This window comes from Wukongibacter baidiensis (assembly GCF_050888315.1).
GTDB lineage: Bacteria > Bacillota > Clostridia > Peptostreptococcales > Caminicellaceae > Wukongibacter > Wukongibacter baidiensis.
Genome location: NZ_CP138202.1, coordinates 3,921,653 through 4,383,025 on the forward strand (window position 1 = coordinate 3,921,653; position 461,373 = coordinate 4,383,025).

Annotated in this window: 397 protein-coding genes, 4 pseudogenes, 4 riboswitches and 3 other annotated features (2 of these 408 only partly in view); of the genes and pseudogenes, 324 read left to right on the forward strand and 77 right to left on the reverse strand. The window is 34.3% G+C overall.

Annotated features, from left to right (window positions below; all coding sequences use genetic code 11):
- Nucleotides 1-593: the 3' portion of a hypothetical protein gene (locus R9X47_RS17735; protein ID WP_432662360.1), read on the forward strand. 367 nt of this gene lie to the left of the window's left edge; the window shows 593 of its 960 coding nt (coding positions 368-960); its start codon lies beyond the left edge, outside the window; the stop codon is at nucleotides 591-593.
- A 62-nt stretch (nucleotides 594-655) separates the two neighbouring features.
- Here the strand turns inward: R9X47_RS17735 and R9X47_RS17740 are convergent, their stop codons facing one another.
- From R9X47_RS17740 to R9X47_RS17750, 3 genes are all read right to left on the reverse strand, one after another.
- Nucleotides 656-1,225: a peptidoglycan recognition protein family protein gene (locus R9X47_RS17740; protein WP_432662361.1), complete on the reverse strand. Its 570-nt coding sequence runs from the start codon at nucleotides 1,223-1,225 to the stop codon at nucleotides 656-658.
- Between the two features lie 163 nt (nucleotides 1,226-1,388).
- Complete coding sequence (locus R9X47_RS17745; protein WP_432662362.1) at nucleotides 1,389-1,622, reverse strand: BhlA/UviB family holin-like peptide; 234 nt, start codon at nucleotides 1,620-1,622, stop codon at nucleotides 1,389-1,391.
- Entirely contained in the window at nucleotides 1,598-2,158 is a 561-nt protein-coding gene (locus R9X47_RS17750) for an RNA polymerase sigma factor (RefSeq protein WP_432662363.1), read from the reverse strand. Before R9X47_RS17750 ends, R9X47_RS17745 begins: the two co-directional genes overlap by 25 nt.
- 574 nt (nucleotides 2,159-2,732) lie before the next feature.
- On the opposite strand from R9X47_RS17750, the gene R9X47_RS17755 reads away from it, so the two are divergent.
- Entirely contained in the window at nucleotides 2,733-4,754 is a 2,022-nt protein-coding gene (locus tag R9X47_RS17755; RefSeq protein ID WP_432662364.1) for a sigma 54-interacting transcriptional regulator, read from the forward strand.
- A 279-nt stretch (nucleotides 4,755-5,033) separates the two neighbouring features.
- Entirely contained in the window at nucleotides 5,034-5,756 is a 723-nt protein-coding gene (locus tag R9X47_RS17760; protein ID WP_432662365.1) for an aspartate/glutamate racemase family protein, read from the forward strand.
- Nucleotides 5,757-5,809: 53 nt separating this feature from the next.
- Here R9X47_RS17760 and ribH read toward each other — a convergent pair whose 3' ends face one another.
- The 7 genes from ribH to crcB form a co-directional block, all read right to left on the reverse strand.
- Nucleotides 5,810-6,271: a 6,7-dimethyl-8-ribityllumazine synthase gene (gene ribH, locus R9X47_RS17765; protein WP_432662366.1), complete on the reverse strand. Its 462-nt coding sequence runs from the start codon at nucleotides 6,269-6,271 to the stop codon at nucleotides 5,810-5,812.
- 1 nt (nucleotide 6,272) lies between these two features.
- Nucleotides 6,273-7,487 (reverse strand): bifunctional 3,4-dihydroxy-2-butanone-4-phosphate synthase/GTP cyclohydrolase II, encoded by a 1,215-nt coding sequence (locus R9X47_RS17770; protein ID WP_432662367.1) that lies wholly within the window; start codon nucleotides 7,485-7,487, stop codon nucleotides 6,273-6,275.
- Between the two features lie 13 nt (nucleotides 7,488-7,500).
- Nucleotides 7,501-8,154 carry a riboflavin synthase gene (locus R9X47_RS17775; RefSeq protein ID WP_432662368.1) on the reverse strand — a complete coding sequence of 218 codons (654 nt, stop codon included), beginning with the start codon at nucleotides 8,152-8,154 and terminating at the stop codon, nucleotides 7,501-7,503.
- A gap of 16 nt (nucleotides 8,155-8,170) precedes the next feature.
- A complete protein-coding gene (ribD, locus tag R9X47_RS17780; protein WP_432662369.1) occupies nucleotides 8,171-9,262 on the reverse strand; it encodes a bifunctional diaminohydroxyphosphoribosylaminopyrimidine deaminase/5-amino-6-(5-phosphoribosylamino)uracil reductase RibD in 1,092 nt (363 codons plus the stop codon).
- A gap of 286 nt (nucleotides 9,263-9,548) precedes the next feature.
- Nucleotides 9,549-9,669: riboswitch (FMN riboswitch) on the reverse strand.
- Nucleotides 9,670-9,749: 80 nt separating this feature from the next.
- Nucleotides 9,750-11,156 carry a sensor domain-containing diguanylate cyclase gene (locus R9X47_RS17785; protein ID WP_432662370.1) on the reverse strand — a complete coding sequence of 469 codons (1,407 nt, stop codon included), beginning with the start codon at nucleotides 11,154-11,156 and terminating at the stop codon, nucleotides 9,750-9,752.
- A gap of 77 nt (nucleotides 11,157-11,233) precedes the next feature.
- Nucleotides 11,234-11,473, reverse strand: coding sequence for a hypothetical protein (locus R9X47_RS17790; protein WP_432662371.1), 240 nt, complete (start codon nucleotides 11,471-11,473; stop codon nucleotides 11,234-11,236).
- A 190-nt stretch (nucleotides 11,474-11,663) separates the two neighbouring features.
- Nucleotides 11,664-12,041 carry a fluoride efflux transporter CrcB gene (gene crcB / locus R9X47_RS17795; protein WP_432662372.1) on the reverse strand — a complete coding sequence of 126 codons (378 nt, stop codon included), beginning with the start codon at nucleotides 12,039-12,041 and terminating at the stop codon, nucleotides 11,664-11,666.
- 291 nt (nucleotides 12,042-12,332) lie between these two features.
- Between crcB and R9X47_RS17800 the strand changes: the two genes are divergently transcribed.
- From R9X47_RS17800 to R9X47_RS17810, 3 genes are all read left to right on the forward strand, one after another.
- On the forward strand, nucleotides 12,333-12,800 hold the full coding sequence (locus tag R9X47_RS17800) for an NfeD family protein (protein WP_432662373.1): 468 nt from the start codon (nucleotides 12,333-12,335) through the stop codon (nucleotides 12,798-12,800).
- A 12-nt stretch (nucleotides 12,801-12,812) separates the two neighbouring features.
- The gene (locus R9X47_RS17805) at nucleotides 12,813-13,748 is read left to right on the forward strand and encodes an SPFH domain-containing protein (protein WP_432662374.1); all 936 of its coding nucleotides are present in this window, start codon (nucleotides 12,813-12,815) and stop codon (nucleotides 13,746-13,748) included.
- Between the two features lie 249 nt (nucleotides 13,749-13,997).
- Entirely contained in the window at nucleotides 13,998-17,591 is a 3,594-nt protein-coding gene (locus R9X47_RS17810; protein WP_432662375.1) for a hypothetical protein, read from the forward strand.
- Nucleotides 17,592-17,668: 77 nt separating this feature from the next.
- Here the strand turns inward: R9X47_RS17810 and R9X47_RS17815 are convergent, their stop codons facing one another.
- Entirely contained in the window at nucleotides 17,669-17,815 is a 147-nt protein-coding gene (locus R9X47_RS17815; protein WP_432662376.1) for a hypothetical protein, read from the reverse strand.
- 383 nt (nucleotides 17,816-18,198) lie between these two features.
- On the opposite strand from R9X47_RS17815, the gene R9X47_RS17820 reads away from it, so the two are divergent.
- Genes R9X47_RS17820 through R9X47_RS17835 form a run of 4 tightly spaced genes read left to right on the forward strand, consistent with a single transcriptional unit; the run spans nucleotide 18,199 to nucleotide 20,365 of the window.
- Nucleotides 18,199-18,840 (forward strand): accessory gene regulator ArgB-like protein, encoded by a 642-nt coding sequence (locus R9X47_RS17820; RefSeq protein ID WP_432662377.1) that lies wholly within the window; start codon nucleotides 18,199-18,201, stop codon nucleotides 18,838-18,840.
- Entirely contained in the window at nucleotides 18,837-18,962 is a 126-nt protein-coding gene (locus R9X47_RS17825) for a cyclic lactone autoinducer peptide (RefSeq protein ID WP_432662378.1), read from the forward strand. Before R9X47_RS17820 ends, R9X47_RS17825 begins: the two co-directional genes overlap by 4 nt.
- Nucleotides 18,963-19,001: 39 nt before the next feature.
- Entirely contained in the window at nucleotides 19,002-19,490 is a 489-nt protein-coding gene (locus R9X47_RS17830; protein WP_432662379.1) for a hypothetical protein, read from the forward strand.
- Between the two features lie 2 nt (nucleotides 19,491-19,492).
- Nucleotides 19,493-20,365 (forward strand): sensor histidine kinase, encoded by an 873-nt coding sequence (locus R9X47_RS17835; protein WP_432662380.1) that lies wholly within the window; start codon nucleotides 19,493-19,495, stop codon nucleotides 20,363-20,365.
- A gap of 162 nt (nucleotides 20,366-20,527) precedes the next feature.
- Here the strand turns inward: R9X47_RS17835 and R9X47_RS17840 are convergent, their stop codons facing one another.
- From R9X47_RS17840 to R9X47_RS17850, 3 genes are read right to left on the reverse strand one after another with little or no spacing between them, the layout of a single operon-like run.
- On the reverse strand, nucleotides 20,528-21,439 hold the full coding sequence (locus R9X47_RS17840; protein WP_432662381.1) for a DUF4097 family beta strand repeat-containing protein: 912 nt from the start codon (nucleotides 21,437-21,439) through the stop codon (nucleotides 20,528-20,530).
- Nucleotides 21,440-21,451: 12 nt separating this feature from the next.
- Nucleotides 21,452-22,042, reverse strand: a complete 591-nt coding sequence (locus R9X47_RS17845) for an HAAS signaling domain-containing protein (protein ID WP_432662382.1) — start codon at nucleotides 22,040-22,042, stop codon at nucleotides 21,452-21,454.
- Nucleotides 22,035-22,358 (reverse strand): PadR family transcriptional regulator, encoded by a 324-nt coding sequence (locus tag R9X47_RS17850; protein ID WP_432662383.1) that lies wholly within the window; start codon nucleotides 22,356-22,358, stop codon nucleotides 22,035-22,037. Before R9X47_RS17850 ends, R9X47_RS17845 begins: the two co-directional genes overlap by 8 nt.
- 575 nt (nucleotides 22,359-22,933) lie before the next feature.
- On the opposite strand from R9X47_RS17850, the gene R9X47_RS17855 reads away from it, so the two are divergent.
- The 3 genes from R9X47_RS17855 (at nucleotide 22,934) to R9X47_RS17865 (ending at nucleotide 29,692) form a co-directional block, all read left to right on the forward strand.
- Nucleotides 22,934-23,986 carry a DNA polymerase IV gene (locus tag R9X47_RS17855; RefSeq protein ID WP_432662384.1) on the forward strand — a complete coding sequence of 351 codons (1,053 nt, stop codon included), beginning with the start codon at nucleotides 22,934-22,936 and terminating at the stop codon, nucleotides 23,984-23,986.
- Between the two features lie 652 nt (nucleotides 23,987-24,638).
- A complete protein-coding gene (locus tag R9X47_RS17860; RefSeq protein WP_432662385.1) occupies nucleotides 24,639-27,341 on the forward strand; it encodes an EAL domain-containing protein in 2,703 nt (900 codons plus the stop codon).
- Nucleotides 27,342-27,436: 95 nt separating this feature from the next.
- A complete protein-coding gene (locus R9X47_RS17865) occupies nucleotides 27,437-29,692 on the forward strand; it encodes a diguanylate cyclase domain-containing protein (protein WP_432662386.1) in 2,256 nt (751 codons plus the stop codon).
- 242 nt (nucleotides 29,693-29,934) lie between these two features.
- On the opposite strand, the gene R9X47_RS17870 is transcribed toward R9X47_RS17865, so the two are convergent.
- From R9X47_RS17870 to R9X47_RS17880, 3 genes are all read right to left on the reverse strand, one after another.
- Nucleotides 29,935-30,474, reverse strand: a complete 540-nt coding sequence (locus R9X47_RS17870; protein WP_432662387.1) for a hypothetical protein — start codon at nucleotides 30,472-30,474, stop codon at nucleotides 29,935-29,937.
- Between the two features lie 173 nt (nucleotides 30,475-30,647).
- The gene (locus tag R9X47_RS17875; protein WP_432662388.1) at nucleotides 30,648-31,088 is read right to left on the reverse strand and encodes a YaiI/YqxD family protein; all 441 of its coding nucleotides are present in this window, start codon (nucleotides 31,086-31,088) and stop codon (nucleotides 30,648-30,650) included.
- Between the two features lie 263 nt (nucleotides 31,089-31,351).
- The gene (locus R9X47_RS17880; RefSeq protein ID WP_432662389.1) at nucleotides 31,352-31,894 is read right to left on the reverse strand and encodes a nitroreductase family protein; all 543 of its coding nucleotides are present in this window, start codon (nucleotides 31,892-31,894) and stop codon (nucleotides 31,352-31,354) included.
- Between the two features lie 198 nt (nucleotides 31,895-32,092).
- Here R9X47_RS17880 and R9X47_RS17885 point away from each other — a divergent pair, with 198 nt between their 5' ends.
- The 3 genes from R9X47_RS17885 (at nucleotide 32,093) to R9X47_RS17895 (ending at nucleotide 37,033) form a co-directional block, all read left to right on the forward strand.
- Complete coding sequence (locus tag R9X47_RS17885; protein WP_432662390.1) at nucleotides 32,093-33,229, forward strand: efflux RND transporter periplasmic adaptor subunit; 1,137 nt, start codon at nucleotides 32,093-32,095, stop codon at nucleotides 33,227-33,229.
- Nucleotides 33,229-36,348, forward strand: coding sequence for an efflux RND transporter permease subunit (locus tag R9X47_RS17890; RefSeq protein WP_432662391.1), 3,120 nt, complete (start codon nucleotides 33,229-33,231; stop codon nucleotides 36,346-36,348). The genes R9X47_RS17885 and R9X47_RS17890 overlap by 1 nt, the downstream gene beginning before the upstream one ends.
- Nucleotides 36,349-36,445: 97 nt before the next feature.
- Complete coding sequence (locus R9X47_RS17895) at nucleotides 36,446-37,033, forward strand: TetR/AcrR family transcriptional regulator (protein WP_432662392.1); 588 nt, start codon at nucleotides 36,446-36,448, stop codon at nucleotides 37,031-37,033.
- A gap of 63 nt (nucleotides 37,034-37,096) precedes the next feature.
- Here the strand turns inward: R9X47_RS17895 and R9X47_RS17900 are convergent, their stop codons facing one another.
- Entirely contained in the window at nucleotides 37,097-38,608 is a 1,512-nt protein-coding gene (locus R9X47_RS17900; RefSeq protein ID WP_432662393.1) for an HD-GYP domain-containing protein, read from the reverse strand.
- Between the two features lie 174 nt (nucleotides 38,609-38,782).
- Between R9X47_RS17900 and R9X47_RS17905 the strand changes: the two genes are divergently transcribed.
- Nucleotides 38,783-41,818, forward strand: coding sequence for an ATP-binding protein (locus R9X47_RS17905; RefSeq protein ID WP_432662394.1), 3,036 nt, complete (start codon nucleotides 38,783-38,785; stop codon nucleotides 41,816-41,818).
- Nucleotides 41,803-42,156 (forward strand): annotated as a pseudogene (locus tag R9X47_RS17910) (response regulator); the annotation flags it as partial. The gene R9X47_RS17905 and the pseudogene R9X47_RS17910, both read left to right, overlap by 16 nt.
- Before the next feature lie 641 nt (nucleotides 42,157-42,797).
- On the opposite strand, the gene leuB reads toward R9X47_RS17910, so the two are convergent.
- The 6 genes from leuB to ilvB form a co-directional block, all read right to left on the reverse strand.
- Nucleotides 42,798-43,868 (reverse strand): 3-isopropylmalate dehydrogenase, encoded by a 1,071-nt coding sequence (leuB, locus tag R9X47_RS17915; RefSeq protein ID WP_432662395.1) that lies wholly within the window; start codon nucleotides 43,866-43,868, stop codon nucleotides 42,798-42,800.
- Nucleotides 43,869-43,895: 27 nt separating this feature from the next.
- A complete protein-coding gene (leuD, locus tag R9X47_RS17920; protein ID WP_432662396.1) occupies nucleotides 43,896-44,387 on the reverse strand; it encodes a 3-isopropylmalate dehydratase small subunit in 492 nt (163 codons plus the stop codon).
- Between the two features lie 12 nt (nucleotides 44,388-44,399).
- Nucleotides 44,400-45,662 carry a 3-isopropylmalate dehydratase large subunit gene (leuC, locus tag R9X47_RS17925; RefSeq protein WP_432662397.1) on the reverse strand — a complete coding sequence of 421 codons (1,263 nt, stop codon included), beginning with the start codon at nucleotides 45,660-45,662 and terminating at the stop codon, nucleotides 44,400-44,402.
- A gap of 36 nt (nucleotides 45,663-45,698) precedes the next feature.
- Nucleotides 45,699-47,264, reverse strand: a complete 1,566-nt coding sequence (cimA, locus tag R9X47_RS17930; RefSeq protein ID WP_432667652.1) for a citramalate synthase — start codon at nucleotides 47,262-47,264, stop codon at nucleotides 45,699-45,701.
- A gap of 138 nt (nucleotides 47,265-47,402) precedes the next feature.
- Nucleotides 47,403-47,641 (reverse strand) — a binding site (T-box leader).
- A 256-nt stretch (nucleotides 47,642-47,897) separates the two neighbouring features.
- Nucleotides 47,898-48,392, reverse strand: a complete 495-nt coding sequence (gene ilvN / locus R9X47_RS17935; protein ID WP_432662398.1) for an acetolactate synthase small subunit — start codon at nucleotides 48,390-48,392, stop codon at nucleotides 47,898-47,900.
- A gap of 16 nt (nucleotides 48,393-48,408) precedes the next feature.
- A complete protein-coding gene (gene ilvB / locus R9X47_RS17940) occupies nucleotides 48,409-50,031 on the reverse strand; it encodes a biosynthetic-type acetolactate synthase large subunit (RefSeq protein ID WP_432662399.1) in 1,623 nt (540 codons plus the stop codon).
- Between the two features lie 406 nt (nucleotides 50,032-50,437).
- Nucleotides 50,438-50,677, forward strand: a binding site (T-box leader).
- A gap of 230 nt (nucleotides 50,678-50,907) precedes the next feature.
- Between ilvB and R9X47_RS17945 the strand changes: the two genes are divergently transcribed.
- The 15 genes from R9X47_RS17945 to R9X47_RS18015 all read left to right on the forward strand — a co-directional run bounded on the left by R9X47_RS17945 (nucleotide 50,908) and on the right by R9X47_RS18015 (nucleotide 70,388).
- Nucleotides 50,908-52,446: a 2-isopropylmalate synthase gene (locus R9X47_RS17945; RefSeq protein WP_432662400.1), complete on the forward strand. Its 1,539-nt coding sequence runs from the start codon at nucleotides 50,908-50,910 to the stop codon at nucleotides 52,444-52,446.
- Nucleotides 52,447-52,513: 67 nt separating this feature from the next.
- Nucleotides 52,514-53,506 (forward strand): ketol-acid reductoisomerase, encoded by a 993-nt coding sequence (ilvC, locus tag R9X47_RS17950; RefSeq protein ID WP_432662401.1) that lies wholly within the window; start codon nucleotides 52,514-52,516, stop codon nucleotides 53,504-53,506.
- Between the two features lie 229 nt (nucleotides 53,507-53,735).
- Nucleotides 53,736-55,055: a replication-associated recombination protein A gene (locus R9X47_RS17955; protein ID WP_432662402.1), complete on the forward strand. Its 1,320-nt coding sequence runs from the start codon at nucleotides 53,736-53,738 to the stop codon at nucleotides 55,053-55,055.
- A gap of 164 nt (nucleotides 55,056-55,219) precedes the next feature.
- Nucleotides 55,220-55,921 carry a GntR family transcriptional regulator gene (locus R9X47_RS17960; protein ID WP_432662403.1) on the forward strand — a complete coding sequence of 234 codons (702 nt, stop codon included), beginning with the start codon at nucleotides 55,220-55,222 and terminating at the stop codon, nucleotides 55,919-55,921.
- 205 nt (nucleotides 55,922-56,126) lie between these two features.
- A complete protein-coding gene (locus R9X47_RS17965) occupies nucleotides 56,127-57,233 on the forward strand; it encodes a BMP family ABC transporter substrate-binding protein (RefSeq protein WP_432662404.1) in 1,107 nt (368 codons plus the stop codon).
- Nucleotides 57,234-57,350: 117 nt separating this feature from the next.
- A complete protein-coding gene (locus R9X47_RS17970) occupies nucleotides 57,351-58,889 on the forward strand; it encodes an ABC transporter ATP-binding protein (protein ID WP_432662405.1) in 1,539 nt (512 codons plus the stop codon).
- Nucleotides 58,890-59,969, forward strand: coding sequence for an ABC transporter permease (locus R9X47_RS17975; RefSeq protein ID WP_432662406.1), 1,080 nt, complete (start codon nucleotides 58,890-58,892; stop codon nucleotides 59,967-59,969). It abuts the gene before it with no gap.
- Nucleotides 59,969-60,904 (forward strand): ABC transporter permease, encoded by a 936-nt coding sequence (locus R9X47_RS17980; protein ID WP_432662407.1) that lies wholly within the window; start codon nucleotides 59,969-59,971, stop codon nucleotides 60,902-60,904. Before R9X47_RS17975 ends, R9X47_RS17980 begins: the two co-directional genes overlap by 1 nt.
- A 47-nt stretch (nucleotides 60,905-60,951) precedes the next feature.
- Nucleotides 60,952-61,989 carry a PTS transporter subunit IIC gene (locus R9X47_RS17985; protein ID WP_432662408.1) on the forward strand — a complete coding sequence of 346 codons (1,038 nt, stop codon included), beginning with the start codon at nucleotides 60,952-60,954 and terminating at the stop codon, nucleotides 61,987-61,989.
- Nucleotides 61,990-62,012: 23 nt separating this feature from the next.
- Nucleotides 62,013-62,936, forward strand: coding sequence for a carbohydrate kinase family protein (locus tag R9X47_RS17990; RefSeq protein WP_432662409.1), 924 nt, complete (start codon nucleotides 62,013-62,015; stop codon nucleotides 62,934-62,936).
- Between the two features lie 14 nt (nucleotides 62,937-62,950).
- The gene (locus R9X47_RS17995) at nucleotides 62,951-63,931 is read left to right on the forward strand and encodes an ADP-ribosylglycohydrolase family protein (RefSeq protein ID WP_432662410.1); all 981 of its coding nucleotides are present in this window, start codon (nucleotides 62,951-62,953) and stop codon (nucleotides 63,929-63,931) included.
- Between the two features lie 153 nt (nucleotides 63,932-64,084).
- On the forward strand, nucleotides 64,085-65,755 hold the full coding sequence (locus tag R9X47_RS18000) for a sigma-54 interaction domain-containing protein (RefSeq protein ID WP_432662411.1): 1,671 nt from the start codon (nucleotides 64,085-64,087) through the stop codon (nucleotides 65,753-65,755).
- Between the two features lie 347 nt (nucleotides 65,756-66,102).
- Complete coding sequence (locus tag R9X47_RS18005) at nucleotides 66,103-67,038, forward strand: ATP-binding protein (RefSeq protein ID WP_432662412.1); 936 nt, start codon at nucleotides 66,103-66,105, stop codon at nucleotides 67,036-67,038.
- A 110-nt stretch (nucleotides 67,039-67,148) separates the two neighbouring features.
- Nucleotides 67,149-68,702, forward strand: coding sequence for a BCCT family transporter (locus R9X47_RS18010; RefSeq protein WP_432662413.1), 1,554 nt, complete (start codon nucleotides 67,149-67,151; stop codon nucleotides 68,700-68,702).
- Between the two features lie 117 nt (nucleotides 68,703-68,819).
- Complete coding sequence (locus R9X47_RS18015) at nucleotides 68,820-70,388, forward strand: HAL/PAL/TAL family ammonia-lyase (protein WP_432662414.1); 1,569 nt, start codon at nucleotides 68,820-68,822, stop codon at nucleotides 70,386-70,388.
- Nucleotides 70,389-70,487: 99 nt separating this feature from the next.
- Here the strand turns inward: R9X47_RS18015 and R9X47_RS18020 are convergent, their stop codons facing one another.
- Nucleotides 70,488-71,033, reverse strand: coding sequence for a helix-turn-helix domain-containing protein (locus R9X47_RS18020; protein WP_432662415.1), 546 nt, complete (start codon nucleotides 71,031-71,033; stop codon nucleotides 70,488-70,490).
- A 145-nt stretch (nucleotides 71,034-71,178) separates the two neighbouring features.
- A complete protein-coding gene (gene ilvA, locus R9X47_RS18025; RefSeq protein WP_432662416.1) occupies nucleotides 71,179-72,423 on the reverse strand; it encodes a threonine ammonia-lyase in 1,245 nt (414 codons plus the stop codon).
- Between the two features lie 132 nt (nucleotides 72,424-72,555).
- Nucleotides 72,556-72,823, reverse strand: a binding site (T-box leader).
- A 160-nt stretch (nucleotides 72,824-72,983) separates the two neighbouring features.
- Here ilvA and hgcA point away from each other — a divergent pair.
- From hgcA to R9X47_RS18060, 7 genes are all read left to right on the forward strand, one after another.
- A complete protein-coding gene (gene hgcA, locus R9X47_RS18030) occupies nucleotides 72,984-74,138 on the forward strand; it encodes a mercury methylation corrinoid protein HgcA (RefSeq protein WP_432662417.1) in 1,155 nt (384 codons plus the stop codon).
- A gap of 57 nt (nucleotides 74,139-74,195) precedes the next feature.
- Nucleotides 74,196-74,411, forward strand: a complete 216-nt coding sequence (hgcB, locus tag R9X47_RS18035) for a mercury methylation ferredoxin HgcB (protein WP_432662418.1) — start codon at nucleotides 74,196-74,198, stop codon at nucleotides 74,409-74,411.
- Nucleotides 74,412-74,540: 129 nt separating this feature from the next.
- Nucleotides 74,541-76,604 (forward strand): sigma-54 interaction domain-containing protein, encoded by a 2,064-nt coding sequence (locus R9X47_RS18040; RefSeq protein ID WP_432662419.1) that lies wholly within the window; start codon nucleotides 74,541-74,543, stop codon nucleotides 76,602-76,604.
- Nucleotides 76,605-76,775: 171 nt separating this feature from the next.
- Entirely contained in the window at nucleotides 76,776-77,954 is a 1,179-nt protein-coding gene (locus R9X47_RS18045; RefSeq protein ID WP_432662420.1) for a MalY/PatB family protein, read from the forward strand.
- 97 nt (nucleotides 77,955-78,051) lie between these two features.
- The gene (locus R9X47_RS18050; RefSeq protein WP_432662421.1) at nucleotides 78,052-79,482 is read left to right on the forward strand and encodes a Na+/H+ antiporter NhaC family protein; all 1,431 of its coding nucleotides are present in this window, start codon (nucleotides 78,052-78,054) and stop codon (nucleotides 79,480-79,482) included.
- Between the two features lie 195 nt (nucleotides 79,483-79,677).
- Complete coding sequence (locus R9X47_RS18055; RefSeq protein ID WP_432662422.1) at nucleotides 79,678-80,862, forward strand: trans-sulfuration enzyme family protein; 1,185 nt, start codon at nucleotides 79,678-79,680, stop codon at nucleotides 80,860-80,862.
- 332 nt (nucleotides 80,863-81,194) lie between these two features.
- Nucleotides 81,195-82,184 (forward strand): D-cysteine desulfhydrase family protein, encoded by a 990-nt coding sequence (locus R9X47_RS18060; RefSeq protein ID WP_432662423.1) that lies wholly within the window; start codon nucleotides 81,195-81,197, stop codon nucleotides 82,182-82,184.
- Nucleotides 82,185-82,562: 378 nt separating this feature from the next.
- Here the strand turns inward: R9X47_RS18060 and dapA are convergent, their stop codons facing one another.
- On the reverse strand, nucleotides 82,563-83,420 hold the full coding sequence (gene dapA / locus R9X47_RS18065) for a 4-hydroxy-tetrahydrodipicolinate synthase (RefSeq protein ID WP_432662424.1): 858 nt from the start codon (nucleotides 83,418-83,420) through the stop codon (nucleotides 82,563-82,565).
- A gap of 286 nt (nucleotides 83,421-83,706) precedes the next feature.
- On the opposite strand from dapA, the gene R9X47_RS18070 reads away from it, so the two are divergent.
- On the forward strand, nucleotides 83,707-84,603 hold the full coding sequence (locus R9X47_RS18070) for an AraC family transcriptional regulator (RefSeq protein ID WP_432662425.1): 897 nt from the start codon (nucleotides 83,707-83,709) through the stop codon (nucleotides 84,601-84,603).
- Nucleotides 84,604-84,641: 38 nt separating this feature from the next.
- On the opposite strand, the gene R9X47_RS18075 is transcribed toward R9X47_RS18070, so the two are convergent.
- From R9X47_RS18075 to R9X47_RS18090, 4 genes are all read right to left on the reverse strand, one after another.
- Entirely contained in the window at nucleotides 84,642-84,866 is a 225-nt protein-coding gene (locus tag R9X47_RS18075; protein ID WP_432662426.1) for a hypothetical protein, read from the reverse strand.
- Nucleotides 84,867-85,139: 273 nt separating this feature from the next.
- Nucleotides 85,140-86,324: an MFS transporter gene (locus R9X47_RS18080; protein ID WP_432662427.1), complete on the reverse strand. Its 1,185-nt coding sequence runs from the start codon at nucleotides 86,322-86,324 to the stop codon at nucleotides 85,140-85,142.
- Between the two features lie 471 nt (nucleotides 86,325-86,795).
- Nucleotides 86,796-87,662 carry a zinc dependent phospholipase C family protein gene (locus R9X47_RS18085; protein ID WP_432662428.1) on the reverse strand — a complete coding sequence of 289 codons (867 nt, stop codon included), beginning with the start codon at nucleotides 87,660-87,662 and terminating at the stop codon, nucleotides 86,796-86,798.
- A 124-nt stretch (nucleotides 87,663-87,786) separates the two neighbouring features.
- Complete coding sequence (locus R9X47_RS18090) at nucleotides 87,787-87,990, reverse strand: LexA repressor (RefSeq protein ID WP_432662429.1); 204 nt, start codon at nucleotides 87,988-87,990, stop codon at nucleotides 87,787-87,789.
- A 430-nt stretch (nucleotides 87,991-88,420) separates the two neighbouring features.
- Between R9X47_RS18090 and R9X47_RS18095 the strand changes: the two genes are divergently transcribed.
- On the forward strand, nucleotides 88,421-88,876 hold the full coding sequence (locus R9X47_RS18095) for a hypothetical protein (RefSeq protein ID WP_432662430.1): 456 nt from the start codon (nucleotides 88,421-88,423) through the stop codon (nucleotides 88,874-88,876).
- Between the two features lie 68 nt (nucleotides 88,877-88,944).
- Here R9X47_RS18095 and R9X47_RS18100 read toward each other — a convergent pair whose 3' ends face one another.
- Together R9X47_RS18100 and R9X47_RS18105 are read right to left on the reverse strand one after the other, a co-directional pair.
- Nucleotides 88,945-89,688, reverse strand: a complete 744-nt coding sequence (locus R9X47_RS18100; RefSeq protein WP_432662431.1) for a LytR/AlgR family response regulator transcription factor — start codon at nucleotides 89,686-89,688, stop codon at nucleotides 88,945-88,947.
- 324 nt (nucleotides 89,689-90,012) lie between these two features.
- Complete coding sequence (locus R9X47_RS18105; RefSeq protein ID WP_432662432.1) at nucleotides 90,013-91,791, reverse strand: hypothetical protein; 1,779 nt, start codon at nucleotides 91,789-91,791, stop codon at nucleotides 90,013-90,015.
- 299 nt (nucleotides 91,792-92,090) lie between these two features.
- On the opposite strand from R9X47_RS18105, the gene R9X47_RS18110 reads away from it, so the two are divergent.
- Entirely contained in the window at nucleotides 92,091-93,191 is a 1,101-nt protein-coding gene (locus R9X47_RS18110; protein ID WP_432662433.1) for a DUF1266 domain-containing protein, read from the forward strand.
- Between the two features lie 682 nt (nucleotides 93,192-93,873).
- Nucleotides 93,874-95,292 carry an NCS2 family permease gene (locus R9X47_RS18115; RefSeq protein WP_432662434.1) on the forward strand — a complete coding sequence of 473 codons (1,419 nt, stop codon included), beginning with the start codon at nucleotides 93,874-93,876 and terminating at the stop codon, nucleotides 95,290-95,292.
- A gap of 102 nt (nucleotides 95,293-95,394) precedes the next feature.
- Here the strand turns inward: R9X47_RS18115 and R9X47_RS18120 are convergent, their stop codons facing one another.
- The gene (locus tag R9X47_RS18120; protein WP_432662435.1) at nucleotides 95,395-96,756 is read right to left on the reverse strand and encodes a M20/M25/M40 family metallo-hydrolase; all 1,362 of its coding nucleotides are present in this window, start codon (nucleotides 96,754-96,756) and stop codon (nucleotides 95,395-95,397) included.
- Nucleotides 96,757-97,659: 903 nt separating this feature from the next.
- Here R9X47_RS18120 and R9X47_RS18125 point away from each other — a divergent pair.
- The 39 genes from R9X47_RS18125 (at nucleotide 97,660) to R9X47_RS18315 (ending at nucleotide 127,900) form a co-directional block, all read left to right on the forward strand.
- Nucleotides 97,660-97,830, forward strand: coding sequence for a hypothetical protein (locus tag R9X47_RS18125; protein ID WP_432662436.1), 171 nt, complete (start codon nucleotides 97,660-97,662; stop codon nucleotides 97,828-97,830).
- A 154-nt stretch (nucleotides 97,831-97,984) separates the two neighbouring features.
- Nucleotides 97,985-98,515: a phage scaffolding protein gene (locus R9X47_RS18130; protein ID WP_432662437.1), complete on the forward strand. Its 531-nt coding sequence runs from the start codon at nucleotides 97,985-97,987 to the stop codon at nucleotides 98,513-98,515.
- A 434-nt stretch (nucleotides 98,516-98,949) separates the two neighbouring features.
- Nucleotides 98,950-99,378: a phage tail terminator family protein gene (locus tag R9X47_RS18135; RefSeq protein WP_432667653.1), complete on the forward strand. Its 429-nt coding sequence runs from the start codon at nucleotides 98,950-98,952 to the stop codon at nucleotides 99,376-99,378.
- Complete coding sequence (locus tag R9X47_RS18140; RefSeq protein WP_432662438.1) at nucleotides 99,378-100,451, forward strand: phage tail sheath C-terminal domain-containing protein; 1,074 nt, start codon at nucleotides 99,378-99,380, stop codon at nucleotides 100,449-100,451. Before R9X47_RS18135 ends, R9X47_RS18140 begins: the two co-directional genes overlap by 1 nt.
- Nucleotides 100,452-100,464: 13 nt before the next feature.
- The gene (locus R9X47_RS18145; RefSeq protein WP_432662439.1) at nucleotides 100,465-100,911 is read left to right on the forward strand and encodes a phage tail tube protein; all 447 of its coding nucleotides are present in this window, start codon (nucleotides 100,465-100,467) and stop codon (nucleotides 100,909-100,911) included.
- A gap of 11 nt (nucleotides 100,912-100,922) precedes the next feature.
- Nucleotides 100,923-101,321, forward strand: a complete 399-nt coding sequence (locus tag R9X47_RS18150; RefSeq protein WP_432662440.1) for a phage tail assembly chaperone — start codon at nucleotides 100,923-100,925, stop codon at nucleotides 101,319-101,321.
- A gap of 20 nt (nucleotides 101,322-101,341) precedes the next feature.
- Entirely contained in the window at nucleotides 101,342-101,497 is a 156-nt protein-coding gene (locus tag R9X47_RS18155) for a hypothetical protein (RefSeq protein ID WP_432662441.1), read from the forward strand.
- 81 nt (nucleotides 101,498-101,578) lie between these two features.
- Complete coding sequence (locus R9X47_RS18160; RefSeq protein WP_432662442.1) at nucleotides 101,579-103,576, forward strand: hypothetical protein; 1,998 nt, start codon at nucleotides 101,579-101,581, stop codon at nucleotides 103,574-103,576.
- 15 nt (nucleotides 103,577-103,591) lie between these two features.
- Complete coding sequence (locus tag R9X47_RS18165) at nucleotides 103,592-104,011, forward strand: hypothetical protein (protein WP_432662443.1); 420 nt, start codon at nucleotides 103,592-103,594, stop codon at nucleotides 104,009-104,011.
- Nucleotides 104,012-104,014: 3 nt separating this feature from the next.
- Complete coding sequence (locus R9X47_RS18170) at nucleotides 104,015-104,983, forward strand: XkdQ/YqbQ family protein (RefSeq protein WP_432662444.1); 969 nt, start codon at nucleotides 104,015-104,017, stop codon at nucleotides 104,981-104,983.
- Nucleotides 104,983-105,408, forward strand: a complete 426-nt coding sequence (locus R9X47_RS18175; protein WP_432662445.1) for a DUF2577 domain-containing protein — start codon at nucleotides 104,983-104,985, stop codon at nucleotides 105,406-105,408. The genes R9X47_RS18170 and R9X47_RS18175 overlap by 1 nt, the downstream gene beginning before the upstream one ends.
- Nucleotides 105,408-105,851, forward strand: a complete 444-nt coding sequence (locus R9X47_RS18180; protein WP_432662446.1) for a DUF2634 domain-containing protein — start codon at nucleotides 105,408-105,410, stop codon at nucleotides 105,849-105,851. Before R9X47_RS18175 ends, R9X47_RS18180 begins: the two co-directional genes overlap by 1 nt.
- Nucleotides 105,848-106,903 carry a baseplate J/gp47 family protein gene (locus R9X47_RS18185; protein ID WP_432662447.1) on the forward strand — a complete coding sequence of 352 codons (1,056 nt, stop codon included), beginning with the start codon at nucleotides 105,848-105,850 and terminating at the stop codon, nucleotides 106,901-106,903. The genes R9X47_RS18180 and R9X47_RS18185 overlap by 4 nt, the downstream gene beginning before the upstream one ends.
- Nucleotides 106,896-107,933, forward strand: a complete 1,038-nt coding sequence (locus tag R9X47_RS18190) for a putative phage tail protein (protein WP_432662448.1) — start codon at nucleotides 106,896-106,898, stop codon at nucleotides 107,931-107,933. The genes R9X47_RS18185 and R9X47_RS18190 overlap by 8 nt, the downstream gene beginning before the upstream one ends.
- A gap of 6 nt (nucleotides 107,934-107,939) precedes the next feature.
- Entirely contained in the window at nucleotides 107,940-108,329 is a 390-nt protein-coding gene (locus R9X47_RS18195; protein WP_432662449.1) for a phage tail protein, read from the forward strand.
- A 17-nt stretch (nucleotides 108,330-108,346) separates the two neighbouring features.
- On the forward strand, nucleotides 108,347-108,694 hold the full coding sequence (locus tag R9X47_RS18200; RefSeq protein ID WP_432662450.1) for a hypothetical protein: 348 nt from the start codon (nucleotides 108,347-108,349) through the stop codon (nucleotides 108,692-108,694).
- 16 nt (nucleotides 108,695-108,710) lie between these two features.
- Nucleotides 108,711-110,930: a hypothetical protein gene (locus tag R9X47_RS18205; RefSeq protein ID WP_432662451.1), complete on the forward strand. Its 2,220-nt coding sequence runs from the start codon at nucleotides 108,711-108,713 to the stop codon at nucleotides 110,928-110,930.
- A gap of 13 nt (nucleotides 110,931-110,943) precedes the next feature.
- Nucleotides 110,944-111,102: a hypothetical protein gene (locus tag R9X47_RS18210; protein WP_432662452.1), complete on the forward strand. Its 159-nt coding sequence runs from the start codon at nucleotides 110,944-110,946 to the stop codon at nucleotides 111,100-111,102.
- Nucleotides 111,103-111,161: 59 nt separating this feature from the next.
- Nucleotides 111,162-111,308: a CD1375 family protein gene (locus tag R9X47_RS18215; RefSeq protein WP_432662453.1), complete on the forward strand. Its 147-nt coding sequence runs from the start codon at nucleotides 111,162-111,164 to the stop codon at nucleotides 111,306-111,308.
- Between the two features lie 331 nt (nucleotides 111,309-111,639).
- Nucleotides 111,640-112,695, forward strand: a complete 1,056-nt coding sequence (locus R9X47_RS18220) for a baseplate J/gp47 family protein (protein WP_432662454.1) — start codon at nucleotides 111,640-111,642, stop codon at nucleotides 112,693-112,695.
- Nucleotides 112,696-112,698: 3 nt separating this feature from the next.
- The gene (locus R9X47_RS18225) at nucleotides 112,699-113,394 is read left to right on the forward strand and encodes a putative phage tail protein (RefSeq protein ID WP_432662455.1); all 696 of its coding nucleotides are present in this window, start codon (nucleotides 112,699-112,701) and stop codon (nucleotides 113,392-113,394) included.
- 77 nt (nucleotides 113,395-113,471) lie between these two features.
- A complete protein-coding gene (locus tag R9X47_RS18230; protein ID WP_432662456.1) occupies nucleotides 113,472-114,344 on the forward strand; it encodes a hypothetical protein in 873 nt (290 codons plus the stop codon).
- Between the two features lies 1 nt (nucleotide 114,345).
- A complete protein-coding gene (locus tag R9X47_RS18235) occupies nucleotides 114,346-114,498 on the forward strand; it encodes a hypothetical protein (protein WP_432662457.1) in 153 nt (50 codons plus the stop codon).
- Complete coding sequence (locus R9X47_RS18240; RefSeq protein WP_432662458.1) at nucleotides 114,498-114,656, forward strand: hypothetical protein; 159 nt, start codon at nucleotides 114,498-114,500, stop codon at nucleotides 114,654-114,656. The genes R9X47_RS18235 and R9X47_RS18240 overlap by 1 nt, the downstream gene beginning before the upstream one ends.
- A gap of 139 nt (nucleotides 114,657-114,795) precedes the next feature.
- A complete protein-coding gene (locus tag R9X47_RS18245; protein ID WP_432662459.1) occupies nucleotides 114,796-116,001 on the forward strand; it encodes a hypothetical protein in 1,206 nt (401 codons plus the stop codon).
- The gene (locus R9X47_RS18250; RefSeq protein WP_432662460.1) at nucleotides 116,001-116,219 is read left to right on the forward strand and encodes a hypothetical protein; all 219 of its coding nucleotides are present in this window, start codon (nucleotides 116,001-116,003) and stop codon (nucleotides 116,217-116,219) included. Before R9X47_RS18245 ends, R9X47_RS18250 begins: the two co-directional genes overlap by 1 nt.
- A 218-nt stretch (nucleotides 116,220-116,437) precedes the next feature.
- Entirely contained in the window at nucleotides 116,438-117,505 is a 1,068-nt protein-coding gene (locus R9X47_RS18255) for a baseplate J/gp47 family protein (protein ID WP_432662461.1), read from the forward strand.
- Nucleotides 117,498-118,040 carry a putative phage tail protein gene (locus R9X47_RS18260; RefSeq protein ID WP_432662462.1) on the forward strand — a complete coding sequence of 181 codons (543 nt, stop codon included), beginning with the start codon at nucleotides 117,498-117,500 and terminating at the stop codon, nucleotides 118,038-118,040. The genes R9X47_RS18255 and R9X47_RS18260 overlap by 8 nt, the downstream gene beginning before the upstream one ends.
- Entirely contained in the window at nucleotides 118,037-118,333 is a 297-nt protein-coding gene (locus R9X47_RS18265; RefSeq protein ID WP_432662463.1) for a hypothetical protein, read from the forward strand. The genes R9X47_RS18260 and R9X47_RS18265 overlap by 4 nt, the downstream gene beginning before the upstream one ends.
- The gene (locus R9X47_RS18270; RefSeq protein WP_432662464.1) at nucleotides 118,334-118,765 is read left to right on the forward strand and encodes a hypothetical protein; all 432 of its coding nucleotides are present in this window, start codon (nucleotides 118,334-118,336) and stop codon (nucleotides 118,763-118,765) included.
- Nucleotides 118,766-118,779: 14 nt separating this feature from the next.
- Nucleotides 118,780-120,678 (forward strand): hypothetical protein, encoded by a 1,899-nt coding sequence (locus R9X47_RS18275; RefSeq protein ID WP_432662465.1) that lies wholly within the window; start codon nucleotides 118,780-118,782, stop codon nucleotides 120,676-120,678.
- Nucleotides 120,679-120,932: 254 nt separating this feature from the next.
- On the forward strand, nucleotides 120,933-122,246 hold the full coding sequence (locus tag R9X47_RS18280) for a LamG-like jellyroll fold domain-containing protein (protein WP_432662466.1): 1,314 nt from the start codon (nucleotides 120,933-120,935) through the stop codon (nucleotides 122,244-122,246).
- 131 nt (nucleotides 122,247-122,377) lie between these two features.
- Nucleotides 122,378-122,782: a YcbK family protein gene (locus R9X47_RS18285; protein WP_432662467.1), complete on the forward strand. Its 405-nt coding sequence runs from the start codon at nucleotides 122,378-122,380 to the stop codon at nucleotides 122,780-122,782.
- Between the two features lie 8 nt (nucleotides 122,783-122,790).
- Nucleotides 122,791-123,006 (forward strand): hemolysin XhlA family protein, encoded by a 216-nt coding sequence (locus R9X47_RS18290; protein WP_432662468.1) that lies wholly within the window; start codon nucleotides 122,791-122,793, stop codon nucleotides 123,004-123,006.
- Nucleotides 123,007-123,026: 20 nt separating this feature from the next.
- Nucleotides 123,027-123,212 (forward strand): hypothetical protein, encoded by a 186-nt coding sequence (locus R9X47_RS18295; protein ID WP_432662469.1) that lies wholly within the window; start codon nucleotides 123,027-123,029, stop codon nucleotides 123,210-123,212.
- A gap of 246 nt (nucleotides 123,213-123,458) precedes the next feature.
- Nucleotides 123,459-123,875 (forward strand): hypothetical protein, encoded by a 417-nt coding sequence (locus R9X47_RS18300; RefSeq protein WP_432662470.1) that lies wholly within the window; start codon nucleotides 123,459-123,461, stop codon nucleotides 123,873-123,875.
- A gap of 293 nt (nucleotides 123,876-124,168) precedes the next feature.
- The gene (locus tag R9X47_RS18305; protein ID WP_432662471.1) at nucleotides 124,169-125,854 is read left to right on the forward strand and encodes a glutamine--tRNA ligase/YqeY domain fusion protein; all 1,686 of its coding nucleotides are present in this window, start codon (nucleotides 124,169-124,171) and stop codon (nucleotides 125,852-125,854) included.
- Nucleotides 125,855-126,068: 214 nt separating this feature from the next.
- On the forward strand, nucleotides 126,069-127,199 hold the full coding sequence (locus R9X47_RS18310) for a TMEM165/GDT1 family protein (RefSeq protein ID WP_432662472.1): 1,131 nt from the start codon (nucleotides 126,069-126,071) through the stop codon (nucleotides 127,197-127,199).
- Between the two features lie 59 nt (nucleotides 127,200-127,258).
- Entirely contained in the window at nucleotides 127,259-127,900 is a 642-nt protein-coding gene (locus R9X47_RS18315; protein WP_432662473.1) for a 4Fe-4S binding protein, read from the forward strand.
- 174 nt (nucleotides 127,901-128,074) lie between these two features.
- On the opposite strand, the gene R9X47_RS18320 is transcribed toward R9X47_RS18315, so the two are convergent.
- The 5 genes from R9X47_RS18320 to R9X47_RS18340 all read right to left on the reverse strand — a co-directional run bounded on the left by R9X47_RS18320 (nucleotide 128,075) and on the right by R9X47_RS18340 (nucleotide 132,636).
- Nucleotides 128,075-128,845 (reverse strand): hypothetical protein, encoded by a 771-nt coding sequence (locus R9X47_RS18320; protein WP_432662474.1) that lies wholly within the window; start codon nucleotides 128,843-128,845, stop codon nucleotides 128,075-128,077.
- Nucleotides 128,835-129,683, reverse strand: a complete 849-nt coding sequence (locus R9X47_RS18325; RefSeq protein WP_432662475.1) for a 4Fe-4S binding protein — start codon at nucleotides 129,681-129,683, stop codon at nucleotides 128,835-128,837. The genes R9X47_RS18320 and R9X47_RS18325 overlap by 11 nt, the downstream gene beginning before the upstream one ends.
- A gap of 79 nt (nucleotides 129,684-129,762) precedes the next feature.
- Nucleotides 129,763-130,227, reverse strand: coding sequence for a hypothetical protein (locus R9X47_RS18330; RefSeq protein WP_432662476.1), 465 nt, complete (start codon nucleotides 130,225-130,227; stop codon nucleotides 129,763-129,765).
- Nucleotides 130,228-130,486: 259 nt separating this feature from the next.
- The gene (locus tag R9X47_RS18335) at nucleotides 130,487-131,965 is read right to left on the reverse strand and encodes a sensor histidine kinase (protein WP_432662477.1); all 1,479 of its coding nucleotides are present in this window, start codon (nucleotides 131,963-131,965) and stop codon (nucleotides 130,487-130,489) included.
- Nucleotides 131,962-132,636 (reverse strand): response regulator transcription factor, encoded by a 675-nt coding sequence (locus R9X47_RS18340; RefSeq protein WP_432662478.1) that lies wholly within the window; start codon nucleotides 132,634-132,636, stop codon nucleotides 131,962-131,964. The genes R9X47_RS18335 and R9X47_RS18340 overlap by 4 nt, the downstream gene beginning before the upstream one ends.
- A gap of 331 nt (nucleotides 132,637-132,967) precedes the next feature.
- On the opposite strand from R9X47_RS18340, the gene R9X47_RS18345 reads away from it, so the two are divergent.
- Both R9X47_RS18345 and R9X47_RS18350 read left to right on the forward strand, forming a co-directional pair.
- Nucleotides 132,968-134,680 carry a putative bifunctional diguanylate cyclase/phosphodiesterase gene (locus R9X47_RS18345; RefSeq protein ID WP_432662479.1) on the forward strand — a complete coding sequence of 571 codons (1,713 nt, stop codon included), beginning with the start codon at nucleotides 132,968-132,970 and terminating at the stop codon, nucleotides 134,678-134,680.
- A gap of 38 nt (nucleotides 134,681-134,718) precedes the next feature.
- The gene (locus R9X47_RS18350; protein ID WP_432662480.1) at nucleotides 134,719-135,855 is read left to right on the forward strand and encodes an aldo/keto reductase; all 1,137 of its coding nucleotides are present in this window, start codon (nucleotides 134,719-134,721) and stop codon (nucleotides 135,853-135,855) included.
- A gap of 97 nt (nucleotides 135,856-135,952) precedes the next feature.
- Here R9X47_RS18350 and R9X47_RS18355 read toward each other — a convergent pair whose 3' ends face one another.
- Nucleotides 135,953-137,038, reverse strand: coding sequence for an HD-GYP domain-containing protein (locus tag R9X47_RS18355; RefSeq protein ID WP_432662481.1), 1,086 nt, complete (start codon nucleotides 137,036-137,038; stop codon nucleotides 135,953-135,955).
- Between the two features lie 548 nt (nucleotides 137,039-137,586).
- On the opposite strand from R9X47_RS18355, the gene R9X47_RS18360 reads away from it, so the two are divergent.
- Nucleotides 137,587-138,783, forward strand: coding sequence for a copper amine oxidase N-terminal domain-containing protein (locus R9X47_RS18360; RefSeq protein ID WP_432662482.1), 1,197 nt, complete (start codon nucleotides 137,587-137,589; stop codon nucleotides 138,781-138,783).
- A 122-nt stretch (nucleotides 138,784-138,905) separates the two neighbouring features.
- Here the strand turns inward: R9X47_RS18360 and R9X47_RS18365 are convergent, their stop codons facing one another.
- A complete protein-coding gene (locus tag R9X47_RS18365) occupies nucleotides 138,906-139,538 on the reverse strand; it encodes an ECF transporter S component (RefSeq protein WP_432662483.1) in 633 nt (210 codons plus the stop codon).
- A gap of 88 nt (nucleotides 139,539-139,626) precedes the next feature.
- Nucleotides 139,627-139,745: riboswitch (FMN riboswitch) on the reverse strand.
- 144 nt (nucleotides 139,746-139,889) lie between these two features.
- Between R9X47_RS18365 and R9X47_RS18370 the strand changes: the two genes are divergently transcribed.
- The 20 genes and pseudogenes from R9X47_RS18370 (at nucleotide 139,890) to feoB (ending at nucleotide 165,151) form a co-directional block, all read left to right on the forward strand.
- Nucleotides 139,890-140,639 (forward strand): metal ABC transporter ATP-binding protein, encoded by a 750-nt coding sequence (locus R9X47_RS18370; RefSeq protein WP_432662484.1) that lies wholly within the window; start codon nucleotides 139,890-139,892, stop codon nucleotides 140,637-140,639.
- Nucleotides 140,640-140,662: 23 nt separating this feature from the next.
- The gene (locus R9X47_RS18375) at nucleotides 140,663-141,499 is read left to right on the forward strand and encodes a metal ABC transporter permease (protein ID WP_432662485.1); all 837 of its coding nucleotides are present in this window, start codon (nucleotides 140,663-140,665) and stop codon (nucleotides 141,497-141,499) included.
- Nucleotides 141,500-141,797: 298 nt separating this feature from the next.
- The gene (locus R9X47_RS18380; protein WP_432662486.1) at nucleotides 141,798-144,332 is read left to right on the forward strand and encodes a leucine-rich repeat domain-containing protein; all 2,535 of its coding nucleotides are present in this window, start codon (nucleotides 141,798-141,800) and stop codon (nucleotides 144,330-144,332) included.
- A gap of 520 nt (nucleotides 144,333-144,852) precedes the next feature.
- On the forward strand, nucleotides 144,853-145,632 hold the full coding sequence (locus R9X47_RS18385; protein ID WP_432662487.1) for a short-chain-enoyl-CoA hydratase: 780 nt from the start codon (nucleotides 144,853-144,855) through the stop codon (nucleotides 145,630-145,632).
- A 53-nt stretch (nucleotides 145,633-145,685) separates the two neighbouring features.
- Nucleotides 145,686-146,531, forward strand: coding sequence for a 3-hydroxybutyryl-CoA dehydrogenase (locus R9X47_RS18390; RefSeq protein WP_432662488.1), 846 nt, complete (start codon nucleotides 145,686-145,688; stop codon nucleotides 146,529-146,531).
- A gap of 87 nt (nucleotides 146,532-146,618) precedes the next feature.
- Nucleotides 146,619-147,797 (forward strand): acetyl-CoA C-acetyltransferase, encoded by a 1,179-nt coding sequence (locus tag R9X47_RS18395; protein ID WP_432667654.1) that lies wholly within the window; start codon nucleotides 146,619-146,621, stop codon nucleotides 147,795-147,797.
- A gap of 153 nt (nucleotides 147,798-147,950) precedes the next feature.
- On the forward strand, nucleotides 147,951-148,367 hold the full coding sequence (locus R9X47_RS18400; RefSeq protein ID WP_432662489.1) for a MaoC family dehydratase: 417 nt from the start codon (nucleotides 147,951-147,953) through the stop codon (nucleotides 148,365-148,367).
- Nucleotides 148,368-148,626: 259 nt separating this feature from the next.
- Nucleotides 148,627-149,766, forward strand: a complete 1,140-nt coding sequence (locus R9X47_RS18405; protein ID WP_432662490.1) for an acyl-CoA dehydrogenase — start codon at nucleotides 148,627-148,629, stop codon at nucleotides 149,764-149,766.
- 13 nt (nucleotides 149,767-149,779) lie between these two features.
- Entirely contained in the window at nucleotides 149,780-150,562 is a 783-nt protein-coding gene (locus R9X47_RS18410; protein ID WP_432662491.1) for an electron transfer flavoprotein subunit beta, read from the forward strand.
- Nucleotides 150,563-150,587: 25 nt separating this feature from the next.
- A complete protein-coding gene (locus R9X47_RS18415; protein ID WP_432662492.1) occupies nucleotides 150,588-151,598 on the forward strand; it encodes an electron transfer flavoprotein subunit alpha/FixB family protein in 1,011 nt (336 codons plus the stop codon).
- Between the two features lie 82 nt (nucleotides 151,599-151,680).
- On the forward strand, nucleotides 151,681-152,334 hold the full coding sequence (gene atoD, locus R9X47_RS18420; protein WP_432662493.1) for an acetate CoA-transferase subunit alpha: 654 nt from the start codon (nucleotides 151,681-151,683) through the stop codon (nucleotides 152,332-152,334).
- Entirely contained in the window at nucleotides 152,334-152,993 is a 660-nt protein-coding gene (locus tag R9X47_RS18425; RefSeq protein ID WP_432662494.1) for a 3-oxoacid CoA-transferase subunit B, read from the forward strand. Before atoD ends, R9X47_RS18425 begins: the two co-directional genes overlap by 1 nt.
- Nucleotides 152,994-153,283: 290 nt before the next feature.
- A complete protein-coding gene (locus R9X47_RS18430) occupies nucleotides 153,284-154,636 on the forward strand; it encodes a short-chain fatty acid transporter (RefSeq protein WP_432662495.1) in 1,353 nt (450 codons plus the stop codon).
- Nucleotides 154,637-154,928: 292 nt separating this feature from the next.
- Entirely contained in the window at nucleotides 154,929-155,090 is a 162-nt protein-coding gene (locus tag R9X47_RS18435) for a hypothetical protein (RefSeq protein ID WP_432662496.1), read from the forward strand.
- Nucleotides 155,091-155,312: 222 nt separating this feature from the next.
- Entirely contained in the window at nucleotides 155,313-157,034 is a 1,722-nt protein-coding gene (locus R9X47_RS18440; protein WP_432662497.1) for a sigma 54-interacting transcriptional regulator, read from the forward strand.
- Nucleotides 157,035-157,513: 479 nt separating this feature from the next.
- Nucleotides 157,514-159,070, forward strand: coding sequence for an acyl CoA:acetate/3-ketoacid CoA transferase (locus R9X47_RS18445; protein WP_432662498.1), 1,557 nt, complete (start codon nucleotides 157,514-157,516; stop codon nucleotides 159,068-159,070).
- Between the two features lie 114 nt (nucleotides 159,071-159,184).
- A complete protein-coding gene (locus R9X47_RS18450) occupies nucleotides 159,185-160,555 on the forward strand; it encodes a GntP family permease (RefSeq protein ID WP_432662499.1) in 1,371 nt (456 codons plus the stop codon).
- Between the two features lie 140 nt (nucleotides 160,556-160,695).
- A complete protein-coding gene (locus R9X47_RS18455) occupies nucleotides 160,696-162,477 on the forward strand; it encodes a methyl-accepting chemotaxis protein (protein WP_432662500.1) in 1,782 nt (593 codons plus the stop codon).
- 225 nt (nucleotides 162,478-162,702) lie between these two features.
- Entirely contained in the window at nucleotides 162,703-162,930 is a 228-nt protein-coding gene (locus R9X47_RS18460) for a FeoA family protein (protein ID WP_432662501.1), read from the forward strand.
- Between the two features lie 42 nt (nucleotides 162,931-162,972).
- Nucleotides 162,973-165,151, forward strand: a pseudogene (gene feoB / locus R9X47_RS18465) (ferrous iron transport protein B).
- A gap of 134 nt (nucleotides 165,152-165,285) precedes the next feature.
- Here the strand turns inward: feoB and R9X47_RS18470 are convergent.
- The 8 genes from R9X47_RS18470 to R9X47_RS18505 all read right to left on the reverse strand — a co-directional run bounded on the left by R9X47_RS18470 (nucleotide 165,286) and on the right by R9X47_RS18505 (nucleotide 170,749).
- A complete protein-coding gene (locus R9X47_RS18470; protein ID WP_432662502.1) occupies nucleotides 165,286-165,699 on the reverse strand; it encodes a metal-dependent transcriptional regulator in 414 nt (137 codons plus the stop codon).
- 288 nt (nucleotides 165,700-165,987) lie between these two features.
- Nucleotides 165,988-166,119, reverse strand: a complete 132-nt coding sequence (locus R9X47_RS18475; RefSeq protein WP_432662503.1) for a hypothetical protein — start codon at nucleotides 166,117-166,119, stop codon at nucleotides 165,988-165,990.
- 1,060 nt (nucleotides 166,120-167,179) lie between these two features.
- Nucleotides 167,180-167,311: a hypothetical protein gene (locus tag R9X47_RS18480; protein ID WP_432662504.1), complete on the reverse strand. Its 132-nt coding sequence runs from the start codon at nucleotides 167,309-167,311 to the stop codon at nucleotides 167,180-167,182.
- Nucleotides 167,312-168,106: 795 nt separating this feature from the next.
- On the reverse strand, nucleotides 168,107-168,235 hold the full coding sequence (locus tag R9X47_RS18485) for a hypothetical protein (protein ID WP_432662505.1): 129 nt from the start codon (nucleotides 168,233-168,235) through the stop codon (nucleotides 168,107-168,109).
- A 684-nt stretch (nucleotides 168,236-168,919) separates the two neighbouring features.
- Nucleotides 168,920-169,042 carry a hypothetical protein gene (locus R9X47_RS18490; RefSeq protein WP_432662506.1) on the reverse strand — a complete coding sequence of 41 codons (123 nt, stop codon included), beginning with the start codon at nucleotides 169,040-169,042 and terminating at the stop codon, nucleotides 168,920-168,922.
- Nucleotides 169,043-169,672: 630 nt separating this feature from the next.
- A complete protein-coding gene (locus tag R9X47_RS18495) occupies nucleotides 169,673-169,801 on the reverse strand; it encodes a hypothetical protein (RefSeq protein WP_432662507.1) in 129 nt (42 codons plus the stop codon).
- A 229-nt stretch (nucleotides 169,802-170,030) separates the two neighbouring features.
- Nucleotides 170,031-170,153: a hypothetical protein gene (locus R9X47_RS18500; RefSeq protein WP_432662508.1), complete on the reverse strand. Its 123-nt coding sequence runs from the start codon at nucleotides 170,151-170,153 to the stop codon at nucleotides 170,031-170,033.
- A gap of 347 nt (nucleotides 170,154-170,500) precedes the next feature.
- A complete protein-coding gene (locus R9X47_RS18505) occupies nucleotides 170,501-170,749 on the reverse strand; it encodes a hypothetical protein (RefSeq protein WP_432662509.1) in 249 nt (82 codons plus the stop codon).
- 249 nt (nucleotides 170,750-170,998) lie between these two features.
- Here R9X47_RS18505 and R9X47_RS18510 point away from each other — a divergent pair, with 249 nt between their 5' ends.
- Nucleotides 170,999-171,868 (forward strand): hypothetical protein, encoded by an 870-nt coding sequence (locus tag R9X47_RS18510; protein ID WP_432662510.1) that lies wholly within the window; start codon nucleotides 170,999-171,001, stop codon nucleotides 171,866-171,868.
- A 134-nt stretch (nucleotides 171,869-172,002) separates the two neighbouring features.
- Here R9X47_RS18510 and R9X47_RS18515 read toward each other — a convergent pair whose 3' ends face one another.
- Complete coding sequence (locus R9X47_RS18515) at nucleotides 172,003-172,152, reverse strand: glutaredoxin family protein (RefSeq protein ID WP_432667655.1); 150 nt, start codon at nucleotides 172,150-172,152, stop codon at nucleotides 172,003-172,005.
- 258 nt (nucleotides 172,153-172,410) lie between these two features.
- Here R9X47_RS18515 and R9X47_RS18520 point away from each other — a divergent pair, with 258 nt between their 5' ends.
- Nucleotides 172,411-173,406: a CotS family spore coat protein gene (locus R9X47_RS18520; protein ID WP_432662511.1), complete on the forward strand. Its 996-nt coding sequence runs from the start codon at nucleotides 172,411-172,413 to the stop codon at nucleotides 173,404-173,406.
- A 25-nt stretch (nucleotides 173,407-173,431) separates the two neighbouring features.
- On the opposite strand, the gene R9X47_RS18525 is transcribed toward R9X47_RS18520, so the two are convergent.
- On the reverse strand, nucleotides 173,432-174,226 hold the full coding sequence (locus tag R9X47_RS18525) for a glycosyltransferase family A protein (protein WP_432662512.1): 795 nt from the start codon (nucleotides 174,224-174,226) through the stop codon (nucleotides 173,432-173,434).
- A 252-nt stretch (nucleotides 174,227-174,478) separates the two neighbouring features.
- Here R9X47_RS18525 and yabG point away from each other — a divergent pair, with 252 nt between their 5' ends.
- The 3 genes from yabG (at nucleotide 174,479) to R9X47_RS18540 (ending at nucleotide 177,554) form a co-directional block, all read left to right on the forward strand.
- On the forward strand, nucleotides 174,479-175,201 hold the full coding sequence (gene yabG / locus R9X47_RS18530; protein WP_432662513.1) for a sporulation peptidase YabG: 723 nt from the start codon (nucleotides 174,479-174,481) through the stop codon (nucleotides 175,199-175,201).
- 172 nt (nucleotides 175,202-175,373) lie between these two features.
- Complete coding sequence (locus R9X47_RS18535) at nucleotides 175,374-176,810, forward strand: recombinase family protein (protein ID WP_432662514.1); 1,437 nt, start codon at nucleotides 175,374-175,376, stop codon at nucleotides 176,808-176,810.
- Between the two features lie 3 nt (nucleotides 176,811-176,813).
- Entirely contained in the window at nucleotides 176,814-177,554 is a 741-nt protein-coding gene (locus R9X47_RS18540) for a YkgJ family cysteine cluster protein (protein ID WP_432662515.1), read from the forward strand.
- 119 nt (nucleotides 177,555-177,673) lie between these two features.
- Here the strand turns inward: R9X47_RS18540 and speD are convergent, their stop codons facing one another.
- Nucleotides 177,674-178,486, reverse strand: a complete 813-nt coding sequence (gene speD, locus R9X47_RS18545; RefSeq protein ID WP_432662516.1) for an adenosylmethionine decarboxylase — start codon at nucleotides 178,484-178,486, stop codon at nucleotides 177,674-177,676.
- Nucleotides 178,487-179,023: 537 nt separating this feature from the next.
- Between speD and R9X47_RS18550 the strand changes: the two are divergent.
- The 12 genes and pseudogenes from R9X47_RS18550 to spoIIR all read left to right on the forward strand — a co-directional run.
- Nucleotides 179,024-179,203 (forward strand): annotated as a pseudogene (locus R9X47_RS18550) (sporulation peptidase YabG); the annotation flags it as partial.
- A gap of 55 nt (nucleotides 179,204-179,258) precedes the next feature.
- A complete protein-coding gene (spoIID, locus tag R9X47_RS18555; RefSeq protein ID WP_432662517.1) occupies nucleotides 179,259-180,698 on the forward strand; it encodes a stage II sporulation protein D in 1,440 nt (479 codons plus the stop codon).
- A 184-nt stretch (nucleotides 180,699-180,882) separates the two neighbouring features.
- Nucleotides 180,883-181,149, forward strand: a complete 267-nt coding sequence (locus R9X47_RS18560) for a Veg family protein (protein ID WP_432662518.1) — start codon at nucleotides 180,883-180,885, stop codon at nucleotides 181,147-181,149.
- Between the two features lie 621 nt (nucleotides 181,150-181,770).
- The gene (gene arcA, locus R9X47_RS18565; RefSeq protein WP_432662519.1) at nucleotides 181,771-183,009 is read left to right on the forward strand and encodes an arginine deiminase; all 1,239 of its coding nucleotides are present in this window, start codon (nucleotides 181,771-181,773) and stop codon (nucleotides 183,007-183,009) included.
- 123 nt (nucleotides 183,010-183,132) lie between these two features.
- A complete protein-coding gene (locus R9X47_RS18570; RefSeq protein ID WP_432662520.1) occupies nucleotides 183,133-184,707 on the forward strand; it encodes a DUF3794 and LysM peptidoglycan-binding domain-containing protein in 1,575 nt (524 codons plus the stop codon).
- Between the two features lie 340 nt (nucleotides 184,708-185,047).
- Nucleotides 185,048-185,911 (forward strand): 4-(cytidine 5'-diphospho)-2-C-methyl-D-erythritol kinase, encoded by an 864-nt coding sequence (gene ispE / locus R9X47_RS18575; RefSeq protein ID WP_432662521.1) that lies wholly within the window; start codon nucleotides 185,048-185,050, stop codon nucleotides 185,909-185,911.
- A gap of 4 nt (nucleotides 185,912-185,915) precedes the next feature.
- Nucleotides 185,916-186,605, forward strand: a complete 690-nt coding sequence (locus tag R9X47_RS18580) for a GntR family transcriptional regulator (protein ID WP_432667656.1) — start codon at nucleotides 185,916-185,918, stop codon at nucleotides 186,603-186,605.
- 260 nt (nucleotides 186,606-186,865) lie between these two features.
- Nucleotides 186,866-187,078 (forward strand): CLC_0170 family protein, encoded by a 213-nt coding sequence (locus R9X47_RS18585; protein WP_432662522.1) that lies wholly within the window; start codon nucleotides 186,866-186,868, stop codon nucleotides 187,076-187,078.
- Between the two features lie 14 nt (nucleotides 187,079-187,092).
- Nucleotides 187,093-188,679: a spore germination protein gene (locus R9X47_RS18590; RefSeq protein ID WP_432662523.1), complete on the forward strand. Its 1,587-nt coding sequence runs from the start codon at nucleotides 187,093-187,095 to the stop codon at nucleotides 188,677-188,679.
- A complete protein-coding gene (locus R9X47_RS18595; RefSeq protein ID WP_432662524.1) occupies nucleotides 188,666-189,775 on the forward strand; it encodes a GerAB/ArcD/ProY family transporter in 1,110 nt (369 codons plus the stop codon). Before R9X47_RS18590 ends, R9X47_RS18595 begins: the two co-directional genes overlap by 14 nt.
- Complete coding sequence (locus R9X47_RS18600; RefSeq protein WP_432662525.1) at nucleotides 189,768-190,943, forward strand: Ger(x)C family spore germination protein; 1,176 nt, start codon at nucleotides 189,768-189,770, stop codon at nucleotides 190,941-190,943. The genes R9X47_RS18595 and R9X47_RS18600 overlap by 8 nt, the downstream gene beginning before the upstream one ends.
- A gap of 255 nt (nucleotides 190,944-191,198) precedes the next feature.
- Nucleotides 191,199-191,867, forward strand: coding sequence for a stage II sporulation protein R (spoIIR, locus tag R9X47_RS18605; protein ID WP_432662526.1), 669 nt, complete (start codon nucleotides 191,199-191,201; stop codon nucleotides 191,865-191,867).
- A 178-nt stretch (nucleotides 191,868-192,045) separates the two neighbouring features.
- On the opposite strand, the gene R9X47_RS18610 is transcribed toward spoIIR, so the two are convergent.
- Nucleotides 192,046-192,426 carry a helix-turn-helix domain-containing protein gene (locus R9X47_RS18610; RefSeq protein ID WP_432662527.1) on the reverse strand — a complete coding sequence of 127 codons (381 nt, stop codon included), beginning with the start codon at nucleotides 192,424-192,426 and terminating at the stop codon, nucleotides 192,046-192,048.
- 246 nt (nucleotides 192,427-192,672) lie between these two features.
- Here R9X47_RS18610 and sleB point away from each other — a divergent pair, with 246 nt between their 5' ends.
- From sleB to R9X47_RS18670, 12 genes are all read left to right on the forward strand, one after another.
- Complete coding sequence (gene sleB, locus R9X47_RS18615) at nucleotides 192,673-193,389, forward strand: spore cortex-lytic enzyme (RefSeq protein ID WP_432662528.1); 717 nt, start codon at nucleotides 192,673-192,675, stop codon at nucleotides 193,387-193,389.
- Between the two features lie 17 nt (nucleotides 193,390-193,406).
- On the forward strand, nucleotides 193,407-194,774 hold the full coding sequence (gene ypeB, locus R9X47_RS18620; protein ID WP_432662529.1) for a germination protein YpeB: 1,368 nt from the start codon (nucleotides 193,407-193,409) through the stop codon (nucleotides 194,772-194,774).
- 179 nt (nucleotides 194,775-194,953) lie between these two features.
- Complete coding sequence (locus R9X47_RS18625; protein WP_432662530.1) at nucleotides 194,954-196,060, forward strand: D-alanine--D-alanine ligase; 1,107 nt, start codon at nucleotides 194,954-194,956, stop codon at nucleotides 196,058-196,060.
- A 136-nt stretch (nucleotides 196,061-196,196) separates the two neighbouring features.
- Nucleotides 196,197-196,613, forward strand: coding sequence for a DUF1934 domain-containing protein (locus tag R9X47_RS18630; RefSeq protein WP_432662531.1), 417 nt, complete (start codon nucleotides 196,197-196,199; stop codon nucleotides 196,611-196,613).
- A gap of 437 nt (nucleotides 196,614-197,050) precedes the next feature.
- Nucleotides 197,051-198,157: a DALR anticodon-binding domain-containing protein gene (locus R9X47_RS18635; RefSeq protein ID WP_432667657.1), complete on the forward strand. Its 1,107-nt coding sequence runs from the start codon at nucleotides 197,051-197,053 to the stop codon at nucleotides 198,155-198,157.
- Nucleotides 198,158-198,332: 175 nt separating this feature from the next.
- Nucleotides 198,333-199,724, forward strand: a complete 1,392-nt coding sequence (locus R9X47_RS18640; protein ID WP_432662532.1) for a sigma-54 interaction domain-containing protein — start codon at nucleotides 198,333-198,335, stop codon at nucleotides 199,722-199,724.
- Between the two features lie 596 nt (nucleotides 199,725-200,320).
- Nucleotides 200,321-201,358, forward strand: coding sequence for a zinc-binding dehydrogenase (locus R9X47_RS18645; RefSeq protein WP_432662533.1), 1,038 nt, complete (start codon nucleotides 200,321-200,323; stop codon nucleotides 201,356-201,358).
- Between the two features lie 97 nt (nucleotides 201,359-201,455).
- Nucleotides 201,456-202,709 carry a lysine 2,3-aminomutase gene (gene ablA, locus R9X47_RS18650; RefSeq protein ID WP_432662534.1) on the forward strand — a complete coding sequence of 418 codons (1,254 nt, stop codon included), beginning with the start codon at nucleotides 201,456-201,458 and terminating at the stop codon, nucleotides 202,707-202,709.
- An 84-nt stretch (nucleotides 202,710-202,793) separates the two neighbouring features.
- Entirely contained in the window at nucleotides 202,794-203,831 is a 1,038-nt protein-coding gene (locus tag R9X47_RS18655; RefSeq protein WP_432662535.1) for a hypothetical protein, read from the forward strand.
- On the forward strand, nucleotides 203,832-205,454 hold the full coding sequence (locus R9X47_RS18660) for a MutS-related protein (RefSeq protein ID WP_432662536.1): 1,623 nt from the start codon (nucleotides 203,832-203,834) through the stop codon (nucleotides 205,452-205,454).
- 21 nt (nucleotides 205,455-205,475) lie between these two features.
- Nucleotides 205,476-207,032 carry a lysine 5,6-aminomutase subunit alpha gene (locus R9X47_RS18665; RefSeq protein ID WP_432662537.1) on the forward strand — a complete coding sequence of 519 codons (1,557 nt, stop codon included), beginning with the start codon at nucleotides 205,476-205,478 and terminating at the stop codon, nucleotides 207,030-207,032.
- Entirely contained in the window at nucleotides 207,032-207,787 is a 756-nt protein-coding gene (locus R9X47_RS18670; protein WP_432662538.1) for an OAM dimerization domain-containing protein, read from the forward strand. The genes R9X47_RS18665 and R9X47_RS18670 overlap by 1 nt, the downstream gene beginning before the upstream one ends.
- A gap of 43 nt (nucleotides 207,788-207,830) precedes the next feature.
- Here the strand turns inward: R9X47_RS18670 and R9X47_RS18675 are convergent, their stop codons facing one another.
- A complete protein-coding gene (locus R9X47_RS18675; protein ID WP_432662539.1) occupies nucleotides 207,831-208,820 on the reverse strand; it encodes a coiled-coil domain-containing protein in 990 nt (329 codons plus the stop codon).
- Nucleotides 208,821-209,148: 328 nt separating this feature from the next.
- Here R9X47_RS18675 and R9X47_RS18680 point away from each other — a divergent pair, with 328 nt between their 5' ends.
- The 10 genes from R9X47_RS18680 to R9X47_RS18725 all read left to right on the forward strand — a co-directional run bounded on the left by R9X47_RS18680 (nucleotide 209,149) and on the right by R9X47_RS18725 (nucleotide 235,621).
- Complete coding sequence (locus R9X47_RS18680) at nucleotides 209,149-213,219, forward strand: Ig-like domain-containing protein (RefSeq protein WP_432662540.1); 4,071 nt, start codon at nucleotides 209,149-209,151, stop codon at nucleotides 213,217-213,219.
- A gap of 43 nt (nucleotides 213,220-213,262) precedes the next feature.
- Nucleotides 213,263-219,493, forward strand: coding sequence for an IPT/TIG domain-containing protein (locus R9X47_RS18685; protein ID WP_432662541.1), 6,231 nt, complete (start codon nucleotides 213,263-213,265; stop codon nucleotides 219,491-219,493).
- 117 nt (nucleotides 219,494-219,610) lie between these two features.
- The gene (locus R9X47_RS18690) at nucleotides 219,611-221,263 is read left to right on the forward strand and encodes a hypothetical protein (RefSeq protein WP_432662542.1); all 1,653 of its coding nucleotides are present in this window, start codon (nucleotides 219,611-219,613) and stop codon (nucleotides 221,261-221,263) included.
- 14 nt (nucleotides 221,264-221,277) lie between these two features.
- Nucleotides 221,278-222,789, forward strand: coding sequence for an S-layer homology domain-containing protein (locus tag R9X47_RS18695; RefSeq protein WP_432662543.1), 1,512 nt, complete (start codon nucleotides 221,278-221,280; stop codon nucleotides 222,787-222,789).
- Nucleotides 222,790-223,139: 350 nt separating this feature from the next.
- Nucleotides 223,140-224,549, forward strand: a complete 1,410-nt coding sequence (locus tag R9X47_RS18700; RefSeq protein WP_432662544.1) for a S41 family peptidase — start codon at nucleotides 223,140-223,142, stop codon at nucleotides 224,547-224,549.
- Nucleotides 224,550-225,242: 693 nt separating this feature from the next.
- Entirely contained in the window at nucleotides 225,243-226,844 is a 1,602-nt protein-coding gene (locus tag R9X47_RS18705; protein ID WP_432662545.1) for a CTP synthase, read from the forward strand.
- A 554-nt stretch (nucleotides 226,845-227,398) separates the two neighbouring features.
- A complete protein-coding gene (locus R9X47_RS18710) occupies nucleotides 227,399-230,668 on the forward strand; it encodes an S-layer homology domain-containing protein (protein ID WP_432662546.1) in 3,270 nt (1,089 codons plus the stop codon).
- Between the two features lie 101 nt (nucleotides 230,669-230,769).
- On the forward strand, nucleotides 230,770-231,465 hold the full coding sequence (locus tag R9X47_RS18715) for a hypothetical protein (protein WP_432662547.1): 696 nt from the start codon (nucleotides 230,770-230,772) through the stop codon (nucleotides 231,463-231,465).
- 91 nt (nucleotides 231,466-231,556) lie between these two features.
- Entirely contained in the window at nucleotides 231,557-234,688 is a 3,132-nt protein-coding gene (locus R9X47_RS18720; protein WP_432662548.1) for a beta strand repeat-containing protein, read from the forward strand.
- 168 nt (nucleotides 234,689-234,856) lie between these two features.
- On the forward strand, nucleotides 234,857-235,621 hold the full coding sequence (locus tag R9X47_RS18725; RefSeq protein ID WP_432662549.1) for a transposase: 765 nt from the start codon (nucleotides 234,857-234,859) through the stop codon (nucleotides 235,619-235,621).
- A 255-nt stretch (nucleotides 235,622-235,876) separates the two neighbouring features.
- On the opposite strand, the gene R9X47_RS18730 is transcribed toward R9X47_RS18725, so the two are convergent.
- Nucleotides 235,877-236,266, reverse strand: a complete 390-nt coding sequence (locus tag R9X47_RS18730; protein WP_432662550.1) for a helix-turn-helix domain-containing protein — start codon at nucleotides 236,264-236,266, stop codon at nucleotides 235,877-235,879.
- Nucleotides 236,267-236,481: 215 nt separating this feature from the next.
- Here R9X47_RS18730 and R9X47_RS18735 point away from each other — a divergent pair, with 215 nt between their 5' ends.
- Nucleotides 236,482-236,787, forward strand: coding sequence for a hypothetical protein (locus R9X47_RS18735; RefSeq protein WP_432662551.1), 306 nt, complete (start codon nucleotides 236,482-236,484; stop codon nucleotides 236,785-236,787).
- A 96-nt stretch (nucleotides 236,788-236,883) separates the two neighbouring features.
- Here R9X47_RS18735 and R9X47_RS18740 read toward each other — a convergent pair whose 3' ends face one another.
- Entirely contained in the window at nucleotides 236,884-240,174 is a 3,291-nt protein-coding gene (locus R9X47_RS18740; protein ID WP_432662552.1) for a beta strand repeat-containing protein, read from the reverse strand.
- A gap of 1,098 nt (nucleotides 240,175-241,272) precedes the next feature.
- Entirely contained in the window at nucleotides 241,273-245,007 is a 3,735-nt protein-coding gene (locus R9X47_RS18745; RefSeq protein ID WP_432662553.1) for a hypothetical protein, read from the reverse strand.
- A gap of 410 nt (nucleotides 245,008-245,417) precedes the next feature.
- Here R9X47_RS18745 and R9X47_RS18750 point away from each other — a divergent pair, with 410 nt between their 5' ends.
- Nucleotides 245,418-246,536 (forward strand): leucine-rich repeat domain-containing protein, encoded by a 1,119-nt coding sequence (locus R9X47_RS18750; RefSeq protein ID WP_432662554.1) that lies wholly within the window; start codon nucleotides 245,418-245,420, stop codon nucleotides 246,534-246,536.
- 64 nt (nucleotides 246,537-246,600) lie between these two features.
- On the opposite strand, the gene R9X47_RS18755 is transcribed toward R9X47_RS18750, so the two are convergent.
- Genes R9X47_RS18755 through R9X47_RS18765 form a run of 3 tightly spaced genes read right to left on the reverse strand, consistent with a single transcriptional unit; the run spans nucleotide 246,601 to nucleotide 248,980 of the window.
- Nucleotides 246,601-247,539 carry a hypothetical protein gene (locus tag R9X47_RS18755; RefSeq protein ID WP_432662555.1) on the reverse strand — a complete coding sequence of 313 codons (939 nt, stop codon included), beginning with the start codon at nucleotides 247,537-247,539 and terminating at the stop codon, nucleotides 246,601-246,603.
- Between the two features lie 33 nt (nucleotides 247,540-247,572).
- A complete protein-coding gene (locus R9X47_RS18760; protein WP_432662556.1) occupies nucleotides 247,573-248,436 on the reverse strand; it encodes a tyrosine-type recombinase/integrase in 864 nt (287 codons plus the stop codon).
- A 28-nt stretch (nucleotides 248,437-248,464) separates the two neighbouring features.
- Nucleotides 248,465-248,980 carry a helix-turn-helix domain-containing protein gene (locus R9X47_RS18765; RefSeq protein ID WP_432662557.1) on the reverse strand — a complete coding sequence of 172 codons (516 nt, stop codon included), beginning with the start codon at nucleotides 248,978-248,980 and terminating at the stop codon, nucleotides 248,465-248,467.
- A gap of 354 nt (nucleotides 248,981-249,334) precedes the next feature.
- Here R9X47_RS18765 and R9X47_RS18770 point away from each other — a divergent pair, with 354 nt between their 5' ends.
- From R9X47_RS18770 to R9X47_RS18795, 6 genes are all read left to right on the forward strand, one after another.
- Entirely contained in the window at nucleotides 249,335-252,181 is a 2,847-nt protein-coding gene (locus R9X47_RS18770; protein ID WP_432662558.1) for an S-layer homology domain-containing protein, read from the forward strand.
- Nucleotides 252,182-252,353: 172 nt separating this feature from the next.
- A complete protein-coding gene (locus R9X47_RS18775) occupies nucleotides 252,354-253,973 on the forward strand; it encodes a S41 family peptidase (protein ID WP_432662559.1) in 1,620 nt (539 codons plus the stop codon).
- A gap of 303 nt (nucleotides 253,974-254,276) precedes the next feature.
- Nucleotides 254,277-256,169, forward strand: a complete 1,893-nt coding sequence (locus R9X47_RS18780; RefSeq protein ID WP_432662560.1) for an Ig-like domain-containing protein — start codon at nucleotides 254,277-254,279, stop codon at nucleotides 256,167-256,169.
- Nucleotides 256,170-256,229: 60 nt separating this feature from the next.
- Nucleotides 256,230-257,762 carry a S8 family serine peptidase gene (locus R9X47_RS18785; RefSeq protein ID WP_432662561.1) on the forward strand — a complete coding sequence of 511 codons (1,533 nt, stop codon included), beginning with the start codon at nucleotides 256,230-256,232 and terminating at the stop codon, nucleotides 257,760-257,762.
- 142 nt (nucleotides 257,763-257,904) lie between these two features.
- Complete coding sequence (gene secA / locus R9X47_RS18790) at nucleotides 257,905-261,216, forward strand: preprotein translocase subunit SecA (protein WP_432662562.1); 3,312 nt, start codon at nucleotides 257,905-257,907, stop codon at nucleotides 261,214-261,216.
- A gap of 19 nt (nucleotides 261,217-261,235) precedes the next feature.
- A complete protein-coding gene (locus R9X47_RS18795; RefSeq protein ID WP_432662563.1) occupies nucleotides 261,236-261,907 on the forward strand; it encodes a DUF6042 family protein in 672 nt (223 codons plus the stop codon).
- A gap of 149 nt (nucleotides 261,908-262,056) precedes the next feature.
- On the opposite strand, the gene R9X47_RS18800 is transcribed toward R9X47_RS18795, so the two are convergent.
- A complete protein-coding gene (locus tag R9X47_RS18800; protein WP_432662564.1) occupies nucleotides 262,057-262,206 on the reverse strand; it encodes a hypothetical protein in 150 nt (49 codons plus the stop codon).
- Between the two features lie 301 nt (nucleotides 262,207-262,507).
- On the opposite strand from R9X47_RS18800, the gene R9X47_RS18805 reads away from it, so the two are divergent.
- From R9X47_RS18805 to fsa, 14 genes are all read left to right on the forward strand, one after another.
- Entirely contained in the window at nucleotides 262,508-263,662 is a 1,155-nt protein-coding gene (locus R9X47_RS18805) for a TolC family protein (RefSeq protein ID WP_432662565.1), read from the forward strand.
- A 188-nt stretch (nucleotides 263,663-263,850) separates the two neighbouring features.
- The gene (locus R9X47_RS18810) at nucleotides 263,851-264,159 is read left to right on the forward strand and encodes a hypothetical protein (protein WP_432662566.1); all 309 of its coding nucleotides are present in this window, start codon (nucleotides 263,851-263,853) and stop codon (nucleotides 264,157-264,159) included.
- 55 nt (nucleotides 264,160-264,214) lie between these two features.
- Complete coding sequence (locus R9X47_RS18815) at nucleotides 264,215-265,261, forward strand: V-type ATPase subunit (protein ID WP_432662567.1); 1,047 nt, start codon at nucleotides 264,215-264,217, stop codon at nucleotides 265,259-265,261.
- Nucleotides 265,262-265,345: 84 nt separating this feature from the next.
- Nucleotides 265,346-267,313 carry a V-type ATP synthase subunit I gene (locus tag R9X47_RS18820; protein ID WP_432662568.1) on the forward strand — a complete coding sequence of 656 codons (1,968 nt, stop codon included), beginning with the start codon at nucleotides 265,346-265,348 and terminating at the stop codon, nucleotides 267,311-267,313.
- 38 nt (nucleotides 267,314-267,351) lie between these two features.
- The gene (locus tag R9X47_RS18825) at nucleotides 267,352-267,774 is read left to right on the forward strand and encodes an ATP synthase subunit C (protein WP_432662569.1); all 423 of its coding nucleotides are present in this window, start codon (nucleotides 267,352-267,354) and stop codon (nucleotides 267,772-267,774) included.
- Nucleotides 267,775-267,782: 8 nt separating this feature from the next.
- Nucleotides 267,783-268,088 (forward strand): V-type ATP synthase subunit F, encoded by a 306-nt coding sequence (locus tag R9X47_RS18830; protein ID WP_432662570.1) that lies wholly within the window; start codon nucleotides 267,783-267,785, stop codon nucleotides 268,086-268,088.
- Between the two features lie 30 nt (nucleotides 268,089-268,118).
- Nucleotides 268,119-268,748, forward strand: a complete 630-nt coding sequence (locus R9X47_RS18835) for a V-type ATP synthase subunit E (protein WP_432662571.1) — start codon at nucleotides 268,119-268,121, stop codon at nucleotides 268,746-268,748.
- 18 nt (nucleotides 268,749-268,766) lie between these two features.
- Nucleotides 268,767-270,533 carry a V-type ATP synthase subunit A gene (locus R9X47_RS18840; RefSeq protein ID WP_432662572.1) on the forward strand — a complete coding sequence of 589 codons (1,767 nt, stop codon included), beginning with the start codon at nucleotides 268,767-268,769 and terminating at the stop codon, nucleotides 270,531-270,533.
- Between the two features lie 33 nt (nucleotides 270,534-270,566).
- Nucleotides 270,567-271,946, forward strand: a complete 1,380-nt coding sequence (locus R9X47_RS18845) for a V-type ATP synthase subunit B (protein WP_432662573.1) — start codon at nucleotides 270,567-270,569, stop codon at nucleotides 271,944-271,946.
- A 76-nt stretch (nucleotides 271,947-272,022) separates the two neighbouring features.
- Nucleotides 272,023-272,634 carry a V-type ATP synthase subunit D gene (locus tag R9X47_RS18850; RefSeq protein WP_432662574.1) on the forward strand — a complete coding sequence of 204 codons (612 nt, stop codon included), beginning with the start codon at nucleotides 272,023-272,025 and terminating at the stop codon, nucleotides 272,632-272,634.
- Nucleotides 272,635-272,776: 142 nt separating this feature from the next.
- Nucleotides 272,777-274,669, forward strand: a complete 1,893-nt coding sequence (locus tag R9X47_RS18855) for an S-layer homology domain-containing protein (protein WP_432662575.1) — start codon at nucleotides 272,777-272,779, stop codon at nucleotides 274,667-274,669.
- A gap of 471 nt (nucleotides 274,670-275,140) precedes the next feature.
- Complete coding sequence (locus R9X47_RS18860) at nucleotides 275,141-275,524, forward strand: hotdog domain-containing protein (RefSeq protein ID WP_432662576.1); 384 nt, start codon at nucleotides 275,141-275,143, stop codon at nucleotides 275,522-275,524.
- Nucleotides 275,525-275,548: 24 nt separating this feature from the next.
- Nucleotides 275,549-276,364, forward strand: a complete 816-nt coding sequence (locus R9X47_RS18865; protein ID WP_432662577.1) for a 3-keto-5-aminohexanoate cleavage protein — start codon at nucleotides 275,549-275,551, stop codon at nucleotides 276,362-276,364.
- Nucleotides 276,365-276,572: 208 nt separating this feature from the next.
- Nucleotides 276,573-277,217: a fructose-6-phosphate aldolase gene (gene fsa / locus R9X47_RS18870; protein ID WP_432662578.1), complete on the forward strand. Its 645-nt coding sequence runs from the start codon at nucleotides 276,573-276,575 to the stop codon at nucleotides 277,215-277,217.
- A 45-nt stretch (nucleotides 277,218-277,262) separates the two neighbouring features.
- Here fsa and R9X47_RS18875 read toward each other — a convergent pair whose 3' ends face one another.
- Nucleotides 277,263-279,029, reverse strand: coding sequence for a stalk domain-containing protein (locus R9X47_RS18875; protein ID WP_432662579.1), 1,767 nt, complete (start codon nucleotides 279,027-279,029; stop codon nucleotides 277,263-277,265).
- 781 nt (nucleotides 279,030-279,810) lie between these two features.
- Between R9X47_RS18875 and glpX the strand changes: the two genes are divergently transcribed.
- From glpX to fabZ, 38 genes and pseudogenes are all read left to right on the forward strand, one after another.
- A complete protein-coding gene (glpX, locus tag R9X47_RS18880) occupies nucleotides 279,811-280,782 on the forward strand; it encodes a class II fructose-bisphosphatase (RefSeq protein WP_432667658.1) in 972 nt (323 codons plus the stop codon).
- Between the two features lie 89 nt (nucleotides 280,783-280,871).
- Nucleotides 280,872-282,380, forward strand: a complete 1,509-nt coding sequence (rho, locus tag R9X47_RS18885; protein WP_432662580.1) for a transcription termination factor Rho — start codon at nucleotides 280,872-280,874, stop codon at nucleotides 282,378-282,380.
- Nucleotides 282,381-282,630: 250 nt separating this feature from the next.
- Nucleotides 282,631-282,828 (forward strand): 50S ribosomal protein L31, encoded by a 198-nt coding sequence (gene rpmE, locus R9X47_RS18890; RefSeq protein WP_432662581.1) that lies wholly within the window; start codon nucleotides 282,631-282,633, stop codon nucleotides 282,826-282,828.
- A 221-nt stretch (nucleotides 282,829-283,049) separates the two neighbouring features.
- Complete coding sequence (locus tag R9X47_RS18895) at nucleotides 283,050-283,628, forward strand: thymidine kinase (RefSeq protein WP_432662582.1); 579 nt, start codon at nucleotides 283,050-283,052, stop codon at nucleotides 283,626-283,628.
- A 211-nt stretch (nucleotides 283,629-283,839) separates the two neighbouring features.
- Nucleotides 283,840-284,760, forward strand: coding sequence for a DUF1385 domain-containing protein (locus tag R9X47_RS18900; protein ID WP_432662583.1), 921 nt, complete (start codon nucleotides 283,840-283,842; stop codon nucleotides 284,758-284,760).
- Nucleotides 284,757-285,620: a peptide chain release factor N(5)-glutamine methyltransferase gene (gene prmC, locus R9X47_RS18905; RefSeq protein ID WP_432662584.1), complete on the forward strand. Its 864-nt coding sequence runs from the start codon at nucleotides 284,757-284,759 to the stop codon at nucleotides 285,618-285,620. The genes R9X47_RS18900 and prmC overlap by 4 nt, the downstream gene beginning before the upstream one ends.
- A 54-nt stretch (nucleotides 285,621-285,674) precedes the next feature.
- The gene (gene prfA / locus R9X47_RS18910) at nucleotides 285,675-286,745 is read left to right on the forward strand and encodes a peptide chain release factor 1 (RefSeq protein ID WP_432667659.1); all 1,071 of its coding nucleotides are present in this window, start codon (nucleotides 285,675-285,677) and stop codon (nucleotides 286,743-286,745) included.
- A 328-nt stretch (nucleotides 286,746-287,073) separates the two neighbouring features.
- The gene (locus tag R9X47_RS18915) at nucleotides 287,074-288,228 is read left to right on the forward strand and encodes a cation:proton antiporter (protein WP_432662585.1); all 1,155 of its coding nucleotides are present in this window, start codon (nucleotides 287,074-287,076) and stop codon (nucleotides 288,226-288,228) included.
- Between the two features lie 257 nt (nucleotides 288,229-288,485).
- Nucleotides 288,486-289,217: a ZIP family metal transporter gene (locus R9X47_RS18920; protein ID WP_432662586.1), complete on the forward strand. Its 732-nt coding sequence runs from the start codon at nucleotides 288,486-288,488 to the stop codon at nucleotides 289,215-289,217.
- A gap of 129 nt (nucleotides 289,218-289,346) precedes the next feature.
- Nucleotides 289,347-290,399 carry an L-threonylcarbamoyladenylate synthase gene (locus R9X47_RS18925; RefSeq protein ID WP_432667660.1) on the forward strand — a complete coding sequence of 351 codons (1,053 nt, stop codon included), beginning with the start codon at nucleotides 289,347-289,349 and terminating at the stop codon, nucleotides 290,397-290,399.
- Between the two features lie 35 nt (nucleotides 290,400-290,434).
- Nucleotides 290,435-290,902, forward strand: a complete 468-nt coding sequence (locus R9X47_RS18930; RefSeq protein ID WP_432662587.1) for a low molecular weight protein arginine phosphatase — start codon at nucleotides 290,435-290,437, stop codon at nucleotides 290,900-290,902.
- 221 nt (nucleotides 290,903-291,123) lie between these two features.
- Entirely contained in the window at nucleotides 291,124-291,573 is a 450-nt protein-coding gene (gene rpiB, locus R9X47_RS18935; protein WP_432662588.1) for a ribose 5-phosphate isomerase B, read from the forward strand.
- 46 nt (nucleotides 291,574-291,619) lie between these two features.
- A complete protein-coding gene (gene upp, locus R9X47_RS18940; protein ID WP_432667661.1) occupies nucleotides 291,620-292,231 on the forward strand; it encodes a uracil phosphoribosyltransferase in 612 nt (203 codons plus the stop codon).
- Between the two features lie 203 nt (nucleotides 292,232-292,434).
- Complete coding sequence (locus R9X47_RS18945; protein ID WP_432662589.1) at nucleotides 292,435-292,875, forward strand: deoxycytidylate deaminase; 441 nt, start codon at nucleotides 292,435-292,437, stop codon at nucleotides 292,873-292,875.
- 169 nt (nucleotides 292,876-293,044) lie between these two features.
- Nucleotides 293,045-294,115: an MraY family glycosyltransferase gene (locus R9X47_RS18950; RefSeq protein WP_432662590.1), complete on the forward strand. Its 1,071-nt coding sequence runs from the start codon at nucleotides 293,045-293,047 to the stop codon at nucleotides 294,113-294,115.
- Between the two features lie 144 nt (nucleotides 294,116-294,259).
- The gene (wecB, locus tag R9X47_RS18955; protein ID WP_432662591.1) at nucleotides 294,260-295,393 is read left to right on the forward strand and encodes a non-hydrolyzing UDP-N-acetylglucosamine 2-epimerase; all 1,134 of its coding nucleotides are present in this window, start codon (nucleotides 294,260-294,262) and stop codon (nucleotides 295,391-295,393) included.
- Between the two features lie 572 nt (nucleotides 295,394-295,965).
- Nucleotides 295,966-296,190, forward strand: a complete 225-nt coding sequence (locus tag R9X47_RS18960; protein WP_432662592.1) for an AtpZ/AtpI family protein — start codon at nucleotides 295,966-295,968, stop codon at nucleotides 296,188-296,190.
- Nucleotides 296,191-296,195: 5 nt separating this feature from the next.
- The gene (locus tag R9X47_RS18965; protein WP_432662593.1) at nucleotides 296,196-296,603 is read left to right on the forward strand and encodes an ATP synthase subunit I; all 408 of its coding nucleotides are present in this window, start codon (nucleotides 296,196-296,198) and stop codon (nucleotides 296,601-296,603) included.
- Complete coding sequence (gene atpB, locus R9X47_RS18970; protein ID WP_432662594.1) at nucleotides 296,603-297,301, forward strand: F0F1 ATP synthase subunit A; 699 nt, start codon at nucleotides 296,603-296,605, stop codon at nucleotides 297,299-297,301. Before R9X47_RS18965 ends, atpB begins: the two co-directional genes overlap by 1 nt.
- 149 nt (nucleotides 297,302-297,450) lie before the next feature.
- Nucleotides 297,451-297,561, forward strand: a pseudogene (locus tag R9X47_RS18975) (ATP synthase F0 subunit C); the annotation flags it as partial.
- Nucleotides 297,562-297,699: 138 nt separating this feature from the next.
- Nucleotides 297,700-297,897, forward strand: a complete 198-nt coding sequence (atpE, locus tag R9X47_RS18980) for an ATP synthase F0 subunit C (RefSeq protein ID WP_432667662.1) — start codon at nucleotides 297,700-297,702, stop codon at nucleotides 297,895-297,897.
- Nucleotides 297,898-297,956: 59 nt separating this feature from the next.
- The gene (atpE, locus tag R9X47_RS18985) at nucleotides 297,957-298,205 is read left to right on the forward strand and encodes an ATP synthase F0 subunit C (RefSeq protein ID WP_432406986.1); all 249 of its coding nucleotides are present in this window, start codon (nucleotides 297,957-297,959) and stop codon (nucleotides 298,203-298,205) included.
- A gap of 120 nt (nucleotides 298,206-298,325) precedes the next feature.
- A complete protein-coding gene (gene atpF, locus R9X47_RS18990; RefSeq protein ID WP_432662595.1) occupies nucleotides 298,326-298,841 on the forward strand; it encodes a F0F1 ATP synthase subunit B in 516 nt (171 codons plus the stop codon).
- Nucleotides 298,829-299,371 (forward strand): F0F1 ATP synthase subunit delta, encoded by a 543-nt coding sequence (locus R9X47_RS18995; protein ID WP_432662596.1) that lies wholly within the window; start codon nucleotides 298,829-298,831, stop codon nucleotides 299,369-299,371. The genes atpF and R9X47_RS18995 overlap by 13 nt, the downstream gene beginning before the upstream one ends.
- A 122-nt stretch (nucleotides 299,372-299,493) precedes the next feature.
- Nucleotides 299,494-301,017, forward strand: coding sequence for a F0F1 ATP synthase subunit alpha (atpA, locus tag R9X47_RS19000; RefSeq protein ID WP_432662597.1), 1,524 nt, complete (start codon nucleotides 299,494-299,496; stop codon nucleotides 301,015-301,017).
- Between the two features lie 55 nt (nucleotides 301,018-301,072).
- Complete coding sequence (gene atpG / locus R9X47_RS19005) at nucleotides 301,073-301,936, forward strand: ATP synthase F1 subunit gamma (RefSeq protein ID WP_432662598.1); 864 nt, start codon at nucleotides 301,073-301,075, stop codon at nucleotides 301,934-301,936.
- A 110-nt stretch (nucleotides 301,937-302,046) separates the two neighbouring features.
- A complete protein-coding gene (gene atpD, locus R9X47_RS19010) occupies nucleotides 302,047-303,441 on the forward strand; it encodes a F0F1 ATP synthase subunit beta (protein WP_432667664.1) in 1,395 nt (464 codons plus the stop codon).
- Between the two features lie 40 nt (nucleotides 303,442-303,481).
- Entirely contained in the window at nucleotides 303,482-303,886 is a 405-nt protein-coding gene (locus tag R9X47_RS19015) for a F0F1 ATP synthase subunit epsilon (RefSeq protein ID WP_432662599.1), read from the forward strand.
- Between the two features lie 312 nt (nucleotides 303,887-304,198).
- A complete protein-coding gene (locus R9X47_RS19020) occupies nucleotides 304,199-304,936 on the forward strand; it encodes a YwmB family TATA-box binding protein (RefSeq protein WP_432662600.1) in 738 nt (245 codons plus the stop codon).
- A gap of 388 nt (nucleotides 304,937-305,324) precedes the next feature.
- A complete protein-coding gene (gene murA, locus R9X47_RS19025) occupies nucleotides 305,325-306,578 on the forward strand; it encodes a UDP-N-acetylglucosamine 1-carboxyvinyltransferase (RefSeq protein ID WP_432662601.1) in 1,254 nt (417 codons plus the stop codon).
- Between the two features lie 539 nt (nucleotides 306,579-307,117).
- Nucleotides 307,118-308,101: a stage II sporulation protein D gene (gene spoIID, locus R9X47_RS19030; RefSeq protein WP_432662602.1), complete on the forward strand. Its 984-nt coding sequence runs from the start codon at nucleotides 307,118-307,120 to the stop codon at nucleotides 308,099-308,101.
- A gap of 270 nt (nucleotides 308,102-308,371) precedes the next feature.
- Nucleotides 308,372-309,298 carry a peptidoglycan DD-metalloendopeptidase family protein gene (locus R9X47_RS19035; protein ID WP_432662603.1) on the forward strand — a complete coding sequence of 309 codons (927 nt, stop codon included), beginning with the start codon at nucleotides 308,372-308,374 and terminating at the stop codon, nucleotides 309,296-309,298.
- 348 nt (nucleotides 309,299-309,646) lie between these two features.
- Complete coding sequence (spoIIID, locus tag R9X47_RS19040) at nucleotides 309,647-309,904, forward strand: sporulation transcriptional regulator SpoIIID (RefSeq protein ID WP_432662604.1); 258 nt, start codon at nucleotides 309,647-309,649, stop codon at nucleotides 309,902-309,904.
- 604 nt (nucleotides 309,905-310,508) lie between these two features.
- Nucleotides 310,509-311,531, forward strand: coding sequence for a rod shape-determining protein (locus R9X47_RS19045; RefSeq protein ID WP_432662605.1), 1,023 nt, complete (start codon nucleotides 310,509-310,511; stop codon nucleotides 311,529-311,531).
- Nucleotides 311,532-311,783: 252 nt separating this feature from the next.
- Nucleotides 311,784-312,920, forward strand: coding sequence for a flagellar hook-basal body protein (locus R9X47_RS19050; protein ID WP_432662606.1), 1,137 nt, complete (start codon nucleotides 311,784-311,786; stop codon nucleotides 312,918-312,920).
- A 50-nt stretch (nucleotides 312,921-312,970) separates the two neighbouring features.
- Complete coding sequence (flgG, locus tag R9X47_RS19055; protein ID WP_432667665.1) at nucleotides 312,971-313,768, forward strand: flagellar basal-body rod protein FlgG; 798 nt, start codon at nucleotides 312,971-312,973, stop codon at nucleotides 313,766-313,768.
- 50 nt (nucleotides 313,769-313,818) lie between these two features.
- Nucleotides 313,819-314,172, forward strand: a complete 354-nt coding sequence (locus R9X47_RS19060; RefSeq protein WP_432662607.1) for a rod-binding protein — start codon at nucleotides 313,819-313,821, stop codon at nucleotides 314,170-314,172.
- A 127-nt stretch (nucleotides 314,173-314,299) separates the two neighbouring features.
- Nucleotides 314,300-314,728 carry a 3-hydroxyacyl-ACP dehydratase FabZ gene (gene fabZ / locus R9X47_RS19065; protein ID WP_432662608.1) on the forward strand — a complete coding sequence of 143 codons (429 nt, stop codon included), beginning with the start codon at nucleotides 314,300-314,302 and terminating at the stop codon, nucleotides 314,726-314,728.
- A 107-nt stretch (nucleotides 314,729-314,835) separates the two neighbouring features.
- Here fabZ and R9X47_RS19070 read toward each other — a convergent pair whose 3' ends face one another.
- Nucleotides 314,836-315,912, reverse strand: a complete 1,077-nt coding sequence (locus R9X47_RS19070) for a radical SAM/SPASM domain-containing protein (RefSeq protein ID WP_432662609.1) — start codon at nucleotides 315,910-315,912, stop codon at nucleotides 314,836-314,838.
- A 275-nt stretch (nucleotides 315,913-316,187) separates the two neighbouring features.
- Between R9X47_RS19070 and R9X47_RS19075 the strand changes: the two genes are divergently transcribed.
- From R9X47_RS19075 to R9X47_RS19215, 29 genes are all read left to right on the forward strand, one after another.
- On the forward strand, nucleotides 316,188-316,991 hold the full coding sequence (locus R9X47_RS19075; RefSeq protein WP_432662610.1) for a tyrosine-protein phosphatase: 804 nt from the start codon (nucleotides 316,188-316,190) through the stop codon (nucleotides 316,989-316,991).
- Nucleotides 316,992-317,354: 363 nt separating this feature from the next.
- A complete protein-coding gene (locus tag R9X47_RS19080) occupies nucleotides 317,355-318,071 on the forward strand; it encodes a YveK family protein (RefSeq protein ID WP_432662611.1) in 717 nt (238 codons plus the stop codon).
- 15 nt (nucleotides 318,072-318,086) lie between these two features.
- On the forward strand, nucleotides 318,087-318,776 hold the full coding sequence (locus R9X47_RS19085) for a CpsD/CapB family tyrosine-protein kinase (RefSeq protein WP_432662612.1): 690 nt from the start codon (nucleotides 318,087-318,089) through the stop codon (nucleotides 318,774-318,776).
- Between the two features lie 691 nt (nucleotides 318,777-319,467).
- Nucleotides 319,468-321,273 (forward strand): polysaccharide biosynthesis protein, encoded by a 1,806-nt coding sequence (locus R9X47_RS19090; RefSeq protein ID WP_432667666.1) that lies wholly within the window; start codon nucleotides 319,468-319,470, stop codon nucleotides 321,271-321,273.
- Nucleotides 321,274-321,487: 214 nt separating this feature from the next.
- On the forward strand, nucleotides 321,488-322,603 hold the full coding sequence (locus R9X47_RS19095) for a DegT/DnrJ/EryC1/StrS family aminotransferase (protein WP_432662613.1): 1,116 nt from the start codon (nucleotides 321,488-321,490) through the stop codon (nucleotides 322,601-322,603).
- A 234-nt stretch (nucleotides 322,604-322,837) separates the two neighbouring features.
- Nucleotides 322,838-323,509 (forward strand): sugar transferase, encoded by a 672-nt coding sequence (locus R9X47_RS19100; RefSeq protein WP_432662614.1) that lies wholly within the window; start codon nucleotides 322,838-322,840, stop codon nucleotides 323,507-323,509.
- Between the two features lie 24 nt (nucleotides 323,510-323,533).
- Entirely contained in the window at nucleotides 323,534-324,910 is a 1,377-nt protein-coding gene (locus R9X47_RS19105; RefSeq protein ID WP_432662615.1) for a nucleotide sugar dehydrogenase, read from the forward strand.
- A gap of 2 nt (nucleotides 324,911-324,912) precedes the next feature.
- Nucleotides 324,913-325,887, forward strand: a complete 975-nt coding sequence (locus R9X47_RS19110) for an SDR family oxidoreductase (RefSeq protein ID WP_432662617.1) — start codon at nucleotides 324,913-324,915, stop codon at nucleotides 325,885-325,887.
- A 36-nt stretch (nucleotides 325,888-325,923) separates the two neighbouring features.
- On the forward strand, nucleotides 325,924-326,958 hold the full coding sequence (locus R9X47_RS19115) for a family 43 glycosylhydrolase (RefSeq protein WP_432662618.1): 1,035 nt from the start codon (nucleotides 325,924-325,926) through the stop codon (nucleotides 326,956-326,958).
- A 215-nt stretch (nucleotides 326,959-327,173) separates the two neighbouring features.
- Nucleotides 327,174-328,349, forward strand: a complete 1,176-nt coding sequence (locus tag R9X47_RS19120; RefSeq protein ID WP_432662619.1) for an O-antigen ligase family protein — start codon at nucleotides 327,174-327,176, stop codon at nucleotides 328,347-328,349.
- Nucleotides 328,350-328,364: 15 nt separating this feature from the next.
- The gene (gene murJ, locus R9X47_RS19125; protein WP_432662620.1) at nucleotides 328,365-329,924 is read left to right on the forward strand and encodes a murein biosynthesis integral membrane protein MurJ; all 1,560 of its coding nucleotides are present in this window, start codon (nucleotides 328,365-328,367) and stop codon (nucleotides 329,922-329,924) included.
- A gap of 53 nt (nucleotides 329,925-329,977) precedes the next feature.
- Nucleotides 329,978-330,511: an acyltransferase gene (locus R9X47_RS19130; RefSeq protein WP_432662621.1), complete on the forward strand. Its 534-nt coding sequence runs from the start codon at nucleotides 329,978-329,980 to the stop codon at nucleotides 330,509-330,511.
- Between the two features lie 66 nt (nucleotides 330,512-330,577).
- The gene (locus R9X47_RS19135) at nucleotides 330,578-331,687 is read left to right on the forward strand and encodes a glycosyltransferase family 4 protein (RefSeq protein WP_432662623.1); all 1,110 of its coding nucleotides are present in this window, start codon (nucleotides 330,578-330,580) and stop codon (nucleotides 331,685-331,687) included.
- A gap of 60 nt (nucleotides 331,688-331,747) precedes the next feature.
- Nucleotides 331,748-332,836, forward strand: a complete 1,089-nt coding sequence (locus tag R9X47_RS19140; protein ID WP_432662624.1) for a glycosyltransferase family 4 protein — start codon at nucleotides 331,748-331,750, stop codon at nucleotides 332,834-332,836.
- A gap of 75 nt (nucleotides 332,837-332,911) precedes the next feature.
- Entirely contained in the window at nucleotides 332,912-334,024 is a 1,113-nt protein-coding gene (locus tag R9X47_RS19145) for a glycosyltransferase family 4 protein (RefSeq protein ID WP_432662625.1), read from the forward strand.
- Between the two features lie 31 nt (nucleotides 334,025-334,055).
- Nucleotides 334,056-335,204, forward strand: a complete 1,149-nt coding sequence (locus R9X47_RS19150; RefSeq protein ID WP_432662627.1) for a glycosyltransferase family 4 protein — start codon at nucleotides 334,056-334,058, stop codon at nucleotides 335,202-335,204.
- A gap of 8 nt (nucleotides 335,205-335,212) precedes the next feature.
- Entirely contained in the window at nucleotides 335,213-336,214 is a 1,002-nt protein-coding gene (locus R9X47_RS19155) for a polysaccharide deacetylase family protein (protein ID WP_432662628.1), read from the forward strand.
- A gap of 31 nt (nucleotides 336,215-336,245) precedes the next feature.
- Nucleotides 336,246-337,256 carry a radical SAM/SPASM domain-containing protein gene (locus R9X47_RS19160; protein ID WP_432662630.1) on the forward strand — a complete coding sequence of 337 codons (1,011 nt, stop codon included), beginning with the start codon at nucleotides 336,246-336,248 and terminating at the stop codon, nucleotides 337,254-337,256.
- 71 nt (nucleotides 337,257-337,327) lie between these two features.
- Nucleotides 337,328-337,936, forward strand: coding sequence for a sugar transferase (locus R9X47_RS19165; RefSeq protein WP_432662632.1), 609 nt, complete (start codon nucleotides 337,328-337,330; stop codon nucleotides 337,934-337,936).
- Nucleotides 337,896-338,912 (forward strand): ATP-grasp domain-containing protein, encoded by a 1,017-nt coding sequence (locus R9X47_RS19170; RefSeq protein WP_432662634.1) that lies wholly within the window; start codon nucleotides 337,896-337,898, stop codon nucleotides 338,910-338,912. The genes R9X47_RS19165 and R9X47_RS19170 overlap by 41 nt, the downstream gene beginning before the upstream one ends.
- A complete protein-coding gene (locus R9X47_RS19175; RefSeq protein WP_432662635.1) occupies nucleotides 338,905-339,594 on the forward strand; it encodes an HAD family hydrolase in 690 nt (229 codons plus the stop codon). Before R9X47_RS19170 ends, R9X47_RS19175 begins: the two co-directional genes overlap by 8 nt.
- 267 nt (nucleotides 339,595-339,861) lie before the next feature.
- The gene (locus R9X47_RS19180) at nucleotides 339,862-341,136 is read left to right on the forward strand and encodes a glycosyl hydrolase family 28-related protein (RefSeq protein WP_432662636.1); all 1,275 of its coding nucleotides are present in this window, start codon (nucleotides 339,862-339,864) and stop codon (nucleotides 341,134-341,136) included.
- A 282-nt stretch (nucleotides 341,137-341,418) separates the two neighbouring features.
- Nucleotides 341,419-342,300, forward strand: coding sequence for an LCP family protein (locus R9X47_RS19185; protein ID WP_432662638.1), 882 nt, complete (start codon nucleotides 341,419-341,421; stop codon nucleotides 342,298-342,300).
- A gap of 18 nt (nucleotides 342,301-342,318) precedes the next feature.
- Entirely contained in the window at nucleotides 342,319-343,110 is a 792-nt protein-coding gene (locus tag R9X47_RS19190; protein ID WP_432662639.1) for a hypothetical protein, read from the forward strand.
- A 203-nt stretch (nucleotides 343,111-343,313) separates the two neighbouring features.
- Nucleotides 343,314-343,763 carry a VanZ family protein gene (locus tag R9X47_RS19195; RefSeq protein WP_432662641.1) on the forward strand — a complete coding sequence of 150 codons (450 nt, stop codon included), beginning with the start codon at nucleotides 343,314-343,316 and terminating at the stop codon, nucleotides 343,761-343,763.
- A gap of 20 nt (nucleotides 343,764-343,783) precedes the next feature.
- Nucleotides 343,784-345,004, forward strand: a complete 1,221-nt coding sequence (locus R9X47_RS19200) for a patatin-like phospholipase family protein (RefSeq protein WP_432662642.1) — start codon at nucleotides 343,784-343,786, stop codon at nucleotides 345,002-345,004.
- 322 nt (nucleotides 345,005-345,326) lie between these two features.
- A complete protein-coding gene (locus R9X47_RS19205; protein WP_432662643.1) occupies nucleotides 345,327-347,051 on the forward strand; it encodes a phospho-sugar mutase in 1,725 nt (574 codons plus the stop codon).
- 248 nt (nucleotides 347,052-347,299) lie between these two features.
- Nucleotides 347,300-348,478 carry a hypothetical protein gene (locus tag R9X47_RS19210; RefSeq protein ID WP_432662645.1) on the forward strand — a complete coding sequence of 393 codons (1,179 nt, stop codon included), beginning with the start codon at nucleotides 347,300-347,302 and terminating at the stop codon, nucleotides 348,476-348,478.
- Nucleotides 348,479-348,489: 11 nt separating this feature from the next.
- The gene (locus tag R9X47_RS19215) at nucleotides 348,490-349,440 is read left to right on the forward strand and encodes an AEC family transporter (RefSeq protein ID WP_432662646.1); all 951 of its coding nucleotides are present in this window, start codon (nucleotides 348,490-348,492) and stop codon (nucleotides 349,438-349,440) included.
- Between the two features lie 238 nt (nucleotides 349,441-349,678).
- Here the strand turns inward: R9X47_RS19215 and yyaC are convergent, their stop codons facing one another.
- Nucleotides 349,679-350,197 (reverse strand): spore protease YyaC, encoded by a 519-nt coding sequence (gene yyaC, locus R9X47_RS19220; protein WP_432667667.1) that lies wholly within the window; start codon nucleotides 350,195-350,197, stop codon nucleotides 349,679-349,681.
- 123 nt (nucleotides 350,198-350,320) lie between these two features.
- Nucleotides 350,321-350,494, reverse strand: a complete 174-nt coding sequence (locus R9X47_RS19225; RefSeq protein WP_432662647.1) for an aspartyl-phosphate phosphatase Spo0E family protein — start codon at nucleotides 350,492-350,494, stop codon at nucleotides 350,321-350,323.
- A gap of 325 nt (nucleotides 350,495-350,819) precedes the next feature.
- Here R9X47_RS19225 and R9X47_RS19230 point away from each other — a divergent pair, with 325 nt between their 5' ends.
- On the forward strand, nucleotides 350,820-351,179 hold the full coding sequence (locus tag R9X47_RS19230) for a hypothetical protein (protein ID WP_432662648.1): 360 nt from the start codon (nucleotides 350,820-350,822) through the stop codon (nucleotides 351,177-351,179).
- A 165-nt stretch (nucleotides 351,180-351,344) separates the two neighbouring features.
- Here R9X47_RS19230 and R9X47_RS19235 read toward each other — a convergent pair whose 3' ends face one another.
- Together R9X47_RS19235 and R9X47_RS19240 are read right to left on the reverse strand one after the other, a co-directional pair.
- Nucleotides 351,345-354,164: a phosphodiester glycosidase family protein gene (locus tag R9X47_RS19235; protein WP_432662649.1), complete on the reverse strand. Its 2,820-nt coding sequence runs from the start codon at nucleotides 354,162-354,164 to the stop codon at nucleotides 351,345-351,347.
- Nucleotide 354,165: 1 nt separating this feature from the next.
- Nucleotides 354,166-354,891 (reverse strand): tRNA 2-thiocytidine biosynthesis TtcA family protein, encoded by a 726-nt coding sequence (locus R9X47_RS19240; protein WP_432662651.1) that lies wholly within the window; start codon nucleotides 354,889-354,891, stop codon nucleotides 354,166-354,168.
- Between the two features lie 420 nt (nucleotides 354,892-355,311).
- On the opposite strand from R9X47_RS19240, the gene R9X47_RS19245 reads away from it, so the two are divergent.
- The gene (locus R9X47_RS19245) at nucleotides 355,312-355,779 is read left to right on the forward strand and encodes a COG2426 family protein (RefSeq protein ID WP_432662652.1); all 468 of its coding nucleotides are present in this window, start codon (nucleotides 355,312-355,314) and stop codon (nucleotides 355,777-355,779) included.
- Between the two features lie 268 nt (nucleotides 355,780-356,047).
- A riboswitch (SAM riboswitch) is annotated at nucleotides 356,048-356,152 on the forward strand.
- Between the two features lie 265 nt (nucleotides 356,153-356,417).
- Nucleotides 356,418-357,605: a methionine adenosyltransferase gene (metK, locus tag R9X47_RS19250; RefSeq protein ID WP_432662654.1), complete on the forward strand. Its 1,188-nt coding sequence runs from the start codon at nucleotides 356,418-356,420 to the stop codon at nucleotides 357,603-357,605.
- Nucleotides 357,606-357,739: 134 nt separating this feature from the next.
- Here the strand turns inward: metK and R9X47_RS19255 are convergent, their stop codons facing one another.
- Nucleotides 357,740-357,958, reverse strand: coding sequence for a DUF378 domain-containing protein (locus R9X47_RS19255; RefSeq protein WP_432662655.1), 219 nt, complete (start codon nucleotides 357,956-357,958; stop codon nucleotides 357,740-357,742).
- Nucleotides 357,959-358,172: 214 nt separating this feature from the next.
- On the opposite strand from R9X47_RS19255, the gene recD2 reads away from it, so the two are divergent.
- The 10 genes from recD2 (at nucleotide 358,173) to csrA (ending at nucleotide 366,560) form a co-directional block, all read left to right on the forward strand.
- The gene (gene recD2, locus R9X47_RS19260; RefSeq protein WP_432662656.1) at nucleotides 358,173-360,398 is read left to right on the forward strand and encodes an SF1B family DNA helicase RecD2; all 2,226 of its coding nucleotides are present in this window, start codon (nucleotides 358,173-358,175) and stop codon (nucleotides 360,396-360,398) included.
- 241 nt (nucleotides 360,399-360,639) lie between these two features.
- Nucleotides 360,640-361,389 (forward strand): ComF family protein, encoded by a 750-nt coding sequence (locus R9X47_RS19265; RefSeq protein ID WP_432662658.1) that lies wholly within the window; start codon nucleotides 360,640-360,642, stop codon nucleotides 361,387-361,389.
- A gap of 95 nt (nucleotides 361,390-361,484) precedes the next feature.
- Nucleotides 361,485-361,898: a TIGR03826 family flagellar region protein gene (locus R9X47_RS19270; protein ID WP_432662659.1), complete on the forward strand. Its 414-nt coding sequence runs from the start codon at nucleotides 361,485-361,487 to the stop codon at nucleotides 361,896-361,898.
- 76 nt (nucleotides 361,899-361,974) lie between these two features.
- Nucleotides 361,975-362,265 carry a flagellar biosynthesis anti-sigma factor FlgM gene (flgM, locus tag R9X47_RS19275; protein WP_432662660.1) on the forward strand — a complete coding sequence of 97 codons (291 nt, stop codon included), beginning with the start codon at nucleotides 361,975-361,977 and terminating at the stop codon, nucleotides 362,263-362,265.
- A 75-nt stretch (nucleotides 362,266-362,340) separates the two neighbouring features.
- On the forward strand, nucleotides 362,341-362,838 hold the full coding sequence (locus R9X47_RS19280; protein WP_432662662.1) for a flagellar protein FlgN: 498 nt from the start codon (nucleotides 362,341-362,343) through the stop codon (nucleotides 362,836-362,838).
- A 15-nt stretch (nucleotides 362,839-362,853) separates the two neighbouring features.
- On the forward strand, nucleotides 362,854-364,290 hold the full coding sequence (gene flgK, locus R9X47_RS19285) for a flagellar hook-associated protein FlgK (protein ID WP_432662663.1): 1,437 nt from the start codon (nucleotides 362,854-362,856) through the stop codon (nucleotides 364,288-364,290).
- An 82-nt stretch (nucleotides 364,291-364,372) separates the two neighbouring features.
- Nucleotides 364,373-365,269 (forward strand): flagellar hook-associated protein FlgL, encoded by an 897-nt coding sequence (gene flgL, locus R9X47_RS19290; protein WP_432662664.1) that lies wholly within the window; start codon nucleotides 364,373-364,375, stop codon nucleotides 365,267-365,269.
- Between the two features lie 26 nt (nucleotides 365,270-365,295).
- Complete coding sequence (locus R9X47_RS19295) at nucleotides 365,296-365,862, forward strand: DUF6470 family protein (RefSeq protein ID WP_432662666.1); 567 nt, start codon at nucleotides 365,296-365,298, stop codon at nucleotides 365,860-365,862.
- 13 nt (nucleotides 365,863-365,875) lie between these two features.
- A complete protein-coding gene (fliW, locus tag R9X47_RS19300; RefSeq protein ID WP_432662667.1) occupies nucleotides 365,876-366,313 on the forward strand; it encodes a flagellar assembly protein FliW in 438 nt (145 codons plus the stop codon).
- A gap of 10 nt (nucleotides 366,314-366,323) precedes the next feature.
- Complete coding sequence (gene csrA / locus R9X47_RS19305) at nucleotides 366,324-366,560, forward strand: carbon storage regulator CsrA (protein WP_432662668.1); 237 nt, start codon at nucleotides 366,324-366,326, stop codon at nucleotides 366,558-366,560.
- Nucleotides 366,561-366,677: 117 nt separating this feature from the next.
- Here csrA and fliB (R9X47_RS19310) read toward each other — a convergent pair whose 3' ends face one another.
- Complete coding sequence (gene fliB, locus R9X47_RS19310; protein ID WP_432662669.1) at nucleotides 366,678-367,928, reverse strand: flagellin lysine-N-methylase; 1,251 nt, start codon at nucleotides 367,926-367,928, stop codon at nucleotides 366,678-366,680.
- A gap of 20 nt (nucleotides 367,929-367,948) precedes the next feature.
- Nucleotides 367,949-369,193, reverse strand: coding sequence for a flagellin lysine-N-methylase (gene fliB / locus R9X47_RS19315; protein WP_432662670.1), 1,245 nt, complete (start codon nucleotides 369,191-369,193; stop codon nucleotides 367,949-367,951).
- Nucleotides 369,194-369,390: 197 nt separating this feature from the next.
- Between fliB (R9X47_RS19315) and R9X47_RS19320 the strand changes: the two genes are divergently transcribed.
- From R9X47_RS19320 to tsaD, 48 genes are all read left to right on the forward strand, one after another.
- The gene (locus R9X47_RS19320) at nucleotides 369,391-371,229 is read left to right on the forward strand and encodes a motility associated factor glycosyltransferase family protein (RefSeq protein WP_432662672.1); all 1,839 of its coding nucleotides are present in this window, start codon (nucleotides 369,391-369,393) and stop codon (nucleotides 371,227-371,229) included.
- Between the two features lie 269 nt (nucleotides 371,230-371,498).
- Nucleotides 371,499-372,260, forward strand: a complete 762-nt coding sequence (locus tag R9X47_RS19325) for a flagellin (RefSeq protein ID WP_432662673.1) — start codon at nucleotides 371,499-371,501, stop codon at nucleotides 372,258-372,260.
- 105 nt (nucleotides 372,261-372,365) lie between these two features.
- Nucleotides 372,366-373,127: a flagellin gene (locus R9X47_RS19330; RefSeq protein ID WP_432662674.1), complete on the forward strand. Its 762-nt coding sequence runs from the start codon at nucleotides 372,366-372,368 to the stop codon at nucleotides 373,125-373,127.
- A gap of 105 nt (nucleotides 373,128-373,232) precedes the next feature.
- Nucleotides 373,233-373,994, forward strand: a complete 762-nt coding sequence (locus tag R9X47_RS19335) for a flagellin (protein WP_432662676.1) — start codon at nucleotides 373,233-373,235, stop codon at nucleotides 373,992-373,994.
- Nucleotides 373,995-374,098: 104 nt separating this feature from the next.
- Nucleotides 374,099-374,860: a flagellin gene (locus R9X47_RS19340; protein WP_432662676.1), complete on the forward strand. Its 762-nt coding sequence runs from the start codon at nucleotides 374,099-374,101 to the stop codon at nucleotides 374,858-374,860.
- Nucleotides 374,861-374,950: 90 nt separating this feature from the next.
- Entirely contained in the window at nucleotides 374,951-375,313 is a 363-nt protein-coding gene (locus R9X47_RS19345; RefSeq protein ID WP_432662677.1) for a hypothetical protein, read from the forward strand.
- Between the two features lie 21 nt (nucleotides 375,314-375,334).
- Nucleotides 375,335-377,203 (forward strand): motility associated factor glycosyltransferase family protein, encoded by a 1,869-nt coding sequence (locus R9X47_RS19350; RefSeq protein WP_432662678.1) that lies wholly within the window; start codon nucleotides 375,335-375,337, stop codon nucleotides 377,201-377,203.
- Nucleotides 377,204-377,220: 17 nt separating this feature from the next.
- Nucleotides 377,221-378,201, forward strand: coding sequence for an NAD-dependent 4,6-dehydratase LegB (locus R9X47_RS19355; protein ID WP_432662679.1), 981 nt, complete (start codon nucleotides 377,221-377,223; stop codon nucleotides 378,199-378,201).
- Between the two features lie 9 nt (nucleotides 378,202-378,210).
- Complete coding sequence (locus R9X47_RS19360) at nucleotides 378,211-379,380, forward strand: LegC family aminotransferase (protein WP_432662681.1); 1,170 nt, start codon at nucleotides 378,211-378,213, stop codon at nucleotides 379,378-379,380.
- 31 nt (nucleotides 379,381-379,411) lie between these two features.
- Nucleotides 379,412-380,800, forward strand: a complete 1,389-nt coding sequence (locus R9X47_RS19365) for a B12-binding domain-containing radical SAM protein (RefSeq protein WP_432662683.1) — start codon at nucleotides 379,412-379,414, stop codon at nucleotides 380,798-380,800.
- 62 nt (nucleotides 380,801-380,862) lie between these two features.
- On the forward strand, nucleotides 380,863-381,918 hold the full coding sequence (locus R9X47_RS19370) for a nucleotidyltransferase family protein (protein ID WP_432662684.1): 1,056 nt from the start codon (nucleotides 380,863-380,865) through the stop codon (nucleotides 381,916-381,918).
- Complete coding sequence (locus tag R9X47_RS19375) at nucleotides 381,919-382,590, forward strand: acetyltransferase (RefSeq protein WP_432662686.1); 672 nt, start codon at nucleotides 381,919-381,921, stop codon at nucleotides 382,588-382,590. It begins immediately after the preceding gene.
- A 15-nt stretch (nucleotides 382,591-382,605) separates the two neighbouring features.
- Nucleotides 382,606-383,601, forward strand: coding sequence for an N-acetylneuraminate synthase (gene neuB / locus R9X47_RS19380; RefSeq protein ID WP_432662688.1), 996 nt, complete (start codon nucleotides 382,606-382,608; stop codon nucleotides 383,599-383,601).
- Entirely contained in the window at nucleotides 383,598-384,770 is a 1,173-nt protein-coding gene (neuC, locus tag R9X47_RS19385; RefSeq protein ID WP_432662689.1) for a UDP-N-acetylglucosamine 2-epimerase, read from the forward strand. The genes neuB and neuC overlap by 4 nt, the downstream gene beginning before the upstream one ends.
- Before the next feature lie 2 nt (nucleotides 384,771-384,772).
- Nucleotides 384,773-385,657 (forward strand): formyltransferase family protein, encoded by an 885-nt coding sequence (locus R9X47_RS19390; protein WP_432662691.1) that lies wholly within the window; start codon nucleotides 384,773-384,775, stop codon nucleotides 385,655-385,657.
- Nucleotides 385,654-386,319, forward strand: a complete 666-nt coding sequence (locus R9X47_RS19395; RefSeq protein WP_432662693.1) for a PIG-L deacetylase family protein — start codon at nucleotides 385,654-385,656, stop codon at nucleotides 386,317-386,319. The genes R9X47_RS19390 and R9X47_RS19395 overlap by 4 nt, the downstream gene beginning before the upstream one ends.
- Before the next feature lie 20 nt (nucleotides 386,320-386,339).
- Entirely contained in the window at nucleotides 386,340-387,038 is a 699-nt protein-coding gene (locus tag R9X47_RS19400; RefSeq protein ID WP_432662694.1) for a cytidylyltransferase domain-containing protein, read from the forward strand.
- Nucleotides 387,039-387,117: 79 nt separating this feature from the next.
- The gene (locus R9X47_RS19405; protein WP_432662696.1) at nucleotides 387,118-389,298 is read left to right on the forward strand and encodes a glycosyltransferase; all 2,181 of its coding nucleotides are present in this window, start codon (nucleotides 387,118-387,120) and stop codon (nucleotides 389,296-389,298) included.
- A gap of 131 nt (nucleotides 389,299-389,429) precedes the next feature.
- On the forward strand, nucleotides 389,430-390,059 hold the full coding sequence (locus R9X47_RS19410) for a class I SAM-dependent methyltransferase (RefSeq protein ID WP_432662697.1): 630 nt from the start codon (nucleotides 389,430-389,432) through the stop codon (nucleotides 390,057-390,059).
- Between the two features lie 19 nt (nucleotides 390,060-390,078).
- Nucleotides 390,079-390,735, forward strand: a complete 657-nt coding sequence (locus R9X47_RS19415; protein WP_432662698.1) for an acetyltransferase — start codon at nucleotides 390,079-390,081, stop codon at nucleotides 390,733-390,735.
- Between the two features lie 16 nt (nucleotides 390,736-390,751).
- Nucleotides 390,752-391,684 (forward strand): hypothetical protein, encoded by a 933-nt coding sequence (locus R9X47_RS19420; protein ID WP_432662700.1) that lies wholly within the window; start codon nucleotides 390,752-390,754, stop codon nucleotides 391,682-391,684.
- 4 nt (nucleotides 391,685-391,688) lie between these two features.
- Nucleotides 391,689-392,411, forward strand: a complete 723-nt coding sequence (locus R9X47_RS19425) for a WbqC family protein (protein WP_432662701.1) — start codon at nucleotides 391,689-391,691, stop codon at nucleotides 392,409-392,411.
- A complete protein-coding gene (rffA, locus tag R9X47_RS19430) occupies nucleotides 392,389-393,537 on the forward strand; it encodes a dTDP-4-amino-4,6-dideoxygalactose transaminase (protein ID WP_432667668.1) in 1,149 nt (382 codons plus the stop codon). Before R9X47_RS19425 ends, rffA begins: the two co-directional genes overlap by 23 nt.
- 7 nt (nucleotides 393,538-393,544) lie before the next feature.
- Nucleotides 393,545-394,606 carry a dTDP-glucose 4,6-dehydratase gene (rfbB, locus tag R9X47_RS19435; RefSeq protein WP_432662702.1) on the forward strand — a complete coding sequence of 354 codons (1,062 nt, stop codon included), beginning with the start codon at nucleotides 393,545-393,547 and terminating at the stop codon, nucleotides 394,604-394,606.
- A gap of 16 nt (nucleotides 394,607-394,622) precedes the next feature.
- Nucleotides 394,623-395,483, forward strand: coding sequence for a glucose-1-phosphate thymidylyltransferase RfbA (gene rfbA / locus R9X47_RS19440; protein ID WP_432662704.1), 861 nt, complete (start codon nucleotides 394,623-394,625; stop codon nucleotides 395,481-395,483).
- Between the two features lie 457 nt (nucleotides 395,484-395,940).
- Nucleotides 395,941-396,327: a flagellar protein FlaG gene (locus R9X47_RS19445; protein WP_432662705.1), complete on the forward strand. Its 387-nt coding sequence runs from the start codon at nucleotides 395,941-395,943 to the stop codon at nucleotides 396,325-396,327.
- 16 nt (nucleotides 396,328-396,343) lie between these two features.
- Nucleotides 396,344-398,722: a flagellar filament capping protein FliD gene (fliD, locus tag R9X47_RS19450; protein ID WP_432662707.1), complete on the forward strand. Its 2,379-nt coding sequence runs from the start codon at nucleotides 396,344-396,346 to the stop codon at nucleotides 398,720-398,722.
- A 31-nt stretch (nucleotides 398,723-398,753) separates the two neighbouring features.
- Nucleotides 398,754-399,134: a flagellar export chaperone FliS gene (fliS, locus tag R9X47_RS19455; RefSeq protein WP_432662709.1), complete on the forward strand. Its 381-nt coding sequence runs from the start codon at nucleotides 398,754-398,756 to the stop codon at nucleotides 399,132-399,134.
- The gene (gene flgN, locus R9X47_RS19460) at nucleotides 399,112-399,585 is read left to right on the forward strand and encodes a flagellar export chaperone FlgN (protein WP_432662710.1); all 474 of its coding nucleotides are present in this window, start codon (nucleotides 399,112-399,114) and stop codon (nucleotides 399,583-399,585) included. Before fliS ends, flgN (R9X47_RS19460) begins: the two co-directional genes overlap by 23 nt.
- 23 nt (nucleotides 399,586-399,608) lie before the next feature.
- Nucleotides 399,609-399,803 (forward strand): putative motility protein, encoded by a 195-nt coding sequence (locus R9X47_RS19465; protein WP_432662712.1) that lies wholly within the window; start codon nucleotides 399,609-399,611, stop codon nucleotides 399,801-399,803.
- Nucleotides 399,804-399,873: 70 nt separating this feature from the next.
- The gene (gene flgN, locus R9X47_RS19470; RefSeq protein ID WP_432662713.1) at nucleotides 399,874-400,353 is read left to right on the forward strand and encodes a flagellar export chaperone FlgN; all 480 of its coding nucleotides are present in this window, start codon (nucleotides 399,874-399,876) and stop codon (nucleotides 400,351-400,353) included.
- A gap of 762 nt (nucleotides 400,354-401,115) precedes the next feature.
- Nucleotides 401,116-401,646 carry a ribosome hibernation-promoting factor, HPF/YfiA family gene (gene hpf, locus R9X47_RS19475; protein ID WP_432662715.1) on the forward strand — a complete coding sequence of 177 codons (531 nt, stop codon included), beginning with the start codon at nucleotides 401,116-401,118 and terminating at the stop codon, nucleotides 401,644-401,646.
- Nucleotides 401,647-401,944: 298 nt separating this feature from the next.
- Nucleotides 401,945-402,538: a DUF5317 domain-containing protein gene (locus R9X47_RS19480; RefSeq protein WP_432662716.1), complete on the forward strand. Its 594-nt coding sequence runs from the start codon at nucleotides 401,945-401,947 to the stop codon at nucleotides 402,536-402,538.
- 294 nt (nucleotides 402,539-402,832) lie between these two features.
- Nucleotides 402,833-405,523, forward strand: a complete 2,691-nt coding sequence (gene secA, locus R9X47_RS19485; protein WP_432662717.1) for a preprotein translocase subunit SecA — start codon at nucleotides 402,833-402,835, stop codon at nucleotides 405,521-405,523.
- A 25-nt stretch (nucleotides 405,524-405,548) separates the two neighbouring features.
- Nucleotides 405,549-406,653, forward strand: a protein-coding gene (prfB, locus tag R9X47_RS19490; RefSeq protein WP_432662718.1) for a peptide chain release factor 2 whose coding sequence is annotated in 2 segments (ribosomal slippage) — nucleotides 405,549-405,623 and nucleotides 405,625-406,653 — 1,104 coding nt in all. Because the reading frame shifts where the segments join, the coding sequence is not laid out codon by codon here.
- 172 nt (nucleotides 406,654-406,825) lie between these two features.
- Nucleotides 406,826-409,114 (forward strand): Tex family protein, encoded by a 2,289-nt coding sequence (locus R9X47_RS19495; protein ID WP_432662719.1) that lies wholly within the window; start codon nucleotides 406,826-406,828, stop codon nucleotides 409,112-409,114.
- Between the two features lie 24 nt (nucleotides 409,115-409,138).
- Nucleotides 409,139-410,440, forward strand: a complete 1,302-nt coding sequence (locus R9X47_RS19500; RefSeq protein ID WP_432662720.1) for an MFS transporter — start codon at nucleotides 409,139-409,141, stop codon at nucleotides 410,438-410,440.
- 322 nt (nucleotides 410,441-410,762) lie between these two features.
- The gene (locus tag R9X47_RS19505) at nucleotides 410,763-411,920 is read left to right on the forward strand and encodes an amidohydrolase (protein WP_432662721.1); all 1,158 of its coding nucleotides are present in this window, start codon (nucleotides 410,763-410,765) and stop codon (nucleotides 411,918-411,920) included.
- Between the two features lie 118 nt (nucleotides 411,921-412,038).
- Nucleotides 412,039-412,221: an aspartyl-phosphate phosphatase Spo0E family protein gene (locus R9X47_RS19510; protein ID WP_432662723.1), complete on the forward strand. Its 183-nt coding sequence runs from the start codon at nucleotides 412,039-412,041 to the stop codon at nucleotides 412,219-412,221.
- 190 nt (nucleotides 412,222-412,411) lie between these two features.
- Nucleotides 412,412-412,870 (forward strand): tRNA (adenosine(37)-N6)-threonylcarbamoyltransferase complex ATPase subunit type 1 TsaE, encoded by a 459-nt coding sequence (tsaE, locus tag R9X47_RS19515; protein ID WP_432662724.1) that lies wholly within the window; start codon nucleotides 412,412-412,414, stop codon nucleotides 412,868-412,870.
- The gene (gene tsaB, locus R9X47_RS19520) at nucleotides 412,870-413,598 is read left to right on the forward strand and encodes a tRNA (adenosine(37)-N6)-threonylcarbamoyltransferase complex dimerization subunit type 1 TsaB (protein ID WP_432662725.1); all 729 of its coding nucleotides are present in this window, start codon (nucleotides 412,870-412,872) and stop codon (nucleotides 413,596-413,598) included. Before tsaE ends, tsaB begins: the two co-directional genes overlap by 1 nt.
- On the forward strand, nucleotides 413,591-414,034 hold the full coding sequence (gene rimI, locus R9X47_RS19525; protein WP_432662726.1) for a ribosomal protein S18-alanine N-acetyltransferase: 444 nt from the start codon (nucleotides 413,591-413,593) through the stop codon (nucleotides 414,032-414,034). The genes tsaB and rimI overlap by 8 nt, the downstream gene beginning before the upstream one ends.
- A gap of 292 nt (nucleotides 414,035-414,326) precedes the next feature.
- Nucleotides 414,327-415,580, forward strand: a complete 1,254-nt coding sequence (locus tag R9X47_RS19530; protein WP_432662727.1) for an efflux RND transporter periplasmic adaptor subunit — start codon at nucleotides 414,327-414,329, stop codon at nucleotides 415,578-415,580.
- Between the two features lie 20 nt (nucleotides 415,581-415,600).
- Nucleotides 415,601-416,284: an ABC transporter ATP-binding protein gene (locus R9X47_RS19535; protein ID WP_432662728.1), complete on the forward strand. Its 684-nt coding sequence runs from the start codon at nucleotides 415,601-415,603 to the stop codon at nucleotides 416,282-416,284.
- Nucleotides 416,285-416,297: 13 nt separating this feature from the next.
- Nucleotides 416,298-417,512 (forward strand): ABC transporter permease, encoded by a 1,215-nt coding sequence (locus R9X47_RS19540; protein ID WP_432662730.1) that lies wholly within the window; start codon nucleotides 416,298-416,300, stop codon nucleotides 417,510-417,512.
- 296 nt (nucleotides 417,513-417,808) lie between these two features.
- Nucleotides 417,809-418,399, forward strand: a complete 591-nt coding sequence (locus R9X47_RS19545) for a TetR/AcrR family transcriptional regulator (RefSeq protein ID WP_432662731.1) — start codon at nucleotides 417,809-417,811, stop codon at nucleotides 418,397-418,399.
- Between the two features lie 118 nt (nucleotides 418,400-418,517).
- Nucleotides 418,518-418,868, forward strand: a complete 351-nt coding sequence (locus R9X47_RS19550; RefSeq protein WP_432662733.1) for a hypothetical protein — start codon at nucleotides 418,518-418,520, stop codon at nucleotides 418,866-418,868.
- A 217-nt stretch (nucleotides 418,869-419,085) separates the two neighbouring features.
- Nucleotides 419,086-420,120: a tRNA (adenosine(37)-N6)-threonylcarbamoyltransferase complex transferase subunit TsaD gene (gene tsaD, locus R9X47_RS19555; RefSeq protein ID WP_432662734.1), complete on the forward strand. Its 1,035-nt coding sequence runs from the start codon at nucleotides 419,086-419,088 to the stop codon at nucleotides 420,118-420,120.
- Between the two features lie 761 nt (nucleotides 420,121-420,881).
- Here tsaD and acpP read toward each other — a convergent pair.
- On the reverse strand, nucleotides 420,882-421,112 hold the full coding sequence (gene acpP, locus R9X47_RS19560) for an acyl carrier protein (RefSeq protein WP_432662736.1): 231 nt from the start codon (nucleotides 421,110-421,112) through the stop codon (nucleotides 420,882-420,884).
- A 202-nt stretch (nucleotides 421,113-421,314) separates the two neighbouring features.
- Nucleotides 421,315-423,225 (reverse strand): ABC-F family ATP-binding cassette domain-containing protein, encoded by a 1,911-nt coding sequence (locus tag R9X47_RS19565; RefSeq protein WP_432662738.1) that lies wholly within the window; start codon nucleotides 423,223-423,225, stop codon nucleotides 421,315-421,317.
- A 532-nt stretch (nucleotides 423,226-423,757) separates the two neighbouring features.
- Here R9X47_RS19565 and R9X47_RS19570 point away from each other — a divergent pair.
- The 6 genes from R9X47_RS19570 (at nucleotide 423,758) to R9X47_RS19595 (ending at nucleotide 429,833) form a co-directional block, all read left to right on the forward strand.
- Entirely contained in the window at nucleotides 423,758-424,393 is a 636-nt protein-coding gene (locus R9X47_RS19570) for a redox-sensing transcriptional repressor Rex (protein ID WP_432662740.1), read from the forward strand.
- 18 nt (nucleotides 424,394-424,411) lie between these two features.
- The gene (locus tag R9X47_RS19575) at nucleotides 424,412-424,765 is read left to right on the forward strand and encodes a DUF3870 domain-containing protein (protein WP_432662741.1); all 354 of its coding nucleotides are present in this window, start codon (nucleotides 424,412-424,414) and stop codon (nucleotides 424,763-424,765) included.
- A gap of 417 nt (nucleotides 424,766-425,182) precedes the next feature.
- On the forward strand, nucleotides 425,183-425,428 hold the full coding sequence (locus tag R9X47_RS19580; protein ID WP_432662742.1) for a (2Fe-2S) ferredoxin domain-containing protein: 246 nt from the start codon (nucleotides 425,183-425,185) through the stop codon (nucleotides 425,426-425,428).
- A 2-nt stretch (nucleotides 425,429-425,430) separates the two neighbouring features.
- On the forward strand, nucleotides 425,431-427,155 hold the full coding sequence (locus R9X47_RS19585; protein ID WP_432662743.1) for a [Fe-Fe] hydrogenase large subunit C-terminal domain-containing protein: 1,725 nt from the start codon (nucleotides 425,431-425,433) through the stop codon (nucleotides 427,153-427,155).
- Nucleotides 427,152-428,324 carry a SpoIIE family protein phosphatase gene (locus R9X47_RS19590; protein WP_432662745.1) on the forward strand — a complete coding sequence of 391 codons (1,173 nt, stop codon included), beginning with the start codon at nucleotides 427,152-427,154 and terminating at the stop codon, nucleotides 428,322-428,324. Before R9X47_RS19585 ends, R9X47_RS19590 begins: the two co-directional genes overlap by 4 nt.
- 57 nt (nucleotides 428,325-428,381) lie before the next feature.
- Nucleotides 428,382-429,833 carry a 4Fe-4S dicluster domain-containing protein gene (locus R9X47_RS19595; RefSeq protein WP_432662746.1) on the forward strand — a complete coding sequence of 484 codons (1,452 nt, stop codon included), beginning with the start codon at nucleotides 428,382-428,384 and terminating at the stop codon, nucleotides 429,831-429,833.
- Nucleotides 429,834-429,992: 159 nt separating this feature from the next.
- On the opposite strand, the gene R9X47_RS19600 is transcribed toward R9X47_RS19595, so the two are convergent.
- The 3 genes from R9X47_RS19600 to R9X47_RS19610 form a co-directional block, all read right to left on the reverse strand.
- Nucleotides 429,993-431,942 (reverse strand): TRAP transporter permease, encoded by a 1,950-nt coding sequence (locus R9X47_RS19600; protein ID WP_432662748.1) that lies wholly within the window; start codon nucleotides 431,940-431,942, stop codon nucleotides 429,993-429,995.
- Nucleotides 431,943-432,377, reverse strand: a complete 435-nt coding sequence (locus R9X47_RS19605) for a DUF1850 domain-containing protein (protein ID WP_432662750.1) — start codon at nucleotides 432,375-432,377, stop codon at nucleotides 431,943-431,945.
- A gap of 137 nt (nucleotides 432,378-432,514) precedes the next feature.
- Nucleotides 432,515-433,534 (reverse strand): TAXI family TRAP transporter solute-binding subunit, encoded by a 1,020-nt coding sequence (locus R9X47_RS19610; RefSeq protein ID WP_432662751.1) that lies wholly within the window; start codon nucleotides 433,532-433,534, stop codon nucleotides 432,515-432,517.
- A gap of 1,559 nt (nucleotides 433,535-435,093) precedes the next feature.
- On the opposite strand from R9X47_RS19610, the gene R9X47_RS19615 reads away from it, so the two are divergent.
- From R9X47_RS19615 to R9X47_RS19650, 8 genes are all read left to right on the forward strand, one after another.
- On the forward strand, nucleotides 435,094-435,660 hold the full coding sequence (locus R9X47_RS19615; RefSeq protein WP_432662753.1) for a glycerol-3-phosphate responsive antiterminator: 567 nt from the start codon (nucleotides 435,094-435,096) through the stop codon (nucleotides 435,658-435,660).
- 123 nt (nucleotides 435,661-435,783) lie between these two features.
- A complete protein-coding gene (locus R9X47_RS19620) occupies nucleotides 435,784-436,146 on the forward strand; it encodes a Lin0368 family putative glycerol transporter subunit (RefSeq protein WP_432662754.1) in 363 nt (120 codons plus the stop codon).
- 39 nt (nucleotides 436,147-436,185) lie between these two features.
- Nucleotides 436,186-436,521 (forward strand): Lin0368 family putative glycerol transporter subunit, encoded by a 336-nt coding sequence (locus R9X47_RS19625; RefSeq protein WP_432662755.1) that lies wholly within the window; start codon nucleotides 436,186-436,188, stop codon nucleotides 436,519-436,521.
- A 265-nt stretch (nucleotides 436,522-436,786) separates the two neighbouring features.
- A complete protein-coding gene (gene glpK, locus R9X47_RS19630) occupies nucleotides 436,787-438,328 on the forward strand; it encodes a glycerol kinase GlpK (RefSeq protein WP_432662756.1) in 1,542 nt (513 codons plus the stop codon).
- A 307-nt stretch (nucleotides 438,329-438,635) separates the two neighbouring features.
- Nucleotides 438,636-440,075, forward strand: a complete 1,440-nt coding sequence (locus tag R9X47_RS19635) for an NAD(P)/FAD-dependent oxidoreductase (protein ID WP_432662758.1) — start codon at nucleotides 438,636-438,638, stop codon at nucleotides 440,073-440,075.
- A gap of 25 nt (nucleotides 440,076-440,100) precedes the next feature.
- Nucleotides 440,101-441,366, forward strand: coding sequence for an NAD(P)/FAD-dependent oxidoreductase (locus tag R9X47_RS19640; protein ID WP_432662759.1), 1,266 nt, complete (start codon nucleotides 440,101-440,103; stop codon nucleotides 441,364-441,366).
- A 1-nt stretch (nucleotide 441,367) separates the two neighbouring features.
- A complete protein-coding gene (locus tag R9X47_RS19645; protein ID WP_432662760.1) occupies nucleotides 441,368-441,721 on the forward strand; it encodes a DUF1667 domain-containing protein in 354 nt (117 codons plus the stop codon).
- A gap of 246 nt (nucleotides 441,722-441,967) precedes the next feature.
- Nucleotides 441,968-442,405, forward strand: a complete 438-nt coding sequence (locus R9X47_RS19650; RefSeq protein WP_432662761.1) for a MarR family winged helix-turn-helix transcriptional regulator — start codon at nucleotides 441,968-441,970, stop codon at nucleotides 442,403-442,405.
- Nucleotides 442,406-442,562: 157 nt separating this feature from the next.
- Here R9X47_RS19650 and R9X47_RS19655 read toward each other — a convergent pair whose 3' ends face one another.
- Nucleotides 442,563-442,733 (reverse strand): DUF362 domain-containing protein, encoded by a 171-nt coding sequence (locus tag R9X47_RS19655; protein WP_432662762.1) that lies wholly within the window; start codon nucleotides 442,731-442,733, stop codon nucleotides 442,563-442,565.
- Between the two features lie 209 nt (nucleotides 442,734-442,942).
- Here R9X47_RS19655 and R9X47_RS19660 point away from each other — a divergent pair, with 209 nt between their 5' ends.
- The 9 genes from R9X47_RS19660 to R9X47_RS19700 all read left to right on the forward strand — a co-directional run bounded on the left by R9X47_RS19660 (nucleotide 442,943) and on the right by R9X47_RS19700 (nucleotide 453,965).
- Nucleotides 442,943-443,758, forward strand: coding sequence for an Asp23/Gls24 family envelope stress response protein (locus tag R9X47_RS19660; protein WP_432662763.1), 816 nt, complete (start codon nucleotides 442,943-442,945; stop codon nucleotides 443,756-443,758).
- Between the two features lie 425 nt (nucleotides 443,759-444,183).
- Nucleotides 444,184-445,536 (forward strand): NADP-specific glutamate dehydrogenase, encoded by a 1,353-nt coding sequence (gdhA, locus tag R9X47_RS19665; RefSeq protein WP_432667669.1) that lies wholly within the window; start codon nucleotides 444,184-444,186, stop codon nucleotides 445,534-445,536.
- 451 nt (nucleotides 445,537-445,987) lie between these two features.
- Nucleotides 445,988-446,320 carry a DUF3870 domain-containing protein gene (locus R9X47_RS19670; protein WP_432662764.1) on the forward strand — a complete coding sequence of 111 codons (333 nt, stop codon included), beginning with the start codon at nucleotides 445,988-445,990 and terminating at the stop codon, nucleotides 446,318-446,320.
- A 227-nt stretch (nucleotides 446,321-446,547) separates the two neighbouring features.
- Nucleotides 446,548-447,201, forward strand: coding sequence for a CoA transferase subunit A (locus tag R9X47_RS19675; RefSeq protein WP_432662766.1), 654 nt, complete (start codon nucleotides 446,548-446,550; stop codon nucleotides 447,199-447,201).
- A 2-nt stretch (nucleotides 447,202-447,203) separates the two neighbouring features.
- A complete protein-coding gene (locus R9X47_RS19680) occupies nucleotides 447,204-447,863 on the forward strand; it encodes a 3-oxoacid CoA-transferase subunit B (RefSeq protein WP_432662768.1) in 660 nt (219 codons plus the stop codon).
- A 76-nt stretch (nucleotides 447,864-447,939) separates the two neighbouring features.
- Nucleotides 447,940-448,151, forward strand: a riboswitch (cobalamin riboswitch).
- Between the two features lie 104 nt (nucleotides 448,152-448,255).
- The gene (cobT, locus tag R9X47_RS19685) at nucleotides 448,256-449,305 is read left to right on the forward strand and encodes a nicotinate-nucleotide--dimethylbenzimidazole phosphoribosyltransferase (RefSeq protein ID WP_432662769.1); all 1,050 of its coding nucleotides are present in this window, start codon (nucleotides 448,256-448,258) and stop codon (nucleotides 449,303-449,305) included.
- 468 nt (nucleotides 449,306-449,773) lie between these two features.
- Complete coding sequence (locus R9X47_RS19690) at nucleotides 449,774-451,123, forward strand: nucleobase:cation symporter-2 family protein (RefSeq protein WP_432662771.1); 1,350 nt, start codon at nucleotides 449,774-449,776, stop codon at nucleotides 451,121-451,123.
- 350 nt (nucleotides 451,124-451,473) lie between these two features.
- Nucleotides 451,474-453,138, forward strand: coding sequence for a PucR family transcriptional regulator (locus R9X47_RS19695; protein WP_432662773.1), 1,665 nt, complete (start codon nucleotides 451,474-451,476; stop codon nucleotides 453,136-453,138).
- 188 nt (nucleotides 453,139-453,326) lie between these two features.
- Nucleotides 453,327-453,965 carry a cyclodeaminase/cyclohydrolase family protein gene (locus tag R9X47_RS19700; protein ID WP_432662775.1) on the forward strand — a complete coding sequence of 213 codons (639 nt, stop codon included), beginning with the start codon at nucleotides 453,327-453,329 and terminating at the stop codon, nucleotides 453,963-453,965.
- A 140-nt stretch (nucleotides 453,966-454,105) separates the two neighbouring features.
- On the opposite strand, the gene R9X47_RS19705 is transcribed toward R9X47_RS19700, so the two are convergent.
- Nucleotides 454,106-454,801, reverse strand: coding sequence for a cyclase family protein (locus tag R9X47_RS19705; protein WP_432662777.1), 696 nt, complete (start codon nucleotides 454,799-454,801; stop codon nucleotides 454,106-454,108).
- A 320-nt stretch (nucleotides 454,802-455,121) separates the two neighbouring features.
- Between R9X47_RS19705 and ftcD the strand changes: the two genes are divergently transcribed.
- The 6 genes from ftcD to R9X47_RS19735 all read left to right on the forward strand — a co-directional run.
- Nucleotides 455,122-456,030 carry a glutamate formimidoyltransferase gene (gene ftcD, locus R9X47_RS19710; RefSeq protein ID WP_432662778.1) on the forward strand — a complete coding sequence of 303 codons (909 nt, stop codon included), beginning with the start codon at nucleotides 455,122-455,124 and terminating at the stop codon, nucleotides 456,028-456,030.
- 22 nt (nucleotides 456,031-456,052) lie between these two features.
- Nucleotides 456,053-457,723 (forward strand): formate--tetrahydrofolate ligase, encoded by a 1,671-nt coding sequence (locus R9X47_RS19715; RefSeq protein WP_432662779.1) that lies wholly within the window; start codon nucleotides 456,053-456,055, stop codon nucleotides 457,721-457,723.
- Nucleotides 457,724-457,766: 43 nt separating this feature from the next.
- Entirely contained in the window at nucleotides 457,767-459,182 is a 1,416-nt protein-coding gene (gene allB / locus R9X47_RS19720; protein ID WP_432662781.1) for an allantoinase AllB, read from the forward strand.
- Between the two features lie 144 nt (nucleotides 459,183-459,326).
- Nucleotides 459,327-459,929 carry a cysteine hydrolase family protein gene (locus R9X47_RS19725; RefSeq protein ID WP_432662782.1) on the forward strand — a complete coding sequence of 201 codons (603 nt, stop codon included), beginning with the start codon at nucleotides 459,327-459,329 and terminating at the stop codon, nucleotides 459,927-459,929.
- A gap of 15 nt (nucleotides 459,930-459,944) precedes the next feature.
- Entirely contained in the window at nucleotides 459,945-460,496 is a 552-nt protein-coding gene (locus tag R9X47_RS19730) for a UbiX family flavin prenyltransferase (RefSeq protein ID WP_432662784.1), read from the forward strand.
- A 26-nt stretch (nucleotides 460,497-460,522) separates the two neighbouring features.
- Nucleotides 460,523-461,373, forward strand: partial view of a UbiD family decarboxylase gene (locus tag R9X47_RS19735; protein ID WP_432662786.1) — the 5' portion only. It continues 511 nt past the right edge of the window; the window shows 851 of its 1,362 coding nt (coding positions 1-851); it begins with the start codon at nucleotides 460,523-460,525; its stop codon lies off the right edge, out of view.

Genomic DNA, 461,373 nt, shown 5'->3' on the forward strand with positions numbered 1-461,373 from the left:
TCTTATATGATGAAGAGAAAACACAAATTATTTTAGTGGATACAGAAATTGGTGAAGAAGAAATTTTCTTTGAATATGATGAACCATTATTTTTAATTAAGTGGACAGATAGAGGGATATATTTGCAAAAGCGAACTCAATGGTATGAGATGGATTATCATGTAGATAAGAGTGTCTATTTATTAAGTGATGATAAAAACATGAATAAGGTTGAAGGGTTAGAAGATAAGGCTTTTCAAATTGCAGATATATATAAAGATTGGGTTTTATACGTAGACATTGTAAATAATACAAGATATATAAAAAAATATAACTTAAAGACTAGAGAAACAATAATCTTGAATGAATTCGTTGAATTTGATGAAGAAGGTAGTTATTGTTCTTATGGCGAATTAGCTTTTTTAAATTCATCAGATATTATAATAGGATATAGATTTACCAATGGAAAAGGATATCAAGTAATTACTAGCATAGAGGGTGAGATTAATTTACTATGCGACGGACAATTTATAGGTTTATTATCAAATTCTTTTGTATATAAGAAAGATTTTGATTCAGGTTATATGTATGTAAAAAAATTCCCTAGTGAATAAGCCTAAATCACTAGGGAATTTTTCTTATACTCATTCATATAAATGTTCAGCTACTTTATTGCTTATACCCATTCATATAAACGTTCAGCTACTTTATTTCTTATATCATCTAATTTATCGTATATTCGTGAACCAGGACAATCTTTGCTTTGAGCATCTCTGTGGCCTATGATATCATAAGATTCAATATCATATTTATAACATAGCCAAGCAAGTATATCTATTAATGAGTCTTCTTGGACTGAAGAAAGAGTTGAAGCTTTTGATCCACAGTCTTCAGGAGAATAATTTCCCAAAGCTACAATTCCAATACTTTTAGTATTATAACCATTCAGTGTGTGTCCTCCTTCTCTTGCAATGGACCTTCCTTCCATTAGAGTTCCTTCAGAACCTAGACCAAAATTATAACCTATATCGTAATAACCCTTACCCATGTGAATCTCTTGAACCCTTTTCATAAACCCTGCTTCATCACTACCAAACGCATCAGCTAGTGCATTGTTCGCATCGCCAGTATGATGAACAATTAAATATTCAGGATTATTAGTTGCTCCACTAGGGGTTACGATTGTCCCACCCCATTCGCTTTTAGATAATATCCTTGGTTTTGGTTGATATAATTTAGTAGGCATCTATATATTCCTCCTTTGATTTGTTTTCTTTTGAGAAAGTTTAACCGGTTAAGCACCTCTCATATATAAAAGACGAATTTTTTGCCCAAAATGTAAACCTCTAATTTGATTTTTTTAAAAAAAACTTTTTTGTCAATTGCTACAACTGTTTAAATTACTTGTTTCAACCATCTTTCTTAAAAACATACTCTTTTATCTCCTCAACATCTTTTTTTACATCTTCAACCAGATTTAACTTGTCAGTTAAGTTTGATATAATCTCTTGGTATTTTTTCTCCCGATCTTCTTGACGGAGATCTCTTTTCTCTTGATTTTTCAGAATATAAAAAATCAGAGCTACGATGAGCATCGTCCATATTCCTTGGGTTGACGCTAATTCAAGAATTTTTTCTTCCAATTTCCCCTTACCCCCATATCATCTAATCTTTGTCTAAGATTTTTAAGTCCTCTATTTTTAGCTCTATTTACTGCTTGTCTTGACACACCAGATAAAAGGGCTATTTCATTATCGGAAAAACCCTGTATGAATTTTCTTTTTAGAACAGTTCTTTGCAGTGGTGGTAAAGAATTAAGTAACATAGAGACAAATAATTTATCGTCTACAGAACAAGATGCATCATCAGCAATGATATCTAGATGTAGATCAGTAGTTTCAACTCTTTGCGATATATTTTTCCTAAATAAATCTACAGATTTATGCTTTAAAAATAACCATATATAATTAGTAATTCCACCATCATTTTTCATACAGATCTCATTTAAATCTATTTCTTTGATTGTCTGTAGAAACGCTATTATCATATCTGTTTCCGCTTCCTCATAACCTAGTTTTTTACTCAGTTTTTTTATAGCCATATGAAATCTTAAAAATACACTTATTGTAGCTTCTTCATCTCCTTGTTGTACTCTTTCTATTAGCTCATATAATCCCATGTCAAATCCCCCTTTAGTCCTAAAAATAGACAAGCCTTTAATATATAAAGACGAATTTCGAGTTGATTTTGTAAACTGGTTTAATTTGACTTTTTTGTATTTTGTGATAATCAAGTATATATCTGTATTTGGAGTTGTTATTTTTTTATCGAACTTTTAACCTTGATTATAAATAAGCTACAAAGACTAATTTTGTTATAGCTGTAGTGATTTCACTTTTTATTTAATTTCAGCTTGTAAGTTGACATTAAATAATTAGTAGAGCTCTATTATCATGTATAACAAGTGATATCAATACTTTAATTACATATGTCGACTTTTACAGCGGGTAAAGATATTTTTGGATAAGAAGAAACATATGCAAAAAAGGAAGTGCGATTAAGTAGAGTATAAGAAAATATCAGATTTCTATCTTCCAATGGTACAGGTCGAATTTTTTTAAAGACTTAATAGGCCGGCCGCAATATCCTAGTAGCCAGCAGCTAGAATCTAATTTACCCAAACCACTTGCACAAATATCCCATGTAGTAGATAATAACAACAAAGACAAAGTGTGTACGAGGAGTGTATGGATTTGAAAAAGATAGCTGTTATAAGTATGGGATCTGAGACTAGTAAAAATATATGTACACAAATTAGAGAGTTGATTGGTGATAAAGCTGAGATAAAAGGATATACCTTGAAGGATGATATTTCTAAGGAATTTAAAGATTGCTTAGTTCTTATTACAAGCTATTTAGTAGAAAAGATGGCACTTACAAAACTTCAGCCCGGAACTAAATATATCGTAGCAAGGAGAGTAATTAACTATCAGCATCTGAGAGATGTCATATCTATACCTGCAGGAACCGATGTATTATTAGTAAATGACAATAAAAACACATGCTATACAGCTATTAAGCAGTTGAAAAAACTTGGTATTAATCATATAAATTATCATCCATATTATCCTGGAATAGGAGAGTATAAAAGGCTGGAACTAGCAGTGACCGTAGGGGAACCCCATTTGGTTCCTAGATGTGCAAAAAAAATAATAGATATAGGTACAAGGCAGATTGATATTACTACCCTTGTAGAAATACTTAATAAACTAGACCTTATGGAGGAAAAGGGTGACATTATCTCCTCACAATTCGTAAGGGATATAGTAAACATATCAAAACAATACAATAGTATTGCAGAACAGTCTTTGGAGTTAAAGAATATGTTTCAAACCATCATAGAGAACTCCAGCGATGGAATTGTATATATGGATATAGATGGGAAAATTTCCGTTGCTAATGAGGTACTAGTTTCTATTTTGAGAAGGACAAGGGATGAGATAGTCGGCAGAAATATTGAAAATATATTGCCCGAATTAAAAGGATGGAAGGTAGATGGAGTAGAAAATGATATCGTTAAACTATTTGGAAAAGAAGTAGTTGCCATAAAGGCTCCAGTAAAAAGGAAAAGTAGAACCATCGGATATATGGTTACTATTGAAGATGTAAATAAAATAAAAAAAATTGAACATGAGTTAAGAAGAAAAAATAGAAAGTCTGAGCATAATGCAACCTACAAGTTTGATGATATAATATGCAGAAGTGACTCAATGAGAAAGACCATCGCGTTAGCTCAAAAACTGGCTCTGAGTAATTCCACAATACTGATACAGGGAGAGAGTGGAACCGGGAAAGAATTCTTTGCCCAAGCTATACATGGTTTTTCAAAGAGGAAAAATGGCCCATTTGTTCCTGTGAACTTCGCTGCACTATCCCTTAGCCTTCTTGAAAGTGAGCTTTTTGGATATGAAGAGGGTGCCTTTACGGGAGCAAAAAAAGGTGGAAAATCCGGCTTGTTTGAAGAGGCCCATGGTGGAACAATCTTTCTCGACGAAATAGGAGATGCACCAATAGAATTTCAGGCAAGGTTACTTAGGGTACTGCAGGAAAAACAGGTGAGACGTGTCGGGGGAACAAAATTAATTCCAATAGATGTAAGGGTAATTACAGCAACAAATAGAGACCTAAAGGAAGAAGTTGAAAAAGGGAATTTTAGACAGGACTTATTTTATAGATTAAATGTACTTCCCTTAGAAATTCCTAATCTAAGGGAGCGAAAAGAGGATATACCTTTACTACTTGAGCACTACTTAAACAGATTTGCCAATGGAGGAATAAGAAATATCAACAATTTCTTTTCGGTGGAGGTACTTGATTATTTAGCTGGATATAGATGGCCAGGTAATGTCAGGGAGTTGGTAAATGTCATTGAGTACTTAGTAAACATAAAGGATGACAATTCCTTGATAAACATAAAAGATCTTCCTTCATATGTAGTTGATGAATCACATAAAAGTGGATATACTCCATCGATGGAAGCCATGGACAAAAACATGATGTGGTTATTAGGGGTAATAAAGGATAGGGATGGAATAGGGCGTAGAGGATTAGCAGAGTTTGCGAGGATAAATGGAGTAGAAATGGGAGAAGGAAAAATAAGGAGCTTAATGAAGGTCATGGAGGATTCAGGGCTTATAAAAATAAAGCGAGGAGTGAAGGGGAGCATTATTACAGAAAAGGGATTACAAACTCTAATGAACTTTAAAGGGATATAAAAGGGATAAAGGGATGGTAGAAAGGGATAAGCCTAACCCTTTATCCCTTTTTTATATACGTAAAAAGTAATTTGTAAAAAATAAGATAATAGAGAATTATTGAGCAGGGTATAGGATATCCCTGTTTTTTATTTGGATACTTTAGAATGAACTTAGCAAATTATCAGTATGATTAATCATAAAAACTATTGGCATAATTATTGCAATATTTCTATATAAAGAAGTAGGACTATGTTTTTATTTAGAGTTAATATAGAGATAAAGTGAGGGAAATTAAGGATGAAAACGATAGGTATACTGGGAGGAATGGGGCCACTTGCTACAGCAGATTTATTTAGAAAAATTATAACCTTAACAGACGCAGAAAGCGATAATGAACACATTGAGATAATAGTAGAAAACAATACAAAGATACCCGATAGAACAGATTATATAATAAACAACGGAGACGATCCAACAAAGCATATGATAAAATCAGCAATTCGCTTAGAAATGATGGGCGTGGATGTTATAGTTATGCCATGTAATACAGCCCACTATTTTTATGATGAAATCATAAAATATATTGATATCCCCTTTATGAATATGATAGTTGAGACTGCAAAAAAAACAAAACAACTCTATCCAGACACTAAAAAAATAGGACTATTGGCAACCAAGGGGACCTGTAAGGCGGGAATTTATGATAAAATCTTTGAGGAATATGACTTGGAATTAGTTAAGCCTGGTGACGTTCATCAAAAACACGTTACAGAACTCATTTACGATATAAAAAAAGGTAAAACAGATATAGACCTTACAAATTTTAGAGGTACTTTAGATGAACTAAAAAAACAAGAAGCAGAGGTCTTTATTCTAGGTTGTACCGAGCTTCCTGTAGCATTTCAGATGTTTAATATTGATGAAGAATGCATTGATCCTACTAAAATACTTGCTTGTAGTGCAATTGAATTTGTAGGAAAGAATATAAAAGGGGATGTCTCAGAAATTCATTCATTCTGAAACACCCTGGGGTTGTACTCATAAGAGACCTTTATGAGACATCCCCTTTTCAACTAAATCTCATTCAAAAGATTAGCCATTTCAATAGCCGTTACAGCAGCTTCATAACCCTTATTTCCAGCCTTTGTTCCAGACCTTTCAATAGCTTGTTCAATTGTATCAGTAGTTAAGACTCCGAAAACCACAGGAACTCCAGTATCAAGGGATACAGAAGCGACACCCTTTGAAACCTCACTTGAAACGTAGTCAAAATGAGGTGTTGCTCCCCTAATTACTGCGCCTAAACATATAACCGCATCATATTTTTTTCCCTCAGCCATTTTCTTTGCTACTAAAGGAATTTCAAAGGCACCAGGAACCCACACCATTTCGATATCTTCTTCCTTTACACCATGTCTCTTTAAGCCATCTAAAGCTCCTCCAAGCAGCTTGCTTCCAATAAATTCATTAAACCTTCCGACGATAATTCCAAACTTTTGTCCCTCAGATATTAGTTTTCCTTCATAGATTTTCATATTAATTCTCCTCCTTTAAAAAGTCTAACATGTGTCCCATTTTTTCCTTCTTTGTCTTCAAATAAGGTTCATTTACCACATTATGTCCTACTTCTAGTGGTACTCTCTCTATTACCTTAAGTCCATATCCAGATACACCAGATAACTTTTTAGGATTATTGGTCATAAGCTTAATATTTTTAACCCCTAAATCTGCAAGGATTTGAGCACCGATACCATAATCCCTTAAATCCTCAGGAAAACCTAGTGCTAAATTTGCTTCAACTGTATCCATGCCTTTATCCTGAAGGTGATATGCCTTAAGCTTATTGATTAATCCAATACCTCTGCCTTCCTGTCTCATATATAATAGAATGCCCGTTCCTTCGTTTTCAATTTGTTTAAGGGCTGCCGCCAGTTGATCACCGCAGTCACAACGCATTGACCCAAAGGCATCACCTGTAAGGCATTCAGAGTGAACCCTAACTAAAACAGGCTCCACGCCGGAAACATCACCCTTGACTAATGCAACATGATGGCCGCCATTTAGGGTTTCTTCGTAGCCGTATACCTTGAATTCTCCATATTTAGTAGGCATTTCAGCCGTAGTAACTCTCTCAACCAATCTCTCATTCTTTCTTCTATAGGATATTAGGTCTGCTATAGATATAAGTTTAAGATCGTGCTCTTTAGCAAATTCTACTAGCTGAGGAAGTCTTGCCATAGTACCATCATCGTTCATTATTTCACAGATAACGCCAGCAGGGTAAAGACCTGCAAGCTTTGCAAGATCTACTGAAGCTTCTGTATGGCCAGCTCTCTTAAGAACACCACCCTCCTTTGCTTCTAGTGGGAAAATATGACCTGGTTTTTTAAAATCTTCTGGTCTCGAATCCTTATCAAGCACCTTCTCTATGGTCAGTGCTCTTTCAAAGGCTGATATACCTGTTGTGGTATCCATTGCATCGATGGACACCGTAAAGGCTGTTCTATGGCTATCAGTATTCTCATTAACCATTTGATGGATTTCTAGCTCCTTTAGCCTTTTAGAAACTATAGGCATACATATCAGACCTCTACCAAATTTAGCCATGAAATTTACTGCTTCAGCTGAAGCCTTTTCTGCTGCAACTATTAGATCTCCTTCATTTTCTCTATCCTCATCATCAACTACAACAACCATTTTTCCTAGTTTTATATCTTCAATAGCTTCTTCAATAGAATTAAATTTAAACATTTTATCACCTCATCTAATAAAATCCATGTTTTTTAAGGAACTCCATATCAATACTACTTTTAGAATCCTCAACTTTTTGATTGAAGTTCATCAATTTTTCAATATATTTTCCAACCATGTCACACTCTAAATTGACTTCAGTCCCCATGGACTTGTCTAGCAGTGTAGTAACATCCTTTGTATGGGGGATTATAGAAACCTTAAATGATTTTTCATCCACATAGGCTACCGTTAAGCTTACACCATCAATGGCTATAGAGCCCTTATGAATTATATATCTAAGTATTTCAGGTGAAGTCTGTATAGTAATCCAATAGGCATTATCCTCTTTATCAAATGCTGAGATTATTCCGATTCCATCAATATGACCGCTGACAATATGACCGCCAAGCCTATCACCTAACCTCAAAGCTCTCTCAATATTAACCTTATCTCCAGATGTTAAACTATTTAGATTGCTTCTTCTCATGGTCTCAGCCATCACATCTACAGCAAATGTATTGGAACTAAAATCAGTAACCGTTAAGCATACCCCATTTGTACTTATGCTATCTCCTAGCTTTACACCATCCAAGACATCCGTAGCCTTAATTACTATCTTTGCTGACTTAGCCCCCTTGAGGACTGACTGAACTATACCTATTTCTTCCACTAGTCCAGTAAACATTACTATCCCCTCCTTTTTACCTTACATATCCTTCAATCATAATATCTGGCCCAAAACTATGGGTTTTCATATTATCCAATGAAAAAGCAGACTTAACCAATGGAACACCATCACCCTCTACAGGAGTTTTAGAAAGGCTTCCTCCGATTATCTTAGGTGCTATAAAGAAATTAACTTTATCTACAATTCCTGTATCTAAAGCGGAATAATTAAGGGCACCACCACCCTCTAAAAGGATACTATCAATACCCATCTCACCTAGCTTTTCCATAAGTACATTTAAATCAACCCTTTCATTTTTTAAAGGGATAACTAATACCTCTACACCTTTCTCCTTAAGCTCTGCGACTTTTTCAGAATCTGCAAGCTTAGTAGTAGCTATAATGGTTCTAGCCTTAGAAGTGTTTTTTACTACATTGGCATCAGGTGGAATTCTACATTTGCTATCAACTATAATTCTTACCGGATTCTTACCCTCGAAATCAGGAATTCTAGTAGTGAGTAGGGGATTATCAACCAAAACAGTACCTATTCCAACCATTATTCCAGCGTATTTATGCCTTAACCTATGTACATACTCCCTTGATAAGCTAGAGGTAATCCACTTGGAATCAGCAAATTTTGTGGCTATTTTTCCATCCAATGACATAGCTGACTTCATAAGACAAAAGGGCAATTTAGTTGTAATATATTTAATAAATATCTCATTTAGTTTCTGAGCTTCATCCTTCAAAACCCCTGTTATAACCTCGATACCATTTTCCCTTAATTTTTTCACACCATTTCCAGCCACTAAAGGGTTTGGATCAAGGGTTGCTATTACCACTCTTTTTATTCCTCTTTCAATTATGGCATTGACACATGGAGGTGTTTTACCATAGTGTGAGCAGGGTTCCAGGGTTACATACATAGTTGAATTCACTGGATCATCAGTAGTGGAGTTTAAAGCTTCGATTTCAGCATGATTACCTCCGAAAAATCTATGATAGCCTTCGCCGATGACCTTTCCGTTCTTTACAATTACACATCCAACCATGGGATTAGGATTTACAAAACCTTCCCCGTTTTTAGCCAAACTCAAGGCTCTTTTCATATACTGTATATCCATAAAAACACTCCTTTCCATAAGAGGGTGTTACAAACCTTACAATCTAATTCTTAATCTTTAGCTTTAACAAAAGCAGTTCACTTTATCTACAAAACTGTAGATATATTTAGCTCTATAGCTTTTGTAACCTCTCGTTATGTGTTATCTTTCAAATAAAGCTTTGACAAATCTCTTTAAGCCACATAAAAAAGCCCTGAAGCTTTTACTTCAGGGCTAAATATACGATAGATGTTGTGTTATAGTGCTATATGTACAACATAAATAGCATTATAGACACACCATTATAAGTCTCCTTCTACCATCCAGACTATACTGTCGGCTCTGGAATTTCACCAGATCAACCCCAATGAATAGGGTTCGCGGGCTATACCGCCGGTCGGGAATTGCACCCTGCCCCGAAGGAAAATATTCAATTTTCCAAAACTGATTAATATTGCTTAATTATTATCGTAAGGATATCATTATAATATTTAAATGTCAAGAGGATTTAATGCGAGTTTGATTTTGTCATAGCTTTATAGTCATACATTCTCTTATCCGCAAGCTTTATCAAATCATTTAGATACTTAGAATCATCAGGAAAGGAAACTATACCGTAACTAAAGCTCACAAAGATTTCCATATCCATTATTTTTATAGGGGATCTGTTCAAATATTTTATAACCTCAGACAGTCTTTTCTCTAAATCAAGAGTAGTAGAGTTAAAGAAGACTCCAATGAATTCATCCCCACCATATCTCGCAAATAAATCGGACTCTCTGATATTTTCGTTTATTGTTTCAGCAAACTTAGTTATAACCATATCACCAATTGCATGACCATAGGTATCGTTGATTTTTTTAAGATTATTTAAATCAAATAGAACTAAACAAAAAGCTTCATCATATCTAAGGGCCTTTTTATAAAACTTATCTAGTAGCTCATCGAAATAACATCTATTATAGGCGCATGTCATAGTATCATATCTAGATAGATAAACTATTTTCTCTATAAGTTCATGATTTTTAATAGCTATGCCTATCTGATTAGAAAAATATTCGGCAACCAATAGATCGTCCTCATTAAAGGCATCTATATTAAGACTATCAATATTTATCATACCGTATAGTTTGTTATCAATAACTATAGGTGTACTTAAGGTGGTTTTAATATCCAAGGCACCTATATCCTCTAATGTCTTGTATGTTTCGCTACTTAAGATAGTGTTGTCGAAGGAACGAATATCCTTGATGATACATGGTTTAGTAATATTGCCATGACTTTTTTTCCATAAAAAGGTTTCCTCAAGCTTAAATCTAATTCTTTTTAAGCTATCTATATCAAAGCCAACAGCAGCCTTGTATTCGACTATATTATCCTTGGTTAAAATTATAAAACTCCCCTTATCAGCATCATCTATAGTACTTATCAATTTTTCAAGTATAAGCCTGTACAAATCCTCAGTATCGTTGATTTCAATAGTAGAATGACTTACTTCTAACATAACGTCCCTAACCTTATTAGCTTTTTCTAACTTAGAATTAACAACAGAATACTTATTTAGTAACGTATCTTGTTCTTTTATAAGGAGATTATAGTTTTCGATGATTACTTGAAGATTATCAAGAAAAAAGACGATGTATTTGAAAAAGCGCTTTTTATTTGGTTTAGGCATCTTAGAATCTGGATGTTCTTTAATTGTATTGTCGACTGCTTTATGTAAGAGGAATAAATTTTTATTTATATAATGCAAGGTCAAAAAAGTTGTAGAAATTCCAAGTAGAGATAAAAAAACAATTTGAAAAGTAGTGATATTTTCGCTAAAGAGGTGATAAGGCAATAGAAGTCCTAAGGTTGAATTAAAAATTATAACTAATATGAGTATTACTATGAAGACACATAGATCCATTAGCATATCTTATCACCTCAAAAATTACTTCTTAAGATTATTATGACTTAATCCAGATTAAAAATTGTTTAAGTTGCTTGTTGTTATCTATTATAGGTTTCGTATTTTTCAGGCATACAGCACTTGCATAAATTATAATCGCTATTTAAGAGTAGAAGCCTATTAACCTGTGATTCTGTATCTAGCATTTTTACATGAGATTCTATAATCTTATGTATATTACAACTTTTCTTTTCATGTTCAAGGTCGTGGATAACCTTAGATAATGGGTTAACATCTACAAGATAACGCCTACCGTCATATGGATGTTCTTTTCTTCTCATATTAATATGCCCCCTTAATATTGTACTTTAATAGAGATTCAAGGAAAACTATTAATTTATACACATAAATTAAGTTCTACTATATAAACCCTATATAATAAATTATATTTCTAAACTGTAAAATCCTGCATGTTTTCTACAATTTTCTCAAAAAATACATTAAAAAAATATTATTTCCGATGCAATTGGTTTATATAAATTTTTTTGCCAGCTCAAGTCCACACCAAACGGCTAAAAGCCCAATTAATAAATTCGCAGCAATACTAATAAAGGCTAGCTTATAATGAGATTGTTTCATCAAAGAAAAAGTCTCGTAGGAGAATGTTGAAAAAGTAGTTAAAGCTCCCATCATACCAGTACCTAAAAGTAGTCTTGTATTAGGGCTTAAGTCAACTACCTCCTTGCCAAAGATTGCTAAAAACCCCAATAGGAAACATCCTAAAATATTAACAGCAAAGGTTCCATAGGGAAATTTATTACCAAATACATTATGTGTAGCAAGAGTTATGAAATAACGTAGATTACTTCCAATAAAACCTCCAAGTCCGAGGGCTAATACTTTTTTCATATCTATTCCTCCTCGTATAACAAATAATATTATAAAGAATAATAAAATATATTCAATTTTAACATAAAAGCAAAAGAATTATAAATAGTTTTACCTGAGTCTTTGCAAGAAGTACCTCAATCTTAACTTAACTTTTAAATTAAGGGGTATAATTTCTACTTAATTTTTTATTAAATATTTATTAAATGTTTATTACATATGAAAAGAATACTACATGTCATATGGCAAATAGTGATATATTATTCATGAAGGGTATAATGTTATAAGGGAATAGATAATCTAGGATAAAAAGTGTTTCCTGCGAAAGGGGTGAATAGCATATTTGGTTTTGAATTGTCCTATCCAATTATCTGGATAATTGTAGCGGTAATATTTGCGATAATTGAAGCATTGACCTTTGGTCTTGCAACAATATGGTTTGCAATAGGAGCCCTGGTGGCTATGTTATCTGCCATGATAGGAATAGGTATTATGGGGCAGATATTTGTCTTTTTAATAGCCTCGGCAGTCTTGTTATACTTTACTAGACCGGTAGCTAAAAAGTATTTAAAAATAGGTTCCACTAAAACTAATGTGGATAGTATAGTTGGTTTGGTAGGTATAGTCATCAAGAAAATTGAACCATTCAACACGGGTCAGGTTAAGGTTGCAGGTCAAATCTGGACTGCTAAATCCTTAGGTGACAAGGAAATACAAGAAGGTAAACAGGTTGAAGTAATTAGAGTTGAGGGCGTAAAACTTATAGTAAAAATTAAATAAGGAGGGTTTAATATGCCGTTAATAATAAGTTTGTTTTTAATAATTATTGGGATATTTGTAGTAGTTACGAATATTAGAATCGTACCTCAAGCCCATGCTTTTGTAATAGAAAGGCTTGGAGCATATCAAGGAACATGGAGCGTTGGTCTTCACGTTAAGATTCCCTTCGTAGATAGAGTTGCTAAAAAAGTTTCATTAAAGGAAAGGGTAGTGGATTTTCCACCACAGCCAGTTATAACTAAGGATAATGTTACAATGCAAATAGACACGGTAGTTTATTTCCAAATAACTGATCCAAAGCTATATACATATGGAGTTGACAATCCAATAGCAGCTATAGAAAACCTTACTGCAACTACTTTAAGAAACATCATAGGTGAACTAGAACTTGATGAAACATTAACTTCAAGGGACATTATTAACACAAAGATGAGAAGTATATTGGATGAAGCCACTGATCCTTGGGGAATTAAGGTGAACCGTGTTGAAGTTAAGAACATAATTCCACCTCAAGACATTCAAGAGGCAATGGAAAAACAAATGAGAGCCGAAAGAGAGAGAAGAGAGGCTATATTAAGAGCTGAAGGAGAAAAGAAATCAGCAGTTCTTAGAGCAGAGGGTAAGAAGCAATCTGCTATCCTTGAAGCGGAAGCAGAAAAGCAAGCTACAATTCTTAGAGCAGAGGCTAAGAAGGAAGCTGCTGTTAGAGAAGCAGAAGGTAGAGCAGAAGCAATAATTAAAGTACAGAAAGCTACAGCTGAAGGTTTAAAAATGCTTAAGGAATCTGCACCAAGTAAAGAAGTTATATCTATCAAGAGTTTAGAAGCCTTTGCTAAGGCAGCAGACGGTAAAGCAACTAAGATAATAATCCCTTCAGAAATACAAAGTTTAGCTGGTTTAGCTACTTCATTAACTGAAATAGTTAAGAAAGAAGATAAAGAGGCTTAAAGATGAATTGAATAGAGAGTAGACCTTGGTCTACTCCTCATTCTGTTAAGCTTCTAATATAAAATGTTAGTAAAGAAAAATACATATATTATTTTCTCGTTTTATGAGTTGCAAGAGATATAAAAATAAGATATTTTTAAAAAAATTAAAGGAAAGAACAAAATTGATTGAAAACGTATAGCGATTTGTTTAATAACATTATTAATCAAGTACTATATGTCAATATATAATCAATTAGGGGGACTGAAAATGGAATTTCAAAGAAAAAGTATTATCAAGAACATTGTTACAGTTTTATTTTTAGTTTTATTAATCGGATCTAGTATTTTATTTGCGGATATACTGGAAGAAGACGTTACAGTATATGCTGAGTCTGGTGATTTCTTAGATGATGAAAAAGAAAATACTGATTCAACTGATATTGACACATCAAATAGTAATGCAAATTACGAAATGACGTATGCTGCAAACAGCAAACTTGATGATGCAGAAGAAAAACTAAATGATGACTATGATGAATATACAAAGGGTGATGATGAGCTAAAATTCAAATATGATTTAAAGCAAACACCAACCTATGTAAGGGTAGAAATGAAAGGTACGAATTTTAAAAGATCTGGTTCAGAATGGTCAAAAAGAGGCGAGGATGATTTCCAAGACTTCCTAAAGGATATAGGAGACGAAGTACAAGATGAGATAGATAAAGAGGTTTACATATATTTAGAAGATAAAGAGAAGAAAGACATTGGAAAATACGAATACGATAATAATAAGTTAAAAGTAATAGAGGAATATGGCGGAAATAATGACGATGATGTAGATAAAATAGAAGAGACGCTAAACGATGATTATGATAAATATAAAGAAGGAAAAGAAGATTTAAAATTTAAATATGATGTAAAGAATTCATCAAGCTATGTAAAGGTAGAAATGGAAGGAACCAACTTCAAAAGAACCGAGTCGGCGTGGGAAAAGAGAGATAACGATGAATTTGAAGAGTTTATAGAAAAGATTGCTAAGGAAGTACAAGATGAGATAGATAAAAAGGTTAAGATAGATGTAGAGGATGAGGATAATAAAGAAACAGCAGAGTATGAATATGACGATAAAGAACTAGATATAAAAAGCGAGTACGGCGAAGATGATGATGGTGATGCAGATAAAGTAGAAGAGACGCTAAACGACGACTATGATAAGTATACAAAGGGAGATGAAGATTTAAAATTTAAGTATGAGGTAAAAGCGTATTCAAGCTATGTAAAGGTAGAAATGGAAGGAACAAACTTCAAAAGAACCGATTCAGATTGGGAGAAGAGAGACGACGATGACTTCCAAGACTTTATAGAAAAGATTGCCGAGGAAGTACAAGATGAGATAAACAAAAAGGTTAAGATATATGTAGATGATAAGGATAGCAAAGAAACAGCAGAGTATGAATATGACGATGATAAATTAGATGTAAAAAGCGAGTACGGTGAAGATGATAATGGCGATGTTGACAAAGTAGAAGAAACACTAAACGATGACTATGATAAGTATACAAAGGGAGATGAAGATTTAAAATTTAAGTATGAGGTAAAAGAGTCATCAAGCTATGTAAAGGTAGAAATGGAAGGAACAAACTTCAAAAGAACCGATTCAGATTGGGAGAAGAGAGACGACGATGACTTCCAAGACTTCATAGAAAAGATTGCCAAGGAAGTACAAGATGAGATAAACAAAAAGGTTAAGATATATGTAGATGATAAGGATAGCAAAGAAACAGCAGAGTATGAATATGACGATGATAAATTAGATGTAAAAAGCGAGTACGGTGAAGATGATAATGGCGATGTTGACAAAGTAGAAGAAACACTAAACGATGACTATGATAAGTATACAAAGGGAGATGAAGATTTAAAATTTAAGTATGAGGTAAAAGAGTCATCAAGCTATGTAAAGGTAGAAATGGAAGGAACAAACTTCAAAAGAACCGATTCAGATTGGGAGAAGAGAGACGACGATGACTTCCAAGACTTTATAGAAAAGATTGCTAAGGAAGTACAAGATGAGATAGATAAAAAAGTTAAGATAGATGTAGAGGATAAGGATAACAAAGAAACAGCAGAGTATGAGTATGACGATGATAAATTAGATGTAAAAAGTGAGTACGGTGAAGATGATGATGGCGATGTAGATAAAGTAGAAGAAACGCTAAACGATGACTATGATAAGTATACAGAGGGAAAAGATGAATTAAGATTTAAATATGATGTAAAAGAATCATCAAGTTATGTAAAGGTAGATATGGAAGGGACGAACTTCAAAAGAACCGATTCAGATTGGGAGAAGAGAGACGACGATGACTTCCAAGACTTTATAGAAAAGATTGCCAAGGAAGTACAAGATGAGATAGATAAAAAAGTAAAGATAGATGTAGATGATAAGGATAACAAAGAAGCAGCAGAGTATGAATATGACGATAATGAATTAGATGTAAAAAGCGAGTACGGTGAAGACGATGATGAGACAGATAAAATAGAAGAGACGCTAAACGACGACTATGATAAGTATACAAAGGGAGATGAAGATTTAAAATTTAAGTATGAAGTAAAAGAGATATCCAGCTATGTAAGGGTAAATATGGAAGGTACAAACTTCAAAAGAACCGATTCAGAGTGGGAGAAGAGAGACGATGATGACTTCCAAGACTTTATAGAAAAGATCGCCGAAGAAGTAGTAGATGAGATAGATAAAAAGGTTAAAATATATGTAGAGGATGAGAGTAATAAAGATACAGCAGAGTATGAATATGATGATGGCGACTTAGATGTAAAAAGCGAGTATGGTGAAAATAATAGTGAAAACGCCATAGAAGAGAAGCTTAATGATGAGTATAATAAGTATACAAAAGGTGAAGATGATCTGAAATTTACATATAAAGCTGAAGAGAAAAACAGTTATGTAAATGTAGATATGAAGGGTACTAACTTTAAAAGAGACTCTACAGCGTGGGAAGAGAGAGACACTAGTGAATTTAGAGACTTTGTAGAGAAACTTGCAAAAGAAATAGCGGCCGATGCAAAAAAAGATGTTAAAATAGCTTTAGAGGATGAAGAGAATAAAGATACTGCAGAATATGAATATGATGAAGGTAAGAAAGACTTTGAAGTAAAGGAAGAATACAAAAAAGATCATAATGGTGACAGTATTGAAGATAAGCTAAATGATGATTATGAGACGTATGAAGATGGTAAAGAAGATTTGAAATTTGAATATGAAGTAATAGAATATGCAAAGTATGCAGAGATAAAAATGGAAGGTACAAACTTTACAATAGGTTCTTCTGAATGGGAAAAAAGAGATGAAGGTGATTTTCAAGATTTTGTAAAGGAAATCGCTAAAGAAGTAGGAGAGGATCTTGATAAAAATCTTCTCATAAACGTGACCGATGAAGATGATGATAAGGCAGGGGAATACGAGTATTATGTAAGTGGATCACGTTTTGAAGTAATCGAGGAAAACGGCGGAGATGGAAATATAGAAGATAAGCTAAATGATGATTATGAAGAGTATGAAGATGGTAAGGAAGATTTAGAATTTGAGTACAACATAAAAGAATATAAATCCGAGATAAAAGTAGAAATGGATGGTAAGAACTTCACAAAAGATTCTGATGAATGGGAAGATAGAGGTAAAAGCGATTTTAGAGATTTTGTAGAGAAGATTGCAGAATATGTATCAGATAAGACGGATAAAGATGTTGTAGTATATGTAGATGATGAAGATGGTGACAACGTAGGTAAATACGAATACGATGAAAGTAAAGAAAAATTCAAAACGATCAGTGAATATGATAAGTAATTAGGATACTAAAAAAATCCTTCTTAGTAATAGGTCAAGTGCCTAAACTAAGGAGGATTTTTTATAACATAAATATACTATTGAAAATTAGGAGGATTGTCTTTATCAAAGGCTATAATATAATACTTATCTCCAAATTGCTTTTCTAAATCCTTAATTGACTTTAACTCCTTATCATCAATACTAGCTAAAGAAACCTCATTCAGTTTATTTTTATGAGTCATTATTAAAGTCTCCTTTCACAAATATATATTTAGTATCCTCATAAGCTAAAAAAATTATCAGCATAAATTTACAATATTTTTGGAGAAAAATTTATAAAATTGTTTATATTCTGTGAAAAAGGGTAAAGAATAAAAAGCAATAGGTAATAATTAGATTATTTAGTAATAAAATACTATAAAAAATTAGGTATATTTTCTCAAAAAAAGAGTAAAAAAATGGCTTTTTATTAGAATATTTTTACAATCTTGAAGGAATTTTCAGATAAATATAGAATTAGATAGTATAATTGGTATTTTTGTAGATATATATATAAATTTATAAAAATTTGTTTAGTAATTACGCAAATTTGATTAAAATAATTTTTTACAGGAGTTAAATAAAGATGAAAAAGCGCCTAGTTGACAATACGATTAATTACTTTGAAAAAAATACAGAAATTGATGAGAATCAAGAGGCAATCCTAAGGTTTGCCATTGAGGTGGTGATTAGCTTTGTTGTTAGCCTTGGCTTAGTTTTATTAGTGGCCCTACCATTAGGAGTTTTTCTAAATGTTTTAATTATAATATTAACCACTAGTATATTGAGAAGCTTTTCAGGCGGTGCCCATTCCGAAACAATGTTTGGATGTGCTCTTTACGGAGCTATCATTATGAATGGATTCGGATTGGTAACAAAATATACTCAACCCTCTAAGGGGGTTTTAAGTATTTTTATATTATTTGTTTTTCTGTTTTCAACCTGGAGTATATATAAATATGCTCCGGCAGACACTCCTGGGAAACCTATTACCACAAAAGTTAAGAGACAGAAATTAAGAAGACTTTCATTTGCAACACTATTCATATGGTGTATACTATGCCTGCTATGGTATACTGGTCTTATGAAAAACTTAACAATAATCTATGCATCAGCCTTTGGAGTTTTATGGCAGAGTTTTTCACTTACCGACTGGGGATACTCATTACTCCATCATGTGGATAGAATACTACGAATGATAAACAAAAAAGAGGGGGAACTAATATGAAAACGAGATTATTACAATTAACAATTACAATCCTTACTTTTTTAGCCTTTACGAATGCGGCTGCAGCTTGCTCTACTGGAACTTATCAACCAGAGCTTCCGGATATATTAAAGGATAAATAAATACTTTTAAATAGGTTTCTCTAAAGGAGTGTGAAAAATATGAGGTTTCTAGAGTTGTTGATTGCACACTGTATGGAAGGATTTTTAATAGTAGGAGCAGGTCTAGGTATTATGAACATACGTCCTAAGCTTAGTAAAATAGCCTGCTTAGCTCTTATATATGGTTTTCTTATATTTGCTGTTAGAAAATTTTATATTATGTATGAAATACCATTTGGAACTCATTCTTTTGTTTTAATAACTTTATATGCTATTTGTTTGAAATATATTGGTAGACAGAACTGGGCTGCTGCAATTATAGCCCCACTGATTTCGTTCTTTCTGATAAACATTGGAGAAGGAATGATTTTGTATAACGGAACGAAGTTATTAGGTATAACTATGGAAGATATAATACATAAACCGGGCTTCAGATTAGTTGGAACTATATTAACAGATGTTCCTTTAATTATAGTATTTATAACAGGATATATCTTAAATATCTCTGTTATAGATATAAATCGTTTTACTGAAAAAGAGGACATTTAGATATGAAAGAAATGAAGATTAATAAAAGGGTGTACATATTAATTATTATTCTCATATTATTACAAAGTATTGCTACAACATTAATAACCAACCAAGTGATTGTAGCATCTGTAAATGGGAGCAAATTTAATTACAATTATCCAAGAACCCTAGGTCTTTTAATAAATGGACTAGGGATAAGTGTCGTTATATGGGTTTTCTATATTATAAAGCTTTTAGAAAAGCATCAAGATACAACCAGAAAGCTTAACAATTCTAACGAGGTAATCGATGCCCTAAGGGGACAGAAACATGATTTCCACAATCATCTTAATGTAATTGCTGGCCTTATACAGCTTCAAAAAGGTGATAACGCCCTAGGATACATTAAAAAGGTTTCTGGAAATACCACCAAAATGTTCTCGATTTCTAACGTTGGCAATCCAGAGGTTGCTGCAATACTGTATAGAAAGTATGCCATAGCGGAGAATAAAGGCATTTCAGTTGAAATCGATATTAGGTCGGATCTAGATGATATAGCCATAGATTCCGTTGATCTCAGTACAATATTATTCAATTTAGTCGATAATGCAATATATGAACTAGATAATTGTCGTGAAACAGAGAAGCTATTAACGGTAGATATCTGTGAGCACGAGAATGAATATGCATTTACTGTAGTAAACTCCTATCCAATCCTACCTTCAGAGCTACATAATGAAATATTTAAACAGGGATACACTACAAAGGGAGGAAATGGACACGGACATGGCCTTAGTACTGTTAAACAGCTTGTTTCCCATAACAGAGGTAAGATTAATGTAGAAAGTTATGATGGTGTTGGTACGATTTTTACAGTCTTTCTTCCTAAAAAAACCTCTAAGAGCCAAATCTAAATAAGAGATTGAGGATATTTAGTATTTTCATTTTGGCTAGATCTTTCTTTGAAAAATGATCTTTGTAACAACTTATGAACATTGAACTATTCGTCTTTATTGCATTTCTTTTAAATGGCTCAAAAAAATAAGGTTTCGACAAGCGAAACCTTTAAAGTTGATCTATTTTTTTGATATTTCTATATCTCCAGAAGTCGTTGATAAAACAATCCTATTATTATCCTGTCCAACCCTACCGTTTACTTTTCTTTCACTATGTTTGCCTTCAATACTTATAGGAAAATCACATTCTATGTCTCCGGAAAGAGATTTTGATTCTAGATAAAATCCAGAGTTATTCGGAAGCCCTAATTCAATACTACCAGATATCGAGCCGATATTTACATCGTTTTCAAGTGCGTTAAAATCGATATCTATGTCTCCAGAAGTTGTTTTAGCATCTATCATGCCTTTGAAATCCCTTAATGTAATTTCTCCCGAGGTACTTTTGAAACTAGATTTTTCACTATATAAAGAATCGGCATTTATATCTCCTGAAACAGATTTTGCACTAATATCTTTGATGTTAAGTATTCCTAAATCTATATCGCCAGAAGTGGTTTTTACATCAATATTTTTGGAATATTCATTGGGTACATAAATATCTAAATCGATTCTAGAAGAGTAGAAACCACTAGAAATCAATTTTTTATGATCAATTTTAATTTGTAAGCTATTATTTTGCTTTTCTGCAATCAACTTTGGTGAACCAATCTCATTGCTTGAAGCTACTGCGCCATAGAAATGCACCCTTATATCATTTCTATCTTCTGGTATAATCCTTATATCTGCACTTATTGTACTTATATTAACATCATCTATACCTTGGATATCAAAACTTTTCTCTTCATTGATATTTTTCTTAAACTTCCCTTTAACATTGCTTATTTCCTCAAAGTTAGAATAATCATCATCCATATCGGCAATATCATTCCAATCTACTCCAGCATTTCTAAACAAAATTATGGAGATGGAAAAGGAAGCAATCATTATAATAAAAAGCCAAAGAACGATTTTTTTCATATTTTTAATCATTTTATATGCCTCCTATCTTCCTAAAAGTCGTAGGTTGAGTTTGAGATATTGTATAGTTCCAATATATAGCCACCTAGCTAAATAGCAGTTTCCTATAATGAAAAGTAATCCTAGTGAAGTTAGACCAATTCCTAGAAACAATGTTGCCCCTGTATTTGATACCATGATCGATGGTAAAGAAATATAGGCGTTTAAGGAGCCTAGTACGGGTCCTAGTGCGGCCGTTCCAAATACTGATACTCCAGCAATAAGGATTCCTATAGATGCAGCAAAAAGACCTATCAAAACACCGACTAAACCTAGAAATGGCCCTAATACAAAGATGAGGTTGAAAAAACCAAGAGCCAATATTGCAAGAACTGCCTTTAACATATTAGACGGTGAAGGGTTTACTTCAGCCTGAGTTACTATATAATTCGCCTTATATTGCTTGGCTATGGTTTTTGGGCTTCCAAGGCTATCTATTATATCCTCTTCGGTTTTTCCCTCTTCAAGTCCAATGCTAAAGTGTTCTTCGTAATCAAAGAGTATATCCTGTCTTTCATCGGAAGGTAGGCTACTAAGTAAGTTACTTAGTTCGGTTAAAAATTCATTTTTATTCATTTTCCTCTTCCCCCTCGATAATATTATTTACACCATCAACAAAAGAGAACCATTCATTAGTCAAGTCATCTTTGACTTCTCTTCCACGCTCAGTTAACGTGTAGTATTTTCTAGGAGGCCCTTCCTTAGACTCCTTAAGATAAGTAGTAAAAAGACCTTCTTTTGTTAATCTTCTTAGTAATGGATATATAGTACCTTCGGATATTGCTATGTTTTTGGAAATATCATTTACCAATTCGTAACCATAGCAATCTTTTTTGGTAAGTATAGACAAGACACATAACTCCAGTACTCCTTTTTTAAATTGTATATTCATATTGGACCAGTTCCTTTCGAGTATATTATAGATTAATACTTATCCAAGGTTAATATTCGTATTTAGCTTATTAAAGCATATAAGTTCTATATAAATACATTATACAAAAAGCTATCTTGTTATGCAAGGTAGTGGGTTAAAGTTTTTTGCCATAATAATTTAAGGAGCCAAACAATTATTTTAGGAAACATATAAAAATTCCTATAAAGGGCATATATACATAGAAATTTTAAAAAGAGAAGTATGTAAAGAATTTGTAACAGTATACATAATAACTATTCTTTTCGAAAGTTTAACCTTGAAAAAGGGAACAAATGTTTGATAAAATTATATGTATAGAGTTCATATAGTAGAACTTAATTTGTACATATCAAAATACTCGATGTTTCTAGGAGTTTTCGATGTGAATAAATTAATAGCTCTACTTGAATCTCTATATAGGGTTTACATAGTAAAACTTAATTTATACATGTGCAAATTAAAGTCTTTACTTAAATCCCTATAATTACTTTGTTATAAAGCCGTACTTGATTAAGCTTAAAGGCTGTTAAAAGCATATATGGAGTGAGATTTGTATGGAAAGAAAAATTATTCATGTAGATTTAGATGCCTTTTTTGCCTCCGTAGAGGTACTAGATAATCCAAGCCTTAAGGGAAAACCTGTAATAGTTGGTGGTGGGAGTAGTAGAGGGGTTGTATGTACATGTTCTTATGAAGCTAGGAGGTATGGGGTTCATTCTGCCATGCCAGGGTTTATGGCAAAGAAGAGATGCCCTAAGGGGATATTCCTTCCAGTAAGACACTGGAGGTATAGTGAAGTATCTAGAGAAGTTTTCAAGATATTTTATGAATTAACAGATATAGTAGAACCCTTATCTATAGATGAGGCATTTTTAGATATTACAGATATAGATGAAGATCCTTTAAAGGTAGCTTATCATATAAAAGAACGGGTTATGGAGGAGACGGGATTAACAATATCCGTAGGGATTTCCTATAATAAATTCTTGGCAAAGCTAGCCTCAGATTGGAACAAACCAGATGGAATAAAGGTTATATCTAAAGATATGATTCCAGATATATTAAGGCCCCTATCTATTAAAAAGGTCTACGGAATAGGGAGGAAGTCTGCTGAGAGGTTAAGAAACATTGGTATTTTTACCATAGATGATTTGCTTAGCCTTCCTAAAGAATATTTAAAAGAGTTTTTTGGGAAGTATGGAAATGAGATATACGATAGAATCCGTGGAATAGATAATAGAGTGGTAAAACCGAGTAGAGAAAGAAAGTCAATAGGACGCGAGACAACCCTTTCGGAGGATTCAAAGGATAAAGAATACCTTAGAGAATACTTACTAAAGTTTTCAAAAAATATTTCCGATACTTTAGTTAAGAAGGGTGTATTAGCCAAGACTATAACAGTTAAGATTAAAACTTCAGAGTTTCAAAGTCATACAAAAAGTAGAACTATTCATGATTATATAAATTCACAGGAACAGATCTATAGCATCGCCTCAGATATTCTAAATGAAATTAAGTTGGAGGATGGAATAAGACTCATAGGATTAACTGTAGCAAACCTATCTCAAAATGAAACAGAGCAATTATCATTTTTTGATAATATATAGAAAACGTAAGGAGTATATACTCCAAAATTTTTATTGCTTGGAGACTAGATGAATTATATCTAGTCTTTTTTGCTTTTATAGCATATAGGAGGCTATAAACTTTTTTAGGCTATGAATAAATCCGTATAGTAAAAATTACCAATGTCTAAGAAGCTGTTTTACCATGGAACTTACAACCTCGGATCAGAAAGCCTACAGGACAAATATTACTGAATTAGAAGGAAATTCATTCTTGAATGTAGAATTTATATTATTACGATTTGTCGAAATATGGGGGAGGGATGGTGTAGATTAATAGGTTTAATATGGTAATTTCAATATAAAATAGGTTTCTGTTGAGAAATATAGAAGCGTCCATTATGTTCACAAGGGTTTATTTTAAGTTTTGCTATGTGAACTCTATATAGTCAGCTGTAGCAAAATGGAGGTGGAGTAACTGAAGGAAAGCAAAGATAGTGAGAAATGTTTCATAACTAGAATAAAGTCAATTATTTCTAATAACTACCAGTTCAAAATAGCCTTAGTTGCTTTTATTAGCCTTTTTATAGGTCTTTCCACGTCGATAATAGTTTCATATACTAGTATCCAAAATCTTTTTGAAGATGCCACTGAAGAGACAAAGAATGGTTTAGATTCTGCGAATGACGAATACATGGACAATTATATAAATATTACAGCTAAACTAATAGAAGCAGAAATTCAAAAATTTCTTGATGAACAAGCAGTGATCGCCGATATATTTCAGAAAACCATAGATAACGAAGAGGAGTTCGCTCCACTAATAAAAAGTATGACAGAGCAATCATTTTTTAAAGATAATCTTGAGTATAGTGGAAAATGGTATCAGAACCATGAAAGTGAACCTGCTGTTGTATTAGTGCAACAATATTTGCTGGATGAGGAGAACAATATAAGACCTGAGATAAAGGAACAAATTGATCAGTCTATTATTCTCGATTTACTAATGCCATCATTTCACAAATATGGTACTGATAAATTATGGATTTACTTTTCAGGTGGACTAGGAGCTTCCTTTATGAGAGTTACACCTTGGGATGATATTGGAACAGCTATGGACCAAATTTATCCAAAACATACATATGAACCTAACTGGGAAGCATTTAATCCCGGGTTAGTAGGCAATTGGGAAAAGGCAATTCGTGAAGATGTAAAGGATTTATCCTCCCTATCGATTATATCATCACCAACCCAGGATGGTGGTACGGGTAATATTATTATGACCCTGAGACAACCCATATGGAATAAAGAAAGAGATAAGTTTAGAGGTGCGATCAGTATAGATGTTGAAATTCAGGAAATTATTAGTCTTGTAAAAAATATAAAACTAGCACATAGTGGATTTGCCTATATATCTCAATCCAATGGGAATGTTTTTGCTGTTAACAATGAGGGAGCAAAGACGTTGGGCCTTAGAGCTATTGAAGATGCAATAGTTAAGAACGACACAGAATCTGGATACAATCCTATGAGCCGCTTTCTAAGGGAAAGTATACATGAAGAAGTACAAAATATCCTATTACCTAAGGGAAATAAGATTACAAAAAATAGAGTAAAAATAGATGGAAAAGAATACTTTGTTATTCAAAAGAACTTAAAAACATTAAACACCTGGAATAAAGATAAAGGATTTTATACAGAGGCTTGGACTCTGGGATTTGTTATTCCAGAGGAGGAGGTATTTTTTTCTTATCATAATGCTAGGAATAAGATTGATGATAGTAGAGGTCTGATTATCATGAAACAATTTCTTATTCTTGGATTAGTTGTTCTGGGGATTAGCGTTTTCATTTACTTCACGACAAAGAGAATAACCTCTGATCTAAGAAAGCTTGAGCTCGTTACAGTTGAAGTCATGAATAAAAACTATGATGTGAAAGTAGATGTGAAATCAAATGATGAAATAGGAAGGCTTGCAGCTGCAATTAAGAATATGATTATCGAGATTAAAAATACCGTTAAGCAATTAAGTACCCAAAATGAAATATTGAAATGGGAAATAGCTAATAGGGAGAAGAAGGAGAGACGGATAAAGTACTTAGAAGATTATGATACCTTGACAAATTTACCGAAACAAAGTTTGTTTTTAAGTAGTTTACAGGAGTATATCGATAGCATAGGCAGTGATGGTTTACATGGAACTGTAATGGTAATAGGGCTAGATAACTTTAGGAGGGTCAATGAAGTACTTGGTCATATAGGTGGAAACCAAATACTTAAGATGGTTTCAACTAGGTTAAAGTCAATATTAAAAGATGCTGGGATTGTTGCTAGAATTAGTGGTGATGAATTTGCAATAATATATAACGATATAAGCTCAATGGAAGAGATAATTTTACAGGTGGAAAATATCATGAATACCGTAAAATCACCATATATGGTAAATGATAAAGAGATACTTATTACCGCTAGTATAGGAATAAGCTCCTATCCAATTGACAGTGTAATACCATCGGAATTATTAAAATTTGCTTCATCGGCATTAATACATACAAAAGAGAATCAAAAAGGAAACTATCAGTTTTATGATATTGAAATGAATAAAAGTGCTCAAAAGAGAAATAAAATGGTCACTGCCCTCAGACATGGAATTGAAAACAATGAATTTGAATTATATTATCAACCTCAACTAAGCCTCAATACCAGAAAACTGACGGGAGTTGAAGCACTTATTAGATGGAATAGTTCTACCTTTGGAAAGATTATGCCCGGTGTATTTATACCATTGGCTGAGGATACCGGTCTGATTAACAGGCTAGGTGAATGGATTCTTAGAGAGGCGTGTATTCAAAATAAGAAATGGCATGATATGGGATATCATAACCTAGTCGTATCTGTAAATCTATCTCCTATACAGTTTAATGACAAGAACCTTGTTGAAAAGATTAAGATGATTCTGGAAGAAACAGGACTGGCCCCAAGATTTTTAGAACTTGAGGTTACAGAAAGACTCTTAATTAGCGATAAGAAGGATGTAATTAATATGCTTCACAGGTTAAGACAGCTAGGTATAAGAATATCTATAGATGATTTTGGAACAGGATATTCATCGCTAAGTTATATCAAGGATCTACCAGTAGATAAATTGAAAATTGACCGTTCGTTTATTAAAGATATACCTAATAATGATGATGGGACAATAGCTAATATAATTATTGAACTGGGAAAAAGTCTAAACCTTATAATAAACGCAGAAGGCGTTGAAACAAAGGAACAAGAAAGATTCCTTAAAGAAAGAAAGTGTAATGAGGTGCAGGGATATTACTATAGCCGTCCAATATGTTCCTACGAATTCACTGAAAAACTCAAAGATGGCTTCAATATAAATAACATTTAAATATGGGACAATGTAGTAAAAATATACTGATTTATATGTTATATAGCTGTTATAGAGAATGTTGACCTTTATGTCATAGGGATGGAGGTGAATCTATGGAGAAGAAGGATAAAACTTTAAAATCGCAAATGGACCTTGAGAAACAGAAAGTATTGAGGGTGGACTCATTAAATAATCTTTCCGAGGAACTTGAAAAAAATAAACCTAAACGCTCATTTGAATTGTCAAAGGAAGCATACACTTTGGCTAAAGAAATAAATTATGAGTTTGGGATTTTGAGAAGTCTCTTTCGAATGGGAAGAGGATGTTGGTTGATAGGAGATTTCCAAGGTGGTATTACATATCTTTTTGATTCTATAGATGTTGCTAAAAAGGTGGGAGACCAAGAGTATGAGGTGGATGGGCTAAATGTCCTTGGGAATATATATCTTGATCTTCAGAACTTTGATATATCTTTAAAGTATTACATGAAGGCATTAAAATTAGCTGGTGAAATTAGCTATGGAAGGCTTGAAGGAAGGTTATTAAATAACATAGGAGAAATATATAAATATTTAAAAGAATATGAAATGGCTTTAGAATACTATAGAAAAAGCATATATGTATTTGAGAGTCTTGGTTATGGAAATGAAGCTGGTGTGCCAAAATTTAATATTGGACAAGTTTATTACCATCTTAGAAAGTATGAATTGGCTAAGGAATACAACGAGTGTAGTCTGAAGATTTTTAGAGATTTTGATGATCGTATTGGTGAATCCTATAGTTTACATCAGTTAGCCAGGGTGTATCAAGAGACTGGTCAGAATGACTTGGCTTTAGAATATTATTATAAAAGTCTTGGGATATTTGCACAAACAGAAGATAGATTTCATGAAATTGAAGTGCTAATAGACTTGTATAAAGCTCTTATTGAAAAAGAGGATTGTGAAAAAGCAATCCAATGTCTTCGGAGAGGATTAGAGCTGGCAAAGGAAGTAAAGGCAAATAGCATGATAGCAAAGATATGTTCATACCTTGCGGTGCTTTATGAAGAAATGGAAGAATATGAAAAGGCAATTTATTTTTACAAAAAATTTCATGACACCGAAAAGGAAGAAAAATATGAAAAATTAGCACAGAAAATAAATAGTGTAAAAGCTCAGTTTGAAATGGAACAATCTCAACAAGAAAAGGAAATCTATCGATTAAAGAATATTGAGTTAAGGCAGAAGACCCATGAACTGGAAATGAAGACTATAGAACTTGAAGAATCCTATAGAAACGTTACGATTATTAGTAAGATAGGGCAAAACATTACATCTACCCTTAATCTTGAGGAAATTTTAAACACTGTTTATGTTAACGTAAATGAATTGATGGATGCTTGTGTATTTGGTATAGGATTATTTGATGAAGAAAAAAGTGTAATCAACTATGAGTTTTTTATTGATGAATCGGATAGAATACCTTCTTGGACTAAAACTTTAGATGATCCAAAAAGCCTAGCAGTTTGGTGTGTCGTAAATAAGAAGGAAATTATGATAAGTGATGTTGATGAAGAATATACAACCTATGTAAAGGGAGTAGGGCGGCGTGGTATTGGCTCCAGGATGAAATCGATTATATACTATCCACTCATGGTTGAAAATACTGTTGTTGGAATGGTTACGGTTCAAAGTAAAAGGAAAGAAGCCTATACTAAGTACAATTTAGATATGATTAAGGCTTTAGCATCCTATATAGCTATTGCTATTAACAACGCCAAAAAATCTCAAAAACTTTCAAAGGAAATTCAGGAACGAAGGCAAACTCAGAGACAATTAGAAAAAGCAAATTGTAAACTGATGAATATCTCTAAACTAGATGGACTAACTAACATTCCTAATAGGCGCGAGTTCGATGAACATTTAGAAATGGAATGGCATCACTTGAGAAGAGAAGAAAATTATTTATCCTTGCTGATCATTGATATCGATTATTTTAAAGAGTTTAATGATAATTATGGACATCTAGCAGGAGATAGGTGCATTATACATGTTGCCAAAACTCTTCAAAGTGCTACTAAAAGAACTACAGACTTTGTTGCTAGATATGGCGGAGATGAGTTTGTTGCTATACTACCCTACACAGATGAAATGGGAGCGGAACAACTAGCTGAAGAAATGAGAGCAGAGATTGCTAAGCTAGATGTTGAGCATAAATTTTCATGTGTATCCAAGCGCATTACCATTACAATCGGTATATCGACTATTATTCCTAGTGATACTGCTACAATGGAAGATTTAATTAACATGGCGGATAAGGCTCTGTATATTGCAAAGAATAACGGACGAAATAGAGTACATACCATTACAGAAAAAGTGAGTAGTTAAGGATGGGTTGTGTTTATAATGAAAATCATCTTTACCTGTTCATTTACTGGATACCCATCGATATCAACAAGAATTTTCATATATAATTTTCTTATATAAAGAGAGATTGTCTATTTAAATGATTTTCAAGTCATTTTCAGACAATCTCTTTCTAAGTTAAGATTATTCATATTGTGTATTTTGAATGAAATTAAGCTATTAATAAATATGGGTTTGCAATTAAGAATCTAAGTTTATTTACTTTATTTTTTTGTTATGCTAAATGAATTAAAGAATTTTTCTCTACTCTCTTTAGACTTCTCATCATCGACATTTATAACCATTAATTGATACATTGTATTTTCTGCTACAAAAATCTTTTGATGAGCCTTTGCAGCTTTTCCATTATTGTTTATATCATATATAACATATTTACCTGCATATCCATCAATTGTTACATCCTCTATTACATCATTTGTACCTTGAGTTTGTGCTACCGCACCGTTACACGCATTCATAAGGAATTCATCTACTGGTTGATTTAAAACTTCTTCTGGTAATAAAGTAGTGGCAACAGTATATACTGCTTCTTTTCCTTCTAACATGAATGTATTTATTTTCATTTCTCCACTTGGAGTATCCATACTTTGGCTTTGAGTTGTTGGATCTCCAGGAAAATCTATAGAAAAACTAGCATCTTCAGGTGTAAATGTCTTAAATGTAGGAGCAGAATTGCTACTACAACCTGTAACAACAGAAGCTAATAGGCACACTAATATAAATGATACTATAATTTTTTTCATAAAATACTCTCTCCCTTAACCTTCTAATATAAAAACTTAAATTCTTTAAAAACACCATATTAAAATCTTCAATATATTTCACTATTTTGAAGATTTTAGCAAAACACTATGTTATTATATATTATTCTATGGATTGTCACAATAGAAAAATTATATATAGTACATTTGTCCTATTAGATACTGGCACTTTCAATTAGATTTTTAAAGGAGCTTTCAAATCTTTCATTATCTTCTTTTTTTCTTTTCTTAGGATTAGAGGTTTTACCTCCAGCCTTTCTTACTTTTTGAGACAAGTATCTCTGAAATAACAACCTATCCATATTATCATTTGTATATATAAGACCATTCTGATTTATTGCATGGGCACCTTTAGATAGAACCATAGTAGCGACTCCGTAATCCTGTGTAATAATAATATCATCCTTATCAACATGGTTAATTAGAGCGAAATCCGCAGAGTTATATCCCTTTCCCACAACTATCACCTTTGAATACCCATCATCGATTATATGACTGGTATCAGAGAACATTACTACGGGCAACTGGTATTCTTTTGCAATTTTTACTATAATACTTTTTACTGGACACCCATCGGCATCAACAAGAATTTTCATATATAATCTCCTTATCTTCAGATAAATTTTGTGATTATAATTTTATTGTCTAAAGTGTAAAAAGATGCGCTTGAATTTAAGCTAGTAGCTAGCGGCATAAAGGGGCTGTCTGGAAAGGTGTCTTATGAGTTCGGCCCCGGGGTGTTTCAGAATGAATGAAGTTCAAGGTTTTGAAATTCAGGCGGTTTGGCTAGTACTGACGTACGTGCCAAGTCGACTGAATTTTAAATAACGCAGAAATTCGTCATTCTGAGACACTCCCCCTAATACTTATTATAACTCCTTATACTATCCAGATCCTTTCGAATCTTTTTTCTAGGATTAGTATTTTCATGATACCCAAGGGTTATTACTAAAGCAACCTTTTCTTTCTTAGGAATTTCAAGGAGCTCCTTGATCTTCTTTTCGTTAAACCATCCTAACATACAAGTTCCGAGACCCTCTTCCACCGCTTGAAGACAAAAATGTTCAGCTGCTATTCCAATATCAATAAGGTAGTAAGGGATGCCCTTAGCCATTCCTCCAAATTTCGAACTAAGATTTCTATTTTCAGCGATAATGACTGCAAAAGCAGGGGATGTCTTCGTAAACTTGTTAAAGGAAATAAGCTTACTAAAGGTTGCTTCTGCTATCTTTGGGGTAAGTTCTGGATCATCAACAATTACAAATCTCCAAGGTTGAGAATTGCATGCAGAAGGAGAAAGACGAGCGGCTTCTAAACAACGGTCAATTTTTTCCCTGTCTACTTTTAGATCAATATATTTTCTTATGCTTTCACGCTTTTTTAATAAATCCAATAAAACCATAACCATCCTCCAATTGACTTAATAATATGATTTATATTTATTATAAGCGAAATATATGATATATCAAACAAAATATAAGGATGTAATTGACTTTTAAAAATAGGACTATTATAATAGAATCAGACTGACCGGTCAGTTCTAAAATGAATCTGACCTTTAAGCTCTAGCTTTGAAATATAATAGTTTGGAGGGAAAAAAATGAAGAAGAAAATAGCAGTTTTACTTGTAGCAATTATATTACTAACTACCATGATGGTCGGTTGCGGAAGGAAAAAATCCGCGGCTTCAGAAGAGGAGGTTAACAAACAAGAGAACTATACTCCAGTAGCAATTGAAGAGACCCAGACAAGGACCATATCAAATGAAATAGTTTTTAGTGGTAAAGTTCATGCCGACAAAGAGGTTATGATTTTACCAGAGGTACCTGGAAAGGTTATTAAGATGAATGGCCATCTTGGGACTAGAGTAGAGGAAAACACTGTACTGTTTACATTAGATAAAGATGATATACAAAAGCAGGTTGAACAGGCAAGAAAGGCAGCAGATGCTTCTAAAGCAAACTATCAAAAAACGAGGGAAAACATTCAAAATGCAAAGCTTAATCTTGAAAGAACCAAAGAGCTATACGAACAAGGAGCTGTTTCAAAGAATCAATATGAGCAAGCTCAATTAGCTGCTTCAGATGCATCATTAGATGCCGTAAAAGCTCAGTATGAACAAGCTCAGCTTTCATATCAACAGGCCTTAGACCGTCTTAAAGATACATCGGTTAAGTCCCCTATATCAGGAATTATATCTGAAGTGAACATTGAAGAAGGCGAAATGGCTTCAAGTGCACAGTCTGCAATGACAATTATAGATATGGATAAAGTATATGTAGAAATAAACGTTACGGAAAATATTATTAATGACCTATACTTAGATCAGGAAGTAGTGCTAGAAGTAGCAGCTGCTAACAATAATTTTGTTGGTAAGATAGATCGATTAAGTCCAGCTGCAGACTCTAGAACGCAGCTCTATCCCGTTAGAATATATATAGAAAATAACGAACATAAAATAAAGCCAGGAATGTTCGCAAAAATTAAACTGAATACCGATGTAAAGGAAAATGTAATAGCTGTAAAGAGTGAAGCCGTTGTACAAAAAGGTAACAAATTAGTTGTATATACGGTAGAGAATGATAAGGCAGTAGAAAAAGAAGTAACTATTGGATTAGATACAGGAATCTACGTAGAAATACTTAAAGGGTTAAATAAAGGAGAAAGTATAATAGTAAAGGGACAGAACTATGTTGACAATGGTTCAATAGTAAAGGTAGTTAGAGGTGATAAATAATGAATCTATCGAAACTAGCTGTTAAAAGACCAGTTACAATAGCTATGATTACATTTATTGTAATCATTTTAGGAGCAGTATCTCTAAGCAAGCTACCGATTGACTTATTTCCAGAAATAGAAGTACCCGTTGCAATTGTTTCTACATCCTATAGCGGTGTAGGATCACAGGAAATAGAGGAATTAATATCTAAACCTATTGAAGAAGCCGTTGCCACGGTGAACGATATAGAAAACATACGGTCTATATCCTCTGAGGGAAGCTCTATTGTTATTGTAGAATTTGCCTATGGAACGGATATGGATTTTGCCTCACTAGAGATGAGGGAAAAGGTAGATATGGTAAAGGGTATATTATCCGATGATGCCAATGATCCTATGGTTTTAAAAATTGACCCAAATGCATTTCCGATTGTTGAATTGGCACTGTCTAATGGTGGCGATCTAGCTAAGCTTCAAGCTATTGGAGAGGATACGATTCAACCTAGACTTGAGAGATTATCAGGGGTAGCTTCCGTTGATGTTTCAGGAGGCTATGAAAACGAAATCGAAATAGTTGTAAATGAAGAAAAATTAAAGGGCTATGGCCTTACAATAGATCAGTTAGCTGGAACATTAAGAGCTGAAAATCTTAATTCACCTGGTGGAGAGGTAAGAAAGGGAAAGCAGGAATTAACCATTAGAACAATGGGAGAATTTGAATCCCTAGATGAAATAAGAAACCTCCCAATAACCCTTCCTAGTGGAGGAATTGTTTATCTGTTTGATATAGCAGAAGTTGATATGAACTACAAAGATATAGAGTCGATAGTTAAGACAAATGGTAAAGAGAGTATAAACATTTCAATACAGAAGCAGTCAGGAACTAATACAGTTCAGGTTGCTGATAAGATTAACGAGGAAATAGAGAAGCTTAGAAGTGAATTCCCCGATTTAGAGATAACTGTAGTTATGGACCAATCGGAATTTATCAAGCAGTCTATAAACAATGTTATTAAAAATGCCATGGTAGGGGCAGCCCTAGCGGTAATAATACTCTATCTGTTCCTAAGAAATATGAGAACTACCTTTATTATAGGAACTGCAATACCGATTTCCGTTATCGCTACCTTCGTACTGATTTATTTCAACGGAATAACCCTAAATATGATGACACTAGGTGGTCTTGCATTAGGGGTAGGTATGCTGGTTGACAACGCCATAGTTGTTCTTGAAAATATATATAGATATATGCAGGATGGCTATTCGAGGAAGGACGCAGCGATTAAGGGAGCTAAGGAAGTAGGTATGGCAGTTACGGCTTCTACCCTTACTACTGTGGCGGTTTTCCTTCCAATGGTATTCGTAGAAGGTATTACAGCAATATTATTTAGAGAGTTTTCATTAACAGTAACAATGTCACTTGGTGCCTCGTTGATAGTTTCTTTAACCCTTATACCAATGCTTTGTTCTAAGTTCCTAAAAGTAGATGAAATGCAGGGGAAAGAGCACCATGGTAGATTTAGACTTTTTGATTTTATATATGATTCCTTTGATAAGGTATTTGCTAGACTAGAATCTAGATACAAGAAAATATTGAAATGGGCTCTAGGCCACAGAAAGTCAACAATAGCTTTAGCTGTTGTAGTATTCATAGTGAGTATGGGTTCAATAGGTATGGTTGGTACAGAATTCTTCCCTACAACCGATGAAGGGGAATTTGCCGTTAATATTTCTTTACCAGAGGGATCAGAGCTTGAAAATACTAATGAGGTGGTTCTAGATATAGAAGACAAACTCCAAGTTATTGAAGAGCTAGATACGGTATTTTCTAAAATTGGAGCGACTGGAGGAAGACTTTCAGAAAGTACTAGTTCTAATACGGCTACAGTAAATGTGGTTCTTAAGGATCTAGATGAGAGAGAAAGAAGTACCAATGAGGTAGCCGATGAGGTAAGAAACATGGTAAGGGATATTCCAGGAGCAGAAATTACAGTAGAAGTATCATCTAGAGGTATGGGCGGTGGCGGAAGTGCGCCAATATCCATTGACATAAAAGGTGATGACATAGATGTTCTAGGGAAAATTGGAGATGACCTAGAAAGGAATATTAAAGCTGTAGAAGGAACCAGAGAGGTTAAAAGCAGCTTGAGTGACGGGATTCCAGAGGTGCAAATTAGAATAGATAGAAAAAATGCCTCTCAATACGGTTTAACAGCGTCACAAATTGCATCATCAGTAAAGGGAACGATTTCTGGAAATACTGCTACAAAATATAAGTTTGATGGAGAAGAAATCGATGTAACCATCAAAGGTGATGATATCTTTAAGGAAAGTATATCCAACTTAGGTCAGACCTCTATAAAATCACCTGTAGGAGTTGATGTTCCCCTAAACCAGATAGCAGAAATATCTATAGATAGAGGGCCTGTTGCTATTAATAGAGATGATCAAGAAAGAGTTGTTAGTGTTACAAGCCAAATTTCTGGTAGAGACTTAGGAAGCATTACAAAGGACATTGAGAGTGTACTATCTGAATACTCTATGCCAGAAGGATACAGCTATGAGATCAGTGGTCAAAATGAAGATATGCAGAAATCCTTTAAGGATTTACTTATGGCCCTATTACTTGCTGTAGTATTGGTGTATATGGTTATTGCATCGCAATTTGAATCCTTGATTCATCCATTTACGATTATGTTCTCAGTTCCATTAGCACTATCGGGAGGTATATTCGGTCTCTTCATTACCGGAAGAACCTTAAGTGTACCTGCCTTTATAGGAATAATCATGTTAGCAGGTATAGTAGTAAATAATGCCATTGTTTTGGTTGACTATGTAAATACCCGTAGAAAGACTGGAGAGGATAGAAAAGAGGCTATTATTAATGCTGGGCCAATAAGACTAAGACCAATACTCATGACTACACTTACTACGGCCTTAGGACTGCTACCATTAGCACTAGGTATAGGAGAAGGTGCAGAAACTCAAGCTCCGATGGCTACAGTTGTTATAGGCGGTCTGCTTCTTTCAACACTATTGACACTCGTATTTATACCTGTACTCTACACTGTTTTTGATGATCTTAACAACTTTATAAAGAGAAGGATCTTAAAGAAAAAAACCGTTATAGATAATTAGAACAGCACAATCACAGCAGTTTATAGTATAATATTATATGTAAAAATATGTCGAACGATAAACGGTAAATATCCAGGATATCTGCGGAGGTTTGAAAATGGATAATAAAAAGAAAAAAAGAGAAGCAATTATCTTTTCTGCTTTAGCTATATTTGAACGGGATGGTTTTCATAAGGCTAAGGTCGAAGATATTGCTAAGGGAGCAAATGTGGGAAAAGGAACAATTTATGAGTACTTTAAAAGCAAGAAAGACTTATTCTATCAGATGGTTAAAAGTCTTATGAATATGTACTTTGAGCAAATCCAAAGTGTTGCTGAGGAAAATGTTGATCCTATTAGTAGTCTTGAGGAGCTCACAAAGCTTCAATTGGATACAGAATGTAAACATGGAAGCCTTGGTCATGTAATTCATGTAGAAGCCATTAAAAGCGGAATAGGTAAAGATCTTAAGGACGTTTATATAGAGTTTAGAAGTAAACAAATAAAGTTGATTCAAGGCATCATTAATAAAGGAATTGAGAGTGGTATATTTAAAGAAGTAGATACTGATATGGCTGCTTTATTCTTTATAGGAGGGGTCAATCAATTTGCATTTGAAGTCAACCATCTAAATAAATATGAATGTAAAAAAGATGTAGATATTAAAAAGTTTTTGGATGCCTTTTTAAAGGGTGTATTAAAGTAAGCCGAATTAAATTGATCAGACAAAATAAAACCATGGGGAATTTTACCCCATGGTTTCTCTATATTATTTATAAGTATTATAAATGTCATCCATCTTGTTATGTATTTCTAAAAAAGCCTTAAGAACATTGGAATCAAAGTGGCCAGGCATAACTCTTCCATCTCCATTTATAATAATATCATATGTCTTATCATGACTAAACTCCGGTTTATAGGCACGTTTACTTCTAAGGGCATCATAGATATCTGCAAGGGCCACAATTCTAGCAGACATAGGGATCTCTTCTCCCTTCACGCCCCTAGGATAACCTGTACCATCATAGCGCTCATGGTGATAAAGAGCAATTTCCTTAGCCATTTTAAGATGAGGAGAGTCGCCGATTATCTTAGCCCCATGAATAGGGTGTCTCTTTATCATATGAAACTCTTCATCGGTTAACTTACCAGCCTTACATATTATGTTTCTAGGAATATGGATTTTCCCTACATCATGCATTTGAGCAGAAAAATGTATAGTGCTTATAAAGTCATCATCCATACCTAGAGATTCTGCTATAAGCCTTGAATACTCATTTACCCTCTTGATATGATTGCCAGTATCGTCGTCATTGGCTTCTGCCGCCCTGGCAAGAGCATTTGTTGTGTAGACAAAGGCATCGTTCACTTCGTTAATTCTTGTGTGAATATTTTCAAATAGATTACACTCAACACATAGGCCTTTAATAATATCGGCTTCAAAGCTAGATAATGGACTCTGGTAATTCAAACCAATCATAGCTATATTCGTTGTAACATAACCACAAATATTATTAAGCTGTGGGAGCGTTGCTAAAATTTCCTTATTAAAAAGCATACGATAGTCTTCTATATCAGACAATTCTCCTAAATGACAATTAAAGAAAAACTCATTTTCCAGAGTAATATTATAATAGGGAGAACCGGCATTATTTAAAACTATAGGTTCATCATCTTTGATTATTAATCCTTCAGAGAGCCTATAGATCTCAGTTTTTGATTTATCATGCTCCATAGAAGTAAGTAACACTATTGATGGAGAATTTGAGATAAAAGGGTTAGAGGTAAATACATTTGTTAATAGTTTTTTTATGAAATCATCATAAATAAGTCCCTTGCTGCTAATATATTTACTTAGTAAATTATCAGTAATACCATATATCGAATCCATTGCATGATAGGATTCAGTGGTATGATCAAGCTTTTGTTTAAATGTAAGGGATTGTTTTACTATATTTGGTAGTGCATAGTGAAGTATAGATTTATGTATAACTACCTCTGAATCTAGAGCTTCCTCAAATTCTGTTGCATCCGGGGATGAAAAAATATATATAACTGGCAAAAAGTCATATGCCTGGATTGAGCTGATTATTTCAGTTACGGACTCTCTATAATCATCTAAATCTACTATTAATATTTTTCCATCAAGCTTATAAATTGTAAGCATTAGATTTTGAGGAGATATCCTATGTATGGATACATCTAATTTATCTAAGCTTTTTTTGATTGAATTATATATAGAGAGATCATTTGAAAGTAAAAGAATATTATTTGATTCCATTTTCATACTCCTTAATCTGACTTTATAGCAAAATTCTCCATTTTTCATAAAATTATATCAAAATTGTTCATATTTATCTACAAAATTTGATAAAATTAGTTAAGGGAATTGTTTGAGTATATGTAATGTATATAAATCTATACACAAGAAAGTATGTTGAAGGAGATCCAGAGGATGAAAAATCATGATAGTCATACAAAAAAGGAAATAAAAAAGATTAAAAAACGATCGCTTAAGAAAAGGATCTTTAGAGTTATCTCTTATTCGAATATAAGTATTATATTGATTTTGTGTGTAGCAATTTTTCTTGGCGGTATCGCAATTTTAAAGGGATCTGCATTAACTATGTCATATTTTATTAGCTCAAAGATTGTTAAGGAAATAAGTTCAGATTCTTTTCTAGAGCATATGAATATAGATTCCATTGAGGAACTACGGGTTGACTCAAAAGAGTTTAAATATTGGATTAATGATATTGATAAGACACTGAGAATAAATTTTTTTACTCAAGTAGATGAACACATAGATCTTTCGCCAAAGGCTTTAAGAGATAGAAAAAAATTACTTAAGGAATTGCGAGAAGTTGAAGAGATAAATGACGAACTATATAAGGAATTAGTTGATGAAGAGAATGATTCTTATACATACTATGCAAGAGTATCTATAAAAATAAAGGATAAAACTTTATATGAAACAGGAAAATGGAAGAGTGGGCATACAAAAAAATATGAAGATGATTTACCTGAGTGGGAATGGCTCAGGACTCAGATTGATAATATGGGGATAAAAATTCCTATTTATAATCAGAATTATGAAGAAATAGGAGTAGTAGAGGCGTCTTTAAATCATCTGATGTTGGGAGATATCATAATAGTATTATTGATAGGAATAATTTTTATTTGTATCATTCTCCTCGTTCTTAGTAAGCTTATAACAAAGTTATTTACAACGCCTATACTTGATCCACTTAAGGAGCTTCAAGATAAGATGGATGAAGTAGCAGGAGAGGAAATTGGGGAGAATTTTGGGAAGCCCATAACCTTTAAGAAGCCCTTCTATGAGATTGAGAAATTGGCAAACTCTACAAACATGATAATGTGTAAAATGAAGGAGTATACAGAACTTCTACAGCAGCAAAAAGACGAGATGGAGGCCCAAAGGGATGAGCTTGAATCTCAAAAAGAGGAACTTGAAAGTCTGACTCTTAAGCTTGGCGCAACAAATGCAGACCTTGAACAGAAAAATGGCCAACTTGAGAACATCTTTAATAACGTAAGCCAAGGATTTTTAACATTTGGATCAGATCTCAGGGTAAAGCAAGAATATAGCCTAGAATGTAGAAGTATTTTTAAAAGTGATATAGCAGGAAAGTATTTCCCTGAGCTTCTATTCCAGGATGATACCGAGCAGATTCAGTTTCTTGATGATATTTTAAATAAAATATTACAAGAAGAAAATTCAGAAATGGTGGAATTATATATACCCCTGTTACCTACAGAGATAATGATTAACAATAGATACATACATATAAGCTATAAGCTCGTTAAAGATATTATGACCGTGTCTGGAAAAACATTCATGCTTATACTGACCGATATTACCGATAAAAAAGCCCTAGAAAGGCAACGCAATGAAGAAAGAAGGTTATTGAGTATGGTCGTAAAAGTTATTTCTAATCAGGAGGTATTTGTAGAACTTGTAGATGAGTTCAAGGATTTTATAAAGTCAATCAAATACTGTACCTTGATAAATGAGGATTGTTTTGAAGAATGTTACTCAGAAATCTATAGACAGATTCATACCTTTAAGGGTAGTTTTAGCCAATTTGATATCTATGATATAATAGACGAGCTTCATGACCTAGAATCAAGACTTTCTAAAGAAAAGGAAGAACTAAGTAGAAAAGGTGTTAATAGTATAAAAGATTTAATTCTTCAAAGGGATTTTGAAAATATATTAAGTACAAACCTTAAGATTTTCGAGGAGTATCTAGGCAAGGACTTTTTCAATCAGAAGGACATAATTAGAATCAAGAAACAGAAAATCGTTGAAATTGAAAATAAGATAGTTAAAATGTTACCTGGATATGAACAGAAGCAGTTACTATCCGATGTAAGAAGACTCAGATATAAACCATTAAAGGAATTATTGAGAAGCTATACAGAAAGCACTTTAAAGCTATCTCAGCGTATGGGAAAAGAAATAAAACCCTTTGAAATTGGTGGAGACGAAGTTCTAGTTGATCCTAAGTACTATAGCGATTTTATAAAGTCCTTGGTGCATGTTTTTAGAAACTGCGTTGACCATGGGATTGAAGAGCCAGAAGAAAGATATCTAACGGAAAAAAGCGAAATAGGCCTTATCGGATGTAAGATAGAAGATCAGAAGGATTATGTGAAGATAACTATTTCTGACGATGGAAGAGGTATAAACTTTGATAAAGTACGCAGAAAGCTATGGGAAAATAATGTTTATTCTCAGGATGAAATAGAGGATTTAGATGAAAATAAATTATTAGAAGCAATTTTTATGGATGAATTCTCAACGGAGACAGAGATTACCGAGATATCTGGTAGAGGTGTTGGACTTGCAGCCGTAAAAAATGAATTAGAGAAGATAGAAGGAAAATTTGAGGTTGTAACTGAGAAGGGAATAGGGACAAGCTTTATATTTACTTTACCCATCACCCGTAAAGAGAACTTTAAGTACTTATCTATCGAGACAATCTTAAATTCTCTTGCTGAAACCAGTATCAGATATATAAAGGATCAAACATCGATTAATCTAGAGCCTCTCTATGAGGAATACAAAAGAGTAGATAAAATCAATTTAAATAAGATAACCGTACTAATAAATATCAAAGGAGATTTTAACGCGATTTTTGCCCTGAGCATCAACGAAGAGTTAGCTAAAAAGCTGGTAAAGAGTTTTGTAATAGATGAATTAACCCCTGAAGAGGAAGCTGAATGCTTGGATGATGTGGTTGCAGAAAGCTCAAATATTATAATAGGAAACTCTGTAAAGAGCTTCGATGAAATGGATCAGATTGTGAATATTGGATCGCCTACAATATTGTGTTATAAAGGGGCTTCTATCAAGAATATTGACTCTAACATGATGGCGATAGAACTGGCGAATAATGGATACAAACTTAATCTTAGTATAATATCTATGAACAATAAGGAGGATGACCTATGGCACGTATCTTAATAGTAGATGACTCGTTCATAATGAGAAAAAATTTGAAAAATATACTCACAAAGGAAGGCCATACCATAGCTGGAGAAGCATCAAATGGTAAGCAAGCGGTAATAGCCTATAAAGAGACTAAGCCGGATTTAGTTACTATGGACATAACGATGCCAACTATGGATGGTATCGAAGCCTGCAAGCAAATCGCTGGAGAAAATCCTGAGGCAAAGATAATAATGATAAGTGCTTTGGATCAGAAGAGAAAGGTTTTTGAGGCCTTAAACAATGGTGCAAAGCATTACATATTAAAGCCAATAACAAAGGAAAAAGTCATAAAGATCGTTGATGAAGTGTTAATTACCGAAGGGTTAGATCAAGCCATTGAAGAAAAAGAATATGAAAAGGATAATCTGGAAGTAAAAGAACCAGTTCAGCCCTTTAGTATTGAAAATAATATGGGGAAATTTATCATTAACATAAATGAAACCATCGACAATGAGAACTTTCAATCCTTAAAGCTTGCCATAAATGGATTTCTATTTATAAAACCTTTAAATATCGTTTTGGATTTTGGGGATGCAAAGAGTCTAGACGTTGGAGTATTATTTGAATTAAACAATGTAATAGAAAGCATTAAAGGTGTAGGTGGAGAGTATAGTGCTATAGCTAAGAATGACAGTTTCATAGATTTTGCAAAGACAAATGGCAGTATATTGTTTGGATAGGAAATGTATTGGGCTAATCGCTGATAGCTGATAGCTAACTGCACAACTTTTTAAGCCAGATTTAGGAGCTATATATTTATATGGCTTAATAACGATTACTATAATTATAGGGGCTGTCTCATGAAGTTATCTCATGAGTTCAGCCCCAGGGTGTTTCAGAATGGATGAAGTTCGAGGTTTTTAAATTTCAACGGCTTGGCTAGTACTTGTGTACGTGCCAAGTCGGTGGAATTTGAAATAACGAAGAAATTCGCCATTCTGAGACACCCTAACTATAAGTTCTCAACAACTAGTCTGCCCATTTCCCTTGTGCCAACCAACTTAGTACCATCACTGTAAATATCCCCAGTACGATACCCATCATTAAGAACCTTTTCCACAGCCTTCTCTATAGCATCTGCTTCTTTTTCTAAATCAAAGGAGTATCTAAGCATCATTGCAGTAGATAAAATCGTAGCAAGGGGATTTGACTTATCCTGACCAGCAATATCAGGAGCAGAACCGTGAATAGGCTCATATAAACCAAACTTGCCTTCCCCAAGGCTTGCCGATGGAAGCATTCCAATAGAACCCGTAAGCATACTTGCCTCGTCGGATAAAATATCACCAAACATATTAGTAGTTACCACAACATCAAACTGCTTTGGATCACGAATAAGCTGCATAGCTGCATTATCAACAAGCATATGATTTAAAGTAACATCGGGATACTCCCCAGCGATACCATTAACAGTCTCCCTCCAAAGCCTTGAACTCTCAAGAACATTCATCTTATCGATATTAGTAACTAGTTTTCCTCTTTTTCTAGCAATCTCAAAGGCCTTTCTAGTTATCCTATCAACCTCACCTACACTATAAAGCTCAGTATCATAGGCAGCCTCGCCCATATCACTCTCTGTTCGGCCTCTTTCACCAAAGTAAATACCACCAGTCAGCTCACGAACCACACAAATATCAAAGCCACCCTCAATAAGCGCAGGCTTTAGAGGACAAGCCTCCTTTAGAGGATCATAAAGAACAGCAGGACGAATATTGGCATAAAGACCAAGCTCCTTCCTAATCTGCAGAAGACCCTTCTCGGGTCTTAAATGACCAGGAAGATCATCCCACTTAGGACCACCAACAGCGCCTAGTAAAACAGCATCGCTGCCCTTACAAATCTCAACGGTTTCCGTAGGAAGAGGAGTACCCTTTACATCATAGGCACAGCCACCTGCCAAAACCTCAGTAAAAATAAAACTATGACCATAAACCTCACCAATTTTCTCAAGAACAAGAAGGGCCTGATCGATTATCTCAGGACCGATCCCATCACCACGAATAACAGCTATCTTATACTTCATTATCATATCCTCCCACCGAAATAAATACTATGAATCCCTTTCAGAAATATAATTAATCAGTCCATCCTTACTAATAATCTCCTGCATAAACTCAGGAAGGGGCTCAGCCCTGTAGGTCTTATCCTTAGTCAAATTAAAAATCTCTCCAGTACTGAAATTAACCTCAACCTCATCACCGGATTCAATATCATAGGCAGCTTCCTCGCACTCAAGAATAGGAAGCCCAATATTAAAAGAATTTCTATAAAAAATCCTAGCAAAAGTAGCAGCAATAACACATGACACCCCAGAAGCCTTAATAGCAATAGGAGCATGCTCCCTAGAAGAACCGCACCCAAAATTCTTATGGGCAACAATAATATCATCCTTTTTTACCTTAGACGCAAAGCTATCATCAATATCCTCCATACAATACTTTGCCAGCTCCTTAGGATCAGAAGTATTCAAATACCTTGCAGGAATAATAACATCAGTATCTACATTATCACCATACTTAAAAACCATACCCTTTTTCTTCATGTCAATAACCTCCTACACTATTTCCTCTGGATTAGTAATCTCACCTGTCAAAGCAGATGCTGCCGCAACCTCTGGACTTGCCAAATATACCTCCGACTCAGGGTGTCCCATCCTACCAACGAAATTACGATTAGTAGTAGCAACAGCCCTTTCGCCTTCGGCGAGGATTCCCATATGGCCTCCAAGACATGGACCACAAGTAGGAGTACTCACAACGGCGCCAGCCTTAACAAAAATTTCAATCAACCCTTCCTTAAGAGCCTGTAAATATATCTTCTGCGTAGCAGGGAAGACAATAGTCCTAATACCCTTAGCAACCTTCTTACCATCTAAAATCTTAGCAGCAACCCTAAGATCACTGATTCGACCATTAGTACAGGAACCAATAACAACCTGATCTATCTTTACACCCTTAGCCTCATCAATAGTGCGGGTATTATCCGGTAGGTGAGGGAAGGAAACAGTAGGTCTAATAGAAGACAAATCAATCTCATAAACCTCATCATATACAGCATCCTCATCGGGAGCATAAACAGTATATTCCTTAGTAGAGTGTTCTTTTACATAATCTAAAGTAATATCATCAACCAAGAATATCCCATTCTTAGCACCGGCCTCAATAGCCATATTAGCAATAGTAAACCTATCATCGATAGATAAATTCTTAAGGCCTTCTCCAACAAACTCCATAGACTTATAAAGAGCACCATCAACGCCTATCATACCGATGATATGAAGAATAACATCCTTACCGCTTACCCATTTACTTAGCTTACCAGACAAAACAAACTTTAAAGCACTAGGAACCTTAAACCAGCACTGACCCGTAGCCATACCAGCAGCCATATCAGTACTACCGATTCCAGTAGAAAAAGCACCAAGAGCACCGTAGGTGCAGGTATGGGAATCGGCACCGATAACCACATCACCGGGAACAACTAAACCCTTCTCAGGAATAAGAGCATGCTCAATACCCATCTCTCCTATTTCAAAATAGTTCTTAATCTCCTTATCATAGGCAAACTCCCTAATACACTTACACTGCTGAGCAGACTTAATATCCTTACTAGGAGTAAAGTGATCAGGAACAATAGCAATCTTGTTCTTATCAAAAACCTCACTTCTATTCATCTTATTAAACTCATTAACAGCTACAGGAGTAGTAATATCATTACCTAAAACCAAATCAAGATTTGCCTGAATAAACTGCCCAGCATTTACTTTTTCAAGTCCTGCGTGGGCCGCTAGTATTTTCTGTGTCATAGTCATACCCATTTTGATGACCTCCTTTAATCTAATTTAACCTTTATTTTACTTTATCAATTTATACTCAATAGAATCTCTCAGAGCTATTAAGCTTGCTTCGATGATATCAGTTGATACACCGACGGTAGTCCAAGACTCCTTGCCATCGGTAGACTCTATTAAAACTCTAACCTTTGCCGATGTAGCATTTTCAGCATCTAAAACCCTAACCTTGTAGTCAGTCAAGTGAACTTCTTTTAACTGAGGATAGAATATCTCTAAAGCCTTCCGCAGAGACTTGTTAAGAGCATTTACTGGTCCATTTCCTTGCTCAGCAGTGATTTCCTCTTGATCATCAACTATAACTTTGATGATACTTGAAGCCATAAAATCATTGCTAAGAACAGAGTGTTCACCGATAGTTTTAAAGGAATCTATCTGGAAAGGAGAGGTGTGCTTGCCAAGGAACTTACGTATAACCAGTTCGAAGGAAGCCTCTGCACCTTCATATTGATAACCTTCATGCTCAAGCTCCTTAAGCTTATCTATGATTTCTTGAGCTTCGGGAGAATCCTTTGATATTGTGCTATCAACTTTTTTAATAAGAGGAAGTACAGTACTTTTTCCTGAGACCTCCGACATTAAGAATCTTCTACGGTTACCAATAAGCTCCGGGGAAACATGTTCAAAGGAGCTTGAAGCCTTTAAAACACCATCTATATGCATTCCACCCTTATGGGCGAAAGCGCCGCTGCCGACATAGGGCATGCCATGAACTAGTTTCAGATTGCTTATCTCTGCAATATACCTTGCCGAGGTGGTAAGCTTCTGTAGCTTATCCTCTGGTATACACTCTAGGTTCATCTTTAACTGCAGATTTGCTATTATGGTTGAAAGATTTGCATTGCCGCATCTCTCACCGAATCCAATATATGTTCCCTGAACGTGAGTAGCTCCTGCTTTTACAGCCATGACTGAGTTGGCTACAGCCATGCCGCAGTCATTGTGACAATGAATTCCAACCTCAACATCAAATGTATCAGAAACCTTTCTTGTAATCTCGTATATATCACCTGGGAAGGTACCACCATTGGTATCACACAGAACTATTGAATCTGCACCGCCATCTACAGCAGCTTTTAGAGCACTTAAAGCATATTCAGGATTTGATTTATAACCATCAAAAAAATGCTCAGCATCAAATATGACCTCCTTACCATTTTCCTTTAAGTAAAGGATTGTATCGTAGATCATATTTAAGTTTTCATCTAAACTAGTTTTGATAATATCCGTCACATGAAAATCCCAAGACTTACCGAAAATTGCTATTGCAGGAGTATTAGCCTCCATTAGTGATGCTACATTAGTATCTTCACTGGCAGAGATACCTTTTCTTCGAGTACTTCCAAAGGCAACGATTTTAGAATTTTTTAGTTCTACAGATCTCAGCCTTTCAAAGAATTCCAAATCCTTGACATTCGAACCAGGATTACCGGCCTCGATATAGGTAATACCTAAGCTATCCAGTGTAGCAACAATCTTTAATTTATCATTAACCGAGAAGGAAATACCTTCCCCTTGTGCTCCATCTCTGAGGGTAGAATCAAATATCTTTATTTTGTTGCTCAAAATAAAACCTCCTTTCTAGTTTTTATGAAGAATTGTTAGTGAACGAAAGTAAATAAATAAAATCTTAGGTGTATTGAATCTTTTGTTTCTGGCCAGAGTGTTATTAAAAAAAGTAATAAAAAAACGCCCTTGAATTTAATATTCAAGGACGAGTATTTACCCGCGGTACCACCTTAATTGTATCCTAAAACAAGGACACCTCTTTTTCAGTTCTAACAAACCTAAGCCTTTAACGGGGCTAATCGTTATCCTTTACTAAAACTCTGTTCAAGGACACAGCTCGGGAGTGATATGCATTTTATAGATAGTATCGGTTTCCAGCAACCACCGACTCTCTAGAACTATTAATATAAAATACCAGTCTCCGTCATAGCGTTTATATATATACAGATGCTCAGTGATTCTAAGAGTTTTTGATGTATATGAATTAATAGTCTTTCCTGAATCTCTATGAATCTCATATTATAATTATTCAAATTATAACAACGAGCTTTTTGATTGTCAACAAATAATTCAAAAAATTCTAAAACAAGCAAAATATTTGAATATATAAAAAAATGTAATATTACCCGGATTATTTACAGAAAGTTTGAAAAGACGTATCAGAGCTTTAAATTTCCATGAATGATCCGGGGTCTAATCAGTAATTTGAGAACCGCCTCTTTGGATGCCTGTAAACCCTGTACGGACTAACTCAAGTATCCCGAAGGGCTTTATAACATCTATGAATGCAGATATTTTTCCAGAATCACCGGTTAACTCTACAGTTAGGGTTTCCGATGAGATATCTACTATATTTGCTCTAAAAATATTAACTGTTTCGTTGATAGCAGTTCTTTCTTTGGCGTTTGCTTTAACCTTAATCAATACAAGATTTCTATGAACAGATTTTTCTGGCTTAAGCTCCACGACCTTGATAACATCTATGAGCTTATTTAATTGCTTAGTCATCTGTTCAAGAATATAGTCATCGCCTGTAACTGCGATGGTCATTCGAGAAATACTTGGATTTTCAGTAACACCTACAGTAAGACTGTCTATATTGTAGCCTCTACGACTGAATAAACCTGCAATTCTACTTAATACTCCAGAGTGGTTTTGTACTAAAACCGATAGAATGTGCTTACTCATATGAATTCCCCCTTCCCTATAGGATACTAAAGATACTTGGATCTACTAGACATTCAATGATATAGCTGTCATCGCTGTTTAAGGCAGTATCTAGAGCTGCTTCTAGTTCTTCATTTGAAGATATTCTTAGGCCTTTTAGACCATAGGCATCAGCTATCTTCATAAAATCTGGATTAGCAGTAAAATCTACTCCAAAATATTTACCCTTTCCAACTTTGATATCCTGAAGTTCTCTAACCATTCCTAGTCTGTTATTGTTAAAGAGTAGTATTGTAATATTTTGGTTTGACTCACGTAAGGTTGCTAATTCTCCTAGGGACATTTGAAAACTGCCATCACCTAGGCTGCATATAACTTTTCTAGCTGGGTCTGCTAGCTTAGCCCCTATAGCTGCAGGAAGACTGTAGCCCATAGTTCCGAGGCCTCCAGAAGTTAAGAATTTCCTATCGCCATTCACCACTAAATTTCTAGCAGCCCAAATCTGATTCTGACCAACATCAACGGTAAAGATTGCGTTGCCAGGAACTATACTAGATAGTGTTTTCAATGCTTCCTTTGGATTGACGAAGGTATCCTTGCCTCCAAATTTCTCCACTACATTTTCTTTAAGGGAGTTAATTCTCTGAATCCACTCATCGGTATCAAGGGGTTCAACCTTTTCAATAAATTGATTTAAAATATTCTTTGCATCGCCAACAACTGGAATGGTAGTATCTAGATTTTTACCAATCTCAGCAGGGTCAATATCAATATGAATAATAGAAAGATCTTTATTTGTAAGCTTGAAGCCAGCTGTAGCACGATCGCCGACCCTAGCACCTATAATCATTAATAAATCTGTCTCCGTTACAGCCCTATTGGCATAGGAGTGACCGTGGGATCCTACCATGCCTACATAATAATCGGAATCCGAGGTAAGAGCACCAATACCCATTAGGGTATGCACAACGGGTATCTTTGATTTTTCAGCAAAAATCTCAAGCTCCTTAGACGCTTCGGAGCACAATATTCCGCCTCCAACACAAATCAAAGGTTTTTTGCTGGTTTTAAGTCTTTTAAGAGCTCTTTTCACTTGACCCGCATGGCCTACATAGGTAGGCTTATATCCAACTATATCTACAGAATCAGGGTAAGAGAAATTTATACTTTGCATCTGAACATCAAGAGGTATATCTATAAGTACAGGACCTGGCCTTCCTGTAGAAGCTAAATAAAAAGCCTCTTTAAATATTCTTGGTATATCGTTAGCATCTTTAACAAGATAGTTATATTTAGTAAATGGTTCGGTAGAACCTACAACGTCTGCCTCTTGGAAAACATCTTTACCTATGGCCGTTGTATTTACTTGGCCAGTTATTGCCACAAGAGGTATAGAGTCCATATAGGCTGTGGCAATACCAGTAATTAAATTTGTAGCACCGGGGCCAGATGTAGACATACATACACCAACGGTACCTTTGGTTCTTGCAAAACCACTGGCAGCATGGGCTGCTCCTTGCTCATGTCTAACTAGGACATGTCTTATATCAGAATTTCTTAAAGATTCATATATTGGAAATACAGCTGCACCAGGATAGCCGAAAACAATATCCACACCTTCATTTTCTAGACATTTTACAATAGCATTTGAAACCTTCAAAATATCACCTTCTTAATTATTGGATTTCGTGACAAAAATTGGTCAATACTTTTTAGTCGCTTTCTAGCTATGCCCGTAATAGTGAAGTCTTTTTAATAAACTTAGTTTAAAACCTGTATTTCTAGAACTTAGAATTTAGAACCGACAAAGAGATTTCTATCATCTTTGCCCTTACGAAGATAATTAACAAGTATTGTAACAAAAAACAAGCCTCAAAGTCAACAAAATATTTTCAAAATTATGCAAATTTATTCATAATATAAAAATTAGGTGAAAAAATTTTTTCGTGATGTAAAAAATTGTTTATGCATAAAAATAAATAAACTTCGATATTTTTTCAAAAAACCTATTGACATTTGAAATTCGATTTGTTAAGATACAATACAATACCTGGAAATTACAAAGCGAAAAAGCAATGATGGAGAGCGTATTTTGCGAAGGCAGTTTCAGAGAGTCGGTGGTCGCTGTGAACCGATACTGTAGTAAAAATACTACTCACTCCTGAGCTGCATCTCTGAAATACTTATAGGAGATAGATGGTATGCCCCATTATCGGCTAGGGTTTGATTGAACCTGAAATGAGTGGTTTTTGATTATTCAAAAACAAATAAGGTGGTACCACGTGGAAATTTACCTCGTCCTTAAATTTATATATTTAAGGTCGAGGTTTTTGTTTTTTTAAAAGTAAAATGTCATGACAACCAAACTAATATAAAAAGATTCATACCTCACGTAGAGTATGTAAAAAAGAACAGAAGATAGTGTCCTAATAGGATGGTCTTAACTTAGAACTTGAAAATTAGAATTTAGAATCTAAAACTTAGAACTTAGAAATCAGAGCTACAAACTATTCTAAATGTGAAGGGGAGAATTTAAATGGGGAAGATAATTAAGATTTTTGATACGACATTAAGAGATGGAGAGCAATCACCTGGATGCAGTATGAATCTTCAGGAAAAGATACAAATGGCTAAGCAATTAGAACTTTTGAAGGTAGATATAATCGAAGCAGGCTTTGCCATTGCTTCAGAAGGTGACTTTATCTCAGTTAAGGAGATTGCAAAGACTATAAAGGACTGTACAGTAGCAAGTTTAGCTAGAACACTACCAAAGGATATAGATTATGCATGGGAAGCAGTAAAATATGCTGCAAGACCAAGGATTCACACATTTATAGCTACTTCAGATATTCATATGAAGTATAAATTGAAAATGGACCCAGAGGATGTAATTGAAAGAGCAGTTAGTATGGTTAAACATGCAAAAAAATACTGTGAAGATATTGAATTCTCTGCAGAGGATGGTACAAGAAGTGATCCTATATTCCTATCAAGATTATTTGAAAAGGTTATAGCAGCGGGAGCGACTGTAATAAATATACCAGATACAGTGGGATACACAACTCCTGATGAATATTATGACTTCATAACTAAAATAAGAGAGAACACCTCAAATATGCATAAAGCAGAGATATCTGTACATTGCCATAATGACTTGGGTCTTGCTGTTGCAAATACAATAGCTGCGGCAAGGGCCGGTGCAACTCAATTTGAGTGTACCATTAACGGTATTGGTGAAAGGGCAGGGAATGCAGCCCTTGAAGAAATTGTAATGGCCATAAACACTAGAAGAGATATCTTGGATTTAGATTGTAATATCGACACAACTCAAATAATGCGTTCAAGTAAGCTTTTGAGTACCATAACAGGTGTTCAAGTACAGCCTAATAAGGCAATCGTAGGGGCTAATGCATTTGCCCATGAATCTGGAATCCATCAACATGGTGTAATGGAAGAAAGAAGCACCTATGAAATCATGACACCGGAATCCGTAGGGTTAACTACAAATAAGATGGTTCTGGGCAAACACTCTGGTAAACATGCATTCCTAGAAAGAGTTAACTCTTTAGGATATACCTTGACAGATGAAGAATTAGTTAAAGCCTTTAAGAAATTTAAGGACTTGGCAGATAAGAAGAAGGATGTTTACAACAGGGATATTGAAGCCATAGTAGCAGGTGATTCTATAGAAACACCAAAGACCTATGAACTAGAGAATTTTGTGATTAACAGTGGAAATGTAATTACATCAACGGCTTCAATAGCTTTAAGAATCGATGATAAACTGGTTGAAGAAGCATCAATGGGAGATGGGCCAGTAGATGCAGCCTTTAAGGCAATAGAAAAAATCGTAGGAGTAAATCTAGTCCTTGAAGATTATGGACTTCACTCTGTTACAGAGGGGAAGGACGCTCAAGGTGAGGCAATGGTTAAGATCAGCCATGATGGCAAGATGTATAGAGGAAGAGGGCTTAGTACAGATATAGTGGAGGCTAGTATAAGAGCATACATCAGTGCCGTCAATAAAATGGCCGATGAAATAGGACTGATGGATAAGGAAGAAAGAGCATCATAAAGTTAGATATATGTTTTAAATAAACATCATATATAAATTAATCAGATAATATAAGGAGGAACTTATAGTGGCAAAGATGTATTATGATAAGGATGCAAACAAGGAAATGCTTGCAGGAAAAAAGGTAGCAGTTATTGGTTTTGGAAGTCAGGGGCATGCCCATGCATTGAACCTAAAGGAAAGTGGAGTAGACGTTGTAGTTGGACTATATAAAGGAAGCAAGTCTTGGGAAAGAGTTAAAGAAAGTGGACTAGAGGTTATGGAGGTTGCTGAGGCGGCTAAGGTGAGTAATATAATAATGATTTTAGTACCAGATGAAAAACAAAGAAGTATATATATGGAGAGTATCATGCCTAACCTAGAGGAAGGAGATGCTTTAGTTTTCGCCCATGGCTTCAACATACATTTCACGCAGATAGTGCCTCCAGCCAACGTAGATGTTTTCATGGTTGCACCAAAGGGACCTGGACATTTGGTAAGAAGAGTATATCAAGAAGGAAAGGGTGTACCTGCGCTAATAGCTATTTATCAAGATTATACTGGTAAGGCTAAGGACTTAGCACTTGCATATGCTAGTGGAATAGGAGCAGCTAGAGCAGGTGTTATAGAGACTACTTTCCAAGAAGAAACTGAGACAGATCTATTTGGAGAGCAGGCTGTATTATGTGGTGGCGCAACAGAGCTAATAAAGGCTGGCTTTGATACTCTAGTTGAAGCAGGATATCAACCTGAGATTGCATACTTTGAATGCCTACATGAACTAAAGCTTATTGTAGACCTTCTTTATGAGGGTGGATTTGAAAAGATGAGATACAGTGTAAGTGATACAGCAGAGTACGGGGATTACATGGTTGGTAGAAGAGTTATAACAGACGAGACACGTAAGGAAATGAAGAAAGTTCTTCATGAAATACAAACAGGTCAATTTGCAAAGAATTGGCTATCAGAAAACAACATGAACAGACCAATGTTCAATGCTATTAAGAGAAGAGAGCTTGAGCACCCGATAGTTGAGGTGGGTAAAGAACTTAGAAGTATGATGGAGTGGATTAAAGAGTAATATATATAATAGAAGAGTCTACATTATTAAAGTCATGTGATTAAAACCATTAGAAATTTTTCTTATGGTTTTAATTTTTTTTGATAATTTTCCACGCTACAGTGAAAAAACTGGCTTTTCAATAGTCTCCTCTATACTACTGAGTTTTTATTAGGGATAAAATTTGATACAATGATGTATATAGAAAAATTTTGCTTATTTAAGCGAGAAATGATAAAGGTGATGTAAGATGGATTTATTTGAGATACAGAGACAAGAAAAACTAAAGAAGGACTCACCCTTAGCGGAGCGCCTAAAACCCAGAAATCTAGAGGAATATGTTGGACAAGAACATATACTGGCACCTGGAAAACTCCTTTGGAGAGCAATCAAGGCTGACAGGATTACCTCAATAATCCTATATGGACCTCCTGGTACCGGTAAGACAAGCCTTGCAAGGATTATTGCAAATACTACCAAATCGAACTTTGTACAGCTAAATGCGGTAACCTCCGGTGTAAAGGATTTAAAGGAAGTAGTTAAGGAAGCAAAAAATCAGCTTGGTATGTACAATAAAAGAACCATACTATTTTTAGATGAGATACATAGGTTTAATAAGGCTCAGCAGGACGGATTGTTACCTAGTGTAGAAAATGGAACATTAATATTAATAGGCGCCACAACTGAAAATCCATTTTTTCAGGTAAATAATGCATTGATTTCTAGATCGATGTTATTCAAGCTAGAACCCCTAGATGAAGAACATATTAAGAGGATAATCAAAAGAGCAATAGAAGATGATGAAAAAGGACTTGGATTATATAATGTAAGTTTACAGGAAGATGCATTGGAATTTCTTGCTAGTGTGGCAGGGGGAGATGCAAGAAGAGCATTAAATGCTTTGGAACTAGCAACCTTGACCACTGATATGAATGAAGAGGGAAAAATAGATATAGATATAGAAGTAATCAAGGAATGTATGCAGAAGAAAGCAATCAAATATGATAAGGATGGAGATTATCACTACGATGTAGTTTCCGCATTTATAAAGAGTATGAGGGGATCCGATCCCGATGCTGCATTGCATTATCTTGCTAGAATGCTTTATGCAGGAGAAGATCCTGTGTTTATTGCCAGAAGGATAGTTATAGCTGCCTCTGAGGATGTAGGGAATGCCAATCCCCATGCCCTTATCCTTGCAAACAATGCTGCCCAGGCAGTTCAGTTTATAGGTATGCCTGAAGCAAGGATAATATTATCCCAGGCAGCTGCATATGTAGCCATTTCCCCTAAAAGTAATGGCAGCTATGTTGGGATAAAAAAGGCACTAAGTGATGTTGAGAATAAGAAAATAGGACAAGTGCCTCTCCACTTGAGGGATGGACATTATAAAGGCGCAAAAAAATTGAAACATGGATTAGGATACATATATCCCCATGACTACCCCAATAATTATGTTGAGCAGCAGTACCTTCCCGATGAATTAGTAGGAACAACATACTATGAGTTAAGTGATAATGGGCAGGAAAAGAAGATAAAAGAAATGATGAAAAGATTAAAGAAGAAATAATAGGCACAGGCTGATTTTAATACAAAAATAAAGTCTTCTATGGAAGTATACATAGGAGACTTTATTAGATGTCCATTAAAAATTTATTGACTATTGTCACAATATTTGATAAACTATGAATAATTATTACAACTTGTATAGACAAGTGGACAAGGTGGCTTTCGATGTTAAAGAAGAATCATGTTATACCATTATATATGCAGCTTCAAAGAATAATTAAAGATGATATAGTAAAGGGTAAATATCAACAAGGAGAAATGATACCGTCAGAAACTCAGCTTAGTAAACAATACAATATTACTAGGACGACTGTAAGAAAAGCAATTTCTAATTTGATTGGTGAAGGTTTACTAAGAAGTGAACACGGTAAAGGGACTTTTGTTAGCTTGCGCCAGGTAAATTACAGTATGTGGAACTTTGGCGGGTTTACTGACTTCCTTAAAAGGAAAAATAAAGTACCAATTTCAAGGATATTGGAAGAAGATTTTATTAATATTAATGAAAAAAAATACTATAAACTTGTTAGGGCACGCGGTGTTAAGGAGGATGAAGAAGAGTTTTTAACAATTGATACATCCTACTTACCCCTAGATATATTTCCAAATATCAACAAACATAACTTTGAAAAACAATCGTTATATAATGTCATTAGAGAAGAGTACAGTATATTTCCCACTAATGTTGAGCTAGGTATATACCCTATATTGAGTGACAGCAAAACAAGTGAAATTTTTAAAGTTGAGAATGATACCCCACTGCTGCAATCAAAGGCTGTAGTATTCAGTGATACAGGTGTAGAAATAGAAAAAGTTAATATTATTTACGGTCCAAATGTAGAATTTAAATTGTTAACTAGGATTGATTAGTCCATTAAAAAGCCTATAATATAGAGATCTGCTTGAATCTCTGTAGGTTTTTTTTAAAAAAATAACTTGTATGGACAAGTATACAAGATGTGAGGGGTGTGATGTTAAGCTGTATAGTATTTATGTTTCAAGCTTCAAAGTATCCAAATGAACTACCATTAATTAAAATTTACGGGGGAAAATTTTTAAAAAAAGGAGAGATACTATGAAAAAACTAATATCATTAATGCTAATACTAGGACTTTTACTGGCTGGATGTTCAACAGGAGGTGAAGAGAAGCCTAGTGAGTCTCAAGCCGTTGATAAGAAGCCAAGTGTTGTCTTTGTTGTTACAGGTCAATTAGGAGATAAATCATTTAATGACTCAGCAGCAGAAGGTATCAAAAAAATCAATGAGCAATTAGGATTTAATACTAAGATTATTGAGGTAGGAAGAGACCAAACTAAATGGGAACCAACTTTTATGGACTTATCTGAAGAAGGGAAATACGACATTATTATAACTAATGGATCTAATGCAAAGGAAGTTGTTCAGTCTGTTGCAAACGAATTCCCAGATCAAAAATTTATACTTTTTGATACAGAAATAGAGAAGGGTCTAAATGAAAACGTATATTCAATAAGCTATAAACAAAACGAAGGTTCATATTTGGCAGGAGTATTAGCGGCATTAGTTACAACATCCGATATGGAGTATGCAAATCCTGATAAAAAGATAGGATTCATCGGAGGAAGTGAGCATCCTATTATTAGCGACTTCCTAGTAGGATATATTGAAGGTGCTAAGTCAGTTGAACCTGATATCAAGGTATTTGTATCATATATAGGGTCATGGGATGATACCGCAAAGGGTAAAGAAACTGCTTTAGCTCAGTTTGCACAAGGTGTTGATATTACATTCCCAGCTGCTGAGCAAGCAGGACTTGGATGTGTTGAAGCAGCAGTTGAGAAAGGCAAGTATATTATAGGTGTTGACTCAGATCAGGCAATGCTATTTAAAGGTGTTGATGAAGATAAAGCCAATGTAATTCTTACTTCAGTTCTGAAAGAAGTAGGAAATTCATTGAAAAGAGCTGTGGAATTAAATGAAGAAGAAAAGCTTCCTTGGGGAGACTTTGAGAGTCTAGGAGTTATAGAAGGCGGTGCAGGCATAGCCATTAATGAGTACTACGAGAAAAACGTACCTGATGATATTAAGGCAAAGGTAGCAAAGGAAAAAGAAAGAGTAGAAGCTGGTGGAGTTGACATTACATCGGCACTTGGAGCACCGGTTGAAGAAGTTGACGCAATTATAAACTCGGTAAAACCTTAGAAACACCCCGGGGCTGAGCTCATGTGAAACTTTTATGGGACAGCCCCATTACTTTCAAAACAATTCAAACTTCAACCATTCGTTATGGCTTTAATTAAAAAATGTTGAGGTGAAATAATGAAGAACGAACTACTAAGGATGCAGAACATCACTAAAATCTATGATAATGGTGTAATGGCTAACGATAATGTTAATTTTAGTGTTAGAAAAGGTGAAATACATGCACTGATGGGTGAGAATGGTGCTGGTAAAAGTACTTTAATGAAGATATTGTTTGGGGAACAAGGGATGGATAACGGTTCAATCTTTTTTGATGGAAAGGATATTTCCAAGCTAACATCCCATGAGGCAATTAATATAGGTATAGGAATGGTTCATCAGCATTTTATGCTTGTTGACTCATTAAAAGTATATGAAAATGTGGTTCTTGGAATGGAGCCTAAAAATGGATTTATTATTGATAATAAAGAAGCATATAAGTTAGTCAAGGATGTTGCAGAAAAATATAATCTAAAGGTCGATCCTAACGCAAGGGTAACAGATTTATCGGTTGGACTGAAACAAAAGGTTGAGATAATCAAGGTTTTAGCAAGGGGCGCAAAGCTACTGATTCTAGACGAACCTACGGCTGTATTAACACCTCAGGAGACAGAAGAACTATTTGAACAGCTATTACTTTTAAAAGAATCAGGACATACAGTTATTTTTATTTCTCACAAGATCAGAGAAGTAAGAAAGATTTGTGATCGAATAACGGTTTTAAGAGGTGGAAAAACCGTAGGTGTTATGGATGTTGGTGATTCTACTGAGGAGCAAATTTCGAATTTTATGGTTGGTAGAGAAGTTATACTCAAGGTTTCAAAGAGCATTCCTGAATTTGGTGATACCCTTTTAGATGTAAAAGGCTTGACCTATATAAATGAAGAGATGAAGCCAGTGGTAAACAACGTGTCCTTTAAAGTTAAGAAAGGTCAGATTTTAGGAATTGCCGGTGTAGAAGGAAATGGACAGAAAGAATTAGCTGAGTGTATTTTTGGACTAAACAAGGATGTTAAAGGTACAGTTCTATTTAATAATGAGAACATAATCGGAAAAAGCATTAGAAACATTAGGGACATGGGTATGTCATTTATACCGGAAGATCGAATGAAAACTGGAATAGCAACTAAAGTAAGTATCTGGGAGAATCTAATTTCCGATAGGATAGACCGTTCCCACTTGAAGGATAAGGGTTTTCTAAGTATGAAGAAAATTAAATCCCTAGCAAATCACCTTATTCAAGATTTTGCTATTGTTTGTAGAAACATGAATCAATTGACGGGAATGCTATCTGGAGGAAATATGCAAAAGGTTGTAGTTGCTAGAGAGATGTCAGCGAATCCTGAACTTTTAATAGCAAACCAACCTACAAGAGGTATAGATGTTGGGGCAAACGAATTTATCTGGAAAAAGCTAATTGAACTACGGGACAAAGGCAGAGGCATAATTTTAATATCAGCAGACTTAAATGAAGTACTTGAATTAAGTGACAGCATTTTGATTATGCACGATGGCGAAGTAGCAGGATATTTTGAAGATGCAAAAGAGATAGACGAATACAATTTAGGACTATATATGCTTGGATTAAAAAAACAAACTCAAAGAGGTGATGAATAGATGGAAACAAAAATTAATAAATTGACTTTATTAGAGATGTTACGTGTGTTTGTCGCCATATTTGGGTCGATGATTATAGTCTTTATTGTAATTTTTTTCATTAGTGATCAACCACTGGAAGCCATAAATGATTTCATCTTTGGTCCCTTTACCTCAGTTAGAAGAATGGGAAATATTATAGAAGCCATGGTACCAATTACATTTACCGGATTGGCTGTTGTGATGTTGTATAGAGCGGGTCTATTTAATCTATCAATGGAAGGTGCTTTCTTCATAGGAAGTGTTGCAGCAACGGCTTCAGCATTAACATTCAATTTACCTGCAGGCCTTAATTTAATAGTTGCAATGATATGTGCCATGCTTGCAGGAGGATTAACATGCTTGATTCCTGGACTGTTGAAGGTAAAGTGTAATGCAAATGAATTAGTTACATCTTTAATGTTAAATTATGTGATGCTCTTCCTAGGCTTATTTATTATAACAGAGTATTTTTATGATCCCAAAATGAACTCGACATATTCCTATATGTTTGATAAAAGTATGTTTTTACCAAGGATTATTAAGGGTACACGAATTAACATAGGTATTTTTATAGCCATTTTTGCAGTAGCAGTATTATGGTTAATTCTCAACAAGACATCCTTTGGATACAAAGTAACATTAGTAGGAAAGAATGGAGAGATGGCAAACTATTCAGGACTCAAAACTGGATTGATTATAATGGCATCACAATTTATTGGTGGTATGTTTGCAGGATTAGGCGGAAGTGTTGAGCTCTTCGGAATGTATAGAAGATTTCAATACACAGCATTGCCTAGATATGGTTGGGATGGTGTCCTTATAGCAATAGTTGCACGATATAAGGCAAAGTACGTTCCCCTTGCAGCTTTGTTTTTAGCATATATTAGGACAGGGGCTGATATTATGTCAAGAAATACAGATATCCCCTTCGAAATCGTTACAATTATTCAAGCCATTGTAATAGTACTTATTACAGCTAAAATTATTTTAGCAGAATACAGAAAAAAAGTTATTGTAGAAGATGTAAAAAGCTTTGAAAAGAAGAAGGTGATTAACTAATGGGTGGATTAATAGACGTAGTTTTTTCAACGGACTTTGTTTTTACAACTATCAGGGTAATGACACCTGTTCTCTTTGCTGCACTGGCATGTATGGTATATGGCAAAGGTGGTATCGATGCTATTGCAACAGAAGGGATAATGCTTATCTCTGCATTGGCAGGTGTGTTAGGCAGCTATTTCTTCCATTCTGCATTAGGAGGTGTCCTATCAGCAATATTTGTAGGAATCATGATCTCTATGCTCTTTGGTTATATTACTTTATCCTTAAAAAGTGAACCGATTTTAGCGGGGATAGCAATAAATACCTTTGCTGGCGGGATTACAATATTTGTAATTTATCTTTTGACAGGAAGTAAGGGTTCTACTCAAAGTTTAAACAATGAAGTTGTTCCTAACATAGATTTACCCTTTATTAAAGATATTCCAATAATCGGCGAGATTTTTTCTGGCCATAATGTTCTGACTTATTTATCGATGATATTAGTAATATTATTGGCAATATTTATTTATAAAACGCCAACAGGGCTGAGAATTAGAACTGTAGGAGAGAATGAAGAGGCCGCAAGATCTGTAGGTTTAAGTGTAAGAAAGTATAAGTATATAACATTAACAATAGCTGGTACAATGGCAGGTTTAGGTGGGGCATTTATGTCCTTGGCTTATGTTTCATTTTTCTCCAGGGATATGATTGCAGGTAGAGGATTTATTGGTATGGCCGCTGAGTCTATGGGAAGAGGAACACCGGTGGGAGTTTTAGTCTCCTCAATCCTTTTTGGTATGGCAGATTCACTAGCTATAAGATTGCAGTTGTTAAATGTACCACCTCAGCTTATTCAATTACTGCCTTATTTGATTACAATCATTGCTATAGCAGTATATTCATATCTAGAAATGAACAAGAAAAGGATTAATAAAGAAAAAGAAAAAAATTAAAGCTGAGAGAAAACTAAAGTAATTACATTTAGGAGTTGGAAATATACATGAGGTTGGATAGAATTAAGACTTTTCTAAAAAAGAAAAATGTAGAGATATCATTTAATAAATACTGTGTAGATGCACTAAGCTTTATGGCCTTTGGACTTTTTTCTTCTCTAATAGTTGGTAGTATTTTAAACTTAATCGGAACAAAGCTCAATATTTTGTTACTAACAGAAACAATATGGCCGATTGCTAAGCAAATGACAGGACCTGCTATCGCTGTTGCAATAGCATATGGATTAAATGCTCCTCCTTTAGTTATTTTTTCATCAGTCCTTACTGGTGCAGCCGGGGCTGCTTTAGGGGGACCTATTGGGGCGTATATAGCAGGCCTGGTTGGGGTAGAGATAGGGAAACTAGTATCAAAAGAAACGAAATTTGATATTATTGTAACTCCTTCGGTGACAATTATTTCGGGTTGTCTAATAGGGACTCTTATAGGTCCAATGATATCTTCTATTATGGTGGGATTTGGAAATCTCATTGTTTACGCAACGGAGTTACAACCTATTCCCATGGGGATCTTAGTATCGGTATTGATGGGAATTGCACTAACCCTGCCAATTAGCAGCGCCGCCATTGGAATTATGCTTGGATTAAAGGGTTTAGCAGCCGGAGCGGCCACTGTTGGATGCTGTGCTCAGATGGTTGGGTTTGCAGTGATTAGCTTTAAAGAGAATAGATGGGCAGGTGTATTTGCCCAAGGTCTTGGAACAACGATGCTGCAAGTACCTAATATAATCAATAATTGGAAGATTTGGATTCCCTCAATTGTCGCATCGGCCATACTAGGCCCCCTTGCTACTGTAGTATTTAAAATGGAAAACACAGCCATAGGTTCTGGAATGGGAACAAGTGGGTTTGTTGGTCAGTTTGGAACCATCGAAGCAATGGAAGCCGTTGGCCGAGGTGGTATAGGATTATACTCCTCCATATTGTTGTTACATTTTATATTGCCTGTGATAATAACATTATTCATATCAAATCTACTAAGAAAAAAAGGGCATATTAAAGAGAATGATTTGAAGATTGATCTTTAGATTTATAGGAGGCTATGATGAATGTGAACAGAGATGTTCTGATTTTAGGTGGTTTAATAATCGATAATTACTATATGACAAAGGAATACCCTAGTATAGGACAAGACACAGAAATAAACAATTTTTTTGAAAGAGTTGGAGGTTGTTCAATAAATGTAGGGATCACCCTCCGAAATCTTGGATGTGTACCATATATCGTTTCAGGAGTTGGAAATGACGAGAGAGGAAAGAGAGTTGAAAAGTATCTCACTGATCAAGAATTAGATAAGGAGTTTATTAGTAAGGAAGATGGGAATACAGGTTTCTGCCTAGTTCTTCTTGATGAGAGTGGTGAAAGAACCTTCTTAACCTATAAAGGTTGTGAAGAAAAAATATCCGAGGACATACTACAAAATCCTGAAATTAACAATATGGCATACGTTTATATAACGGGATACTACATGTTAAGTACCGAGTATAAAGAAGTGAAATTAAGCTTACTACGCACTCTAAGAAATAATGGTAGTAAGTTAATATTTGATCCCGGTTCAATGGTAGACCAAATAGAGGATGATTTTTTACGTCAGATATTAGAATTATCCCACATAATTATGCCAAATAAATCTGAGCTAAGAAAATTAGAGACAAAGTTAAAGATAGATAATGGATTTACTAAATGGTGTCTTAATAATAATTTTGAATTAGTCGTTGAGAAAGACGGCAGCAAGGAGTTAAAAGCTTATACAAAGGACAATCAATTTTCAGTATCGCCATATAAAGTAAAATCGGTAGATACAACAGGAGCTGGAGACAGCTTTGCAGCGGGACTAATATATGGACTAGTTAATGGGATGGATATTGAAACGACATTAAAAATTGCTAGTGCCTGTGGTGCCTTAGCAACTACGTTTTTAGAGCCACATGGCAACTTTGGTATTGATGAGGTTAAAGAAATAGTTGATATATAGAAAGGGGATGCGCTATGCAAGATAGAGCATATGGATGTTTGATTGGAGCAGCAATTGGTGATGCAATGGGTATGCCCGCATCATTTATGACACCTGACCAAATAGAGAGGGTATATGGAAAGATTACTGGGTTCCTTAAGCCAAAGGAAGAGCAAATTGCCCACGGTAATCTCGAAGAAGGGGAAATTACCGATGATACGGAGGAAACATTAATAATTTCATCGGTCTTAATAGAGGGAGATGGTTTTAAAGAATCAATATTTATTGAGAAGATGAAGAAATGGGCTGTAGATAATAAAATGCTTGAATCTACTGTAATTGGTCCAAGTACTAGAAATTTTCTTGAGGCAATAATTGAAGGCAGAGACTATTATGAAAAAGGCAAACTTGGAGATACCAATGGTGGAGCAATGCGTGTGGCTCCAATAGGTATTTATAACCATGGTAATGTTGAGAAGAGCATAAAAGAGGCGATTGCATCGGCTAAACCATCCCATGGAAGTAAACCAGGTGTTGCATCAACAAGCGCAATCGCAGCTGCTATTGCACTATCTATTGAAGGTGGAGTTACTGCTGCCGAGGTAATAGAAGCTGCATATAAAGGGGCAATTGAAGGAGAAAAAGTTGGATATGATATACCAGCACCATTGGTTTCTTCAAGAATTAGGTTGGCTAAAGAAATAGTTGATAACAATCAAGATAAATCCTTGGATGAGATATGTAGGATTCTATATGAGCATATTGGGGCCGGGATGAAAAGCTATGAATCTATTCCATTATCACTAGGTGTTTTTTACGCAGCTAAGGGAGATTTTGAAAAGGGCATAATTTCTACAATTAATATAGGTGATGATGCAGATACCAATGGATCAATTGTCGGAGCCCTATGTGGAGCGTTTAGTGGTGCTAATAAAATAAACCCTAAATGGATAGAAAAAGTTAAAGAAAGTAATAAGATTGATTTTGAAGAAATTGCAAAGTCATTGTTACAATAAATTGGCTAATATAAATTTTTTAAGAGGGTATCTCAGAAATTCGTATTCTGAGACATCCTCTTTTAATATATAAGCATAGAATCGATTTGCATAAATAGATTCCCATTGATAATATATAATATAAATAATACGTTTAACCTAGGAGGAATTGTCATGTCGGTTGCAGAGATAGTATGCTATATAGATAAAAATTTCAATCTATTTAAGTATGAGTTATATGACAAAGAAGCTGATGGCAGGCTAAAACAGTTCCTTGAACGTGGTTTAAATCAATGTGCTAAAGACTATTTTGAAATAAACTTCGATGATAAAAGCGGTAGAATAGAAATAAACGACTTTTACTTTAAGTATCAAATAATCCAAACTAATTTTGGGACAAAGGGTGCTGATGAAAAGCAATATATACTACTCTTTAGTAGGGATGGAATTCAAAAAGAGATTTATGAAGTGGCTTTAGATAGCTTGCCAGAAGGTGTTCAAATCTATAACAATAATGGATATGGCTTATTTATAAATAGGATTAGTGAACAGATAGGGGAAATGAAGAGAGGCCATTTTATTGGAAATCATCTATTAGACCTATATGACGTACGTGAAGATTATAGTACAGTTCTTACTACTCTTAGGGAAAAAAAGCCTATAGTAAACAGGTGTGATAGATTTAAGGCAGGTAATGGAAAAATGATAACAACTGTAAACTCGGCCTTTCCAGTAGAGCGTGATGGAGAACTATTCGGTGCTGTTCTGTTGGAAAATGACATATCTACAATAAAACAGCAAGCCTATAAAAATATTTACCTAGAAGATTATGTATTAAATCAAGGTAGCATAAAAAGAGAAAGCAAATACTATCAATTTTCAGATATTATTCACAGGTCTAAACCTATGGAGGAAGCTATTCACTTTGCTAAGAAGGTATCACTGACAGAATCTAGTGTTTTAATATATGGAGAAACGGGAACCGGCAAAGAGCTACTTGCCCAAAGCATGCATTCCTTTGGAAAAAGAAGAGATAAACCATTTATAGCTGTTAATTGTGGGGCTGTACCCTTGGCATTAGCGGAAAGTTTGTTTTTTGGAACAGTAAAGGGTGCCTATACTGGGAGTAGAGATCATGTGGGTTTCTTTGAACAGGCCCACGGAGGAACTCTTTTTCTCGATGAAGTCAACTCAATGAGCCTTGACATGCAAAGCAAGCTTTTAAGAGTACTACAGGAGAAGAAATTTAGAAAAATTGGAGGAGCTAAATATTACGATTGTGATGTGAGAATAATAGCTACCTCAAATGAAAACCTATTTGACCTTATAGAAAAGAATAGAATCAGAAAAGACTTCTTCTATAGAATTTCAACAATCATAGTTGATCTGCCGAGGCTGGGTGAGAGACCTGAGGATATCGAAATACTTTCGGAGTTCTTTATAGGCAAGCTTAATAAAAAATATGGGAAGAATATAAATGGTGTCTCAAAGGAAGTTATGAAGGCCTTTGAAGGCTACGATTGGCCGGGAAATATCCGTGAGCTTCAACATATTATAGAATACTCATTCAATATTACCCATGAAAGCGATACATTGATTACTATTGAACACTTACCTAGATATTTGAATTTCGATTTGCCTACCTTCGCTATTAAACATGAGGATACGAACCTTAATCATAGTTCGGACTCTTTAATTGAAATACTAGAAGAATATGAGAAGAAAGTGATAGAGAAATATCTAAAGAAATATAATGGAAATATTACAAAAACAGCAAAAATTTTAGATTTAAGAAGACAAAGTTTACAATACAGAATGAAAAAGTATAAAATTGAATTGAAATAATGCCAAATGATTTGGCACCTTAAAACAAATATGACAGAAAAAAATGAATTTTTAGTTTATAAGATGGTTATGTAAGCGCCAAACCAGTTTGCATATACGCCAAATGATTTGGCACACCTGTTTTCTTTATGAGAGTAATTGCATAAAATTAGAAAATTATGAGAAATAATAGAAAAAAATAACTGAATTTTTAAAGAAATCACATGAAGAAGTGGTTTCTTTGAATTTTTTTGAACTATAAGTTGGTATGGGTTTTGCGTTATAGATTTATAGTCGACGATAGGTATAGGGATTTAAGTAAACCCTATATGGTTGATGAGTTTAAATATGAAAGGAGGTAAAAGAAGATGCTTGAATACTTTGATGTACCGCAGGAGGCCCTTTCTGTTATTAAATTAATGTTAACAGAGAACGAAATAATATTGATTAATGCCATGAAAAATAATGAGTATACTTATGATGAGCTACTGGAGCTTATCAAAGAAAAACTTGATGTTAATCCAGTTGACTTTATTCGAGACACCTATAAAAGAGCCGTTATCAACAAGGTAGATCATAATGGAGAAATAAAATATAAGTCATCGGATGTATATACTAGACTTGCATTTTTTTGCCAGTATGAAACGGATCTATGGAAGAGCGTACCTGAAGCAGATCGTGAAAAACTGGATATCTGGTATGTAAAACGCTACGCCGAGGGAGCACTGCCTAGACTGAAAGAGATCCAAGAAGGAAAGCGCAAACTCATAGAAAATGCTCACTTCTATACATTAGAAGAGACCTTGGACCTCATAGACGGGATAGAGGAGCAAATGTATGTTGTGCCTTGTAATTGTAAATCCGTTGCCCTAAAGTGTGAGAAGCCTAAGAACGTTTGCATACTCTTTGAACATGATATAAATTCCAGCTGGGATCGTGGTTGGGGAGAGCCTATAGATAAAGAAGAGGCCAAGGAAATCGTAAAAATGGCCAATAAGAACGGATTAATGCATACATCGGAAGCTGAGCATGCCATTTGTAATTGTGACGGCTGTTGTTGTTATCCGGTTAGAGCTTCTGAGATTATTGGAACAAAGGGAATATGGCCTGAGAGGTTATATAACATCGTTTGGGATCAAGAGAAATGTGTTAACTGTGGCCTATGTGCCAAGGCTTGTAATTTTGAAGCCTTTACAAAGATCGATAAAAAAGTAGCCTTTAATGAGGAAAAGTGCTGGGGATGTACTATCTGTAAAAATCACTGTCCTGTAGGAGCAATAACATTAGAAAAAGTGAGTGGGTAAAAAACTAAAAGCTTTTTAAAAAGAAATTCGTTGATTCTAAACAAGCAAAATACTATCAAAAACTACTTTGGAATAATTACTTTATTAAATTAATTAGGAGGAGAGTTAATATGCAGAAACTAAGAATTAATATTATCGCTGTACCAATTATTATTTTCTTATTAATTATTGGATCAAGTATGGTTAACGCCGATGCCACAGCGACTTTTGTAATGAATGTTTATATGTTTATTGCAAAATACTTTGGTGCATTTATTCAGTTAACATGTCTTATATTTTTAATAGGTATCATATATGTAGCATTTTCTAAGGTCGGACACATCAAGTTTGGTGGAAGAGATGCTAAGCCAGAACTTTCAAGATGGGCTTATTGGACAATTGCCCTTTGTGCCGGAATAGGAACTGGTATTATGTTCTGGGGTCCTATTGAGCCTCTATACTTTTCATTTGCACCACCACAGGGGATTACATTAACACCGGGCAGTCCAGAGGCCATTCAATTTGCAATGAATAAATCCTATATGCACTGGGCGTTTACACCATATGCACTGTATGCATTATGTGGACTTTCTATTGCCTATGCAATATATAACTTAAAGATGCCAAACTCTGTAAGTAGTGGAATGACACTTCTATACGGTGAAAAATTTCTAAAAAGTAAGTATAGAGATGTAGTGGATTCAGTTGCCCTTATTGCAATTTGTTCAGGTCTTGCTGGAGCACTTGCAAATGGACTTCTTCAACTTGGTGCTGGAATCGAAATGATTACTGGGATTCCTTCGGGTCCGATGGTATGGGTAGCCTTAGCTGCAACCATCACAATAATATATACTATTTCAAGTATTTCTGGACTTCAAAAAGGTATAAAATTCCTATCGGACAAGAATGCTTGGATTTTTATTGCGTTTGTATCTATTGTAATATTAGCTGGACCAACTAAGTACATCATAGATTTAACAGTTCAGAGTTTTGCCCATTATACAAATGACTTTATTTCAGCATCTGTTTTTACTTCTCCAGGTAATACCGATCTTTGGCCAGAATGGTGGGATACTTTCTATCTGGCTGACTGGTTGTCATTCTCGCCACTTATAGGACTGTTCCTTGCTCGTATAAGTTATGGACGTACAATCAGAGAGTTCGTTTTAATTAACCTGATTGCACCGGCAATGTTTGGTGTATTATGGTTTGGCTCTTTTGGTGGATTTGTACTTGACCTTCAACTTACTGGAAAATTTGATATGTTTAAATATATGACAACCGAAGGCTTTGATGGGGTTATGCTCAAGGTTGCTGAATTCTTGCCACTCGGTCAAATAATCCAACCTATCATCATTATTACAATTATGTTATCCTATGTAACCATGGCAGATTCAATGACTTCATCTATTTCACTAATGTCCTTAAAGGATTCAAGAGTAAAAGAAGCTCCAATCGGTATAAAAGTATTTTGGGGAAGCTTAATGGGGATTCTGGCTATCATATTTGTTACAGCCGGAGGTTTAGACGGTGTTAAAACACTTCTAGCTATCTCGGGATTACCAATATTATTTATAATGATATTCCTATTTGCAGGAATTATTAAACGTCTAGTAATAGATAAAAATTATTCTTTAGATGAAGTGGTTCCCACGAAGGAAATTGGTATCAAAGAAGAAATATAAATAAAGAATGAGATAGATAATGCAAAGTACTTAATAATTGATAGAGAAACGATTACAGTAGAGTCATTAAAAGAGAAAATATAATCTAGAATAATATATAAAAAGACGGTGATAAAGATGACAGAATTCCAATATGAATTTGGAAATGTTTCACCTAAGGGGATTAAAAAAGTTGTTTTGGGTGGACAGATAGGTTTAGAAGAAGTAATCGCTGTAGCGAGATATAATGCAAATGTGGAGTTTTCGGGAAAATATATAAATAGGGTTAATAAGTGTCGTAGGCTAGTTGAAAAGTTTTCCGACGAAGAGAAGGCGATATATGGTATAACTACAGGGCTAGGAGAGAATTGGAATAAAGTTATATCTAAGGAAGATAGAAAAATTGTGCAAAGGAATAATCTCCTATCCCATGCATGCTCATTGGGGGAGCCAATTGAAGAAGAGTGCGTTAGAGCAATGATGTTTGTTATGCTTCAGCATCTAGGGTCGGGGCATACAGGTATAAGACTAGCTACATTAGAGCAAATCAGAGATTTGCTAAATAACAACATTGTACCATTCACTCCAAGACACGGATCAGTAGGGTACTTATCCTTAGAAGCCCATGTTTCACTTGTGCTTATTGGAGAGGGGAAGGCATGGTATAAGGGTGAATTGTTATCAGGTGAAGAGGCCCTAAAAAAGGCGGGGTTAACTCCAACAGTTATATCAAGCAAAGAAGGATTATCACTGACTTCAGGGACGACCTCGGTAACTGCATTGACTACACTAGGACTGTATGATGCATTAGTAACATCTAGAACCTGTGATATTGCTGGGGCTATGTCTCTAGAAGTTTTAAAGGGAACGTTAATGGCAATGGATCCGCGAATTATGGCTGTAAGACCCCATGAGGATCAAGGAAAAACAGCCGCCAATGTTAACAGGATCCTTGAGAACAGCGAAATCGTTGAGAAATATAAGGAATATAGAGTGCAAGATGCATTGTCTCTTAGATGTATACCTCAACTACACGGAGCTGCAAAGAAGATTTTAAAGGATAGCTTGAAAACCTTAATTATTGAATTGAATTCATCCGTTGATAATCCTTTGCTTTTTGAAGATGGGGAAGACAGTGTTGCTCTAATGGGATGTAATGCCGATGGTTCCTATGTTGGAATGGCTGCAGACTCATCAGCAATAGCCATTACAAACCTAGCTAAAATGTCCGAAAGAAGATTAGATCGATTAGTAAATCATCATATTAGTGAACTACCGGCTTTCCTCAATAAAAATCCAGGACTAAATAATGGATTAATGATTCCACAATATGCCGCAGCTGGGATTGTTGGTCAAATGAAAATATTATGTCATCCAGCAACCATCGATAACTTTGTTACATGTGCCAATCAAGAGGATTATGTAAGTATGGGCTACAATGCAGCGAGAAAGATGTATGAAGTGGCAGGACTAGCAAAATATGTACTGGCAACGGAATTCCTTAACTCTACCCAGGCTCAAGACTTCTATGACGAATTGAAACCTTCACCAATTACAACAAAGGTTCATGATTTAATCAGAGAATCAGTTCCTTACATTGAAAATGACTGCAACATGCAGCCGTATATTGAGCATATTGCTACTCTTATACAAGAGAACATGATAGTAGAAACTGTAGAAGAAGAGATAGGGAAGCTTGAGTTTTAGATAAAAATTAATGGGATTATAAATAAAAAGGACTGTCTCATAAAGATTTCTTATGAGTACAGTCCTTAGGTGTTTCAGAAATTCGCAATTCTGAGACATCTATAGTTCTTCTTCCTTTACAGCAAACCAATGTGTAATACAAGTTGTATCTCCATTATTTCTGTAGTTATGAGGAGTGAATTTACTTACATAAATACTATCTCCCTCATTTAGGATAAATGTATCATTTTCCATTTTGATTTCAAGAGACCCTTTAATAACTATACCGATTTCTTCGTAATTATGTCCCCAAGATGTTTTGCCATAATTGCTGTGGGGTTCTATTACAATAGATATTCCCGTTAACTTCTTATCTCTAGGACTCAATAATTCGATTTTAACGGAATCATCGTCGGTTTTGAAGACATCTTTTCTATTTTCCTTGCGGACTATCATAGAGTGATTGTCGTCAGAGGTTTGTATTAAATCTACGATATTTATATCTAAAACCTTACAGATTTGTTGTAAATTACTAACCGATGGGCTGTTTAAATCTCTTTCAATATTACTGATAAAGCCATTGGATAGATTGGTTAACTCAGATAATTGTTTAATTGTAAGTCCTTTTTTCTTTCTAAAGTGCTTAATCTTTTCCCCAAGCTGCATTATTTATTCTCCTTTATTTTGATTATCTAAAGGGTTGCTAAATTATATACCTTTATACTTATTATACTTTAAATGTTTTTGTAAAACAATGCATTTACTTGAGTTAGTAAAACTTCACAATTAAACATTTAGTAAATTACTACATTTAATAGACTTTATTAATCCCATACCCATGGTCCCTAAGGCTATCTATGATTTGCCCTATATGATCGTGTCCGTTTGTTTCTACTGTTACTTCAAGCTGAACATTCTTAAACCTGTCAAAACCTTTAAATTGGTTATGATCCAACTTAATTACATTAGCTCCTATATCGGCAAGGATTTTAGATATATTTAGAAGCTGTCCTGGAGTATCTGGAAGGTTCACAGAGAAGCAGAACAATCTTCCCCTTGAAACAAGACCATGATTAATTAAAGATGACATAGTCACAACATCGATATTGCCTCCGCTTATTACAGATACTATATTCTTATTTTGAACATTAAGCTTTTTTAAAGCTGCAAGGGATAAAGCTCCTGCAGGTTCAGCAACAAGCTTATGTCTTTCTAAAAGGATAAGTAGTGCCTCCATAATATCAAAATCCGAAACAGTAATGATATCATCAACATAATCCCTTATTATGGAGAAAGTGAGATCTCCAGGGGTCTTGACGGCCACTCCATCGGCAATTGTCTCAACCCTATCAAGGGAAACCAGTTTATTCTTATCTATCGAAAGCCTCATGGCATTTGCACCTTCAGGTTCTACTCCGATAACCTTTATATTGGGATTGATAGATTTTGCAGCAACGGCTATACCGCTAATTAAGCCACCGCCTCCCACCGGTGCTAAAATAATATCAGCATTTTGAAGCTCCTCTAGTATCTCTATTCCGATTGAACCTTGACCAGCCATGATATCCAGATCATTAAAGGGGTGAACAAAAGTATAATTCATCTTCTTCTGGAGTCTCTGAGCCTCATTATAGGCAGCATCGTAATTATCTCCAGCAAGGACTACCTTAGCTCCGTACTTCTTTGTAGCCTCTACCTTTATTAAAGGCGTAGTTTTTGGCATAACAATAGTTGCTTCTATTCCAAGTTTTTGGGCTGAGTAGGCAACACCTTGAGCGTGATTACCAGCAGAAGAGGCGATTAATCCTCTTTTCTTTTGGCTGTCACTCAACTTACTGATCTTATTATAGGCGCCTCTTAACTTATATGCACCAGTAGTTTGGAGATTTTCAGGTTTTATATAAACCTCATTCTGATATTCATTGCTAAAAAACGAACTATATATTAACTCAGTTTTAGCAGATATACCCTCAAGTCGTTCCTTTGCAGCTTTGATCTCTGAAAATTGTAGTAATGGTTTGTCGTATTTTAAAGCGTAACTAGTAGCTCTTCCCATATTTCTCCCTCCAGTAATATTGTATGTGTGGTTGTTTTATAAATAAAAATCTAGGTCATTGAATCCCTTTCTTTTGGTCATATTTCTTTTCTAGAAATGACCCCAATAAAAAAACGTCCATGAAGAATCTTCTTCAAGGACGAGTATGTTCTCGCGGTACCACCTTAATTGCATCTACATATATAGACACCTCTCTTTCAGTTCTAACAAACCTAAGCCTATAACGGGGCTAGACGTTATCCTTTACTTGAACCTCTATAATAGAGAGTTCTCAAAAGCCAAAAGTTCAAGGATACAGCTCGGGAGTGATTTGTATTTTACAAACAGTATCGGTTTTCAGCAACCACCGACTCTCTGGGACCATTTAGCGAAAAATACCGTTCTCCGTCATAGCTTTTAAATATGTATCTAATATTATAATTATTCAAAATTTTAACACCATAAAGGGATGTTGTCAATAGAAATTGATTAAAAATTCTAAAGAATATAACTATAATATTTGACAATTTGATGATACAATAAGAAAAATAAAAAATTTATTGGAAGGGGTGTCAAGTGAAATGTCCATCGATAAGTACAATAACCAAGCCTGCTGAAGCTGTGATTCAGAATCTTCCAGTATGGAAGAAGCCAAGTCAAAATCTGAATATGAAGAAGAAAATCCATCTCTTTATAAGGATATAAGCCATGCCATAGATGGTTTTGTTGATACTCCTATAGGACCTATTAAAAGAATCAAAACTACACTGATGAGAAAGGACACTTTACAAGATTGCCATGCTCGTATAAAGATAAAAAGAAATAATTTTAGAATAAATACTGGATTATATGCAGTTGGAAATCCTGATAAAGACTCTCCAGTCCTTGTAACCGCTAACTATAAGCTGACCTTCGATAAGCTTAGAAAGGAACTAGAAGGCATTGACCTGTGGATTATGGTAATCGACACAAAGGGAATCAATGTATGGTGTGCAGCTGGTAAGGGGACCTTTGGAACGGAAGAAATTATATATAGGATTAAAGAAACTAAGCTAGACGGCCTTGTATCCCATAGGAGGTTAATACTACCACAGCTGGGAGCACCGGGGGTATCAGCCCATATAGTAACTAAGCATACGGGTTTTAAAATAGTATATGGACCCGTAAGGGCAGAGGACATACCTGAGTTTCTATCTACGGAATGTAAAGCAACTGAGAAAATGAGAAGGGTAGAATTTAGCCTCTTTGATAGGTTAGTTTTAACGCCGATAGAAGTATTGATAGCCCTAAGGTATTTTATGATAGTTCCTATAATATTCTTTATTATAAACTGGGTAACACATGGAGAACTAGGGATGGAGGAAATACTAAAAATAACTTTACTGAATATTATGCCCTACTTAGGAGCATTCTTGATAGGGGGATTTTTAGTACCGATAATGCTTCCAATAATACCATTTAGGTCCTTTTCTCTAAAGGGATTAATCCTAGGAGTAATTTGGTCTCTAATTACTATTCACTTTAACAGTGTCTTTCTATTTAGTAGTCAGCTAAAGGTGTCCCTAGGAAATGCATTGATATTAACTTCTATAATAACAATGCTAGGACTTAACTTCACCGGAGCAACTACCTATACCTCATTTTCAGGTGTTAAGAAGGAGACACTATGGACGGTACCCATGGTAACACTTGCCTCCATAGGAGGATTGGTACTGATAGTGATGGGAAAATTATAGATGAGTAGTTGATTAAAAAATGATATTAAATCTTTCTTGAAGGAAGGGATTTATATAATGAGATTAAAATACTTAAAAAATATGGTAAATTTGAATCTAGACCATGAGAAGTGTGTAGGTTGTGGGTTCTGTATAGATGTCTGTCCCCATGGAGTATTGAAGCTTGAGAATGGTAAGGTATATATTGCAGAAAAGGATTATTGTATAGAATGTGGAGCCTGTGCTAAAAACTGCCCGACAGAGGCAATTACAGTGGAGTCGGGGGTTGGATGAGCCTATGCTATAATAAAAGGCATACTCACTGGAAGTGAGCCAAACTGTTGTTAGTAACTAAATGAAGTGAGTTTAGTTTAATTGTCCATATATAATAATAGATTAGATCTTCGAAAGGTGGTGTATTATTTGGTTAAAAAAATAGTAGTTATTACTCTTTGGTCTGGTGTTGTAAAAAAACATTACGAGCAGCTTAAAAACCTATTTGGTGATGCGGTTGAAATAAAATACTATTCCTTTGATGTTGATAATATTAACCAGGATATAGATGCCGATCTAGTACTGATATCCCTATACTCAATATATATAGCGGTAAAAAAATATATATCCAATAAAAGTCAGATAGTAATAATTAATCCGACGATAACTGCAAAGCAATATGATCAAATAATGACCATACCTGCGGGAGAAAAGGTTATGCTAGTTAACTATAGTAGTGAAATGACGATGGAAACAATTGCTTTGTTTAATCAGCTAGGAATTAACCATGTTGAATTCACTCCATTTTATCCAGGCATAAAAAATGTACCTGAATTAAAGATAGCCCTTACTCCTGGAGAGCCTCAGCATGTTCCTGACTTTGTTGAAAAAGTCATAGATATAGGACATAGGGTTCTTGGCACCAGTACCATAGTAGATATAGCAGTTAAGTTAAATCTAGACTATCTACTACAGGAAGACCGATTCATAGAGCACCTTAAGAGTTTAAAGACCCATAGCTCTGGACTTGAAGCCTTATTAGGTAAAACCAACACCTTAGAAAGTGAGTTTGATAGCCTTCTTAACATCTTAGACGATGGAATCATTGCAGTAGATGCCAATGGACTGATACATGGCTTTAATAAAAGAGCTGAAAAAATCATCGGATTAAAAAAAGGAGAGGTTATTGGGAAAAACGTAAAAACGATAGTATCTCAAATACCTTTCGATAGTGTTATCGGTACATCAAAATCAATAAAGGCTATGTTAGTAAAAATAAAGGGAAAAAATATCTCCACAACAATAGTCCCTGTTATCACTTTGAAAAAGGTTACTGGCGCATTAGCTATAATCAATGAATTTACGGAAGAGGAGAAATATCATCATAAACTTAGAGGGCAACTATTGGGTAAGGGTCATAAGGCAAAATATAAGTTTGAGGATATTATTGGACAAAGCCCTGCCATAGAAGAGCTTAAAGGGATAGCTAAGAGAATGGCAAAATCGGATTCTTCTGTATTAATTTGCGGAGAAAGTGGAACAGGAAAGGAACTATTTGCTCAAGCAATACACAATACATCCAAAAGAAAGAACTATCAGTTTGTGGCTGTAAATTGTGCAGCCCTTCCAGAAAGCCTTTTAGAGAGTGAACTATTCGGCTATGAAGAAGGAGCCTTTACCGGTGCTAGAAAGGGTGGAAAAATTGGTCTGTTTGAGCTAGCCCATAATGGTACCCTATTCTTAGATGAAATCGGAGAGATGGCATTAAATCTACAGGCGAGACTCCTTAGGGTTATACAGGAAAGGGAAGTAATGAGAATAGGTGGAGATAGTGTCATAAATATTGACATTAGAATTATCGCAGCTACCAATAAAAACTTAAAGGAACTAGTGGATAAAGGGGAGTTTAGAAGGGATCTTTACTATAGGCTCAACGTCCTACCGCTAAATACTATTCCTCTCAGAGAGAGAAGAGAAGATATAATGCTTTTGGTAGATAACATACAAAAGGAAGTAGAGGCGGAGTTTGAGCTGAGTGAAGAGTCTATAGAAGCATTTAAGAACTATTCTTGGGAAGGAAACGTAAGAGAACTTAACAATTATATTGAGTACCTTGCCCATCTAGGTAAGAGAAGGATTGAAATTCAAGATATACCATTTGTTAAGGAAAGAGCCAAAATAGAAGTCGATTTCAATAGTATAGATAGTGATAAAATTACGAGGTTTTTAGAATATATAGAAGGATATGAGAAGGAATATACCTTTATTTTGAGCTCCTTGGAAAATAGCTTGAGGAATAGGGTAAGGATTGGTAGAAGAAGCATTGCTAAATTGGCTAAAGAAAAGGATATATATATATCAGAAAATGATATTAGAAAAAGGCTAGAGGTTTTAAGAAATCATAAAATGGTCAGGTTATCTAATGGAAGAGGAGGTACCCAAATAACGGATTTGGGAGTTGAAACATTAAAATATATAGAAAACCGGGTGTAATGGGTGAGAGATAAAAAACCGTTGCACCCGGTTTTGAAATAGAATACAATAAAAGTTAAGGAAAACACTGAAAAGTCTGAAAATTAAACCGTGGACTAATTGGCATAGTATTTGCATAATTATAAGAATGAAAGTGATAAATGATAAAACAAGTAGTAAGAGGAGGTCAAGATGAAGTACGATTTCAATACAGTAATTGATAGAAGTAATAACTATGCAGCGAAATATGATGAGCTAGAGCTTAAGTTTGGAAGAGATGATTTATGCTCCATGTGGGTTGCAGATATGGATTTTAAATCAGCAGAGCCTATTATAGATGCTATTAAAGAGAGGGCTGAGCAAGGTATTTTTGGATATACCTCAAGACCTGAGACATATTACGAAGCAATGATTGATTGGTATAAGAGAAGATACGATTGGTGCATAGACAAAGAGACAGTAATACATAGTCCATCGGTAGTAACCTCACTAAGTATTATCATGAGAAATTTCACTAAGCCAGGAGACAAAATCATAATTCAATCACCAGTATATTATCCTTTTTTTGATGTTGTTAAGGATAATGGTAGAGAGCTTGTGCTCAATCCACTTAAGAAGGTGAATAATGATTATGTAATGGATTATGAGGATTTAGAAGAAAAGATGGACGACAATGTAAAATACTTGATTCTTTGTAACCCGCATAATCCAGTTGGTAGGGTGTGGACAAAGGACGAACTTACAAGGCTTGGTGATATATGCATTAGAAACAATGTAAAGGTCATAGCCGATGAGATACATGGTGATTTAGTATATGGAGAAAGAAAGTATGTTCCATTTGCTTCAATATCCGAAGAATTTAGTAAGAATACAATAACCTGTATATCTGCAACTAAGACCTTTAATATTGCAGGGCTTCAGGCTTCCTTTGCAATTTTCTCGGATAAAAAAGACTATGATAAATTTGAGAACTTCCTAGGAATTTTAGATTTAAAAAGGAATAATTGTTTTAGCTTAGTTGCCGTTGAAGCTGCCTATAGACATGGTGAAGAATGGCTTAATCAGCTAATGGAATATCTAGAAGACAATGCCCAGTTTCTTGTGGATTACTGTAGAGAAAACATCCCTGAAATCAGACCTAACAAACTCGAAGGAACATACCTTGTTTGGATAGACTGCAGGGGTCTTGGTCTAGATGATGAGGAGTTAAATGACTTTATGATAAATAAAGCAAGAATCGCTTTGGATGGAGGGAATTGGTTCGGTAGTGAAGGGGAAGGGTATATGAGAATCAATATTGCCTGTCCTAGGGCCATCTTGGAAGAAGGAATCAAAAGAATTGAAAAAGCAATTAAAAAAAACTTAGGATAATAAATCAATAGTGTATGTAAAGGGAGGTGAACATAACAATAACAACCAATATGTCTATATTCTTCAAAATAAAATAGAAATAAGGAGGAAGTAATTTATGGAGTATGGTATTCTGAGTATTTTACCACCACTAATTGCAATATTATTGGCAATTCGATCAAAACAAGTTTTTATTTCTTTATTTGCTGGTATTTTTGCTGCAGAATTAATAATGGCAAGTTGGAGCCCTCTAACTGCATTAAATAATTCTTTAAATGGCATTGTGGCAGTCTTTTCTGAGGGATGGATAACAAAAACTATCATATTCTCATTCCTGGTGGGTGCAATAATTACCTTAATTCAAGCCTCAGGAGGTGTAGCTGGATTTATTGAGTTTTTAACTGAAAAGACTAAAGCAGTAAAAAACAAAAGAGGCGCTATGATGTTGTCCTTTATCATAGGTATAATAATATTTATAGAATCATCAATTACTATACTTGTTTCTGGCGTTGTAGCTCGTCCTTTGACAGATAAATATAAGGTATCAAGAGAAAAGCTCGCATTTATCTGTGACTCTACATCGGCACCGATTTGTGCTCTTATTCCCCTGAATGGATGGGGAGCAACGCTTATAGGTATACTTGGAGTTCAGGTAAGTGCAGGTGTTATTTCAGGTAATCCCGTACAAATATTAGTAAAAAGTATACCATTTCAATTTTATTCAATCATAGCTGTAATATCGGTATTCTATTACATTTGGACCGGGAAAGATTGGGGTCCAATGAAGAAGGCCGAAGAAAGGGCAATGACAACGGGGCAGGTACTAAGGGAAGGTGCTACCCCTCTTGTTTCAACTGAAGCTACAGATGTACCTGTAAAAGAAGGTATAACACCAAATATGATGCATATGATATTACCTCTAATAGTGCTTATTGGAATGATGCCAATTAGCTTATATGTTACTGGTGAAGGAAATATGATGGAAGGTTCAGGATCAACCTCTGTATTTTGGGCAGTGCTTGCGTCCCTAGCCTTCTCAGGAGTTTACTATATAGCTAAAAAAATAATGAATCTACACGAGTATATGAACTATTTTTATAGAGGTGTAGGTGGAATGGTTCCTGTTGCATCCCTATTAATATTTGCCTTTGCCATAGGTAATTCTATTTCAAATCTTGGAACAGGAAAATACATGGCAAGTATAGTTGAAGGAAGAATTAGTGGTGCCCTAGGGCCAGCCATAATATTTATCCTTGGTTGTATAATAGCATTTTCAACGGGCACAAGCTGGGGAACCTTTGCAATCTTGATGCCTATAGCAATGCAAATGGCAGTAGCAATGGATGCAAATATATATGCAAGTGCTGGAGCAGTAATTTCAGGTGCTATTATGGGTGACCACTGTTCACCAATATCCGATACAACAATTCTGGCATCGATGGCCTCGGCCTCGGATCATATTGATCATGTTAAGACACAGATACCATATGCGTTATTATCATCGGCCATAGCATTTGTATTATATGTCGTAGTAGGGTTTATTGGGTAATTTATATAGAACGCACTTATAAATCTACATTTTGATTTCTTGAATAGCCAATGCTTTTGGGTTATTTAAGGAGTCAAAATGTAACAAAGCTTATTGCGATTTCTATAAATAATGTTTTAATAAAGTTATGATCCCAAAATATATGTAGCAAACCATTTCATTAGTATAGAGATTTTTAATGAGGAGGCAATAAGAATGGATGTAAGTAATTTAGGCTTTAATAGCAAAGCAATTCATGCAGGACATGATCATGATGCAAAGGGAGCTCACCTAACACCAATATACCAGGTATCTACCTTTAGATTTGAAGATGCTGCCCAGGGAGGTAGAATCTTCTCAGGAGAAGAGGCGGGATATAAATATACAAGACTAGGCAATCCTAATATGACTGAGCTTGAAGGAAAGATGGCGGCCTTAGAGAATGGTGAAGCTGCACTTATTACTAGTTCTGGTATGTCAGCCATATCAACGGCACTGTTATCATTTTTAAAGTGTGGAGATCATGTAGTTGCTTCCGATACCCTCTATGGTGGAACATTTAAGCTCCTTAAGGATATGTTTCCCGAATACGGAATAGAAGTATCCTTTGTGGATACTACGGATTTAGAGAAATTACGGGAAGAAGTAAAGTCAAATACTAAGGTGGTTTATATTGAAACCCCTGCTAATCCTACAATGAAGCTTGTAGATATTAAAGCTTGTGTAGAAATTGCCCATAGATTTGGTGCATATGTAATGGTAGATAATACCTTTATGACGCCATATCTTCAAAGACCGCTGGACTTGGGTGCAGATATAGTTATACATAGTGCAACAAAATATATATGTGGTCATGGAGATGTAGTTGCAGGAATTATAGTTGCTTCTCAACAAATAATCTCTAGAATGAAATCTCCACATTTAGATAACTTTGGAGGTACAACAAGTCCCTTTGATGCATGGCTTCTAAATAGAGGCCTGAAGACCCTGGGTCTTAGAATGGATAAACATTGTGAAAATGCAACGAAGGTAGCTGCGTATCTAAAGGAGCATCCATTGGTTGATAAGGTTTACTACCCAGGTCTTTCAGACTTTCCACAGTATGGATTAGCTAAAGATCAGATGGATGATTTTGGAGGGATGATAGCCTTTGAATTAAAGGGCGGACTAGATGCGGGTGCTACCCTAATGAATAATGTTAAAATGCATACATTGGCAGTAAGTTTGGGGTGTGTAGATTCGATGATACAGCACCCCGCATCAATGACTCATGCCTGTGTTCCAAGAGAAGAACGAATAAAGTCTGGAATAGCCGATGGTTTAGTTAGGCTTTCAGTGGGGATTGAGGATATAGAAGATATCATAGACGACTTAGAACAGGCTTTAAATAAAATAAAGTAGACAAAAATACCCTCAAAGATTTTTGTTGCTATATGGATAAACAACATTCAAAGCTACAATTTTGAAGTTGTTTATTCTTTTGTATAGATATGTAGGGGCTGACTCATAAAGCAATCTTATGAGTACAGCCCCGGGGTGTTTCAGAATGAATGAAGTTCAAGGTTTTGAAATTTCAGCGGTTTGGCTAGTACTAATGTACGTGCCAAGTCGATGAAACTTTAAATAACGCAGAAATTCGTCATTCTGAGACACCCCCGCTATTAAGCATATACAAGTAGACGAAGAAATGTTGTATAATGTTGAAAAGTATTAATGTGGAAAGGGAGATTAATATGATAAAGATTCCTAAAAGAATTGAAATTGCAAACCTACCTACAAGAATCGAGAAATTAGAAAGACTATCTCAAAAATTAGGTGGACCAGATATATTTATCAAAAGGGATGATCAAACCGGAACAGAGATTTCGGGTAATAAAGTTAGGAAGTTAGAATTTGCAGTAAAAGAAGCTCTAGATCAAGGTTGTGACTTACTCATTACTTGTGGTGGAATCCAATCTAACCATGCCAGAGCTACCGCTGCTGTTGCTGCTAGGTTAGGTATATCCTCTTGCTTAGTTCTAAGAAGCAATGGAGAAGAGGATGTGGAAGGAAATCTTTTCCTAGACAAGGTACTAGGAGCTCAAATAAGGTTTATCACCCCAGAGGAATACAGAGAAAAAAGAATGGAAATCATGGCAGATATAAAGGAAGAACTGTCAAAGGAAGGCTATAAGCCCTATATTATTCCAGAAGGAGCTTCAAATGGTATAGGTACCTTTGGATACTTTAAAGCCATGGAAGAGATTATTCAGCAGGAAAAAGACATGGGTATAAAATTTGATGCTGTAGTGATTGGCGTAGGATCAGGTGGAACCTACGGCGGTTTATTCCTTGCAAATAAGATCATGAAGCATGAGGCAAAAATATATGGGGTAAATGTATGTGATGATGCGGAGCATTTTAAAAAGCAAATTCAGAAAGTAATAAATGAAAGTCTATCCTACATAGATGAACCCTTTGAATTTACAAAGGATGAAATCAATATCATAGATGGATACGTTGGTAGAGGATATGCCCTAAGTAGACCAGAAGAGATTGAGTTCATCCACGAACTAGCTAAGCTAGAAGGCGTCATCCTAGACCCTGTTTACACAGGTAAAGCCATGTACGGCCTAGTAAATGAAATCAAAAAAGGAAACCTTAAAGAACATAAAAACATACTATTCATACACACCGGAGGACTATACGGTCTATTTCCTAAAAGAGATTTGTTCTCCTTCTAAATAAAGCAGAACTTAAAGAACATAAATAATATTTTATTAAAAAAGTCGGGGCTGTCTCATAAAGATTTCTTATGAGTTCAGCCCCGCGGGTGTTTCAGAATGAGTGAAGTTCAAGGTTTTGGAATTTCAACGGTTTGGCTAGTACTAACGTACGTGCCAAGTCGGTGAATATTTCAAATAACGCAGAAATTCGCCATTCTGAGCGCTCTAGAACCGTTCTAAAATATAAATATCTACTAAGGCCGAAAATGTGACTGGGGACGGACCCATCTGACATGCGTTCTTCTCAGCGTGTCCGTGGGCCCGTCCCCTGTCATATTTTCCAAACTCTTACACAAAACTCAACTTTTCTGATAACATCTTAACAGCAACTTATTCTTATAAAAACTTTTCAAGTTTCTCAGCCAACTCCTCAGAAATATTCATCAAAGGCAATCTAGTCTCCTCAGAATCTATAAGCCCCAATCTATTCAAACAATACTTAATAGGCGATGGATTAGGCTCCTCAAATAAAAGAGGAATAAACTTAGCAAGACCTTGCCATATATCAAAGGCTGATTTAAAATCATTCTCCTTAGCCTTATTATAAACATCAATAAACTTTTCGGTATACAAGTGGGATGATGCTAAGATTCCTCCCTGACCTCCTAAGGACAAGGTTAAATAAAAGAACATATCCTCTCCAGTTAAGATTGAAAAATTATCCGGTGGATTCATAAGCAGTGACATTGTTTGCTTGATATCCCCGCAGGCATCCTTCAGTCCCACGACATTATCAAGCTCTGCAAGCCTATATAGAGTTTCGTTTTCAATATTTCTACCGGTTCTATAGGGGATATTATAAATAATAATGTCAAGATCAGTAGCCTCTGATATTCTCAAATAATGTTCGTATATTCCTTTTTGAGAAGGTCTATTATAATAGGGGCTTACGGATAAAATACCTTCAATATCATACTTCTCTACAATTTTTAGCTGCTTTAAAACCTTGAAAGTATTATTTCCACCTAATCCTACATAAACAGGTACTCTGTTTTTAGTATATTCCATGGTTTTTTCAATGATTTCTTCATATTCATAATGAGAAATAGTTGGGACTTCCCCTGTAGTACCTAGTGGAATAAGTCCAGAGATGCCCTTGTCGATATAATAATCTATTAATCTCTTGTATGATTTAAAATCTACTTCATCGTCGGCGAATGGTGTTACAATTGGTAGCCAGATACCTTTAAGCATTGTAATAACCCTCCTTATAAATAATAAATCGAGCAAATTGCATAATTACCATCTAAAAAAACTTTCTACTATATATAGTTTTAAAAACCCTAAAGTTATACCACATTTATTATGCAATTCTGCAAAGTTAGAATTATGCAATTGCCTCAATCAACTTCAAATCCTTTTCTTACATCCATTATATTCAAAACATTGTCAATATATATTGCTTAAAATGCTTGAAATATTGCAAAAAGTGCTTTAATATAGAGTTCATATAATAGAAGAAAAAAGAAGAGGAGCTCCTATGAAAGAAGAAAGTAATTTTCTAAATATAAAAAGAGGGTATTTAAAAACCGATTTTGAGTACTTTCATATAAAGGATAGAGTAAACTTAGAGTTTGAACCCCATTACCATGACTTTAATAAAATAATTATATTTATATCTGGGAAAGTGACATATCTAATTGAAGGTAAAGCCTATAGATTAAAACCCTGGGATATACTTTTAGTGAGCAATAGTGAGATACATAAACCTATAATAGATTCTAGTGAGGTATACGAACGTATAATTATCTGGGTAAATCCACTTTTCCTAAGGAAGCACAATAATTCAAACAGTGATCTTCTAACATGTTTCCAGCTGGCAACAAGCCAAAAACGTAACTTAATGAGATTAGATTCTCAGTTTCTTGATATTATAAAACATACCTCATCTCAATTAAATAATGAGTTTAAAAATAAGGAATTCGGGAGCAGGATAATTAGAAACTCTTTGCTTCTACAGCTTGTAGTTTACTTAAATAGGCTATACTTGCAGACGAAAAATATAAAGGAAGAAAATGATATCGAATATGACGAGAGGATAGAATCTATCTTAAAATATATCAATGAAAATCTTAATCAGGAGCTAACCATAGACAATCTTTCATCGATGTTCTTTATGAGTAAATACTATCTTATGCATAGGTTTAAAAAACAAACGGGCTACACCATTCACAATTATATCCTTCAAAAAAGACTTATAATGGCAAACCTGCAAATAAAGAAGGGAAAGCCAATAACAGAGGTATACCTAGAATGTGGATTCGGTGATTACTCCAACTTTATAAGGGCCTTCAAAAAAATGTTTGGACTACCACCAAAACAGTACTATAAAGCCCTAAAAGAGCTTGAAAAGTCATATATGGATAATAATCATTAAACCATAAAGCACCTGCCTATATTGAGGCAGGTGCTTTTTTATCTTTCCTTCAATCGAACAACAGTCTTGGCTACATAAGGAAAAACAACTGAAAACAATAATAAAGCAATAGCAGTATACATCAAACTCCTATTATTATCCACAGGGCATACACCGGGAGGTAAACTTCTATTTCTAAAATAGGTAGTTGCCAGGGCATACAAGCCTAAGCCAATACCAGAAGCAAAGAAAACATTCTCGACGATTTTAAGTCTTTTACTCATAATATACCTCCAATCAGATGATATAAATCTATTAATTTAATGATAGTACTTATGAAAACTTATGTCAACATACTCCCCTTTGTTGAGGCAATTGCAAAAGTACACATTACTATAGAAGTTGAAAATGTGACTCGGGGACTGACCCATCTGACACGCGCATCCCAGTGTGTCCGGGGGTCTGTCCCAGTGTCATATTTTCTAAACTAGTAAAATAAACCTTTTCAGTAGAATCTTGTATATCTGTTCTTATTTAAATTATATTAATGCCTAACCCTACTTATCCCTAACTAAAAACCAAACATTCACAACTACCAAAATAGAACCCACACCAGCAAGCAACACAAAAGCTGTCTGCAATGAATACATATCTCCTATTTTCCCAATCAAAGGAAAAATAAAAATCATAAAAAAGCTAAATACCATGCTAGCAAAGGACAGTATGGTGGCTCTGTTTTGACTTGGAATTAGCTTATTCATATAATCGCTTATTGCCACAAATATGACTCCATCCACTGCCATCATCAAGATATAAAAGAGGTAATGATACTTTGTCAGAGCGATACCCCATATACATCCTATAGTAACTAGAGGCATAATCAATAAAATCCCTTTTTCCTTAAGAACCTTTTCTATTCTATAGGCTTGAGATGCCACAGCAGCTCCAATTAACGAGGAAGCTGCGAGCATTATTCCTATCTTGCTTTCATTGTAACCACTGATCTTCAAGTAGTTCTGCAGATAATAGAACAAACAGGTTCCAAAAACAAATATCATCTGAGAAAAAACAATGAGAAACCCAAGTTTCTTTTTACTTTTAAGTACCCTTAGACTTTCACTAACTTGTTTTTTTAGAATCTTAAAAATATTTTTTTCCTTAGTATGTTCAAATTCTATATTTGGCTCGGTAAATGAAAAAGCCTGAATTATAGTAATCAATATTATAAAAGCAGTAGCAAGAAAGGTATAGAAATAGCTTATTGAAGCTAAATAACCACCAATGGCTAATGATAAAACACTGCCACATTGCATAACCATTTCTCCAGTACCAGCTACCTTCATATAGCCTTCCTCTTCACTTATTTCCTTTAGAGAATCGTATATAAGAGCTTCTCCAGCTCCAGACTCAAGATTATAGGATATTGCCATAAATATAAAAGATAGTGCAAATAGATAAAAGCTGTTTGCAAACATCAATATAATGATACCGATAAGGGATGCAAATCTTCCACATATTCTACTAACCTTTCTTCCATATACATCAGCGACTAAGCCCGTAGGTACCTCCATGGTAAAAGAGGTTACATGGAAAATACCTTCGAGAAGCCCTAACTGATACAATGACATCCCCTTCATAGCCAAGTAAATCATCCATACTCCATGGGTTAAATCTAGTGCTTTTGTTAATATAAACAAATAATTTTTTCTAATATTACTTCTTAACTTTGCTGCATAATTCATTATTTATCTCCCCTTTATTTTAATCTGCACTTATAAAAAAGCACACAAAAAACCCTAAGTAGAATACTTAGGGTTAATTCACAATATTGATATGGATAAGCTTTAAGGTTGCTTATCTATAGAGATTCAAGTAGAACTATTAATTTATAAACATCAAAAACTCTCAGAAGCACTGAGTATTTTGATATATATAAATTAAGCTTTGCTATATGAACTCTATATAATTAATTTTTAAGAAAAGAAGATTCTACCCACTTGGTTTACATAATATTCAATTTTGGACGCACCTTTCCCGTAAAGTCCAAAATTGCTGTTTCGACCTGAACTACATTCAAGTATCCAATTACGTAAGAACCAAATGATGAGTTCAATTTCCTTCCCTCCTATAGTCATGATGACTTAAAATAGGTTATACCTAGTTCTATTATACTATGGCTTGATGCTGCCATGCAACTATTGACAGAAATTAAGCTATAGAGTATGTCTTCCAGAAAAGGATATATCATAAAATGCATCTTCAATAGAATTTTTACCCACTTCATCCCTAAGATAGGAACTAACAAGTTTTATGAGTCGAATTCCTTCCGATACACCTTCCTTAAATAACTTCTCAAATTCTAAAAATTCCTTTTCCATTAAAAAACTATTATCTATATTGGTAGGATAGATGCACATAGAAATATTAGTGGGCAAAATAGGATTAAGCATGTTAAGACAAAACCTTTTATAACCCCTAGGAGAATAAAATATATCAAAAACTCTTTTGTAGTCATTGTAGGAATCATTAATAATTCCAGTTTCTAAAGAAGCTTCATATACCCTAGCAGCCATTTCTTTGTAAAAACCCACTATAATTGAAGGAAGCTCATGTCCTATATCTACCATCGATGATGGAGATAAAAGATGTGCACTTTTATTCCAATATTTCTTTATAAAATATGTATCCAACTTCATTTCAAAGGTCTTGTGTTCGTTGGTAGTGCTAGTCCTAGCATTGATAAAGGGGTGCTCATGCTTATCAATAACATAATGAACCATAAACCCTAAAAAGTAGATTGCTAAGGTAGAAAAGTCCTTATGAGTCCTTGCACCCTTTAAATAATCTATACCTTGCAAGAATAAAGCCTTAGTATGACTTTCATGAATCATTGTTCCAAACTTAGGCCCTCGTTTTTCTTTTACCCATGGTAAGAAATCATTGTAGAAGAAAAAGTCAGGACCTTGGCATCCAAGATTATAGATCTTACGATTGTTCTTAATCATTTCATGCCAATCTAAATCCTTTAACCCCTCTAAAACCAGTTCTCCACCGAGGGTATGAATCCAAAAATCAGGCATATTATCGTCTCCTTTAGTAGTACTACTTTGAAGATTTTAATTGGATTATAGTTTAAAAATAACTATTTTTCAAGGCTTTGCTGTTAGCAACAGATAGTTAGTTAAATAGAGACGCTATATTAATTTACAGTAACTTTATAGACCTTGATTTCTTTGATGTCATCTCAATATATTCGGCTCTCTCTAAGGTTTTTAAATGGCCATATACAGTGCTAGTAGATCTGTAATTACATATCTCCTGAAGCTCTCGAATAGTTGGAGCGTAGCCATTCGTATTATAATACTTTCTAATTGCTTTATATAAATTAACGTGAAAATCATTAAGCATAATATCACTTCCTTATTTTGTATCTTTTTAATAAATTATACACGAACATGCGTTCGATATCAAGGTGGTTTATGTTCCTTTTTTAAAAAAAATAAAAAAAATTTTAAAAAGAGGTTTACATTTTTATACAAAAACTCGTTCTAAATAAGTAGAAGGCAAATTTGTATTTTGGATAATAGCATTATTCACTTCGACCTTAACCAGAAATTTACTTGATTAGAGAAGAATTACAATAAAATAACGAACATTTGTTCGCGTTGTTCGTATTATTTTTATCTATTTTTTAGTACAATATATACACAGAATAATTAACTAATTAAATTAACTGGTGTTCATTAAAATAAATTGGGGTGTGTCAAATTATTTTAAAGGTAGAGGTATAAGAATCTTATTCAAAAGACAAATTACTAGCCTAAATGGGGGGGAGCTTATGACAAAGGAAATAGAAAAAGTACTTAAGAATATTAGAAAATACGATGCACAAATAAGTGATATTGAGTTAGAGATTGCGGATCTTAAAGATTTACATAGTATAAGTATTAGTGGAATCAATTACGATAATCTTGTAAAAACAAATAGCCTAATTTCTAAAACAGAGCTTCAAGCAATGAAAGATTTAGAAATAGAACGAACAATAGAGATACTTGAGTACAAGAAAAGACATCTTGAAAGATTCTTAAGTAGAATCGATAATGCTATTTGCAGTTTAAATGATATTGAGAAACAAATAATTCAGATGAAATGCATTGATAATAAGATTTGGCGTTTTATAACCTTCGAAGTAGGATTAGAAGAAAGACAATGTAGAGAGATTAAGAAAAGAGCCCTCAAAAAGATCTCTAATGTAATAAATATTGAAGATATCATTAAGTTTGATAAGATGTAATGAATATAGAATGAAAAAAGTGTGTATCCTAAACTACTTAGGAATACACACTTTTAGATTTATTATGATTAATACTCAAGTAGTTCTTTCAACAGCTTTATTTTACTACGACTTACAGGAATCGTATCGGAGATATTTTTAAAATGTATATCATAGGAGTAATTAATATTTTGAGTAAAGCCCTTAATCATATTCAAATTTACAATAAAGCTTCTATGGATTTTACAAAAGCTACAGTCAGATAACTTACTTTCGAAGTATTTTAAAGGATTATTTGAATGATACAGTTTTTTCTCAGTTTTAATATTAGTATATTTGTTAGAAGCCTTTATATAATAGATTTCTTCAGGATGCAATAATACTATGTTGTCATCCTCATAAACAAAAATTTTCTTAATAGTTTCCCTGTATTCATTACTTATAGACTGAACTAAATCCTTACTATAAGTATTCTTTATCCTTATAACCTTATCAATACATTGCTTTAGTCTCTTAGGGGATGTAGGTTTTAAGATATAATCAATGGCATTTACCCCAAAGGCGTTTAAAGCATACTCATCATGGGCTGTTATAAATACGATATGTACATCAGGATATTTTTCTAAGAGCTGTCCAGCAAGGTCAAGACCACTTATCTGTGGCATATCAATATCTAGAAAAATAACATCGGGCCTATGTGTATCAATATGATAAAAGCTTTCGTAGGGGTTTGAAAATGCAGCCACTACTTTCACTTCATCTATTTGCTCAAGCAAATAAGTCAATAACTTTAGTGCATTTGCTTCATCATCAATGAGCATAGCCTTTAGCATATGAACTCTCCTTTTCTAAATATAATTTCATAGGTATTTCTATAGTAATCATTGAGCTAGATACGATTGCAATACCATATTATATTAATATTTCTTAGATTGTCAAGAAGGCGCTTTAGGACTTAACTATAGAGAATAGATTGCTTTTTACTTGAGATATGTAGAGGAGATAGAGAATATAGAGAGTTATGAGGAGGATAAGATTTATTATAGAAAAAACTACTGTTGAGGAAATAGGCCGTAATGCCAAAAAAAAGAGGGATCGAATTACGATTTGAGAAAAGAGACCAACATAAGGAAGAAAAACCTATGTTGATCTCTTTTTTATTTTTTAATAGTTATTTTTTTTGAAGCCGATTTAATCATAACTGGTCCTTCATTCACTTTTACTTTCATAATATATTCTCCTGGTTCCAATGGCAGTTCTAGTCTTGGATAACCTAAATTTACTACATGAATAATTTTTTTATCTCCGCCCTTTATAAACTCAACAGTGGCATCGACAAAATCGCCATTAGGCTTATGAATCCTAATCATATTATTACCATAGCTATCCCAAATACCATATTTATCTACTAGGACTTCCCCAGGTAAGAACGTTTTTTGCTCCAAGTCAATTTCAACTTTAAGGTTTAGATCAAAATCTCTTATACAATCCTCAACATTATCTAGTTTTGTATTGAAGGAATATGACCATCCATCTTCAGACACAAGATACATGCTGATACTATCATTGATTTTCGTTGCATAGATTCCCTTAAAATTAGTAACTTTTTCAACATCTCCAGCTGATAAACCAGACATATTTGAAAAGCCATCATGACAAAAAGAGTCTATTAGTATAGGTTTCATATTGTCATATTCTCCATAATCAATATCGAGTTTTATCTCAGCTACCTCGTCTTTACTAAACTTAATCAAGTTTTCTTCTGGTTTAATAATGCAATTTCGCTTGAATAAACTATATGTATGTTCATTATCGTATGCTTTAACGTGAATGTTATATGTGCCAATCGGTATTTCCATAACATTCTTATATTCAAAGGATCCGACTTTAACTGAATAATCGGGTTTTATATCATCATCTGGGACTAAGTGAAGCTCAACATCTGCTATAGCATAGCCTTTTTCTGCAAAGGGGATGGAAACTTCTAGAGTACCATATTCCTTCTTATCCTCAAATTCAATACTTTTTCCTTGGTCTTCCTTTCTAAGGCGATAATGATATAATTTGTTTGCAGCTTTGAAATAAACTTCATAAATTTCTGCCTTAGACCAATCTAAATTTTCAAATGTTATATGGGTTTTTGAGTTGATAATTTCAAGTTTAGGATCTGCACTGTATTCTTCGAGATACCTAGAGCTATTATCATATTTATAATTAATTGTCATCCAAGGATTGACATTGATATCATCAAATACTAACTCAATTGCATTACTTGCAACTCTATCTGAGTATGGTTGTAAACCTTTAGATACGTGGCCTTCCTCTATTAGCTTATCAATAAGTGTTAGATCGGAATCCTTCAATGGTACTTTTAAAGCATTGAAAGATATTCCTATCATGTCATCTCTGATAAAGTTACTCCTATTAGTCATACGGTTTATTTCATCTTCATCTATTAGACCAAGCTCTTTAGCTTTATCTACTGCCTTAGTGGGTTCAAAATCTCCCTTTTTATCATCATATCCAAGTGATCTTAAAACAAAAATAATATATTGTGATAATGTTATTTTATCTTCTGAGCCGAAGGAAGTATTGCTTATGCCCTTACACAAACCTTTAGCATATGAATATCCAACATAATCGCTAGCCCAATAAGGTACATCCAGAAAACTGTGTGGGAACTTTTCTTGTTTTGCTAAACTCTCCTTTCCAAATAAGCGTACAATCATTACAGTAGCATCTATTCTAGTAACTTCCTTATCTAAATTAAACCCATCATTGCTTCCTTGCAATAAACCAATTACTTTCAGTTGATATGCTTTTTCAAAATTATATATTTCATTATCTTGTGCTAAAACTTCAGTATTGAGAATTGGTGAAAAAATTAATACCATTACAATAATCCATATTATATAGTTGTGAAACAGTTTATTCATACAGATTGCCCCTCCTTAAATATCACAATATTTCTACACTAATTTACTTCATTGTTAATAATTCGTCATTTTGTATTATTTTCCTTTATTTCTGTATTTTGGTCAATAATAAAATATAATCTTAAGGATGAAATAGCCTATTTTCATAAAATTAAGCTAAAAGAAACTACTATTTTCTTGAAAAATAGGAATATCATATTGTAAAATAAAGTTAACGTTGTTAAAATTATCATTGATTAATACTTCAGTAAATTGAGCTTTACTATATGAATTCACAAAAGTTGAAAGGGGTTATTGAAATGAATAGAAATAAGAGAGGATTTATCACCATTCTACTAATTGCATTTTTATTTTTTACATATTTACCTATAAACGTTGAACATACCTATGCAGAAAGTTACACATATAATGTATTCCTTAACGGGCATTTAGTAAACGCCTATAGACCTTCCTTTATAGCAGATGAAACAATGGCTACCGTTCCACTTAAGCCTTTCTGCGATTCGTTAGATGCTAAAGTAGAATGGGATGAAAATACTAAAAGTATTCTAGTAAGTAAAGACGATATTAAAATTACTTTACAAGTTGATAGTGATATTGCAAAGGGAAATGACAAAGAGGTAGAAATAGGTACTGAAATAACGACTCTACTTGATAAAACAATGGTACCAGTAAACCTCATAGGAGATATACTTGGATTAAAGGTCACCATAGATGAAGAAACTTCAACGATAATTATTGAATCAACCAAAATAGAGGATAAGCAAGATTACAGTAAAGAACAATTGGAATGGGGACTAGCAACCGATGCTATACTGGTTAAAATGAATAATGGAAGGTATGACTTGATTGGTATGGAAGAACCAACAGAGTATAATATTGAAAGAACAAAAATAGCCTTAAGTGAAAGTTGGGATATAAACAGTAGGGAAGACGCACTAAGCAGTATTAAATGGTTAAAAGAATCAGGACATAGAAAAACCTATAATAGAATGGTTTTCTATACAACGAAGATATCTGAAGAAGCATATAGCCGCTTGCTCAGTGGACTTGATGAAGAGGAAATTGAAGAATATGAATTTGTAAAGGAACACCATAAAAAAATTGGAGATAAGAGCTTGATTGCATGGGATTACTGTAGATTAGTTCATATTGTAGGTTCTTGTTATAAGATTGGGTATCTAGAGTACGATGAGGCAGTAAAAGAAATCATGGAGGCTGCTATAATACTTCAAAATACATTTTCATCATGGAATGAAATGAGTGAAAACTATGCTTGGGGAAGATATTTCTGGGGAGGAGAAGAAAGTTATAAACAAGTAAATACATTTAAGGATTGGCTTTTGGTAAATGAAAGAAGTCCATGGACTAAAATTGATTGGAATTTGCCTTTAAAATAGACTAAAGTATAGAACCAAAGTGTAAAAGTCCATATATACTATTATTTTGCTTATCAAGACAGAAAGAAGTAGATCTTATAATGTATATTTTGGATATCCTATAAATTGTAACATTAGTACTATTTCACAATTAAAATAAATATATTAAGATAACAAAATCTCAGCAGGCAAAAATGTCACTGAGATTTTTTTTGCCTTTATTAAAGATAGGTGATCTTTTTATACTGATAAATTTCTTACTGACAAAATATGTATTTTTGTGATTAGAACAAAAATTTAGTATTTTTAAATAAATAAGAAATTTAAGTTAATTATCAAAAGCATTTAGATTTGAGATATCTAACGACGACTTAAAGAAAACGTTGAAAAATCATAGCCTTAACAGAATATTTATTTCGAATAAATGAATTGTAAAAAAACATGCTAATTGGGATAAAATGAAAATTCATCAATATATTGTTGAGATACTTAGCTATAATAAGTTAATTAATTGACAATATTCTGGGGGCAGTTCGTAAATTTCTTACAAAGACAAGAAAAAGGAATACTGGTAAAATAAAGGAAGTTATTTGTCGAATCATGTTGCAGTGTTTTAGAGGGACTCCTGTATCCTAATAATTTATCTGCCAGTCAAAGCTTATTTTTAGCAAACGGGAAAACATTTTCTAAGGGAGGACATGAAGTGGAAATTTCAACTAAAAAGTCAGACTCAGTTTTAGAAAGGTACTTTGAACTATCAAAGTATGGCACCGATGTAAAAACAGAAGTAATAGCGGGAATAACTACCTTTGTAACAATGGCCTACGTTTTACTAGTAATTCCTAACATACTAAAGGTAGCGGGTATGAATTCCGCTGGTGTAGTTGGTGATGCAGCATTAGGATTAACAATTTTTAACGATCCAGTAATTGCTTCAATATTTGCAGGAACCTGTTTGATATCAGCCTATGGAACCCTTTCGATGGGCCTTTACGCTAGACTACCATTCGCTACAGCTCCAGGTCTAGGCCTTACTGCATTCTTTGCATATAGTGTAGTTTTAACATTAGGATATACATGGCAACAAGGTGTAGCTGCAGTTATGATTTCGGGTATTCTATTCATCCTCATAACAATAACATCGATTAGAGAGAAAATAATAGAATGTCTTCCACAAAACATTAAAGTTGCAATTGGCTCCGGGGTAGGACTTTTCATAGCACTTATAGGTTTAAAAAGTGGTGGTATAATCGTTTCAAACCCAGCGACATTGGTTGGTTTCGGAGACTTTACCAATGCAGGAGTAGCATTAAGTCTAATAGGTTTAACAATAACAGTTGTTCTTATGGCTAGAAATGTCAAGGGAGCAATACTTATCTCGATCATCTTAACAACTATTATAGGTATACCAATGGGTATTACTAATATTGAAGGAATACAGCTATTTACGGCACCTCCATCAATAGCACCGACTTTCGCACAATGGGATTTCAAAGGTTTACTAGGAAATGGTGAAACCGGTATTGGAGGAGCATTATTAAACATTGCTATGGTTGTATTAACAATAAGCTTCGTTGACTTATTTGACAACATAGGAACACTTCTAGGTACAGCTCAAAAAGGAAATATGATAGAGCCAGATGGAAAAGTAAGAAACATGAATAAAGCTTTATTATCGGATTCTGTGGCAACAACTCTTAGTTCATTCTTTGGAACTACTACAACATCTACTTACGTTGAATCAACTGCCGGTATAGCTGAGGGTGGTAGAACGGGACTTACATCTGTAGTAACAGGACTACTATTTATAGCATCACTATTCTTTGCTGGTTTAATTGGAGTTGTTCCAACTCAAGCTACAGCACCAGCTCTAATAGTTGTTGGAGCCTTAATGATACAATCAATAGGTAAAATAGACTTCACAGATTTTACAGAAGCCGTTCCAGCCTTCTTCACAGTAGCTATGATGCCTTTTACCTTCAGTATCGCAAATGGTGTAGCAGCAGGAATCATATTCTATCCAATAATGAAGCTTTTTACAGGAAGACAAAAAGAAGTAAATCCTATAATGTATATTTTAGCAGTACTGTTCATTGTAAGATTCTTGTTACTTCCTAACTAATATAAATATAGAATAGAATTAGAGGGTCTCATCCAAAGGAGAGACCCTCTAACATTTTTTTGCTTATATAGTTTTGATAGATAGAATCAAATACTCGATTAATTATTCGGCTGGAATTTCTGGATTGATATTCTTATATTTGTTAACTTTAGCTTTTAGACCATTAGCTGAGTGAGGCATTGGAGTCTTAGCCATATCATAGGTCATTGCAGTTACTAATGTACCCATATTATAAAGATCTGCTTTGCTAATCTTATCTAAGGAGTCTTCATCGGTATGATAATTATCGTCAGGACCATAATTTAGAAATACAACCGGGATACCAGCTTCTTCAAATGGAGCATGGTCACTTCTACTTGAAGCGCTACGTTCATATTTATGTCCAAATTCCTTGATATAGGTTTCTGCCAAGTCGGCTACAAAGGAAACAGAATCTTCGGTTAAAGTCATAACGCCCATAGTATCTCCTACGCCTACCATATCCATATTTATCATAGCGACAATATCGCCTAATTCGCTTTCACTTAAAGAAGATACATACTCATAAGAACCTACTAAGCCTACTTCTTCAGCTCCGAAGGCTATAAACTTAATGTTATAAGCCATTTTTTTAGAGGATAATACCCTAGCAACCTCTAAAAGAGTTGCAGCGCCAGAAGCGTTATCGTTAGCACCAGGAGTATCAACACAATCATAATGTGCTCCAATTACTATTGTCTGAGCCTTCTTACCATTTCCTCTGCTTGCAGGTAATGTACCTATAACATTTTGAGAGTAACTTTCCTCAAGCTCAGTATTGGCCTTCATTGTAACCTCTACTGTTTTTCCGTCTTCTAATAATGATAATAGATATCCACCATCTTCGTCGCTAAGGGCAATTGCTGGAATATCAGTAGGCTCGCCTAAGGTACCATTGATTATTCCAGGGCTATGGTTAAAAATAATTACTCCAATAGCTCCAGCATTCGCTGCGTTTTGAGTTTTAGCATTGAATGTGTAAGAGCCTCTTTGGATCAAAGCAATTTTATTTTTTACGTTGATATTTTCAAAATCGTCTACACCGCCTACGCCAGCGTATACTAGCTCAGCAGTTAATCCAGCGTGAGGTGTTGGAGGTGTATAGCTAAAGTTAATAGTATTGAACTCCCTCTCATTAGGTGCAATCATATTAAGCTCTGCTCCATTATCTAAGAAAGCAAGTATAGGAAACTTCTGTCTTTCAACTTTAAGACCATAACTTTCAAAGTGATTATCGATATAGTCTGCCGTATTGTGTTCGCCTTCGAAACCGGTTATTCTTGCATTATCTCTGTCGGCAAAATTAGCAATGTGATTATAGATCTTGTCAGCTGAAACCTCATCGAAGATATCCTTATGTACAGGTGCTGCCAGTGATACAGAAGAAGTTAAAAGAACCAAAATCATAATAAGAGATAAAACTTTAAATCTTGAGTTTCTTAGCATTACTTATGTCCCCCTTTAAATTTTTAATTTTACTCAACATTTTCCATGGAAAGTTATAAGCTGATCCAAATTTTCTATGGATAATTTGAGTTTGACAAGCAGGAAAGCTTGTTTATATATTTATATATATCTATCTAAAAAAATATGATAATTATCACAATAAATTTTATATATAAAAATAAGTTATGATTAAAAGGATAAGTAATATGAATAATAATTTTGAGATAGAGATAAGCAACTTCAAGGTTTAATAAATTTCAAAGAAAAATGTAGACACGTGCATTACTTTATTTGAAATCTATTTTAAATTTTGAACTCTGCCGCAAGTCTGCCGGAAAACTGCCGCAAGTCAGCCGCTTTTTCTTAAAAATCCGTATTATAATATAAAATGTAAAGAATTTATAAATTGACCTAGAAAATTTTATAGCAAGAGATATTGGAAAGAATAAAACTTGCTGTAAAAGTCAAAAAAGATCAATTTTTAAATAGAACCCTATTCTTTAAAATTACATAGTTACTCACAAATCGGACTAATGATCCCAGAGAAAACTAATTTCCTCTGGGATTTTTTAATTCAAAAAATTTAACCCAGATTATTCATGAAAAATTCAAAACTCTGCTGCGTCCTTTTGATTCTAAGGCATCCATCAAATTCTCGACGTACCGTATGGGTATGCCTTCGAACTTGATGAAAGCTTAGAATTCAAAATTACTTGCACCCTTTCAAACTTTTCATGAATAATCCGGGTTAAACCAAGATTACCCATAGAAAGTTTAAAAATGCTTAAGACAGTTTTAAATTTTCTATGAATAAGCTTGGTTGGGCTAAGTATTAGAACTTAGTGAGTTGATGGAACGATGGAAGTTTTATGATAGGAAAAAATAAAGAAAGGAGTTATAAAGATGCCAAGAATTATAGACTTGTTAGATGATAATGCAAAGACGAAGCTATATAGATTTACAAAACTGCTAATCGAAGATAAGAAGGATTTTACAATAGAGCAGGCTATGAAACAAGATAGCTACAGACGGATAAACAGAAGAATCAGACAAGTTGGATGGAAGGATTATTAAATAAAGCTGCCGAAAGACTGCCGGAAAACTGCCGCAAGTCAGCCGGTTTTTGCTTAAAATCGGTGATATACTTTAAAATACCAAAAGATTGTTGATAGTTAATATGAACTAAAAACCATACCTTAATAAAACCTATTAAGCAGGAGGTAATACAATGAGAGATTCAAAAGATATTCTAGGTAAAGAATTATATATCAAGATAAAAAACAAAATTGGAGATAAAAAAATAATAATAGATGACGAAAATTATATTCCGCGAAGCCGACTTAACCAAGTTATTCATCAGAAGAATGTATTTAGAAAAAACATTGAAACCTTAAGTAACCAGCTAGAAGAGATGAGAGAGGAAATAGAAGTAAAGAAACAACTGATTAAGAGACTGGAAAAGTCTGAGGAAAGATTAATCAAGGAAAATTCGAAAGTCAAAGATATATGTCTAGCTAAGGCTATTAAACTGGGAGCATTAAAAATGAATGCTAAGAACATACATGTAGTAAGTATGCTTATAGACAAAGTTGGCCTAAAAATCCTTGAGGATGGAAAAGTAAAGGGATTGGAAGAACAACTAAATAAATTGAAGGAAGATCAAAAGGATCTATTTACTGAAGATATTTTGATATCACTTATGGATATTCAAGATTCAGTAGGAAATCTGATTCAGAGAAAGCTAACAGAAAATTTATAACATAGAGATCTAAAATAGAGAAGAATTTTGAGGCTTGGGCAGAAGAATTATTGATTGAAAACACTAAACAAAATGACTGCCGAAAGACTGCCGGAAAACTGCCGCAAGTCAGCCGGTTTTTACTTGAAATCGGTGATATACTTTAAAATATCAAAGAACTCATTCGTGGCGTTGCACGTTAAACACGTATCGAAAAGTAAAGAACAATATTAATAAAAAACTTAAAGGATATCCTGAGATATTAAGAAGTAACAATTTATAATAAGTGAAACTAATTTTATAAAGCTACTCATCAAAACGTTTTGAAACCATAGTAATGCTACTTTAAGGATTAATAAATTTCAAGGTAGCATGGCTACAAAAGAAAATTTTATAGACATCAGTACTTACATAGGGCTGCAGCCTGATGTCAAGGAGTGATAGAAGTGAAGCTGATGGAAATCAAGGATGTAATTAAAGCTAAGCTGACAAATAGCTTCCCAGATCATAATATCTATATAGAAGAAAATGTAGGGGAAATATTAAAGCCTGCTTTAGTAATTCGTGTCTACCCCATTTCTATGGCTATAGAAAATAAGTACCACAGAAGAAAATTCATTAATGTACAAATCTATTATCATTCTGAAAATGGTACCAATGGGGAAGACCTCGATATGATAGATGCACTATATGAAGTATTTGATCCAGTATTAATTGTAAAAGATAGGATACTTCCAGTAGGCGTCATACACACCCGAGTTAAAGACAACACCTTAAGATTGTCCTTTAACCTCGATTTTATAGATAGTATAGATGAAACAAAATCATACAACTATGAAGAATATGAATTAATGGAAGAGTTAGAAATGAAGGAGGAATTTTAATGGGATTACCAGAGATACTTATAAACTTTAAAACACAAGGAACAACTGCTATAGAGCGTAGTGCAAGAGGTATCGTGGCACTGATATTAAAGGACGATACTAAAGCCTTTGACACAAAGGTATACAAGTCAATAGCAGAAGTTGATGCAGCCGATTGGACTGCCGATAATAAGGACTATATTGAAAAAACATTTATGGGAACACCTAGTCAAGTAATCGTAGAAAGAATAGCAACTTCAGATACTGATTATGCAAATGGACTTGTTAGATTAAAGAACAAGAAATGGAACTATCTTGCAATTCCAGGGATTGCTTCTGGGGATGTTGCTAACATTATTTCATGGGTTAAGACTGAAAGAGATACAAATAAGAAAACATATAAGGCTGTATTACCAAATGCTGTGGCTGATCACGAAGGAATCATTAACTTTGCAACAGAGGGGATTGTGGTGGCTGTTGATGATACAACTACTAAAACCTACAGCGCTAGTCAATACACTGGTAGAATAGCTGGAATATTAGCAGGCTTACCATTTACACGTAGTGCCACTTACTATGACTTAAGTGAAGTAGAATCAATTACAGAAGCAACAGATCCAAACGCTGATATAGACAGCGGTAAATTAATCCTTATCAATGATGGAACAAAAATCAAGATAGGTAGAGGTGTAAACTCCCTAACTACAACTACTGGAACAAAGGGAGAAGAATTTAAGAAAATCAAAATAGTAGATGCGGTAGATCTAGTTCGTGATGATATTAGAAATACCTTTGACGGTTCTTATGTTGGAAAGATCACTAACTCATATGATCATAAGGTATTGTTCCTATCAGCAGTGAATGCATATTTTGAAGAGCTAGAAAGATCAGAAGTATTAGATAATGCCTTTGACAACAAGGCCGAAATAGATACAGAATCCCAAAGAACATATCTTATGTCTAAGGGTGTAGATGTTGATGCCTTAAAGGAACAGGAAATTAAGGAATACAACACAGGAAGTAAAGTATTTGCAAGTGCAAGAGTGAAGTTCCTAGATGCTATGGAAGACTTACAAATGGAAATATTTATGTAGGAGGTAATTGAATATGTCAAATAGAATAAGCGGAAATAGAGTAATTAACGGTACGTGGGGAGAAATCTGGTTAGATGGAGATAAGGTTAGTGAATTAACTGGACTAGAAGCCAAGATTACCCTGAAAAAAGAAGATGTAAATATGTGTGGTGTACTAGCCAAGGATACAAAGATCACGGGCTGGGAAGGAAAAGGAACAATAAAGCTACATAAGGTAAGCTCAAGAATGGCAATCAAATTGGGCGAAAGCATTAAGAAAGGGAAGGACGTTAGATTTACTGTCCTTGCTAAATTAGCTGATCCAGATACTGTTGATGCACAGGCTGAAAGAATTGTATTAAAGGATGTAAGCTTTGATGATTTAACACTAATGAACTTTGAAACAAAGGCATTAGGAAAGGTAGAGTGTCCTTTTACATTCACTGATTACGATTTCATTGACTTAATACAACCAAAATAGGAGTGATATAAATGAATACATTAGATCTATTACTGCAGCTAGATGAAAGCAAACTTAAAAAACCTTGTAAAGAGGTTGAAATGAAGAGATTATCGGAGCTGACAGGCGAAAGAGTTATCTTTAAGGTTGAAGCGTTAACACCAGCTAAAATGGAAGAAATTCAAGAAATGGCTATGGATGAAAGCATGGAAAACATTAATGTTTCTGAGCTTCAAATCATGACTGTTCTAGAAGGTGTTAAGGACCCTAGCTTTAAATCTAAAGAGCTAATGGACAAGTTTGGAGTATATACTCCAAAGGATTTGATCAGAAAAATACTTCTTCCAGGTGAAATCATCACCCTATATAACATAGTAGGAGACTTAAGTGGTTTTGATGGCGGAGCCGTTGAAGAGGTAAAAAACTCATAAGTACAGATGGTCTAACCCAAATGATGTATTACTATTGGAATACAAAGGGGATTAGACCCTCTGTACTGTATAACATGCCAAAGGGTGAACTCCTATTAATAATGGCATTTTATGAGGAAGAGATGAAGGAAAGAGAAAAAATGATGAAATCTAGTATGGATGAATCATATTTCTAGATATAAATAGGTAACAGTTTAGATAATAGAAAGCGCCCTTTATAGGGTGCTTTTTGTTATCTTTATGAAGGTGGTGAGAGGATGGAAGATACAAAGAAAGAGCAATTAGAAAGGTCTAATAAGAGATTAGCTAAAATTATTTATAATAATAGAGAAAAAATACTAGCTGATAATGCCAAATTTGAGCCATATATTGAGCCGTATGTTGAGCCCAAAAAAGTTATGAAGAAAGAAGAAGATGTGGATTTGTTAGATAAATTTTTTACTGTAACTAGGATAAAAGCTCTAACAAAAAGTACAAAAGGAAGTCTATTTGTAAATAGTGTAAATATTGCAAGAGGATGGAAGGATGGCAAGAAGAACGTAACTACTGTTATGTCAAATTATAGAGATGCTATAAAAATTGCAGCTCGAAACTCGAACAGGAATGTAGCAAAAAACGTTGTATATAGAGAGGCAGCCTCCAACCTTGCAAATAAGAGGCTGGCGAATACTATTAAAAATGCAAAAAGAAAAGGTATCCCATTGTTAGAAAAAGATATCAATAGATTTAAGCAAATCTTTAAAGGGGATGCACAAACAGAACTCATTGGAAAAATGACAAAGGGGCAGACATCTAAGTACAATAATGCAATGAATATGTTTCAAAAAGATTTGCAGAAGAATCCTAAGATGAAAAAGCTCCTAAAGCCATATGGAGTAAGGAACTTAATTACAGATAAAATTGCAAATACAAAGGTTGGCAGATGGCTTGGAGGGAAAGTTACAAACTCTAAGACTTTATCAAAGGTCGATGATACGGTTAAAAGTATTACTAATTCAAAATTTTTAAAAGGTGCTAGTTCAAAGGTCAATGATTTGGCTAAGGCAACTAGAAATTCAAAATTTATAAAAACTTCCATATCAAAAGTTGATGATGCTGCAAAAGCAGTTGCAAGCAATAAGGCTTTTAAATTTGGAAAAAAAGCACTTAACTCAAAGCTTACTAAAGGGCTTGGTAAAGCTTTTACAGGCATGGGTTATGCAATGAATACGTATACAATATTAAAAGATGAGAGTAAATTTAAGAAAGTATTAGCTGGTATAGATTTGATAGGTGATGTTGCTGGAACGGCTCTTGCGTCTACAGGAGTTCTAGCTCCGCTTGGAGGAGCGATTTCTTTTGGTACCTCGGCCTTAAATTTTGCTGGGTCGTGGGCATATGACAAATGGTTTAGTGATTCCCTTAAAAATAAGCTAGACAATATATCTGGAAAATATGTTGTAGATCCAATAGCAGCAGCAGGTAAAAAGCTATGGGGAGCTGCTAAAAATAAAGTAAAAGCATTCAAGAAAAATCCAATTAAAGAATTGGCTAAGACTAGTATGGCCATAGCAAATCCCCTAGGATATGGGGCATTTAAGCTCGGTAAAAAAATTGGGAAACCATTTATGCCTAAAATTACAAGTGCTTTAAAGACAGCTAAAGATACAGTCTCTAATAGTATCAAGACCAAAATGGATGCATTCAAGAAAAATCCTGTTAAAGAAGTAGCAAAAACCCTTAATCCAGTAGGGTATGGAGCATTTAAGCTTGGACAAAAATCTGCAGAAGCACTAAAGGTAAAGGCTGCTCCTTTAATAAGTAAAGCCGCAAAGCAAATTCAAAAAGCTAAAAAGAAGAGTCTTAACTTTATAAAATCAATGAAAGACAGGCTATTTAAGGAAGGAACAAATAATTCATTCAACCCAAATAATAGGTTAAATAAAATAATCAAAGGCAGAACCCGCGGTATAGGAATAACAAACCAGAAGAAACCATCTGAAAAACTCATTAGGGGTGTCAGATTCAAACAAAGGCAACCAAGCAGTAGCCTAATTGATCTATACCATAATGAATCTAGAGGCATTAAAAATAATAATACTAAAACAAACTATAATAGAAGAGTATTAGAAGCAAAGCTGTTAGGAACTAAGAAACATAATTCGAATAAAAACAACTTTACAATCAATATAAACGGCAGTGGTTTATCAGTAGATGACATGGCCAATGAATTAGCTTCAAAAATACAAACGACTATGGCAAATATGTATGCGTAAAGGAGGACTGGAAATATGGATATCTTTTTATCGATAAATAATAGAGAACAAGTAATAAAGCTTCCTGTCCTTCCAGCTGAATTTAAGATTCAATCAGGAATGAAAAACGAAACCTATGATACCATAAGCCAAGGAGAAATAAAGCTGATAGGAATGGACTCACTAAACTCCATATCAATACAGTCATTTTTTCCCGATAAAGATTATGCCTTTCTAAGAGATGGTGGATATAAGGGATGGCAATATGTTGAGATCATAGAGAAATGGAAGACTAGGAGAGTACCCATTAGATTAACTATTACAGAGTCTCCAATCAATATGGCTTGTACCATAGAATCCTTTGAATATGGTATGCAGGATGGAACAGGAGATATATACTATACCCTTACCCTGAGTGAATTCAAATTCATAAATCTCAATCAAAGTGAGGTGTAGTATATGCATCAGCTATATAATGTTTCTAATAATACACAAACTAACATTACACCTTTGGTTGGAAACCTACAGTGGAGAAGCAATATAAATGAACTAGGAGAGCAGTTGGATTTTGAGGTTGCCTTTAATGATGATAGATATTTTCCAGTCAATCCTGTAGATTTAGGGAGTATGATCAGGCTGGAAAATGAAGATGAAATCTTTAGAGGGATAGTCGTATCTGAACAAAGAAATGGCAGGAATGCTATCAACTACACCTGCTTTGATTACGCCTTTTATCTCAATAAAAGCAAAGAGATATATCAATTTAACAAGATACCAGGGCAAAAGGCAATAGAAACTATTTTAAATGACTTTAAAGTCCCCATAGGAAGTATAGCCCCTATAACTACACTCATCAACAAAATATACTATGACAAACCCCTTAGCGATATCATAAAAGAAATTATAGATATTGCAGAAAAGGAAAAAGGAGTTAAGTACAGGATGGAAATGAGACAGGGAAAGCTATATATAGAAAAACAAGAGGATTTGGTCATAAAAGCAAGCTTCAAGCTGGCTGAGAATATCCAGCCCTATGATATAACCAGTGCCATATCTAGTCCAAGTAGAAAAAGAACCATAGAGGATATGAAGAACAGTATCAAGATAGTATTCGATGATAAAGTATTAGCAGAAAAAAAGGATGACAACCTCATTAGTAAATACGGTGTATTACAGGAAATAAGAGCCATAGATGAAAATGATACTGCTAAAGCAAGAAACGTAGCTCAAAATATGCTTAAGGAACTGGGGAAGATATTTGAAGAAAACTCAGTAGAAATGATAGGAAACGATAAAGTTAGAGCAGGAAGGATTATTGAGATAGAAGAGCCTGTGACAGGAATGAGCGGCCAATACCTCATTAAAGACGTAACCCATACAATAAAAAACGGCATACATCGTATGCAGGTAGGATTAGGGGTGAAATAATGAACGGTATTAGTGAATTAGCAAAACTATTTAAGGAAAGAGAAAACAAATCTTACCTTGGACCACAGATTGGGAAGATCATTAGTCCATTGCCCGATATACAAGTAGCCCTGGGTGACAAGATAATACTTACAAAAGAACATCTAATGATTGCAAGCCATATCCTAAAGGATTATGAAAGGGAATTTGCCATAGAAGGTAAGGTGCAGCTTTCACAAGAGAATGCAGGAGAAACAAACACTGCCTCCGTTGGCGATCATGGTTCCCATAAACATACAGTGGCACAACTAAATATAGATACTGGGTATAAAAGTACAGGGAAGATAAAGTGGACAGATTCATTAAAGATCGATGACGAAGTAATCTTGATTCCAACTGTCAACGAGCAACAATACTATGTAATAGATAAGGTGGTGAGACTATAATGCTACCTCAAGTAACACAATTACAATTTAAAACTACTAACAATACAGATTTACCGGAAACGGGTAAGTCTTTTTTATTTGATTTTGAAGCAGGTGACTTCGTTTTAAAAGATGGAAGATTAGTGGAAATATCTGACCTTGAAGCCATAAAGGTATGGATAGAGAAGATACTAAGAACTGAAAAATACAGATACAAGGTCTATGAGAGAGAAGATAAAAATGAATATGGTGTAGTACTAGAAGACCTTATAGTAGGAAACAATTTTCCTCACTCCTTTGTGGAAGCAGAGCTGAAAAGGGAGATATCTCAGGCTCTTACAAAGCACCCAATGATCCAATCACTATCGGATTGGGAGATTGAGAAAAAAAATCCCACCTTAAAAATATCATTTAAGGTGAATCTGATTGATGGAAATAGCTTTGCCCAGGAGGTGAGTCTATGATCACACGGGAGGAAATAAAAAATCGTATGCTCTCGATGATAAAGGATGAATACGATAAGTCAGAAGGAAGCTTCTTTTATGATGTAATAAATACACTAGCAATAGAACTAGAGGATGCATATAAGGATCAAAATACAATCTTGGATAAAGGGTTTGTTGAAACATCAGAAGATGAGTACCTTGATAGGAAGGCCCTAGAAAAGGGAGTACACCGAAAACCACCTACAAAGGCAACTACAACCGTAATCATACAAGGCTCAGAAGGAGTAAACATAGATAAGGGAATGCTTGTAGCAAGTGATAACGTAAACTTTATTGTACAGGAAAGGAAAACAATAGACAGTACAGGAGCTATAAGTGTACTTGTAGAGTGTGAAAAGGATGGCGTCCTAGGGAATGTTCCCAAGGGAGCCATCAAATACTTTCCCATTACAATATCAGGATTATCCAGCGTAACCAATCCAGTGGCAGTAACAAACGGCTATGATGGAGAAACCGATGATGAATTAAGGAAGAGATACTATGAAAAGGTAAGGACACCGGCAACATCGGGGAACAAATACCACTATAGAAACTGGGCATTAGAGATACCAGGTGTAGGAGATGTGAGGGTGATTCCACTGTGGAATGGCAGGGGAAGTGTAAAGATAATAATAATCGACACCGACAAAACCGGAGCTGAACAAGAACTGGTAGATAAGGTCCACAGCCATATTGAAGAAAATAGACCCATAGGTGCTACCATAACCACGGTATCTGCAACAGAAGTACCTATAGATATAGAGGCTTTTCTGACGATAGACACAGATAACTATGAAATAGAACAAGTAAAATCTAATATAGAAAAGAACGTGTCAGGCTATCTTAAAGAAATAGCCTTCATCGGAAACTATGTAAGTCATGCCAAGCTAGGAAGTATAGTATTGGACTCAGAAGGAGTTCTAGACTATAGGGGTCTAATAGTGAATGAAAAAAATAGCAGCGATGAAGAACCTAACATTAAAATAGAACACGAAGAAGTTGCAGTACTAGGGGTGATAACAATTGTCTAATAAATTACTCAAGCATCTTCCCGATTACTATAGAAAAAGTACAGTAATGACAAATGTTACAGATACCCAAAACGAAGAAATTGATAAATTTGTAGATAGGATAGAAAGCACCCTGAATCAGTTTTTCGTAGATACAGCTGATTCAACCTTAGAAAGATGGGAAAGGGAGCTAGGTATCCCCGTAAGCAATAATAAACCTATTGATCATAGAAGAGGTGTCATAAAAGGAAAGCTTATTGGTCAAGGAACCTTTACAAAGGCTAAAGCGGAGGACTTAGCTAACTCCTATAGTAAAAACAATATCGCAGAATATATCAATATCCCTGAGGAATATGCCTTCAAGACAAGGCACGACGTAGATGACTTAATTGATCTAGCTGGGTTGGAGAAATCCTTTGAAGAATCTAAGCCCGCCCATCTAGAACATATAATAGGCCTCATTACAAGGCTTACAATGGGGCCTGATTTGGAAGATATACACATGACTCTACAGACATCTACGGATATGTACAGTGAAGAATTCCAATATAAAGTAATATACAAGCTAAAGGCGATAATGCTAGGCTACAGCGAAATCAATCCAGAAACCATAGAGGAACGCTACACCAATGGTGCAGGACTTATGGATGGTTCAAATAGCCTAGGTGGTAAAAATCCTAAAAACATGCTGTACTACCTAGTGCATGCTAACGATTTTAAGGAAAGAATTAGACAGAACTTATGTACACCTATAAACCTATACCACAATAAGAGTGAAAGATTTCACATTACCATGTCCTATGATTCAGGACCAATCTACGAAAAACAGGAACATATAAATGAAGGAGTAGACTTACTAGGATTTACAGAATACAACCCAGATAAGCTCAATATAGACTACACAAATGGAGCCTCGAATCTAGATGGAAGTAGAGATCTAAATGGAGAAAATGAGGAAGGTGTAGATTATTATGTAAGGGCAGCTGATGAGCTTACAATAAAAATATATAAAGACCATACCTTAATAAAGACAGAAACAATAAGGAGGTAAATAAAGATGGCAAGTATTAAAACAAATATAGGAAGAGAAAAATTAGCACAGGCGCATTCTGGTACAAAACCACTGCCACAGATCACACATATAGCATTTGGAAGTGGAGGAACTATGCTGATAGAGAATAAGTACGCACCTAAAGAACTTACAGGAGCTGAAACAACACTATTTAATGAGGTCATAAGGAAAGAACCAGTAAAAAGCTTTCCTGATATCTATACTGCTAGATACAGTGCGACAATAGATGCCGATGTAGATGGATTAGTAGGTATAGACATAAACGAAGCCTGTCTAATCGACGAAGAAGGAGATATAGTAGCTATTAAAACCTTTACTAACAAAGGGCTAGAAGAAAAAACAATTATAGACTTTGATTATGATGCAAAGTTTTAGTAGGGGAGGTAATAAGTATGATGATAGATTCATTGAAATTACAGACTCTTATTGGGGTTTCTAAAAAGGAGATGAGTAAAAGCGTAGAGGGATTTAAAACTAGTACACCTGACCATGCCGATTACTTTAACCAAGCATTGCAGCAGCTTATAGATAACGATATGACTCTAGAGAATCAAACTAATGAAGCTGTGAGAAGTCTTAAGCTTAATCAGCTGGATATAGCTGTGGAACTGGAAACCTTAAAAGGTGCTGTACTTACAGGGGTGAATGCCAATGTTATGGTGCAGACATTTTCGGATTTAGAAGGGACTTTAATACAAGGTATTTACAATAATATGGAAAAGAAACTAATAGTTAAGTAAGGAGGCACAAAATTTTATGACAAAAGTATATACTTTTACAAATTGTGGTGCTACTGGTAAAAGAGGTCCTGACCAATCTCAAGTAGATGCTGAGTATGTAGATTCAAACTTGCAAGGAGATGTAACAGTAACTGGCTATGGTGTACAAGAATGGATGGTACCTGCTACATGTAATTATAGGATTATAACCTATGGTGCACAAGGAGGACACAATGGTTATTCAACTGATGGTGCTTATGGAGCAAAAATACAAGGAGATTTTAACTTGCAAGCAGGTGACATACTTCAAATAGTTGTAGGACAAAAAGGGGAGACGTCATCAGTTTATTCTGCTCCTGGTGGTGGAGGTACATTTGTAGTTAAAAAAGGTGATGCCCAACCATTAATAGTAGCTGGAGGTGGTGGCGGTTGTGGTAACAGTGGTGATCGAAAAGGGGTTGCTGGGACTACAAACATTGACGCTACTGGAGATAGTGGAGGTTATGGTAACCATGTAAACAATAGTCGAGGAAAACTTTGTGGACATAATGGTGAAGGTGGTACGACTGGAGATACGGGCTACAGCACTACTAACGGCGGTGGCGGCGGTGGTGGATGGTACTCAGATGGTACGCCGAAGCTAAGTAACTCTGGTAATCCTGGACTAGGTTGGAACAATGGCCTTCTAGGAGGAAATTCAAGAGATAATAATTCATCTGGAGGCTTTGGTGGAGGTGGAGGAAACCATGAAAGCAGCGGAGGTGGAGGTGCCGGCGGGGGTTATTCAGGTGGTGCTGGCGGTACAAGTAGAAGCAGTTATTTTGGTGGAGGTGGAGGCGGTAGCTATAATGCAGGAACTAATCAGATAAATGTAAGTAATGATAATGCGGGTCATGGTTTAGCGACCATTGAAATGTTAAATAACTCTCCAGGTATCCCAAGTAGCTTAAATCCAAAAGGTACAAATACAAGTCCTGCAATAATTGCGACTCTAAGGCCTACCTTAAGCTGGACATTTACTGATTCAGATCTAGAAGACGCACAAGCTAAGTATCAAGTAAATATCTATAAAGCCTCAGACAATAGTCTTATTAAGGACACTGGAGAGATGTCTAGTAGCATTGCAAGTCATAAGGTACAAGCTGAAATCCTACAGTCAAATACAAAGTATTACTGGCAGATTAAAGTATGGGACAATAATGGTTTAGATAGCCCCTTTTCTACAAGTCAATACTTCCAAACTACACAGGTACCAACTACAATACCTATTAGCCCATTAGGAATTTCAGAAAATCCAAAAGGGACAAATGAAACACCACGTTTAGAATGGCATTATGATGACCCAGAAAGCCATACCCAGGCATATAGCCAGATAGTTATTAAAGACAAAAGCAACAATGTGGTACATGATACAGGAAAAATATCTAATATAAATCCATATTATGATGTGCCAGATGCAGCACTTACACCAGGTGAGACCTACAGTTGGGCTGTAACCGTATGGGATAGTTCTGATATGTCTAGTACGGAAACGACGGAGCAGTACTTTATTACCAATATGCCTCCTGAAAAGCCTTCAAATCCAAGTCCAATAGATAATCATAGGGTGCCATTAAAGCCAACATTAGAATTCACAGCACCTATAGATGCTGAAAACGAAAATATCCACTTTAAGCTTGAGCTAGCAGCTGACGATGTTTTTACTAATTCAACAGTAAAGGATAGCAGCATAGATGCTACAGGATGGGAATATTACAATGGAACTACATGGGAACCATTATCATCGGCAGGATTGGCGGCTGAAGACTATGGTAAAAAGATTCGTTATAGATTCCAAGAGGATTTGGTAGAAGGGGATACCTACTACTGGCATGTTGCAGGATATAACCTGAATATAGGAGCACCAGGAGAATACAGTGATAGTCAACGTATACGTGTAGGTAACAGCATAGTATACATAGACGAGCCACAAACTACAACGGCAAAGTCTGAAAGAATACTTGGAAAGGTATTTTTAAATCTTGCAACTGATGGGATCCTACCGGCATCTTGGATGCTAGAGGTGTGTAATAATGGTTTTGATGAAAACCCAACATGGGAGGATATGACCCAAGCAGCAAAAGACGGAGCATACCATGTATTTACTAACGATACTAAAACAGCTACAGAATGGGCAGTAAACTATAAACTTACAGTCCAAGCTAACGACACTATGGGACCAGTAGAAGTCCAGGCCGTTAGTATATCCTTTGACTAAGGGAGGCGAAACTATGAAGATATTAAAGAAGACAGACCTAGCTCAAAAACGAGAGCAAGAAGAAGCAGAAAAGAAGAAAATACAGGATTTAGAAGAGCAAAACATAAATAACATGCTAGCACTCACAGATATTTATGAACAGCTGCTAAACCTGCAAACAGCAGGTCAATAATATGAACCTAATAGATAAAACAAAGCGTATATTTATGTATGCTAAAAGGAGGCAAAGATATGGTTACAGTTTACGTTACTCTAATCATTAAAGGCTACAAAACACTAGGGCAAGTGCCTGAAGTACTTAAGGAAGCTGTAAAAAATGAACTTCAAGTATTAGGATTTGATGAAAATGGTAAACCATTCAATAATCTAGATAAATAAGCATTAGAGACCTAAGGAATGGGGTCTTTTTTTGTAGGCAATAAAGCTTAAATAGAGAAGAAGCCTATAAAAATCATAAAACATGTAGGGGGCTGTCTCATAAAGATTTCTTGTGAGTTCAGCCCCGGGGTGTTTCAGAATGAGTGAAGTTTAAGGCTACGAAACTTCAACGGTTTGGCTAGTACTAACGTACATGCCAGGCCGGTGAACATTTCAAATAACGCAGAAATTCGCCATTATGAGACACTCCTTAAAATTAAAACCATATTATCAATAGCAAAATTAAAAAGCAATCTAAATCTTGGAGCTTGCAACTGAAAGAGGTGAATCCATGATAACAAATAAAGATACGATACAAAACCGAATGTTGAGTAAAGTAACAGGCAACTATGACAAAACAGAAGGTTCATTTCTATACGACGTAATGAAAACAGTCGCTATAGAACTGGAAAATACGAATGAAAAAATGGAGATAGTTAAAGAAAAGTTAAGCATTGAAAATCTAGAAAACGAAGAACTACAAAAAAGAGTACACGAAAAAACGGGGATAGAGAGAAGGTCTGCAACTAAGGCTTCAGGCTATGTAATGATTACTGGAACTGTAGGCTCTACCATAAAAGAAGGTGACCTAGTAGCAAGTGATACCATTAATTTCATAGTTACAGAAACAAAAACAATAGAGAATACAGGTGAAATAGAAGTGTTAGTAGAGTGCGAAGAATATGGGATCGTAGGAAATGTACCTGCAGGATCTATTAAACACTTTCCTATTACAATCTCTGGAATTACAAGCGTATCCAATGATGAAGACTTCTCCAATGGATATGCTGCCGAAAGCGATGAAGAACTTTTAGATAGATATTATGAACATATTAGAACTCCTGCTACTTCCGGGAACAAGTATCATTATAGAAACTGGTCTAAAGAAGTGCCTGGCATAGGAGAAGCCAAAGTTTTTCCTCTATGGGAAGGTAAAGGTTCTGTAAAGGTTGTAATAATAGATTCAAATAGAAGGGCTATTAATGACTCTTCCCTGATTGATAAAGTATTCAGTCATATAGAAGAAAATAGACCGATTGGAGCAAAGGTTACGGTTTTATCAGGAACAGAAAAGCCTATAACAATTGATGCTGAAGTAAGGCTAATACAGGGATACTCAATAGATAAAGTGCAATCAGCTTTTGAAGAGGCGTTAACTAAGTACTTTAAAGATATAGCATTTGTTGAAAACTATGTATCCCATGCATTAATAGGGAATATTCTTCTAGGAATTCCAGGGGTTAAAGATCACTCTAATCTGAAAATAAATAATGAGCTAAGCAACATAGATTTAGAGGAGGAAGGAACTCCTGTTTTAGATTCGGTAAGCTTAAGTCTGGGGGTGTAACATATGAATGAAGAAATACAAGATAAATCAACTAATGATCTCCAAGATACGCCTACTGATGATCTGATAAAGCCCTTCATCCCAGAGTTAATGAAATATTTACCTCTATACTACAACAAGAAAACAGGCTTTATGAGTAATGTTCAAAATTCCTTTTCAGAAGAAATAGGAAGACTTAATTACCTAAACAAAGACATGCTAGATCAATCCTTTGTTGAATCAGCCACATGGGGACTTGATATCTGTGAGGAAGAATTAGGAATAGAAACAGATATCTCTAAAACCTATGAGGCTAGACGAGAAGCAATTATTGCAAAGCTAAGGGGCTTTGGAACCTTAACAGAGAAAATGTTAAAGAACACAGCTTTGGCATTTACAAATGCAGAGGTAGAAATAATAGAAAATTATGATGACTATTCGTTTGTAATCAAATTCGGAAGTACCAGAGGTAGACCACCAAATTTGCAGGACTTCATAGATATGATTGAAACTATTAAGCCTGCCCATTTAGATTTTGATTTAGAATTTATCTACAATACAAATGATGATCTGCGTAACTATCATTTTGGGTGGCTCAGTGCTCTGACGAATGATGAGTTAAGAAATACTAATATACCTAGTGAGAGCGAAGGAATTACCCATGAAAAAATGAGTAATTTTACACACCAAAGATTGGAGGTGATCCTATATGAAGATTAGGACAACTGGTATAGGATGCTATGATGCTACAAAGAAGCTATCGATTCATAGTCTTAGAAATAGTGAGGTGATAACAAATGGCAGACTGTACAACAAATTATAATCTTAAAAAGCCAATAAAGACAGAGAAGTATAGTGTAGATGATCAAAATGGAAATATGGATATCTTAGATACAGAGATTAAGAAACTAGATGCGCAAATGGCTGATTTAGCGACGAAACAGTCCGCTGCACTAGAAAACAACATATCTGTATTTGATAATACAGGAAACATTAAAGATAGCGGAAAAGCTTTAGGAAATACAAGTGGTAAAATTTTAGAACTACCTACAGGATTAGCACAAGGTGATATTTTAAGAGTAGGCTCGAGCGGACAAATTGAAAGACTACCAAAAGGAAATGACGGTCAAGTTTTAGGTTATCAAAGTGGTTTATTATCTCCTGTAGATTTAACAGGTGGGGGTATGATGGAAGAAGTAGCAAGAATTACAGACACATATAGTTCAACTATAACTTTTTCAAATATACCCAGTAAATATATTAGGTTAAAGGTTGTCGGTATTGTTAGAGTTGTTAATCTTCCTGCAAGTCCTGGTTATGTTAATGCTAGAATAAATGGTGTTTCTACTAATAATTATTTAACTAAAACAATTGAAAGTGATGTTTTAAATTCTAATACTGTTTTAACAGGTGTAAATCAATCTCTTAGTTTCTTTGAATTGTGTTCCCCAATTACTAATGCTGGATATTCTTTCTTTGAAGCTGATTTTATGACACGTGATAATTATGATGTTGATTATATGGGTAGAGGCATGGGGTTAGGTACTCAAAGACGTTTAACCCTTGGCTTTGGTACAGCTGGTAATGTTGGTAAAATTGACTCGATATCTTTAACTAATAATAATTATTTTGAAACTGATTCAATATTTATCTTATATGGGGGTGAATAACATGAAAGAATTTATCCTAGATGTTGTTACAGGACACACACAAGAAAGAGAAAGCACTATACCACCCTTTGAAGAAGTTGAAAGAAGTAAACCTATTCAAGAACAAATTAATGAATTAAAATTAATGCTATTGAAACAAGGAGGGATTTTATAATGGCTAGTAATTTTGTAGTTGATAAGCGACTAGATTCTATTAAATTTTGGTGGTTAATTGATTTATTAAAGACTAATATTATCATAGTAAATGATATCAAGTTAGACCTTTACAAAAGCGAATGTGAAAGGTATATACACGAGGTTGGCTTAATATAACGCAGAAAAAGACTATTGAAATCTTAGGGTAAGTACTAAAGGTATAGTTAACATAGAATGTAAGAAGAAAAATCCCCTATCATATTTTTTAAAACAAAAAACACATAGAAAAGAACCATAAACCAAGAGAGGTGATACGATGCCAGAATTTACAACAAATTTTAATTTAGAAAAGCCATTACAAAACGAATATTTTGATATAGATATTCAAAATGGAAATATGGATACAATTGATACTGAACTTAAAAATCTTAATATACAGACTACCAACCTAGAGGCAGATAAAGTTAATAAAGTAGTTGGAAAACAATTATCAACTGAAGATTATACTGCTGATGAAAAAAATAAATTATTAGGTATAGAGAATAATGCAAATAATTATTCTCATCCTAGCTCTCATCCAGCAACCATGATTACACAAGATAGTAGTCATAGGTTTGTAACTGATTCGGAGAAATCTGTGTGGAGTAATGCGAATGTATATACAGACAATCAAGTGAACGATTTAGCAGGTACAGGTAGAACAACAGAAACAATAAAGAAGAATTCAGATGATATAGGAAGTCTAACTGGGCAAATGAATACCCACAAAACTTCGGGAGATCATGATAGTAGATATCATAGATTGAATGTGAACCCGGTTATATTAGGAGAAGGGGCAACTACTGGATGGTCCTATGGATTTTCTGTAGCTATTGGACTAGACGCACATGCACAAGGTGCGAATGAATCAATAGCAATAGGAAAATATTGTACAGCAAATGGAAACAATTCCGCAATAGGATCAGGCGCAGAAGCTACAGGAAACGGTGCAGTAGCTTTATTTGGTACAGCATTGAATGATTGGGAATTTGTTATGGGATGGAATAGTACGAATATAAAAATCCCTGGAAAACTTTCTGTTACAGGGACAAAGAATTTTGAAATGCCACATCCGCATCCTAATAAAAAGGAAACCCATATTATCAGACACAGTGCCGTAGAAGCTCCTACGGCAGGGGATAATCTGTATAGATTTACTATTGAAGCTACAGACGACGGTGATGTAGTGGATGTAGTGTTGCCAGATTATTTTCAATACTTAAATAAAAACGTCGACGTGTGGGTAAATGGTCAAGGCCATTTTGGTAGAGGTTTCGGAGAAGTTGTTGGAGACATTCTGAGAGTAACTTGCGAAACTTCAGGCATATATAAAGTTTTAGTTATAGGAACAAGAAATGACGATCACCCAAGTGTTGCAGAATGGGATATAAAGGGTGTAGAAAGAAAAATAGGAGAAAATTGGAATGGTGAAACACAAATGTTTCAAATAAATGAGATGGTAGAAATCGAGGAGGTAAAGTAATGATTATAATAATGGAAAGTAAAATTCAATTTAGAAACCCACAGGTAGGACAATCAACTCGTGCATGTGAGGCACATTACAATGGAAGACGTGTTAAAGCAATTGTAGATGGAGAAGAAAAGCTTTATAGATTTAAATCAGATGAGCTGTCTTTCTATGCAACTGAGGATGACATGATAGTAGCAATAGAGAGTAGAGAAAAAACTACAAATTATTAGTACTGATTTTAATGGATTAACAATTACGATATATCTATCTTAAACAAAAGATCTTATAAACAGGGTGATGCTTCTAGTACTTTTATAAATATAAATGAGTCAAATTAGAGAAAAAATACTAGAAGAACGCCTTGTATTTTGTTATTTATGTCTTGGATATGTGACCATATCATGTTCGACTCAAAAGCGTATAACAAAACTTGAAAAGAGGTGAACTCATGATTGAAGATAGAGTAACGATACAAAACCGTATGCTAAAAAACATAGTAGGCAAATATGATAAAACAGAAGGCTCATTCATTTATGACGTAACAAAACCAGTTGCCATAGAATTAGAGAATATAAGCCAAGGTATTGAAGAAGCTAAAGAGAAGTTAAGCATTGAAAACCTAAATGGTGAAGAGCTTGAACAAAGAGTATATGAGAAGACAGGAATAAATAGAAAAACTGCAACCAAGGCATCGGATTCTGTAGCTATTACTGGGAAATCAGGGTCGACTATAAAGGAAGGCGATTTAGTAGCAAGTGATACAATAAATTTTAAAGTTAAAGAAACAAAAACAATAGATAGTAGTGGTCAAGTGGAAATACTGGTAGAATGCGAGGAATATGGGACTATAGGAAATGTCCCTGAGGATTCTATCCAGTACTTTCCCATTACTATAGCAGGAATCACAAGTGTAACCAATAATGAAGATTTTACTAATGGTTATGATGCTGAAGATGATGAAGAGCTGTTAGCTAGATATTACGAGCATATTAGAACTCCTGCTACCTCGGGGAATAAATACCATTATAGGAACTGGGCAAAGGAAGTTACAGGAGTGGGTGATGTGAAGGTTATTCCACTATGGAATGGTGATAACACAGTAAAAATAGTGATTATAGATTCAAATAAACAACCAGCTAGTCAAGAATTAGTTACAGAGGTACAAAGTTATATTGATCCCAATGGATCAGGATTTGGCGAAGGAAAAGCACCTATTGGAGCATACTGCACCGTTGAAAGTGCCAATGGTATTTCTATTGATGTATCCTTTACAGCAATTAAAGATACTTCAGTAACTGACGAAGAACGGCAGCAGAATATAGAAGAAAACATAGCAAGTTATCTTAAAGAAATAGCATTTAAGAAAGAAGTAATAAGCTACAATAAAATAACCAGTATCATACTAGACTCCGAAGGCATAATTGATTTCTCAAATTTAACAATCAATGGACAAACAAATGCCATAAGCTTAAATGATAATGAAGTAGCTGTGTTAGGGGTGGCAACAATTGCGTAGTGAAAGAATGATTAAATACCTACCAGCCTACGAAAGAGGCTCTAAAGTATTTCAAAGTCTCATAAACGTAGAAGCACAGGAGATAGATGATAAAGCCTCGGATGTAGAGGATTTTATAAAACAATTGTCAATTAATACAGCTACATGGAGTCTTTCCGTATACGAGAATGAACTAGGAATAAAAACCGATATAAGCAAGAGTGATGAAGAAAGAAGAAGTCTTATCAAAGCTAAATATCGCGGGACTGGAAAATTAGATAGAGCACTGCTAGAAAGTATTGTAAGGGCCTACTCCGATGGAGAAACTGGGGTCTTTTTTGATGGGAAATTTAAGATTCTCCTTGAATATATTGAAGACAATATTCTGAACTTAGTCGATCTCGAGAATACTCTTGAAGAGATTAAGCCAGCACATTTGGATTATATGTTATCTCTACAAGTGAACGATAAGATCGCAATTGAATCTACAGATATGGTAGTACCGATTATTTTTCCTGTTTGTAATGAAATAGTAGCCGGAGGTGAATTTCTATGATGACTGAGAGTTTTCTTTGGAAAATAGCATTATATATAGAATCACAAGTGGAGCAGTGTAAATATGTATTAGATGGTAACGTTCAAGATGTTCCTATCTACAGCAAAGAAGTCGATGATAAAATTGTAAAGGTTAGTATTTTACTAGATGAAAATGTTGAAGGGAATGTTACTGAGTTTAAGTTGTTTGCCCATGATGGACAGATGATAAAACAAGAAAGTTGTAACATAATTAAGGGAAGTGGAAGAGGCCTTTTTAAAACATTTAATATTGCAATAAGTGAGGTGATCTAAATGGTGTATAATCCTACTATTTGGAAGGATCAAATAGAGACAGACCCTACTAGGTATAAAATAAGAAAGCAGGATGGAAGCGAAGAAATAGTAAATATTGAAAGAGTGTTGGGAGAGGCAATTCAAGAGGGGACTAAAATTACTGCTGAAAAGCTAAATAATATTGAGCAAGGCATAAATGATAATGCAAATGAAATAGATGTGGTTGGTACTCAAATGATTAAAATATCAAATGAAATTGAAGATTCTCTGAAAAATGTGCATTCTAATCAAATAGATCTAGCTATAGAACTTGAAACATTAAAAAAAGCAACACTTACGGGTGTTACAGCTAATATGGTTGTAGAAACTTTTATGGATATAAGTGATATTACTAGTTTAAATGAGGCTCTGAAATTTGATCCTAGTAATCAAAAAATATTTTTAGCATAAGGAGGGGATAGAATATGGCATTAGTAACTGCAATAAGAGGTAATGACCAGGCTACTAGCCATTCCACCTATTCTACAGACACGCATGCTGGACATAAGTTTTTAGTAAATAAGGCAATTACTATAACTGAACTTCACCTAATATACAATGCGAATGGTGATACAAATGCTGCTAGCAAATTTAAGTTTGCAATATTCCGAGGAACTAACGAAACCCCAGTATGGCAACAAAATACGTTTACAGGTATTGACAGAAACAATACAAAATATGTTTATTACTCATTTACAGGACTAAATATTAAACTAGATTTAGGCACGTATATGTTAGGAATTATACACCCTAAAGACGGAAGTGGTGGCTTTAAGGCACCACATGTAAATTCTTCGCATAGTAATATTGCTAACCAGCTAAATAACGATATAATCATAGGGGACATCACATGGAAAGAATTTAAAAGTAATGAACTAAATTATGGTGGACTGCTAGACAATACTACAGACAGTAATGATGTGACAACTGAAGGTGACACAGGTTTTGAAATAGCTGTTAAAGTTGTATATGGAGAAATCAATGCACCTAACACGCCTACAAACTTAAATCCTGGTAGTCTAGATGGTTCTGGAAGTGAAAAGGTGCAATCTCTAATACCGTCTATGAGCTGGTCCTATAGTGACCCTGAGGGAGACCCGCAAGTAGTATATCAAGTTATAATTTATAAAAAATCAGATGACACAATAGTATATAATACCGATGAAGTAATCAGTAGTAATACAAGCTTTACATTACCTTCTGGCTTACTAAGTCCAAATACAGAATACTATTGGAAAGTAAGAGTAAAAGACAGTCGCAACTGGTCAGATTATTCCACGGTAAGATACTTTAAAACGACCAAAGCACCAACTGTAACATCCGTAAGCCCGTTAGGAACACAGGAAAACCCCGAAGGCTCCAATCTTATATCACGCTTAGCATGGAATTACGACGACGCGGAAAATCATACTCAATCACATAGCCATGTAGTTATCAAAGATATAAACAGCACAGTAGTACACGATACAGAAAAAACAGCAAATATTAATCAGTATTATGACGTACCAAATGGTGTACTAACAGCTGGAGAAATATATTCATGGACAGTAACAGTATGGGACAACACAGATATGCAAAGTTTAGCTACACCCGAAGAATACTTTATAACCAATATACCACCTGAAACGCCGACTATAGATGGACCAGTAGATACTAAAAGAGTAGGTAAGCGACCAATATTTGAAGCTACAGCAGCAGACGACATAGAGGATAACCATCAAGCCTTTGTATTACAAATAGCCGATGATAGCAATTTTACTATCAATGTTTCAACCTTTGATAGTACAGTAGATACAAGCGGTTGGGAATACTATGGTAACACATCATGGAATCCTTTTCCAGTAAGCGGGAAAGTATCAGCTGCAAGTATTGAAGGTAACTCTATTCGCTATATAATACAGCAAGACCTGAATGAAGGAAATGATTACTCCTGGCGATTAGCAGCTAAAGATGGCACTACGGATACTATAGGAGTTTACAGCAATACCCGAAGTATTCGTTGTGGTAATATTTTAGCCTTTGAAGGTAAAAATCCTAATGTAACGTCTGTATCGGTAGCTCGTATAGTGTTTAGTGCAGTTATGACGATACCGAACGACGGAATAGTACCTGCAGCTCTTAAAGTAGAAGTATGTAATAACGCTTTAGATGCATTGCCTACCTGGGAAGATTGTACAGAAGCCTTTAATAGTGGTGAGTACTATCTATTTATTAACAAAACAAAGACAGCAGACAATTGGGCTGTGAATTACCGTATAACTATAGAAGCTAACGATAGTCTGGAAAGCATAGAAGTAGATGCTATAGGTTTTAGCTTTGACTAAGATGGATAGTACAATTTATAACATTGGGACATCTTGTCATATTGAAAACAATAGGATAGGGACAGGCTAAACTATAAACTTATAAGACCGATAGAGGTCTTTTTATTATTTTTGCAACATAACCACACATTTTAATAGCTCTAGCAAAAAACATCATAATAAATCAGATAGCCTGGGAGATTAGTATCATATTAGATAATACATTATTAACAACAGAAAGTCTATAAAAATAAAGAAATGCAGGAGGAAGAAAGATGAATATTAAAAAATTAGGAATTTGCTTTATCATATTACTGCTAACGGCAGTTTTTATTTTTGCAGTTGTAAACAAGAACGTCTATGCAGCAGAAACAAGATCAATGGGAATAGGAAATCTAACTGAAGCTAATTTAGTTTCTGCTTGGCTTCTTAACGAAGAAAGTGGAAATATTGCTAACGATATTAAAGGAAATCATAATGGGACCTATAACGGAACCACTGTGATAGATGGTATACATGATAAAGGTAGAAGCTTTGACGGTGTAGATGATTACATACAATTCGACGATCCTATTATACCTATAGGAGCAAAAACTATAAGATTTAAAATGAAGAGCACTTACTTAGATGGTTTGTCTTGTATTATTAGCAATTCAGGAACTAATGAGAGTTATGGTGATCTTATCTTCATTACAAATAATGGCAATGTTGCATGGCAGAACAATAAAAATCTTCTAGGGGATGCAAATTTCTATGTTGAGGGAAATAAAAACGTATGTGATGGGGAATGGCATGATGTTTTATTAACATGGAATGGTACAACTGATTCAGATACAGTAAAAATTTATGTAGATGATATGTTTACACCAGATGGTACAGGGACAGCGGACGTATCAGAAACAAACAAAGGAGATTTCAACTTAACTATAGGTCAATCTATATTTCCCCACTTTAAAGGTGAGCTTGACGAAATAGAAATATATAGCGAATACTATGTACCACAGGTTAGTACCATTGATGTTGAAGCAGCAAACTATGATATACCAAGAGAAACAGAATTTGAAGTCTTTATAGTAATAAAAGAAGCTAATAATATATATGCAGAAGATCTAAATGTTTCATTTGATCTAAATCTATTTGACCTTGTAAGTACACAGCCAGTAGATCCTAATGCCTTAAAGATATACCATCAAGATTTTTCAACACCAGGAAAAGTTAGATATATGATAGCAAGTAAGGGCGAAGGAAATGGCTTGAATGCAGATGTTCAAATACTAAAACTAACATTTAGAACTAGGGATAGAGATGGTTTAGGAGCTATATCAGTTTTATCGGGAACTATTGCCGATGGAGATGGTAATGAGATGGAGCCAACTTGTGTAGGAAAAATGTTTAGGGTAAGAAACCTAGGTGACGTCAATAAGGATGGAGAGTCTACCATAGGTGATCTAGCAATAGCAGGGCGTTTATTTGAAACTTCTTCCGAAAACTGGGGGGCCTTTGAACCAGATATAGACCTAAATGGCAGTGTCGAAGACAATGATTTAGCTATTATAGTACAAAAGATACTAGATAATGAAAATAATTAATTAGCATTTTCAAAGGAGATGTTTTAGAAATCTATTATTCTGAGACATCTCTTTATAATTAATGCCCATTAGAAAGGTTCTAAGGTTTGCAAATTGAATATGAATTTTGCAACATAAGAGGAGGTAATAAAATGTATAAAACTCTAAACAACATTAAACTCAGCAAAAACTTCCACTTAAGGGAATTTATCTGTAAAGAAGGCAAACAAGAAGTACTTATAGCCGATGAACTTGTAGAAAAACTGCAAGCACTTAGAGATAACTTAAAAAAACCGATCACTATAGTTAGTGCATATCGAAGCCCATCATACAATAAAAAAATAAATGGAAGCTCAAAATCACAACACATGTATGGTAGAGCAGTGGATATAAAGGTCTCAGGAGTAAGCACTGAGGAAGTAGCAGAGGCAGCTATAAAATTAGGATTTAAAGGGATAGGGATCTATGATACCTTTACCCATGTAGATATTAGAGAAAATCTAGTTAATAAAGTGGGGAGAAAATATGATTACTGGGATATGAGGACAGGAAAGTAGGTGGTAAAATGAGTACCTGTGATAGACATCAAGAGGTAGTAAATAGACTGGATGATCATGAAAAGAGAATAGGAAAATTGGAGATTAATGATGCTAAAATGGGGGAGAAAATTGAAAATCTTATTGAAAAATTAGATAGTTTAACTAGTTGGATAAAGGCCTTGGTGATGTTAGTTGCAACATCCTTCATAGGTTTTTTCTTTTGGTATATCCAGAGTTTATAATGATTAGGAGGTAATTAAATATGCTAAAAAAGTTATTAAAATTTGAATATATATATGCTATTCTTGTGCTAGTAGTCTTATCTATAGCACTTTTTCATTTCGAGCAAGAAAAACTAACTATGATGATACTAGGAGCGCTGATATCTTCATCCAGTGCTATAACTACATTCTTCTTTACAAAGCATAACCCAAATGCCGATGAATAGAAAGAAAAAGAACTATCTATTTTAGTTGTCACTCAACAATGTTACTCACCACCTTGAACTTCACTCATTCTGAAACACCATGGGGCTGAGCTCATAAGAAACTTTTATGAGACAGCCCCCTTTTTTATGTTAAAAGCAAAAAAAGATATACATTCACAAATCCAAATATATGATATACTATCAGTGTTATAAAACATCGTATTTATTCAAATGAAACAATACGTAACAACAAAAGGAGTAATATATATGTACTATTTTTCAATGCTGTTAGTTATAATATCGAGTCTGTTTTATCACATATCCCAAAAATCTATTTCCCACAGGATCAACCCAGCCTTTTCCATGATTGTTACCTATGGTGTTGCCCTTGGACTGTCGGTTATCATGTATTTTGTTATGCCAAGAAACGATGGGGAATCGTTGATGAAGGAATTAAACTGGGCGAGCTATGTACTGGGAATAGCTATTGTAGTTCTTGAAATAGGTTATTTGCTTGTATATCGTTCTGGATGGAACATTAGCTTTGCAGGGGTTTTTTCCAATGTTTTTATTGGAATACTACTTATACCTATTGGCCTATTAGTTTACAAAGAAAGTCTTTCACTTGTTAATGGACTAGGTATTATTATGTGTTTAATAGGAATAATATTAATTAAATCCTGATTATTCATGAAAAATTTAAAGTTCTGCTGCGTCCTTTTGGTTCTAAGACCTCCATCAAATTCCCGACGTACTGTTTAAGTACGCCTTCGAACTTGATGAAAGCCTTAGAATCAAAACTACTTGCATCATTTCAAACTTTTCATAAATAATTAGGATTAAAAAATAGTAAGAGACAGGGATTAAAACTATGGACTTTATTAAGGAAAAGATTGAATGAATCTTTTGAAATAAGGCATGTTTTATGGTACTATAGATAATAATGTATACTGTATATAGACGAGGAGGCAGAATGTATGTCAGCAAATGCACCAAACGATAATAACACTCCTATGGCATCAAACTTTATCCATAATATGATAGATAAAGATCTAGAAGATGGAGTTTATAATAAAGTACATACTCGTTTTCCACCGGAGCCAAATGGATACTTACATATAGGTCATGCTAAGGCTATCTGCATAGATTATGGCACCGCAGAAAAGTATAATGGACTTTATAACTTAAGATTTGATGATACTAATCCTAGTAAAGAGGACACCGAATACGTTAACTCGATTCAAGAGGATGTAAGATGGCTTGGATATGACTGGGAAGATCGTATGTACTATGCTTCAGATTACTTTGACAAGTTTTATGAGTGTGCCCTTTTACTGATTAAAAAGGGTAAGGCATATGTATGTGATCTTAGTGCCGAAGAGACGAGAGAATACAGAGGAACATTAAAGGAGCCTGGAAAGAATAGCCCATACCGTGATCGTTCCATCGAAGAGAACCTAGATTTATTTGAAAGAATGAAGAATGGTGAATTTGAAGAAGGATCAAGGGTGCTTAGAGCAAAGATAGATATGGCATCACCTAACCTAAATATGCGTGATCCAGTTCTTTATAGAATACAGTTTTCTACTCATCATAGAACAGGAGATAAGTGGTGCATATATCCGATGTACGATTACGCTCATCCACTTGAAGATGCTATAGAAGGTATAACCCATTCCCTGTGTTCTTTAGAGTTTGAAGACCATAGACCTCTATATGAATGGGCCCTTACAGAATGTGAATTTGAAAATCCACCAAGACAAATTGAGTTCGCAAGATTAAATCTTACTGGTACAGTTATGAGTAAGAGAAAGTTAAGAGAACTTGTTGAAGAAGACTACGTTGATAGCTGGGATGATCCACGTATGCCGACATTATCAGGTTTAAGAAGACGTGGTTATACACCTGAGTCAATTAAGGATTTCTTAGATCGTGTTGGTGTATCTAAGAGTAATAGTATAGTTGATATGGCGATGCTTGAGCATTGCATTAGAGATGATTTAAAGATGAAGGCACCTCGTGTTATGTCAGTACTTAATCCATTGAAGGTAGTTATAACAAACTATCCAGAGGGAGAGACAGAGTGGCTTCATGCAGAAAACAATGCAGAAAACCCTGAAATGGGAAGTAGAGAAATTCCATTTTCACGTGTTGTTTATATTGAGAGAGAGGACTTCATGGAAGAGCCACCTAAGAAATATAAACGACTTTCACCGGGAGTAGAGGTTAGGTTAAGACATGCCTACTTCATCAAGTGTGAAGAAGTGATAAAGGATGAAGCAACTGGAGAAATCCTAGAGCTTCGCTGCACATATGATCCAGAAACAAAGAGTGGTACAGGATTTACAGGACGTAAACCAAAGGGAACAATCCACTGGGTGTCAGCTGACCATGCGGTTAAGGCTGAGATTCGTCTTTACGATCGTCTATTATTAGATGAGGATAAGGAAGTAGAGGATTGGAAGGATAACTTAAATCCAGATTCACTGAAGAAGTTAGAGTCAGCATTTGTTGAACCAGCTTTAAAGGAAGCTGAACTGGGAAGTAAGTATCAATTCCTAAGACACGGATATTTCTGTATAGACACTAAAGAGACTACAGAGGATTCTTTAGTTATTAATAGAGTAGTATCCTTAAAGGATTCTTGGAAGAAGAAGAAATAGAGTTAAACTTAGATTTTTATTAGGCTAAGAGGGAGTAGCTGTGGTATAAATCATAAATAGGGTCAACATACTGGTACGAAAAAAATACCTGGTCCTATTTGCTTTAGAACTTAGTTTTTAAAGGGGCGAGACTTTTAGTTTAACAAGACTATTTATATAGATAGTCTTGTTAAGCTATGGTCTCGTTCTTTTCATTTTAAAGGGAGGGCAACAAATGATAAAGGAATTTTTAAAATCAATGATTCTAATTTTTATGGCGGAAATGGGAGACAAAACCCAGATATTGGCAATGGCGTTTGCGACGCAGTTTATGGTTAAAGAAGTACTTCTAGGGGTTTTCTTTGGATCATTATTAAATCATGGTCTAGCAGTTATATTGGGAGCATACCTTTCAAGCTTTATACCACTTAATGCTATTCAAATAATAGCAGGATTCCTATTTATAGGTTTTGCGCTATGGACTCTAAAGGCGGATGAAGATGACGAAGATGATGAAGTGAAGAGAAATTTCGGACCCGTCCTCACAGTAGCAGTAGCCTTTTTCATAGGGGAACTTGGGGATAAGACACAGCTAACGGCTATAACCTTAGCTTCCGATGCAGCATTCCCAGCATTTATTCTACTTGGAACCGTAAGTGGTATGGTGCTTACTAGTGGTGTAGGAATTATAATAGGTAGTAAAATTGGAAACAGGATACCTGAATTTACTATGAAAATAGCATCGGCTTCGATATTTACGCTATTTGGGGTTATTAAACTTTATACTGCTGTACCTAGGAACTATTTGACGCCTATAAATACTGGAATCTTTTTTGGGTTATTAAGCATAAGCATTTACTTTGCATTAAGGCCATTACTACAGGTTAGAAAATATAACAAGAGTACTGCCTTAAAGGAAGTTGCCTTAACACTTTATGAATATACCCATCAGATAAAGGAAAGTGTTGAAGAAATATGTCTTGGCGAGGGAACCTGTGGTAAATGTCAGGGGAAAAATTGTGTTATCGGATATACTAAAAGGATTATCGATGATGCCATTGAAAATAAAACAAGAAACTATGAGGAAAACTTTACTGCATTTACTGAAAGTCTAAGTAAGAACTTTGATAAAGAAAAGGTTATTAATAGCTTAAGCATGATATTAGTCTGTCCAATAAATTATAAGGACCAGGAAAGTGGTAGAAATCAAGCCATAAATAAGGCGAGACAGATGCTAGAGTATGTGTTGTTTAATGAGCGATTAAAATATGATGGAAATAGAGAAGAATACTTCAACGAATTAATTAAAATAGATAAAGTGTTAGCGAATAAAGTTATAGCTGGAGTGGAAAAGTTAATAGCTTGACAGATATACCCCCACCTAGTATAATAAACTAAAAACCCAATAGGGGTGGGGGGTATAAAATGATTACTAAGTTAAGACCATTAATTCAAGTAGTATTTTTAGGTGTTTTTGCAGCTTTAATGTTTTTGGGAAAAGCACAGTTTTGGATGGCATTTATTTTTATTTCAATTGCTTTATCGGCCTTTTTTGGAAGGTATTATTGTGGATTTGCATGTCCTATCAACACGCTGATAAGACCAGTTAGTTGGATTAGTAAAAAACTAGGATTGCAAAAGAAGGATGTTCCTAAAGCCTTTAAAACAGAGAAGGCAAGATGGGTTTTATTTGCGATATTTTTAGTAGGGCTAGGCTACACAATATATACTATTAAGTTAGGAAAGAAGTTTCCTCTACCGGTATTTATAATTACTTTAGGACTTATTACAACCTTTTTTATTAATGAAAAGACATGGCATAGATATCTATGTCCTTGGGGAGTGTTATTTAGCTTAACAGGTAGATTTGCTAAATTAGGTTTAGTAGCAAACAATTGTGTTAGTTGTAGTGCTTGTGTGAGAGCATGTCCTGGAGACGCTATAAAGATTGAGAGTAATAAAGCTGTAGTTGATAGTACTCACTGTTTATTGTGTTTGGAATGTCAAAATAGCTGTCCAATTGATGCGTTAGATTATGAGTCTTTGAAAAAGAAAGAGAATGCATAAAGAGGTTCTGGAAAAGTTAGTTTTTTCTCATTAGTTTGGAAAATATGACATGGGGACAGGCCCACAGACACACTGAGAAGAGTGTGTGTCAGATGGGTCCGTCCCCATGTCATATTTTCATCCTTAGTAGTAAGGTATACTTTTACGTTTCTTAAAACTATATTGCAAAATAGTCTACTCTAAATTATCAACAGAGCTTTGAAGGGCTTCCTTGACTACGGAAAATTGAATTTCGTTGTTTCTACAATAGTCCCTTATTACCATGTTGAGATCAGCTATTTCTCCACCAATAGTTTTTTCTATGACATCCTTACTAACGCCCCAGTCTAATACTTCTCTAAAGGTAGTTGTACCTCTTACCATTTTTTCATCTGTATTATGATCGTCACTAATTTCTTGATTACCAGTAGATGATGCATCGGTAGTTTGGATTTTTGTAGGCGTTTCTTGATCTAAAGCTTTAATATTTACAGCATGATTATCTAGGTACTCTATTTGCTCCTTTGTTAATGAGGCATTAGCCTTTAGAACTTCTACAGCCTCTTTAGGTAGATAGGCTTCCTCATCCATTTCATAGGGGAGACCGGTATATAGGGATACAAAGAACTTCATTGAGCCATTGCCTATCTCCACTCCGTCTTCTAAATCACCATATAGCTTCTTTAAATCTTTATTTTTAAGGATTGAGGTGTCAATTTCATCGGAAAGACCAAATGCAGTTTTTAAGTCCTTTAGAGGAATATTAAATACGCTGCTGACATCGTCAATGGTATATGAACCTCTCATATCGGAGGGATTGTACTCTCCAGAGAATTCACCAGAGTCAAACTTTTCAGGAACCTTGGGAGATTCTGTTTTCCATAGATTAAATGCAGAGGAAGCCAAAATTCCACCAAATAATATTATTGCTATCATTAGACCTAGAGAGGTTGATTTAATTTTCATATCTTGCAGCCTCCTTTCTTGAACTTGTGAATTCCACTGTAGCATCTATTGGACAAGCTTCTTCGGAGGTACACTTCATACAGCTTATGCATTGATGATCCTTAATAGCTCCCATTTTAGATACCTGAATGTTCATAGGACAAACTTCGTCACAGACATCACATGAGATACATGTCATAGGATTTCTCTTTATCCTAAATACTCTAAATAGATTGCTTAATCCCAAGACAGCACCGTATGGACAGGCATATTTACACCATGGTCTTTCTACGAATAGTGATAGGACTAAGGTAATGATTAACACGATTAAGCCACCTATTGCCAGATCGCTACTCCACAGGTGATATAGAGCACTATATGGATCTATTTCATTGAAAGCTAGATCTCCGGATAATGCTGTCATATATAGAACCCAGACCAATACACCGTAGCGCAAGAATCTTAAGTATTTATCTAATTTATATGAAACAAATTTATTGAAATTTCCTTTAAAAATTCTTTTGCCGATTTTGCTAAACCACTCTTGAATGCTTCCAAGAGGGCATATCCACCCACACAAAACAGGGCCAAATAGTATTGCTAAGAAGAAGCTTATGAACATAAGAGCAAATGCAGACTCATGCACCTTCTTTACTAATCTTCCCGTAGTTATGTATTGATAGATGGACTCTACACCGCCAAATGGGCAGAGGGTATGGAGTGAGGCTGAAGAAAGAAGGGGAATGCCTCCTCCACTTTCTGCTAGAGTATGATTATATGCTATTAATCCAATAAAGATAAAAAAGAAAATCTGAATAGCAGGGCGAATCCATATTTTTTTCTTTCTAGATGATTTCATTTAGAACACTCCTCATATCATTGATTACAGGTTATTTTAAGAGGTAAAGGAACGGTCATAAACCGTTCCTTTATAGGATTTATTTATTTCTTCCTAAACCGTTTCCTCTGCCCATGCCATTGCCAGGACCCCTACCAAGACCTTTACCTTGCCCTCTACCTTGACCGTTTCCCGCACCCATTCCAAAACGGATACCATTCTTTTGACCTAATTTTTGAGTACCAGTTCCATCGCAATTTTCTTCCATTAATTTAATCAATTCATCTGCTTTTTCTTGAGTGATTTCTTTGTTTTCTACCTTGTCGGCAAGTATGTGCTTCTTTGCCTCTAAGATTGCAGCTTGAAACTTGTCAAAGAATCCATTTTCTTTTGCTAGTTCACCAAAGCTTTTGTTAGTTCCTCTAAGCTCATAGGCTTGCTCAACCGTTTTTCCTGATAGGTTTGAATAAATTTCTGCTGGTGATGATACTGAATCGGCAAAAGCTACCACACCTGCTGATAATACAAGACTTGATACTAATAATGTTGTTAATACTTTTTTCATTTGAAATTCTCCTCTCAATCTATATTTTGTATTTGTTTTGTTTTACAAGTTAATTATAGAAAAAGAATATGGCAACTGTGTGACAGCTAGATGTAGATTTAGATAAGTTACGAAAAATCTATTGTATTTATATAGAGACAATAAAAAAATCAGTAACTATGTAATAATCCACATAATTACTGAGTTTTGTTAATAATTTTGCTTTTACATAAAAGTTATCCACAAATGGATTTTCTGCTTGATTAGAGCTTTAGGCACTTTAGAGAACTTTGTCAATATCAAACCAAAACTTAACGCCACTATCTACATTTTGAACACCAAAATTGCTATTGTGGAGCTTTAAAATACCCTTTACTATGGATAAGCCCAGTCCAGTACCGCCATACTCTCTAGCTCTTGACTTATCTAACTTATAAAAGCTATCCCAGATTTTATCTATTTCAGTCTCTGGTATTGGCTTGCCAGTATTTGTTACAGTAATCTTAATTTTTTCGATATAATCAATAATATTTATTTTTATATTTTTCTTTTCATTAACATGATTTATTGCATTATTTACAAAATTCACTAGAACTTGCTCAATCCTTATGGGATCGGCAAAGACCTTCATCTTTATATCATCTGAATCAAACTCCAGATTTATATCCTTTTCATTAAGTATTGGAGTATACTTGTTTATAATTGCTTCGATTAAATCGTAGATATTAAAGTTTTCCCTTTGAAGCTGATAATGACCAGATTCTAAGGCTGATAGATTGAGGAGATCCTTAACTAGCTTATCCATTTTCTGCGCTTCGTCAACGATTACATCGCAATAGAAGTTCTTACTATCCTCATCCTCAATCACTGCATCCTTTAAACCTTCTCCATAGCCTTGAATCAATGCAATTGGAGTTTTGAGTTCATGGGAAACACTAGAGACAAATTCCTTTCTCAACTTTTCAAGCTTCCTTTCTTTCTCTATGTCCTCCTGAAGCCTTTCATTTGCTCTATTAAGCTCAGATATAGAAGCATCGAGCTTATCAGAAAGGAAATTAATAGTTTTTCCCAGCTGATTTATTTCATCATTGCCATTGATAGTGTATTTCTTACTAAAATCAAGGTGCGCCATGCTTTTGGCAACGTTATTAAGCTTAATTATAGGTTTTGTAAATATCTTGGAAAATATAAATGCTATAATAGTGCCGATGATAAGGGAGATAATTGCTATATAAATATGAAAATCCTGAGCTATTTCAACGCTTTCCTTGATTGAAGCAAGGGGAGATTCCATTATTAAAACATGTCCATTTTCTAGGGGGGAGGCAAGAACAAGTGATACAGTATGAAATCTTGGGTGTACGTAGCTTTCCAAGACAGTGTTTCCATCTAATAACATCTGTAGGCCCTCGTCGCTTATCAAACCAAGTCCCCAGCTGCTGCCCTTACCTTTACCCTTTCCACCACCTCTAAACTGCATAATAGATGAACTGTATATTGCATCACCGAACCCATCTATTATAGTTATGTCTCCGCCAATGGCATTCTCAATATTCTTAAGCTTGTCATTATTATCATATATATAATCGTTATTATAGTCTGACTGAATTTCCTTTCCGTATTTAATTATGCTGTCCTGCTTTTTTCTTAAATAATAGCCTTCTAAATAGTTGGTATTTAGTATCCAGGAAAGGCTAACTATTATCAAAGCGAAGCACGTGATCCCAATAAAGAGCTTTATACCTATAGAATTTTTCATTCTTTCACCTCGAATCTATAGCCAACGCCCCTGACGGTTTGAATATACTGATCCTTTCCTTTTATCTTTATCCTCAGTCTTTTAACATGGGTATCCACAGTTCTAAGATCACCAAAGTAATCGTAGCCCCAGACATTATTGAGTATCTGTTCTCTTGTTAGAGCATTTCCTTCATTCTGAACCATATAAGCTAAAAGCTCATATTCTGTTGGAGTCATCTCAACTTCTCTATCATCAACAAATACCCTATGTCCCTTCATGTCAATCTCTAGCCCTCTAAAGGATAGCTTGGAATCTTCCTGTACATAGGACCTTTTTAAAAGTGCCTTAACCCTTGCAACCAAAATCTTAGGGCTAAATGGTTTTGTGATATATTCATCCACACCAAGCTCAAAGCCAAAGAGCTCATCGGATTCTTCACTTCTAGCAGTAAGCATTATTATTGGTATATTAGAGGTTTTTCTAATTTCTCTGCACACCGTCCAACCATCGTATTCAGGCATCATAATATCAAGTATGATTAAATCTATCTCTTCAGAATCAAATAGCTCTATAGCTTTTTTCCCATTTTCAGCTTCGATAGTCAGATAACCTTCTCTTTTAAGATAATCGGATATAAGTCTCCTCATTCTACTTTCATCTTCAACTATTAGTACCTTCTTAAGATTCATTTTGCCACCTCCAGCACAGGGTATATAGCTTATCTTTATTATACCTAAATAATGCCACTAAGGAAGATAAAAAAGTATGTTTCACATAATCTTACTGATTCTGTCACAAAACTGCCACAATTAAAAGATTTATTGTAAATTCTATACATAAAGGAGGAGGATTTTATATAAGAAAGGTAGAAATATACAAATTACGTTCCAAAAATATACAAATATGATATAAAAGACTTATTGACATTCTTATATTTATTTTATTGGGGAGCATTTTACAAAAGGGATGGGATTATTTGATATACCTAAGAGTTTACTAACATAACAGGGGTTGAAAATCGTGAATGAAAAAGTTGTGGAGACATCAACAAAAATAAAAATCATATTTTTACTATGTATATTACTTTTTGTATCATACTTTATAATTTTTAATAATAACTTAGATGTAGACAAAAGTGAGTTTATCATTGAAGGCATAGTATTTGTTCTTGCTTTCAATACCTTCATAATTTCCTTAGACTTTAGGGTGAAATTTATCAGTATGGGTATTGGGCTCATGGCCTTTTCACTTTTAAACGATGTTATTGATGAATTAAACCTTGTTATACCTGATTGGCTAGCTTATCTTCAGAATGTTATTTTTGAGGAGATTTTTCAAGGGATTGCCATAATAATGATAACCTACGGATTTTACAAAGCAATACAAGAAAAAGAGAGCTTTGTACAGGAAATGAAGGATTTAGCATTTAATGATTACTTAACAAGTCTACCTAACCGAAGAAGTATAAAGGAAAAGTTATCCCTTTGTATAGAGGAAGCATCCAATAGTAGTGGGAAATTAGGTATACTATTCGTTGATCTTGATGAATTTAAAATTATAAATGATACCTTTGGCCACAACATAGGTGACGATCTATTGAAAAAAGCATCTATACGATTAAGAAATGTAATAAGGAATAATGATATCGTTGCTCGACTCGGCGGTGATGAATTTGTAATAGTACTTCATGACGTTACGGAGTATGATGAAGTAGAGTGTATAGCCAATAGGGTAATTGAGAAATTTAAAGAAGCATTCATATTAAACGGTATACATATTCACACTTCATGTAGTATTGGAATATCTGTCTTTCCCGATAACGGTGAGGACCTAGATACGCTATTCAAGAATGCAGACATAGCCATGTACAAGGCAAAGGAAAATGGAAAAAATAATTTTGAGATATATGATGATTCAATGAATGATCTATCAGTAAGAAAGCTACAGGTTGCCGAGGGGCTAAGAATAGCCTTGGAAAAGGAAGAGTTCTACCTTACATATCAGCCAAAGGTTGATATACCGACAGGGAGAATTACTGGACTGGAAGCACTGCTTAGATGGAATCATCCAAAGTTTGGGTTACTTTATCCTAGTGAGTTTATTAAGATTGCAGAAGAAACAGGTATAATAAAGGAAATCGATTTACATGTACTTGGGTTGGTTTGTGAGCAAATCAGAAATTGGGGAGATAACGGACTTGACCCAGTAAACATTGCAGTTAATATATCGGCACAACTATTTAATGAGAAAACCTTTATTGAGAGGGTAGAATCTATATTGAAAAATAATGATATAGATACATCCTTCATCAGCATGGAAATTACTGAAACCACAGCAATGGAAAATAAAGATTATGCCCTTAGGATATTAAACCAGCTTAAAAAGCATAATATTCAAATACATTTAGATGATTTTGGAACAGGGTACTCATCACTATGCTATTTAAAGACATTCCCTGTGGATGTGTTAAAGATTGATAAATTATTTATTGATGGGATAGTAAAGGACAAAAAGGATGAATCCATCATAACGTCTCTGATTAATATGGCTAAATCTATGGGGATAAAGGTAGTATCGGAGGGTGTGGAAACTACTCAGCAGCTAAAGTTCCTGAAAGAAAATAAATGTGATGAGTATCAGGGATTTTTATTTAGCAAGCCGGTATCTATTGAAGAAATTGAAATAAGGCTCAAATATCGAAGCGAAGATGTAAAAACTATTATGAGCTTTTAACTCGGATGTAACTACAAATAGTGAGATGGAGGGATACAATGCTATATAGAAAATTTGGTAAGACAGACGAAGAGGTATCAGTACTTGGTTTTGGATGTATGAGATTCCCAACTATAGATGAGGATACTAAAAACATTGATGAGGAAAAAGCTATTGAAATGCTTCGTTATGCAATAGACAATGGAGTAAATTATGTTGATACAGCATATCCGTATCATGGAGGTATGAGTGAGCCCTTGGTTGGGAAGGCCCTAAAGGATGGATATAGAGAGAAGGTATATCTAGCAACTAAGCTTCCAAGTTGGCTTGTAAAGACAAGAGAAGATATGGACAAATATTTAAACGAGCAACTAGAAAAGCTGCAAACTGAATATATAGATTTTTATTTAGTTCATAATCTAAATGAAACATACTGGAAAAACTTAACGGAAAATGGTTTGTTTGAATTCTTGGATAGTATTCTAAAGGATGGAAGGGTGAAGTACATTGGATTTTCATTCCATGATAAGGTAGAGCTGTTTAAAGAAATAGTTGATGCCCATGATTGGACCTTCTGCCAGATACAATACAATTTTGTAGATGAAGATTATCAAGCCGGTAAGGAAGGACTTAAGTATGCTACCGATAAAGGAATAGGAATAGTAATAATGGAGCCCTTAAGGGGAGGAAGATTAGTATCCAGAGTTCCCAATGAAGTAATGAATCTTTGGAATAGTGCACAGGTTAAGAGGACTCCTGTCGAATGGGCATTTAAGTATATATGGGATTACCCAGAGGTGAGTACGGTACTTAGTGGAATGTCGACATTGGAGCAAGTTGAAGAAAATATTAAATATGCAGATGAAGGAATGCCAAACTCCCTTACCGATGAAGAGCATAATCTGATCTCTAAAGTTTGTGATATGTACGAAGAAAAAATAAAAGTAAACTGTACTTCTTGTAAATACTGTCTACCATGTCCAGTAGATGTGGCTATACCTAGAGCCTTTGAGTTTTATAATGATGCATCTATGTTTGATAATATGGAGGATGAGAAGAAGCGATATAAAATGTTCATAAAAGAGGAGTCTAGGGCTTCAAGATGTATTGAATGCGGACAGTGCGAAGAGGCATGTCCACAAAATATACCAATCAGAGAAAAGCTAAAGGAAGTAGTTCAAGTATTTGGAGAATAATAAAAAAGGTGTCTTTTGAGACACCTTTTTATATTTACTGAAGTTCTTAAGAGAATGACCTCAATTCCGCACCTCGCACTCGCACCAAAAACATTTTCTAAATTATTTTACCAACAAAGATATCTTCTTCTTGGCTCAAATCTATAATAGTACCATCAACTTGAACAATTGGTCTAGAAGGCATATGCTTATTAATAAATATAATTTTTCCTTCCTCTCCTGTAGAAAGTACGCACCATCTGTCTAAATAACAATAGGCAATATTTTGAAGAAAGGTCATTAAGAGCTTAGTATCTAGATGTCTAAAATATTCTTGCTCAAATTGACGAATTACATGGAATGGATCGAATTTGTTTCTATAGGGACGATTAGATGTCAAGGCATCATAAACATCTGCTATAGCAACTATTTTTGCAAAGTCATTAATTTGATTATTTTTTGCATTTAGTGGATAGCCGCTTCCATCATATCTTTCATGGTGCATGAGAACAGCCATTTTGATATTGTAAGGAATATCTTGTTTTTCTATGGATTGAAAACCATATACTGGATGTTTTTTCATTTCTTCAAATTCTTCCTCAGTAAGCTTACCGGGTTTATTTAAAATACTTTTATCTATTTTAGTTTTACCGATATCATGGAGTAAACCTGCAACTGATAAATGCATGAGTTGTTTTTCAGTAAAACCTAGCCATTGTCCTAAAGTATGAGATATTAATGAAACATTTAAACAATGGGTATAGGTATAGTCATCAAAAACTTCTAGATTGCTTAAAAAGCCAAATAAATTGCTTTTATATTTTACCGTAGTAAGTAATTCTTCGCTAACAGAAAACAATTGGGAAACATCAACGTTCTTACCATCACTGATATTTAACATTTCGTCCTTTAAAGATACCGTATGGTCACTATAGGATGATTCAAAGACCTTAAATTCCTTAGAGTTCTTCACGAGCTCCTTAGTAGGATTAGAGGACACGTCTCCCATGTCGAAATTCTCAATGAATTCCTTGACTGGTATATCATGAATACCATAAAGTCTTAGTTTCCTTAAACTTCTTTCGTCTAGTTCAGTATTTTCAGCTATTAGCATTTGGCCAACATCAGTAAAGATATCTTGAGCAGCAATCATACCAGCTTCTACAACGTCTATCGTAACTATTTTTGTTTTGAAATTTTCCATACCCAACACCAACTTTTTTAGAATTTGTTTATTTTAACATCATAGGAATCACAATAAATATTTTATGTGTGGATTTTTTTAATATCCTTAAAAGTACTGAATATTACATTATAAGAAATCGAAAATTGATTTATAGATATATCTTATACAGAGTAGAATTATCAGAAAGTTTGTCCAATATATTAAGATTATACAAAATGAGACAAATTTCCTGCTTGACATGAAAATTAATAAAAAAAAATTTAAAATAGGTCAAAAGTCCTAAAAAAATAATTGAGTCTATGCTTTGTCATCAAGCTAATCGATAATAGTATATAAGGAAAAACATATAAAATAAAACCTTTATTCGGCAATATATAAGTTACGAAAAATCTATTACATTCCGAAGATTTAACATCTCTAGAAACGCTAGATGCCAAATCTCCAGAATGTGAGATGTTTATCGTATTATATATAGCTAAATAATATTTGCAATGAGGTACCTAAATTCTTATTACTATACGTATTCTATTATGGAGACAATACCGATGAAAAAAGGAGGACAAAGTATGTTTAAGAAGCTTTTAGCAGTGATATTAATTTTTACATTAATGCTATCAAGTGCCACATTTGTTTTTGCAGGAGAAAAAGGGAAAGGCAATGCAAACAAGGAAAAACCTAAACAGGAGAAGGAAGAAAAAAATACTAATAAAGGGAAAGATGAAGATAAGGATGTAGAAGTAGACAAAGAAGAAACAGCTGGTAATGAAGATGAAAGCACTTCTAATGAAGAAGTAGATATAGATGATGAAGAAGAAACGAATAAAGGGAAAGACAAACCTTGGAAAGTATTAAAGGATAAATTAGAGCAAGAAAAGAATGGAATCGAAGCAGAAAAAGATGAATTAGAGGCAAAAAAAGATGAATTAGAAAAACAATTTGAAGAAGCAAAAGCAGAAGAAAATGCTGAATTAGCAGAAGAGCTTAGTGGGCAAATCCAAGAACTTAAGGGTAAAATGGAAGAATTGAAGCAGGATATGAAGACCGTTAAGATTAAGAGAAAAGAAATTATAAGAAGCAAGTATACTGAAGAAGAGCTTGAAAAGATTGAAGAAGCAAAAGAAGAACTATTAAAGGACGGAGAAGATATAAAAGTTCTAGAGATAGATAGCATAGTATCTAAAAAAGCCGATATGAAGTTTGATACACCCCCAGTAATAAAGGGAAGTAGGACATTAGTTCCTGTTAGAGCTATAGTGGAGGGTTTTGGAGCAGACGTTGAGTGGAATGCAGAAACAAGGGAAGTAACAATTTCAAAGGAAGATATGGAGATACTGTTACCCCTCGATGATAATAAAGTGTATGTGAATGGAGAAGAGGTAGAGCTCGATACTAAATCTCAGGTGATGAACTCTAGAACTTATGTACCACTTAGATTCATTTCAGAAACCTTTGGTCTTAAAGTAGATTGGGATGGAGATACAGAGACTATAGAGATAGATTCTGATGAAGAAAATAATGGTGACGATGAGACTTCAGAACCAGACGAAAATAATGAGAGTGATGTAGATGTTGATGCAACAGAAGAGGGGCAAGAAGCTACTGAGGATACATATAATGAATCAAATAAAGAGGAAGTAGTGATTGAAGAGATTGAAGATGAGAATGTAATTGTCATTGAAGATGTAGATAAACAAGAAACAGTGGATGAGGACAAATCACAGATAATAATCGAAGATGTATCTGATGAATCCTCTGGAGAGTAGTATATAAGGAAGTATAAAAAGCTGTGTAATCTCAAAATATGGGATTACACAGCTTTTTTTGTATAAATATTAAAATATTTTATTTTCGAAATTGGCTTTGGAATACAATACTTAAAGCATCACTATGCTCTTTTATTAATCAACAAATGTGAGATTTTCTTGTAAATAAGTATTGTTAAAACCGATATAACGGCTCCCTTTATAAGATTGAAAGGGACTACTGCATAAAGTATAAGGGTTTTTAAATCCGTTATGGCTCCGTTTGCAGCTGCACTCCATGCAATAATTTGATCTATTGGCATCATCTTAGAATAAAAAGGTATAAGAATATAGTAGTTTGCAATGGCACCAACGATTGCCATTAGAGCAGTACCAATTAACATACCGATAAGAGCCGTAGACTTTTTCTTACTTCTAGCATAGAAGATACCAGCAGGTATTACCATTGAAGCACCTATTAAAAAGTTAGCAAGCTCTCCAACACCACCGGTAGATGTTTTTGTGATAAAATGCAGCAGGTTTTTGATAAGTTCTATCATAACACCAGCTATAGGACCGAGGGCAAATGCTCCAATCAGCGCAGGCATATCACTTAAATCTATTTTTAAAAATGCCGGAAACAAAGGTATTGGAAGTTCAATAAGCATAAGTACATATGCTATAACAGATAGCAATGAGATTTTTACTAAAGAATTAGTTGAAGATAGTGGTCGCGTATTAAATGCTTTATTTTTCTTAGAAATAGTTCTTTCCATTAATAATCATCCTCCTTAATTAAACTGAAAAATAGGAAAAGCCCTGAAGATATACTCCAGGGCGTAGTCGCAAAATATGCACAAAAAAATCTTTCTTCTTCCATCCAGACTATACTGTCGGCTCTGGAGTTACACCAGATCAACCATGTTCCATGGTTCGCGGGCTATACCGCCGGTCGGGAATTACACCCTGCCCTGAAGAAAATATATATTCTGTTATTAATTAAACACTATCACTAATTTTATCCTAAGTCAAGAGGTTAATTCAATAAAATTGAAGTGTAGGAATACCCAATACGGGGTATAATCATGAGAGATAGACTAAACGTATAATAAAGTGGTGATGATCTTATGAATAAAATAGTAAGTGTAGAGAATCTTTCCTTTGGATATGATGAGAAGTTGGTTCTAGAGGATATTAACTTTGAGATATTTAAAGGTGATTATTTAGGAATAGTTGGACCAAATGGTTCGGCTAAAAGTACCCTATTTAAATTAATACTTGGACTATTAAAACCTCAAAAAGGAAGTACAAAAATATTTGGACAGGATATAAAGAACTTCAAAGAATGGGGCAGGGTAGGATACGTAGCTCAAAAAGCTACTTCGTTTAATGGCGCCTTCCCGGCCACGGTAGAGGAAATAGTAGCTGCCAACCTCTTTCCTAGGATTGGTCTATTTAAATCAATTAAGAAAGAACATAAAGAAAAGGTCTATGAGACCTTGAAAATTGTTGGTATGGAGGACTATAGGCATAGATTGATTGGAAATCTATCGGGAGGTCAGCAGCAAAAAGTCTTTATAGCCAGAACACTTATTAGTGAACCAGAGATTATTTTCTTAGATGAACCTACCGTTGGTATAGATATTGCATCACAGGGAGAATTCTATGATCTCTTAGAGAGATTTAATAAGGAAATGAATATAACTATAGTTATGATATCCCACGACATAGGGGTAATAACAGAAAAGGTCAGTAGAATAGCATGTATGGGAGACAAAAAGCTCTTAGTTCAAAACAAATGCTGTAAGGTATCCTTCAGTGAATCACTAACTAAGTTCTATGGTGACAGTATGAATATGCTGGTGCACAGGCATTAATCTTAACAAAGGAGTATATGACAATGTTAGAAATATTACAATACGGTTTTATGCAGCGGGCACTTTTAGCAGGTATCATCATCGGTGTATTGTGCCCTCTAATAGGAATATTTATTGTACTTAGAAGGATGTCTCTTATTGGTGATAGTCTTTCCCATGTGGCCTTGGCAGGGGTGGCTGCAGGAATCCTGTCAGGTGTATATCCACTAAGTATGTCCCTTATATTTTCTATAGTGGCAGCCTTGGCCATAGAAAAGCTTAGGAAAAGCTATGAAGAGTATGCTGAACTTTCCATAGCCATCATATTATCGGCAGGCATAGGACTAGCAGTAGTTCTCATAAGCTTTGCAAAATCCTTTAACATAGATCTATTTGGATACCTATTTGGAAGTATCACAACGGTACTGCCTAGAGATCTATGGATTATTGCTATACTTGGTGTAGTGATTATTATAACTATAAAGCTTTTATTCAAAGAACTTTTTTATATAGCCTTTGATGAAGTATCGGCAAAGCTTGCTGGAATTCCAGTTAGATATATAAACCTACTATTTATAATTCTAATTGCTTCTACAATAACCGTATCTATGAGAATAGTGGGAATACTTCTAGTATCATCACTCATGGTGTTACCTGTGGCAACAAGTCTACAGCTAGCTAAAAGCTTCAGACATGCTACCCTACTTTCGATAATCTTTGCTGAAGTAGCTGTGGTAGCAGGGATATTCATATCATACTATCTAGAGTTAGCATCGGGAGGGACTATAGTAATACTTTCGGTGATCATATTACTAACGGTGTTAGGGGTTAAAAAGATTAATAGATATTTATTGAAGAGAAAAGTGAATATGAGTTCGTAGAAAAGCGCCCTAGGGCACTTTCAGGCTGTTGATAAACCTGAATTTCTTCGTTGTTGCTTCAATCAAGAACCCTTACGTATGTCTTTATACGCTACGGTCTCTTGCTTTCGGCACGCCTTGAACTTCAGCCTTCTCAACAACCTGCTACCTTGTTGACTTTGTCAACAATCTAAAAGTGCCTTAGGGCACTTTGTTTTGTTGTGCTTACAATTTACTTAATATTATAAAGAAAATATAGAAACTTAGAAAAATATGGTATAAGATGGTATGTGTATATAAAGAAACGGGGGGATAGCTAATGAGAAAAGCATTTATTTTATTATTAATTCTTACTCTATTATTAACAGTTAACCCAGTTTATGCAGATATCTGGGATGAATGGAAAGATTTAAATGAGTGGGAAGAAATGGAGCAAAGAATAACTAATAATTTGATGAAAACATGGACTATTAAATTTAATAAAGCAGTTGATCTAGAAACTATAAATAGCGAAAGTATATATATCAGGGATGAAAATAATGCAGTAGTAGAAACTACTATTGAGACAGGGCAATATAGTAATACGGTTACTGTTACTCCAACTTCACCCTATGAAGAGGGAAGAGTGTATTATCTGTGCATAAGTAAAAATGTTAAAGCCGATGACATTGATAAAGGACTTGAAAAGGGTATCATAATGCCATTTGAAGTTAATGTTGAATCTAATGAAATTGTTACCTTCAAAGATCCTAATCTGGAAGAAGCCATAAGGGATAAGATAGATAAACCTACTGGAGATATCTATAAGAAAGAGCTTGAAGAAATTACTGAGCTTATGTGTGATGATTTAGAAATTTCAAGCTTGGAAGGAATACAATACTTAACAAATTTAAATGAACTAGATCTTGTTGAAAATCAAATACAAGATATTAGCCCATTAGGCAGTTTAAATAATCTTGAGTATTTAGATCTTTTAGATAACCAAATAAGTGATATAAGCCCTCTTGAAAAATTATCCAATTTAACTACTTTGTGCTTAGATGACAACAAGATAAAAGATATTAGCCCCCTAAGCAATTTAAGTAAACTGGAAGAATTATGGATATTTGACAACGAAATAAGTGATATAAGTCCTCTAAAAAATTCTACAAATCTAAAGACTCTAGGAATAGAATACAATAATATAAAAGACATCAGCCCTATAAGCGGTCTAAAGAGAATAGAGAATTTACAATTAGATGGAAATCAAATAAAAGATTTTAGCTATTTAGAGAATTTAGCCAATCTACAAGATTTAAGTCTAGGACAATGTGGCATAGAGGATATTAGCCTGTTAAGTAACTTAAAGGAACTAGAGGAACTTACACTAGATGCTAATGAGATAAAAGATATAACCTCCTTAGAAAGCCTTACTAATCTAATTCAATTAGATTTAGATAATAATCAAGTAAAAGATATTTCCCCTTTAAGCAATTTGAAAGAAATGGAGCAGCTAGGTCTGTCTGGAAATGAAATAAGCAACATAGATGCTTTAGCCAATCTTACAAACTTGTTCGAGTTACAGTTAGGAGAAAATATCATAAAAGACATTAGCCCTCTGAGTAATATGAATAAACTTGAGCGTCTATCTTTAGAGAAAAATCAGATAAGTGATATAACTGTTTTGGAGAATCTTACTAATCTATTCGATTTAGAGTTGAGCTCAAATAATATAGAAGATGTTAGTCCTTTAAGGAACTTAGTGGCGTTAGAATCATTGTCTTTAGCTGACAATAAAATAAGTAATATTGAGCCATTGAGTGACTTAACTAATTTATGGGAATTAAGCTTAGCTGGAAACCCTATTACGGATTATAGTCCTGTGGCTGGATATTATGACAATCTAGAGTACAAGGACTTTGAATTAGAAACTGAAATAGATAATGAAATTGTTATATTTGAAGATTATAATCTAGAAAAAGTCATAAGAGATAAGATAAATAAACCTAAGGGAGATATTTATAGAAAAGATGTTAAATATATTACAGTATTAGATTGTGAAAGATCAGGAATTGCTAGTTTGGAAGGTATACAACATCTAGTTGATCTAGAGAGATTAATCCTCTCAGCAAATGATGTAGAAGATATTACTCCTTTGAAGGAGCTAACTAATATAACTCTAATTAATTTATATTCAAATAACGTAGAGGATGTAAGTTCTTTAAGTAATCTAAGTAATTTAAAAGAGTTATATATGGATTGGAATCAAATAAGTGACATAAGTGCACTGGAGAATCTTACTAATTTAGCTGGACTAAGTTTAGATAATAATAATATAGCAGATATCAGTTACTTAAGTAATCTAAAAAACTTAGATAGACTATGGATATATGATAATAATATAGAAGACATTAGTTCTCTAAAAGATCTGAAAAATATAGAAAAATTAGGTCTAGCTGGAAATCAAATAAGCAATATAGAGCCATTAGAAAATCTTACTAACCTAATAACTCTAGATCTAAGAGAAAACAATATTAGTGATATTACTCCATTGAGTAATCTAAGTGAACTGTGGAGAGTAGAGTTAAGTAATAATAAAATAGATGATATAAGTGCTTTAGAAAATCTTAATGAAATGGAAATTTTAGAACTGAGAGGAAATAATGTAGAAGATATAAGTCCTTTGGGAGAATTAAACCAATTGATTTCACTGGAACTAAATCAAAATCAAATAAGTGATATTACTCCACTTAAGAAATTGACTAATTTAACTGAATTACTATTAGCAGATAATCCAATAACCGACTACAGCCCTGTAGCAGAATACTACGACAATCTAGAGAATAAAGATTTCGAACTAAATAAAACAGAATAGGGAGAAAGGGAAAAGACTCATATAAAAAGAGTTCTTTTCCCTATTTTATTTTACTGATTTATTAATACAATAAAAATATACAACATATATATAAAATGTCAGATTTAAAGAAGAAATAATGGAAAAAGAGAGATATAAATAATAAAAAGTGCAAACGAAATAAACATGTAAACTTTCTGTACACTTTTTGCATTTTAGCGATTAGATTATTTCATTTATCAGAAAAATTGTTGATGGCATCACCTTCTACTATATGTTGTATGCAATGGTTCGTGTTATACCATATACATTGAAAAAGTAAATACAATCAAGACAGTATGTTTTTTTGTGACTGAAAATAATCCAGAAGTGTTTAATAAGTTTACAAATTTACTTTATAATATAAATAGATAGAATGAATTGATTTTCACTGGAAATATTAGATTTAGGGGATTAGAGAGAAAGGTTAATCGAAATAAGCCCAAAAAAGATTTTGGCACAGTACTTGCTAATATAGTATTGGTGTAAAGGAGATGGTGACGTGGACTTTAAGAATCTATTATTTAGACAAGAAGGCAACATAGGAATTTTAAGCTTTAATAGACCTAAAGCTTTAAATGCCTTAGACACCAGTGTTTTACAGGAATTAGACTTAGCGATTAATGAGATTGAAAAAAATGACGATATTTATGTTCTTATAATAACAGGAGAAGGTAAAGCCTTTGTAGCAGGAGCAGACATTTCTGAAATGAAGGATAAAACTGCAGCAGAAGGAAGATTATTTGGAGACCTTGGATCGAAGGTATTCAGAAAAATTGAACTTATGGAAAAGCCCGTTATCGCAGCTGTAAATGGATTTGCCCTAGGTGGTGGATGTGAGTTGGCTATGAGTTGTGATATTAGAATAGCAGGAGAAAAGGCTAAATTTGGACAGCCAGAGGTTGGTCTTGGAATAACACCTGGATTTGCAGGAACTCAAAGACTTCCAAGGTTAGTAGGAGCTGCAAAGGCTAAAGAATTAATATTTACTGGGAATATGATAAAGGCGGCAGAAGCAGAAAAAATTGGTCTTGTAAATAGTGTTGTTCCTCAGGAAGAATTAATGGGTGAGGCCTTAAAAATGGCTAATAAGATTGCATCAAATGGGCAGATCGCAGTTAGATACTCAAAGGCAGCTATAAACAGAGGTATAAACTGTGATATGGATACTGCTAATGAAATAGAAAAAGACCTATTTGGATTATGCTTCGCAACAGAGGATCAAAAAGAAGGTATGTCAGCCTTCGTGGAAAAAAGAAAGCCTGAATTTAAAAATAAATAATTGGTATTCCAGATTATACATAAAAAATTATTAATGTTGAGGAGGAATAGAAAATGAAGATATTTGTTTTAGGCGCAGGAACAATGGGCTCTGGTATCGTTCAAGCCTTTGCTCAATCAGGATATGAAGTAATAATGAGAGATATTGAAGAAAAATTTGTTGAAAGAGGAATAGGAATAATAACAAAGAACCTAGACAGAAGTGTTAAGAAAGAAAAAATAACTGAAGAAAAGAAAAATGAAATACTAGCTAGAATTACTCCAACTACAGATATGGGCTTAGCAAAGGATGCGGATCTTGTAGTAGAAGCAGCAATCGAAAATATGGAAATCAAGAAGAAAATATTCGCTGAGCTAGATAAAATCTGTAAAGAGGAAGCAATACTAGCTACAAATACTTCATCCCTTTCAATAACTGAGATTGCAACTGCAACTAACAGACCTGACAGAGTTATAGGAATGCATTTCTTCAATCCTGTTCCAGTGATGAAGCTGGTAGAGGTTATCAATGGAATAGCTACTTCCGACGAAACAAAGGAAACTGTTATGGAACTTAGCAAAAATGTAGGAAAGACTCCAGTTGTAGTTGAAGAAGCTCCAGGTTTTGTAGTAAATAGAATACTTATTCCTATGATAAACGAAGCAATTGGAATATTAGCCGATGGCGTAGCAAGTGCTGAGGATATAGATGCAGCAATGAAGTTAGGTGCAAATCATCCTATAGGGCCTTTAGCATTGGCTGATTTGATAGGAAATGATGTAAACTTAGCTATTATGGAAGTATTATACGAAGAATTTGGTGATTCTAAGTATAGACCACATCCACTTTTAAGAAAGATGGTTAGAGGTGGATTATTAGGTAGAAAAACTGGTAAAGGTTTTTATGACTACTCAAAATAGAAACTCATAGATACTGAGTACCATTGTTTTGATCGGATTTTCTCCGAAAAAATACCCAAATAAAAAATTATGGAGGTTGGAAAATTGATGAAAGAAGTTGTTATAGCTAGTGCTGTAAGAACACCGATTGGTAGTTTTAATGGATCTTTAGCGAAGGTGTCTCCGGCTAAGCTTGGAGAAGTAGCTATTGTTGAGGCTCTAAAGAGAGCTAATCTTGATCCGAAAAATGTTGATGAAGTTTATATGGGCTGTATTATACAAACAGCTCAAGGGCAAGGGATTGCAAGACAGGCGTCTGTAAATGCTGGAATACCTGTAGAGGCTCCTGCAACAACAATTAACATGCTTTGCGGTTCGGGACTTAAGTGTGTATCCTTAGCTGTTCAATCTATTCTATTAGGTGACAACGATATAGTAGTAGCTGGTGGAGTAGAAAGCATGAGCAATGCACCATATGCCCTTACTAAAGCAAGATGGGGAGAAAGAATGGGCCATGGTGAAATGATTGATACAATGATTAAAGATGCTTTAACCGATGCCTTCCATGATTATCATATGGGTATAACAGCTGAAAACATAGCTGAAAAGTGGGGAATAACAAGAGAAGAACAAGATGAGTTTGCCTTAAGAAGTCAGCAAAGAGCAACAAAAGCAAAGGCAGAGGGTAGATTTGATGATGAAATAGTACCGGTTACTATCCCTCAAAGAAAAGGTGACCCTGTAATATTTGATAAAGACGAATACATCAAAGAAAATGCTTCTATGGAGAAATTAGGTAAGTTAAGAACTGCCTTCAAAAAAGATGGTACAGTTACTGCAGGAAATGCATCAGGAATCAATGATGGATCTGCAGCATTAGTAATTATGAGCAAGGAAAAGGCTGATGAATTAGGAATAGAGCCTCTTTGTACAGTAGTATCATATGCTTCTGCTGGTGTAGATCCTAGCATTATGGGAATAGGACCAGTACCAGCATCAAACAAAGCATTAGAAAAGGCTGGGCTAAAGGTAGAAGACTTAGACTTAATCGAGGCTAACGAAGCATTTGCAGCACAATCAATAGCAGTTGCTAGGGATTTGGGATTGGATATAGAAAAAGTTAACGTAAATGGTGGAGCTATAGCTTTAGGTCATCCAGTTGGAGCAAGTGGAGCTAGAATCCTAATTACATTAATATATGAAATGATGAAGAGAGATGCAAAGCATGGTCTAGCTACTTTATGTATAGGTGGCGGTATGGGCGAAGCTGTTATCGTTAAGAGATAGTAGTCCATCCTTAAAAACATATAAAATTGTATGAAAAAGGCTTTCGACCTAGAAAGCAGAGGCGGGAGACCATAGTAATATAAACTTGTTTAAAGTTGAGAATCAACCAAAGGTTCTCTTCTTTAAACTGGTCAAAAAGGGGAGGCAAATCGGATGAAGGGTAAAACCATAAAAGAAATAAAAATCGGAGATAAGGCCTTTTTTCAGAAGACCATTACAGAGACAGATGTATATCTATATGCAGGGATAACAGGAGATATAAATCCAGCCCACATCAACCATGAAGTATCAAAGGATACGATGTTTAAAGGCAGAATTGCCCATGGTATGTTAACGGCAGGACTTGTTTCTGCAGTATTAGGGGTACATTTACCGGGCCCAGGGACTATCTATTTAGCACAGGAGCTTAAATTTACTGCACCAGTAAAATTTGGAGATACCATTAAAGCTGAAGTAGAAGTCATTGAGAGAGTTGAAGAAAAGAACAGAATAAAGTTAAGTACAATCTGTACTAACCAAAATGGAGAAACTGTTCTAAAGGGTGTTGCTACGGTAATGCCACCGAAGTAGACTATAAGATAGCTCTGTTTTAAATTAAGCTATTATAGGGGTTTAAAGCAGGGCTGACATCTAGGACAAAAAGGTTAATTAATTAACAAACGAAGTGTAATAAGATATAATATTACATGTAGTCAACCAACTTAAAAGCTTAAGTAAGTTTTCATGTTGGATAACAATAATTTAGAATGCATTTGATAGGTTAATATACCTAGATGATTTATGTATTTCTATAATGTTAAAATACCACTGTTAGAGGAGGAAAAAGAGTATGGATTTTCGTATTCCAAAGGAGCATGAAATGCTTAGACAAATGTACAGGGAATTTACTGAAAATGAAGTAAAACCAATAGCTGAAGAAGTTGATGAAAAGGAAATGTTCCCTGTAGAAACAGTAAAAAAATTAGCTAGATATGGACTATTAGGTATACCATTTCCAAAGGAATATGGTGGACAAGGTGGAGATAATTTAGGCTATGCAATGGCTGTAGAAGAATTATCAAAGGCTTGTGCAACTACAGGAGTTATAGTATCAGCTCATACTTCACTTTGTGCAGCTCCTATATATGAATTTGGTACAGAAGAGCAAAAGCAAAAGTATTTAGTTCCCCTTGCAAAGGGAGAAAAGCTTGGAGCTTTCGGTTTAACAGAGCCTAATGCAGGTACAGATGCTGCAGGTCAGCAAACAAAGGCAGTTTTAGATGGAGATCATTACATCTTAAATGGTTCAAAGATATTCATCACTAATGCTGGATATGCAGACATATATATCGTAATGGCTATGACAGATAAGAGCAAAGGTGTTAAGGGAATATCAGCTTTCATAGTTGAAAAGGATTATGAAGGATTTAGTATAGGTAAGAAGGAAGCAAAATTAGGTATAAAGGGTTCTGCTACATGCGAGCTTATATTTGAAAACGTTAAGGTTCCAAAGGAAAACCTACTTGGAAGAGAAGGTAAAGGATTCGGTATTGCTATGAAGACCCTAGATGGTGGTCGTATAGGAATAGCAGCTCAAGCCCTTGGAATAGCTCAAGGATCTATAGATGAAACAGTAAAATACGTAAAAGAGAGAAAGCAGTTTGGAAGAGCAATAGCTAAATTCCAAAATACTCAGTTCATGCTTGCAGATATGCAAACTAAGACAGATGCTTCAAGACTGTTAGTATATAGAGCAGCAAGAGCTAAGGACAATAAGCAGCGTTACAGCGGAGATGCAGCTATGGCTAAGCTATTTGCAGCAGAAACAGCAATGGAAGTTACAACTAAGGCGGTTCAATTACACGGTGGATATGGTTATACAAGAGAATATCCAGTTGAAAGAATGATGAGAGACGCTAAAATAACAGAAATATATGAAGGTACTTCTGAAGTTCAAAAAATGGTTATAGCAGGAAGTATGCTAAGATAAGGAGGCTTTGGAAATGAAAATAGTTGTTTGTATTAAACAAGTTCCAGATACTACAGAGGTTAGATTAGACCCAAAGACAGGAACGCTTATAAGAGATGGAGTTCCAAGTATCATAAATCCAGATGATAAGAGTGGCTTAGAAGCAGCACTGCAATTAAAAGATGAAATCGGAGCTGAGGTTACTGTTCTTACAATGGGACCACCTCAAGCAGAAAAAGCACTTAGAGAAGCACTAGCAATGGGAGCTGACAAAGCTATTTTACTAAGCGACAGAGCCTTTGCAGGAGCAGACACATGGGCAACTTCTTCAACTCTTGCAGCAGCAATAAGAAAATTAGAATTCGACTTAATCGTAGCTGGAAGACAAGCTATAGATGGAGATACTGCTCAAGTTGGATCTCAGATAGCAGAGCATTTAGAAATTCCTCAAGTGAGCTACGTTGGTGGACTTGAGCTTAAGGAAGAAAGTGTAATATTAAAAAGAGTATTCGAAGACGGATATCATAAGATAAAGGTAAAAATGCCTTGCTTAATCACTACATTAAGTGAGATGAATCAACCAAGATACATGTCAGTTGGCGGTGTATTCGATGCCTTTAGAGAAAAGGAAATAATCAAGTGGTCTTTAGCTGACATAGAAGTAGATACAGCTAACATAGGTTTAAAGGGTTCCCCAACTAAGGTTAAGAAGTCATTTACAAAGGGAGCTAAATCTGCTGGTAAGGTGTATGAAGTAGAGCCTAAGGAAGCAGCACAAATAATCGTACAAAAACTACAAGAGAAGTATATCATATAATAGATTGATTTAAGGAGGGAGTACCTTGAATATTTCAGAATATAAAGGCGTTTTCGTATTCGTAGAGCAAAGAGAAGGAGACGTTCAAAGAGTTTCTTTAGAGCTTATCGGAAAAGGTAAAGAGATTGCCGAAAAGTTAGGTGAAACTGTTACAGCAGTAATATTAGGTAATAACATCGAAAGTAAGACAAACATGCTAATTCATAACGGTGCAGATGAAGTTATATACGTTGATGACGAAGCATTAGATATATACATGACAGAGCCATATACAAAGGCACTTACACAAATAATAAATGAAAGAAAACCAGAGATATTCTTAATCGGTGCAACTGCTATAGGTAGAGACTTAGCACCTAGAGTTTCAGCTAGAGTTCATACAGGTCTTACCGCAGACTGTACTTCACTAGATATAGATGAAGAAACAAGAGGCCTATTAATGACAAGACCTGCCTTTGGTGGGAACATAATGGCTACAATCATTTGTCCTGACCATAGACCTCAGATGTCTACAGTTAGACCCGGGGTTATGCAGTTATTTGAGATGGATGAAAACAGAACAGGTAAAATAGAAGAAGTTAAAGTAGCTTTTACTAAAGAAGACATGAACGTTGAAGTACTTGAAATAGTTAAGGAAACAAAGCAAAAGATTAACATTGAAGAAGCTAACGTATTAATTTCAGGTGGTAGAGGTATAGGAAAACCTGAGAACTTTGAAATACTAAAGGAGCTAGCTGCTGGACTTGACGGTCAAGTATCTGCATCCCGTGCGGTAGTTGACGCTGGATGGATCGACAGAGATCATCAAGTAGGACAAACTGGTAAAACAGTTAGACCTGATTTATACGTAGCTTGTGGTATATCTGGAGCTATCCAGCATTTAGCTGGTATGGAGGAGTCTGATTTCATAATAGCTATCAACAAGGATGCCAGTGCACCAATATTTGAAACAGCAGATGTAGGAATAGTAGGAGACATAAATAAAGTAGTGCCAGCTTTAATAGAAGAGCTTGAGGCTGCTAAAGAATCTAAATAATATAAAGGCTATAAACTATCAACCTCTTGACCTTTGTCAAGGGGTTGGTCCTTTGATAAACATTAATATGGGGGTGAATATAATGAACAAACATATAGCTATTGAAGAAGCTATCGGTCATATCAAAGATGGTATGACAATAATGGTGGGTGGTTTCTTAGGAGTAGGTAGTCCCCACCAGGTTATCGATGCATTAGTAAAGAAGGGTACTAAGGATCTGACACTAATAGTAAATGACACTTGTTTTCCTGACTATGGAGTGGGCAAGTTAATAGTAAACAAGCAAATCAAAAAGGTTATTACTTCCCACATAGGAACAAATAAAGAGACTGGAAGACAGATGCAAGAGGGAGAAATTGAAGTAGTATTAGTACCACAGGGAACACTGGCTGAAAGAGTTAGAGCTGGCGGTGCAGGTCTTGGTGGAATACTGACTAGAACTGGAGTAGGAACCTTAGTAGAAGATGGTAAGAGAAAGATTGAGATCGATGGAAAAGAATATCTCTTAGAATTACCACTTAGAGCCGACGTAGCCTTAATTGGAGGTTCTAAGGTAGATAAAAAAGGAAATGTTTACTACAAAAAATCTACAATAAACTTCAATCCAGCTATGGCTACAGCAGCCGATGTAGTAATAGTAGAAGCGGAAGAATTAGTTGAAGTTGGAGAAATAGATCCAAATGAAGTAATGACTCCTAATATTTTTGTTGATTACATTGTAGGAGGCGAAGAGTAATGGATAAAAACCAAATTAAAGAGATAATAGCTAAAAGAGTAGCAAAGGAACTTAAGAATGGGGATGTAGTAAATTTAGGAATTGGATTACCTACAATGGTTGCCAATTATATACCTGAGGATATAGATGTTACACTACAGTCAGAAAATGGCTTTGTTGGACTTGGAGTTGCAGCCGAGGCTGGAAAGGAAGACAAGGATTTAATAAATGCAGGAGGCGTTGCTGTTACGATTAATCCTGGTGGAGCCTTCTTTGATAGTGTTACATCCTTCGGAATAATAAGAGGCGGACATGTTAATGCAACGGTTCTAGGAGCACTACAGGTTGATGAAAATGGAAATCTAGCTAACTGGATGATACCTGGCAAATTGGTTCCTGGTATGGGGGGAGCTATGGATTTAGTTACTGGTGCTAAAAAAGTAATAGTAGCCATGACCCATACAGCAAAGGGTAAGCCAAAGATTTTTAAACAATGTAATATTCCATTAACTGCTGTAGGAGTAGTTGATCTAATAGTTACAGAAATGGGTGTTATTGAGGTAACAGATAAGGGGCTGGTTTTAACTGAAATAGGACCTGGAGTAACTGTAGAAGAAGTAGTGGCAGCAACGGAAGCAGAATTAATGATATCAGAAAACTTAAAAGAAATGGACTTATAAATATAACTGATACATAAACTATAGAGATTATATAAAAGCTTTGCAGTTAGCTATCGGCAACTAGCTTAATAAAGCCATCAGGGGTATAGGGATACGGGTGTCGTTAAAATAAAATGTATATTAAGAGACCTTAGCCATGTCACTTTTTATATACGTAAATATATAGAGGTTTCATTTTGCAATGTTCAGCAATTTGAAGCCATCAATTTTGACCTTTATTTTTCAATATTTTCAAAGCCCTATACCCTAAAATGGACACCCAAAAAATTTAATAAACAGGGGGTAGAGTCATGTTTAGAAGCTTTACAAAAGGTTGTGTTGCACTTGTACAAAAGTATTTGCCAGATCCTTTTCTATTTGCAGTAATACTTACACTTATCGTATTTGGACTGGGAATTATTTGTACAGGACAGGGACCAATGGACATGGTGCTTCACTGGAGCGGAGGATTTTGGAAGCTACTAGCCTTTTCTATGCAAATGGCACTAGTATTAGTAACAGGCCATGCATTGGCAAATGCACCAATAATACAAAAAGGACTTAAAAAACTCGCAAGTATACCAAAAACACCAGGTCAGGCCATAATAGCAGTAACGTTAGTTGAGGCTATAGCTGCATGGATCAACTGGGGATTTGGTCTTGTAATAGGGGCGTTATATGCAAGGGAATTAGCTAAACAGATTAAAAAAGTAGATTATAGACTATTGATCGCTGCAGGTTACTCAGGATTTATAGTCTGGCATTCGGGGTTATCGGGTTCCATACCGCTAAAGCTTGCTACAACTGGAGCCGATTTAGCTACAGCAACAGGGGGAGCAGTAACGGACGTTATAGGAACAAACGCAACAATTTTTTCAAGCTTTAACATAATTATATTCTTGGTAATACTAATTACATTACCGCTTTTAAATAAAGCGATGCATCCAAAGGGTAAGGATGTAGTGTCAATAGATCCTGAACTATTGGTAAATGATGATGAAACAGCATCAACTAAAGCAAAAGTAATGACTCCAGCAGATAAAATCGAAAATAGTCCTATAGTTTCAGTTCTCATAGGGGTTATGGGATTTATATACATATTTTATTACTTCGGTAAAAATGGATTTAAATTAAACCTAAATATAGTTAACTTTATGTTCCTATTCGCGGGCATTATACTTCACTGGACTCCTAGAAGGTTCCTAGATGCAGTTACTAATGCGGCAAAGGGAACTGCGGGAATAATACTACAATTCCCATTCTATGCTGGGATAATGGGTATGATGACTGGAATGGGCGCCGGTGGACTTTCCCTAGCAGGAGCTATGTCAAACTGGTTTGTAAGTATCTCTACTGAAACAACCTTCCCACTATTTTCATTTCTGAGTGCAGGACTTGTAAACTTTTTCGTACCATCCGGTGGAGGACAGTGGGCAGTGCAAGCACCTATAATGATGCCAGCCGGTGCAGAGTTAGGTGTACCAGCTGCTAAGACTGCAATGGCAATAGCATGGGGAGATGCATGGACAAATCTGATTCAACCATTCTGGGCACTTCCTGCATTGGGAATAGCAGGTCTTGGTGCTAGAGATATAATGGGATTCTGTGTAATAGACTTGATTTATACAGGGATAATAATATCAATTGGATTGATGTTCCTATAGGATGAAGCATAGAATTCTAAAAGAACATATATGGTTAATAGGATAATGAATAAAACTAAATGAATAAAGTGATTATGGCTAATAGCAAATTGCTGATAACTTATAGGTTACAGCAACTCAAAATGAGAATCCAAAACAAGAGGATTCTCTTTTTGCTTCTCTTAAAACTGTATGTTATAATTTTAACGATGTTTTAATGGTTTTAAGATAAGTAATATAGATATAGACAAGCATTATATGTATAATGTTTGTGAATATAGTAATTCATTATATCCTGAAAGGGGGAGCGTAAATGAAAGATTCATTCAAAGGAATAATTGTTGGATTCCTATCATATATGGTGGTTTCAACGATATTTGCGTTATTAAATATTGATTTCCTACCATACGCAATAATTATAGTTATAGTTGTAGTACTTTATGAAGCGTGGAAATGGTACAGAAAACGAAAATAACTAAGACAGACGACTTTTCTACAAAATCGTCTGTCTATTCCATTAAAACAACACCATAGTCTAACAGAGTCTAATTTTTCATAAGAGATTAAATCTTTGTATGGGTAATCTATATTTATAACTTCCAACGCATATTTACCATTAAATAAAATTTGTGATAATATAATAGTAATGTAGTACCAAGTGGAATAATATACATATATCTTTAAAAGAGGTGTAAAAATGAAATATACCGATGAATACTTTGCGGCCATTATCAAGAATATGACAGACGCAATAATAGGAATAGATGAGCATGGAAATATTAACATGCTTAATAAGCTTGCCGGAGAATTGCTTGAGCTTAAGCATGATTATGCTATAGGTAAGAAAATAAACGATATTATTCCAAATAGTAAACTTATAAGGGTTGTAGAGACAAAACAACCAGAGATTAACCAAAACTTTTACAGGGGAGGAAGGCAATTTACTGTTACTAGACTCCCAATAATAAAGAACAATGAAGCCCAAGGAGCTATTGCCTTATTCCATGATGTAACGGACTATAAGAAATTGAGTAAGAAGCTTGATGAGGATGAAGTATATATCGATATATTAAATACAATTTTAGATACCTTTAATGAATGGATCGTAGTTGTAGACAAAGATGGAATAATTACAATGATGAGTAAAGCCTACAAGGAGTTTATTGGTGATCTAAACCCTGAGGGAAAACATGTAACTGAAGTAATTGAAAATACTAGAATGCACATAGTAGTTAAGACAGGGATAATGGAAGTAGGGGAAATACAGCAGGTAAAGGAAAGTAGAATGATCGCCATGCGTATACCCTTTAAGAAGGATGGACGAGTAATCGGAGCAGTAGGAAAGACCATGTTCAAGGATGTAAGTGATCTAGTGACTCTCAGCAGTAAAATAAGTAAGCTTGAGAAAGAGATAGGATACTATAAAAACGAATTGGACGACAAGAGGGTTGCTAAATATTCCTTTGAAAACCTCGTTGGTGATAGTCAGAGTATGAATGGCGTTATGGCCTTGGCACGAAAAGCCGCAAAGACCAATTCAAATGTACTTGTATTGGGAGAGAGTGGTACAGGAAAGGAACTTTTTGCCCATGCAATACACAATGCCAGCAAAAGAAATTTAGGTCCCTTTGTAAAGATCAATTGTGCGGCGATACCGGGAGAGCTATTAGAGTCTGAATTATTCGGTTATGAAGAAGGAGCCTTCACAGGAGCAAAGAAGGGCGGAAAAAAAGGAAAGTTTGAACTAGCTAATGGAGGAACCATTTTACTTGATGAGATAGGGGACATGCCTATGACCATGCAGGCTAAGCTGCTGCGTGTACTTCAGGAGAAGGAAGTAGAGCGATTAGGCGGAAATTCCTTAAGGAATATCGATGTTAGAATAATAGCATCCACCAATAAAGACCTTGAAAGGCTTGTAAAACAAAACAAATTTAGGGAAGACCTTTTTTATAGATTAAACGTTATGGTAATTAAACTACCACCTCTCAGAGAAAGAAAGGAAGATATAGAGGCCCTTGCCAATGAACTTAAGGCAAAGATAGCCGCTAAGTTGGGAGTATACGTTGAAGGAATATCCCAGGATGCCATAGATTATTTAAAAAGTTATGACTGGCCTGGAAATATTAGAGAATTGGAAAATGTTATAGAGAGATCCATCAATCTATTAGACACAGACTTAATAATAAAACCAAAACACCTGCCACCTAGATTGACCAGAAAAAAGACAAAGACATATCTTATGGGTAATAAGAATTTAAAAAGTATTATTGAAGAAGTAGAAAAGGAAGTAATTGAGGAATGTCTTAAAAAAACAAAAGGAAATAAGAATAGAACTGCAAAGATACTTGGAATCAGTAGGGTAGGTCTTTATAAAAAAATAGAAAGATATGAGCTAGATAGTTATAAATCTGACTAGATTTAAGTAGTGGCTTTCAAAAGTGTATAAAAAAAATATATGTAAACAAAATGTACACTAATTGGCATATGCCCTTTTACAACATTTTAAGACATTACAAGACAGAGTTATGAGAATGTAAACTTTATTTACATTTTTAACCTTGGTTTTTATTATATTTTTTAGTTAAAAATAACAAAGGCTAAGGAGAAGAATAGGAGATATAAAAAAATAAGACTGAGATATTTAATACAAATTTTATTTATTGAATATATATTAAGTCCCTGGCATAAATGCTGTATGTCAGGGATTTAATACTGCAAATTATAGATGAAATTACATGTGATATTGAAGCTTATTCCTGCGTATCTCTAAATTTATCCGGTTGTTTGTTAATAAAATAACAACAAGAAAGAAGCTTGGCACGCTAATTGCTATTAATAATATATGACTTTAAAGATATAGATAATTAATTAACAATAGATTAGGGAGGTTGAAAAATGCGTGTCAAAGTATTGAGTGCAGAAGAAGCCGTAAAGTTAATTCCCGATGATGCAACAGTTGCTACAGGAGGATTCGTTGGTATCGGAGTGCCCGAGGAAGTAGAAATCGCATTGGAAAAGCGATTTAACGAAACAGGAAGTCCGAAAAATCTTACTCTTGTATATGCTGCTGGACAAGGTGATGGTAAGGATAGGGGACTAAATCATTTAGGATATGAAGGTCTAGTAAGGAGAATAATCGGAGGTCACTGGGGACTTGCGCCAAAGCTTCAAAAGTTGGCTCTTGAAAACAAGGTTGAGGCCTATAACCTTCCACAGGGAGTTATTGCTCACTTATTTAGAGATATCGCAGCAGGTAAACCAGGAACGATTACGAGAGTTGGATTAAAGACATTTATAGACCCAAGACTTGAGGGTGGAAAGATAAATGATATTACTAAGAACGATATAGTAAAGCTTATAGAGCTTGAAGGAAAAGAATATTTATTTTATAAAGCACTTCCAATAGACGTGGCCCTGCTTAGGGGAACCTATGCAGATGAAAATGGAAATATTTCTATGGAAGAAGAGGCAGTTACTTTAGAAGCATTATCAATAGCTGCTGCATGTAAAAATTCAGGCGGTAAAGTAATTGTACAGGTTAAAAAGGTAGTAAAGACAGGATCATTAGATCCAAAGCTTATTAAGATACCAGGAATATATGTGGATACTGTTGTAGTGGCAGAAAAGGAAGAAAACCATATGCAAACCTATGGAGATCAATATAATTCATCTTTTTGTGGTAATACCATAGTACCAATAGACACTACAAAACCTGTTCCTTTAAACGAGAGAAAGATTATAGCCAGAAGAGGTGCCATGGAGCTTATACCAAATGCAATAGTCAATCTTGGAATAGGTGTACCAGAAGTAATCTCCATGGTGGCAAACGAAGAAGGCGTTGGAGAAGAGATGATTCTTACAGTTGAGTCGGGACCTATTGGTGGAGTTCCTGCTGGAGGAATGAACTTTGGAGCCTCAACAAATCCGGAGGCCATACTTGATCAACCATATCAGTTTGACTTCTATGACGGGGGAGGACTTGATATAGCATTCCTTGGATTGGCCCAGTGTGACAAGAAAGGAAATATTAACGTTTCTAAATTTGGACCTAAGATTGCAGGATGTGGCGGATTTATTAATATAACTCAAAATGCCAAGAAGGTAGTATATTGTGGAAGCTTTACTGCTGGAGGATTAAAGGTTAAGGCAGCAGATGGAAAGCTTACTATTGAAAAAGAAGGTAAGGTTAAGAAGTTTTTAAAGGAGGTTGAGCAAATCACATTTAGCGGTGATTATGCCATAGAAAATGATACTCCTATTATATACATAACAGAGAGAGCGGTCTTTGAGCTTTCAAAAGAAGGACTAGTTCTAAAGGAAATTGCTCCAGGAGTAGATCTTGAAAAGGATATTTTAGATTTAATGGACTTTAAACCAATTATATCAGAGGAATTAAAAGAAATGGACTCTAGAATATTTAAGGAAGAATCAATGGGATTAACCATTGCGTAGCATCTGTAACATGTTCATCTTTTACGTATTTTAGGGCAGGTGACATCATATTTTGCATCTGACCCTTTAGCAATAATAAATAATCAAAAACGATAAGGAGAAAGGGGTTAAATCATGTTAGGTGTTATTGGTATTATTATTTCATTAGGCTTGCTTATGTACTTAGCCTACAGAGGTATAACAGTTCTTATTTTGGCACCACTTTTAGCAATGTTTGCAGTATTACTGTCGGGGGATTTACCTTTACTGGCAAGTTACACAGAAATATTCATGAAAAACTTTGCAGGCTATGCTAAAGCATACTTCCCGCTGTTCTTGCTTGGAGCCATATTCGGTAAGGTTATGGATGCTTCAGGAGCAGCGAAGGCAATAGCCCACTTTATAGCTGAAAAGCTTGGAAAAGACAAAGCAATCTTAGCAGTTGTTTTATCCTGTGGTATATTGACCTATGGAGGAGTTTCACTATTCGTTGTTGCCTTTGCAGTTTATCCAGTAGCTGCAGCATTATTTAGAGAAGGTAACGTTCCAAAAAGATTTATCCCGGCTTCAATTGCCCTTGGGTCATTTACATTCACAATGACTGCTCTGCCAGGTACACCACAGATTCAGAATGCGATTCCTATGCCATTCTTTGGTACTACTGCATATGCAGCTCCAATCCTTGGACTTATAGGTGCAGCAGTTATGTTTGGAGGAGGTGTATGGTGGCTTAACAAGAGATCTAGAAAAGCCATGGCTGCTGGAGAAGGCTATGGAAATCATAAAGAAGTAATCAAAGAGTTTGATCTAGACAAGCTACCAAGCTTTGCAGCCGCATTAACTCCGATAATTATAGTACTTGTACTTAACTACATACTTGGTAAATACTACTTTGCAAACATGGATGGTTCATTCCTAGAAGAGTTTGGAACTACACTTGCAAAGGTTAAGGGGATATGGAGTATAATAGTTTCCCTTGTAGTATCAATAATAGCAGCATTAATTCTATTCCGTAAGAATATTGAAGATATGAAGGATACTGTAAACCAAGGTGCTTATGGTTCATTATTAGCCATAATCAATACGGCATCAGAGGTTGGATACGGGAACGTTATTAAGTCATTGGGAGCATTTGCCTTAGTAAAGGCAGCTATACTTGCAATCCCTGGGACACCACTTATCTCTCTGGCGGCGTCAACTAGTATACTTGCTGGTATCACTGGCTCTGCTTCCGGTGGTATGAGTATTGCCCTTGGTGCATTAGGTGATATATACATGCAAAAAGCTATTGCCCTTGGAATAAACCCAGAGGCATTCCATAGAATAGCTGCAATGGCTTGTGGAGGACTTGATTCACTTCCACATAATGGTGCAGTTATAACATTATTAGGTATAACTGGACTTACCCATAAGGAATCATATGCTGATATTGGTATGTGTACAGTTGTAATACCACTTATTGCTACTGCTGTTGCAATTGTTGCAGCAACCTTCGGCATAGTTTAGTTGATGGATATTTATAATGAAAATAGCTTCAGGCAAATCCTAGGATTTGTCTGGAGTTTTATTAGGTTTTGGGTTGACGAGGGATTTTATAGTATAAATGGAGCTACTAATACTCAGGGGTATAGAGGAGGAGAATATATATGCTAAAGAAAAAATCTATAAAAAAAGGTTCAACGGGTAATATTAGTATGTCTATTAAGGCTAAAATGATAATTGCTGCTTGTCTGCTGCTAATTATCCCCAATTTGATCATTGGATTAGTATGCTATAACACAGCTAGAAATGAGCTAGATAAGAGGGGAAAGATACTATTAAAAAATGGTGTTAAGATGGCCCATATGCTCATAGATGCGAAACAGAAAGAAGTAGAGAAAGGGGTATTAACTCTTGAAGAAGCCCAAGAACAGGTTAAGGTTTATTTACTTGGCGAAAGGAATGCTGATGGAACCAGACCTATAAACAGAGATGTAGATCTTGGGGAAAATGGACATTTCATTATATATAACAAAGCGGGAGTGGAGGTTGCCCATCCAAGAATAGAAGGAAAAAATGTAATGGAAGCCGTTGATAAAGCCGATAAAGACTTCTATCTTGTTAAGGATCAAATTGAGAAGGCCGTGAATGGTGGCGGTTATACATATTATTCATGGAATCTACCGGACTCAGAAACTATAGAACAGAAGATTACCTATTCAGAAATAGAACCTAACTGGGACTGGATTGTTATTGCTGGGTCCTTCATGAGTGATTATAATAAAGGAGCCCATCAAATTTTGGTGATTGGTTCAATGATTATGGTTATTACATTTGTTGTAGGAATGATTCTAATAGCACTATTTGCTAGGCACATATCTAATCCAATAATTAATATTACTGGAGCTATAAGGGAAGTTGCCGATGGTAATTTAGACATCGATGAATTAAAGGTCAAAAACAATGATGAGACTGGTATTTTGGCCGATTCCTTTAATATGATGGTAAAAAACATTAATAATCTGGTTGGAACAGTAAAGAACTCCTTTGGGGATGTGCTTCAGGCTTCAACCTCTCTTAGCGAGATAACTGAGCAAACAGCTGCTGCTACCGAGGAAGTAGCTAGATCCATAGAGGGCATAGCTAAGGGAACAGCTACACAGGCCAAGGATGCAGAAGAGGGTAACGTAAAGATAAACGATTTAGCCGAAAAAATGGAGATGGTTGCTGAGTCGACCAATCATATGAATGACATATCCAATGAAACCGGAGGACTTAGTGATAAAGGTCTTGATGCAGTAACCGTCTTGTTTGAAAAATCTGAGGAAAGAAATGAATCCAGCGTAAAGGTTGGACAATTGGTTGCTAAGGTCGATCACAGTACTCAGGAAATAGGGGTCATAACAGACACAATTGGGCAAATAGCTGAACAAACCAATCTTCTTGCTTTAAATGCGGCAATAGAAGCAGCCAGAGCAGGCGAGCACGGTAAAGGATTTGCAGTAGTGGCCGATGAAGTAAGGAAATTAGCAGAACAATCATCCGGTGCAGCTAAGGAGATAAAGGAATTAATTGATGGTATACAAAGCCAATCGCAGATGGCTGTCAGCGCAATGGATGAAGCAAAGCTTATGGCGGATGACCAAGAAAAGGCCGTAATAGAAACGAGGGAAGTCTTTAATGAAATATCTTCTTCTGTAAAAAATCTAATCCATAAAGTTGTTGAAATAAAGCAATTCATAGACAATATGTCAAGCAACAAGGATGAGATTGTGGGGATAATACAAAACTTCTCTGCTGTATCAGAGGAAACGTCTGCAGCTACACAACAGGTTTCTGCATCGACAGAGGAGCAGCTGGCATCGATGGAAGAAGTCTCTGCCCATGGACATGACCTAAAGGTACTTGCGGAAAAACTTGCAGAAGCAGTAGATAAATTTAAAATATAAATAGAATATATCTGGATGTCTCAGAATGGTGAAATTCTGAAACACCTTGGGGCTGTGCTCATGAGAAGCCTTTATGAGCCAGCCCCTTTTGTGTTTTTTTGAAAAAAATTGTAACTACTTATAACTATAATACATAATATGGAATTACGAAAAAATATTAGCCTAGGTTAATTTTATTATGGGTCATACGGTTAATTTACTCTGTTAATAAAGGAGGAAAGAAAAATGTTACTTTCGAATATAGAGGCAGGCTCTAGGGTTAAAGTAGTTTCGCTGCAATCAACAGGACTATCAAGACGTAGAATGATGGATTTAGGTTTAATTCCAGATGCTGAAATTGAGGTATTGAGACATAGTCCCCTTGGAGACCCAACTGCGTATGGAATCAGAGGAGCACAGATAGCCTTAAGATCAGAAGAGGCTAAACAGATAGTTGTAGAACTGATTAAGTAAGAAGTTCTAAGCACTTAAAATTAATATCTGGAGGTGAATAAGTTGGGATTAACATGTGAGTCGTGTGGTAGAGGTGTGCTCAAGAAAAAATTCAATCTAAAATGCGGTGAGGAATTTGTAATAGCCTTAGCTGGGAATCCAAATGTAGGTAAGAGTACGGTGTTCAATGAATTGACGGGGCTAAAGCAGCATACGGGAAACTGGCCTGGTAAAACTGTTGTAAATGCAAGGGGAAATTATAAATATAAAGACATGAAATTTATATTAATGGATTTACCGGGAACCTATTCTTTGTTGGCAAACTCAGTTGAAGAACAGGTAGCAAGAGACTTCATTTGTTTTGGAAAGCCCCATGCTACAGTAGTTGTAGTTGACGCAACTTGCCTAGAAAGAAACCTAAACCTTGTGCTTCAGGTTATGGAGCTTACAGATAATGTAATAGTATGTGTAAATCTAATAGATGAGGCAGAGCGAAAGGGGATATTCATTGACATCAATGCCCTAGAGAAGGAACTGGGAGTGCCTGTTGTAGCAACGGTAGCTAGGGAAGGTATAGGCTTAGAAGAGCTGAAGAGAAGAATTTTAAATGTAGCGGTAGGTATAGAAAGCCCTAGAGCAAAACAGATATCATATTCAAAATCAGTTAAAGAGGCAGTAGATAAAATCACCCCGGAAATCGACGCAGTCTTAAATGGTAAGCTTGACTCAAGATGGGTCGCCTTAAGATTAATAGATGGCGATAAAACCATAGTGGATTCAATCTATGAACACATATATGACAAAAAGCTATTGGAGATTGAAGGGGAGGAGGTAATGGCAAATGCCTAATAAGAATCTAGGTGAGTTTGACAATCTGATAAAATTGTCAGAGTCGGTGCAGGTGGCCAATAATATCGGTCTCAGAGATAATATAGTTAGGGATATATATACGACGGCAGAAGAAATAGCAAAGAAAGTAGTAACTAAAAAGAGTCAACGAAAGATTAACTTTGATAAGAAGATTGATGATCTGATCACCTCAAGGATACTGGGATATCCCATTATGATCCTGCTACTAGGAGTAGTATTCTGGCTCACGATTACAGGAGCAAATTATCCTTCTGGAATGCTGGCGAGTTTCTTTTTCTGGTTGGAAGATAAGATAACTTATATCTTTATGAATGCAGGTGCTCCTGAGTGGCTCCATGGAATATTGGTGTTAGGTATGTATAGAACTCTAGCATGGGTTGTATCGGTTATGCTGCCTCCAATGGCAATATTTTTCCCTATATTTACACTACTAGAGGATTTAGGATATTTGCCAAGGGTAGCTTTTAATCTTGACAGATTATTCAAGATGGCTGGAGCCCATGGAAAACAGTCCCTAACAATGAGTATGGGGTTTGGCTGCAATGCAGCAGGAGTAATTGCATGTAGGATAATTGACTCACCTAGGGAAAGATTAATTGCAGCTATAACAAATAATTTTGTCCCCTGTAATGGACGATTTCCGACCTTGATAGCACTATCTACAATATTTGTTGGAGGCCTAGTTGCAAGTCAATACAGTACCTTAGTAGCATCCTTCTTTGTAACCTTTTTAGTAATTTTAGGTATAACAATAACCCTAATTGTATCCTGGGCACTCTCTAAGACTATGCTAAAGGGTGTACCATCATCATTTACATTGGAGCTTCCTCCTTATAGAAAACCTAAGATAGGAAGAATTCTTTATACATCTTTGATTGACAGAACCATATTTGTCTTAGGGCGAGCGGTGGTTGTTGCAGCACCTGCTGGTTTAGCCATTTGGGTTTTAGCAAATATTACGATTGGTGATATGAGTATCTTAAATCACCTAGCTGCATTTTTAGATCCATTTGCAAGGGCCATAGGATTAGATGGTTTTATATTGATGGCATTTATAATTGGAATGCCGGCAAATGAAATAGTTGTGCCTATAATAATAATGAGCTATATGTCAAAGGGAGCTATGCTTGAATTAGAAAGCCTAGCAGAAATGAAGGAGCTATTCATAGCTAATGGATGGACCTTCTTAACAGCCCTAAACGTAATGCTGTTTTCCTTGCTTCACTTTCCATGCGGAACTACACTCTGGACTATACGGAAAGAAACTGGAAGCGTAAAATGGACCCTATTTTCAGCCCTGATGCCAACGGCCATAGCAATAACAGTGTGCTTTATAGTAGCTCAGGGGGCTCGATTGCTAGGATTGGTATAGAAATGTATTGTGAAAAATGAATATCTAATCTAGAAGCGGTCACAGAACCTTCTCTACTATTACTTATTTTGTAGTGAGTGATCTGTGACCGTTTCTAATGATTAATTTTCACATAATATTATTAGACTGTTATTCTAGCTACTAGATTTCTTATACTCCATAAATCTTGTGAGAACATCTTCATTATCCTTTAAGAAAGTCGATAGAGTTTTAAAAGTTTCTACCGTCGAAGGACTTAGATAATGTTCCATTGCTTCAGCTTCATCCTCGGGGTCACAATTACTATCTATGATTATTAAAAACTCCTGTAGAATGTCATTTCTCTTAACTAAAGACTTCCCTAGTTCCTTGCCTTTGTTAGTAAGTGTTATTCCTTTGTACTTTTCATATATAACATAATTGTCGTTATCTAACTTCTTAAGAGCTTTAACAACGGAAGGTGAGGATACACCCAGTTTTGACGCCAAATCCCTTATTTTGAATGGTTTATTTTTAATATCGAGCTTATATAGTTCCTCTAAATAGTCCTCCAAGCTGGGAGACAACATTTTAACACCTCCTATATTTAAATAGTATTATAGTTTGAAAATTTTAAAACTATAAATTACTAATTTTTAAGAACCAAATGAAAGTCATGAGGTGTGCAATCTGTTCAAATAAGGAAAAAAATAAAATTCATCAAAAGTTGATATCTCAAAAATGTAAAAAGACCTTAAATTTAACAGCATCAATGTGCACACTAAATAAAGGTCTTCGTACATATTTATATTAAGAGGAGGAATACTTATTTCCTATTTTATTCAACATTTTTCTAAGGTCGGATATACCAGTAGAACTTAGAGGTTTTGAGGGCGATTAAGCTCCTGATTTTGCTCTAAGAAGTCATAGGTATTAGAGTCCGATTCCTTCTCGCTCTTATCAAGTAAAAAATATATTATTATTATCATTATTACCATCATAACTTCCATTATATCACCACCAAAATATTTCCGTTTCCTTAGTTATTATTATAACATGGAATTAATACAAAAATTGTAATGTAATGGAATTGTAAACTGATTGTAACTTATGTAAAGGACAAAGCCTAATATTTGTGAAAATTTCACTATATGAGGGGTCTGTGGTCCTAATACTTAAGTATTATGTATAGCATAATTAATAAAAACCTAGGGATATTTAAGTCCTTTCTTTTGATTAGATTTATTTTTGTGATAAAAGCTCAGAGATATCGAACCCATTCGATTTGATCAGATTTTTCTTGGAGAAATCACCTCAAAAAAATAAGTTGATTTTTTTCCTCAACTTATTCTTTTAAACTCAAATATGAAATTCCCCTATCTAAAAAAATCCCCGTATTCATAAAATTGCTTTAGTGGTAAGGATTGCTTGGATATTTACAGGTACACTTATCGTCTACGCAAATAAGATCTCCGACTAATATAAGGAGTAACAAAAATAAAATTAATCTGCTTTCCTGAATCACATAAGCCATCAACTACACCTCCAACAAGAATAAAAAGGTTACCATAATTTTATATTATTCTAGGTGGAGCAAAATTGTGATAAATAAATTTAAAATTATATAGGGTTTATATAGTAAAACTTAGTTTATACGTGCACAAATACTCAATGTTTCGGGGAGTTTTGAATGTGTATAAATTAATAGTTTTACTGGAATCTCTATAAATAGGTGATTAAGCATTTATATTATCACCATCCATAGTCGTAGCAAGGTCCACAGTTAAAGAAGATTATAAAAATAACAATCAATATGATTAAGTATGGGGGATTAAAGTGACAACCATAGCCATATGGTCCTCTTGGCATCCTACTTCACCTCCTATAGCAAAACCAAAAATTCTGAGTTAATAATATAATATTCAAAGGATTATAAAACGTGATATATATATAACAAAAACCCAGAGGCATCAATCCCTTTTGTTATTGTTATATTATTTCTACAGTATATAAAAATAACATTAAAAAAAGCTGAGGAGAATCCTCAGCTTTTACATATCATATTTTATTTTAGTAAAAATCTCCGCCACATAAGCAATCCCCAACAAGGATTATTAATAGTAGGAAAAGAATTAAGTTGTTCATTCCGAAGAAACTAGGTGCTCCACCACACCCAGGACCACAACCACCGTAACCAGGCATATATTTCCCTCCTTCTGAATGGATTATCAAGTTTCCTTGACTTACTTATATAATATTCTATAGATATGTCAAGTGTGTCACTATAAAATATATTTTATAGCACATATGGAAATTTTAAAAATAATTCCCATATGTGCTTAGGGAAAATCTTCTTTTAAATGTTTAGAGTATTAAACTAAGAAGATTCTATTATAAATGTTTAGTCAAATTGAAGTTTATATTTTAGTAGTAAGAAGGACCGCAGAGACAGTCTCCTACTAGGATTATTAGTAATAGGAAAAGAATTAAATTGTTAACCTTAGGAAAATAAGGTACTCCACAACCACAACCAGCCATATATTTCCCTCCTTTTAAATATATTATCAAGCTTTCTTGACTCATTAACATAATATTCTAGAGACATGTTAAGCGTGTCAATAAATAATATATTTTATTTGATCTAAACTTTATATTTTAGTAGTAAGAAGGACCACAGAGACAGTCACCTACTAGGATTATTAATAGTAGGAAAAGAATTAAGTTGTTAATACGAATAGGGATATAAGGTGTATTACAACCACAACCAGCCATACATTTCACTCCTTCTGAATATATTACTAAGCTTCCTTAGCTCATTAATATAATATTCTTGAGACATACTAAGCGTGTCAATATATATAATATATTTGTATATTTTTATTGGAAATTTCTATATAAAAAATCAGAGACACTAGGCCTCTGATTTTTAATCTGTTTTTTTATTAAAAGGAAAAACTGAGGAAAATTCCTCAGCTTTTATATCTTAAATGATATTTCTTAGTAGCCGTAACCGCCACTACATAAACAGTCACCAACTAAGATGATTAACAATAAGAAAAGAATTAAATTGTTAACACGAGGATAATAAGGTACTCCGCAACCACAGCCGCCACCGAATCCAGGCATATATTTCCCTCCTCTTCAATGTATTATAGAGCTCTTCTAGCTCATTAACATAATATTCTATAATCATGTTAGGCGTGCTACTAATAAATATTTATCTATAGATAAACAACATTAAGATTCAAAATAAATTTAAGAGAAAATATAGAAAAACTCAAGAACATCGAGTTCTTTCGGTTTTGGTCAGATTTCTCTTCGAGAAATGACCTCAATGAAAGCTTTTACATTTTTTCTTTGAAATTTATTAAACCTCAAAGTTGCTTATCTTTAAATTAAATCTTAGATTTAGTAGCCGTAACCACCGCCGCATAGACAGTCACCAACTAAGATTATTAATAATAGGAAAAGAATTAAATTATTAACTTTAGGATAATAAGGTACTCCGCAACCACAACCAGCCATGAATTTCCCTCCTTCTAAATATATTATAGAGCTCTCTTAGCTCATTAACATATTATTCGAGGTGGGTGTCAAGCGTGTCAATTTTATAGTACATTCTATATAAAAAAATTAAAGTTATTTCGAACCTTAAAGTCTTTATGTAAATTAACATAATAAAAGGGCTAACCCATAGAATGATCTATGAGTTTAGCCCCAAAGCGTTTCGGAAGAAATGAAGATCAAGGTTTTTGAAGTTTCAATAACCTAGGAATTCGCTATTTTAATACGTCAATTTAAATCTTAGAATTAGTAGTTATAACCGCCGCATAGACAGTCTCCTACTAAGATTATTAATAATAGGAATAATATTAAGTTGTTAAGCCTAAAAGGATAAGGTTGTTCACAACTACCACAATAACCACCAGGCATATATTTTCCCTCCTAAATCAATATAGTAGCCTTAAAATCTTTATCAAAGACTTTATAAAGATGATAAAATAGAGGGCTATCTCACAAAGACATCATATGAGCTCAGCCCCAGGGTATCTCAGAAGTTAGTAATTCTGAGTACTATCATCTAAATCTTAAAATTAGTAGTCATAACCACCACAGAGACAGTCACCAACTAAGATTATTAACAACAAGAATAGTATTAAGTTGTTAAGTCCAAAATATTGAGGTCCATAACCAGGCATATACTTTCGCTCCTTTATGAATTTTTAAGACTCCCACTTCTATAAGTGAAGATTCTGCTTTCATCCTTCAGGTTTAGTAGAGTAGTTATTTGAAATGTCAATACTTACATTTGCTAAACTAGTTTACTGAAAGATTCAGCTATTCAAGCCTAATAGCATAATATTCACGATAAATCTGAAATGTGACAATATATCTCGTATTATTCGTAAGAAAGTTTTATAAGATATATAGAGCTCATACATTAATAGTTTTACTTGAATCTCTATATAAAAAGGGGCTAACCCATAAAAAACTCTATGAGTTTAGCCCCAAATGGATGTTTCAGAAATTCGTCACTCCGAGACATACCTTAAATCTTATATGTTAATAATAATTTCCGCCGCAGAGACAATCTCCTACGAGAATTATTAATAATAAGAAAAGAATTAGGTTGTTGCCACCGAAGAAACCACCGCCATAGCCACCACCGTAACCTCCAAAGATACCAGGCATATTTTACCCTCCTCAACTAATTACTAAGCTTTCTTAGCTCACTAGTATATTATTCAAAAATGAGGCTAAGTGTGAATATATACGTAAAAAAAACTGGACATTTGGATTTTTTTTGTGATCTCAATAAAATAAACTGAGGAAATCCTCAGTTTATCAATTACAATTTTAAAAATAATATAGATTTTTATTTTTCTAAAACAAACTTATTATATTTTAAAGTTTTTCACAATTAGCATGGTTTACAAGAGTCAACACAGAGGCAATCTCCTACTAGGATGATTAACAGTAGGAAAAGGATTAAGTTGTTAAAACCAAAGAAACCACCACGACCTTTATTATATACATCAGTCATAGACTAGACCTCCTTTTAAATATTAGTATTTCATAAATTAACCGAACAATCTTGATTTAAGAAAATGGTATAGAGTGTTTCTAATTTCTATTATAAGTAAATGGATTTATTTAGATCCGATATTAATCAGATAACAGCTCTAATAACTAGCATTTCTTACAATAATCATTTGCGCAAAGACAATCTCCTAATAATATGATAAGTAATAGGAATAGTATCAAATTGTTTAATCCAAAATAACCTTCGCCCATATTAGCACCTCCTGCTGCCGTTTAAGCAGATTTTGTTAGCTCAATATATTCTATTCTGTTTCGTACAAATATGTGACTTGATAAAGGCAATTTTTATTAATTATTTTTTAACATCTCTATAAGTTTATCAAGCTTCTTTTGTTGTTTTTCATTAAGGAAACCTCTAATTTTATCCATAGTTTTAATCTGTCTTCTAAATTCTTCATCACTCATATTAGATCTGATTTTTTTTACCTCATCTATAAGATCTGATTGGGTTTTATCCTTATGCATTTCTCCAAAGTCGCCAAGCAGATTTCTAAGATTATTTGATTTTTCTTGATTTCTTTTTCTGTCTTTTCTCATATAAAAACCTCCAATTGAATAAGATTAATTATATAGAAATGCATCAAATTTACATTCGTATTTTGTACAACCAAAGTTTTAAAGAATTCGAATATAAAATATTTACAGCGATTTCTATAATAGGTTATCTTTATAATATCCATAATATGCGTAACAAAAAGAAACGTTCACGCATATTATAAAATTATGATTAGATATGTAGAATGCACTTAAACTTACTGTGATTTATGTATTTGGGGGAGTGTTTATATGGCAGAACTATTCGATTTGCGTCCGGAAGAGAACGTAAAAAATAACGAAGAAAAGGGAAATAGCCTACTTGATTTGGGCGATAATTTGTTACTGCCTATAATAGCTGTGTTTTTAATTGGAGCAAATAATTCAAACTTTCCCGCAGTAGATAATATAAAAAAAGTAGCGAAGGAATTAATAAGCATACCCTTTAATATCGATTTATCACCACAAGATGTTGAGGTAATGCAGAATGCCGTAAATACAGTAAGCCCATATATGAATCCTGATAATTTAGTTATGTTAGATAAATTTTCTACATTTCTTTCGGCAATGCTTAAAATTACCGCTGTAAAGGAGCTAAATAACAATATGGCTAGAAATTCATCCGATGGTTCTAGTGAACCTTTAAACTTTAAAAATCAAAGGCAGAAAGCTTTACATATGATTGGTGCCCTTGAGCAGTATATGGATGAGCCAACTAAAAAAAATATGGAAGGCTTAAAAAGTACCTTAAGTATTTTAGATAAATTTCAGGAAACAACCAATGCTTTGAGTGAAAAGAGAAAGAACGGTGGAAACCTTGATATAAGGGATATGATACAACTTATAAGACCTATAATAGGCGGAGGAAATTTTCCCGAGGCTGAAAAGATTGATAATATGATCAGAATGGTTCAAATAATGTCAGCATTAGAGGCCGACGGAGGGCTAGATGGCGGCGGTCCAGATAGCGATGATGGTCCAGTTGGTGGTAGTGCCAGTCCTAGTGTTGCTCCTAGTCTCAGTGATAGTGGTAGTGATGAATCAGATGATGAAGACGATGACGATGGAGCATTCTTTGAATTTGTGATCGATCGATATGATGATGAAGACGATGATGAATAGTGATACAAGATTTATGTCATTACCTTGAAGAATTTAGACACATAAAAAAGACCATACTACTATGTAATGTGGTCTTTTTTCGCATAATAAAAATCTGACCAAAACAAAGGGGTTCGATGCCCCTAAGTCTTTATTTATATAAGTAATTCATCAAGCTTATTTTTGTCAAAACCAACTACTACTTCATCGTCCACAAAAATAGCAGGAACTCCCATAATCCTTCTTTTAACAAGTTCTTTTCTAGCTCCTGGATCAGTTTGAACATTTCTTTCTTCAAACTCTATGTTTTTTTCCGAAAGATACTCTTTCGCAGTATGACAATGTGGTCATGTGTTACTAGTAAAAACTACAACCTTTTTCATTTTAAACACCTCCTGATAATATTATTACCCATTAAAATTTAAAAAAAACATATTCATATTTATTATATGCAAATAATACATGAAATGCCATATATATATATTCTGTGAATATCATTAATCTTTATATATAGAGAGTTCATAGTGAAACTGCTGATTTATATACGAAGTGGGGGATTCAATGTGGATGATAAAAATTATGAACTAGTAGAAAAATTCGGATATAAGTTAATAAAAAAAGTACCGAAGAAAGATTATAATATAGTATTTACTGATAAAGGATTCTTTATATTGAAAAAAGTAAAATACAAAGTATCAGAAATACTCTTTGTGCATGGTGCAAAGGAACACTTGATAAACAAAGGGTATAAAAATGTAGATAGGTATATAACAATAAATAACATACCTTATATAGAACATGATGGGGATTGTTATGTTATGACTAGACTTATCGAGGGAAGAGGATGTAACTTTAAAAACCCCTTGGAAATGCAAAAGGCTTCAAAGGCTCTGGCAGAGATTCATGAAGCATCAAAGAATTACATACCTATAGTAAAAGAAGGACATAGATCAAATATAGGAAAATTACAAAAAGACTATTTGGATAAATGTCAAGATTTTATATACATAAAAAGCCTTATAAAGATGAGAACTACAAAATACAAGATAGACCTTATGGTTGTAGACAATATCGAGATGTTATATGATATGGCGATAGAATCCGTAAGAAATCTCCAAAAGAATGGTTATTTTGAATATTGCGAAGAAGAGGGTATATATAGATACCTTTGTCATAGTGCCTATAATCACAACAACATACTTGTTGATTTAAAAGGAAACCTGAGTGTAATAAACTTTGACCATTGCAAGTATGAATTAAGATGTTTTGACATAGCAGGCTTCATTATGGGTGCTATGGATGGACTAGATTGGAACTTTCAAAAGGCCGTAGATATACTCAAGGCATATAATAGTGTTAGAAAAGTTGAAGAAAGAGAATATAAGCTTATGTTCTCTTTCCTTCAATTTCCCCAGGATATATGGGAAATTGCTACTAAATATTACTATGAAGACTATGAGAACTTTAGACACATGTACTATATTGATCTGAAAAATAGAATAGAAAAATTGCCACAGCGGATCGAGTTTCTAAAAAAATATAGTAGTAAATTTACTTAAAAAGTTTAAATAACGCAGAAATTTATCATTCTGGGACACTCCCTAGAATCAAATCCAAAATATCAAAGCGCCTGCCCTTATGATATCCCAAGAAATCTATACCATCAAAGCCTCTCCGCGGCTGATTATCTTGATAAATTGAACAAGCCTCAATACAATCTCCTATCATTGTTTTAGAAATTCGTGAAGCATGGAGAGAGTCCTTGGTTGTTGATCTAAGTACATGATCTGGGATCCTAGTAGACACCTTGATATTCAATCTATTTTTTACTGCTAAGGCCAGTGAAACAGGAGGAGTTGAAAGACTTTTAAATCCTACTGTTTCAATAAATTTTTTCGATATTCCATGTGGACCATGACTAGGTATAGCATAGGCTATTTTATCATATATACCAAGCTCTAGGTTTAATTGACGCCTGAAGGATAAAAGTATCTTAGCGGCGTTGCTGCTGATATGTGTTTCATCGTAACAGTCGGTAAGAGCCATATCGATATTATTAGAGGAAATATCGAAAATTATTTCGTTTATATTATTAGAGATATTTCCAATCATATCACCATCTACAAATATGAAGCCGCTTGCTCCAGATTCATAAGCTGAAAGTGCACCTATAGACCTTGGAACATCTAAACCAAGAGGCTTGTTGAAGTAAAGTGTTTGTATCCTATCGCTATCTATATTAGAAACCCTTTTGAGGGTATTATCAGTACATCCATTTACAACTACTAAAATCATATCGCTATTTGTTCTAAGGAGCATATCTAAGGTTCTAGAGATTTTTTCTCCCTCATTTCTTGCTGGTACAATCGTGTAAATCATTTTATCACCGCCGTTTTAAAATATCTACTATCATTCTACTCATCCCATATTTCATAGGTGAGCAAATTGCATAATTACCATCTAAAAAAACTTTCAACTATATATGGTCTTAAAGCCCTCTAGAGCTATACCACAATTCTTATGCAATTCTGCCAAGTTAGAATTATGGAATTGCCTCAGGTGACTATGCACCTTAAACTTTGAAAAAACATACTATATAGTACAGTAGGCATATAATATAGGAGGATTTTGATGACAGAACTAAGAGTTGGAGACGTTGTAGCGAGAAAATCGTATGATTATGATATCTTATTTAAGATTACAAATATAATTACTGATTCAAATAATAAGAAAACCTTCATCCTAAAGGGAACTAACCTAAGGATTATTGCAGATTCTCCGGAAGGTGATTTGCAAAAGGTTTCAGCAAATAAAGTAAATCAGTTTAATAAAGTTTTTAACAAAGAAATAAATAGAATAGTGAGAAACATATTGAAGGAAAGAAAAGATACTCAGTTTAAAAACTTAACAAGACATATGTCAGAATATACAAGGGAAAGTAATCATTTTGGAAGGGCAGGAAAAGTATTGCACCTAGATGGTGATGGAGAATATATAGATGTATGTCTTAAGGTATATGAGCAGCTAGATATAGAAGCTGTGGGAAAAATAATAGACGAAAAGGAGCAGCCTAAGGTAGTAGATAAGCTTCTTAGAGAATATAACCCAGATATATTGATTTTAACAGGTCATGATAGCATATTAAAAGGAAAAGAGGACTTCACTGATATAGAGAACTATAGAAACTCCAAGTATTTTACTGAGAGTGTTAGAATAGCTAGGCAATACGAATCAAGTATGGATGAACTTGTAATATTTGCAGGTGCATGTCAATCCTATTTTGAAGCAATAATTGAAGCCGGAGCAAATTTTGCCAGTTCACCCCATAGGACACTAATGGAGTGTAGAGTATAGGAAGGAGGTGTTTCAATGGATAAAATAGAAAAGCAGATCGAATTCTACTTTGAAAGTGAGAAGAGTTTTGAAGATGTATTGCTTGAGATTATCGTAATAAAATTGGCTGCTAGTAGCTAAACGAGGTGATATTATTAAGCGGTGTGCTGTATATGTAAGGGTATCTACGGAGATGAAGACTCAGAAGAGTAGTATAGCACATCAGAAGAACTTTTTTGAAGGATACATAGGAGAAAGAGGTTGGGAACTTTATAGGATTTATGAAGATGTCGAAAGTGGCATGTCGGTGAAAAAAAGAGAAGGACTTAGGGAACTAATTGAAGATAGTAGAAAAGGGCTTTTTGACGTGTTACTAACTAAAAGCATATCAAGGTTTGCTAGAAATACTCTAGAAGGATTAACACATATAAGAGAACTAAAGAAAATAGGCATAAGATTTATTACTATTGAGGATGCCTTTGATTCCTTTGAATATGATGAATTTATGTTCACATTATTGCTTTCCATGGCACAAAAAGAGTCGGAAAGGATAAGTGAGCGTATAAAATTTGGAAAAATCCAAAGAGCAAAGAGGGGTTTATATAATGGAAGTAATCCACCCTATGGCTATAAAAAAGACGGCAAAAATCATCTGTTGATAGCAGATGATATAACAACAGAGGTAGTAAGAATAATATTTAAAATGTATAACGAAGGATTGGGATTTTATAAGATTGCAAAATACTTAAATGAACAGGGATACCCAACCCCAAGCATGATAGCTAAGAAAATCAACAGCAATAAACTATGGCATCAAAGTACTGTGAAGAACATACTTACAAACGAAGTTTATGTAGGCAATTTAGTCCAAAACAAAAGCAGAGGCAAGGATTTGTTAAATGGAACAAGAGAGGCAAATGTAGAAGAGGAATATATAAGGGTTGAAAATACTCATGAAGCCATAATAGATATAAATACCTTTAAATTGGCTGAGAAGATATTAAAACAAAGAGGGGGAAAAAGAACCTCAAAAAGCAAATATACCTTTACGGGTATATTGTATTGTGGAGAATGCGGTTCAGGAATGCATTATAAAAAGAACAAGACATCATATATCTGTGGAAAACTAAATAAATGGGGAAAGAAATATTGTAAGGGAAGTCATATCAATAAAAATAGTTTGAAGATAAAAATAGAAAAGAATTTGGGAAATCTAATAAGAAAAGGCGTTGATTTAAATAGACTTAATACGAAGTTAAGGAAGACCATGGATAAAGCGAAAAGAAATGATGGTTTGAATTGTATCCATAGGGAGATGCAAAACATGACAAAGAAGCAAATCAGACTCTTGGATGTGTATGTAGAAGGAATGATAACAATGGAAGAATATAATGAAAAAAATACAGCCATCAGGAATCAGATATTGCTTTTACAAAACAAGAAAAATAGACTAGAATTAGAACTATCTGCTAATGGACAAAATAACATAAATAGTTATAATGAGTTATGTGGATATATAAAATTAGATAGTGTAGTAGTAAACAAACTTATTAAAAAAATTACTGTCTACAATGATGAAAAAGTACTGGTGGAATATGACTTTAAAAGAATCCAAGGCTTGGAGGAATAATAGATGAGGTTACTTAAGAAAAACATAGAAAAATCAATAGAGCATGGTGAAGAAAAGGAATTCTTTAATAAACTGAATAAAATATACGAAGGTATTCAAGGGGGAGAGTGTAAGGGCTGCACAAACTGCTGCATGGAATCCGTAAACACTTTTTATATAGAATTCCTAAATATATATAAATATCTACAGGATAGACCCGATTTGTATCAGAAGTTGATACCAAAAGTGATGGAGTACTATTTCCTTGAGCTAGTAGAAAATAGACCATGTCCATTTTTAGATGAAAGTGGCAGATGCACAATATATGAAGTAAGGCCACTTACCTGTAGGCTCTTCGGGCATTTAAGTGAAAAGGAGCATAATGAAAATTATAAAAACGTATTAGAGGAAAACAGGGAAAGCAGAGACTATTTTATGGAAGAGTACGGAATAGAGATCCCAGAAGAAATAGTTAACTATAAAATCGAATACTGTAAGGACTTTAAAGTAGATAAAAGGGTTAAGAAACAAGAAAGGCACTCAATGATAGACGATATTTTTGTGATAGAATCAAACTTTTTTATGAATGATTTAATATCAGAAGAATTTTTAGGAACTGGCCTTGTGTCCTGGTTTGCATACACCTACTTTGATCTAGATGAAGCTGGAGATTATAGGCTTGATATAATGGAAGAATACGCTGAGCAAGGAAAGAGTTCTACTCTGGAAGAAGTATTAGAGAAAGTGGCAAGTGATAAGTTCTAAGGTTAAGATTGAACTCTATAGTAAACACATAAAAAACTGCAATCCAAATTCAAATTTGGTTGCAGTTTTTCTATTTAAAGCTTATTAAAAATACCCTAGTACAAATGTTTTGCCATTAGTTACTCTACATTTATACCATAAAATATTTCTGTCATCTCTTTATTGAGCTTTTTAATAATAGTGTCTCTTTCATACTCGGTTAAATCTTTTTCGTTGATTTCAAATAGATAATTATCAAGATTAATATCTTTAAGCTTCATCTTTGTATGGAAGATATTAGATTGATATATATTCATATCAATTAAGCTGTATCTCTTAATTGTTTCGTCCGTAATATAATTTTGGATCGAATTAATCTCATGATCTATAAAGTGTTTTTCGCCGTCAACATCCCTAGTGAAGCCCCTAACCTTATAGTCAATAGTAATAATATCTGAATCAAAACTACCAATCAGATAATTTAAAGCCTTTAAAGGAGAGATTGTCCCACATGTAGCAACATCTATATCTACTCTGAAGGTACTTATTTCGTTTTGAGGATGACTTTCAGGGTAGGTGTGAACCGTTACATGACTTTTATCCAAATGTCCAACGATATTTTCTCGCTTTGGAGTTATGACGCCTCTATTACAAGATGGATCGAGAACATATAAAGGAACCTCTTCCTCGGAAATCAAAAGAGTTACACTTGCTCCCTGAGGATCATAATCTTGTTTTGCAACGTTTAGCACACTGGCCCCAATTGATTCAGTAACATGGGTTAGAATGTTTGTCAATCTTTCAGAGTTGTATTGCTCATCAATATATTCGATATACTTTTGACGATCTTCCTCAGTTTTAGTATAACAAATATCATAAATGTTGAAGCTTAAGGACTTGGTTAAATTGTTAAAACCATACAGTCTTAGCTTATTATTAGTTAACTTTGCCAACTACCATTCCCCTTTTCTACAGAGAGTTCTAAGTAAAACTTGATTTATATATCTAAATACTTAGAGTTACTAGGCGTTTTAGATGTGTATAAATTAAAGTCTTTACTTGAATCTCTATGATACTTTTTTCAAGAAAAATTATATACCCTACAGTTTCAATGTGCAAGATATAAATTTTGCTAATGTCGAATTATGCCTAAAAAATTACAGATATTATCTCGAGTTACTGCTTCTACTAACTATACTTTCCAGAATAATGAAAAATATTTATATTTATATGTTGCTAACCCAAGAAATCTATTTTAAAGACCTGATGGAATTGCTACAAAGAAAATCCAGTGGGTAGCAGCTGAAAGGGGCTGCCTCATAAGAATTTCTTATGAGTACAGCCCCGGGGTGTTTCAGAATGAGTGAAGTTCAAGGTTTTGAGATTTCAACGGTTTGGCTAGTACTGACGTACGTGCCAAGTCGGTGAAATTTTAAATAACGCAGAAATTCGCCATTCTGAGACACTCCATTTGCTACATTCTACACTCCATACTTATCCATTGCTTAGACCCCGTTTTTATAACTCAAAAAGTTGCATTTACCAGCGTGGATAGATTTATATCAATAGAAGAGGTACTTGAGAATACGATCACAGGAGTCAAAGGAATAGGAGGCCTTCAAACTCGCGGTAAATATAGAAAAGGATTACCGAAATCACCTTATCAGTAGATGCAGAATAGAATGATCAAGGGAACGGAGGGGAAACTTGAAGGAGGTTTAGGAATTGAACAACGGGAAAAACTCTGTAAAAATAAAGGTATATGATAAGAAATATGATAGAATTTTATATAAATCCATCGATGAGCTAGTACCGGAATTGGTTGCTGCTCAAGTTAATATAGATTTTGAATTAGAAGCCATTAAGGCTCAAACTATAATAGTAAGAACAGGGCTTGTAAAAAAAGCAAAGATCTTTGGAGGCAAGGGTTACAATCATCATAAGGAAGCAGATATTTGCCTGCAAGACTATTGTGATAATTGGATACCAAGGGAGAAGCTGAAGGATAAATGGAAGGAAGACTTTGAGCAAAATTGGCAGAAGCTCTTAAGGGCACAGGAGGAAACTAAATATTTAATAATAACCTTTAAAAACAAAGTAATAGATCCAAAGTTCCACCTAACATGTGGCGGAGCAACAGAAAACTCAGAAAATGTAGATGGTTCTAAGGTTATATACTTAAGAAGAGTTCTTTGTAGATACTGTATAGAATCCCCCCACTGGAAAAACGTTAAAGAAGTAACCCTAGATGAGCTGGAAGAGAAACTGGGAGTGAGGTTTAATAAATCATCATCAATTAATAGGACGAATGTTCAAGGAATTATAGAGGAAATTGAACGAGACGAAGAGGGAAGAGTTAAGAGAATAAAAGTAGGAGATAAGGTTATCAAAGGAACTGATTTTTGCAATAGTTTAGGCCTTGACTCAACAAGATTTGGCTTTAAGCCAGTGGCATTAAGATTTGAAACTAGGGGAAAAGGTCACGGCCTAGGACTATGTCAATATGGAGCAAACGAAATGGCAGTAGAGGGGAAGATAGCAGAAGAAATTTTAAAATATTATTACACAGGAATAGATATCAAGAAATACGAAAAACCTGATATCGACAGACCAATGTTTAATAGAAGCATAGTTATAGATCCTGGTCATGGAGGAACTGAAAACGTAGGAGTTATTGGTAAGGAGGGGCTAAAGGAAAAAGATCTTACGCTTAAAATAGCATTGGAATTAAAGGAGTTCTTAGAGGATTTGGGTTCGAAGGTTGTTCTTACTAGAGAGGCCGATGAATATCTATCTCTAAAGGGTAGAGCTAAGATGGCCAATGAAGTTAGACCAAATTACTTTATCAGTATTCATATGAATTCCTTTAAAAATACAAACATTTCTGGAATAGAGATATACCATTATAGGGGAGATAAAGATGGTGAAGTATTAGCCAATTTTCTAATCGAAAGTATGTCTAAAGGTCTAGAAAGCGTTAATAGAGGGGTTAAAACGGCTGATTTCTATTTGCTCAAAAACGTTACAACAAGCGCATTACACATAGAAATTGCATATTTAACTAACCCAGAGGAAGAAAGAAAATTTATGGACTATGAATATATAAAAAGAGTTGCTGAGTCTATAGCAGATGGAATAACTAAATACTATAAATATCAAATTTAAAAAATCGAATAAAAAACATGGGCATTTTTACCATAAAAAATATGCTCATGTTTTTTTGCATTATAGCTAATAATATATTGACAAAGAGTAATTTACACGGTATAATATTTACCCAAAAATTTGACAGATCATTATTTGTGTGTTAATATTATACTGTATACATCGAAAGGAAGGAGATGTTTTTTTGGCCACAAAGGAAACCCTAACTAACTTAAAGAAAAATGTTGAAAGTTATATAGGTCAAAAAGTCATACTTAAAACAAATAAAGGTCGGAAAAGAGTGTTCGTTAAAGAAGGCGTTTTAGAAGAAGTATACCAAAACATTTTTATAGTTAGAATAGACAGAGGACTTAATTCAGAAAGAAAAGTATCCTATAGTTATTCCGATATATTAACTGAGACGGTTGAAATAACGCTATGTAGTGATGCATCAAAGATTCAAGCTTCATAAAAGGAAATGCCTGTAAGTTCAGGCGTTTTATTTTTTTTGTCAGGCTGCTGACAAATCCGAATTTCTTCGTTGTTGCTTCAACCAAGAACCCTTACGTATGTTGATATACGCTGCGGGCTCTTGGTTTCAGCACGCCTCGAACTTCAGATTTGTCAACAGCCTGACATTTTTATTGATAAACGCCCTATTTCTGCGTTACTGCTCAAATTTCTGTTGCTCAATTTTAGCGTTCCTTGAACTAGGACATTTCTCAACATCATGCCATATTGTTGACTTTGTCAAAAATCTGACGAAAGAATCATAGATTCTTTCGTTTTTCAAATTATTATAAAAATTTATTATTCTTTTATTTAAATTTTTATGCATAAAAGTGTCGAAAAACTTTGAAAAAAATGAAAGTAAATCATTGAGATAACAATGAGTTAGGAAAAAAATATTCCAAAAACTAGATGTATATACATTGGATGAATATACATTTGATTTCCAAATAATTCAAAAACCTTATACCTATTGGAAAATCATCGCCTTGAAAAGATGTGATCTTACATGTATACTGTAAATAAGACAAAAAACGTGTATAAAAAGTAAAAAAATACCATTTTATTCAATAGGGGGATGAATATGACAGGAGGAAAATCTTTACTAAGTGTAAGGTCTGAAATTGGAAGGCTTAAAAAAGTATTATTGCACAGGCCTGGAAAGGAAATAGAAAATCTAACACCTGATCTAATGGATCGATTATTATTTGACGACATACCTTATCTAGAAATAGCAAAGCAAGAGCACGATGCATTTGCCGATATATTTAGGAAAAACGGAACAGAAGTCTTTTATGTAGAAGATCTTGCTGCTCAGGCACTTACCGATAAAGACATAAAGGATAAATTTATAGACGAATATATTAGTGAAGCTAATATCAAAAGTAGAAAGAAGGAAGTACTGGTAAAGGAATTTCTACTAGGATTTTCATCAGATAGAGAAATGATAGACAAGATGATGGAAGGAATTAGAAAAGAAGAAATTAAGCTTTACAGTAAATCTTCACTTACGGATATGATTGAGTCAAATTATCCATTTATAGTAGATCCAATGCCAAATCTTTACTTTACAAGGGATCCATTTGCAACTATAGGTGGTGGTATTTCTCTAAATCATATGAAGACAGTTACTAGAAACAGAGAAACATTATTTTCAAAATATATATTTAAATACCACGAGATGTTTAAAGACTCAGTAATACCATTTTGGTATGACAGAGGTGAAGATTCTGCAATAGAGGGTGGAGATCAGCTAGTACTAAGTGAGAAGGTAATTGCCATAGGGATATCAGAAAGAACAGAAGCTGAATCTATAGAAAAGTTGGCTAAAAAGATATTTATGTCAGATGAAACCTTTGAAGTTGTATTGGCCTTTGATATTCCAAAGAAAAGAGCATTCATGCACCTTGATACTGTATTTACTATGGTGGATTATGATAAGTTTACAATTCATCCAGAGATAGAGGGACCCCTTACAGTTTATTCACTACGAAAGGGTGAATCTCCTGAAGAATTAATAATAGAGAAGGAAACAATGGAGCTTAGTGAAATACTTAAGAAATATCTAGAACTTGATGACGTTACTCTTATTCGTTGTGGAAATGGCAATCCAATCGATGCTGCTAGAGAGCAATGGAATGACGGATCAAATACTTTAGCTATAGCCCCAGGTGAAGTTATAGTATACTCAAGAAACCATGTTACAAATAGGCTTTTAGAGGAACATGGAGTAAAGCTTCATGTTATGCCATCCTCGGAGTTATCTAGAGGTCGTGGAGGCCCAAGATGTATGAGTATGCCACTTGTTAGAGAAAAATTATAAAAGGATTTAAAAAGAAAGCGGATAAATTTAGCAATCCGCTTCTTTTTTTTGTCATATTTTTCTGTCCATAAAATATTAATATAATAGGAATCTTATAGTAAATCGTAAGGGGGATGAGAGATAATGTCCGTAGGGTTAGTAAGAGAAAATCTCAGATTAGATAGAATGGTTGGATCGGAAAATGTTCAGACAAATGTGGAAAGTGATATAGTAGTTCCAGATTCTAAACCAGATATCCACAATATCTTATCGGCTGAAGGCAATGTAAATATAACCGATAAGGAGATAATTCAAGGTAAGGTCGTAGTTGATGGTAATGTTAACTATAAGGTACTTTATACATCAAACGACCCAGATAAAATTTTACATAGCATGAATGCGTCAGCTAACTTTAATCAAAGCATCGAGATGGATAATGTAGATGGAATGATGGTACCAGAAGTAAACTGCAACATAGAGCATTTAGATCTAAGTATTATGAATGAAAGAAAGATTTCAGCACAAACTATTTTGAACATCAATGGTAAGGTGTTTAAGACTGAGGAAATGGATATTGTTAGGGATGTAGATGGGGTAGACGATGTTCAGGCATTAAGGGATACCATAGTCTATGACAATCTGATTGGAAATAATTCTTCTCAAACTGTGCTTAGGGAAAGTTTTGAGCTTGGAGAAGATGATTCTGAGATTGTAGATGTTTTAGAGAGCAATGGAAATGCCGTGATAACAGAAAAGAAAGTGACAGATAACAAGGTTATCATAGGCGGTAATGTGAACCTCAACATGTTATATGAAACTGAAGAGCCAAGAAATCCAGTACATGAAGCGAAGCATGAGATTCCATTTAACCACTTTATTGAGGTTCCGAAGGCTGAAAACAATATGGACTGCAAAGTAGACCTTCAGGTGAATGAGATTTTCACCAATATAAAGAAAAATATCAATGAAGAAAATAAAGTTTATGATGTTGAGGTAGTGTTAAAGGCAAATGTTATGGTCTATAACAAGGCCGAAAAGGAAGTGCTTTTAGATGCCTACTCTCCTTCTAGAAAACTAAACATTCAAACAAGCAATGTGAAATTCTTAAAGAATGTTGGAAGGAACTCATCTAATGCCGTGATAAAGGAAACAATAGACACTCCATCGGAGTACCCAAGCATATTTAGAGTCTTTACTGTAAAGGCAAGACCAGTAGTTACAGATTATAAGTTGATAGACAACAAAAATATTATAGAGGGTTTTATAGATTCAAATGTTCTATATATGGCCGACAATGAAGAAATGCAAGTATATTCATTCAATCAAGAAGTACCATTTAGACATTATGTAGAGATGGAAGGCTTGCAAGAAGACATGACAGCCGATGTGAAACTAGGAATTGAAAATGTTGATTTCTCTGCAATAAATTCTAAACAAATTGAGACTAAATTTAATCTACACGCCTACAGTGAAGTAAACAAAGAATACGAAATGGAAGTACTAGTTAATCTCGAGGATCTAGGAGAACAATCAGACGATGATAACAAGGCCAGCATAACTATATATTTTGTTCAAGACGGAGATAATCTTTGGGATATTGCTAAGCGTTATAATACAACAGTAAAAGAAATCTTAGAGACAAACGATATTTCAGAAACCCAATCAGTAAAGGTAGGAGATAAGATAATAATTCAAAAAAATTATGAGTATAAATTCTAAGGACACCTTATAACATAGATTATTTAGCAAAAGCTTAAAATTTCTATAAATAATCTGTGATAATTTACGAAAAGGGGCTGTCGTGTAGAATTATACTGCATTCCAGCTCCGAGGTGTTTCAGAATGAATGAAGTTCAAGAATTTGAGATTCCAACGGTTTAGGCAGTACGGATGTATTTGTCAAGTCGTTGAGATTTCAAATATTGTAGAAATTCATCATTGTGAGACACCTCCTTTTTGTTTATAATATAAGGTGTATATAATAATGTATTTTGTATATTGTATTTTATTATGAATACAAAATCTTCATACTTCCTCAGCTAGAAAAGAGGTGCGACAAATGGATGAACTAAAGATAAAGGCATACGCAAAGATAAATTTATCATTAGATGTATTAAATAAAAGACCCGATGGATATCATAATGTTAAAATGGTAATGCAGCAAATAACTCTTTATGATGAAATTATTCTACAGAAGATTGATAAAGGCATTATATTGACTACCGATTGTAGTTTTTTACCTAACGATATATCTAACATTGCTTATAAAGCAGCTGACTCTATGATTAAAAAGTATGGTATAGAAGGCGGCATAAATATAAAAATCCAAAAAAATATTCCTATCGCAGCAGGATTGGCAGGAGGAAGTAGTGATGCCGCTGCAGTTATAAAGGGAATGAATATCTTGTATGATTTAAACCTTCCTTTGGAAGAATTGATGGAGATAGGAGCTGGAATCGGTGCCGATGTTCCCTTCTGTATTTTAGGTGATGGAGCCCTTGCAGAGGGAATAGGAGAAAAACTTACTAAAATAAAAGGATTAAGAAGCGGTTGGATAGTATTATCAAAACCCAATATATGCGTTTCTACTGCAGATGCCTATGGAAACTTAAGACTTGATAACATTAAGGATAGGCCAAATACCGATGAATTGCTTGATGCTCTTGAAAGAGACAATCTATATGATGTGGCCAATAATTTGTGTAACGTTTTTGAACAAGGTATATTTTATAAGAATCCGATAGTAAAGATTATTAGAGAAAAAATGCTTGAATATGGAGCAATTGGGAGTTTGATGAGTGGTAGTGGGCCTAGTGTATATGGGGTTTTCAAAGACTACAATAAGGCAAGATCGGCATATGAAAAATTAAAGCTGCTATATAATCAAACTTATCTTGTTAGGACTTATAATGGGAGGCAATAAAATGATGGAATTTGAAACGAATAAATTAGGAATAAGCAATTATAAACCTTTGCGGGAAATTGTATTTGAATATCTGAGAAACTCCATCTTAAATGGAGAACTAGAGCCAGGAGAAAGGCTGATGGAGCTGCAGCTTGCACAGCAACTTGGAGTTAGTCGTACACCGATAAGAGAAGCAATCAGAAAGCTTGAGCTTGAAGGTCTTGTAGAAATGATTCCAAGAAAGGGAGCATACGTAGCTGATATGTCTATTAAAGATATTTTAGATGTATTAGAAGTTAGAATGTTTCTAGAGGGGCTAGCTGCTTATTTGGCTGCTGAAAGAATGTCAGAGGAAGAAATTGAAAAGCTAAAGGAAATTATGAAGAAGTTTGAAGAAGGTTTAGAAACTATGAACAAAGAAGATATGATTGAACTAGATAATAAATTCCATGACCTGATAATCACAGGATCTAGAAATAATAAGCTTTTACAAATCGTACAGGGTCTACAGGAACAATTCCAAAGATTTAGAGTGATATACTTCAACGAATATACAGAGCACGAAGACCTGATTAAATTCCATAGAGCCATAGTAAAGGCAATTGATAACAGAAACTCAAAGGAAGCCCAGGAGTATGCTCAAACCCACGTTGAAATGATAGAAGAGTCAATTATAAAATGGAGAAAGAAAAATAAGATGGCAAAAGAGTAGATGAAAGTGATTGGAACTGTTTTGGAAGTGATAAGTTGCAAGTTACATGTTCCAAGTTTTTAAGTTATTCTTTTTAGAATCTAAAAAATAATAAATATAATAATCAAAGCGAAAGACTGAGGTCTTTCGTTATTTTTTTTGCATAAAAGAATGACAGAAATCTTGAAACTTGCAACTTGGAACTTGCAACAATTATGTATATACTCATTTGATTTTGCAAACTCTATCATAGAGGAAATTTTCGTAAAGGAAGTGACTAAATGACAATGGAAATCTTAGAGAAATTAAAAAGCTTAGCTACAATGTATATGTTTTTCCTTATACTAGGAACTTCCCTTTTTACAATTTTTATAGATCATAAGGCACTAAAAAAGAAGAAATTAAATAGAGAAGCTAAGATATGTAAATTTATAGGATATCTATACTTGATTGGAGGAACAGCATTTTTTATAGCTATGAAGTATGTGGTATAAACAGGAGGTGACATATGGATAAATATAAAGAACTCTTCAAGCCAAAGGAAGAGGATGGAGGCAAAATAAATGTAACAAAGAATTTAGAAGAAAACATAAAGCAAGTCAAAGAGATACTTAGTGATTCTGATGACATTATATATAGGGAGTTTAATGTTGGCAAAAAACAGCAATTAAAATTTGCTACTGTATATGCTGAAGGCCTTGCCGACAAGATAATAGTCAATGAATATGTTTTAAAAAATCTTATGATGCTAGCACGAATGACTGAACCAGACGTTAGTAGTATAAGAGAAAAAGTCTATGAACTAATAAAGGATGGCGTATTATCAGTTACAGATTTAAAGGAAGTAGACGATATAAATAAAATCACAGACAACATATTATCGGGAGAGACAGTACTCTTTATTGATAAGTGGGATAAGGCAATAATAATTGCCTCAAAGGGATGGCCCATGAGAGGTATATCTGAACCAGAGTCAGATGCCGTTATAAGAGGTCCACGGGAAGGGTTTACAGAAACTCTGAGAGTTAATACTGCACTGATCAGAAGAAGAATACGTGATCCCAAATTTAAAATAAAGCAAATGCAGATAGGTAAGAGATCCAAGACGGATATTGCAGTACTTTTTATAGATGGATTAGTTAATCAGGATATATTGAAGACAGTAGTCTATAGGTTAAAGCAAATTGAAATAGACAGTATATTGGAAAGTGGATATATCGAACAGCTTATAGAAGACAATTGGCGATCTCCATTTCCACAGATTCAAAGTACTGAAAGGCCCGAAAAGGTAGCTGCAAACCTCTATGAAGGTAAAGTAGCTATAATAGTAGATAATACCCCTTTTGTACTTATAGTTCCTACAACCTTTAATTCATTGTTACAAGCTTCTGAGGACTATAACGAAAGATTTCTAATAGCCAGTGCCATAAGAATTCTTAGGTACATATCAATGTTTGTCGCAGTCTTACTGCCGGCTCTTTATATAGCCATGCTTTCATATCACCCTGGGATGATACCAACTGAACTGGCCCTCTATATAGCAGGAAATCGAGATGGAGTACCCTTCCCGGCAGTTATAGAAGCCTTTATCATGGAAGCAGCTCTAGAGCTTCTAAGGGAGGCTGGGATAAGGCTACCGGGACCTATTGGATCGACTATAGGTATAGTAGGAGGTCTGGTCCTAGGACAGGCTGCAGTTGAAGCGGGAATAGTTAGTTCTCTTATGGTTATAGTAGTTGCCATAACAGCTATAGCTACATATTCAATTCCAAACTACAGCTTTGGAACACCCTTTAGACTGCTGAGATTTGCATACATGGTGGGGGCAGCATTTTTAGGACTCTATGGTGTAATGATAGTATTTCTTGTAAGTATGATACACTTATCAAATCTTAAGAGCTTTGGTATCCCATATTTGGCTCCATTTACCTACAATATGTCCATAAAGGATTTCAAGGATACCTTTATAAGGGCTCCACTACATAAAATGAAGCGCAGACCGGAATACATAGTTAAAGATGATAAGGCTAGGATGTCTAATCACCTTAGCAGAGACTATTTACAGAAGGGGGAAGATGATAATGGACAGAAATAATGATGCTATTGCCAGCAACCAATTATTTTCTATATTGGCCAATGTAATTATAGGAGTGGGTATCCTATCTCTTCCTAGAACCTTGGCTACAGCAGTAGGACCTGATAGTCTGATAGTATTAGTGGCAGGTAGCATAATGTTTATTATTATAGCCCTATTAATACAAAGGCTTATAACTAAATTTCCTCAGAAGACAATAATTGAAATCAGCAATTTTGTTCTATTTAAGCCTATTGGTATGCTAATAGGAATAGCTTATTTTATATATACATTTACCCTTGTAGTGCTGGAAGTAAGGACCTTTGGAGAGATTACTAAGAACTATCTACTCTTAAATACACCGATAGAAGTGATTATGATTAGTTTTCTTCTTACAGCAGTATACCTTGTGAGAAGTGGTATAGAGTCTATTGCGAGACTTTCTGTAATAATCTTGCCTCTATCAATATTACCAGCTGTATTAGTTAGTCTAGTTGCAATACCCGATCTAGATTTCACTTATTTTTTACCAATATTACGAACTCCATTTTCAAATATAGCCAAGGCACTTCCTAAGGTACTATTTAGTTTTTTGGGATTTGAGTTCATTGTGTTTATAGGATTTTTTGTGAAGGACACTAAAAATGTTAAGAAGACAACAATTCGAACCGTAGGCTTTGTTTCTATTGTATATTTTATTTTTACAGCAATCACCATAGCAAGATTTGGTATAGCTGAAAATAAGAGTCTCATTTGGCCTGTTGTGACGCTGTTCAAAAGTGTAGACCTGCCTGGAACTCTCCTTGAAAATGTAGAGGTAGTAATAATGGGAACATGGCTGCTATCGGTTTTTATGACCATTGCAATATCATACTTTGGTGCAACATTCTTACTTAGTAGGATACTGAAATCTAAGGAACAAAACTATTTTGCATTAACATTGCTTCCTCTAATATATATATTAGCATTGATTCCAGAAAACATTGTGAACGTATACGAATATTTAGAACAATTTACAAATTATATGGGTACGACCGCTATTGCTATACCTATCGTACTGTTTCTATTCAGCCTTTTTAGAAGAAAGCCAAAAAAGGGGATGAAGAAAAATGGCTAGAAGAAAAATATATTTCCTGGTATTGATAGCTTTTCTTCCACTGCTAAGTAGCGGCTGTTGGGACAAAGTTGAAATAGATGAGAGGGCTTTTATTACAGCCCTAGGATATGACAAATACGAAGGTGAAAATGGTAATGATGAAGGAGATGCTGAAAAAGAAACAGAGCAGAAACCTATTAATAGGTATGTTAGAACGGCTACATATCCAAATGTTGCACTTATAGCCGGGAAGGGAGAGGGGGACCCGTTTTTTGTACATAGCACTACCGCCATAAGCTGGGCCGATGGAAGGCAGCAGATAGCCCTAAGAGATAATAAAAATTATGATGCTTATCATCTTAAGGCAATGATTTTTAGTGAAGAAGTTGCAAAGGATGAAACACTCTTTAGAGAAATGTTTGATACCTTCCAAAGAAGTGTTTTTCTAAATAAAAAATTATATTTTTTTGTGACACCAAATAAAGCCCAAGAAATATTGATGACAGATACTGGCAAGAATATGGATGTAGGATTATATATAGAAGAATTAATGGATAAAGAAATTAGACCAACTAGAATGGCTAAAAGTGACTTAGGAACTGTAGTTATTGATTTAAATGAAAGCAATGCGGCCCTAGCTCCACGGATAATCAAGTCAGGAGACAAACTCAAGGTAAGTGGCTCCGCAGTTTTGAAGGATAATAAGTTAGTAGGAGTTCTTGGTGAACTTGAAACAAGAGACGCTTTGATTTTAAAGGGAGAAATGCAAAACGCCGAGTATACTATTAAGGTAGATGATTTATTTGTAGTAATAAATCAAACCGATTCAAATGCAAAGATGAAGGCATATGAGGATAAGAATGGAAAAATAGTAGTAGACTTTACAATTGGAGCAGAAGGAGATATAGTTCAGCATTATTTCCAAACTCCCAATGAGCCATTTAATGCAAAATATTTAGAAAAGGTCAATAATAAAACTAACGAGTTATTATCCAAGGAACTAGAGCAACTCTTTAAAAAGATTCAGAAGGAGTTTGGCGCAGATGTTTTTAAGGTTGGAGAATATTTAAGAAAATTTCAACCCGACACCTGGGAAAAAACTAAGGATCAGTGGGAGGAAATCTATCCATATATAAAAGTAAAGGTAAATTTTGAAATGAACATCAGAAGAGTTGGTATAGAAAAATAAAAGACATTCAGATTGTTAAAGAATTTAGTAATGCGATAGACTGTTAAGAAACTTGAAGCTTGAGTTTCTGGGCAGTCTTTTAAATTAGTGGGAATAAGTGATTATAAGGGTTGTGTGGAATGCTTTGAAATGTAGATTATTAATACAAATACAGCAAAATTTACCACACCAAAAAAATAACATATCCGTTTAAAAATTCCCCATTTTGTTAATACTTATTAATGATAAAAAAACATAACAAATGGGGGAATTATTATGAGACGAAAGAAAATCTATATCATATTGGTAATTGTTTTTGGACTTATCACATCTTTAATATCAATGTACATTGCAGATGTCTACAAGAATCGAGAAAGCTTCAAGGAGAACCTTATTAGATTTCATGTAATAGCAAACAGCGACGCTTCCTTCGACCAAGCTCTCAAGCTTAAGGTAAGGGATAAAATTCTGAAGGAAATGGGTCAGAAGTTTACAACAAATGATATATTAGTAGCAAAGGAAATCATAGAGGTAAACACAGACTATATTGAAAAGATAGCTATGGAAGAGATAAAGAAAAACGGATTCAATTATTCAGTCAAGGTAGCATTGGAAGAACATGATTTTCCAACAAAAAATTATGGAAGTATAACTCTACCTGCTGGAAACTATGAAGCACTAAGAGTAGTAATAGGTAACGGTGAAGGGAAAAACTGGTGGTGTGTACTATTTCCACCCCTATGCTTTATCGACGTAAAGCAAGGGTTAACCGATGAAAAGACTAAGGGTAAATTACAGGAAGTACTATCAGAAGAAGAGTATGAAATGATTAGCAGTGCAGCATCTCAGGAAGGTAAGCTGCCAATCAAACTTAAATTTAAGATAGTTGATGTACTGGAAAAATCAAAGTGGAAATTGAGTAAAATAATAGGAGTAAAAAAATAAGCCGCCCCCTAGGGCGGTTTTTCTATATGCTGAGGATTTTAGGTCAAAGCTCTGAGGTCTTCCGAGGAGGATGACTTCCAAAACCTAGTAGCAAGCAGCTAAAGCGCGTCTGTCACCTTGTCATATTTTCCAAACTCAAGCAAAAGAATACTCTCTAACTGCCATCCCCTAGGGTGGCCTATTTTATAGTAAGAAGATTCGTGTTCATCAGCTTAATAAATTCAATTAAAAACTCGAAATTGTCTTGAGAAAAATTCGATGTTAAGGTTAGAATTTGCTCAAAATATATTGATCTATCGGAATCTGGATCCATGCACTTAATCAGGGAACAAGGGCATTGAATATCACTCGTGGGAAACAATAAAGAATCTACACTTAAGTTAAAAACATCTGCAACTTTACATAGTTTATCAATGCTTAGACCTCGCTGCCCCCTCTCTACTAGGCCAAGAAATGATGGTGAGATATCTACCAGCTCTGCAAGTTGTTCTATTGTAATATTGCGCTTTTGTCTTTGGTTTCTTATATGGTCGCCTAATACCTGTTGACTATATTCCAATAATATCACCTCCTGTGTATATACTATTACTCTATAATTCATGTTTTTAGCATTCCAGACACTAGAAGAATTTATTACATAATTCTAAAAGGATTGAGCAAATTTAGTTGTTTTTTTATGGCGCAAATAAATAGATCTGAGAAAATTTAAGCTTTGAAACATGCAACTTGTAATGAAGTTAATGAATAAACAGATTTACTAATACAAAAAATAACCATGAGCTCAAAATAAGGGAGGAGGAAAATTTTGAAAAAGATTACTGCCATAGCTTGCTTAAGTTTAATACTGATATTTAGTATTTCAGTTTTTGCTATGGACATTTATTGGAACAGAGCACTAGCCCAAGAGACACTTTACTGGGGATCTAGAGGTGACAAAGTAAAAACTCTTCAACAAACCCTTAAAAAATGGGGATATTACGATGGCCCTATAGATAGTGTTTATGGAGGTGGGACCTTCACAGCGGTTAAGGCCTTTCAGAAAAAAAATGGTCTATCAGTAGATGGCGTTGTGGGGCCTCAGACTTCAAAGGCATTAGGATTCAAAGTGGAAGGAACTAAGGCTGGAGGAGGTAAGGCAAAATATACATCTGGAAATGCAGGGATATCTAGAAATGAAGATATAACCCTATTAGCAAAGGCGATCACTGGAGAAGCAAGAGGAGAACCCTACAAAGGGCAGGTTGCAGTTGGGGCAGTAATACTAAACAGAGTAAAAAGCCCTAAATTCCCAAATACAATAGCTGGAGTCATATATCAGCCAGGAGCATTTACTGCAGTTTCCGATGGACAGATAAATCTAGCTCCTGCAGAAAGCTGTACAAAGGCAGCTAGAGATGCTATGAATGGTTGGGATCCTACCTATGGTACCCTCTATTATTGGAATCCGGCCACAGCTACAAGTAAGTGGATATGGAGCCGTCAAGTAAGAGTAAAGATAGGAAAACATTGGTTTGGAGACTAAGAGAGGGGAGGTAAGATATGAAGAAAAGAAATACAACAATTATTATATTAGTTGTAGCCATTGTAATAAGTGTAGGTTGGGGAACTATGCAATATAGGGAGAAAAACAAGTACTATACATTTTTAGACAATCAATTTCAAAGAATGTTCTATGACTTAGTCGGAAGTGTCGAAACTATTTCAACAGATATTTCAAAGCTCTTAGTTTCCTCCCAAGAGAAGGAAAACGTAGTTCTCTATTCCAATATTTTAATGAATGCATATAATGCACAGGATAATTTGTCACAATTACCCATTGGTCATGGTGAGATAAGCAAAATAGAGAAATTTTTAAATCAGGTAGGAGACTATACCTTTGCCCTATCAAGGAAGAGTCTTAATGGAGATCAGCTTACTAAAAAGGATATAGAAAATCTTGAAAAGCTCCAAAGCTATGCTGTAGATTTAGGTAAGGATCTCCACGACCTTCATGATAAAGCTTTGAAGGGGAACGTTTGGAAGGGAGAGCTTAGCCGAAAGGGAAAGGATGATCTAAGCAAAGAAGCCAAGAAGAAAAGTAAGATTCAGACTCAATTAGTTAAGTATCAAGAACGTATGATAGAGTACCCAGAGCTTATATATGATGGACCATTCTCAGAACATGCTATTCAGGGGATGAAACCTAGACTTAAAGGGAAAAAAATAAGTGAAGAAGAAGCAAAAAAGAAGGCAATAGAATTTGCCGGTGGCGGCACTGTAGAAAAAACTAGTAAAAGTGAAGAAAACGATAGTAAGATAAGTACCTACAGTTTTACTTTAAAACCTAAGAATAAAGAAAATGATAAACAAAATCCTATTTATATTGACATTAGCAAGACCGGTGGGCAACCGCTTCTAATGTTAAACAATAGAAAGATAAATAAAGCAAATATATCGGGACCTAAGGCAGTGGAAATTGCTTCAAAGTTTTTAGAAGAAAAGGGTTTTAAAAATATGAAGCCTACATTTAGCCTGAGGAATGACAACGTAATGGTATTAAATTACGTATATGTACAGGATGATGTAATAATATATCCTGATTTGATAAAAGTGAAAGTAGCCTTAGATAATGGAACCATAGTAGGCTTTGATGCAACAAAATTCCTAACATCAAACTATAATAGGAAGATCACTGAGCCAAAGCTAAGCCCTGAGCAGGCCAGAGAAAAGGTAAGCATGAGGGTGGAAACTACAGAAAAACCAAGACTATGCTATATACCTACACCATATCTTAAAGAAATATATTGCTACGAATTTGAAGCTAAGTATAAAGGCGATACATTCTTTATATACATAAATGCAAGGACCGGAGCAGAAGAAAAGATACTAAAGCTTTTGAAACGTGAAAATGGAACTTTGATGATTTAAAAAATCCTGAGGCTAAGGCCTCAGGATTTTTTTTAGAAAACATTTGAATAATAAAATTAATAATTATAGAATAAGAATATATAAACCCGGATTATCTACATAAAGAATTTAACTCTATGTGTTATCCTTTCAAACTTTTCATGAATAATCCAGGTTAAAATGGTTTTGGAGGCAAAAATATGAAAAAGAAAATAAATGTTGGTGTTATCTTCGGTGGTAAATCTGCTGAGCACGAGGTATCGTTAATGTCTGCAACTTCAATAATAAATGCTATAGATAAAGATAAATATAATGTAGTTCCTATTGGTATAACAAAAGAAGGGGGCTGGATGATATACAGTGGCCCTATAGAGCAAATCGAAAACGGTGAGTGGGAAGGGATATCAAATAAATTATTAAGGGATAAACCAAAAGAAAATGTCTTTTCCATTATTCCCGTTGGAAAGAAAGAACATGACCTTCAAGAGGTGGTTCCTACGGGCTTGGCAAATAAAATAGATGTTGTATTTCCAGCGCTTCATGGTCCCTATGGAGAAGATGGAACTATACAAGGACTCTTGGAAATGGCCGATATTCCATACGTTGGTGCAGGTGTTTTAGCATCATCTCTCTGTATGGATAAGGCATATTCGAAAAAATTATTTGAATTAGAGGGATTAAATGTTGTAGAATATGTTGTGGTATTAAGAAATAAGCTAAAGAAGCATATGGATGAGTATGTTGCTAGCATAGAAGAGCGATTTGAATATCCTATCTTTATAAAGCCTGCAAACCTTGGCTCAAGCGTAGGAATTACAAAGGCTCATGATAGAGATGAACTAATAAAAGGCCTTGACGAAGCAGCAAAGTACGATAAAAAAATCCTAGTTGAAAGAAGTATAGAAGGCAGAGAAATAGAATGTGCAGTGCTGGGAAATGATGATCCAATACCGTCGGTTGTAGGAGAAATTGTACCTTCTCACGAATTTTATGACTATGAAGCTAAATATTTCGATGATGGAAAATCAAAACTTATAATTCCAGCCGATATTCCAAAGAATATATCCGACGAAGTAAGACAGATGGCTATAGTTGCGTATAAAGCTTTAGGATGTACTGGTCTGTCGAGAGTAGATTTCTTTCTAGAAAAGGAAACAAATAAAATATATATAAATGAAATAAATACAATGCCGGGGTTTACCAAATTCAGTATGTACCCACTGTTATGGCAAGAAACAGGGTTACCGTACGATGAACTCATAGAAAAGCTTGTAGAGCTTGCCCTTGAAAGATATGAAGAGAAGTAAAATTAGCTATTAGTTACTAGCCGCTAGCTACTAGGAGGTAGGGCCAAGGCTCTTGGGTGTATAAAGGCCCAAAAGTATTTGTCCTAAGAGAACCTAGCAGCTAGAAGTCAGCAGCTAAAAATTGGAGGATCAAAGGATGAAAAATGTAATACTGAAGATAAGAGGAAGTCAAATGCCTGCCGGTGAAGAGGAAGATGTAATTGAACTAATGACAGAGGGTAAGGTATATAATAAGGAAAATGCAATCTATTTAGTTTATGAAGAATCTGAACTATCAGGAATGGAAGGGTGTACAACCACCTTAAAGCTTATGGAAGATAAAATCGTAATGAAGAGATTTGGTAACGCCACTTCTCAGTTAATATTTGAAAAGGGTAAGAGACACGTTTCAAACTACAGCACACCCTACGGTAACTTTAGGATGGAGATACTCACAAAGAAAGTAGAATACTCTATTGATGAAAACTATAAAGGAAACATATCCCTAGAATACAGAATGAGCCTTCAAGGCCTTTCTGAAGGAACTAATAAACTTGATATTGAAATTATATAGTTGTTAAGTTAATAGATCGGAGCTAGTGGAACTGCAACAAGTGCAAGGTGCGAAGAACCACCTAGGGTCAGAGACGCAACGTGACAGTGGGGACAGGCCCACAGACACCCGGAAAAACGTGGATGTCAGATGGGTCCGTCCCCACTTTCACATTGCGTCCCAAATGGGGTCTGAATAGAATCACGAGAAAAATATATCCTAACGGCAAGGGTGAAAATGTGACATGGGGACGGACCCGTCAGACACACGTTTCCCAGTGTGTCTGTGGGCCTGTCCCCGTGTCATATTTTCCAAACTCAAGGCTCGAAACTAGCTTTTAAGTTCCTATAACCAGAGCTTTTCCACAGATCACATACACGAGGTGATATAAAATCAAACAAAAGCTAAAAACCATCATAAAACAAGCAGTAGAGGAAATAACAAATATTCCTTTAAACATAGAAGATATAAATATAGACATCCCAAAAAGAAGTGAGCACGGAAATTTCACTTCAAATATAGCTATGAAATTATCAAGCAGGGCAAAGATGAAACCACAGGAACTTGGCCTAAGTATAAAGGACAAGCTCATTTCACAATGTGATTTTATACAAGACATACAAATCCTAGGGCCAGGCTTTATCAACATTTTCATAAAAGAAGAGAGCTTTATAAAAGAAAGCCTAAAATCCATAGAAAATGGAGATTTCAAAGAAATAGAGCTAGATAAAAAAAGCCTAAAGACAATCATGATACTAGATAATCTAAGCAATATTTTTGAGCTGCAAAACCTTAGAGCGTTTATGAATATGTATTATCTAGGAAACATATACAGCTATGCTGGATGTGAAGTGAGAAAAATAGTGCTGGTAAAAAATCATGAAGGTGACGAAAATACAGAGGATTTCTTGTCTTCATTTAAAGATGTAGAAATAACCACTGACCCAAAGACATTACAAGATGGTATTGTATTTTGCCATAAGTCAAATCAAGGGCTATTCAAGGAGATAGGATATATAGGATATAAAAGAATTGTAGTAGAAGGAGCCGCCATATATAAAAATGGATTTGAGACATATGATATTACTCCAAAGGAACTCTTTGAACAAATAGGCCTTGATAGGGTGAAATACACACTTGCTAATAAATCGATAACCAAAGAGGCAGTCATAGAATTAACAAAACATGATCTGAGATATATTCAATATCCCTATAGTAGAATAAGCTCTGTGACGGAGATACTGAAAAATGAAGGAATAGATATAGATAATATAGAAGACTTTAGAGAAGATTATCTGACAAATCCTATTCAGCAGCAAATGTTAAAGAAAATATTAGGTTTTAAAGATGTAATAATTGACTCTGTAAATCAAAATCAGCCCTATAGGTTTATAAGGTATGCTAATGAGCTATGTGAAATATTCTATAAGATAAATGAAGGCACATTATTTAGACAGCTAAAACCTGAAAAACTAATACCCCTTCTAAAACTGCTAAACTGTGTTAAAATAGTTATGGAAGAGATATTGACTATATTAGAGTTACCTATTTATGAAAAGATGTAGAATTAGATAGTCACAAGCTGCAAGCTCTAAGTCCAAAAAAAGAATAATCCAAAACTGATAACTTGCAGCCTATAACTTACAACAAAAAAGCGACAATAGTCGCCTTTGTTTTACCTTGTATGATGGATTTTCGGCACTTGAAGCCGAAAAATCGGCATGTGTGGAGGGATATATTATGGAAAACTTACTGAATGAAAAAAATATTGATATAATCTTAGATTACGTCAGTGATGGTATCCAGGTAATAGATAAAAGCGGGAAGCTGATCTATTGTAATAGGGCAGCTGCTATTCTAGATGACATAAATAGAGATGACGTAATAGGAAAGCACCTGTTTCATATCTATCCATCCCTAGAGGAACAGACTAGCTTCACCTTTAAAGTTCTAAGAACTGGAATACCTATATATGAGGTTCAGCAAACCTATACAAACTATAAAGGGAAGAAAATCACTACAATAAATTCGACCCTCCCTATTAAAGTGAGGAATAAAGTAGTTGGGGCAATTGAAATATCGAGAAATATTACAGATGTTAAGGCCCTTTCTGAAAAGCTTATAGACCTTCAAAACAAGATATATGGAGGAAAGAATAGAGAAAGTATAAGGGACGATGAAGTAAAATATGCCTTTGAAGATATAATAGGGAATAGTAGAGAAATTCTCAAGATGAAATCCTTAGGAACAAAGGCATCGATGACCTCATCACCGATTCTTGTCTATGGGGACACCGGTACAGGGAAAGAGCTTTTGGTGCAAGCCATACACAACGCTGGAAGGAGAAGAAATAAATCCTTTGTTGCCCAAAACTGCGCTGCACTACCATCAAATCTGCTAGAAGGAATACTGTTTGGAACCGTTAAGGGAAGCTTTACCGATGCTGCTGATAGACCTGGATTATTTGAGCTTGCCAACGGTGGAACCCTGTTTTTAGATGAGATAAACTCCATGCCACCTCTACTGCAGGCAAAGCTGCTCAGAGTCCTGCAAGACGGTAGGATAAGAAGACTTGGAGACATAAAAACCACTAAGGTAGATGTAAGAATTATTGCAGCCACCAATGTAGCCCCAGAGGTTGCCGTTGAAAGGGGAGACCTAAGAAAGGACCTATACTATAGAATAAATACAATAACCATTGATATACCAGACTTAAAGGATAGAAAGGAAGATATCCCCCTTTTAACAGAGCATTTCATAAAAAAATACAATAGAAGCATATATAGAAATGTAAAGGGAATATCGGGAGAAGTAGCTTCAATCTTCCAGAGATATGATTGGCCTGGCAATGTAAGAGAGCTAGAACACGTTATTGAGGGGGCTTTGAATGTAATAGATGGAGACATAATAACCCTAGACTATCTTCCCAAAAAACTAATAAGATTTCATAAAGAAATGAATACAGAAGCTATAGCCCACGATCTCCCCCTAAAGGATGCCATTGAAAACCTTGAGAGAACTATGATAAGAGATGCCCTCAGAAAGACCGATGAAAACATAAGTCAGGCAGCTGCAATGCTAAAGATACCTAGGCAGACGCTGCAATATAAGATTAAGAAGTATGAGATTTAGGGTCGAGGGCGCAACGTGACAGCGGGGACAGGCCCGCAGACACCCGGAGAAACGTGGATGTCAGTCGGGTCCGTCCCCACTTTCACATTGCGCCCCAAATAGGGTCTGAAAGAATTTCATAAAAAATATACACTACTATCAAGGATGAAAATGTGACTTGGGGACGGACCCACTGACACGCGCTTCCCAGTGTGTCTGTGGGCCTGTCCCCATGTCATATTTTCCAAACTTCAAGGAAAAAAACTAACTCTTTAGCCTTCTGCCGCAGTCTCTCCACTAGAATAAATAATTATAAAACTATTAAAAAGCCCAAAAAGCTCAAAAAACCCCGAAATATGTAACAAAAACAACCCGCTCAATCTTCTTTAGTGCCCAAAAACCGGCACTGGAAAACAAAATATTAGAGTACAATAATAATTTTGCCACTTTTGCAAATATTAATAAAAGCTAGAAAATATCCCGTAAGGAAAGCGATTTCTCCATCTAAATCACCCTACACTCTAGGATGAATATTTCTGGCACGACAATTGCATTAAAGAATGTCGAAGATAAATTGACAACATTTTATCATAAAAAAATATGGGGGTATGATAAAAATGAAAAAAGGATGTAAATTCGGAACGCACAGAGTAATTGAGCCACAAGGAGCATTACCTCAACCAGCATTAAAGATTGACAATGATATGGAGATCTACGACAACGAGATACTAATCGATGTACAGACTCTTAACATTGACTCAGCAAGCTTTACTCAAATCAAGGAGCAAGCAGAGGGAGATATCGAAAAGATTAAAGAAATAATGTTGGACATCGTGGCGACAAAAGGTAAGCATCAAAATCCAGTAACTGGATCAGGTGGAATGCTTATAGGTACAGTAGAAAAAATTGGACCAGCTATGGAAGGAAAAACTGACTTAAAAGTAGGAGACAAACTTGCTACACTAGTATCTTTATCACTTACACCACTTAGAATAGACAACATAAAAGAAGTAAGAAAAGACATTGACCAAGTAGACATCGACGGAAAGGCTATTCTTTTTGAAAGTGGTATCTATGCAGTAATACCAAGTGACATTCCTGAAAACCTAGCATTGTCAGTATTAGACGTAGCAGGAGCACCAGCACAAACTGCAAAGCTTGTAAAGCCTGGAGATACAGTACTTGTAATAGGTGGAGCAGGAAAATCAGGTATGCTTTGTCTTTATGAAGCAAGAAGAAGAGCTGGAGCAACAGGTAAGGTTATCTGCTTAGGACATAGTGAAAAGAGTATAGAAAAGGTTAGAAAAGTAGATCTTGCTGACGAATACATAGTAGTAGATGCTACTAAGCCTGTAGACGTTATGGAAAGAGTGAAGGAAGTTACTGGTGGAGAAATGGCAGACGTAACTATCAACTGTGTAAACGTTGCAAACACAGAAATGTCAAGTATACTATCAACTAAAGACGATGGAGTAATCTACTTCTTCAGTATGGCAACTAGCTTTACAAAGGCTGCACTTGGAGCAGAAGGAGTAGGAATGGATACAACAATGATAATAGGAAACGGATATACAAAAGGACATGCTAAGATATCATTAGAAATAATGAGAGAAAGCAAAGCGTTAAGAGACTTATACGAAGAGTTATATGCGTAAAAAAAGTGCATAGTGCGATGTGCTAAGTGCGAGGTTTTAATGCTTCGCACTTAGCACTATGTGCTTCGCACCAATATTATATAGGAGCGTGGGACTTATGAGACATTATTCTGAAATCGAATTATGGAAAGATGTTACCGAAGAAGAGTGGAATGATTGGCATTGGCAAGTTAGAAACAGAATCGACACTGTAGAAGACCTAAAAAAGATTATCAACCTTACACCTGAGGAAGAAGAGGGAGTAAATGCAGCCCTAAAGAAATTAAGAATGGGAATCACTCCATACTATGCACTTCTAATGGATGAAAACGATCCAACATGTCCAGTAAGACAACAAGCAGTTCCTACATTATATGAAACATATATAAGTGATGCAGACTTAGACGACCCACTTCACGAAGATACTGACTCACCTGTACCAGGACTAACTCACAGATATCCTGATAGAGTACTTCTTTTAATAACAGACATGTGCTCAATGTACTGTCGTCACTGTACTAGAAGAAGATTTGCAGGTCAAAACGACGATGAAAGTCCATTAGATAATATAGATAGAGCTATAGAGTATATCAGAAATACTCCAGTAGTTAGAGACGTATTATTATCTGGCGGTGACTGTCTACTAGTATCAGACGAAAGATTAGAATATATCATAAAGAAGCTTAGAGAAATACCACACGTAGAAGTTATAAGACTTGGTTCAAGAACTCCAGTAGTTCTTCCACAAAGAGTAACACCAGCCCTTGCAGATATCCTGAAGAAATACCATCCAGTATGGTTAAACACTCACTTTAATCATTCAAAGGAAATAACACCAGAGGCTGAAAGAGCTTGTAAACTATTAGCTGATGCAGGTATACCACTTGGAAACCAATCTGTACTTCTTAGAGGAGTAAACGATTGCGTGCACGTGATGAAGAAGCTTATGCATGATCTAGTAAGAATGAGAGTAAGACCTTATTATATATATCAATGTGACCTATCGGCTGGAATAGAGCACTTTAGAACTCCAGTTTCTAAGGGTATAGAAATCATAGAAGGACTTAGAGGACATACATCAGGATATGCAGTACCTACATTCGTTGTAGATGCTCCTGGTGGTGGTGGAAAGATACCAGTAATGCCAAATTACCTACTTTCTCAATCGCCAGACAAAGTTATCCTAAGAAACTACGAAGGAGTTATAACAACTTACACAGAGCCAAAGGCATACGATGAAGAGTGTTCATGCCCAGTTTGCAAAGGTGAAAAAGAGCAAAAAATGACCGGTGTAGCTGGATTACTTCAAGGTAATAACCTTGCACTAGAGCCATCGGACTTAGATAGACGTAATAGAGGGCATCACGAGTAGAATTAGTGCGAAGTACTAATGGGCTGGGGACGATGATCACATCGAATCTTGCATGTCGCACATCGCATCAAAGGAGGCTTTACAATGCAACTTTTAAATCTGATAAAAAATAAGTACAACATAATATCTGTAGTTGGTATGGCTAAAAACTCAGGGAAAACCGTTACTCTAAATGAACTAGTAGAAGAAGCCCTTGAAGATAATGTGAGGCTTGGAATCACATCTATAGGAAGGGACGGCGAAAAACAGGATATAGTAACCTTTACTGAGAAACCCCTGATTTATATATACGAAGGAACGCTGATTGCCACTGCAGAGGAGATTTTTAAAGTTTGTGAAGCTAACCTCGAAATCCTTGAAATAACAGATTTTAATACTTCCATGGGAAGGGTTGTAATAGCTAGAGCCCTTTCCCCTGGATATGTACAAATAGCAGGACCTTGCTCAAATGTTGAAATAAAAAAGGTAGCTGAAAAGATGCTGGCTCATGGAGTGGACATAGCTGTAGTTGACGGTGCGTTGGATAGAAAATCCTCTGCCTCGCCATCGATTACTCAGGCCACTATTTTAGCCACAGGAGCAGTACTTAGCAGGGATATGAATAAGGTCATAGAGAAAACTGCCCATCAGGCAGAGCTCTTCAATATAGAAGCTATTGCCGACGAAAAAGTCAAGAACATAGCAAGAGAAATTATTGAAAATAAGAAGATATGTGTTATTAATGACCAATACGAAATAGATATACTAGACATAAAGACAGCTCTTAACTCTGGAAGGGAAATAGCCAGGGCTTTAGACGAAGATTCAAGATACGTAATTATAAGTGGGTCATTGGTTACAAGAACCCTAAAGGACATAGTTTCTAGTACAAAGCGTTTTAAAAAGGTTACCTTTGTAATTAAAGATTCCACAAGAATATTTATTGACTACAGGGATTGGCAGTACTTTCGAAAAATCGGAGTTGACCTTAAGGTATTAGAAGAGGTCAATGTACTAGCTGTAACCATAAATCCCTATTCGCCATTAGGTTATTACTTTTCTCAGGTGGATTTTTTAAATAAGATGAAAAAAATCCTAAACCCATTACCGGTTTTAGATGTAATGATGAATGAAGGTGTATAAATGTTTATTTCTACTGAAACAGCAAAGAATCTTGAGTTAGACTATATATTTAACAACCTCACAGTATATACACCCTATGGAGAGGCCTATAAAAAGGCTATGAAACCATATAGTTCAAAGGAAAAGAAAAGACTTGAGCAGGAGTACGAGAGAATAGAAAAGGTCTCGGTGCTAATTGAGAGGCAAAGATATGATTTCGTAGAAATGAGAAACCTATTCAAGCACATAAAGGATCTAAGATTAACCTTTAGACGGGTAGACGAAGGTGAAATATTAAGTACCACTGAGCTTTTTGAAATAAAGTCCTTCATAAATATACTTAAAAAGTTGGATGTTAACTTAGAAAAGCTAAAGTGGGATATACCGGAAGATATAAGACCAGCACAAATGCCACATCTTGAAAAACTCTTTGATCCCCAGGGAACAGAGACTAATACATTTTATATATATGATGAATACTCGAAGAAATTAGGTAAGATAAGAAAAGACCTTAGAGACATAGAAAACAAGATCAATAAAGAAAGAAAAGACCTAAGAAAAAGAGTAGAAGCAGATTTAAATGTAAAACTAAGACCGAACGGAGAAATTACAGTAAATAAGGATAATACAGACCTTATAAACAAATTTAAAGCCTACGAACTTTTAAACTATAGCCTAGAAACCTACATGAACATAACCTTTAAAACAATAAACACTGTGGATATAGATGATCTAAGCCGAGAGTTCCAAGAGCTTAAGGTACTAGAATCAGAGGAAGAGCTTAAAGTTCGTAGAAAACTAAGTGAAGAAATTAAAAAGTATCTTAAGGTCATAGAAAAAAATATATGTGCCATAGGAAAACTGGATTTATTAGTTGCTAAGGGTTATCATGCTGTGGGCTTTAAGTGTGTTAAGCCTGAAATAATAGATTCAAACAACCTATATATATTGAATGGCCGGAATATAAAGGTTGAACAAAGCCTTAGAAAATCTGGGAGAGAATTTACTCCCATAACAATAGAGCTCCATAGGGGCGTTACATGTATAACCGGTGCAAATATGGGTGGAAAAACAGTATCCTTAAAGACCATAGGTTTTCTTCTAGCAATGGCACAATATGGTATGTTTGTGCCAGCGGAGGAGATGAGATTCTCCCTTAAACAATTTATATTCTTATCGGTGGGAGATATGCAGTCTACGGACAAGGGACTAAGTACCTTTGGCGGTGAGATACTGAAGATAAAAGAAGCTATAAAGGAATCAGATAAAGAAGGACTTATACTTATTGATGAATTGGCACGGGGAACAAACCCCAAGGAGGGCTATGCCCTATCAAAGGCAATAATCAATTATCTAAAGAATAAAGAGACTATAACGATAATCACCACGCACTTTGACGGCCTAGCCGACGACGGTGATGTAAAACATCTACAGGTAAGGGGCCTATCCCTAGAAGATTTCAAAAAGATATCTGAAAAAATAAAAGAAGAAAAACAGGGTATAGAAATGCTCCATCACTTCATGGACTATAGACTTATAGAAATAAATGACATTAAAGAAGTACCTAAGGATGCCATCAACATCTCAAGATTAATGGGACTTGATGAAGATATCCTTAGTGACGCAGAAAGTATTCTAAAATAAAGCATATGGGGGTATGTTATAATGCAAAGCAAATTAAATCTGGATAAGAGCCTTATAGAAAAGGCTCGAAATTCAGCAGCAAACATTGCACAGGACATGCAAGGGTTTATCGACAAACATACTACTATAACCGTTGAAAGAACAATCGCAAGATTACTTGGGATAGACGGTGTAGATGATATCGAAAAACCACTTCCGAACGTTGTGGTAGACCACATCAAAGAAGAGGGTGGCCTTTCAAGGGGTGTTGCATACTGGATAGGTAATGCCATAGTAAACACAGGAAAGACACCGCAGGAAATCGCTGAGGAAGTTAGCACAGGTGAAATTGACCTAATGAAGCTTCCGGCAGCCGAGGAAGGAAGAATCAAAGAAGAAATAGAAAAATTAGCGGTAGAAATGGTAGAAAGAATAAAGAAAAACAGAGAAGAAAGAGAATCCTTCATAGAAAACATCGGTGAAGGTGCAAAGCCATACCTTTACGTTATAGTTGCCACAGGAAATATATATGAAGACGTTCTTCAAGCTAAGGCAGCAGCTAGACAAGGAGCCGATATCATAGCAGTAATCAGAACGACGGCTCAAAGTTTACTAGACTATGTTCCATACGGAGCAACTACTGAAGGCTTTGGTGGAACCTACGCAACTCAAGAAAACTTTAGACTGATGAGAAAAGCATTAGATGAGGTTGGAGAGGAAGTAGGAAGATATATAAGATTATGTAACTACTGTTCAGGGCTGTGTATGCCAGAAATAGCTGCAATGGGAGCTATGGAAAGACTGGATGTAATGCTTAATGACGCCCTTTACGGGATATTATTTAGAGATATAAATATGCAAAGAACCCTTGTAGACCAATACTTCTCAAGAGTAATCAATGGTTTTGCAGGGATTATAATAAATACTGGAGAAGACAACTATTTGACAACTGCCGATGCAGTAGAAGAAGCCCATACAGTTTTAGCTTCTCAGTTTATCAATGAGCAATTTGCTCTAAAGGCTGGAATACCAGAGGAGCAAATGGGACTTGGTCATGCCTTTGAGATGAATCCAAACCTAGAAAATGGATTCCTTCTAGAGCTTGCTCAGGCACAAATGGCTAAGGAGATATTCCCTAATGCACCACTGAAGTATATGCCTCCTACTAAATTTAAGACCGGAGACATATTTAAAGGACATATTCAAGATGCACTATTCAACATGGTTGCAATTATGACAGGTCAAAGCCTACAGCTGTTAGGAATGTTAACGGAGGCAATCCACACGCCATTCCTACATGACAGAGCTTTATCAATAGAAAATGCTAAATATATATTTGGAAACATGAGAAATCTTGGAGACGAGATATCCTTTAAGGAAGATGGTATAATCCAGAGTAGAGCGCATGAAGTCCTTGAAAAGGCAACAGCTATGATAGAGGAAATCGAGGGCGAAGGATTATTTAACACAATAGAACAAGGAAAATTTGCAGGTGTAAAGAGAGCCTTTGACGGCGGTAAAGGACTAGATGGAGTTGTAGTTAAGGAAGATAAATATCTTAATCCATTTATGGACCTTATGTTAGGAGGTGCTCGTTAATGTCAAATCAAAAAATAGATCTAACAAGGGTAAAGCCCTATGGAGATACTTTAAATGATGGAATGATGCAGCTAAGCTTCACATTACCTATACCAAAAGGAGCAGAGGCTGAAGAGGCTGCAAAGCGTCTTGCGCTAAAAATGGGTATAGAAGAACCTAGTGTAGTTCATGCCCAAGACCTTGGAGTAGGGTTTACAATGTTTGTAGTATATGGTAAGTGTCAGCATACCGTAGACTACGCAAACATTGAGGTTCCAAAGGTAGATGTGGAAGTAATGGATAAATATGAAGTAGAAGCCTTTATTAAAGAAAACATCAAAAAAGATGTAGTTATAGTTGGGGCATGTACCGGTACAGATGCCCATACCGTAGGTATCGATGCCATCATGAATATGAAGGGCTACGATGGTCACTATGGACTTGAAAGATACAAGGGTATTGAGGCTCATAACCTTGGAAGTCAGGTACCAAACGAAGACCTGATTGCAAAGGCTATAGAGTTAGATGCAGATGCGATAATTGTATCGCAGGTAGTTACACAAAAAGATGTTCATATTTTAAATCTAACTAATCTAATTGAACTTCTAGAGGCAGAAGGAATCAGGGACAAGGTAGTGTTAGTATGTGGTGGTCCAAGAATCAGCCATGAACTGGCAAAAGAACTTGGCTATGATGCCGGCTTCGGACGAGGCAGCTATGCAGAAGACGTAGCATCCTTTGTGGTAAATCAGATTGTTGAAAGAAAAATGGTGTAAATAATAAAGAAGCTAATAGCCACTGGCTATTAGCTTCTTTTTGTTAGAACGGATACTCATCATAATCCGATATGTCATTGTCATCATCGTCGTACTCGTATTCCCCGACTTTATCATCGTCCTCATCGTATACGGTGACTTCAATATCATCATTGAAATCCTTATCAATCTCTTCGCAAAGATCTTCGATAAAATCTCTAAAATCAGGCTTATCTCTATCCTTCCATTCATCAGTTTTATCAAAATTAGATCCATAGATTTCAACTTCAATTTTATTGGAAGAAATATCTACATCAAACTTGTTGAATCTAAAGGTTACATCGTCATCATCATATTTATCGTAATCTTTATCTAGCATATCTTCAATATCATCTTCATCGTCATTATTATCTCCATCATCGTCTATATCGAGTTCTAACTTAAGTTGAGAGATTTCATATTTTAAAGCATCCTTTTCAAGGGCTTCTTGGTCCAGTCTATATGTATAGTTGCTAAGATTAAGATCTCTTGTATCGATTTGATATTCTAAACCCTCTACCCTTTCCATTTCGGTATTTAAATCGTTATTTAATCCCTTTATTTGAGCAGATAGAGTTAATACATTGAAATTAAGTTCATCGATGGTAGAGTTCTTTTCCACTAAAACCTTATTTAATTCATCGATTTCAGTATTTTTTGCATCTACAATCCCCTCAAGCTCAAGTATTTTAGTACTTTTTATATCAGAAAGACTTTCTACTATAGAGACTTTAGAAATCTGCGCCTTTTCCTTTTCTTTTAAAGCGTCAATCTCATCACCCTTTGATTTTAAATCTTTATTCAAATCAAAAATCTCTTTGTCCTTTTTCTCTAATTTAGATTCTAAATCATTAATTTTCTCATCCCTCGATTCGAGGCTTGATTTTAAACTCTTTATTCGCTCTTCCAGACGCTTTACATAGTCGCTGTTACTGCTAGCCTGTGCTTGGGAGAAAGTTGTCATAGCTCCAAAAACAGAGAAGACTATCAAAATTAATATCAGTTTATTTTTCATAAGTAAACCTCCTAAGGTAAGAATTTTTATGATCTTGTTAAGAACATTACTACTATTAATAATAGAATACACCAATTATATCCAAAAATAAAGAGTTAGAAGATAAATGCTAAAAAAATTAGGTAGGAGGAATTGTTTTCTCTATTAAAGATATAGAATAGTTTTGACGATACATATAATGGGTAATACTTTGTAAAAATCCTTAGAAATTTGGTTTTTCGTGAAGAAAAATCAAAGTATAATAGATGTATTAAGACAATCCAGAGTATATTTTGACGAAGGGAGGAAGCCATAATCTGTAAGAAATATAGAGTATGGTAAGAAAAATATGAAGAAAACAAAAAGGGGATATAGAGTTTTCCTACGGGTTTTATTAGTAATCATAAGTTCTTTAATTATGTTTACTATATCACAAGCACTAATAAGCAATATGGATATTGATGTGAAAATAGATGGTATCACCACTGCAAATGGAAGCAGAGGAGTCAAAACTAATGTATCTAAGATAGATTTTGAATGGAAAGAGGGAACATACACCGTAAATGAAGATAGAAGCCTTGATGAAATAACTATAACTGCTAAGAATGGTGAAGAGGAAGAGGAAAGCTATAAATTTGAGGTCACAGGAACTACTTCAGGTATCCAGTTAAGGCCCAAAACATATACCTCTGATACTGGTGTATCAAAGTTATATCAACTTCAAAAGCATACACTGTATACTATACACATTCCAGCGGGATTACTTAGGAGTACGAGTTACACTATTAGGGAAGATGTATATGGAAATATAGATATTATTCTGGAAGAAAATGAAGACATATACTTTGACTTTGTTACTATTGGAGATGGCGGCCTAAATGATATTTTGGTAACATCTAGTCCTACGAACCTCCAAGAAAGAATAGATAGAGATGATGCCATTGTTTATGAGTTTGTCGATGATGTTTCATTAAATGCTCTCTTAGAATATAATATGGACATATATATAAAGAACTATATAAATATAACATCACAAAGCTTAAACGCAAGCTTAACAGGTTACCAAAGCGATAGTGCTGAGAATTTCACCCTGTCAGTTGATGGAAACAAGCTTATTATAAAAAGAAAAGATGGAGAAAAATTAAATGACTTTTCGAAGTATACAGTAAAGCTTTTAGATGGAGCCGTTTATTTAAAGAATGCACAATCTAAAAACTCAATATATAACGACTCTGGAGTAAACAGTCCAGGTGTAACAACAGAATTTAAGACAAATAAAACCGTTGCCGAGACAAGCCCAGAAAATGATGCAACCATGGTAAGTCTAGAGCCTACCATTAAGATAAAATTTAACTATTCTCTAGGAACCATAAATACCACCACAATTCTGAATAATATGAAGCTACGTGCAGGTGGAGCTGATGGAGAAGAAATTTCACTGAATACAGATAATACGAGGATATATGCCGATTACATTAACAAAGAGCTAGTCATTGAATTTAACGATAGAAATATTGAGAATAGCTTCTTAAGGCCCAATGCACCATATTACTTGTGGATCAATAAAGGGGTTATATCTGTTAATGCGAGTCAAAATATATACATAACTAATGAAGAAATAAACATAAACTTTACTACGGTAGGAGCAAGCAATAGTCCTGGAGTAGTATCGTACTCCTCAAGTTCTGATCTAGATGATGATATAAGGAAACTGGATTCAACGGACTTAGAGGATGATGGAAGTATATATATTGAATTTGACAGTGAGATAACCTTTGATAAAGCATTTAAAGAAGATCTAGATAACAATAAATACAATCCTGCAATTGCAATAAACAAGTATTTTTATCTCTATGATGTCGAGACAACACATGTAGAGCATGACTATAATCAGATATATAGTAATGAAATACATATATATAACTTTAAAAGAGTAGACCTAGATGGTGATTCAATAAATGAAACTACATATGTACATCCAGAGGGAACTACAGATATTAGTGAACTCAATGATATTACAAAGCTAAAAGCTCTGCAAATCAGCGCCGTTGAGATTTTAGAATATGAAAATGAAGAAAAAGTATTGAAGATAACACCTAAATATCCTTTGAAAAATCTAAATAAATATATATTGAAGGTTGATAGGGATGCCATTGAAAATAAGCAAGGATATAATATAGAATCTGATATCGAGTTTGATTTTTGGACAAAGAAATCCTGGGAAGAGCTAGATGGAAGCTGGGAAAGTGTAGAAAATCATACCATAAGTGATATTGAAAAGGAAGACGCTTATTTTGAAATGCCTAAATATGGTGAAGACTTACCAGCCGATGATGATAGTGATATAGTTGAAAAAATTGGAAAGCAGCCTATAGTTATAGATGTAAAGGGCGAGATTATACCAAAAGCTACAGAAGGGCTATTTGAGAGCTTGCTGAGTATTAGCACACTTAATGATTATTATGCTAGAGAGAAAAATTCTGATGGTTCCTACAGCGATGTTTCCGTAGAAATAGACAAGATTGCTATGGAGTACTATATTAAAAACGATATAAAATATACAAAGCTGTACATATATCCTAAGGAATTAAAATACGGACGACGTTATCGTTTAGAGATTCCAGCCAATGTGTTTGGAAATAGGGCGGGAGACAGTTTGCCAAGCTTAGAATTCCACTTTGTAGTAGAAAGTCTTAGTACTGCGGAAAAGGGTATACTGAGACTTGATAATAGTGAAAAAGGCGTTCTAGATATACATGAAGAAACATGGGAAATCCTTGTTAGAGGATACAATCTCAATGGAGAGATTGATAAGGTAGAGATAGAGAACATTGATAGTACAGAGCTATTGGAAATAACCACAAATGATATTGAGTTTCAAGATGTAACAACTATAAAGGTAAAGATAAGAGATGATAAAAAGCAAGAGTTCATACAAAAATTTACATCTATAAGCAGTCAGTTACAGCTTAAGCTTACAATACGATTTAAGAATGGAACAGTTCTAGTAAGTGATGAATTACTTTTAAATCCAAAGGATAAGCCTCCAGTAGAGGACAACGATACATCCGATCCTGATGTATGGTATGATGAGAAGGAGTTAAATCAAAGAACAATAGATGGAGAAGATAAACATTTTCTAAAGATAACATTTAAAGATCTAGACTTGGATGGTGATGGTGTAGGAGAATTAGAGATTAGACAAGCTACGGCCTTAGATGGTTCTATCGAATATCTAGGTCTGTCAAGACTTATGGAAGAATCCTCCCTAACGGCAGTGGGAAGTAGCAAATCCTTAATCGACACTGATTTCATTAGGGATGTAATAGCTGTATTAGGTGATGAAGACAAGTCTCAATCTGAAAAAGATGAATATCTTGAATACATATTTGAAAAGGATAGTGAAAAAGCAGAAGCCTATCTCTATGTACCTATAGAGCTTCTAAGTTCACAGACTACCTATAATGTAACCATAGCATCTAACGTGGTAGTTTACTCCGGTGGCGGAGACGGAAATGATAGTATTACATGGAGCTTTACAACTATGGCAGACCCTGTCATAACCGATATGCTTGTAGGTAGTGTAGGAGAAGATTACGATGAGGACGAGCCCCTCATAATTACAGGACAATTCTTCTATAAAACAGTTAAGGTATATTTCAACGATATAGAAGCTGAAGATGTAGATATAGAAGAGGATGATGATGGAACTATATACCTAGAAGTTTATCTTCCTGATGGAAATGATAGGCTAGAACCAGGAATATACAATATATTCATAGAAAATGATGATAACCATAGGAGAGAGCTATATGGAGTATTTAGTGTAGTTAAGGAAGGGGATAAAATTCCTACAGAAGAATATGTTTCAACGGATGTTTCCGTCGGAGAGGTAAGGGCAGAAATAAAGGTAAGTGAAAATACAGTTTTATTAAAATCAAAATATGCCGACGATAATGAAGTTGAGCTTGATTTAGATGAGCTTATGGGTAACAATGTTTTAGTTAGAAAAATAGTTGTAGAAGGCGATGAAGACGATGAGATAGACGAGTTAATTACGAAGTCTCGATGGGCCAATATAGATCTTTATGAGGTAAGCCTGGAAGATGATTCCGATGATGACGAGCTAACTATAACCCTTGGAAGAATAGAAGACACCTTTAGTCAGTCATTGAAGAAAAAACTCAAAGGGAAAGTACTTAAGTCGGAATTCATAAGGGTAAGCATTGAGAACTGTACCATAGATAAAGTAGTCCTTGAGATACCTTTCGAAAGGGCAAATCCAAAGAAGCTCAAGGTTTTAAGGTATGATGAAGAAACAAGAAACTTTTACATAGAACAGATGTCTATAGATCTAGTAGATAGAGTAGTAACTGTAGAAAGCAAGGCAGCTGGTATCTTCATTGTAGTAGAGGATTAAATTATAGCTTAAATACTTCAATCCATAAGGCGGTGTAAAGATTATGAAAAAGAGAAAAGCTAAAAACTTTATTAGTAGAACCGTTGCTCTGCTTATAGCTATCTTAATGGTTTTAAGCACAGCAGGCTGGGAGGATATGGTGGCCCATGCCTTTGATGCGGCCAATTATACAATTACATCTGTAGAAATTTACAAAGTATACGATAAAGATAGAAACCTAGAAATTAGAAGGATTGTAATCCGCGGAACCCATATAGATAATGCTGATGTATTCATGGATACTGGAACGGGCTTAGAGCCTCTTACAAATAGAACAATAAATACTTCTAATATACTTCAATTTGAATTAACCGATGACCAATTAGGTAGAGAAATTACTATTGGAGCAGCTAGGATTACCTTAGATGAAGCGAACATGCCTACCTTATCATCGGTTACGAGGCAGGTTAATAGAAATAAGCTTAAAGCTGATGGTGGAGAGATAGTACTTGAAGGTTCAAATTTGGGTACAATCGGAGGAACTGTAACTGCAAAATATGGACACTCTATAGCTGTCAATAATATGACATTAGTAGCTAATCCACCTGAGTATACAATGGAAAACCTTACAGGAGAACTAGGACTTCAAAATATAGCCTTTGAAAAGAGCAACACAGTTGCTGATGTTGAAATGGGTAGTGGAGCTCTTGCTCCTGTGGATGTCAAAATTAACTATAACTATCAAGAACAATTTAGATTGGTAGAAGATATTACAGTTACTGGTCTAAAGATGTTTCCCAACCGTGGAGTAAAAGGCGATAAGGTCTATTTTACAAGTACAGATCTAGATAGTTATGATGTTTTTTTCCTAACTGAAATAAATGGAACCGACCCCTATACAAATCAAAACAAGGGTAAAAATAAGACATTTCAACCTGGACCGACTCCAGGTGACGAAGATATTTTAACCGTGGAAGTTCCTGATATTCCTATCGGAGAATACTATGTTGTTCTTACCAACGCCGTTGCCGATGGTAATGACCCGATGGATGAAGTCAATCAGGTACATGTTGTAAAAAATGCAAGTGCAGCACCAGAAAAGTTTTATGTTATTGACGGAAGCAGTAAACCAACTATTTTAAATGTTCAACCAAATTCTGGACCAGATTCTGGACAAGAGGTTACGATATCAGGTGAGTTTTTAGGGACTATGAATATACCAGAATTTACACCAACTCTTCCTATTACTATAGATCATGAAGACCCTGCAGGTGATATTGACCAGGAAAAACTAGTAATAGAATATACAGCGGGTGGAACATATAACGGCATTCCTGTTACTAAGGTAACGAGAAGCATAAGTGTAACAATTGGTGGGAAAGCAAAATTTGTTCCAATGGTACCTATACCGGTCCCACCCCAATATGATTATAATCTCACTGCTGATCTAGATACAATCAAGGTAATGACTCCAGTGGTGAACGATGCAGAGCTTGACCCAACAAAGGATGTAGTAGCAGAGATTGAAACGGTATTTGAAATTGCTGGTGACGATATAGTTATTAAGGAAAGAGCAGAACTGACGAATGGATATACCTTTATCCCTAGTAAGTTGACTCCGACTATAGATGAAGTAGTACCTGAAAAAATACAGGTTGAAAATAATGGTGGAAATTTTGAACTTCAGGAAGATGTTCTTGTAGGTATCTATGGAGAAAACTTTGCAATCCATAAGTATGTAGATGGTGGTGGAACTGAAAAATTAATGTATCCTACAATAGAGTTCGGGGAAATTGTGTTGAATAAAAGCTTTGTAGCTGATCCTCATCATGACACAAATGTAGACATTAAGATATTTAATGATTCTGGAGAACTGTTGGATGGTACCGAGGGAAATGAGGTAGGAACAAAAATATTGATTACAATTCCTGCAGGAAAAACCGTAACAACTCTTGGAAAAACTTTTGTAAAAATAACGAATCCCGTTAGAAACTCTGAAAATCATGGATTGGATTTCCAATTAAATAACGGTATTGAATTTGTAGAACCAGCAGCAAGTAAGATTCCTGTAATAAATGAAGTTAATCCAAATATAGTAACCGTTGATGGAGGAGAAGAAATAACAATAGAGGGAAGTAACTTCCAAGATGGAGTAATGGTATTCATAGATGGAGCCAAAGTGAATCCAATTAATCGTTCCGAGGATGGAAGAGAAATAACCTTTACATCTCCACCGGGGAGAGAAGGAGAAACCCAGCTTTTAGTTATGAATGAAGAGGGTGGTATGGATACCCACTCCTTTACGTATGTAAAAACCTATACAAATCCCAAAATAAATGATTTTTCGCCTAAAAAGGGTAATACGGGAACTCTAGTTGTTGTTGACGGAGATAACTTCCTAAAACCAGATCCTACCGGTGACGAAGATAATATCTTTAAACTAATAGGAACTAGAATTTACCTAGAAGGTGTGGATATTAATACATACAACCTGGATACGAGCACTAATAAAGTTATCCTTAATGATTATAAAGCACCGGCCGCATCAAAAATATTCAGTGTGTCCGGGGGTAAGCTAGTGCTTCAAGATTATTATCACAGTATAGTTCTTAACAAGCAGCCCGAAAATAGATTCTACACAATAGATCTAGACTCAACAAAGACTCCGCTTATTACAAATGGAGTAGATGAGACGTATAAAATAAAACTAGATGGTGCAAATATCAAGGCTGAAAAGGAAGGCGGAGGAATATTTGACCTTACAGTTGAAACTGATGAAACTGATGCAGATCCTTTAAAACATTTTGATTATATAAAGCTTACTGATGGAGGAACCACTATAAACCTTAGACTTAAGACTCCATTTAAAATAGATGCCAACGTAATCGTCGGAGACAACGTTAAGGTCATTGATAAGAATAAAATATATTTCACAGTACCTATTTTAAATACAGAGGGATACTATGACCTTTCAGTAGTAAACCCTGATACCAAAAAGGATACAAAGGTAAATGAACAAGGCTTCTATTACTTTAAACAGCCTCAATCAAAGCCTGCTATAACTAAAATAGACCCTGATCAGGGATCGAATTCAGGTGGATATACAATATCTATTACCGGTACCGAGTTTATGGATAACGGAGATTCTAAAACCACGGTTATCATAGGTGGAGTTGAGATAGATGAAGATGATACAACCGTAAGTGTAGATGGAACCCAGATAGTGGTTAAAGTTCCAGCCTATGCAGGAGATTTAGACGAAGACCTAGATACCGACAGAATAACCGTTCCTGTAGTAGTTCTAAATCCCGATGGAGGAAGTGACAGTGTAGAAGACGGATTTACATACGTTATTCCTGCCAGTAATCCAGAAATAGTAAAAATAGTTCCCGGTAGTGGAAGTGCAGCCGGTGGAGATATAATTGAAATCACAGGCTTTGACTTTAGATACTTTGAGCCTTTTGATGACTTAGACAGAGATCAAGCCCGAGATGCAGATGAACCATTTAACGATGTAAATAACGATGGAGTATGGAATAACGAGGCACAGATTGGAACAGTAGATGATTGGACGAGCCCTGTAGCCTTTGAACATGAAATATACGACGAATACTATTCATCACCTATACTACCTAAGGTATACTTTGGAGATAAGACAGCTAAAATAGTAGAGTTCTCTAATGGATATCTAAAGGTTATTCTTCCTACAGGTAGTGCTGGAGATGTAGACGTATACGTTATAAATAATGATTCAGGGATATCCAACAAGGTAAAGTTTACCTATGATGATTCCAGTCCTACCATTACTTCAGTAGTACCTAATGAAGGAAAGAAGCAAGGACGGGACAAGGTAGAAATAAAGGGTACAGATTTTGAAAAAAGCTCTATCAAAGTATATACATATGATGCTGGTAACAATATAATCAAAGAAAGTCAATCCATAGTCCGTGTTAACTTTGGAAGAATAACTAACAAGGAAATACCAAGAACTGAGGAAAACTCAGGATTGATCAATAATGGAAGAACAACAGTTAATCTTGAAGGAGATCTTAAAATAGAGTATGACGGTGTAAATAATACATTAAAGCCATTTATAGAGGCAAATGATGTTATATATCAAATCTCTGGCGGAATAACGGGATATAATGATGAAGAGGTATATATACCCGTAAGTATGCTTAAAAACTCAACAGGCAGTTCCTATGATGGCTACGAACTGATACGCGTATGGGTAGAAGATGGCAGATTATTTGTAGAAAGGGGTTATGCTCCTGAAGTTGAATACGTAAGCAGTGAGCATATCATAGTAACTACCCCAAGCTACTATACAGTAGATACAGTTCCCCTTACTGTAATAAATCCCGATGGAGGGGAAGGAAAAACAAATTTCACATATAAAAACCCTGATAGCTCTCCGAAAATCACCAATATAACCAAGGAGGGAAGAGAGCCTATAGAAAAGGATGGAAAGAAAGTCCTAGAGGTAACCTATAAGGGTGGCAACATAGTAAGTGTATATGGAGAAGACTTTAGAGAAGATGCTATAATTCAGATTTCTGATATACTTACAATAGAAAAAGGAGATATAACATATCAATTACCAAATAGATTAACCTTTACCATGCCGGAGGTTCCTGAGTCGGAAATCGGAAAGCTTCATCGTGTTGTAGTACAAAACAAGGATGGTGGTATAGCCTCCTCCGATGAAACTGTGCCTATGGCAATATATATTCAATTTATAAAGGGAGAAACAGTTCCGCAGATAGGTAAAATAACTCCTGATAAGGGTCCTAGCAGTGGGGGCACTAAGGTGACCATTGAAGGAGAAGACTTTAGAGAGATAATGAATGACAATAGGATTACAGTATACTTTGGAAGTATACAGGTACCCGATGAGGATGTAGAAGTAATAAACTATAAAACCATTGAGGTTTACACACCTCCTCACTCACCTGGTAAAGTGGAGGTAAAGGTTGAGAACCCCGATGGAGAACTATCGGCTCCGGTAGGTGAATTTACCTATATAAGTACTCCTAATATAGTATCGGTAGTAAATCCAGCCACCGACAAAAAGATATACACCATTTCTATTGAAGGTGGAGATAGAATAAGAATCAAGGGTTCTGGCTTCAACGATGGTGCAAGGGTTGTAATCAATCCTGGACTGAAGAAAGTAGATGCTGATGATGAGTCTAGCGATTTAGTATATATTGGATCAGATATTTATAAATTAGAGGAAGGTTATATCATATCCGGAGTAGAATATATAGATAGTGAAACCTTAGAGCTTGTTACCCCTAGTGGTAAACTAGGTGAAATAACCTTAATGGTTCTAAACGAAGATGGTGGAGGAAGTAATACATATAAGGGAATCGAGTATGGATTGCCGGATATCTCTCCTCCAGGAAATGTTGTAGCAACCCTAATGTATGATAAATACATAAAGATAGACTGGGATGGAGTAAGCGGTGCAGCAGAATACGAAGTATTTGTTGTTATAGATGATGGAGGGGCAGAATATATAGGCGCCACTGATTTAAACAGTATCATCTATGAAGACTTAGAGACAAGAACTGAGTATATGTTCTTAGTAAAATCCGTAGGGGAGTATGGAACATCCCTAGGATATGGAGAAAGTAACACCGTTGAAACAGGAAGAGATGTAGAGGAACCAGATGATGATGATGGCGAAATAGACGAGAACACAGGGACCAAGAGAACAGGGGATAGCGTTGAACTGACCCTTGGAACATCGGATTACGATGATGAGGATATAGAGCTAGACCTTACAAAAACTGAGTTTGCAGGGACAAAGAAGGTAGTAGTAAGTATGCCAGGGTCTGTTATAGCCAGCGATGATGCTAGAAATATAACAATAATTGGAGGAGAGTTTAGGATAAAGTTTAATCCTAGAATCTTCTATAACTCAACAATAAAGGAAAACAAGTCAAAGGAAGATGTAGGAGTTAAATTTACAGTGAACTTTAGACAGAATACAGATAGTAAACCTTCTTCAAGTTCACTGTCAGAACCTCTGATGCTGGAAGGAAAGGTGTTTGATGGAAAGGAATACAGAAATATTGAATACCTAAAATCTGAGCTTCAGATAACTCTTGACTTTGATGAGCAAAAAGCAGCGATGAGAAGATATAAAAAAGTAGAGCTATATAGGTATGATGATTATGAAGATTCATGGACGCCGATAGCTTCGAGGGTACATGACTATGCAACAACCATTACAACTATGGTAGATGTGATGGGTAAGTATTCAATAATGGGGAAAAGAGAAGAGTAAAATTTAAACTAGTATAGTTAAGAGGGCTTTTGATATTTCCTAGGGTCTATAAAAATAACTCAAAGGAAATATCAGAATCCCTCAAGTACTGAAAATACTAAATAGGGAGCGATAAAAATGAAGAAAATTTTTTCGGCACTTGTTATTGTAAGTCTTCTTGCTATTAACAGCTTTTCCCTTGCTTACGGCTTAAATTTTCAGAAAAGTAAAGTGGTAGAGGGATTTTTAACTAGTATTGGAGAGAACGAGCTACAAATAGAAGAGTATGGCGGTGACGTCTATAAACTATCTTTAGAAGAAAACGCAGCAGTAAAGATAGATAATAGAGAAGCGAAGCTTTCAGACTTTAGAGTGGGGATGGAGGTCTATGGACGTACTAGAGGCACTAAACTATTCTATATTGAAGGCTATTCAACTTCAAACCTTGGATACATAAAAGAAGGCGGAAAGTATAGACGAGGAATAATAAAAAGCATTGATAGAAACCAAATAACAATTAAGCTTCCTTGGAATAAGGAAGAGATATACTACACTTTCCCAGGAACCATAATTACTAAGGATAGTCAGGCAGTATCACCAGACGTTCTTTATGAAGGAGACAGTGTAAAGCTTTACTTTGATGAAATCGACTCTAACATGATAAGTAGAATGGAGATACAAAGAGAGGGGTCCGTAAGGATCAAGAACCTTTATAGGGGTGATATAGGATTTTCAGATATGATCGATGACAGCATCAACTTTGAAAATCTAGAAGTATATAGAAATGGAAAATGGAAGGAAGAATCTCCTTCAGTAACTATTCCATATTCGTCGGACACACCTATATATACGGGAGGATCAGAAATCTCCTCACAGAAGCTAAAGTATATGGGTGGAAAAAGAAGCTATATGGTAGTAAAGGACTTCTTTGGACAGGACAAAATAGAAAAAATGGTTATAAAAAACCTTTACGAGAAGACCTATTCAGATAAAATTGAGAGTATAAACTGGTATGCTGGGAGCATGGAGCTTTCTAACAAGGTTAATCTTAAGTTTGATGAAGGCACTATAATAGTAAAGAATGGTCGAATGGTCGATTCCTATTCGATAGGTGCAGGCACCGATGCATTTATAGTAGCCGATGGGAGAAACAATGAAAGTGCTGCCGATGTTATCTATGTATATAATGAAGACGTAAACAACTCGAACATTGGACAAGCATATATATATGCAGGTGAGCTTGAAGAAATGACGAAGAGTAAAGTAATCTTAGATGACTTCTATCTTCTTCAGAAAAATGAATGGGAGTCCTTTAGAGGCGAAAAAGAGTTGTTCTATGATGATGATACTTACATATATGACCTTGAAGATGAAGAGATCATAACATCTGAAGAATTTTTCCAAGGGGAATATTCCATAGATGATGACAATAAAAAATCCAGCAAAGACAGAGATTGGCATGCATACGTATATACCGATGGAGACAGGATATCAACCATTCTGTTAAAGAAGAAGCTGGATTCATTAAACAGTCAAAGAGTAAGCAATGGTGTAATAGAAGAAGTTGAGGAAAACGCATCGGTAGGTTGGAGAGCTTACCTTAGAGATGCAGAGGATTGGAGTCCTAGGAATAATCAATGGATGGTGAGAAGATCAACTCTAAAGATTATGTTAGAAGAAGCCATGATTATAAAGAATAACAAGTTGATTGGTCCTGAAGAATTAAAACCTCAGGATAGATTATATGTAGTAAGAAACAGTAGTGAAGCCAAAATAATTATTGTAAAGTAAAGGAGGGAAGGTCAGTGAAGAGAGTTACAGCAGCAGTTTTAACAATTGTTATGCTACTTATTCCCCTTAGTGTATGGGCAGAACCAATGGATTTTGTTGGTGGAGTCCATAATGAATACGAATATACTGAGGTAGTATTCCTAACGGGAAAGCCTGTAAAATTTGTGGGAGAATATAAAATTACTATTAAGGAAAAGGAAGATGAAAAGACCGTAAAATACGATTTTAGACTGACTCCCGAAGACCCCGACATAGATGGAAGACTGACTAGAAGAATTACCCTATTAACGAAATACGACAAGAGGAACGATAAAGGCCAGACAATAGCCGATACACAGATAGATGGTAATTACTCAGAAACAATAACAATAGAAGATGAAAAGTTTGATTTAGAGGATTTCCAGTTTTCAAAATCCGATGTCATAGACAATAGACCTGCTTCAGACTTCTACTCAGGAAATCTTAAGGGTAGAAAATACTATGAATACTCTATAAGAGGTGCTGAGAAAGGTAAGGTAATACTTGATATCTCCGGTGGAGACGTTGGTTATAAAAACTTTTGGGGTGGGACTGAAACCCAACTAATAAACCATACAATAAGCTTTGATGGAATACTTGAAGATGATGATGGGGATGAAGAAGAGGAAGAATGGCAGGGAACTGTAAGCATTCAGACCTCTGATAGTACAACAAAGAGCTTAAAATACTCCGAAAATGAAGCCAACTTTTCCAGTTTTGATGGAGGGCATTTAAGAATAACCGATAGACAGGTAGTATCGCGATATACCTATAACATGCCTGAATGGAGGAATGGTCTGCCGAGGTCCCGCGATAGAGAAAAGGACACCATAGATTTATCGAGAAGCATGAACCAGAAAGTAGAGAGATTAATTGTACCTAAGTTTAAGGATGTTGCAGGACATTGGGCAGAGGACTATATCAAAAAGCTTTATTCTCTCGATGTATTTGAGGGCAGCGACGCCTTCTTTTTACCTGATGTACCAATGACGAGACTTGAATTTACTAAGGGAATCATTAGGGCATGTGATATAAGAGCCTCATTGGAAGAAAACAATAAAAAAAGAGCATCTAGAACAAAGAAAGAACCAGAGACTTCTTACTTTAACGATGTTAGTGTAGAAAATGAAGCTTATGACGATATAAAGCAGGCCGTAGATAAGGGAATAATAAAGGGTACAAGGGATAATGAGTTCATCCCAGATGGCCCACTATCTAAAGCTCAAGCAATAACGATACTAATAAGAGCATTGGGATTTGAAACAAAGGCACCTACTCCTGGATATAATACAGCCTTTAACGATGATGAGGAAATTCCATATTGGGCTAAGGACGCAATATATGTAGCAAGGGAAATTGGTCTCATTAATGGTGACATGAACAATCGTATAAACCCTAACAAAAGTATGACAAGGGCAGAAGCCTCTGCAATGCTAATAAGGTTCTTAGAATTCTTACAAAGAGATTTACAAAAAGACTATAGAGAAAATATAGTAAACTTTAGATAACTTAAACGTAACCTAAACTTAATAAAAGAGTAACAACTAGAAAATGTGACTAGGGGACTGACCCATCTGACACGCGTATCCCAGTGTGTCTGGGGGTCTGTCCCCTAGTCATATTTTCGCCTCTCGAAGACAACCCCCAATATTTACATCACCATCAAGCTTGCAACTTATAAGACAGAACTGTAAAATAATAGTGTGCTAAAATATATAAGTTACGAAAAATCTATTACATTCTGGAGATTTGCCATCCTCAGAAACGCTGGATGTCAAATCTCCAGAATGTGAGATCTTTATCGTATTATATATACTTAACATTAATCATTAAACTTTAACTTAGGGGAGGAAAGACCATGAAAAGAAGCAGAATAAGCAGATTATCCATTGCAATGGTACTAGTAGTAACTATACTAGCAACAGGGCTTATATATGCAGAAGAAGCAACGAAAACCTTTGAAAATCTAGAGGATAGACTAGATTATCTAGGTTCACTAGTAAGGTATATACAGGTGAAATACAAATACGACATTACAGAAGAAGAGTTAATGGAGGGCGCATATAACGGAGTATTTGAAGTCCTAGATAAGCACAGTAACTACTTTAACCCTGAGGACTTTGAAAGCTTTAATGTAGACTCATCAGGAACCTTTGCAGGTATAGGTATATCTGTAGGGATTAGAAACGATAGGATAACAATAATAGCGCCAATAGAAGGAACGCCTGGAGATAGAGCAGGACTAAAGGCGGGAGACGTAATAAAATATGTTGATGATATTGACATTTCAGACTATAACCTTGAGAGTGCAATACACCTTATGAGGGGAGAAAAAGATACTAAGGTAAGACTTGGTATAATGAGGGGAAACAGTACAGAAATACAATACTTCGATATAGTTAGAGATATCATTAAAGTAAACCCAGTTGAACATGAAGTTATTGAAGGTGATATCGGATATATAAGAATACTTACATTTAATAACAATACGAGCGAGAACATTAAGATAGCAGTAGATGAGCTTTTAGAAAAGGATGTAAAGGGTTTTATAGTTGATCTTAGGAATAACCCAGGAGGTTCACTTTCTGAGGTTGTTAAAGTAGCAGATTACTTTGTACCTGATAAATCGCCAATCGTTCATATAGAACATAAAGGAGATAAGAAGACTACCTATAAATCAAAGCGTGAAAAAATAGATAAGCCACTAGCCGTATTGGTAGACGGTGGTAGCGCCAGCGCATCAGAGATATTTGCAGGAGCCGTTCAGGACACAGAATCCGGTACGATAATCGGAACTCAAACCTACGGTAAGGGTACAGTACAAAACGTTTTAGCTATGTCAAATGGTGGAGGACTTAAACTTACGATAGCCGAGTATCTTACTCCAGACGAGAGAAAGATAGATGGCGTAGGCTTAACCCCTGATATAGTAATAGAAAACACTACAGCAGAAAATAAAGATGATATAAAGGACTTCGTTCCTATGATAGAAGACGTAAAACCAACGAAGGACGACAAAGGATTAAACGTATACGGAGCTCAACAAAGACTTGAATATATAGGCTACGAAGTTGAAGTTACTGGAATAATGGACGAAAAGACCTTCGAAGCATTAAAGCAATTCCAAGAATCCGAAGGACTATACCCGTATGGAACACTAGACTTCACTACAAAGGACAAACTAATGGAAAGAGCCATAGAAATATATAGCAACGGAACAGAAGACCTACAACTTCAGAAAGCTATAGAGGTAGTTCAAGGAGAGTAGCTGCTAGCCACTAGCTTCTAGCTACTAGGATTAGGGTCGAACCCATTAAGTTTCAAAACACAAGAGAATGATAAAAAGAACTATAAAGAACGGTCTATGACCGTTCTTTAGTTGTTTATATACAACTAAAGCATTAAAGCATCTCATATTCCCTAGAGCCAATACATAACTACGAGGACGAAAAGGTGACTCGGGGACTGGCCCATCTGACACGCGTATCCCAGTGTGTCTGGGGGCCTGTCCCCGTGTCATCTTTTCACTGGCTATTAAGCAAAAAACTGCACTCTCAAAGACCCAAAAAGCATATTCAAAACCCTAGCAATAAGCAGTTAGTAGCTAACAGCTAATCCTCCACAATTTACCACGCAACACTTTCTCCTCAAAATTCAAATATACCCTTGACTTCATTTTTCCTACATTATATAATATCTTAGTTATTAAAATGAAAAACAACAAAACAAACTATAAGAGCACCCACATAGGGTGCCCTGCCAATAAAGGTAATAGCCGAATTGTTTCAGTGAAATAGAGATTACAACAACATTTTACTGAAACATTATTAATTATAAGGCTATTATCCATAGAGAAAACGAGGACAGGTAGGTCACCCGTGGGGGTGACCTCTCACTTTTTTTTGAAAAAAGATAAAATATCCCACTTAAAACCCAAAATCTTACAGGAGGAATGTTAAAAATGTCGACTAAGTACATCTTCATCACCGGCGGCGTAGTTTCATCACTTGGCAAAGGAATCACAGCAGCATCATTAGGACAACTATTAAAGGCGAGGGGACTTAAAGTTACAATCCAAAAATTTGACCCCTACATTAATGTAGACCCAGGAACCATGAGTCCATATCAACATGGAGAAGTATTCGTTACAGAGGATGGAGCAGAGACAGATCTAGACCTTGGCCACTATGAAAGATTCATAGATATTAACCTTAACAAATACAGCAACGTTACAACGGGAAAAATATACTGGTCAGTACTTAATAAGGAAAGAAAAGGAGACTACCTAGGAGCAACAGTACAGGTAATCCCCCACATAACAAACGAAATAAAGGGTAGGGTATTCAGAGTAAGCCGAGAAAGTAACCCCGACGTAGTTATTACAGAAATCGGTGGTACAGTAGGAGATATAGAGAGTTTACCATTTTTAGAGGCCATAAGACAGATAAAGTACGAGGTAGGTAAGGAAAACATAATGTATATACACCTAACATTAATCCCGTACCTTGGAAAGGCAGGAGAATTAAAAACAAAGCCTACTCAACACAGTGTTAAACAACTTAGAGAAATAGGTATCCAACCCGATGTGATAGTATGTAGAACAGAAAAATCTATATCCGATGAGATCAAGGATAAAATAGGTCTATTCTGTAACCTTGACCCTAATAACGTAGTTCAAAATCTAGATGCAAATTCCCTATATGAGGTTCCATTGTTATTAGAAGAAGAGGGGCTACCACAAATAGTATGCGATAGATTAAACCTAGGCTGCGGTGAGCCTGACTTAACAGAGTGGAAGAAGATAGTTGACATAGAGATGAACCCTAAGTCTAAGGTTAAGATAGCCCTTGTAGGAAAGTACGTAGAATTAAAGGACGCATATCTTTCCGTTGCAGAAGCATTAAAGCACGCAGGAATAGCAAGTGAAGCCCAAGTAGAAATCGACTGGGTGCATTCAGAGCATTTAAATGAAGAAAATGTAGACGAGCTATTAAAGGATGTCGATGGAGTACTTGTGCCCGGTGGATTCGGTGATAGAGGGGTAGAAGGTAAAATAACGGCTACAAAATATGCAAGAGAAAACAAGATACCATTCCTAGGGATTTGTCTTGGAATGCAGCTGGCGGTAGTTGAATTTGCAAGAAATGTAGCGGGCCTAGCTGATGCCCATAGCTCTGAACTAAACCCTGAGACATCAAATCCAGTTATTGATCTAATGCCGGATCAAAAGGATATAGAAGATATGGGTGGTACCATGAGACTTGGAGTATATCCATGTAAAGTATACGAAGGAACAAAAGCTCATGGTGCATATGGGGAAGATCTTATATATGAAAGACATAGACATAGATATGAATTCAATAACTACTTTAGAGATATATTAAATGAAAAGGGACTTATAATAAGTGGGATATCTCCGGACGAAAGACTAGTAGAGATAGTAGAGGTTAAGGATCACCCTTGGTTTGTGGCTGGACAATTCCACCCAGAATTCAAATCAAGACCAACGAGACCTCATCCGTTATTTAAAGATTTCGTAAAGGCAGTACTTAAAAACATCTAATTAAGTAAGAAAAAACAAAAAAATATATATAAAGAGAGTCTAATGGACTAAATTCCTAGCATGCATAGGGATTTAGTCCTATTTTAATCACATGACATTTCGAAATATCTATTGTCATTTCTATTATTACTCAAAAAACACTATCATTTTTAAAGATTTTGCAGGAATTTTTTATGTTTAATAGAATATATATAACGTGTGTGGACATACTCAAAAAGGAGAGATGTAACCCCTATGTAATTAAATGTAATAATACTGTAATGGTAATTAAAGAGCTTTTAGAGTATAATTAGTTATGTAGTTTTGGACACCACACCAAACATCATTAGGTAAGGGGCTTAGTGTTACAGTTTTATTACATTAAGGCTTGTTACATTGACTGCCTATTTGATGGGTGTTATAATCTAGCTTAGAATGTGAAGAAAAGACTCAAAAAGAGATTTTCCTCACTTCTATAGGAATTATGTCCTTCATCCTGCTAAGGGGAGGGTGGAACGACAAATTTTATTAACCCCTTAAGACAAATTGAAAATTTTAAAGGAGGAAAATGAAACATGAGAAAGATACTATCTTTAGTTTTAGTACTTTCATTAGTACTAGGATCAATGAGCATGGCTTTCGCAGCTAGTGATCTTACTGCAGATATCGAAAACGAAGCAGTAAAAGAAGCTGTACAAAGATTAGCCGCATTTGGTATTGTAAATGGTATGGACGATGGTAAATATCATCCAGAAAAGAAAGTAACAAGAGAGCAATTCGCTAAATTAGTTGTAGAGGCTTTAGGATTAGGAACAGCTGCTGAAGCTGCTAAAGGATCTACTCAATTCGCTGACGTAGAAGCTGACAGATGGTCTTCAGGATACGTTAACACAGCGATAGGTCAAGGAGTATTAAAAGGTTACCCAGATGGAACTTTCAAGCCAACTAAAGAAGTAAGCTATGGTGAAGCTATCACTATGCTTGTAAGAGCTTTAGGATACAAAGATGAGTTCCTTCCAGGATCATGGCCAGGAAACTACGTAGCTAAGGCTGCTGAGTTAGACATTACTGACGACGTTAACTTTGCTCCATCAGGAACTGCTGATAGAGGTTCAGTTGCTGTAATGGTAAACAACACTTTAGATGCAGATGTAATCAAAGTTGACACTTATGACGGAGATTCAATCAAGTATGAAGAGTCAAACATATCTTTATTAGAAGATAAGCTTGACATTGACAAGGTAGAAGATATTAGAGTTATCGCTACTAAGAGATTAGACGACAAGTTAGAAGCTGATGAGTTAAGATTATTAGCTTTAGAAGACAAAGTAGGAATCGATGGCGTTAACTACGATGAAAAAGATGAAATAGAAGTTGAATTCACAGGTTCTGTTAATGCAGAAGCATTAATAGGATTAGAAATCACTGGATACTTTGATGGTGATGAATTAATGTTCACAGAAGTTGAAACACCAGAATCAAGCTACTACAGAGGTATAGCTTACGAAGATGGTTATGAAGGAGACGCAACTTCTGATCAAGGTAAAGATGACGATGGTAAAATCTTACTTCGTGGTGAAGGAAAATACTACAAGTTTGATGAAAACGTACAACTTTACATCAACAACGAAGACAGAACTGACGACATTGAGTTTGATAAAGATGAAGAATTAATGTTCAACTTAACAGAATTATTACAAGAGTATGACCCACAAAATGGTGACGAGTCTTATGCATTTGGTAATGTAGTACTTGAAAAAGGTAAAGTTACTTTCGTTGACGTTGCTGTATTTGAAACTCAAAACGGTATCGTTGAAGAAGTAAATGAAGATGACAAGATGATCGAGTACGTTGACACTTATACTACAGATGTTAACACTGGTGAAGAATTAGATCTTGATGATTATGATGAGTTCCATGTTTACACAACAGACGGAGCTTCAATCGAATTAGCAGACATTGAAAAAGACGATGTTATCTACTTCTACGAAGATGGCGAAGACGATGACAAAGCTTATGTAATGGTTAAGAGAGCTGCAACTGTAGCTGGTGAATTAACAAAAGTTAAAAGAGGTGAATCTGGTAAAGGTCAAAGTAGAGGTAAAGTTTACCTAGGCGAAGACAGTTACTATCTAGCAAGTAGATTTGCTTATTCACTAGATGAAATGGATTCTCTAAAAGGAATTGGAAAAGCAGAAGATTTAGATGATATCTTTGAAGATGTATACAATGAAGACGTTAAATTAGTTTTAGATACTAAAGGTAGAGTAGCATTATTCTCAACTGACGTTGATGCTACAACTGGTAACTACGCTGTTGTTATTAAGACAGACCAAGGTTTAGACGATGAGTTAAAATTATGGACTGAAACTGGTGACACTATTGTTTACGATGTAGACGATTATGAAGATGGTATTGAATTCGAAGATCTTGCTAAGGGTGACATCATCGAATACGATTTAGAAGATGATGGAACAGTTGATGTAATAGCTAAGGTTTACGATGCAAGTTCTGAAGAAGCAGAAGGTGACAATGCACAAATCGTTACATTAGACGAAATCAACAAAGATAACGTAGAAGATGAAGATTCTGACAACTACTTCGATCAAGCTGATTCTCTATATATCGACTACAGTGAGTACAAAGATAATGGAGATAATGATGATGACGATTTAGATGTTCTTAAGTGGGATGACTTTAAAGATCTTGATATCCCAAGTGCAGATTCAAACAACGCAGTTAAAGCTCTTATCGTAACTGACGAAGATGAAGACGATGAAATCGAATTATTAGCTTTCGTAGACAACTATGATGAAGTAGCTGATGATGATTCATATGTTGGTTACCTTGTAAGCTACGAAACTGATGACGATGCGTACACTGTAACAGTTGACGTATTTGGTGAAGGTGAACAAGAATACAAAGTAACAGATGATGATGATCAAGATGCAATTAAAGATGCTGGACACGAATCTCTAATCGTATTTGTATTAAGAGGTGGAGAATTAAAGCTTAAAGAAATCGATGAAGATTACGATGATAACGAGCATTACGGAAGTCTTGATGAAGGTGAAGTAAATATCTGGTTCAAAGACAAAGATGGCGACGACATAGAACTTTATGTTGGTAGCGAAAGCAACGTAGAAGAGTACAAAGTTGATGACGATGCAGTTATCTACTACGATGACGAGTCTAAGAACCTTAACAAGTTAGAAGAAGGAGACGCTCTTGAGTTCATTATGAAGGATGGAGAAATCCTAGTTATCAAGTATGTTGAAGAAGCAGACTTAGAAGACGAAGATAAGTATGACGCTGACAAAGAAGACATGGATTTAGAAGTAGAAGATGAAGATGTTACTTTAAAAGTAGGCGATACTGCTGATATCGAAGTAACTGTTGATCCATCAAGTGCAGATGTAACATTCGAATCTGACGATGAAGATGTTGCTACTGTAGATGAAGACGGTGAAATCACAGCTGTTGCTGAAGGTACTGCTACAATCACTGTAACTGCTAAGAAGACTGGTTACGAAACTGAGACTGTAGAAGTAGAAGTAACTGTAACAGAAGAAGCTGTAGCTACTGCTGACGTTACTGTTGAAACTCTTCCATTCGGAACAAGTACTGTATTCAACGTAACTTTAAACAGTGTTGACGGTTTAGACGACGCTGCTCAGTTCACAGTAGGTGCTGAGGATGCTGAGAAAGTTGACATCGGTGACGTTGATAGTGCATCTGTAGTTGGTGACTCAGTTACTATGTATGTATTTGATGCAGATGGAGACTTATTAGCTACTGCTGATATCGCTGATGGAGATACTGAAGTAGATCTTACTTTAGAGTAATTGAAGAAAATAGACTAGTATAAGCAACTAACATGTATAACTGTAGAGTAGTGACTAGCTATTCTACAGTTATACAATATAATAAAAGGGGGCTACAATAAGTGACAAAAGGAAAAATGAGAGTAACAAGTCTAGTTATTACGCTTGTTATTATGTTCATGTCTATGGGTATAGTTTCTAATGCTGCCTCTAATTTACCAAACGACTTTTTCGTTATTGGTAACAATGTTGTTGGTTTGACATATGCCTTTTCAAACCCTACTGAGTTTAATGATATCTTAAATGATTATCTAGTAGGTGGTGGAGAGATTTCAGGATTATGTGCTGTTATTGGCGGTTCATATTTACCACCTGGATCAGAAGAACCACTTGATGAAAATGAAGTTGCTCAACTTATGGCAGGTGTAGACACACTTATAGATGAGGAAAATCCTTCTGGAACAGAAGTAGAACTACCTCCTGAATTTCAAGCTGCTAAAGCCACTGTTACTGCAAATACTTTAGCGTTTGGAACAAGTAAAATCTTTAATGTTACTGTACATAGTGTAACTGATTTAGACGATGCAAATGGTTTTTACTTAGGTGATAAAGAAGATGATGTAACACCAATTGGTGGAAATAATTCCATATCTTTATCAGCTGACTCATTAACTGTTTCAATTGTTAATGCTAACAACGAAGTAATTGGAACCTTTAAACTACAAGATAAAGAATACAGTAACGAAGATGTTGTTGTTGCTAAAGTAAATGACAACGAGCAAGAAATAGAATATTTACAAGTAATTACCATTGAATAACTGAATAAAATAACCGATAATTGTATTAAGGGCATCGCAAGATGTATAAAAAAATATTAAAGTACTAAAATATAAGGAGGGCTACACAACTATGAAGAACTATAAAAAAATCGCTTCATTAGGTTTAGCTGCTAGTTTATTTGCAGGTAGCGGATTTACAGCTTTCGCTGCGGCTGAACTACCAACTGACTACTTAGTTGTTGGAGACGATGCATATGATTTACAGTACGCTTTCGCTGACACAGATGCATTCAATGCATTCTTACAAGCAGGATTAGACGAGCATGGATTCGAAAATCTTAAGTTGTACTCACTTATTGGCGGATCAATGGTGGACGCTAAGGACAACAACAGAGTTTTAACTGACGCTGAGGAGCAAGTTGTTGTTGATGGATTAGATTTATTAGTTAACGCTGAGAATCCTGGTGGAACTCCGATTGTTGACGAAACAGGTGACTTAACTGTTAGCAGTGTAAGTGCTATTAATGCTACTGATTTAGAAATTAACTTTACTGTAGATGTTACAGGTTTTGACAATGCAGATTTTTCTATAACTGATCCGGCTGGAACACCGTTTGCAGCTAACTATATAGTAACCAAGATAACGGATAAAAAGTATGAAATAAAATCAGACACAGCTATGGGTCTAGGTGAATATACTCTAAAAATAAACAAAGATGCAGTAACTTCAGTTGCTGATGCAACTGTTAAAAACCCGCTACAATACATCAAGTTCGATGGTAGTGCGGCTGCCGATACTATAGCTCCGACAATAAAGGATGCAGAATACGATAACATAACTCAAAAAGTAACTGTTAATTTCTCAGAGGATGTAAGTCAATCATCTCTTGATAAAACGAAATTTACAGTAACAGATGGAACTACAAGTGTTGTACTTGGTGTTAATGATGTAGCAACATTCCCATCTACAAGCTCAATGGTAATAACTCCATCTTCAGCAAATAAAACAGCTATAGCAGCTCTTGGAGAAGATCTTAGCTTAGTAGTAGCTGAAGGAGCTATTCAAGATATAGCTAAGAATAATATGGCTGCTGCAACAGTTTCTTTAGCGAGTACAGCTCAGCTTAAAGCAGCTGCTTACGATGCACAATCTAACGTAATGACAGTAGAATTTACTAAGCCTGTTGATGTATCAACACTTACAATTGGTCAGTTAGCTTTCTCTTCTTCAGCAGGACCAAATATAGCGTTTGATACAGCTGATATAGTTCAAACAACTGATGATGGAACAACTGTAAGTGTTAAATTAGCTGAAGATGCTAATACAGTTGCATTTGAAGCTTCTGGTGTTACATCAAGAACTCTTACACTAACTCAAAATACTACTTTTGTGACAACAGATAGTAAGCAAGTTCAAACTAGTACAGTAGGAATTACATTTACTGCTGATGCTGTAGCTCCAACACTTACATCAGGAAGCTACAACAGAACAGGAAATAAACTTATTCTTAACTTCAGTGAGCCAGTAGATACTGCATCACTAGGAACAATAAAAATTACTAACCTTGTGGATTCTGCTGGAGCAGCAGTAACTGGAGATATAACTCTAGATGCAGCAGACTTAACTTCTCCTGCAGCTGGTTATGGAAATGTTCTAGTATTTGAAGGAACAGCTAATGGTGTAAATGATACTTTAGCAGTTGCAGACGCAGAAGATCAATACCTTACTTCTGATTCCAAAGTATATATGAGCAAAGATGCTCTTGTAGATGGTAGTGGCAATAAGTCAGTAGTAGTTTCTTCTGAGAATGCAGTAGCGCTTTCTTATATAGACCAGACAGCTCCAACTTTAACAGCTACAGCTACTCAACTATCTAAGAGCAAAATAAAAATTGCTTTTAACAAAGAGGTAACAGAAGCTAGTGCAGAAGAATTAGCTAACTATGCTATAACAGCAGCTGGCTCAGCTGATCTTACTATAAAGTCAGCATCATTATTATCAGATGAAAAGACTGTTGTAGTAGAAACTAATGAAGAAGGTCAAGTAGGTGTTACTTATACAGTTAAAGCTACTAATGTTCTTTCTAAGTTTGGTAATGTTGCAGTAGATACAAGTAATAATACTGCGACTTGGGTGGTTTCTAATAGTACAGATACTACTGCACCTCAAGCTACAGCAGTTGCTTTTAAAGATGTTAATGGCAACTACGATGTAGATGCGGGTGATACTTTAACACTTACTTTTGATGAAGCAATAGTAGTAGATAGTCTTGATAAGGATGACTTTACATTATCTTCAGCGCGTGTGTTTGGTACAGGAGCAACTTTTGTTGCAGGTGCTGCTGAAAATAAAGTAGTAATAACTTTAGGTACAGGTGAAGATATTGAATTTGACGATACTATAACTCAAGAAGCAACTCCACACATTAAGAGTTTAACTGGTGTTAATTCTCAGCAATCTGCAGCTTTACAAATAAAGAAGGCGGATGAAACTAAGCCAGAAATTACTGAAGCTAAGTACGAAGATACAGTAAATGACGGTAAGGTAGATACAGGTGATACAGTAACATTAACATTTAGTGAAGACTTAGACCGCTCAATAAATGCTTCAGATATATTAGGTGCTGGTGGATTAGGTTTTGCTGATGCAAGTGATGAATTTGGAACTGGAGCTTCAGCAGAATACTTAGATGCTAGAACTATAAGAGTAACTTTAGGAACTGGAGTGCAGCTTGACGGTGCTGCAACTGGAACAACTCTAGACGCTGCATCAGCAACAGTTACATTTGGAGCTACAGCAACTGTTAAAGATTTATGGGGTAATCAAGGTGATAGTACTCAAACACCAGTTGCTATAACAGCTGATGATGTGACTAGACCAGAGGTAACTGGAATTGAAATTAAAAAAGCAGTTGGAAAGACTGGAGCTAAATTTGAAACTGGAGATATGGTTAAGGTTACTTTTAGTGAAAATGTTAATCCGGTTTCAGCAGATGCGACAGATTTAATATTCTATACAGGAACTACAGCATTATTAAACGGTACTCCAGATATTGCTATGGCAACAAGTGTGAGTGGAAATGTAGTTACTTATACTGTAACGGTTACACCTGGTACAGATACATTATATACTACTGACTTGACTAATATAACTTCAGTTAATTTGACTCCTGCAGGTTCAGGTCATGTAACTGATGCAGTTGGAAATACTTCTAAGCCAGCAGTTGGATTTGGAGTTTCTCCAACATTAACAACTAACTAATAAAAGTGGAATATTTTACTCAATAAATTCTAACTAGAATGAAAGAGTAGAGAATAAAACCCTTATGCTTAATTGTGTAAGGGTTTTTATTTCAATGTGACAAGGGGACGGTTCTGTTGACACCTAAAAAGAGATATGATATATTGAGAAAAAAGCGAGGTGCTGAGAATGGTACGGAAAGCAAGGGAAAAGAGCAGTACAGGCATATATCATATCATGTTGAGGGGAATAAACAAGCAGGATATATTTAATGATGATGAAGATAGAATGAAATTTATAGAAACCTTAGAAAAATATAAGAAAGTAAGCGAATACGAGGTCTATGGGTACTGCTTAATGAGTAATCATATTCATTTACTCATTAAAGAAGGCAAGGAGCCAATTTCAAACACTATGAAAAGAATCGGTGTAAGCTATGTTTATTGGTACAACATAAAGTATGAAAGATATGGCCATCTATTCCAGGATAGATATAAAAGCGAAAAGGTTGAAGATGACAAATATCTGATGGTGGTTTTAAGATATATCCACCAAAACCCTCTAAAAGCAGGAATGGTAGAGTCGATAGATAAATACAAATGGAGCAGCTATGGAGACTATGTTGAAGGGAAAAGTACTCTAATAAATATAGGATTTATATATAACATACTAAACACTAATCTTAACAAAGCTAAAGATATTTTTCGAGAGTTTATGAATGAAGTTAATGAAGATAAATGCTTAGACGTTAATTTCAGAAAAAGACCTATGTCCGATGAAGAAGCAAAGAAAATAATAAAAGAAACTGTACATCTAGATAACCCTCAAATGCTACAGCAAATGAGCAAAACTGAACGGGATGCCATAATAAGAAAGCTTAAGGAAAAAGATATATCTATAAGGCAACTTGCAAGAATAACGGGACTAGGCAGACGTGTTATTGAAAAAGCATAAGAATATAATATGTCCTTTTTAAACGGCTCTATAAGAACTTTCTAAAGAGTTTTATCATGAAAGACATATCTTTGTACCTAAAGGACTAAAAAATCGCTTAAAATGGAAATATGAAGCTTGAAATCATAAGACTATAGAATCTATATCTATAGTTTTTTTATATTCAAATATGAGAAGACTTATAGACATCAATTAAGACCAAAGCGTGAAAAGGAATATAAATAAAAATAAGCTCTAAGATATTGTATTAGAAAATTAAATATCTTCAAGCTTATTAGACATATCAACAAATAGTTCAATCTCTTTCAAGATTTTTTCTCTTTGCTCCGGGGTGATCTTTTCACCTCTTTTTATTTTGCCCTTCTGTATGTAGATCTCAATAATTTCATCGGCTAATTCGTTTGCTTCTTTATCAATGTCAGCATTTATCTGCTTTACATTCGATCTTCCTAATAAGTAGTCTATTGTAACACCAAAATAGTCAGCTATTTTAACTTTCATTTCATCGTTTGGTTCGTTTACCCCATTTTCATATTGAGATAAAGTTGTATTTTGAATATTTAATATTTTTGCTAATTCCTTTTGAGTTATTTTTTTATCTTTTCTAAGCTTTTTTAATCTATCCCCTAATATTGATTTGTTCATAATAGCTCCTTTTTTCATCATTTATGAAATTATTTTATCACTAAATCATTTATAATTCTTTTGATTTCATGAAAAGTGAAATAAAATATTGACATTCATAATTTATGAATATATAATATCTTTAATTCATTGTACGTGAAATCTATGTTTGATATTTATGAATCATAAGTAGATTTAAAGACTATAAAGTAAAGCAAATAAAGGGGGATACCTTCATGAAAAAAGAAATTGAAGCATACTTTGAAGACTTCATAGTAGATAGAGCAATTGAAGTAGAAGAGCAGATAGTAAACAATAACATTAAAATTCTAAAACTAGGAGAAGAATGTGCTACATATTTTAAAAAGATACTACACTCATTGTCTGAGGAGGATAAAGACCTACTATTTCAGTATGAAGAAAAGAGGAATTTTAGAGAAATGCAATGTTTTCAAATACTCTATAGACAGGGAGTGATTGATGGTATTAAGGCCACAAACATATTTAATGAGACAAGGAATAGACATATTTCAAAGCTATAGAAATAGAAAACTTCTTATATAAAAAAATCACTGAAGATTTTTCGCCCTCAGTGATTTTTATAATACAATTATCTATTCGAATCAAAAGTTAATTAATTACTTGATTGTTATAGAGTAAGCAGTACCTTGATTTCTTACTGCCTTATTTAATGAAGCATCTTGTACTACTTCATTTGTACCATCAGTACCAGTCGTAGCATCTACGTCAAATGCTCCAACAGAAACTGTGATAGTAGTAAATTGGTCAATTGATTCACCTGTTAAAGTGATTTCTACCTTTGTGTTGTCGCCAGCGACTAATGCAGCAGCAGAAACTGTTCCAAGAGTACCACTATCTAAGGTTAATTTACTATCGATCATCTTAGCTATATCATCAGCATCTGTTCCAGCTAAGTTAACAGCTTCATCAAATGATACGATTAACTTATTGTTTGCTGAGTCATATTCGAAAGCAGTAACCTTTGGAGCAGTAGTATCATCAGAAGTTACAGCTACAGCAGTTGTAGCAGCCTTAGTTCCCCAAGAGTTAACTACATCTACGTTTGCAGGTGTACCATTAACATCAACGTTGTCACCAACAGCGAATGCTGCAGTATCAACAGTTAAAGTTACAGTATCTCCAGATATAACAGCAGCACTAAATGTAGTACCAGTTTCAACTATATCATCTATTAAGTCAGTAGCAGTTTTTCCATCAGCTAATTTGATATTTTGATCAAATTTAACAGCAAGAGTATCACCAGTGCTTACAGCTCCATCACCATTAGCATCTGCAAATACTGCTTTAGAAATCTTAGGAGCAACATTACCTGACACTGTCATTGCGTTAGTTGTTTGAGCTGCTCCAGCTACTAAAGCGTTACCTTCGTAATCTTTTACTGTTACAGGGAATGTTATAGTATCTCCAACTGCTATTGTAGCAGATGAACCAACTGTGATTGTAAGTGTAGCTTGATCTTCACCTAAAGCAAATGTAGAGTTACCTAATGCGTGAGCGTTGTCTACAGTTAAATCAGTAATGTTAAGGTCTGCTGGTAATACTACAGCTTCGTTGAATGTAATTGCGATTTCGTCTCCCGCACTTACAGTTCCAGAAGTATCTTTATCAGTTAATACTAAGTTTTGAGTAGCTGATAAAGAAGTAGTATCTCCATCGTTACCTTGGTCAACAGTTTCAGCTGTTGTAACGTCTCCAGCTTCTGAAGTAGCAGTTAAGATTCCAGAAGTCTTAACACTGTATAAAGCTGAAGCTGATTCTGTCATTGGAGTTTCTAAGAATAATGTTGCAACAGTGTTATCAGCATTTAATTTAACTGACTTAACAGCAATTTTGTTTAATGGGTTAGCAGTTAAGTATACATCGTATTTTGAAGCATCTCCTGCTGTAGTAGGATCCATAGCTACTGCACCGCTAGCATTCTTGAACTCAACATCGAATACACCAGCGTTAGCTACAGCAATTGTAGTATCAGCTGTTACAGCAGTTGAATTTGAAACATCTATGTTAGTTACTTTTACAGTAGTATCAGCAGCAATTTTGTTTCCTGATGGGTCTTTTACAGCGTCTGCCTTGATAACAAGGTATACGTCGCCAGTAGCGCCTTCTATTACGTCGTGAAGCTCTTCAGCACCACCATCTTCGTCTGTTAAGTAAATAGTAGTCATTTCGTCAGTTGCTGTTGCATCAGTTCCATCTGCCTTGTTGAATGTATTTTGAATTGCACCGTGATTATTTGTGTTCGCAGCAGCACTGAAGTCACTAAAGTCACCAAGCTTAGTATCGTCAGCGATAACTAATCCTTCAACTCCGTCAGTATCTTCATATATTTCTATATTAGCTAATGTGTAATCTCCAACAGTAGCTCTTAAAGCTTCACTAAATACAAGCTCTAAAGTATCAGTGTCAGCTTTGTAAGTTGCGCTAGTGAAAGTTGGAGCAGTTTCATCTTTAACGTAGTCAGTTCCTGCAGTTAATACTACTGATGAACTTACAGCAGCATTTCCATTACCATCTGCGTCTTGAACTGATGAAGCATCTACAGCAGCAGTAAGAGTTCCGGCTCTTAATGCAGTCTCAACAGCTTGAGCATCTGCGAAGCTAAGTGTAAATGATAAATCAGTAGAGTCTGCCGTTGTATTGAATGTTGCAGCTGAGTTAGCATCGATGTCAACTCCACCTAATGCAAACTTGCTTGCGAAAGTTGTTATTTCTGATACATCTATAGCTTTGCTAAACTTGTATACAGCAGTGTTTGTGTTTTCATCATAGGTTACCCCTAATAATACAGGAGGCTGAGTTAGTGTAGGAGTTGAAGTAACAGCTTCAGATTCATTTGTTCCATCTGTAAATGCTCCCTTTTCAGCTACTACTGTTAAATCTCCTGTTAAAGCATTTATTTGAGCTAAAGTTCCAGTTCCAGCAGTTGTATCTACAGTAAATGATACTTTAGTATCTCCAGCTGAACCAGCAATTCCAGTATAGTCAGTTGCATTCTTTAAGTAAACCTTTGTAGATCCAGCTTCAAAGTATATCTTATCATCTGCTGGAGAAGCAACTGTAACAGCTTTGTCAAATTGAAGAGTTACATCACCAGTAGCTGTATTGAAAGTAGATGATAATAAGTTTGCACCAGCTGTATCAGGAGTTAAAGTTCCTGCAAATTCTGCTGGAGAAGCAGCTACGATCGTGTTTGGTGTTGTCGCTCTATCTTGCACATTTGATGCGTATAAGATATAATCTATATTAGATAGCCCTCCCGCAGGGTACCCGTTAACACTTGCACCAACAGATAAGATAGTGATTTTAACTTGAGTCTTTTCTGTGTTAGCAAATGCAGCTACTGCTTCAACGTTGTTAGCTCCAGCTGCAGCATTAAGAACATCAGATTGTCCAGTAACTTTGTTATAAAGAGTATAGTTACCAGCTGTTAATGATTGTACATCATCTACTGATTCGCTAAATGTCACTAATAAAGTTTTATTGTTAAGTGCTTGTACAGCAGTCATTGTTGGCTTTTCGTAATCTACGCTTACAGATGCTGCTACACCGTTAACGCTTACAATACCTGCTTTTCCGTCTAAGTCAACTGAAAGAACCGCTGTATTGGTATTAGCTGTATAAGTAACTGAAGTTACAGATACAGCTTCTTCACCGATTGTAACTATGTAATTCTCAGTTTTACCTGCTTCAGTAACATCAACATCTGTTTCTAGTGTTACTGTAACTGTTGTTGTGTTAATAGCACATATTTTACCAGAAAACTTACAGAATTTAACACGGATAAAACTGAGTGATAACAATGATTGTAGGGGTTGGGCCTCTGAGTAACTTTGTAAATAAAATATTATTTTAACAAAGTAAAATATAATGTTTTTGAGTTTGTTCATTAATTATCTAACTAATATTCTTTATTGTTTGCAATATACTTTATTATTATAATTAATATGCGTTGTTTTTTTACATAAATAGTATCATGTGCTGCAAAATGGAATAATGAGCTATAAAAAGTGTGATTGAGTGACGATATTTTGTCACTTTTTTCTATTTTATTGGAATAAAATCCTTATTTAACCATTGGGTTTTAAAAAAATGAATATATAAAATAATGGAATAGATAGAATGGATTCGGAACATAAGGTAATAGGTTAAAATTTTATAGAAGAAATAAATTGATGGTAGTTTAAGAATTAAAGAGATTTCATGCCTAAAGGGGAAGGGGGTTAGTTTGTGTGTGTTTACTTTTAGTAGAAGAACAGGTGGTATGTTACTCATGATGGTAACATCTTGGTAGATTACACACATGCAATCTCTTGAGAACATTGAAAAGACTAGCAAAGGTATTGGTGTGAATTTAATTGTTACTAGGTAAAAAATAACAGATTTTTAGTTACTTTGCTATTACCATGATAACATGTAAATAAGTATTGATATGAAGATGTTACTGGAAAAGACTAACAGTAAAAACGATAACGGTAGCTCTGAATAAACTGATTTTACTGTGATACGTAAAGATTTAAGCTTTGCTAATGATAAACCTGATTTTATATCATCAGCAACTCACCTGTTAATTATCAGTTACTTAACAACTGTAGTGGAAGTGAAAGTAAGAAACAAGGGAAAAGAAAAAAAAGGAAAAAGAAAAAACTAACAGATCTCTTCTATTAGTTTTATTTACCGAGAACACTCTTTAATTTTTTCAATAAATTTATAGTCTTGGTCATATACTTCAATAGCTTTCTCCGTACTCAACATAAATTCTTGTATTGTTTTTTGTATTAATTTTATCTCACTCAAATCCTGTTTTATTTCTTCTTGACCATTTTCTAATTTATCCAATCTTTTATTTGTATCTAGTTGAGCTCTCTACATTTCCTTTTATTTTTTTGTTACTTATAAAAAGAGAGAATCAACCGATAAAGGTTAATTCCCTCTTAAAATCTTTACTAGGGATGTTGAAGCACTAGCTTTCAACATACATTCTCATACTAGTTTAAAGTAACTTGTAAATCTACATCTGCACCAGCAGCAGTTTGAGTAAGGATAATCTCCGCTCCAGCTCCAGTTACAGTGTAAGCACCATTTACAGTTCCGTCAGCAGCTAATGCAAGTCTAGCAGCATTTGCTACTTCATCAGCAGTCATACCTGCTGTAACAGTAACTGTAACATCTTGATTAATTGTTCCATCAGCAACGTTTACAGTGATTGTACCGCCTCTTGTAGCTCCTGCAGTTACAGTAGTAGTTGCTACTTCTTTTGCTTCTGCTGCACCAGCTGTAGTATCAACTGAATTAGGAACTGCAGTTAATGCACTACCAGCACCACCATTGCTTGTAGTAGCAGTTGAAGTACCATCAGCTAAAGAGATATTAATAGTAGTATCATCTGCAGCTGCTGTATTAGCTGTTAAAACAATATCTGATCCAGCACCTGATACAGCAAACCATGTAGTAACGTCTCCATCGGCGCCTAAAGCTGTTCTTACTTTACCAGCTACAGCGTCTGCATCATCAGTCGCTACAACTGCAACATTTATAGTTTTTCCAGCTGCTAGGTTTCCACCGTCTGCTGCTGTTACTGTAACATCATAGTTACCATTTCCATCAATCACATCTGCAGCAATTGTTGTAGCTGTCTCAACTTGCTGAACTTCTGCAACCCCTTTAGTAGTTTCAGCAGTAGCAGCAAAGCTTACACCAATTGATTGTAAGTATGCATAGTATGCATCAGCAGTTGTATAATCTCCCCAGTTAGTATTATCCATAGCTGGTAGATTAAATCCATCAGTATCAACTGTTGCACCTGCACCGTGACCTTCTTCGTACTTTAATTGTAATTGAAGTGGTCCTTGTAATGATTCACCAGTTCTTGCTGTTAAGCTACCTGGTAAAGTTAATGATTGGTGATTTGATCCACCTGTAAGGTCATCTCCACCTTCGATGAAATCGCTTGGAAGCTTGATAGTAACAAGTTGTGCTTGAATATCTTTTACGCTTTCAGCTGATCCATATACTGGATTTGCTGTATTTCCAAGGTATTCGCTTGTAATCTCAGCATCTTGATTTACTTGCTTACCATTGATATCGTAAGTAGCAGCATCAAGTACTTGAGGGTTCATCTTAGTACTGTATAGAACGTATACGTAGTCGCCATCAACGTTTCCATCACCATCTATATCAGCATCATCATCAGCAAATGCCCAAGTAACTACTGGATCTACATCTGCATCAGGTGTTACTGCACCTTGGATAGTAAAGTCAACGCTTGATGTTACTGATGTATTACCATAGTCATCAGATACTGATCTTACTATTAATTTCCAATCTCCAGATTCAAGAATATCAGTACCAGCATCATATACACCATTTCCATTAACATCAGGTGCAACTTCAAATGTTTTATCAGCCTTATCAAAATCAGCAGCTGATATGATTACTCCATCTATTCTAAGGTCACCTTTTCTATATTCAAATGTTGGAACTGGAACACCTTCAGTATCTTGCTGGATACTAGCTGTAACACCTGGAACTATAACAGGAGTACCGTCTGCTTTAAACATTTGAACTGGCTCACTCATAGTAAATCCAATCTTACCATCTACTACGTCATTACCATCAGCATCTTTAGTAACGTGATACCAAGAGTTATCAACTACATATGGAGATGTTGTATCTTCAACTAATTGAACATCATCGATTGTTACACTGTCATATATTGCTAGCTCATTTGGAGCAGCAGCAGTAGGAACTGCTGATGGAGTAGCTGCAACAACAGGGTCACTAGATGTATTTATTGCAAGCTTATTACCTAATACATCGTATACTGTTCCATTAATAGCAACAACTAATCTCTTGTTAGCAAAGAACTTGTTAGCTGTTAGTAAATCACCATCGCCATTTGCATCAGCATCTAAGAATTTCGTCCAGTCTTTTGTTAATTCTAATAAGTAAGAAGTATTATCGCCAGCTGGATGCTGAGATATAGCGTAATCAGTACCTTCTAAAGTAATAATTGTATCTGTAATATTAGTTGACTTAACTCTTTCATCAGCAGGGTATTTGTCTTCATCAACTTCAACAAGTCCAACAAACAAGTCTGCATAAGTTGTTAAATCAACAGCATTTGTAGCATTAGCATCTGTGAAAAGTGCTTCGTTTAATGTTAATACAAATTGCTCAGGAGAACTACTATCCATTTCAATACTAATTCCTGGTGTAGACTCAGGTACTGAGTAATCGAAGTAGAAGTTTTGAGTATTAACCTTATTGTTGTCAGAAAGGTCAGTATTACCAGCCCAGTCAACTATTGAGTTTGCCTGAATTGTATTTTGACCACTTTCCATATAGTTAGCAGCAAATGATGGTGTTAACTTCATTACAACAAGATTTCTCTCTCTATTACCATCTTCTTCTTCAGTAAATGCTTCAAAGTCAGTTATAGCTTTACCGTTCATAACTGTACTCCATCCACCAGTATTCCAGTTAGGAGCTCCAGTTCTATTCATTTCTTCAGAACTATCAAGAACACGGATTTCAACATCACTTGCAGTCAATGTTCTACCGTTAATTCTCCAGTTTGAAGGATTTTGAGCAGTGATAACATCTATTGGCTCTGAGAATTTAGCCATTAATGTTAACTGCGGTAAGTAGTTAGGATTTTCCGCATTTGGTACTTTCATGTCAATAATAGATGGCATAGTTTTATCTATTACCATGAACTTCTTATCTGCTGCAGCAGTAACAGTTGCTAGCTTAATACTTTCAGCAGAACTATCTATTTTATAATAGTTATATTGGTTATCACTGATTAATACATCTGAACCATAAGCAGTATCATTCCAGTCTGGAACATCTAATAAAACATGGAAAGCATAACTTCCTTCTGATTCTGTTCCAAGTAACACTGGAATAACTTCGTCAACAACTAATGATGTTCCGAATCCTATATCATCAGCTATTTTCAACTGGCTCTTTATTCCGGCAGTTATATCATCTAGATGCTCTGGTAATACACCACTAACGTAAACAGTAACTCTATCTGCAACTACTTTATCATTATAAGTACCAGCAGTTACTGCATCGATTGGATATGCTATTGTATTTCCAGGACCTCCAGTTGAAGGATCATATCTGTTATATTTAACGCTTAATGGTAAAGATACTAGGTTATTATACTCATCATTTTCTGCATAGTTTATTTTTACAGTTAAAGTATCTTGAGTATCTAATACTAGCTTAGGTACAGTTACGTTGAATATAACTTTACCATCATCAAAGGATTGTTGAGCTTGAGCTGATACAAGTCCTTTTTCAGATTGGAATACTGCTGTACCAGCGAAGTCAGTTATAGGATTACCATCTTCACCATAAAGTGTTGCAGTAACTATCATAACTTCTTCACCATTCGCATTATACTCTGTTTTGTCCGTTGTAATAGAGAATGCTACTTCGGCTACTTGGTACTCAGCAGTTACACTTGTACCTTTTATTGTATAAGTTCCTTCTTCAGTAAGAGGTGTAGAGAAGGCATAGCTAGCTGAAGTTGCTCCAACTGCTGGTGCTCCTGAAGCTGTGATTTCAGCGCCGCTTGGTGCTACTAATATAATATTAGCAAGTTCGTCTCCCTCTTCTACGGCTTTATTGAAATTAACAGTTATATTAGTCTTAGTAATAGCACATATTTTCCCAAAAAAATACCAAAATTTAACATAGATAAAAACCAAGTCATAACAAGGTTTGTAGGGGTTAGGCCTTAAAGTGACTTTGTAAATCAAATATTATTTTAATAAATGAAATTATAATTATTATACAAATATACATTAATTATTTAAACAAGTCACAATATTGTTTGTAATTAAATTTATTATTATAATGAACTTGTGTTTATTTTTTACACAAAAAGTATTTTTGGATGAAAATGGGATAAAAAAACACATTTTTAGCAGTTTTTTGAAAGATATGTTTTTTTAGTGAAGCAATACTGACAGAAAAATATGGGTGAAATATCATTTGAAGTAATTAAATGAAATAGATGAGACTGATAAAATAGAATAGTATATATTAACAAAAGCTTCTTCCTATATTATAATAAAATAAGAAGTTTGTTGAAAAATGGAAAAGGGGGAAGAATTTAATGAAAAAGGCATGTTGTTTAGTTCTAGTATTAATTTTGACATTTTCACTAATAATTCCAGTAAATGCAGTTCAGCTCGATAGTAAAACTGATGTACCTTTAGATAAGGTTTGGATAGTAAAATTTGACAAAGCACTTAATGAAGATACTGTGAACTCTGAAAATATATTTATTGAGGATTCATCAGGTGGAAAAGTAGATATTTTTGTGAATTTAAATGCAGGGAATGCCAAAGAGGTATTTATAGTAGCTAAGGATACATACGAAGCAGGAGAAAATTATCATATAAATATAACTCAGAACGTTAAATCGGTGTCTGGGAAATATCTAAAATATCCTGTGACAATGGAGTTTGAAACAATTTATATTAATCAACCTCCAATCGTAGTTAAGGAGATCGATGATCAAATAGCAAAAGAAGGCGAAGTTATAACTATAGATCTAAGTGAAGTATTCTCAGATCCAGATGGTGATTCTTTAACATATGCGGTAACGGAAGGAGAACTCTACGGAGATGTCTTTAGATATACGGTAGAGGACTTAGACGAACCAATACATAATATAACAATAGGGGTGACCGATGGTGAGGAGTATGCCTTTGAAACCTTCAACGTTATAATAAATAAAGAGGTAGAGTTTGAAGAGAGTGTTATAGAAGATACTATAAGGGATATTATAAACAAACCTAGTGAGAGCATATATTCTAAGGACCTGGAGGGGATAACTGAGCTAGAGTTAATTAACGAAGAGATATCTAGTTTAGAAGGATTACAGTATTTGATTGGATTAAAGGATCTTAATTTAGCCTCCAATGAAATAAGCGACTTGACTCCGCTGAGTAGTCTTATAAATCTGGAGAGTTTGGATTTGAGGAGCAATGATATAGATGATATTGACCCTCTAGGAAATTTAGTGAATTTAAAAAAACTTGAGATAAGTCATAACCAGATTGATGATATTACGGCTCTAAAAAAACTAAAGAATCTAAAGGAATTGTACATGAGCTATAACGATATTGAGGATGTGTCTCCTTTAGGCAATTTGGAGAATTTGGAAATCGTAGATCCGTTACATAATCCTATTGAAGATTTTGATCCAATAAAGCATTTGTTCGATTAAGATAAAAGTGGGTGTCTCATAAGAAAACTTTATGAGACACCCATTAACTTTTTTTCAATTTGTCCTATGATGTAAATAGGGCATTTATTTCATTGTCATAACCATACTTTTTCAGAAACTCAATGATTGCAACTTCAAAAATCTCTTTTTGACTGATATTTTTTTCTTTACTAAATTCTTTGACCAATTCTGCTAATGGGTGTGACATGCAAAGAGATTTTGTTATCGTTACTCCACCTGCTACATATCGAGGAATAGTACCGCCCTCATTGATTGCAAGAAGTTGTATTAGTTTATCTCTATTACGATCAATCATTTCAAGCATAGGTATAAGCTTTTCCAATCTATCGAACTTAGATAGATCAGTATTTGAGCTAGGAGTGTACTTAGGTCTGTTTACACTATAATCATCCTCGAAGGAAGAAACATCCTTAGTCGGTATTTCTGTATAGATTTCCTCGTCCTGTGTTTCTTCAATTGAAATCTCACCCTTTTGGAGAATGTAATTCTGCTTATCACTTGACCAGACATATCCTTTGGACTTCATATACATAGCCATTGTTCTATGATCCTTTATGCCGACTCTTTTGGCTATTTCTCTAGGATCGATACCGGCAGCAAATAAAGCCAAAACTCGTTGTACCTTAGAAGTACTTGCGGAATGTATAGGCATAAGGTTTGATTCGGATTTTAATACATATATTTGTTTAACGCTCTCCCATCTATAACCTCGGCGTCGCATATACATATCTAGAGTTCTATAGCTTTTATGACCAAGCTCTTGAGCCAGTTCTTCTCTGGAGAGGCCCTCCATTAACCTTTTAAGTATGTACTTATCATCATAGTCAGCAGATTTACCATTTTGCACAGCAGCAGCCACTTCTTCTGAAGAAATGTCATCAATTAAATCTTCTAATATATATTCGTCATCATAATAGTCAGCTTTGTCATTGTACAAATCATTATCATCATCATGGTTGCTGTTAGGCCGATTTGGCGACATAAAATTCACACCTTTCATAGTATTTTGATGGTTTTATAGCACATTTATGGCTTCACTTAGATCATCCATATCAGCATGGGTATATACTGAGGTTACTTTTAGGTCGGAGTGACCTAGTAGCTTTTGTAAATGTACCAGATTTACTCCGTTTTTTATAAGATTGGAAGCAAAGCTGTGGCGTAATATATGGGCTGTGACATGTTTTTCCCATCCGAGCCTTGAAGTGGTGTCCTGTAATACACGATTTACATATGCAGAGCTTAGACGACCAGTTTTTTTTGTTGCAAAAAAGTAGTTGCTATCTACTTCTGGGCGTAGGCACTCTAAATAGTTTCTAAATACTTCAAGTAAATTATCGCTGATAGGTATTTTTCTATCCTTTTTTCCTTTACCATTGATAACATGTATTATTTTCTTTTCGAGATTTACATTCTTTAGACTTAGGTTTAGACATTCGCTTATTCTCATTCCTGTGTAATATAGGGTTTGTACAACGACCTTGATTAGAGGATGATGTATCTCTTTTATAAACTGCTCAGCTTCGTCTATCGATAAGTATGTTCTTTCCTTTTTTTGGAGTCTGATTGGTTCCAATAATACAGCTATGTTTTTCGGACAGAATTCTTTATTATGGATGTATTTCCAGAATGACCTGAGTGTATAGAGGTTTCTACTCCGACTGGCAGGCTGTAGTCCCTTCGTTTCTTTTAACCAATATAAATAATCCTCGATATCAGCAGTACAAATTTCATCTATATATAGGGGACAGTTATATTTTTTAGCTAGGAAATGTTCTAATGATGATAGGTCTGAGATATATCCTCTTATAGTCTCCTTACTTTTGTCCATGGTTATCAAGTATTGCTTATATTTTTCTATGGCTTCATGGAGCAGCATTTTTTATCTCCCTTCTTCTACGGAATTGTTAAAGCATTTGTTGTAATCCATTTCTTTTAATCCAGTCAGATGTATGAGCATCAATAAAATTTATGAAACTGCTTTTTATTGTTTCGTCTGACTCACTAAATAAAGATAATATCTTTGTTTTTAAACTCCTTGAAAATCTCTCTATAGCTCTAGTCTCACATTGTAAGATTTCTCTATGGATTTCTAATCCTATTGCTCTACTGAAGCTTTTCCTCTCATGAGGTAGTTTTCTATATAGTGTAGTACTGTTTGTATATAGATCTCTAATACTGTTATTTCTACTTTGGGTATCGCCTGTTAAGGCTTCATCTTGAGAGTCGTTTATTCCGTATATTAGATAAATAATAGGTACATTTAGAATCTTTGAAATGGAATGGACTAACTCAATATCAGCAGAGGATTTACTTTCAATCCTGGAAATAGCTGATCTACTCATACATAATCGTTCTGCAAGGTCTTGTTGTGTCATATTTAGATGTTTTCTTAAGCTTTGAATATTTTTTCCAACGTGCATAGTGTAGTCCTTCTTTACTATATTATTTAGTATGTATTGTATAAAAACATGGTAAAGGTAATGACACTATATGTCAACAGATTTATGTAGAAAAATGTCACATTAGACATAATTCGACAAAAAAACTGTTTTTACGACACGGAATTCTTTGGATATTAAAGGACTATATGTGATATTTTAAATAAATATTGGGTTTTCTATTCAAATAAAGGAAAAGAGGCTCTAACTAAATATTGCTTTATGTGTAATAAATTTACATTAAATTAAGATAGAATTAAGGAATAATTTCTTGCATTATGCATGGAAATTAAATTATAATGGTTAAGATATAACTTATATTTGGGAGGAAATCAGATGAATTTTAAGAAAAAAATTCTTCTTTATTTTATCGCAGCTTCTGTTTTTGTTACGTCTAGTAGTATGAATATTTATGCTGCAAACGCAACTACTAATAATACTGTAGCAAATGCACAGGATGCTAACGCGGCTAATACACAATCTGCAAATCCAGAACTTGATAAAAGGATAAATTCATCCATAAATAAACTGATGGCCTTTGGAATTGTAGAGGGAAAAGATGATGGACAATATCATCCAGAGGATCAGCTTACTAGAGAAGAGTTTACGAAGATTATGATTGAGGTACTGGGAATGGGAGATGCCGTTGATGCAGCTCCGAAGGACTTGGTTTTCAGAGATATAATAATAGCAAGTAGATGGGCAGTTGGATATATAAATCTGGCAGCAAGTCAAGGAATTATAAATGGTGGTGGCGACGGTTTATTTAGACCTAGGGATAAAGTGACCTTAGCTCAGGCCGTTACTATAATTCTTAGATCTATAGGATATAGGGAAGAGTTTTTGAGTGGGGAGTGGCCCAATAACTATATCTTAAAGGCAACGGAGCTTGGGCTTCTTGATGGAATTAAGATGGATAAGAATGACCCTATCAATAGAGGGATTGCAGCACTGCTTATAAACAATGCTATGGAGATAGACGTTATTAAAAGCTATCCCGATGGACGAGGTTTCTATGTAACGGATACGACCTTGCTGGAGGACAAGCAGAACCTATATAAACTAGAGAAAATAGAGATTAGAGAAAAAGATATAATTAATAAAGATATTAAGGTAAGTATTGAGTTTACAAAAGACACTTACTACAAAAATGATAAATATAAGAAGGGTGATAGAGAAGAGTTTTTACTCAGGAATGAATTTAGCTCTGAATTTTATGTAGGAATTGAAGCAGATATATATATAGATGAAGATGATAGAATACTTTATATTGACTATGACGATATAGATGGTTATGGAAATACGGTTTTTGTAAACGAAATAATAACTAACGGGTATGATGAAAAGCCTTCTGGCAAGATAAAACTGTCAGGAAGAGATGAATATGTTGAGATATCTAAAAGTAGTGATATATATGTTGACGGCGAGGATATAAGTGATGGGGACTACGAAGAGTATTTAGATGAGAATGTTTTTGGTACATTCATTGTGGAGGATGATGAGCTCAGTTATGCTAATCTTCTATCGTGGGAAGAGATGAATCTATATGTAAAATCCGTAGACACATCTAAGAAAATACTCAACATTGTTGATACAAGTGATGGAAATGAAAGGGAGATTGAAGCTGAGGATTTACACGATGACCATAAGGTCTATTTGATTGAGGCAGACAAAAAGACAGAGATAACCTTTGCTGATATAGTAGTAGGTGATGTTATAAATATAAGTGAAGAACAGGAAAATAAAGAAGTATATATATATGTGTGGAGAAATAGTGCACAGGGAAGAGTTTCAAGATTGGCTGGAGGAAATTTTGGTCAAAGGATATTCTTCTTCTTCAGTGGAGATCAAACAAAGAACTATTTCTCAGATAATTTTTCATACTCCTATAATAATGGTAAAAATGTATCAAGGGAAAAGGATGAGACTGTTGTAGCTGTTAACAAGCTGAGCGAGTTCTATAATGAACAAGTAACTGTATATAAGAACTGGAGAAATGAAGTTGTATATATCCAGGGTAATTTCAATACAAAATCAGATTTATATGGAATATTTAGAAACTATATATCTGAAGCTGAGGGAAAAATCCAGATATTTACTAAAACAGGGTCTATAACTACCTATGCATTTGAAGAGATTGAAGAGTATGGGAGAATGAAAGCAAATAATATCCCTGTGGGAAGCATAATTAAGTATTCGATAGGAAAGTCATCAAAGCTTAAAAATCTAAGCGATAATATTGAAGACGATATAATAAAAGTAGAGGAAGGGAAAGATGTTATTAAAGCAGGGGATGACTTTGGAGAAGACTATGTTATTATCGATGGTACAAAAATAAGTGTGGATTCCAATACTGCTTATTTTGATTATACATCTAAAAATGCATATAGTCTGAAGTATCTAAAATGGAATAAGTTTAAAAATAAACAAGTTCTTGAAGATGTTGATGTTATAGCTGAGGTAGAAGATGGTGTGTTAAAGGTATTGGCTATTTGGGACAACATGGAAGGTATACAAGAGGATCCAATAGCTGGTTATGCCCTCAATCAATATAGATTGGGTAGCAAGAATTATGTTGAAGTAGATAACGCTGTCTATCCATCACCGCTGCAGTTTCAAATAGATGATGATTATGATGACTTGTTATTAAACGGTAGAGTAGTTTTATATGGGGTTACTTCCGATAATAAATTAAAGTTAGTGGAGGATGAAGAAATAGAATTTATCTCTGGGCAGGTTGAATCTGGAGAAAAAAATAAAATCTATATTGATGGTGAAAAATACAGGATTTCCGATGAAACTCAAGTATTTAGAGGATACGAAGAAGTAAGCTCCTCTCATCTTAAAAAATCTGATCTAGTAGCTCTTTATGTTGAAGATGGTGTTATATTGGTGGCAGAAATCTTAGATTCTGAGGATGCTACAAGTTTTGAAGAAGGAACTTTAAAGGATATTGATAGTGACGGTTTCACAATAGAAATAGATGGAGAAGATGAGGAATTTTCTAAGAGTATTGAAATTGATTATATATTTAAAAATGGCTATTTAGAGGTTTCAGATAAAAGTAAAGATATAACTGAAGTGCTTGAGGAGAAACTGGGTAATGATGAGCCCACTATTAAATTCATGTATGATAAAGAAACAGATGAGATATATAGTATGTGGATCGACGACTATAAGTAAGAAAGAGTAGGGAGGATTTCTCCCTATTTTTTTTTATAATTTTTGAACTTGTATCATGAATTTTGCAATCGATAAATATATATATTATAGGCTTGAAAATCATACAAGAAGTTTTTAGTTTTTCTGTATGCTATAATTATTAATAATCATAATATCTTGTGGAGGACTATTGATGAAAAAATCCGATCTGTTTAAAAGAACATCTATTTATGCATTAGCTATTTTAACTATATGGATGGCATTATGTATTCCTTCATTGGCACAAAGCAATACTATCGAGGAAGTTGCGTCTTTGCTTGAATACCTTTATGTTGATGAGGTTTCTGAGAGGGTTCTCGAAGCCGATACAATTGAAGAAATGATCGAACTACTGGATGATCCCTATACCATGCATTTTACGGCTGAAGAATATGAGGAATTTATAAACTCCATGGAAATGACATTTACGGGGATAGGAATCTATTTGGAAATCGTTCCAGAAGGGGTTTTGATATTATCTACAATCGAAGGCTCTCCAGCCAAGGAAGCAGGTTTTAAGTCGGGCGATATAATAATCGAAGCTGATGGGATAAGTATGGAAAATACTTCGTCTGAGGAAGCTGTGGTTATAATTGGTGGAACTGAGGGAACTAGTGTTGAGCTAGTTGTTAAGCGTGAAGATGAAGTAATTAAGAAATCGGTAATACGAAAAAAGATAGAGATTCCCACTGTTAGTGGTGAAGTTTTAGATGGGCATATAGGGTACATAGATTTAAATTCCTTTGCAAAGGATACTGGAGTGGAGTTTGGAGAAGTAGTTGACGAGTTGCTTGAGGATGAAGATGTAGACAGTTGGATTATAGACCTTAGGGATAATCCTGGAGGTTATTTAGATGCATCTTTGGATATTGCTGGTTATTTTATCGGAGAAAACTTAGTTCTACAAATGAAGAATAAGGAAGAGAGTGACTATGGTGGGTATGCCATGGATCATGATTATACTATAGATGATCCTGTAATTTTCTTAGTTAATGATTATAGTGCCAGTGCGTCTGAGATCCTAGCAGCGGCAATGAAGGATTATGAAAAGGGTGCATTAATAGGTAAAAACACCTATGGGAAAGGCAGCGTCCAGGCGATGTACGATCTTTCTGACGGAAGTGTTTTAAAGATGACTGTATATAGATTTTATTCCCCAGAGGGTAATGGGATAAATGAAGTTGGAGTTGCACCGGACTTGGATATATCTGAGGATTCCTTACTAGTTGCAGAATTGTTGTTGGGGGATTCGGGAAGTGAAGAGGATAAGAGTGGTTATATGCAGATTCAGATAGGACCTAATACATTTGAAATAGATATGGATAAGGCTAGAGAAGATGAATACTGGGAAGCATTTAACGATATACTTAGGGAAGCCGATTCCGATATGGAGATTAAAAGAGGAAGTGAAACAGGATGGGAAGATGTTACGGAGGATGAGATTGAGAATAGCTATAGATTATTGTATCCAGAGTATAGGGTTTCAGATAAGCTTTCCGATGTTTCTGCTAGCAAGGAATTTACAATTAGATTTTCCGATGAAGTTGATATGGATACAGTGACTGAAGAAAGCATAGAACTCATAGATATAGAGAACAGTGAAAGGGTTCCACTAGATTTTAAAGCAAAGGGAAATGGAAAGATTAGGGCTATTCCTGATGAAAGCTTAGAAAATGGGAAAAGTTATTGGCTGATAGTTCATGATTCAGTAAGGGGAGAGAATGGGAGTAGGTTGAATCAAGGAGTATTGTGTGAGGTTTTAGTTGAGAAATAAGAAGGCAGAGGATTGATTCTTCTGCTTTTTTTGTTGCTGGAAAAATCGATTTTGAGGGCTTGAGATTGGAAAACGTGACAAGGGGACAGGCCCCCAGACACGCTGGGAAGAGCGCATGTCAGATGGGCCAGTCCCCTTGTCACATTTTCATCCTCGGTAGCTATACACGGCTTTTTATCAAGGTGTTTCAGTCTTTTTTTAAAAAATGTATTTTTTTGGATATTTTATATAATTACATACTTTTAACAAATTAGTGTGATATAATAAAATGATGATTACGACAGTTTATGGGGGGATTAGACAATGAATTACAAGAAAACAATGATTCTTCTATTGAGTCTATTAACTGTGTGTATTAGTTTTAGTACTGCCTTTGGAGACGAAATAGAGGAGTATAAAGTTAGAAGTTGGGATATAGAGAAGTATTATTTAGATATTGACCAGGATGGAGAAGATGAGACGAAGATAGTTATAGATAGGGAAGATCAGGAGATATCTATAGGAGAAGACGAGATAAGTTATGATGGTTTTTTATATGATATCCTATATGAGGACCTAACCGATGATGGAAACTTGGAAATAGTAGTAGCTACAAAGGATGAGGGGTCTAGTTCGCTGCTAAGCTATAGGGTATATAGAATGGAAGACGATGAATTTGAATCAATCTTTAGAAGAAGAGATATTTATAAAGGCGTAATTGAAGTCGATGATGGCAGGATTATTGAAAAAATGCCTCTATATAGTGGTGATGATCCAAATGGTTATCCAAGTGAGTATCTGATTAGAGAGTACATATATGATGAAGGCGATTTCGAGCTGGATGAGGAAGATACTAAGGATATAGAGGATATGGATATAATAGACAAGGGATCTGAGCCTTCAAGAAAATACAATAAATATTATGAGAATCCCGATAGAGATGAAATGGAAGATATAATTGAGGCGGTTTCCTTGGACAAGGGTATTCCACCGGTTATATTGAAGGCTATAGCATATACTGAAAGTGGATTAAGGCAGTTTGAAGATGGAGATCCTCTTGTAAGCTTTGACGGTGTTAGTTATGGGGTAATGCAGGTAACTCCAAAGGTGCATACTGCCTATGATGAGGAAAAACTGAAGTACGATGTAGAATATAATATTGAGGCTGGAGCCGATATACTATTAAGTAAATGGAATTATGCTTTTAGAAGCAACCCAATAATTCCTAAGGTAGGAGATGGGGATCCAAGGATATTGGAGAACTGGTACTTTGCTATCTGGGCATATAATGGATGGTCTGAAAGCAACAACCCTAATATGATACCATATGATCATATATCCTGGGTTCAGAGAAAGGCTTATCAAGACAAGGTTCTTGACTATGCTGAGGATGAGTTTGACGAGGAAATCACTAAGATAGATGAAGATGATCTACCTGAGACTGGTCTACCCGATGAAGATGATGACTTTGATACACCTAAGCCAAAGCATAAAGGGGAATACAAGACCTATGACTATGGTGATATCATTATAAATATGGCAAAGAGTGGTTTGGTGCTTAGAGATGATGACTGGGATAAGATTGAGACTATATCACCTCGAGTAGCTATGATCACCCTAGCTGGCCCTGAGTACCACAATGGATATGTAAGATATAAGGTGAGAACTGTAGATGAGGATAGAGAAGACGAAAGTATTGGATGGGTGGCTATGAACTGGACTAAGTCCATGAGAGATAGCGATGTTAACGATGATGGTGAAACCGATCTAGATGATGTGGATGAAATAATGGATAATATAAATGAAGATGAAGATCTAGATATATTGGATATAAATTACGATAATGAGATAGATGAGTATGATGCACTTTTAGTTGAGAGGGAATATGAGATTGCTACGATCTGCGATGGTTTTGAAATGCTAGATGAACAGAAGGATGTCTCAGATAGTAAGGACTGGATAATAAAGTTTAATCAGAAGTTAGATTCCGATACTGTAAATAATAAGAACATATACATAGAAGACAAATCGAGTGGCGAAAAGGTTGAAACTAAGGTAAAGCTTCAGAGTGATGGTAAGAGCGTTAAAATTTACGCTCCTGATGAAGACTACATAAGCGGAAATACATATATTATAAAAATTGACGATGATGTTGAATCCTATAAGGGAAAGGAATTAAAGAAGCCTGTGGCAATGGAGTTTGTAATTGAGTTTTAGATAGATTTGGAGGAGTAAGAAAGATAAACTAGAGGATCGATAGAAACTGGAGGGGGACTTATGAAAAAAATAATTGCTGTGTTATTAATGTTGGTTATGGTAATGTCTTCAAATCTATATGCCTTTGGAAATGAAGATGAAAATATACAGGTAGATGGTGAGAATGGCTCAGAAAAAAGGCTATTGATAGTATATAAGGAAGGCGCCTCAAGAGCTATGCAAAGAGTGGCAGATATGGACTCGAGTTTTGCTGAGTCAATTGAACCCAGGATAAAGACAAGCAAGAGATTAGAGAATATAAACATGGAGATTATAACTATTGATGAAAATGAAGATGTACAAAGTGTAATTGACGGGTTAATGGAGGATGAATCGATAGAAAGTGTGCAAGAGGATGTGAGAAGAGAGTATTTATCCATTCCTAATGACCCATTATACAACTTGCAGTGGGGATTAACTAATGAAAATATAGATGTTATAAGGGCATGGGAACTCTTAGAAGGCGGCGATGAGGTTGTAGTGGCTGTTGTTGATAGTGGTATATATGCTGAACATGAAGACTTGGAGAGTAGAATCGTCTCTGGAGGACGCAGTTTTTCATATCCTTATAGCGACAGCAATACTAATGACACAAACGGTCATGGAACGTGGGTGTCAGGAGTTATTGCTGCTCAGACAAATAATAATACGGGTATAGCAGGAGTTTCAGGAGAGTTCAATGTAGGTATATTGCCTTTAAAGGTAGAGCCTACGGGTATAGATGTAGTATCAGCTATTGACTATGCAGTATCTATGAATGTTGATGTCATAAATATAAGTATGGGGGGCTCATACTATGAAGCAGAAGAAAAGGCTATTCAAAGAGCAATCAATAATAACATAGTTGTTGTAGCCTCAGCGGGAAATGAAGGGCATGAAGAGAATAAGGTTCAATACCCTGCTGGTTTTGGAAGTGTCATTTCCGTTGGATCTATAGATAGCAATGAAGAGATATCATATTTTTCTAATTATAATTCGGCTGTAGATCTTGTAGCTCCAGGAGAGAGCATATTTACTACTGATGCTGATGGAGAATACAGCATGGTAGATGGAACTTCCTTTTCATCGCCTTATGTAGCAGGGATCTGTGCGATGCTGAAATCTATGGACAAGTCATTAACGCCTAGTGAAATTGAAAATATATTAACTAGTACGGCTATAGATAGAGGTGAAGAGGGGAAGGATAATTATTATGGTCATGGGATCATAAATCCAGTAGGAGCTATTAATTCGATATTAGTAGAGGATGAAGAATACGAATACGTTAACGATATGGCAAATGTACCACTAGATAAGGAATGGACAATAAAGTTTAATACTGAGCTGGATTCTGATACTGTAAATGTTTCTAACATATATATTATTGACTCAAAATACAGCTTTGTGGATTGTAACCTGAGCTTATTGTCAGATAAAAAGTCAGTGACTATTATTCCAGAAGCTAATTATAATCCCGATGAAGAGTATAGTTTAATTATAAATCAAGACGTTAAGTCTACTAATGACAAAAATCTTGTTAAGAGTGTAAGAATGAAATTTACAACTGAAGACTAGTACTGAGGTATTTTACAATTACTTTACATTTTGAAGAAAGATAATAGGCTATTCTTTTAAATTTGTATGAATAGTGGTAAAATGAACTTTAGTGGATATACCTTCGTAGGTTGTTTTCATACAAATTGCTAGGAGGAAAAGAATGAAGAAGTTCATAAAAGGTCTAGTCGATTCCAATGAGAGGAATCTAAGACAGCTGGAAAAGAGAGTTGAAAAGATATTATCATATGAGGATACGCTAAAGGAATTATCCGATGATCAACTTAGAAATAAAACCGAGGAGTTCAAGGAAAGGCTAGAAAACGGTCAAAGCCTTGATGATATATTGGAAGAAGCCTTTGCGGTTGTAAGAGAAGCTTCTGACAGGGTACTAGGAATGAAGCATTATCCAGTACAGCTAATGGGTGGAATAGCTTTACATGAGGGTAAAATAGCTGAGATGAAAACCGGGGAAGGAAAGACCCTTGTGGCTACCTTGCCTTCATACTTAAATGCTTTGACTGGTAAAGGGGTATTTGTAGTAACGGTTAATGAGTATCTTGCTACAAGAGATAGAGAAGAAATGGGTCAAATACACGAGTTTCTAGGACTAAGCGTAGGTCTTATTGCTAGAGAAATGCAGCCTAAGGAGAAAAAGGCTGCCTATGAAGCTGATATAACCTATGGAACTAATAGTGAGTTTGGATTTGACTACCTTAGAGATAATATGGCTGTACTTAAGGAAAATGTGGTTCAGAGGGATTTGAACTATGCTATAATTGACGAAATCGATAGTATACTAATAGATGAGTCACGTACTCCGCTTATAATTTCTGGTCAAGGAAGTAGACCTTCTCAGTATTATATTACCGTTGATAGATTTGCAAAGAGTCTTAAGGAAGAGGATTATGAGTCTAACAATGATAATAAGATGGTTACTTTAAGTGATTCAGGGATGGATAAGGCTGAGAGGGTTTTTGGTCTTGAAAATATCGCTGATGTAAAAAATATGGAATTACTACATCATGTAAGACAAAGTCTCCATGCGAACTATGTTATGAAAAGGGACCAAGATTATGTAGTTAAGGATGGAGAAATTCAGATAGTAGATAAGTTCACTGGGAGACTTATGCCTGGAAGGAGATTCAGTAGAGGTCTACATCAGGCTATAGAGGCAAAGGAAGGTCTTGAGGTTCAAAAGGAATCAAAGACTTTGGCGACTATAACCTTCCAGAATTATTTTAGAAAGTTTGAAAAACTGGCTGGGATGACGGGAACTGCCTATACCGAAAGGGTAGAATTTAAAAATATATACGGTATGGATGTTATGGTTGTGCCAACTAATAAAGAAATGATTAGGATCGACCAAGAGGACAGGATATATAAGACAAAGGCAGAGAAATATAGGGCTATTGTAAATGAAATAGAAGAAAGACATATGCAGGGGCAGCCTATACTTGTTGGTACTATATATATAGATGAATCAGAAAAGGTAAGCGAGATGCTAGAGAAGAGGAAAATTCCTCATAATCTTCTCAATGCAAAGCAAGATAAGGGTGAAGCTGAAATAATTACACAGGCAGGTCATAGAGGAGCTGTCACTATAGCTACCAATATGGCTGGTAGAGGAACCGACATTAAGCTTGAGGAAGGTGTAGCGGAATTAGGTGGGCTTTTGGTACTTGGAACCGAAAGGCATGATTCTAGAAGAATAGATAATCAGCTTAGAGGTCGTTCTGGTAGACAGGGTGATCCAGGTGAATCAATATTCTATATTTCTTTAGAGGACAATCTTTTTGAAAAACTTGGAACAGAGAAAATGGAAAAGACTAAAGAGTTGGTAGAAAAGCTCGGAGCACCTGATGATGAACCTATACATGATAAACTGGTGTCTAAGGCTGTTGAAAATACTCAGAAGACAATTGAATCTATCAATTTTAGAATTAGAAAAAGTACATTAGAATTTGACCAGATTTTAAATAATCAAAGAGAAACCATATATAATGAAAGAAACAAAATATTGAATGGTGAAGATATGAGTGATTTCATCAAAACCATGATGAAAGAAACTATAGAAGATGTTGTTGAAGGTTATACAAATGAGCATCCTTATCCGGAACAATGGGATTTGGCAGGACTCCAAGATTATTTGGATACGAAGCTTAGTTTTAACGGTAGAGTTAGTTTAAAGGATTTAGATGTCGATGAAGTAGTAAAGCTTGATAAAGAAAAACTTAAAAATACTATAATTGATGAAGGTCTTGAGATATATAGAGAGAGAGAAGAGGTTAGTGGAGACTCAAAGTTTAGATATCTAGAACGTCTAATCTTCATGAGAAATATTGATAAGAAGTGGATGGAGCATCTAGATATAGTTGAGCAAATCAGACAGGGGATAGGATTCCAAGGAGTAGGTAAGGAAGACCCTGTTAGAGTCTTTAATAGAGAAGCTTTTGATCTGTTTAATGGTATGCTTCACGATATAAAGGAAGAGACGATAAGATATATATTTGCTCTTAAGAAAAAGGAAGAAAAGCAATCTGATCAAGTAGAGCAGATTACAGCAGAAGAACGAGAAAGAAAATTAAAGGAATTAGAGGATAAATATAAGGTAAATATGGAATACTTAACTAAGATACCAGCAAATTATCCTAAGATTAGTTTTAATGCTGATATTAATGCCACAGAAGAGATTGAGGTAGAGGTTGGTCTATATTATTTTGGTGATGGTATAGAGCAAGAACTGAGTGAATATGATCATAAGCTCAATGTCAAAGGAGTATTCCCAATAGAATTTGAAAAGGCCAAGGACAAGGATTGGAAAATGGGATGGTACCAGGCTAAAATCTTTGTTGGTGGAGAAGAAGCTAGAAATATAAACTTTGTAGTAACTGAGGCTGTGGATCTTGAAGCGCTACAAAGAAAGCAGGAGACTCAGCGAAGGGCAGATGTAAGCGTGAAATTCTTCTCAAACCAATCTCCTAAGATTACCTTCAATCTAGAATTAAAGGATTATGAAGGGGATAAGGTGCAAGCTGCCCTGATATTTAATGGAGATAAAAACAATGTTTCTAAATTTGAGATACCTATTAATGATGCTAAGGCAGGGATCAATCTTCACAGACCTGAAAAAGGATGGAGAAGTGGATTTTATCAGCTTGTTTTAGGAATTACAGGTAAGGGACAGATAACTATACCGTTTATGATCGTTAGTGAATTTAAAAGAGACCAAGAAGAATTGAATATACCATTCAATATTAATATGCCTGAAGGTAAGGCTGTAGAGCTTATTGGTCAATTGGTTTACATCGAAACAAAGCAGCCGGTAGCTACTGTTCCAATTAGGATAGACAAGGCGGGAAGTCTTAATATTCAACTTAAAAAACAAGAAGCAAATTGGAAAATAGGAAGATATGAGTTTAGACTGATTGCTGGAAAGCAGATAATATTAACAAAACACTTCTTGATAAAATAGAGAAAAGGGGAGAGTTTTTATGAATAAGAAGGGTACTATACAATTGCCTAGAGAGATACATGAATATATGTGGGTGCGCTATATGCCTGAAACTACTTATAAAATGTACTTACTGATAGGTTATTTAATGACAGAGAAAATTAAGGGAAAAGAAGCAACGACAAAATTATTAGGTGCAAAGCTAACTGAAGATAACAAAATGCCACAGGTTATCGAAGAAAAGAAAAGACTCCTTAACAAACTTGGATTTAAATATCCTGAAAATAGACAAGATGACTTAAAGTTGCTTTCAGACTTCAAACTTATTAAGATTGGAAAGGACAGTGAGGATGATATTGTATATGTGTACAATATCCCTGTTCCAAAGCCAGAAGAGGTTTTAAATCTTGATGAAGAAGAGATTAAAGCAGTAGAAAACATTAAGTTTGAAATAAAGCATCAGAATGCCTTTAATATGATATTAACTTTACTTATTAATAACAATGGAAATCTGATGGCAACAGTTGATCATATCCAGAAGACTACTAAGGTAAAATTAACAGATATGAAGCTGGTACTTAAATACTTAGTAGATGAAGGGTCTATTTCTATTAAAACTCAAAAAGACATGGATAAGCTTAAAAAAGCAGATAAGATTTTCATTAAAATAAATGAGGACGTTTTCGAGAAGAAGCGACTTGTACTGGAGTAATCAAAACTGAGGGGATATAGAAACCCTTCGTTTCGGTCGAATTTGTCTTGGAAAAATGGTTTCAAAAAAATACAAGCTTCCTGAAGTTTTTCAGGAAGCTTGTGCTTATCATGATGCAATAAGAAGGGCCCTAAAACTAAAATATTAGTCTATGTGGCTTGACTTGCTACATTGTTTAAAAAAGCTATTTTATTTTTTGTCAATTCATCATATAGCTGGTCATCGATTTTACCGTTATCATGGAGTTCATCGCATACTGCTATAAATTCTTTTACAGTATCAATCAGTTCTTCCTTCATAGTTTACCTCCTGTATAACATATTTAAGGAATTTGAAATACCACTACATACTACCCCTAGCGATATCAGTTTCTTTATAATATAGTATGAATAAAAAACGGACTTTATAAACTATATTTAAAAAATATATGTGGCTGAGTGAGAAAATATTCATTTTATGAAAAATTTATAGAAATTTAATAAAATATTAATCTAATATTGATAAAATTAAGGCGCCAAAAGATTGACATGAAAAATAGAATAGTTTACAATATTAGTATAATTGACCGATGGGTCACTGAATTCTAAGGAGGTTAAAAAGTTGAAAAAGAAAACTAAGTCAATAGTTTTAACAGCAGTTCTATCTTTATCTTTGCTAGGATTTGCTACAGCAGAATCAACAATAATTAATAGTATGGATTTCCAAGGACAGGCCATCGAGCTGACTTTAGATAAGGCTATAGAAGTTGGATTAGAGGACAATGTCACAATAGAAAAAAGTGAAATTGATATTGAAAAGGCAGATGTAGATGCTGATAAGCTTAGCAAATCAATAAAGAAGGCTAAAAAGGCTTCAAATTCTTATGCTCAGGAAGGAACTATATCGAATATAGAGTTGATGAAGATTCCTGATCTTCAGGAAGCATTTTTGGTAGATAATGCAAAGAGAAACCATGAAGTAACAATAGTAAGCTTAAAATCAAAGATCGAAGAGTCATATTTCCAATTGTTACAGGCTGAAGAAATGGTGAGTATTAATAAAGAAAATTTAGAGATAACTGAAGACCTTTATAATAAAACTAAGCAAAAGTTTGATTTAGGATTAGTTACTAAGCAGGAAGTTTTACAAAGCGAATTTAATGTTCAGGAAGCAGAGAACAAGTATAGAGCTTCACAGGATACAGTTAAAAAGGCTACAATGGCATTGAATGTAGAGCTTGGATATGATGTAATGACAAATATAGAACTTAAGGATGAACTAGGGTATAAGGATTATGAAGGAACTGATTTAGCTGAGGCTATTTCAAAAGCATTAGTTACTAGAAATGAGATTAAGGCATCGGAGTATTCATATGAATTAGCAAAGCTAAAATTTGATGCAGCTGATAAGAAGTATACTGAAAATGTATTTGACCATAGAGATGCTACTGTTACTTTAAAGAAAGCAGAAGAAGATTTAAAGAATACTAGAAAGCTTATCGAAATGGAGATTAGAGTTAACTATTTAGATGTATTACAAAAGCAAGAAGATATCAAAGCTGGAGAAAAATCTGTGGAATTAGCTGAGGAAGCTTTAAGACTTACTAAATCATCTTATGATGTAGGGATGAGTGTATTAACGGATGTTCAAAAAGCTCAGAACACTTTACTTTCAGCTAAACTTGGACTTTCTCAAAATATATTAGACTACAATCTTGCTGTACTTACCCTTGAAGATTCAACTGGAGTAGGAAGAACAACTATATCAGGAAATTAATATTGGATAGAGATTTTCGAAATAGAGTAATTTAAAACAAAGCCTTCTGATGAAGTGATATCAGAAGGCTTTATTTTTTTATGAAGAAAAACTATTCAAAAAATTTAAAATGTTTAAAAACTTTAACAGGAATTTATAATAGTAATATATAATATACAATATATTAAGCCAAAAAGAGGTGATTCTATATGGAAAATATCATAGATAAAATAGTAGATATAGATAATAAGGCCTTAGACATAAAGACAAAGACTGAAAAGTTAATAAATGAGAATGGGAAAAAACTGAATGAAAAATTATTAGAGATAGAGAAAAAAGAACTAACGAAGGCTAAGGAAATAGGCAACAAGAAATATAATAAACTTTTAAAACAAGGTCAAAATAAATGTAATGAAATGAAACTGATGACTAAAAAAGAATGTGAGAGCCTTGAAAGTAATTTCCAGAAAATCCATAAGAAATTGGAGAAAGAAATATTTAAGGAGTTGTTTATGTAGATGTGTGAAAGGAAGGCTAGACTAACCCAAAAGACTATCATTAGGATGTGAGGGTATGGGGAATGTAAGAAGGTTTGCTTCTATAAATACAAAGATTAGGGCACTTGAAGGAAGGTTGTTGTCCAAGGATGACTATAGGAATTTGATAGCTGCAGGGTCTGTTAGGGAAATTGCTGACTATTTGAAGGATAATACTGCCTATTTTAAAGTGCTAAGGGATGCTGATACATATACTCTACAGGTAGATCAATTGGAGCTTTTATTAAAAAAGTATATTGTAGGACAATATGAAAAGCTAATACATCATTTTACTGATGAATATAGAAAACTTTTTAAAATCCTATTTATTAGATATGAGATAGAGGACTTAAAGCTATATTTGAGGGCTATCAATAGGGGCGAAGATTTAGGTTCTGTAAAGGAATTGATAGTGTATTCGGGAAGTTATAGTACGGTAGACTATGAAGCTCTTAGTGATTCTAAAGGTTTACAGGAGTTAGTAGATAATCTAGAGGACACGATTTATTATAATGCGCTGAAGGCATATGTAAGTGAAGACTCTCAGAGAAGGATGTTTTATATGTCCATGTCTCTTGATAGACTTTATTTCAAGCTTCTAAGTGAACAGATAGAGAAACTCAGTAAAGAGGATAGAAATATCCTCAGAGAGCTTCTTGGTAAAAACGTAGATTTACTCAACCTACAATGGATTTATAGGGGATTGAAGTTTTACAAGCTCACGCCAGAGGAACTTGTGAACTATACCCTGCATTACGGTTATTATTTAAATTATAAAAGGATAAAAGAACTGTGCTATACAAAAAATGAAGACGAACTGATAAGCAAGATGATAGATTCGAAATATGGTTTTTTATTTGATAATAGGGATACTCTTGAGATTTTTATGGAAAGGCGTATTGAGAGGTATTTATATTTCTTGTTTCTTGATTATAAGAAAAGAGAAAAGATGAATATTATTGAGTCTGTTGTATTTATGCACCTGATGGAGTATGAAATGAGGGACATAATATCAATAGTAGAGGCAGTGCGGTATGGAATGGATAGAGAGGCTACGAAAAAGTTTCTGGTTAGAAAAATCTAACCCAGAGTATTCATGGGAAATTCAAAACGACTTGCACATTTTTAAACTTTCCATAAAGAATCTGGGTTAAGCGGGAGGTGTTTTATGGCTGTCGAGACAATGGAAATGCTTAATCTTGTTGCACCTATCGAGGAAATAGATAATATAGCGCGGGAGGTAGTTCTTCTTAAAAATGTTCATATTGTCAATGCGCTAAATGAGATAAACGAGAGTAATTTTACTTTGTGTGTGTTGGAAGAAAACCTCGATGAACTTGTGGATATGTGCACTATAAAGCCCTATAAGGATGAGAATAATTATAAGAATATAGGAGGAAAGATTAACGATTTAATTGATTTCTTCGGTCTTGAAAGGCTCGTCAAAGAGGAATATATAGAGGAAGATTACGATTTTCAGGGCTTTACTATGGAGATAGAAAATATTTACTCTGAGGTTCAAAGGGTTTATGGAGAAAAGGAAAGTCTGATTGAGGAACTAAATAGTATAAAGGAGTTTGATAGTCATATACATCATCTAAAGAAAACGAATGTAGATTTAAGTGTTTTGAAGGAGCTTAATTTTTTTAGTTCGAAAATCGGGATATTGTCTAGAGAAAATATGAATAAACTTAAGAAAAACTATGAAAATATTTCTGCGATTGTTTTACATATAGGAAGTAATACGATAGGGGAAGTGTATCTGGTAATCAGCCCGAAGGATCTTGAAACTGAAACAAACAGGATACTGAGATCGTTGAACTTTCACGAGTTAGATATTCCGGAGGAGTTTCTGGGGACACCTGAAGAAACTATGTTAAATGCAGAGAATAAGATTGCTGAGAATAACACAAAACTAGAGGCTGTAGAGAGTAGATTAGGTGAACTTAAGGAAAAATACGGTTTGGTGGTAGAAAAGGCCTATAGCAGACTAAGGCTCCAAGAGGAGATGAAGAAGGTAAAGAATCAAACGGCTTCTACCAATAGTTTTTTCTATCTTTCGGGATGGGTACCGGTTCGTGATAAGAAAAAGATTGAAAAGAGCTTTGAAAAGTACGGTTATAATGTACTGATAATGTTTAAGGAGGTCTCGGAGGTTCACAAATACATAATACCACCTACTAAGCTAAAGAATAATAAGTTAACCTACCCCTTTGAGTCGCTGGTAAAGATGTATGGTGTACCATCCTACAATGAGATAGACCCAACATTATTCCTAAGTGTGACCTATATGTTTTTATTTGGAGCTATGTTTGGTGATGTTGGTCAGGGACTGGTGCTATTTTTAGCGGGGATATACTTTAGCAAGAAAAATCGGAAAAGCTTATATGGTGGAATATTAACGAGACTGGGGATTAGCTCTTGTATTTTCGGAGTTTTATATGGAAGCATATTTGGCTTTGAGCATGTAATACCTGCCCTGTTGGTACATCCTATAGAGCATATAGATTTTATGCTGATGGGGTCGGTTGTGATAGGTGTAGTGCTACTTGTGATGAGTTTTGGATACAGTATTGTCAACAGATTGAAGCAAAATGATATAAAGGAAGGCATATTTGGAAGAAATGGCGTGAATGGACTGATATTCTATCTGGCCCTACTGACTATCATTGCAAAATTTGCTACGGGAAGGGAGATAGTACCTTCTTATATCGCCTATATAGTAATATTTATTTCTCTAGTTCTTATTGTGGTAAGAGAGCCACTGAGTAATCTGATACTTAATAAGAGACCTCTATATCATGAAGATGTATCAAGTTATTATGTGGAAAGTGGATTTGATATTTTTGAAACTCTACTCAGTATGATGAGTAATACTATTTCCTTTATAAGGGTAGGAGCCTTTGCCCTTAATCACGTTGGATTATTTATTGCATTCCAGACAATGGCTAGGATAATAAATAATTTTGCTGGAAGTATAATAATTTTCCTTGCAGGAAACATTATCGTTATTTTTCTTGAAGGATTGATAGTGTTCATTCAAGGTCTAAGATTAGAGTATTATGAGCTCTTTAGTAAATATTATCAAGGTGAGGGTATTGAGTTTAAGCCAGTGAAGGTAGGGGATAGCCACTAGCTGCTAGTTACTAGTAAATAAAATTGGAGGGTTTTATTATGAAATATATTTTTGTTTCTTCTACAATTCTTGTTTTGTTAACGATAGCTTCTGGAATAATCATGACCTATGGGGACTATGAGACATCGAAGGCTAAGCTTAAGAAGGTTTTGAAATTCAACTTGTTTACTTTTATTCCATTGATGCTTATAGCTCTTATTGTTCTTATTCCAGATATAGTTTTGGCCTTTGGTGAGGGGCAGAGTAATCCGTCGGGTTTAGGTTATCTAGCCGCGGCTCTATGTACTGGAATAGCTACTTTAGGAGCTGGATATGCCGTTGGTTCCGTTGGATCTTCGGCACTGGGAGCTGTATCTGAAGATCCCAAGATACTAGGAAAGACTTTGATATTTGTTGGCCTTGCAGAAGGGATAGCTATATATGGATTAATTATATCTATACTGATTCTTGGTAAGCTGTAGGTGATGGTATGAGATCGTATTTAATATGTGATGATGAGGATATACTGATAGGAATGAGACTCGCAGGAATTGAAGGGGCAATAGCTAAAACTAGAGAAGAGACTTTAGAAGTGTTTGAGAGGGTAGTTTCTGATAGCAACATAGGTATTGTAATAGTGACTGAAAAAACTCTTTCTAGGGCAGAAGAAGAGATTATGAAGGTGAAGCTGGAGAAGGACTATCCCTTAATTATAGCAATACCAGGCAAAGGTGAAGAAAAGAGAGAGGATTATATAGATAGATATATACGTGAGTCGATTGGAATTAAGGTTTAACTAGGAACTCTATATATTTGAGGTGTTTGTATGATTACTGTAGAAGGAAAACTCGATGTATTTACAAAATTGGTCCTTGAGAAGGTTCAAGGTGAATATGAGGATAAGAAAAGGGAGATAGATAAGAGGAACAATGAGGTGCTTGTAAAGCATAGAGAGGCTATTAAGAAGAAGGCTGATAAGATAATTGATGATATGACGGGTAGAGGAGAAGTGGAGAAAAATCGTCTGGTTTCAAAGGCTAAAATCGAGAAAAAGAGGGCTGTTCTAAATAAAAAGGAGGAGCTTTTGACCAACTTTGTAAAGAAGATAGAGAAGATGGCTTTTCAGTTTACGTATGAAGATGGCTATGGAGAATATCTGAGAAGTAGCTTGGTTGAAGTCTTGGAAAACCTTAAAAGTAAGGAGCATATAGCTTTATATATAACAGATAGAGACCAGGAGCGGTTTAAGAAGATGCTGGAGGAATTGATAGAAACTAGAGGCTCTAATGCTGATAAGGTGGAGATTCTCAGCTTAGATCGGGACTTTATAGGTGGAGTAATTGGTGTAGATGAGGAAAAAACAATTAAGGTTGACTGTTCGATTAAAACTAAAATAGATGATAACAGGAGCTTTATAGGTCGGATTTTGTATAGGGAGCTTGCGGATAACGGCTAGTACTGGCGAGGTGATTGGATGGGTAAAGAAGGTGTTATAAAACTCATAAATGGGCCTGTGGTAAAGGCAGGAAATATGGCTGATTTTAAGATGCGTGAAATGGTTATGGTAGGGAATAAGAGGCTTATAGGTGAGGTAGTTTCTATAGATGGGGATGAAGGCACTATACAGGTTTATGAAGAGACTGAGGGATTGAAGGCAGGGGAAATGGTAATGTCAACGGGCAAGCCTTTGTCTTTAAAGCTTGGGCCAGGTATGATAGGAAACATTTTTGATGGTATTGAGAGACCCCTTGAAAAAATAAATGAAATTTCCGAGGGTTTTATTGCCGAAGGTATAGGCCTTATATCAATTGATGAGGAAAAAAAGTGGTCTGTTAAAATCCTTGTAGGTGAAGGAGATGACCTACGGCAAGGCGATATATTTGGCGAGGTAAAGGAGACCTCTTTGGTAACCCATAGACTTCTTGTGCCTCCAGGAATAAATGGAAGGGTCAAGTGGACTATAGACGACGGAGAGTATAATATTGAAGAAATATTGGTGACCTTAGAGGAAGAGGGAGGAAATGAGCGGGACTTAAAGATGTATCAGGAATGGGCGGTAAGGAATCCAAGGCCGGTTATGGAGAGACGGCCTATTGATATCCCACTGATTACAGGACAAAGGGTATTAGATATATTTTTCCCTATAGCAAAGGGAGGAACGGCTGCTATACCCGGTGGCTTTGGAACGGGTAAAACCATGACTCAGCATCAGCTGGCAAAATGGTCAGACGCCGATATCATTGTGTATATTGGCTGTGGTGAACGTGGTAATGAGATGACTGAGGTTTTGGAGGATTTCCCAAAGTTGATTGATCCTAAAACGGATAAACCTATAATGGAGAGAACTATTTTGATAGCTAATACGTCTAATATGCCAGTGGCTGCTAGGGAGGCAAGTATATATACTGGAATAACCATGGCTGAGTATTTTAGAGATATGGGGTATCATGTTGCCGTTATGGCGGATTCAACTTCAAGGTGGGCAGAGGCACTGAGGGAGATTTCGGGAAGGCTTGAGGAGATGCCGGCTGAAGAGGGCTATCCTGCTTACTTACCATCAAGGCTAGCAGAATTTTATGAAAGGGCAGGTTATGTTACTACTTTAAATGAACAGGAGGCGTCAGTAACTATTATTGGTGCAGTTTCCCCAGCTGGAGGAGATTTTTCAGAACCGGTAACTGAAAACACAAAGAGGTATGTAAATGCATTTTTGGGTCTGGACAAAAAGTTGGCCTATGCTAGGCACTACCCGGCTATTAATTGGCTCACAAGCTATAGTGGATATATTAAGACCCTTGGGCATTGGTACGAAGAAAATGTAAGTGATGATGTTATAGACCTTAGAAATAAGTTTATGAAGATACTTCATAAGGAGGATAAGCTACAAGAGATTGTGCAGCTTGTGGGTGAGGATGTTTTGCCAGATGACCAGAGGCTTATTCTTGAGATTGCAAGGGTTGTAAAGACAGGATTTTTACAGCAGAATGCCTTTCATAAAATAGACACCTATGTACCTATAAATAAGCAATATGAAATGCTCAGGCTTATTGACTATTTATATGAAAGGGCATATGAGGGTATAAAGAGGGGTGTACCAATATCTCAAGTTAAGGATAAGAGAATCTTCAATGAAGTAGTCAAGATGAAGTATACCGTTCCGAACGATAATCTCGGTAGGATAGAAGAATTAAAGGAAGAAATAGATGGATTTTATGATGGACTTTTAGGTAAGTATGAGTAAACTAAATCATATTTAGATCTAGGACGTGATTTTATGAGAAAGGAATACTTGAAACTTGATAAAATAGAGGGTCCCTTAATAATGCTTTCCGATGTTGATGATGCATCCTATGGTGAAATAATTACTATTGACATGGATGGGGAAGAGAGAAAGGGAAAGGTAATAAAAATTGAGGGAGATAAGGTGGTAGCTCAGGTTTTTGAAGGAACATCTGGGCTATCTACGAGAAATGTTTGTGTAAGGTTTACTGGAAAGCCATTTGAAATCCCACTTTCTAAGGAGATTTTAGGAAGAACATTTAATGGAATTGGTAGGGCTATTGATAATGGAGGCAAAATCTACAGTGACCTTAATTATAATGTCAATGGAAGACCTATAAATCCTGTTGCAAGGAAGTATCCAAGAGATTTTATACAGACGGGCATTTCTTCAATAGATACTCTTGCTACTTTGATAAGGGGGCAGAAGCTTCCTATATTTTCGGGGAGTGGAATGTCCCATAACGAGCTAGCGGCTCAGATAGTAAGGCAGGCTAAGATTAGCTCGGACAGCGATGAAGAATTTGGAGTAGTTTTTGCAGCTATAGGTGTAAAACATGATGATGCAAATTATTTTAGAAGAAGCTTTGAAGAGTCTGGAGCAATAGAAAGGGTTGTTATGTACCTTAATCTAGCCGATGATCCCATAGTAGAGAGGATAATAACTCCTAGATGTGCACTGACGGCTGCTGAGTACCTTGCCTTTGAAGAGGGGATGCATATTCTTGTAATAATGACGGATATAACAAGTTATTGTGAGGCCCTCCGTGAGATTTCTTCTGCAAGGGAGGAAGTTCCCAGTAGAAAGGGATATCCCGGGTATCTTTATTCTGATCTAGCTACTCTCTACGAGAGAGCAGGCATGATGAAGGATAGTAAGGGTTCTATAACTCTATTACCTGTACTCACAATGCCAAATGATGATATCACCCACCCGGTGCCTGATTTAACTGGATATATAACAGAGGGACAAATTGTTTTAGGGAGAGAGTTGTATAGAAATAATATTTATCCACCGGTAAATATACTACCATCGTTGTCTAGGCTTATGAAGGACGGCATAGGAGAAGGATATACAAGGGAGGATCACCCTGAGGTTTCTAATCAGCTTTTTGCATCGTATTCAAGGGTCATGGAGGTTAGGGCTTTAGCCCAAATAATTGGTGAGGACGATCTATCGGAGACTGATAAAAAATACATGGAGTTTGGTAAAGAATTTGAAGGAAAGTTTATTTCCCAAGGCTTCGATGAAAATAGAAATATTGAGCAAAGTTTAGAGCTTGCTTGGGATATACTTGGTATCCTACCAGTAGAAGAGCTGGATAGACTGAGTCCAGAAATGATTGAGAAGTATTTTAAAGGGGCTGACTCATAAAGGTCTCTTATGAGTTTAGCCCCGGAGTGTTTCAGAAATTCGCCATTCTGAGACACCCCCCCGAGAGGAGATTCGTATGTTAAACACAACGCCAACAAAAGCCAATTTAATAAAGGCAAAAAACCTTCTTACTTTTTCTCAGAAAGGATATGAGCTTTTAGATAAGAAGAGAAGTGTTCTTATAAGGGAAATGATGGGACTTATTGATAGGGTTAAGGATGTTCAAGGCAGAATAACTACTACCTTTGAGGATGCATATAGAGCCCTTCAGGTTGTTAATGTGACTATGGGACTTAACAATGTTGAGGAGGTAGCTATGTCTATTCCAAAGGTAGAGGAATACGATATTTTGCTTAAGAGTATTATGGGGGTAGAAATTCCAACGGTTAAATATGAGAAAAAAGACCTACAGCCATATTATGGCTTTTTTAGAACCAATCCTGCCTTGGATATAGCGGTAACAAAGTTTAAAGAGGTAAAATATCTCATTTATGAGCTTGCTGAAATTGAAAATTCGATATACAAGCTTGCGATGGAAATAAAGAAGACTCAAAAGAGGGCAAATGGACTAGAAAAGATACAGATACCTAAATATAGGAAGCAAGTAAAGTTCATCTCTGAAGCCCTTGAAGAGAAGGAGAGAGAAGATTTCTTTAGACTTAAAAAGGTCAAGAGTAAAAATTTGTAGAAAAAAAGAATAATTATCACATAAATTGTATAATTTCCTTATATATTAGAGGATTTCTTTTTTTTATATAGAAGTACTAATAGTATAAAATTCAACCTAGATTTTTTATGTATAATCTGGGTTCAAGTGGGAGGTAAAACAAATGAAGAGAGTCAACAAAACACTAGTAGCAGCAGTAACTCTAATAATACTATTAATATCCAATACCGTAGGGGTCTTAGCACTTCAAAGTTTTACTGACGTTGGGGATGACCATTGGGCCAAGGACTATATTGAGAAGATGGCAGCGAAAAAAATTATAACTGGATTTCCAGATGCAACCTTTAGACCATCTGAAAATGTTGATAAATTAGCAACTATGGTTATGATATTTAGAACGCTCAAGGCTAGTAACAAATTAGCAGGTGTAGATGTAAACAGTGTAGTTAAAAAACATAATGGAACTTTAGACCAATTTAATATACCTACATGGGCTGAGGAAGCAGTAGCTGTAGGACTTGATAAGGACATTATTGACAAGGATGATCTTAAGGATTTCTTTAACGCAGATGGTTCTGTTAAGAAGGCTACTAGAACTGAGGTGTCTGTATTTTTAGGAAAGGCTTTAAATCTTTATCTAGATGAGAATCTAAAGAATGCTATAATAACCTTCGATTTTAATGATGCGGAGTTTATATCAAGTGATGCTGATGAATATGTTGATCTATTAGTACGCAAGAAAATCATAAAGGGCGATGAGAATGGAAACTTTAATCCTGGTAAGCCAATAGTTAGAGCGGCAGTAGCAAAGATGTTCTCTATAAGCTACGATATTTTAGCAGATATAAAGGTTGAGACTAAGCCAGATCCAAAGCCAGAGATATCAGATGAGGATTTAAAAACTAAAGAGGGCGAAATAACTGTAGTATTAGAAGATGATGATAAGCTACTTGTTAAGGAAAAGGATGGAGAGAGTGCTCTATATAAAATTGAAGAAGATACCAAGATACTAATAGATGGTAAAAGTTCAAGTATTAAATACCTTGAAGAAGGCCAGAAGATAGAGCTTTACGTTGATGAACATGGCAGATTGGTAAAGATAGAAACCGATGATAGTATTTCATCCTTAGAAGGAACTATATACAATATTGCAAATATGGGATCCTATTATCTTGTAACTGTGGAAGATGATAATGATAAAAAGAGAAGCTATGAGACAGATAAGAATACCTTTGTTTTACTTGATGACAAAGATGCCGATATGGAAGATCTAGATAAGGGAGATAAAGTTTCTTTAACGATAGACGGTGAGGAAATTGAGAAAATTATTGCTGAATCGAAGAAAAGAGAATATGAGGGAATACTACAAAGTAATGTGGTTTTTGATCAATATCCTAAAATAGAAATAAAGACACATACGCAAAAGACATATGAACTAGAAGTAGATGATGATGTTGAAGTGAAAAGGAACAATAAGACTAAGAAATTGACTGATTTAGCTCAAGGTGATATAGTAACTGTAACGACTGAATATGATAAGGTTACAAAAATAGTTGCCACTAGCGTCGAAACTGAAAGCCAAGAAGATGAAGGCGTAATAACTGAAATCATCCTAGGAAATGAGGATAAGATTACAATAGAAAGAGAAGATGGAGAAACAGAGACATATGTTGTAGCTTCCGATGCTGATATCGAAGTTGATAATGACGACGGTACGATCAACGACTTAAAGGTGGACTATAGAGTAGAGCTAAAAATAGAAAATGGTGAAGTAACTGATATTGAAGCTGAAGAAGCAGAGTCAAATGACTCTATCAGCGGCGTTATTACAGAAATATATGACGATTATGAAGCTATTACGGTAAAGGTTAAAAATGGAAGTAAGACAGAGTATATATCTGTATTGGCTGAAGATGCCGATATAATTTCTACAAGTGGTAGTGATAGAGATTTTGATTATCTTGACAAAAATGACGAGGTATTCATATATGGTGAAGAAGATGATAAAATATTTGATTTTGTTGCAGATAAAATAATCATTTTAAAGAAAAACTAAAGAGTAACTAATTTTGTTTATAAGAAACGGTTTGTAGTCTAAAACCGTTTCTTACTAATACATAGGAAATTATAAACATTATAAAGTCTAGGATAACTTTATAGTTTCCGTTACGTATTTTAACAAAGTCTACTTTGAAAAATTTTATATAGAGATCTAAGTGAAAATTTTAACTTATACACATCAAAACTCCCTAGGATCATCGGATGTTCTAATATGTATAAATTAAGCTTCGCTAGAAATTTTCTATATAGTTCTACGCTTGTAAAGTTTAACTTACTCAAGTAGTCACTGAGAATCCTTTTGGCTCATCATATCAACCTATTTTTCTATAAGATTTTAAGGGAAAAAAAGGTTAATAAAAATCGCTCAAAAGGAAACCTCAGAGCCTACTTTCGTTCCTTAGGTTCTATTGGCGTAGATTTATAAAAGGCTTTGTTTTAATATAAAATTATTTTGGGGGTATGAAGTATGAACAAAGCAATGATAAGAATGAGGATGAGCATGCATGATGCACATTATGGTGGAAATTTAGTTGACGGTGCAAAAATGCTCCAATTATTCGGTGATGTTGCCACTGAACTATTAATAAGACAGGATGGTGACGAAGGATTATTTGCAGGCTATGAAAGTGTAGAATTCACTGCGCCTGTATATGCGGGAGATTACATTGAAGCAGTAGGAGAAATCATCAAGCTAGGAAATTCTTCAAGAAAAATGGTATTTGAAGCAAGGAAGGTTATTGTTCCAAGACCAGATATTAATGACTCTGCATGTGACGTATTAGAAGAGCCTATAGTAGTATGTAAAGCAGTAGGTACTTGTGTAGTACCAAAGGATAAGCAAAGAGGGTAAGCAAAAAGTGAAAGGGTGTTAAGGATGCAAAAATTAATAATTACTGCTGCACTTACTGGCGCTGAGGTTACTAAGGAGCAACAGCCGAATTTACCTGTTACTCCTGATGAGATTGCTGAGGCTGCTTATGAATGCTATAAGGCAGGGGCTTCTATTGTACACGTACATGCTAGAGACAAGGATGGGAATCCTACTCAAGATTTTGAAGTTTATAAGGAAATCAAAGAAAAGATTGAAGCGAAGTGTAATATCATTGTTCAACCTTCAACCGGTGGAGCTGTATGGCATAGTGCTGAAGAAAGATTGCAGCCTGTGGAACTAGCTCCTGAAATGGCGACTTTAAGCTGTGGAACCTGTAACTTTGGACCCGATGTATTCATGAATTCACAGGAATATATCGAAAAGTTCGCAAAGAGAATGAAGGAGCTTGGAGTTAAGCCTGAGGTAGAAGTTTTTGAAAGAGGTATGATTAATAACGCACTTAGGTTGGTTAAAAAGGGTTTTATCGAGGCACCTGTTCACTTTGACTTTGTTCTTGGTGTACCGGGAGCTTGCCCAGGAACTCCTGATGATTTAATGCATATGGTAAGAAGTATACCAGTGGGATCAACCTGGACAGTTGCAGGTATCGGTAGAGCAGAGACGCCCCTTGCAGTTATGTCAATAATGCTTGGCGGACACGTAAGGGTTGGATTCGAAGATAACATATACTATACAAAGGGAGTTTTGGCTAAGTCAAACGCCCAGTTGGTAGAAAGAATAGTTAGAATTGCTAAGGAGTTAGAAAGAGAAGTAGCTACTCCTGATGAAGCAAGAGAAATATTAGGTATAAAGAAGTAGTAGATATGAATAATATATATATGGTTATATTATTGGGGCTATACTTTTGTTTATAGGTCTGGTAATATAAGTTTAAAAGAACACAATTGACTCTGAGGTCTTCTTGATTATAGTCTTAAAAATCTATTTTGTAGGTTTTAAAGGGGAAAAGAAGGACTTTCAGAGTCTATTCTATTGATGTTTGATTAACTTTGAAGGAGGGTTTTACATGAAACTTTTTATCGATACTGCAAATATTGATGAAATCAGAGAAATAAGTGAATGGGGCATTTTAGCAGGCGCTACTACTAATCCATCGCTTATAGCGAAGGAAGGAAGAGATTTAAAGGAAGTAATAAACGAGATAGTAAGCATCGTAGATGGTCCTATAAGTGCTGAGGTTGTAGCTGAAAATGCTGAAGACATGATTAAGGACGGGGAAGTTTTAGCTAAGATGCATGAAAATGTTGTTATTAAAATCCCGATGAATGAAGAGGGTTTAAAGGCTATAAAGGGTCTTAGCAAGAAAGGGATAAAAACAAATTGTACATTGATTTTTTCAGCAAATCAGGCATTGCTTGCAGCTAGAGCCGGTGCGACATTTGTAAGCCCTTTCGTAGGTAGAATGGATGATATAGGTAACGCAGGTGTGACACTTATCAATGAGGTTGCTCAGGTTTTTGATATTCATGGAATAGATACTGAGATTATTGCAGCTAGTATAAGACATCCAATGCATGTAACTGAATCAGCATTACAAGGGTCGCATATTGCTACGGTTCCTTATAAGGTGTTTAAGCAAATGTTAAAGCATCCACTTACTGATATTGGTATAGAAAAGTTTAATAATGACTGGGAAAAGTTGAACAAGTAAATAATATAAAAAAAACGTCTGACGACGTTTTTTTTTAACCCGGGTTTAATATTCAAGAGTTATAATCGAATCTTTATCAAACTTACTTTCGTAGGTAGTTCTATTGGCTTTAAAATAGCTCATATCAAGTTCTTTTGTTATGTTTTCTGTATCTATGTAGCCACTTCCCCAAGTAACATCTACAATAAGCCATTTTCCATTCACTAACATTTCATTCCATACATGGGTTTCCTCTAAGATGCTCCCCTGAATTAATTTAGATTGTATATTCGACGCTCTAAGTAATGCGGCAAATAAATAGGATATTTCCTCGTTGGTACCTTTTTTATCTACCAATACACCCTTAGCACTTCTTGATAGAGCGTCGGCAGCTTCTGTATCGTATTCTATGTTTTCGAAAATCCATTTGTAAATTGCTTCTGCCTTTTCATTTTCTGCAAGGTATTCTTTATCTATATCCTTTGTTATTTCCTGAGCTAAGGCAACAATATCTGGATCATCCTTTTCAACGAGCATACTTGGAACAAGATATGTTATATCTTGATTGTTATTATTAATGATACTAAATTGCATTAGTTTTCGTGAAGGATTATCCTCTGATTCAGGAGTCTTTACAGTCATGTTATGCCTTCCTAATCCAAATGGAGTATATATGGTTGCATTAAACTCTTTGTTTGAAATTGGTATCTTATATTCAGAAACCTTACCTTCCCTTGCAATTGAGACTACTACATGTTCTAAATCAATATCATCACCAACCGTACCAGTGAAGGCAAAGGGTTTATCAACTTCCATGTTTGAGTAGATTTCTGAGCTTAAGTTTATTCCATAATTAAAGAATGCATCGTATTCAATATAGTGTTCTTTATCAAGGTTAAAGGTTACACCGCTGATTTCTATGGTATTAATTATATCTGATATTGTATTTAATAGTTGACTATCATTTGACTCGGAGTAATAAGAAAATGTTATCTTATAACCGTAGCCGGAAGATGTAAAGTAGTATATGACTTGATCGATTTCCGGTGTTACAGAAGAATTTTTTAAATAAACTACACTTACATCAATACTATTAATATTAATTTTGTCGCTTCCGGTGAACACAACCTTATCTTTATAAGCATCTAAAATAGAAGTTTTGCTTTCTTCTGTAAATTTATCAAGGGTTTTATCTTCTTCTAAAGGAATGATGTCAACGGACATCTGAATGTTGTTTTCTTCATCCTTATAAGCAAACTTGCTGGATTTTTCGGTTTCAAGCCAAAATTCTGGTATCATGATCTCGAGATCATTTGCAAAATACACAGGTTTATAAGACATATCACCAATAAGTTTTGTTCCTTGGAATTCATCGACATCATAGGTTAATAAGACTATCCTGTTTTCAGGATCCCAATCAACTTTACCCCCAAAGCTTTCTGCTACGAATCTTACAGGGACTAGAGTACGACTATCCCTTATAATTGCAGGAGAATCCAAAGGCCAGCTTTTTCCGTTTCTGTAGGCAAACTCTTCTCCAATTGTGAGCTTGACAAACATGTCAGAAATACCCTTATATCTTCTATATGCAGTAACTGTTTTTGTTTCATTATGCCAATTGATCTTTGCTCCGAGCTGCTCAAAAATTGCTCTCATAGGAACCATGGTCCTATTATTTACAATTATAGGCTCTGTATCAAATTCTAAGACTTCGCCATTCAATTCAACAGTTATTGGCTTTGGACTTTCATCTGTTGGATCGGCATACGCATTTATGTTGGCGAAACTGAAAAAAATAAAAAATGATATCAATAGTAATAGTTTCTTTTTCATCACAGCACCTCCCTAATCTTTGTCCGTGGAAATTATTCTAATTGCTCTTCTAGTTAGTTGAAGAAATTGCATAATACAGTAGAGTGGATTTGGAAGTATATCTACACATTGTATTTAGCTACTGAAAATACTAATTATGCAAGTTTCTCAGTTGATATAGTTATGTAGTGAATTGAATACAAAATAGATACTTTTGTCCTATCTTAACTCTATACTAAATATATCATAACTAGTCTATAATATACCCTTTTGGAAAAATATTTAAAATAAATGTATAATAGGTGTAATAAAACTGTAATAATTAAATATATAGAGTTAATATAGCAAAACTTAATTTATGCATATACAAACACTCAATGCTTCTGGGAGTTTTTGTATATGTATAAATTATTAGTTTTACTTTAATCTCTATATAAAGAGTGTTACGAAAAATTAAACAAAGGGGACTTGTGTCGATATTGTTTTTGAATTGTGTTATAATGGTTAATGATAAGCAGACTAAACCTTTCTAATTTCAAAATGAATTTTATTTACCTACATAAATTCTATAATTTCCCTAGATATTTTTTAAAAATTTGATATTATGTAATAGTATAAAAGTTATGTAACGATGCTTTTTAGTTACAATGTATTGAATTATTAATGTTTAGGAAATGATGATATATTAAGTTGTAATTTTATTTGAGATTATTTCTTGGAGAGGAATATAATCTGAAAACGAGGGATTAACGCCTTAAACTTTTAGGCTGTGAGAAGAATACTAATTATATTGAGGGGGCTGATTATGGATAGAAATATTGCGATTAATCTTGTTAGAGTAACGGAAGCTGCTGCACTGGGAAGTGCAAAGTACATGGGCCGAGGAGATAAGAATATAGCGGATCAAGGTGCAGTTGATAACATGAGAAGAATGTTTGATACTATGGATATTAATGGAGTAGTGGTTATAGGAGAAGGAGAGCTTGATGAAGCTCCGATGCTTTATATTGGTGAGAAAATTGGTGCATGTAAACCAGATTCACCTGAGGTTGATATAGCTGTCGATCCTTTAGATGGAACTAATTGTGTTGCTAAAGGGATTGAAAACGCAATATCTGTTATAGCTATGGCGCCAAGAGGCTGTCTTTTAGAAGCGCCTGATACATATATGTATAAACTTGCAGTTGGTCCAAAGGCTAAGGGTTCTATAGACTTAAATGCTTCTGTTAAGGAGAATATGATAAATATTGCAAAGGCCCTTAATAAGGATATAACAGACCTTACTGTTACAATGCTTGATAGAGAGAGACATGAGGATATAATTAGAGATTGTAGAGAGCTTGGTTGTAGAATAAAATTATTTAGTGATGGTGATGTTGCTGCTGCTATTGCTACTTGTTTTGACCATACAGGAATAGATGTTTTAATTGGTAAGGGTGGAGCGCCAGAGGGCGTTATAGCTGCTGCTGCAATAAAATGTTTAGGTGGAGAAATGCAGGGTAAGCTTACTCCAATGAGTGATGAGGAACTAGAAAGATGTAAGAGTATGGGATCTGAAATAGACAAGGTTTTTCTTTTAGAGGACTTAGTTAAGGGTGATGAAGTATACTTTGCTGCAACAGGTGTTTCTGATGGAGACCTGTTGAGAGGTGTTAGATACCTACCACACAATAAGACGATGACCCATTCTGTTGTAATGAGATCAAAAACCGGAACGATTAGATTTATTGAAGCTATTCATGATATGGATAGAAAACCGGTATATGCGAAATAGAATATAAGTGCCATGGGCGATGTGCGGTAGGATTTTAAACTCGTACTATGCACATCGCACCTAGCACAAACTACTACGGAGGTGCAAACTTGGATTCAGTACATTTGGAAAATAAAAAAATATCAGAGCTTAGAGAAATGGCTAAGGAGTTAAATATTAAAGGCTATTCGAAATACAAAAAGAATGAGCTGATTAATATAATCTTAGAAAAATCTAGCGCTGATAAAAAAGATGTCATAAAAAAACAAGAGACGACTACAAAGATTAGTAAACCACAAGAGATGATTAGAAAAACGAGTAAACCTAAAGAAACGATTACAAGGTCCAGTAAGCCACAAGGAACAGTTAAGAAGGTTAGCAAGCCGAATGAAAACTCTTCAAAGAATACAAATGATGAAACAAGAAGGAGTAATAGAGTAAACGGAAATATTTCAAGGGAAAAGCTGCCTGGAAAGATAAATGATGAGATTAAGAGAAATAATGAGGCAGACGTTGTGGAAGGCGTTCTTGAAATAATGCCCGATGGTGGATTTGGATTTTTAAGATTTCATAACTTCTTATCAAGTGAATTAGATGTTTATGTTTCCCCTTCTCAAATCAGGAAATTCAATTTAAAAACAGGTGATAAGGTATCAGGTATCACTAGACCAGCTAAAAGTGGTGAAAAGTTCAGAGCTCTTCTATATGTTCAAAAAGTAAATGGTGATTCTCCTGAAGTTGCTGCAAGAAGACCTAACTTCGAGAATCTTACTCCGATTTATCCCAATGAAAGATTAACTTTAGAAGCTAACTCATCAGACCTTTCCATGAGGTTAATAGACTTTATTGCTCCTATAGGAAAAGGGCAGAGAGGTCTTATTGTTGCACCACCTAAAGCTGGTAAGACTATACTACTTCAGAAAATAGCTAAAAGCATATCTTTAAATTACCCAGAGGTAGAAATAATAGTGTTATTAATCGATGAAAGACCAGAGGAAGTAACGGATATGAAGCGTTCAATCGATGCGGATGTAATATATTCGACTTTTGATGAGCTTCCAAACCATCATATCAAGGTAGCGGAGATGGTGCTTAATAGAGCTCAAAGACTTGTAGAACAGAAAAAGGATGTTGTTATCCTACTAGATAGTATTACAAGATTGGCTAGAGCTTATAACCTTACAATACCTGCTACTGGAAGAACATTATCTGGAGGTCTTGACCCGGCGGCACTTCATAAGCCAAAGAGATTTTTTGGAGCTGCTAGAAATATCGAAGAGGGTGGAAGCTTAACGATTCTAGCCACTGCATTAGTTGAGACTGGAAGTAGGATGGATGATGTAATCTTTGAGGAATTTAAAGGAACAGGTAATATGGAGCTTCATTTAGATAGGAAATTATCAGAGAAGAGAATTTTCCCAGCTGTAGATATTAAGAAATCTGGTACTAGAAGGGAAGAGTTACTTCTTACGCAAAAAGAGATGGAAACTATATGGAATATAAGAAGAGCTATGGGTAATAATTCCACTTATGAGGTTACAGAAGCGATAATAAATCAACTTATAGCTACGAAAAATAATAGAGAATTCGTTGAAATGATGAGGAAAAAAATCCTATAGTAAGCAATAAAAACAAGAATATTGGAAAAATTTTCACTCGCAAAAATAAGTTGAAGTATTTCTTGAATATTGAAATCGGATATGATAAAATATAGAGGTTGAAGAGGTAATGTACTTAGATTAGATGAACTACGTATTCTACAATCTGTACTTGGGACTAGGCAAAGTGACGTGGACATTTTTGACCTTGACAATCGTACAGAATATTATTAATATATAGAAAGAAAATGTAATGAAAGAGGTGAAACGCATGAAGACTGGAATCCATCCAAAATACGACAAGTGTACAGTAAAATGTGCTTGTGGCAATACATTTGAAACTAAGTCAGTTAAGGAAGAGATTAGATTAGAAATTTGTTCTGAGTGTCATCCATTCTATACAGGAAACCAAAAAACTATAGAACGTGGCGGTAGAGCAGAGAAATTCAAGAAAAAATATGGTATCTAATAATAAAATTTCCAAAAGAGTTTCGAGGTTAGAGATAAATTTCTCTAACCTTGTTTTATATACATAGGAAATTATAAATAAATATAATTTTCGTTATGTGTGAAGAACTACATAGGCAAAGTCTATCTTCGAGACTTTGTTTTATTATGAAAAACTGGTAATGGGTATCAACTGACAGCTATAACTTATTACTTGCTGAAAAAAAGGGAGGACGAAAGAAGATGTATGGACCAAATCACCATGGATGGATAGAAGTTGTAGTAGGACCTATGTATAGTGGGAAGAGTGAGGAGCTTATCAGAAGACTCCGAAGGGCTCAGATAGCAAAACAGAAGGTAGTAGTTTTTAAGCATACTATAGATGACAGATATTGCAAGCAAAATGTTGTTTCTCATAATGGTTCTAAGATCAATGCCATACATATATCAAACCCAGAAATGATTTATGATTACATAGATGAAAATACTGAGGTAGTTGGAGTGGATGAAGTACAGTTTTTTGATAACGCAGTTGTTGATATAATAAAGGACTTAGCGAATAAGGGAATGAGAGTAATAGCAGCTGGACTAGATATGGACTTTCGTGGAGAGCCATTTGGTCCTACGCCAGGTTTGATGGCTATTGCGGAGTTTGTAGATAAACTAAGTGCAATATGTATAGAATGTGGACATCCAGCCCATAGAACACAAAGGCTTATAAATGGAAGCCCTGCAAAGTACTCCAATCCAATAGTTCTAGTAGGAGCTACTGAAAGTTATGAGGCGAGATGTAGACTACATCATGAGGTGCCTGTGGATTAATAATGTAGATATGCTATAATATAAGAAGATTTACGCTCATTAAATATAGAAAGTCTAGTCAAAACTTTAATTTATACACATCAAAAATCCCCAAAAACATAGGATATTTTATATGTATAAATTAAGATTTTCATGGAACTCTCTATAATAAGTCTAGCATCTGGTAATTATAAACTAGTATATAACTAGTGATTTGAAAGTTGGTGAAACAATGAAACCAAAAAGTGTCGGTGGGCAAGCTTTGATTGAAGGCGTAATGATGAAGGGTCCCGATAAGATTGCTATGGCAGTAAGAAAATCCGATGGCGAAATAGTGGTGAAGAAAGAGCCGGTGGGGAAGATAGAAAAATCTGCCTTCTATAAAATTCCTATTCTGAGGGGAATCATAGCCTTTATAAGTTCAATGATAATAGGTGTTAGAGCTATAACTTACTCTGCTGAGGTTTTTGAAGATATAGACTCCGATGAGGAAAAGAGTAAATTTGAAAAATGGCTTGAGGAAAAATTTGGGGACAAGTCAGATGATATAATAACCTATTTGTCAGTTGCCTTTGCCCTTGCTATGTCCATAGTGATATTTATGTTCATACCCACTTTTTTAATTAATTTCCTTAAGAATATATTTACAAATCAAGTAGTACTCAGTGGATTTGAAGGTATTTTGAAAATTTTAATGTTTATTGGATATATTATACTTATATCCAGAATAAAGGAGATAAAGAGAGTTTTTCAGTATCATGGTGCAGAGCATAAGGTTATATATTGTTATGAGAGTGGAAAACCTCTTACTGTTGAGAATGCAAGAGAGTTTACTACCCTTCATCCAAGATGCGGTACAAGTTTTCTTCTTATCGTGATGGTTTTAAGTATATCCGTATTTTCATTTTTAAGCTGGAACAGCCCGATACAAAGAGTGGCGATGAAGCTTGTGTTATTGCCTCTGATAGCTGGCGTTTCCTATGAGCTTATAAAGATAGCTGGAAAGAGCAAGTCAAAGCTTGTATGTGCTATAAGCTATCCAGGGCTTATGCTTCAGAAATTAACTACAAATGAACCCGATGATAAACAATTAGAGGTTGCTATTGTAGCTCTTGAGAATATACTTGAAGAAGATGAGGACACAGATGTATGATAACCATTCATAAGGTTTTAAAGGAAGCTGAAGGAAGGTTGAAGGACAAGGTTAGTACGCCATTATTAGATGCTCAAGTTATGCTATGTCATATTTTAGATGTTGATAGATTGCACCTAATAGTAAATAGAGATAAAGTATTAACTACAGAAGAGGCTTATGAATATAATGAACTGATTGAGAAAAGGCTCGATGGAGTTCCGGTTCAATATATAATCGGGAATCAAGAATTCATGGGACTCAAGTTCTATGTTGAAGAAGGCGTGCTGATACCAAGACCAGATACTGAGATTCTAATTGAAAAAGTTATTGAAGATATAGATCAAGGTAATAATTATAATATAGTGGATATCGGTACAGGAAGTGGAGCAATAACCGTTAGCTTGGCAAAGTTTATTGAAAAGACTCATGTCTTTTCAGTAGACATATCGGAAAAGGCCATAAAGATAGCTATGAAAAATGCTGAGACTAATGGAGTTACATCTAAGATTAGTTTTTTAAATGGCAGTTTATTTAGCCCCTTGGATAGTATAGGTATTAAGGGTGAGATAGATATCTTGGTCTCTAATCCACCGTATATTCCTTCTAAAGAAATTGAAGGACTTCAAGTGGAAGTATCAAAATATGAACCGAGAATTGCCCTTGATGGGGGCGAAGATGGACTTGATTTTTATAGAGAAATAGTAGATAAGGCTCCTGAGTATGTACGCAGGGGTGGATTAATAGCCTTAGAGGTTGGGCATGATCAAGCAAGAACGGTTGCCAGGCTGATGGAGGAGAAAGATAGCTATGTAGACATAGAAATAACAAAGGATTTGGCTGGAATTGAAAGAGTGGTAAGCGGAAAAATAAAAGGTTGAAAGTATGAGGTACAGGTAAAAACTTGTAGCTTTTAACTAGAATCATGGGGTGATATTATGTTTGAAAAGTTAAATTTTATAGAAGAAAAATTTGAAGATCTTAGCCATAAGATAGCTGATCCTGAAGTAATTAGTGATCAACCTACATGGCAAAAATTTATTAAGGAACATGCTTCTATAAAGCCGATTGTAGATAAGTATACTGAGTATAAGACAGTTAAATCAGGAATCCAAGAAGCCAAGGAAATCCTAAAGGAAAGTAAAGACGATGAGCTTAGAGAAATGGCGAAGATGGAGCTTGAAGATCTAGAAGATAGAGTAGAGCCATTGGAGCAGGAGCTGAAGATCCTTCTTATACCAAAGGATCCAAATGACGAGAAGAATGTTATTGTTGAGATAAGAGCTGGAGCTGGAGGAGACGAAGCGGGATTATTTGCTGCTGAGTTACTGAGATTATACACAAGATACGCTGAAAAAAATAATTGGAAAACTGAAATGATGAGTAGTAATGAGACCGGTGTAGGTGGAATCAAAGAAGTAATCTTTATGTTAAAGGGTAAAGGTGCTTACTCAAAGCTGAAGTATGAAAGTGGTGTTCACAGGGTACAAAGAATACCATCTACTGAATCCGGTGGAAGAATCCATACATCTACGGCTACCGTTGCAGTTTTACCAGAAGTAGACGACGTAGAAATAGAAATTAATCAAAATGATTTAAGAATAGACGTGTTTAGATCATCGGGTAATGGAGGACAGAGTGTTAATACTACAGATTCTGCTGTAAGGATTACCCATCTTCCTACTAATACCGTTGTATCATGTCAGGATGAAAAATCTCAGCTTAAGAATAAAGAAAAGGCAATGAAGGTCTTAAAGGCAAGACTTTATGATGCTTTAATGGCTGAACAGAATGCTGAGATAGCTGAAGAAAGAAAGAGTCAGGTAGGTTCTGGAGAGAGAAGTGAAAAGATTAGAACCTATAACTATCCTCAAAGTCGTATTACTGATCATAGAATTGGTCTTACGCTATATAAACTTAGTCAGTTTTTAGAGGGTGACATTGATGAAGTAATAGATGCATTAATAACTACTGATCAAGCAGAAAAACTAAAAAAATTAAGCTAATAGACAAAGAACAGCGTATATTCGCTGTTCTTTTATAATTTTTGACGAATAGCGTCAGAAAGCAACGGTATACTATTATAAATTAGGCAAAAAGAATACTTTAAGTTTTTGTAAAAAACTCATTGCAAAATGCATTTAAGAGGAGTATACTAAGGAAATGAACTTTAGAGCAATGCTACTTTAAGTGTTAATTGCTTTTAACTTTTAACGTAGCATGACTATGGAGAAAAGAAGGTGTAAAGATGCTTTTTAGCAGTTTTAAATCTACGTGACTACCCCATTTGATTGACTTGTAAATAAATTAATTAATTAGAAAGGAGTCTTTTAGGTGGAGTCAAAATTAGCGTTTTTACTTGATATAGGTGTGATACTTTTAGCGGCCAACATAGGCGGGATTATAAGTAAAAAACTTAAACAACCTGCAGTACTCGGACAAATATTAGCAGGACTTATTTTAGGTATGGGAATCTTAGAAAAAACTGAAACAATTAGTCATCTTGCAGAAATTGGTGTAGTTTTTCTGATGTTTATTGCTGGACTTGAGACCGATGTAAATGAGCTAAAGGCTTCAGGAAAATCCTCATCGTTAATAGCCCTAGGAGGAGTAATAACACCATTTGCTTTTGTTGCTGGAGGTATATACCTTGTTACTAATAATTTTTTAGCTAGCATCTTTATGGGCGTAATAGCTACTGCGACGAGTGTTAGTATATCTGTACAAACCTTGAGAGAAATAGGAAAGATGAGAAGTAGACAAGGGATAGGTATATTAGGAGCTGCTATCATAGATGATGTGGTAGGTATAATTCTTTTAACATTAATTATTGGAGTTGTTAAGCCAGGAGAAAATAATAATGTTTTACTCGTTGTAGGTAAGATAGGGATATTCTTTGTTATAACTTTTATTGTTGGATTTATACTTATTAAGATAATGTCAAAAATTTCTACTAAGGTTAATATAGAAGACAAAATTGTAACCTTTGCTATTGTATTTTGCTTTATCCTTGCATACGTATCGGAAGAGTTAGGTGTGGCAGCTATAACTGGTGCATACTTTGCCGGAGTAGTTTTTTCAATGACTACCCATAGACATAAGCTGTCCCATGAGGTGCATAAGATTTCGTCTGTTATCTTTACACCGATTTTCTTCGTCGCAATAGGACTTGGTGTTGACCTGAAATCTGCCGTAAGTGCCCTTGGTATCGGGTTAATACTTGTTGTGCTAGGTGCACTTGGAAAGGTCGTTGGTTGTGGATTTGGTGCTAAGATATCTGGTTTTAACGGAAAGCAAGCTTTACAAATAGGTATTGGTATGGTTCCAAGAGCCGAAGTTGCAATAATCATAGCAAACCTAGGTGTGGCTATAAATGCAATTAGTCATCAGCAATTAGCTGCGGTTATAATGATGGTACTTATAACTACTCTAGTAACGCCATCGATGCTTAAGTGGTCCTTTGCCAGGGAAGAGGAGCAAAGCGCTTAGAGATGCTTTGTTAGCTTGAGTCTCTAAGAACTTTCATGGTACTTTGGAGTTTAATCTTGTGAACTATAGTTAAATAAAATATTGATTAGAAGCGATAGTGTAAAACTATCGCTTTTTGTTTTTGAAAACTAAGATAATGACTAGAAAATTCTAAGCATAGAACTACAAAAGCTTCGTAAGACGCTTTTTCTCATACAACCCCCACATCCTACATATAAATTAGATAGTACTAATAAAGACAAGGGATGGGGATATTAATGAGTAATATAATGTATATAACGTTGATAGGTTTTGCTGTAGGAGTTATGGGGACGGGAATAGGTGGAATGTTAGCACTGGGTCTCGGAAAGCCGGGAAAAAGAATTCTAAGTCTCATTTTAGGCTTTTCAGCAGGGATAATGCTTGCTATTGTTTGTTTTGATCTTTTACCAGAGGCATTTGAGCGGGCCAGTTTTGTAACTGGATTAATAGGTGTAATTATGGGTGTGCTAATGATTATCCTCATAGATGAAATGATTCACAGTCATGGACACAATAATGCCGCCCACGGTAAGGGTTTTGTAAAGATGGGCCTTTTGATTGGCCTCGGAGTTGCGTTGCATAATTTTCCAGAAGGTCTTGCTATAGGTTCTGGCTTTATGGCCACAAGGGAACTTGGCATTGGAATATCTATTGTTATTGCACTACATAATATACCAGAGGGCATATCTATGGCTGCACCAATGAGAATAGGTGGAATATCTAAGCTGAAGGTCGTTCTATATACATTAGTAGTAGGTCTTCCGATGGGAATGGGAGCCCTTATAGGAGCTTATTTAGGAGAGATTTCTCAGAACTTTATTGCGTTTTGCTTAGCCTTTGCAGGGGGAACAATGCTATATATAACCTGCGGAGAGCTTATACCAAGTTCGAATAAATTGTATAAAGGGAGAACTTCTAGTATTGGATTTGTTTTAGGATTTATTATTGGATTGATGATGACAAAGTAGGAAGCTATATTACTAATTATAGAAATTATAATAAATCTTTTTGGTAATTAGTCCTTAACCTTACGTGTATTTTTTTGTATAATAAATAGGATAATTACGATGGTAAATGTAAAGGATTGATAACGTATGATAAAAACTATGATAGTAGATATCGACAAAGAGAATATAGATATTGATAAGTTGAGCTATGGTGCTGAAATATTAAGAGGTGGAGGAACTGTTATTTTCCCAACTGAAACAGTTTATGGTTTAGGGGCCAATGCTTTAGATGAAGATGCGGTTAAGAAGATATTTAAGGCTAAGGGAAGACCCTCGGATAATCCGCTGATATTACATATAGCTAAATATGAGGATTTAAAACAGCTTGTTTTAGAGATTCCTCAAAATGCTGAAAGGATAATTAATGAGTTTTGGCCAGGACCATTAACTCTTATCTTTAATAAGTCCTCTATAGTGCCTACGATCGCCACTGGTGGACTAGATACCGTTGCTATTAGAATGCCTGCCCACCCTATTGCTAAGAGCCTTATAGAACTAGCTGAGGTGCCTGTGGCTGCGCCAAGTGCTAATCTGTCAGGTAAACCAAGTCCTACTAAGGAAAAGCACGTAAAGAGTGATATGATGGGTAGGGTGGATGCTATAATCTGTGGCGGTGATGCAGCTGTAGGTGTAGAATCAACTGTATTGGATATTACTTCCGATGTACCAATGATATTACGTCCTGGTGGTGTAACGAAGGAAGATCTTGAAAGGGTTATTGGAAGGGTTGATGTTGATCCAGCCATAGAGGGAACGCAAAAGAAACATCTTATACCAAAATCACCTGGGATGAAGTATACACATTATTCACCAAATGCAGATGTGATTTTATTGAGCGGAGATTTGGACAATATAGTTAAGAATATAGAGGAAATAAGAAGGGAAAAGGAAGAGAAGGGTTATAGGGTTGGAATAATGGCCACCGATGAAACAAAGCATAAATATGAAGGTGGCATAGTAATATCCCTTGGTAGCAGAGACAACCTTGAAACTGTTGCTTCTAATCTCTTTAAGGTCTTAAGAGAGTTTGATGAGAGGAACGTAGATGTCATATTGGGAGAGACCTTTGTGGAAAAAGGTATTGGACAAGCGATAATGAATAGATTAATTAAGGCTGCAGGATACAATATAATTAAGGTATAGTAGTGTGGTGAAAAAGCCTTGTAAGGAGGGACGAAATGAAGACTATTTTGTTTGTATGTACAGGTAATACTTGTAGAAGTAGTATGGCAGAGGCTATATTTAGGGAGCTAGTTAAGGATATAGAGGGATATAAAGATATAAAGATACTGTCGGCAGGAACTTGGGCTGCTGAGGGGCAGAAAGCTTCGAGGAATGCTATAGAAGCTTTGAAGGATAAAGGTATTGACCTGAGCCTTCACATGTCTAAGCCCTTGACCAAAGATATGGTGGAAGAGGCTGATTTGATATTAACTATGACAGAAAATCATAAAATACAAATTTTAAATGCGTTACCCCATAGTAGAGAGAAGGTACACACCTTAAAGGAATTTGCCCATGGTAAAGCCGAAAATATTAATATATCTGATCCATATGGACAAAATATTGAGGTATATAGAGCATGTGCAGATGAAATAACTATAGCTTTGAAGAAGGTTATAACAGATAAATTTCTCAATAAATAAATATATCTCGGATTATTTATGAAGAATCTAAGATATGAAAAAAATTTAATAAAAAAAATAGAGGATTATTGAAAGAGATATAGAACTAATAATAGGTTTGTGCTTAATTGATGGGTGCAATCTAGAAAATTTAGGAAAACAAATTTTCTTTTGTGAAAATAAGATATAAAAAATCTGAAAGATTTATTTAGAACTCATAACTTACAGAGGAGGTACTTAGATTGAAAATAGCTATAGGCAGTGATCATGGCGGGTATAATCTTAAGGATGCCATAATAAAGCATCTTGAGGAAAAAGGTATTGCATATGAGGATTTTGGAACTGATGGAAGTGAATCCGTAGATTATCCTGAGTTTGGGATGAAGGTTGCTGAAGCAGTTAAATCCGAGGAGTTTGACAGGGGAATAGTGTGCTGTGGTACTGGTATAGGTATATCAATATCTGCTAATAAAGTACCGGGCATAAGATGTGCTGTTGTGACAGACACTTTTTCAGCAGAAATGTCTAGAGCACACAATAATGCAAATGTTTTAGCCCTAGGTGAAAGGGTTATTGGACAGGGCTTGGCGCTAAAGATTGTCGATGTATGGCTTGAAACAGAATTTGAAGGTGGAAGACACGCAAGAAGAGTTGGAAAGATTGGTGACATTGAAGTTAAATATTCTAAGTAATAACTAAAACTTGAAAGGGGATGTTAGTGTGAAGAAGGTATTTGTTATGAATCATCCGTTGTTACAGCACAAGTTGACATTAATCAGAGACAAAAACACAGGAACGAAAGAGTTTAAGGAATTGGTTAAAGAGGTTTCTATGCTAATGGCATATGAGGTAACAAGAGAGTTACCACTTGAAGAAGTTGAAATCGAAACTCCTGTTTGTAAGACAAAGACAAAGGTTATTGCTGGTAGAAAATTAGCCATTGTTCCGATTTTAAGAGCAGGACTTGGAATGGTAGATGGATTTTTAAGCTTATTACCTGCTGCTAAGGTTGGTCATGTTGGACTTTATAGAGATCCTGAGACTTTAGAACCAGTTGAGTACTATTGTAAGCTTCCAACGGACGTACATGAAAGAGAACTTATAATTGTTGATCCAATGCTAGCTACAGGTGGATCTGCAAAGGCGGCTATAAGATTCCTTAAGGATAGAGGCGCATCCAACATTAAGCTAGTATGTTTAATAGCTGCACCGGAGGGAATCGAAGCTGTTCATAATGAACATCCAGATGTTGATTTATATGCAGCAGCAGTTGATGAGTGCTTAAACGACCATGCATATATAGTTCCTGGTCTAGGAGATGCTGGAGATAGATTATTTGGAACTAAGTAGATTGAATAAAATTTGGTTAGATTTTTCTTGAAAAAATGACCTTGAAAAATCCACACTTTTGTGTGGATTTTTTTGCTAGAAAAAGGTACAAAATCCCATGTACTATTTAGAAATAATTTGAAGGAGATGTGAATAAAATGTAGAAGGTATTAGTAGGATTTATATTTATGGAATTTTACCAATAACCGATTGGAGGAAATAATATGCGCCCAGATTGGGATGACTATTTTATGGAGATGGCCGAAGTAGTAAAGAACAGATCTACTTGTCTAAGAAGAAAGGTAGGTGCTATTATTGTTAAGGATAAAAGAATACTTGCTACGGGATATAATGGAGCGCCATCTAATACACCTCACTGTCTAGATATAGGATGCTATAGACAAGAAATGAATATTCCCTCAGGTGAAAGAGCTGAGCTGTGTAGAGGAACCCATGCGGAACAAAATGCCATGATTCAGGCCGCATATCATGGAGTAAGTATAAAGGGCTCCGTGATGTATGTAACTCTTCAGCCATGTGTTTTGTGCGCAAAGATGGCAATTAATGCGGGTATAACGAAAATATATTTTAAAGGAAACTATCCTGATAAGCTTTCATTACAAATGCTTGAAGAAGCCGGAGTTGATCTCGTAAGGTACGATTAAAAAAATGTTACAAATGAAAAATTTTATTTACATTAAAAGGAATTTGGTATAAAATTAGTTGGTGGGATAGCTTGTATCTTTTCAAAGAGATATAGCTAAAATCCTTAATCTCAGTCTTGATTTTAACTTATATAGTAGTGACCCAGAGAGACATTAGGGAGTGTGAAATATGACTAAGTTTTTTTTACCTGCAATCCTTGGGGCTTTAATAAGCTTTTTAGCAACTCCTGTAGTTAAGAAGTTAGCCTATAAAGTAGGTGCTATAGATGTTCCAAAGGATGATAGAAGGGTACATAAGAATCCGATTCCAAGGCTTGGCGGTTTGGCCATATTCTTGGGTTTCATAATAAGTGTATTTATGTTTTTAGAGATAGATAGGTACATATTAGGAATGTTAATAGGTGGATCATTAATAGCTATAATGGGAATTGTAGACGATATAAAGCCCTTACCAGCTAAGGTCAAATTGTTAGTACAGATAATTGCGGCATGTATACTTATTAAATTCGGAATGAAGATAGAATATGTTACTAACTTCTTCAACATAGACGGAACGGATTTTCTTAGTAAAGGTACAATTGCATTTGGTATTTTAAGTATACCTATAACTATATTCTGGGTTGTAGGAATCACAAATACTGTTAACTTAATCGACGGTTTAGATGGATTAGCGGCGGGAATATCAGCCATTGCAGCTTTGACCCTTGCCTATGTAGCATATGCCAACCCACATCTTTACAATAGTGAACAAACGGTTATGATGACATTGGCATTGGCAGGTAGTTGTGTAGGATTCTTGCCATATAACTTTAATCCTGCTAAGATCTTCATGGGCGATACAGGATCTCTATTTTTAGGATTTATGTTAGCTGCCATATCTATAAATGGATTTATCAAGGGTGCTACAGCTTTGGCCATGGTTGTGCCTGTATTGGCTTTAGGACTTCCTATATTTGATACTACATTTGCAATTTTGAGAAGAGCCCGTAATGGAAGACCTATTATGGAAGCCGATAAAGGTCACCTACACCATAGACTTCTGTCGATAGGACTTGGCCAAAAAAGAGCAGTTTTAGTGCTTTATGCAATAAGCTTTTTATTGGGAAGTAGTGCTGTATTCTTATTAAAGCAAAAATATGTTGACAGCGCTATTATGCTAGTAATAACTGCAGCTATTGTAGCTGTTCCTATTAATCAAACATGGATTGAAAAACAAAAAACTTCAAATAATAAAGAGTAGAAGCTTAAGAACTGATAATTTTTAGTTGTTAAGCAGGACTTTCTTAAGAGTAATTGAGAATAATAGAAGGGGCTGTCTCATAAAGGAATTTTATGGGTACAGCCCCTGGGTGTTTCAGAATGTATTTAAGGAGGATAAAAGGCTATGACCAATAGTAATGATTTAAAAATCTTATCAATATTTGGAACTCGACCAGAAGCTATTAAGATGGCTCCTGTGGTGAAGAAGCTTGAAGAGGCCGAAGGTATACAATCCATCGTTTGTGTTACGGCACAGCATAGGGAAATGCTTGATCAAGTTCTAAGCTTATTTAAGATATCCCCTGATTATGACCTAAACATAATGAAGCCCGGTCAAACTCTAAATGAAATAACCTGTAGAGCATTAAAGGGTCTTCAGGATGTTATCAAAGAAACACAGCCCCATATGATATTAGTTCATGGAGATACGACAACCACCTTTGTTGGTGCTTTAGCTGCATTCTATGAAAAGGTAAATGTAGGACATGTTGAGGCAGGACTTAGAAGTGGGAATATGTATTCGCCATATCCAGAAGAAATGAACAGGAGCCTTACAGGGAAACTGACAAATATTCACTTTGCTCCAACTAAGGGAAACGAATCGAATCTTCTTTCCGAGGGAGTGGACAAAGATAAGATCGTAATAACTGGCAATACGGTTATTGATGCCTTAATTAAGGTGGTAAATGATGATTATAGGTTTGATATAGATATTTTAAATGAAATTGACTATGTAAATAAGAAGGTTATTCTTCTTACTTCCCATCGAAGAGAGAACCTAGGGAAACCAATGGAAAATATTTTTTCAGCTGTTAAAGAAATAGTCGCTAAGAATGATGATGTAGAAGTAATCTTTCCTATTCATCTGAACCCAAAGGTTAGGGAAATAGCTTTTAATATACTAGGAGATACTGATAGGGTACACATCATAGAGCCACTAGAGTATGAACCATTTGCTAATCTAATGAATAGAGTACATATAATTTTAACGGATTCAGGAGGCATTCAAGAAGAAGCCCCTGCCCTTGGAAAACCAGTTTTAGTTTTAAGAACTGAAACGGAAAGACCAGAAGCTTCATGGGCTGGAACTGTGAAGATTGCAGGTATAGAAAAGGAAGATATATTTAAGCTTACCGATGAGCTGATAAATAATGAAGACGAATACGAAAGAATGGCAAATGCTGTGAACCCATATGGAGATGGAAAAGCAAGTGAGAGAATAGTTAAGGCTATAAGAGAATATTTTAACAATGTTTAAGAAAATAAGGTTAAATTTATAGTGAAATATACTCAAAAAAATAAAAAGCAACTGTGAAATAATTTGAAAAAAGTGAAATTTAAATAGTTTGAAAATTTTGAACAAAAAGAAAAGAGAGATTTATTCAAAATATGTAAAGGGGGACCAAAATCATATTTGAAAAATTCTCTCTCTCCTATTATCTCTATTATTGACTAATTTACGAAAAATATACAAAAATTAAATATAAAATAATGAAAATTTATTCAGAATAGTAGGAGGAGAATAGAAAAAAATGTCGAATAATAATAAGATGAATAGTATAATGGTAGATTGGCATCACAGTACATTAGCATACGAATTGTGATTAAATTTTAATCGTGATTTGAAAAAACATTAACAAAGTGACGAAAAAAATTTTTAATATACTTGTCTAAATATTCATTGTATTATAAAATTTTATATGGAGTTAAATTTAAGGATAAAGAAAGATTCCTATGTAATATCTGAAACTAATTTTTTTTATGTATATATAATACGATAAAGAACTCACATTTTTCGTAAGTTATATAGATGAGGAGATAATAAATAATATGAAAAACGGTAAATATAAGATGTATGAAAACCTAGCTTTTGTAAGTCAAATTGGACTGATGATGGCTATACCTATAGTGTTATCGGTGTTTATTGGAAACTATATAGATGAGAAGCTAGGCACAGGAAGCATTTTTCTTTTGATATTCATAGGGCTTGGAGTTGCTTCTTCGTTTTTAAATCTTTATAAAATTATGAATAGGCTATTAAATAAAAGGAAGTGACATGATTGAATGCAACCTATGAAGTAGAGATAAAGGTTATTAAAAGAGTTCTTGTTATAATGGTTGGTCTGATTATAATTGCTTTTTTCGCTTCGGATGACCCTAAGGCTTGGGCTCTTGGATACATATTTGGAGGTTTGATAGGCATATTAAATTTCATCCATCTCGGGAAGACTATTGAGATGGCAGTTACTATGAACCCAGCAAAGGCTCAGGCCTATACATCCTCAAGGTATATGCTGAGGTATCTTACCACTGGTGTTGTTATCGCAATTTCTCTAAAGGCTGACTATTTAAATGGGTTAGCAGTAATTATTGGCCTGCTTTTAGTGAAATTTGTTATATTTTCAATACATGTTTTTAGTAGTAAGGAGTATTTTAAAAGAATTTTCAAGAGAAGGGAGGACGACTAATGAATAGTGGTTTTGGACCTTATAAAGTTATTGAGCTACCAGGAGGGATTATAATTTCTCAAACAGTAACGGTTACATGGTTTATAATGCTTGTACTTGCTGTTTTTGCATATGTTGCTACGAAGAAATTTGATAAGATTCCTGGCAAGTTCCAGAATTTTGTAGAGATTCTAGTAGAGTCTATTTACAACTTGACGAAGCAAACCATGGGAGATGACAAGGTTAGATTTGCACCATATATGGGAACTCTGTTACTCTTTATTGGAATATCAAATGTTTCTGGTTTGTTTGGTTTAAGGCCACCGACTGCTGATGTTAATACAACATTTGCGCTTTCAATTATGACCTTTATTATGGTTCAGTATAATGGTGCTAAATCAAAGGGTATTAAAGACCATATGAAGGGATTTTTAGAGCCAATGCCATTTTTATTACCACTTAACATTATAGGAGAGCTTGCTAATCCTGTATCTCTAGCCTTCCGTTTATTTGGTAATGTAGTTGGCGGAGTGATTATCATGGTGCTTCTGTATAATGCACTTGGATCTATAAGTGGCGCATTAGGTATGGCTATACCTATATTCCAAGTAGGTGTACCTGCTGTATTACATATGTATTTTGACCTTTTTGCAGGCTTACTACAATCATTTATTTTCACAATGTTAACAATGGTATTTATATCTATGGCTATGGATTAATTTATCGCTATAGATTTTCCTCAAATCAGTGTTGAACCATGAAGGAGGAGTGCAGCGTGAACTTTATTGAAAAGTTCTTTGAATGGTTATTAACCTTCGATAAACAAACTTTGATTTATGCTGCCTCGGCTATTGGTGCAGGCCTTGCCATGATAGCTGGTATTGGACCAGGTATTGGACAAGGTTACGCAGCCGGAAAGGGTGCTGAGGCTGTAGGCGTCAACCCTAAGGGTGCAAAGCAATCTACAATGATTATGCTCTTAGGTGCCGCAGTTGCGGAGACATCAGGTATATTAGCTCTAGTAGTAGCTATTATACTATTATATGGAAATCCAATAATCAAACTTAATGGAGCAGTAATTATTTTAGCTGCCTCAGCTATTGGTGCAGGATTCTCCATGATAGCTGGTATCGGACCAGGTATTGGTCAGGGATATGCAGCAGGAAAGGCTACTGAAGCAGTAGGAAGAAGACCTAAGCTATATTCTTCAATAGTAAGAACTATGTTTTTAGGTCAAGCCGTAGCTCAGACTACAGGTATTTATGCTTTGATAATTGCTTTAGTATTAATGTTTGCAAATCCATTTATCAAATAATATTGTGTTTTAACAAAATTAATGAATTTCAAGAATGATTATTCAAAGGAGGAAGTAGAATGAATGGTACTGATTTAATTAAAGCAGCTTCAGCAATTGGCGCAGGTTTAGCTATGATAGCAGGTATAGGACCTGGGATTGGTCAGGGTTATGCAGCAGGTAAAGGTGCAGAAGGTGTTGGAAGACAGCCTGAAGCTCAAGGTGATATAGTAAGAACTATGCTTCTTGGTGCAGCAGTTGCAGAGACAACTGGTATCTACGGGTTAATCGTAGCATTGATTCTTTTATTTGCTAACCCATTTTTCTAAAATATCATATGAGTGGACGGAGATGGAGAGCCATCTCCTGTTTTGAGATTCTCCGATAAAGAATAGCCGACATTATCTGTTGGTTAGCCATAATATTCGGTTTGTAAAGGAGGCGTCTAAATGGAAGGTTTGAAGCTTGGATTAGTTGAAATTAACTGGAACTTTGCGTTTCAGATAGCTAATACACTTATACTGTTCTTCATTCTTAAAAAGCTTCTATTCAAACCAGTTTCTGAGTTCATGGAAAATAGAAAGGCTGAAATTGAAGGTTCTATCAAGCAGGCTGAAGCAAAGAATGAAGAAGCTGAAAAGTATAAGAGCGAGTACGTTTCAAAGATTGAAACTTCTGAGGAAGAAGGAAGACAGATAATAAGAGATGCTGCTAAGAGAGCTGAAGTAAGAGCTAGTGAGATTATCAAAGCAGCAGAAAAAGAAGCTATGGAAATTAAGCAAAGAGCAGAGCTTGACATAGAAAGAGAAAAGGAAAAGGCAATCAATCTACTTAAGGATGATATTGCTTCCTTGGCTATGTTAGCGGCTTCTAAGGTAGTTAATGAAGAGCTTAATGAAGGTAAGCATAATGCCCTGGTAAGAAAGTTTATAGATGAGGTAGGGGAAACAAGATGGCAAAATTAGTATCGAGAACTTACTCAGAAGCCTTATTTGAAGTGGCGTTAGAGGAAAACAAGGTTGATTTGTTTCTAGATGAAATTAGCTTTGTAGCAGATACTTTTAAATTGCATCCTGAGTTCTTTGAAATCTTTAAAACTCCGCTAGTTAGAGTTGATGAAAAGAAGAAGATAATGGAAGAAGTATTTGGCGACAAGCTAAGTCAAGAAATGAATAACTTTCTTAAAATAGTAATCGACAAAAGAAGAGGCCATTTTATACAGCAGATAAAATCAGAATACATAAAGAGAGTGGATCAGCATAAGGGCATAGTTAATGCTGTGGCAATAACCGCTGTTCCTTTAACTGAAGAAGATAAGACAACACTTCGAAATAAGCTATCTGTATTAACTGGTAAAGATGTTAAGCTTTCAAATGACATTGATGAAAATGTAATCGGTGGAATTTTAGTAAAAATAGGTGACAAGGTCATAGATGGAACGATAAAAGGTAGACTTGAGGAAATGAAGGAAAGTCTATCACAAATCATAGTGTAAGAGTTACAGGCAGTTTAAGTAGAATAAATGTTAAGGAAAGATGTAGAAGACTTCATTATTTCCCCAAGATTTATTTGAAATTCTAGTGCTGCGTATCTATAAGTGATAGGGGTGATTAGACCATGAATCTTAGACCTGAAGAAATAAGTTCTGTGATTAAGGCACAGATTAAAAGATATGAAAGTAAACTTGAATCAAAGGATGTAGGTACAATAATTCAAGTTGGTGACGGTATTGCAAGAATACATGGACTTGAAAAATGTATGGCAGGAGAACTTCTGGAGTTTCCAGGCGAAGTTTACGGTATGGTACTTAACCTAGAGGAAGACAATGTTGCTGCCGTATTACTTGGCTCTGACCAGAACATTAAAGAGGGCGATACTGTAAAGCGTACTGAAAGAATAGTTGAGGTTCCTGTTGGTGAATCAATGATAGGTAGAGTTGTTAATGCCTTAGGACAACCAATCGATGGAAAGGGACCAATAAAGACTGATAAGTTTAGACCGATAGAAGCTGAGGCTCCTGGTGTTATAGACAGAAAATCGGTTCATCAGCCGCTGCAAACTGGTATCAAAGCTATTGACTCGATGATTCCTATAGGTAGAGGACAGAGAGAGCTTATTATCGGTGACAGACAGACAGGTAAGACTGCTGTTTGTATAGATACTATTCTAAACCAAAAAGAAGAGAACGTAATTTGTATATATGTTGCCATAGGGCAAAAGAAATCTACCGTAGCACAGCTTGTTAAAACTCTAGAAGAGAATGGTGCAATGGACTATACTATGATTGTTTCTGCTTCTGCAAGTGAAGCGGCTCCACTTCAGTATATTGCTCCGTTTGCTGGTTGTGCAATGGGAGAAGAATTCATGTACCAAGGTAAAGATGTACTGATAATGTATGATGACTTATCTAAGCATGCCGTTGCATATCGTGCTATGTCACTATTACTTCGTCGTCCACCGGGACGTGAAGCTTATCCTGGTGATGTATTCTACCTACATAGTAGATTACTTGAGAGAGCTGCGAAGCTAAGTGATGAGCTTGGTGGAGGTTCAATAACTGCGCTACCTCTTATCGAAACCCAAGCAGGTGACGTTTCAGCATACATACCTACAAACGTTATATCTATCACTGATGGTCAGATATATCTTGAGGTTGAACTATTCAACTCTGGACAAAGACCAGCGGTTAATGCAGGTATATCAGTATCCCGTGTTGGTGGGGATGCACAAATAAAGGCTATGAAAAAGGTTGCAGGTAAAATCAAGCTTGAACTTGCTCAATATAGAGAACTAGCTGCCTTCGCTCAGTTTGGTTCTGAACTTGATAAGGATACAAAGGATAGACTTGATCAAGGGCAGAGATTAATGGAAATATTAAAGCAGCCTCAATATAAGCCAATTAGAGTAGAAGACCAAGTTATGATTATTTATGCTGCAGTTAATAAATATCTAAAGGAAATAGAAGTTGAAGCCTTAGGACGTTATGAAGCAGAGTTCATAGAGTTTATGAAGAATAATCATGCGGACGTTGGTTCTACAATAAGACAAACTGGTAAACTTGAAGATGATACTGAAAATAAACTTAAGTCAGCCATAGAAGAATTCAATAAGCTATTCATTGAAAGAGAAAAGGAAAGATAATTAGATTTTAAATAATATCATCTTTATACAACCTTGCCGCAGGAGGTGAAGGTAGATGGCAGGAATGGGAATGCGCGATATAAAGCGTAGGATAAAAAGTGTAAATAGTACTAAACAAATTACTAATGCCATGAAGCTTGTATCTACTGCTAAATTAAAGAGAACAAGAGACCGTTTTGAAAGAGTAAAGCCATATTTTCAGACTGTTAATGAAACGATACAGGGAATACTAGGAAGTGCTAATAATATTGAGCATCAATATATTAGCGAACGTGAAATCAAAAAAAGTCTATATATAGTTATTACATCTGATAGAGGTCTATGCGGTGGATACAATATCAATGCCATAAAGAAGGCGTTAGAGGATATAGAAGAGAAAGAAAAGGCCAGTTTCATAGTGATTGGACAAAAAGCTAAAGGCTACTTTTCTAAGAGGAATCACGAGATAATAGGTGAGTATCTACAGATATCTGAAAAACCAGAATATAGAAATGCTAAGGACATCGGAAGATTGGCCCTTCAGTTATATAAAGACGGTGAAATAGATGAAATAAAACTTGTATATACTGAGTTTGCAAGCACTATATCTCAAGTTCCACAGAGACTCAAGCTTTTACCAGTATCGAAACAAGATGAGGAACAAGCTGAGGAAAAGGAATTTAAGTATGTTTCATATGAACCTTCTCCAGGAGCGGTATTAGACTATTTGATTCCTAAATATATTGAAAGTACTATATTTGGTGCATTGGTTGAGTCGGCTGCCAGTGAACAGGCTGCTAGAAGACTAGCTATGGAAAGTGCAACAGATAATGCTGAAGAAATGATCGCAAATCTGACATTATCATTTAACCAAGCACGTCAGGCTGCTATCACTCAAGAGATTTCAGAAATCGTTGGTGGTGCAGAAGCGCTTAAGTAGTTTATAGTTCTAAGTGATAAGTTCTAAGAAAAAGGCCCAGAGGAATGACTAGGGTTGTTGGAACTTGGGGCTTGGAAGTTGGAACTTTGATGAAAGGATGTGAAATCAGTATGGCCCAAAACGTTGGAAAGGTAGTACAGATCATAGGACCTGTTGTAGACGTTAGATTTGAAAATGAAAATCTGCCTGAAATTTTGAATGCCATAGAGATTAATTTTAATAATAAAAGCCTTATAGTTGAGGTTGCTCAGCATATAGGTGATAATACAGTAAGATGTGTTGCTATGTCATCAACTGATGGTTTAGTAAGAGGTGTAGACGCTGTTGATAGTGGAGCACCTATTGCAGTTCCAGTAGGAGCGGTAACGCTTGGACGTATATATAACGTGCTTGGAAAGGCTATAGATGCTAAACCAGATCCTGAGGGTTGTGAAAAATGGCCTATCCATAGAGAAGCACCTGCTTTTGAAGAACAGGAAACATCTGCTGAAATCCTTGAAACTGGTATCAAGGTAGTTGACCTTATAGCACCATATGCTAAGGGTGGTAAGATCGGTCTATTTGGTGGTGCCGGTGTTGGAAAGACGGTTCTTATACAAGAGCTTATCAACAATATCGCAAAGGAACACGGTGGACTTTCAGTATTTGCCGGTGTTGGTGAGAGAACAAGAGAAGGTAATGACCTTTATCATGAAATGATAGAGTCAGGAGTTATTGAAAAAACTGCAATGGTATTTGGACAGATGAATGAGCCTCCTGGAGCAAGAATGCGTGTTGCTCTTACTGGACTTACTATGGCGGAATACTTTAGAGATACAGAGGGTAGAGACGTTCTACTGTTCGTTGATAATATATTCAGATTTACACAAGCCGGTTCAGAGGTTTCAGCACTACTTGGACGTATGCCAAGTGCCGTTGGTTATCAGCCTACACTTGCTACTGACATGGGAGCTCTTCAAGAGAGAATTACATCAACTAAGAAGGGTTCTATCACATCGGTACAAGCTGTATATGTACCTGCCGATGACTTAACTGACCCTGCTCCAGCAACAACATTTACGCATCTTGATGCGCAAACGGTTTTATCAAGGGAGATATCTAACCTTGGTATATATCCAGCCGTTGATCCACTAGACTCTAACTCAAGGATGTTATCACCAGATATAGTTGGAGAAGAGCATTACCAAGTATCTCGTGGAGTTCAAGAGATACTACAAAGATATAAGGAATTACAAGATATAATTGCTATACTTGGTATGGATGAACTTTCTGATGAAGATAAGTTAGTTGTTTCAAGAGCAAGAAAGATTCAGAGATTCTTGTCGCAACCATTCCACGTTGCTGAGCAATTTACAGGAACCCCAGGAAAATACGTACCAATCAAGGAAACTATAAGAGGATTTAAGGAAATCCTAGAAGGTAAGCACGATGACCTTCCGGAATCAGCTTTCCTTTATGTTGGTACGATTGAAGAAGCTGTGGATAAGGCTAAGAAAAACGGATAACAGATCGTAACCTGCCACCGTTTTTATTGGAGGTGAACAAATGGCATCGACTTTCCACCTGGAAATAGTTACTCCTGACAGAAAATTCTATGAAGATGAAGTTAATATGGCTACAGTTAGGACGGTAGAAGGAGACATAGGTATCCTTAGAGATCATGTTCCTACGGTAGCACCTTTATCAATAGGTGTAATTAAAATAAAAAAAGATGGTAAGATTATAAAGGCCACTTGTGCTGGAGGCTTTGTAAGTATTGACGAAGACAGAGCTACTATTATTACCGATGCAGCAGAATGGCCAGAGGAAATTGATGTAGAGAGAGCTGAAGCTGCAATGAAAAGAGCTGAAGAGAGACTTAATGAAAAGACTACTGACATAGACTTTCTAAGAGCTCAAGCTGCTCTCAATAAGGCATTAAATAGACTTAGAGTTTCAAAAGGTGAATAAAAGAGATCCCGAGACGATTGTTTCGGGATCTCTTTTGTTATCTTAGTATCCTATTACCCCTTACCTTAGAATTTTCCTTAAACAAATTGAAAAAGGATGTATATTAATAAATTAATATGACAATACTTTTAATGAAAGAGGATAGAGTGTAGCACAAAATATGATTTTAAGTCCCCCTTTGCATATTTTGTAGCTGTATCTCTTCCTTTTATTATTTAAGCCCAGATTAAATATAGAAAATTGAAGTTTTCTATGAAAAATTTGGGTCAAGTACTTGTCATTAGTGCTTAATACTGAGTGGGGTGAGGGTGGATGAATAAGCAATTATTCATATATATTTTTATTTTTATAATAAGCATATCTATTGTATTTGGCAATCCAATGGAAAGTATGAAGCCAGAAGATGTTGTAAATACAACATATACGGAGTCGGAAGCAGAGCTGGATCATATAAACATTAATAGTTATGTGATACTTAATGATAAGTTTTTAACTATTGACAAAGTCAGTGAAATATGTAATGATATTTCAGAAAAGCTTGAAATGAAAGATACTATTATAACAAAAGAGAGTAGTGAAGAATTTTGCGAGATTAGATTAAGTGGGACTATAGATTCAGAAATAAAAGGAACTATTATCTTGCAAAGCTCTAAGTTTCAAGACTTTCAAGAAAGCAGTATAGTGGTAGACATAATTGAGACCAGAGAAGAGTATGATTTATCTCAGTTATGTGATAAAATCAGAGAGATACTAAAGAGTTATGGCAAGGTTAACTTAAATATTAATTTAGCAGCTTACTATGATGGTGTGATTGACAATAGGAATCTTAAAAAGACGATTGATAGAGCATTTAAAGAAATAGATGCTAATGAGGTTGAAGGTATAGAAAATGACGATCTAATCAGTATAACAGGATATACACCAGCATTAGAAGAAAGTTTAAGCTATTGTGGAAAAAAGGTAAATATTAATATGGCTGCTAGATATAACAGTTATGAGGACAAGACCTACATATTTATAGGAACACCGTTAATTGTCGTAGAATACTAAAAGTAGAAAATGAAGCCGAAGCTTGTAGGTTGAGTGATATCAAGCCCGAACTCAGGGGTCATCAATAGTCTCAAAAAACCACGATGAAGGATAAGTATTAAAAGCTTATCTTGACTATCAGTGTTGATTGCCAATATCGATTATTTCACTAGAAGCTATTAAGAGATATGCTAAGCTGTGATTCGAAAGGTAGACATAAGACTTGGTGGAAATTTAAGGAAAATGCATTTATTTTGAAATTTAGGCAGGGAAAATCGAAAAAATGTAGAAGTAATATTGTGGAGTATTTTTAGGTTTTTGAGTCCTAAAAAGCTCAAACTATCATATTTATACTGTAATTAATGTTAATGAAATTATTCATAACAATTTAATAAAAGGAGGACCAGCATTGCCAAAGATTATTGTACGAAAAAGCGGCCCACTAAAAGGAACAGTGAAGATAAGCGGTGCAAAGAACTCTGTACTACCTATAATGGCGGCGTCCTTATTGGCGCAAGATAAGGTTATCTTAGAAGATATACCGGGCCTGAGGGATGTTGAGGTCATCAGTGAAGTTTTAACGTCGCTTGGTGCTGATGTTAAGAAACATGGAAATGGGATATTAGAGATAAATTCTAGTGGTATAGATAATTCTGAAGCTCCATATGATTTAATAAAAAAGATGAGGGCATCATTTTTAGTAATAGGACCATTACTTGCAAGGATGGGAAGAGCTAGGGTATCTCTTCCAGGCGGATGTGCTATAGGTGCTAGACCTATTGACTTGCATCTGAAGGGACTAAGTGCATTAGGAGCAAAAATCGATTTAGGACACGGATATGTTGAAGCACAAGCTGATAAGTTAGTAGGCGATAAGATATACCTAGACTTCCCAAGTGTAGGAGCTACTGAAAATATAATGATGGCAGCTACTATGGCTGAGGGACAAACAATAATACAAAATGCAGCAGAAGAGCCTGAAATAGTAGACTTAGCAAACTTCCTGAATAGCATGGGAGCAAAGGTAAGGGGAGCAGGAACTGACACAATTAAGATCCAGGGTGTTAAAGCGCTAGGGGGAACAAGACATACTGTAATTCCTGATAGAATAGAGGCTGGTACATATATGGTAGCGGCTGCTATAACAGGTGGGGATGTTACTATAAAAAATGCACTTCCGGACCACCTAAAGCCAATGATAGCAAAGCTTAAGGAATGTGGAGTAGATATCTACGAAAACGGAGATCAAATAAGGGTAAATGCTTCAAATGGAATTACTGCAGTAGATTTAAAAACTTTACCTTATCCTGGATTCCCTACGGATATGCAATCTCAGTTTATGACACTATTAAGCGTTGCAAATGGTACAAGTGTAATCAATGAAACTGTATTTGAGAACAGATTTATGCATGTAAGTGAATTAGCTAGAATGGGAGCTAACATAAAGATAGAAGGCCATACTGCAGTTGTGCAAGGTGTTAATACCCTTGAAGGAGCTCAGGTTAGAGCTACTGACCTCAGAGCTGGTGCAGCCCTTATCCTAGCAGGATTAGTTGCCGATGGCATAACTGAAATAGGAGATACACACCATATTGATAGAGGTTATGTTGAAATAGAGAGTAAACTAAGATCACTAGGTGCTAATATTGAAAGAATTGAATAAGAATATTTTGAAGGAACGGTTTTTAACCGTTCCTTTTTAGGTTGCCCAGAAACCTGAACCTCTTCGTTGTTGCTTCACCTAAAAACCCTTGCGTATGTCTTTATACGCTGCGGTCTTTTAGTCTCAGCACGCCTCGAACTTCAACTTTCTAGGTAGCCTACCATTTTGTTGACTTTGTCAAAAATCTTAAGAACGGTTAAAAACCGTTCCTTTTTATATGACCTAAAGCAATCTTTTGGGTCTTTTTTGTGTTTTTGTAGAAAATTTTGCCGATTTATTTTCTCGATCGATATATTTTTAAAATGTTTTGTCCTATTTCCTGGGAAATAAAGAAAATATGTCGCAGGTGAACCTAGAACTGACACAATGTGAGTTTATTTATATATATGACGACCTATGATAATCATACAATCAAGTATCTGTACCTTTAAAGAAAAAGTTGAATCTTTTCAAAATTACTTTGTACAAAAATTCTTATCATATTTCCCCCATAAGAACATAAAATGTAAGGAGCTTTATATGGACAAAGGGGGGAAAAGATGAAGAGTATTCTATATATGGTAATTGGAATAGTGCTCGTAACAATTATATTACCGATGTTGCTAATATTTAGCTGTGATATATCTCCGCCAGATATTGATAATGTAGAGGAAATACCGGGAGAAACTATGATAAGGGTATATGTAAAAGAAACCCAAAGAGTCAAAGAAATTGAATTAGAAGAGTACGTAAAGGGTGTTGTAGCTAGTGAAATGCCAGCGGCTTTCGAAATAGATGCTTTAAAGGCTCAGGCTGTGGCAGCAAGGACTAAGGCTTTATATCAAAAGATAAAATACGGAGATAAAGGAAATCCAACACATCCCGGGGCAGAAGTTTGTAGCGATGTACACTGCCAAGTATATAGAAATGAAGAACAGCTTGAAAAGGTACATTCGAAGGAATGGATGAGAGATTTTTGGCCTAGGATTGAAAAAGCAGTGGAGGAAACAAAGGGCTTAGTGGCAACCTATGAGGGTAAGTTAATCGATCCGCTATATCATTCAACCAGTGGAGGAAAAACAGAAAATTCAGAGGATGTTTTTACCGCAATGGCACCTTATTTGAGAAGTGTTGAGAGTCCTTATGAGCAAGAATCCAAACATTTAGACAATGAAACTGTAGTATCTACAAGTGAGTTTATTACAAAAATAAACAATACATATAAAAGCTGTGCTTTGAGTATAGATAATATAGGCAATTCATTAAAGATACTACAAAGAAGTGAAGGCGATAGAGTAAGCAAGATAAAGGTAGGAAATGATACTTTGACTGGAAGAAATATTAGAGAGCTTTTTGGTTTGAAATCTGCAAACTTCAAGATAACAATATCTGGAGATAAAATGATATTTAAGACAAAAGGCTATGGTCATGGTGTGGGAATGAGCCAATATGGAGCAAATGGTATGGCTAAGGAAGGATATACATTTGAAGATATTTTGAAGCATTACTATCAAGGGGTAGATATAGAAGCCTATAAAAGATAGCAGGGGGTGTCTCATAATGGCGAATTTCTGCGTTATTTGAAATGTTCACCGACTTGGCACGTACGTCAGTACTAGACAAACCGTCGAAATTTCAAAACCTTGAACTTCACTCATTCTGAAACACCCTGGAGCTCAACTTATGAAAGGGCTTTATAAGACAGCCCCTTTTCACTCGAAAGCAGACCTTGAATTATAGTGAGATGTAAAATATTTAAATATATGTATTGTCCACCTCGACTTTGGTAATAATACAAAATGGAGGTGGACTTTATGAGTTTGAGAAAACTATTTAAAAAGAATGATAACAATGATAACGGAATAGAAAAAAAAGGACTTCAAAGAATATTAGACAAAGAAGGCTTTTATATTATTATGTTTTTATGTGTTTGTATAGTTGGGACTATGGCGGTATGGGTAGCTAAGTCTAATATAGATAGGCTAGCGGAGGAAGAGGTACCAGAAAACCCAGAAATGAACATAGTTCAATCAGAGATGCCGGATATTACGCAGAACGATACGGAAAATCAAACATCAGATATCATCATTATAGATGATGACTATGACAAACTTGATATTCCTGATGACCTAGGTGTGTTAAATGGAGAAGAGGAAAAAAATAAAGTTGCTGAGGAAAGCATACTAGAGGAAAAACCGGATTCAAGCGAGAGCCTTGAAAATAAAAAGGGAAAAGTTTTAGTTACGAAGCCCGATGTAGACACTGAGAATATGATTACGGAAGCTTCAGCAAACCAAGAGGAAGCTACTACGGCTTTAAATGATAAATCTATGGCTATGATGTGGCCTACACAAGGCAAGCTTGGAATGGAATATGCTGTTGAAACCTTAACATTCTCTAAAACTCTTGAACATTTTACTACCCATCATGGAATCGATATTATGGCAGAAAAGAATACACCAGTAAAAGCTGCTTTATCAGGTGAGATAATTGAGGTACTAACGGATTCTAGATTAGGGATAACTATATCCATAAAACACTCGGAGAATTTGGTAACAAGATATAGTAATCTGTGTACTGATTTGATGGTGAAAATTGGAGATAAAGTTAGCCAAGGTCAAACGATAAGCGGAGTAGGAACTTCATCGATATTTGAATCAGCCGATGATCCGCATCTTCACTTTGAGGTATTGTTAAATGGAGAAAGTGTTAATCCTATGGATTATTTAGTAAAAGAATGATATGGATTAAATAAATATGATAGGAGACTACTACCCCTTTTAGGGTACTAGTTTATAGATAGCTGGGTCAGATTTTTTAGAGTTTTTTACCTCTAGGAAATTTGACCCGGTTTTATTATAGAAAGGTGTGAACCCAGAGCCCTATTTGTAGTTTTTTGCTGTTAGCTACCATCTATTAGCTAAACTAAAAAATATTTTAGACAAGGTATTAAATCCTTATGAAATTCTAAAATTTCTAACTATGAGTTTATAACCTTGGCCAAATGCAATTACTAATAAGTTTATTGTTCTATATAGTCATTTTACTGCATATTATGTAACAAACTATTTTTTAGAGGGGGTACATCAGTGAAGGACTATATTGAGGAAAGGGCTGTTGAAATAGCTGAGCATATTATCAGCAAACAAACTACAGTTAGACAAACAGCTAAGGTCTTTGGAGTAAGCAAAAGCACAGTACACAAGGATGTCACCGAACGACTCCCCAAGATAAACCCTCTTTTGGCTAGTAAGGTAAAAAGAATCCTTGAGAAAAATAAAGCTGAAAGACATATTAGAGGTGGAAAAGCAACTAAAATGAAATACAGTGGCAGTATAGCAAAATAGTATAAATCAACGATAAGACAAGAACAGGGTTTATCCCTGTTTTATTATATAGGGTTCATGTAGTATAACTTAATTTATACTTGTACAAATACTCAGCGTTTCTGGGAGTTTTGGATATATATAAATTAAACCCGGATTAAAGTCTCTACTTGAATCCCTATAGTACATAGGAAATTATAAACTTCTAAAATTATAGATAAATATAATTTCCGTTATGTATTTAGGCAAAGCTAACTTTGAAAATCTTTATCAAAGACTTTGCTATTATAGGCCATTTTTAAAAGTAAAACCTCACAAAACGGAAAGGGATTAATGCCCTTTCTATTTTGTTTTTTGAAAGAGATATAGGTGCAAAAAATAATAGCTAAATTAATTCAATAAATTGAAAAAACATAGAGGATTTTACAAAAAAATATAGAATCATACTTTTATAGATATAATTTTACATTTTTTATGGTTTTGAATAAATTTAATAATATAAATTCATATAGATTTATTGATAGTGGGTTAATGATATATTTAATAACTTAAGATGACCTAGTGGAAAAACTAAGATTGAAGAATACCAAGTATAAGAGGATTTCAGAAGGAAAGGTGTGAGATAATGTTTGGAACCGAGATCGGTATTGATTTAGGAACAGCAAGTGTATTAGTTTATATCAAAGGTAAGGGTATAGTTCTTCAGGAACCCTCAGTGGTTGCTATAGATAGAAATACTAATGAAATCCTTGCAGTGGGATCAGATGCAAGACAAATGCTAGGAAGAACACCTGGAAATATTGTCGCTATTAGACCTCTAAGGGACGGAGTTATTTCAGATTATGAGGTTACTGAAAGAATGCTTAGATACTTTATACAAAAAACCTGTGGCAGAAAGTTTTTCATTAAGCCTAAGATTATAGTTTGTGTTCCAAGTGGAGTTACAGAAGTTGAAAAAAGAGCTGTTATAGATGCTACCACTGAAGCTGGTGGAGGAAAAACCTATTTGATTGAGGAGCCTATAGCAGCAGCTGTAGGTGCGGGACTTGACATTACTAAGCCCGATGGCAATATGGTACTAGATATTGGAGGCGGAACTGCTGATATAGCGGTAATATCCTTGGGTGGTATAGTAGTTAGTGAGTCGATAAAGGTAGCTGGTGACAAGTTTGATGAAGCTATTATTAAATATATGAGGAAAACTAAAAATATTCTTATAGGAGAAAGAACTGCCGAAGATTTGAAAATGAATATCGGTACAGCATATCCAAAGACTGCACCAGTAAAAATGGACTGCAGAGGTAGAGATTTAATTACTGGGCTTCCGAGAACTGTAACGGTTAATACTGAAGATATGCTTGAAGCTCTTCATGAGCCTGTGGGTGCTATAGCAGATGCAGTTCACTCTGTACTTGAAAGAACGCCTCCGGAATTGGGTGCTGATATCAGTACAAGAGGGATAGTGATGACCGGGGGAGGAGCTCTATTAAACGGACTTAATAAGCTTATTGAGCATAGAACTGGTATCCCAACATATATAGCAGAAAATCCAGTTTCTTGTGTAGCGGCTGGAACGGGAATGTCCTTAAACCATCTTGATGTACTCGAAAAAAGTATGATGACAAATAGAAGAAAATCAAGAAGATAGATAGAAAAAGCTGCTAATTTATATTAGTAGCTTTTATGCATAATTATAATATAGAGTATGGCTTTAGGGCTTTTAAGATTATATTATAGTAGTGAACTTTTCTAGAGGGAATTATGCAATTTATTCACTTAAAATATTTAACAAAAGTTAAAGAAACTAACCTAATCAGCCGATAAATTATCTAGGAGTATTATGCCCTAGTTATAATATATGGATAGAGATATTGTAGTAGGGGCAGAAGGAGGCGTAAGCATGTTTCGTGGACTATATATGTCATCATCATCTCTTATAACAAATAATAATAAAATAGATGTAGTAAGTAACAACATAGCAAATGCTAACACAACAGGATTTAAGAAAGACTTGGTTCTTATAGAATCATTTGAAGATACACTAATCAATAAAATGAATGGAAATATTACTGCTAAAAACCTACGAGAAATAAATCAGATGGATGTAAAACAAGAGGAAGACTATATAGAAGTAAGCTCAGATACTGGTTATATAAGGGTGAAAACACCTTCTGGAATAAGCTTTAATAATAAAGCGAGATTTACTGTAGGCAAAGATGGTTTTCTAAGAACTTTTTATAAGGATAAAGAAGGAAGCATAAACAGTGATTATGGATATGAGATCTTAGGGAATAATGGAAGCATTTATGTTGGAGATGGAGAATTAAATATAGACGAAGGTGGAAGAGTTTTTGTAGATGGAGAACTAGTTGATAGTTTGATAACATTTACATATCCATCAGTAATTGGAACAATGAACTCAGGTGTTAAGCTTGAGAGAATAGAAACAAATTTTGGACAGGGTCAGATACAACGAACTGAAAATCCACTAGATTTTGCTATAAAAGGAGATGGCTTTTTTCAAGTTGAAACTGAAGAAGGTACTAGATATACTAGAGCCGGATCCTTTAAGATAAATGAGAATAGAGAATTAGTTACTTCGGAAGGTCATAAAGTTCAGGGACTATATGGCAATATTATATTAGACCCAGAGCTAATTACTACAGAAGGAAGAGGACAGCAGAATGTATATGGAGAGACTGTAGTAAATAGCGATAGTATAGCAGTTACACCTCAAGGTGAGATCATAGTTGATGGTGAAAAAGTAGACGAGCTAAGAATTGTTAGTATAACCAATGTTAGAGATCTAAGGAAAACTGAAAATGGACTATACAAGGTAGAAGACGGAATAGAACTAGAAACCGAAGAATTTAACGGTCAAGTACTTCAAGGCCGACTGGAAGGATCTAATGTAGATATAATAAAAGAAATGGTAGAAATGATGACTCTTTACAGAGGATATGAATCTAGCCAAAAGATGATAAAGGCTTATGATGAAACTACAGCAAAAGCGGTAAATGATATAGGAAAAATTTAATTTTATTATAGGTTAAGAGATTAGCATGATGTTAAAACAAGGAGGAATTTATAATGCGTGCACTTTGGACGGCTGCATCTGGAATGAAGGCTCAACAGCTTAATATTGATACTATTTCAAATAACCTTGCAAATGTAAGTACTAGTGGATTTAAAAAGCAAAGAATCGAATTTAAGGATCTTATGTATGAAAAATTGAGAACAACAGATTTTAATGAAGGAGAAGGTAAGCCTGTGAATCTTGAAGTAGGTCATGGTGTAATGCCTTCTGCTACGGTAAGATCGTTTATTTCGGGAAGTTTTGAACAAACAAATAATGAATTGGATCTTGCGATAGATGGAGACGGATTTTTTGCTGTAAGAGATGGTGATGACAATCTATTTTATACAAAGGATGGAAGTTTCAAGTTGAGCATAGATAATGGCGATGCTAGAATAACAACTTCCGATGGATATTTTCTTCAATCAGACTCAGGCGATGTAGAGCTTGGCGAAGACATATCAGAAATTACTATAGGGACAGATGGCTCAGTGTATGTAAAGAGAAGTGACAGCGATGAAGTAGAAGATATTGGAATTCAACTGATGGTAGTGAAATTTCCTAATCCAGCAGGACTTGAAAGTATAGGGAAGAACCTATTCAAGGAGACAACTGCTTCTGGAGAGTATGTAGAATCTTTTGAAGGTGATGGTGGAGAAATTCTTCAAGGTTTTCTTGAAACATCAAATGTACAGATCGTAGAAGAAATGATAAAGTTGATTACAGCTCAGAGAGCCTATGAAATCAACTCAAAATCCATCCAAACTTCGGATGAGATGTTACAAATGGCGAATAATTTAAGAAGGTAAGGTAGCTCATAGCTGGCAACAGTCAGCAGTTAGCTAAAGGAGGTACTCCAATGAGAATAAATAATAACTTACTGGAATATAATTTAAATAATGCTAAACAAGTATCTAATGAACAAAAAACAGATGACTTCAAGGATATCCTAGAGTCAGCAAAGGCTTCTAATGATGATGAAAGGCTAGAGGCTACTTGTAAGCAATTTGAATCCATATTTTTAAGTATGCTAATGAAAAATATGAGGAAGACAGTAGTCGACGGTGGATTAATTGAAAAAAGCCATGCTAGGGAAATGTTTGAAGGTATGCTTGATGAAGAGATAGCAAAAGAATCATCTAAAGAACATGGCATAGGACTAGCAAAGCTAATGTATGAGCAGTTATCAAAAGGTATGGATAGTAAGGGTTAATTTTCGGTAAAATATAAATGGGGGCTGTCTCATAAAGGATTCTTATGAGCTCAGCCCCGAGTGTTGTAGAAATTCGCTATTCTGAGACACCCGCTTAACTGTGTATTATAGAAAAGGAGTGACGCAAGTGTTAAATAATATTGAAATACAAAATATCATACCCCACAGGTACCCTTTCTTGCTTGTGGATAAAATCATAGAAATGGAACCAGGAAAAAAAGCAGTGGGAATAAAAAATGTGACTATTAATGAGCCTTTCTTCCAAGGTCATTTCCCAGGATCTCCAATAATGCCAGGAGTACTTCAGTTAGAGGCATTGGCTCAAGTGGGAGCTGTATCAGTTCTATCCATGGAAGAGTTTAAGGGAAAATTAGCACTGTTCACTGGCATAGATAATGTAAAGTTCAGAAGACAAGTTATACCTGGAGATACATTGAGACTTGAGGTTGAGATGGTTAGCCTTAGAAGAGGCATGGGTAAGGGTGAAGCCGTAGCCTATGTAGGTGATGAAGTAGCGTGTAAGGCTACGATAAAGTTTGCTGTTGTGGATAAGTAAGAAAGTATCTAAATAAGAATTAATGAAGAAGTATTAAATAATAGAGAGACTATGGAGTAATTCCAGAGTCTCATTATTTTTTACCCAGAATTATTATATGTAAAAGCCTATATGCTCATTTGTTTTCTAATCACTTCACATAAACTATAGTGGCTGCAATTATGAGTCATTTGTCGATACTTTGTGGTCGGAAGGCTAGTCCAGACTTCCATGAATGACATGTCTTTTAAATTACCTAAGCTATATTCAGGAAGGGCTGAACATATGTATACATCCCCGTTTGGAGAAATATATGCAGTCTGATATCCGGCACCGCAATTCATATGTCTACTATATCTTAATTTGTTTTTATCAGGTTCACTTTGTAATATATCTTCTAGTTTTACGATAATATTATATTTCTTACCCAAAGCCTTTAGTTTTACATCTATATTATCTTCTGGTTGAAATCCTAAAATATCTTGATTTTCGGGTAGAGATGCACGACCACTATCTTTTATGGTAGTTATTTTAATATGTTTAACCCCAGCTAACTCTAAATCATTAAATAGCTCATCTAATTCTTCGTCACTACCCTTGCATAGAGTTAATCTTGCCATTGGATTCGCGCCAACATCTGAAAGTAATATTGCTCCTTCCATTGTTTGTCTGTATGAACCACTTCCAGCAATTTCATCATGAACTTTCTGTGCTCCTTGAAAGCTTACTCTAATTTCAGACAAATTAAGGCCTACTAATTTGTTGGCAATTTCCTGTGTTATAGTTTGTCCGTTAGTAGTCAATAATACATTTAGGCCAATATTCCTTGCATGCTCTAGAATTAAAAATATATCTGGATGACATAGAGGTTCTCCTCCGGCTATTGAAAGTTCCAATACACCAATTTTAGCAAATTCATCAATGATACTAATAATCTTACTAGTAGTCATCTCACCTGTTGTGTCTACATTTGGTGATGAGTTTGTCATACAATGGCGGCACTCAAGATTACAAAGATATGTGGGATCAAGATATACTCTAAGTGGAGCTAGTGGATTGAATGTTGGCAAACTAGCTATCTCGTCATTATTGCTAATTTTACCATGATGAGATCCGTGCAATATAGCTCTACTTTTACGATCGTAATATACATCGCCTTCCATTGTACTTCGGTGGATCCATCGGGCTTTTGTAAAGTTATCCATAAAATCCTCCTCGATAAGTTTATAAACAATATTTTATAAATAGATATGACCTAAATATTTGAATATGACTAAAATAATAAAAATCTGTACGATCAAAATTATTTAATATAGGCCTTGTTGGAAAATATTCAAAATATTACCATGGAATATTAATATTAACTTAGGAGTAGTATTAAATAGAGTATTATATATGATAAACGATGTTATAAGATTTTTTGTTGTAAAAGTTGTTATGAAGAAGTCACAGATTATAATCTAAAGAAAGGTGAGACGACATGATAGATATTCACTGCCATATACTTCCTTTTATGGATGATGGACCAAGGAGTGTAAATGAGGCCTTGGAAATGGCGAAGGTAGCATATGAAGATGGGATAAGGAAGATCGTTGCAACTCCTCATTATATTGAAAATGGTATGGTCACATCAAGAGATAAAGTAATGAAGAGTATACAAGAGTTTAACTATATTTTACAAGAAAATAGTGTGGATATTGAAATACTTCCTGGTCATGAAGTTTATTTTACGTGGAAAATCCCCTTATATGTAAAAAAAGAAGAAGTTTGTACTTTGAATAATACACAATACTTTCTAATGGAATTTCCATTGTCAAATATGCCGAAGCAAGCTAATGAGATAATATTTAGGTTAAAGCTTATGGGGAAGACACCTATTTTAGCCCACCCTGAAAGATATAAAGAAGTACAAGAGAACCCCAATATCTTAATAGAGTATATTAATATGGGGGTATTATGTCAAGTAACCAGCGGGAGTATTACAGGAAGATTTGGAAAAAAAGCAATGGAAACGGTGAGGACCTTAATAAAGAATAATATGGCACACTTTGTTGCTAGTGACGGTCACTCTTCAAGAGTTAGAGCGCCAAGACTAAAAAGTACTTATAGGAAATCTATAGAAGTATTTGGTGAAGAAAAAGCTGAAAAGTTATTCAAGATTAATCCACAAAAGGTGATAAAAGGTGAAGAAATAAATATTGAAGAGCCTATAATGTTGAACAAGAAGAATATAGTCGAAAGCTTTTCTTATATCTTTAGAGTGAATAATAAAAGGGCTGAGTGACAATGGAAATCACAAAAATATCAAGAGCGAAGAGGGCGTTCGATAATGAAGGTCTTATTTTTTTATTAAATTAGTAGCTTTAAGAAAATGTAAAATACAGTCTAAGCGAAAAGTAAATTCGGGGATTTTGTTGTTAATTTGTGGAAAATGTTTCTTGAAAATAGCAATAAATACAAATACTATAGAAGTGATAGGAATTATTACATAACCTAAAATAAATTTAACATTTGAGGAAATTGCATAATTGTAGCTTAACAAAATAGCATAGTATAGACTTATAAATATTTACAACACATGTGGTGGTAAATTTTTTTAGATAAAGACTATGCAATTTGCTCACTAAACAGAAGGGACGGAAGATCTATGGAGAAGAGAGGATACGAGATGGACCTGCGACAATGTTTCAAAATAATACGAAAACGAATTTGGATTATTGCTCTTGTAACAATCATATCTGTAGCAGTAGGTGCTATACTAAGTTACTTCGTACTACAACCTGAGTATGAAACCTATACTACATTAATTGTAAACAAGCCTAATTCCCATGAACCTGTAATCCAATATTCTGATGTGCTGCTGAGTCAAAAACTTGTAAAGACATATGGTGAAATAATAAAGAGTAGAAAAATTTCAAAGAAAGTAATAGAAAATCTCAGTTTAAATATAACATCACAACAATTAGCACAAAAAATAACCGTTACTCCTGTAAAGGATACAGAGATAGTTCAGATAAAGGTGACGGATACAAATCCTAAAACAGCTAAAGAGATAGCAAATGAGTTAGCAGATGTTTTTATAAATGATGTAAAGGAAATTATGAAGCTAGATAATGTTGACGTCATTGACATGGCGGAAGTTCCGACATCACCTGTTAAACCTAGGCCCAAAATGAATATAATAATAGCAGGTTTTTTAGGAATAATGACTGGATTAGGAATTGTTTTCTTGTTAGAATATTTAGACAATACAATAAAGAGTCCAGAGGATATAGAGAGATATCTAGATTTGAATGTTATCGGAACAATACCATATATAGATAAGAAGAAGATTAAAAAGGCTGAAAAGAAGTTGAAGGTATAGATTGGAGTGGAAGATATGAATTTGAATCGATTGATATCATTAAATAATTCAAAATCCCCAATATGGGAGGCATATAGAGTACTAAGAACCAATATCGAATTTTCAATTTTTGATAGAAATATAAAGGTGATATTAATAACGAGTGCTGCTCCTGAGGAAGGAAAGAGCACAACAGTATCAAATCTTGCAATAACTATGGCTCAGGCGGACAAAAGAATCTTACTAATTGATGCTGATCTTAGAAAGCCTAAACTACATAATACATTTGGACTTAGCAACATAAGTGGCCTTACTACGTCGTTAGTTATGAATGAGAAGCTTGAGCATGTGACTAAAAAGAATGTAGTACCTGGGTTGGACATAATAACATCAGGACCAAAACCTCCAAACCCATCAGAAATTTTGGCATCGAAGGCAATGAAAGAACTAATAGAACAGACTAGAGAAAGTTACGATAAGGTTTTATTAGATTCACCACCTATAGGTATGGTTACTGATCCAGCTGTGCTATCAGCCATAGCAGACGGAACTATACTGGTTATAGATTCTGGAAAAACGCATATAGAAAACGCACAAAAAGCAAAGAACCTATTAGAAAAAGTTAATGCTAATATATTAGGTGTAGTGTTAAACAAAATTCCAGTAAGTACAAAAAACTACTACAATTATTATTGTCAAAGTGACTATGAAGAAGTTAATGGTTAGTTAAGAAGATAGTGATAGTTATAGAGTTAATAAAGTCTATGTGTGGATGGTACCATTGATTTCTTAGATGATAATCAAACAATTACATCGATGTATTATATTGTATATGGACTTTAAAAAAAATAATATAAAAGCAATATAGTAGCTGTCTTATAAAAGTATCTCATGAGTTCAGCCACGGGATGTTTCAGAATGAATTTTAAACAATACAAAAATTCATCATTCTGAGACATCCCTATTTTTATGTGAAGATATAGTAATACACGATATGAATATTTATACCAGAGATAAGCAACTTCAAGGTCTAATAAATTTCCATGAAAAAATGTAGATGCAGTCATTATTTCGGTTATAAATTTATTTTAATCAGCATATGATTATATATATTATTTATACCAATATAAAAAATTAATGAAAAGTACGTTTTGAATTAGTATTATTAGTCAAAAATAAACTTAGATAGAAAATATTTCATACATCGTAGAGCGCAAATTTTTTTTAGGAGTTAAATGGGACCTAAGAACTAATTAAATTATAAAAATAGGTATTATGGACTAAGACGTTAAGATGTTGAGACTGATTACACTACAGCTAAAATTTTTAGGGGGATTGTTTGATGCTTATAGAGTCTTCTTCAGAAAAAAACTTATTGAGAAACAAGTTGAATTTAGATATTTCAAGAAGAAAGCTAATGCTGGTAGCATTAGATGTCGCACTTATAAATATTGCAGCTATACTGGCAATTTTTTTGAAATTTGATCTTCGCATACCGACTGAGTATTTTCTGATATATAGAAGATATGGCTTTATTAGTCTACTTGCCATGCTAATAGTTTATCGTATGTTTAATTTGTATAAAATCCTATGGAAATATGCAAGTATAGAGGAGCTAGTAACTTTGTCACTAGCTGCAATCACAGGAACTTCAATATTGAATGTTCTATATTATTTTTTAAAGGTGAACCTGCCACAAAGCTTTTATATTATCTTCGCAATTCTCAATATAACATTCGTTGGAGGAATTAGATTTTTATATGGAGCTTTAAATGAGATAAGAAGTTACTATATTGGAAACTGCACGGCTAAAAAAAGGGCGCTCATCATAGGTGGAGGAAAGGCCGGATCAATGGTAATAAAGGAAATGAGAAACTCTAGGCAAACAAGCTCTTATCCAGTAGGTGTAATAGATGATGATATATCAAAGCATACAAGGAGAATTAATGGAGTTCCTATTTTAGGGACAAGGCTTAATATAAAAAAAATAGTAGAGAAAAAGAAAATAGATGAAATTATTATAGCAATTCCATCTGCCAGTAAAAAAGACTTAAAAGACATAGTAGATATTTGCAAAGAAACGAAGTGTAAGCTAAGAACATTGCCTGGTGTTTATGAACTTATAGATGGCAAGGTTGATATAAAGAGAATAAGAGACGTTAATATGGAAGATCTTTTGGGGAGAGAGCCCGTAAAGGTTGATCTAGATGAGATATGCGGGTACATAGAGAACCAAGTGATTTTAGTAACTGGTGGTGGTGGGTCTATAGGGTCAGAACTATGTAGACAAATATCTAAATTTAAGCCCAAAAAGTTATTGATATTGGATATATACGAGAACAATGCTTATATATTACAAAATGAACTTAAGAGAAAATATGAGGATTTAGATTTAGAAGTTTTTATCGCATCAATAAGAGATAAGAAGAGAATGGAACAAATATTTAGTAGATATAGACCTAATATTGTTTTTCATGCTGCAGCTCATAAGCATGTACCTCTAATGGAGGCTAATCCAACAGAAGCAATAAAGAACAATGTATTTGGAACTTTAAACGTGGCAGAAATGGCAGATGCATACGGTGTAAAGAGATTTGTTCTAATATCTACAGATAAGGCAGTAAATCCAACTAATGTAATGGGAGCTACTAAGAGAATATCCGAAATAATAGTCCAGGCTATGGATAGGAAAAGTAAAACAGAGTATGTAGCAGTAAGATTTGGAAATGTACTGGGCAGTAATGGTAGTGTGCTCCAGATATTTAAAAGACAAATATCTGAAGGGGGCCCCGTAACCGTAACTGATCCAGAGGTCATAAGACACTTTATGACTATAGGCGAAGCAGTACAGTTAGTGCTTGAGGCTGGAGCCATGGCAAAAGGGGGAGAGATATTCCTACTTGATATGGGTGAACCAATTAAAATCCTAGATTTAGCGAGAAATCTTATAAGATTATCGGGTTTCGAACCAGATAAAGAGATAAAGATAGAGTTTATTGGTCTAAGAGCCGGGGAAAAGCTATACGAAGAGCTTCTCATGGATGAAGAAGGACGCAGAGAAACCAAGAATGAGAAGATATTCATAGGTAAACCTACATTTACTGATATAGAAGATTTAAGGAAAGAGCTTAAAATGTTTAGGTTAATATTGGCAATGGAAGATGAACTACTTATAAGAACGGTAATCAAAAAGCTTGTTCCTACCTTCAGAAAAGTATGTTAGCGGTTGGATATAAGATTTATAGAAGAAAATAAAGAAATTGATTAATTAACTTTGAGGATTGAGTAAATTGCATAATTCTAACTTGGCAGAATTGCATAATAAATATGGTATAGCTCTAAGGCTTTTAAGACTATATATAGTAGTAAGTTTTTTAAGATGGTAATTATGCAATTTGCTCGATTAATAGAATCTCTATAGTTATAGGGGGACAAATATGGAAGTGAACTTATCAAGACCAGATATAGGTAAAAGAGAAATAAAACTGGTTAGTGAAGTCCTAAAATCAGGTTGGCTGAGTATAGGATCAAAAATAGAAGAATTTGAAGGAAAATTTAGAGACTACTTCGATGTCAAACATGCTATTGGAGTAAATAGTGGAACCAGTGGATTACACTTATTAGTCAAAGCTTTAGATATAAATGAAGGTGATGAGGTCATAACAACGCCATTTAGTTTTGTTGCATCAACAAATTGCTTTTTATTGGAGCAAGCTAAACCTGTATTCGTTGATATAGATCCTAAAACCTTCAATATTGATATAGATAAAATCGAAGCGAAAATAACTGAAAAGACAAAGGCGATATTACCAGTAGATATATTTGGACAGCCAGTAAATATAGAACGAATAAAAAAGATAGCTGATAAATATAATCTAAGTGTTATTGAAGATTCCTGTGAAGCTATAGGGTCAGAATATAATGGCATAAAAGCAGGAACCTTAGCTGATGGAGCGGTATTTGCCTTTTATCCAAATAAACAGATAACTACTGGTGAAGGCGGCATGATTATTACTAATGATGATAAAGTGGCCAAGCTCTGCAGAAGCTATAGAAGTCAAGGGAGAGCCGTGACTGGGTTTTGGCTTCATCATGAAAGAATAGGATATAACTATAGGTTGAGTGAAATACATGCAGCTATTGGTATAGCGCAGATGGAAAGGCTAGATGAGATACTCCAGAAAAGGCAATTGGTTGCAGATATGTACACTCAGAGATTAGAGCACGTTGATGGGATAACTATACCATATATACATCCAAAGGTTACTAGAATGAGTTGGTTTGTATATGTTATTCAAGTGGACAGGGATATAGATAGAAATAAAGTCATGTATCATCTAAAGGAAAATGGTGTGGGGTGTAGACCATATTTTACTCCACTACATATACAGCCATATATAAGAGAGAAGTTTGGATTCCAAGAAGAGGATTTTCCTATTGCTGCTGATATTGGACGGAGAAGTATAGCACTTCCATTTTATAACAGACTTACAGAGGGTGAAATTAATTACACGGTAAAGAAAATAAGTGAGGCAATAAAGCTACAAAGATAATAATTTTTGTTTGAAAGTGTAGAAATCTGCATTAGAAACAGTGAAAAAAGAAATATTTATTTTTCAAAACAAAATGTATATAAATATAACCTTTAGCATAATAATGAAAAGTAATATATGGGGGATAAGGATAATTTAAAAATAAGGAGAAAAGACTATTTTTCCTATTAATTCTATAATTGGTTATTTGAAAAAAAGTATAGGGGTAGAGACTCATGGAGGAGGACAATTAGGATGGAAAATAGTGAATTTATTAATGTGGAGAACTATTTTTATGAAATGGCTGTATCTCTAGATGAAAACCTAAGAGATAAGTATCAAAAGCAGAATATTCATGAAATGCTCAAGAGAATATTAGACATTCTTTTATCGATTATTGGCCTTGTTATAGGGATTCCAATAATAATAGTTTTTGGATTAGCAATAAAGCTAGAAACTCCTGGACCTACAATATATGCACAGGAAAGAGTAGGGAAAAACGGTAAACATTTTACAATATATAAACTTAGATCTATGTACTCCGATGCTGAAAAAAAAGGAGCAAAATGGGCAGCGAAAAATGATCCAAGAATAACTAGAATAGGGTCATTTATAAGGAAAACTAGAATTGATGAGATTCCACAGCTAATAAATATTTTAAAAGGAGATATGAGCATTGTTGGACCGAGGCCTGAAAGGCCACACTTCACAATTAAATTTAATGAGGAGAATCCACAGTTTATTAACAGGTTAGTAGTTAAACCTGGCCTAACAGGATGGGCTCAAATAAATGGTGGGTATGAAATGTCACCAAAAGAAAAATGGGAAGCAGATATGTATTATATAAAAAATAAAAATATTTTGCTAGATATATTAATAATTTTTAAAACCATAAGAGTAGTTCTTACTGGTGAAGGTGCAAGATGAACTATGTAAAGGAGGATGAAAAGTATGAATATGTATGAAAAGATCAAGAAGAAGCATGAAAAAATATCGATAGTAGGATTAGGCTATGTAGGGATGCCCTTAGCAATTGCTTTTGCTAAAAAAGCTGAGGTTATTGGTTTTGATATAAATGATCATAAGGTTCAGCAGTACAAAAAAGGCAATGATGTAACTAATGAAGTTGGAAATGAAGAGCTAAAAAGGACAACAGCTGTATTTACAGCCGATGAGAGAAGACTGAGAGAGGCAAAATTTCATATAATTGCAGTACCCACTCCTATAAATGAGGACAAGACACCTAACTTAGCTCCAGTAATAGGTGCGAGTAAAACAATTGGAAGAAACTTAACAAAGGACTCTATAGTAGTATATGAATCTACAGTATTTCCTGGAGTAACTGAAGAGATATGTGTACCTATATTAGAAGCAGAATCAGGCTTGAAGTACGGAGTAGATTTTAAAGTAGGATATTCTCCTGAAAGAATTAACCCAGGTGATAAAGTCAATAGACTGGAAACCATAATAAAAGTAGTTTCTGGTATGGATGAAGAATCATTAGAGATTATTGCAAGGGTTTATGAACTTGTCATTGAAGCAGGCGTATACAGAGCAGAAAGTATTAAAGTAGCGGAAGCTGCAAAGGTAATAGAAAACTCGCAAAGAGATATAAATATAGCTTTCATGAATGAATTATCAATTATTTTTAATAAGCTTGGTATTGATACGAAATCAGTACTTAAGGCATCGGGTACAAAGTGGAATTTTTTAAATTTTACACCTGGGCTAGTCGGTGGACATTGTATAGGTGTTGATCCCTACTATCTTACATATAAAGCTCAGCAGACAGGATATCATTCACAAATAATATTAGCTGGAAGAAAAATCAATGATAATATGGGAAAATATGTTGCAGAAAATACTGTGAAAAAACTTATTAAGGCAGGTAAGAAAATAAAAGACTCAATAGTAGTTGTCATGGGGATAACCTTCAAAGAGAATTGTCCAGATGTTAGAAATACAAAGGTTATTGATATGATTACAGAGCTTGAAGAATATGGTATAGATGTAAAGGTTATAGACCCAATTGCAGATGCTGATGAGGTTTGGGAAGAATATCGTATTAGATTACAAGGTTTTAAAGATATAAAGGATACAGATGCTGTAATTTTTGCAGTACCTCATGATGAGTTTAAATCACTATCACTTGAAGATATAAGAAGAATATTCTGGAATAATAAAACAGTTTTAATGAATGCAGAAGATGAAGTAGCGGCTACAATAGATATGAAATATGAAGAAAAGGAACTTGTACTAATTGATGTAAAGGGAATGTTTGATAGAAAAGAAGCAGAAGATATGAACTACCTATACTGGAGGTTATAGAAATGAGTAATAGAGAATATGATTTTCCTAAAGGTATAAAGTTTTTAGTTACAGGTGGAGCTGGTTTTATCGGCTCCAACATTGTAGAAAAGATATTAAGTTTAGGATATAAAGTTACAGTGTTAGACAATTTTTCAACCGGTAAAGAAGAAAATATCGAGGAATTCGTAGACAACCCCAGCTTCAGATTAATAAGAGGGGATATAAGGAATATAGAGGACTGTCAAAGGTCATGTGAAGGAATAGATTATGTATTACACCAGGCGGCATTAGGTTCGGTTCCAAGGTCTATAGATGATCCTAAAACCTCCAATGATGTAAATATAACAGGAACTCTAAATATGATGATAGCAGCTAGAGATAATAATGTTAAAAGATTCGTATATGCATCTTCATCAGCGGTATATGGAGATGAGCCTAATTTACCAAAGGTTGAAGAACGGGTAGGGAAGTTACTGTCACCCTATGCTATTACAAAAAAAGTTAACGAATTATATGCAAAGAACTTCAATGAATTATATGGATTGCCAACAATAGGTCTGAGATACTTCAATGTGTTCGGTAAAAGACAAGATCCAGATTCAGTATATGCAGCAGTTATTCCTATATTTGTGAAGAAGCTTTTAAATGATGAAGCGCCGGTGATATATGGAGATGGTATGCAGTCTAGGGATTTCACATATATAGATAATGTTGTAGATGCAAATCTTAAAGCTTGTCTAGTGAAGGAAGAAGCCTTTGGAGAAGCTTTTAACATTGCTTATGGTGGAAGGACCTATTTAAATGATTTATATGAAAAAATAGCACGATTATTAGGTAAGGATATAGTACCGATCTATGAAATACCTAGAAAAGGGGATATAAAACATTCAAATGCCAATATAAAAAAAGCTGTAGAATTGTTAGACTATGTTCCGAACTATGATATTAATCAAGGATTGGAAATGGCAATCGAATGGTACAAAAATGTTTTATAATTCATAGGCCTTAGAATAGAAAAAGAAGGGGATTTTATGAAACTACATTATCAAAGGGCAAGTTTTATAGGTTTGATTTTTCTTATTATAGGGATTAGTTCTTTCATTATTTATAAGACAAATAATGATATAGTCTCTAATATTAAACCCATTAATGAAAGGAATATTTCTGAATTTCATGATCGACTTATGCACCTTGCTGATTATGGAATAGAAGATATTAAGGAAATTATCCAGGTTGGAGATAATGGTGATTTTGACGAAGGAATACGAGAATTGGGAAATATCATATACGACTCGGAAAATAAAGAATATAAGCTTATTTATAGTGGATACAAGAAAGAATATGAAGGGAATAACGTTTATATAGGATATGCCCATTCATCCGATGGAAAGGAATGGATTAAAGAGGGAAAAATTCTAAATCGTGCTTCTGAGGACCCATATTTAATAAAAACGGGAAAAAGCTACTATCTTTTTGTTGAGGACAAAGAAGAAGTTCCTTTTCGTAATATAAGAAGATTTTCTTCGAAGGATTTTATTAAATGGAATGATGATGGAATTGTTCTAGAGACAGGGGATTCCTGTTCATGGGAAGATAAAGACGTTTCTAGCCCTGTTGTATGGATTGAAAATAATATGTGGTATATGTTATATGAAGGCAGAAGTGAAAAAAATCAAAAGGGTGCTATAGGATTGGCTGTATCAAAGGATGGTTTGAATTGGACTAAGAACTCTAAAAATCCAATACTAGTAGCTAACAATAAGAAGTTTTTTAAGGAAAAACATCCTCAAATAAAATGGGCTACACACCTTGTGCCCGATGACATTATTAAATTAGATGAAAACTATTATTTAACTGTTCATGCATATAATCCTAAAGATGGATGGCTACCCGGTTTGATTAATTCTAAGGATTTGACTGAATTCAACGATGCTTTAGATGGACCTATACCTAATTTAAGCAAGGTTAAAATTAAAAGTCCTATGTTTTTTCAGGGTACTTCCCAAATCAATATTATGACGGATACAGAAAAAGGCATATGCTGTTCATACCAGTCAGAGCACTAAAACTATAATGTATTCTATATAAGGTAAGGTGTAATATGATATCGATAGTAGATCATTTAACTAAAAATAAATATTTAGGTGGGTTGCTGATAGGTATCTCATGCTTTTTATTTTTCTTCGTGATTTTTTACCTAACAGAATTCAGGATAATTTATTTAGCAGTGCTAAGTATACTCTTTCTTTTATTGTTACTTTCAATTAAAAGAGATGTGACTATGTACTTGGTTTTTGTGTTATCTATTATTATAAATTTTTCTTACTATACTGTAAAAAAATTTGGTATACCTATAATTCCTTTTACAACTCTACTTGCGACTATTCCCTTAGCAAAGAAGCTAATGGTTAATATAAGTAGAAAGGAGAATATTATAGACCATAGAATCAGAAATATACTATTTCTAATAATAACTTTTAGTATAGTATATACTTCTATAGGATCAATTAATACTTATGTACCTATTTTAAAATCATATCCATATCATCTACTGACTGGATTGACTATATTATTGTATTTGACTCTATTTATAGATAATGATTATAAACTTAATAAAATTCTAGAAGTTATAGTATTAGGAGGTATTATTTTAGGTGTAACTAATATTGTAGATGCATATAAGTCGATCCATCTAACAGGGTTTAGGACAAGAGGATGGATAGGAGCTTCTAATGAAGCAGCTTTTATTATGAATCTATGTATATTTACAACTATATATCTAGAAAAGAGATTCCATTACTCAAGAAAGAAGCTCTTTCTTATCAGAATATTTTATTGTATTTCAATTTTACTAACTCTATCTAGAGGAGGAATTACTTTAGCTATTATATTACTAATATCAAACATTAAGTTTTCGAAGAAGCAAATTATTTTTTACTTGTTAACACTTATAATTGCCATTCAAGCATTTTATTTAATTAGTAATATACCGATTTTTTCTCGCCTAAATTTTGATAGATTATTTATGAAGGAATCTTCTTCAATAGTGGAATATTCCAATGGAAGATTGCCAGCTTTATTAGCATCTATAAGGATATTTCTAGAGAATCCTATTGTGGGAGTTGGTATAGGAAATAGTCTACTTGAGTCAGATAAATACTTAAATGGATTTACCTATGTTAGAGCTCATAATACATGGGGGCTAGTACTATCGGAGACAGGTTTTATACCATTCACTATACTCGTAACTACTTTTATTACGATATTAAGTACTATAAAAAGTTCCATATGTATAGAGTATAGAAAAATCTATAGATTATTTATCTACATTTTAATTTTTCAAACCTTTCTTTCACATAATGTATTATTTTATAGACAAACATGGTTGTTCTTAGGAATAGTACTTAGTGACATAAATATGATTAATAAAAACAGTTCTATAACTACAACTGTATAAAAAAAGGTGGCATATATGAATAAAACGAAGCAAAAAGCAGTTTTCATTATTATAGTGATTACTATGTCTATAAAAGTTACAGGATTTGTACGTCAATTACTTATTGCAAGTAAATTTGGAGCTAATGAAATAACTGATGCATATTTCTTAGCAGTATCAGTCCCATTGCTCATTTTTTCAGTATTAGGTACAAGTCTGAGAACAACCTTAGTTCCAATAATTTCTGATATTGATAGTAATGATAAACCAAAACTATTTGAAGCAATAAATACTGTTCTATCTTTTGTAACAATTATTTTAGTGATGTTGTTAGTGTTGGGAGTTATATTTACTCCACAAATTATAAGATTTTTGGCACCTGGTTTCGAAGGTAAAGTCTTCGACTTGTCAGTTAAGTGGACAAGGATATTCTTTCCTGTAATTTTATTCACTGGTGGAACCCATATAATGAAAGGCTTACTTAATTATCTAGGTGATTTTAAAACACCTCCTATTTCTCTTATTCCAACAAATATTATTGTAATTTTGTCTCTGTTGTTTTTTTCGAGCTTAACTGGAATAGTAATAGCAATATATGCAGAGGTATTAGGAGCTTTCGTAGGATTTATTATACAACTAATAAAATGTTATAAGAATGGATATAGATTTAAATTCATATTAGATGTAAAGAGTCCGTTTATTAAAAATATGATGATTTTAAGTGCACCTATTATGTTAGGAACTATGTTTTCACAGTTTAATGTTTCCTTAGATAAAATTTTTGGATCTATATTGTCTGAGGGAAGTATATCTGCTTTAACATATGCATATAAATTAAGGGCTATATCGATAATGGTCTTTATTACTGCAGTGTCAACGGTTATTTTTCCTGATTTATCTAGATATGCTTCTCAAAATAAAATGGATGAACTAAAAAAGTCATTTGTAAGAGCGATAGGAATTGTAACTGTAATAAGTGCATTCATAGCGGTGTATTTTCTTTTCTTTAGATTATATATAGTTAAGATTTTGTTTGAAAGAGGCTCTTTTACTGAAATGAATACTATAATCACTTCAAATGTTCTACTGTTTTATTCTATAGGTATAGTTGCTGAAGCACAAAAAGAAGTACTTAGCAAAGTATTTTTTGCTAAAAAAAATACAGTGATACCTACATTTATTGCACTATTTTCATTAATTACAAATTATATTCTCAATAGAGTCTTGATAAGATACTTTGATGTTGGAGGATTAGCACTTGCTACATCGATATCGATGATCTTAAATGCCACAGTGCTATACCTATTACTTTATAAGAATATAAAGGGATTTGATGTGAGATATATTATCAAGAATACATGTATAGCTACAACATATTCGGTTGTTAGCATAGCAACAGCATTTTATACTTTTAGGATAATCAACAGGATTTTAAATATAGATAAGTTTATATACTTATTTATCAATTTTTCAGTAAGTTCAGTATTAGCAGGAGGTATTTTCTTGATTATAAGTTATATTTTTAAGTTTGAGATAGTTACTGATATAAGTAATTCAGCTATTTCACGGTTTAAGGAGCGTTTAAGCTATTTCTAGTTCATATATTTGTTAACTCAATTTATAAAAGGAATCTAAGGTGAGGGTAAGATATGAAGATAAAAAATATTATCTTAAAAAAATTTCAAGAATACAGATTGAAAAAATTAAAAAATCAAGGGTTGAAGATAAGTGAAGATTGTAGAATTACAGGTAAAGTATCTTTTGGGAGCGAACCCTATTTAATAAAAATCGGAAAGCGAGTTACTATTACTGGGAGGGTACAGTTTATTACACATGATGGTGGAACTTGGGTTTTTAGAGAAAGAGAAGATTGTAAGAATATTAATAGATATGGACATATAGAAGTAATGGATAATTCTTTTATTGGATTTGGGTCTATAATTCTTCCGGGGGTTAAGATTGGTCCAAACTCAGTTGTTGCTGCCGGATCTATCGTTACAAAAGATGTACCTCCTAATACAGTAGTTGGTGGTAATCCAGCTGAGGTAATTACGGATATAGAAACATACATTGAAAAATGTAGGAAACATACTATTAATTTCCCCGAGAACTATCAATCAAAGAGGGAATTTTTAGAAAGAGTCTTCTGGAAAGAGGAATCAAAAATAGGTAATCAATATTAGTAAACCCAGTTAGGACCTTTACAGTACTGAAATTTCAAAGTGAAGAAAAAGTAGGAGAGTGAATTAATGAAAAATAAGTATAATGATATAGCCCTTGTCATATCTTCATTAGGCTCGGGGGGAGCTGAACGAGTGTTCTCAATAATGGCAAACTATTGGACTAAAAAGGATATGGATGTAACTATATATACGCTAAATAATTCAAATAGTTTCTATGAATTAGATCCTAAAGTCACAATAAAAAAATTAGATTTATATAAGAAATCTCCTAATAAGCTATTTGGAATAGTAAATAATTTGAGAAGAGTTAAGAAGATGAAAAAAGAGATTATACCTTGTCAGCACGATGTGATAATTTCTTGTGGAACCAAAACAAATATATTAGCCTTAATTGCAGCTATGTCAAGTAAGATACCTGTCATTGTTTCAGAAATAACCTATCCTAGTAGAGCTAATATAGGAGGTGAGCTCTGGAGTATTCTTAGAGATATTATGTATTTTAGAGCAAATAAGGTGGTTGCGCAAACGAAGGTCGGAAAAGAATGTTTTAATGAGAGTATTAAAAAGAAAACGGTAGTTATTCCTAATCCTGTAAATACTGAAGCAGCGAATAATTTAAATGAGAATGTATTAACCGGAACTAGTAAGACACTTCTAGCTATGGGTAGGCTTGGGCATGAAAAGGGATTTGACTTGTTGATAAGAGCCTTTGCACAAATAAAAGACAAAAATCCAGACTGGAAGTTAATAATCTGGGGTGAAGGCAAGGAAAGAAAGAACATAGAAAAAATTATATCTAATCTAAAGATGGAAGACAGAGTAATGTTGCCGGGAAAGACTAAAGAGCCTTTGGCAAAGATGGCTGAGGCAGACCTATTTGTTCTGTCATCACGCAGAGAAGGTTTTCCAAATGTATTATGTGAAGCTATGACCGTAGGAATGCCTGTTGTAGCTACGGATTGTTTATGTGGTCCAAGGGAGATCATTACTGATCAAGTGGATGGAGTTCTTATAGAACCAGAAAATATTGAGGAGCTAGCGGAAAGCATGCATGAATTGATGAATGATGAAAATAAGAGAAGGTATATTGGAGAAAATGCAAAGGAGAGCATTAAGAGGTTTGAAATTAATAATGTTATGGAAATGTGGAGTGAAGTTATAGAAAAAAGTAGCTAAAACAGGGAGTTGCCTTTAGTAATTCTCTGATACAAATAATGTTTTATAGGAAGTGGTAGTTTGTCAAAAAATATATTGATTTTATTTTCACACTTTATTCCTCGTATAGGAGGAGCAGAAAGACAATTAGAACGGGTAGCCTATGGGTTAATTAAAAATGGATATACTGTAGATGTAATCACAAGAAAGTATGAAAAGAGATTACAGAATAGAGAAAATATTAATGGAATAAATGTAATCAGAATACCTATACTCAAATTAAATCAATTATCTAAAAAATTAACCTTTACTATTTTTACATTAATCTTTTTAATGATTAAAGGGAGAAAGTATGACGTTATCATCGCTTCACAACTAGGAAGCTGTTCTTATATTGCCAGTATTTATAAAAGGTTTAGTAGAACTCCATTTATATCGAGAGTGGCTGGTTCAGAGGCCGAATTACTTTCAAAATCAGAAAGTGGAAGGAAAAAATTTAAAAAGGTAGCTAGTAATGTTGATTATATTGTTTCAATTAATAATAGAATTAATGGAGATTTAGGAAAATTTAACTTTCCTGAGAGGAGAATATTAAATATCACAAATGGAGTAAAACTTAGTAAACCTGTAAATATTTTAGACAATACAAGTATTATCTACTGTGGAAGAATTAAGGAAATTAAAGGGATAGATATATTACTTGAATCAATGAGAATACTTGAGTCTTTTAATCACGATATCCAATTAGTAATTGTTGGAGAGGGAAGTGATAAACAATATTTTCAAAAGAAATATTCGGATTTGAAAAACATAGAATGGGTGGGAAAAGTAAGTAATCCAGATTTATATTATAGAAAATCGAGGTTACTAGTATTACCTTCAAGATATGAAGGAGTTTCCAATACTTTGCTGGAGGCTATGGCATGTGGGTTACCTGTTATTGCAACAAAAGTTGGTGGAAATCCAGAGGTCATTAATGATGAAATAGATGGGGTCTTGATAGATAAGGAAGACCCTGAGAAGTTAGCAGATGCCATAATAAGCTTATATTATGATAGTGATAAATTAAACAAATTCCAAATAAATGGATTAAAGAAGATTAAAGAGTCATACTTGTTGGATAAGGCAGTAGGCAAGTATATTAAAGCTATAACATCAATTTGTTCTTAATTGATTGATTTCTTTATTCAGAATAAGAAGAGAATTACTATAACTTAGGGTGTTGGGAAAGTTTGGGAGGCATATATGGAAAAAAAGATTATTCATTTAATTACTGGATTATCTGATGGGGGAGCACAGAAAATGCTCTATACTCTACTGAAAAATATTGATAGAAAGAAATACAATTTAGAAGTTATATCAATGATGGATAAAGGGGTATATGGTGATAAAATAGAGAATCTAGGAATTAAGGTACACTGTCTAAATATGAAAAGAGGTAGGTTAAGCTTTAGTGCAATATTTAGATTGTGCAAACTTATTAAAAAGGCAGATATATTGCAGACATGGATGTATCATGCAAATTTTTTAGGATATATAGCAACTAGATTTGTGCACGTAAAAAAAGTTATATGGGGAATACGTCACAGTAATCTGGACAAAGACAAAAACAAAGCAATGACATTAAGAATAGTTAAATTGTGTGCTAAGCTATCACGAAGGATTGATTATATAATATGTTGTTCAGATAGTGCAGCAGATGTACATATTGGTTGCGGATATGATCACGACAGGATTATTACAATATATAATGGATTTGAACTAGATAGATTCAAGTATTATAAAGAGGCTAAAGGGCTACTTTTACAAGAACTAGATATTAAGGACAATCCCTTTATCATCTCTGTAGTAGGGCGATGGCATGTTTTAAAGGATCATAATAACTTTTTTAAAGCACTAGATCTAGTTAAACAGAAGAAAAATAATTGTATAGCTATATTATGTGGTGAAAATATCAATTATGATAACTCTGAGTTGGTAGATATAATATCCAAAGATGATTTAGGTGATAGGGTTAGATTATTGGGTAGAAGAGATGATGTTCATAGAATCATGTCAGCATCAGATCTATTAGTATTATCCTCAAGCGGTGAAGCCTTTCCAAATGTTGTTGGAGAAGCTATGGCCTGTGAGACAACATGTGTAGTAACAGATGTAGGGGACAGCGCTTCGATAGTTGGAGATACGGGCTTAGTTGTAGAAAAGCAAAATCATAAACAGCTAGCAGAAGCAATAATAAAAATCATGAATTTGAGTGAAGATGAACTAAATAAACTAGGGAAAAAATCTAGAGAAAGAATTATTAGTAATTTTGATATTACTAATATTGTAAAAGAGTATGAAGAGCTATATGTGTAACCCAAAATTACAAAATAAAAAGGTGAATTTTATGACTAAAGTTATGCAGATAACAGCTATATATTCTACTATGAATTGTTTGCTAAAAGAACTTAATATGCAATTGATAAATGAAGGGTATGATTTAATAGGAGTTTGTTCTGAGGATGAAGATGTGAAAGAGTTAGGTGAAGAAGAATTTGATATTGTAAATATTGATATAGACAGGAGTATCAGGCCCTTATCAAATTTGAAGACAATTTATAAACTTTATAGGTTATTTAAAAAGGAAAGGCCAGACATTGTCCATGTACATACTCCAATAGCAGCAGTTCTTGGAAGGATAGCTGCAAAACTTGCCAGAGTTCCAATTGTAATATACACAGCCCATGGATTTTACTTTCATGAAAATATGTCAGCATTAAAATATAAAATCTTTTTAAACATAGAAAAGTATATTGCAAAATATTTTACAGATTATATTTTTACGCAGAGTGCTGAAGATAGATTAACGGCGATAGAAAATAGATTCATAGAGCAAAATAAAATTCTGGCTATTGGAAATGGCGTTGATATTTGGGAAAAATTTAATCCTATAAATATGGATAAGAAAGAGATTGAAGAGTTATACAGAGAGTTTAACTTAAAGAAGGAAGATAAAATAGTTACTTTTATAGGACGATTAGTTAAAGAAAAGGGAATATTGGACCTGTTAGAAGCCTTTGATAGCTTAGAAGATGATAATGTCAAACTTTTGATAGTTGGAGATATAACACAAGGAAGCAGAGACACTGCTACAAAAGAAGTCATTAAAAAGTATGAAGGAAATAGCAATATAATATGTACGGGGTTTAGAAGTGACATAAATAATATTTTACATATGACTGATATTTTTTGTTTACCTTCATATAGGGAAGGGATGCCGAGATCAATTATTGAAGCGATGGCAATGGGATGTACGGTAATCGCAACAGATATAAGGGGATCGAGGGAAGAAGTGGTTGATGGAGAAACCGGATTTTTAGTGCCAATAGATTCACCAACAATTATTTTAGAAAAATTAAAACTGTTACTAAATAATGAAAAAATGCTCGAAGATATGGCTCGAAATGGGAGAGAAAGAGTAGAAATGCATTTCGATGAGAGGAAAGTAATTGATAGGCAATTAGAAATTTATAACCAACTATTACTAGGCAGGTGAAGAAAATATTGAGAGAAGAGAGTACTTTATTAATATCATTAGATTTTGAGCTTCACTGGGGAGTATCAGATAAGAAAACTGTAGAAGACTATAGTGATAATTTACTAGGTGCCCGTAAAGTTGTTCCGGTTATACTAAACCTATTTGAAAAGTATGAAATTCATGCAACTTGGGGTACTGTAGGATTATTATTTTTAGACAATTATGAAGAAGTACTGGAGTATTTACCAGCCAAAAAGCCTAGATATAAAAATGAAAAGTTGTCAGCTTATAAAATAATTAATGATATAGGAAGTGATGAAAAAACTGATCCATTTCATTATGCCAGTAAATTGATAGATAAAATAAAACTTTCTCCAAATCAAGAAATTAGTACTCATACGTTTTCACATTATTATTGTTTAGAAGAAGGTCAAAAAAGTGATGAATTTCAAGAGGATTTAGATCTTGCTATAAAGGTCGCTAAGAAGAAGGAAATAAATATTAAAAGCATAATTTTTCCTAGAAATCAAGTAAACAAAGACTATACATCAAGTTTAATAGAAAAAGGTATTGAAGCCTATAGGGGTAACCAGGAGTTTTGGATTTATAAAGCAAGAAACCAAGAGGATGAAACTCTCTTTAGGAGAGCAGTTAGATTATCTGACAGCTATATTAATGTCTCGGGATATAATTCATACTCCTTAAAAGATGTAAAAGAAGATTACCCTTACAATCTTAGGGCAAGCAGATTTCTTCGACCGTATTCTAGAAAACTAAAACTCTTAGAAAGTATACGTTTAAAAAGAATATTAAATGAAATTACATATGCAGCAAAAAATAATCTAGTCTATCACTTATGGTGGCATCCACATAATTTCGGGGCTAATATTCATGAGAATATCATTTTTTTAGAAAAAATATTAAATCACTATATGAAGATGAATAAAAAGTACGGTATGAAAAGTATGAATATGAAAGAATTAGCAGAGTTTTTGAATACTGAAAGAAAAGGTTCGAAGGTCAAATAGCGTCTAAAGATTTTTAATATAGGGGGAAATCATGGATAGTAAAAAAATCAAATGTTATTATGACCATAAAAATTATAAAAAGCTGAGTGAAATGTTACCATTATCCACGCCACTTTCTATATATATTGATCCAAGTAATGTCTGTAATTTTAAATGTATATTTTGTCCAACGGGAGATAAAGAGTTACTTAGATCAATAAACCGACCAGAAGGAATAATGGATGTAAAATTACTTGAAAAGATAATTGATGATATTAAAGAGTTTGATGAAAAAGTTGAAAAGTTAATATTTTATAAGGATGGAGAACCTCTTATAAATAAGAATTTGAGTAGAATGATAGGGTATGCCTTTGAGAGTGATATAGCGAAGTCAATTGAACTGACAACCAACGGAGCACTGCTTAATAGAGACAGAGCAATTGAGATAATAGAATCGGGCTTAGATAAGATAAGAATTTCTGTTGAGCATGTAAACGATGCAGGGTATAAGTACATAACTAAAACAAATATAAAATATGATGTTATAAGAAAAAATGTAGAAGTTTTGTATGATGAAAGAAATAGGAGAAAAAGTAAATTACATATACACTCAAAAATAGTAGATGCGAACCTATCTGATGAAGATAAAGAAAAATTCATAAATGATTTTTCAAAGATATCTGATACTGTTTTTATTAATGATTTAATGGGATGGAGCTATTCTGAAGTTAAAGATTTTACATTAGGGGATAGCAGAGAGGGAGGTAATAGGTCTATTTGTCCAATAGCCTTTTACTCCATGTCTATCAACTTTAATGGATTAGTATCGGTTTGCTGTTCTGACTGGAGTATGGGAACAATAATAGGCGATTTAAAGAAAGAAAAGTTAAAGGATATATGGAATGGTAAAAGAATGATGGAGTTTAGAACAAATCAACTAAAGGGAAAGCGATCTATAATGGGATCATGTAAAAACTGTGATTATATGCAAATACTTAGCAACAAAAGTAATATAGATGCTTATGCTAACATTATACTTGAAAAATATAAGGATGTAATATGATTGCTTAGAGGGCTATACATGCTAATACAAAAACTATGATGAGTCAAAATCTATATTAGAGAGGGATTTATATGTTAGTAGAAAAAATGATTAAGAGATTAATTGACATAGCAGTATCCTTAATGGGAATAATTCTACTATCTCCTTTGCTCATTATATTATCTATTATTATAAAATCTGATTCTGAGGGATCCGCGTTTTTCAAGCAAAAAAGGGCTGGAAAAGACGGTAAATCATTTACTATATACAAGTTTAGGACCATGTATAGTAATACAGATTCATATGCAAGAAGTCCAGTAGATAATAATGATGTTAGAATAACAGAGGTCGGTAAAATGCTTAGAAAAACAAGTTTAGATGAACTACCTCAATTATTTAATGTTTTAATGGGGGATATGAGTATTGTTGGACCTAGACCATTACTTGAATGTCAAGCCGAAGAATTTAATGATTTTGAAAAACAAAGATTAATAGTTAAACCTGGAATTACAGGTTTAGCACAGATAAATGGACGAGGTAGTTTGAGCTGGGATAAGAAAATGGAATATGATGTTGAATATGTTAATAATAGATCTTTACTATTTGATATAAAAATTGCCTTTAAAACAATTGGAAGTATTATAAAAAGGGAAGATGTATATGAAGATGAAGAAGCCGGATGGGAAAAGTGGAACACATAATATACTAATTTTAAGTATTGGAAGACGGATAGAACTGATACAAAGGTTCAAAAAAGCTAGAGATGAATTAGGTGTAAATGGTGAAATTATTGTCGTAGACATTAGCGAATATGCTCCGGGCCTTTATCATGGTGATAAATATTATTTAGTCCCTAAAGTTTGTGATAGAGGCTATATTACAGCCCTAATTGATATATGTAATAACAATAGCATCGATTTAATTATCCCCACAATAGACACAGAATTACCTGTCTTATCAGATAACAAAGAGAAATTAGAGAAACTAAGTAATGCCAAAGTTTTAGTTTCGAGAAAAGAAGTTATTGAGATTAGTAGAGATAAGTTCAAAACCCATAGATTTTTTAAAGATAATGAGTTTGATACTCCAAAAGTAATAACTGAAAAGGACATAGAAAATAATGAGTATAAATTTCCTTTATTTATAAAGCCTTTCGATGGGAGTTCTAGTAAAGATACCTTTAAGATAAATAATAACAAGGAGCTTGAGTTTTTTAGAAGCTATGTTTCCAATCCAATGATTCAAGAATTCCTTTGTGGCAAGGAATATACGATTGATGTTTTTGTAGATTTTGAGGGGAACCCTATCACAATAGTTCCTAGGGAAAGACTTGAAACTAGATCAGGAGAGGTATCAAAGGGAATAATTATAAAAGATAAAAGTATTATAACTGAAGTTAAAAGAATGATACCACTTTTAAGACCTATTGGACCGCTTACAATCCAATGTATTAAAGACGATAAGAAGAATATAAAATTTATTGAAATAAATCCTAGGTTTGGAGGTGGAGCTCCTATTAGTGTCACTGCTGGAGCAGATACACCTAAATATATTTACAAGCTATTGATGGAAGAAAAACTGGGGTATAACGAAGACTACAAAGAAAATTTAGTAGCTCTTAGATACGATCAATCGGTTTTCTTGGACGATGAAGGATGTGTTATAAAAAATGATTAAAGGTGTAATCTTTGATTTAGATGACACATTGATACATGAAAAAGAATATATATTTAGTGGTTTCAAAGTTGTTTCAAAGAAAATAGAAAAGGACTATAAAATAGACTTACATTCACAAGGTGTATTATCCGACATGATAAGACTGTTTAATTTAAATAAAAGAAACGTATTCAATAGATTGCTGGATTCCTATGGATTAGGTTATTCATCAAAATATATTGAAGATTTAATTAAACTTTATCGTAATCATAGTCCTGAAATCAAGTTATGCGATGATGCAAGGTATATTATTAACTATCTATATAATAAAAAAGTTAAGTTAGGTATTATTACCGATGGATATGAAGTAACTCAAAAAAACAAACTCAGAGTATTAGATATTGATAAATACTTTGACTGTATTGTAATTACAGATGAAATAGGTAGAGAATATTGGAAGCCAAGCGAGGTACCATATCAAATTGTTCAAAGGCAGTTAGGATTAGAATACGAAGAGATGATTTATGTAGGAGATAATATAGAAAAGGATTTTATAACGGCAAATAGGCTTGGGATGGGAACAGTTTCTATTACAAGAAAGGATGGAGTATATAGTGAATTAAATATGTCTGAAAAGTATAATGCAAAATACAAAGTTACAAGCCTAAATGAGTTAATTACATTGAACTATGTGCAATATTAGCAGATTAACCTCCTTTGGAAAATAGACATGTTATAAAATGCAAATTTCTGAAATATATTAGAAGTAATGGCTAGGGGTCACAAAGCCATTCAAAATTAATATTATATAGTGAATAAAGCCTGATTCTATGGAGATTCAAGTCAAAACTTTAGTTTATACGCATCAAAAATCCCATGAATCATCAGGTATTTTGATATGTATAAATTAAGATTTACTTTGAACTCTTTATAGGTGATATTCAATTTATTTATTGAAAAAGGAGGAAGTATGAGAAGATCGGTAAAGATACCAATTCTATTGATTATTGCTATAGTGGCAATATTTATATTAGGAAATTTTTTTCTGTATTTAGTAGAAATGCATAAAATTCAAAATGACCTAGGGATTATAGATGTAAAAGCATTTGGCGCTAAGGGTGATGGAATTACTGATGATACTAAAGCTATTGAAAAGGCTATAGAGGCAGCGCCGGAAGGAAGCATTATAGTAATACCCCCAGGAGAATATAAATGTAATATAACTATTCTTAAATCGAATATAACAATTGCTGGTGAAAGAGGACACAACTATTCAGGTTCCTATTTGACGCCATTTGATACAACAAAGCCATGTGTTCAGATTGGTGATGGTAAAAAGGATATTAGAAATATTAAATTGGATAACATATCTCTCGTTGGTACTGATAATCCAGAACATTACGATTCAGTTGGATTGAAGATATATGGGATATATTACTTATATACTAGTGGTCTGAACATCGAAAAATTTGGAGGGAATAATGTTGAGATAGATTCTGATAAGATACCATCTAGTTATATCTATTTTAATAATTTTAGAACGGGATATAGTCAAAAAAGTGCATTTTATGTGAACTATGGTAAGAAGTGGTCAACTGCTATATACCTTGATACATTCTCCGCAGAAGTTGGCCCTGGGGATAATTCGCGCTGTATAACTCTAAAAGATAAAATTCTTTTAAACTGTTCTAATGGATGGATACAAAGTAAAAACTATAAGGGTATAGAGTTATATGGAGATTCGAAATTAAACTTAACTAATGTACAAATAGATAGTGATGATAGTAATGATGTTTTGGTGAAACAATTTGATGAAAAGATATCTAGGCTATATGGATTGTATACTTTAGACGGATATATAGAAAATAGTGAAGGAATAAAAATGCCAACCTATGGTAGTGGATATTTAAGTTATAAGACGACTTTAAGAGATCCTCTAGTGCATGGAAATATATTTTTAATTGACAAGAATAAATTTAATTCTGAAGAAGATTATATTCCTACCGATGATAATAGAATAGTATTGAGTTCAGGTAGATTATATTTCTATAATAACGGGAAATATTTTTACTTTGATGAGAGTACACAGCAACTTAGAAATTTTGCTACCCATGGTGGATCTAGCAATAGCAGGCCATCCAATCCAATTAAGTACCAACAATACTATGATTCAACTCTAAATAAGTTAATTATATATGATGGAAGTAAATGGAGAGATGCAATGGGAAATATAGTGGGAAACTGATGTGAGTCCTTGTAGGGTAGATAGACCTAATTTCATGCTTAAGTGAAGTGTTTTTCTCATGTCAAATACTTCACTTAGCATTTTTGTTTCAAGTTCTTTAAATATTATATTAGGAGAATAATATTAAAAAAAGAAAATATATATTAATTAAAATAAAAATCTAATATAGAGCTTACAGTCAAAACTTTAATTTATACACATCAAAAATTCCCAGAAACGTCGAATTTTTTGATATGTATAAGTTAAGATTTACTTGTAACTCTATACATATGGAGTGATGCAATGTATATAAAAGGCATATGTCTAGCAATACTATTAATATGTATAAACTTTTTACTACACACTAACATATGTCAAGCTGTAGAGCAGAGCCAATCTGAAAACATAAAAAACCCCCAGCTTAAAGTCACTGAACCATCCACACTAGAGGAAGCAATAAAAATCAGTAAGAGAAAAAACGTTCTTCTCCTAGGAAAGGAAGCCGGACCAAGAACTGACACCATAGTTTTTATAAGCTTTGATCCTGAAACTAAAAAAATAGACATGATATCTATACCGAGAGATACATATTACTATGAAAAAGGCTACGATAATGGTGATCAGCGAAAAATAAATGCTAAATACGGAAGAAGTAAGGAAAAAGGAACAATGGAAGCTATAGGCAAGATACTTGGTGGAGTACCTGTGCATAATTATGTCACTCTGAATTATGAAAGTGTCGAGTTGATTGTTAATGCCCTTGGGGGAGTAGAGGTAGATATTCCACAACAAATTGAAAATATTCCAAAGGGAAAACAGAATTTAGATGGTAAGAATGCATTAGTATTTTTAAGATATAGGAAGGGATATTCAGATGGTGATTTAGGACGGATTAGAGCTCAGCAGCAGTTTATAAAATCCGCAATTCAAAAATTATTTAGTATTGAAGTTTTACCAACTATAAAGGAAACACTTAAAAATATTCAAACGGATATGACTGAGCAAGAGGTATTATCCTATGCTATTCAGACATTAGGTATCAAAACAGAGAGTATTTCAATAAGAACATTACCAGGAAGAGGAAAGTATAAGGAAGTCGGTGGTCGGAAGTGGGCATACTACTTTTATGATCAGGAAAAATCTAAGGAGATAATGTTAGAGATATACGGTGTGGAAAAAAATTAGTTTATGGGGAATGAAAAAATGAATAGAAAATTATTTTTTTCAGTTGTAATTTTAGTTTTTCTGTTAATAGGTTGCAATTACTCCAATAGTCAAAATAGGAATATATATAATAATGATAAAGTAGATCGGAAGAAGGAAATCGATAATCCAAATCAAGAGATAGTAAATACTCAGAAGTTAGATGAAGATAAAATTATTTCAGAAGATGATACGGAAGATAGGACAGCGAAAGGGAATACAGAGAAGACAACTAAGATTGTAGTAGGCAATAAAGATAATAATATTAAAAAAAGTGATAATAAGAAATCATCTAATATAAAGGCAGAAACTAAAACTAATAACCAAGAAATTAAGAAAAATAATGCTGAAGTTAAGATGGTCAGTAAAGCTCCTACCAAGGAGACAAGTATATCGGTAGGATCTAAAGAAAAACCTGACAAAATTAAGCTTACTCCAGAAGCTATGGAGGCTAAAATAGTAAAAAAATACACTGGATTATTTGAGAATCTTAGAACCGAGTATGAGGGTAAGATAGATAACCTTTTAAAGCAGGCGAAAAGTGAGTACTGTGCATTAAGCGATGAGGGAAAAGCAAAGCAAAAGTTCAAATTAGGTATTAAATATCTAAAATTAGGTAGGAATCTGGAAGGTGAATGTGATAGAAGATTTTACTCTCTTCTAGAGAAAATGAAGGTCGAATTGAAAGCTAATAATTTAGAAAGCAATGCTGTTAATGAAGCGGAAAAACAATATAAATCGGAAAAGAGTGGGAGACAGAAGGAACTTTTTAAAAAAGCATTTGGTAAATAGGGATTTAACATCCTAACACCTTGTTAACTTTGAATAGGGACTTACAGTCCCTATTTTTATTTACCAAAAAGTGTATATTCCTAGTATATAAATGATATAATTTTGTATAGAATCTAGAGATAAGCAACTTTAAGGTTTAATAAACTTTTGAGGTTGCATATCTATAGAAAAGAATCGAGAGAATAATGTATCCAGGGGGAAATATGTTTAGAAGAGTAGTGCCGATATTGTTAGTAATAGTTTGGCTTTTTGTAATTTTCAACTTTTCTTCTCAGCAGGGGAATGTGTCACAATCGAAGAGTCAGCAAATTACTGATCATATATCTGAAAATTATGATGAAATCGTAACAGGTATTGATAATGATAAGTTACACTATTTAGTTAGAAAATCAGCCCATGTTTCCTTGTACTTTGTACTTGGTATTCTTGTAATGAATGCCCTATTTCATGGTGGATTTAGAGGTAAAGGTCTTTTCGTTAGGGCCTTCATAATATGCCTTTTTTATGCTTCCATGGATGAGATACATCAAAAATTCATAAGTGATAGAAGTGGAAAATTGACTGATGTGTTTATAGATGGAATAGGAATAGTCTTAGCGATGGCTTTAGCACTTATCTTAGAGAGAGCATATAATGTTATAAGGAAGTGCTAGTAGCTAATGGAGGTGATGATATGAATGGTTTAGTATTAGAAGGCGGAGGAGCTAAGGGAGCTTTTCAAATAGGTGCATGGAAGGCATTGAAGGAGCTTGGAGTTGAAATACAGGGCATATCAGGGACATCGGTTGGAGCATTGAACGGAGCTATAATTGCCCAAGATGAGTTTGAGAAATGTTATGACATCTGGTATAATATGACCCCATCAAGGGTAATAAATATAGATGACAATATTTTAGAAAGACTAATGAAATTCGATATTACACCGGAGAATGTCCACTATATGGTAGGGCAGGCGAAAAAGATATTGGGCAGTAGAGGTCTCGATATATCACCGCTGAAGAGCCTTTTGAAGGAGTTTATATGCGAGGATACTATCAGAGGATCTAAAAAGGATTTAGGGATTGTGACGGTTTCATTAAGTGAGTTAAGACCCTTGGAGCTTTTTATAGAGGATATACCGAAGGGACAACTTATAAACTATCTTGTGGCTAGTGCTTATCTTCCGGTATTTAAACTGGAAAAGATACGGGGTAAACTCTATCTGGATGGTGGGTTTTATGATAATTTACCAATGAGACTTTTAGTTTCCAGGGGATATAGAGACTTGATCGTGGTTAGGCTCTATGGTTTAGGGAGAAGAAGAAGATTTAGAACCGATGGAATTAATATTACCTATATAAATCCCTCGGAAGATCTTGGGATGACCTTGGACTTTACTAAGGAGAGGGCTAGGAAGAATTTAAATCTTGGTTACTTCGATACCTTAAGAACTTTTAAGGGGCTAAAGGGTAATAAATATTATATTGAGTCGAAAAATGATGAAGATTATTTCATGAACTACTTCTTAAATCTTGGGAAAAAAAAGATATTGAAGATAGGCAGAATTTTGGGAGTTGAAGATATGCCCTATAGAAGAATGTTGTTTGAGCATATAATTCCAAGGCTTGGGGAACTTTTAGATGTAGGTAGGGATGAAAGGTATGAAGACATTATCTTAGCCCTGTATGAAAGGGTGGCTAAGGAATATGGAGTTAAGAGATTTAAAGTATATGGATACAAGGATTTTGAAGATACTGTTACAAATAAATTTAGACCATCTAGGGGTAAAATATCAGATATTATACCAAGGGTTTTAAAACAAAGTGACCTGCTCCTTAAAACTGTAAAGGATGATATATTGGATGAGATAGCAAACGAACTATTTGAAAGTTTAATATCAAATTCTACTGCATAGAAATAATAACCCAGAATATTCATAGAAAATTTAAAATGCTGATATGTTCCTTTCTTTTAAGACATCCATTAAATTCTCGACGTACTATTTTAGTATAACTTAAAGTTTAATGAAGGCCTTAGGAATTAAAACTACTTGCATTGTTTCAAATTTTCCATAAATAATCTGGGTTAAACTATACAATTTGCATAAAATTAATTATAAAATTGTATGACTTTGCATAAAAATAGTAAAGTTGAGATATATTTAGTATACATTTAATTGTTTAAATGTTATTTTAATCTATATGAAAAGAAACTCTTAGAATACGGGGGTAATAAGCATGGAGCATTTAAGAAAATATGAAGAATGGATTTCAAATCCATATTTTGATGAAGAGACAAAAAAAGAACTGGAAGGTATAAGGGATAATCCAAGGGAAATTGAAGAAAGATTTTATAAGGACCTTGAATTTGGAACCGGCGGACTTAGAGGGATTATTGGTGCTGGAACAAACAGAATAAACAAGTATAACGTTAGAAAGGCGACTCAAGGTTTTGCTAACTATATATTAAATACTGTGAAGAATCCTAAAGAAAGAGGCGTAGTTATTGCCTTTGATTCAAGACATAAATCTCCTGAATTTGCTATGGAAGCCGCCAAGGTTTTAGCTGGAAACGGTATGAAGGCATATGTTTTTGAGTCCTTGAGATCTACGCCGGAGTTATCCTTTGCTGTAAGGTCACTTGAGGCAGCTGGAGGTATAGTGGTTACAGCCAGTCATAACCCGCCAGAATACAATGGATATAAGGTATATGGAGAAGATGGAGGACAGCTTGTTCCCCAGTATGCCAATATGGTTATAGATGAAATTAGAAAGATTGAAGATTATAGTAGTGTACAATATCTAGAGGAAAAAGATGCCGAGGCCAAGGGACTTATTAGTATTATTGGAGAAGAAATTGATAACAAGTATATAGAGACGGTAAAATCATTATCCCTTAGAAGTGATGTGATAGAAGGGATGGAGGACTTTAAAATAGTCTATACTCCTTTACATGGAACTGGAGCTATGCCCGTAAAAAGAGTCCTGACTGAGATTGGGTTTAAGCACTTTTTCCCTGTCAAAGAGCAGGAAGTCCCCGACAGTAATTTTTCAACTGTGGAATCTCCAAATCCAGAGGAAAGTAAAGCCTTTGACATGTCAATTAACCTAGCTGAAGAAGTGGGTGCCGATATCATTATTGGAACTGACCCTGATTGTGATAGGGTTGGAGCAGTTGTTAAAAATAGAGAGGGTAAGTACCAGGTGCTGACTGGAAATCAAACGGGAGCTCTACTTGTTGATTACATATTATCCTCTATGGGAAACATACCTAAGAATAGCTTTGTAATAAAAACCATTGTTACTTCTGAGCTTGGAAGTAGGATAGCTAAGAGCTATGGTGTAGAAACTATAAATACATTAACAGGCTTTAAATTCATAGGAGAAAAGATAAAGGAGTTTGAGGAAGCGGGAGATAAGAACTTTATTATCGGCTATGAAGAGAGTTACGGTTATTTAGTTGGAACAGACGTAAGGGATAAGGATGCAGTTGTTTCATCACTATTGATTGCTGAAATGGCAGCGTATTATAAATCGAAGAATATGACTTTATTGGATGGACTTGAAGACTTATATAAAAAACACGGTTATTATAAAGAAGTCCTGAAGTCAATAGTTTTAAAGGGCAAGGAAGGATTAGAGAAGATAGGCAGAATAATGGAGAGTCTTAGAAATAATTCTCCACTCAAGATATCAGATATAAAGGTTGATATAGTCAGAGACTATTTAAATGGAAGGGCTAAGATGGTATCGGCAAGTATGGAGAAGGAATTAGATTTACCAAAGTCTAATGTACTTCATTTTACTTTAGAGGATGGGTCATGGTTTGCCGTTAGACCTTCTGGTACTGAACCGAAGATTAAAATATATTTTTCCATCCTAGGAGAGGATAATGAGGAAGCTAGTAATAAATTAGATGTTATTAAAAGTGAAATATTGGAAATGATAGATGAGATAGAGTAGGGGAAACCCTGCTCTTAGTTTTTAGAGGTCTTTTCCCTTAAAGTTTTGTTACTTGGGATATGCTAAGAAGCCTTAAAATTAAGAAAATATCTATGGATTTAAGTAAAGAATTTAATTTATAGATGTCCAAAACTTCAAAAAAAGTTGAGGATTTGTACACCTATAAATTAAGTTTTACTATGTAAATCCTATATGTTAGAATATAATGAAGTAAGATAGATAGTAATGACAAAAACAAGGAGTAGATAATGAAAAAGTCTATATTTAAGGTAATTAAGGGCGGAGGCGGAAAGACTTCAGGTCCAAAATATAAATTTAAAAGGGGCTATGTGACGAATACTAGACTTATGGGTGTAGTAGGTATGAAGCTCTTTTGGGAGAATGAAGAAGGAAATGAATATATTCAATTTTTTCACTTAGACTTTGAGGAATATGGTATTGACGGATACGAAAGTTTAATAAATGGAAGTCAGGAAGAAATCGATTTTATTTCAGCTAAAATGATGGGCGGTCTTGGAGGCCGATTTGTAAGAATATCTAAAAAGGAAGGCGTCTATCTGCTTAATGAGAGCTATAGGATAAACATCAATAATAATGAAGCTCTTCCCCAAGGTATGGAGGAGTATGACTTTTTATTAAATGTTAAAATAAATGCGGATGAAGAATTTGAAATGAAAATATGGAAAAAGATATCTGAAGATATAACTAATGATATTGAACTCATAAATTACTTTGTAATGAGGGCCGTTGGAATGGATAAATGGGGACAGAAGCATTTATGTATAAATGATGAAGCGAAGGAATTCAAACCGACAGATAAAGCCTATACCCTCATTAAGAATATGATAGAACCTTTATATACGGAAGAGGACATAAAATATTATAATGTGGAATCTCTGGTTGATTTAGATAAGGGATACCAATTAATAATTTCTAAGATAGGTGTAAAACAAACTGAAGATGGTCCGAGGGTTGCTTATGCCATGGTAGATAATAGGATGAAGATATCATCGATAGAAGCTACTTTCCAGCTTAAAAAGCCTGAGTATATTTTGGTTTATTCTATTGATGATCTGATAGAGGTTGCTGAGATTTTAGATAGAGATAAGCCTAATGCAATGCAAAATATCCATGAGACTGGATTTCTATATACGGAATTCAATTCTAATAATAATCATGTTAAGAATCCCGTATACTACTTAAATGGAGACATATTTGCTGTATATTTTATTACTACTCAAAATCAATTAGCGGTTAGTACCTTCACAGAGGAAAATTTAGAAGCGATAAAAAAATATTTTAGTGGTAAAGATTTTAAAGGTATGATGGAATTGGAGGGTGAGTTTAAGACGGATACTCCAATATTATATGAATTTGTCCATAGTGGATATGAAGATTTTTTTGACTTTTTAAATGATGAGGAATAAGGGGATAGGATATGGCAGCACTAGAGCAGGTAATTATTTTATTTTTATTGATTATTGTAGGATATATCATAAAGAAGCTTAAGGTAATATCGAATGATATGAATAAAGATATAAGCAATCTAGTTATGAATGTAGCATTACCTGCATTTATAATAAAAGCTATGAATTTTTCATTTGAGCCCGATGTCTTGATTGAAAGTGGAAAGTTAATTATTATATCGGCCTGTGTATATTCTTTTGTCATAGCCTTTTCTTTTTTTGTAACTAATATTATGAAGGTTAGCGGAAAGACTAGGGATGTATATCAATACGTCATAACCTTCTCAAATGTTGGCTACATGGGATATCCAGTAACTAAAGCATTGATGGGTGATATAGGGGTTTTTTATGCTGCCCTGTATAATATTTCTTTTAATATTTTGACTTGGACTATTGGAGTATATTTTTTAACTAGAAACAATAAGGGTGAAGGCCAAGAAAGTAGTAATAGTAAGATAAGGTATATAAAGAAATTTATAAATCCAGGAATGGTTGCAGTTATTATTGGATTTATGCTGTTTCTATTTTCAATTGAATTACCTTATACCATATATAAGACCCTAGATATAATGGGAAGTCTTACGACTCCCCTGGCTATGATATTTATTGGTTCCATACTTGCTGATGTTAAGTTTTCTGAGATATTTACAGAAACTAAAACTTTTATAGTGTGTGCTATTAGATTATTAATTTTGCCGATTTTAGTGATGAGTGTGTTAAAGGCTTTAGGCTTTAGTGGATACTTAGTATCTATTCCTGTAATAATAACTGCAATGCCTGCAGCTGCTAATGCAGCAATAATGGCGTCTCGGTTTAATAACGATTATCACCTAACATCTAAGATAGTATTTTTATCAACACTTTTCTCTGTATTTACGATACCACTTATAGTAATGTTAACTAAGGAAATTGCACAATTTTAACTTGGCAGAATTGCATATGCGAATATCATCCCTAATTTAAGTATTTAAAATAGAGCATATTTTGGTGGTATGGCTTAAGAAATTTTAAAACTATATATTGTATAGAGATTCCAGTCAAAACTTTAATTTATACACATCAAAAATCCCAAGAAGCATCGGATATTTTGATATGTATAAATTAAGATTTACTTGCAACTCTATACAGTAAGTTGTTTAAGATAGAATTATGCAATTTGCTCTATTCGTAGTTAGCAGCCCTCAATAGACTTTTACCAATTACTTCAGCCATTTCCATTACTAAACTGAGTCTGATGTTATGAATAGGAAAAAAATCATCAAAGGTAAACTTATCTACTATACCAACTATTGAAATATCCCCAACGGAGGGGAGATTTTTACCGACACCTTTGCCTGGAAAAATTGGACTATGTCTTATTTGAATACTACCTATATATTTTTCTTCACCAAGACAGGCATCTACGGCGATTATATCTGAATTTCTATGTTTACTATTTATTTTTTTCATTTCTTCTTTAAGGTTAACGGCATGTATTGGATTCTTTAATGTTCCATAAACGGGATATTTATATTGTCCCCTTGTAAGTAAGGTTCCAACTAAAGGGCCTAAGGCATCTCCAATACATCGGTCGGTACCAATGCATACTATTATGGCATCCTTACTGAGTCGTTTAGATAAATTTTCTGATAGAATATTAATGGCATATTTGTCCTTGTAGTGGATTTTAGCCTTAGTTATTGGGTCAAGATTTTTTTTTATGCTCAAAAGAAAAAACACCCCCTCATATGATATATATGAGGGGGTTATATGTTTTAACCCAGATTATTCATAGAAAGTTTGAAAATATGCAAGAAAATACATCTAATCATTATTTGTATTTATCAATTTATGATATTCAACAATTAATTTATTAAGCTCATTGCTTTTGCTTACAAGCTCATCAATGGTCATATTATGTAAATTTCCATCTATTTTCTCTGATATCTCATCCCTAAGTTTTTCTATTCTAGTACTTAAGCTGCTTTTTTTGTCCATAATAAAACCTCTTTCCATATATATAAATAACTTTATCCCTAAAAAAATTAACAACCATTTATTATTACAACAGAGGAATTTATCTTTCTCTTAAGATGTTTATAATTAATGATATGCACTAATTAAATTATATGACAATATTCTATTGATTTCAACAAAATTACACACAGAGGTTAATTCTTTTAAAGGAATAGAAAAAAATATTTTTGACGAGAATACTAAATAAGATAAAAATAATAACTAGAGATTTGGAGGTGGAATTATCAAAAGAAAAATATATCTTATACTAGTGATTGTAGTAACCTTTACTACAACAAAGGCAATCATGTATTTACATCCAGATAGCGATGGGATGCTTGGCAATGAGAAGTATCTTCAGCTATCAAACTTTGTAACAAGTTTTAAAAGCGAAGCCGCTAGAAATGATGAAGTATTCCATGAAGTAGATAATCAAACATTAGATGAATTTATTAAATTTTACAGCAATAAGGAAGTAGGAAAACTAGAAATATTTGAGAAGGAAGAGATAAGGTACATATTAGAGAGCATGGGCAAGTATAATACTGATAAACTTAAGAAGCTTTTAAAAATTTCTAGAGAAAAAAAGGAAGAAATGATTTATACGCTGTTAAGCGAAAATCTATTTGATGAGCAATTAATGATCTTGAATGAAATGGTGAAGTAGGGATGAGCTTCTAGCTACTTGCTGCTAGCTGCTAGGAAAAGATTAAAAAGAGAAGAGTTATAGGAAATAACTAAGGGAACGGTTTAACCGTTCCCAGAAATTTTTAGCTAATAAATTTTTGTAGACCTAATAGAATTGACTTAAATTAGAGCTAGTAGCTAGCCGCTATTTCTCATACATATCCTTTATCTCATAGGTTACATGACCATCGTTTACTGTAAATATCATGTATTTAAGCTGCTTATAATCGAATTTGTTGTGAGTAGGATAGGTTTTTAATTTGACTATCCTTATACCATCGGTAGCTTCAACTTCAAAATTCTTATCGTTTCCACCCGTAAATATCCAAACATCTATATTTTTGTCTTCCTTGAGGTTTTTAAGGGTATCAAGGAATAGTTTTTCTTCAAGCTTATCTTTGAAGCTTAAAGGCTTTGGCAATGTAACAAAAAGGCTGTCGGAGTCTATTGTTTTAAGTGTATTAAGTAACCAAGTCCATTGATTGTAGTCAGTTGCTCTGATACTACCATTGTTATTGTTATTAAGCTTTATAAATGAGCTATTCTTAAATTTAGTATGGGAATAGCCAGAAGCCACAACCATATAATCCTTTGATAACTTTTCTTTCAATTTATCATCCAGTTGATTTGTAAATAGACTTAAGTCCACATCATTGGAAACATTGGAAAGTTTATTTACAACAAGGTTGTCTAACAATGTATCCATATCTGAGATTCCACCGTGGGCTAAAAATCTAAAGGAATTTTCATTTTTTAGATCCACAGAAACATTTCTTGTATCAGAGTAAACAACAGTATCCTTTGGAATTTCCTTATTGATCTTTGATTTATAGAAGGCTGTCAAATCGTCGATGTAAATATATCCAGAGTCTTTGTAGCCAGGCTCTATTTCAACCAAATACAATCTTTCTAGTTTTAAAGGCGCTACAGCTCCAGAAGGAACAGATGCCTCTACAAACTTCCACCCTTCCCAGTCAACATATCTTTCAAAAGTCAGACTGAAGGAATTTCCATTTGAATCCGTTAGCTTTCCTCTAAGCCAATGACTATTTCCCTTGTTACCATATACCCACATTCCTAGCTTTTCAGGTCTCTCTTCCATAGGGATACCATCATTATCAAAGACAATATAGGCAGCCTTAGTATCATTTGCATTGCTGAAATCATAGCTTAATTTAACAGAAGAGTCACCGGACTTCTCTTTAGATGATAATTCAAGGTCTCCTGCAACTTCATTAGGATAAGGCAGGAAGCTCCCATTCAAGCTCTCAAAGTCTTCTAAAACAGTACTCAAAAGACCAGTTGAAACATGTATATAAGCATTAAGATCATAGAAAGATGCCTTTATTAGATCGTTGCTCACTTTATCGGTACTTATAAATGTGTTATCTTTTATTTTCCCCATATTGTCTGGAATTGACCAAATTAAAGCACTTGAGTCTATTCTTGCTTCATATCCTTCATCGTTAGTAGCGATTACGGATATAGGTACTTGCTTTCCAGACTCTACATATATCTTCGATGGAGATATTTTTAGTTCTATTGGATTATCAAGAGCTTTTACTTCAATAGAAGCAGTTTTTCCTCTATAGGATGCTGTTATAGTTCCCTTTCCGACACTCTGAGGAATAAATTTATTCTCAACAAACCTTCCTTCTATTCCTTCAATACTCCATTCAGCTTCAGTTGGATCTATTTCAACAGGATTATAATTTTTATCGTATCCCTTTATAAAAAGTTCCCTTGACGTATCAATAAAAATATTATTATCGGAGGTATCTAGTTTTATGCCCTTTAGTGAGGATTCTGGACCATTGTTTAGAACGGCAAGACCATTCATAATACGTCGTTCATAACCACCAGAGGGATGATTTACTATATCTAGCTCCATGTCACCTGAAGATTTTACAATCATTTCTGTGGAACCACCACCATCAAGATTGATTCCATTATAAGCTCCAAGCTCAAGAAGAATTTCGGCTAGTTCTTTTTGCGTTACACCGGGATAAGATGCATTTCGGCCATCAATTGTTACCATGATAACCTCTTTTTTATCTTGGCTAATACCGATGGCAGTTCTTGGATGACTTCCAGAAATGTTAAGGGAGAATTCATCGGGAATGCTTCCATCTTTTAGTATTTCAGCTCCTCCACCCATAGCTAATGCAAGTTCTTTGAAGTCAGGTGTACTTGAAACATCTACTAAAACCCTATCACCAACTGAAAAGTTATTCAGTATATGCTCCTTTGTGGTACCGGCAGCGGCTATAATATATCCATCTTCAGGAATCTCTATGGCCTCAAGATTATCTCGAATTTCCTTTATCTTATCTTTAATAATAATCAGCTCTACTATGTTTTCATGTTTCTCTTTACCAAAGGAAAGTTTTCCCCATGATTTATCTAAGAGAATAACACCGTTATTAACATAAGATTTATTCTTATGGTTAATATCTAATATGTAATCATTATCTAAATTCATAAGTTTTTGAGTATTTCCAGCCCAATAATCTATAAAGGCTTTGCCATCATTATCTATATTAAAGGTAGCAAAGTCAGGACTGTTTTTGGATGATGTAACAAGGTCGCCATCCCTAACTATGGGGCCAATTGTTGAAAACTCTTTTGTATCGTAAAAATCTCCATTAACAGCTCCTATAATCCTACTAGCAGATTTATTCTTAGAAGCAAGACCCGTTAAAGCATCTCTGCCTGACATTCCAGTTTCACTTGTTATTACATCTAAAGAAGTATATTTATCATCAAGGTCAATTCTGAGGATATTCATATTTAACCAACCTCTATTGGTAAACCTTGATATTTTTTCGTAAACTACACCCCTAGATATATTTTCTGAGGATCTTTCTTCATGGATCTCAACAAAGTCAGCAAAGGAAAAGGTAATAACGGTATTAAAAATCAAAGCTGTAGTCAATAGTTTAATAAGGCTCTTTTTCAAGTTCAACTTATTTATCCTCCTTTATTTCCCAGATATTTAACTGTTTTTTGTTCTTTAATGCGTTCAATAGATTTTGCTTTGCATGGGGTATATCTTTATAAAATTTCATAAGGGATTGCTTCATGTATTCCCTTTTGGTATTGCCATCAGCAGGGCAGAGACTCTTTACTTCAGGTAGATTATGTCTTCTGACTGCCTTTATTATTTCTTTTTCTTCAGCATAAATCAGAGGTCTTATCATTGTAAGATCCTTCCTACTAAGATAGGTCACGGGGTTAAATGTGTGAATTCTACCCTCATAAAACATACTTAGAAACAAAGTCTCAATTGCATCATCCATATGATGACCAAGGGCCAATTTAGTTACTGAATTTTCCTTACAAAGGCTATGAAGGGCAGCCCTTTTAAATCTAGAGCACAGAGAACAGGGATTTTTCTCCTTTCTCTCTTCGAATACTATCCTTCCGATTTCTGTAGGTTTTATTATGTATTCTATATTTAGTTCATCACACATCTTTTTAATAGGAGTTAGATCAAAATTTTCAAAGCCAAGTGTTAATGTAAGGGCTTTGAGATCATACTTCACCGGTGAAAAGTTCTGGAAAAGCTTAAGGGCATATAAGAGTGCAACACTATCCTTCCCTCCAGAAACTCCAACACCTATAACATCTCCATCCTGAATCATATCAAAGTCTATAACGGCCTTCTTAATGCAGCCTAAAATTTTTCTCAATCTAATCCCTCATTTATGTAATGTATAAAAATTTAGTCATAAAACTTATTTTGTGAGAATAAGAAATAATATTGTACATGTTATTTTGATAGCTAATTGTTTATTGTTATCAGCAAAGCTTCTATTAGTTTTCCATACAATAATTATACTTTAATAACAAAGCTTAACATAATTAAAAAATAATTAAATATGTGTTACAATATGTATTTCTTGAGATGGGAATTTAAACTATATAAAGTAGCACAGATCTACTCGTTATGATATTCTATAGATGTTGGAAGGTCTTATCTTTAGGGGTTATATGTTAACTATATAGAAGTTATAAATCGAACAGATAAAAAAGTGCACTATTTAATGTAATAACTTTGTATAAAATGTCAATTATACAAACACAGGTCTATATATAGTGGGTGATAAAAGGTGAACCTATGGGATTTTCTGTCGGGAGAATTGAAAATACTAGTGATTTCCAGTCTTCCAATAATAGAATTAAGGGGGGCCATTCCCTATGCTATATCGAGGGGGATGAATCCTTTACATGCAGCTTTATTATGCATAGGAGGTAGTATGATTCCTGTACCTTTTTTGCTATTCTTTTTAAAACCTTTTTTCGCTAGTTTGAGAAACATTTTGATGATAGAGAAATTTGAAAAATGGCTTATCAAAAGAGTAGAGAGAAAGGCTAGAAACATAAAGAAATATAGTATATTTGGATTAGTTCTTTTTGTTGCCATACCGTTACCATCAACTGGTGTCTGGACTGGGTCTGTAGCTGCAGCTTTATTTAATCTTAGAATCAAGCATGCATTTTTTGCAATACTCATGGGGAATACTATAGCGGCATCTATAATAACATTTTTAAGCTATTTTGCAGCTAGAAATATGTAGATGAGTAAGTTTAAGCCTGTAGGTTTTGAATAGATAGTACTTAAGTGAGGAAACTGCATAATTCTAACTTGGCAGAATTGCATAATAAATGAGGTAAAGCTCTAGGGAGTTTAAGACTATATATAGTAGAAAATTTTTTTAGATGGTAATTATGCAATTTGCTCAAATAACAAAAAAAATAGTAATATAAAAATATTTTTGTAGAAATATGTTGACTAGAATATATATATATGGTACTATTTTTATGTCAAATTGAATAACTTGCTTCACCTTATCAAGAGCGACGGAGGGAATAGGCCCTATGAAGTCCAGCAACCGGTACAATGTATACGGTGCTAAGTCCTACGGAATATGATATTCTGGAAGATGAGGAATCTGTGATTAAAACCTCTTCTTGCGGAAGAGGTTTTTTAGTGCCCATTATATGTAAAATGATTAATTGAGGGCATACTAAAAAAGTAATATTATCTTGATAAAAATATTCAAATAACAACAAAAAATTATTTTAATATGAATTAAACAGAGATTCAAGTAAAGCTATTGATTTATACATCCTAAAAACTCCTAAAAATGCTGAGTATTTGTGTGTGTATAAATTGAGTTTTACTAAGAACTCTATACACAAGGAGGAAAAGGAATTGAAAAGATTATTTACATCAGAATCTGTTACAGAAGGGCATCCAGATAAGATTTGTGACCAAGTTTCAGATTCAATCCTAGATGCTATATTTGCAAAGGACCCTAATGCCCGTGTAGCATGCGAAACTTCTGTTACAACAGGATTAGTATTAGTGGCTGGTGAAATTTCTACTACTTGTTATGTAGATATACCAAAGATCGTAAGAAAAACTATTGAAGAGATTGGATACACTAGAGCTAAATATGGATTTGACTCTGATACTTGTGCAGTACTTACTTCTATAGATGAGCAGTCTCCTGATATAGCTATGGGAGTAGATGAAGCATTAGAGAGCAAAGCTGGTGAAATGAATGATGAGATTGAAGCTATCGGTGCTGGAGACCAAGGGATTATGTTTGGTTTTGCTTGTAATGAAACTCCAGAATTAATGCCTCTACCAATCGCTCTTTCCCATAAGCTTGCTAGAAGACTTTCAGAAGTAAGAAAAAATGGAACTTTAAAGTATCTTCGTCCAGATGGTAAAACTCAGGTTACAGTAGAATATCAGGACAATAAGCCTGTTAGAGTTGATACTATCGTTATATCTACTCAACATGGACCAGAGGTTAGTCGTGAGCAAATAGAAAAAGACTTGATCGAAAATGTAGTAAATAAAATAGTACCACATGAATTATTAGATGAAAACACAAGATACTTAATCAATCCTACTGGTAGATTTGTTATAGGTGGACCTCAAGGTGATGCAGGATTAACAGGAAGAAAGATTATTGTTGATACTTACGGAGGATACTCTAGACACGGTGGTGGAGCTTTCTCAGGAAAAGATCCAACTAAGGTTGATAGATCAGCTGCTTATGCTGCAAGATACGTTGCAAAAAATATTGTTGCTGCAGGTCTTGCTGATAAATGTGAATTAGAGCTTGCTTACGCTATCGGTGTTGCTCAGCCAGTTTCTATATTAGTTGAAACTTTCGGAACTGGAAAGGTATCTGAAGAAAAATTAGTTGAGCTTGTTAAGAAGCACTTTGATTTAAGACCAGCTGCTATTATAAAGGATTTAGATTTAAGAAGACCTATATATAGACAAACAGCTGCATATGGACACTTTGGAAGAACAGACATAGATTTACCATGGGAAAAGACTGATAAAGCTGAAATACTTAGAAAAGAAGGACTTGGAGAATAATAATCGGCCCTTTGTTAAGAGCCTAAAGATTAAGAAAGACGGCAAGGATGCCGTCTTTCTTATTGCTTGACAATATCAAATTGATTATCTAAAATTATGACACTATGTTTTGATTGATACTTTTAAGCTAAATATTAGTCTCTTACTTCCCTGTTTTTAAAGAGGAAGCTTATTGCATATGCGCCTGCTATACCAACAACACCATATACAATTCGACTTATTCCTGATGCTTGACCTGCTGATATAGCTCCGGAACCTCCTAATAATGCGGCTACTAGGTCATAACCAAAGAGACCCACTAATAGCCAGTTAAGAGCTCCTATTATTACTAGTACAAGAGCTACTCTATCCATAACTTATCTCTCCTTTTTAGGGATATTTAAATAAATATTCATCCCTTAACTTGTTTCAAGTATTATTATTCCAATTTCAAAAATAAAAAAACATATATAAATATGCTAAAACAAGAAAAAAATGTAAAAAATGCAACCTTGATAGTTCGAATTCCTAATTATGTTATAATAGGGAGTAAGAGCAAAATACTATCTAATATTATGTGGTGATTTTATGTCTATGGAAATTAACGGTGTTGTGAAGGAAATTATATTTAGAAATGAAGATAATGGCTATGTAGTAGCTAGTATAGATACAGGGAAAGAAGATGTAGTAGTGGTAGGATATATACCTATTATAAATGTTGGCGAGACTATGTCTTTTAGCGGAAGTATTACAGTTCATCCTATATATGGTGAACAATTGCAGGTAGTAAATAGCAAGCAAATTCCACCGGAAACTCTAGAGGGAATTAAAAGCTATCTTTCATCGGGTTTGCTCAAGGGAATTGGGGAAAAGATGGCCGAGCGTATAGTAGAAAGGTTTGGGAAAGATGCATTAGATATTATTCAATATCATCCTGATAGGCTGACCGAAGTAAATGGTATAGGCGATAAGAAGGCTAAGGATATTGCTGAAGCCTTTGAGGAGCAGAGAGAGATTAAGGAAGTTATGGTTTTTTTAGGACAGTTCGGTGTATCAACAGCCTATGCAGTTAAGATATTTAAGAAATATGGAGATAAAACCATAGAAAACCTAAGGGAAAACCCCTATAGATTAGCCGATGATATTTCTGGAATAGGTTTTAAAATGGCCGATACAATTGCTAAAAGGATGGGGATTGATCCAAAATCACCCTATAGGATTATGTGCGGTATAAAGTATGCCTTGACTCAGTATAATCTTGAGGGTCATACTTATGGCGTTAAGGAAGCGTTAATCGATAGAACCTGCGAAATTTTGGGTTTAGACGCTAGTATGATAGAGGATGGAATTATCACTTTAACTATAAATGGAGAGATTCATCAAGAAAACGTTGATGATAAGATAGCCGTATTTCCAATGGCATTTTTTTATGCGGAGACGGGAGCATGTAAAAAGCTAATAGAGTTAGCAGGGACAAGCTTTGAAAATCCAAATATAGACTTAGAAGAAGAAATAAGAAATATTGAAAAGGATGGAGACATTGCTTTAGCAGCGAATCAAAGGGATGCAGTTAAAGAGGCGTTCTCAAATGGAGTTACTGTAATAACTGGTGGACCGGGAACGGGAAAAACAACTACTGTAAACAGTGTCATAAAGCTATTTGAAGGCCAAAACCTAAAGATAGGACTGGCAGCCCCGACGGGCAGAGCAGCTAAAAGACTTACTGAGACTACCGGGAGAGAAGCTAAAACCATCCATAGGCTTTTGGAATATTCCTACTCCGATGATGGCGGTGGAATGGGCTTTATGAAGAATGGTGAGGAGCCACTGAGCTTTGACGTGATTATTGTTGATGAGGTTTCAATGGTTGATATACTTTTAATGTATCATTTGCTCAAGGCCATCCCTCCAGATACTAGAGTAGTCCTAGTTGGTGATGTGGATCAGCTTCCGTCGGTTGGTCCTGGAAATGTACTCCATGACATAATAGAAAGTGGAATAGTCAAGGTAGTAAGGTTGACGGAGATATTTAGACAAGCCAAGGAAAGTATGATAGTTGTGAATGCCCATATGATAAATAAGGGAGAGAAACCAAAGCTTAATGTAAAGGATAAGGATTTTTTCTTTTTGCCGAAGAGAAACCAAGACGATATACTCCATACCATAAAGGAGTTATGTGTAAAAAGATTACCGAAATTCAACGACTATGACCCACGAAGAGATATTCAGGTACTAACCCCGATGAAAAATAGCAGGATTGGAACAAATAATATGAATAACGAGCTTCAGAACATACTTAATCCAGAGTGCAACTCAAAGAGAGAAAAAAAGATAGGAGACAGGTTGTTTAGAGTCGGAGACAAGGTAATGCAGATAAAAAATAACTATAATATAAAGTGGAAGAGTGAAGATGGATTAAGAAAAGGAGAAGGAGTATTCAATGGAGACATAGGATATGTGACCTTTATAGATGACGAAGCGAAGACTATATCGGTTTGTTTCGATGATGAAAAAAATGTGGAATACGATTTTGCAGGCTTGGATGAAATAGTACTTGCCTACTCCATAACTATCCATAAGAGTCAAGGTAGTGAGTTCCCCGTAGTCGTTATGCCGATTTGTTGGGGTCCTCCAATGCTACTGAATAGAAATCTGCTTTACACAGCAGTTACCCGTGCCAAGGAATTAGTTGTTCTAGTGGGTATGGAGAAATATCTATATATGATGATTAAAAACGAAAGGAATTCAAATAGAAACTCAGGGCTAAAATTTAGACTCAAGAGAATAAAGGATGAGAAGCTTATCGATTGGTAAAGAAAAAGTGACTAAAGTACTTTGATAGTTCTAAGTTATAAGATCATTCTTTTATACTTTTGAGTAAGAAATAAGCTTTGAGGTTGAAATGTGACATGGGGACTGGCCCATCTGACATACGTTCTTTCCAGTGTGTCTGGGGGCCTGTCCACGTGTCATATTTCCAAACTCGAGAAAACAACTATTTATTCATCAGTCCAGAAAGCTTTGTGACCAGTTTCATCAAGGAAGGTTGATTCTAATGGAATACATTAAAATTCTAAAAGAATACATCGATACCTTTTTAAACTTCATATACCCCAGAAATATTTACTGCATAATATGTAACTCTTCTATAGAGAGAGAAGAAGAGTATTCGATTTGTGATGAATGCAAGGACAAATTAAAGTTCATATGGGAAAAGACCTGCGATAAGTGTGGAAAACCTCTAGATGAGCTATATCTAGCAGATAGGTGCCCCGAATGTATAGACAATTCCCATTATTACACAAAGGCCGTTTCTTGTATTGAATACGATGATTCAGCAAAAAAAACAATCTATGATTTAAAGTATCATAAAAAAAGATATATTGCCTATCATGTGGCTGAGATTATATACGATAGACTTATAGAAAGTGATATCCATGATTTCGATATAATTATACCAGTGCCCTTGCATAAAGCTAGACAGAGAGAAAGGTCTTTTAATCAAGCGGGTATTATCAGTAAATATATAGGGAAAATGATGAATATTGACGTGGACAATAGAAGTCTTATAAGATGCAGAAATACAATAACTCAAAACCAATTAACTAAGGAAGAAAGAAGAAAAAATCTTGAAGATGCCTTTGAAATAATTAATAATAATAATATAAGGGATAAAAATGTATTGCTTATAGACGACATCTATACCACTGGGTCAACGGTAAACCAGTGTAGCAAAGTATTGACTGAAAGTGGAGCTTTAAATGTATACGTAGCTACCTTTGCTACTGGTAGAAATTATTATTAATGAATAATAGGAGCTAAAAACTATTGACTTACAGAAGTATCTTTATGCTATAATATTTTAATAAGAGTATATAAAAGAACAGGGGGCGATTGCTTTTGAATATAAGAAACTGTAAAGAATGCGGTAAACTATTCCAGTACGATGGAATTAGTAAAATATGTTTTAGATGTAGAAAAAAGGATGACGAAGACTTTAGAAGGGTTAAGGACTACCTATATGAAAACCCAAAAGAGATCGTTACAGTAGTAGCGGAAGAAACTGAAGTTTCTGAAGATAAGATATTAAGATATCTTAGAGAAGGTAGATTAGAAATAGTAGGAGACAATCCAGGTATACTATTAGACTGTGAGTCGTGTGGTAAGGCAATTAGATCAGGAAGATACTGTGATCAATGTGCCCATGATATAGAAAGAGGCTTAAAATCTGGATTTGAAAGACAAGAAAAGTCAAGCAAAGATCGTTCTAAGAATAGGATGTACATAACTGAAATGAAAAAGAATAGAAAATAGATAAGTTTTTCTTAATAAAAACCTCATCCCTGCCGATAATATAATTAGTAATATTCGGTAGAGATGAGGTGTTTTTATGAAAATATTTAATAATCCTAATGTGCAAAAGGTTATGGGAGCTTATCAAAGTAAAACGGCAAAGACCCAAAAAAGTAAACAGGCGAGTGGAGCCAAGGATAAAATTGAATTTTCTTCTATGGCGAAGGACTTTCAAGTTGCTATGAATGCTTTTAAAAAACTTCCTGAGACAAGAGAAGCAAAAATAGGTGAAGTAAAGGCTGCTATAGCTTCTGGAACCTATAATCCATCAGCTGAGGAAGCTGTGGAGAAGATAGTTGAAGGCGTAAACTTTGATAAAAAAATATAGAAATGATTTGAAAATTAAAAGATTTAACAAAAAAGGCGTCTTACGACGCGTTCATCTAGAATGGGGGTCAATGACATGAGCAAATCTGTAGAGCAACTAATGATAGCCCTTAATAAAGAGTATGAGATGTACCAGGACGTGCTGGAAATAGCGAGAAAAAAAAGAAATGTAATAATTGAAGGCAAAATAAAGGAGCTTGACGGTATTACTGGTGAGGAACAAGCCATGATAATAAGTATAGGTAAGCTTGAAAATATAAGAGAAAGCATAATAAGAAACATAGTTAAGGAAATGAATGTCAGCGACATAAAAAATATTTCGATGCTCGCTGAGCATCTCGATGATAAGACAAAAAATGAAATACTAGCAATAAGAGACAAGTTTTCAGAGGTTTTAAAAATGGTAAAAGAAGAAAATGATTTAAATAGTAAGCTTATAGAGCAGTCACTTGAATATATAGAGTTTAACAAAAATATATTAACTACTTTAGAAAATAGAGGGAGCACCTATGGTTCTGATGCAGATGAAAGAGATGTTAATATAAAGAGTAATTTATTTGATGCGAAAATATAAAATGGGGGATTAAAAATGTCTACTTTTTTTGGATTTAATATAGCACGATCAGGTATCTTCGCTAGTCAAAGGGCGATGAATATAACTTCCCATAATATTGCCAACGCAAATACACCGGGATATACAAGACAAAGATTAGACATGGAGCAATCAAGTCCCATGTATTTACCAGGCGGGCAAGGGATGTTGGGAGCAGGAGTTGATACTGAAGGTATTAGCCAGCTTAGAAGTGAATTTTTGGATCTAAAACTTAGAAATGAACTTACAGGTTATGGTGAGTGGGAAACAAAATCAGAGACCTTAGCAACTATAGGAACAATACTTAATGAACCTTCTGATTCTGGAATTCAAACTGTTTTTAATGACTTCTTTTCATCACTACAGGAATTAGTTGATACACCAGAAAGTCTTACCACTAGAGCGTTAGTAAGAGAAAGTGCAGTAGCCTTTACTACACGTATAAATGGGATGGTTAATCAATTTGAAGATCTTCAAAGCAATATGGATTTTGAGGTAAGAGCCACAGTAGATCAGATTAATGGATATGGTGAACAAATTGCAAGTCTTAATGAGGCTATACATAAAGCTGAATTGGATGGAAGCAAGGCAAATGATCTGAGAGATCAGAGAAATTTACTTGTTGATAAGCTTTCGGAGCTTACGGATATAAATTATTATGAAGATGCGGAAAATAGATTTTATGTACTAATGAATGGAAAACCATTGGTATCGCATATAGAGAATAGTGAACTTGCTTATGTACAAAGAACTACTAAGCTACATGATCCCTATGATGCTAATGGACTTCATGATGTTCAGTGGGCTGATGGGTCGACTTTTAACCCTACCGGTGGAAAAATAAAGGGTTTAACAGATATGATAAACAATGACTCCGGTAATGATAAGGGGATACCATACTACGTAAAACAACTTAATGATTTTACTAGAACACTTGCTGATGAAATGAACAGAGTTCATAGATTAGGTTTTGATTTAGATGGTAATGCGGGTGGTGACTTTTTCACATTTGATCCTACAAATCCAGCTAAGAGCATTTCTATATCTGCAGCTATAGAGGGCGATCTAAATAAGATAGCAGCGTCAGAAACTGTTGGTGGGGTGCCTGGAGACGGTGGAAATGCCCTTGCAATGGCAGATGTGAGACACAACTCAGGTCTATTTGCGTGGGGGAGCCCAGAGGATTTCCTTAATTCTTTAATTTCAAACCTAGGCGTTGATGGACAAGAAGCTAACCGAATGGTGGAGAATCAAGAGGTTATGTTGAATCAGATTGAAACAAATAGACAATCAATATCAGGAGTTTCTATGGACGAAGAAATGACCAACATGATTCAATTTCAACATTCTTTTAATGCTAACTCTCGAATGATAACAACAATTGATGAAATGATAGAAACTATCATAAATAGAATGGGAGTAGTTGGTAGATAAGGTGAATAGCAATGTGTTAAGTGACTAGGAAGAAGATCGTACATACAACATATTTCAAGGCTGTAAAGGAGGTCCATAGAGAATGCGAGTAACTAACAACATGATTGCGTCAAATACACTAAGAAATCTAAATAGAAATCTGTCGCGTTTAGATAAAAGAAATACACAAATTTCTACTGGAAAAAGAATTAATAGCCCTTCTGATGATCCTATAGGGACATCGAGAGCTTTAAGGCTAAGATCAGATGTGTCGCAAATAGAACAATATGAAAGAAACACTAGTGCCGCGACATCGTGGCTAGATATTACGGAGTCAGCAACGACAGACTTGTACAATATACTTCATAAGGCTAAAGAGCTTACTGTTAAGGGAGCATCAGAAACCTATGCACCTGAGGATAGAAATACGATAGCAGATGAGATGGAACAATTAAAGCAACAGATAATACAGATAGGTAATAGTACATATACTGGCAGATATATATTTTCAGGTTTTCAAACTGATGAAAAAACTTTTAATGATGATGGCACATACAATATAGCCACTGCTCCAGTACAGCACAAAAAATATCAGGTAAGTGTGGGAGAGGAGATTGAAGTAGGAGTATTTGGAACTGAACTTTTTGGTAACCCCGTTGCCGGAAAAGCTGAAATGATCGATGATTTTGACAATGCAATTGCTGCCCTTAGGGCAGATGATACGGCTAATATTGCAGCATTTTCAACTAAAATTGATGGTCACCTTCATAATGTCTTAGCGGTGACATCAGAGATAGGAGCTAAGTCAAACAGATTAGAGTTGATACAAAATAGATTAGAAAAAAATAACTTGGACTTTACAGATTTACTTAGCGAAAATGAAGATGTGGATATGGCGGAAACTATCATGTACATGAAGATGGAAGAAAGTGTATACAGAGCATCCTTATCTGCGGGAGCTCAGGTTATTCAACCTACTCTCATAGACTTTATTAAGTAGATGTTTTTTGGCTAGGGGGGAGATTTATGGACTTAAAAATAACCATGAGACAGGGTCTCATTGGTTTGAATGTCAATCAAGGAACTATGAATATTGATTATGGCAAATCAAACTATAAAATGAAAACTAGAGATCCTAAGATAGACATGGAAATAACCCAACCAGAGGTTATGATAGATCAAACGATTCCCCTTGCAGAAATAGGCCTGAAAAAAGTGACCGAACTTATTAAAACGAGTGCACGGAATGGGAGACAGGAGTGTCTAGAGGGCATAGGAAAAATAGTTCAACAAGGGAATGAGTTGTCTAGAATTGATACCGGAGTTGATCCTATACCAAGCCAGGCTAAGTATAATGCCTTCGATCAGAAAATGAAAGAGGTTAATATAGATTTTATACCTAAAAGTAGGCCTGAAATAACCTTAAATGAAGGAAAAGTTGAAATCAACCTACAAGAAGGCGATGTTGATATAGAGAGTAAACCTCAAGATGTCCATTTGGATTTAAATAGAGCGAAGGTTGAAGTCTATATAAGACAAAAGCCTTTTATAGATATCGAATATATTGGAAACAGTTTAGACATGAGCATATGAATGGAGGAACATTATGAAGCTGAATACTAAACATTTTGGAGAAATAGAGATTAACGAGGAAAATATTATATCCTTTCCAGAAGGAATACCCGCATTTGAAAATGTAAAAAAGTATGTCATAATTCAAAATCCAAATCCGGAGCTGCCTTTTAACTGGCTTCAAGGAGTGGATGAACCAAATCTTACATTTGTTATAGTTAACCCTTTTTTATTCAAAGCAGACTATGAGTTTGACATTCCTCAGCCAACTATGGATTTTTTATCTATAGAAAAGCAAGAAGATATATTTATATGCTGTATAGTATCCGTACCTGAGAATATTGCAGATACTACTATGAATTTAGAAGCTCCTATTATTATAAATAATAAAAGTAATAAAGGGAAACAAATAGTATTAGATAATGGACAATATGACATAAGATATAAGATATTTAAAAAATTAGAATCTTAGGGTGGTAAACATGCTGGTTTTAACTAGAAAGATAGATGAAGGCATTAAAATAGGTAAGGATATAGAGGTAACTATATTAAGTATACAAGATGGAAAAGTAAAACTAGGTATATCTGCTCCAAAAGACGTAGAAATATATAGAAAAGAAATATACTTAAAAATCGCACAGCAGAATAAAAAAGCTTTAAATTCTAATATAGAATATGATAAATTAAATGAAATATTTCAAAAACAAATAATTGAGTAAGAGACAGAGGTATACTTGTCTCTTACTCAATTATTTGTTTTTTGTTATATAGAATAATTATATTTGGTTATTTAGCAAGATAAAAAAACAGAACTAGCTTAAGATAGCAAGACGATGCTAATCCATTATTAAAGAAGTTGTATAAAGCATGCTATCTAACTTATTGTTCTTCAAGATTTTATAAAATTCATTACCTAAAAAGCTATTATGATTAAAGGTTTTAGCATAAATTTGTATGATCTCAACAAGAAGATCTTCATCTAACTTTTTGTAATAAGCAGAAACACCCACTAAGAAAAATTTAAGTAAGCCATAGTTTAACGAAAGTAGAGAGTATGGCTTGAATATATCATTATTGCTATCGGATGGAAATAGTCTTATAAAAATATAATTAACTAAGTAGTTTTCAAAAATATGTCTGTATTCTAAAAGAGCATCTTTCAAATACTTATCATAGTTACATAGGTAAGCTTCTGACAAATCAGACCGATTTGGTTGTTCGTCAATACATAGTCCTTGTAAAAAAAGCTTATAGTATTTATCTAACCTTGGCAAACTGATTGATGATAAAGAAGCTTTTTTAGATAATATATTAAATAATATTTTTAGCTTACTATCTAATAAAGAATTATTCTTTTCATTGGAATCAAGTGTATGGGTTGTATTGATATACCTTGAAAATAAATCTATAACCTCTGATATGTTATCGATTTTATTATCATTTATACAATCGGATAAATTCTCAATAAAAAGTCCTAGTAGAATCATATTAGAATCTAAATCAAAATTTCTATTTTGTATTATATCAATGCATAAGCTTCTGATTTCCCATAAATATTTCATATAACTGTTTTCAAAAACAGGATTAGAATTTTCAATTAGAGCATTAAAAACCCCCATTCTTTTTGGTAGATAGGTATATTTACTAAAATCGTAGGAGTATTCAAAATCTATACCGTCTTTATTCAATAATACTAATCTTGCGACTTCAGGGCATGAAACAGAAGCTGCAATCTCTATGCTGTCATTAAATATATTAAAACTTCGAGGGTATGAATAACATGTGTTTGATAAAAACTCTTCACCTAGCTCCTTATGTATCATGCATAACTTGTCCTTATCAAAAAAAGGACATATATTAGATTTCATTTTTACCTTATATGAAGATTCTTTTTCAACTATGCTTTTATTTATTAGGCATGAAAGAGTTTCATGTTGTACACCTTGATATTTTTTATATGTATTAGTGTCGATATCTACATTCCAACCATAGCAGCAATTATCTTCACATGTAGGACCAATACAATTAAAATGGTTCATATATACTGGTTGAAGAATTTTTGTTTTTTCTGTTGAAGAATTCGGCATATATAATTTCCTCCTTAAAATCAATCCATTAAGAGAACTGCTAAGTTTTTTATATTATCCATTCTACAATCTTTCAACATTTTATAAACCTCATTGACAAATGAACTGTTATGATTAATCACCTTGGCATAGGATTGTATTACAGCAATAGCCATATCTTCCTCAATGCCTTTGTTAAATGAAGCAATGCCAGATAAATAGAATTTAAGCAAACTATAGTTTACTACCAGTAGAACATATGGTTTAAATATTTCATTGTTGCGGTCAAGAGGGAATAGGGTTCTAAAAATATAATTTACTAAATAGTTTTCTAGAATATGAGTATGATTGTCTGTAAAAGGTTTTAGATACTTATTATAAGATGAATTATAAGCTTCTAGAACATCTTTTATATCTTTACCTTTATAATAATTAAGGCCTTGCAAAAACTCTTTATAATAATTGTGAAAAGTGTATGATTTGTTTGCACTATATGCCTTTTTTGATAATATTTCAATCAAAATTTTAAACTTAATACTGTAAGAAAAATCGTCCTGTTTATAGAGCTTTGGAGTGTTCATATTAGAGATATATCCAGAGAAAAGATTTATAATATTTGGGATACTGTCAATTTTCTCGCTTTTAATAGCAGAATCAACTTTATCTAAGAATAACCCAAGTAAAACTAAACGCTGATCTAGACTTGTGTTCTGGTTTTGTAGTATATCAATACAAAAGTTCCGAAGGTTCCATAGATATTTAATGTAGCTATCATCATATTGGTCATCGTTAACATCGATTATATGAGTTATTGAATTTATCCTTTTAGGCAAATATTTATATCTGTCAAAAGCATCTGTATATTCAAAATCCAGACCTTGTTTTTGTGTGAGAGCTAACTTTGCTATTACAGGACATGAAACAGAAGCAGAAACTTCAACCGAGTCGTTTAATATATTAAAAGCCCTAGGATACACTGTACACGTATCACACAAAAAATCCTCTCCTAAATCTTTATGTATTATGCAAAGTTGATTTTCGTTTAGAAAAGGGCAATCGCCATTTTTATGAGTTATATGGTAAGAATTATTATCTTCGACTAAGTATAGTCGAAAAAGTTCTTTAAATTTGTCATTATTAGTAGAAATATATTTCTCGTAGCTATTTTTATCAACTTGAATCTTCCAACCATAGCAACAATTATCTTCACATGCAGGTCCTATACATGAAAAATTTGACATGTAAGATGGTTGAAATAAAAGCAATTTATTATAGTCAGCACTCATTAAAAATCACCCTAAACAATTTATTTATGTATATTACTATATATTAAATAGGACTATAATTCAATTGGAAAATGAGGACGTAGAATAAATATGAGTAAAAAGTAGGAGTTTTAAATAAATATGTTATGCGTTCTATTTTTATAATATAATAATAGAATAATAAAGATGTCGAAATATGAATTATGGAGAGAGTAAAAATGAAAGAAATATTTGAAAATAACATGGAAGTTCTTAAAAGAAAATACTTCAAAATATATAAAACAGTAGAGGAAATACAAGAACGAAAAATGGATATAGAAGTACTTACTTCAAAAGATAGTAATAAATATATGCAGATATCATTAAATGAAAGAAAAATCAACATAAATAGTAGATATAGACCTATAGAAGAAGCAGAAAAATGGGCTAATAACATAGAACTAGAAGATCATTCTCAAATTATTTTATTTGGTATAGGCCTTGGCTATAGAGTGCAAAAAATCATGAAGAAGATTGGAAAGACGAATAGACTTATAGTTATAGAGCCAAATGTAGAAATTTTTTTAACTGCCATTGAAAATGTAGATTTATCAGATGCGATATCAAAGGAAAATGTATTACTATTAATAGGGGAAGATGAATTTTACATAAAGAAGAAATTAGGTCAATATATATCCATGAGATATATTGATCAGTTATGTTTTGAATATATACCAAACTACAATATTATTTTTAATGAAGACTTTCAAAAGTATGAAAAGATATTAAAAGAAGAAATAAGAGACTTAGCTATCATTAAAAATACGGAAGAGAAGTTTAAAAAAATATGGTTTGAGAATTATGTGCAGAATTTAAAGTATGTTGTTAAAAGTATAAATGTAAAGGAATTTTCTAATAAATTTGAAAATATACCCGTAGTTATAGTTTCGGCGGGACCTTCTCTCAATAAAAATGTAAAGCTATTAAAAGAAATAAAGAATAGAGCTTTAATAGTTTGTGTAGGAACAGCAGTTAAGGTCTTGCTAAGGGAGGGCATAATACCAGATATAATAGCCACTTTAGACGGAGATATAAAAAACTATTACCATTTTAAGGACATAGATTATTATAATATTCCGATCTTATATAATCCGTCGGTCTGTCCAAGAATTCTACAAGAACATAAAGGTATGAAGATTGTTACCGGAGGTTCACATCCATACTTAGGAGAAGAGTTAAATAAATCACTAAAAGAAATAGAAATCTTAGAGGTTGGTGGAAGTGTAGCTCATTTAGCTTTTTCCTTTGCTAAAATAGTTGGAGCTGATCCGATAATATTTATAGGTCAGGATTTATCCTATGGTAATAACAATCAAACCCACGCAGAAGGCACTTCCTACTCTGAAGGTAAGCTAAACATTAATAAACTTAAGGAAAATGAACAATTATTAATTAAGGGAATATATGGGGATGAAGTATTAACGGATATAGCTTTTAATAAATTTCTAAGATGGTTTGAAAAGGAAATTAATTGCGACAAATCTAAAAGACTCTACATCAATGCTACGGAAGGTGGTGCACATATAGAAGGTACCCTTGTGAAAAGATTGAAAGAGGTCTTAGATGAACATTTGAAAAAGAGGGTTGATGTAAGCAAAATGATAAAAGAAATTTATAGCAAAAGAAAGGTTTTGAGTAAACAAGACTTTGATGCAGTTTTGAGAGACCTAGAAGAAATTTCTAATAAATTTAAAAGGTTAAGCTGTGATTTTGAAAATGCTGTAAAAAAATTAGGGACTATGGGAAGAAATGGAAAATGGATAAGTAAGGTTAATCAATCAATTCAAGAAATAGAAAAAGTAAAAAGAAAGTATAGTAAGGATATGGAAATAAATAAAATGTTAACGAATGTATTAAGTAAAGATTATCCTAAGGCTAATAGAATTCACTTTGAAGAAAGAGAAAAAGACCAACACAGGGTCTATATTGAGAAAGAATTAGAGTTTTTACAATATATCAAAACCGAAGCTAATTATATTGCAGACATAATTCACAGGTGTACACAAGAGTTGAAGTGATATATGTGTAATTGACATAGGAACTGTAACAAATGTTTTGAATTAAAAATCTCCAAGTATTGGTATGATATAATCTATTTACGAAATTGAAATGTAAGCTTATAAATACATAGTACAAATTTTTGTCAAAAAACAGAAAAAATCAAAAAAAAGACTTAAGTAGTAATTAAAGTTGTCGATATATATATTGAGAGGTAAAGAAACTTTGTACAAAGTTTAATTTCTATTTTGCATGGATGCAAAAAACAAAAATCAAGGAGGAAGAATAAATGAGAATTAATAATAACATAATGGCAATGAATGCCCACAATCAACTTAAGATGAACAACTTTAAGCAAGGAAAATCTATTGAAAAGTTAAGTTCAGGTCTTAGAATTAACAGAGCAGCAGACGATGCAGCAGGTCTAGCAGTTTCTGAAAAGATGAGAGGACAAATAAGAGGTATGTCACAAGCACAAAGAAATGCGCAGGATGGTATTTCACTTGTACAAACAATTGAAGGTGCGATGAACGAAGTTAGTGATATGTTAGTACGTATGAAGGAATTATCAGTTCAAAAGCAAAATGGAACATATCAAGCAACAGATACAGCAAATATCACATTAGAAATGAATTCCTTAGATGCTGAAATTGATAATATATTTGATAATACAAAGTTCAATGGGAAAAATGCCTTTGGAACTGCATTCAGTATAGTAATAGATGATGCTGCCTCTAAGTCCTTAAAGGTAAGTGTAGGTGATTTGGGAAGTCCTGCAAATGATAACGTTTCTGCTATAGAGGCAAAAATTGGTTCAGTAAGTTCAGCAAGAGCACAGCTTGGTGCATGGCAAAATAGACTTGAGCATACAGTAAACAACTTGGGAACAACAGTAGAAAACCTACAAGCGTCAGAATCAAGAATTAGAGATACAGATATGGCAGCGGAAATGATGAACTTTACTAAGTTCAACATATTACAACAGGCTTCACAATCAATGCTAGCGCAAGCTAATATGGCGCCACAGGGTGTACTTCAATTACTTGGATAGTAAATATATATAATTCACAGATACATATAGTGTAAGATAAAGACACTTTGTATAAATTTAGTTTTGCATGGATGCAGAAAACCAAAAATCAAGGAGGAAGAATAAATGAGAATTAATAACAACATAATGGCAATGAATGCCCACAATCAACTTAAGATGAACAACTTTAAGCAAGGAAAATCTATTGAAAAGTTAAGTTCAGGTCTTAGAATTAACAGAGCAGCAGACGATGCAGCAGGTCTAGCAGTTTCTGAAAAGATGAGAGGACAAATAAGAGGTCTTTCACAAGCACAAAGAAATGCACAGGATGGTATTTCTCTTGTACAAACAATTGAAGGTGCGATGAACGAAGTTAGTGATATGTTAGTACGTATGAAGGAATTATCAGTTCAAAAGCAAAATGGAACATATCAAGCAACAGATACAGCAAATATCACATTAGAAATGAATTCCTTAGATGCTGAAATTGATAATATATTTGATAATACAAAGTTCAATGGGAAAAATGCCTTTGGAACTGCATTCAGTATAGTAATAGATGATGCTGCCTCTAAGTCCTTAAAGGTAAGTGTAGGTGATTTGGGAAGTCCTGCAAATGATAACGTTTCTGCTATAGAGGCAAAAATTGGTTCAGTAAGTTCAGCAAGAGCACAGCTTGGTGCATGGCAAAATAGACTTGAGCATACAGTAAACAACTTGGGAACAACAGTAGAAAACCTACAAGCGTCAGAATCAAGAATTAGAGATACAGATATGGCAGCGGAAATGATGAACTTTACTAAGTTCAACATATTACAACAGGCTTCACAATCAATGCTAGCGCAAGCTAATATGGCGCCACAGGGTGTACTTCAATTACTTGGATAGTAAATATATATAATTCACAGATACATATAGTGTAAGATAAAGACACTTTGTATAAATTTAGTTTTGCATGGATGCAGAAAACCAAAAATCAAGGAGGAAGAATAAATGAGAATTAATAACAACATAATGGCAATGAATGCCCACAATCAACTTAAGATGAACAACTTTAAGCAAGGAAAATCTATTGAAAAGTTAAGTTCAGGTCTTAGAATTAACAGAGCAGCAGACGATGCAGCAGGTCTAGCAGTTTCTGAAAAGATGAGAGGACAAATAAGAGGTCTTTCACAAGCACAAAGAAATGCACAGGATGGTATTTCTCTTGTACAAACAATTGAAGGTGCGATGAACGAAGTTAGTGATATGTTAATACGTATGAAAGAATTATCAGTTCAAAAGCAAAATGGAACATATCAAGCAGCGGACACAAAAAACATTTCATTAGAATTAAGTTCTTTGGATGCTGAAATTGATAATATATTTGATAATACAAAGTTCAATGGAAAAAATGCCTTTGGAACTGCATTCAGTATAGTAATAGATGATGCTGCATCCAAGTCCTTAAAGGTAAGTGTAGGGGATATAGGAAAGCCTGCTGACCATACTGTTGCTAATATAGAGACAAAAATTGGTTCAGTAAGTTCAGCAAGAGCACAGCTTGGTGCATGGCAAAATAGACTTGAGCATACAGTAAACAACTTGGGAACAACAGTAGAAAACCTACAAGCGTCAGAATCAAGAATTAGAGATACAGATATGGCAGCTGAAATGATGAACTTTACTAAGTTCAACATATTACAACAGGCTTCGCAATCAATGCTAGCGCAAGCTAATATGGCGCCACAGGGTGTACTTCAATTACTTGGATAGTAAATATATATAATTCACAGAGACATATAGTGTAAGATAAAGACACTTTGTATAAATTTAATTTTGCATGGATGCAAAAAACAAAAATCAAGGAGGAAGAATAAATGAGAATTAATAATAACATAATGGCAATGAATGCCCACAATCAACTTAAGATGAACAACTTTAAGCAAGGAAAATCTATTGAAAAGTTAAGTTCAGGTCTTAGAATTAACAGAGCAGCAGACGATGCAGCAGGTCTAGCAGTTTCTGAAAAGATGAGAGGACAAATAAGAGGTCTTTCACAAGCACAAAGAAATGCACAGGATGGTATTTCTCTTGTACAAACAATTGAAGGTGCGATGAACGAAGTTAGTGATATGTTAATACGTATGAAAGAATTATCAGTTCAAAAGCAAAATGGAACATATCAAGCAGCGGACACAAAAAACATTTCATTAGAATTAAGTTCTTTGGATGCTGAAATTGATAATATATTTGATAATACAAAGTTCAATGGAAAAAATGCCTTTGGAACTGCATTCAGTATAGTAATAGATGATGCTGCATCCAAGTCCTTAAAGGTAAGTGTAGGGGATATAGGAAAGCCTGCTGACCATACTGTTGCTAATATAGAGACAAAAATTGGTTCAGTAAGTTCAGCAAGAGCACAGCTTGGTGCATGGCAAAATAGACTTGAGCATACAGTAAACAACTTAGGAACAACAGTAGAAAACTTACAAGCATCAGAATCAAGAATTAGAGATACAGATATGGCAGCTGAAATGATGAACTTTACTAAGTTCAACATATTACAACAGGCTTCACAATCAATGTTAGCACAAGCTAATATGGCGCCACAGGGTGTACTTCAATTACTTGGATAGGAAATATATAAAACAAAATATTTGAATTATAAGGTCGGCATTTTGTCGACCTTATTTAATAGGGTCTAGTTTGAAAGAGAGGATTTGAAGATGACTGAACAATTAAATTTTGAAACAATAAACGAATTATATGGCTATATTCAAAAGCTGATTCCTGCACTAATCAAACTTTCGAATAAGTTAAGAAATATTAAAGATGAAGATACTTTGGAATTGATGAGAGTGGTTGTAGAAGGTATAGAATGGAGCTTTAATATTATACTATTGAATAAGGAGCATTTTAGTGAAATTGGCATAGTTTTAGACTATGAGAAAATTAGAGAGGTAACAGAAGAGCTCTCTGAGGCGTTAACAAATAAGGACCTTTTATTAACTGCAGACATATTAGAATATGAAATGGTAGACATTTTTACTATTGTAAACGATAAATTAGAGAATTATTTGAAAAAGTAATAGTTGATGGAGTTGTGATTTATGGATATGGTTTATGAAAAAAATATTAATAGAATTAGATCAAATAATATTGCCTTGTATAATAGAATAAAAGATCATATTGCAACAATGGATATCCAGATGCTACCAGCAAAGGACAATAATAAGTATATGCAAGTAAAAGTAGATGACAATATCTATAATATTAATAGTAAGTATAGACCATTGCATGAAGCCTTCAAATGGATAGAGGGATTAGATATTAAGGACAATTCAAAAATTATTCTTTTAGGATTGGGATCTGGATACAGAATTAGTCATATATTAAAAAAAATAACAAGTAATAATAAGTTATTAATAATTGAGCCTAGTTTAGATATTTTTATCGAGACAATAAAGAACTTTGATTTAACTAACCTATTTTCAAATAATAATGTTATATTGCTTATAAATGAAAAAGAGGATATAGTAAAAAAAAATGTTGGAAAGTTTATTGGTTGGAGAAATGTAAAACAGGTAGTAGTTGGAATGATACCAAATTACAATAATATTTTTTACGATTTATGTAATAGATACACAGAGATTATCAAAGAACAAATTGGCATTCAGCTGATAAATTATGATACGGGACAAGGTCTAGCAAAAGCTTGGTATAAAAATTTCATATTAAATACAACAAGCATATTAAATAGTTATAAAGTTAATGATCTTCAAAAAAAATTTGAAAATATGCCTGTAGTAATAGTATCCGCAGGACCGTCTCTTAATAAAAATGTAAAGCTCCTAAATAAAATAAAGGATAAGGCTTTAATAATATGTGTGGGAACTGCTTTTAAGGTTTTAAAAAAAGAGGGAATAAAGCCACATATAATAGTTACTTTAGATGGATCAATTGAAAATTACTATCATTTTGAAGGTCTCGATTATAACGACATTTTATTGATATATCTTCCTATTGTTTATCCACAAATTTTGCGTGAACATATGGGTAAAAAAGTCGTGAGCATAAATAGTTTACCCTATTTAGGGGAAGAGTTATTTGATGTATTAGGAGACGTTGAAGAGCTAAATGTTGGAGGTTCTGTCGCACACATGGCTTTGTCACTGGCACAAAAACTAGATGCTAACCCAATAGTTTTTATAGGTCAAGACTTAGCTTATGGGAAAGAGAAACAGACCCATGCAAAGGGTACATCCTTTGATGAGGGAAAGGTTGAGCACAGGGCTGATAAATTCGATCAAAATCTACTGGTAGTTAAAGATATAAACGACAAAGATGTTTTAACTGATAAGGTTCTATTTTCTTTTCTTAGATGGTTTGAACGTAAAATAGAAGAAGATATAAGTGAAAGAGTTTATATAGATGCAACAGAAGGCGGAGCAAAAATAATAGGGACTAAAATAATGACTTTACAAAAAGTTATTGACATATATATGAAGAATGATTTGACACAAGAAATAAAAAAAGTTGTAGAGCTTAGTGGTAGTAAAAGAATATGTGAAAAATGTAATACGGAACTTATTATTGACGACTTAAAATGTATATTAAAAAAAATAAAGGTATTAAGTGAAGAACTTATTAAGGGTCTAAAAATCATTGATAAATTAAAGGATGCATATAGTAATGGTATTGTATTAGAAGATGAGTCTCAAGATATAAAGAATATAAATGAAATAAGTAAGAGTTTTACTACAGATATAGACAGCTCAAGATTTTTAAGCTATGTATTGTATTATACAACATATAAAATGGATGAGTTCGATTTTAATGAAATAGGGTTAAGTCCTAGAGAAAAGAAGTATAGAGTTGTTGCTAAGCAAGAGTTTTTCTTTCAAACAACCAAAGATGTTATAACGGAATTAATTATAGTTATTGAAGATTGTATTAACGAATTAAAACAATTTAATTGAAAACTTGGAGGCTATAAATGAAAAGAGTGTTAATAACTGGTTCGGATGGTTTTATTGGAAGTCATTTAGTAGAAAGATTGTTAACGGAAGGATATGATGTAAGAGCATTTGTATATTATAATTCATTTAATTCATGGGGATGGTTAGATACATTTCCTAAAGAAAAATTAAAAAGCATAGAGATATTTACGGGAGATATCAGAGATCCAAATGGAGTTAGAAAGGCTATGGAAGGTATAGATGAAGTTTTTCATTTGGCAGCTCTTATTGCCATACCCTTTAGCTACCATTCACCGGACTCCTACGTAGATACTAATATAAAAGGCACATTAAATGTTCTTCAGGCGGCTAGAGATTTAAAAACCAAAAGAGTCCTTGTAACTTCTACATCGGAAGTATACGGTACAGCAAAATATGTACCTATAGACGAAAAACATCCATTCCAAGGGCAGTCTCCATACTCTGCAACTAAGATAGGAGCAGATAGGATGGCTGAAGCTTTTTATAAAAGCTTCAATATGCCTATTACAATTGTTAGACCATTTAACACCTATGGACCAAGGCAATCTGCTAGAGCAGTAATACCTACAATAATAACTCAGCTTTTATCAGGAAAAGAAGAAATAGAACTAGGAAGCCTTTCTCCTACTAGAGACTTTAATTATGTAAAGGATACAGTTAGTGGTTTTTTAAGTATAGCCAACTCAGGGAGTACAATAGGTGAAGAAATAAATATAGCTACAGGAAAAGAGATATCTATAGGTGAGCTAGCTAGCACACTTATTGATATAATTAACCCAAATGCCAAGATAATATGCGATGAAGAAAGAATTAGACCTGAGAAGAGTGAAGTAAATAGACTGTTGGGATCTAATGAGAAAATAAAGAGTTTAACAGATTGGAACTCTAGATATACACTAAGGCAAGGTTTAGAAGAAACGGTTGAATGGCTTAAGAACAACCTTCATAGATATAAGAGTAATATATATAATATATAGGTGATGAATATGGATAAAATTATACCTTTATCAGTACCAAATCTTAAGGGAAATGAATTGGAATATTTAACACATGCTATTGAGACAGAATGGGTTTCTACGGGTGGGAAGTATATAGATGATTTTGAAAAAGAAATATCAAAGTATTTAGGTGTAGAAAAGGCAGTTGCCTGTCAAAGTGGAACTGCAGGACTTCATCTAGCGCTAAAACTATGTAATGTTTCAAGTGGTGATGAAGTAATTGTACCGACACTTACATTTATTGCAGCTGTAAATCCAGTTAAGTATTTAGGAGCAGAACCTATATTTATGGATTGTGATGATACACTGACTATGGATATGGATAAATTGGAAGAGTTTTTAGAAAATGAGTGCATTATTAGTAATGGTAAACTAGTTAATAGGAAAACAAAAAAGCATATAAAGGCAGTTGTAGTAGTTCATGTATTTGGTAATATGGCTAATATGGAGAAATTAGTATATTTATCAAAAAAATTCAATTTTAAGATTGTAGAAGATGCAACTGAAGCATTAGGGACCTATTATAATGAAGGAATATATGTAGGGAAGTTTGCTGGAACAATAGGGGACTTTGGAGTATATTCATTTAATGGAAATAAGATTATAACAACAGGAGGAGGTGGAATGCTTGTTGCTAAGAATATAGAAGATACGAATAAAGCTAGATATTTCTCAACTCAGGCTAAGGATGATACTTTATACTATATTCATGAGGAAGTAGGATACAACTATCGAATGACAAATATACAAGCAGCACTAGGACTAGCTCAACAAGAACAATTGGAAAAGTTTATTGAAGTAAAGAAAAAGAATTATTATTTATATAAAAGTATTATTTCTGATATAAAGGGGTTAGAAATCTTAGACTTCAAAGAAAATATTAGACCTAATTACTGGTTTTATTCATTGTTAATAAAAAAGGATAAGTTCGGATCAGATAGAGATGAAATTTTAAAGGGGTTAGGTGAAAATAACATTCAAAGTAGACCGATATGGGGACTTATTCATGAGCAGACTCCTTATATTAATAATCAAAGCTATAAAATTGAAAAGGCTAAATATTATTTTAATAGAGTTTTAAATATTCCTTGTAGTTCAAATCTAACATATGAAGATGTTTTAACGGTAACTACTAGACTTAAGGATTTAAAAAAATAAATGTGCTATTTGCTTGAATGGAGGAATTAACTTGAAAATCTTGTGGGTTGTCTATGATAATGGTTCTTATATTTCTTGGTTTCCCCAGGGAGTAGCATACCTTGCATCAGCCTGTAGAAATGCAGGACATGAAGTGAAAATTTATAATCAAGATGTGTATCACTGGCCTGATGAACATCTGACAGAATACTTAGACAATGAAAAATTTGATGTAGTTGGCGTAAGTGTTATAGCTGGATATTATCAGTACAGAAAGTTATTTAAATTAGCAGATGCCATAAATAAATCTAAGAACAGACCTTTCTTTATGATAGGGGGACATGGACCCGCTCCAGAACCTGAATTCTTTTTAAAGAAAACTGGAGCAGACGTTGTGGGAATTGGAGAAGGTGAAATTACTGTAGTAGAATTATTGGATGCATTGGAAAATAGAAAATCCCTACATACTGTTAACGGAATAGCTTATTTGGAGAATGGAAAGCTAGTAAAAACTCCGGAAAGAGAATTGATTGAAAATATTGATGATATAGATTTTCCGGCATATGATCTGTTTCCGATGGATCATTATACTCTTTTGAGAATGCCTCATATTAATGCTGATGAGCGTTGTGTTCCTATTTTATCTGGAAGAGGATGTACATTTAAATGCAATTTTTGTTTTAGACTAGATAAGGGATTTAGACCTAGATCACCAGAAAACATAATTGAAGAAATCAAATTATTGAAGAAGAATTATAATGTATCCTATATAGCATTTTCAGACGAATTACTTATGAGTTCTGTAGAAAGGACGATGGAGCTTTGTGAGAAAATTATAGAAGCAAATTTGAACATAAAATGGGATTGTAACGGGAGATTAAACTATGCAAAACCTGAAGTGTTAGAAATGATGAAAAAGGCTGGCTGTGTTTTCATAAATTATGGAATAGAGTCTATGGATGAACAAGCATTAAAAAATATGAACAAGGCTTTGACAACTAAACAAATTGTTGAAGGAATTGAAAATACTTTAAAATCAGGTATAAGCCCAGGGTACAATATTATATTTGGGAATATTGGAGAAACAAAGAAATCTTTAGAATTGGGCGTAGAATTTTTGTTAAAATATGATGATCATTCACAACTTAGAACTATTAGACCGGTTACTCCTTATCCTGGGAGTCCATTATATTATTATGCTATTGAGAAAGGACTACTTAAAGATTGTGAAGACTTTTATGAAAATAAACATCTAAATTCTGATTTGCTAGCAGTAAATTTCACTGATATGAGTGATGAAGAATTTCATAGAGCATTATATGATGCTAATACAAGATTGATGAAAAATTATTTTGAAGCTAAGTGCAATCAATCGATTGAGATAGCAAAAAAATTATATATAGATAGAAATACATCATTTAGAGGTTTTAGAACGACATAATTAAATATTTTTAGATTAGTTAAACAAATTATAAAAGCCAAATATGAATTGGATGTGATTATATGGATATTGCGAAACTGTGTATAATCAAAGACCAGACTATAAAGCAAGCCCTACAGTGCTTAGATGAAAATGCTATGAAAATCCTATTTGTAATAAATAAAGATAAAAAATTACTTGGAACGATTACAGATGGAGATATAAGACGGTGGATATTGAAAAATGGTTCCTTAAACGAGACTGTCGATAAAATTATGAACACTAAACCCTATACACTTAATGAAAGAGATAAAACAAAGGCAAGGAAAATAATGAAGAAGAAAAATATTCAAGCCATTCCTGTTATAGACAATGAAAGGGAATTGGTATCAGTAATATTTTGGAAGGATGTTTTTGATAATACTTTTAAGGTGAACCGTATAATAAAGACACCAGTTGTCGTTATGGCAGGAGGGAAAGGAACTAGACTAAAACCTTATACTAATATTATACCGAAACCGCTTATTCCTATAGGAGACATACCTATAGTTGAAAGAATAATAAATAGATTTAATGACTATGGATGTAAAGACTTTTATATGTCTGTGAATTATAAAAAAAATATAATCAAAGCGTATTTTAATGATTTAGAAACAGATTATAATATTCACTTTATTGATGAAGAAAAGCCATTAGGAACAGCAGGGAGTCTTTATATGCTTAAAGAAAAAATAAAAGATACTTTTTTCCTTAGTAATTCAGATATATTAGTTAATGCTGATTATTCTGATATACTTGCTTTTCATAAGAAACAAAAAAATAAAATAACTATGATAACTTCTTTAAAACATTATACTATACCCTATGGAGTTATAAATATAGATCAAACTGGATATGTAGAAGATATCACAGAAAAACCTCAAATTGATTATTTAGTAAATACAGGGGTTTATATACTAGAGCCTGAAGTAATAAATGATATACCAGAAAACACCTTTTATCATATTACTCATCTAGTGAATGAGTATTTAGAAAAAGGCGAAAAGGTGGGAACTTATCCAGTGAGTGAAAAATCTTGGTTAGATATGGGACAGGTTGAAGAGATGAAAAGAATGATTAACACATTGGAGAGAGAATAAATGAATACCTGGGAAGGGCTGCCTTCAGTCATATTTGGTAGTGGAGCAAATTCGAGAGAAACTATGCACCTTATAGAAGAAATAAATAATAGCTCGAATACACCGGTTATAGAATTAGTTGGATTTGTTGAAAAAAACAGTAATTGTGTAGGTAGAAAAGTGGATGGGTATAAAATTGTTTGTGCAGATAATAATTTTGAGGAATTTGCAAAAAACTTCAAGATATTAGGAGTAGTAATTCCTATGGGGTCATCAACGATTAATGAATTAATATATAATAAAATTAGATGTATTCCTAATATCGTTTATCCAAATCTAATACATCCTAATGTAATATTTGACAAAAAAAGAAATAAGATTGGTAAGGGTAATATTATTACTTCTGGTGTTACGATTACTTTAGATATAGAAATAGGAGATTTTAACTTTATAAATAGAAATTCTACGATAGGACATGATGTAAAATTAGGAAAATTTAATATTATAAACCCTCTTACTTCAATATCAGGTAATGTGTGTATAGAAAAAAATACCTTGATTGGGACAGGTGCAAAAATTTTACAAGGAATAAATATAGAGGCAGAATCTATAATAGGAGCTGGGGCAGTGGTTACAAAGGACGTAAAAGCTGGCACTACAGTAGTGGGAGTTCCAGCAAGAAAAATAAAATAATGAAAAGGTGAGGTCATGAGAACTTTCATTATAGCTGAAATAGGAGTAAATCATAATGGCGATATAAATTTAGCTAAAAAACTTATTGATGCAGCAAAGGATGCTGGAGCAGACTCAGTAAAATTTCAAACCTTTAAAGCGAAAAATATTGTTTCAAAGTATGCAGAAAAAGCCAATTATCAAAAAGAAACTACAGATAACAAAGAATCTCAGTTTAATATGATACAAAACTTAGAAATGAGTTTTAAAGATTTTGAAATTTTAAAAAGCTATTGTGATGAGAAAGAGATACTTTTTATGTCAACACCATTTGATATAGAGAGCATAAAATTTTTAGATGAAATTGGACTTGATATTTTTAAAATTGCATCGGGAGAGATAACAAATCTTCCCTATTTAAAAGAGATTGGAAAGTTAAAAAAGAAAATAATAATATCTTCAGGGATGGCAACTTTAGGAGAAATTGAAGATGCTCTAGAGATATTAAAAGAAGCTGGAACTGTAGATATAACTGTTCTTCATTGTAATACAGAATATCCTACTCCAATGGAAGATGTAAACTTAAAAGCGATGAATACTATTAAGGAAGCCTTTAAAGTAGAAGTTGGATACTCAGATCATACAGTAGGTATAGAAGTACCAGTTGCAGCGGTGGCTATGGGAGCGCAAGTTATTGAAAAGCATTTTACACTTGATAAAAACATGGAAGGGCCAGATCATAGAGCGAGTCTTGAACCTGATGAATTGAAAGCAATGGTAAAGCAAATAAGAAATATTGAAAAAGCTTTAGGTGATGGAATAAAGAGACCATCAGAATCGGAGATGAAGAACAAAAATATTGTAAGAAAAAGTATTGTAGCTAGAAGAGATATTAAAAAAGGTGAAAAATTTACGAAAGAGAATATTACTGTAAAGAGACCAGGATTAGGTATAAGCCCTATGAGATGGTATGAAGTAATAGGTAGAGAAGCGAATAAGGATTACTTAGAAGATGAGTTGATAAAGATATGAGAAAGAAAGTTTGTGTGATAACAGGAACAAGGGCAGATTATGGGTTGCTAAAGCCACTTATTGATAGAATAGAAAATGATAATGATTTACAACTTCAAGTCATAGCTACGGGTATGCATCTATCACCAGAATTTGGATTGACTTATGAAGAGATTGAAAAAGATAATGTTAAGATAGATGAGAAAATAGAAACATTACTCAGTTCGGATACTACAATAGGAGTATCTAAATCTATGGGACTAGGCGTAATAAGCTTTGCAGAAGCTTATAATAGGTTGCAACCAGATATTATAGTAATTTTAGGGGATAGGTACGAAATTTTTTCTGCTGTTACTAGTGCAATGATATCAAAGATACCAGTAGCGCATTTACATGGAGGAGAAGCTACTTATGGATTAATTGATGAATCTATAAGGCATAGTATAACTAAAATGAGTTATCTTCATTTTACTTCTACTGAGGAATATAAAAAAAGAGTTATACAATTGGGAGAAACTCCCAATAGAGTTTTTAATGTAGGAGCTATTGGACTTGAAAATATAAAAAATATGAAGCTTTTATCAAAAAAAGAGCTTGAAAAAAGTATTAGATTTGAAATGAAAAACCCTACGGTATTAGTAACCTTTCATCCTGCAACTCTTGAAGAAGATTCTTCAGAGGTACAGTTTGAAAATCTCTTAAGTTGTCTTGATGAATTTATAAATACAAAAATAATATTTACTAAGGCCAATGCAGATACTCATGGAAGAGTAATAAATAAAATGATTGATGATTATGTTAAGAAAAATAGTAATAAATCTATAGTATTTACTTCTCTAGGACAGCTAAGATATCTTAGTGCCATAAAATATGTTGATGCTGTTATAGGAAATTCATCAAGTGGTATAATAGAGGTTCCGGCATTTAAGACCCCTACCGTAAATATTGGGGATAGACAAAGAGGAAGGATAAGATGCAAATCCATAATAGATTGTAAACCAACTAAAGATGAAATTAAAAAAGCAATAACCAAAGCTCTTTCAGATGACTTTAAAAATACAATAAATGATATAGTAAATCCTTATGGAGATGGAAATGTATCACAGCAAATAGTAGAAGAAATAAAGAAATTTTTATTAAATGATTTAATTGATATAAAAAAAGAATTTTATGATATAAGGATGGATTAAATTTGAAAATACTTTTTGTTGGATGTGTTAAATCATCGAAATTTTTTTTGCAAAAGCTAATATCAATGAATGAAAATATTGTAGGAGTAGTAACTAAACAGAAATCAAATTTCAATTCGGATTTTTGTGACTTATCAATTCTATGTGATGAAAATCTTATAGAATACAAATATGTAAAAAATATCAATGATAAAGATAGTATAGATTTTATAAAAAGAAAGAATCCTGATGTAATATACTGCTTTGGATGGTCTCAAATAATAGGTAAAGAGATTTTATCAATGCCTGAAATTGGAGTTTTAGGATTTCATCCATCAAATTTACCTAAAAATAGAGGTCGACATCCAATCATATGGGCATTAGCTTTAGGTTTAGAAGAGACAGCTTCAACCTTCTTTTTCATAGATCAGGGGGCAGATACAGGAGATATAATTTCTCAAGAAATTATTAATATAGATTATCAGGATGATGCTAATAGTCTTTATAATAAAATACTAGATAAAGCAATACTACAATTAGAAGAGTTTAATCAACAATTGAAAGAAGGAATTTATAAAAGAATTAAGCAAGATAATTGCTTAAGTAATTCTTGGAGAAAAAGAGGAAAAGATGATGGTAAAATAGACTGGAGAATGTCTTCAAGAAGTATATACAATCTGGTAAGGTCTTTAGCAAAACCATATGTTGGTGCACACTTCATTTATGAAGGTAAGGAAATAAAAGTTTGGAAAGTACAAGAAATGATAGATGACTGTTATATAAATATAGAACCTGGAAAAATAGTAAAGGTATTGTTACCTAGGGGATTTGTAGTGAAAACGGGAGAAAATCTAATAAAAGTGATAGATTACGATGATGCTTCAATAAAAGAAGGAGATTATTTATGATGAAAAAAGTTGTGGTTATATCACCTCACCCTGATGATGAAACCTTAGGATGTGGTGGAACCATTTTAAGATATAAAGAATTAGGATATAAAATTTATTGGATTAATATGACAGATATGAAGATAGAATATGGATATGATGAAAGAAGAGTAGAAAAAAGAAGTGAAGAAATTGACAAAGTATGTAAAATGTACGAGTTTGATGGTTTTTATAATTTAGAATTAAGACCAGCCTACCTAGATACATATCCTAAATCAGAAATAATAATGAGAATATCTGAAATAATTAGTGAATTAGAACCTAATATAGTAATTCTACCATATGAAAACGACATACATTCAGATCATAAAGTGACATTTGATTGTATATATTCTTGTAGCAAAATTTTTAGACATCCTTCAATAAAAAAGATTTTAGCTATGGAAATTATTTCAGAAACAGATTTTGCTTTAGGCGATAAAGGATTTTTACCTAATTACTTTGTTGATGTAACTAATTACTTAGAAAAAAAGTTAGAAATTATGAAAATATATGAAAGCGAATTAGGTAGACATCCATTTCCAAGAAGTGAAGACAGTATAAATGCATTAGCAACATTGAGAGGAGTTCAAGCAGGTGTAGAATACGCAGAGGGCTTCAGGTTAATAAAATATATAGAATAATTTTGAGGTGAAATAATATCATGAGTAAAATCTTAGCTTTTATACCCGCAAGGTCAGGTTCTAAGGGAGTAAAAGACAAAAATATCAGAGAATTGGCAGGAAAACCTCTTATAGCTTATGCAATTGAAGAAGCTATAGAGAGTAAGATATTCGAAGATATTATTCTGTCTACCGATTCGCAAGAAATAGCAGATATAGCTAGGAATCATGGTGCAAGTATACCCTTTTTAAGACCTAAAGAACTTGCTACAGACGAATCTCCTACTATAGATGCTATTTTTCATTGCCTGGATTATTTAAAAGGCAAGGGGAAAAAATATGATGCTATAATGCTACTTCAACCCACGTCACCACTTAGAAAATTTCATCATATAAGGGAAGCGTATAAGCTTTTTAATGAAAAACAGGCAGATTTTACTGTAAGTGTATGTGAGTGTGATCATTCGCCACTTTGGACTAATACAATTGATAAGGATTTAAAAATGGATCACTTTATTAGAGATGAAGTAAAAAACGTAAGAAGACAGGATTTATCTAAGTATTATAGATTGAATGGTGCTATATATATAGCTAAAGTTAATAGACTAACTGAAGAAAGAAGCTTTTTTGGCAAAAATAACTATGCATATATCATGAGCAAATTAAGTTCGGTTGATATTGATACAGTGGAAGATTTTATGTATGCAGATTTTATCATAGAGAAAAGAATTGAAATATAGATTCAGTGTAAATATCCAATAGTGCTTTAGCTTTTTTCAAGGTTATTCTTAAAATAGCTTTAATCATGGGGGGGATAGAATGAAAAAAATACTGTTAACATTTATATACAATTATAGTGACGATATAGAATATGAAGACATAGTATCTAATTTTAGTAATAGAAATTATGATATTCACTGTTTTAATGGGATAGAATTAAATAATTTTCCCATAGACAGATTACCTGACATAATTAAAGAACTCAAAGATCAATATGAGGATGAAATAAGCTTTTCTGTTATATCTAATATTAGAGAAGTCATAACTATATGGTATAGAGTGTACAATCAGTTAGTTGATAAATTCATATGTTTAATTGATGATATTGAGTTAACATTCAGTAATACTGAATCAGAAGGCTTGTTTAAGAATTTAGCATTATTTAATAGTATTGAAAATGAATTTCACGATACATCTAGAAGAATTTATTTAAATATAAAGGGTTCAAATTATAAAAAAATTATTAGTTTTTTATCAAGGAATTCAAATTATAAATATTTTGATGACTTAATCAACATAGATTATGATGATATTCAACCAGTATCATTTGAATTTTATAAATCATATATACTTGATAATTATCAATATTGTTTTCCAGTATGGGATATACAATCAAAGCATGAAATTAGAATTGACAAAAGGGTTACATTAGAGAATGAAAAAATTAGCAGCATTGCAAAATCTCCTTATTATATATTTATATTATCAATTTTCAATTTAGAAGAAAGAGATTTTTCTAAAGTAAAGGTTCTTATAAAGACAGTAAATAAGATACTAAATAGTGAGCAAAAATTATATTTTGAGAAGAAACTGAAAGAATATATTATTGACAAAAACAATAATTTTCCAGACAGATTAGGAATAGCAAGCCTACTAGCATCTATCAAATCAAAAGATTCACTAGGTTTGGTATTTGAAATGTTGAAGGAGGATTATGAACATATAAATTTGCACTATGGTATGCTGTATAATATATTATGCTATATTACTAATAACTTATTTGAGTATAATGCAAATTATTTGGAAGATATGTCGATTGAGCTAGATAAAATAATGACTTATTATCTTAATCATATGAGCTTGGAATATAAAAAAGAATATAATGAGGATGGAGATATAGTTATCATAACTGATCAATTACTTAATTTAGGACATTCACCTAGCAAATTAGTTTTAGATTTTTGTAAAGAATTTAGCAAATTATATCCTGATAAGACAATTTATTTATTTGTTGAGGATAGTCTTAAAATTAGGCAAGATGAGATTAGCTTATTGACTGTTTTCATGTCAGCTGAATCAATATATAGTCAAGAGACTCACAGAGAATATCTAAAGGGTCATAACAATGTGAGAATCATTTATTCAAATTGTAGTAATTATAAGTTTCAAAGAACGAGGGAATTTGTTTATAAAATAATAGATATTAATCCTAAGATAATACTATCATACAGCAATATCTCGATAACAAGTAGAATTTTATATGATTATTATCCAACTGTATATTACACTATGGGTTCAATTTATCAAATTGCTAAATGTGATGTTTTCGTTGCTTATGAAAAAATGAGAGATTTTGGATTTTATAACAAAGATATTACTTGCTTTTTGAAACCAGCTTTTAAGTCGTATAGTAAAACCGATAATATATCAAGAGAGAGTAGAGGATTTAAGGATGAAGATTTTATTATGGTTACAGTTGGTAATAGATTAGAAGGCGAAATTTCTGATGAATATTTTCTATTGATATCTAATTTTCTAAAAAAACATGAAAAAGCTAAATGGATTATAATTGGAGGTTTTAATTTAAGGGATAGATTTGAAAAATTTAAGTTAGATAATGAAGTTACTAAGCAGATAGTTAATATAAAATATGAGAGCAAATTACAAGATTTCTATTCAGTATGTGATATATATATAAATCCAGATAGGCTGGGTGGAGGAATAAGTATAGCTATGGCTATGGATGAAGGGCTACCTATTGTAAATTACACGAAATTTTCAGCAGGAATGTCATGGGTTGGACAAAAAAATTGCTGTGGGACTTCAGATCGTGAATATATAGAAGAAATAAGGCGATTGTATTATGATAACAAATATAGAAAAATAAGAGCACAATTAATGAAGATGCAGATATTAGAATGTAAGCTTGAGGAGCAAGTAAAAAGAATTAATGAACTATTCACTGCTGCAACGCAAAAATATAACTCTAGAAGAAAATAGAAGATAATAAGAATCTAAAGATATATAGGATTATGATACTATATGGAAACATCTATATTCGTTATAATCCATTACATTAATATAAATTTGAGATACAAGACTAGGGTAGAAATAATAATGGAGTGAAAATATTGAATAAAATTACAAAAGAATTTATGGAACATTTTACTAATAAATTTCAACATCATGGGCCAACACCTAAGGGTGTTGATTGGGGTGATAATGAAGAAACCGTTTTATTACGTTATAGTAAGATGTTGTCTGTAAAAGACTCATATAATGAACCTATAACGTTACTTGATGTAGGCTGTGGATATGGTGGGTTATATGAATATGCAAAAGAAAAAGGAATAACCCTGAAATATACAGGGATAGATGTATCATTGCCAATGATACAATATGCTCAAGATAAATATAAAGATACTGAAGATATTACTTTTATTTGTAAAGATATTTTTGATTTTGATACAGACAAAAAATTTGATTATATCGTATGCAATGGAATCTTAACTCAAAAACTTTCTGCCAGTATTATTGAGATGGATACTTATGCACATAGTCTAATAAAAAAAATGTATGAATTATGTAATATAGGAATAGCATTTAATCTTTTGACAACTAAAGTTCATTATATGGTATCTCATTCATACTATAGAAATCCTGTAGAATTATTTGCATACTGCTTAAATGAATTTACTAATAAGATAAAAATTGACCATTCATATTTATTATATGAGTATACAATGTATTTATATAAATAAAAAATAGGAGATGATATCTTTGAAAAAGATTGTTATTTTTGGAGCTGGAGACATAGCTGAATTAGCTAAATTTTACTTTGAAAATGATACGGATGGTCAAGTAGTTGCGTTTACTGTTGATAAAGAATATATTAAAGAAACGACATTTTGTGAATTACCAGTAGTTGGCTTTGAAGATGTTGAAAAACATTATCCACCAGATGATCATTATCTATTCATAGCAGTTTCTTATAGAGATATGAACGAAATTAGGGAAAAGAAATATTTTGATGGAAAGAAAAAAGGATATAAATTTACTAATTATATTAGTTCTAAAGCTACTATTTTAACGGAAAGTATAGGTGAAAATAATTTCATTTTAGAAGACAATACAATCCAACCATTTGTAAAAATTGGTGATAACAATATCATATGGAGTGGAAATCATATAGGACATCATTCAGAGATAGGAAACAATTGCTTTATAACATCACAAGTTACAATTTCTGGAAGAGTAAAAATAGAAGACAACTGCTTTTTAGGAGTAAATGCAACAATAAGAAACAATATTACAGTTAAATATAAGACACTGATAGGTGCAGGGGCATGGATCTCAAGTGATACTCAAGATTATGGAGTATATGTACACAAAAGCACTAAAAGCATTAACAAAAAAAGTACAGATATCTTGCTTTAATAAGGAGAACACATCTATGAAATGGAAAAAACTAGGCAAAATTTTTGAAGTTAATAACAATTATGATTGGATGATTTCCCATGTATCAAATCCAGTGGTTGAGAGAATTTCAAAAGGTACATATAGAATTTATTTCAGTACAAGAGATATAAATAATATTTCCAGAGTAGGATATATTGATGTAATACCAAGAGAAAATTTTAAAGTTATAAATATTTCAAATGAAGCAGTTTTAGAGCAAGGAGAATTAGGTACATTTGATGATAGAGGAGTTTCCATTGGATGTATTGTAAATTTTAAAAGAAAAAAATATTTATATTATGTGGGATGGAACCTTCTAAAAACTGCTCCTTTTATGAATAGTATAGGCTTAGCAGTATACGATGAGGCAATCCAAAAATTCAAAAGATGTGATAATGCACCTATAATTCAAAGAAGCAAAGCTGACCCTTTTTCAGTTTCGTATCCATTCATTATTAAAGAGGATAATAAGCTAAGAATGTGGTATGGATCTCACTTAACTTGGGGAGATGGGGACGCAAAAAATATGAAGCACTGCATAAAATACGCAGAATCTAAAGATGGTGCTAATTGGGATATTCGTGATATAAAATGCATTAATCTATATGATAATGAAATTGCAGTTTCAAGACCGTTTGTTATAAAAGATGAAGGACTATATCGAATGTGGTATTCATATGCAACTAAAGAATTTTACAATGGAAAAATTATATATAGAATTGGTTATGCAGAATCTCAAGATGGGATAAAGTGGTTAAGAAAAGATAGAGAGGTTGGTATTGATATCTCACAAATTGGTTGGGATAATGAGTCAATTTCCTACCCCTTTATATTTGATGAAATAGAAACTGGAACAAGATATATGTTATATAATGGAAACCAATATGGGAAATCAGGTTTAGGAGCTGCCATATTAGTAGAGGAGTAAGATAATGAAGAAAATAGCTATTCTACAATCAAATTATCTTCCTTGGAAAGGTGTATTTGACATAATAAATAGAGTAGATGCTTTTGTTTTTTTAGAAGATGTTCAATATACATCGAGAGATTGGAGAAATAGAAATAGAGTTTATACAAAAGATGGCTTAAAATGGATTACGGTACCGGTTAAGAAAACTAATAGAAATACCCTTATAAAAGATAGTTTAATAGATAATAGTACTAATTGGACAAATAAACATTATGGTACAATTGTTAGAAATTATAGTAAAGCTTTGTGTTTTGATGAATATACATGGTTAGTTGAAGAAATATATTTAAATAATAGGTGGAAATCATTAAGTGAATTCAATATTTATACAACAAGGTTAATAGCAAAAGAGTTGGGAATAGAAACTGAATTTATTAATTCATATGAATTACAAGTAAAAGGAACAAAAGATGATAGGTTAATAGATATATGTAAAAAGTTAAATGCTACACATTATCTATCAGGACCTGCAGCAAAATCTTATATTGTTCCTGAAAAGTTTGAAAATAATAATATTAAATTAGAATATATGGAATATAAGTATCCTAGATATAATCAACTACATTATCCATTTGAACATGGGGTTACTATTTTAGATTTGCTATTTAACTGTGGATCAGATGCATCATACTACATTTGGGGTTGGCGAGAAAATCATAGAGGTGAGTCTGTTGATACACTTTAATACTACTTATAAAAGTAAAAATGAAGAAGAATATATACTAGACGTTTTAGGTAGAAAAAAAACTTGTGGTGACGGATACTACACTAAAAAAGTAAGTAATTTTATTGAAAATAAATTTAATACTAAAGAAGCCTTAATGACAACATCTTGTAGTAGTGCTTTGGATATGGCATCAATACTTTTGGATTTAAAAGAAGGTGATGAGATTATAATGCCTTCTTATACCTTTGTTTCTACAGCAAATTCAGTTGTACTTAGAGGTGCTAGACCTATTTTTATAGATATAGATAGCGATACATTAAATGTTGATGTTAACAAACTAGAAGAAAAAATTACTAAAAACACAAAAGCAATATATCCTGTGCACTATGCAGGTGTATCTTGTGATATGGACAAGCTTTTAAATATTGCGAAGAGATACAATCTTAAGGTTGTAGAAGATGCTGCACAAGGGGTAAATGCAAAATATAAGGACAAATATTTAGGAACTATAGGTGATCTAGGATGTTATAGTTTTCACGAGACTAAGAATTACTCCTGTGGTGAAGGTGGATGTCTCTTATTAAATAAGGATAATGAATTAATAGAAAGAGCAGAGATTGTAAGGGAAAAAGGTACAAATAGAAAGCAGTTTTTCAAAGGTGAAGTTGATAAGTATACTTGGGTAGACAAGGGTTCTAGTTATTTACCATCTGAAATATTAATGGCTATGTTATTATCTCAATTTGAAGAGATGAATTTTATAAATGAAAAAAGAAAAAAAATATATAATTCTTATTATGAAGGGCTTAGAGATTTAGAGGCAAAAGAAAAATTAAGACTTCCAATAATTCCAGCGTATTCTAAACCTAATTATCATATGTTTTATATTGTTCTTAATAGTGGTGAAGAAAGAAATAAATTAATACTTGAATTGAAAGAGAGAGGTATACAAGCTGTATTTCATTATATCCCACTCCATTCTTCGCCTATGGGGAAAAAGTTAGGTTATAGAGAAGGTGATTTAAAAGCTACTGAAGATTTGAGTACAAGATTATTAAGGTTACCATTACACTTATATATTTCACAAAAGGATATAGAGAGAATTATAGATTCTATCTATTGTATATTAACTCAAAGGAGATAGTAAAGTTATGAAGACCTATTTAATAACAGGGGGTTATGGTTTCATTGGATCAAACTTTATAAGATACTTGTTTGATAAATACTTAGATGTACAGATTATTAATGTAGATAAACTAACCTATGCTGGTAATTTAGAAAATTTAGATGATATTCATGATATCAGCAATTATATGTTTGTAAAAGGTGACATCTGTGATAGCGATTTATTAGAGAATATTTTTAAGGAATATGATATTGACTACTTGATAAACTTCGCTGCTGAGAGCCATGTTGATAGAAGTATAGAAAATTCAGATGTGTTTATTAAGACCAATGTTCTAGGGACACAAACTTTACTGGATATTGCTAAGAAACATTGGGGAAAAGAGAATAGTTTTATTAAAGGAAAAAAATTCATACAAATATCGACTGATGAAGTATATGGTTCATTAGAAAGCCATGGTTATTTTACTGAAAATACTCCGCTAAATCCTCGTAATCCTTATTCTGCTAGCAAAGCAAGTGGCGATATGCTTGTAAGATCTTATTATCATACCTATAAGATGCCTGTAATAATTACGAGGTGTAGTAATAATTATGGACCATATCAGTTTCCAGAAAAATTAATACCTTTAATGGTTAATAATACACTACAAGGTAGAAATTTGCCTATATATGGAGATGGAAAAAATATAAGAGACTGGCTTTATGTAAAAGAGCATTGTAAAGCTATAGATATGATAATTGAGGCAGGTAAAATTGGACAAGTATATAATATAGGTGGGCATAATGAAAAGAGAAATGTTGATGTAGTGAAAACTATAATTAGAGAAGTAAAAAACTTACTGAGTGATAGTGATGAAAGAAGTAAGCATATATCTGAAAAATTAATTGAGTTTGTAGAAGATAGAAAAGGACATGATAGGCGATATGCAATAGATACACATAAAATAGAAAAAGAGATTGGCTGGAAATCGGAAATTAAGTTTGAAGAAGGTATAAGGCAAACTATTAAATGGTATCTAGATAACATTGAATGGCTCGAGAGTATAATATCAGGAGAATACAAAAGTGTAAATAAAAAAATATAAAAAGGGTGGCTACATAATGAAAGGAATAATATTGGCGGGAGGTTATGGAACGAGATTATACCCAACAACAAAAGTTATATCTAAACATATTTTACCGGTATATGATAAACCAATGATTTATTATCCATTATCCGTTTTAATGTTGTCGGATATTAGAGAAATACTTATTATATCTACACCTAGGGATATAAGTTTATATAAAGATCTCTTTAATGACGGAAGTCATTTAGGACTAAATATTAGTTATGCTATTCAAGATGAACCAAAAGGATTGGCAGATGCTTTTTTATTAGGAGAAAAGTTTATTGGTAATGACAGAGTTGCACTTATATTAGGTGATAATATCTTTTATGGTCAAAACTTTGTAAATATACTGAAAAGAGCTAAGGTAAGAGAAAAAGGAGCAACTATATTCGGTTATTTCGTGAAAAATCCGCAACAATATGGAGTTGTTGAATTTGATAAAGATCTCAATATATTATGTATAGAAGAAAAGCCAGTTAATCCAAAATCAAACTATGCTGTCCCTGGGTTATATTTTTATGATAATAGCGTAATAGATATTGCTAAAAATTTGACTCCTTCAGCTAGGGGAGAACTAGAAATTACAGATGTAAATAGGGAATACTTTAAAAGAAATTTATTAAAATTAGAGTTGCTAGGTAGAGGTATGACATGGTTAGATGCTGGAACACATGAGGGATTATTAGAAGCAAGTAATTTTATAGAAGTTATCCAAAAAAGACAGGGACTATATATTTCGTGTATTGAAGAAATAGCTTATAGAAAGAATTATTTAAGTAGTACTCAACTAATAGAGTTAGCAGAGCAGTACAAGCAAACAGAGTATAGTAATTATTTATTAAGCATTATTTAAGTAAAACATTATATATCGTAATTAAATAGTATATAGGTTAATTCTATTAGGGTATTGTATTAGAGAATCAAAAATGCAATTATCAATTTTCTTGCACAATTATTTTATAGAATATAAGAATTGGATTACTTTTTTTCAAATGTTAAATATTAAGAAAAATTGGAAGTTTGAAAAGAATACTATAGAGAAGGATTAAAGGAAACTTATTTAGATGTTGAGAGCCTAGTTTATGATGAAGTTTTATTATAAATATGAAAATATACAAAGGCAATACATAGGATTTATATGAGAATAATATCTATGCTGTACCTACAGATGGTGGCCGGGAAGAAATAGACAGTATAAGAGATTATGAAATAGCTTGTAAAAGATTTAAATAATCTTTTGAGAATTTATTAAGAGTTATCTAAAATATACCGATATATTAATTAGAATAATATATCGGGAGGGCTAAAAAATGGTGTCAGATAATATTAATAGTGTTTCTACAATAAGAAATGCAAATCTCCTTGAAGATTCTATAAGAGATTTTAGTGATGCTACTAATGTATCACAGGTAAATCAACAAAGTGAATCAGGGAGTAATCAGAAAGCAAGTGCATTAAACAATGAGAAACTAAGTGAAAAAACAATAAAAGAGGTAATTGATAATACCAATAAGAAACTTGTAGCTACCGATAGAAAATTTGAATTTAGTATAAATGAAGAAACTGAGGACATTATTGTAAAAGTCATAAATAAAGAGACTGATGAAGTAATTAGAGAAATACCGTCGGAAAAGATATTGGACATGGTGGCCAAAATGATGGAACTTGCAGGTTTGTTTATTGATGAAAAAAGATAATTAAGGGGGGAACTATATGAGTTATAATGTAGGTAATAGTATGACAAGGATAACAGGTATGTATTCAGGGTTTGATACTGATCAACTTGTTAGTGATCTTATGAAAGTAGAGACTCAAAGAGTCGATAAGTATAAACAAAAAACTCAATATTTAGAATGGCAGCAAGAAGCATATAGAGAAATAATAACGTCATTAAGAGATTTTGAAAATAAGTATTTTAGTTATAGTAATCCAAGTACAAATCTTAGATCAAGTAGCACATTCAATGGATATAAAGCAAGTTTGAGTAATGAAGATGATAGTAGATATATTGAAATAACAGGTGGAGCAGGATCGTTAACTGGAAATTACAATATTAGTAACATTTCTTTAGCTAAAACTGCTAGAGCAGAAGGAAGTACTATTTCAACAGGAAACATAGAGAGTGGCTCGCTTACACCTTTTCCGACAATAAGTAGTGCAAATGATAACAACGAAATAACTGTTTCGTTAAATGGAGCTAGTAAAGAGATAACTATAGATGATGGAATGGCAGATATAAATGCTCTAAAGACTAATCTTCAAACGAAAATTGATGCGGAATTTGGAAATGGAAAGATTACAGTGGGAGTAAATGGAGACAAGCTGACTTTCTCCACTGCCTCAACTACTGACAAAGTTGAAGTAGATTATGCATATAACGAAGGATATCAGCTACTTGGTAGTACAATTGGTTCAAATAAAGTTATTGATAACCAAAACAATAAGTTTGATGTAACCTTAGATGGAACTACAAAAAGTATAACTTTAACACCTAATACATATGCAACTTCATATGATTTAGAGGACGAAATTCAAACCCAAATAGATGCAGCCTTTGGAGCTGGGAACATAAGAGTTGTAAATAGCAGTGGGACTTTATCATTAAAGGCTGTAGATAGTTCAAAAAATGCAACTTCAGCGGACTGGAAGGGATGGGATACTTTTGTAGTTAATGATAGTGGAAATACTGTCGATGGATCTAATTCCTCTTTCACTGTAACCTTGGATGGAACGGATTATGATATTACTCTCACTGAGAAGGATTACACTAAAAGTGAGTTAGTTAGTGCTATCCAATCAAAAGTAGATAGTAGCAAAGTATTAGTTACAGTTGATAATGCAACTGGAAACTTAAGATTTGAGGCACTGTCTAGTAAATCTCTATCTACAGATAAGGTTAAGAATGATGGATTGCAGGATTTAAAACTAGATAGTGGAAGCAATTCAAATAGAACTGATTTAACAGCGAATTTAATTGATATAAAGGATAATTTTAGTACTCCTTTGGCTCCTGGAGCAGGAGATATAATTGAATTTACTATAAATGGGGAGAGTTTTTCATTTGATGCAACAAGTACATCAATGAACAGTATAATAGCTACTGTTAATAATAATCAAAATGCCGATGTAAGAATGATGTATGATGAACTAGCAGATAGGATAATTGTTGAAAGCAAAGATACGGGAGCTACTTCAAAAGTAGAGATAGCAGATGTTAACGGAAACTTTATGCAGGCTATAGGATTGAATGGAGCTTCTCAAAGTGGGAGTGATGCTAGTATAACAATAGATGATGGTACTGGCCCTCAGACAATAGAACGCCCAAGTAATGAGTTTACTATAAATGGTATAACTTATGATTTGAAAGAAGACTATGCAGGAACTGTAGGATTTAAAGTTGAAGGGGATTCTGACGAGCTATATGATAATATAAGCGCGTTTGTCGAAGATTATAATAAAATTATTGAGGATATAAATAAGAAGTTAACAGAAGACAAATATTATGACTATGATCCTCTTACAGAAGAGCAAAAAGACGAAATGTCTGAAAAAGAAATAGAACAATGGGAAGAGAAAGCAAAGAGTGGTATACTTAGAAGTGACAGCCTATTGCGTGGTTTAGTGGATAATATGAGAGGAATTATGTATGAATCAGTAGATGGGCTGGCTTTATATGATATTGGTATTGAAACAAGTTCCAATTATAAGGATGGCGGGAAGCTTGTAATTGATGAAAGCAAGCTGAGAGAAGCTATAGAAGATGATCCAGATCAGATTGCTAATCTTTTTACAAAAACAGATGAGGGAATAGCAAACAAACTATACGACGTTTTAGAAGATAATGTTACTACTAGAACTAACACCTATGGACAAAAAGGTTTGCTTTTAGAAAAAGCAGGTATGGTAGGTGATAGAACTGTAAGCAGTAACATAATAAGTGATCAAATATTACGCTATGATACTATGATTGACGATATGTTAGATGATTTAGTAGCTAAAGAAAATTATTACTATAATATGTTTGCAAAAATGGAAAGTGCTCTTGCGCAAATGCAATCCCAATCAAGCTTTTTATCGGGACAAATGGGTTAGTGACTTTAGATAATTACTAGGAGGTAAAGACGTGGTAAACAATGCTTATAATCAATATATGAAATCTTCTATAATGACAGCTCCTCCAGAAGAATTAGTTCTTATGCTATATAACGGGGCAATGAAATTTTTAAAAAGGGCCGTAATTCATCTAGAGGATAATAATTTGGAAGGATGTCATAAAGCTGTAGTTAGAGCACAGGATATAGTTATAGAATTTATGTCTAAGGTTGATACCGATTATGAGGTTGGAAAAAATCTATATGATCTATACGAATATATGTATAGAAGACTAGTAGAAGCAAATGTTAATAAGGATAAAGAAATGATTGAGGAAGTATATGGGATGTTTGGTGAGCTTAAAGAAACTTGGGAGGAAGCTATAAAAATTGATAGAAAGAATAGAAAATAAGCGAATTGATAGTTTAATAGAAATTTTGAATATTAAATTAGAATTATTACAGGGAATATATGATTTGACATGTGATCAGGCTCAAAAGTTAAAGGATGAAAATATTGATGGTTATATCAAAATACTAGATAGAAAAGAGATTAGAATAAAAAAGATCAAAGAATTAGATGAAAAATATAATGATGGTTTAGAAAAAATAAAAGAATCATATAATACTGAAGATCTAAATGATATACAAGGCTCTGAAAAAGTCGTTGATTTAAAGCAAAATATACAGAAAGTTTTAAAGAATATATACGATGTTGATAAGTCTAATAGCGAGAAATTTAACCTAGAGTTTGAAAAAGTAAGAAGTAAAATGGTGGATTTTAAGAAGGGTAAAAAAGTAACTTCTAATTATTATAAAGTACCTACCCAAGTAGGTGGATACTTTATTGATAATAAAAGATAAACTTCTTGATAGGAGGGATACTTATGGAAGTCAATTCTTATCAAATGGAAAACTTACAAAGTGTTCAAAGTGCTTTAAGCATAGCTGCAATGGACATGGCCATGGGTCAAGGTGCAGAATCCATGACGGCAATGATTGAAGACATGGAACAAATTTCTAAGACTTTAGAAAGATCTGTAACACCCCATAAGGGCGGTAACATTGATATTAGGCTATAGTACTTAAAGCAAGTAGAGTTTTATCTACTTGCTTTAAGTATATTTATAACACATAGGAATGGATGATATCATGTCAACGGAAAGAATTATAAATGAATTGATTGATATAAGTAAAAATAAATATAGACTTTTGCAGATATTATTAGGTATTGAAAAAAAAATAAATCAATCTCTACAATCACTTATGCCACGAAGCGTTATTAAGCAGATGGAAATAAAGGATAAGTATATTACCGAGGCTAACAATCAGGATGTGAAATTTTACACTTGTTTTAATGAGTTAAAAACGAATCTTGGTGTGGATAGTCTTGAGAAGGTTGACGGTACAAAATATCCTAGAATGAAGGAATTGAAGAAAATTATTGGTGAAATTTTAAATGTAGTAGGGGAGATAGAAATTATTAGTAGTGAAAATTCTAAAATTTTTAAAAGTAACATGGATAAAATGGGGAATGAACTAAGAGGAATAAAACAAGGAAAAAAGGCGGCAAATGCATATAAAGCACATAAAAAACTTTCAAATCCACAAAAATCCTATGAGAAAAAATAGAACTTGCGTTGCCCTAGATTATGCTAAAGGTCCTAGATTTTATATTATCTAGGGCCTAAATTTTTGACAAAAATAATTACTCTTTAAGGCATAATTCCGAACTTTTCTATTTTTTTCGAAGTCATTTTTCGCTAATTTATGCATAATTATTATCCAAAATTTTTGTCTTTTTCAACAAATTTTTTAAGGCAAAGCTTGTACACAAAAAATTAACATGTTATTAACATTCAAAGATGGGGAAAATACACTTATCAACAGAATTATCCACATTATCCACAGAAATTCAAAAAAATATCCACAAATGTGTGGAATAATAGCTTTGTGTAATAAATATTGTAAACAGACGAATAAAATATTATAATCTGTAAATTCTGATAAAAATTCAAGGATTTGAGGCACTTTTTAGAAGTTGTTTTTTCATGAAAAATGACTTCTAATGTAGTTAAAGATTACAAGAATGTGGATAAAATAATTAATATTATTAAAAATTGTGGAAAATTTCAAAAAAAGAAAAATATATTTGTGTTTTAGACAAATTTATATGGGTAAAATATATAGTATAGACAAGCTGATATTATTATATTTAAATCCTTTGGATAAGATATAATTAGTCACACAATTGAATAAGATATAGATAATAGAATTAATGCACAATCTTCAATTAATTAAATTAAGGCTACTAATAATAAAAGGTTACAATTTAGGAGTTTTAATTTAAATTTAAACTCCATTAAACATATATATTGGAAGGAGCTGAAGCTTATGAGAGTAAAAGTAAGTGGAAGAAACTTGGAGGTTACAAATGCGTTAAGGGACACAATAGTTGCTAAGTTAGAGAGGTTTGGAAAATATTTTAAGGATGACATTGAAGCTAAGGCTACCTTGAGTGTAGAAAAGAATAGACAGATTGTGGAGATAACTATACCTATAAATGGTACTCTGTTAAGGGCTGAGGAATCAACAATAGATATGTACACATCTATTGATAAAGCAATCGACAAACTATATAAACAGATGGAGAAGCATAAGACTAGATTGGAAAAGAGATATTTTGGCCATGACACAATCCGATTTGAACATATACCAAATATAGATGATAGTGAAAAAGAGGAATCAAAAATTGTTAAAACTAAGAAATTTGCCATTAAACCTATGGATCCAGAAGAAGCAGTGCTTCAAATGGACTTATTAGGACACAGCTTTTTCGTATTTACCAATGCAGATACCGATGAAGTAAATGTTGTATATAAAAGAAAAGATGGCCACTATGGCTTAATTGAACCATATATTTAGGAATTAAGGAACGGTCACAGACCGTTCCTTACATATTTTTCGGACGAAAATAGAATTTATGTTGAATTAAGAATGGTTATAAATCGATTACTACATTAATTATTAAGTATGTAGCAATCGATTTATAATCATTTTTTTTGAAATAATTTTAAATTTATCAATATTTCGAAGGATTTTGTCAATAAAAATAGAAGTAATTATATGGAGCTTACATAATTTGGTCTATTGAATGTCGAAAAAGTAAACATTCAACCTATAATATATAATAGCGAACCTTGTTTGGGAAAGGAGTTTTACAATGTTTTTAGAAGCAGCAATCCTAGGAGTAGTAATTGGCCTTGTAAGAAATGGTAGTATAAGAAATATTAGCGTCACCAAAATTCGAGGATGGTTTTTAGCCATAATAGCCTTTGTTCTACAAATATCAACATTAATTTTCCGTGATATGTCTATTGTACAATCTTACGGGCGATATGTTTATATAGCATCAGCAGTGTTGATAATATTAACGTTAGCTATTAACTTAAATAAAAGGGGTATGTGGATAATTCTGATAGGAGCAATACTAAATTTTGTAGTTGTAATTATGAACGGAAATAAAATGCCGATAAGTCTTGATGGATTAGAACTTGCAGGGTTACAAAATATGATAGAGGGTATAAAAAGTGGAGATATTACAAATTATATGGCTATAGATCAGGTTACAAATTGGACAAAGCATCTAGGAAAGTATATTGTTATACCTAAGCCATATCCTATGGCAAAGGTTATAAGTATAGGAGATATATTCATGTCCTTAGGAATAATACTTCTTGTTCAAGGTCAAATGATTAAACCATATTTGATCACAAAGAGCAGAATGGTTAGTGTCGGATATAGAGGGAAAATGTAAAGAGAAGACAGCCTGAGGCAGGGGGAACCTGTCTCTTTTTCATAGTCCAGACGAAGCTTGTATAAAACATCTTTGTAATCAAAAATTAACTAAGAAAACATAAAATCAACACAATAATCACACAATTTAGTGATATAATATATATTTGAAGATTTTATTATATTTATACTAATATAGGTCAAAAATTCTAAAAAACACATATAGTTTTGACTAGCATTCGATCAGGAAAAGGTAAGGGGGCAAATATTAGGCCCGAGGACATTGATCTATAAGAGTAGTGAAGGGATGAGATGAATGAGTTTTCTAGAAAAGATATTTGGAAATTTCAATGATAAAGAAGTAAAACGTTTGATGAAGACGGTAGATAAGGTTGAAGCTTTTGAACCAGAGATGCAAGGATTATCCGATGAAGAATTAAAAAATAAAACAAAATACTTTAAAGATAAATTAGCAAACGGAGCATCACTTGATGATATATTACCCGAGGCCTTTGCCGTTGTTAGAGAGGCTGCCGTTAGAACCCTTGGTATGAGACATTATAGGGTTCAAATCCTTGGCGGAATAGTTCTTCATGGAGGACGTATTGCGGAGATGAAAACCGGTGAAGGTAAGACCTTAATGGCTACATTACCTGTTTATCTAAATGCCCTTAGTGGTAAAGGTGTTCATCTAGTAACTGTAAATGACTATCTGGCAAGTCGTGATAAGGAATGGATGGGAAAGGTGTACTCCTTCTTAGGTCTTTCAGTTGAATGTATAGTTCATGGTCAGACTACTGAAGAAAGAAGAAGAGCATATGAGGCAGATATAACCTATGGAACAAATAATGAATTTGGTTTTGATTATCTAAGGGATAATATGGTTATTTACAAAGAGGAAAGGGTACAAAAAGAGCTGAACTATGCAATCGTCGATGAGGTAGATAGTATACTTGTGGACGAGGCAAGAACTCCTCTTATTATTTCCGGTGCAGGAAATAAATCTACAAACCTATATTTTATAGCCAATTCATTTATACAAACACTAAAGAAGGAAGTAGATTATACAATAGATGAAAAAGCACATTCTGCTGTTTTAACAGATGAAGATGGAATACCAAAGGCAGAGAAGTTTTTCGCCCTTGAGAACCTTGCAGATCCTAAAAATATGGAGGTTTCTCACCATGTAAATCAAGCACTTAAGGCCCATACCCTTATGAAAAAAGACATCAATTATGTTGTGAAGGATGGGGAAGTTGTAATTGTTGACGAATTTACAGGTAGACTTATGTTTGGTAGAAGATACTCCAATGGGCTTCATCAAGCTATAGAAGCCAAGGAAGGGCTTGAAGTTAGAAGAGAGTCCCAGACCCTGGCCACTATTACTCTTCAAAATTACTTCAGAATGTATAGAAAGCTTTCGGGTATGACTGGTACTGCAAAAACTGAAGAAGAAGAATTTAAGCATATCTATGGCATGGATGTTGTGGTAGTGCCAACTAATAAACCTATTATAAGGAAAGATTTGTCCGATTCAGTATATAAATCGTTATTAGGTAAATTTAAGTCCGTAGTTAGAGAAATAGAAGAGAGACATAAACATGGTCAGCCAATTCTTGTTGGTACTATATCCATCGAAACCTCAGAATTCATAAGCCAACTTCTTAAAAAGAAGGGCATAAAGCATGAAGTATTGAATGCTAAGCAGCATGAGAGGGAAGCAGAGATAGTTGCTCAGGCAGGCCGTTTCGGTGCAGTTACAATAGCAACAAACATGGCTGGTAGAGGTACAGACATAGTACTTGGCGGTAATGCTGAGTACATGGCAAAGGATGAATTAAAGAAAAAGGGTTTTTCAGAAAATGCTATTTCAATGGTTACGAGCTTTAATGACACCGATGATGAAGAGGCTTTAGAAGCTAGAAGACTTTACAAGGGTCTATATGAGAATATGAAAAAGGTAACCGATGAAGAAGCAGAAAAGGTAAAAGAGGCCGGTGGTCTTTGCATAATAGGTACAGAAAGACATGAGTCCAGAAGGATCGATAACCAGCTAAGGGGTCGTGCTGGTCGTCAAGGAGATGCTGGTTCATCTCAATTCTATATATCCTTAGAGGATGATCTTATGAGACTATTTGGTAGTGAGAAAATCCAAGGGATAGTAGATAAACTAGGAATGGAAGATGACGAACCAATAGAAGCAAGACTACTTTCAAAATCCATAGAAACTGCTCAAAAGAGAGTTGAAGGTAGAAACTTTGGTATCAGAAAGCATGTCCTTCAATATGATGACGTAATGAATAAGCAAAGGGAAATTATATACAATGAAAGAAAGAGAGTTCTTGAAGGAGAGAACCTTAGAGATCATATCTGGGGAATGATTGAAAATCTTGTAACCGAGTCCATAGATATATATACGGCCGATGCAAACTATCCTGAAGAATGGGATTTAAAGGGACTTGAAGACCATCTTCATGTATTATTCCTTCCAAAGAAAAGCCTTGAGTTTGATGATATTGAAAGTTTGACTAAAGAGACACTTAGTGAGAGGATATTAAACATCGCAAAGGATTTATACGATAAGAAGGAAGAAGAAATTACAGAAGAGAGAATGAGAGAGCTTGAAAGAGTTATTCTACTTAGAATAGTTGATACCAAGTGGATTGATCATATAGATGCTATGGATCAGTTTAAGCAGGGTATAGGACTTAGGGCTATAGGTAACGAAGACCCAGTAAGGGCATATCAGATGGAAGGTTTTGATATGTTTAATCAGATGACAAATAATATTCAGGAGGATATTGTAAAATATATATTCAACGTAACAATAGAAACAGAAACCAAGCGTGAGAAGGTTGCTGAAATAACTAACACTTCCGGGGGAGATGGAGTAGCAAACAGAAAACCTAAAACCGTTGTTAGAAAAGAGAAAAAAGTTGGTAGAAATGAACCGTGTCCATGTGGCAGTGGTAAGAAATATAAGAAGTGTTGTGGTAAGGAGCAATAGGGGAATCTTAAATTGAGGTGATGGAATGCTGATATTAGAACAAAGCTTATTGGATTTAAATAGGCTTGAAGAATCTTTAAAAGAACTGAGTGTTTCACTTTGACATAGATGCATTAAAAATTCAGATCTCAGAGCTTGAAGAAAAGATGATGGAGCAGGACTTTTGGGATAATCAAGATGAAGCTCAAAAGATTTTACAAAAATCTAAGAGGCTTAAGGATAAGATATTAAGATTTGAAAAGCTATACTCTGACTGGGAAGAACTTGGACTCTTAGCAGAGATGGGCATCGAAGAAAAGGATTCGTCGGTGGAAAAGGAAGTTTCTAAGGGAATAAAGGAACTCACAGAGGCTATAGATAAGTTAAAGATAGAAACACTACTAAGCGGAGAATTTGATAAAAACAATGCTATGCTTTCTATACATTCTGGAGCCGGTGGGCTTGATGCACAGGATTGGGCTGAAATGCTTCTAAGAATGTACACGAGATGGAGTGAGAAGAAGGGGTATAGTGTAAAGACATTAGATATACTGCCGGACACTGAGGCTGGAATAAAGAGTGTTACTATATTGATTCAAGGAGAAAATGCCTACGGATATCTAAAGGCAGAAAAGGGAGTCCATAGAATAGTTAGGATTTCTCCCTTTGACCCATCGGGTAAGAGACATACATCCTTTGCATCTGTGGATGTAATGCCGGAGCTTGATGATAACATAGATGTTGACATAAATCCAGCAGATCTTAAGATCGACACCTATAGGGCATCTGGAGCAGGAGGACAGCATGTTAACAAAACAGAGTCGGCTGTTCGAATAACACATATACCTACAGGGATAGTTGTGCAATGTCAAAATGAAAGATCGCAGCATAGTAATAAAAATACTGCCATGAAAATGCTTATGGCAAAGTTGATTGAGCTAAAAGAAATTGAACAGATGGAGAAGATAGATGACCTTAAGGGAGACTATAGTCAAATTGCTTGGGGGAGTCAGATACGCTCCTATGTTTTTCATCCCTATAATTTAGTTAAAGACCATAGAACCAATGCAGAGGTTGGTAATGTTGGTGCAGTAATGGATGGTGAGTTAGATTCCTTTATTGATGAGTACTTAAAGCAAAGGAATATGTAGATAATAAAGGCAGGGGTTTATCCTCTGTCTGATTTTTTGGTTACAGGCTGGCTAGGGTTATAGTAATGGATAAATAGCACAAAAGACATGACTAGAGTCTTACTAATAGCCAGTGGCTAGAAGCTAGTAGTTATTAATGATATAATAAACCAGAAAGAGAGGAGAGAATACGGTGGATTTAATAGTAAAACAAATCGTTTCAGAGTTTAAGTTAAAGCAATCTCAGGTAGTTAAGACAATAGAGCTTATTGACGACGGCAATACTATACCATTTATTGCGAGGTATAGAAAAGAAATAACAGGTGGTTTGAGTGATGAGGTTTTAAGAGACTTAAATGAAAGACTTACATACCTTAGAAACCTGGAGTCAAGAAAGGAAGAGGTAATTAGGTTAATAGAGGAGCAGGGAAAATTAACTGAAGAACTTAAAAAAGATATACTTAAAGCAGAGGTTCTTCAAAGGGTAGAAGACCTGTATAGGCCCTTTAAACAAAAAAGAAGGACAAGGGCTACAAAGGCTAAAGAAAAGGGCCTTGAGCCACTGGCTGAATTGATATTAAATCAAGAAATAGTAGAGGGAACGATAGAGGATTTAGCAAAACCATTTATTAATGAGGAGCTAGAGGTAAAAACAATCGAAGATGTCATAAATGGTGCAAAGGATATAATTGCAGAAATTGTATCGGATAATGCTGAGTACAGGGAAAAAATAAGGAATTTAAATTTCAGAGAGGGTACAATCACTTCTAAGGCTGCAGACGGCGATGAGAAGACTGTTTATGAAATGTACTATGACTTCAGTGAAGCCGTTAGTAAGATCGCTAATCATAGGATTTTGGCTGTAAATAGAGGAGAAAAGGAAAAGATACTAAAGGTTAAGGTGATAAGTCCTGACGAAAAGATATTAAGCTATTTAAAGGATAAGGTTATACATAATACTAAGGCCATTACCACTGAAGCCTTAACTCAGTCAATAGACGACTCCTATAAAAGACTTATTGCTCCATCCATTGAGAGGGAGGTAAGAAACAGTCTTACGGAAAGGGCTGAGGAAGAGGCAATAAAGGTATTTGGAAAAAATACAAAACCATTATTGTTAATACCACCTATTAAAGATGTTAGAGTACTGGCTATTGACCCTAGTTATAGAACGGGATGTAAGCTTGCAGTACTAGATGAAACAGGTAAGCTGTTGGAATATACTACTATTTATCCTAATGAACCTCAAAATAAGGTAGAAGAATCAAAGAAGACTATGAAGCAGCTTATAGAGAAATACGATATCAACATCATTCCTATTGGTAATGGTACGGCTTCTAGAGAGACAGAGCTAATAGTAGCAGAAATGCTAAAGGATATAGATAAAGAAGTATACTATACAATTGTCAGTGAAGCAGGCGCATCTGTTTATTCCGCATCAAAGCTGGCAACTGAGGAATATCCAGATGTAGACGTATCTATCAGAGGGGCTATATCCATAGGAAGAAGACTGCAAGATCCCCTTGCAGAGCTTGTGAAAATTGACCCGAAAAGTATTGGTGTTGGTCAGTATCAGCATGATCTAAATCAAGGTAAATTAGGGGAAACCTTGAAGAACGTAGTTGAAGACTGTGTAAACAGTGTAGGTGTAGATTTAAATACAGCTTCACCTTCATTACTTAGCTATGTATCAGGGATATCTTCGGCAATAGCTAAGAACGTAGTTGCCTATAGAGAAGAAAATGGCAAATTTTCTAATAGAAAGGAACTAAAGAAGGTTAAAAGATTAGGGGATAAGGCCTATGAACAATGTGCAGGTTTCCTTAGAATTTCCGATGGGGATAACGGATTAGACAATACAGCTGTGCATCCAGAGTCCTATGATATTACTATGAAGTTTATAGAAAAGCTAGGTTATACAAAGGATGACATCCAAGAAGGAAAGCTTAGAAACATAGATGAAAAAATAATGGAATACAAAATAGAAGAAGATAATACTTCTAATGAAAATAAAAGCAATGTGAAAAGTGTAAAATCCCTAAAGGATTTAGCTAATTATAAGTTTAAAGACAATAATGAAAAACAGGATAAATCAAAAACTATTGAGAAGAAAATTATAAAATTAGCTGAAGAACTAGAAGTAGGACTTCCAACACTAAAGGATATAATTGAAGAAATAAAGAAACCAGGTAGAGATCCAAGGGAAGAGATGCCAAAGCCAGTATTTAGAAGTGATGTTTTAAAGATGGAAGACTTAAAACTAGATATGATAATGACTGGTACGGTTAGAAATGTAGTTGATTTTGGAGCATTTGTTGATATAGGCGTTAAGCAAGATGGACTTGTACACATTTCAGAGCTAAGTAATAAATTCATCAAGAATCCTATGGATGTAGTTTCTGTTGGAGATGAGGTTAAGGTAAAAATCATTGGTCTAGATTTAGGCAGAGGCAAGGTTTCATTAAGTATCAAACAGGTATAGGCAAAGCTTGAGAGGAGAGGTTTAATGTCACAATTAGATAATAATAAGGTTAATAAGCTTATGTCCTATCGCTGGGTTGTATGGGGAGTACTGGCCTTGGCTTATGTAGTAGTTTTTTTCCATAGGTTGGCCGTTGGTGTAGTTAAAGATGAACTGGTAAATGCATTTAATATTACTGGAACTACCTTTGGAAATCTGGGATCAACATACTTTTATGCCTATATGCTTATGCAGATTCCTTCGGGAATGCTTGCTGACTCACTGGGAGCCCGTAAAACTGTAACGGTAGGAACACTGGTAGCGGGTATAGGTTCAATAGTTTTCGGCTACGCTCCTACGATATTTTGGGCATTTGCCGGAAGACTATTGGTAGGATTAGGAGTATCGGTTGTATTTATATCTATCCTTAAAATTCAGTCCAAGTGGTTTAAGGAAAGTGAATTTGGAACAATGTCAGGGATGACTTCATTTGTAGGAAATATTGGTGGGATCCTTGCTAAAACTCCCTTAGTAATAATGGTTGGGTATTTGACCTGGAGGGTATCATTTGCAGTTATAGGTGTAATATCCATTGTAATTGCACTTCTATGCTATCTACTTGCTAGAAATACTCCAGAAGAAATGGGGCTTCCTTCTATAGCGGAAATAGAAGGCAAGGATATAAAGAAAGCTTCAGGCAAAAATCCAAATCTTATTAAAGGATTAGTAAAGGTCATATCGAATCCAAGAACTTGGCCTGGATTCGTGGTGTTTGCAGGCTTCTTCGGAGCTTTTGTTACACTTTCAGGGTCTTGGGGAGAAACCTTCTTAGCAGCAGTATATGATATTCCTAAGGTAAAGGCTGCGAATTATACAATGGCCGCAGTACTAGGAATAGCTATAGGAAGTATAGTTATTGGTAGGTTTTCTGATAGTATTAAAAAAAGAAAGCTTCCTATGATGACATTTGGCGCTGTATATGTGATATGTTGGGGAATCTTAGTCTTTGTAGGTGGAGGAAAGCCTCCAGTAGGAATTTTAATGCCCTTATTATTTGTATTAGGATTTACATGTCCTGCATTTGTACTAGGATGGGCATGTGCTAAAGAAGTAAATCCGCCTGAAATAGCTGGTATTTCTACTTCAGTAGTAAACATAGGAGGGTTCTTTGGAGCAGCTATACTGCCGCCGCTATTAGGAAAAGTATTTGATAATTTCGGAGGAATCCTACCTCCCGTTGAATTATATCATAAAGCATTTATGTATTCCTTTATATCTGCAGTAATAGGTTTTATATTCATATTCTTTGTTAAGGAAACCAATTGTAAGAATATATACAGTGATTAGCAGGAGGATGTCTCAGAATGACGAATTTCTGCGTTATTTAAAATTCAGGCGACTTAGCACTAGCCAAATCGCCTGAATTTTAAAACTTTGAGCTGCATTCTTAAACCCACCGGGGCTGATTACAAAAGACGAAATAACATATAAAAAAATTAATACATAAAAGAAGGATAATATATGTATATGTTGAATTAAATATTATAATATATGGGTTAGTAGGCAGATAGAGCCATAGATTTACGGAATTATTTCAGAATATTTATAATTTCTTAAATATTTTTTTGAAACTGCAACTGACCTAGAATAGTTACAGGAGGGGATAATAATGTTACTTATTAAAAACGGAAAAGTTTTTACTATGGATGGTAAAGTTTACGAAAAAGCTAGTATATTAATTGAGCAAGGTAAGATAAAGGAAATAGGAGAAAATGTCGTTGCACCCCTTGATGCAGAGGTTATTGATGCAGAAGGGAAAATCGTAATGCCAGGATTTATTGATGCTCACTGTCATCTAGGAATGTGGGAGGATGCTATTGGTTTTGAAGGTGCAGATGGAAATGAAATGACGGACCCTATAACACCTGAGCTTAGAGCCATCGATGCAATAAATCCACTAGATAGAAGTTTTGAAGAATCAAGAGAAGGTGGAGTAACATGTGTAGCTACTGGTCCTGGAAGTGCCAATGTGATTGGTGGACAGTTTGCTGCAATAAAGACATATGGTGATAGAATAGATGATATGATAGTTAAAGAGCCAATAGCTATGAAATGTGCCTTTGGAGAAAATCCAAAAAGGGTGTACAATGATAAGAATAAAGCACCTATGACTAGAATGGCTACGGCGTCTTTATTAAGAGAAACTCTAATGAAGGCCAATGAGTACAAGAGAAAGCTTGAGGATGCAGGAGATGATAGTTCGAAGAGACCTGCATTTGATATGAAGATGGAGTCAATGCTTAAGGTTGTAAACGGTGAGATGCCACTTAAGGCCCATGCCCATAGAGCAGATGATATACTAACTTCAATAAGAATAGCTAAGGAGTTTGGAGTTAAGTTAACCCTAGAGCATTGTACGGAAGGACATTTAATTGCCCATCATATCAAAAACGAAGGTTTAACTGCAGTAGTTGGACCTAGCTTTGGTGAAAGGTCTAAGTTTGAGCTTAAGAACTTAACCTTTGACACACCAGGAGTACTAAGTAAGGCTGGAGTTAAGGTAGCTATCATGACAGATCATCCTGTAATCCCATTAAAGCATCTGAATCTATGTGCTGCTTTAGCCGCTAAGGCAGGCATGGAGGAAGAAGAGGCTTTAAAGGCCATAACTATAAATGCAGCCGAAATTTTAGAGCTTGAGGATAGAGTTGGAAGCCTTACGGAAGGCAAGGATGCAGATATAGTTGTATGGGATAAGCATCCATTTGATCTAATGTCAGAAGTATTATACACAATTATTGATGGGAAAGTAGTTTACAAGAAGTAGGAAAAAAGTCCCAGGAAATAATTGTTTAAACTCCAGAAAATATGGTATATATATTATAAATATTATCTACATAAGAATATTTATACCTGCACTTATACCATTTGGAGGGTGGGATTATATGCTAAGACTTCATAAGAATAGAGATTTGGTAAATAAGATTAATTTACTTAGAAGAGATCTTGAGAAATATTTAAGTACGGCAAGTAAACCTACAGAGACTGAAGTTGTTAGAATGAGTCAGGAACTAGATGAACTCTTAGTTATTTATTATAGGCAATTAGGAAATATAGAAAAGATATAAAGGATATCTCAGAATGATGAACTTCTTCTTTATTTATTCTGAAATGTCTGGAGGCTGAACTCATAAGAAGCTTTTATGAGGACAGCCCTCTTTCTTTTTTTGAAAATAACCCTCTTGTCTACTTATATAATCTATTGTATTATGGAGATAATATGTTTAAACCCAGTACGGATCGAATAGAGGTGAAGATTTGAAGAAGATTATTTGCAGAAATGAACAAGAAACTAAGGAAATAGGATATAAACTAGGAAAGCTTTTGAGAAGTGGTGATATGGTATGCCTTACAGGGGACCTGGGTGCGGGAAAAACTACTATTAGTAAATCTATAGCTAAGGGTCTAGATGTGGATGAGGATGTAACAAGTCCTACATTTACTATAATAAACGAATACGATGGAAGACTTCCTGTCTACCATTTCGATGTATATAGAATATTGGATATGGAAGAGATGTACGATATAGGATATGAAGAGTATTTTTATGGTAATGGAGTTTGCTTAGTAGAGTGGGCATCTCAGATAAGAGAATTAATTCCGGACGAGCATCTTTGGGTAGAAATAAAGTATGGCGAAGAGATAAATAGTAGAGAATTTCATTTTAAGGCAACAACAGAGCATTATGAAAGAATAGTTGAGGAGTTGATTAAATAATGAATATGCTGGCTATAGATACGTCATCCCTTGTAGCTACTGTAGCTGTAATGAATGAAGAAAAGCTTTTAGGTGAATATACTATAAACAGTCCAATGACCCATTCTCAGAAGCTTATGCCTATTATTGAGGAACTATTATCTACCTTAGATTTATCAATGGAAGATATCGACTATATAGCAGCATCAAGGGGTCCTGGATCTTTTACTGGGGTCAGGATAGGTATTGCAACGGTTAAGGGATTAGCTCACGCAAGAAATATTCCTATAATTGGAGTTTCAAGCCTAGAGGGACTCGCATATAATATTACATATAGTGAAGAACTTATCTGTCCAATAATGGATGCAAGGAGAAGCCAGGTTTACACAGGGGTATATAAATGGATAGATTATGAGCTTAAAGAAATCGTGAAGGAAGCCCCCCTGAGTATAGATGAACTTATAGGAGAGTTAAAGAAAAGGGAAGAAAAAGTTATCTTTCTTGGAGATGGAGTAAGTAAATATAGGGAAGAAATCATCAATAACTTAGGAGATAAAGCCTTATTTGCCCCTGAGTTTATAAATATGCAAAGAGCTTCTTCTATTGCTCAGCTTGCCGTTGATAAAATGAAAAGAAATGAATTAGAGGTTGACTCGTATCATAGCATTACTCCGGTATATTTAAGAAAGTCAGAAGCAGAAAGACAATATGAAGAAAAAATGAAAAGGTGTAGTGAAATAGATGAGTAATATAGGGGTTAGAGAAATGACTCTAGATGACCTAGATGCCGTAATGGAGATTGAAAGGATATGCTTTACGACTCCTTGGGCTAGAGAGTCATTTGAAAGGGAGATAAGGGATAATCAGTTAGCAAAATACCTAGTAATAGAGTACGGTGGCAAAATAGTCGGTTACGGAGGACTGTGGACTATAATAGATGAAGGTCACATTACAAATATAGCAATACACAAGGAATTTAGAAATAAAAAATTAGGAAGCTTTTTAGTGCAGGCCATGATAGAATTTGCTGAGAACCTAGGAATACATAGAATGACCCTAGAGGTTCGAGAGAGCAATATACCTGCGATAGGTCTTTATTCGAAGCTTGGGTTTGTGCCCTGTGGAAAAAGACCAAAGTACTATCAAGACAATAATGAAGATGCGATTATTATGTGGAGAGGCTAGTTGATATAGTCTCTCTATTTTTTTGAGTTTATTTTTCGAAGCAAAATTTAGCTAAAACGATGGAATGAGATATTTCACCGTTTTTATTTTTGGATAAGTTGTAAGAATATTTTAATAAATTTGCGATAAAAACTGGTATATAATGTTAGAGAAATGTAAATATAGAGATTTCAGTCAAAACTCTAATTTATTTGGAACTCTCTATATAAAAAAATATTGAAGGGCTTTTTTTATATTAAGCGTCTATAATTCTTGGAGACTAAAATATTATATTTGATGGGGGAGGAAGGAAATGAAAAAGATGAGAAAAAGGACTATATTTATTATTTTAACAGTAGTACTGGTTGTATCATTTGCTTCACTAGGGGTTGTAAGAGCCACGAAATCTAAGAAACAAGGAACGGGGATGCAAGTCAAAACTACTCAGGTTGTGAAGCAGGATATTGAGTCAAATATTTTCACAAGTGGTACAGTTGTTACTAAGTACCATAGAGAAATTACATCTGATTTAGCAGGTAAGATAAAGTCCGTATTTGTAGAAGAAGGTGATAAGGTAAAAAAAGGTGACCTTCTTGCTAGTCTCGACTCAGAAGATATTGAATATGAGCTTAATCAGAGCCAAATAAAATTGGAAATTGCAAAGGATAAGCTAAATCGCCTTAGAAAAGAGGACAAGAGAAATTTAGAAACTACTTTTAGAAATGCTGAGATAGAATATAAGGATAAACTGAAGACTTACCAAGATAGAAAGGATCTTCTTGAAGCAGGGGTAATAAGTAAAAAGGATCTTGATGAAGCAAAAAGCTCTAAAGAAAAGGCATATAATGATTATTTACTTGCTAAGAAAAAATATGATGATGCCGATAATCTATCGGAAGTAAGGATGCAGGAAAAAGAAATAAGGTCTATGGAGCTTAGTATAAATAAGAAAAAATCCGACACGAAGAAGACCAATATAATGAGTCCTATAGATGGAACTATAACAGAGAAAAAGGTATCAGACCTGTCTATTGTAGATTCATATACATTAATGTTTAAAATTGAAGATACAGATAACTTAGAGGTAGTGACCAATATAAGTGAATACGATATAGGAAAAATAAAATTAGGTCAGCCAGTAAAGGTAACTAATGATGGAATGGCAAGAAAAGAGTATAAGGGAACAGTAACATACATAGCACCAAATGCATTTATTGACAAGAATGGACAAGGGACAGAGACTGTTGTAAAGGTTAAGATAGATATTAATGACAAGAATACAGGATTCAAGCCTAATTTTACTGCAAATGTAGAAATAAATACGGCAAATAAGAAAGACGTACTTGTGCTACCCCACGAAGCAATATATACAGAAAAGGGCGGAGAAAAATGTGTGTTTCTTGTAAAGGATAATAAGGCTAAGAAAATAGCCGTAGAAACTGGGATTGAAGGTGACATGATTATTGAAATAATTGCCGATGATTTAAAGGAAGAGGATGTTATTATACTAAACCCTACGGAAAGAATTAAAGACGGTGAGAGTGTTAATGTTAACATGGGATCATAAGTAAAGAGGGGAAGGAAAAAATGATAAGAATTGAGAACCTGTGGAAGGTGTATAGTAATGGTAACATCAAAGTTGAAGCACTTAAGGGTGTAAGTCTTAATATAGAAGAGGGAGAATTTGTCTCTATAATGGGGCCATCGGGCTCAGGAAAGTCAACAATGATGAATATTCTAGGATGCCTGGATAAACCTACCGATGGCAAATACGAGCTTGATGATGCTAAAATTGATGAACTAAATGCATTAGAATTGGCTCAGATAAGAAATAAAAAAATAGGATTTGTATTTCAATCCTTTAACCTATTACCAAGAACCTCTGCTTTTAAAAATGTTGAACTACCTATGCTTTATGCAAATGTTCACTCTAAGGAAAGGACTGGAAGGTCAATAGAAGCCCTTGAGAGGGTAGGTCTTGGAGATAGGATAGATCATAAGCCAAATGAACTCTCGGGGGGACAGAAACAGAGGGTAGCCATTGCTAGAGCATTAGTTAATAGGCCAGTAGTTATCTTAGCCGATGAACCAACGGGTAATCTAGATTCAAAGTCTAGTGATGAAATAATGGAGATATTTAAAAAATTAAACGATGAAGGAGCTACTATTGTTATAGTAACCCATGAGTCCGATATAGCGGAAAAAACTAAAAGAGTCATAACCTTTAAAGACGGAGAGATAGTGGAAGATAAGAAAACAGCTACAAGCTGAAGGAGTGGATTTAATGAACTTTCTTGAGAGTATAAAGGTGGCCCTTAATGCAATATGGGTAAATAAAATGAGGTCACTACTGACAATGCTCGGGATAATAATTGGAATTTCTTCAGTTATTGCTGTAGTTGCCTTGGGACAGGGAAGTAAAAGCATGATGAATAAGGAATTTGAAAGAGTTGGAGTAAACAGAGTATATCTAACAACAAATTGGAGAAAAAATCCTACATCCAGAGATTATCTTAACCGAGCAGATATGAAGGCATTAAGGAGGGCGTTTAAGGACGAAATCGATGCTATGTCAAATGGATTTCAAACCAGTGGAGAAGTATTGTCAGATAAGAAGAGAATAAGTATACAGATAAAAGGGGCAAATGAAGAATATAATAGAATTGAAAAAAAAGAAATTATAAAGGGCAGGTATATTATTGAGGGAGATGTAAAGGCAAAGAGGAATATAGTAATTATAGATGAAAAAATGGCTTTAGAGAACTTTGGGAGAACCGATGTTCTAGGTGAAAAACTTATAGTTAGTACCCACTCTAGAAATGCATCATTTGTCATAGTTGGAGTTTATAAAGATAAACAAACACTATTTCCTGGTTTTGGAGGAGAACAGGCTCCTGAGATTTATGTTCCGATTTCAACAGTGGAAAAGATGTTTGGTGTAGGTAATAGGATATATGGTATAGCGATGAATTTAGAACAGGGAGTAAATATCCAGGAAACTTTGGACCGAATGATAAAACTTATAGAAAGACGCCACGATAATGTCGGAAAGGAAAAATATAGAGGTTATAGTGCTGAGAGTCAAATGGAAAGTGCAAATAAGATTACGGGCGTAATGACACTGGTTGTCGGAGCCATAGCTGCTATTTCATTGTTAGTTGGTGGAATAGGTGTTATGAATATTATGCTAGTATCTGTAACTGAAAGAACTAGGGAGATCGGTATTAGAAAGGCTATTGGAGCTAGACATAGAGATATATTACTTCAGTTCTTAGTTGAGGCAATAATAATATCAGGTATTGGTGGAATGATTGGAACGATTTTAGGGGTAGGACTTTCATTTATAATATCGAGCTTTATCAAGATACCACCGACTGTATCTCCTGTGACTATACTTATTGCGTGGATATTTTCAGCAGGAGTAGGTATATTCTTTGGAATATACCCAGCAAATAAAGCAGCTAAATTAGATCCGATTGACGCCTTGAGGTATGAGTAATAACTTATCATAGCATAGGAAAATTGACATAGAGGCTATGTTAATATAAGATAAAAGAAAATATAGAGATTCCAGTCAAAACTTTAATTTATACACATCAAAACTCCCCAGAAACATCGGGTATTTTGATATGGATAAATTAAGATTTACTTGGAACTCTCTATAGGGATTTAAGTAAAGACTTTAATTTATACACGTCCAAAACTCCCAGAAACATTGAGTATTTGTACATATATAAATTAAGTTTTACTATATAACCCCTATATAAATGACTCGAAAAAGAATGGGTGTTTGATATGCAAGTTTTAAAGGAAGAAGTTAGGAATAATATACTAAAGGCTGCAATTGGTGAATTTAGAGAAAACGGTTTTAAAAATTCCTCTATGCGAAATATAGCAAAAAGAAGTGGTATGACTGTAGGAAATCTGTATAGATATTTTGATAATAAAGAGGACTTGTTCTATACAATTGTAAATCCTACTTTTAATAAGATGAAAGAAGTAATTAACGATGAAGAAATTTCCTTACATGGAAAGGATGGAAAGAACTATATTGCGCAGCAGGTTACTAAAAGGATAATAGAAATTAATGAAGAATACAGGGACGAACTTCTAATAATTATTAATGGAAGTGAAGGTACTAAGTTTGCAAGTGCTAAGAAAGAATTTTTAGAATTAGTTGAAAGGCGTATTAAGGGTTTGCTTGATAAGATTGAAAAAATTGGATTGAGTATAGATAGCGATTTTATATCTAAAATAATAGCAACAACCTATGTTGAAGGCGTCTTACTAATCCTAAATACCTTTGAAGATTCTGATAGAATAAATGAGGAAATTGAGTTATATGCAAAGTTTACATTTAAGGACATCGTAAACAGATTTAAATAATCCATAATATTTAAAAGTAGAAAGATAAGGAGAAATTGCTCCTTATCTTTTTTTATGTGTAAAAAAAGGATAGCCAGCATATATATTAATAAATAAACTTGAATAACAGGAGGTAAAAATGGAAGAGGGATATTTAGGCCTTTTTAGTATTGAATATTTATCATCGGTAACAGCAATGGTAATGGCTGTTAATTTAACTACTCAAATTATAAAGGAAATATTCTTATTGAATAATGTAAATAAAAGAATACCAAAGATGCTAAATCTAGCTGCGTCCTTTTTTGTTGTATCATTGCATCATTTAAGTGTATTTCTATATGATGGTTCTAAGTTCCACAATTCTATTGTAGAGCTGGTTTTCTTAACAATACTCAATACATTTTTAATCGCGGGTCTAGCAATGGGGAATTATAAGGTTTTGGGATTAACGAAAGAAAGAAATATGAGTAATACAACGAAAAAGGAATAAATCTACCCAGGTTAATTACTTTAAAGTATAGATAAACAACTTTAAGGGAACATGACTATAATAGAAAATATAGGAATTTAAGGTCAAAAATATTGGTTAAAGAAATAATAGTAGTATATAATATAGAAAGACAAAACAAATATAACGAGACTCGTATTTTCGGAGAGAGTCTCTTAAAGAAATAAAAACTACCAAAAGAACAAAGGAGAAAGGGAAAATGGATAAGGATATAATTACGCTAGCTTTGGAATCGAGCTGTGATGAAACATCGGTTTCGGTTGTGAAGAATGGTAGAGAAGTACTTTCAAATATTGTTTCTTCTCAAATAGACTTACATAAGAAATTTGGAGGAGTTGTTCCTGAGGTTGCTTCAAGAAAGCATGTGGAAAACATTAGCTACGTTATTGATGAAGCACTTGAAGAAGCTAATGTTACATTTGAAGATATAGATGTAATAGGTGTAACCTATGGTCCAGGTTTAGTGGGAGCATTGTTAGTGGGATTATCCACAGCTAAATCCCTTGCATATTCGTTAAATAAACCTCTCGTTGGAGTAAATCACATTGAAGGTCATATCTATGCAAATTTCATTGAGTATAAGGATTTAGAGCCGCCCTTTGTATGTTTAATAGTTTCAGGAGGCCATACTCATCTAGTATACATGAAAGATTATGGTGTTTATGAAGTCCTTGGAAAAACTAGGGATGATGCGGCAGGGGAAGCCTTTGATAAGGTTGCAAGAGCAATAGGTCTAGGTTATCCTGGAGGTCCTTTAATTGATAAGCTTTCTAAGAAAGGAAATAAGGAGGCCATAGCCTTCCCGAGAACTTACCTAGAAAATAATAGTCTAGACTTTAGCTTCAGTGGACTAAAATCCTCGGTCTTAAACTATCTTAATAGCTCTAAAATGAAGGAAGTTCCAATTGTTGAGGAAGACGTTGCTGCTAGTTTTCAACAGGCAGTTATTGATGTCTTAGTAGATAAAACTATAACAGCTGCAAAGAAATGCGAAGTAGATAAAATTGTTATAGCAGGAGGAGTAGCTGCCAATAGTGGATTAAGGGAGCTACTGGAAGAAGAAGCTAAGAAAAATAACTTTGAGTTAATGGTTCCACCAATATCTTTATGTACAGATAATGCAGCTATGATAGGGTGTGCTGCTTATTATGACTACATAAATGGACATCATGCAGACATGTACTTAAATGCTGTACCAAATCTTAAGCTTGGGGAAAAGTACAAAAAGGCGTAGAATACTGGGGAAAGATATAAAGAATTTTTGTAGGGTATTGTCTATTTAATTATAGGTAATACCCGTTTATTTTATAAATAAAATGTGTTTATGATATTAGATATAGGGTATTAATTAAATAGTAATCCTGTAGTTTATGATTATTATTGCAATTATTATGAAACTGAGCCCAGGTGCTGAAAAACGACATGTGAAAAGTGGGATTATATACCAAAAATTAACAAAAAAAATAGTGAACTATAATTGATCAAAAACCTGTTTATGTAAACCGTAGACAGGTTTATTAATTTGTTAACAATCAACACTACGAATGTGGATAAAAATGTGGATAATGTGGATAAAAGACATAAAAAAAGTGAAAATCCTCAAAAAGCCTGTGGATTAATCTGTGGGTAATGTGGAAAAAATGTGGATACAGATGTGTACAATATTCCTTATAAAATGTATATGCTTAAATAGAAGAAAATATTACTATTGTTTTTGGTATACATAATATTAAATTTGATGAAATAAGCTGTCGAAATGTAAGATAATTATATGAAAACAAAAGAGATAGGGCGAAATTTCCCGGGAAATGGAAATAAAGATTAAGAAGGAATCATATAAAGAACATATATTATTGAATAAATTAAGATTTCATAAGAAGTTAGTACTTAATGTAAGATGCTATTTTTATCCACAACCTCATAGTGAGGAGAGTCCCTTAGTTAGAATTTACTTATGTGGACTACAATAAAAAAAAGTCTGGAATTAATTCCAGACTACTTCTTTTCTTCTACGTATTTTACTATATCACCGATGTTTTTGAAGTCCTCAGCATCTTCATCAGGGATTTCAACATCAAACTCATCTTCGATAGCCATAATAACTTCTACAGCATCTAAAGAATCAGCTTCAAGGTCATTAATTAAAGAAGTCTCCATAGCAACCTTAGTGTCTGGGTCTAAACCTAATTGATCGATGATAATCTCTTTAACCTTATCAAATACCATTTGTATTCCTCCTCTTAAAATATTCGTCACTTATGTAGAGTTCAAGTAGAAAAACTTAATTCATACATATCCAAATACTAGATATTTGGAATATGTGTAAATTGACAGCTTTGCTTGAAGCTCTATTGTACACTTTCTTAACTTATCATATTAAGAATCTACTATTATTATACTTAAAAATCAGTAATTGTCTAGGAAAAAATTAAAAATTTTCTTCCCAAGCTATATATAATTTTTCTAGCTGTTCCTTAACCGCTTCATATTCTTCATGAACTTCTTTACTTTTCTGAGGATCAGTATAGATATCCTCATCACACATTAAAAGTTCTAACTCACCTTGTCTCGATTCAAGATTAGCAATTTCTTCTTCTATATTCTTTATAAGTTGCTTTTCTTTTTTCTTCTTAGCATCTTCCATCTTTTTTCGTTTTCGCTCTTCCTTTTGCTTAGTTTTCGTCATAGTTTCAGATGGATTTTCATCAGTGATGTTTTTAAGTTCATTGTTTTTCTCAATATAGTAATCGTAATTACCTAAATACTCTTTAACTTCATCACTAGATATCTCTAGAACTTTAGTTGATATTTTATTTAAAAAATATCTATCGTGGGATATAGTAAAAATAGTTCCATCGTACTCTAAAAGAGCATCTTCTAAGACCTCTTTGGATGCTAAATCAAGATGGTTAGTAGGTTCATCCAACAACAAGAAGTTGGACTTTGAAAGCATTAGTTTTAATAGAGATAAACGACTTCGTTCTCCACCGCTCAAATTTTCGACCTCTTTAAACACGTCATCACCACTAAAAAGAAATGAGGCTAAGAGGGTTCTAGCTTCAGGGGTTGATATCTTTGGATCTGCATTACAAATTTCGTCTATAAGATTATTACCATTCTCTAGATTTTCCTGCTCCTGGTCATAGTAGCCCATGAAAACATTATGACCTACAATGATATTCCCGTCATCATAGTTCATCTTATTTAAAAGTATTTTAAATAAGGTTGTTTTACCTATGCCATTTGGACCAATTAATGCTACTCTTTCTGATCTATATATATCAAAGTCGATATTTGAAAATAGATGATGATCATCAAAGGACTTAGATAGATCGTTAACCTTTAAGACTTCTCTACCGCTCTTGATTTTTGTTTCAAGTTTAATGCGTGTTTTCTTGTCATCTAGTAAAGGTTTTTCAACTATATCCATTCTATCAAGAACTTTTTCTCTACTCTTGGCACGCTTGGCCAGCTTTTCAGTACCATGTTGTTTAAATCTTCTAATGAGTTCTTCCTGCTTAGCTATTTCTTTTTGCTGTTCAAGATACTTCTTCATTTGTTGATCATGTAAGCTTTTCTTATAGCGAATGAACTTGGTATAACTTCCTTCAAATTGGAGGAGACTTCTATTTTCAATTTCAAAGATCTTTCCAACAATTTGATCTAAAAAATATCTGTCGTGAGAAATTATAAAAAGTGTACCAGGATAGCTTTTAAGAAAGCCTTCTAGCCAATTAATCGCATCAATATCAAGATGGTTAGTGGGTTCATCTAAAAGAAGAATATTAGGCTTTTTAAGTAGGAGCTTAGCAATATTGAGTCTAGATTTCTGACCACCACTAAGCTTATCCACAGTTTTTTCGAAATCCTCATCGGAAAAACCAAGACCCTTTAGAACGCCTCTAATTTCACTCTTATAACCATATCCATTCTTATCACTGAATTCATCCATAAGGTTGGAATAATTATTCATAAGTTTTTTGAACTCATTACTTTCATGATCTGAGTGTTCTGATATTCTTTTTTCAAAATCTCTAATTTTCTCTTCCATCTCAATTAGAAAATTGAAAACCAAAAGGCACTCATCAAATATTGTTTTTTCACTATCAAAGTTTAGATCCTGCTTTAGATATCCTATATTTAAATTTTTGGATACATATATATTACCTTCATCATAGGGAATTTGACCAGTAAGAACCTTAAAAAGAGTAGATTTACCAGCACCATTTTTACCGATCAAACCTACCTTATCTCCAATATTTACTGTAAAGGAAATATCTTTTAGTATTAAATCTATCCCAAATGATTTACTAATATTAGTGCATGAGATTGCTATCATTTTGAAACCTCCCTAAAGGGTTTATAAATATATGAAATTAACCCAGATTGTTTATGGAAAACTTGAAACGATGCAAGTAGTTTTGACTGCTAAAGCTTTCATTAAATTCTCTATGAATAATATGGGTTTAGGTATTAAATACATTTTAAAGGTGAAAACTAAATTTTGTAAAAAGTATCTATAAAATGTATTATATTTTGATATCATAAATTATTTTATCATAAAGTTAAAGGGATTGCATAATCAAAACCCCAGTAAATTCTGCTATTTTAAGATAATACATAATAACATATATTTATACACATAAGATAATTGTATGAATTTTAAGAATTTAATAATTGAAATGACTATCAATTATATGATATTATAATATGTAGTATTCTATATATGATTTGAACACCATATATAGAAAGTATTTTTTAAGTCCATCTAATGGATAATAATGAGTTTAGCTAATTGACAATAAATTGACAAAATATGTTTCCGATGATATAATTTTTTTAAAAAAGTTTATAAGTAGGAGTAGTTGAATATGAGCGAAAGATCTAAGATATCAATGGCTGTTATAAGAAGATTACCCAAATATCATAGGTATTTGAAGGAATTATTAGATAGAGATATAAAGCGAATTTCATCAAAGGAACTTAGTGATATAATTGGGTTTACAGCGTCACAAATAAGACAAGATTTGAATAATTTTGGTGGATTTGGACAGCAAGGCTACGGTTATAACGTAGAAGAGCTTTTTTATGAAATAGGTAAGATTTTAGGTTTAGATAAGACCTATAAGACAATAATTGTTGGAGCAGGTAACTTAGGACAGGCCTTAGCAAACTATACAAATTTTGATAAGGTTGGCTTTGAGGTAAAGGCTTTATTCGATATCAATCCCAAGCTTTTCGGTATAAAGATAAGGGACATTGAAATTAAAGATATGGACTATATTGGAGAGTATATAAAGGAAAATGGAATTGATATAGCTATTCTTTGTATAAATAAGGATAATGCTCAAGATGTTACAGACAAACTAGTTTCAAGCGGAGTTGAAGCGATTTGGAACTTTACACCTACAGACTTAAAGGTTCCTGAAAATGTAATAGTTGAGAATGTTCATTTAGTGGAGAGTTTACTAACTCTTACATATCTCTATAAATCTAATAATGAATAGGTCTTAATGGAGGGAAATATGGACAAGATTTATAACGATGATACAGTTTATTTTATTTCCTATTCTAAGCTTCCAAGTACTATCTCAGCGGCAAAATTAGTTAGTGTGGTAGGCGTAGGACTCGTTATAAATATCAAAACAGGAATAATTGAAGATACAAGCTGTACCTTGATTACTAGTGAAGCTAGGAGATTTTTAAAGGATATTATAGTAGGACATAACATCCATGAAGATGGAGTAGAAAAACTAATTGAAAAAATTCAATTTAGATTCCATGGTTTATCTCAAAAAGCTATTTGTGTTGCTGTAAAGGGGACAGTTGAAAGATATGAAACTTGGAAGGCAGAATTGAAAGCTAATGAAAATCAATAAAAATAATTAATAAAAATAAGAAGAATTCTTCTAAACGAGAAGAATTCTTTTTTTGTGCCATTTTTTAGGGGAAACATGTTTCAGAATTTTTATTTTGCAGAAATTTTTTCAAGATAAATCTTATCTAAAAATGAAATTGATTTTGCAAAAGGCTGCATAGTTAAAGTAATACGAGATAGCTATTAAAGAGAAGAATATCAATTATTTTAGCCTATATATCCCTAGTTAAACCTTGGATTTTGGAAATTAAAAAATAACTCTAAACCTTGTAATTTGCAACATGAATCACAAAACTTGCAGCTAAGAAATGAAGAGAGAGATTAGAGAAAAACAAGGTATTGATAATAATATAACAAGCATGTATACTGTATGTAGTATACTGAATCAAACTAAATGATTAGAGAAGGTGTGATAAAAATGTTAGAGATAAATGTATGTATAGGAAGTGCATGTCATTTAAAGGGAGCCTACAATGTCATATCAAATCTTCAAAAGATAATAAAAGAGAAGGAACTAGAGAAAAAGATTGAAGTGAAGGCGGCTTTTTGTCTTGGAGAATGTACAAAGGCAGTATCCGTGAAGCTTGACGATGACTCGATCGTTTCTGTGAAAGAGGATGAGGTCGATAAGTTTTTTGATAAATACCTTGCAGGGAGGTTATAAATGTGGATTATGTAAATATAACTAAAGCAAATTGCAAGAATTGCTATAAATGTTTTCGAAACTGTTTACTAAAATCCATTAAGATAAAGAATGAGCAAGCAGAGATGGTAAGCAAAACATGTATCTATTGCGGCCAATGCTTGACATCATGTCCACAAGGAGCTATAAACTATGAAAGTGATTTAAAACTGGTAAAGGATGCAATAAAGAGTGGCAAAAAGGTCATCGCAAGCTTGGCCCCCTCGTTTATGGGATCATTTGAGATATTCGATGCTGGACAGATCGTTACTGCGCTTAAAAGACTTGGATTTGCTAATATTGAAGAAACCGCCATGGGTGCAGAGATAGTTAGCAAATTATATAGAGAGTATGTTAAGAAGGAAAAAAAGGATAATATAATAACTACATGCTGCCCTTCAGCTAATCTATTAGTAGAAAATTATTATCCATCCTTAATTGAATATATGATTCCAATAGTATCTCCAATGATTGCCCATGGTAAGACCCTAAAAAAAATATACGGTGGGGATAGCTTTCTAGTTTTTATAGGTCCTTGTATAAGTAAGAAAATAGAGGCCAAGGACTTTCAGCATGATACTACAATAGATGCCGTGCTTACCTATGAGGAACTTGCAGCATGGTTTGAAGAAGAAAATATAGATTTAAAATCATTAAAGAGCGATGATTTTGATAGGGACTCCTATAAATGCGGAAGTGGCTTTCCTTTGACTGGCAATATAATAGAAAATATTTTTGAGGAAGAAATTTCCCCATATGAATTAATAAGTGTAAATGGAATCAATGAATGTAGAGAGATACTAGAGTGCATTGAAAAGGGCGAACTTAACAGCGTCTGTATAGAGATTAACATATGTAAAGGTGGATGTATAGGCGGCCCAGGTACTGCTAAGGATTCAAATTCATTCTATATTAGAGAAAAAAGAGTTAAGGACTATGTAAGAAACAAGGTAAAGATATCAGATACACGAGATCTTTATATATCAGATGAAATGAATCTGAATAAGTTGTTTTTTAATAAGAGGATAAAGAAAGACCTAGCTGGTCCAGAGGAGATTGAGTCCATACTAAGAAAAATGGGAAAATACAAAAAAGAGGACGAATTAAACTGTGGAAGTTGTGGCTATGATACATGCCGTGAAAAGGCCCAGGCAGTCTTCGAGGGTAAGGCGGATCAAAACGTATGTCTACCCTATATGAGAAATAAATCCGAAAGCTTAACAAATATAATCTTTGAGTACAGTCCAAATCTTATTTTTGTACTTAATGACGAATTGAATGTGCTTGAGTTCAACCCATCAGCTGAGAGGGTTTTTAAGGTAAATGCTGATTATATAAAGGGAAAACCCATATCAATGTTAATAGATAGTAGTGACTTTGCGGAGGTTATAAGAAATAAAGGGAATAAGCTTGCTAAGAAGATTGTTTATTCAGGCTACGATGTGGTTTTACTTCAGAGCGTTTTATATCTAAGCGACCAAAATCTCCTTTTAGTTATTATGACGGATATAACCATGGAAGAGAAGCAAAAAGAAGAGCTAAATAAGGTAAAGGAAAATGCTGTGAAGGCTGCTCAGAATGTGATTGATAAGCAGATGAGGGTAGCCCAGGAAATAGCTAGCTTGCTTGGAGAAACTACTGCAGAAACTAAGAGTACCCTTACAAAACTAAAAATGATAGCATTAGCAGAAGATGGTGATCTAAGGTGAATTATTTTATAGATATTTCATACGATAGCTTAAACAAATATAGTGAAGAACTATGTGGTGATAAGGTTGAAATAGTTCATACAAATGATAGCGTAATAATTGTTTTAGCCGATGGACTGGGAAGTGGTGTGAAAGCAAATATATTAGCGACCCTCACATCAAAGATTGCTGCAACTATGTTGAAGGAAGGATCTACTATCTATGAGACAGTGGATACGATTAGTAATACTTTACCTGTATGCAAGGTTAGAAAACTGGCCTACTCAACCTTTACCATAGTAAAGGTATATAACAACGGTAAGGTATATATAGCAGAATGCGACAATCCGCCCATCTTTTTTATAAGGGATAATAAGATATTAGATATAAAAAAGACAGACAAGAATATAAATGGGAAATTGATAAAAGAAAGCGAGTTTATGCTTCAAGAGGGAGACGTAGTAACCATGACAAGTGATGGAGTAGTCCATGCCGGTATAGGAGGCGTTCTAAATCTTGGATGGCAATGGGACAATGTTGCTGAATATCTAGAAAAATTATCAAAGGACGTAAGAAGTGCTAAAAATATCTCAAAGGGACTTGTTAATACATGTAATAAATTGTATGTAAATAAACCAGGTGATGACACAACAGTTGCAACAATAAAAATAAGGGCTCCAGAGGTAGTTAATCTATTTACAGGGCCACCTAAGGACCCAACCATGGATAACTATGTAATAGACCAGTTAATGAAGCAAAAGGGGAAGAAAATAGTCTGTGGAGGGACAGCTGCTAAAATAGCATCTAGGGAACTAGATGAAGAATTAATTACTAGTATAGAATACATAGATAAAGATATACCTCCAACTGCAGCAATAAATGGAATTGATTTGGTAACAGAAGGGGTGTTGACCCTAAGTAAAACTGTTGAAATAATAAGGTGCTTTATTGATTTTTTTTGCGACAAGTATACAGTATACAAACCTGAGAAAAAAGATGGAGCTTCGATGCTTGCAAGGATACTTATTGAAGAGTGTACTGATATTAATCTTTGGGTTGGTAAGGCTATTAATCCTGCCCATCAAAATCCGGATTTACCCATTGATTTGAGTATAAAGCTTAATGTTGTTGAGGAATTAGTAGAGCTTATGAAAAAACTGGGTAAAAATGTTAACTTGATGCATGTTTAAGGTGTAGATGTCTGATAGGTAAATTAAACTAACTCTTAAGATTTGGAGTGAAATATCATGAGAAGATTTGAAAACGATGTTCAGGTAATTAAATATGAAGTTTTAAAGGAAGTAGCTAAGCAAGCCATGGAAGGTAAACTTGAAGAAGAATATGATACTATTCCTGAAAAAATCAGCCCTGGTCCTAAGCCTAGAACAAGGTGCTGTGTATATAAAGAGAGAGCAATAATAGAAGAGAGAGTTAAAATAGCTAGAGGTGGAGATAGCGAAAACAAGAACAATATTGAAATCATAAGTATAGCCTGTGATGAATGCTCAATAAACCGTTATACCGTTACCGAGGCATGTAGAGGCTGCCTAGCTAAATGGTGTCACGAGGCATGTCCTGTTTCAGCCATATACTATGTAGGGCATAGAGCATATATAGATACAAAGAAGTGTATAGAATGTGGTAAATGTAAGAATGTTTGTCCATATAATGCTATTTCTGATGTCATGAGACCATGCAGAAGGGCTTGCGATGCAAAGGCTTTATATATAGATAAGGATAAGAAGGCAGTTATTGATAATGAAAAGTGTGTACAGTGTGGAGCTTGTGTTTATAAATGTCCATTTGGTGCCATTATGGACAAATCCTATATAGTAGATGTCGTAGAGCAATTAAAGATTTCAAAGCAAAATGAGACTAAGGTATATGCCGTCGTTGCTCCTGCTATTTCAAGCCAGTTTACACATGTAAAAATTGGACAATTGATAAGAGGCATTAAGCTTTTAGGATTCCATGATGTAATTGAGGCTGCATTAGGTGCAGATATTATTGCCTATCATGAGACAGTTGAGTTTGCAAAGGAAATAGATGATAAGCAATTAATTACTAGCTCATGCTGTCCAGCCTTTGTTAGACACATAAAGAATAACTATCCAGAATTAGAAGATAATATATCTAGTGCCGTTTCACCAATGATAGCGGTATCAAAACTAATTAAAAGGATGGACGAGGATGCAAAGGTAGTCTTTATTGGTCCTTGTACGGCGAAGAAGATGGAGATCAACGAAGAAGATATACAGGGCTGGACCGATTATGTAATTACATTTGAGGAGCTTACTTCTATGTTAGATGCCGCAGAAATTAATCTAGAGGAATGTATAGAAGATCCATTGGATAATGCTTCTTTCTATGGAAGAATCTTTGCTCGTACGGGAGGCTTAACCGAGGCTATTAAACATGTGATAGAAGAGGAAAAGTTGGATACAGAGTTTAAAGCGATTAGCTGTGATGGCCTAGCTGAGTGTGATAAAGCTTTAAAAATGGCAAGGGTAAATAGGTTAAAGGAAAATTTCATAGAAGGAATGGCCTGCAAGGGGGGATGTATAGGAGGCGCTGCATCTGTACATCATGGGCCTAAGGACCGCAATGAAGTAGATAAGTATGGGAAATTAGCTATAGAGAAGAAAATAAAGGACTCACTAAGGATTATAGATTTAGAAAAATTAGACTTAAATAGATAGAATGGGTTGTCTCATAAAACTATCTTATGAGGCAACCCACTTTCAGTACTAGATGCGAAGTACGTGGTGTGCTGTGTAGACTTTTATTGGAGGGGTCTACTACGCATTTCTTACCATGTTCCTCGCATAAATAAGCGCCCTAACGGCGCTTATTTATTTTTATGCAAGTTTTTCTTTGCTTGAACGCTGAAGTAAATATATAGCTCCTAGAAGAACAAGTCCTATACCGCTAGTTATATAACTTGGGTTAACCAACATCAAACCTGAACCGAAGAGTACAAGTCTCTCCCAAGCTTTAGCAGGTTTTATAAAGTAACCACTAACTCCACCAGCGATACCAAACATACCGATTAGAGCAGTAGCTAGGGCGATAATAACTGTTAAAGGATTTGCATCAACTAAAACTAGCACAGGTGATGTAGCGAATATATATGGAACTAGATATGCTGCAAATGCCAGCTTTGAAGCTTCAACACCAGTTTTAAATGGATTTGAACCAGCTATACCAGAACCAGCAAAGGCTGCAAGTGCAACTGGAGGTGTTATATCTGCTACTATACCGAAGTAGAATACGAAAAGGTGAGCTGCTATTACAGGAACTCCAACCTTAATTAATGCAGGTGCTGCAATAGTTGCCTGAACAATATAGTTAGCTGTAGTAGGCATACCCATACCTAATATGATTGATGCAATCATAGTTAAGAACATTGTAAGATAGATATTTCCACCAGAAAGTAATACGATACCATGAGAAAGCTTTATACCAAGTCCTGTAAGTGTAACAACACCAACTATTATACCCGCACTTGCACAGGCCATTACAACAGGAAGTGCACTTCTTGCTCCCTCTTCCAGTCCCTTGATAACTTCCTTTATACCAAATTGTTGATCCTTATCTACATAAGAGTTTATAAATCCAATCAATATGGAAGAACCGATACCCCAGATTGCTGCATTCATAGGGGTTCTACCCATTACAAGACGACCAACGATAATAAAGATCGGAATACTTAAGAACCATTTCTCTTTTAAAAGCTTTCTAGCCTTTGGAAGTTGACTCTTTGGAATACCTTCAAGACCATTCTTCTTAGCTTCTAAGTGAACCATTATAAATATTCCAGTAAAGTAAAGAAGTGCTGGTATTGAAGCTGCTAAAGCGATTGTAACGTAAGGTAAATCCGTAAACTCTGTCATTATAAATGCCGCTGCACCCATAACGGGAGGCATTAACTGTCCACCGGTAGAAGCAGCTGCCTCTACGGCTCCTGCAAACTCAGATCTATATCCAATACTTTTCATGAGAGGAATAGTAACGGATCCAGTACCAACAGTATTGGCAACAGAACTACCAGAAATAGTTCCTTGAGATGCACTTGCAACGATAGCTGCCTTAGCTGGACCACCTGTAGTATGACCTGCTATTGCAAGGGCTAAATCAGTTAACCAGTCACCTATACCCGTCATCTTTAAGTAAGTAGCAAATAACAGGAATAGGAAGATAAAAGTAGAAGAAACCATTATTGGAGTACCAAGTATTGATTCAGTACTTATCCATGCATAGGTAGCTATTCTTTGAAGACTATATCCACCGTGGGAAAAGAATCCCGGTACATAATTTCCAAAGAAAGCGTATAGTAAGAAAGCGCCTGAAACCGTTATTAATACCGGTCCTGCAACCCTTCTTGTTGCTTCGATTACTAGAATAACAGCTATAATAGAAATTATCACATCGACTTGAGTATAAGCACCTGCTCTGAATAATAAAGATTCGAAGTTAAAAACATGGTAACCTACAACTAAAATTGATCCAGCTAAAAGAATAAAGTCATACCATTTAACCTTGTTTGACTTATCACTTGTTCTAAGTGGGTAAAGCAAATATACTAAAACAAGGGCAAAACCTACATGTACTCCTCTTTGGATTGTAGGAGGTTTTAGACCAAAGGTAGCGGTATAGAGTTGCCATAAACTCCAGACTATTGCTATTGCAAAAACTACCTTTCCTAAAAGCCCGGTTAATTTTCGATAGGTAAATTCTCTATCATATTTTGCCATGAGTTCTTGTTGTTTTTCTTCATCTAGTGTTGGCTTTAGATTGTTTACACTCATTTAAAAAAATGCCTCCTCAATTAAATATTTTATAAAGCTTTTCTTTACTACTCTAATTTTTACAAATCCCCCAGGCTTATAGATATCCTTAAGGGGTATAACACTATCTCTTACGTGCAGCGTATGATTGGCTACGACCTTTCCTATTACTATAGGAACAGAATCGAATATGACATCATAATTATAAACTCTTATATGATCATCATTGTATTCCCAGATAGTATCATAGTCAGGGCTAGCCGGTAAGTTAGCACTGAAGGTATCAAATATCATTTCATATATAGAAATATTTAAATCGTTTTCAATTTTATAGGTTTCAATAACGGGTCTAAGACTTACTGAATGTGTCCATTTTACAGAAAATTTCTCTTCGGGTCTAACAGGAAGCTGAAGTAAAACTTTATTAAAGTTTGGACCTTTATCTGCTACATACACCTGGAGTAAAGTCATTTTATAAAATGAAAGTATTGAAAGTATAATTACGATACATATTATTGCTAATTTTGATTTTTTCATATGATTTTGAGTTTAAAAGACCGAGATAGGATAAACTATCTCGGTCTACCTAAAACTTACTTAATACCTTTTTCGTCGTAATATTTTTGTGCTCCAGGATGTACAGGTGTAGTTACACCACTTATAGCGTTCTCAAGTTTGATTTGCTTTCCTCTTGCATGACCTTGAGCTATTTCTTCTGTGTTTTCGTACATGTTCTTAGTTAATTCATATACTAAATCTTCAGGTAAATCTTCTTTAACATACATTACTGCTTGAAGAGTTACAGTAGTAGCGTCTGTTTCTTGTCCTTTGTACTTGCCACCTTCGATATTGAACTTGGCAGCGAAAGGAACTAATTCTTTAACCTTATCGAATTCAGCGCCATCCATTTCAAGGATCTTAACTGGGTTAGTAGTAGCTATTTCTTGAACTGCAGAAGCTGGGAATGAAAGTACTGCAAAAGCAGCATCGATATTACCATCTTTTAAACCAGCAACAGCATCAGAGAAACTACCAGGCTTAGGAGTATAGTCCTTTGGACCAATTCCGTAAGCTTCTAATATTTTCATTGCAGTTACATAAGTACCACTTCCCGGAGGTCCAGGATTGATTGCTTTACCTTTTAAGTCAGCGATTGATTGAATACCTGTAGCTTGAGTAGTTATAACATGAATAACCTCTGGATATACAACTCCAACAGCTTTGAAGTTCTTAAGCGGTTTGCTAAAGCTCTTTCCAGTACCATTGAAAGCATCGTCAGCTATGTTATTCATAGCAAGAACTATGTCTACTTCTCCAGATGAAACTCTGTTTATATTCTCAACAGAAGCTCCTGCAGGCTGGATTGTAACGTTAACGCCTTCAATCTTGTTGTTCCAAACATTTGCTATTGATCCACCAAGTGGATAATAAGTACCTGAAGTACCACCTGTTGCGAATGCTAATTCTAGCGTATCGCCAGATTTTGCAGCTTCTCCACCTTCTTGTTTTGCTTCTTCTTTAGGTGCAGCTTCCTCAGCAGGTTGACTACAACCTGTGAATACTAGCGCTAGAGCTAGTACCAGTACAAGCAAAACTGATAAACTTTTTTTCATTAATATGCCCCCTCATTTATTTTTTTTAAACCCTTAATTTAAGAAGAATATTTGAACATATACAATGTAAATAATCTCATTAATTTTACCTTTTCAAGAAATCATTTATTTATATTTGAGATCTAAAAGGGAAAATAAAAATTTAGGACACTTAGGCCCTTATTTTTAGAACGAATTTTCCTGAGAAAAGTCTAATCCTATAATGAAGATTTTAAATATGGTATATATTCATGAAAATAAAGGGTTTGAAAACAGAATAGAAAATTATGTCAAAAACAATAAAATCCCAGATAAATAATCCACATAATACTAATAAGGCATACTTAAAAAGCCATGTGAATATTATACCGGGTTCCACTAGTTAAGCTATTATGGGATACATAATAGCCATTAATAGAGCGTATAATAACTTACATATTTGTTAAATTAAATCAATCAATCTATTACAATTATAAAATAATTATATAATTAAGTCAAGCAAAATGGTTTCAATGTCTAGAAAATTCAGTATATAATACATGGATACAAGTATGCGATAAAACATATTGAGTTTTTAATTTTTCTTAACAATTTAATATTATACTGGAGACTACAGAATCCTACTAAAACCTACAAGAAAAATTTTAAAACTTATTGAAAATTTAGACTTGGATTATTTTACATAAAGAAGATCTAGTTGAAATAGGAGATATGGTTATAGTTAATTTTCATTTAATATTATATATATAACCCGTAAAACTATATTATGATTATTAATAAGTAAACTCTTTCATTTTATTTAATTTATAAAATTTTCGCGTTTAAAGTTTATTAGAATTATAAATCTCTTAAAATTACTGATAGTTTTATAATACATATGGAAAATATTTAACTTTTGGAGATTTAAATCACTTATATAATTCACAGCAATAATCTTTAATTGTGAATTTTCATAGAAAATAGTATTGTTGAACATGAAATTCCTACATCTATATATAATAGACTTTTCGCAGAGTAATATATAATTATTATAGAGGTTATCAGGATATTAATAAAATTATTATATGAAGTTAGTTTGTGAAAAAATTATTAAAGTTGTGAGAAAATTGTTATAAGTAAAGAAAATTTTGAAAATAAGGTATTGACTAAGGAGGTTAAATACTGTACAATATATTTTAACAATGTATAATATTGAAGGCTGGAGAGAAGGAGAGCCACACAAGTCAACCTATAGCATAGGTTCGCTTCGTGTGGTTTTTATAATGCATAGGAAATTATAAATGTATAATATTGTAGAAGATTTAGAAGACTGTATAGTATGATAAGATAAGGTCCAATCAGAGAGTTTCAGCTAAACTTACCTTTTAAATAAACGCATCTAAGACTTGCATATCGATAGAACTGACAAGGCGAGTAATAAGATTTTTATAATACATTAGGAAATTATAGTTTTTTAAAGCTATAGATAAATATAATTTCCATTATGTGTTTCAAAGGTTAACATTAAGAATCTTTATAAAAGACTTTGTTTTCAACAAATCCTTGAAATTACACATCTATACACTATAGGAGTGATTAAAATGATTCATAAATTTCATAACAGAGTAGAAAATAATCCTATTATTGCAGCAGTAAACAATTTAGACAAACTTGATTGTGCTATTCAATCACCCTGTGAAGTTATTTTCTTGCTTACGGGAAGTATATTCGATTTAAAGGAAATTGTAAGAAAAGTAAAGGATGCTAATATGGATATATATATTCATATTGATTTAGTAGAAGGTTTTTCAAAGGATGCAGTAGCATTAAAATATATTAGTCAAAAAATTAAGCCAGATGGAATAATCACTACAAAAAGTAATCTAATAAAGAAGGCAAAAAGTATGAATATATGTGCTATACAAAGATTGTTTATGCTTGACTCTCTATCCCTTGAGACAGGAATAAACTCAGTGTATTCGACAAAGCCAGATGCAATAGAGATCATGCCAGGAATTATGCCCAAAGTTATTAAAACAGTACACGGTAAAACGAGGATACCCGTAATAGCTGGTGGACTTATTAGTGATAAAGAGGATGTAATTGAATGTCTTAAGGCAGGTGCTGTAGGTATTTCTACAAGTAAGGAAAAAATTTGGAGTATGTAATTTTTTTGACCAAGGGGAAAACGTTTGGACAAAAAATTAACAATATTTACTTTAGGGAGGTGATTTTGGAAAAAATCAGATTGCGTTGTTAAAGAAAATAACTAAAAAGCTAGGAGGGGAAAAATGAAACATTTAGGAACAGTTATAGGAAGTGCTATTGCAGGTATGTTTGTTATGAGCGTTTGGGGTAAATTTGTTGAGGCCTATGGTATTGGTGGTGGCTGGTTTGCAGGACTTGCGATTATCGGAACAATGTGGTTTTTAAATCATTATATTGGTGCTATTAATAATGATGGAGCTTTTGTTGACATGGCATTAGGTATAGGTGTAGCAGGTACAATGAGAGGCGTGTTCGAAGGTGGATTAGAGGCTGGTATAGCATCAATACCAACTTTAGGGATTACTTTAGTAGGTGGAATTTTTGGTGGTTTAGCCGCATATGCGCTTGAAAAACACCTAGCTAAAAAAGAGGAAGCTAGCGCTTAAATGAACTTAAAATATTTTATTGAAGGGGGCAATTGACAAATGACTACTGCTAATATGATTACAACGTTTGCTGGTGCATTTATATTCCCATTTTTAATTAGATTATGTTGGGGGAAAATGTGTGAATCATGGGGAGCCATTGGAGGATGGATGGCTGCAGGATTTATAGTTGGTACTACATGGACTTTAAACCATGGAGTTGGATTCATGGTACAATCAGGTCCAGCATGGATAGATATGGCTTGGGCAGCTGCTGCTGGATTATTTGTGGCTTCAGTGGCTTCTGGTGATGACGCTGGAAAAGGTTTTACAAATGCATTTTTCGCGATTATCGGCGGAGTATTAGGTGGATTTATACTTTCATGTCTAGGTTAATTCAGTTTTAAAAAGCATAATCATAAAAATGTCATTTTATAGTTTATTTCTAAAAATATTCATATAACATCTAAGTATTAAGTGTGTACTGCAAGAGAAAAAAGATTATACTGTATCAGAGTACAATTAAAAAATTTTAATAAACTGAGCAAATTGCATAATTACTATCTAAAAAAAAATTACTACTATATATAGTCTTAAAAGCCCTAGAGCCATACAACTTTTATTATGCAATTTCATCAAATAAAAATAGGGGGTAACAAAAATGACAAAGAAGTATATATTAGCTTTAGACCAAGGGACTACAAGTTCAAGAGCAATCATATTTAATCATGACGGTGAAATCGTAAAGGTAGCTCAAAAAGAATTTACTCAAATCTATCCTAAGGCTGGTTGGGTAGAGCATGATCCAATGGAAATATGGGGATCTCAAAGTGGAGTTGCTAGGGAAGTTTTAGAAACTACTGGAATTAGTCCAGAAGAAATAGCTGCAATCGGTATTACAAATCAAAGAGAGACAACAGTAGTATGGGACAAAAATACTGGAAAACCTATATATAATGCTATCGTATGGCAGTGTAGAAGAACAGCAGGAATATGTGATGATTTAAAAGCACGAGGACTTGAAAGTTACATTAGAGAAAATACAGGTCTTGTGGTAGACGCTTACTTCTCTGGAACTAAGGTTAAGTGGATACTTGACAATGTTGAGGGAGCAAGGGAAAAGGCTGAAAATGGAGAGTTGCTATTTGGTAATATAGATACTTGGTTAATATGGAACCTTACAAGAGGACAGAAGTTCGTAACTGACTATACGAATGCTTCTAGAACTATGCTATATAATATTAAGGAACTTAAGTGGGATGAGAAAATCCTTAAGGAGTTAGGAATACCTGCTTCAATGCTTCCAGAGGTTAAGCAGTCAAGTGAAGTATATGGATACACTGATCCAAAGACCTTTGGTGGAGCAGAAATTCCTATAGCTGGTATAGCAGGAGACCAACAGGCAGCTTTATTCGGTCAGGCATGCTATGAGGCAGGTATGGCTAAGAACACCTATGGAACAGGTTGTTTCATGCTTATGAATACAGGAGAAGAAATGGTTCCATCAAATAATGGATTATTAACTACAATCGCTTGGGGTGTAGATGGCAAGGTAGAATATGCTCTAGAGGGAAGTATCTTTGTAGCAGGAGCATCTGTTCAGTGGCTTCGAGATGAATTAAAATTAATCGATGATGCAAAAGACAGTGAGTACTTCGCAACTCAGGTAGAGGATACAAATGGTGTATATGTAGTGCCTGCATTTGTTGGTCTTGGAGCACCATATTGGGATATGTATGCCAGAGGAACCATAGTAGGACTTACTCGTGGAGCGAATAGAAACCACATAATTAGAGCGACACTTGAGTCAATTGCTTATCAGACTAGGGATGTACTAGAAGCGATGCAGGAAGATTCAGGTATTGACCTTCAAGCACTTAATGTAGATGGTGGAGCAGTTGCAAACAACTTCTTAATGCAGTTCCAATCAGACGTACTAGGAGTACCTGTAGATAGACCAGTGGTTGCAGAGACTACAGCACTTGGTGCAGCATACTTAGCTGGTTTAGCAGTTGGATTCTGGGAGAGTAAGGAAGAGATAGCTAAGAAGTGGGCTGTAGATAAGCACTTCGATCCTGCAATGGATAATGAACTTAAGGAAAAGAAATATGCAGGATGGAAGAAGGCAGTTAAGAGAGCATGTGAATGGGAAGAAGCTGAAAAGTCTGAAGCTTGTGCAGAGGCTGCTGCTTCTGAAGAATAATTCACACTTTACAAATATAATTGATAATGATATATTTATGTTAAAGTTAATATTCTAAGGCGTGAGATTTGGAGAGCCGCATGAGTAAACCTATGCATATAGGTTTACTTGTGGGGCTTTTTTTGATGTTTCTCAAAATTTAATTTGGGTCAAAGCTTTTGAGGTATAGGCTTTATTGATATCACAATATACTTTGGATATTTTGGCTAAAGAGGGTCAGACTTAAACTATATTTGAAAGGATTGACCTGAAAGGGAAATTACAAAGTATCAAGGGCGTCTTTGTTTAAAATAAGGAGGGGTTTAGTATGTATGATGTGGCTGTAATTGGTGCTGGTATAATAGGAACTTTTATAGCAAGAGAGTTGTCGAAGTACGACTTAAATATTGTTTTGATAGAAAAGGATACGGACATAGCAAATGGAACGACAAAGGCAAATAGTGCTATTGTCCATGCTGGATATGATGCGGCGCCGGGTACGCTAAAGGCAAGCCTGAATGCTAAAGGAAATCCTATGTTTGATAGGGTCTGTAGGGAGCTTCATGTTCCTTTTAAAAGAATTGGGTCACTTGTAATAGCTACAAATGAAGAAGAAATAGATAGTATAAAGGAATTATATGAAAAGGGTATTAAAAACGACATTCCAAACATGGAGATTCTTAGTCGGGATGAGATAAGGGAGATGGAACCTAATTTAAATCAAGAAATCATCGGAGCTCTGTATGCGCCGACAGCTGGCATCGTTGGTCCTTGGGAATTGGCAGTTGCATTGGCGGAGAATGCAGCAGACAATGGCGTAGAAATTAGATTGGATAGTGAGGTAACGGACATCCAGAAGGCAGAAGAAGGATACATTCTATCTATAGGCGAAGAAACCTTAGAATCAAGATATGTAATTAACTGCGGAGGAGTTTACGCGGGAGAGATAAATGAAATGGTTTCATCAAAGGACTTTGAAATCTTTCCAAGAAGAGGCCAATACAATATTTTAGATAAAAATGCCGGTGAACTTATAAATCATGTTATTTTCCAAGCTCCAACTAGATTGGGAAAGGGTACACTAGTGACACCTACAGTACATGGGAATCTGTTAGTTGGTCCCGACGCTGAAGATATAGATGATAAAGAGAATACATCAACTACAAAGGAAAGAATTGAGTTTGTTCGTAACATATCTAGAAAAACTACAGACAAAATACATTTTGGTGCAACGATTACAAGTTTTTCTGGTCTTAGAGCAAGACCTAGCACAGGGGATTTTATTATAGAAGAGGCCAAAGAAGCAAAGGGTTTTATAAATGTAGCGGGAATTGAATCTCCTGGACTATCGGCAGCTCCTGCGATTGCTGAGTATGCTATAGACATTCTCAAAGGTACAGTAGGAGAGTTAAAGGAAAAAGAAAATTTCACTAGTACTAGAAAAACAGTTATTCATTTCATGGAACTTAGTGATGAAGAAAAGACTAAATTGATTAAAGAAGATCCTCGTTATGGAAGGGTTATATGTAGATGTGAAAATATCACAGAGGGTGAAATAGTTGATATTATCAATAGAAATGCAGGTGCAACAACTGTAGATGCCGTAAAAAGAAGAGCTAGACCTGGAATGGGAAGATGTCAGGGTGGATTCTGTGGACCAAGGGTAATGGAAATTCTTGCAAGAGAATTAAATAAAGACATAAAAGAAATTGTAAAAGATAGTAGAGATTCTTATATATTGACGGGCGAAACAAAAAGTCTAGCATAGCAGTGAATTAATAGGAGGTGAGATAATGCTATCATATGATATCGTTGTAATTGGTGGTGGACCTGCAGGATTAGCTGCAGCAATTGAGGCAAAAAACAATGGCGTAGATAGTATTTTAGTAATAGAGAGAGATAGAGAGCTGGGTGGAATATTGCAACAATGTATCCACAATGGATTTGGGCTACACATATTTAAGGAAGAATTAACTGGGCCAGAATATGCTGAGAAATTCATTGTGGAGTTAAAGAAACTAGGAATAGAATATAAGCTCGACACAATGGTTCTGGATATAAGGGAAGATAAGGTAGTTAGTGCAATTAATACAGAAGATGGATTTATGACAATAGATGCAGGTGCAATAGTATTGGCAATGGGATGTAGAGAAAGAACTAGAGGAGCAATAAATATTCCAGGTACAAGGCCAGCCGGTGTCTTGACGGCTGGAACAGCCCAAAGATTTGTAAACATGGAAGGATATATGGTAGGCAAAAAGGTAGTTATACTAGGATCAGGGGATATCGGACTTATAATGGCTAGAAGAATGACCCTTGAAGGCGCTGAAGTTTTGGCTGTGGCTGAGCTTATGCCTTTCTCAGGTGGACTTACTAGGAATATTGTACAATGCCTTGAAGACTATAATATCCCTCTACTTCTTAGCCATACTGTAACTGAAATTAAAGGTAAGGATAGAGTAGAAGGTATTGTTATTGCCAAGGTAGACGAAAACAGAAAGCCTATCCCGGGAACGGAAAAGCACTTTGAATGTGATACATTACTATTATCGGTAGGGTTGATCCCAGAAAATGAGATATCTGAAAAAGCAGGAATCAATATGGACCCAGTTACCTCAGGACCTATTGTAAATGAAGCAATGGAAACAAGCGTAGAAGGTATATTTGCCTGTGGAAATGTTGTTCATGTCCATGATTTAGTAGACTTTGTTACGGAAGAAAGTAGAAGAGCAGGGAAAAATGCAGCAAAGTATATTAAAAATGAAATTAAAAAAGAAGGACTAATGGCCGATACAAAGCCAGGAAACGGGATTAGATATATTGTACCTCAAAGAATTAGAACAGAGAACGTAGATAAGACATTAGATTTATTCATGCGAGTAGATGATGTGTATAGTGATATGAATATGGTTATCAGTATCGACGGAAAAGAAATTAAAAGGATGAAGAAAAGGCACTTAGCTCCGGGTGAAATGGAAGCTGTAAAAATTAAAAAGGATGATCTAATGGCTTCAGAGTGTTCCGTGATTACGGTATCATTGGAAAAGGAGGGCGCGTAACATGAAGGGTAAAGAAATGGTATGTATAGTATGTCCGTTAGGATGTCGTATCAGTGTATCAAAGGAAGAAAGCGATTATACTGTAGATGGAAACAAATGCCCCAGAGGAAAGGACTATGGGATTAAAGAGCTAACTAATCCAACGAGGGTACTAACAACGACAGTAAAGATTAAGGATGGCCTATTAAATAGACTACCAGTAAAAACAAAGGAAGCTATTCCAAAGAACAAAGTTTTTGAATGTATGAAAATAATAGATTCTATTGAGATAAAGACACCGATTTCTGTTGGTGATGTCATCGTTAAGGATATATTGAATACTGGAGTAGATGTTATTGCATCTAGGAGTATGTAAATACTAAAAATCGGCATTTGCCATTCAGGCTGCTGACAAACCCGAATTTCTTCGTTGTTGCTGAATCCAAGAACCCTCACGTATGTATATATACGCTGCGGTCTCTTGTTTTCAGCACGCCTCGAACTTCAGATTTCTCAGCAGCCTGATGTCTTGTTGACTAAGTCAACAATCCCAAAATCGGCATTTGCCGATTTTTATCATTTTTGTTATAATAAATGAAAACAATTATCAGCAGGTGATGTTGTGGCGAATTACTATAATCAAATTAATATGATGATGGAAAAGATAATCAATAAGATTCTTATTACCGATAAAAAGGGATTTAAAATAGGAAGAAAGAATGAAGAGCTATCGTTGCTAGACATACTTGTAATAAAGAAAATTGGAAGCAATAGCATGAAGCCGATTTACAGCCTTGTAAAGGAAACAGAAATAGACAGGGGTGTAATATCTTCTATCATAAATAAACTTGTGGCAAATGGGTATATAAAGAAAGAAAAGGCTAAAGAAGACAAGAGGGTTAATATGGTTATACTAACAGAAGAAGGAGAAGAGGTTTATAATAAAATCCTAAAGGGTCAGTCAGATATCTTAGAGTTCATTTTAAATGATATAACTCTTAATGAAGAAAAGACGATCATAAAGTTTTTAAGTAAGGTTAATCAGAAGATGATGTATTAGATTAAGATAAAGGAAACACTAGAACTTAGAATGTCCTTTATATAAAGAAAAAAACCTAAAGTATCTATTAGATTAGGTTACTTTTTCGTACCTATAAATAAAAAAAAGATCAAGCTCAAAGCTTAATCTTTTTTAAATCGTATTATTTATGTATTTACTATACTGGTTGAGGTGCGTCTACAGGACATACGTTAGCGCATGCTCCGCAATCAATACAACCATCAGCATCGATTACATATTTGTCATCTCCAGCAGTGATAACAGTAACTGGACATTCTGGTTCACATGCTCCACAGTTAATACAAGCTTCATTAATTACATAAGCCATTGTAAAAAACCTCCTTAAATTTATATATTAAAATTTATTTTCTGATGTATTACGTATTGAATTATACAGCAAAATAGGTATAGGAAACAACATAAAAATGTTAAAAAAACAAAAAAAGTGCTAAATTATAATGATTCTCATTGTATTTATAATTACTTTGAAATAAAATATATAACATATGATATAGAACAACTTTTAGGAGGCAATAAATGAGAGTAGTTGCGCTAGTCGGAAAAAGCGGCACTGGGAAAAGCTATAAAGCTTTATCACTTGCCCATGAGAAAGAAATAAATTGCATTATTGATGATGGCCTTTTTATAAAGGGAAGAAAAATAATAGCAGGACGTTCAGCAAAAAGAGAGAAGACTAAAATTGCAGCAGTTAAGAGAGCATTATTTATGAATAAACAACATAGAGAGAATGTTATAGAGAAGCTTAAGGAACATAATCCTCCTAGCATTCTATTAATAGGCACCTCTGAAAAGATGGTTAATCAAATTTCAGAAAACTTAAAGATAGCGCCTATTGACGAAATAGTATATATTGATCAGATAGCTAGTGAAGAAGAGATAAAGATTGCCAGGGAATCTAGAATGAAACAAGGAAAGCATGTAATACCTGTACCCACTTTTGAGCTTAAGAAGGATTTTTCTGGATATTTCATTGATCGACTTAAAATATTTGGAAGGAAAAAGGATAATACCTTGCAAATAGCTGAAAAATCTGTTGTTAGACCGACCTTTAGCTATATGGGTAGATTTACTATATATGATAGAGCTATTGTTCAGATAGTAAGACATGTTATTGAGGATGTTGAAAGTATTTATAAAATAAATAGGATAAAAATAATTAACAATCAATCGGCAATAACAATTAATATCGAATTGGTACTAAAATTTGGATTTAAAATTCCAGACACTATAGCATCTATTCAGAAGCTAATAAAGAGAGAAGTAGAGCATATGACGTCCTTGAATATAACAGCTATAAATATTGTTATAAAAAGTTTACAAATAAATTATTGATAAAATATTTACAAACATTTAACTATGTGTTATAATTCCATTGTAGAAAAGCAGTGGAATTTTTTTATGACACATAGAAAATAATAGCTACATCAGATGTGTAGTTAGATACAATTTTCCCTATGTGTTGAAAAAAGTCAGCCTCGAAGATATTTAAAGAAGAGAAGGCTTTTTTATTTATGAAAAGGGAAAACCTTTTCCCATCAAATTCCAGATTATTCTGAAAATTAATACAAGTTATTACTTTAACAAAGCCAAAAGAGAATTGTTAAAAAAGCAAGCAAAAATCATAATAAGAGGGAATTTGATTATAATAATTATAGTTTAAGTTATCGTTTTCGATAAGATCTGTGATAAAAAGATTTTATTGAATAAAAGTTATATTGAAAAATATGAGGAGGTTTCTTGCAATGACACAGAAAACTATGAACGCTCAGGAGTACATTAATGGAGTTTTAGAAACAGTTAAGCAAAGAAATTCAAGTGAACCAGAATTTTTACAAGCGGTTGAGGAAGTATTAGTTTCATTAGCACCAGTTTTAGAAAAGCACCCAGAGTATATTGATGCTAATCTTTTAGGTAGAATGGTTGAGCCAGAAAGACAAATAGTATTCAGAGTACCATGGGTTGATGACAATGGGAAAGTACAAGTTAACCGTGGAATGAGAGTTCAATTCAACGGAGCAATTGGACCTTACAAAGGTGGTTTAAGATTCCATCCTTCTGTATACCTTGGAATCATTAAATTCTTAGGTTTCGAGCAAATATTCAAAAACTCATTAACTGGACTTCCAATAGGTGGAGGTAAAGGTGGATCAGATTTCGATGCAAGAGGAAAATCTGACGCTGAAATCATGAGATTCTGCCAAAGCTTCATGACTGAGCTTTATAGACACATTGGACCAGATGTTGACGTTCCAGCTGGAGACATCGGTGTTGGTGGAAGAGAAATAGGATATCTATATGGACAATATAGAAGAATCAGAGGAGCATTTGAAAACGGTGTTCTTACAGGTAAGGGCCTACCTTATGGCGGTAGTTTAATTAGACCAGAAGCTACTGGTTTCGGTGTAACATACTTCTGTCAAGAAATGTTAAAGCATGAAGGTGAAACTTTTGAAGGTAAGACAGTAGCTGTATCAGGTTTCGGTAACGTTGCTTGGGGAGCATGCCAAAAAGTTTCTGAATTAGGTGGTAAGGTAGTTACACTTTCAGGACCAGATGGATACATCTACGATCCAGATGGAGTAACTGGAGAAAAGATAGATTACTTAGTTGAAATGTTAAATGAAAATAAAGGTGCTAGAGTTAAAGATTACGCTGATAAATTTGGTGTAGAATTCTTCGCAGGCGAAAAGCCATGGGGAGTTAAAGTTGATATAGTAATGCCATGTGCTATCCAAAATGATATTAAAATAGAAGATGCTAAGAAGATAGTTGCAAATGGAGTTAAGTATGTTCCAGAAGGTGCTAACATGCCTTGTACTAACGAAGCTATTGAATACTTCTTAGAAAATGGAGTAATAGTAGGACCTGCTAAGGCAGCTAATGCTGGTGGAGTTGCTACTTCAGCTCTTGAAATGTCACAAAATAGCATGAGATTAGCATGGACAAGAGAAGAAGTTGATGCTAAGTTACACCAAATCATGATCAACATCCATGACAATGCTATGAAGGCTGCTGAGCAATATGGATTTGGATATAATCTAGTTGCTGGTGCTAATATAGCTGGTTTCTTAAAAGTTGCTGATGCAATGCATGCTCAAGGAGATTACTAAAATTTAATTTAAGACAATACATCTGGAGGGTCCTATAATTGGGGCCCTCTTCTCCTTTTATAAAGCTTAACCTACGCAAGCTTTTTGACGTGTAGAACTATAGATAAACAAAGCTGACTTTAGATATCTTAAGTGGCATATCTTTCTATTGACTGAAAATAGAAAAAAATCTTGAAAAGGTATTATGGCTAGGTTATAATTTAACTAATATATGGAGATTTTTATAAAACAATATTGAGATTAAGAAAATCAAATAATAAGTTGATTGAGACTGCTTTATTTGCCGTAGTGTTGACCTACAGCATTACTTAGTGAATAAAATCCAGTACGATATGAATGATTTTAAAACAATTCATATTAGTATTGGATTTTTTTGTTTTTCTAATGATTTAGGCCTAAGGAAACTATTCAGAGATATGATTTTTAGATGTTTAAAGGAGGTGATGGTAAAATGGAGAAATATGATGAAAATGTAGTTTATTTTATCTCATATGCTAAATTACCAGCTAATACTCCGGCAGCAAATCTTCACGGAGTAGTGGGTTTTGGCCTATTTATTGACGTTGAGAAGGGAGTAATAGTGGATACCAGCTGCACTTTACTTACGGAAGAGGCAAAAATATTCTTAAAGGAAATAATCATAGGTCATGATGTTCATAGTGAAGGGATAACGCCATTAATTGAGAAGGTAAAATTGAAGTATCATGGTTATGCACAGAAGGCTATTTGTGTGATCTTGAAAGATACTTATAACAGATATTTAGAATGGAAAAAAAGTATATAGAAATTGAAATGTAGATTTATAACCCGGATTATTCATGAAAAGTTTGAAAGTGTGCAAGTAATTTTGAATTCTAAGACTTTCATCAAGTTCGAAGGCATACCCAGACGGTACGTCGAGAATTTGATGGAGGTCTTAGAATCAAAAGGACGTAGCAGAGTTTTGAATTTTTCATGAATAATCTGGGTTAATAAGTGGGTTTTATATAAAAAGAAGAGGTGATATTGGATATGAATAAAATACAAGATGTAAACGAGGCTATTTCTTTTATTAAGGATGGTATGACAGTTATGATAGCCGGGTTCATGGGAGTAGGGACTCCTCATAGTATAGTTGACAAGATGATTGAAAAGGGAATTAAAGACTTAACTATTATTTGTACTGACACTGCTAGACCAGACTTTGGGATAGGAAGGCTTATATCTAACAAAATGGCGAAGAAAGTAATAGCTTCGCACATAGGAACAAATGCAGAAACTGGTAGACAGATGAATGAAGGAGAATTAGAAGTTATATTAACTCCTCAAGGAACCTTAGCGGAGCAAATAAGAAGTGGCGGAGCAGGATTAGGAGGCTTCCTAACACCTACAGGCATTGGAACTATAGTAGAAGAAGGTAAGAAAAAACTAGAAATAGAAGGTAAAGAATATATATTAGAACTGCCACTTAGAGCTGATATTGCACTTATACAGGGTGCTAAGGTGGATAAGAAGGGTAATATCTATTATGATTTAGCGGCAAGAAACTTTAACCCATTAATGGCAACGGCAGCAGACCTTGTAATAGTTGAAGCAGATGAAATCGTCGAAGTTGGAGAAATAAACGCAAACGATGTTATGACACCGGGAATATTTGTTGACGTTATCATAGAAGGGAGTAAGTAGATATGGATAAGGCTAAAATGAAAGAGATTATAGCTAAGAGAGTAGCAAAGGAGCTTAATGACGGAGATGTTGTTAACTTAGGGATTGGTTTACCAACAATGGTAGCTAACTATATTCCCGATGGTGTAGAGGTAATACTTCAATCTGAAAATGGATTTCTAGGCATGGGCCCGGCTCCGGCAGAAGGGAATGAAATTGAAAACCTTGTAAATGCTGGAGGTATGCCTGTCACTACGGTAGCAGGAGCAGCCTTTTTCGATAGCGCAGCTTCCTTTGGTATAATCAGAGGTGGTCATGTTGATGCGACGGTGCTTGGGGCATTACAGGTAGATGGAGAAGGAAACTTAGCCAACTGGATGATTCCAGGGAAAATGGTGCCAGGTATGGGTGGCGCTATGGATCTAGTTGTAGGAGCAAAAAATGTTATAGTTGCAATGACCCATACGGCAAAGGGAAATGCCAAAATATTAGAGAAATGTACCCTTCCTCTGACTGCAAAGGGACAGGTTAATTTAATAGTTACTGAAATGGGAGTGATGGAGGTAACTGATAAAGGCTTAGTATTAAAAGAAATAAATTCTGAGTTTACAGTTGAAGAGATTCAGGCTGTGACTGAAGCAGAGTTAATAATCCCCCAGGATTTAAAGAAAATGAATTTGTAGAAAATTCTAAGAAGACTGTTGCAGAAGTTTCTGGTTTCATATAAAATTAAAGTAATTAAGATATAAGTGAATATGGAAAATGTAAAGAAATTTAGGTGCCTTACTTCTATTTTATTTGAAATAATGAAAGAATTAAGGAGAATAGGGAATGAAGTTAAAATCTTCAGCGGACCCACCACTGTAATGGGGAGCCTTTAGACATGATGCCACTGTTTTATACTTAAGACGGGAAGGCGTTTAAGGGTATCGATCCAAAGCCAGGAGACCTGCCTATAATTTGATGATACATGAATGACGGTAAAGTTCATGGTTTGTTTACTATGTAAGCAAACTATGGACTTTTTATTTTTTGCTAATAAAGGATGAGTGTGGAGATAAGGGAGGATTATAAAATGGAACTATTGAGACAAACTTTGGAGAAAATTGGTCCACTTGATGATGAAACTATGGAAAGATCTAGAACTAGAGTTGATAATCTAATAAAACCTAAGGGAAGTCTTGGGAAATTAGAAGAAATAGTTGTGAGGTTATCGGGGATTACTGGAGAGTTATTCCCAAAGGTGGATAATAAAGCCGTAATAGTTATGGCAGGCGATCATGGCGTGTATGAAGAGGGGGTGGCGCCTGATCCTCAAATACTTACAGCAGTTCAAGCTTGTAACTTTCCTAAAGGCATAACGGGAGTATGCGCCTTGGCTAAGCAAGCTAAAGCAGATGTAATTACTGTTGATGTCGGTGTGGCATCAGATCTAAATGAACCGAGGGTTATTAATAGGAAAATAAAATATGGAACTGATAATATGGCCAAGGGACCTGCCATGACAAGGGAGGATGCGATAAAAGCCTTGGAAGTCGGTATTGAAATAGCCGATGATGAGATAAAAAAAGGTAGGAATCTTCTTACTACTGGAGAAATGGGGATAGGAAATACTACTCCGAGTGCTGCTATAGTATCGGTTTTAGGAGGGTATGATCCCCATGAGATTGCTGGAAGGGGAGCGGGATTGCCGGTAGAAAGACTAGTTCATAAGGCAAATGTAATCAAAAAGGCTATTGAAACTAATAAACCGGATATGAAGGATGGAATAGATGTTTTATCCAAGGTAGGTGGATTTGAAATCGGTGCTATGGCCGGGGTTATGCTTGCGGGAGCTGGTAATAGAGTGCCTGTGGTGGTGGATGGCTTTATAGCCACAGCAGCTGCATTGATTGCTTGCACCATAGAGCCAAAGGTAAAAAACTACTTGTTTGCTTCCCATGTCTCTATGGAAAAGGGTGCAGCTAAAGCTTCAGAACTTCTAGGGCTAGAGCCAATGTTAAATATGGGTATGAGATTAGGAGAAGGTACTGGGGCTGTTCTGACATTTAACATAATTGAGTCTGCTGTCTATATGAATAGGGAAATGATTACCTTTGAAGAGGCAGGAATAATAAGAAATTGATAATAATCAGTGGTTATAGTTCAATTTTATCGAGTTGCTATAAAAAGTGTTACATTTATAGTAACTCTTTTTTTGATAAATTGTATATATTTAACAAATTATAAAAAACATACAATGATTAGAGGGAGGGACAATTTCCTTAAAAAAATCTTTGTATAATATTTACATATATGCAAGACAATAAAACAATTTATATAGATAAAAATGAGGTTATAGACAGAAAAAAATAAGAAAACATTGTCATTGTATTAACAATGTCCATTTGGCTGTAAGGTTATTTATGAAATAACCATAAAGGGAAAAAAATAAAAATATAGAAAACAATGAATAGTTTGATTTTTATAAAAATATTAAAACTAAAAAAAGGTGGTGGATGAAATAGTTTAAACTTGATAATCAGAGTTAATGAGTTTTGCCTTTGATTGGATTTTCTTTACAAAATAATCTCAAACAATAGGGGGAAAGAAAATGGAAGATAGCAGAAAGATTAAATCTAGCTCGGAAATTATTTATAAGATTGATGACAAACCACCTATTCAGATTAGTATTCTTTTGGCATTTCAACATATCATGGCGGCTTTTGGAGGTATAGTTGCGGTACCTTTAGTGGTAGGTGGGGTATTAGGCTTGCCGATAAATGATTTGGCCTTTCTTGTTAGTGCAGCGTTATTTGCTGCAGGAATTGCTACATTTATCCAAGCTAAGGGTATTGGAAAAGTAGGAGCAAGAGTTGCTTGCGTAATGGGAACTGACTTTACCTTTGTTGGACCTTCTATAGCTGTTGGATCAACAATGGGTCTACCAGGAATATTTGGAGCAACGATATTAGGTTCATTTGTAGAAATTATTCTTAGTCGTTTCATTAAACCACTGAGGAGATTTTTTCCTCCAATAGTTACAGGTACAGTTGTAATGCTAATAGGCCTTACTTTGCTTCCTGTATCAATAGACTGGGCAGCCGGTGGATACGGAGCTCCTGACTATGGTAGTTTAACTAATGTTGCTGTATCGGTATCGGTTATGGTTGTAATTATGATGTTGAATAGATATGCTAAGGGGATATTCAGTTCAGCAGCGGTTATCCTAGGATTAATTTTTGGTTATATAATATCTTATCCACTAGGTCTTTTAGATTTTACACCTATTAAAGATGCTGGATGGCTTGCAATACCTACGCCATTCAAGTATGGAATTACCTTTAGTCTGACAGCTGTAATCCCATTTGTAACAGCTTATTTAGTTACTACAATAGAAACAGTAGGTTGTTTAATGGCTATAGGTGAAGCATCTGACAAAGAACTTAGTAGTGAAGAAATCTCGGCAGGTATTTTAGCCGATGGAGTTGGAAGCTTTATAGCAGGGTTCTTTAATGCTGGACCTAATACATCCTTCAGTCAAAATGTAGGACTAATACCTTTAACTAAGGTTGCAAGTAGATTTGTAGTAATCATTTCAGGTATAATACTTGTACTTTTAGGGATATTCCCTAAGTTTGGAGCCCTTATTGCAATAATGCCTAATCCAGTATTGGGTGGAGCCGGTATAATAATGTTTGGTATGGTAGCGGCGGCAGGTATAAAAACAATAAAGAATGTTCCGCTTAACAATAGAAACATGCTTATACTTGCTATCTCTTTAGGTATAGGACTCGGTGTTACAGTAAGACCTGATTTTCTAAAGCATTTGCCTAACGTGTTAAAAAGTTTATTCTCTTCAGGAATAAGTGCTGGAACCATAACGGCGTTACTTCTTAATATGATTCTAAAAGAGGAATATGTAGAAGAAAATGAAGTAGAAAAGCAAGAGGCTGTAAACTAAAGGGTTAGAATACTATAGACACTGTATATAAGAAGGGATTTGTTATTACGAATCCCTTCTTTAATTTGTAGAGTATATACAAAAAAGTAGAAAAAATATAGCTTTTTAAATGATACGAGGCATTGATAATCAAATTAAAAAGAGTTTGATTTGTAGAAAATATACAAACAAATGTGAAAAAAGAGTTGTTTTTGTAAAGAAGTATTGTTAAATTTCTTCAAAAGAAGGAAGGAGTTTTCGAACTTTTTGAGAAATATTATATTATAGGAAAACAATGCAAAAATTAATTGTATTTTAGGGTGTTTACTTTGTTAGAAATTTAACCTGAAACAATGTAAGGGGGTGAAAGTTTGTTAAAGGAAACAGGCATTACTCTTAAAGAAGCATTGGAAATGGACTGTTTTAAAACATGTAAATTGATTGCAGGCTTTGAAGGTTACAATAATGTTATTTATAGGGTTAATATTATGGCCGATTCTGAGATTCTCGACTGGGTTAGTGAAGGTGAACTTCTCCTAACTACAGCATACTTTTTCAAAGCTGCGGAAATCGAAAAACAACTTGAGTTTATTAGAGCGCTTAAAAAGAAAAAACTAGCCGGGATAGCAATAAAAATATATCCCTATTTAAAAAGGCTGCCAGAGGAAGTAATAGATTTAGCAAACGAATTAAAATTCCCAATTATTGATTTGGACTATGCAATACCCTTTACTGATATAATGGGTCCAATATTTCAGAAGGTCTTTAATAAGCAAGCCTTACTTCTTCAAAAAATTGAAGAACTCCATAAAAATCTAATGGATATAATCCTACGAGGCGGAGAAGTTAAGGACATTGTTACTACGTTGTCTAAAATAGTAGGTAATCCAATCTTAGTTAAAAATCATCATTTCGACGATCTTATATATGATGATGAAGTTTATCCCTTTGATTATGATGAATTTACAATGAATGTTGAAAAATTTTTAAATAATAATGTATATAATCAAAACTTATCTAAAACATATTCCTGTAAGATTAAGATTAAAGATACAACATATGACGCAATAATGGTTCCAATCGTAGTAAGAAACAATATTTTTGGACATGTGGTAGCTATAGCGGCTGAAAAAAGTATAACAAGTTTTGACATTACATCGATTGAAAGAGCATCGACAATTATGGCTGTAGAATTTTTAAAGAGAATTTCGGTTCAAGATGTGGAAAATAGGTACACAGCCGAATTCTTTGAAGATCTTATTTCTTTAGATAAGATAAGAAAAGAAAAGGCCATTCAAAGAGCCAAGTATTATAAATTTGATCATAAGGCATTCTACAACATAATTAATATATATTTTGATAATAAGACACCTAGTATAGGTGATGAATATGATTTCAATCAATATAAAAATAAGGGTATTCATCTTATAAATCAAATTTGTAAAAACCAAGATGCTAAATATTTGGTTACAAGTAAAGGAAAAAGCATCATAATTATGTTTATGTGGAAGGATCAGAAGAACTTAAAGAAAAAGTTAGATAAAATAGTTGAGGATATTGATAAATCAATTAACGAAAAAATGAGCTTTACAAAGTATAGTATAGGAATTGGAAGGGTATATAAAGGAGTAGAAAACGTTTACAAGAGTTTGAAGGATGCTGATAAAGCAATAGAAGCAAGAAAAACATTTGTGGATGAAACTATTATTGACTTCGACAATCTTGGGATATATAAAATTTTCTGTCATGATAACCTAAGAGATGAGCTATTAAAGTTCTATAAATCCACATTGTTTCCACTATGTCAGTATGATGCAAAGAGGGATACTGAGCTAGTGAAAACCTTAGAGGTTTATTTTGAAACTAATGGGAATTTAAAGAAAATGTCGGAGCATCTTTACACCCACTATAATACAATTTTGTATAGAATCAATAGAATACATGAAATTACAAATATGAGTTTAGATGATGAACATGATAGATTCAATCTAGAAACGGCACTTAAAATAAAACAGATTATGGGAATTGAAATTTAATAAGTTTGTAGATAAATAATATATATTTTAGAGGCTATTTTTGGTACTTTAATATAAACAAGAAAATGTTATAGAGATTCCAGTCAAAACTTTAATTTATACACATCAAAAATCTCCAGAAACATTGGATATTTTGATATGTGCAAATTAAGATTTACTTGGAGCTCTATATAAGTGGAGGGTGTAAGATGAAATTAGTTGAAAAAACTGTAATGGATTTTGTAAATGCTGTTGAGAGTAAGGAGCCCGCTCCGGGTGGTGGTAGTGTTGCAGCTCTAGGAGGATCACTTGGAGGAGCTTTGACAGCTATGGTAGGAAACTTGACAATAGGAAGAAAGAAGTTTAACGAATTAGACGAAGAAACTAAGGAAAAATTTGAAAAAGCTTTTAATGAAACAATAGTTGTTAAAGAAAGTTTATTAAAAATAATAGATGAAGACACAGAGGCCTTTAACCAGGTTATGGCAGCATTTAAGATGCCAAAGGAAACTGAAGAAGAAAAGAGCGAGAGAAAAGCAGCTATAAATGAAGCAACAATTTTAGCTATGAACGTACCTTTAAAGGCAGCTGAAGAATGTCTGAAAATATTAAAGCTACAAGAAGTTTTTGCTCAGTATGGAAATAGAAATGCTATAACAGACGTTGGCGTTGGAGCTCTAATGTCATACTCTGGACTTGAAGGCGCACTACTTAACGTAAAGGTAAATCTTGGTGGACTTGACGACCAAGAGTTTGTAAACAATATACAAGCTAAATGCGATAGCATACTAAAGGAAGGTAAAGAGCTTTTAGAGGCAACTTTAAAGGTAGTTTACAGTAAGATATAGAATAGAAACTCAGAGAAATCATTTTTTTCCTTTTGACTATATGAAATATAAATAAAAGAGATTAGGTCAACTTAATGTGACTTAATCTCTTTTTTTATTCTTTAAACAGAATGACCAAAACCTTAGAACTTATAACTTTTCTATTCTTCTACCAAAGCTACAGCACGGATTGGAGAACCTGACCCATCTCGTATCTTTAAAGGTAGTCCTATATAAAGGAATCTTTTATTAACGATTTGATCTAAATTACATAGATTTTCTGTATTCGAAATGTGATATTCACCACAGATCAAGTGACCTGAAAAATCTAAATCGTCAGGATGATCGATTGCAGGGGCATCTACACCTATATTAACTACGCCTTGCTCAGCTAACCATTTAGCAGCAGCATAACTCAACCCAGTATATTCAGTCTGCCATTTATCGGTGCCAAAATTTCTATCGTGATGACCAGTATAAAGAAGAACTATATCACCCTTCATTATTTCTTGTCCCGATTTTCTTACGGCTTGTTCTAAATCCTTTGGTTCAATATATCTACTTGCAGGTATATGGGATAAATCTATACAAATTGCACTTCCCCAGAAGTATTCCATAGGCATTTTATCAATAGTTGCTCCTGCGGGATTATATTCCCATACAGCATCACAATGGGTACCGCCATGTTCACTGATAAGTAAATTCCTTGCTGAGAAGCCTAATTTTGTACTTCCAGTTAACTTCATGTTTTCCTCATGGGTCATGTTAGTCATTATAAATGTAGGCTGATGCATAGGAAAAACGGACATTCCCTGAAATATTTCTTGCGAAAGATCAATTAATTTTAAACCCATCATTTACTCCCTCCTTTATTAATATGTGCTTAAAATCTATTAATTAACTATATTTGACGAGTTTGTACCAAAATCCCTTATATAAAATATACAAAAATACATATAAAAATATTCAGAAAATTCATCTTTGTTCATAAAATCTATACAAAGGTTTTTTGTCATATTTTATAGAAAATTTGAATTAGATAAATAGTGAAGAGAATTTTTTAATTCTAACTTTGCAGAATTGCAAATATGAATAATAAGTGTTTATGCAATCTGTTTAGTGAAATGAAACCACATTAAAATCTATTAAATGATAATAAAGAAGGAGGAAACATAAAATGAGTAATGAAAAAAAGTACATTTTGGCTGTTCCGAATTTTAGTGAAGGGAGGAGAGAAGAGGTAGTTGAAGCTATAGTTGATGGAGTTAGAAATATAGATGGAGTAAAACTTATAAGCTATGAGCCAGAGCATGATTTCAATAGAACTGTTGTAACTTTAATTGGTGAGCCTAAGCCACTTAAGCAAGCACTTATTAACTTAGCAAGCAAGAGTTATGAGTTAATAAACATGGAAGAACAATCAGGTACACATCCAAGAATAGGAGCTCAAGATACTATACCTATATTCCCATTCAAAAACATTACCTTAGAAGAGTGTACAGAATATATAGAAGAATTAGCAGTAGAACTTTATGAAAAGTGCCAGGTTCCACTATACTTCTCAGGACAAAATGCAAGATGCGAAGAAAGAAAAGCCCTTTCATTCATTAGAAAAGGACAATACGAAGGTTTAAAGGAAGTTGCACATACTGATGAAAGAAAGCCTGATATGGGACCTGCTAAATTACATCCAACTGCAGGAGCTACTATTTTAAGTGCAGATTTAGAAGGGTTAACTGCATACAATGTTTTCTTAGATACTGAAAATGTACAAATAGCTAAGAAGATTGCTAAGGGTGTAAGAGGACCAAGCGGTGGATTTTCAACTGTAAGAGCGGTAGGAATCAAATTCCCTGAAAGAGAAGGCGTTGTTGTATCAATGAACATGTTCGATTGTGGAAAGACACCATTATATAGAACATTTAACTTTGTTAAGCAAGAAGCGGCAAGATATGGTGTAGCAGTTACTGGATCTGAAATAGTTGGACCGGTTAAATTAGACTACTTACTAAACTCTTTAGAGTACTTACTTGGACTTGAGAACTTTAATAAGGAGCAAATCCTAGAAACACATCTTATGGACTAGGAAAAGCAAAGGGGGTCAATAGATGAAAACAGATGTTCAAATAGCACAAGAGGCAAAGATGCTTCCAATAGTTGAAATAGGAAAAAAACTTGGAATAAAAGAAGATGACTTAGAATTATATGGAAAGTATAAAGCAAAGATTTCATTAGATGTATATAAAAACTTGGAAGATAAAGAAGAAGGAAAGTTAATTTTAGTAACAGCAATAAATCCAACTTCTGCAGGAGAAGGTAAGACTACTACAAACGTGGGTCTTAGTATGGGACTTAATAAAATTGGAAAGACCACTGTAACTACATTAAGAGAGCCGTCTCTTGGGCCATGCTTCGGTGTAAAGGGTGGAGCAGCAGGTGGAGGATATGCTCAAGTTGTTCCGATGGATGATATAAACCTACACTTTACAGGTGATATTCATGCGATTACAACGGCAAACAATTTACTTGCAGCCCTTATAGACAATCATCTTCATCAAGGAAATAAACTAAAAATTGATCCTAAGAGAGTAACTTGGAGAAGAGCATTAGACATGAATGACAGAGCCCTAAGAAGTATAACTATAGGACTCGGCACTAAGGGCAATGGAGTAACAAGAGAAGATGGATTCGATATATCCGTTGCTTCAGAAATAATGGCTATAATGTGTCTTGCAACTAGCATGGAAGACTTAAAAGATAGATTATCAAGAATGATAGTTGGATATACCTATGACAATGAACCAGTAACAGCAGGTGAACTTGATGCAACGGGTGCTTTGGCACTATTACTCAAGGATGCAATAAAGCCAAATTTAGTACAGACCCTAGAAAATACTCCAGCACTTATTCATGGAGGACCATTTGCTAACATAGCCCACGGTTGTAACTCAGTTATGGCAACCAAAACTGCTCTTAAGATAGCAGACTATGTTGTAACTGAAGCAGGATTTGGAGCTGACCTTGGAGCTGAGAAATTCTTCAACATAAAGTGTAGATATGCAGGACTAAAGCCAGCAGCAGTAGTAGTTGTTGCAACGGTAAGAGCTCTTAAGAATCACGGTGGAGTACCAAAGGCAGAGCTATCAGTAGAAAACATGGAAGCCCTTGCTAATGGTTTCGAAAACCTTGAGAAGCAGATAGAAAATGTACAGAAGTTTGGAGTTCCAGCAGTAGTTGCATTAAACAGATTCCCAACTGATACTGAGCAAGAATTAAGCTTTGTAGAGGAAAAATGCCAAGAAATGGGAGTGAATGTAGTACTTTCAGAAGTATGGGCAAAGGGAGGAGAAGGTGGAACTAAGCTTGCTGAGAAAATAGTAGAGCTTGCAGAAAGTGGTAAGGCCAACTTCAAACCTCTATATGAATTAGATAAAACTATACAAGAAAAGATAGAAACCATAGCAAAGGAAATATATGGAGCTGATGGAGTAGAATTTACAAGCAAGGCACTAAAGGAAATAGCAAAGTACGAAAAATTAGGACTTGATAAGCTTCCTATATGTATGGCAAAAACTCAGTACTCACTATCTGATAATCCTAAATTATTAGGTAGACCTAAGGGCTTCAAGATAACTGTAAGCGCTATTAGAGTTTCAGCTGGAGCAGGTTTCTTAGTTGCACTTACTGGCGACATAATGACTATGCCAGGTCTTCCAAAGGTACCAGCGGCTAATAAGATGGATATTTTAGATAATGGCGAGATAATTGGATTATTCTAGAGAAATAAAAAATTATTAATAAAAAATGAGGAGGACATATTTTATGACTTATGATGTGATTGTTAAAAATGCACGTATACCTCAAGGCGACGATACAGTTGTTACAAATATACTAGTAAAGGACCAAAAGGTTGCAGGATTTACATTAGACTTAGATGGAATTCAAGGTACAAAGATTATAGATGCTGAGGGTCATCTTACTTTACCAGGTTGTATCGATTCCCATACTCATATAAATGACCCTGGATTTACCCACAGAGAAAACTTCCTAACTGGAACTTCTGCAGCGGCTAGTGGTGGAGTTACAATGATAGTTGATATGCCATGCTGCTCTGTACCATCAGTAAGAAGCGTTGAAAACTTAGAATACAAGCTTAATGCTATAAAGGATAAGGCTATAATTGACTACGGTATGTGGGGTGGAGTTACTGGCGAAGACGTAAGAAATGGATGGCTTCATAATGTAAAGGAACAAGCTGATTATGGTGTTCTTGCATTTAAGGTTTATATGACTCCTTCAGTTCCTACTTACCCTAGAGTTACTGATCCAGAAATGCTTGAAGCATTTAGAGCAGTATCTGAAACAGGACTTCCAGTAGGAATACATGCTGAAAACTTTGCAATGTGTGACTTCTATGTTAAGAAATATGAAAAAGAAGGAAGAACCGATGCACCTGCATGGGCTGAAGCAAGAAGTGCTTTAGCAGAAAAGGTTGCCATAGAATTAGGTATTAGCTTTGCTGAGGAAACGGGAGCTAGACTACACATAGTTCATATGAGTACTGGAGTAGGAGCACAATTAGTTGGAGATGCTAAGAAGAGAGGAATAGATGTTACTGCTGAAACTTGTCCTCACTATTTAACTCTGAACTACCAAGATGCTATGACAGAATTTAAGCAGTTTGCGAAAATTGCTCCACCGCTTAGAACTGAGAAGGACAATGTAGAGCATTGGGAAGCATTACAAGATGGAAGAATCGACTTTGTTGCAACTGACCATGCTCCATACGAAATACCTACAGAGAAGGAAGCTGAAGGAATGCATATATGGAATGCTTTCCCTGGAATCCCTGGAGTAGAAACAATGGTTCCGGTTGTAGTAAGTGAAGGATACAACAAGGGAAGATTAAGTCTTAGCAGATTAGTAGAAGTACTTTGCTCAAGCCCAGCAAAGCACTACGGACTCTATCCTAAGAAGGGTGCTATGTTCATTGGGTCAGATGCTGACTTTACTATCATTGACTTAGATAAAGAGTGGACTATAGATAAGGACAAAATGTACACAATGGCTAAATATACTCCTTTCCATGGTTATAAGCTAAAGGGTAAGCCAGTTAAGACAATCGTTAGAGGTAAATTGGTTTATGATGATGCATCAGGAATCGTAGGAGAAGAAGGATATGGAGAATTCATTAGAAGACAAAATATCCAAAAGCTTGATAAGACTATTAAATATTAAGTAGCTGCTAGCTTTTAGCTACTGGCTGTTAGGCTTTAGGTCGGCCTTTGAGTGAAGAGGAGATACAGATAAAACTTTCCTACTCAAAGGCACTGACCTATACAATAAGAGGGTTATTCTAAATAAAAAATGGAGGGAATTAAAATGGCAAGACATGCGATAGTTGTAATAGATATGTTAAATGACTTTATAGGAGAAAAGGCTCCACTTAGGTGTCCAGGTGGTGACGACATAGTACCTAACTTACAAAGATTATTCAAGTGGGTTAGAGCAAGAAAGGACGATGAGATTCATCTAGTTCATATCCAAGAAGCACATAGAAAGAATGATGCTGACTTTAGAGTTAGACCTGTTCATGCTGTTAAGGGAACATGGGGATCAGACTTCATAAAGGAACTTTATCCTGAGGGAGACGAGTATATCATTCCTAAGAGAAGACATAGTGCTTTTGCTCACACTGATCTTGACCTTTATTTAAGAGAAGAAAATATTGATACAGTAGTAGTTACAGGAGTTTGGACAAACGTATGTGTAAGAAGTACGGCTTCAGACGCTTTATACAATGCTTACAAGGTTATCACTTTAAGTGATGCTTGTGCATCAAAAACTGAGGAAATGCATGAGTATGGCTTAAACGACTTAAGTATCTTCACTAAGGTAATGACTATTGACGAGTATATGAATGCATGGGAGAAAGGTGAAGACCCATGGTTAGGTGGAGGAGACCAAGAAAATAAAGTTGAGTAAATGGGGTCGAAAACTATGAGGATAGTAGTTGGGATGACTGGAGGAAGCTGCTCATTATATGGAGTGGCTCTCCTTAAAGCTCTAGAACAATTAGATATAGAAACCCACTTGATTGTATCAAGGATGGGAGAATATGTTACTAAACATGAATGCGATATAGAAATTAATGAACTAAAGTCCATGGCAACTCATTTTCATAGAAACGACGACTTAGCAGCTCCTGTTGCTAGTGGTTCATTTAAAGCCGATGGAATGATAATAATACCTTGCTCCATGAATACCTTAGGGGCTATTGCAGGTGGACTTAGTCTAAATCTGATTCATAGAGCAGCAGATGTAACAATCAAAGAGGGAAGAAAGCTGGTTTTAGTACCTAGAGAAACACCTCTCAGTGTAATACATCTTGAAAATATGCTAAAACTTGCCAAGATGGGTGTAAGAATAGTTCCAGCATCCCCTGGTTTCTATCATCACCCTCAAACAATAGGTGATTTAGTAAACATAATGGTTGGAAGAGCTTTAGACCAACTAGGTATAGATGCAAACCTTTTTGAGAGATGGAAATAGAATCAAAGGGTTCTAGGAGTGATTAAATGGAAAGGCAAATGTTAAGAGCCGATTTAGAAAAATTAAGGAAAAGTGGCAAACTTTTAGTATGTGATAGACAAGTTGATCCAAAGTTCGAATTAGGAGCAGTTCTAAAACATTTTAGTAATAGAAAACCAGTGTTATTTAACAATGTAAAGGGAAGTAATGTATCAATCATAGGAGGTATGTTCGGAGATCGAGATATATTCTATGACATGGTTGACACAAACCATGAAGAGCGTATTTGTAAGTTTATGGATGCAATAGCCAATCCACAGAGTACTAGAATATTGGACAATGGTCCTGTTAAAGAAAATATCGTTACTAGAAACATAGATATTAACAGGTTGTTTCCTATACCGACATTCCATGAAGACGATTCTTCTAACTTTATTACAGCAGGTGTTGTAATAATTAAAGATCCAGAAACCGGAAAACGCTACACTTCTATTCGAAGGCTTCAGGTAAATAGAGGAGATAACTTAAGTATACTAATAGCATCACCTTTGCTTACAGGTCAGCTAAAGGAACTAAAGGCTAAGAAAAAGGACCTTGAAGTAGCAGTTATATTAGGTTATGATTATGCGTTTCTTTTAGCATCGCAAATCAGTAGTGAACTCTATGGTGTAGACAAATATGAAGTAGACAGTGCTTTAAGGGGAGTACCTTTAGAACTTGTTAAATGTCATCATGTCGACTTAGAAGTTCCTGCCCATGCTGAGATAGTATTTGAGGGGATTATACCACATGATAGAGAAGAGATTGAAGGGCCATTTGGTGAACTTATGGGATACTATGGTAAGGTAGCTAGTCATCCCGTTATAGAAGTTAAAGCGGTGATGTTTAGAAATGACCC

What these genes read in the sequence shown, in the direction of transcription:
- R9X47_RS17770 (WP_432662367.1), bottom strand. Translation starts at nt 7,487, where the DNA reads ATGTTTAAATTTAATTCTATTGAAGAAGCTATTGAAGATATAAAACTA.
- R9X47_RS19150 (WP_432662627.1), top strand. Translation starts at nt 334,056, where the DNA reads ATGACTAAAGTTATGCAGATAACAGCTATATATTCTACTATGAATTGT.
- tsaB (WP_432662725.1), top strand. Translation starts at nt 412,870, where the DNA reads ATGAATATGCTGGCTATAGATACGTCATCCCTTGTAGCTACTGTAGCT.
- R9X47_RS18675 (WP_432662539.1), bottom strand. Translation starts at nt 208,820, where the DNA reads ATGAAAAATAAACTGATATTAATTTTGATAGTCTTCTCTGTTTTTGGA.
- R9X47_RS18430 (WP_432662495.1), top strand. Translation starts at nt 153,284, where the DNA reads ATGTTTAGAAGCTTTACAAAAGGTTGTGTTGCACTTGTACAAAAGTAT.
- R9X47_RS17740 (WP_432662361.1), bottom strand. Translation starts at nt 1,225, where the DNA reads ATGCCTACTAAATTATATCAACCAAAACCAAGGATATTATCTAAAAGC.
- R9X47_RS18470 (WP_432662502.1), bottom strand. Translation starts at nt 165,699, where the DNA reads ATGTTGTCTCCCAGCTTGGAGGACTATTTAGAGGAACTATATAAGCTC.
- fliB (WP_432662669.1), bottom strand. Translation starts at nt 367,928, where the DNA reads ATGCCGAATTCTTCAACAGAAAAAACAAAAATTCTTCAACCAGTATAT.
- R9X47_RS19405 (WP_432662696.1), top strand. Translation starts at nt 387,118, where the DNA reads ATGAAAAAAATACTGTTAACATTTATATACAATTATAGTGACGATATA.
- R9X47_RS18000 (WP_432662411.1), top strand. Translation starts at nt 64,085, where the DNA reads ATGTCGGTTGCAGAGATAGTATGCTATATAGATAAAAATTTCAATCTA.
- neuC (WP_432662689.1), top strand. Translation starts at nt 383,598, where the DNA reads ATGAGAAAGAAAGTTTGTGTGATAACAGGAACAAGGGCAGATTATGGG.
- R9X47_RS17960 (WP_432662403.1), top strand. Translation starts at nt 55,220, where the DNA reads ATGTTAAAGAAGAATCATGTTATACCATTATATATGCAGCTTCAAAGA.
- R9X47_RS18505 (WP_432662509.1), bottom strand. Translation starts at nt 170,749, where the DNA reads ATGAGAAAAGACAGAAAAAGAAATCAAGAAAAATCAAATAATCTTAGA.
- R9X47_RS17850 (WP_432662383.1), bottom strand. Translation starts at nt 22,358, where the DNA reads ATGAATATACAATTTAAAAAAGGAGTACTGGAGTTATGTGTCTTGTCT.
- R9X47_RS19535 (WP_432662728.1), top strand. Translation starts at nt 415,601, where the DNA reads ATGATAAGAATTGAGAACCTGTGGAAGGTGTATAGTAATGGTAACATC.
- R9X47_RS19330 (WP_432662674.1), top strand. Translation starts at nt 372,366, where the DNA reads ATGAGAATTAATAACAACATAATGGCAATGAATGCCCACAATCAACTT.
- R9X47_RS19280 (WP_432662662.1), top strand. Translation starts at nt 362,341, where the DNA reads ATGAGCAAATCTGTAGAGCAACTAATGATAGCCCTTAATAAAGAGTAT.
- R9X47_RS19625 (WP_432662755.1), top strand. Translation starts at nt 436,186, where the DNA reads ATGACTACTGCTAATATGATTACAACGTTTGCTGGTGCATTTATATTC.
- R9X47_RS18210 (WP_432662452.1), top strand. Translation starts at nt 110,944, where the DNA reads ATGAAGATATTAAAGAAGACAGACCTAGCTCAAAAACGAGAGCAAGAA.
- R9X47_RS17870 (WP_432662387.1), bottom strand. Translation starts at nt 30,474, where the DNA reads ATGAAAAAAATTATAGTATCATTTATATTAGTGTGCCTATTAGCTTCT.
- R9X47_RS18580 (WP_432667656.1), top strand. Translation starts at nt 185,916, where the DNA reads ATGGAATTTGAAACGAATAAATTAGGAATAAGCAATTATAAACCTTTG.
- atpG (WP_432662598.1), top strand. Translation starts at nt 301,073, where the DNA reads ATGGCAGGAATGGGAATGCGCGATATAAAGCGTAGGATAAAAAGTGTA.
- R9X47_RS18450 (WP_432662499.1), top strand. Translation starts at nt 159,185, where the DNA reads ATGTTAGGTGTTATTGGTATTATTATTTCATTAGGCTTGCTTATGTAC.
- atpA (WP_432662597.1), top strand. Translation starts at nt 299,494, where the DNA reads ATGAATCTTAGACCTGAAGAAATAAGTTCTGTGATTAAGGCACAGATT.
- R9X47_RS18010 (WP_432662413.1), top strand. Translation starts at nt 67,149, where the DNA reads ATGCAGAAACTAAGAATTAATATTATCGCTGTACCAATTATTATTTTC.
- R9X47_RS18540 (WP_432662515.1), top strand. Translation starts at nt 176,814, where the DNA reads ATGAGGTTACTTAAGAAAAACATAGAAAAATCAATAGAGCATGGTGAA.
- R9X47_RS17980 (WP_432662407.1), top strand. Translation starts at nt 59,969, where the DNA reads ATGGGTGGATTAATAGACGTAGTTTTTTCAACGGACTTTGTTTTTACA.
- R9X47_RS18785 (WP_432662561.1), top strand. Translation starts at nt 256,230, where the DNA reads ATGAAAAAAATAATTGCTGTGTTATTAATGTTGGTTATGGTAATGTCT.
- fliB (WP_432662670.1), bottom strand. Translation starts at nt 369,193, where the DNA reads ATGAGTGCTGACTATAATAAATTGCTTTTATTTCAACCATCTTACATG.
- R9X47_RS19465 (WP_432662712.1), top strand. Translation starts at nt 399,609, where the DNA reads ATGGAAGTCAATTCTTATCAAATGGAAAACTTACAAAGTGTTCAAAGT.
- R9X47_RS17835 (WP_432662380.1), top strand. Translation starts at nt 19,493, where the DNA reads ATGAAAGAAATGAAGATTAATAAAAGGGTGTACATATTAATTATTATT.
- R9X47_RS18730 (WP_432662550.1), bottom strand. Translation starts at nt 236,266, where the DNA reads ATGAACAAATCAATATTAGGGGATAGATTAAAAAAGCTTAGAAAAGAT.
- R9X47_RS19085 (WP_432662612.1), top strand. Translation starts at nt 318,087, where the DNA reads ATGAATTTGAATCGATTGATATCATTAAATAATTCAAAATCCCCAATA.
- R9X47_RS18105 (WP_432662432.1), bottom strand. Translation starts at nt 91,791, where the DNA reads ATGAATAAACTGTTTCACAACTATATAATATGGATTATTGTAATGGTA.
- R9X47_RS18600 (WP_432662525.1), top strand. Translation starts at nt 189,768, where the DNA reads ATGGCTAGAAGAAAAATATATTTCCTGGTATTGATAGCTTTTCTTCCA.
- R9X47_RS19265 (WP_432662658.1), top strand. Translation starts at nt 360,640, where the DNA reads ATGGAATACATTAAAATTCTAAAAGAATACATCGATACCTTTTTAAAC.
- R9X47_RS18795 (WP_432662563.1), top strand. Translation starts at nt 261,236, where the DNA reads ATGAATAAGAAGGGTACTATACAATTGCCTAGAGAGATACATGAATAT.
- R9X47_RS18995 (WP_432662596.1), top strand. Translation starts at nt 298,829, where the DNA reads ATGGCAAAATTAGTATCGAGAACTTACTCAGAAGCCTTATTTGAAGTG.
- R9X47_RS19165 (WP_432662632.1), top strand. Translation starts at nt 337,328, where the DNA reads ATGTTAGTAGAAAAAATGATTAAGAGATTAATTGACATAGCAGTATCC.
- R9X47_RS19725 (WP_432662782.1), top strand. Translation starts at nt 459,327, where the DNA reads ATGGCAAGACATGCGATAGTTGTAATAGATATGTTAAATGACTTTATA.
- R9X47_RS17860 (WP_432662385.1), top strand. Translation starts at nt 24,639, where the DNA reads ATGGACAATTATATAAATATTACAGCTAAACTAATAGAAGCAGAAATT.
- R9X47_RS19400 (WP_432662694.1), top strand. Translation starts at nt 386,340, where the DNA reads ATGAGTAAAATCTTAGCTTTTATACCCGCAAGGTCAGGTTCTAAGGGA.
- R9X47_RS19175 (WP_432662635.1), top strand. Translation starts at nt 338,905, where the DNA reads ATGATTAAAGGTGTAATCTTTGATTTAGATGACACATTGATACATGAA.
- R9X47_RS19445 (WP_432662705.1), top strand. Translation starts at nt 395,941, where the DNA reads ATGGTGTCAGATAATATTAATAGTGTTTCTACAATAAGAAATGCAAAT.
- R9X47_RS18690 (WP_432662542.1), top strand. Translation starts at nt 219,611, where the DNA reads ATGAAGAAAATTTTTTCGGCACTTGTTATTGTAAGTCTTCTTGCTATT.
- R9X47_RS18235 (WP_432662457.1), top strand. Translation starts at nt 114,346, where the DNA reads ATGAAAGAATTTATCCTAGATGTTGTTACAGGACACACACAAGAAAGA.
- R9X47_RS18950 (WP_432662590.1), top strand. Translation starts at nt 293,045, where the DNA reads ATGACTAAGTTTTTTTTACCTGCAATCCTTGGGGCTTTAATAAGCTTT.
- R9X47_RS18370 (WP_432662484.1), top strand. Translation starts at nt 139,890, where the DNA reads ATGAATAAAATAGTAAGTGTAGAGAATCTTTCCTTTGGATATGATGAG.
- R9X47_RS18585 (WP_432662522.1), top strand. Translation starts at nt 186,866, where the DNA reads ATGACAATGGAAATCTTAGAGAAATTAAAAAGCTTAGCTACAATGTAT.
- R9X47_RS18055 (WP_432662422.1), top strand. Translation starts at nt 79,678, where the DNA reads ATGGATGTAAGTAATTTAGGCTTTAATAGCAAAGCAATTCATGCAGGA.
- R9X47_RS19510 (WP_432662723.1), top strand. Translation starts at nt 412,039, where the DNA reads ATGCTAAGACTTCATAAGAATAGAGATTTGGTAAATAAGATTAATTTA.
- R9X47_RS18865 (WP_432662577.1), top strand. Translation starts at nt 275,549, where the DNA reads ATGCAAAAATTAATAATTACTGCTGCACTTACTGGCGCTGAGGTTACT.
- R9X47_RS18835 (WP_432662571.1), top strand. Translation starts at nt 268,119, where the DNA reads ATGATTACTGTAGAAGGAAAACTCGATGTATTTACAAAATTGGTCCTT.
- R9X47_RS18350 (WP_432662480.1), top strand. Translation starts at nt 134,719, where the DNA reads ATGCTATATAGAAAATTTGGTAAGACAGACGAAGAGGTATCAGTACTT.
- R9X47_RS17775 (WP_432662368.1), bottom strand. Translation starts at nt 8,154, where the DNA reads ATGTTTACTGGACTAGTGGAAGAAATAGGTATAGTTCAGTCAGTCCTC.
- R9X47_RS17855 (WP_432662384.1), top strand. Translation starts at nt 22,934, where the DNA reads ATGGAAAGAAAAATTATTCATGTAGATTTAGATGCCTTTTTTGCCTCC.
- R9X47_RS18050 (WP_432662421.1), top strand. Translation starts at nt 78,052, where the DNA reads ATGGAGTATGGTATTCTGAGTATTTTACCACCACTAATTGCAATATTA.
- R9X47_RS19575 (WP_432662741.1), top strand. Translation starts at nt 424,412, where the DNA reads ATGGACAAGATTTATAACGATGATACAGTTTATTTTATTTCCTATTCT.
- R9X47_RS19565 (WP_432662738.1), bottom strand. Translation starts at nt 423,225, where the DNA reads ATGATAGCAATCTCATGCACTAATATTAGTAAATCATTTGGGATAGAT.
- R9X47_RS18375 (WP_432662485.1), top strand. Translation starts at nt 140,663, where the DNA reads ATGTTAGAAATATTACAATACGGTTTTATGCAGCGGGCACTTTTAGCA.
- fsa (WP_432662578.1), top strand. Translation starts at nt 276,573, where the DNA reads ATGAAACTTTTTATCGATACTGCAAATATTGATGAAATCAGAGAAATA.
- R9X47_RS18535 (WP_432662514.1), top strand. Translation starts at nt 175,374, where the DNA reads ATGAAGACTCAGAAGAGTAGTATAGCACATCAGAAGAACTTTTTTGAA.
- R9X47_RS18740 (WP_432662552.1), bottom strand. Translation starts at nt 240,174, where the DNA reads ATGAACAAACTCAAAAACATTATATTTTACTTTGTTAAAATAATATTT.
- R9X47_RS18075 (WP_432662426.1), bottom strand. Translation starts at nt 84,866, where the DNA reads ATGAGTAAAAGACTTAAAATCGTCGAGAATGTTTTCTTTGCTTCTGGT.
- R9X47_RS18300 (WP_432662470.1), top strand. Translation starts at nt 123,459, where the DNA reads ATGTACTATTTTTCAATGCTGTTAGTTATAATATCGAGTCTGTTTTAT.
- R9X47_RS19110 (WP_432662617.1), top strand. Translation starts at nt 324,913, where the DNA reads ATGAGTAATAGAGAATATGATTTTCCTAAAGGTATAAAGTTTTTAGTT.
- R9X47_RS18240 (WP_432662458.1), top strand. Translation starts at nt 114,498, where the DNA reads ATGGCTAGTAATTTTGTAGTTGATAAGCGACTAGATTCTATTAAATTT.
- csrA (WP_432662668.1), top strand. Translation starts at nt 366,324, where the DNA reads ATGCTGGTTTTAACTAGAAAGATAGATGAAGGCATTAAAATAGGTAAG.
- R9X47_RS18475 (WP_432662503.1), bottom strand. Translation starts at nt 166,119, where the DNA reads ATGGAAGTTATGATGGTAATAATGATAATAATAATATATTTTTTACTT.
- R9X47_RS19205 (WP_432662643.1), top strand. Translation starts at nt 345,327, where the DNA reads ATGGAGCATTTAAGAAAATATGAAGAATGGATTTCAAATCCATATTTT.
- atpD (WP_432667664.1), top strand. Translation starts at nt 302,047, where the DNA reads ATGGCCCAAAACGTTGGAAAGGTAGTACAGATCATAGGACCTGTTGTA.
- R9X47_RS18840 (WP_432662572.1), top strand. Translation starts at nt 268,767, where the DNA reads ATGGGTAAAGAAGGTGTTATAAAACTCATAAATGGGCCTGTGGTAAAG.
- ispE (WP_432662521.1), top strand. Translation starts at nt 185,048, where the DNA reads ATGGATGAACTAAAGATAAAGGCATACGCAAAGATAAATTTATCATTA.
- R9X47_RS17825 (WP_432662378.1), top strand. Translation starts at nt 18,837, where the DNA reads ATGAAAACGAGATTATTACAATTAACAATTACAATCCTTACTTTTTTA.
- R9X47_RS17885 (WP_432662390.1), top strand. Translation starts at nt 32,093, where the DNA reads ATGAAGAAGAAAATAGCAGTTTTACTTGTAGCAATTATATTACTAACT.
- R9X47_RS19395 (WP_432662693.1), top strand. Translation starts at nt 385,654, where the DNA reads ATGATGAAAAAAGTTGTGGTTATATCACCTCACCCTGATGATGAAACC.
- R9X47_RS18395 (WP_432667654.1), top strand. Translation starts at nt 146,619, where the DNA reads ATGAAAGAAGTTGTTATAGCTAGTGCTGTAAGAACACCGATTGGTAGT.
- R9X47_RS18290 (WP_432662468.1), top strand. Translation starts at nt 122,791, where the DNA reads ATGAGTACCTGTGATAGACATCAAGAGGTAGTAAATAGACTGGATGAT.
- R9X47_RS17955 (WP_432662402.1), top strand. Translation starts at nt 53,736, where the DNA reads ATGGATTTATTTGAGATACAGAGACAAGAAAAACTAAAGAAGGACTCA.
- dapA (WP_432662424.1), bottom strand. Translation starts at nt 83,420, where the DNA reads ATGCTTAAAGGTATCTGGCTACCAATTGTAACACCATTCGCCGACGAT.
- murJ (WP_432662620.1), top strand. Translation starts at nt 328,365, where the DNA reads ATGAATAAAACGAAGCAAAAAGCAGTTTTCATTATTATAGTGATTACT.
- R9X47_RS17945 (WP_432662400.1), top strand. Translation starts at nt 50,908, where the DNA reads ATGGGGAAGATAATTAAGATTTTTGATACGACATTAAGAGATGGAGAG.
- R9X47_RS19325 (WP_432662673.1), top strand. Translation starts at nt 371,499, where the DNA reads ATGAGAATTAATAATAACATAATGGCAATGAATGCCCACAATCAACTT.
- R9X47_RS17965 (WP_432662404.1), top strand. Translation starts at nt 56,127, where the DNA reads ATGAAAAAACTAATATCATTAATGCTAATACTAGGACTTTTACTGGCT.
- R9X47_RS19050 (WP_432662606.1), top strand. Translation starts at nt 311,784, where the DNA reads ATGTTTCGTGGACTATATATGTCATCATCATCTCTTATAACAAATAAT.
- R9X47_RS18455 (WP_432662500.1), top strand. Translation starts at nt 160,696, where the DNA reads ATGCTAAAGAAAAAATCTATAAAAAAAGGTTCAACGGGTAATATTAGT.
- R9X47_RS18270 (WP_432662464.1), top strand. Translation starts at nt 118,334, where the DNA reads ATGGTGTATAATCCTACTATTTGGAAGGATCAAATAGAGACAGACCCT.
- atoD (WP_432662493.1), top strand. Translation starts at nt 151,681, where the DNA reads ATGAACAAACATATAGCTATTGAAGAAGCTATCGGTCATATCAAAGAT.
- spoIIR (WP_432662526.1), top strand. Translation starts at nt 191,199, where the DNA reads ATGAGACGAAAGAAAATCTATATCATATTGGTAATTGTTTTTGGACTT.
- R9X47_RS19045 (WP_432662605.1), top strand. Translation starts at nt 310,509, where the DNA reads ATGTTTGGAACCGAGATCGGTATTGATTTAGGAACAGCAAGTGTATTA.
- R9X47_RS19335 (WP_432662676.1), top strand. Translation starts at nt 373,233, where the DNA reads ATGAGAATTAATAACAACATAATGGCAATGAATGCCCACAATCAACTT.
- R9X47_RS18435 (WP_432662496.1), top strand. Translation starts at nt 154,929, where the DNA reads ATGAAAGATTCATTCAAAGGAATAATTGTTGGATTCCTATCATATATG.
- R9X47_RS18945 (WP_432662589.1), top strand. Translation starts at nt 292,435, where the DNA reads ATGCGCCCAGATTGGGATGACTATTTTATGGAGATGGCCGAAGTAGTA.
- fliW (WP_432662667.1), top strand. Translation starts at nt 365,876, where the DNA reads ATGAAGCTGAATACTAAACATTTTGGAGAAATAGAGATTAACGAGGAA.
- R9X47_RS19075 (WP_432662610.1), top strand. Translation starts at nt 316,188, where the DNA reads ATGATAGATATTCACTGCCATATACTTCCTTTTATGGATGATGGACCA.
- R9X47_RS18365 (WP_432662483.1), bottom strand. Translation starts at nt 139,538, where the DNA reads ATGGAAAGAACTATTTCTAAGAAAAATAAAGCATTTAATACGCGACCA.
- R9X47_RS18155 (WP_432662441.1), top strand. Translation starts at nt 101,342, where the DNA reads ATGATGTATTACTATTGGAATACAAAGGGGATTAGACCCTCTGTACTG.
- hgcB (WP_432662418.1), top strand. Translation starts at nt 74,196, where the DNA reads ATGAGATTAAAATACTTAAAAAATATGGTAAATTTGAATCTAGACCAT.
- R9X47_RS18380 (WP_432662486.1), top strand. Translation starts at nt 141,798, where the DNA reads ATGAGAAAAGCATTTATTTTATTATTAATTCTTACTCTATTATTAACA.
- R9X47_RS19200 (WP_432662642.1), top strand. Translation starts at nt 343,784, where the DNA reads ATGAATGGTTTAGTATTAGAAGGCGGAGGAGCTAAGGGAGCTTTTCAA.
- R9X47_RS19655 (WP_432662762.1), bottom strand. Translation starts at nt 442,733, where the DNA reads ATGGCTTATGTAATTAATGAAGCTTGTATTAACTGTGGAGCATGTGAA.
- R9X47_RS18020 (WP_432662415.1), bottom strand. Translation starts at nt 71,033, where the DNA reads ATGCAGCTTGGGGAAAAGATTAAGCACTTTAGAAAGAAAAAAGGACTT.
- R9X47_RS18330 (WP_432662476.1), bottom strand. Translation starts at nt 130,227, where the DNA reads ATGAAAAAAGTATTAACAACATTATTAGTATCAAGTCTTGTATTATCA.
- R9X47_RS18755 (WP_432662555.1), bottom strand. Translation starts at nt 247,539, where the DNA reads ATGTCGCCAAATCGGCCTAACAGCAACCATGATGATGATAATGATTTG.
- R9X47_RS18655 (WP_432662535.1), top strand. Translation starts at nt 202,794, where the DNA reads ATGCAACTTTTAAATCTGATAAAAAATAAGTACAACATAATATCTGTA.
- R9X47_RS18400 (WP_432662489.1), top strand. Translation starts at nt 147,951, where the DNA reads ATGAAGGGTAAAACCATAAAAGAAATAAAAATCGGAGATAAGGCCTTT.
- R9X47_RS17845 (WP_432662382.1), bottom strand. Translation starts at nt 22,042, where the DNA reads ATGAATAAAAATGAATTTTTAACCGAACTAAGTAACTTACTTAGTAGC.
- R9X47_RS18680 (WP_432662540.1), top strand. Translation starts at nt 209,149, where the DNA reads ATGAAGAAAACAAAAAGGGGATATAGAGTTTTCCTACGGGTTTTATTA.
- R9X47_RS19505 (WP_432662721.1), top strand. Translation starts at nt 410,763, where the DNA reads ATGTTACTTATTAAAAACGGAAAAGTTTTTACTATGGATGGTAAAGTT.
- tsaD (WP_432662734.1), top strand. Translation starts at nt 419,086, where the DNA reads ATGGATAAGGATATAATTACGCTAGCTTTGGAATCGAGCTGTGATGAA.
- rimI (WP_432662726.1), top strand. Translation starts at nt 413,591, where the DNA reads ATGAGTAATATAGGGGTTAGAGAAATGACTCTAGATGACCTAGATGCC.
- R9X47_RS17975 (WP_432662406.1), top strand. Translation starts at nt 58,890, where the DNA reads ATGGAAACAAAAATTAATAAATTGACTTTATTAGAGATGTTACGTGTG.
- R9X47_RS19680 (WP_432662768.1), top strand. Translation starts at nt 447,204, where the DNA reads ATGGATAAGGCTAAAATGAAAGAGATTATAGCTAAGAGAGTAGCAAAG.
- R9X47_RS18275 (WP_432662465.1), top strand. Translation starts at nt 118,780, where the DNA reads ATGGCATTAGTAACTGCAATAAGAGGTAATGACCAGGCTACTAGCCAT.
- R9X47_RS18445 (WP_432662498.1), top strand. Translation starts at nt 157,514, where the DNA reads ATGCGTGTCAAAGTATTGAGTGCAGAAGAAGCCGTAAAGTTAATTCCC.
- R9X47_RS19135 (WP_432662623.1), top strand. Translation starts at nt 330,578, where the DNA reads ATGAAAAATAAGTATAATGATATAGCCCTTGTCATATCTTCATTAGGC.
- R9X47_RS19500 (WP_432662720.1), top strand. Translation starts at nt 409,139, where the DNA reads ATGTCACAATTAGATAATAATAAGGTTAATAAGCTTATGTCCTATCGC.
- atpF (WP_432662595.1), top strand. Translation starts at nt 298,326, where the DNA reads ATGGAAGGTTTGAAGCTTGGATTAGTTGAAATTAACTGGAACTTTGCG.
- ribH (WP_432662366.1), bottom strand. Translation starts at nt 6,271, where the DNA reads ATGAAAATCTATGAAGGAAAACTAATATCTGAGGGACAAAAGTTTGGA.
- ypeB (WP_432662529.1), top strand. Translation starts at nt 193,407, where the DNA reads ATGAAGAAAAGAAATACAACAATTATTATATTAGTTGTAGCCATTGTA.
- R9X47_RS17985 (WP_432662408.1), top strand. Translation starts at nt 60,952, where the DNA reads ATGAGGTTGGATAGAATTAAGACTTTTCTAAAAAAGAAAAATGTAGAG.
- R9X47_RS18735 (WP_432662551.1), top strand. Translation starts at nt 236,482, where the DNA reads ATGAAAAAAGAAATTGAAGCATACTTTGAAGACTTCATAGTAGATAGA.
- R9X47_RS19225 (WP_432662647.1), bottom strand. Translation starts at nt 350,494, where the DNA reads ATGGACAAAAAAAGCAGCTTAAGTACTAGAATAGAAAAACTTAGGGAT.
- R9X47_RS18525 (WP_432662512.1), bottom strand. Translation starts at nt 174,226, where the DNA reads ATGATTTACACGATTGTACCAGCAAGAAATGAGGGAGAAAAAATCTCT.
- R9X47_RS17905 (WP_432662394.1), top strand. Translation starts at nt 38,783, where the DNA reads ATGAAAAATCATGATAGTCATACAAAAAAGGAAATAAAAAAGATTAAA.
- R9X47_RS19060 (WP_432662607.1), top strand. Translation starts at nt 313,819, where the DNA reads ATGAGAATAAATAATAACTTACTGGAATATAATTTAAATAATGCTAAA.
- R9X47_RS17820 (WP_432662377.1), top strand. Translation starts at nt 18,199, where the DNA reads ATGAAAAAGCGCCTAGTTGACAATACGATTAATTACTTTGAAAAAAAT.
- R9X47_RS19530 (WP_432662727.1), top strand. Translation starts at nt 414,327, where the DNA reads ATGAAAAAGATGAGAAAAAGGACTATATTTATTATTTTAACAGTAGTA.
- cobT (WP_432662769.1), top strand. Translation starts at nt 448,256, where the DNA reads ATGGAACTATTGAGACAAACTTTGGAGAAAATTGGTCCACTTGATGAT.
- prmC (WP_432662584.1), top strand. Translation starts at nt 284,757, where the DNA reads ATGATAACCATTCATAAGGTTTTAAAGGAAGCTGAAGGAAGGTTGAAG.
- R9X47_RS18250 (WP_432662460.1), top strand. Translation starts at nt 116,001, where the DNA reads ATGATTATAATAATGGAAAGTAAAATTCAATTTAGAAACCCACAGGTA.
- R9X47_RS19070 (WP_432662609.1), bottom strand. Translation starts at nt 315,912, where the DNA reads ATGGATAACTTTACAAAAGCCCGATGGATCCACCGAAGTACAATGGAA.
- R9X47_RS18170 (WP_432662444.1), top strand. Translation starts at nt 104,015, where the DNA reads ATGCATCAGCTATATAATGTTTCTAATAATACACAAACTAACATTACA.
- R9X47_RS19730 (WP_432662784.1), top strand. Translation starts at nt 459,945, where the DNA reads ATGAGGATAGTAGTTGGGATGACTGGAGGAAGCTGCTCATTATATGGA.
- rpmE (WP_432662581.1), top strand. Translation starts at nt 282,631, where the DNA reads ATGAAGACTGGAATCCATCCAAAATACGACAAGTGTACAGTAAAATGT.
- R9X47_RS18070 (WP_432662425.1), top strand. Translation starts at nt 83,707, where the DNA reads ATGAAAGAAGAAAGTAATTTTCTAAATATAAAAAGAGGGTATTTAAAA.
- R9X47_RS18960 (WP_432662592.1), top strand. Translation starts at nt 295,966, where the DNA reads ATGAAAAACGGTAAATATAAGATGTATGAAAACCTAGCTTTTGTAAGT.
- R9X47_RS18770 (WP_432662558.1), top strand. Translation starts at nt 249,335, where the DNA reads ATGAATTTTAAGAAAAAAATTCTTCTTTATTTTATCGCAGCTTCTGTT.
- R9X47_RS18685 (WP_432662541.1), top strand. Translation starts at nt 213,263, where the DNA reads ATGAAAAAGAGAAAAGCTAAAAACTTTATTAGTAGAACCGTTGCTCTG.
- R9X47_RS19635 (WP_432662758.1), top strand. Translation starts at nt 438,636, where the DNA reads ATGTATGATGTGGCTGTAATTGGTGCTGGTATAATAGGAACTTTTATA.
- R9X47_RS19345 (WP_432662677.1), top strand. Translation starts at nt 374,951, where the DNA reads ATGACTGAACAATTAAATTTTGAAACAATAAACGAATTATATGGCTAT.
- rfbA (WP_432662704.1), top strand. Translation starts at nt 394,623, where the DNA reads ATGAAAGGAATAATATTGGCGGGAGGTTATGGAACGAGATTATACCCA.
- R9X47_RS18780 (WP_432662560.1), top strand. Translation starts at nt 254,277, where the DNA reads ATGAATTACAAGAAAACAATGATTCTTCTATTGAGTCTATTAACTGTG.
- R9X47_RS18085 (WP_432662428.1), bottom strand. Translation starts at nt 87,662, where the DNA reads ATGCCTGATTTTTGGATTCATACCCTCGGTGGAGAACTGGTTTTAGAG.
- R9X47_RS19690 (WP_432662771.1), top strand. Translation starts at nt 449,774, where the DNA reads ATGGAAGATAGCAGAAAGATTAAATCTAGCTCGGAAATTATTTATAAG.
- R9X47_RS17750 (WP_432662363.1), bottom strand. Translation starts at nt 2,158, where the DNA reads ATGGGATTATATGAGCTAATAGAAAGAGTACAACAAGGAGATGAAGAA.
- R9X47_RS18005 (WP_432662412.1), top strand. Translation starts at nt 66,103, where the DNA reads ATGCTTGAATACTTTGATGTACCGCAGGAGGCCCTTTCTGTTATTAAA.
- R9X47_RS18700 (WP_432662544.1), top strand. Translation starts at nt 223,140, where the DNA reads ATGAAAAGAAGCAGAATAAGCAGATTATCCATTGCAATGGTACTAGTA.
- R9X47_RS18080 (WP_432662427.1), bottom strand. Translation starts at nt 86,324, where the DNA reads ATGAATTATGCAGCAAAGTTAAGAAGTAATATTAGAAAAAATTATTTG.
- R9X47_RS18570 (WP_432662520.1), top strand. Translation starts at nt 183,133, where the DNA reads ATGTCCGTAGGGTTAGTAAGAGAAAATCTCAGATTAGATAGAATGGTT.
- R9X47_RS18325 (WP_432662475.1), bottom strand. Translation starts at nt 129,683, where the DNA reads ATGAAATCATCTAGAAAGAAAAAAATATGGATTCGCCCTGCTATTCAG.
- R9X47_RS19185 (WP_432662638.1), top strand. Translation starts at nt 341,419, where the DNA reads ATGTATATAAAAGGCATATGTCTAGCAATACTATTAATATGTATAAAC.
- R9X47_RS18670 (WP_432662538.1), top strand. Translation starts at nt 207,032, where the DNA reads ATGTCAAATCAAAAAATAGATCTAACAAGGGTAAAGCCCTATGGAGAT.
- R9X47_RS18495 (WP_432662507.1), bottom strand. Translation starts at nt 169,801, where the DNA reads ATGCCTGGTATCTTTGGAGGTTACGGTGGTGGCTATGGCGGTGGTTTC.
- R9X47_RS18815 (WP_432662567.1), top strand. Translation starts at nt 264,215, where the DNA reads ATGGGGAATGTAAGAAGGTTTGCTTCTATAAATACAAAGATTAGGGCA.
- R9X47_RS18920 (WP_432662586.1), top strand. Translation starts at nt 288,486, where the DNA reads ATGAGTAATATAATGTATATAACGTTGATAGGTTTTGCTGTAGGAGTT.
- R9X47_RS19480 (WP_432662716.1), top strand. Translation starts at nt 401,945, where the DNA reads ATGTTTTTAGAAGCAGCAATCCTAGGAGTAGTAATTGGCCTTGTAAGA.
- R9X47_RS18320 (WP_432662474.1), bottom strand. Translation starts at nt 128,845, where the DNA reads ATGAAAATTAAATCAACCTCTCTAGGTCTAATGATAGCAATAATATTA.
- R9X47_RS19700 (WP_432662775.1), top strand. Translation starts at nt 453,327, where the DNA reads ATGAAATTAGTTGAAAAAACTGTAATGGATTTTGTAAATGCTGTTGAG.
- R9X47_RS19145 (WP_432662625.1), top strand. Translation starts at nt 332,912, where the DNA reads ATGGAAAAAAAGATTATTCATTTAATTACTGGATTATCTGATGGGGGA.
- R9X47_RS18425 (WP_432662494.1), top strand. Translation starts at nt 152,334, where the DNA reads ATGGATAAAAACCAAATTAAAGAGATAATAGCTAAAAGAGTAGCAAAG.
- R9X47_RS19105 (WP_432662615.1), top strand. Translation starts at nt 323,534, where the DNA reads ATGAATATGTATGAAAAGATCAAGAAGAAGCATGAAAAAATATCGATA.
- R9X47_RS19420 (WP_432662700.1), top strand. Translation starts at nt 390,752, where the DNA reads ATGAAATGGAAAAAACTAGGCAAAATTTTTGAAGTTAATAACAATTAT.
- R9X47_RS19020 (WP_432662600.1), top strand. Translation starts at nt 304,199, where the DNA reads ATGAATAAGCAATTATTCATATATATTTTTATTTTTATAATAAGCATA.
- R9X47_RS18285 (WP_432662467.1), top strand. Translation starts at nt 122,378, where the DNA reads ATGTATAAAACTCTAAACAACATTAAACTCAGCAAAAACTTCCACTTA.
- R9X47_RS17895 (WP_432662392.1), top strand. Translation starts at nt 36,446, where the DNA reads ATGGATAATAAAAAGAAAAAAAGAGAAGCAATTATCTTTTCTGCTTTA.
- R9X47_RS18750 (WP_432662554.1), top strand. Translation starts at nt 245,418, where the DNA reads ATGAAAAAGGCATGTTGTTTAGTTCTAGTATTAATTTTGACATTTTCA.
- R9X47_RS19615 (WP_432662753.1), top strand. Translation starts at nt 435,094, where the DNA reads ATGATTCATAAATTTCATAACAGAGTAGAAAATAATCCTATTATTGCA.
- R9X47_RS18125 (WP_432662436.1), top strand. Translation starts at nt 97,660, where the DNA reads ATGCCAAGAATTATAGACTTGTTAGATGATAATGCAAAGACGAAGCTA.
- R9X47_RS18180 (WP_432662446.1), top strand. Translation starts at nt 105,408, where the DNA reads ATGCTACCTCAAGTAACACAATTACAATTTAAAACTACTAACAATACA.
- R9X47_RS17830 (WP_432662379.1), top strand. Translation starts at nt 19,002, where the DNA reads ATGAGGTTTCTAGAGTTGTTGATTGCACACTGTATGGAAGGATTTTTA.
- R9X47_RS19370 (WP_432662684.1), top strand. Translation starts at nt 380,863, where the DNA reads ATGGATATTGCGAAACTGTGTATAATCAAAGACCAGACTATAAAGCAA.
- R9X47_RS17785 (WP_432662370.1), bottom strand. Translation starts at nt 11,156, where the DNA reads ATGCTAATGGATCTATGTGTCTTCATAGTAATACTCATATTAGTTATA.
- flgN (WP_432662713.1), top strand. Translation starts at nt 399,874, where the DNA reads ATGTCAACGGAAAGAATTATAAATGAATTGATTGATATAAGTAAAAAT.
- ablA (WP_432662534.1), top strand. Translation starts at nt 201,456, where the DNA reads ATGAGACATTATTCTGAAATCGAATTATGGAAAGATGTTACCGAAGAA.
- R9X47_RS18045 (WP_432662420.1), top strand. Translation starts at nt 76,776, where the DNA reads ATGAAGTACGATTTCAATACAGTAATTGATAGAAGTAATAACTATGCA.
- R9X47_RS18660 (WP_432662536.1), top strand. Translation starts at nt 203,832, where the DNA reads ATGTTTATTTCTACTGAAACAGCAAAGAATCTTGAGTTAGACTATATA.
- spoIID (WP_432662602.1), top strand. Translation starts at nt 307,118, where the DNA reads ATGAAGAGTATTCTATATATGGTAATTGGAATAGTGCTCGTAACAATT.
- R9X47_RS18355 (WP_432662481.1), bottom strand. Translation starts at nt 137,038, where the DNA reads ATGGAAAATTTCAAAACAAAAATAGTTACGATAGACGTTGTAGAAGCT.
- ribD (WP_432662369.1), bottom strand. Translation starts at nt 9,262, where the DNA reads ATGGATATACAGTATATGAAAAGAGCCTTGAGTTTGGCTAAAAACGGG.
- R9X47_RS19550 (WP_432662733.1), top strand. Translation starts at nt 418,518, where the DNA reads ATGGAAGAGGGATATTTAGGCCTTTTTAGTATTGAATATTTATCATCG.
- R9X47_RS18090 (WP_432662429.1), bottom strand. Translation starts at nt 87,990, where the DNA reads ATGCTTAATGATTTTCACGTTAATTTATATAAAGCAATTAGAAAGTAT.
- R9X47_RS19215 (WP_432662646.1), top strand. Translation starts at nt 348,490, where the DNA reads ATGGCAGCACTAGAGCAGGTAATTATTTTATTTTTATTGATTATTGTA.
- R9X47_RS18130 (WP_432662437.1), top strand. Translation starts at nt 97,985, where the DNA reads ATGAGAGATTCAAAAGATATTCTAGGTAAAGAATTATATATCAAGATA.
- R9X47_RS18705 (WP_432662545.1), top strand. Translation starts at nt 225,243, where the DNA reads ATGTCGACTAAGTACATCTTCATCACCGGCGGCGTAGTTTCATCACTT.
- R9X47_RS19645 (WP_432662760.1), top strand. Translation starts at nt 441,368, where the DNA reads ATGAAGGGTAAAGAAATGGTATGTATAGTATGTCCGTTAGGATGTCGT.
- R9X47_RS19375 (WP_432662686.1), top strand. Translation starts at nt 381,919, where the DNA reads ATGAATACCTGGGAAGGGCTGCCTTCAGTCATATTTGGTAGTGGAGCA.
- R9X47_RS18710 (WP_432662546.1), top strand. Translation starts at nt 227,399, where the DNA reads ATGAGAAAGATACTATCTTTAGTTTTAGTACTTTCATTAGTACTAGGA.
- R9X47_RS19540 (WP_432662730.1), top strand. Translation starts at nt 416,298, where the DNA reads ATGAACTTTCTTGAGAGTATAAAGGTGGCCCTTAATGCAATATGGGTA.
- atpB (WP_432662594.1), top strand. Translation starts at nt 296,603, where the DNA reads ATGAATAGTGGTTTTGGACCTTATAAAGTTATTGAGCTACCAGGAGGG.
- R9X47_RS19610 (WP_432662751.1), bottom strand. Translation starts at nt 433,534, where the DNA reads ATGAAAAAAAGTTTATCAGTTTTGCTTGTACTGGTACTAGCTCTAGCG.
- R9X47_RS18825 (WP_432662569.1), top strand. Translation starts at nt 267,352, where the DNA reads ATGAAATATATTTTTGTTTCTTCTACAATTCTTGTTTTGTTAACGATA.
- secA (WP_432662562.1), top strand. Translation starts at nt 257,905, where the DNA reads ATGAAGAAGTTCATAAAAGGTCTAGTCGATTCCAATGAGAGGAATCTA.
- R9X47_RS17815 (WP_432662376.1), bottom strand. Translation starts at nt 17,815, where the DNA reads ATGACTCATAAAAATAAACTGAATGAGGTTTCTTTAGCTAGTATTGAT.
- R9X47_RS19660 (WP_432662763.1), top strand. Translation starts at nt 442,943, where the DNA reads ATGAGAGTAGTTGCGCTAGTCGGAAAAAGCGGCACTGGGAAAAGCTAT.
- R9X47_RS18665 (WP_432662537.1), top strand. Translation starts at nt 205,476, where the DNA reads ATGCAAAGCAAATTAAATCTGGATAAGAGCCTTATAGAAAAGGCTCGA.
- R9X47_RS19340 (WP_432662676.1), top strand. Translation starts at nt 374,099, where the DNA reads ATGAGAATTAATAATAACATAATGGCAATGAATGCCCACAATCAACTT.
- R9X47_RS18265 (WP_432662463.1), top strand. Translation starts at nt 118,037, where the DNA reads ATGATGACTGAGAGTTTTCTTTGGAAAATAGCATTATATATAGAATCA.
- R9X47_RS18410 (WP_432662491.1), top strand. Translation starts at nt 149,780, where the DNA reads ATGAAAATAGTTGTTTGTATTAAACAAGTTCCAGATACTACAGAGGTT.
- R9X47_RS19255 (WP_432662655.1), bottom strand. Translation starts at nt 357,958, where the DNA reads ATGGATAGAGTAGCTCTTGTACTAGTAATAATAGGAGCTCTTAACTGG.
- R9X47_RS17970 (WP_432662405.1), top strand. Translation starts at nt 57,351, where the DNA reads ATGAAGAACGAACTACTAAGGATGCAGAACATCACTAAAATCTATGAT.
- R9X47_RS18845 (WP_432662573.1), top strand. Translation starts at nt 270,567, where the DNA reads ATGAGAAAGGAATACTTGAAACTTGATAAAATAGAGGGTCCCTTAATA.
- R9X47_RS19130 (WP_432662621.1), top strand. Translation starts at nt 329,978, where the DNA reads ATGAAGATAAAAAATATTATCTTAAAAAAATTTCAAGAATACAGATTG.
- acpP (WP_432662736.1), bottom strand. Translation starts at nt 421,112, where the DNA reads ATGGTATTTGATAAGGTTAAAGAGATTATCATCGATCAATTAGGTTTA.
- R9X47_RS18160 (WP_432662442.1), top strand. Translation starts at nt 101,579, where the DNA reads ATGGAAGATACAAAGAAAGAGCAATTAGAAAGGTCTAATAAGAGATTA.
- leuB (WP_432662395.1), bottom strand. Translation starts at nt 43,868, where the DNA reads ATGAAGTATAAGATAGCTGTTATTCGTGGTGATGGGATCGGTCCTGAG.
- R9X47_RS18875 (WP_432662579.1), bottom strand. Translation starts at nt 279,029, where the DNA reads ATGAAAAAGAAACTATTACTATTGATATCATTTTTTATTTTTTTCAGT.
- fliD (WP_432662707.1), top strand. Translation starts at nt 396,344, where the DNA reads ATGAGTTATAATGTAGGTAATAGTATGACAAGGATAACAGGTATGTAT.
- R9X47_RS18140 (WP_432662438.1), top strand. Translation starts at nt 99,378, where the DNA reads ATGGGATTACCAGAGATACTTATAAACTTTAAAACACAAGGAACAACT.
- R9X47_RS19425 (WP_432662701.1), top strand. Translation starts at nt 391,689, where the DNA reads ATGAAGAAAATAGCTATTCTACAATCAAATTATCTTCCTTGGAAAGGT.
- R9X47_RS17890 (WP_432662391.1), top strand. Translation starts at nt 33,229, where the DNA reads ATGAATCTATCGAAACTAGCTGTTAAAAGACCAGTTACAATAGCTATG.
- secA (WP_432662717.1), top strand. Translation starts at nt 402,833, where the DNA reads ATGAGTTTTCTAGAAAAGATATTTGGAAATTTCAATGATAAAGAAGTA.
- R9X47_RS18720 (WP_432662548.1), top strand. Translation starts at nt 231,557, where the DNA reads ATGAAGAACTATAAAAAAATCGCTTCATTAGGTTTAGCTGCTAGTTTA.
- R9X47_RS18110 (WP_432662433.1), top strand. Translation starts at nt 92,091, where the DNA reads ATGAATAGAAATAAGAGAGGATTTATCACCATTCTACTAATTGCATTT.
- R9X47_RS19180 (WP_432662636.1), top strand. Translation starts at nt 339,862, where the DNA reads ATGAGAAGATCGGTAAAGATACCAATTCTATTGATTATTGCTATAGTG.
- R9X47_RS18255 (WP_432662461.1), top strand. Translation starts at nt 116,438, where the DNA reads ATGATTGAAGATAGAGTAACGATACAAAACCGTATGCTAAAAAACATA.
- R9X47_RS19080 (WP_432662611.1), top strand. Translation starts at nt 317,355, where the DNA reads ATGGAGAAGAGAGGATACGAGATGGACCTGCGACAATGTTTCAAAATA.
- R9X47_RS18150 (WP_432662440.1), top strand. Translation starts at nt 100,923, where the DNA reads ATGAATACATTAGATCTATTACTGCAGCTAGATGAAAGCAAACTTAAA.
- R9X47_RS18500 (WP_432662508.1), bottom strand. Translation starts at nt 170,153, where the DNA reads ATGACTGATGTATATAATAAAGGTCGTGGTGGTTTCTTTGGTTTTAAC.
- R9X47_RS19570 (WP_432662740.1), top strand. Translation starts at nt 423,758, where the DNA reads ATGAGCGAAAGATCTAAGATATCAATGGCTGTTATAAGAAGATTACCC.
- R9X47_RS19545 (WP_432662731.1), top strand. Translation starts at nt 417,809, where the DNA reads ATGCAAGTTTTAAAGGAAGAAGTTAGGAATAATATACTAAAGGCTGCA.
- R9X47_RS17880 (WP_432662389.1), bottom strand. Translation starts at nt 31,894, where the DNA reads ATGGTTTTATTGGATTTATTAAAAAAGCGTGAAAGCATAAGAAAATAT.
- neuB (WP_432662688.1), top strand. Translation starts at nt 382,606, where the DNA reads ATGAGAACTTTCATTATAGCTGAAATAGGAGTAAATCATAATGGCGAT.
- R9X47_RS18860 (WP_432662576.1), top strand. Translation starts at nt 275,141, where the DNA reads ATGAACAAAGCAATGATAAGAATGAGGATGAGCATGCATGATGCACAT.
- R9X47_RS18200 (WP_432662450.1), top strand. Translation starts at nt 108,347, where the DNA reads ATGATGATAGATTCATTGAAATTACAGACTCTTATTGGGGTTTCTAAA.
- R9X47_RS18895 (WP_432662582.1), top strand. Translation starts at nt 283,050, where the DNA reads ATGTATGGACCAAATCACCATGGATGGATAGAAGTTGTAGTAGGACCT.
- R9X47_RS17840 (WP_432662381.1), bottom strand. Translation starts at nt 21,439, where the DNA reads ATGATTAAAAATATGAAAAAAATCGTTCTTTGGCTTTTTATTATAATG.
- R9X47_RS19670 (WP_432662764.1), top strand. Translation starts at nt 445,988, where the DNA reads ATGGAGAAATATGATGAAAATGTAGTTTATTTTATCTCATATGCTAAA.
- R9X47_RS18930 (WP_432662587.1), top strand. Translation starts at nt 290,435, where the DNA reads ATGAAGACTATTTTGTTTGTATGTACAGGTAATACTTGTAGAAGTAGT.
- R9X47_RS18630 (WP_432662531.1), top strand. Translation starts at nt 196,197, where the DNA reads ATGAAAAATGTAATACTGAAGATAAGAGGAAGTCAAATGCCTGCCGGT.
- R9X47_RS19350 (WP_432662678.1), top strand. Translation starts at nt 375,335, where the DNA reads ATGGATATGGTTTATGAAAAAAATATTAATAGAATTAGATCAAATAAT.
- recD2 (WP_432662656.1), top strand. Translation starts at nt 358,173, where the DNA reads ATGTCTATGGAAATTAACGGTGTTGTGAAGGAAATTATATTTAGAAAT.
- R9X47_RS17805 (WP_432662374.1), top strand. Translation starts at nt 12,813, where the DNA reads ATGCCGTTAATAATAAGTTTGTTTTTAATAATTATTGGGATATTTGTA.
- R9X47_RS19195 (WP_432662641.1), top strand. Translation starts at nt 343,314, where the DNA reads ATGTTTAGAAGAGTAGTGCCGATATTGTTAGTAATAGTTTGGCTTTTT.
- crcB (WP_432662372.1), bottom strand. Translation starts at nt 12,041, where the DNA reads ATGAAAAAAGTATTAGCCCTCGGACTTGGAGGTTTTATTGGAAGTAAT.
- R9X47_RS18590 (WP_432662523.1), top strand. Translation starts at nt 187,093, where the DNA reads ATGGATAAATATAAAGAACTCTTCAAGCCAAAGGAAGAGGATGGAGGC.
- R9X47_RS19100 (WP_432662614.1), top strand. Translation starts at nt 322,838, where the DNA reads ATGGAAAATAGTGAATTTATTAATGTGGAGAACTATTTTTATGAAATG.
- R9X47_RS19095 (WP_432662613.1), top strand. Translation starts at nt 321,488, where the DNA reads ATGGAAGTGAACTTATCAAGACCAGATATAGGTAAAAGAGAAATAAAA.
- ilvA (WP_432662416.1), bottom strand. Translation starts at nt 72,423, where the DNA reads ATGGGAAGAGCTACTAGTTACGCTTTAAAATACGACAAACCATTACTA.
- R9X47_RS19620 (WP_432662754.1), top strand. Translation starts at nt 435,784, where the DNA reads ATGAAACATTTAGGAACAGTTATAGGAAGTGCTATTGCAGGTATGTTT.
- R9X47_RS18120 (WP_432662435.1), bottom strand. Translation starts at nt 96,756, where the DNA reads ATGCTAAGAAACTCAAGATTTAAAGTTTTATCTCTTATTATGATTTTG.
- R9X47_RS18100 (WP_432662431.1), bottom strand. Translation starts at nt 89,688, where the DNA reads ATGCTAAAGGCTATGCTCATTGATGATGAAGCAAATGCACTAAAGTTA.
- upp (WP_432667661.1), top strand. Translation starts at nt 291,620, where the DNA reads ATGAATCATCCGTTGTTACAGCACAAGTTGACATTAATCAGAGACAAA.
- R9X47_RS17760 (WP_432662365.1), top strand. Translation starts at nt 5,034, where the DNA reads ATGAAAACGATAGGTATACTGGGAGGAATGGGGCCACTTGCTACAGCA.
- R9X47_RS17810 (WP_432662375.1), top strand. Translation starts at nt 13,998, where the DNA reads ATGGAATTTCAAAGAAAAAGTATTATCAAGAACATTGTTACAGTTTTA.
- R9X47_RS18340 (WP_432662478.1), bottom strand. Translation starts at nt 132,636, where the DNA reads ATGAATCTTAAGAAGGTACTAATAGTTGAAGATGAAAGTAGAATGAGG.
- R9X47_RS19120 (WP_432662619.1), top strand. Translation starts at nt 327,174, where the DNA reads ATGTACTTGGTTTTTGTGTTATCTATTATTATAAATTTTTCTTACTAT.
- R9X47_RS18360 (WP_432662482.1), top strand. Translation starts at nt 137,587, where the DNA reads ATGTTTAAGAAGCTTTTAGCAGTGATATTAATTTTTACATTAATGCTA.
- R9X47_RS19675 (WP_432662766.1), top strand. Translation starts at nt 446,548, where the DNA reads ATGAATAAAATACAAGATGTAAACGAGGCTATTTCTTTTATTAAGGAT.
- leuC (WP_432662397.1), bottom strand. Translation starts at nt 45,662, where the DNA reads ATGGGTATGACTATGACACAGAAAATACTAGCGGCCCACGCAGGACTT.
- R9X47_RS19580 (WP_432662742.1), top strand. Translation starts at nt 425,183, where the DNA reads ATGTTAGAGATAAATGTATGTATAGGAAGTGCATGTCATTTAAAGGGA.
- R9X47_RS18485 (WP_432662505.1), bottom strand. Translation starts at nt 168,235, where the DNA reads ATGCCTGGATTCGGTGGCGGCTGTGGTTGCGGAGTACCTTATTATCCT.
- ilvN (WP_432662398.1), bottom strand. Translation starts at nt 48,392, where the DNA reads ATGAGTAAGCACATTCTATCGGTTTTAGTACAAAACCACTCTGGAGTA.
- R9X47_RS19705 (WP_432662777.1), bottom strand. Translation starts at nt 454,801, where the DNA reads ATGATGGGTTTAAAATTAATTGATCTTTCGCAAGAAATATTTCAGGGA.
- R9X47_RS18390 (WP_432662488.1), top strand. Translation starts at nt 145,686, where the DNA reads ATGAAGATATTTGTTTTAGGCGCAGGAACAATGGGCTCTGGTATCGTT.
- arcA (WP_432662519.1), top strand. Translation starts at nt 181,771, where the DNA reads ATGACAGGAGGAAAATCTTTACTAAGTGTAAGGTCTGAAATTGGAAGG.
- R9X47_RS18335 (WP_432662477.1), bottom strand. Translation starts at nt 131,965, where the DNA reads ATGAAAAATTCTATAGGTATAAAGCTCTTTATTGGGATCACGTGCTTC.
- leuD (WP_432662396.1), bottom strand. Translation starts at nt 44,387, where the DNA reads ATGAAGAAAAAGGGTATGGTTTTTAAGTATGGTGATAATGTAGATACT.
- R9X47_RS18095 (WP_432662430.1), top strand. Translation starts at nt 88,421, where the DNA reads ATGACAAAGGAAATAGAAAAAGTACTTAAGAATATTAGAAAATACGAT.
- R9X47_RS18625 (WP_432662530.1), top strand. Translation starts at nt 194,954, where the DNA reads ATGAAAAAGAAAATAAATGTTGGTGTTATCTTCGGTGGTAAATCTGCT.
- R9X47_RS19210 (WP_432662645.1), top strand. Translation starts at nt 347,300, where the DNA reads ATGAAAAAGTCTATATTTAAGGTAATTAAGGGCGGAGGCGGAAAGACT.
- R9X47_RS18820 (WP_432662568.1), top strand. Translation starts at nt 265,346, where the DNA reads ATGGCTGTCGAGACAATGGAAATGCTTAATCTTGTTGCACCTATCGAG.
- R9X47_RS18295 (WP_432662469.1), top strand. Translation starts at nt 123,027, where the DNA reads ATGCTAAAAAAGTTATTAAAATTTGAATATATATATGCTATTCTTGTG.
- R9X47_RS18900 (WP_432662583.1), top strand. Translation starts at nt 283,840, where the DNA reads ATGAAACCAAAAAGTGTCGGTGGGCAAGCTTTGATTGAAGGCGTAATG.
- R9X47_RS18230 (WP_432662456.1), top strand. Translation starts at nt 113,472, where the DNA reads ATGGCAGACTGTACAACAAATTATAATCTTAAAAAGCCAATAAAGACA.
- R9X47_RS18215 (WP_432662453.1), top strand. Translation starts at nt 111,162, where the DNA reads ATGGTTACAGTTTACGTTACTCTAATCATTAAAGGCTACAAAACACTA.
- R9X47_RS17995 (WP_432662410.1), top strand. Translation starts at nt 62,951, where the DNA reads ATGCAAGATAGAGCATATGGATGTTTGATTGGAGCAGCAATTGGTGAT.
- R9X47_RS19640 (WP_432662759.1), top strand. Translation starts at nt 440,101, where the DNA reads ATGCTATCATATGATATCGTTGTAATTGGTGGTGGACCTGCAGGATTA.
- R9X47_RS18595 (WP_432662524.1), top strand. Translation starts at nt 188,666, where the DNA reads ATGGACAGAAATAATGATGCTATTGCCAGCAACCAATTATTTTCTATA.
- R9X47_RS18315 (WP_432662473.1), top strand. Translation starts at nt 127,259, where the DNA reads ATGATTACTAAGTTAAGACCATTAATTCAAGTAGTATTTTTAGGTGTT.
- glpK (WP_432662756.1), top strand. Translation starts at nt 436,787, where the DNA reads ATGACAAAGAAGTATATATTAGCTTTAGACCAAGGGACTACAAGTTCA.
- R9X47_RS18510 (WP_432662510.1), top strand. Translation starts at nt 170,999, where the DNA reads ATGGCAGAACTATTCGATTTGCGTCCGGAAGAGAACGTAAAAAATAAC.
- R9X47_RS18305 (WP_432662471.1), top strand. Translation starts at nt 124,169, where the DNA reads ATGTCAGCAAATGCACCAAACGATAATAACACTCCTATGGCATCAAAC.
- R9X47_RS18185 (WP_432662447.1), top strand. Translation starts at nt 105,848, where the DNA reads ATGATCACACGGGAGGAAATAAAAAATCGTATGCTCTCGATGATAAAG.
- R9X47_RS19015 (WP_432662599.1), top strand. Translation starts at nt 303,482, where the DNA reads ATGGCATCGACTTTCCACCTGGAAATAGTTACTCCTGACAGAAAATTC.
- flgK (WP_432662663.1), top strand. Translation starts at nt 362,854, where the DNA reads ATGTCTACTTTTTTTGGATTTAATATAGCACGATCAGGTATCTTCGCT.
- R9X47_RS17875 (WP_432662388.1), bottom strand. Translation starts at nt 31,088, where the DNA reads ATGAAAATTCTTGTTGATGCCGATGGGTGTCCAGTAAAAAGTATTATA.
- R9X47_RS19295 (WP_432662666.1), top strand. Translation starts at nt 365,296, where the DNA reads ATGGACTTAAAAATAACCATGAGACAGGGTCTCATTGGTTTGAATGTC.
- R9X47_RS17900 (WP_432662393.1), bottom strand. Translation starts at nt 38,608, where the DNA reads ATGGAATCAAATAATATTCTTTTACTTTCAAATGATCTCTCTATATAT.
- R9X47_RS19595 (WP_432662746.1), top strand. Translation starts at nt 428,382, where the DNA reads ATGAGAAGATTTGAAAACGATGTTCAGGTAATTAAATATGAAGTTTTA.
- R9X47_RS18760 (WP_432662556.1), bottom strand. Translation starts at nt 248,436, where the DNA reads ATGCTGCTCCATGAAGCCATAGAAAAATATAAGCAATACTTGATAACC.
- rfbB (WP_432662702.1), top strand. Translation starts at nt 393,545, where the DNA reads ATGAAGACCTATTTAATAACAGGGGGTTATGGTTTCATTGGATCAAAC.
- R9X47_RS18405 (WP_432662490.1), top strand. Translation starts at nt 148,627, where the DNA reads ATGGATTTTCGTATTCCAAAGGAGCATGAAATGCTTAGACAAATGTAC.
- R9X47_RS19320 (WP_432662672.1), top strand. Translation starts at nt 369,391, where the DNA reads ATGAAAGAAATATTTGAAAATAACATGGAAGTTCTTAAAAGAAAATAC.
- R9X47_RS18165 (WP_432662443.1), top strand. Translation starts at nt 103,592, where the DNA reads ATGGATATCTTTTTATCGATAAATAATAGAGAACAAGTAATAAAGCTT.
- R9X47_RS18225 (WP_432662455.1), top strand. Translation starts at nt 112,699, where the DNA reads ATGAATGAAGAAATACAAGATAAATCAACTAATGATCTCCAAGATACG.
- R9X47_RS18280 (WP_432662466.1), top strand. Translation starts at nt 120,933, where the DNA reads ATGAATATTAAAAAATTAGGAATTTGCTTTATCATATTACTGCTAACG.
- flgM (WP_432662660.1), top strand. Translation starts at nt 361,975, where the DNA reads ATGAAAATATTTAATAATCCTAATGTGCAAAAGGTTATGGGAGCTTAT.
- R9X47_RS18850 (WP_432662574.1), top strand. Translation starts at nt 272,023, where the DNA reads ATGTTAAACACAACGCCAACAAAAGCCAATTTAATAAAGGCAAAAAAC.
- R9X47_RS18810 (WP_432662566.1), top strand. Translation starts at nt 263,851, where the DNA reads ATGGAAAATATCATAGATAAAATAGTAGATATAGATAATAAGGCCTTA.
- R9X47_RS18765 (WP_432662557.1), bottom strand. Translation starts at nt 248,980, where the DNA reads ATGCACGTTGGAAAAAATATTCAAAGCTTAAGAAAACATCTAAATATG.
- R9X47_RS18310 (WP_432662472.1), top strand. Translation starts at nt 126,069, where the DNA reads ATGATAAAGGAATTTTTAAAATCAATGATTCTAATTTTTATGGCGGAA.
- R9X47_RS19600 (WP_432662748.1), bottom strand. Translation starts at nt 431,942, where the DNA reads ATGAGTGTAAACAATCTAAAGCCAACACTAGATGAAGAAAAACAACAA.
- R9X47_RS19190 (WP_432662639.1), top strand. Translation starts at nt 342,319, where the DNA reads ATGAATAGAAAATTATTTTTTTCAGTTGTAATTTTAGTTTTTCTGTTA.
- yabG (WP_432662513.1), top strand. Translation starts at nt 174,479, where the DNA reads ATGACAGAACTAAGAGTTGGAGACGTTGTAGCGAGAAAATCGTATGAT.
- R9X47_RS18175 (WP_432662445.1), top strand. Translation starts at nt 104,983, where the DNA reads ATGAACGGTATTAGTGAATTAGCAAAACTATTTAAGGAAAGAGAAAAC.
- ftcD (WP_432662778.1), top strand. Translation starts at nt 455,122, where the DNA reads ATGAGTAATGAAAAAAAGTACATTTTGGCTGTTCCGAATTTTAGTGAA.
- R9X47_RS18480 (WP_432662504.1), bottom strand. Translation starts at nt 167,311, where the DNA reads ATGCCTGGTTACGGTGGTTGTGGTCCTGGGTGTGGTGGAGCACCTAGT.
- R9X47_RS18440 (WP_432662497.1), top strand. Translation starts at nt 155,313, where the DNA reads ATGAAATATACCGATGAATACTTTGCGGCCATTATCAAGAATATGACA.
- R9X47_RS17790 (WP_432662371.1), bottom strand. Translation starts at nt 11,473, where the DNA reads ATGAGAAGAAAAGAACATCCATATGACGGTAGGCGTTATCTTGTAGAT.
- R9X47_RS18135 (WP_432667653.1), top strand. Translation starts at nt 98,950, where the DNA reads ATGGAAATCAAGGATGTAATTAAAGCTAAGCTGACAAATAGCTTCCCA.
- R9X47_RS19035 (WP_432662603.1), top strand. Translation starts at nt 308,372, where the DNA reads ATGAGTTTGAGAAAACTATTTAAAAAGAATGATAACAATGATAACGGA.
- R9X47_RS18220 (WP_432662454.1), top strand. Translation starts at nt 111,640, where the DNA reads ATGATAACAAATAAAGATACGATACAAAACCGAATGTTGAGTAAAGTA.
- atpE (WP_432406986.1), top strand. Translation starts at nt 297,957, where the DNA reads ATGAATGGTACTGATTTAATTAAAGCAGCTTCAGCAATTGGCGCAGGT.
- allB (WP_432662781.1), top strand. Translation starts at nt 457,767, where the DNA reads ATGACTTATGATGTGATTGTTAAAAATGCACGTATACCTCAAGGCGAC.
- R9X47_RS19360 (WP_432662681.1), top strand. Translation starts at nt 378,211, where the DNA reads ATGGATAAAATTATACCTTTATCAGTACCAAATCTTAAGGGAAATGAA.
- R9X47_RS19230 (WP_432662648.1), top strand. Translation starts at nt 350,820, where the DNA reads ATGTATTTACATCCAGATAGCGATGGGATGCTTGGCAATGAGAAGTAT.
- R9X47_RS18640 (WP_432662532.1), top strand. Translation starts at nt 198,333, where the DNA reads ATGGAAAACTTACTGAATGAAAAAAATATTGATATAATCTTAGATTAC.
- R9X47_RS19160 (WP_432662630.1), top strand. Translation starts at nt 336,246, where the DNA reads ATGGATAGTAAAAAAATCAAATGTTATTATGACCATAAAAATTATAAA.
- wecB (WP_432662591.1), top strand. Translation starts at nt 294,260, where the DNA reads ATGACCAATAGTAATGATTTAAAAATCTTATCAATATTTGGAACTCGA.
- R9X47_RS18490 (WP_432662506.1), bottom strand. Translation starts at nt 169,042, where the DNA reads ATGCCTGGTGGTTATTGTGGTAGTTGTGAACAACCTTATCCTTTTAGG.
- gdhA (WP_432667669.1), top strand. Translation starts at nt 444,184, where the DNA reads ATGAACGCTCAGGAGTACATTAATGGAGTTTTAGAAACAGTTAAGCAA.
- R9X47_RS19090 (WP_432667666.1), top strand. Translation starts at nt 319,468, where the DNA reads ATGCTGGTAGCATTAGATGTCGCACTTATAAATATTGCAGCTATACTG.
- R9X47_RS19715 (WP_432662779.1), top strand. Translation starts at nt 456,053, where the DNA reads ATGAAAACAGATGTTCAAATAGCACAAGAGGCAAAGATGCTTCCAATA.
- R9X47_RS18855 (WP_432662575.1), top strand. Translation starts at nt 272,777, where the DNA reads ATGAAGAGAGTCAACAAAACACTAGTAGCAGCAGTAACTCTAATAATA.
- atpE (WP_432667662.1), top strand. Translation starts at nt 297,700, where the DNA reads ATGATAGCTGGTATCGGACCAGGTATTGGTCAGGGATATGCAGCAGGA.
- R9X47_RS18725 (WP_432662549.1), top strand. Translation starts at nt 234,857, where the DNA reads ATGGTACGGAAAGCAAGGGAAAAGAGCAGTACAGGCATATATCATATC.
- flgL (WP_432662664.1), top strand. Translation starts at nt 364,373, where the DNA reads ATGCGAGTAACTAACAACATGATTGCGTCAAATACACTAAGAAATCTA.
- R9X47_RS18145 (WP_432662439.1), top strand. Translation starts at nt 100,465, where the DNA reads ATGTCAAATAGAATAAGCGGAAATAGAGTAATTAACGGTACGTGGGGA.
- R9X47_RS18830 (WP_432662570.1), top strand. Translation starts at nt 267,783, where the DNA reads ATGAGATCGTATTTAATATGTGATGATGAGGATATACTGATAGGAATG.
- R9X47_RS18775 (WP_432662559.1), top strand. Translation starts at nt 252,354, where the DNA reads ATGAAAAAATCCGATCTGTTTAAAAGAACATCTATTTATGCATTAGCT.
- R9X47_RS18195 (WP_432662449.1), top strand. Translation starts at nt 107,940, where the DNA reads ATGGCAAGTATTAAAACAAATATAGGAAGAGAAAAATTAGCACAGGCG.
- R9X47_RS18015 (WP_432662414.1), top strand. Translation starts at nt 68,820, where the DNA reads ATGACAGAATTCCAATATGAATTTGGAAATGTTTCACCTAAGGGGATT.
- R9X47_RS18800 (WP_432662564.1), bottom strand. Translation starts at nt 262,206, where the DNA reads ATGAAGGAAGAACTGATTGATACTGTAAAAGAATTTATAGCAGTATGC.
- R9X47_RS19355 (WP_432662679.1), top strand. Translation starts at nt 377,221, where the DNA reads ATGAAAAGAGTGTTAATAACTGGTTCGGATGGTTTTATTGGAAGTCAT.
- R9X47_RS18205 (WP_432662451.1), top strand. Translation starts at nt 108,711, where the DNA reads ATGACAAAAGTATATACTTTTACAAATTGTGGTGCTACTGGTAAAAGA.
- R9X47_RS18060 (WP_432662423.1), top strand. Translation starts at nt 81,195, where the DNA reads ATGATAAAGATTCCTAAAAGAATTGAAATTGCAAACCTACCTACAAGA.
- hpf (WP_432662715.1), top strand. Translation starts at nt 401,116, where the DNA reads ATGAGAGTAAAAGTAAGTGGAAGAAACTTGGAGGTTACAAATGCGTTA.
- R9X47_RS18460 (WP_432662501.1), top strand. Translation starts at nt 162,703, where the DNA reads ATGTTACTTTCGAATATAGAGGCAGGCTCTAGGGTTAAAGTAGTTTCG.
- R9X47_RS18645 (WP_432662533.1), top strand. Translation starts at nt 200,321, where the DNA reads ATGAAAAAAGGATGTAAATTCGGAACGCACAGAGTAATTGAGCCACAA.
- R9X47_RS18245 (WP_432662459.1), top strand. Translation starts at nt 114,796, where the DNA reads ATGCCAGAATTTACAACAAATTTTAATTTAGAAAAGCCATTACAAAAC.
- R9X47_RS17865 (WP_432662386.1), top strand. Translation starts at nt 27,437, where the DNA reads ATGGAGAAGAAGGATAAAACTTTAAAATCGCAAATGGACCTTGAGAAA.
- R9X47_RS19115 (WP_432662618.1), top strand. Translation starts at nt 325,924, where the DNA reads ATGAAACTACATTATCAAAGGGCAAGTTTTATAGGTTTGATTTTTCTT.
- R9X47_RS19170 (WP_432662634.1), top strand. Translation starts at nt 337,896, where the DNA reads ATGAAGATGAAGAAGCCGGATGGGAAAAGTGGAACACATAATATACTA.